The organism is Vibrio ziniensis, from assembly GCF_011064285.1.
GTDB lineage: Bacteria > Pseudomonadota > Gammaproteobacteria > Enterobacterales > Vibrionaceae > Vibrio > Vibrio ziniensis.
On sequence record NZ_CP049331.1, the window covers coordinates 861,778 to 1,323,150 of the forward strand.

Annotated in this window: 418 protein-coding genes, 6 tRNA genes, 1 pseudogene and 1 riboswitch (2 of these 426 cut by a window edge); of the genes and pseudogenes, 244 read left to right on the plus strand and 181 right to left on the minus strand. The window is 42.4% G+C overall.

Features of this window, described 5'->3' with window-relative positions:
- Positions 1-1,075, minus strand: the start of a protein-coding gene (leuS, locus tag G5S32_RS03925; RefSeq protein ID WP_165310585.1) for a leucine--tRNA ligase. It extends 1,502 nt beyond the left edge of the window; the window shows 1,075 of its 2,577 coding nt (coding positions 1-1,075); it begins with the start codon at positions 1,073-1,075; the stop codon falls past the left edge of the window.
- Positions 1,076-1,197: 122 nt separating this feature from the next.
- On the opposite strand from leuS, the gene G5S32_RS03930 reads away from it, so the two are divergent.
- Positions 1,198-1,668 carry a zinc ribbon-containing protein gene (locus tag G5S32_RS03930; protein WP_165310586.1) on the plus strand — a complete coding sequence of 157 codons (471 nt, stop codon included), beginning with the start codon at positions 1,198-1,200 and terminating at the stop codon, positions 1,666-1,668.
- Positions 1,669-1,905: 237 nt separating this feature from the next.
- On the opposite strand, the gene lnt is transcribed toward G5S32_RS03930, so the two are convergent.
- The 5 genes from lnt to miaB all read right to left on the minus strand — a co-directional run bounded on the left by lnt (position 1,906) and on the right by miaB (position 7,511).
- The gene (lnt, locus tag G5S32_RS03935; protein ID WP_165310587.1) at positions 1,906-3,429 is read right to left on the minus strand and encodes an apolipoprotein N-acyltransferase; all 1,524 of its coding nucleotides are present in this window, start codon (positions 3,427-3,429) and stop codon (positions 1,906-1,908) included.
- Positions 3,430-3,470: 41 nt separating this feature from the next.
- The gene (gene corC, locus G5S32_RS03940) at positions 3,471-4,370 is read right to left on the minus strand and encodes a CNNM family magnesium/cobalt transport protein CorC (RefSeq protein ID WP_165312702.1); all 900 of its coding nucleotides are present in this window, start codon (positions 4,368-4,370) and stop codon (positions 3,471-3,473) included.
- Between the two features lie 70 nt (positions 4,371-4,440).
- Positions 4,441-4,905 (minus strand): rRNA maturation RNase YbeY, encoded by a 465-nt coding sequence (gene ybeY, locus G5S32_RS03945; protein ID WP_165310588.1) that lies wholly within the window; start codon positions 4,903-4,905, stop codon positions 4,441-4,443.
- Complete coding sequence (locus tag G5S32_RS03950; RefSeq protein WP_165310589.1) at positions 4,905-6,008, minus strand: PhoH family protein; 1,104 nt, start codon at positions 6,006-6,008, stop codon at positions 4,905-4,907. Before G5S32_RS03950 ends, ybeY begins: the two co-directional genes overlap by 1 nt.
- 78 nt (positions 6,009-6,086) lie before the next feature.
- Positions 6,087-7,511 (minus strand): tRNA (N6-isopentenyl adenosine(37)-C2)-methylthiotransferase MiaB, encoded by a 1,425-nt coding sequence (gene miaB / locus G5S32_RS03955; RefSeq protein ID WP_165310590.1) that lies wholly within the window; start codon positions 7,509-7,511, stop codon positions 6,087-6,089.
- A 277-nt stretch (positions 7,512-7,788) separates the two neighbouring features.
- Between miaB and G5S32_RS03960 the strand changes: the two genes are divergently transcribed.
- Positions 7,789-8,940, plus strand: a complete 1,152-nt coding sequence (locus G5S32_RS03960; RefSeq protein ID WP_165310591.1) for a 2-octaprenyl-3-methyl-6-methoxy-1,4-benzoquinol hydroxylase — start codon at positions 7,789-7,791, stop codon at positions 8,938-8,940.
- 204 nt (positions 8,941-9,144) lie between these two features.
- Here the strand turns inward: G5S32_RS03960 and crr are convergent, their stop codons facing one another.
- The 5 genes from crr to cysZ all read right to left on the minus strand — a co-directional run bounded on the left by crr (position 9,145) and on the right by cysZ (position 14,058).
- Positions 9,145-9,654 carry a PTS glucose transporter subunit IIA gene (gene crr, locus G5S32_RS03965; protein WP_042486447.1) on the minus strand — a complete coding sequence of 170 codons (510 nt, stop codon included), beginning with the start codon at positions 9,652-9,654 and terminating at the stop codon, positions 9,145-9,147.
- A gap of 104 nt (positions 9,655-9,758) precedes the next feature.
- A complete protein-coding gene (gene ptsI, locus G5S32_RS03970; protein WP_165310592.1) occupies positions 9,759-11,483 on the minus strand; it encodes a phosphoenolpyruvate-protein phosphotransferase PtsI in 1,725 nt (574 codons plus the stop codon).
- A 140-nt stretch (positions 11,484-11,623) separates the two neighbouring features.
- On the minus strand, positions 11,624-11,881 hold the full coding sequence (locus tag G5S32_RS03975; protein ID WP_102940220.1) for an HPr family phosphocarrier protein: 258 nt from the start codon (positions 11,879-11,881) through the stop codon (positions 11,624-11,626).
- A 294-nt stretch (positions 11,882-12,175) separates the two neighbouring features.
- Positions 12,176-13,144 (minus strand): cysteine synthase A, encoded by a 969-nt coding sequence (gene cysK, locus G5S32_RS03980; protein WP_165310593.1) that lies wholly within the window; start codon positions 13,142-13,144, stop codon positions 12,176-12,178.
- A gap of 170 nt (positions 13,145-13,314) precedes the next feature.
- Positions 13,315-14,058, minus strand: a complete 744-nt coding sequence (gene cysZ, locus G5S32_RS03985; protein WP_165310594.1) for a sulfate transporter CysZ — start codon at positions 14,056-14,058, stop codon at positions 13,315-13,317.
- 238 nt (positions 14,059-14,296) lie between these two features.
- Here cysZ and zipA point away from each other — a divergent pair, with 238 nt between their 5' ends.
- The 5 genes from zipA to cueR all read left to right on the plus strand — a co-directional run bounded on the left by zipA (position 14,297) and on the right by cueR (position 20,067).
- Complete coding sequence (gene zipA, locus G5S32_RS03990; RefSeq protein WP_165310595.1) at positions 14,297-15,160, plus strand: cell division protein ZipA; 864 nt, start codon at positions 14,297-14,299, stop codon at positions 15,158-15,160.
- 64 nt (positions 15,161-15,224) lie between these two features.
- On the plus strand, positions 15,225-17,234 hold the full coding sequence (gene ligA / locus G5S32_RS03995; RefSeq protein ID WP_165310596.1) for an NAD-dependent DNA ligase LigA: 2,010 nt from the start codon (positions 15,225-15,227) through the stop codon (positions 17,232-17,234).
- 489 nt (positions 17,235-17,723) lie between these two features.
- Positions 17,724-18,728 (plus strand): chitoporin, encoded by a 1,005-nt coding sequence (chiP, locus tag G5S32_RS04000; RefSeq protein WP_165310597.1) that lies wholly within the window; start codon positions 17,724-17,726, stop codon positions 18,726-18,728.
- Positions 18,729-18,806: 78 nt separating this feature from the next.
- Positions 18,807-19,601: a hypothetical protein gene (locus G5S32_RS04005; RefSeq protein ID WP_165310598.1), complete on the plus strand. Its 795-nt coding sequence runs from the start codon at positions 18,807-18,809 to the stop codon at positions 19,599-19,601.
- A 61-nt stretch (positions 19,602-19,662) separates the two neighbouring features.
- Positions 19,663-20,067 carry a Cu(I)-responsive transcriptional regulator gene (cueR, locus tag G5S32_RS04010; RefSeq protein WP_165310599.1) on the plus strand — a complete coding sequence of 135 codons (405 nt, stop codon included), beginning with the start codon at positions 19,663-19,665 and terminating at the stop codon, positions 20,065-20,067.
- Between the two features lie 219 nt (positions 20,068-20,286).
- Here the strand turns inward: cueR and G5S32_RS04015 are convergent, their stop codons facing one another.
- The 5 genes from G5S32_RS04015 to G5S32_RS04035 all read right to left on the minus strand — a co-directional run bounded on the left by G5S32_RS04015 (position 20,287) and on the right by G5S32_RS04035 (position 24,776).
- Complete coding sequence (locus G5S32_RS04015; protein WP_165310600.1) at positions 20,287-20,736, minus strand: NfeD family protein; 450 nt, start codon at positions 20,734-20,736, stop codon at positions 20,287-20,289.
- A complete protein-coding gene (locus G5S32_RS04020; RefSeq protein ID WP_165310601.1) occupies positions 20,733-21,662 on the minus strand; it encodes an SPFH domain-containing protein in 930 nt (309 codons plus the stop codon). The genes G5S32_RS04015 and G5S32_RS04020 overlap by 4 nt, the downstream gene beginning before the upstream one ends.
- Before the next feature lie 155 nt (positions 21,663-21,817).
- A complete protein-coding gene (locus G5S32_RS04025) occupies positions 21,818-22,672 on the minus strand; it encodes a co-chaperone YbbN (RefSeq protein WP_165310602.1) in 855 nt (284 codons plus the stop codon).
- Positions 22,673-23,015: 343 nt separating this feature from the next.
- A complete protein-coding gene (locus G5S32_RS04030; protein ID WP_165310603.1) occupies positions 23,016-23,843 on the minus strand; it encodes an SDR family oxidoreductase in 828 nt (275 codons plus the stop codon).
- A gap of 18 nt (positions 23,844-23,861) precedes the next feature.
- Complete coding sequence (locus tag G5S32_RS04035; RefSeq protein WP_165310604.1) at positions 23,862-24,776, minus strand: TIGR01777 family oxidoreductase; 915 nt, start codon at positions 24,774-24,776, stop codon at positions 23,862-23,864.
- A gap of 203 nt (positions 24,777-24,979) precedes the next feature.
- On the opposite strand from G5S32_RS04035, the gene G5S32_RS04040 reads away from it, so the two are divergent.
- Genes G5S32_RS04040 through yfcE form a run of 5 tightly spaced genes read left to right on the plus strand, consistent with a single transcriptional unit; the run spans position 24,980 to position 27,858 of the window.
- Entirely contained in the window at positions 24,980-25,714 is a 735-nt protein-coding gene (locus G5S32_RS04040; protein ID WP_165310605.1) for a DUF1538 domain-containing protein, read from the plus strand.
- Entirely contained in the window at positions 25,711-26,520 is an 810-nt protein-coding gene (locus tag G5S32_RS04045; protein WP_165310606.1) for a DUF1538 domain-containing protein, read from the plus strand. The genes G5S32_RS04040 and G5S32_RS04045 overlap by 4 nt, the downstream gene beginning before the upstream one ends.
- A complete protein-coding gene (locus tag G5S32_RS04050; protein ID WP_042486396.1) occupies positions 26,510-26,860 on the plus strand; it encodes a P-II family nitrogen regulator in 351 nt (116 codons plus the stop codon). Before G5S32_RS04045 ends, G5S32_RS04050 begins: the two co-directional genes overlap by 11 nt.
- Positions 26,857-27,264 (plus strand): CBS domain-containing protein, encoded by a 408-nt coding sequence (locus G5S32_RS04055; RefSeq protein ID WP_165310607.1) that lies wholly within the window; start codon positions 26,857-26,859, stop codon positions 27,262-27,264. The genes G5S32_RS04050 and G5S32_RS04055 overlap by 4 nt, the downstream gene beginning before the upstream one ends.
- Positions 27,265-27,309: 45 nt before the next feature.
- Positions 27,310-27,858, plus strand: a complete 549-nt coding sequence (yfcE, locus tag G5S32_RS04060; protein ID WP_165312703.1) for a phosphodiesterase — start codon at positions 27,310-27,312, stop codon at positions 27,856-27,858.
- Between the two features lie 46 nt (positions 27,859-27,904).
- On the opposite strand, the gene G5S32_RS04065 is transcribed toward yfcE, so the two are convergent.
- From G5S32_RS04065 to G5S32_RS04075, 3 genes are read right to left on the minus strand one after another with little or no spacing between them, the layout of a single operon-like run.
- Positions 27,905-28,183, minus strand: coding sequence for an Rdx family protein (locus G5S32_RS04065; protein WP_165310608.1), 279 nt, complete (start codon positions 28,181-28,183; stop codon positions 27,905-27,907).
- A gap of 7 nt (positions 28,184-28,190) precedes the next feature.
- Positions 28,191-28,706 carry a regulatory protein ToxS gene (locus G5S32_RS04070; RefSeq protein ID WP_165310609.1) on the minus strand — a complete coding sequence of 172 codons (516 nt, stop codon included), beginning with the start codon at positions 28,704-28,706 and terminating at the stop codon, positions 28,191-28,193.
- The gene (locus G5S32_RS04075) at positions 28,703-29,593 is read right to left on the minus strand and encodes a winged helix-turn-helix domain-containing protein (RefSeq protein ID WP_165312704.1); all 891 of its coding nucleotides are present in this window, start codon (positions 29,591-29,593) and stop codon (positions 28,703-28,705) included. Before G5S32_RS04075 ends, G5S32_RS04070 begins: the two co-directional genes overlap by 4 nt.
- Positions 29,594-29,879: 286 nt before the next feature.
- Here G5S32_RS04075 and htpG point away from each other — a divergent pair, with 286 nt between their 5' ends.
- The 3 genes from htpG to hemH all read left to right on the plus strand — a co-directional run bounded on the left by htpG (position 29,880) and on the right by hemH (position 33,849).
- Complete coding sequence (gene htpG / locus G5S32_RS04080; RefSeq protein ID WP_165310610.1) at positions 29,880-31,784, plus strand: molecular chaperone HtpG; 1,905 nt, start codon at positions 29,880-29,882, stop codon at positions 31,782-31,784.
- 338 nt (positions 31,785-32,122) lie between these two features.
- Entirely contained in the window at positions 32,123-32,767 is a 645-nt protein-coding gene (gene adk, locus G5S32_RS04085; protein ID WP_165310611.1) for an adenylate kinase, read from the plus strand.
- Positions 32,768-32,886: 119 nt separating this feature from the next.
- Entirely contained in the window at positions 32,887-33,849 is a 963-nt protein-coding gene (hemH, locus tag G5S32_RS04090) for a ferrochelatase (protein WP_165310612.1), read from the plus strand.
- Between the two features lie 228 nt (positions 33,850-34,077).
- On the opposite strand, the gene G5S32_RS04095 is transcribed toward hemH, so the two are convergent.
- Positions 34,078-35,466, minus strand: coding sequence for a peptide MFS transporter (locus tag G5S32_RS04095; protein ID WP_165312705.1), 1,389 nt, complete (start codon positions 35,464-35,466; stop codon positions 34,078-34,080).
- Positions 35,467-35,778: 312 nt separating this feature from the next.
- Between G5S32_RS04095 and rfaH the strand changes: the two genes are divergently transcribed.
- Complete coding sequence (gene rfaH / locus G5S32_RS04100) at positions 35,779-36,276, plus strand: transcription/translation regulatory transformer protein RfaH (protein ID WP_165310613.1); 498 nt, start codon at positions 35,779-35,781, stop codon at positions 36,274-36,276.
- A 60-nt stretch (positions 36,277-36,336) separates the two neighbouring features.
- Here the strand turns inward: rfaH and asnB are convergent, their stop codons facing one another.
- From asnB to nagA, 4 genes are all read right to left on the minus strand, one after another.
- A complete protein-coding gene (gene asnB / locus G5S32_RS04105) occupies positions 36,337-38,001 on the minus strand; it encodes an asparagine synthase B (RefSeq protein ID WP_165310614.1) in 1,665 nt (554 codons plus the stop codon).
- Positions 38,002-38,236: 235 nt separating this feature from the next.
- A complete protein-coding gene (locus G5S32_RS04110) occupies positions 38,237-39,823 on the minus strand; it encodes a cation:proton antiporter family protein (RefSeq protein WP_165310615.1) in 1,587 nt (528 codons plus the stop codon).
- A gap of 102 nt (positions 39,824-39,925) precedes the next feature.
- Positions 39,926-41,140, minus strand: a complete 1,215-nt coding sequence (nagC, locus tag G5S32_RS04115; RefSeq protein WP_165310616.1) for a DNA-binding transcriptional regulator NagC — start codon at positions 41,138-41,140, stop codon at positions 39,926-39,928.
- A 2-nt stretch (positions 41,141-41,142) separates the two neighbouring features.
- A complete protein-coding gene (gene nagA, locus G5S32_RS04120; protein WP_165310617.1) occupies positions 41,143-42,279 on the minus strand; it encodes an N-acetylglucosamine-6-phosphate deacetylase in 1,137 nt (378 codons plus the stop codon).
- 479 nt (positions 42,280-42,758) lie between these two features.
- On the opposite strand from nagA, the gene nagE reads away from it, so the two are divergent.
- From nagE to purF, 9 genes are all read left to right on the plus strand, one after another.
- Complete coding sequence (gene nagE, locus G5S32_RS04125; protein ID WP_165310618.1) at positions 42,759-44,333, plus strand: N-acetylglucosamine-specific PTS transporter subunit IIBC; 1,575 nt, start codon at positions 42,759-42,761, stop codon at positions 44,331-44,333.
- A gap of 253 nt (positions 44,334-44,586) precedes the next feature.
- Positions 44,587-46,257, plus strand: coding sequence for a glutamine--tRNA ligase (gene glnS, locus G5S32_RS04130; RefSeq protein ID WP_165310619.1), 1,671 nt, complete (start codon positions 44,587-44,589; stop codon positions 46,255-46,257).
- A 233-nt stretch (positions 46,258-46,490) separates the two neighbouring features.
- A complete protein-coding gene (locus tag G5S32_RS04135) occupies positions 46,491-50,252 on the plus strand; it encodes a FimV/HubP family polar landmark protein (protein ID WP_165310620.1) in 3,762 nt (1,253 codons plus the stop codon).
- 209 nt (positions 50,253-50,461) lie between these two features.
- Positions 50,462-51,256 carry a tRNA pseudouridine(38-40) synthase TruA gene (gene truA / locus G5S32_RS04140; protein ID WP_165310621.1) on the plus strand — a complete coding sequence of 265 codons (795 nt, stop codon included), beginning with the start codon at positions 50,462-50,464 and terminating at the stop codon, positions 51,254-51,256.
- A gap of 209 nt (positions 51,257-51,465) precedes the next feature.
- Positions 51,466-52,392 (plus strand): acetyl-CoA carboxylase, carboxyltransferase subunit beta, encoded by a 927-nt coding sequence (gene accD, locus G5S32_RS04145; RefSeq protein WP_165310622.1) that lies wholly within the window; start codon positions 51,466-51,468, stop codon positions 52,390-52,392.
- A gap of 44 nt (positions 52,393-52,436) precedes the next feature.
- Positions 52,437-53,702 (plus strand): bifunctional tetrahydrofolate synthase/dihydrofolate synthase, encoded by a 1,266-nt coding sequence (folC, locus tag G5S32_RS04150; RefSeq protein WP_165310623.1) that lies wholly within the window; start codon positions 52,437-52,439, stop codon positions 53,700-53,702.
- A complete protein-coding gene (locus G5S32_RS04155; RefSeq protein WP_165310624.1) occupies positions 53,703-54,254 on the plus strand; it encodes an SPOR domain-containing protein in 552 nt (183 codons plus the stop codon). It abuts the gene before it with no gap.
- 62 nt (positions 54,255-54,316) lie between these two features.
- Positions 54,317-54,808 (plus strand): CvpA family protein, encoded by a 492-nt coding sequence (locus G5S32_RS04160; protein ID WP_165310625.1) that lies wholly within the window; start codon positions 54,317-54,319, stop codon positions 54,806-54,808.
- 35 nt (positions 54,809-54,843) lie between these two features.
- Positions 54,844-56,355: an amidophosphoribosyltransferase gene (purF, locus tag G5S32_RS04165; protein ID WP_165310626.1), complete on the plus strand. Its 1,512-nt coding sequence runs from the start codon at positions 54,844-54,846 to the stop codon at positions 56,353-56,355.
- A 119-nt stretch (positions 56,356-56,474) separates the two neighbouring features.
- Here purF and G5S32_RS04170 read toward each other — a convergent pair whose 3' ends face one another.
- Together G5S32_RS04170 and rnt are read right to left on the minus strand one after the other, a co-directional pair.
- Positions 56,475-57,800 carry a Na+/H+ antiporter family protein gene (locus tag G5S32_RS04170; RefSeq protein WP_165310627.1) on the minus strand — a complete coding sequence of 442 codons (1,326 nt, stop codon included), beginning with the start codon at positions 57,798-57,800 and terminating at the stop codon, positions 56,475-56,477.
- A 29-nt stretch (positions 57,801-57,829) separates the two neighbouring features.
- Entirely contained in the window at positions 57,830-58,483 is a 654-nt protein-coding gene (gene rnt / locus G5S32_RS04175; protein ID WP_165310628.1) for a ribonuclease T, read from the minus strand.
- A 258-nt stretch (positions 58,484-58,741) separates the two neighbouring features.
- Between rnt and motY the strand changes: the two genes are divergently transcribed.
- Positions 58,742-59,626 (plus strand): flagellar protein MotY, encoded by an 885-nt coding sequence (gene motY / locus G5S32_RS04180; RefSeq protein ID WP_165310629.1) that lies wholly within the window; start codon positions 58,742-58,744, stop codon positions 59,624-59,626.
- 78 nt (positions 59,627-59,704) lie between these two features.
- Here the strand turns inward: motY and gloA are convergent, their stop codons facing one another.
- From gloA to rsxA, 8 genes are read right to left on the minus strand one after another with little or no spacing between them, the layout of a single operon-like run.
- Complete coding sequence (gene gloA / locus G5S32_RS04185) at positions 59,705-60,121, minus strand: lactoylglutathione lyase (RefSeq protein ID WP_165310630.1); 417 nt, start codon at positions 60,119-60,121, stop codon at positions 59,705-59,707.
- 9 nt (positions 60,122-60,130) lie between these two features.
- Positions 60,131-60,772: an endonuclease III gene (gene nth / locus G5S32_RS04190; protein WP_165310631.1), complete on the minus strand. Its 642-nt coding sequence runs from the start codon at positions 60,770-60,772 to the stop codon at positions 60,131-60,133.
- A gap of 37 nt (positions 60,773-60,809) precedes the next feature.
- The gene (locus G5S32_RS04195; protein ID WP_165310632.1) at positions 60,810-61,511 is read right to left on the minus strand and encodes an electron transport complex subunit E; all 702 of its coding nucleotides are present in this window, start codon (positions 61,509-61,511) and stop codon (positions 60,810-60,812) included.
- Positions 61,511-62,140, minus strand: a complete 630-nt coding sequence (gene rsxG / locus G5S32_RS04200) for an electron transport complex subunit RsxG (protein WP_165310633.1) — start codon at positions 62,138-62,140, stop codon at positions 61,511-61,513. Before rsxG ends, G5S32_RS04195 begins: the two co-directional genes overlap by 1 nt.
- Positions 62,141-62,149: 9 nt before the next feature.
- Positions 62,150-63,196: an electron transport complex subunit RsxD gene (rsxD, locus tag G5S32_RS04205; RefSeq protein WP_165310634.1), complete on the minus strand. Its 1,047-nt coding sequence runs from the start codon at positions 63,194-63,196 to the stop codon at positions 62,150-62,152.
- Complete coding sequence (gene rsxC / locus G5S32_RS04210; protein ID WP_165310635.1) at positions 63,196-65,568, minus strand: electron transport complex subunit RsxC; 2,373 nt, start codon at positions 65,566-65,568, stop codon at positions 63,196-63,198. Before rsxC ends, rsxD begins: the two co-directional genes overlap by 1 nt.
- 8 nt (positions 65,569-65,576) lie before the next feature.
- Positions 65,577-66,164 (minus strand): electron transport complex subunit RsxB, encoded by a 588-nt coding sequence (gene rsxB, locus G5S32_RS04215; protein WP_165310636.1) that lies wholly within the window; start codon positions 66,162-66,164, stop codon positions 65,577-65,579.
- A complete protein-coding gene (gene rsxA, locus G5S32_RS04220) occupies positions 66,164-66,745 on the minus strand; it encodes an electron transport complex subunit RsxA (RefSeq protein ID WP_165310637.1) in 582 nt (193 codons plus the stop codon). The genes rsxB and rsxA overlap by 1 nt, the downstream gene beginning before the upstream one ends.
- 308 nt (positions 66,746-67,053) lie before the next feature.
- Between rsxA and G5S32_RS04225 the strand changes: the two genes are divergently transcribed.
- The 3 genes from G5S32_RS04225 to G5S32_RS04235 all read left to right on the plus strand — a co-directional run bounded on the left by G5S32_RS04225 (position 67,054) and on the right by G5S32_RS04235 (position 71,087).
- Positions 67,054-67,353 carry a PTS sugar transporter subunit IIB gene (locus G5S32_RS04225; protein ID WP_165310638.1) on the plus strand — a complete coding sequence of 100 codons (300 nt, stop codon included), beginning with the start codon at positions 67,054-67,056 and terminating at the stop codon, positions 67,351-67,353.
- A gap of 167 nt (positions 67,354-67,520) precedes the next feature.
- Positions 67,521-68,615: a NapC/NirT family cytochrome c gene (locus G5S32_RS04230; protein ID WP_165310639.1), complete on the plus strand. Its 1,095-nt coding sequence runs from the start codon at positions 67,521-67,523 to the stop codon at positions 68,613-68,615.
- Between the two features lie 24 nt (positions 68,616-68,639).
- Positions 68,640-71,087, plus strand: coding sequence for a molybdopterin guanine dinucleotide-containing S/N-oxide reductase (locus tag G5S32_RS04235; RefSeq protein WP_165310641.1), 2,448 nt, complete (start codon positions 68,640-68,642; stop codon positions 71,085-71,087).
- A 59-nt stretch (positions 71,088-71,146) separates the two neighbouring features.
- Here the strand turns inward: G5S32_RS04235 and G5S32_RS04240 are convergent.
- Positions 71,147-71,222: transfer RNA gene (locus tag G5S32_RS04240), tRNA-Asn, on the minus strand.
- Positions 71,223-71,864: 642 nt separating this feature from the next.
- On the opposite strand from G5S32_RS04240, the gene uvrB reads away from it, so the two are divergent.
- The 3 genes from uvrB (at position 71,865) to luxU (ending at position 76,089) form a co-directional block, all read left to right on the plus strand.
- Complete coding sequence (uvrB, locus tag G5S32_RS04245) at positions 71,865-73,895, plus strand: excinuclease ABC subunit UvrB (protein WP_165310643.1); 2,031 nt, start codon at positions 71,865-71,867, stop codon at positions 73,893-73,895.
- A gap of 443 nt (positions 73,896-74,338) precedes the next feature.
- The gene (gene luxO, locus G5S32_RS04250) at positions 74,339-75,739 is read left to right on the plus strand and encodes a quorum-sensing sigma-54 dependent transcriptional regulator LuxO (protein ID WP_165310645.1); all 1,401 of its coding nucleotides are present in this window, start codon (positions 74,339-74,341) and stop codon (positions 75,737-75,739) included.
- Positions 75,739-76,089 carry a quorum-sensing phosphorelay protein LuxU gene (luxU, locus tag G5S32_RS04255; protein WP_165310647.1) on the plus strand — a complete coding sequence of 117 codons (351 nt, stop codon included), beginning with the start codon at positions 75,739-75,741 and terminating at the stop codon, positions 76,087-76,089. Before luxO ends, luxU begins: the two co-directional genes overlap by 1 nt.
- 63 nt (positions 76,090-76,152) lie before the next feature.
- Here luxU and G5S32_RS04260 read toward each other — a convergent pair whose 3' ends face one another.
- The gene (locus G5S32_RS04260) at positions 76,153-77,043 is read right to left on the minus strand and encodes a YvcK family protein (RefSeq protein ID WP_165310649.1); all 891 of its coding nucleotides are present in this window, start codon (positions 77,041-77,043) and stop codon (positions 76,153-76,155) included.
- A gap of 253 nt (positions 77,044-77,296) precedes the next feature.
- Positions 77,297-77,443, plus strand: a riboswitch (molybdenum cofactor riboswitch).
- Here G5S32_RS04260 and moaA point away from each other — a divergent pair.
- From moaA to udp, 7 genes are all read left to right on the plus strand, one after another.
- On the plus strand, positions 77,431-78,420 hold the full coding sequence (gene moaA / locus G5S32_RS04265) for a GTP 3',8-cyclase MoaA (protein ID WP_165310651.1): 990 nt from the start codon (positions 77,431-77,433) through the stop codon (positions 78,418-78,420). It overlaps the preceding riboswitch by 13 nt.
- A 91-nt stretch (positions 78,421-78,511) precedes the next feature.
- Positions 78,512-79,018 carry a molybdenum cofactor biosynthesis protein B gene (moaB, locus tag G5S32_RS04270; protein WP_165310653.1) on the plus strand — a complete coding sequence of 169 codons (507 nt, stop codon included), beginning with the start codon at positions 78,512-78,514 and terminating at the stop codon, positions 79,016-79,018.
- Between the two features lie 12 nt (positions 79,019-79,030).
- Positions 79,031-79,510 (plus strand): cyclic pyranopterin monophosphate synthase MoaC, encoded by a 480-nt coding sequence (gene moaC, locus G5S32_RS04275; RefSeq protein WP_102962741.1) that lies wholly within the window; start codon positions 79,031-79,033, stop codon positions 79,508-79,510.
- A complete protein-coding gene (gene moaD, locus G5S32_RS04280; RefSeq protein ID WP_165310655.1) occupies positions 79,507-79,752 on the plus strand; it encodes a molybdopterin synthase sulfur carrier subunit in 246 nt (81 codons plus the stop codon). Before moaC ends, moaD begins: the two co-directional genes overlap by 4 nt.
- A gap of 1 nt (position 79,753) precedes the next feature.
- A complete protein-coding gene (moaE, locus tag G5S32_RS04285; protein ID WP_165310657.1) occupies positions 79,754-80,209 on the plus strand; it encodes a molybdopterin synthase catalytic subunit MoaE in 456 nt (151 codons plus the stop codon).
- A gap of 171 nt (positions 80,210-80,380) precedes the next feature.
- A complete protein-coding gene (locus G5S32_RS04290; RefSeq protein WP_165310659.1) occupies positions 80,381-80,797 on the plus strand; it encodes a CBS domain-containing protein in 417 nt (138 codons plus the stop codon).
- A gap of 266 nt (positions 80,798-81,063) precedes the next feature.
- A complete protein-coding gene (gene udp / locus G5S32_RS04295) occupies positions 81,064-81,822 on the plus strand; it encodes a uridine phosphorylase (RefSeq protein WP_165310661.1) in 759 nt (252 codons plus the stop codon).
- Positions 81,823-81,909: 87 nt separating this feature from the next.
- On the opposite strand, the gene G5S32_RS04300 is transcribed toward udp, so the two are convergent.
- Together G5S32_RS04300 and metG are read right to left on the minus strand one after the other, a co-directional pair.
- On the minus strand, positions 81,910-82,716 hold the full coding sequence (locus tag G5S32_RS04300; RefSeq protein WP_165310663.1) for a hypothetical protein: 807 nt from the start codon (positions 82,714-82,716) through the stop codon (positions 81,910-81,912).
- 261 nt (positions 82,717-82,977) lie between these two features.
- A complete protein-coding gene (gene metG / locus G5S32_RS04305) occupies positions 82,978-85,041 on the minus strand; it encodes a methionine--tRNA ligase (protein ID WP_165310672.1) in 2,064 nt (687 codons plus the stop codon).
- Positions 85,042-85,199: 158 nt separating this feature from the next.
- Between metG and apbC the strand changes: the two genes are divergently transcribed.
- From apbC to G5S32_RS04320, 3 genes are all read left to right on the plus strand, one after another.
- A complete protein-coding gene (gene apbC, locus G5S32_RS04310) occupies positions 85,200-86,273 on the plus strand; it encodes an iron-sulfur cluster carrier protein ApbC (protein ID WP_165310674.1) in 1,074 nt (357 codons plus the stop codon).
- A 198-nt stretch (positions 86,274-86,471) separates the two neighbouring features.
- The gene (gene udk, locus G5S32_RS04315) at positions 86,472-87,113 is read left to right on the plus strand and encodes a uridine kinase (protein WP_165310676.1); all 642 of its coding nucleotides are present in this window, start codon (positions 86,472-86,474) and stop codon (positions 87,111-87,113) included.
- 152 nt (positions 87,114-87,265) lie between these two features.
- Complete coding sequence (locus tag G5S32_RS04320) at positions 87,266-89,383, plus strand: AsmA family protein (RefSeq protein WP_165310678.1); 2,118 nt, start codon at positions 87,266-87,268, stop codon at positions 89,381-89,383.
- A gap of 171 nt (positions 89,384-89,554) precedes the next feature.
- On the opposite strand, the gene cobO is transcribed toward G5S32_RS04320, so the two are convergent.
- Positions 89,555-90,160 (minus strand): cob(I)yrinic acid a,c-diamide adenosyltransferase, encoded by a 606-nt coding sequence (gene cobO, locus G5S32_RS04325; protein ID WP_165310680.1) that lies wholly within the window; start codon positions 90,158-90,160, stop codon positions 89,555-89,557.
- An 85-nt stretch (positions 90,161-90,245) separates the two neighbouring features.
- On the opposite strand from cobO, the gene G5S32_RS04330 reads away from it, so the two are divergent.
- Complete coding sequence (locus G5S32_RS04330) at positions 90,246-90,713, plus strand: low molecular weight protein-tyrosine-phosphatase (protein ID WP_165310682.1); 468 nt, start codon at positions 90,246-90,248, stop codon at positions 90,711-90,713.
- A 31-nt stretch (positions 90,714-90,744) separates the two neighbouring features.
- Here G5S32_RS04330 and G5S32_RS04335 read toward each other — a convergent pair whose 3' ends face one another.
- The 4 genes from G5S32_RS04335 to G5S32_RS04350 form a co-directional block, all read right to left on the minus strand.
- A complete protein-coding gene (locus tag G5S32_RS04335; RefSeq protein ID WP_165310684.1) occupies positions 90,745-92,034 on the minus strand; it encodes an outer membrane protein transport protein in 1,290 nt (429 codons plus the stop codon).
- 299 nt (positions 92,035-92,333) lie between these two features.
- Positions 92,334-93,578 carry an outer membrane protein transport protein gene (locus G5S32_RS04340; RefSeq protein ID WP_165310686.1) on the minus strand — a complete coding sequence of 415 codons (1,245 nt, stop codon included), beginning with the start codon at positions 93,576-93,578 and terminating at the stop codon, positions 92,334-92,336.
- 245 nt (positions 93,579-93,823) lie between these two features.
- Positions 93,824-94,546 (minus strand): DUF3379 domain-containing protein, encoded by a 723-nt coding sequence (locus G5S32_RS04345; RefSeq protein ID WP_165310688.1) that lies wholly within the window; start codon positions 94,544-94,546, stop codon positions 93,824-93,826.
- A complete protein-coding gene (locus G5S32_RS04350; RefSeq protein ID WP_207621599.1) occupies positions 94,539-95,114 on the minus strand; it encodes a sigma-70 family RNA polymerase sigma factor in 576 nt (191 codons plus the stop codon). Before G5S32_RS04350 ends, G5S32_RS04345 begins: the two co-directional genes overlap by 8 nt.
- 613 nt (positions 95,115-95,727) lie before the next feature.
- Here G5S32_RS04350 and fadI point away from each other — a divergent pair.
- The 8 genes from fadI (at position 95,728) to G5S32_RS04390 (ending at position 107,211) form a co-directional block, all read left to right on the plus strand.
- The gene (gene fadI / locus G5S32_RS04355) at positions 95,728-97,035 is read left to right on the plus strand and encodes an acetyl-CoA C-acyltransferase FadI (RefSeq protein WP_165312706.1); all 1,308 of its coding nucleotides are present in this window, start codon (positions 95,728-95,730) and stop codon (positions 97,033-97,035) included.
- The gene (gene fadJ / locus G5S32_RS04360; RefSeq protein ID WP_165310692.1) at positions 97,035-99,158 is read left to right on the plus strand and encodes a fatty acid oxidation complex subunit alpha FadJ; all 2,124 of its coding nucleotides are present in this window, start codon (positions 97,035-97,037) and stop codon (positions 99,156-99,158) included. Before fadI ends, fadJ begins: the two co-directional genes overlap by 1 nt.
- 145 nt (positions 99,159-99,303) lie before the next feature.
- Complete coding sequence (locus G5S32_RS04365; RefSeq protein ID WP_165310694.1) at positions 99,304-99,852, plus strand: NAD(P)H nitroreductase; 549 nt, start codon at positions 99,304-99,306, stop codon at positions 99,850-99,852.
- An 85-nt stretch (positions 99,853-99,937) separates the two neighbouring features.
- Positions 99,938-101,197: an Hpt domain-containing protein gene (locus G5S32_RS04370; protein WP_165310696.1), complete on the plus strand. Its 1,260-nt coding sequence runs from the start codon at positions 99,938-99,940 to the stop codon at positions 101,195-101,197.
- 551 nt (positions 101,198-101,748) lie between these two features.
- Entirely contained in the window at positions 101,749-102,864 is a 1,116-nt protein-coding gene (asd, locus tag G5S32_RS04375) for an aspartate-semialdehyde dehydrogenase (RefSeq protein WP_165310698.1), read from the plus strand.
- A gap of 519 nt (positions 102,865-103,383) precedes the next feature.
- Positions 103,384-104,538 carry a polysaccharide export protein gene (locus G5S32_RS04380; RefSeq protein ID WP_165310700.1) on the plus strand — a complete coding sequence of 385 codons (1,155 nt, stop codon included), beginning with the start codon at positions 103,384-103,386 and terminating at the stop codon, positions 104,536-104,538.
- A 27-nt stretch (positions 104,539-104,565) separates the two neighbouring features.
- Positions 104,566-105,006 carry an arsenate reductase/protein-tyrosine-phosphatase family protein gene (locus tag G5S32_RS04385; RefSeq protein WP_165310702.1) on the plus strand — a complete coding sequence of 147 codons (441 nt, stop codon included), beginning with the start codon at positions 104,566-104,568 and terminating at the stop codon, positions 105,004-105,006.
- Between the two features lie 33 nt (positions 105,007-105,039).
- Positions 105,040-107,211, plus strand: a complete 2,172-nt coding sequence (locus G5S32_RS04390; protein WP_165310704.1) for a polysaccharide biosynthesis tyrosine autokinase — start codon at positions 105,040-105,042, stop codon at positions 107,209-107,211.
- A 559-nt stretch (positions 107,212-107,770) separates the two neighbouring features.
- Here the strand turns inward: G5S32_RS04390 and G5S32_RS04395 are convergent.
- The 4 genes from G5S32_RS04395 to G5S32_RS04410 all read right to left on the minus strand — a co-directional run bounded on the left by G5S32_RS04395 (position 107,771) and on the right by G5S32_RS04410 (position 111,746).
- Entirely contained in the window at positions 107,771-109,954 is a 2,184-nt protein-coding gene (locus tag G5S32_RS04395) for a YjbH domain-containing protein (RefSeq protein WP_165310706.1), read from the minus strand.
- Positions 109,951-110,709, minus strand: a complete 759-nt coding sequence (locus G5S32_RS04400) for a capsule biosynthesis GfcC family protein (protein WP_165310708.1) — start codon at positions 110,707-110,709, stop codon at positions 109,951-109,953. The genes G5S32_RS04395 and G5S32_RS04400 overlap by 4 nt, the downstream gene beginning before the upstream one ends.
- On the minus strand, positions 110,710-111,402 hold the full coding sequence (locus G5S32_RS04405) for a YjbF family lipoprotein (protein WP_165310709.1): 693 nt from the start codon (positions 111,400-111,402) through the stop codon (positions 110,710-110,712).
- Between the two features lie 77 nt (positions 111,403-111,479).
- Positions 111,480-111,746: a hypothetical protein gene (locus tag G5S32_RS04410; protein WP_165309910.1), complete on the minus strand. Its 267-nt coding sequence runs from the start codon at positions 111,744-111,746 to the stop codon at positions 111,480-111,482.
- A 590-nt stretch (positions 111,747-112,336) separates the two neighbouring features.
- On the opposite strand from G5S32_RS04410, the gene G5S32_RS04415 reads away from it, so the two are divergent.
- On the plus strand, positions 112,337-113,857 hold the full coding sequence (locus tag G5S32_RS04415; RefSeq protein WP_165310717.1) for a diguanylate cyclase domain-containing protein: 1,521 nt from the start codon (positions 112,337-112,339) through the stop codon (positions 113,855-113,857).
- Between the two features lie 85 nt (positions 113,858-113,942).
- Here G5S32_RS04415 and G5S32_RS04420 read toward each other — a convergent pair whose 3' ends face one another.
- Both G5S32_RS04420 and G5S32_RS04425 read right to left on the minus strand, forming a co-directional pair.
- Positions 113,943-114,803 carry an ion transporter gene (locus tag G5S32_RS04420; RefSeq protein ID WP_165310719.1) on the minus strand — a complete coding sequence of 287 codons (861 nt, stop codon included), beginning with the start codon at positions 114,801-114,803 and terminating at the stop codon, positions 113,943-113,945.
- 51 nt (positions 114,804-114,854) lie between these two features.
- Positions 114,855-115,490 carry a YchE family NAAT transporter gene (locus G5S32_RS04425; protein WP_165310721.1) on the minus strand — a complete coding sequence of 212 codons (636 nt, stop codon included), beginning with the start codon at positions 115,488-115,490 and terminating at the stop codon, positions 114,855-114,857.
- 633 nt (positions 115,491-116,123) lie between these two features.
- Here G5S32_RS04425 and adhE point away from each other — a divergent pair.
- From adhE to G5S32_RS04440, 3 genes are all read left to right on the plus strand, one after another.
- Entirely contained in the window at positions 116,124-118,811 is a 2,688-nt protein-coding gene (gene adhE, locus G5S32_RS04430) for a bifunctional acetaldehyde-CoA/alcohol dehydrogenase (RefSeq protein WP_165310723.1), read from the plus strand.
- Positions 118,812-119,328: 517 nt separating this feature from the next.
- The gene (locus G5S32_RS04435; RefSeq protein ID WP_165310725.1) at positions 119,329-121,326 is read left to right on the plus strand and encodes a pectate lyase family protein; all 1,998 of its coding nucleotides are present in this window, start codon (positions 119,329-119,331) and stop codon (positions 121,324-121,326) included.
- A gap of 59 nt (positions 121,327-121,385) precedes the next feature.
- Positions 121,386-121,847: a MetQ/NlpA family ABC transporter substrate-binding protein gene (locus G5S32_RS04440; RefSeq protein WP_165310727.1), complete on the plus strand. Its 462-nt coding sequence runs from the start codon at positions 121,386-121,388 to the stop codon at positions 121,845-121,847.
- Between the two features lie 133 nt (positions 121,848-121,980).
- On the opposite strand, the gene G5S32_RS04445 is transcribed toward G5S32_RS04440, so the two are convergent.
- From G5S32_RS04445 to G5S32_RS04455, 3 genes are all read right to left on the minus strand, one after another.
- Positions 121,981-122,901, minus strand: coding sequence for a DMT family transporter (locus G5S32_RS04445; RefSeq protein ID WP_165310729.1), 921 nt, complete (start codon positions 122,899-122,901; stop codon positions 121,981-121,983).
- Positions 122,883-123,503: a LysE family translocator gene (locus G5S32_RS04450; protein WP_165310731.1), complete on the minus strand. Its 621-nt coding sequence runs from the start codon at positions 123,501-123,503 to the stop codon at positions 122,883-122,885. Before G5S32_RS04450 ends, G5S32_RS04445 begins: the two co-directional genes overlap by 19 nt.
- Positions 123,504-123,670: 167 nt before the next feature.
- Positions 123,671-125,203, minus strand: coding sequence for a bifunctional GNAT family N-acetyltransferase/carbon-nitrogen hydrolase family protein (locus G5S32_RS04455; protein WP_165310733.1), 1,533 nt, complete (start codon positions 125,201-125,203; stop codon positions 123,671-123,673).
- 484 nt (positions 125,204-125,687) lie between these two features.
- On the opposite strand from G5S32_RS04455, the gene G5S32_RS04460 reads away from it, so the two are divergent.
- From G5S32_RS04460 to G5S32_RS04490, 7 genes are all read left to right on the plus strand, one after another.
- On the plus strand, positions 125,688-127,157 hold the full coding sequence (locus tag G5S32_RS04460; protein WP_165310735.1) for a protein adenylyltransferase SelO: 1,470 nt from the start codon (positions 125,688-125,690) through the stop codon (positions 127,155-127,157).
- 140 nt (positions 127,158-127,297) lie between these two features.
- Positions 127,298-128,026, plus strand: a complete 729-nt coding sequence (locus tag G5S32_RS04465) for a response regulator (protein ID WP_165310737.1) — start codon at positions 127,298-127,300, stop codon at positions 128,024-128,026.
- A 5-nt stretch (positions 128,027-128,031) separates the two neighbouring features.
- The gene (locus tag G5S32_RS04470; RefSeq protein ID WP_165310739.1) at positions 128,032-129,486 is read left to right on the plus strand and encodes an ATP-binding protein; all 1,455 of its coding nucleotides are present in this window, start codon (positions 128,032-128,034) and stop codon (positions 129,484-129,486) included.
- A gap of 24 nt (positions 129,487-129,510) precedes the next feature.
- A complete protein-coding gene (locus G5S32_RS04475; protein WP_165310741.1) occupies positions 129,511-130,758 on the plus strand; it encodes an ABC transporter substrate-binding protein in 1,248 nt (415 codons plus the stop codon).
- Between the two features lie 287 nt (positions 130,759-131,045).
- A complete protein-coding gene (locus G5S32_RS04480) occupies positions 131,046-132,044 on the plus strand; it encodes a DctP family TRAP transporter solute-binding subunit (RefSeq protein ID WP_165310743.1) in 999 nt (332 codons plus the stop codon).
- Positions 132,045-132,131: 87 nt separating this feature from the next.
- The gene (locus G5S32_RS04485; RefSeq protein WP_165310745.1) at positions 132,132-132,794 is read left to right on the plus strand and encodes a TRAP transporter small permease; all 663 of its coding nucleotides are present in this window, start codon (positions 132,132-132,134) and stop codon (positions 132,792-132,794) included.
- A 3-nt stretch (positions 132,795-132,797) separates the two neighbouring features.
- Positions 132,798-134,159, plus strand: a complete 1,362-nt coding sequence (locus tag G5S32_RS04490) for a TRAP transporter large permease (RefSeq protein WP_165310747.1) — start codon at positions 132,798-132,800, stop codon at positions 134,157-134,159.
- A 68-nt stretch (positions 134,160-134,227) separates the two neighbouring features.
- On the opposite strand, the gene G5S32_RS04495 is transcribed toward G5S32_RS04490, so the two are convergent.
- Both G5S32_RS04495 and G5S32_RS04500 read right to left on the minus strand, forming a co-directional pair.
- The gene (locus tag G5S32_RS04495; RefSeq protein WP_165310749.1) at positions 134,228-135,568 is read right to left on the minus strand and encodes a sigma-54-dependent transcriptional regulator; all 1,341 of its coding nucleotides are present in this window, start codon (positions 135,566-135,568) and stop codon (positions 134,228-134,230) included.
- Positions 135,569-135,583: 15 nt separating this feature from the next.
- On the minus strand, positions 135,584-137,398 hold the full coding sequence (locus G5S32_RS04500; protein ID WP_165312707.1) for a sensor histidine kinase: 1,815 nt from the start codon (positions 137,396-137,398) through the stop codon (positions 135,584-135,586).
- A 522-nt stretch (positions 137,399-137,920) separates the two neighbouring features.
- On the opposite strand from G5S32_RS04500, the gene tig reads away from it, so the two are divergent.
- From tig to pyrF, 13 genes are all read left to right on the plus strand, one after another.
- Positions 137,921-139,225 carry a trigger factor gene (tig, locus tag G5S32_RS04505; RefSeq protein ID WP_165310751.1) on the plus strand — a complete coding sequence of 435 codons (1,305 nt, stop codon included), beginning with the start codon at positions 137,921-137,923 and terminating at the stop codon, positions 139,223-139,225.
- Between the two features lie 107 nt (positions 139,226-139,332).
- On the plus strand, positions 139,333-139,959 hold the full coding sequence (gene clpP / locus G5S32_RS04510; protein WP_165310753.1) for an ATP-dependent Clp endopeptidase proteolytic subunit ClpP: 627 nt from the start codon (positions 139,333-139,335) through the stop codon (positions 139,957-139,959).
- A gap of 83 nt (positions 139,960-140,042) precedes the next feature.
- Complete coding sequence (gene clpX, locus G5S32_RS04515; protein WP_165310755.1) at positions 140,043-141,323, plus strand: ATP-dependent protease ATP-binding subunit ClpX; 1,281 nt, start codon at positions 140,043-140,045, stop codon at positions 141,321-141,323.
- Positions 141,324-141,475: 152 nt separating this feature from the next.
- Positions 141,476-143,830: an endopeptidase La gene (gene lon, locus G5S32_RS04520; protein ID WP_165310757.1), complete on the plus strand. Its 2,355-nt coding sequence runs from the start codon at positions 141,476-141,478 to the stop codon at positions 143,828-143,830.
- Between the two features lie 192 nt (positions 143,831-144,022).
- A complete protein-coding gene (locus tag G5S32_RS04525; RefSeq protein WP_165310759.1) occupies positions 144,023-144,295 on the plus strand; it encodes an HU family DNA-binding protein in 273 nt (90 codons plus the stop codon).
- A gap of 152 nt (positions 144,296-144,447) precedes the next feature.
- On the plus strand, positions 144,448-146,307 hold the full coding sequence (gene ppiD / locus G5S32_RS04530) for a peptidylprolyl isomerase (protein ID WP_165310761.1): 1,860 nt from the start codon (positions 144,448-144,450) through the stop codon (positions 146,305-146,307).
- Between the two features lie 135 nt (positions 146,308-146,442).
- A complete protein-coding gene (locus tag G5S32_RS04535; protein ID WP_165310763.1) occupies positions 146,443-146,766 on the plus strand; it encodes a ComEA family DNA-binding protein in 324 nt (107 codons plus the stop codon).
- Positions 146,767-146,969: 203 nt separating this feature from the next.
- Complete coding sequence (gene cmk / locus G5S32_RS04540; protein ID WP_165310765.1) at positions 146,970-147,650, plus strand: (d)CMP kinase; 681 nt, start codon at positions 146,970-146,972, stop codon at positions 147,648-147,650.
- A gap of 105 nt (positions 147,651-147,755) precedes the next feature.
- Entirely contained in the window at positions 147,756-149,426 is a 1,671-nt protein-coding gene (gene rpsA / locus G5S32_RS04545) for a 30S ribosomal protein S1 (RefSeq protein ID WP_165310767.1), read from the plus strand.
- A 297-nt stretch (positions 149,427-149,723) separates the two neighbouring features.
- A complete protein-coding gene (ihfB, locus tag G5S32_RS04550; RefSeq protein WP_165310769.1) occupies positions 149,724-150,002 on the plus strand; it encodes an integration host factor subunit beta in 279 nt (92 codons plus the stop codon).
- A 133-nt stretch (positions 150,003-150,135) separates the two neighbouring features.
- Positions 150,136-150,423, plus strand: coding sequence for a LapA family protein (locus G5S32_RS04555; RefSeq protein ID WP_165310771.1), 288 nt, complete (start codon positions 150,136-150,138; stop codon positions 150,421-150,423).
- 12 nt (positions 150,424-150,435) lie between these two features.
- Entirely contained in the window at positions 150,436-151,605 is a 1,170-nt protein-coding gene (gene lapB, locus G5S32_RS04560) for a lipopolysaccharide assembly protein LapB (RefSeq protein ID WP_165310773.1), read from the plus strand.
- A gap of 102 nt (positions 151,606-151,707) precedes the next feature.
- Entirely contained in the window at positions 151,708-152,403 is a 696-nt protein-coding gene (gene pyrF, locus G5S32_RS04565; RefSeq protein WP_165310775.1) for an orotidine-5'-phosphate decarboxylase, read from the plus strand.
- A gap of 42 nt (positions 152,404-152,445) precedes the next feature.
- Here pyrF and miaE read toward each other — a convergent pair whose 3' ends face one another.
- On the minus strand, positions 152,446-153,219 hold the full coding sequence (gene miaE / locus G5S32_RS04570) for a tRNA isopentenyl-2-thiomethyl-A-37 hydroxylase MiaE (protein WP_165310777.1): 774 nt from the start codon (positions 153,217-153,219) through the stop codon (positions 152,446-152,448).
- A 68-nt stretch (positions 153,220-153,287) separates the two neighbouring features.
- Positions 153,288-154,052 (minus strand): DNA repair protein, encoded by a 765-nt coding sequence (locus G5S32_RS04575; RefSeq protein ID WP_165310779.1) that lies wholly within the window; start codon positions 154,050-154,052, stop codon positions 153,288-153,290.
- 311 nt (positions 154,053-154,363) lie between these two features.
- On the opposite strand from G5S32_RS04575, the gene cysB reads away from it, so the two are divergent.
- Both cysB and G5S32_RS04585 read left to right on the plus strand, forming a co-directional pair.
- The gene (cysB, locus tag G5S32_RS04580) at positions 154,364-155,338 is read left to right on the plus strand and encodes an HTH-type transcriptional regulator CysB (RefSeq protein ID WP_165310789.1); all 975 of its coding nucleotides are present in this window, start codon (positions 154,364-154,366) and stop codon (positions 155,336-155,338) included.
- A gap of 54 nt (positions 155,339-155,392) precedes the next feature.
- Positions 155,393-156,598, plus strand: coding sequence for a methyltransferase (locus tag G5S32_RS04585; protein WP_165310791.1), 1,206 nt, complete (start codon positions 155,393-155,395; stop codon positions 156,596-156,598).
- A gap of 43 nt (positions 156,599-156,641) precedes the next feature.
- Here G5S32_RS04585 and ald read toward each other — a convergent pair whose 3' ends face one another.
- Entirely contained in the window at positions 156,642-157,766 is a 1,125-nt protein-coding gene (gene ald / locus G5S32_RS04590) for an alanine dehydrogenase (RefSeq protein WP_165310793.1), read from the minus strand.
- A gap of 156 nt (positions 157,767-157,922) precedes the next feature.
- Here ald and lrp point away from each other — a divergent pair, with 156 nt between their 5' ends.
- Positions 157,923-158,417, plus strand: a complete 495-nt coding sequence (lrp, locus tag G5S32_RS04595; RefSeq protein WP_004726475.1) for a leucine-responsive transcriptional regulator Lrp — start codon at positions 157,923-157,925, stop codon at positions 158,415-158,417.
- Between the two features lie 188 nt (positions 158,418-158,605).
- Complete coding sequence (locus G5S32_RS04600; protein ID WP_165310795.1) at positions 158,606-161,479, plus strand: DNA translocase FtsK; 2,874 nt, start codon at positions 158,606-158,608, stop codon at positions 161,477-161,479.
- Between the two features lie 75 nt (positions 161,480-161,554).
- On the opposite strand, the gene dsbB is transcribed toward G5S32_RS04600, so the two are convergent.
- Both dsbB and nhaB read right to left on the minus strand, forming a co-directional pair.
- On the minus strand, positions 161,555-162,088 hold the full coding sequence (dsbB, locus tag G5S32_RS04605) for a disulfide bond formation protein DsbB (RefSeq protein ID WP_165310796.1): 534 nt from the start codon (positions 162,086-162,088) through the stop codon (positions 161,555-161,557).
- An 83-nt stretch (positions 162,089-162,171) separates the two neighbouring features.
- Complete coding sequence (gene nhaB / locus G5S32_RS04610) at positions 162,172-163,764, minus strand: Na(+)/H(+) antiporter NhaB (RefSeq protein ID WP_165310798.1); 1,593 nt, start codon at positions 163,762-163,764, stop codon at positions 162,172-162,174.
- A gap of 641 nt (positions 163,765-164,405) precedes the next feature.
- On the opposite strand from nhaB, the gene fadR reads away from it, so the two are divergent.
- Positions 164,406-165,245, plus strand: a complete 840-nt coding sequence (fadR, locus tag G5S32_RS04615) for a fatty acid metabolism transcriptional regulator FadR (RefSeq protein WP_165310800.1) — start codon at positions 164,406-164,408, stop codon at positions 165,243-165,245.
- A 57-nt stretch (positions 165,246-165,302) separates the two neighbouring features.
- On the opposite strand, the gene G5S32_RS04620 is transcribed toward fadR, so the two are convergent.
- Together G5S32_RS04620 and G5S32_RS04625 are read right to left on the minus strand one after the other, a co-directional pair.
- Positions 165,303-166,463 (minus strand): DUF1887 family protein, encoded by a 1,161-nt coding sequence (locus G5S32_RS04620; protein ID WP_165310802.1) that lies wholly within the window; start codon positions 166,461-166,463, stop codon positions 165,303-165,305.
- Positions 166,464-166,640: 177 nt separating this feature from the next.
- A complete protein-coding gene (locus G5S32_RS04625) occupies positions 166,641-168,632 on the minus strand; it encodes a methyl-accepting chemotaxis protein (RefSeq protein WP_165310804.1) in 1,992 nt (663 codons plus the stop codon).
- A gap of 259 nt (positions 168,633-168,891) precedes the next feature.
- Here G5S32_RS04625 and hinT point away from each other — a divergent pair, with 259 nt between their 5' ends.
- From hinT to G5S32_RS04660, 7 genes are all read left to right on the plus strand, one after another.
- Positions 168,892-169,242: a purine nucleoside phosphoramidase gene (hinT, locus tag G5S32_RS04630; protein WP_165310806.1), complete on the plus strand. Its 351-nt coding sequence runs from the start codon at positions 168,892-168,894 to the stop codon at positions 169,240-169,242.
- Between the two features lie 62 nt (positions 169,243-169,304).
- Positions 169,305-170,693 carry a COG3014 family protein gene (locus G5S32_RS04635; RefSeq protein WP_165310808.1) on the plus strand — a complete coding sequence of 463 codons (1,389 nt, stop codon included), beginning with the start codon at positions 169,305-169,307 and terminating at the stop codon, positions 170,691-170,693.
- Positions 170,693-171,082, plus strand: coding sequence for a YcfL family putative periplasmic lipoprotein (locus G5S32_RS04640; protein ID WP_165310809.1), 390 nt, complete (start codon positions 170,693-170,695; stop codon positions 171,080-171,082). The genes G5S32_RS04635 and G5S32_RS04640 overlap by 1 nt, the downstream gene beginning before the upstream one ends.
- A 20-nt stretch (positions 171,083-171,102) precedes the next feature.
- Entirely contained in the window at positions 171,103-171,693 is a 591-nt protein-coding gene (lpoB, locus tag G5S32_RS04645) for a penicillin-binding protein activator LpoB (RefSeq protein WP_165310811.1), read from the plus strand.
- Positions 171,694-171,726: 33 nt separating this feature from the next.
- Entirely contained in the window at positions 171,727-172,581 is an 855-nt protein-coding gene (locus tag G5S32_RS04650; RefSeq protein WP_165310813.1) for a phosphotransferase, read from the plus strand.
- A 100-nt stretch (positions 172,582-172,681) separates the two neighbouring features.
- Positions 172,682-173,221, plus strand: a complete 540-nt coding sequence (gene ycfP / locus G5S32_RS04655) for an alpha/beta hydrolase YcfP (RefSeq protein ID WP_165310815.1) — start codon at positions 172,682-172,684, stop codon at positions 173,219-173,221.
- A gap of 342 nt (positions 173,222-173,563) precedes the next feature.
- Positions 173,564-174,853: an NAD(P)/FAD-dependent oxidoreductase gene (locus tag G5S32_RS04660; RefSeq protein ID WP_165310817.1), complete on the plus strand. Its 1,290-nt coding sequence runs from the start codon at positions 173,564-173,566 to the stop codon at positions 174,851-174,853.
- A gap of 262 nt (positions 174,854-175,115) precedes the next feature.
- Here G5S32_RS04660 and G5S32_RS04665 read toward each other — a convergent pair whose 3' ends face one another.
- From G5S32_RS04665 to G5S32_RS04680, 4 genes are all read right to left on the minus strand, one after another.
- Positions 175,116-175,655 carry a GNAT family N-acetyltransferase gene (locus G5S32_RS04665; protein WP_165310819.1) on the minus strand — a complete coding sequence of 180 codons (540 nt, stop codon included), beginning with the start codon at positions 175,653-175,655 and terminating at the stop codon, positions 175,116-175,118.
- Positions 175,656-175,724: 69 nt separating this feature from the next.
- The gene (locus G5S32_RS04670; RefSeq protein WP_165310821.1) at positions 175,725-176,498 is read right to left on the minus strand and encodes a peptidoglycan binding protein CsiV; all 774 of its coding nucleotides are present in this window, start codon (positions 176,496-176,498) and stop codon (positions 175,725-175,727) included.
- A 75-nt stretch (positions 176,499-176,573) separates the two neighbouring features.
- Positions 176,574-180,035: a transcription-repair coupling factor gene (mfd, locus tag G5S32_RS04675; protein WP_165310823.1), complete on the minus strand. Its 3,462-nt coding sequence runs from the start codon at positions 180,033-180,035 to the stop codon at positions 176,574-176,576.
- A gap of 8 nt (positions 180,036-180,043) precedes the next feature.
- Positions 180,044-180,613: a PilZ domain-containing protein gene (locus G5S32_RS04680; RefSeq protein WP_165310825.1), complete on the minus strand. Its 570-nt coding sequence runs from the start codon at positions 180,611-180,613 to the stop codon at positions 180,044-180,046.
- Positions 180,614-180,842: 229 nt separating this feature from the next.
- On the opposite strand from G5S32_RS04680, the gene lolC reads away from it, so the two are divergent.
- Genes lolC through lolE form a run of 3 tightly spaced genes read left to right on the plus strand, consistent with a single transcriptional unit; the run spans position 180,843 to position 183,974 of the window.
- Complete coding sequence (lolC, locus tag G5S32_RS04685) at positions 180,843-182,051, plus strand: lipoprotein-releasing ABC transporter permease subunit LolC (protein WP_165310827.1); 1,209 nt, start codon at positions 180,843-180,845, stop codon at positions 182,049-182,051.
- A complete protein-coding gene (gene lolD / locus G5S32_RS04690) occupies positions 182,044-182,730 on the plus strand; it encodes a lipoprotein-releasing ABC transporter ATP-binding protein LolD (RefSeq protein WP_165310829.1) in 687 nt (228 codons plus the stop codon). The genes lolC and lolD overlap by 8 nt, the downstream gene beginning before the upstream one ends.
- A complete protein-coding gene (lolE, locus tag G5S32_RS04695; protein ID WP_165310831.1) occupies positions 182,730-183,974 on the plus strand; it encodes a lipoprotein-releasing ABC transporter permease subunit LolE in 1,245 nt (414 codons plus the stop codon). Before lolD ends, lolE begins: the two co-directional genes overlap by 1 nt.
- 327 nt (positions 183,975-184,301) lie before the next feature.
- Here the strand turns inward: lolE and G5S32_RS04700 are convergent, their stop codons facing one another.
- Entirely contained in the window at positions 184,302-184,817 is a 516-nt protein-coding gene (locus G5S32_RS04700) for a DUF2062 domain-containing protein (protein ID WP_165310833.1), read from the minus strand.
- 8 nt (positions 184,818-184,825) lie between these two features.
- Here G5S32_RS04700 and G5S32_RS04705 point away from each other — a divergent pair, with 8 nt between their 5' ends.
- From G5S32_RS04705 to kdsB, 5 genes are read left to right on the plus strand one after another with little or no spacing between them, the layout of a single operon-like run.
- Complete coding sequence (locus G5S32_RS04705; RefSeq protein ID WP_165310835.1) at positions 184,826-187,069, plus strand: DNA internalization-related competence protein ComEC/Rec2; 2,244 nt, start codon at positions 184,826-184,828, stop codon at positions 187,067-187,069.
- A 32-nt stretch (positions 187,070-187,101) separates the two neighbouring features.
- Entirely contained in the window at positions 187,102-188,850 is a 1,749-nt protein-coding gene (gene msbA / locus G5S32_RS04710; RefSeq protein ID WP_165310837.1) for a lipid A ABC transporter ATP-binding protein/permease MsbA, read from the plus strand.
- A gap of 9 nt (positions 188,851-188,859) precedes the next feature.
- The gene (lpxK, locus tag G5S32_RS04715; protein WP_165310839.1) at positions 188,860-189,867 is read left to right on the plus strand and encodes a tetraacyldisaccharide 4'-kinase; all 1,008 of its coding nucleotides are present in this window, start codon (positions 188,860-188,862) and stop codon (positions 189,865-189,867) included.
- Entirely contained in the window at positions 189,848-190,027 is a 180-nt protein-coding gene (locus G5S32_RS04720) for a Trm112 family protein (protein ID WP_165310841.1), read from the plus strand. The genes lpxK and G5S32_RS04720 overlap by 20 nt, the downstream gene beginning before the upstream one ends.
- Positions 190,027-190,782 carry a 3-deoxy-manno-octulosonate cytidylyltransferase gene (kdsB, locus tag G5S32_RS04725; protein WP_165310843.1) on the plus strand — a complete coding sequence of 252 codons (756 nt, stop codon included), beginning with the start codon at positions 190,027-190,029 and terminating at the stop codon, positions 190,780-190,782. Before G5S32_RS04720 ends, kdsB begins: the two co-directional genes overlap by 1 nt.
- Before the next feature lie 322 nt (positions 190,783-191,104).
- Here kdsB and G5S32_RS04730 read toward each other — a convergent pair whose 3' ends face one another.
- From G5S32_RS04730 to G5S32_RS04740, 3 genes are all read right to left on the minus strand, one after another.
- Positions 191,105-192,664: a SpoVR family protein gene (locus tag G5S32_RS04730; RefSeq protein WP_165310845.1), complete on the minus strand. Its 1,560-nt coding sequence runs from the start codon at positions 192,662-192,664 to the stop codon at positions 191,105-191,107.
- 12 nt (positions 192,665-192,676) lie between these two features.
- Positions 192,677-193,948, minus strand: a complete 1,272-nt coding sequence (locus G5S32_RS04735) for a YeaH/YhbH family protein (RefSeq protein ID WP_165310847.1) — start codon at positions 193,946-193,948, stop codon at positions 192,677-192,679.
- A 131-nt stretch (positions 193,949-194,079) separates the two neighbouring features.
- Positions 194,080-196,014, minus strand: coding sequence for a PrkA family serine protein kinase (locus G5S32_RS04740; RefSeq protein WP_165310849.1), 1,935 nt, complete (start codon positions 196,012-196,014; stop codon positions 194,080-194,082).
- A 326-nt stretch (positions 196,015-196,340) separates the two neighbouring features.
- Here G5S32_RS04740 and G5S32_RS04745 point away from each other — a divergent pair, with 326 nt between their 5' ends.
- Positions 196,341-197,093 carry a MipA/OmpV family protein gene (locus G5S32_RS04745; protein ID WP_165312708.1) on the plus strand — a complete coding sequence of 251 codons (753 nt, stop codon included), beginning with the start codon at positions 196,341-196,343 and terminating at the stop codon, positions 197,091-197,093.
- A gap of 210 nt (positions 197,094-197,303) precedes the next feature.
- Here G5S32_RS04745 and G5S32_RS04750 read toward each other — a convergent pair whose 3' ends face one another.
- The 3 genes from G5S32_RS04750 to pflA all read right to left on the minus strand — a co-directional run bounded on the left by G5S32_RS04750 (position 197,304) and on the right by pflA (position 199,425).
- The gene (locus G5S32_RS04750; protein ID WP_165310851.1) at positions 197,304-197,804 is read right to left on the minus strand and encodes a YfbU family protein; all 501 of its coding nucleotides are present in this window, start codon (positions 197,802-197,804) and stop codon (positions 197,304-197,306) included.
- Positions 197,805-197,928: 124 nt separating this feature from the next.
- Positions 197,929-198,609: an energy-coupling factor ABC transporter permease gene (locus G5S32_RS04755; RefSeq protein WP_165310853.1), complete on the minus strand. Its 681-nt coding sequence runs from the start codon at positions 198,607-198,609 to the stop codon at positions 197,929-197,931.
- A 75-nt stretch (positions 198,610-198,684) separates the two neighbouring features.
- A complete protein-coding gene (pflA, locus tag G5S32_RS04760; RefSeq protein ID WP_165312709.1) occupies positions 198,685-199,425 on the minus strand; it encodes a pyruvate formate lyase 1-activating protein in 741 nt (246 codons plus the stop codon).
- 240 nt (positions 199,426-199,665) lie between these two features.
- Between pflA and G5S32_RS04765 the strand changes: the two genes are divergently transcribed.
- Complete coding sequence (locus G5S32_RS04765) at positions 199,666-201,546, plus strand: methyl-accepting chemotaxis protein (protein ID WP_165310855.1); 1,881 nt, start codon at positions 199,666-199,668, stop codon at positions 201,544-201,546.
- A gap of 201 nt (positions 201,547-201,747) precedes the next feature.
- Here the strand turns inward: G5S32_RS04765 and G5S32_RS04770 are convergent, their stop codons facing one another.
- From G5S32_RS04770 to G5S32_RS04780, 3 genes are all read right to left on the minus strand, one after another.
- The gene (locus G5S32_RS04770; RefSeq protein WP_165310857.1) at positions 201,748-202,740 is read right to left on the minus strand and encodes a lipid A deacylase LpxR family protein; all 993 of its coding nucleotides are present in this window, start codon (positions 202,738-202,740) and stop codon (positions 201,748-201,750) included.
- A 187-nt stretch (positions 202,741-202,927) separates the two neighbouring features.
- Positions 202,928-205,207 (minus strand): formate C-acetyltransferase, encoded by a 2,280-nt coding sequence (pflB, locus tag G5S32_RS04775; protein ID WP_165310859.1) that lies wholly within the window; start codon positions 205,205-205,207, stop codon positions 202,928-202,930.
- Between the two features lie 291 nt (positions 205,208-205,498).
- Complete coding sequence (locus tag G5S32_RS04780; RefSeq protein WP_165310861.1) at positions 205,499-207,046, minus strand: DUF3360 family protein; 1,548 nt, start codon at positions 207,044-207,046, stop codon at positions 205,499-205,501.
- 559 nt (positions 207,047-207,605) lie between these two features.
- Here G5S32_RS04780 and G5S32_RS04785 point away from each other — a divergent pair.
- From G5S32_RS04785 to G5S32_RS04805, 5 genes are all read left to right on the plus strand, one after another.
- Positions 207,606-209,096 carry a hypothetical protein gene (locus G5S32_RS04785; RefSeq protein ID WP_165310863.1) on the plus strand — a complete coding sequence of 497 codons (1,491 nt, stop codon included), beginning with the start codon at positions 207,606-207,608 and terminating at the stop codon, positions 209,094-209,096.
- A 236-nt stretch (positions 209,097-209,332) separates the two neighbouring features.
- Positions 209,333-210,103 (plus strand): ABC transporter ATP-binding protein, encoded by a 771-nt coding sequence (locus G5S32_RS04790; protein WP_165310865.1) that lies wholly within the window; start codon positions 209,333-209,335, stop codon positions 210,101-210,103.
- An 89-nt stretch (positions 210,104-210,192) separates the two neighbouring features.
- Positions 210,193-210,969, plus strand: coding sequence for an ABC transporter substrate-binding protein (locus G5S32_RS04795; protein WP_165310867.1), 777 nt, complete (start codon positions 210,193-210,195; stop codon positions 210,967-210,969).
- Between the two features lie 129 nt (positions 210,970-211,098).
- Positions 211,099-211,830, plus strand: a complete 732-nt coding sequence (locus G5S32_RS04800; RefSeq protein WP_165310869.1) for an ABC transporter permease — start codon at positions 211,099-211,101, stop codon at positions 211,828-211,830.
- Positions 211,831-211,832: 2 nt separating this feature from the next.
- Positions 211,833-212,510 carry an ABC transporter permease gene (locus G5S32_RS04805; RefSeq protein WP_165310871.1) on the plus strand — a complete coding sequence of 226 codons (678 nt, stop codon included), beginning with the start codon at positions 211,833-211,835 and terminating at the stop codon, positions 212,508-212,510.
- Positions 212,511-212,578: 68 nt separating this feature from the next.
- On the opposite strand, the gene xthA is transcribed toward G5S32_RS04805, so the two are convergent.
- Complete coding sequence (xthA, locus tag G5S32_RS04810) at positions 212,579-213,385, minus strand: exodeoxyribonuclease III (protein ID WP_165310873.1); 807 nt, start codon at positions 213,383-213,385, stop codon at positions 212,579-212,581.
- 250 nt (positions 213,386-213,635) lie between these two features.
- Between xthA and G5S32_RS04815 the strand changes: the two genes are divergently transcribed.
- Complete coding sequence (locus G5S32_RS04815; RefSeq protein ID WP_165310875.1) at positions 213,636-215,756, plus strand: methyl-accepting chemotaxis protein; 2,121 nt, start codon at positions 213,636-213,638, stop codon at positions 215,754-215,756.
- A 30-nt stretch (positions 215,757-215,786) separates the two neighbouring features.
- Here G5S32_RS04815 and rsmS read toward each other — a convergent pair whose 3' ends face one another.
- The 4 genes from rsmS to dinG all read right to left on the minus strand — a co-directional run bounded on the left by rsmS (position 215,787) and on the right by dinG (position 219,548).
- Positions 215,787-215,960 (minus strand): pleiotropic regulatory protein RsmS, encoded by a 174-nt coding sequence (gene rsmS / locus G5S32_RS04820; protein WP_165310876.1) that lies wholly within the window; start codon positions 215,958-215,960, stop codon positions 215,787-215,789.
- Entirely contained in the window at positions 215,961-216,509 is a 549-nt protein-coding gene (locus tag G5S32_RS04825; protein WP_165310878.1) for a primosomal replication protein, read from the minus strand.
- A complete protein-coding gene (locus G5S32_RS04830; protein WP_165310880.1) occupies positions 216,506-217,285 on the minus strand; it encodes a TSUP family transporter in 780 nt (259 codons plus the stop codon). The genes G5S32_RS04825 and G5S32_RS04830 overlap by 4 nt, the downstream gene beginning before the upstream one ends.
- Before the next feature lie 187 nt (positions 217,286-217,472).
- Complete coding sequence (gene dinG, locus G5S32_RS04835; RefSeq protein WP_165310882.1) at positions 217,473-219,548, minus strand: ATP-dependent DNA helicase DinG; 2,076 nt, start codon at positions 219,546-219,548, stop codon at positions 217,473-217,475.
- Between the two features lie 509 nt (positions 219,549-220,057).
- Between dinG and G5S32_RS04840 the strand changes: the two genes are divergently transcribed.
- The gene (locus G5S32_RS04840) at positions 220,058-221,047 is read left to right on the plus strand and encodes a porin (RefSeq protein ID WP_165310884.1); all 990 of its coding nucleotides are present in this window, start codon (positions 220,058-220,060) and stop codon (positions 221,045-221,047) included.
- A 166-nt stretch (positions 221,048-221,213) separates the two neighbouring features.
- Positions 221,214-221,879, plus strand: a complete 666-nt coding sequence (locus G5S32_RS04845; protein ID WP_165310886.1) for a DUF2057 family protein — start codon at positions 221,214-221,216, stop codon at positions 221,877-221,879.
- Positions 221,880-221,961: 82 nt separating this feature from the next.
- On the opposite strand, the gene G5S32_RS04850 is transcribed toward G5S32_RS04845, so the two are convergent.
- From G5S32_RS04850 to G5S32_RS04865, 4 genes are all read right to left on the minus strand, one after another.
- On the minus strand, positions 221,962-222,432 hold the full coding sequence (locus tag G5S32_RS04850; protein WP_165310887.1) for a YchJ family metal-binding protein: 471 nt from the start codon (positions 222,430-222,432) through the stop codon (positions 221,962-221,964).
- Between the two features lie 64 nt (positions 222,433-222,496).
- On the minus strand, positions 222,497-223,711 hold the full coding sequence (locus G5S32_RS04855) for an EAL and HDOD domain-containing protein (RefSeq protein WP_165310889.1): 1,215 nt from the start codon (positions 223,709-223,711) through the stop codon (positions 222,497-222,499).
- A 100-nt stretch (positions 223,712-223,811) separates the two neighbouring features.
- Positions 223,812-224,540, minus strand: a complete 729-nt coding sequence (gene lpxH, locus G5S32_RS04860) for a UDP-2,3-diacylglucosamine diphosphatase (RefSeq protein ID WP_165310891.1) — start codon at positions 224,538-224,540, stop codon at positions 223,812-223,814.
- Positions 224,541-224,592: 52 nt separating this feature from the next.
- Positions 224,593-225,087 carry a peptidylprolyl isomerase gene (locus G5S32_RS04865; protein WP_165310893.1) on the minus strand — a complete coding sequence of 165 codons (495 nt, stop codon included), beginning with the start codon at positions 225,085-225,087 and terminating at the stop codon, positions 224,593-224,595.
- A gap of 201 nt (positions 225,088-225,288) precedes the next feature.
- On the opposite strand from G5S32_RS04865, the gene cysS reads away from it, so the two are divergent.
- From cysS to nadA, 16 genes are all read left to right on the plus strand, one after another.
- Positions 225,289-226,671 carry a cysteine--tRNA ligase gene (cysS, locus tag G5S32_RS04870; RefSeq protein ID WP_165310895.1) on the plus strand — a complete coding sequence of 461 codons (1,383 nt, stop codon included), beginning with the start codon at positions 225,289-225,291 and terminating at the stop codon, positions 226,669-226,671.
- 69 nt (positions 226,672-226,740) lie between these two features.
- Positions 226,741-227,262: a crossover junction endodeoxyribonuclease RuvC gene (ruvC, locus tag G5S32_RS04875; RefSeq protein ID WP_165310897.1), complete on the plus strand. Its 522-nt coding sequence runs from the start codon at positions 226,741-226,743 to the stop codon at positions 227,260-227,262.
- 124 nt (positions 227,263-227,386) lie between these two features.
- On the plus strand, positions 227,387-228,004 hold the full coding sequence (gene ruvA, locus G5S32_RS04880) for a Holliday junction branch migration protein RuvA (protein ID WP_165310899.1): 618 nt from the start codon (positions 227,387-227,389) through the stop codon (positions 228,002-228,004).
- 71 nt (positions 228,005-228,075) lie between these two features.
- The gene (gene ruvB / locus G5S32_RS04885) at positions 228,076-229,080 is read left to right on the plus strand and encodes a Holliday junction branch migration DNA helicase RuvB (protein WP_165310901.1); all 1,005 of its coding nucleotides are present in this window, start codon (positions 228,076-228,078) and stop codon (positions 229,078-229,080) included.
- 460 nt (positions 229,081-229,540) lie between these two features.
- Positions 229,541-231,127 carry a cytochrome ubiquinol oxidase subunit I gene (gene cydA, locus G5S32_RS04890; RefSeq protein WP_165310903.1) on the plus strand — a complete coding sequence of 529 codons (1,587 nt, stop codon included), beginning with the start codon at positions 229,541-229,543 and terminating at the stop codon, positions 231,125-231,127.
- A 15-nt stretch (positions 231,128-231,142) separates the two neighbouring features.
- Positions 231,143-232,279: a cytochrome d ubiquinol oxidase subunit II gene (gene cydB, locus G5S32_RS04895; RefSeq protein WP_165310905.1), complete on the plus strand. Its 1,137-nt coding sequence runs from the start codon at positions 231,143-231,145 to the stop codon at positions 232,277-232,279.
- A 12-nt stretch (positions 232,280-232,291) separates the two neighbouring features.
- Entirely contained in the window at positions 232,292-232,399 is a 108-nt protein-coding gene (gene cydX / locus G5S32_RS04900; protein WP_165310907.1) for a cytochrome bd-I oxidase subunit CydX, read from the plus strand.
- Positions 232,392-232,697 (plus strand): cyd operon protein YbgE, encoded by a 306-nt coding sequence (gene ybgE, locus G5S32_RS04905; protein WP_165310909.1) that lies wholly within the window; start codon positions 232,392-232,394, stop codon positions 232,695-232,697. Before cydX ends, ybgE begins: the two co-directional genes overlap by 8 nt.
- Positions 232,698-232,865: 168 nt before the next feature.
- The gene (gene ybgC / locus G5S32_RS04910; protein WP_165310911.1) at positions 232,866-233,273 is read left to right on the plus strand and encodes a tol-pal system-associated acyl-CoA thioesterase; all 408 of its coding nucleotides are present in this window, start codon (positions 232,866-232,868) and stop codon (positions 233,271-233,273) included.
- Complete coding sequence (gene tolQ / locus G5S32_RS04915; protein ID WP_165310913.1) at positions 233,263-233,946, plus strand: protein TolQ; 684 nt, start codon at positions 233,263-233,265, stop codon at positions 233,944-233,946. The genes ybgC and tolQ overlap by 11 nt, the downstream gene beginning before the upstream one ends.
- A gap of 3 nt (positions 233,947-233,949) precedes the next feature.
- Complete coding sequence (gene tolR, locus G5S32_RS04920; protein ID WP_165310915.1) at positions 233,950-234,393, plus strand: protein TolR; 444 nt, start codon at positions 233,950-233,952, stop codon at positions 234,391-234,393.
- Between the two features lie 14 nt (positions 234,394-234,407).
- On the plus strand, positions 234,408-235,478 hold the full coding sequence (gene tolA / locus G5S32_RS04925) for a cell envelope integrity protein TolA (RefSeq protein WP_165310917.1): 1,071 nt from the start codon (positions 234,408-234,410) through the stop codon (positions 235,476-235,478).
- A gap of 62 nt (positions 235,479-235,540) precedes the next feature.
- Positions 235,541-236,845: a Tol-Pal system beta propeller repeat protein TolB gene (tolB, locus tag G5S32_RS04930; RefSeq protein WP_425509205.1), complete on the plus strand. Its 1,305-nt coding sequence runs from the start codon at positions 235,541-235,543 to the stop codon at positions 236,843-236,845.
- A 26-nt stretch (positions 236,846-236,871) separates the two neighbouring features.
- Entirely contained in the window at positions 236,872-237,417 is a 546-nt protein-coding gene (gene pal, locus G5S32_RS04935; protein ID WP_165310921.1) for a peptidoglycan-associated lipoprotein Pal, read from the plus strand.
- Positions 237,418-237,433: 16 nt separating this feature from the next.
- Entirely contained in the window at positions 237,434-238,222 is a 789-nt protein-coding gene (gene ybgF, locus G5S32_RS04940; protein WP_165310923.1) for a tol-pal system protein YbgF, read from the plus strand.
- A gap of 221 nt (positions 238,223-238,443) precedes the next feature.
- A complete protein-coding gene (nadA, locus tag G5S32_RS04945; RefSeq protein WP_165310925.1) occupies positions 238,444-239,505 on the plus strand; it encodes a quinolinate synthase NadA in 1,062 nt (353 codons plus the stop codon).
- A gap of 53 nt (positions 239,506-239,558) precedes the next feature.
- Here nadA and G5S32_RS04950 read toward each other — a convergent pair whose 3' ends face one another.
- Positions 239,559-240,128 carry a UPF0149 family protein gene (locus G5S32_RS04950; protein ID WP_165310927.1) on the minus strand — a complete coding sequence of 190 codons (570 nt, stop codon included), beginning with the start codon at positions 240,126-240,128 and terminating at the stop codon, positions 239,559-239,561.
- Positions 240,129-240,319: 191 nt separating this feature from the next.
- Here G5S32_RS04950 and G5S32_RS04955 point away from each other — a divergent pair, with 191 nt between their 5' ends.
- The 4 genes from G5S32_RS04955 to G5S32_RS04970 all read left to right on the plus strand — a co-directional run bounded on the left by G5S32_RS04955 (position 240,320) and on the right by G5S32_RS04970 (position 245,212).
- Complete coding sequence (locus G5S32_RS04955; protein ID WP_165310929.1) at positions 240,320-242,737, plus strand: hybrid sensor histidine kinase/response regulator; 2,418 nt, start codon at positions 240,320-240,322, stop codon at positions 242,735-242,737.
- Between the two features lie 260 nt (positions 242,738-242,997).
- Positions 242,998-243,447 carry an L-alanine exporter AlaE gene (locus G5S32_RS04960; protein WP_165310931.1) on the plus strand — a complete coding sequence of 150 codons (450 nt, stop codon included), beginning with the start codon at positions 242,998-243,000 and terminating at the stop codon, positions 243,445-243,447.
- A 158-nt stretch (positions 243,448-243,605) separates the two neighbouring features.
- Positions 243,606-243,693, plus strand: a tRNA-Ser gene (locus G5S32_RS04965).
- A 325-nt stretch (positions 243,694-244,018) separates the two neighbouring features.
- On the plus strand, positions 244,019-245,212 hold the full coding sequence (locus G5S32_RS04970) for a conjugal transfer protein TraF (RefSeq protein WP_165310933.1): 1,194 nt from the start codon (positions 244,019-244,021) through the stop codon (positions 245,210-245,212).
- Positions 245,213-245,321: 109 nt separating this feature from the next.
- On the opposite strand, the gene gltS is transcribed toward G5S32_RS04970, so the two are convergent.
- Complete coding sequence (gene gltS / locus G5S32_RS04975; protein ID WP_165310935.1) at positions 245,322-246,548, minus strand: sodium/glutamate symporter; 1,227 nt, start codon at positions 246,546-246,548, stop codon at positions 245,322-245,324.
- A gap of 161 nt (positions 246,549-246,709) precedes the next feature.
- On the opposite strand from gltS, the gene G5S32_RS04980 reads away from it, so the two are divergent.
- Positions 246,710-247,552, plus strand: coding sequence for an SGNH/GDSL hydrolase family protein (locus tag G5S32_RS04980; RefSeq protein WP_165310937.1), 843 nt, complete (start codon positions 246,710-246,712; stop codon positions 247,550-247,552).
- A gap of 52 nt (positions 247,553-247,604) precedes the next feature.
- On the opposite strand, the gene G5S32_RS04985 is transcribed toward G5S32_RS04980, so the two are convergent.
- Genes G5S32_RS04985 through G5S32_RS05005 form a run of 5 tightly spaced genes read right to left on the minus strand, consistent with a single transcriptional unit; the run spans position 247,605 to position 252,625 of the window.
- The gene (locus tag G5S32_RS04985) at positions 247,605-248,534 is read right to left on the minus strand and encodes an isoaspartyl peptidase/L-asparaginase family protein (RefSeq protein ID WP_165310939.1); all 930 of its coding nucleotides are present in this window, start codon (positions 248,532-248,534) and stop codon (positions 247,605-247,607) included.
- An 8-nt stretch (positions 248,535-248,542) separates the two neighbouring features.
- Positions 248,543-249,277: an amino acid ABC transporter ATP-binding protein gene (locus G5S32_RS04990; protein ID WP_165310941.1), complete on the minus strand. Its 735-nt coding sequence runs from the start codon at positions 249,275-249,277 to the stop codon at positions 248,543-248,545.
- 24 nt (positions 249,278-249,301) lie between these two features.
- The gene (locus tag G5S32_RS04995; RefSeq protein ID WP_165310943.1) at positions 249,302-250,387 is read right to left on the minus strand and encodes an amino acid ABC transporter permease; all 1,086 of its coding nucleotides are present in this window, start codon (positions 250,385-250,387) and stop codon (positions 249,302-249,304) included.
- A 2-nt stretch (positions 250,388-250,389) separates the two neighbouring features.
- Positions 250,390-251,544 carry an amino acid ABC transporter permease gene (locus G5S32_RS05000; RefSeq protein ID WP_165310945.1) on the minus strand — a complete coding sequence of 385 codons (1,155 nt, stop codon included), beginning with the start codon at positions 251,542-251,544 and terminating at the stop codon, positions 250,390-250,392.
- A gap of 58 nt (positions 251,545-251,602) precedes the next feature.
- On the minus strand, positions 251,603-252,625 hold the full coding sequence (locus G5S32_RS05005; protein WP_165310947.1) for an amino acid ABC transporter substrate-binding protein: 1,023 nt from the start codon (positions 252,623-252,625) through the stop codon (positions 251,603-251,605).
- Between the two features lie 165 nt (positions 252,626-252,790).
- Here G5S32_RS05005 and G5S32_RS05010 point away from each other — a divergent pair, with 165 nt between their 5' ends.
- Positions 252,791-253,681, plus strand: a complete 891-nt coding sequence (locus G5S32_RS05010; RefSeq protein ID WP_165310949.1) for a LysR family transcriptional regulator — start codon at positions 252,791-252,793, stop codon at positions 253,679-253,681.
- A gap of 151 nt (positions 253,682-253,832) precedes the next feature.
- Entirely contained in the window at positions 253,833-254,549 is a 717-nt protein-coding gene (locus tag G5S32_RS05015; RefSeq protein ID WP_165310951.1) for a carbonic anhydrase, read from the plus strand.
- 33 nt (positions 254,550-254,582) lie between these two features.
- Here the strand turns inward: G5S32_RS05015 and G5S32_RS05020 are convergent, their stop codons facing one another.
- The 4 genes from G5S32_RS05020 to G5S32_RS05035 form a co-directional block, all read right to left on the minus strand.
- Positions 254,583-254,849 carry a DUF1496 domain-containing protein gene (locus G5S32_RS05020; protein WP_165310952.1) on the minus strand — a complete coding sequence of 89 codons (267 nt, stop codon included), beginning with the start codon at positions 254,847-254,849 and terminating at the stop codon, positions 254,583-254,585.
- An 11-nt stretch (positions 254,850-254,860) separates the two neighbouring features.
- A complete protein-coding gene (locus G5S32_RS05025) occupies positions 254,861-255,784 on the minus strand; it encodes a 1-aminocyclopropane-1-carboxylate deaminase/D-cysteine desulfhydrase (RefSeq protein WP_165310954.1) in 924 nt (307 codons plus the stop codon).
- A gap of 72 nt (positions 255,785-255,856) precedes the next feature.
- Positions 255,857-257,119, minus strand: coding sequence for a sensor histidine kinase (locus tag G5S32_RS05030; protein ID WP_165310956.1), 1,263 nt, complete (start codon positions 257,117-257,119; stop codon positions 255,857-255,859).
- The gene (locus G5S32_RS05035; protein ID WP_165310958.1) at positions 257,119-257,793 is read right to left on the minus strand and encodes a response regulator transcription factor; all 675 of its coding nucleotides are present in this window, start codon (positions 257,791-257,793) and stop codon (positions 257,119-257,121) included. Before G5S32_RS05035 ends, G5S32_RS05030 begins: the two co-directional genes overlap by 1 nt.
- A 484-nt stretch (positions 257,794-258,277) precedes the next feature.
- Between G5S32_RS05035 and psrA the strand changes: the two genes are divergently transcribed.
- The 3 genes from psrA to fabV all read left to right on the plus strand — a co-directional run bounded on the left by psrA (position 258,278) and on the right by fabV (position 262,604).
- The gene (gene psrA / locus G5S32_RS05040) at positions 258,278-258,907 is read left to right on the plus strand and encodes a TetR family transcriptional repressor PsrA (protein ID WP_165310960.1); all 630 of its coding nucleotides are present in this window, start codon (positions 258,278-258,280) and stop codon (positions 258,905-258,907) included.
- A gap of 46 nt (positions 258,908-258,953) precedes the next feature.
- Positions 258,954-261,236, plus strand: a complete 2,283-nt coding sequence (locus G5S32_RS05045; protein ID WP_165310962.1) for an acyl-CoA dehydrogenase — start codon at positions 258,954-258,956, stop codon at positions 261,234-261,236.
- 165 nt (positions 261,237-261,401) lie between these two features.
- Positions 261,402-262,604: an enoyl-ACP reductase FabV gene (gene fabV / locus G5S32_RS05050; RefSeq protein WP_165310964.1), complete on the plus strand. Its 1,203-nt coding sequence runs from the start codon at positions 261,402-261,404 to the stop codon at positions 262,602-262,604.
- 224 nt (positions 262,605-262,828) lie between these two features.
- On the opposite strand, the gene G5S32_RS05055 is transcribed toward fabV, so the two are convergent.
- The gene (locus tag G5S32_RS05055; protein WP_165310966.1) at positions 262,829-264,511 is read right to left on the minus strand and encodes an aspartate:alanine antiporter; all 1,683 of its coding nucleotides are present in this window, start codon (positions 264,509-264,511) and stop codon (positions 262,829-262,831) included.
- Between the two features lie 169 nt (positions 264,512-264,680).
- Positions 264,681-264,947, minus strand: a complete 267-nt coding sequence (locus G5S32_RS05060; protein WP_165310968.1) for a GrxA family glutaredoxin — start codon at positions 264,945-264,947, stop codon at positions 264,681-264,683.
- Between the two features lie 365 nt (positions 264,948-265,312).
- Here G5S32_RS05060 and G5S32_RS05065 point away from each other — a divergent pair, with 365 nt between their 5' ends.
- Entirely contained in the window at positions 265,313-266,560 is a 1,248-nt protein-coding gene (locus G5S32_RS05065) for an iron-containing alcohol dehydrogenase (protein WP_165310970.1), read from the plus strand.
- Between the two features lie 55 nt (positions 266,561-266,615).
- On the opposite strand, the gene G5S32_RS05070 is transcribed toward G5S32_RS05065, so the two are convergent.
- From G5S32_RS05070 to G5S32_RS05090, 5 genes are all read right to left on the minus strand, one after another.
- Positions 266,616-267,470, minus strand: coding sequence for a MurR/RpiR family transcriptional regulator (locus tag G5S32_RS05070; protein WP_165310972.1), 855 nt, complete (start codon positions 267,468-267,470; stop codon positions 266,616-266,618).
- A gap of 299 nt (positions 267,471-267,769) precedes the next feature.
- Complete coding sequence (gene panP / locus G5S32_RS05075; protein ID WP_165310973.1) at positions 267,770-269,416, minus strand: pyridoxal-dependent aspartate 1-decarboxylase PanP; 1,647 nt, start codon at positions 269,414-269,416, stop codon at positions 267,770-267,772.
- A gap of 127 nt (positions 269,417-269,543) precedes the next feature.
- Positions 269,544-270,056, minus strand: a complete 513-nt coding sequence (locus tag G5S32_RS05080; protein ID WP_165310975.1) for a hypothetical protein — start codon at positions 270,054-270,056, stop codon at positions 269,544-269,546.
- Between the two features lie 132 nt (positions 270,057-270,188).
- Entirely contained in the window at positions 270,189-271,094 is a 906-nt protein-coding gene (locus G5S32_RS05085) for a LysO family transporter (protein ID WP_165310977.1), read from the minus strand.
- Positions 271,095-271,112: 18 nt separating this feature from the next.
- Positions 271,113-272,033, minus strand: coding sequence for an HDOD domain-containing protein (locus tag G5S32_RS05090; RefSeq protein ID WP_165310979.1), 921 nt, complete (start codon positions 272,031-272,033; stop codon positions 271,113-271,115).
- 373 nt (positions 272,034-272,406) lie between these two features.
- On the opposite strand from G5S32_RS05090, the gene G5S32_RS05095 reads away from it, so the two are divergent.
- The gene (locus G5S32_RS05095; RefSeq protein WP_165310981.1) at positions 272,407-272,997 is read left to right on the plus strand and encodes a TfoX/Sxy family DNA transformation protein; all 591 of its coding nucleotides are present in this window, start codon (positions 272,407-272,409) and stop codon (positions 272,995-272,997) included.
- 72 nt (positions 272,998-273,069) lie between these two features.
- On the opposite strand, the gene G5S32_RS05100 is transcribed toward G5S32_RS05095, so the two are convergent.
- From G5S32_RS05100 to G5S32_RS05110, 3 genes are all read right to left on the minus strand, one after another.
- A complete protein-coding gene (locus tag G5S32_RS05100) occupies positions 273,070-273,612 on the minus strand; it encodes a hypothetical protein (RefSeq protein ID WP_165310983.1) in 543 nt (180 codons plus the stop codon).
- Between the two features lie 191 nt (positions 273,613-273,803).
- Positions 273,804-274,301 (minus strand): response regulator, encoded by a 498-nt coding sequence (locus tag G5S32_RS05105; RefSeq protein ID WP_165310985.1) that lies wholly within the window; start codon positions 274,299-274,301, stop codon positions 273,804-273,806.
- Between the two features lie 10 nt (positions 274,302-274,311).
- Positions 274,312-276,252 (minus strand): ATP-binding protein, encoded by a 1,941-nt coding sequence (locus G5S32_RS05110; RefSeq protein ID WP_165310987.1) that lies wholly within the window; start codon positions 276,250-276,252, stop codon positions 274,312-274,314.
- A gap of 211 nt (positions 276,253-276,463) precedes the next feature.
- Between G5S32_RS05110 and G5S32_RS05115 the strand changes: the two genes are divergently transcribed.
- Together G5S32_RS05115 and serC are read left to right on the plus strand one after the other, a co-directional pair.
- Positions 276,464-277,729, plus strand: coding sequence for a DUF945 family protein (locus G5S32_RS05115; protein ID WP_165310989.1), 1,266 nt, complete (start codon positions 276,464-276,466; stop codon positions 277,727-277,729).
- Between the two features lie 138 nt (positions 277,730-277,867).
- The gene (serC, locus tag G5S32_RS05120) at positions 277,868-278,962 is read left to right on the plus strand and encodes a 3-phosphoserine/phosphohydroxythreonine transaminase (RefSeq protein ID WP_165310991.1); all 1,095 of its coding nucleotides are present in this window, start codon (positions 277,868-277,870) and stop codon (positions 278,960-278,962) included.
- An 87-nt stretch (positions 278,963-279,049) separates the two neighbouring features.
- On the opposite strand, the gene G5S32_RS05125 is transcribed toward serC, so the two are convergent.
- The 11 genes from G5S32_RS05125 to G5S32_RS05175 all read right to left on the minus strand — a co-directional run bounded on the left by G5S32_RS05125 (position 279,050) and on the right by G5S32_RS05175 (position 287,678).
- Positions 279,050-281,401, minus strand: a complete 2,352-nt coding sequence (locus tag G5S32_RS05125) for a YgiQ family radical SAM protein (protein WP_165310992.1) — start codon at positions 281,399-281,401, stop codon at positions 279,050-279,052.
- 4 nt (positions 281,402-281,405) lie between these two features.
- Positions 281,406-282,653, minus strand: coding sequence for a tyrosine-type recombinase/integrase (locus G5S32_RS05130; protein ID WP_165310994.1), 1,248 nt, complete (start codon positions 282,651-282,653; stop codon positions 281,406-281,408).
- 11 nt (positions 282,654-282,664) lie between these two features.
- Complete coding sequence (gene xisR, locus G5S32_RS05135) at positions 282,665-282,904, minus strand: excisionase family protein (protein ID WP_165310996.1); 240 nt, start codon at positions 282,902-282,904, stop codon at positions 282,665-282,667.
- A 76-nt stretch (positions 282,905-282,980) separates the two neighbouring features.
- A complete protein-coding gene (locus G5S32_RS05140) occupies positions 282,981-283,502 on the minus strand; it encodes a single-stranded DNA-binding protein (protein WP_165310998.1) in 522 nt (173 codons plus the stop codon).
- A complete protein-coding gene (locus tag G5S32_RS05145) occupies positions 283,502-283,765 on the minus strand; it encodes a hypothetical protein (protein WP_165311000.1) in 264 nt (87 codons plus the stop codon). The genes G5S32_RS05140 and G5S32_RS05145 overlap by 1 nt, the downstream gene beginning before the upstream one ends.
- Positions 283,766-283,843: 78 nt before the next feature.
- Positions 283,844-284,434: a 3'-5' exoribonuclease domain-containing protein gene (locus G5S32_RS05150; RefSeq protein WP_165311002.1), complete on the minus strand. Its 591-nt coding sequence runs from the start codon at positions 284,432-284,434 to the stop codon at positions 283,844-283,846.
- A gap of 49 nt (positions 284,435-284,483) precedes the next feature.
- Positions 284,484-285,302 carry a DUF2303 family protein gene (locus tag G5S32_RS05155; protein ID WP_165311004.1) on the minus strand — a complete coding sequence of 273 codons (819 nt, stop codon included), beginning with the start codon at positions 285,300-285,302 and terminating at the stop codon, positions 284,484-284,486.
- Between the two features lie 40 nt (positions 285,303-285,342).
- Entirely contained in the window at positions 285,343-285,741 is a 399-nt protein-coding gene (locus tag G5S32_RS05160) for a hypothetical protein (protein ID WP_165311006.1), read from the minus strand.
- A gap of 151 nt (positions 285,742-285,892) precedes the next feature.
- Positions 285,893-286,519 (minus strand): hypothetical protein, encoded by a 627-nt coding sequence (locus tag G5S32_RS05165; protein WP_165311008.1) that lies wholly within the window; start codon positions 286,517-286,519, stop codon positions 285,893-285,895.
- 34 nt (positions 286,520-286,553) lie between these two features.
- The gene (locus G5S32_RS05170) at positions 286,554-286,877 is read right to left on the minus strand and encodes a hypothetical protein (protein WP_165311010.1); all 324 of its coding nucleotides are present in this window, start codon (positions 286,875-286,877) and stop codon (positions 286,554-286,556) included.
- An 18-nt stretch (positions 286,878-286,895) separates the two neighbouring features.
- Entirely contained in the window at positions 286,896-287,678 is a 783-nt protein-coding gene (locus tag G5S32_RS05175; protein ID WP_165311012.1) for a LexA family transcriptional regulator, read from the minus strand.
- A 36-nt stretch (positions 287,679-287,714) separates the two neighbouring features.
- Here G5S32_RS05175 and G5S32_RS05180 point away from each other — a divergent pair, with 36 nt between their 5' ends.
- The 11 genes from G5S32_RS05180 to G5S32_RS05235 all read left to right on the plus strand — a co-directional run bounded on the left by G5S32_RS05180 (position 287,715) and on the right by G5S32_RS05235 (position 294,777).
- Complete coding sequence (locus G5S32_RS05180) at positions 287,715-287,918, plus strand: helix-turn-helix domain-containing protein (RefSeq protein WP_165311014.1); 204 nt, start codon at positions 287,715-287,717, stop codon at positions 287,916-287,918.
- A gap of 55 nt (positions 287,919-287,973) precedes the next feature.
- Positions 287,974-288,447: a YmfL family putative regulatory protein gene (locus G5S32_RS05185; RefSeq protein WP_165311016.1), complete on the plus strand. Its 474-nt coding sequence runs from the start codon at positions 287,974-287,976 to the stop codon at positions 288,445-288,447.
- Positions 288,444-288,701, plus strand: a complete 258-nt coding sequence (locus G5S32_RS05190) for a hypothetical protein (protein ID WP_165311018.1) — start codon at positions 288,444-288,446, stop codon at positions 288,699-288,701. The genes G5S32_RS05185 and G5S32_RS05190 overlap by 4 nt, the downstream gene beginning before the upstream one ends.
- Positions 288,701-288,862 (plus strand): hypothetical protein, encoded by a 162-nt coding sequence (locus tag G5S32_RS05195; protein ID WP_165311020.1) that lies wholly within the window; start codon positions 288,701-288,703, stop codon positions 288,860-288,862. The genes G5S32_RS05190 and G5S32_RS05195 overlap by 1 nt, the downstream gene beginning before the upstream one ends.
- On the plus strand, positions 288,855-289,391 hold the full coding sequence (locus G5S32_RS05200; protein ID WP_165311022.1) for a DNA methyltransferase: 537 nt from the start codon (positions 288,855-288,857) through the stop codon (positions 289,389-289,391). Before G5S32_RS05195 ends, G5S32_RS05200 begins: the two co-directional genes overlap by 8 nt.
- Positions 289,376-290,341, plus strand: a complete 966-nt coding sequence (locus G5S32_RS05205) for a helix-turn-helix domain-containing protein (protein WP_165311024.1) — start codon at positions 289,376-289,378, stop codon at positions 290,339-290,341. The genes G5S32_RS05200 and G5S32_RS05205 overlap by 16 nt, the downstream gene beginning before the upstream one ends.
- Positions 290,331-290,534, plus strand: a complete 204-nt coding sequence (locus tag G5S32_RS05210) for a hypothetical protein (RefSeq protein ID WP_165311026.1) — start codon at positions 290,331-290,333, stop codon at positions 290,532-290,534. Before G5S32_RS05205 ends, G5S32_RS05210 begins: the two co-directional genes overlap by 11 nt.
- A gap of 2 nt (positions 290,535-290,536) precedes the next feature.
- Positions 290,537-291,235, plus strand: a complete 699-nt coding sequence (locus tag G5S32_RS05215) for a phage antirepressor KilAC domain-containing protein (protein ID WP_165311027.1) — start codon at positions 290,537-290,539, stop codon at positions 291,233-291,235.
- Entirely contained in the window at positions 291,181-292,230 is a 1,050-nt protein-coding gene (locus G5S32_RS05220) for a DUF968 domain-containing protein (RefSeq protein ID WP_246201038.1), read from the plus strand. The genes G5S32_RS05215 and G5S32_RS05220 overlap by 55 nt, the downstream gene beginning before the upstream one ends.
- 246 nt (positions 292,231-292,476) lie before the next feature.
- Entirely contained in the window at positions 292,477-293,994 is a 1,518-nt protein-coding gene (locus G5S32_RS21685; RefSeq protein ID WP_246201039.1) for an SIR2 family NAD-dependent protein deacylase, read from the plus strand.
- A gap of 132 nt (positions 293,995-294,126) precedes the next feature.
- Entirely contained in the window at positions 294,127-294,777 is a 651-nt protein-coding gene (locus G5S32_RS05235) for a zinc ribbon domain-containing protein (RefSeq protein ID WP_165311028.1), read from the plus strand.
- 321 nt (positions 294,778-295,098) lie between these two features.
- On the opposite strand, the gene G5S32_RS05240 is transcribed toward G5S32_RS05235, so the two are convergent.
- Positions 295,099-296,166: an Abi family protein gene (locus tag G5S32_RS05240; RefSeq protein WP_165311029.1), complete on the minus strand. Its 1,068-nt coding sequence runs from the start codon at positions 296,164-296,166 to the stop codon at positions 295,099-295,101.
- Between the two features lie 882 nt (positions 296,167-297,048).
- Between G5S32_RS05240 and G5S32_RS05245 the strand changes: the two genes are divergently transcribed.
- The 5 genes from G5S32_RS05245 (at position 297,049) to G5S32_RS05265 (ending at position 300,878) form a co-directional block, all read left to right on the plus strand.
- Positions 297,049-298,281, plus strand: a complete 1,233-nt coding sequence (locus G5S32_RS05245; protein ID WP_165311030.1) for a DUF6161 domain-containing protein — start codon at positions 297,049-297,051, stop codon at positions 298,279-298,281.
- A gap of 42 nt (positions 298,282-298,323) precedes the next feature.
- A complete protein-coding gene (locus G5S32_RS05250; protein WP_165311031.1) occupies positions 298,324-298,665 on the plus strand; it encodes a hypothetical protein in 342 nt (113 codons plus the stop codon).
- A gap of 155 nt (positions 298,666-298,820) precedes the next feature.
- On the plus strand, positions 298,821-299,654 hold the full coding sequence (locus G5S32_RS05255) for a GIY-YIG nuclease family protein (RefSeq protein WP_165311032.1): 834 nt from the start codon (positions 298,821-298,823) through the stop codon (positions 299,652-299,654).
- A 132-nt stretch (positions 299,655-299,786) separates the two neighbouring features.
- Positions 299,787-300,254 carry an Sbal_3080 family lipoprotein gene (locus G5S32_RS05260; RefSeq protein ID WP_165311033.1) on the plus strand — a complete coding sequence of 156 codons (468 nt, stop codon included), beginning with the start codon at positions 299,787-299,789 and terminating at the stop codon, positions 300,252-300,254.
- A 174-nt stretch (positions 300,255-300,428) separates the two neighbouring features.
- Positions 300,429-300,878: a hypothetical protein gene (locus G5S32_RS05265; RefSeq protein ID WP_165311034.1), complete on the plus strand. Its 450-nt coding sequence runs from the start codon at positions 300,429-300,431 to the stop codon at positions 300,876-300,878.
- A 65-nt stretch (positions 300,879-300,943) separates the two neighbouring features.
- Here G5S32_RS05265 and G5S32_RS05270 read toward each other — a convergent pair whose 3' ends face one another.
- Entirely contained in the window at positions 300,944-301,333 is a 390-nt protein-coding gene (locus G5S32_RS05270; protein WP_165311035.1) for a hypothetical protein, read from the minus strand.
- Between the two features lie 73 nt (positions 301,334-301,406).
- On the opposite strand from G5S32_RS05270, the gene G5S32_RS05275 reads away from it, so the two are divergent.
- From G5S32_RS05275 to G5S32_RS05400, 26 genes are all read left to right on the plus strand, one after another.
- Entirely contained in the window at positions 301,407-302,072 is a 666-nt protein-coding gene (locus G5S32_RS05275; RefSeq protein WP_165311036.1) for a hypothetical protein, read from the plus strand.
- Between the two features lie 155 nt (positions 302,073-302,227).
- Positions 302,228-302,434 (plus strand): phage holin family protein, encoded by a 207-nt coding sequence (locus tag G5S32_RS05280; RefSeq protein ID WP_246201040.1) that lies wholly within the window; start codon positions 302,228-302,230, stop codon positions 302,432-302,434.
- Positions 302,421-302,909: a lysozyme gene (locus G5S32_RS05285; RefSeq protein ID WP_165311038.1), complete on the plus strand. Its 489-nt coding sequence runs from the start codon at positions 302,421-302,423 to the stop codon at positions 302,907-302,909. Before G5S32_RS05280 ends, G5S32_RS05285 begins: the two co-directional genes overlap by 14 nt.
- Positions 302,882-303,370: a lysis protein gene (locus G5S32_RS05290; RefSeq protein WP_165311039.1), complete on the plus strand. Its 489-nt coding sequence runs from the start codon at positions 302,882-302,884 to the stop codon at positions 303,368-303,370. The genes G5S32_RS05285 and G5S32_RS05290 overlap by 28 nt, the downstream gene beginning before the upstream one ends.
- A gap of 89 nt (positions 303,371-303,459) precedes the next feature.
- Positions 303,460-304,044 (plus strand): hypothetical protein, encoded by a 585-nt coding sequence (locus G5S32_RS05295; protein WP_165311040.1) that lies wholly within the window; start codon positions 303,460-303,462, stop codon positions 304,042-304,044.
- Positions 303,953-305,911, plus strand: coding sequence for a terminase gpA endonuclease subunit (locus tag G5S32_RS05300; RefSeq protein WP_165311041.1), 1,959 nt, complete (start codon positions 303,953-303,955; stop codon positions 305,909-305,911). The genes G5S32_RS05295 and G5S32_RS05300 overlap by 92 nt, the downstream gene beginning before the upstream one ends.
- Positions 305,911-306,120 (plus strand): gpW family head-tail joining protein, encoded by a 210-nt coding sequence (gene gpW / locus G5S32_RS05305; RefSeq protein ID WP_207621600.1) that lies wholly within the window; start codon positions 305,911-305,913, stop codon positions 306,118-306,120. Before G5S32_RS05300 ends, gpW begins: the two co-directional genes overlap by 1 nt.
- Positions 306,120-307,679: a phage portal protein gene (locus G5S32_RS05310; RefSeq protein WP_165311043.1), complete on the plus strand. Its 1,560-nt coding sequence runs from the start codon at positions 306,120-306,122 to the stop codon at positions 307,677-307,679. The genes gpW and G5S32_RS05310 overlap by 1 nt, the downstream gene beginning before the upstream one ends.
- The gene (locus G5S32_RS05315; protein ID WP_165311044.1) at positions 307,672-309,015 is read left to right on the plus strand and encodes a S49 family peptidase; all 1,344 of its coding nucleotides are present in this window, start codon (positions 307,672-307,674) and stop codon (positions 309,013-309,015) included. Before G5S32_RS05310 ends, G5S32_RS05315 begins: the two co-directional genes overlap by 8 nt.
- Before the next feature lie 10 nt (positions 309,016-309,025).
- On the plus strand, positions 309,026-309,364 hold the full coding sequence (locus G5S32_RS05320; protein ID WP_165311045.1) for a head decoration protein: 339 nt from the start codon (positions 309,026-309,028) through the stop codon (positions 309,362-309,364).
- 38 nt (positions 309,365-309,402) lie between these two features.
- On the plus strand, positions 309,403-310,443 hold the full coding sequence (locus G5S32_RS05325) for a major capsid protein (protein WP_165311046.1): 1,041 nt from the start codon (positions 309,403-309,405) through the stop codon (positions 310,441-310,443).
- Between the two features lie 66 nt (positions 310,444-310,509).
- Entirely contained in the window at positions 310,510-311,025 is a 516-nt protein-coding gene (locus tag G5S32_RS05330; protein WP_165311047.1) for a hypothetical protein, read from the plus strand.
- Positions 311,026-311,057: 32 nt separating this feature from the next.
- On the plus strand, positions 311,058-311,321 hold the full coding sequence (locus tag G5S32_RS05335; RefSeq protein WP_246201041.1) for a head-tail joining protein: 264 nt from the start codon (positions 311,058-311,060) through the stop codon (positions 311,319-311,321).
- A complete protein-coding gene (locus tag G5S32_RS05340) occupies positions 311,318-311,947 on the plus strand; it encodes a phage tail protein (protein ID WP_165311049.1) in 630 nt (209 codons plus the stop codon). The genes G5S32_RS05335 and G5S32_RS05340 overlap by 4 nt, the downstream gene beginning before the upstream one ends.
- Positions 311,937-312,386, plus strand: a complete 450-nt coding sequence (gene gpU / locus G5S32_RS05345; protein ID WP_165311050.1) for a phage tail terminator protein — start codon at positions 311,937-311,939, stop codon at positions 312,384-312,386. The genes G5S32_RS05340 and gpU overlap by 11 nt, the downstream gene beginning before the upstream one ends.
- 2 nt (positions 312,387-312,388) lie before the next feature.
- A complete protein-coding gene (locus G5S32_RS05350; RefSeq protein WP_165311051.1) occupies positions 312,389-312,901 on the plus strand; it encodes a phage tail tube protein in 513 nt (170 codons plus the stop codon).
- A gap of 2 nt (positions 312,902-312,903) precedes the next feature.
- Complete coding sequence (locus G5S32_RS05355; RefSeq protein WP_165311052.1) at positions 312,904-313,347, plus strand: phage minor tail protein domain-containing protein; 444 nt, start codon at positions 312,904-312,906, stop codon at positions 313,345-313,347.
- A 68-nt stretch (positions 313,348-313,415) separates the two neighbouring features.
- On the plus strand, positions 313,416-313,694 hold the full coding sequence (locus G5S32_RS05360) for a phage tail assembly protein T (protein ID WP_246201043.1): 279 nt from the start codon (positions 313,416-313,418) through the stop codon (positions 313,692-313,694).
- The gene (locus G5S32_RS05365; RefSeq protein ID WP_165311053.1) at positions 313,675-315,858 is read left to right on the plus strand and encodes a coiled-coil domain-containing protein; all 2,184 of its coding nucleotides are present in this window, start codon (positions 313,675-313,677) and stop codon (positions 315,856-315,858) included. Before G5S32_RS05360 ends, G5S32_RS05365 begins: the two co-directional genes overlap by 20 nt.
- A 1-nt stretch (position 315,859) precedes the next feature.
- Positions 315,860-316,453: a hypothetical protein gene (locus tag G5S32_RS05370; protein ID WP_165311054.1), complete on the plus strand. Its 594-nt coding sequence runs from the start codon at positions 315,860-315,862 to the stop codon at positions 316,451-316,453.
- Positions 316,450-317,004, plus strand: coding sequence for a DUF2163 domain-containing protein (locus G5S32_RS05375; RefSeq protein WP_165311055.1), 555 nt, complete (start codon positions 316,450-316,452; stop codon positions 317,002-317,004). Before G5S32_RS05370 ends, G5S32_RS05375 begins: the two co-directional genes overlap by 4 nt.
- Positions 317,005-317,007: 3 nt before the next feature.
- The gene (locus tag G5S32_RS21465) at positions 317,008-321,939 is read left to right on the plus strand and encodes a phage tail tip protein J-related protein (protein WP_207621601.1); all 4,932 of its coding nucleotides are present in this window, start codon (positions 317,008-317,010) and stop codon (positions 321,937-321,939) included.
- 45 nt (positions 321,940-321,984) lie between these two features.
- Positions 321,985-325,173, plus strand: coding sequence for a hypothetical protein (locus tag G5S32_RS05385; RefSeq protein WP_165311056.1), 3,189 nt, complete (start codon positions 321,985-321,987; stop codon positions 325,171-325,173).
- A gap of 178 nt (positions 325,174-325,351) precedes the next feature.
- Positions 325,352-325,813 carry an IS200/IS605 family transposase gene (gene tnpA / locus G5S32_RS05390; protein WP_165311057.1) on the plus strand — a complete coding sequence of 154 codons (462 nt, stop codon included), beginning with the start codon at positions 325,352-325,354 and terminating at the stop codon, positions 325,811-325,813.
- Positions 325,814-325,933: 120 nt separating this feature from the next.
- Positions 325,934-326,686, plus strand: a complete 753-nt coding sequence (locus tag G5S32_RS05395; RefSeq protein WP_165311058.1) for a DUF4376 domain-containing protein — start codon at positions 325,934-325,936, stop codon at positions 326,684-326,686.
- Positions 326,687-326,995: 309 nt separating this feature from the next.
- Positions 326,996-328,615 (plus strand): trypsin-like serine protease, encoded by a 1,620-nt coding sequence (locus G5S32_RS05400; RefSeq protein WP_165311059.1) that lies wholly within the window; start codon positions 326,996-326,998, stop codon positions 328,613-328,615.
- A 167-nt stretch (positions 328,616-328,782) separates the two neighbouring features.
- Here the strand turns inward: G5S32_RS05400 and G5S32_RS05405 are convergent, their stop codons facing one another.
- Positions 328,783-329,379: a Fic/DOC family protein gene (locus tag G5S32_RS05405; protein ID WP_165311060.1), complete on the minus strand. Its 597-nt coding sequence runs from the start codon at positions 329,377-329,379 to the stop codon at positions 328,783-328,785.
- Complete coding sequence (locus G5S32_RS05410; RefSeq protein WP_165311061.1) at positions 329,369-329,521, minus strand: hypothetical protein; 153 nt, start codon at positions 329,519-329,521, stop codon at positions 329,369-329,371. Before G5S32_RS05410 ends, G5S32_RS05405 begins: the two co-directional genes overlap by 11 nt.
- 703 nt (positions 329,522-330,224) lie before the next feature.
- On the opposite strand from G5S32_RS05410, the gene G5S32_RS05415 reads away from it, so the two are divergent.
- The gene (locus tag G5S32_RS05415) at positions 330,225-330,908 is read left to right on the plus strand and encodes a hypothetical protein (RefSeq protein ID WP_165311062.1); all 684 of its coding nucleotides are present in this window, start codon (positions 330,225-330,227) and stop codon (positions 330,906-330,908) included.
- Positions 330,909-330,999: 91 nt separating this feature from the next.
- A complete protein-coding gene (locus tag G5S32_RS05420) occupies positions 331,000-331,200 on the plus strand; it encodes a DUF4250 domain-containing protein (protein ID WP_165311063.1) in 201 nt (66 codons plus the stop codon).
- Positions 331,201-331,214: 14 nt separating this feature from the next.
- Here G5S32_RS05420 and metR read toward each other — a convergent pair whose 3' ends face one another.
- The gene (gene metR, locus G5S32_RS05425) at positions 331,215-332,126 is read right to left on the minus strand and encodes an HTH-type transcriptional regulator MetR (RefSeq protein WP_165311064.1); all 912 of its coding nucleotides are present in this window, start codon (positions 332,124-332,126) and stop codon (positions 331,215-331,217) included.
- A 335-nt stretch (positions 332,127-332,461) separates the two neighbouring features.
- Here metR and parM point away from each other — a divergent pair, with 335 nt between their 5' ends.
- The gene (gene parM, locus G5S32_RS05430) at positions 332,462-333,490 is read left to right on the plus strand and encodes a plasmid segregation protein ParM domain-containing protein (protein WP_165311065.1); all 1,029 of its coding nucleotides are present in this window, start codon (positions 332,462-332,464) and stop codon (positions 333,488-333,490) included.
- Positions 333,483-334,541 carry a hypothetical protein gene (locus G5S32_RS05435; protein WP_165311066.1) on the plus strand — a complete coding sequence of 353 codons (1,059 nt, stop codon included), beginning with the start codon at positions 333,483-333,485 and terminating at the stop codon, positions 334,539-334,541. The genes parM and G5S32_RS05435 overlap by 8 nt, the downstream gene beginning before the upstream one ends.
- A gap of 119 nt (positions 334,542-334,660) precedes the next feature.
- On the opposite strand, the gene flhB is transcribed toward G5S32_RS05435, so the two are convergent.
- Genes flhB through G5S32_RS05465 form a run of 6 tightly spaced genes read right to left on the minus strand, consistent with a single transcriptional unit; the run spans position 334,661 to position 338,708 of the window.
- Positions 334,661-335,779, minus strand: coding sequence for a flagellar biosynthesis protein FlhB (gene flhB, locus G5S32_RS05440; RefSeq protein WP_165311067.1), 1,119 nt, complete (start codon positions 335,777-335,779; stop codon positions 334,661-334,663).
- Entirely contained in the window at positions 335,780-336,553 is a 774-nt protein-coding gene (fliR, locus tag G5S32_RS05445; protein WP_165311068.1) for a flagellar biosynthetic protein FliR, read from the minus strand. It abuts the gene before it with no gap.
- Between the two features lie 15 nt (positions 336,554-336,568).
- Positions 336,569-336,838, minus strand: a complete 270-nt coding sequence (locus tag G5S32_RS05450; protein WP_165311069.1) for a flagellar biosynthetic protein FliQ — start codon at positions 336,836-336,838, stop codon at positions 336,569-336,571.
- Positions 336,839-336,840: 2 nt separating this feature from the next.
- On the minus strand, positions 336,841-337,593 hold the full coding sequence (gene fliP / locus G5S32_RS05455; RefSeq protein WP_165311070.1) for a flagellar type III secretion system pore protein FliP: 753 nt from the start codon (positions 337,591-337,593) through the stop codon (positions 336,841-336,843).
- A complete protein-coding gene (locus G5S32_RS05460) occupies positions 337,586-337,954 on the minus strand; it encodes a FliM/FliN family flagellar motor switch protein (RefSeq protein WP_165311071.1) in 369 nt (122 codons plus the stop codon). The genes fliP and G5S32_RS05460 overlap by 8 nt, the downstream gene beginning before the upstream one ends.
- A complete protein-coding gene (locus G5S32_RS05465) occupies positions 337,947-338,708 on the minus strand; it encodes a FliM/FliN family flagellar motor switch protein (RefSeq protein ID WP_165311072.1) in 762 nt (253 codons plus the stop codon). Before G5S32_RS05465 ends, G5S32_RS05460 begins: the two co-directional genes overlap by 8 nt.
- A gap of 286 nt (positions 338,709-338,994) precedes the next feature.
- On the opposite strand from G5S32_RS05465, the gene G5S32_RS05470 reads away from it, so the two are divergent.
- The 19 genes from G5S32_RS05470 to flgA are packed head-to-tail and all read left to right on the plus strand — an operon-like array spanning position 338,995 to position 354,413.
- Positions 338,995-339,342 (plus strand): flagellar basal body protein, encoded by a 348-nt coding sequence (locus G5S32_RS05470; protein WP_165311073.1) that lies wholly within the window; start codon positions 338,995-338,997, stop codon positions 339,340-339,342.
- Positions 339,343-339,384: 42 nt separating this feature from the next.
- Positions 339,385-339,810, plus strand: a complete 426-nt coding sequence (flgC, locus tag G5S32_RS05475; RefSeq protein WP_165311074.1) for a flagellar basal body rod protein FlgC — start codon at positions 339,385-339,387, stop codon at positions 339,808-339,810.
- A 3-nt stretch (positions 339,811-339,813) separates the two neighbouring features.
- Complete coding sequence (locus G5S32_RS05480; protein ID WP_165311075.1) at positions 339,814-340,503, plus strand: flagellar hook capping FlgD N-terminal domain-containing protein; 690 nt, start codon at positions 339,814-339,816, stop codon at positions 340,501-340,503.
- Between the two features lie 15 nt (positions 340,504-340,518).
- The gene (gene flgE, locus G5S32_RS05485) at positions 340,519-341,715 is read left to right on the plus strand and encodes a flagellar hook protein FlgE (RefSeq protein ID WP_165311076.1); all 1,197 of its coding nucleotides are present in this window, start codon (positions 340,519-340,521) and stop codon (positions 341,713-341,715) included.
- A 2-nt stretch (positions 341,716-341,717) separates the two neighbouring features.
- Positions 341,718-342,452, plus strand: coding sequence for a flagellar basal body rod protein FlgF (locus tag G5S32_RS05490; protein WP_165311077.1), 735 nt, complete (start codon positions 341,718-341,720; stop codon positions 342,450-342,452).
- Between the two features lie 21 nt (positions 342,453-342,473).
- Positions 342,474-343,259: a flagellar basal-body rod protein FlgG gene (flgG, locus tag G5S32_RS05495; RefSeq protein WP_165311078.1), complete on the plus strand. Its 786-nt coding sequence runs from the start codon at positions 342,474-342,476 to the stop codon at positions 343,257-343,259.
- 16 nt (positions 343,260-343,275) lie between these two features.
- Positions 343,276-343,971, plus strand: coding sequence for a flagellar basal body L-ring protein FlgH (gene flgH / locus G5S32_RS05500; RefSeq protein WP_165311079.1), 696 nt, complete (start codon positions 343,276-343,278; stop codon positions 343,969-343,971).
- On the plus strand, positions 343,971-345,095 hold the full coding sequence (locus G5S32_RS05505; RefSeq protein WP_165311080.1) for a flagellar basal body P-ring protein FlgI: 1,125 nt from the start codon (positions 343,971-343,973) through the stop codon (positions 345,093-345,095). Before flgH ends, G5S32_RS05505 begins: the two co-directional genes overlap by 1 nt.
- A complete protein-coding gene (locus G5S32_RS05510; protein ID WP_246201046.1) occupies positions 345,095-345,676 on the plus strand; it encodes a rod-binding protein in 582 nt (193 codons plus the stop codon). Before G5S32_RS05505 ends, G5S32_RS05510 begins: the two co-directional genes overlap by 1 nt.
- A gap of 2 nt (positions 345,677-345,678) precedes the next feature.
- Complete coding sequence (gene flgK, locus G5S32_RS05515) at positions 345,679-347,055, plus strand: flagellar hook-associated protein FlgK (RefSeq protein ID WP_165311081.1); 1,377 nt, start codon at positions 345,679-345,681, stop codon at positions 347,053-347,055.
- A 9-nt stretch (positions 347,056-347,064) separates the two neighbouring features.
- Positions 347,065-347,973 carry a flagellar hook-associated protein FlgL gene (flgL, locus tag G5S32_RS05520; RefSeq protein ID WP_246201047.1) on the plus strand — a complete coding sequence of 303 codons (909 nt, stop codon included), beginning with the start codon at positions 347,065-347,067 and terminating at the stop codon, positions 347,971-347,973.
- Between the two features lie 3 nt (positions 347,974-347,976).
- A complete protein-coding gene (locus G5S32_RS05525; RefSeq protein WP_246201049.1) occupies positions 347,977-348,810 on the plus strand; it encodes an OmpA family protein in 834 nt (277 codons plus the stop codon).
- 44 nt (positions 348,811-348,854) lie between these two features.
- On the plus strand, positions 348,855-349,205 hold the full coding sequence (gene fliE / locus G5S32_RS05530; protein ID WP_246201050.1) for a flagellar hook-basal body complex protein FliE: 351 nt from the start codon (positions 348,855-348,857) through the stop codon (positions 349,203-349,205).
- Between the two features lie 19 nt (positions 349,206-349,224).
- Complete coding sequence (fliF, locus tag G5S32_RS05535) at positions 349,225-350,919, plus strand: flagellar basal-body MS-ring/collar protein FliF (protein ID WP_165311082.1); 1,695 nt, start codon at positions 349,225-349,227, stop codon at positions 350,917-350,919.
- Positions 350,916-351,935, plus strand: a complete 1,020-nt coding sequence (locus G5S32_RS05540; protein ID WP_165311083.1) for a FliG C-terminal domain-containing protein — start codon at positions 350,916-350,918, stop codon at positions 351,933-351,935. The genes fliF and G5S32_RS05540 overlap by 4 nt, the downstream gene beginning before the upstream one ends.
- A gap of 12 nt (positions 351,936-351,947) precedes the next feature.
- A complete protein-coding gene (locus tag G5S32_RS05545) occupies positions 351,948-352,982 on the plus strand; it encodes a hypothetical protein (protein WP_207621602.1) in 1,035 nt (344 codons plus the stop codon).
- A 60-nt stretch (positions 352,983-353,042) separates the two neighbouring features.
- Positions 353,043-353,321 (plus strand): flagellar biosynthesis anti-sigma factor FlgM, encoded by a 279-nt coding sequence (flgM, locus tag G5S32_RS05550; RefSeq protein WP_165311084.1) that lies wholly within the window; start codon positions 353,043-353,045, stop codon positions 353,319-353,321.
- Positions 353,321-353,740 carry an ATPase gene (locus tag G5S32_RS05555; RefSeq protein WP_165311085.1) on the plus strand — a complete coding sequence of 140 codons (420 nt, stop codon included), beginning with the start codon at positions 353,321-353,323 and terminating at the stop codon, positions 353,738-353,740. The genes flgM and G5S32_RS05555 overlap by 1 nt, the downstream gene beginning before the upstream one ends.
- Complete coding sequence (gene flgA, locus G5S32_RS05560) at positions 353,733-354,413, plus strand: flagellar basal body P-ring formation chaperone FlgA (protein ID WP_165311086.1); 681 nt, start codon at positions 353,733-353,735, stop codon at positions 354,411-354,413. The genes G5S32_RS05555 and flgA overlap by 8 nt, the downstream gene beginning before the upstream one ends.
- 219 nt (positions 354,414-354,632) lie before the next feature.
- Here the strand turns inward: flgA and G5S32_RS05565 are convergent, their stop codons facing one another.
- The 3 genes from G5S32_RS05565 to G5S32_RS05575 form a co-directional block, all read right to left on the minus strand.
- On the minus strand, positions 354,633-356,717 hold the full coding sequence (locus G5S32_RS05565) for a flagellar biosynthesis protein FlhA (protein WP_165311087.1): 2,085 nt from the start codon (positions 356,715-356,717) through the stop codon (positions 354,633-354,635).
- Between the two features lie 249 nt (positions 356,718-356,966).
- A complete protein-coding gene (locus G5S32_RS05570; RefSeq protein ID WP_165311088.1) occupies positions 356,967-357,251 on the minus strand; it encodes a hypothetical protein in 285 nt (94 codons plus the stop codon).
- The gene (locus G5S32_RS05575; protein ID WP_165311089.1) at positions 357,251-358,567 is read right to left on the minus strand and encodes a 6-hydroxymethylpterin diphosphokinase MptE-like protein; all 1,317 of its coding nucleotides are present in this window, start codon (positions 358,565-358,567) and stop codon (positions 357,251-357,253) included. Before G5S32_RS05575 ends, G5S32_RS05570 begins: the two co-directional genes overlap by 1 nt.
- 391 nt (positions 358,568-358,958) lie before the next feature.
- Between G5S32_RS05575 and G5S32_RS05580 the strand changes: the two genes are divergently transcribed.
- The 11 genes from G5S32_RS05580 to G5S32_RS05630 all read left to right on the plus strand — a co-directional run bounded on the left by G5S32_RS05580 (position 358,959) and on the right by G5S32_RS05630 (position 368,674).
- Positions 358,959-359,930: a flagellin N-terminal helical domain-containing protein gene (locus G5S32_RS05580; protein ID WP_165311090.1), complete on the plus strand. Its 972-nt coding sequence runs from the start codon at positions 358,959-358,961 to the stop codon at positions 359,928-359,930.
- A gap of 206 nt (positions 359,931-360,136) precedes the next feature.
- Complete coding sequence (locus G5S32_RS05585; RefSeq protein ID WP_165311091.1) at positions 360,137-360,883, plus strand: hypothetical protein; 747 nt, start codon at positions 360,137-360,139, stop codon at positions 360,881-360,883.
- A gap of 106 nt (positions 360,884-360,989) precedes the next feature.
- Positions 360,990-362,324 (plus strand): flagellar filament capping protein FliD, encoded by a 1,335-nt coding sequence (gene fliD, locus G5S32_RS05590; protein WP_165311092.1) that lies wholly within the window; start codon positions 360,990-360,992, stop codon positions 362,322-362,324.
- Positions 362,325-362,333: 9 nt separating this feature from the next.
- Positions 362,334-362,726, plus strand: coding sequence for a flagellar export chaperone FliS (locus G5S32_RS05595; RefSeq protein ID WP_102964349.1), 393 nt, complete (start codon positions 362,334-362,336; stop codon positions 362,724-362,726).
- Positions 362,727-362,733: 7 nt separating this feature from the next.
- Entirely contained in the window at positions 362,734-363,021 is a 288-nt protein-coding gene (locus tag G5S32_RS05600; protein ID WP_165311093.1) for a hypothetical protein, read from the plus strand.
- Between the two features lie 2 nt (positions 363,022-363,023).
- Positions 363,024-364,007 (plus strand): flagellar hook-length control protein FliK, encoded by a 984-nt coding sequence (locus G5S32_RS05605; RefSeq protein WP_165311094.1) that lies wholly within the window; start codon positions 363,024-363,026, stop codon positions 364,005-364,007.
- A gap of 4 nt (positions 364,008-364,011) precedes the next feature.
- A complete protein-coding gene (locus G5S32_RS05610) occupies positions 364,012-364,479 on the plus strand; it encodes a flagellar basal body-associated FliL family protein (protein WP_165311095.1) in 468 nt (155 codons plus the stop codon).
- Positions 364,480-365,175, plus strand: coding sequence for a sigma-70 family RNA polymerase sigma factor (locus G5S32_RS05615; protein WP_165311096.1), 696 nt, complete (start codon positions 364,480-364,482; stop codon positions 365,173-365,175).
- 1 nt (position 365,176) lies between these two features.
- Positions 365,177-366,031 (plus strand): flagellar motor stator protein MotA, encoded by an 855-nt coding sequence (gene motA / locus G5S32_RS05620; RefSeq protein WP_165311097.1) that lies wholly within the window; start codon positions 365,177-365,179, stop codon positions 366,029-366,031.
- Between the two features lie 5 nt (positions 366,032-366,036).
- Positions 366,037-366,960 (plus strand): OmpA family protein, encoded by a 924-nt coding sequence (locus tag G5S32_RS05625; protein WP_165311098.1) that lies wholly within the window; start codon positions 366,037-366,039, stop codon positions 366,958-366,960.
- A gap of 602 nt (positions 366,961-367,562) precedes the next feature.
- A protein-coding gene (locus G5S32_RS05630; RefSeq protein ID WP_246201055.1) for an IS3 family transposase occupies positions 367,563-368,674 on the plus strand; the annotation gives its coding sequence in 2 pieces (ribosomal slippage) (positions 367,563-367,824 and positions 367,824-368,674; 1,113 coding nt in all).
- 167 nt (positions 368,675-368,841) lie between these two features.
- Here G5S32_RS05630 and G5S32_RS05635 read toward each other — a convergent pair.
- Positions 368,842-370,188, minus strand: a complete 1,347-nt coding sequence (locus tag G5S32_RS05635; RefSeq protein ID WP_165311099.1) for a hypothetical protein — start codon at positions 370,186-370,188, stop codon at positions 368,842-368,844.
- A 306-nt stretch (positions 370,189-370,494) separates the two neighbouring features.
- Between G5S32_RS05635 and metE the strand changes: the two genes are divergently transcribed.
- On the plus strand, positions 370,495-372,789 hold the full coding sequence (gene metE, locus G5S32_RS05640) for a 5-methyltetrahydropteroyltriglutamate--homocysteine S-methyltransferase (RefSeq protein WP_165311100.1): 2,295 nt from the start codon (positions 370,495-370,497) through the stop codon (positions 372,787-372,789).
- Positions 372,790-372,868: 79 nt separating this feature from the next.
- Here the strand turns inward: metE and G5S32_RS05645 are convergent, their stop codons facing one another.
- The 12 genes from G5S32_RS05645 to trpL2 form a co-directional block, all read right to left on the minus strand.
- Complete coding sequence (locus G5S32_RS05645) at positions 372,869-373,264, minus strand: GspS/AspS pilotin family protein (protein WP_165311101.1); 396 nt, start codon at positions 373,262-373,264, stop codon at positions 372,869-372,871.
- A 1-nt stretch (position 373,265) separates the two neighbouring features.
- Positions 373,266-373,562, minus strand: a complete 297-nt coding sequence (locus G5S32_RS05650) for a YciI family protein (protein WP_165311102.1) — start codon at positions 373,560-373,562, stop codon at positions 373,266-373,268.
- A 131-nt stretch (positions 373,563-373,693) separates the two neighbouring features.
- Positions 373,694-374,095, minus strand: coding sequence for an acyl-CoA thioester hydrolase YciA (yciA, locus tag G5S32_RS05655; protein WP_165311103.1), 402 nt, complete (start codon positions 374,093-374,095; stop codon positions 373,694-373,696).
- A gap of 117 nt (positions 374,096-374,212) precedes the next feature.
- Positions 374,213-374,758 carry a septation protein A gene (locus tag G5S32_RS05660; protein WP_165311104.1) on the minus strand — a complete coding sequence of 182 codons (546 nt, stop codon included), beginning with the start codon at positions 374,756-374,758 and terminating at the stop codon, positions 374,213-374,215.
- A gap of 154 nt (positions 374,759-374,912) precedes the next feature.
- The gene (locus tag G5S32_RS05665) at positions 374,913-376,208 is read right to left on the minus strand and encodes a dicarboxylate/amino acid:cation symporter (protein WP_165311105.1); all 1,296 of its coding nucleotides are present in this window, start codon (positions 376,206-376,208) and stop codon (positions 374,913-374,915) included.
- Positions 376,209-376,561: 353 nt separating this feature from the next.
- Positions 376,562-377,368, minus strand: a complete 807-nt coding sequence (gene trpA / locus G5S32_RS05670; protein WP_165311106.1) for a tryptophan synthase subunit alpha — start codon at positions 377,366-377,368, stop codon at positions 376,562-376,564.
- Entirely contained in the window at positions 377,368-378,558 is a 1,191-nt protein-coding gene (trpB, locus tag G5S32_RS05675) for a tryptophan synthase subunit beta (protein WP_165311107.1), read from the minus strand. Before trpB ends, trpA begins: the two co-directional genes overlap by 1 nt.
- Before the next feature lie 131 nt (positions 378,559-378,689).
- Positions 378,690-380,135 carry a bifunctional indole-3-glycerol-phosphate synthase TrpC/phosphoribosylanthranilate isomerase TrpF gene (trpCF, locus tag G5S32_RS05680; protein WP_207621603.1) on the minus strand — a complete coding sequence of 482 codons (1,446 nt, stop codon included), beginning with the start codon at positions 380,133-380,135 and terminating at the stop codon, positions 378,690-378,692.
- Positions 380,136-380,142: 7 nt separating this feature from the next.
- Entirely contained in the window at positions 380,143-381,141 is a 999-nt protein-coding gene (gene trpD / locus G5S32_RS05685) for an anthranilate phosphoribosyltransferase (protein WP_165311108.1), read from the minus strand.
- Between the two features lie 71 nt (positions 381,142-381,212).
- Entirely contained in the window at positions 381,213-381,791 is a 579-nt protein-coding gene (locus G5S32_RS05690; RefSeq protein ID WP_165311109.1) for an aminodeoxychorismate/anthranilate synthase component II, read from the minus strand.
- 11 nt (positions 381,792-381,802) lie between these two features.
- Positions 381,803-383,380, minus strand: a complete 1,578-nt coding sequence (locus G5S32_RS05695) for an anthranilate synthase component 1 (protein ID WP_165311110.1) — start codon at positions 383,378-383,380, stop codon at positions 381,803-381,805.
- A 153-nt stretch (positions 383,381-383,533) separates the two neighbouring features.
- A complete protein-coding gene (gene trpL2 / locus G5S32_RS21760; protein WP_484606989.1) occupies positions 383,534-383,650 on the minus strand; it encodes a tryptophan operon leader peptide in 117 nt (38 codons plus the stop codon).
- A 93-nt stretch (positions 383,651-383,743) separates the two neighbouring features.
- Here trpL2 and rnm point away from each other — a divergent pair, with 93 nt between their 5' ends.
- The 3 genes from rnm (at position 383,744) to rluB (ending at position 386,390) form a co-directional block, all read left to right on the plus strand.
- The gene (gene rnm / locus G5S32_RS05705; RefSeq protein ID WP_165311111.1) at positions 383,744-384,619 is read left to right on the plus strand and encodes an RNase RNM; all 876 of its coding nucleotides are present in this window, start codon (positions 383,744-383,746) and stop codon (positions 384,617-384,619) included.
- A complete protein-coding gene (locus G5S32_RS05710; RefSeq protein ID WP_165311112.1) occupies positions 384,619-385,239 on the plus strand; it encodes an L-threonylcarbamoyladenylate synthase in 621 nt (206 codons plus the stop codon). The genes rnm and G5S32_RS05710 overlap by 1 nt, the downstream gene beginning before the upstream one ends.
- Positions 385,240-385,349: 110 nt before the next feature.
- Complete coding sequence (gene rluB, locus G5S32_RS05715) at positions 385,350-386,390, plus strand: 23S rRNA pseudouridine(2605) synthase RluB (protein WP_165311113.1); 1,041 nt, start codon at positions 385,350-385,352, stop codon at positions 386,388-386,390.
- Between the two features lie 206 nt (positions 386,391-386,596).
- Here the strand turns inward: rluB and paeA are convergent, their stop codons facing one another.
- The gene (paeA, locus tag G5S32_RS05720) at positions 386,597-387,901 is read right to left on the minus strand and encodes a polyamine export protein PaeA (RefSeq protein ID WP_165311114.1); all 1,305 of its coding nucleotides are present in this window, start codon (positions 387,899-387,901) and stop codon (positions 386,597-386,599) included.
- 556 nt (positions 387,902-388,457) lie between these two features.
- On the opposite strand from paeA, the gene G5S32_RS05725 reads away from it, so the two are divergent.
- Positions 388,458-389,141, plus strand: coding sequence for a cold-shock protein (locus G5S32_RS05725; RefSeq protein WP_165311115.1), 684 nt, complete (start codon positions 388,458-388,460; stop codon positions 389,139-389,141).
- Between the two features lie 158 nt (positions 389,142-389,299).
- Here G5S32_RS05725 and G5S32_RS05730 read toward each other — a convergent pair whose 3' ends face one another.
- The 8 genes from G5S32_RS05730 to trxB all read right to left on the minus strand — a co-directional run bounded on the left by G5S32_RS05730 (position 389,300) and on the right by trxB (position 398,570).
- Positions 389,300-390,205 carry a hypothetical protein gene (locus G5S32_RS05730; protein WP_246201057.1) on the minus strand — a complete coding sequence of 302 codons (906 nt, stop codon included), beginning with the start codon at positions 390,203-390,205 and terminating at the stop codon, positions 389,300-389,302.
- A 570-nt stretch (positions 390,206-390,775) separates the two neighbouring features.
- The gene (locus G5S32_RS05735; protein ID WP_165311116.1) at positions 390,776-391,249 is read right to left on the minus strand and encodes a hypothetical protein; all 474 of its coding nucleotides are present in this window, start codon (positions 391,247-391,249) and stop codon (positions 390,776-390,778) included.
- A gap of 4 nt (positions 391,250-391,253) precedes the next feature.
- Entirely contained in the window at positions 391,254-391,523 is a 270-nt protein-coding gene (locus tag G5S32_RS05740; RefSeq protein WP_165311117.1) for a hypothetical protein, read from the minus strand.
- Positions 391,520-392,089: a hypothetical protein gene (locus G5S32_RS05745; RefSeq protein WP_165311118.1), complete on the minus strand. Its 570-nt coding sequence runs from the start codon at positions 392,087-392,089 to the stop codon at positions 391,520-391,522. Before G5S32_RS05745 ends, G5S32_RS05740 begins: the two co-directional genes overlap by 4 nt.
- 104 nt (positions 392,090-392,193) lie before the next feature.
- Complete coding sequence (locus G5S32_RS05750; protein ID WP_165311119.1) at positions 392,194-393,033, minus strand: hypothetical protein; 840 nt, start codon at positions 393,031-393,033, stop codon at positions 392,194-392,196.
- A gap of 685 nt (positions 393,034-393,718) precedes the next feature.
- Entirely contained in the window at positions 393,719-395,440 is a 1,722-nt protein-coding gene (gene cydC, locus G5S32_RS05755; protein WP_165311120.1) for a heme ABC transporter ATP-binding protein/permease CydC, read from the minus strand.
- Positions 395,433-397,235 carry a heme ABC transporter permease/ATP-binding protein CydD gene (gene cydD / locus G5S32_RS05760; RefSeq protein WP_165311121.1) on the minus strand — a complete coding sequence of 601 codons (1,803 nt, stop codon included), beginning with the start codon at positions 397,233-397,235 and terminating at the stop codon, positions 395,433-395,435. The genes cydC and cydD overlap by 8 nt, the downstream gene beginning before the upstream one ends.
- A 375-nt stretch (positions 397,236-397,610) precedes the next feature.
- Positions 397,611-398,570, minus strand: a complete 960-nt coding sequence (trxB, locus tag G5S32_RS05765) for a thioredoxin-disulfide reductase (protein ID WP_165311122.1) — start codon at positions 398,568-398,570, stop codon at positions 397,611-397,613.
- Positions 398,571-398,741: 171 nt separating this feature from the next.
- Here trxB and G5S32_RS05770 point away from each other — a divergent pair, with 171 nt between their 5' ends.
- The 3 genes from G5S32_RS05770 to G5S32_RS05780 all read left to right on the plus strand — a co-directional run bounded on the left by G5S32_RS05770 (position 398,742) and on the right by G5S32_RS05780 (position 401,435).
- Entirely contained in the window at positions 398,742-399,131 is a 390-nt protein-coding gene (locus G5S32_RS05770) for an ACT domain-containing protein (RefSeq protein WP_165311123.1), read from the plus strand.
- A 437-nt stretch (positions 399,132-399,568) separates the two neighbouring features.
- Positions 399,569-400,225, plus strand: coding sequence for a 2OG-Fe dioxygenase family protein (locus G5S32_RS05775; protein ID WP_165311124.1), 657 nt, complete (start codon positions 399,569-399,571; stop codon positions 400,223-400,225).
- Positions 400,209-401,435: a cysteine desulfurase-like protein gene (locus tag G5S32_RS05780; protein ID WP_165311125.1), complete on the plus strand. Its 1,227-nt coding sequence runs from the start codon at positions 400,209-400,211 to the stop codon at positions 401,433-401,435. Before G5S32_RS05775 ends, G5S32_RS05780 begins: the two co-directional genes overlap by 17 nt.
- A gap of 82 nt (positions 401,436-401,517) precedes the next feature.
- Here G5S32_RS05780 and G5S32_RS05785 read toward each other — a convergent pair whose 3' ends face one another.
- The 4 genes from G5S32_RS05785 to G5S32_RS05800 form a co-directional block, all read right to left on the minus strand.
- A complete protein-coding gene (locus tag G5S32_RS05785) occupies positions 401,518-402,345 on the minus strand; it encodes a DUF2797 domain-containing protein (protein WP_165311126.1) in 828 nt (275 codons plus the stop codon).
- Positions 402,346-402,426: 81 nt separating this feature from the next.
- A complete protein-coding gene (locus G5S32_RS05790; protein ID WP_207621604.1) occupies positions 402,427-403,230 on the minus strand; it encodes a SanA/YdcF family protein in 804 nt (267 codons plus the stop codon).
- Positions 403,203-403,526 carry a DUF3392 domain-containing protein gene (locus G5S32_RS05795; protein WP_165311127.1) on the minus strand — a complete coding sequence of 108 codons (324 nt, stop codon included), beginning with the start codon at positions 403,524-403,526 and terminating at the stop codon, positions 403,203-403,205. Before G5S32_RS05795 ends, G5S32_RS05790 begins: the two co-directional genes overlap by 28 nt.
- A gap of 135 nt (positions 403,527-403,661) precedes the next feature.
- On the minus strand, positions 403,662-405,350 hold the full coding sequence (locus G5S32_RS05800) for an NAD-dependent malic enzyme (protein ID WP_165311128.1): 1,689 nt from the start codon (positions 405,348-405,350) through the stop codon (positions 403,662-403,664).
- Between the two features lie 220 nt (positions 405,351-405,570).
- Between G5S32_RS05800 and G5S32_RS05805 the strand changes: the two are divergent.
- Positions 405,571-407,917 (plus strand): annotated as a pseudogene (locus tag G5S32_RS05805) (helicase-related protein).
- Between the two features lie 202 nt (positions 407,918-408,119).
- Entirely contained in the window at positions 408,120-408,494 is a 375-nt protein-coding gene (locus tag G5S32_RS05810) for a transporter (protein WP_246201060.1), read from the plus strand.
- Between the two features lie 89 nt (positions 408,495-408,583).
- On the opposite strand, the gene G5S32_RS05815 is transcribed toward G5S32_RS05810, so the two are convergent.
- Positions 408,584-409,687, minus strand: coding sequence for a phosphoribosylaminoimidazolesuccinocarboxamide synthase (locus G5S32_RS05815; protein WP_165311129.1), 1,104 nt, complete (start codon positions 409,685-409,687; stop codon positions 408,584-408,586).
- Positions 409,688-410,008: 321 nt separating this feature from the next.
- Positions 410,009-410,428, minus strand: a complete 420-nt coding sequence (locus G5S32_RS05820; RefSeq protein WP_246201062.1) for a hypothetical protein — start codon at positions 410,426-410,428, stop codon at positions 410,009-410,011.
- Between the two features lie 495 nt (positions 410,429-410,923).
- On the opposite strand from G5S32_RS05820, the gene G5S32_RS05825 reads away from it, so the two are divergent.
- Positions 410,924-412,819 carry a GGDEF domain-containing protein gene (locus G5S32_RS05825; protein ID WP_165311130.1) on the plus strand — a complete coding sequence of 632 codons (1,896 nt, stop codon included), beginning with the start codon at positions 410,924-410,926 and terminating at the stop codon, positions 412,817-412,819.
- 23 nt (positions 412,820-412,842) lie between these two features.
- Positions 412,843-414,822, plus strand: coding sequence for a GGDEF domain-containing protein (locus G5S32_RS05830; RefSeq protein WP_165311131.1), 1,980 nt, complete (start codon positions 412,843-412,845; stop codon positions 414,820-414,822).
- Between the two features lie 9 nt (positions 414,823-414,831).
- Here G5S32_RS05830 and G5S32_RS05835 read toward each other — a convergent pair whose 3' ends face one another.
- The 5 genes from G5S32_RS05835 to G5S32_RS05855 all read right to left on the minus strand — a co-directional run bounded on the left by G5S32_RS05835 (position 414,832) and on the right by G5S32_RS05855 (position 418,647).
- Entirely contained in the window at positions 414,832-415,020 is a 189-nt protein-coding gene (locus tag G5S32_RS05835) for a hypothetical protein (RefSeq protein WP_165311132.1), read from the minus strand.
- Between the two features lie 160 nt (positions 415,021-415,180).
- Complete coding sequence (locus G5S32_RS05840; protein WP_165311133.1) at positions 415,181-416,119, minus strand: J domain-containing protein; 939 nt, start codon at positions 416,117-416,119, stop codon at positions 415,181-415,183.
- A gap of 236 nt (positions 416,120-416,355) precedes the next feature.
- Entirely contained in the window at positions 416,356-417,024 is a 669-nt protein-coding gene (locus G5S32_RS05845; protein ID WP_165311134.1) for a YiaD family glycine zipper/OmpA-like lipoprotein, read from the minus strand.
- Between the two features lie 118 nt (positions 417,025-417,142).
- Complete coding sequence (locus G5S32_RS05850; protein WP_165312724.1) at positions 417,143-417,826, minus strand: DUF2786 domain-containing protein; 684 nt, start codon at positions 417,824-417,826, stop codon at positions 417,143-417,145.
- Positions 417,827-417,969: 143 nt separating this feature from the next.
- Positions 417,970-418,647: a DUF3334 family protein gene (locus G5S32_RS05855; protein ID WP_165311135.1), complete on the minus strand. Its 678-nt coding sequence runs from the start codon at positions 418,645-418,647 to the stop codon at positions 417,970-417,972.
- 258 nt (positions 418,648-418,905) lie between these two features.
- Here G5S32_RS05855 and ydiJ point away from each other — a divergent pair, with 258 nt between their 5' ends.
- Both ydiJ and G5S32_RS05865 read left to right on the plus strand, forming a co-directional pair.
- A complete protein-coding gene (gene ydiJ, locus G5S32_RS05860; protein WP_165311136.1) occupies positions 418,906-421,944 on the plus strand; it encodes a D-2-hydroxyglutarate dehydrogenase YdiJ in 3,039 nt (1,012 codons plus the stop codon).
- A gap of 101 nt (positions 421,945-422,045) precedes the next feature.
- Positions 422,046-422,507 carry a methyltransferase family protein gene (locus G5S32_RS05865; RefSeq protein WP_165311137.1) on the plus strand — a complete coding sequence of 154 codons (462 nt, stop codon included), beginning with the start codon at positions 422,046-422,048 and terminating at the stop codon, positions 422,505-422,507.
- A gap of 82 nt (positions 422,508-422,589) precedes the next feature.
- On the opposite strand, the gene G5S32_RS05870 is transcribed toward G5S32_RS05865, so the two are convergent.
- The 5 genes from G5S32_RS05870 to hutC form a co-directional block, all read right to left on the minus strand.
- Positions 422,590-423,309 carry a DUF3581 domain-containing protein gene (locus G5S32_RS05870; protein WP_165311138.1) on the minus strand — a complete coding sequence of 240 codons (720 nt, stop codon included), beginning with the start codon at positions 423,307-423,309 and terminating at the stop codon, positions 422,590-422,592.
- Positions 423,310-423,439: 130 nt separating this feature from the next.
- Positions 423,440-424,972, minus strand: a complete 1,533-nt coding sequence (hutH, locus tag G5S32_RS05875; protein ID WP_165311139.1) for a histidine ammonia-lyase — start codon at positions 424,970-424,972, stop codon at positions 423,440-423,442.
- A gap of 11 nt (positions 424,973-424,983) precedes the next feature.
- Entirely contained in the window at positions 424,984-426,681 is a 1,698-nt protein-coding gene (hutU, locus tag G5S32_RS05880) for a urocanate hydratase (RefSeq protein WP_165311140.1), read from the minus strand.
- A 178-nt stretch (positions 426,682-426,859) separates the two neighbouring features.
- Positions 426,860-428,065 (minus strand): imidazolonepropionase, encoded by a 1,206-nt coding sequence (hutI, locus tag G5S32_RS05885; protein WP_165311141.1) that lies wholly within the window; start codon positions 428,063-428,065, stop codon positions 426,860-426,862.
- Positions 428,066-428,283: 218 nt separating this feature from the next.
- A complete protein-coding gene (gene hutC / locus G5S32_RS05890; RefSeq protein ID WP_165311142.1) occupies positions 428,284-429,000 on the minus strand; it encodes a histidine utilization transcriptional repressor HutC in 717 nt (238 codons plus the stop codon).
- A 240-nt stretch (positions 429,001-429,240) separates the two neighbouring features.
- Between hutC and yqfB the strand changes: the two genes are divergently transcribed.
- Positions 429,241-429,558, plus strand: a complete 318-nt coding sequence (gene yqfB / locus G5S32_RS05895) for a N(4)-acetylcytidine aminohydrolase (protein WP_165311143.1) — start codon at positions 429,241-429,243, stop codon at positions 429,556-429,558.
- Positions 429,559-429,646: 88 nt separating this feature from the next.
- On the opposite strand, the gene G5S32_RS05900 is transcribed toward yqfB, so the two are convergent.
- Both G5S32_RS05900 and yeiP read right to left on the minus strand, forming a co-directional pair.
- The gene (locus G5S32_RS05900; protein ID WP_165311144.1) at positions 429,647-429,967 is read right to left on the minus strand and encodes an HI1450 family dsDNA-mimic protein; all 321 of its coding nucleotides are present in this window, start codon (positions 429,965-429,967) and stop codon (positions 429,647-429,649) included.
- Between the two features lies 1 nt (position 429,968).
- Positions 429,969-430,535 carry an elongation factor P-like protein YeiP gene (gene yeiP / locus G5S32_RS05905; RefSeq protein ID WP_165311145.1) on the minus strand — a complete coding sequence of 189 codons (567 nt, stop codon included), beginning with the start codon at positions 430,533-430,535 and terminating at the stop codon, positions 429,969-429,971.
- A gap of 200 nt (positions 430,536-430,735) precedes the next feature.
- On the opposite strand from yeiP, the gene G5S32_RS05910 reads away from it, so the two are divergent.
- Positions 430,736-431,503 carry a nucleotidyltransferase domain-containing protein gene (locus tag G5S32_RS05910; protein ID WP_165311146.1) on the plus strand — a complete coding sequence of 256 codons (768 nt, stop codon included), beginning with the start codon at positions 430,736-430,738 and terminating at the stop codon, positions 431,501-431,503.
- 22 nt (positions 431,504-431,525) lie between these two features.
- Here G5S32_RS05910 and G5S32_RS05915 read toward each other — a convergent pair whose 3' ends face one another.
- Positions 431,526-433,889 carry a DNA polymerase II gene (locus G5S32_RS05915; protein ID WP_165311147.1) on the minus strand — a complete coding sequence of 788 codons (2,364 nt, stop codon included), beginning with the start codon at positions 433,887-433,889 and terminating at the stop codon, positions 431,526-431,528.
- 395 nt (positions 433,890-434,284) lie between these two features.
- On the opposite strand from G5S32_RS05915, the gene uvrY reads away from it, so the two are divergent.
- From uvrY to G5S32_RS05950, 7 genes are all read left to right on the plus strand, one after another.
- On the plus strand, positions 434,285-434,929 hold the full coding sequence (gene uvrY / locus G5S32_RS05920) for a UvrY/SirA/GacA family response regulator transcription factor (RefSeq protein ID WP_042488427.1): 645 nt from the start codon (positions 434,285-434,287) through the stop codon (positions 434,927-434,929).
- On the plus strand, positions 434,929-436,761 hold the full coding sequence (uvrC, locus tag G5S32_RS05925) for an excinuclease ABC subunit UvrC (RefSeq protein WP_165311148.1): 1,833 nt from the start codon (positions 434,929-434,931) through the stop codon (positions 436,759-436,761). The genes uvrY and uvrC overlap by 1 nt, the downstream gene beginning before the upstream one ends.
- A gap of 46 nt (positions 436,762-436,807) precedes the next feature.
- Positions 436,808-437,365, plus strand: a complete 558-nt coding sequence (gene pgsA / locus G5S32_RS05930) for a CDP-diacylglycerol--glycerol-3-phosphate 3-phosphatidyltransferase (protein WP_165311149.1) — start codon at positions 436,808-436,810, stop codon at positions 437,363-437,365.
- 281 nt (positions 437,366-437,646) lie between these two features.
- Positions 437,647-437,720, plus strand: a tRNA-Cys gene (locus G5S32_RS05935).
- 2 nt (positions 437,721-437,722) lie between these two features.
- Positions 437,723-437,798 (plus strand) — tRNA-Gly (locus G5S32_RS05940).
- Positions 437,799-437,863: 65 nt separating this feature from the next.
- A tRNA-Leu gene (locus tag G5S32_RS05945) sits at positions 437,864-437,950 on the plus strand.
- An 8-nt stretch (positions 437,951-437,958) separates the two neighbouring features.
- Positions 437,959-438,034: transfer RNA gene (locus tag G5S32_RS05950), tRNA-Gly, on the plus strand.
- Positions 438,035-438,326: 292 nt separating this feature from the next.
- Here the strand turns inward: G5S32_RS05950 and G5S32_RS05955 are convergent.
- Complete coding sequence (locus tag G5S32_RS05955; RefSeq protein WP_165311150.1) at positions 438,327-439,403, minus strand: PQQ-dependent sugar dehydrogenase; 1,077 nt, start codon at positions 439,401-439,403, stop codon at positions 438,327-438,329.
- A gap of 253 nt (positions 439,404-439,656) precedes the next feature.
- On the opposite strand from G5S32_RS05955, the gene G5S32_RS05960 reads away from it, so the two are divergent.
- The 4 genes from G5S32_RS05960 to ihfA all read left to right on the plus strand — a co-directional run bounded on the left by G5S32_RS05960 (position 439,657) and on the right by ihfA (position 445,403).
- Positions 439,657-440,775, plus strand: a complete 1,119-nt coding sequence (locus tag G5S32_RS05960) for a GGDEF domain-containing protein (RefSeq protein ID WP_165311151.1) — start codon at positions 439,657-439,659, stop codon at positions 440,773-440,775.
- Between the two features lie 292 nt (positions 440,776-441,067).
- Positions 441,068-442,051, plus strand: coding sequence for a phenylalanine--tRNA ligase subunit alpha (pheS, locus tag G5S32_RS05965; RefSeq protein WP_165311152.1), 984 nt, complete (start codon positions 441,068-441,070; stop codon positions 442,049-442,051).
- An 18-nt stretch (positions 442,052-442,069) separates the two neighbouring features.
- Positions 442,070-444,457 (plus strand): phenylalanine--tRNA ligase subunit beta, encoded by a 2,388-nt coding sequence (gene pheT, locus G5S32_RS05970; RefSeq protein ID WP_165311153.1) that lies wholly within the window; start codon positions 442,070-442,072, stop codon positions 444,455-444,457.
- 649 nt (positions 444,458-445,106) lie between these two features.
- Complete coding sequence (gene ihfA / locus G5S32_RS05975; protein WP_165311154.1) at positions 445,107-445,403, plus strand: integration host factor subunit alpha; 297 nt, start codon at positions 445,107-445,109, stop codon at positions 445,401-445,403.
- Positions 445,404-445,508: 105 nt separating this feature from the next.
- Here the strand turns inward: ihfA and G5S32_RS05980 are convergent, their stop codons facing one another.
- Entirely contained in the window at positions 445,509-446,282 is a 774-nt protein-coding gene (locus tag G5S32_RS05980) for a RelA/SpoT domain-containing protein (RefSeq protein ID WP_165311155.1), read from the minus strand.
- A 319-nt stretch (positions 446,283-446,601) separates the two neighbouring features.
- Here G5S32_RS05980 and G5S32_RS05985 point away from each other — a divergent pair, with 319 nt between their 5' ends.
- A complete protein-coding gene (locus G5S32_RS05985) occupies positions 446,602-447,249 on the plus strand; it encodes a thiopurine S-methyltransferase (protein ID WP_165311156.1) in 648 nt (215 codons plus the stop codon).
- A gap of 53 nt (positions 447,250-447,302) precedes the next feature.
- Here the strand turns inward: G5S32_RS05985 and purT are convergent, their stop codons facing one another.
- The 3 genes from purT to G5S32_RS06000 form a co-directional block, all read right to left on the minus strand.
- A complete protein-coding gene (gene purT, locus G5S32_RS05990) occupies positions 447,303-448,478 on the minus strand; it encodes a formate-dependent phosphoribosylglycinamide formyltransferase (protein ID WP_165311157.1) in 1,176 nt (391 codons plus the stop codon).
- Between the two features lie 103 nt (positions 448,479-448,581).
- Positions 448,582-449,895, minus strand: a complete 1,314-nt coding sequence (locus G5S32_RS05995) for a ferredoxin reductase family protein (protein WP_165311158.1) — start codon at positions 449,893-449,895, stop codon at positions 448,582-448,584.
- A 112-nt stretch (positions 449,896-450,007) separates the two neighbouring features.
- Entirely contained in the window at positions 450,008-450,883 is an 876-nt protein-coding gene (locus tag G5S32_RS06000) for an AEC family transporter (protein WP_165311159.1), read from the minus strand.
- A gap of 330 nt (positions 450,884-451,213) precedes the next feature.
- On the opposite strand from G5S32_RS06000, the gene G5S32_RS06005 reads away from it, so the two are divergent.
- On the plus strand, positions 451,214-453,946 hold the full coding sequence (locus G5S32_RS06005; RefSeq protein WP_246201063.1) for a bifunctional diguanylate cyclase/phosphodiesterase: 2,733 nt from the start codon (positions 451,214-451,216) through the stop codon (positions 453,944-453,946).
- A 69-nt stretch (positions 453,947-454,015) separates the two neighbouring features.
- Here the strand turns inward: G5S32_RS06005 and cdd are convergent, their stop codons facing one another.
- The 5 genes from cdd to G5S32_RS06030 all read right to left on the minus strand — a co-directional run bounded on the left by cdd (position 454,016) and on the right by G5S32_RS06030 (position 458,478).
- Complete coding sequence (cdd, locus tag G5S32_RS06010) at positions 454,016-454,903, minus strand: cytidine deaminase (protein ID WP_165311160.1); 888 nt, start codon at positions 454,901-454,903, stop codon at positions 454,016-454,018.
- Positions 454,904-455,104: 201 nt separating this feature from the next.
- Positions 455,105-455,782, minus strand: a complete 678-nt coding sequence (locus G5S32_RS06015; RefSeq protein WP_165312726.1) for an LrgB family protein — start codon at positions 455,780-455,782, stop codon at positions 455,105-455,107.
- Positions 455,782-456,147, minus strand: a complete 366-nt coding sequence (locus tag G5S32_RS06020; RefSeq protein WP_165311161.1) for a CidA/LrgA family protein — start codon at positions 456,145-456,147, stop codon at positions 455,782-455,784. The genes G5S32_RS06015 and G5S32_RS06020 overlap by 1 nt, the downstream gene beginning before the upstream one ends.
- 47 nt (positions 456,148-456,194) lie before the next feature.
- The gene (gene sbcB / locus G5S32_RS06025) at positions 456,195-457,619 is read right to left on the minus strand and encodes an exodeoxyribonuclease I (protein ID WP_165311162.1); all 1,425 of its coding nucleotides are present in this window, start codon (positions 457,617-457,619) and stop codon (positions 456,195-456,197) included.
- Between the two features lie 142 nt (positions 457,620-457,761).
- The gene (locus G5S32_RS06030; protein ID WP_165311163.1) at positions 457,762-458,478 is read right to left on the minus strand and encodes an NAD(P)H-binding protein; all 717 of its coding nucleotides are present in this window, start codon (positions 458,476-458,478) and stop codon (positions 457,762-457,764) included.
- Between the two features lie 166 nt (positions 458,479-458,644).
- On the opposite strand from G5S32_RS06030, the gene cobT reads away from it, so the two are divergent.
- From cobT to G5S32_RS06050, 4 genes are all read left to right on the plus strand, one after another.
- On the plus strand, positions 458,645-459,673 hold the full coding sequence (gene cobT, locus G5S32_RS06035) for a nicotinate-nucleotide--dimethylbenzimidazole phosphoribosyltransferase (protein ID WP_165311164.1): 1,029 nt from the start codon (positions 458,645-458,647) through the stop codon (positions 459,671-459,673).
- A complete protein-coding gene (locus tag G5S32_RS06040; protein WP_165311165.1) occupies positions 459,673-460,473 on the plus strand; it encodes an adenosylcobinamide-GDP ribazoletransferase in 801 nt (266 codons plus the stop codon). The genes cobT and G5S32_RS06040 overlap by 1 nt, the downstream gene beginning before the upstream one ends.
- Complete coding sequence (cobU, locus tag G5S32_RS06045; protein WP_165311166.1) at positions 460,470-461,009, plus strand: bifunctional adenosylcobinamide kinase/adenosylcobinamide-phosphate guanylyltransferase; 540 nt, start codon at positions 460,470-460,472, stop codon at positions 461,007-461,009. Before G5S32_RS06040 ends, cobU begins: the two co-directional genes overlap by 4 nt.
- Positions 461,010-461,288: 279 nt before the next feature.
- Positions 461,289-461,373: the beginning of a succinylglutamate desuccinylase gene (locus G5S32_RS06050; protein WP_165311167.1), read on the plus strand. 944 nt of this gene lie beyond the right edge of the window; 85 of the gene's 1,029 nt are visible here — the first part of the coding sequence; the start codon lies at positions 461,289-461,291; its stop codon lies off the right edge, out of view.

Here is a 461,373-nt window from a genome sequence, read left to right on the forward strand (position 1 = left end):
CAGGAACGATGTCTAGACCGTATTTAGTTGCAAATTCGTAGTCACGTTGGTCGTGAGCAGGTACAGCCATTACGGCGCCTGTGCCGTAATCCATCAGTACGAAGTTTGCTACATAAACAGGAACTTCACGGCCGTTTAATGGATGGATCGCAGTTAGGCCTGTTGCCATGCCTTTCTTTTCCATCGTCGCAATTTCTGCTTCTGCAACTTTCGTGTTTTTACACTCATCAATGAAAGTTGCTAGCGCTGGGTTAGTCGCAGCTGCTTTTGTTGCTAGAGGGTGACCAGCAGCGATACCTACGTACGTTACGCCCATTAGTGTGTCAGGACGAGTGGTGTACACTTCGAGATCTTGAGCTTCGCCTTTCACTTCGAACTTAAGTTCAACGCCTTCTGAGCGACCTATCCAGTTACGCTGCATAGTTTTAACCATTTCTGGCCAGCCATCAAGCTTGTCTAGATCATCTAATAGCTCTTGAGCGTACGCAGTAATTTTAATAAACCACTGTGGAATTTCTTTCTGTTCTACTGGAGTATCACAGCGCCAACAACAACCATCTTCAACTTGTTCGTTAGCCAGTACTGTTTGGTCGTTTGGACACCAGTTTACTGAAGAAGTTTTTTTGTAAACTAAGCCTTTCTCGTAAAGCTTAGTGAAAAATTCTTGTTCCCAACGATAATACTCAGGACGGCAAGTTGCGAATTCGCGATTCCAGTCATAACCAAAACCTAGCAATTTAAGCTGGTTTTTCATGTATTCGATGTTTTCGTATGTCCAAGGAGCTGGAGCTGTCTTGTTTTTTACTGCAGCATTTTCTGCTGGCAGGCCGAACGCATCCCAACCAATTGGCTGCATAACGTTCTTGCCTTGCAGGCGCTGGAAGCGAGAAACAACATCACCGATGGTGTAGTTACGAACGTGACCCATGTGCAGTCGACCACTTGGGTATGGAAACATAGACAGACAGTAGAATTTTTCTTTATTTGGGTCTTCACTTACAACGAAAGTCTTGTTGTTATCCCAGTGCTGTTGAACTTTTTGTTCAATATCTTGCGGGTTGTATTGCTCTTGCATCGATGATATCCGGTTCTCTTGGAATTTGTGAGTTCAGTTTGAACAGACTCTTTTAGATCGACATAGAATACATAAAGGAGCACAGCACAACAATAGCCAATCCGATTTGAAAGAGAGGTCTTATGCCAAAACAAAAATCTGGTTATGAAGCATTACTTAAAGATGTCGTTGAAACTCTCAAGCATAGCCGTGAGGAAGTCAGTCATATTATGGAGACTTCTGGCAAAATTGTCAGTGCGGCTAATGATTTAACCAAGGATGAATTATCCCTTATATCTGAATATGTTAAATCGGATTTGAAGGAATTCGCTGAAAGTTATGAAGAGAGCAAAAGTGGCCCTTTTTACCTGATGATTGCAGACTCTATTTGGCAAGGGCTGCTCGATATCACGGACAGAACCAAAGTGGAGTGGGTGGAATTGTTTCAGGACTTAGAGCATCAAGGGTTATACCAAGCCGGCGATATGATAGGACTTGGGGTGTTGGTGTGTGAAAGCTGTGGCCATAAGGTGCAATATAATCACCCCTCAGAGATTGCCCCTTGTATTCATTGTGGCAATAAAGTGTTTGGTCGTTTACCACTTAAACCTTAATACCAATCATATTAATGTCCTATTCAAATAGACATTGAGTACCGATAAGCAAATCCTCCGAGCCATGGAAGGCTAGGTGGAGCTCCTTGGGTGGAGTTCTTATTAAACCATAAGTGAGTGTTTGCGTTCGCTGCTCATTGTCTGATACTGAACAGCTTAATAGTGAAATTGGTATAACCAAGACAGAGTCTAAAATAACAAAAGAGCCCTTAGGGCTCTTTTACTTGGTGTATATCATCATTCTGATGGGTGCTTTCTTTGGTTGATAGCACATGCGATTAATCCCAGCGACACCCAGATATACAGTGGCCAGCTTCCGTACCAATGGTAAGGTGTTTGACCACGAGTAGGAATCATATCTACTTTAAGTACCCCAGTCTCAAACTGTGGCAGTTCCTTTATGATATGTCCTTGGTAATCGGTTACTGCTGTAACGCCATTGTTGGTTGAGCGCACGACGGGTTTCCCCATTTCCAATGCTCTCATTCGAGCAATTTCCATGTGTTGCAATGGACCAATCGATTTACCAAACCAAGCATCGTTAGAAAGTGTGAGTATAAAGTCAGTGTCTTCGTTGACGTTCTGTCTCACCTGTTCATTGAAAATGATTTCGTAGCATAGTGCAGAGGCGAATGTATGCCCACTAATACGGATGTTTTTTTGAACAAAGCTACCTCTGCTAAAGGAAGACATCGGTAAGTTAAAAAACGGTGCTATAGGTCGGAGTATGTCGCCAAATGGCACAAACTCACCAAATGGTAGCAAATGATGTTTATTATAACGTTTCGAAACATCGTAGCTGTACTCTGCGTCATGAGTACCCCCAACGGCTAATATACTGTTGTAGAATTCTCTATTTTCATTTTGGTTGAGGATTCCCAGAATGATACCGCTATTATTCATTCGAGCGAGCTCATCAAGGCTTTTTAGATAAGAAGGTAGCTCATATTCAAAAGCAGGCACTGCGGCTTCAGGCCATATGATGATATCCGCATCCCAGTTTTCTCGACTTAAATCTGTATATTTCATGATGGTCGGCCAACGATGCGATGGCGCCCATTTTAATGCCTGATCAATATTTCCTTGAATTAAGGCGATTTTAGTTGAACGTAGAGGTTGAGGAGTAACCCATTGCGCAGCGTTAAGACCATAGCCTGTCGCAAAAACAATGGCTGGAATAGCGAGTGTCGACCAAGATTTGCTTATAAATGAATAAGCCAAACAACCCGAACAGATTAAAACGAGTAGAGTAAGGAGTTCTACACCACCTATTGGTGCAAAGTTAGCGAGCGGGCTGTCGATTTGACTATATCCTAACCATAACCATGGGAAGCCAGTCATAACCCAACCTCTGAGCCAATCACCGATTATCCAGAGTATTGGGGCTGCAACGAGCAATCGCATACGATTACTTGTGTGGAAAAATCGATTTATTGTCCATCCAAACAAAGCTGCATAGATGGCCAGATAAGCAATTAATAATACCATCAAAAAAACGCTGGCTATCTTGGGCATGCCACCGAAGGTATCGATACTGACATGAACCCAACTGATACCTGTTGCAAATTGTCCTATTCCCCAGCAGTAGCCTATCCAAGCCCCTTTTTTTGCGGATTGTTTGTTTAATAGAAGTAGCAGTATAGCCGGGCTGATGAAAGCAAGTGGCCAAATTTGATAAGGAGCGAATGATAGAGTGGTTAAAGCGCCAACAAAAGCGGCCGCAAGCGGCCGCATTAGGCGATGAGTCAAGATATTATTCATCTGCTATTTTTATAGACTCTTAGTTAAGAGACAAAAAAGAATTATTCTTCAGCTATTTCAGGAAGAGATTCCATATCTGGAATGGTTACCTGAAGCTGTATTACCCTACGGCTATCTGCTGCGGTGACTTTAAAGCTGTAATTGCTGATTTCAACCACTTCTCCACGGGTAGGCAAATGACCAAATGCTGTCATTACCATACCACCGACGGTATCAACTTCATCGTCGCTGAATTGCGTTTTAAAAGTATCGTTAAAATCGTCGATGGTCGTAAGTGCTTTAACAGCATAAGTGTGCTTGCTAAGCTTACGAATCTCTAATTGCTCTTCGTCATCTGTTTCGTCTTCGATTTCGCCGACAATCTCTTCTAGAATATCTTCGATGGTTACAAGACCAGAAACTCCGCCGAATTCATCCACTACAATCGCCATGTGATAGCGCTCTTCACGGAACTCTTTTAATAAACGGTCTACTCGTTTACTTTCCGGTACGACGACTGCTGGGCGTATCACCTCTTCAATATCAAAAGGGGTGCTATTGGAACCTAAATACTTGAGTAAGTCCTTCGCAAGTAGAATGCCTTCAACATGGTCCTTATCTTCACTGATCACCGGGTAACGGGAGTGCTGTGCATCGGTGATAAGTGCAATCAACGTATCCAAATTATCGGTACGTGAAATTGTGACCATCTGAGAGCGAGGGATCATAATATCTCTGACTCGCATCTCTGAAATTTCCATAACACCTTCGAGCATGTCGCGGGTATCGTGGTCAATTAAGTCATTTACTTCAGAGTCACGAATTACATCTACCAGCTCTTGGCGATCTTTCGGCTCTCCCTGAAACATTTGACTCAGGCGTTCAAAGAAGGACTTTCTACTCGGACCTTCAGACTTTTCTTTTTTACCTTCGTTAGAAGGGGGCGAACTGTCTTCCATTATTTCTCTAATTGTTAACGCTATCAAAGTGTGATAGCTCACCAACAAAGATAAGATTAATACGCTCTTATCTTTACATTTTTTCTGCTAAATATGGGTCGTCAAAACCCAGTTTTTGCAACAATTCAGTTTCGAGTGACTCCATCTCTTCGGCTTCGTCATCTTCGATATGGTCATAACCTAACAGATGCAGGCTCCCATGTACAACCATATGCGCCCAATGTGCTAACAGAGGTTTATTCTGTTCACTGGCTTCTTGTTCAACAACTTGGCGGCAAATGACCAGATCACCTAACAGATCCAGCTCCATCCCCGGAGGTGCTTCAAACGGGAATGAAAGAACGTTAGTTGGCTTATCTTTACCGCGATAATCCATATTTAGCTGGTGGCTTTCTTCACTATCAACAATGCGTATAGTCACTTCTGCCTGTTGCTGAAATGGAGTAATCGCTGCTTCAAGCCAAGTTACAAAGTGCTCTTCACTGGGTAAACCGTTTTCATCTTCGACAGCTAACTGTAAATCGAGTGCAATGCCCATTATTGATCAGACTCTTTAATTGATTCACTAAGCCCTTCTTTTTGCATTTCGAGCAATTTTGATTCACGCTCATCTCTACGGCGTTTTTCATACTCTTTACGCTCTTTTTGATCTTGCGCTTCCCATTTTTCATATGCGTTAACAATACGAGCGACAACAGGGTGACGAACAACATCATCGGCGATAAAGAAGTTAAAGCTGATCTCTTCTACTTCGCTTAATACTTCAACCGCATGACGAAGACCAGATTTCGCTCCACGAGGTAAGTCAATCTGAGTCACGTCACCAGTGATCACTGCGCGTGAGTTGAAACCAATACGAGTCAGGAACATTTTCATCTGTTCGACAGTGGTGTTTTGGCTCTCATCGAGAATGATAAATGCGTCATTTAGAGTACGACCGCGCATGTATGCTAATGGTGCTACTTCAATCACGTTGCGTTCAATCAGCTTTTCAACGCGTTCAAAACCCAACATTTCAAATAGAGCATCGTAAAGAGGACGTAGATAAGGATCGACTTTCTGACTTAGGTCACCCGGTAGGAAACCGAGCTTTTCACCGGCCTCTACAGCAGGACGAGTAAGCAGAATACGTCTAATCTCTTGACGTTCAAGAGCATCAACCGCAGCCGCTACCGCAAGGTAAGTTTTACCAGTACCAGCAGGTCCAATACCAAATGTGATGTCATGAGTAACCATATTCATCAGATATTGTGCTTGGTTTGGAGTGCGCGGCTTGATAACGCCTTTTTTGGTCTTTACAAACACTTCTTTGCCGTGACTGAATTCTTCAGCTACATCAGTGTTTTGCTCTAACACACCGGATTCTTTTATCGCAAGGTGAATTTGTTCTGGTTCAATATCTGGAATTTCACCACGAATTGGTGCGGTATCAACATAAAGTGATTTGATTATATCAAGTGCTGCAGCAGTAGTATGAGGCTTACCAACAATGGTAAAAAACTGGCTGCGGTGATTAATTTCAACGCCTAAACGACGTTCTAAATGCTTGATATTGTCATCGAAAGGACCGCATAAACTGGCTAGACGGCGGTTGTCAGAAGGTTCGAGATTGATCTCTAGGGTAACAATTTTATTGCTCAAATTAGCCTCTCAGTATGGTCATATTAAGGTGCCCGATTTGGACCGGACACCTTATGACTGTTTTAGCTTACGAAAAGCTTATGGAGTAAACGTCGCTACTCCTAGCTCATCTTCACGTTTTGTTTTAGCCATCATTTCTGATGGAGAAGTCACAACACGAAGGTTCATTTCTTTTTCTGTACGAATCAGTTCACCACGAAGCGAGTTCGGGAATACATCAACAATTTTCACGTCAACGAACTGACCGATTAAATCTGGTGCACCTTCAAAGTTTACAACACGGTTGTTTTCTGTACGACCACGAAGTTCCATTAAATTCTTCTTAGAAGTACCTTCAACCAAAATACGCTGTTCTGTACCCATCATTAGACGAGAATAGCGCATTGCTTGCGAGTTGACCTGCTGCTGTAGCTCATATAGGCGATCTTTTTTCTCTTGCTCGGTTAGATCACATGGGTAGTCTGCTGCTGGCGTACCAGGACGAGGTGAGAAAATGAAGCTAAAGCTCATATCAAAATCAACGTCACGAATCAGTTTCATTGTGTCTTGGAAGTCTTTGTCTGTTTCACCAGGGAAAGCGACAATGAAGTCAGAACTGATTTGAATGTCAGGACGAGCTTTACGTAGTTTACGGATAATAGACTTGTACTCAATTGCTGTGTGTGGACGCTTCATCATAGTCAGAATGCGGTCACTACCACTTTGAACCGGAAGGTGAAGGAAGCTCACGAGCTCAGGAGTATCTTCGTAAACAGCAATGATATCATCGGTAAACTCAAGTGGGTGGCTTGTTGTAAAGCGAATACGATCGATACCATCAATGGTTGCAACTAAGCGTAACAGTTCAGCGAAAGAGCAAATAGTGCCGTCATGCATAGAGCCGCGGTACGCGTTAACGTTTTGGCCCAACAGGTTTACTTCACGAACACCTTGTTCTGCAAGCTGTGCAATTTCAAAAAGTACATCGTCCATTGGACGGCTAACTTCTTCACCACGTGTGTATGGTACAACGCAGTATGTACAATATTTAGAACAGCCTTCCATGATAGACACGAAAGCAGTCGGACCTTCAGCACGTGGCTCTGGAAGTCGGTCGAATTTTTCGATCTCTGGGAAAGAAATATCCATGACTGGAGCCTTGTCTGTGCGAGACTGTTTAATCATTTCTGGCAAACGGTGTAGCGTTTGAGGACCAAAAATCACGTCAACGAAAGGTGCACGTTCACGAATGTGATCACCTTCTTGAGTCGCTACACAACCACCAACGCCGATTACAACGCCTTCTTTCTTGTCTTTCAGAGTTTTCCAACGACCAAGCTGGTGGAAAACTTTTTCTTGTGCTTTTTCACGAATCGAACAGGTGTTAAGTAAAAGAACATCTGCTTCTTCTGGATCTTCAGTCAGCTCATAGCCGTTAGCAGCGTTAAGCAGGTCGGCCATTTTTGATGAATCGTATTCGTTCATCTGGCAACCCCAGGTTTTAATTAGCAGTTTCTTACTCATTTCACTTTCGCTCGTGTTAATTCTTAAATAAATCTTGAATGCGACAGGGTTTGTTAACCGTTTGTGCTCAAATTCTAGCCGCCATCTCGGCGGTAAGCCGCGTATTGTACTGCTTTAAAAACTTACTGACTAGTAATTGGGTGAAATCTCTTAAATCCTATGCTACGCATGGCTTTTTACCCTGTTAAGACTAAGGTTTTGTGACAAAAACGTTCGCAAAAAAAGTGCTGTTCCGTACAATAAGCGACGTTAATAAATAGAGAGAATAGTTGGAAAGATGAACGATTTTGACATTGTTGTGATTGGTGGTGGCATGGTTGGTGCCGCAACTGCGATTGGCTTTGCAAAACAAGGGCGAAGAGTGGCCGTTGTTGAAGGTGCAAAGCCAGAGGAGTTTGAACCAACTCAAGCGATGGATGTTCGCATTTCCGCTATCTCGCAAACGTCGGTAGATTTACTGTATTCACTCGGTGCTTGGCAACGTATTGAGAAGATGCGTGTTTGCCCCTATCGTCGTCTTGAAACTTGGGAACATCCTGAATGTCGTACTCGTTTCTCTGCTCAGTCATTGGGATTGGAGCAGCTAGGTTACATGGTTGAAAACCGTGTCATTCAGTTGGGCTTATGGTTCTGTATGGAGCAGTATTCGAATATCACTCTGCTTTGTCCGGATAAATTATCAAGTATCCAATTTGGTGATAGAAATACAGTAGAGCTGCACTCTGGAACCATATTAACATGTGATTGGGTGATAGGTGCAGACGGTGCCAATTCTCAAGTACGTGCCAACGCCAATATTGGTGTCACTGCTTGGGATTACCGTCAGCACTGTATGTTGATTAATGTCGAAACAGAAAAGGGGCAGCAGGATATTACTTGGCAACAGTTTTTCCCATCGGGCCCTCGTTCATTCTTGCCGCTTAGTGGCAATCAAGCTTCTCTGGTTTGGTATGATTCACCGAGCCGCATTAAACAGCTAAACATGATGACCAATGAGCAACTACGAAAAGAGATATTGTCTCATTTCCCTCAAGAGTTAGGTAATATCAAAGTTCTACAAAAAGGCTCTTTTCCTTTGACGCGCCGTCATGCTCAAACCTATGTGAAGAAAAACTGTGTATTAGTTGGTGATTCCGCGCATACCATTAATCCGTTGGCAGGACAGGGAGTCAATTTGGGCTTTAAGGATGTGACGACTTTGTTAAATTGCACTGATTCTTTGGACAAGTTGACGTTAGATGCATTTAGACGTTATGAATGTAAACGACGCCCTGATAACTTGCTGATGCAGGCCGGAATGGATTTCTTTTACAAGACGTTTAGCAACGATATTACGCCCCTGAAGTTTGTACGTAATGCAGCCTTAAAACTCGCTGAGCAGGCCGGTCCGGCAAAAGATCAGGTATTGCGTTATGCATTAGGCTTGTAGAATGCGCCTATATTTCAGGGAGAATTAATTTATACCATCCTAGATAAAAATATGATCAGACTGAGCATCGGCGAGCAGCGAATGGGCGTCAAACGCAAACGCGCATTCACTGATCAGGAAATTTTCCAGAATGGTATTAGATACAAAAAACGCTGCACTAGGCAGCGTTTTTAGATTCAACGAACTAACTATCTCTCTTGCGAGTTATTTAGTTACACGCAGAACAGCAGTTTCACCAACAGAGACAGTACCAGAAAGCTTGTTCAGCTCTTTGATTTCGTCCATGTTAGAAATAACAACTGGAGTTAGAGTAGATTTTGCTTTTTCTTCTAATAGAGCTAGATCGAATTCGATGATAGTGTCGCCCACTTTCACAGATTGACCTTCTTCAGCGATACGTTTGAAGCCTTCGCCTTTTAGTTCTACAGTATCGATACCGAAGTGAACGAATAGTTCAACACCGTCATCAGACTCGATAGAGAATGCGTGGTTAGTTTCGAAAATCTTACCAATAGTACCATTTACTGGAGCAACCATTTTGTTGCCAGATGGTTTGATAGCGATACCGTCGCCAACGATTTTCTCAGCAAACACGACATCTGGCACATCTTCGATATTAACGATTTCACCAGAAAGAGGTGCGATAATTTCAATTGCACCTGCGTCAGCGCTGTCATCAGAGACTAGCTTTTTCAGTTTGTCAAACAGACCCATTGTGTCATGCTCCTAACGTTTAAAATATTCTGTCGAAGTATAGTATACCAATCAAAAACAATAGACGACTACTTTTAGTCGTCTAAATCATTGGTATTCACAGATTATTGAGTTTTCTCTGCGATGAATTTTTCAACACATGCTTCGATTTCAGCAGCAGTTGGTAGAGAAAGTGCTTCCTCAGCCATTGCTTTCACTTCTGCGAAGTTAGCGTTACGAACAACTTTCTTCACTTTAGGGATAGAGATACCACTCATTGAGAACTCATCTAAGCCCATACCTAGTAGAAGCAGTGTTGCGCGCTCATCGCCTGCAAGCTCACCACACATACCAGTCCATTTACCTTCTGCATGTGATGCATCGATAACTTGTTTGATAACAGTAAGTACTGCTGGAGACAGTGGGTTGTAAAGATGAGAAATCATCTCGTTACCACGGTCAACGGCTAGCGTGTATTGAGTCAAATCGTTAGTACCGATAGAGAAGAATGACACTTCTTTCGCTAGGTGGTGTGCAATTGCAGCAGCGGCTGGTGTTTCAACCATTACGCCGATTTCGATGTTTTCATCGAATGCAAGGCCTTCTTCGCGAAGTTCAGCTTTGTATTCTTCGATAGCTTCTTTAAGTGCACGGATCTCTTCAACTGAGATGATCATCGGGAACATGATACGTAGTTTACCGTGTGCCGATGCACGTAGGATACCGCGTAGCTGGTCACGTAGAATTTCACGACGATCTAAACTGATACGTACTGCACGCCAGCCTAGGAACGGGTTCATCTCTTTTGGAAGATCCATGTATGGAAGATCTTTGTCGCCACCGATATCCATAGTACGGATAATAACCGCTTGCCCTTCCATTGCTTCTGCAACTTCTTTGTAAGCTTGGTATTGTTCTTCTTCAGTTGGAAGTGCTGTACGGTCCATGAATAGGAACTCAGTACGGTACAGACCAACACCTTCACCGCCGTTGCGTAGGATACCGTCACAGTCTTTTACTGTACCGATGTTGCCGCATACTTCTACACGGTGACCGTCTAGAGTTTCAGCGTGAAGATCTTTAAGTTTCGCTAGCTCTTCTTTTTCAGCTACGAACGCTTGTTGTTCGTTTTCTGCGTCAGCTAATTCTGCAGCAGTTGGATTAACAAATATTTTGTTGTTAATCGCGTCAAGAACGAGCATGTCACCGTTCTTAACTTTCTTAGTGATATCGTTTGTACCAACAATCGCTGGTAGTTCTAGAGAACGAGCCATGATTGAAGTATGAGAAGTACGACCACCGATATCACAAGCGAAACCAAGCACGTAATCAAGGTTGATTTGCGCTGTTTCCGATGGAGTTAGGTCGTTAGCAACTAGAATAACTTGCTCATTAATGTTTGCTAATGAAACAACATTAATACCTAGTGCGTTTTTAACGAAACGAGAGCCGATGTCACGGATATCTGTTGCACGCTCTTTTAGGTATTCATCGTCAAGAGATTCAAGCGCTGCCGCTTGCTCTTCGATAACCGTGTAAATAGCGTTATCTGCTGACAACTTGTCGTTTTTGATGAGCGCTAAAATTTCTTCTTCTAGCTCTTCATCTTCAAGCAACATGATGTGGCCTTCAAAGATGGCTTCTTTCTCTTCACCAAACGTTTCAAGCGCTTTTTGCTTGATGACTTCTAACTGTGCAGAAGATTTATTGCGAGCGTCGTAAAAACGAGCAACTTCAGCTTCTACTTGATCGTCAGAAATGGTGTTTGTATTTAGGACAATTTCATCTTCTTGAAGTAGTAGTGCTTTACCGATAGCAATACCTGGAGATGCTAGGATACCTGAAATCATAGCTTTACCTTAAATTGGTCAACTGTAAACGGGAGATAAATGGACGCAGGTGCTAAAGATATTTTTAGCTTATTCTTTGAATAATATCCAACAAAGCCACTTTGTTTGAACAAAATGGCTTTGATTTGGAATTGACCTGATTAGTGAAGTTGGTCCATTAGTGCTACTAGGTGGTCAACAGCTTGTTGAGCTTGAGGACCTTCTGCAGAGATAGTTACTACAGTACCTTTAACAAGGCCTAGTGTTTGAAGCTTGAATAGGCTCTTTGCACTAGCACTTTTGCCGTTAGAAGTTACAGTGATATCCGCGTCGAAAGCTTTAGCTTCTTTTACGAATTGTGCTGCTGGACGAGTGTGAAGACCGTTTTCTGCAGTAATTTCTACTTTCTTCTCGTACATGTGATATACCCCAATAATTTATTTTTTGTAAGTTTATTAACCAGTTTAGCTTAACCGTAGAACTTCGTTTCTGCTAGCAGAGTAACGCGCTTTTCGTGTTAGAACTGATACTGATCTAAAATTCGTCAATCGTATTCCCTGTGAGTGGGCAGTTACCATTGAGCTAGAATTTTTGTGCTTCTTTATTTTGAAGCTAAAAATAAAACAGGGTGATATTACCAAAGGTAGAAATAGGGTCAACAAAAAAGCCCCTCAAAGGGGCTTTTTTAGATGAAAAATTGATTTAACCACATATTACTGTTGGATTTCTTTTTCCGTGAAAATGCCTGAAAATAGGGCTGTACTTAGGTAACGTTCACCAGAGCTTGGTAATACGGTTACGATAGTTTTTCCTTCAAATTCAGGTAGTTCAGCTAAGCGATTAGCGGCAACAACTGCTGCGCCAGAAGAGATGCCCGCAAGGATACCTTCCTCTTCCATTAGACGACGAGCCATCTCAATTGCTTCATCTGAAGTAACGGTTTCAACACGGTCAATGAGGTCTAAATCTAGGTTGCCAGGGATGAAACCTGCACCGATACCTTGGATTTTGTGTGGTGCTGGTTTAATTTCTTCACCCGCAAGTGCTTGAGTGATCACTGGTGATTCAGCAGGTTCAACAGCAACTGAGATAATGGCCTTACCTTTTTCGCCTTTAATGAAACGGCTTGTACCTGTTAGCGTACCGCCAGTACCTACACCCGCAACGAACACATCAATTTGGCCATCAGTGGCTTCCCAAATCTCAGGGCCAGTGGTTTTTTCGTGAATTTGAGGGTTTGCAGGGTTGTTGAACTGTTGTAGAAGCAGGTATTTTTCTGGGTTGCTTGCAACGATTTCTTCAGCTTTAGCAATCGCACCTTTCATGCCTTTAGCTGCTTCTGTTAGCTCAAGATTTGCTCCTAATGCCTTTAGAAGTTTACGGCGCTCCAAGCTCATTGATTCTGGCATGGTTAGAGTTAGCTTATAACCACGAGCAGCAGCAACAAAGGCAAGAGCGATACCAGTGTTACCACTTGTTGGTTCTACTAGCTCAACGCCAGGTTTAAGTAAGCCTTGCTTTTCTGCTTCCCATATCATGTTTGCACCGATACGGCATTTCACGCTAAAGCTTGGGTTGCGAGATTCAACTTTCGCTAATACTTTTCCTTTGCTGACTTTATTTAGTCGTACTAGAGGTGTGTTACCAATAGTCAGTGAGTTGTCTTCGTAGATTTTGCTCATTGTTATATTCCTTCATTGCGCATATTTGGATATCGATGAAACGATACGTTAGCGGATACGAAAAGAGCATATGTGCTCACTTGAAAAGGTAAAAGGATTAAATCGTTATATCTTATAGATAGAAGAGATTTTTCAGCACTTTACTCAATTCAAATGATTACAATACCGTATTAACTTTTGTGGCCATGCTTGAATTCACATACCCACATTGCTGTTGCGCCGCATACAGCTACAGGCATAACGATTAAATTAATAATAGGTATTGTTGTCAGAAAGGCGACCAAAATACCAAAACCATAAGCTTTGCTTTGATTTTGTTTCAAACTGTTTCTCATCTCATGAAATGAAATTTTGTGATTATCAAATGGGTAGTCACAGTATTGAATTGCTAGCATCCAAGCGGTAAAGATAAACCAAGCAAAAGGACCAATAGTTTGCCCAACTGCAGGGATCAGTAACAAGATAAACAGTCCAATCGCCTTTGGTAATACATAAATCAGTTTACGCCATTCACGAGCCATAATCCGGGGAATGTCTTTTACAAAATCCAATACCCCATCCTCATTGATCTTCTCGCCAATCAGCTTTTGTTCAACCTTTTCCGCAAGCAGCCCATTGAAGGGAGCTGCAATAAAGTTAGCCAATGTGCTGAAGAAATAAGAAAACGTTGCCAAAATTGTGAGCACTAACAACGGCCATAGAATATAGCTTAGCCAAGATAGAAAACTTGGTATATGGCCCATCCAACTGTTAATCCACTCATCTAAATGAATAAAAAGATAATATAAAGCACCACCAACTAATACTATGTTCGCCAGCAATGGTAGAATCACGAAACGTCGGATTCCGGGTGATACAGCCAGTTCGAATCCGTAAAAAAAGTAACCTAAGCCTGAGCGCTGTTTCAATTGCATAGCCTATTCCGTATCTTATTAAAGTGCCCTGAGGGGGAGTGTTGTATTGTAACCAAGTGAAATCAGAATGAAAGAATGCTAAAAATCACATTGTTATCTCAACTTATAACATTAAGTTGTTCTAAATCGGGGTAGAGTTTTGGTAGAGTATCCCGATATAAGAAATTTTGCCTATGGTTGACGTTCTTCGAAAGCGTGAAATTCAGGACATCAGAAATCGAGAAGCTGAGAGTTTAAGATGCAGGAATTGCGATTCGTACTCATTGTTGTAGGCGCGCTAGCGATAGCCGCTTTACTGTTTCATGGTCTGTGGACCAGTAAGAAAGAAGGGAAATCTAAGTTTGGCGATAAGCCGCTTAGTAAATTAGATGTCGTACAGGAAGAGTTAGTACCATCGCGTGCATTTACTCCGGAAGATGATTACGAGATTATTCGTAAGGATCGCAAAGAGCCTGATTTTGGTTTTTCAGATGCTGAGCCAAAAACAGACCCGTTGATTTCTGATTATGAACCTGATGTTGATGATGTTGTTTCAGATGACACAGTATCGGAAGCATTGGAAGTTGAAGTCCCTTCTGTGATCGTTGAACAAGAAAGTGATGATATTGCTCCTATTGCTAAGACAGAAGTTCAGCCAAAAGCCGACGATAAAGAGCAGCAAGTTTCTCAACCTGACGAAATGGAAGTGATCGTTTTAAACGTTCACTGCTCAGGGAGTGAACCATTTGTTGGGACAAAGCTATTTGATAGCATGCAACAAAATGGTTTGCTGTACGGTGAAATGGATATCTTCCATCGACATGCAGATATGTCGGGAACCGGTAAAGTTTTGTTCAGCGTTGCCAATATGATGCAGCCGGGCACGCTAAAGCATGACGATCCAGCTGAGTTTACAACGAAAGGCATTTCATTCTTTATGACTTTACCTTGCTATGGTGACCCTGCTCAGAATTTCAAACTAATGCTGAAGACTGCACAGCAAATTGCTGACGATCTTAGTGGTAATGTGTTGGACGATTCTCGCAATATGATGACGCCAGATCGATTAGATGCTTACCGAAAACAAATTCAAGATTTCAAGATGAAAGCTGCTCAGCAGTAAGCGAACAGTTATTATTAAAAGGCTCCGAGTCGGAGCCTTTTTTCATGATTCGAGAGAATAAAAAATGCAAAACGTAGAGCAAAGGCTAAAAGAATTAAGAGAAACGCTACATCTTCATGCGGTTCGCTATTACGTTGAAGATGACCCGACGATTCCTGATGCTGAATATGACCGCTTGATGCGCGAGTTACTCGATTTAGAAGAAGCTAATCCAGAATTAGTCACTTCTGATTCTCCAAGTCAGAGAGTCGGCGGGATGCCATTAAGCGGATTTGAACCGGTTACTCATGAAATCCCTATGCTGTCTTTGGATAACGCATTTGATGATGATGAACTTAATGCGTTTAATCGTCGAATGGGCGATCGAGTTCCAGCTGCAAAGCAAGCTGAATTTTGTTGTGAACCTAAGCTTGACGGGCTCGCCGTAAGTTTGCTTTACGAGAATGGTATTCTGGTTAGAGCTGCAACTCGTGGCGACGGTGCGACAGGTGAGAACATTACCGAAAACGTTCGAACAATAAAATCCATTCCTTTAAAACTGCAAGGTGACTCTTGGCCGCAACGCATAGAGGTTCGTGGTGAAGTTTTCATGCCAAAAGCGGGCTTTGACAAAATGAATGAACTTGCTATGAAAAAAGGCGAGAAGGTTTTTGTTAATCCACGAAATGCAGCCGCAGGCAGTCTGCGTCAGCTAGATTCACGTATTACGGCAAAGCGTCCACTGGCTTTCTACGCATATAGCGTTGGCGTTATTGAAGGTGGGGATCTTTCGACTAGCCACTATGATCGCTTTATTCAGCTAAAAAGTTGGGGATTGCCTATGTGCCCAGAGACGAAGCGAGTTGCGTCTTTGGATGATGTCAAAGCGTACTATCAAGGCATCCTACAACGCAGGGCTGAACTGCCATATGAAATTGACGGTGTGGTTATCAAACTGGATGACGTTACTCTGCAAGAACAGCTTGGCTTCGTAGCTCGCGCGCCTCGCTGGGCAATTGCCTATAAGTTCCCCGCTCAGGAAGAGATGACCACTTTAAATGATGTTGAGTTTCAGGTTGGGCGAACTGGTGCAATCACCCCTGTTGCTAAATTGGACCCAGTATTTGTTGGAGGAGTGACAGTTAGTAACGCAACGTTACACAATGCTGATGAAATTGAGCGCCTCGGCGTAAAAGTTGGCGACACTGTTATTATTCGCCGTGCTGGTGATGTGATCCCACAAATTGTGTCTGTGGTTGAAGAAATGCGCCCTGAAACAGCTCGAGAGATTATATTTCCGGTAACTTGTCCTGTTTGTCAGTCTGCCATCGAACGTATTGAAGGTGAGGCTGTTGCCCGCTGTACTGGCGGGTTAGTCTGTCAGGCACAACGCAAAGAGGCTCTTAAACATTTTGTTTCCCGTAAAGCGATGGATGTGGATGGTTTAGGCGATAAAGTTATCGAGCAACTAGTTGATAAAGAAATGGTAGTGACACCCGCTGACTTGTTTAAGTTACGAGCTGGTGAGCTAACCATTCTTGAACGCATGGGACCAAAATCAGCGCAGAACATTGTTAATGCTCTAGAGAAGTCAAAGCAAACAACGTTACCCCGTTTTATGTATTCGTTGGGGATTCGAGAAGTCGGTGAAGCGACCGCGCTAAATTTAGCGCAATATTTCTCAAATCTGGATGCGGTCAGCCAAGCGACAGTTGAGCAGCTAATTGAAGTACCCGATGTCGGAAATGTGGTAGCGAACCATATTCACAGCTTCTTTGCTCAAGAGAATAACAAAAAAGTGATTCAGGAACTGATTGATCTTGGAGTTCAATGGCAAGACATCGAACCACAAAGTGAAGATGTTCCACAACCCCTAGCTGGAAAAATAGTTGTATTGACTGGCTCTTTATCACAGCTTTCTCGTGGTGATGCGAAGGCTGCTCTTCAAGCTCTTGGTGCCAAAGTGACGGGTAGTGTTTCGAAGAACACGGATATACTTTTTGCTGGTGAAGCTGCCGGTTCAAAGTTAGCAAAAGCGCAAGAACTTGGAGTGGAAATTCGTAGTGAACAAGATCTTTTAGACTTAATGAAATAAACGCATTTTTATTGAAAAAGCCTCTGTGGGGAACTTCAGGGGCTTTTATTTTATCCGTGAAATAACTTTAAACATATTTGTCACAAATGCTAATGACACTGGTCAATAATTGAAATGTAAGCATCTGTATCTATTGCTGCGATCATTATTAAATATGCGATTCATTTCACCTTGTGCATGTTTTATTTTTAATAACTGTTTGTTTTATATGGTTAATATATTTTTAACTGTATTGTATGTTTGAGATTGAGATCTTGGTCACTTACTTGATTAAAGTTTGCTCGAGTTCATATTTTTTTAGTCGAAAATTAAGTTCTCATTGATGTTTTACTCCATAAAGTTAGTCTAGTTATATGAATGTACTCGTGCATTCAGAGTTTTTAGGGCGGGTTGACTCGCAATAATACTCACAAAATTAGTCTTCTCTTCGGCGGCCAACTTAAGAGAGACAAAACAAACAGCTATGACTATTTTTTTAGGAGTTTTTCCATGGAAAAAGTATTTAAACGCACACTTATCGGTGCGGCAATCGCTATCGCTTCAACATCTGCATTCGCAGAAGGCGAAACAGGTCAAATCGGCGTACTTTCTGATTTTAATGTTCAAGCATACGGTGTTGCAGCTATCTCAGCTTTCTACCAACAAGACGGCTCAGGTTATGACTACGAAAACGAATCACGTATTGGTTTCCGTGCAAGCAAAGACATGTTTGATAACGTTAATGTGTTCATGCAAATCGAGTCTGGCTATGTAGGTGAAGACGGTACAGGTTCTACACTCGGTGCTCGTGACACTTTCTTAGGTTTACAAGGTGACTGGGGTAAAGTCCGCTTCGGTCGCATGCTCACTCCTCTTTATGAAATTGTTGACTGGCCATATTCAAACCCAGGTTTAGGCCGAGTGTTTGACTGGGGTGGTGACGTTAAAGCTCACTATGACCGTAAAGGCGATATTGCACGCTATGATTCACCAGCATTTGGTGGTTTAACTTTTAATGCGTCTGTTGGTCGTGGTGATACTGCAACTGATGGTTCAAATCACCTAGGTTTTGGTGTTCACTATAATGTCGCTAATATTGTAACGTTACACGGTGGCTATGAGTCGAATGCAAAATATGCGGGTACTGATTTTGACTCAACTGCATATATTGTAGGTTTCGAGTTACCGCTTCCTGCAGGTTTTGGTCTCGCTGGTGCTTACAAGTTTAGTGAGGGTGAATCTAAAACTGTAGCAGGTGAAGAAGGTGAACAAGGTCAACTTTCAATTATCGGGCAATACTGGAATGGTCCTTGGGGCGTGAAAGTAGGTTACGCAGCTAACTTAGAATCAGAAGTTAATGGCGCGAAGCAAGGCGATGATGATGAAGTGCTATCTGCGCAGTTAATGTATGTTAAAAACGGCTTTGTTCCTTACTTACGTGTAGGTCAGCATGACGCTTATAACGCTGATGATAAGAAAGCATTTGTTCGAGTCGGTATGGAGTATGGTTTCTAGCCGTTGCTAAATGCCTAACTTAATTAAAACACCGGCTAATTGCCGGTGTTTTACCTAGCATTCCTGGATAAAAAGAGTATGAAGAAATTTAAAGCATCATTATTTATGGCAACGGTTGTAACTTTAAATGGCTGCAGCACTTTAGACAGCTCTAGTTCATTTAATGATGTTGTTAAGTCGGTAAAAGAAAGACAGAATTATGTTCAGATCGTAGCAAAAGAAATTATGCCCGATTCTAAAGCCGTAGTTGGTGCTGACGTTGTGAAAACCTCACTATTCTATGTAGGTAATTTTGCTAAAGAAGTTAATCTGGATGTAAAAGAGTCGTACGTTGATATGAATGTAACCACATTCAAAAACTATGACCGTTTTGATAGCGTCATGGTAAATAATGAACATACTCCAATCGTTGACTACCGTCCTCAAGCTGAAACCTGTACTGAACATTGCACTGTTACTCAGTGGTTCCAATTTCCTTTAAGCGAAACATCAATATCGCAGTTTAAAGGCGATAAAGTTGAGTTCACTTTGTCATCTAAGACCAACAAAAATGTAGTGACATTTTCTTTGCCTAAAGCCTATTTTGATGCAGTCAACAATGAAGCTGTGTATGCGATGAGCAAAAAATCACAGCAAGTGACTGCACCTACTGAGGTTAAGAGTAAATCTCTAGATATGGTCCAATATTGGTTCAATGAAGGTTCTGCGGAACAACAAAAGCAGTTTTCTGATTGGGCATTCAGCCAAAGAACGTCGGTAACCAATATGATTCAAAGTGAGAGTAAAGCCGTGGAAATGATGGCGTATTGGTATGATAAAGCCAATAAAGCAGAGAAGTCAGAGATCTTATCTTGGCTGATTCACCAAGAGTAATTGCTATTTAGATTAATTAAAGGCATAGTTTAACTGTGTCTTAAAATAATGTCAATTAACCATGAACATCAGTGAAGTATCTAAGAAGACAGGCTTGACGGCTAAATCCATCAGACTCTACGAAGAGAAAGGGTTAATTAAGCCACCACATCGTTTAGATAACGGGTACCGTGATTATCAAAGCCAGCATGTAGATGATCTCAATCTTATTGCTCGTTGCAAAGGTGTCGGTTTTAGTCTTGATGAATGTAAAGCCATGCTCAATTTGGCCAATGATCCAGAAAGGAGCAGTTCTGCTGTTAAAGAAAAAGCCCAGCAGAAACTCAAAAATGTTGAGCAGAAACTTAAAGAACTCACAGTAATCAAGCAGCAGCTCGAAGTCTGGATTCGGGAATGTCCCGGAGATGAAGGAAGCGAATGTCCAATCATTGATGATCTCAAAGGACATTGTTGTCATACGAAATAATGCAAGCCACTTGGCTTGCATTATTCTCTTAGAGATAGACTTATACCATCCTAGATAAAAATATGATCAGACTGAGCATCGGCAGAACAGCGAATAGGCGTCAAACGCAAACGCGCATTCATTCGTCCCTGAAGCTCCGCCGAGCCATCCATGGCTCGGAGGGTTTGCTTATCGACGCCCATTCACTGATCAGGAAATTTTCCAGAATGGTATTATTGTTTAAACAGGCTCAACTTTTACGACAATGCCATTAACTTCTACAACCTTGACACGGGTACCAGCTCGTAATGGTGTATCACATTCTGCAGTCCAGGTTGTATCGCCAAGCGCTAGACGGAACTGACCACCTTCTACATCTTGTTCGACAACTGAAGTCTTTCCAATCAGTTGTTTATCTTTTTGATTCAGCTCTCTATGTGCGTCATCTTTTTTATCAGTAGAGAGTTGCTTTCTCCACCACAGCCAAGTGGTGATAAGTGAAAAGCTAGCAAATGACATCCATTGAAGCTGCCAACTAATCGGCAAGAAAGAAACTATCATGCCCACGATAAGAGCTGATATGCCTAGCCAAAGGAAGTAACCTGCTGTACCTAATAGCTCTACTGCTAACAGGCATAAGCCAAAGGCTAGCCAGTGCCAATGGTTGAGCTCAGACAAAAGTGTGATCAAGAGTCAGCCTCTTTTTTGTTGGTTTGTTTGAACATTTCAGCAATACCTGCAACAGAGCCCATTAAGCCTGTTGCTTCCAATGGTAGCATAATGATTTTCCCATTTTCTGCCTGACCAATGGCTTTCAGTGCGTCTGTATAACCTTGGGCTATAAAGTAATTCACGGCTTGCATGTCACCTTGTGCAATTGCTTGCGATACCATTTCGGTTGCTCTTGCTTCTGCTTCTGCGGCACGTTCACGGGCTTCTGCTTGAAGAATTGCCGCTTGTTTTTCACCTTCAGCTTTTAGAATTTCAGACTGTTTTTGACCTTCAGCTTTTAGGATCTCGGCCTGACGAACACCTTCAGCTTCGAGGATGGATGCTCGCTTCATACGCTCTGCTTTCATCTGTGCATTCATCGCTTCGGTTAAGTCCGTCGGTGGCTGTACATCTTTGATTTCGATACGAGTGACTTTTACTCCCCAAGGGTTGGTTGCCTGGTCAACAATAGCGAGTAGTTTAGTGTTAATCATGTCACGTTGACTGAGCATTTCATCCAGTTCCAGAGAACCAAGCACAGTACGCATGTTAGTTAAAGTAAGATTACGAATCGCGTTTTCTAAGTCATTTACTTCATACGCTGCTTTTGCTGCGTCGATAACTTGTACAAAGCAGACCGCGTCGATAACGACATTCGCGTTATCTTTACTGATCACTTCTTGAGCTGGAATATCAAGCACACGTTCCATCATGTTGATCTTACGACCAACTTTATCGATAAATGGAATGATGATGTTTAGACCCGGTTTTAGACTATGGGTGTAACGACCGAATCGCTCTACCGTCCAATTATTTCCTTGAGGTACCGTTTTTACTGCTGAAAAAATGAAAACAATTGCTAGAAAAACAAACACACCGATAGCAATGAGTGAATCAAAAGCCATAACATGTCCTTATTGAGTTAATTGTGTATATAGGGCTATTAGCCCTGAAAGCAGTTTGTCGTATAGAACTATAATGAACAATGTTTACACATGTATTTTGTAGTAGGGTTCAGAAAAAAGGCAGGTGTTATTAACCTGCCTATTGATAGCAATTATTAGTACAAAAGTGAGTATAATTGTCGGCGATATTTACCAGCGATACTGTTACCTTGACCTATCGCGCTGAGAATATCCATAAAGGTTTTCTTTATCTCACCATCCAATGTATTCAAATCGGATTTTAGGAACCCCCATAGCAGTTCAAGTGCTTCTTCATCCCGTTTCACCTGATGATATTGAGTTGCGAGTTCTACAGCGATTTTTGCATCCTGTGGGTTTGCTGCCAATGCGGTTTCTAATGATTGAATTTCAGGGCTATTGGATGCTTGGTCATGCAGTTCAAGTTTCGCCATTAAGCTTTTGTAGTATCCATCTTGGTATTCCAGTGGAATGGTTTCCAGTTCAACTTTTGCCGCTTCAGTTTGCCCTGTTTCAATAAAACAATCTGCCAGAGCAAGCTTTACATCACCTTTGCGTTTTAGATCTTCAGGTAGAGCTAACAGGAGTGTGAGAGCTTGTTGGTGCTGCTGTGTTTGAATGAGGTCCAATGCCTGATTTAGCATCATTTCATCTTGACTTGGCAAATGACGATTCAGCATTTCTTGTACCGCTTCGATAGGTTGCGGGCCGCCGATTCCATCGACAGGTTGCCCATTAATAAACAAAGCGATGGTCGGTAATGCTTGAACACCGAACTGAGCTGCAATGGCTTGTTCGTCCTGACAATTGAGCATAGCCAGTGTAAATATGCCGCTGTATTGCTGAGTCAGCTGTTGAAGTGCAGGGATCATCTGCGCGCTTTCTTTACTTATCGGCGCCCAAAAATAAAACAGGATTGGAGTAGATGCTGAACTTTCGAGTACCTGACGAAAATTATGTTGGTTAACGTCAACGATATAGGGTGACTGCATGGACATTCCTTATAGCTACTGCATTTTGAGCACTGATATTATGAATGAGAAATGGGGGCTGAAACCAGGAATTCAAGTATTTAATAATGGTCGATCTCAAGGATAAATAAACAAAAAAACCACCTAGTGGTGGTTTTTTTGTTTCGAACGCAAGGCATTAGATCGTCACTATTACGATGAGCGCAATACAAATACCAAGCCAATTACACTGGTTTAATGTCATAGATGAACTCAACACACCTTACTCAATACAAATAACTTGCTTAATATCTGCGCAGTATCAATGTGGAATGTTGCGAATAAATGACAATTTACTCGGTAAGAAAAATATTTTTGATGTTGTCTATGCCGCTTTATGGAGAAGCTTATCAAGCATAGACCCCGGTAAAATTCGCTTTAGAACTGCAGCGATCTTCGTAGGGGTTGTTATCCGATAGCGCAATTTGGGTTTTGTAGACTCTAAAGCATGAATCAAAGGTTCTAAGCAGGCTTCCGGTGGCAGAACAAATCGGTTATTCGAGGTCTCTTTGCTTAAACGAGCCAACTGAGTTTCATACTCAGAGTGGTGGACACTCGCTTCTATGTTTATCCACTGTTTAAATGCGCGTAAACCGTTCGCTCTAAATTGAGTTTCAATTGGACCGGGCTCAATGATACTAATTTTGATATTGGTGTTTCTAAGCTCTAAGCGGATAGTGTCAGTCCAACCTTCTAAAGCAAACTTCGAGGTATTGTACGCTCCGCGGTATTTCATTGCAGCAAAACCCAGGATAGAGCTGTTCTGGACAATTCGACCAAAGCCTTGTTGGCGGAAGTGAGGTAAAAGTGTGGTTGTCAGTGTGTGCCAACCAAACAAGTTTGTTTCAAGTTGCTGACGTAATGCTTGTGTCGGTAAATCTTCTAATGCCCCTGGTTGACCATAAGCGCCATTATTAAACAAAGCTGAAAGTTTTTGGTTTGAAAGCTTTAGTGCTTGTTCTACACCTAGCTTGATACTCTCATCATCGGCTAAATCAAGCTGGATACAAGTTAATCCTTCGCCAATAAGCCTTTGTACATCTTCTTCTTTTCGACATGAAGCAATAACTTGATATCCTCTCTTGTGCAGGGCGTGAGCCGCCATGTATCCAATGCCTGAAGAGCAACCTGTGATCAATATTGAATGCGCCATGTTTATCCCTAACTAAGATTAATGGGTGTGTTGAAGTAAGTTCTTCAGAGCTGGTTCGATATGGGAAAACTGAAACTGGAACCCCAGTTCGGTCAGTTTTTTTGGTTTTGCCCGCATGCTATCGAGTAATAATTCAGCTGCTTCTCCCATGAGCAGTTTTATCGCCCATTTAGGTGTGAACAGAATATGCGGACGTCTAATTGCGGATGCTAAGTTTTGACTAAAAACAGCATTGGTCGCAGGATGTGGCGCACAAAGGTTAAAAGGCCCCTGTGCATGTTCAGTCGAGAGAAGGAACATAATTGCGTGAACCATATCGGTCATATGTATCCAAGGAATGTATTGTTGACCTGAACCAATAGGTCCACCAACACCTAATTTGTACGGTGGAAGCATTTTTTGTAATGCCCCGCCTTTTGGAGAAAGAACAACTCCCGTTCTTAGCAAACATACTCTGGTTCTGTCTGATTGTGCTCGCAAGGCTATTTGCTCCCAAGTATTACATACTTGGTGAGAAAAACTTTCATGGTGAACATGTAGGCTTTCGTCAAAAGGATGAGATTGTTGGTCTCCGTAATAGCCTACAGCAGAGCCACTAATGAACACCTCTGGTGGTTTAGTGCTGGCGTGAATGAGTGAGACTAACTGCTCCGTTATGTTCCATCGGCTGCGGCAGATATGTGATTTTTGCTTTTTGCTCCAACGTTTATTCGCAATTGGCTCGCCTGCTAAGTTGATCACGGCATCGAAGTGATTGAGATCTTGTAGGTCGTTTAGAGAGTTGATGAAGTTGAGATTCCCGCTATGAATATGATTGAGCTGGTGTTTAGCGTTTTCAGTATTGCGCGTTAACACGGTAATTTGCTCGGTCATGAGCAATTTCAATAACTCACGCCCAATAAATCCAGTTCCGCCAGTAATAAGTATTTTCATAGCCTCTCCTTTGGTATCTAAGTATAGGCATTAACACAAGCTTGCTTGAAGCCGCTCTGTGTTGATCAGATTACGAGATTCAATCGTAACTTCCAATACACTGTTTTTACTTGTGATAATTTTTTCCTCAGCTCTGTACTTAGGTCACACCGACCCAGAGATTCTTTTGCCATGCTGATTTATAGCAAAAGAAAGGGGGAAGTATGTCGGGATTGGCGGCACTTTTTAAAGCGATGTTAGCTAGCATGCGAGATTTGATGCCAATCATCATTGTTATAGCCTTTTTCCAATTAGTTGTTTTGCAAAATGTGCTTCCCAATTTTTTAAGTGTGCTATTCGGTTTGCTTCTGGTTGTTCTGGGACTGACCTTTTTTATTTTTGGCTTGGAGATGGGGTTGTTTCCAATCGGTGAATCCATGGCGCAAGCTTTTGCTAGAAAAGGAAGCGCGTTCTGGTTACTGGTATTTGCATTTTGTTTAGGGTTTGGAACGACGATTGCGGAGCCTGCACTTACTTCCATAGCGACAGAAGCTGCAAAAGTAGCAGCAGAAGGTGGGATGATCCCACACTCAGAGCAAGAGATGAAAAACTATGCCACGGGTCTTAGGCTAACAGTCGCCTTATCGGTAGGTATCGCTATCGTGTTAGGGGTTATTCGTATTATTAAAGGTTGGCCTATTCACTACATGATTGCGATTGGCTATATCTGTGTGGTTATTATGACTGCCTTTGCTCCACCTAGCATTATAGGTGTGGCTTACGACTCTGGCGGAGTAACGACTTCAACCATTACCGTGCCATTGGTGACCGCTCTGGGTATTGGACTTGCTTCTGCAATCAAAGGTAGAAATCCAATGCTTGATGGATTCGGTCTTATCGCCTTTGCGTCTCTACTGCCGATGATTTTTGTGATGATTTTTGGCATGGTAGCGACATGATTTCATTCACCATTTTCTATTCAACATTGATATCTACGTTACAGGATGTTTTCCCGATATCCGTGATCATTGCTGGGTTTCAATTCGTCATTTTGCGGAAACCGCTAGCAAACCCAGTGAGAGTTTTGGTGGGATTTGTGTATGTGATACTTGGTCTGACTCTGTTTTTGCTCGGATTGGAGTTTGCTTTGTTTCCCTTGGGTAAAACCATGGCAATGCAGTTAACATCTCCTGATTTACTTACAGAATATCGCATAAGCCTTGGCGAGAAACTTCAGTGGATTGATTACTACTGGGTGTATCTGTTCGCTTTTTTTATTGGGTTTAGTACCACCATTGCTGAGCCGTCCCTTATTGCGGTTGCTATCAAAGCTAATCAAGTCTCAGGTGGTGCGATATCTGTCAATGGCTTGAGAGTCGCTGTGGCACTAGGCGTGGCAATTGGAATCACTCTTGGCTGCTACAGGATTGTGGTGGGCGATCCTATCCATTACTACATCATTGCTGGATACGTTGTTGTCGTTATTCAGACCTTTTTTGCACCACAGCTAATCACGCCTTTGGCTTATGACTCTGGCGGTGTTACGACTTCTACCGTGACTGTACCGATTGTTGCCGCGTTAGGACTAGGTTTAGCTTCCACTGTACCTGGGCGAAATCCAATGATAGATGGCTTTGGGCTTATCGCGTTTGCCAGTTTGTTTCCTATTATTTCGGTCATGGGGTATGCACAAATTACTCAGTGGCTTAATCGAAAATCTGAATGCACAGATGAAACTATAAAGGAGAAAGACAATGCGGTTTAAGCTGATTCTAGCATTTGTCGAAGATGCCAAAACGGACTTAGTGCTTGATGCTGCGAGAGAGGCTGGAGCAACAGGTGCTACGGTGATTAATAACGCGCGAGGTGAAGGGCTAAATAAAAAAAGAACATTTTTTGGTTTGACCTTAGAAGTTCAGAAAGACGTTATCTTGTTAGTTGTTGAAGAGCATTTAGCCCGCCATATTCTTGAAACCATCAATGAAGTTGGGGAGTTTGATGCCACGTCTGGGCAGGGTATTGCCATTCAAATTGATATAGAAGACGCGGTTGGCGTTGCGCATCAAGTTGAACGATTAACGAAAGTCGTGGAGGAGAATCTATGAATCGAGAAGACAAAATTCGTGTAAGAGATGTTATGGCAGGCACCTATGTGATGGTTGATGGATTAACCACGGTTTATGAAGGTATTCGTCTGGCCAAAAAGCATCAGGTGAAAGCTCTGATCGTCGATAAGCGCCATGAAGATGATGAGTATGGAATTGTGTTGATGAATGACATCGCAAAGAAAGTCTTGGCAAAGAATCGCTCGCCGAAAAGAACCAATATTTATGAAATTATGACCAAACCAGCGCTGTCTGTATCTCCCGATATGAATGTGAAATATTGCGCTCGTTTGTTCGAACGTTTTGGGATCAGTCGGGCTCCAGTTATCGATTGTGGTAAGGTGATTGGTATGGTGAGTTATAACAATATCGTAGTGAATGGGATGGCAAGAGATGACGATTAAGTTTTAAACCATTACAATTGTATGGTTTTTGCTAAGAGGTCTATGATGAAACTGTTTTTTGCTTCCGATTTACACGGTTCTCTACCAGCAACTGAAAAGATGTTGTCTTTGTTTGATCAGTCAGAGGCAAACACTCTGATTCTACTTGGGGATCTTCTTAATCATGGGCCGAGGAATCCTATTCCTGAAGGATATAACCCGGCTGCAGTGGCCGAATTACTCAATGGCTATGCTGCAAAAATAGTGGCGGTACGAGGTAACTGCGATAGTGAAGTGGACCAGATGTTGTTGTCATTTCCGATGATGTCTGATTACGCTTGGATTGTGCTTGAATCTGGGCAACGAGTTTTTCTGACCCATGGACACACTTACAATCAAGAAAAATGTCCAGCAATGGGAGAAAATGATGTTTTAGTTCACGGGCATACACACATTCCGTCTGCTCAAGCTTGGGGAAAAGGCTTTTTCTTCAATCCTGGTTCAGTGACTTTTCCGCGAAATGGATTCGCACCAAGTTATGGCTTATTTGACGGAAACACACTGAGTGTTTTATCTCTCGAAGGCCAGGAAGTGATTGCACAGACGTTAATCTGAACGACGTGATTTTGAATAAAAGAAGAGCTCATATCGAGCTCTTCTTTTACTTTCTGTCAGAATGACCGAGATCTCGCTCAGGGTCGATGAGATCTCTAACGCGCTGTTTTAGCTCTTTAGCTTCAGGGAAACCACCATCTTTTTTGCGCTCCCATATTTGTATGCCATTACAAAAAATCTCATATCGCCCGCCTGTATCAGGGTGGAGAGATACAGTTTCTATCTCTTCACTGAAGGTATGCAGTAGCTCTTGGCTCATCCATGTCGCTCTTAACATCCAGTTACACTGGCGGCAGTAAAAGATGTCTATTTTTGCCTTATCCATATTTCCCTTAGTTGCTAAATAATACGATGGAACCCTGACTCAGGCTTGTTAACAGCAGTGTCTTCTTGTTGACGATGTCGACTCGTCTGCTTTGCTGAGCATCCATTTTGAAAAACTGTGTCACCAATTCAAGCTCTTCTTGGGTGAAATCTTGATTCTGACTTTGTGAAACATTTCTAAACTTTGTTGGTGAAATGAGCAAGTAGTTATCACTGACATCCCAATTTCCCGTTTCTGATATGTTCAAAATATTTTCTGCTTCTTGTCCATTTGAGTACAAAATGACTGTTGAGGAACGAGAGTAAATACCATTCGACAAATATTTTACGTTTGATTCTATATCTACTTTTCGTAGTGGGCCTATAGATTGATGTGACTTTGAATTTTCTATCACCATCACCGTTTTGGACTGCCATTCTCTAGAAGAAATTTCTTGTTTGAGTTTTAGATCGCTACCCCAGTAAAGCCAGCTGCTAAAAGCAACGGAAGTTATGCACATCATTGTGGCGATTTTTCTAATCATGATGATGCTCCTTGCTGACAAACTTTGTTTATTTGGTCTTGGTCAGCAACAATTTTTAGGGTGATATTTGCTGATGAATATTCTGGCTTATGGATGTAATTCAGGACTAACACATCATTATTACCACCTGTAGCGATGACTTTTTCCAAGAAAACGTCACTCTGGTTCTTAGAAATATACTTATTGATACACATTTCAATAGAAGGTAACCAATCAACAAGATCTGGATGGCTTTTTGGGGTCTCAACCGTTACGCCATGATAATGAGCGAGTTTTTTGAACTCGGATTGGTTAGGGGTACTAAGTAACATAGCCAGAACGGGCAGCAATATAGACAATAGTATGAGTAGCCTAGTGAAAATATCACTCGGAGTCTTGTTTGTTGGGCGTTGTTTCGTTTGTTTTACTTGTGGCTCAGTACTCTCAAGTACAAGCATTTCTTCGTTGATTGTTTGCGCCGAATGAATTTCGGGGAGATGGCTAGTCATCTCAATAAGTTCCGAAGCTGCGCCCACATCTTGGTCTGTTTTTTCTTCCACATCAGCAAGAATCGCGACACTTGAAATGAGTTGGTAACCTCGTTTGGGTACCGTTTTTATAAACTCTGGTGACTTTGTTGGATCTTTAAGCTGCTTACGTAAGGTAGAGATTGCCTGAGTTAAACTAGAATCATCAACTTCAAAACCTTGTTCTCGCCAAACGAAATCGTACAGTTCGTTGCGAGTAACCACTTCATTCGGATGTTGGCAGAAGAGCTGGAGTATACGACTTTCATTGCTCCCTAATCGAACAAGCTCGTCGTCAAAAAAGTTATCAACAAGTGAATTGCTGAGCGAATCGAAAGTAAATCTATTTGCAAGAAGAAATTTTGTACCAATGCCAGTCATTAATATCTGCTTCATTTTTTTTTATAGTCTTAAATCACTACTAACTAAGGGATAGTCTCCATGCTAACGCGTTAAGAAGGAGTTAAGACTGCAATTAAAATTTATCTTCCTTGATATAAATCGTTCCAAGGATAATCAATATAGGTAAAAAAAACAGTGTTTTTTGATATTGCTGACCTTGAATTTACATTTGGTGACCTTACTTATTTAGCAGATTGGTTATATTTCTGACCTAACTAGCTTTTTTGCGAAAGTGGTTAGATATCTCTAATGTTACGGAGCTAAAATGAGCGAAACAACGACAGCAAACAAAGAAACTCGCGGCTTTCAATCGGAAGTTAAGCAATTACTTCATCTGATGATTCACTCTTTGTATTCAAACAAAGAGATTTTCCTTCGTGAGTTGATTTCTAATGCTTCAGACGCTGCAGATAAGCTGCGTTTCCAAGCACTATCAAATCCAGAACTTTATCAAGGTGATGCTGACCTTGGCGTTAAACTGTCATTCGATAAAGAGACAAAAACGATAACGATCTCTGATAACGGTATCGGTATGACTCGCGAAAACGTGATTGACCATCTGGGTACCATCGCGAAATCGGGTACAGCAGAGTTTTTCTCTAAGCTTTCTGATGAGCAAACCAAAGATTCTCAATTAATCGGTCAGTTCGGTGTTGGTTTCTATTCGGCATTTATCGTTGCTGATGCAGTGACGGTTCGAACTCGCGTAGCAGGTGCTGCGAGCAATGAAGCCGTGCAGTGGCATTCAGAAGGCGAAGGTGAGTACACGGTTGAGTCGATCGAAAAGGCGAGCCGTGGTACGGACATCATTTTGCATCTTCGTGACGAGGGTGAAGAGTTCCTATCAGAATGGCGTCTGCGTGATGTCATTTCTAAATACTCTGACCACATTGGTATTCCAGTTTTCATTCAAACGGAAGACCGTGACGACGAAGGTAAAGAAACTGGCAACAAAAAGTGGGAACAAATCAACAAAGCGCAAGCGCTATGGACTCGCAGCAAATCTGATATTAGTGATGAAGAATATCAAGAGTTCTACAAACACGTGTCTCACGACTTTGCAGAACCATTAGTTTGGAGCCACAACAAGGTTGAAGGTAAAAATGACTACACCAGTCTGCTATATATTCCTTCGAAAGCGCCTTGGGACATGATGAATCGCGACCACAAGTCAGGTTTGAAACTGTATGTGCAACGCGTGTTTATCATGGATGATGCAGAGCAGTTCATGCCATCTTACCTTCGTTTTGTGCGCGGTTTGATCGATTCAAACGATTTGCCATTAAATGTGTCACGCGAAATTCTGCAAGACAACAAAGTGACTCAGTCTCTGCGTAATGCGTGTAGCAAACGAGTGCTCACTATGCTTGAGCGCATGGCAAGCAATGATGCAGAAAAATATCAAACATTCTGGAAACAGTTTGGCCTAGTAATGAAAGAAGGCCCAGCGGAAGACATGGCAAACAAAGAGAAAATTGCCGGTCTATTACGCTTTGCTTCAACTGAGTTAGACTCTGCTGAACAAACCATAGGTCTTGCTTCGTATGTTGAACGCATGAAAGAAGGCCAAGATAAAATCTACTACTTAACGGCTGACAGCTATGCAGCTGCGAAGAACAGTCCGCACCTTGAGCAGTTTAAAGCGAAGGGTATCGAAGTCGTTCTGATGTTTGATCGTATTGATGAGTGGTTGATGAATTACTTAACTGAGTTCGATGGTAAGCAGTTCCAATCAATCACCAAAGCGGGTCTTGACCTAAGTAAATTCGAAGACGAAGCAGAAAAAGAAAAGCACAAAGAGACAGAACAAGAGTTCAAGTCTGTCGTTGAGAGAATCAAAGGCTACTTGGGTGACCGTGTGAAAGATGTTCGCACTACATTCAAGCTTGCAACTACTCCTGCAGTTGTTGTGACCGACGACTTTGAGATGGGTACACAAATGGCGAAGCTGTTGGAAGCGGCTGGTCAAGCCGTTCCCGAAGTGAAGTACATTTTTGAGATTAACCCTGATCACGCTTTAGTTAAGATGATGTCTGACGAAGCAGATGAAGTCGCATTTGGTCGCTGGGTTGAAGTCTTACTGGGGCAGGCAATGTTAGCTGAGCGTGGTTCAATGACAGATCCTTCTCAGTTCCTAGGAGCTATGAACCAGCTTCTGACTAAGGTTTAATACATTTAATGAATAAAAAGGCTCGCGAACTGCGGGCTTTTTTATTAAAAAGTGGCTAAACGTCGCGTATTTGTGTGGAAATGTAATGATTATGTTTCAGACTTAAACGCTCGTTTGCATTCTTTAGTCTTAGATTCGCCAGAGAGGCAAATTTATGTGATAGAATGCAAAGCTTGAACAAGATTATCAACGCGTGTATTTTGCACGCCAGCTTGCAGTCGCTCGCTGTATCAACTGTTATACCGAAACTTACCGTCCGTCTATTAAAGGATTTTTCCCTAAAGGATAAGGGTATTGTGAGCTTCGGTATAAATATTATTTTCTAAAGAGGATTAAACATGCGCATCATTCTTCTAGGTGCTCCAGGTGCTGGTAAAGGTACACAAGCTCAATTCATCATGGAGAAGTTCGGTATTCCACAAATCTCTACTGGTGACATGCTACGTGCCGCTATCAAAGCAGGTACAGAACTTGGTAAACAAGCGAAATCTGTAATCGATGCTGGTCAGCTAGTTTCTGATGAAATCATTCTTGGTCTAATCAAAGAGCGTATCGCACAAGATGACTGCGAAAAAGGCTTCCTACTGGATGGTTTTCCACGCACTATCCCTCAGGCTGACGGCCTAAAAGAAATGGGTATCGATGTTGACTACGTAATTGAATTTGACGTAGCTGACGATGTGATCGTTGAGCGTATGGCTGGTCGCCGTGCTCACCTAGCTTCTGGTCGTACGTACCATGTTGTGTACAACCCGCCTAAAGTTGAAGGTAAAGATGACGTAACTGGTGAAGATCTTGTTGTTCGTGATGACGACAAAGAAGAAACAGTACGTGCACGTCTAGGTGTATACCACAGCCAAACTGCACCACTTATCTCATACTACGGTAAAGAAGCAGCTGCAGGTAACACTAAGTACCTTAAATTTGATGGTACTAAGCAAGTTACTGAAGTAAGTGCTGATATCGAAAAGGCATTAGCATAATAGCTAATACCTATTATCAAAATTTTTAAGAATTTTGTTATAGTTAAGCGGCCGTAAGGTCGCTTTTTTTATATAAATTTTATGGGCTACTAAGTTAGTCATACAAATAAAAGGACGCTATGCAAACTATAAAAAAACAAGGTGTCTTATTAGCCAACTTAGGCACACCACAAGCTCCTACTCCCACTGAAGTAAAACGCTTTTTGTCTGAATTTCTTCATGATCAACGAGTGGTCGATCTCAGCCCGTGGAAATGGTATCCCATTCTTCATTGTTTCATTTTGCCTCGACGTTCCCCTCGTGTAGCTAAGCTGTACGAATCTATCTGGATGGATGAAGGCTCCCCTTTGATGGTTTACTCTCTGCGCCAAAGAGAAAAACTCAAAAATCTCACCGGCTTACCTGTTGAAGTTGGAATGACTTATGGTCAGCCGAGTTTGAGTGCTGGCTTAGAGAAACTTCAACAACAAGGTGTTGAAGAGGTTATTGTACTACCTTTGTATCCTCAATATTCTTCTTCTACGACGGCTGCAGTCTTCGATGGATTAGCTAAAGCTCTTAAAACGATACCGACTATTCCTGAGATTAAGTTTATCCGTGATTACTACAATCATCCTCTCTATATACAAGCGCTAGCAAACAGTGTCCGTGATTCATGGAATACAAAAGGGAAAGGAGACTTGTTGGTTTGTTCGTACCATGGAATTCCGAAACGGTACGCTGATAACGGTGACATCTATCCTCAGCATTGTACTGAAACTACGCGTTTGTTGGCTCAGGAATTAGGCTTAGATGAAGATAAAGTACTTATGACTTACCAGTCTCAATTTGGTAAAGAAGAGTGGTTACAGCCTTATACTGATAAGACGATGGAATCGTTACCTGAAAAAGGTATTAAGAAAATAGATATCCTTTGTCCTGCATTTTCTGTGGATTGTTTGGAAACACTGGAAGAGATTGCGGGGGAGAACAAAGAGTTGTTTTTAGAAGCGGGTGGTGAGGTGTTCAATTACATTCCTTGTTTGAATGCTGATGATGCTCATATCGAAATGATGAAAGCACTTGTATACGATCCTAGATAAAAATATGTTCAAGCCTAGCATCGCTAGAACAACGAATGGGCGTCAAACGCAAACGCGCATTCATTCGTCCTTGAAGCCCCACCGAGCCATTCATGGCTCGGTGGGTTTGCTTATCGACGCCCATTCACTGCTCAGGAAATTTTCCCAAATGGTATAATGAGTTGAATATTGCTCACAGAAATAAAAAAGGACCACATTAAGTGGTCCTTTTTGCTATTTGAAACTTGGTTAAGCTGGTTGAACTTCAGCCTGTTTCTCTTCCGAGCTAGCTTCAACATAGCCTTCTGCACCGTGCATCCAAAATACCAATTTGTTCGCAAACAACAGTAAGATGGCTCCAGATACTGTGGCAGTTACTGCAATACCACTAAAGATAGCCATAGCACCAAGCTCACCCACATGTGAACCCACGTAACCAGCTACGTAGTTTGCAATAGCATTACAGCCGAACCAAGCGCCCATCATTAGAGATGCAAGACGTAGCGGAGCTAACTTAGTAACCAGTGATAAACCGATTGGAGACAGGCATAGTTCGCCCAGAGTATGGAAGAAGAATGCACCAACCAACCAAAGCATTGATGTTTTAACTGATGTATCACCACCTTGCTCTAGTACCGCACCTACCATACATAGGAAGCCAAGAGCGAGGAAGAACATCGCAAGAGCGAATTTAACAGGAGAGTTAGGTTCTCGTTTACCCAATTTTACCCAGAACACAGCAAGTACTGGAGCCAGAGTAATAATGAAGAATGGGTTTAGTGATTGGAACCATGCTGCTGGTATTTCAAAACTACCAATCATACGGTCTGTATACTGCTGGGTGTAGATGTTCATCAGACCACCAGCTTGTTCGAAGCCAGCCCAGAAAACAATAGTAAACAGACTCATAATTAAGATGACTTTGATGCGATCAAATTCTTCTTTAGTCAACGGCTGTTTTGTTTGCGACTTGGTTTTTTCCATTGCTCGTTTTGCAGCAGGTACTTTACCAATGTTACCTAACCATGATTGAGCTAGGGTCATTTGCATAACTAGACTGATTAACATACCAATACCAGCTGCGACGAAGCCCGCTTTCCAACCAAAAGAGTTAGTAACTGAACCCGCAACAACACCAGCAAGTAAGGCGCCGATGTTGATACCCATATAGAAAATAGTAAATGCGCCATCACGACGGTTATCACCTTCTTGGTATAGGTCACCCACCATTGTAGAAATATTTGGCTTAAATAGACCGTTACCCGCAATAAGCAGACCAAGACCTAGGTAGAATGAGTGCATCGGTGCAATACCGATAGCCTCAGCAGGCATTGCTAGGGTGAACTGACCAATAGCCATGAGTGCACCACCAATCAAAATTGAACGGCGCTGCCCAAGATAGTTATCAGCTAGGTAACCACCAATAAGCGGAGTGATGTATACCAAGCCAGTATAAGTACCGTACAGATCAAGAGCGTCTTTCGTTGACCAACCAAGACCACCATTGATAGTCGCGTCAGTTAAATAAAGAACTAAGATAGCTCTCATTGCATAGTAAGAGAAACGTTCCCAAAGCTCTGTGCTAAATAAAAGGAATAGGCCACGAGGGTGACCAAAATATTGCTGTTGGTTTTGCATAGTAGATACTAAAGTCATCGTTATATTTTTAGTGGGCGATAGATATACATTGGTCGTAAAGATATTTCAAATGATTTAATTTTGTAAATTAGTGTGATTGTTGGTTTTTCGTTCTGCTCTGTATTGTTATTTCGGGATATTCGAGAGTGTTATCATTTGTGGAAACTAATTTTTTACTGGAAGGATGTTATGTAGATAAATAGTGGTGTTTATATCATCAGTTAAGTCACAAGACTGCTGTGTGAATGTCTTTAATCATGACTATGCATAGCCATAGTGATAGCATTGCCAAAAGTTTTATTGGTTAAGAATATGAAACGTTGGTATCTACTCTATTGTAAAAGAGGTGAACAGCTTAGAGCTAAAGCCCATCTGGAAAATCAAGGCGTTGAGTGTTATTACCCAGAAGTGACGATTGAAAAAATACTTCGAGGAAAACGACAGTCAGTAAGAGAACCTCTTTTTCCTTGCTACATGTTTGTTCGTTTTGATTTCGAAGATGGCCCTACTTTTACCACTGTGCGTTCAACGCGTGGTGTTGCTGACTTTATTCGATTTGGTGCTCAGCCTAAAGAGCTGCAAGGTTCTCTAATTTATGAGCTTAAACAGATGGATACCAGTGAGCAAAGTCTGGGTACTTCTAGAACACCACAGCAGGGACAAGTTCTCAAAGTGACTGGCGGTCAGTTTTCTGGAATAGAAGCTATTTACCATGAAGCTGATGGTGAAACACGCTCGCTGATGTTAATTAAGCTCATCAACCAACCGATTGTTATGAGCATTGATAATAAAGACTTAGATTTGAAGTAGCTTTGTAAGAAGAACTGAAACAAAAAAGGCGCCATAGGCGCCTTTTAATATTTATTGAACTTAGTAAGCTTCGTGGTGAACGGCTTTCACTGCACGACCTGATGGATCGATACAGTTCTTGAATGATTCATCCCATTCGATCGCTTTAGCTGAAGAACAGGCTACTGAAGGACCACCAGGTACACATTGAGCTGCTGACTCTAGCGGGAACAACTCTTCGAATATTTCACGATACACATAGCCTTCTTTTGTCGTTGGCGTGTTGTATGGGAAACGGTATTGAGCTGTCTCCATTTGCTGATCAGTGACTTTTGCTTCAGCCGTTGCTTTTAGCGTATCGATCCAGTTGTAACCAACACCGTCAGAGAACTGCTCTTTTTGACGCCATGCGATGGATTCTGGTAGATAGTGCTCAAAACACTCACGAAGAATGTGTTTTTCCATTTTGCCGTTACCACACATTTTATCTGCAGGGTTTAGGCGCATAGCTACATCAATAAACTCTTTGTCTAGGAAAGGTACGCGACCTTCGACACCCCATGCAGCAAGAGATTTGTTGGCACGAGCACAGTCAAACATGTTTAGAGCAAGAAGTTTACGAACGGTTTCTTCGTGGAACTCTTGAGCGTTTGGCGCTTTGTGGAAGTATAAGTAACCACCAAAGATTTCATCAGCACCTTCACCAGATAGAACCATTTTGATACCCATAGCTTTAATCTTACGACCCATTAAGTACATAGGCGTAGATGCACGAATGGTTGTTACATCGTAGGTTTCAATGTGGTAAATCACATCACGGATAGCATCAAGACCTTCTTGAATGGTGTAAGTGAACTCATGGTGAACGGTACCGATTTTTTCAGCCACTTCACGAGCAGCTTTAAGATCTGGAGCTCCTTCAAGACCCACCGCGAATGAGTGAAGTTGTGGCCACCATGCTTCAGATTTCTCATCATCTTCAATACGCATTGCTGCATAGCGTTTTGCTACCGCAGAAGTAATGGATGAATCCAAACCACCTGACAGAAGTACGCCATAAGGTACGTCAGTCATCAATTGACGTTTAACGGCGGCTTCTAGAGCGGCTGTCAGTTCTTCTTTACTGGTAGTGTTACCACTTACCGCTGCGTATTCGTTCCAGTCACGTACGTAGTAACGCGTTGGTTCTTTATCTTTAGAGCTGTAATAGCTACCTGGAGGGAATTCGCTCAGAGTTTTACACACTGGAACAAGAGCTTTCATCTCGGAAGCAACGTAATAGTTACCGTGCTCATCTTGACCTTGGTAAAGAGGGATAATACCAATGTGGTCACGACCGATTAAGTATTCGTCTTTCTCTTCATCATAAAGAACGAAAGCAAAGATACCGTTTAGCTCTTCAAGAAGGTCTACACCTTTGTCTTGATATAATGCCAAGATAACTTCACAGTCAGAATCAGTTTGGAATTCGTACTTGCCTTCGTAACGAGCGCGAATTTCTTTGTGGTTATAAATCTCACCGTTTACCGCAAGAATAAGTTTCTTGTCTGGACTGTATAGAGGTTGCGCTCCGCTATTTAGACCAACAATAGCTAAACGCTCGTGCGCTAAAATTGCCTTGTCAGATGCATAGATACCGGACCAGTCTGGACCACGGTGACGGAGTTTTTTCGACATTTCCAATGCCACTGGACGTAGCGCAGCTGCATCACTTTTGATGTCCAAGATGCCAAAGATAGAGCACATACAACTTCCCTTAGTAAACGAGTTTTAATCAGATGGCTCCAATTTGCCATTTTGATTAAAAAAAACAACCCATAATTGATAAAATTTTTAAATAAATTCATTAAAGGTAAATGTTATTTAACTTTTGCTTTGTTTTGTTGGATGAGATCTAGATAATGACGAAAAAAACACCACTTAGAATGAAAAAAAGAGCACTTAGTGCTCTTTTTTCTAATATCAGTCAGAAAGCTTGATGCTAGTATTTTATGAAGTCTGGCTGCAATTGTTCACAAACATGGCGAGCAAAACCAGACCCAGCTTCTCGATAGATGTTAAACGCTGCATGCGCGCCTTTCTCTATCAAGTTATCCAGTTGATCGGGATATTCTGCAATTGCTGCAATTTGCCCGTTGAATGAGCGTTTTTTCAGTTGCTCAAGAGCTATCTGATTCGCCTGATGGTGCGGCATAGCCAGTAGCACCATTTTAACGTTGCCTGTATCTAGTATCCTTTCCCAGAAGTCAGGGTCGGTAGCGTCGCCAGAAATAACGTTTCTGCCTTCGTTCCTATGTTGCTGAGCGGCATCTTCTCTTAGTTCTACACCCAAACAGATTTTTCCATAACGAGCATGAAATTCCTCGTAGGCACCTGTACCGATACGCCCCATTCCAAGGATCAGCAGTTGAGAGCTACCTGGATTGATAAATCTGTCGCGGATATTAATTCGCTCAGCCGTTTGTTCTTTTAACCATTGTGCAGAGTAATGGTAGATCTCATGTCCTTTGCGAACAATTGGGGCTGTAACAATAAAAGATAAGGGAACAGAAATCGCAAGAGCGACGAGTATATCTCCTGATAGCCAGCCCATTTTAAAGGCAAGACCACCTACGATCAGCCCAAACTCGCTGAAGTTGAATAGTGAAATCGTTGCCAGCAGGGAAGTTCGAACTCGGAATCGGAATTTATTTAACACTAAGAAGTACAAAATACCTTTAAGCGGCAGCAGTAGTAACAACAAAAGTGAAAGCAAGAAGCCCGTAACGGTTGGCTGTTCTGATAAGCCAATATTTAAGAAGAAGCAGACAAGAAACAGTTCTTTCATGTTGAAAAGAGATTTTGAAAGCTCGGAAGCTTTAGCGTGGCCGGCTAACATCATACCTAAGATTAGTGCGCCTAAATCCGGCTTCATACCAACAAATTCGAATAAACCAGCGCCTATGACTAAAGCAAAGAATATTCCAGCTAGAACCAGCATTTCTCCATGACCGACCCAATCTAATACTTTAAAGAACAAAGGGCGGACAATAGGAAGCAAGAATAGGGTGATAGCATACCATTCTGGAATCTTACCTGTTGAAACTGTTAAGAAAACAACAGCGAAAATATCCTGCATGACTAGAATGCCTATGGCTATAGTGCCATAGATAGCATTCATCTCTCCTTTTTCTTGCAAAGACTTTACAGCAAAGACTGTACTTGAAAATGAAAGGGCAAATCCCAGCAGAATGATACTAGATACAGAGACCTGTGCGAGGCTATCCAAACCAAGGTATTTGAATCCTATAAGAATAATACTAAACACAGCGGTTGATAATAGGTTGTGGATAGTTGCCCCAGCCCAAATTTCTTTTGCTAACAGGGTTTTGACATCTAGCTTTAAACCGATAGTAAACAGAAGCAAGGTTACACCGAGATCGGCTAAAACAGATATTGTGTCGTTTGATTCAAAGCCAAAGGCATGTAAGGCAAAACCAGCGATAAGAAATCCCACAAGGGGAGGGAGATTGCATTTTAGCGCAATAAAACCAGCGATGAATGCCGTTGTAATTAGAATAATTTCCATTGGTAATAGTTGCTTCCCAGATATAAAAAAGGCTGTGCTTATTAATTAAACACAGCCTCTCATTATAGGGTAATCAGTTGCTTATACCAATGTAGATAAGTCTTAATCTTCTAGAAGTTTTTGTAACAATACACCATTGAGCATCGCACGCTTGATCATGGCAAAAGCGCTTAAAGTTGGTTGTGCATCTAGCAATGAAGCTTCTATTGGCAAATTAGTATGGAACGATTTCAGAGACTGATTTTCCACATTGCGCTGAATTGCAGGGAATAGGATGTCTTTCGCTTTTGTAATTGCACCCGCAATGATAACTTTTTGTGGGTTAAACAAGTTAATAGTAATGGCAATCGCTTTACCCAACTGGTTACCTACTTTCACCAAAGCTTGTTTTGCAAGCTCATCACCATTATTGGCATGCTCACAGATCTCATGAATAGTAATTGCATCTACTTGTGAAAGGCTAGACTCGTAGCCTTGAGCAATCAATTTATTCACTCTATTTACGATGGCTGGATTTGCCGCGACGGTTTCTAAACATCCGAAATTGCCGCATTGGCATTGTTCGCCTAAAGGATCAATTTGAATATGCCCAATTTCACCTACGTTTCGATTATACCCCAAGAACACTTGTCCATTAACTATGATGCCAGCGCCTGTACCTCGATGGACACTGACCAATATCGAATCTTGACAGTCTTGGCTGACACCAAAATAGTGCTCAGCTAGGGCCATTCCTCTTACATCATTGCCCACAAAGCACTCTACGTGGAAATTGTTTTTAATTATTTCACCTAAAGGCAAAGCATTAATTTTGACATTTGGCATGTATTCAACCACACCAGTTTCTGGATTCACCAAACCTGGTAAAGCGATGCCGATAGCAATAAGTTGGCTTATTGATGATGTATGTTGATTTGTGAAATTTTTAAGATGACTCAAAAGACCATCCACGAGTTCGCTCTGACTGGTATAGAGAAATTCTTGGAAATCAGAGGCAATCTCTTTGGCACCTAAGTTAAACAGGCTGAATTGGATATAGTCACGTCCTAAACGCACTGCGATTGAGTGGAATGGATCGACTTCAGTGGTCAGAGAGATTGCTCTCCGACCACCGGTAGAAGCTTGTTGGGCGACCTCTTTTATAAGGCCGCGCTCTAAAAGTTGGCGGGTTATTTTTGTCACACTTGCTGGAGCAAGTTGACTCACATCGGCAACCTGGATTCGAGAAATAGGACCTTGTTGGTCTATTAATCGATATACTGCAGCGCTATTTAGCTGCTTGACTAGATCTACGTTACCTATTTGTCCGCCATTCATTATTACTTATGCTCGTATTGTCCGTTAACCACAGTCGCTTTTACATTGAAGTCACGGTCAAAAACAGTCAGGTTGGCAATCATGCCTTGTTTAATACGACCTAATTTATGGTCAACCTTAATTGCTTTTGCTGGATACAAAGTAGCCATTCTTAGAGCTTCATCTAAAGCGATGCCGACATGCTCAACCGTATTTTGAACCGCTTCAATCATAGTAAGGGCTGAGCCGCCAAGTGTGCCGTTTTCATCGATACACTTGCCATCTTGGTAATATACTTTCTTACCGACAAAAATAAAGTAATCCATCTCAGCACCTGCAGGAGCTGTGGCATCTGTCACTAATACGAGCTTTTCACCTTTGATCTTATGGGCAATACGGATGTTTGCGTAATCAACGTGGAATCCGTCGGCAATAATGCCAGTGTAAACTTCTGGTGTGTCAAAAATAGCGCCCACAACACCAGGTTCACGACCTTGCATTGGTGTCATTGCATTGAACAAGTGAGTGGCGAAGGTAATACCGGACTCAAAGCCTTTACGAGCTTCCTGATATGTTGCGTTAGTATGACCAATAGAGACAACAATGCCTGCTTTGGCTAATTTCTCAATGTGTTGTGGGTTATTGTTCTCAGGAGCCAGAGTCACTTTGGTAATAACATCACTGTTTTCACACATCAAATTGATCATGGCTTCATCTGACTCGCGAATAAAGTCTACGCTGTGGATGCCTTTTCTCTCAATGTTCAGATAAGGGCCTTCTAAGTGAAGTCCTAGTGAATGATTGCTGTACTTTAGGCGATACTCGCGCTCTGCTGCAATGGCTTGGCGCATGTTGTCATCTGAAGAGGTAATAAGCGTTGGTAAGAAGCTAGTACAACCCGATTTCAGGTTAGCTAGGTGCATGGTATGGATAGTGTCTGCTGTAATTTCATCATTAAACATTACGCCGCCACAGCCGTTTAGCTGCAAATCAATAAAGCCCGGGCTCAGGTTTGCACCGTTAAGATCTTTGCGCTCTATGTCACTCGGAAGATTGTGTTCAGGGATAATGGCATGAATTGTATCAGCATTAATGATAACAGCATGATCAGTCAGTATATCGCTGCCTGTGAATACCTTACAGTTAGTTAGTGCGTACATAATTAACAAATCCTCGTCGATAGACATTCTATAATTTTAGGAGCGATAAACAGATATTGCCTTTAAAGAGTATGTGATGGGCTCACTCTTTACTAACTTTTATCAAATCGCGAAATATCTTTATGCTCAGCGGTCACCAAAAGGGAGCCCCCAGCTGATTATTAAGTGCCATATTTGCCCCATTTATGTAATCAGCAAATAGGTTTTTTATCGGTATAATCTCTTTTGATATAAGAGATTACATCACTTAGTTATTAGTCGCATAATACCGATAAATTAATGTTTTTTTATATTGTAAAATAAGTTTTATGATCTCGCTAGCAAAAACCTTGAATTATGCCTATTTGAGGTGATTACGGTCACAATTGATGAGCTTTTAATTTGCGGAGCAAAATTATTGTCATACACTGACTATGACTAAATTGGGCGACTAAAATAAGTTTGCCGATATTTATAAAATCCTATAGGGGGAACTTACGGTGAATATTCTTGGATATGCGCAAAAGTTAGGTAAAGCATTGATGTTACCTATCGCAACGCTACCCGTTGCAGCTATCTTATTACGTCTAGGTCAGGGCGACCTACTAGACATTCCATTTATGGCTGAAGCTGGTGGTGCAATCTTTGGACAGCTACCTCTTCTATTTGGCCTTGGCATTGCAATTGGTCTTTCTAAAGACGGTTCTGGTGCTGCTGGTCTAGCTGGTGCAGTTGCGTACTTTGTACTTACAGCAACAGCAAAAACAATTGATCCTTCAATCAACATGTCGTTCTTCGGTGGTATCTTTGCTGGTATTATCGCAGGCCACGCTTACAACGCTTTTCACGCTACTCGTCTTCCAGAATGGTTAGCGTTCTTCTCTGGTAAGCGTCTTGTTCCTATTATGGCAGGTCTTTTTGCACTTGTTGCAGGTGCGATCTCTGGTGTTGTATGGCCAAGCATCCAAGGTGGTCTTGATGCTCTTGCTCATGCAGTATCAACCTCAGGCTCGGTAGGCCAATTTGTTTACGGTACTCTAAACCGTGCGCTAATCCCTGTAGGTTTACACCACGTTCTTAACTCATACTTCTGGTTCGGTATGGGTACGTGTCAAGAGATCGTAGTAACAGGTGCTCAAGCGGCTGGTCAAGCGCTACCTGCGCTACAAAAACTTTGTGTAGATCCTTCAATTGCTAAAGCTCTAGTTGTTGGTCAAGAGCACACGTTTAACTTCCAAAATGCGGTAAACCCAGAAATCACTGCAGTTGTGAAAGAAGTGACTGAAACTATGAAGTCTGGCGACTTACACCGTTTCTTCGGTGGCGATAAGAGCGCTGGTGTATTCATGAACGGTTTCTTCCCAATCATGATGTTCGGTCTACCTGGTGCAGCTCTAGCAATGTACTTTGCAGCTCCAGCTGAGAAACGTCATCAAGTCGGTGGTGCGTTGTTCTCTGTAGCGTTCTGTTCATTCCTAACCGGTATTACAGAACCTCTAGAATTCATGTTCGTGTTCCTAGCTCCTGCACTATATGCAATGCACGCTGTGTTCACTGGTCTTGCTCTAGTTGTTGCAAACATGTTTGGTACACTGCACGGCTTTGGTTTCTCTGCTGGTCTGATCGACTTTGCTCTAAACTGGGGTCTAGCAACTAAACCTGTAACACTACTCATCATCGGTCTAGTGTTCTTCGCTCTGTACTTCTTTACCTTCACATTCGCAATCCGTACTTTCAACTTGAAGTCGCCAGGTCGTGAAGATGATGAAGAAACCGTTGTGGTACCTTCTAACTCAAGTGCTGATAAAGGTGAACTTGCTCGTCAATACCTTAAAGCTTTAGGTGGTCATGAGAACCTAACCACTATCGATGCTTGTATCACACGTCTACGTCTAACACTGAAAGATCGTTCAGTTGCTGACGAAGCTGTACTGAAAAAGTTAGGAGCTAAAGGTGTTGTTAAGCTAGGCGAAAACAACCTGCAAGTAATCCTTGGCCCACTAGCGGAAATCGTTGCGGGTGAGATGAAAGCAATCAGTACCACTGAAGACTTATCTGGCGTAAAACTACCATAAGAGCCATTGTCTTCAATAACGGACATTTTTAGGTAAAATTAAAGCCTTCGCCTTGTGCGAAGGCTTTTTGCTTTGTAAGAGCTTGGTTACAGAACAAGCGAAGTAATGATTATTTCCCAATTAATCCGCAGTTTTTATTGTGAAAAGACACAGAATTGTGGATCATTGAAAACAATATTTCTGTAAATTGTGGCTAAGTTGGCCCAGACAGGAAAACTTTCTGCCAGTATTAAATTATTTTGAGGTGCTATAGATGAGTGAAGCTGAGGCTCGTCCATCGAACTTCATTCGCCAAATCATAGATAAAGATTTAGCGGATGGTAAACACACTAGCGTGCATACTCGTTTCCCGCCAGAGCCTAACGGTTATCTGCATATCGGTCACGCTAAGTCGATTTGTTTGAACTTTGGTATCGCTCAAGACTATCAGGGCCAGTGTAACTTACGTTTTGATGACACAAACCCAGAGAAAGAAAACATCGAATACGTAGAATCAATTAAGAAAGATGTAAGCTGGCTAGGCTTTGAATGGTCTGGTGATATCTGCTATTCATCTGATTATTTTGACAAGCTATACCAATATGCTTTGGAGCTAATCAACAAAGGTCTAGCTTATGTTGAGGAATTAACTCCGGATCAGATCCGTGAGTACCGTGGTACGTTAACTACTCCTGGTAAACACAGTCCTTATCGTGATCGTAGTGTTGAAGAAAACCTAGCTCTATTCGAAAAAATGAGAACCGGTGGCTTCCAAGAAGGTGAAGCATGTCTGCGAGCTAAAATTGACATGGCTTCTTCATTTATCGTTATGCGTGATCCCGTTATCTACCGTGTTCGTTTTGCAGAACATCATCAGACGGGCGATAAGTGGTGTATCTACCCAATGTACGACTTTACTCACTGTATCTCCGATGCGTTAGAAGGTATTACACACTCGATCTGTACTTTGGAATTCCAAGACAACCGCCGTCTTTACGATTGGGTTTTAGACAACATCACAATTGATTGTCACCCACGTCAGTACGAGTTTAGTCGTCTGAATCTAGAATACACCGTAATGTCTAAGCGTAAGCTAAACCAACTAGTTACTGAGAAATTAGTAAATGGCTGGGATGATCCACGTATGCCTACCATTTCAGGCTTACGTCGTCGTGGTTTTACCGCTGCCTCTATTCGTGAATTCTGTAAGCGTATTGGTGTCACTAAGCAAGACAATATGATTGAGTTCAGTTCACTTGAATCATGTATTCGTGATGATCTAAACAACAATGCACCACGTGCTATGGCTGTTTTAGATCCTGTGAAGATTGTTATTGAGAACTTCGATGCAGATAGCGTGGAAGTACTGAATCTTGCTAACCATCCAAATGACCCTGAAATGGGCTCTCGCGATGTGCCATTTACTCGCGAAATTTGGATTGAACGTGAAGACTTCCGTGAAGAAGGTAACAAGAAGTACAAGCGCTTAGTGCTAGGTAAAGAAGTTCGTCTACGTGGTGCCTATGTGATTAAGGCTGAACGTGTTGAGAAAGATCAGGACGGCAATATCACTACCATTTACTGTACTTATGATTCAGCAACACTGGGCAAAAATCCAGAAGATGGTCGTAAAGTAAAAGGCGTTATCCACTGGGTATCGGCTGATAAAGGTGTGCCTGCGGAATTCCGCTTATACGATCGCTTGTTTACCGTTCCAAACCCAGCTGCTGCTGATGATTTTGCGGCAACGATTAATCCAGAATCACTCATTAAAGTGAACGGTTTTGTTGAGCCAAGCCTAGTTGCGGCAAAAGCTGAAGTGGGTTACCAGTTTGAACGTATGGGCTACTTCTGTGCTGACAACAAAGACTCATCACCTGAATCTTTAGTATTCAACCGCACTGTTGGTTTACGTGATACTTGGGCGAAAATTGATTCTGAGTAATCGCGTCTAAAGTAAAATTATTTAAAAGCCAGCGTAAAGCTGGCTTTTATTTTTTGAATCGTCATTATGGTATCAGAGGTAAGTAGCAAAAACGGATTATTAGTGTGAGATTGCTGCGATTATTACGGTATGAACACATTTTTTGCTTTAGATCCTATAGTTTTGCTTGTCTTATCCGATATATTTAACAGATTGTTATCTTTATTAATTCATAGCACCTAGCTGAGCTTTATATGCGTCAATTTTTTAAACGCCTGTTACTGCCAATCGCTGTAGCGGCCGTGACTCAGACTTCTTTCGTTAGTGCAGAGAGTATTCGCCTTATTGGTCCAACTGGCGAAGTCCAGTCAGCACCACAATATAGTAGTGATATTGTCCGTAATCGAGCTACAACACCGACAGAGCCTTCAACGGTTATCGGTCCAACTTCTGAAAAAGACACTTTATGGTCGATTGCGTCACGTTTACGTCCTTCTAATCAAGTTTCTGTACAGCAAACTTTGTTGGCTATTTATCGTTTAAACCCTCAAGCGTTCGAAAACCAGAATATACATAGTTTGCTGCCGGGTAGCACATTACGCGTGCCTTCTCTCGCTCAGGTAAATAGCGTTACTACAGAAGAAGCGGTTAATGTTATGGCAGCTCATAAGGCTCGACTCACTCAGCAGCCAGTTCAACCAATAACGTCAGCAGTTACTCCCAAGAGAGCCGAAGTAAAACCTACAGTTACTCCAACAATCGAAGTTAAAACGCCACAAGCTAAAATTGCTGAAAGTAAGCCTGTTGTTGAAGAAAAGCCAGTTATAGCGGAATTCAAGAAAGACAATGCTCAAACTACGGCTGTTGACCAAAATGAAATTCAAGCACTAGAAGAGAAGAACCACAGGCTGCGATTAATGCTCGCTGAAGTTCAATCTGAAGTCAGTGGTTTGAAACAAGAATTAGGTGATGAAAACCGCATTCGTTCTGAAGTCGAAAAACTACTCGCTGAAGAAAGATTTAAACGCGAAGAAATGCAACGTCTTGCGCCTTCTAAGTTAGATGAATTGCTATCAAATAATTGGGTTGTGGCTGGCTTAGCTCTTATTCCGGGTTTATTCATTGCGTTGCTAGTCGTTTTGTTCTTAGGGCGTCGTTCGAGTTCAAATCAATCATCGTCATCAACTCAAGAAACAGCGTTAAATGCAAATTCCAACGCCGCTGCTGTAGCACCAATCGCAGTTGGTGATCAGCTGTTAGAAGATCTAGACGATGAACTGTTGTTAGATGATGACTTGTTTGGCGGCATGGATGATAGCGATTCACTGTTTGGTGAAGATAAAAAAGAAGAAGTATCAGAAGATGATGATGTAGACATTTTCGCTGGTTTAGATGAGGACGATTTAGATTTCGACTTAGATGGCGAAGATGGCGAAGATTTGTTTGCTGCTATTGATGACTCCGGTGATCTAGATACTGGTTTTGGTGACTTATCCTCTAGCAGTAACGGTATTAGCGTTAATGGAGATGAAAAAGCACTTGGCTTGGAAGAGATGGAAAGAGCTCTCGATGAAGCCGTAAATAACTACGATGAAGATGACGATATTGGATTCGATTTATCTGATGACGGCGAAATGTCCCAAGCTGACATTGAATCGTTGTTGGCTGCTGATGGTGACTCAGAAGATCTTGAATCATCGACTCTTGATCAATCGATGTTAGATGAACTTTTTGCTTCTCAAGAAGATGATGAAAGTTCAGAACTCTTAGATTTTGATAGCTTACTGGATGACGAGAAATCTAAGCTTAATGCTGAACCAGAAGCTGCTAGCTTTACTTCAGATGCAGAACTCGACGACTTATTTGCAAGTATTGAAGCTCAATCTGACTTAGCGTCGTTAGAGGCAAATGCCAAAGATGATACAGCATTACTTGATGAGTTGTTGCTGGAAGGTAATGAAGCAGAAGTTGAAGTTAATAGCACTGCATTATTAGATGAACTATTAGATGATGGTGCGTTTGATGACGAAGACTCTGAAGAAAGTGTCGTCGATGAAATGATGCTGGAGTTGGATGAACTGCTAGGTGAGGCCAGTGATTCCGAAATCCCAGATATTGACGAAAACAGCACCGCTCTTTTAGATGATTTTGTTGGTGAGCTTAGCGATGAGCCAATGGGTTATGAAAACTTTTTGGCTGACGAAATCGATTTAGAAACGGATGATTCAGAAAAAGCAGACGAAGGTTTAAATCTTTTTGATGAGCTGATTGCTATAGAAGAGAGTACTGATGAAGCTGAAGAGCAGGTAGAAGACTTCAACAGTGCTAACTTCATTGATGATTTAATTACGAATGTTCCTAAGTCCGATCCTTTGCTAGATGAAGCATTAGAATCCGTTTCTTCTGTTAATGAAGATGTTGAGTTAGATGATTTCGAATTCAATCCTGAGATTGAAGGTGGCGAACTATCTAACGGACAAGACGTTGAGTTAGAAGAACAAGCAATTGCGAACGAGTTTGGTATTCCACAAGATGACGACTGGGTATTTGATGACCTAGAAGCCGAAGAGATTGAATCAGAAGACTCAACTCCAAGCCTTATTGCAGAGTTTAAAGATTTAGAGCTTCCAGAATACACAGAGGAAGATGCGTTAGCAGATTTTGAATCAGAGCCTGAAGAAGAAACTGCTGAAGCGTTAGATGACCTAGACGTTGCAGCTACCGTGGTTGAAGAGAGCAAGTCAGAAGAGCTAGAGCACGCAATTACAGCTGAGCTTGACGATTTAGATCTTCCTGAGTACACAGAAGACGACGCATTAGCGGATTTTGAATCAGAGCCTGAAGAAGAAACCGCTGAAGCGTTAGATGGCCTAGACGCTGCAGCTACTGTGGTTGAAGAGAGCAAGTCAGAAGAGCTAGAGCACGCAATTACAGCTGAGCTTGACGATTTAGATCTTCCTGAGTACACAGAAGACGACGCATTAGCGGATTCTGAATCAGAGCCTGAAGAAGAAAGCGCTGAAGCGTTAGATGACCTAGACGTTGCAGCTACTTTGGCTGAAGAGAGCGAACCAGAAGATCTAGATCAAGCGATTGCAGCAGAGTTCGACGATTTAGATCTTCCTGAATACACAGAGGAAGATGCGCTAGCGGATTTTGAATCAGAACTTGAAACCGACTTACCTGAAGCTGAATCTGAGCTTGCAGATGTGGAGTTTGAAGATTCTGAACTGCCTGAATATACCGAAGAAGATGCTTTGGCCGATATGTTCTCCCAAACGGATGAACTATCTGATGAATCAGAAGATGAGCAGTTAGATGATTCTTCTCTTTATGAAGAGATCGAGCAATCAAAGACTGAAATCAATCTTGGTGAGGTATCAAAACGAGAGTTCGACGAACAGGCGCTTTCAGATTGGTTGTCTGACGAAGAAAAAGAAGATAGTCGCTTTGCTTTTGATAAACCTATTGATGCAAAATCCGTTGATAGCGCTGGTATGGACATTGACGCCATGCTTGAAATGGGCGGTGAAGACTGGAATGGTTTCAACTTAACTGCAGATCAAAAAGCCACTATTTCTGATGAGGTTCCTGAAACTGAGAGAGAGGTATGGCACCCTGAGCTCCAGGTTAAAGAACCTGAAGTTGCAAAAGAAAACTGGGGTAAGCAAGAAGAGTTTTCTGAGTTTGAACCAGCTACACGTCAGTTTATGACTATCGACGATTTAATGGCTCAAGTTGAAAACGATGATGGCAGCACACTCAACCTTGATAATGAAGAGCTAAAGCTGGATGTCGGTCTTAACGAGTTTCCAGATGTTATTGGTGATGTTAGCGATATTGATGTAGATAGTAACGCAGAAGCCGCTGGAAAGTTGGATTTAGCGAAAATCTATATCGAGATGAGCGATGACAAAGGCGCAATTAAGTTGTTAGAAGAAGCGATTGTTGATGGTAGTGATGAGATAAGACAGCAAGCGAAACACCTTATCGATGTCATCAATGGTCGAGTATAAACACTAACACTAACACTAACAGTAACAGTAATAGTAATAGTAATAGTAACAGAGGCAGCATTCGCTGCCTCTTTGCTTATTCGGCTATCTTGAATAGCAGGCGTGATCTAGCGGCTATCAGTATTTTGCGGGTTAGAAATCTCAAGCGATTGATATTATACTGCCCGCCCCAAGGTCCTTAGACCTATAGCGATTAAGAGTAATACACCATGAGAATAGCGTTGGGTATTGAGTATGATGGTACTCATTACTTTGGTTGGCAGCGTCAAAGAGAAGTTGCAAGTGTTCAGGAAGAGCTAGAAAAAGCTCTGTCTGTTGTCGCCAACCATCCTGTTGAAGTTCAGTGTGCAGGACGCACAGATGCTGGCGTGCACGGCACTGGGCAAGTTGTGCATTTTGATACAACGGCGACACGCAAAATGGTTGCTTGGACGATGGGAACGAATGCAAATCTACCAAAAAATATCGCTGTACGTTGGGCTAAAGAAGTACCTGACGAATTTCATGCGCGCTTTACAGCGACCGCACGACGTTATCGTTATGTCATTTATAATCACGAATATCGCCCGGGTATCCTAGCTTCCGGGGTAAGCCACTATCATGGCGAACTTAATGCTGAAAAAATGCATCAAGCAGGTCAGTATTTACTCGGTGAGAATGATTTCACGTCATTTAGAGCTGTGCATTGCCAGTCACGCAGTCCGTGGCGTAATATTATCCACCTGAATGTTACCCGTCATGAACGTTACGTAGTGATTGATATTAAAGCGAATGCTTTCGTTCATCATATGGTTCGTAATATTACGGGTAGTCTTATTGTTGTCGGTCGAGGCGAGAAAGAACCAGAATGGATCCAATGGTTGTTGGAAGCTAAAGATCGTACATTGGCTGGTGCAACAGCGAAAGCGGAAGGTCTATATTTGGTATCTGTGGATTACCCACAAGAGTTTGATTTACCACAAGCACCAATGGGTCCCCTGTTTTTACCTGAAAATTTGAACTAATGTTGAACTAAAGTGTAGTAATTGGCTCAAAGTTATCAGTTGATTAGTATTGAAAATGAGCAGTATTAAGTGTGTGGAACTGGTACAAGAAATAGGTACAACCAGTTTTTTGTCTACAGTTGGCATTTTCTATGCTTTAATCCTCACGCATTTTTGTCGAATTTAAATCTTTCGCATTGAGCGGGAGAGCACAGAGTAAAAGGTCTTCTATGAGTTGGCTTGAAAAGATTTTAGAAAAAAGCAACATAGTAACTTCACGTAAAGCATCGATTCCTGAGGGTGTCTGGACGAAGTGTACCTCTTGTGAGCAGGTACTCTACCACGCGGAACTTGAGCGAAACCTCGAAGTTTGTCCTAAGTGTAATCATCATATGCGTATGAAAGCGCGTCGTCGTCTTGAAACATTTTTAGACGAAAATAATCGCCATGAGATTGCGCAGGAGCTTGAGCCTCAAGACAAACTGAAGTTTAAAGATTCTAAACGTTATAAAGAACGTATTGTTGCTGCGCAAAAAAGCAGTGGCGAGAAAGACGCTCTTATCGTTATGAATGGTGAGTTGCACGGTATCCCACTGGTAGCTTGTGCTTTTGAATTCTCATTTATGGGCGGTTCAATGGGCTCGGTTGTTGGTGCTCGTTTTGTTCGTGCGGTTGAATCTGCTATTGAAAGAAATTGTGGCTTAGTCTGCTTCTCTGCAAGTGGTGGTGCTCGTATGCAAGAGGCTCTAATGTCTCTGATGCAAATGGCTAAAACCAGTGCAGCGCTAGAGCGTTTGTCAAATAAAGGTCTACCGTTTATTTCGGTTATGACGGACCCTACAATGGGCGGCGTTTCAGCGAGTCTTGCAATGCTAGGTGATATAAACATCGGCGAACCTAAAGCTCTGATTGGCTTTGCTGGTCGTCGTGTTATTGAACAAACAGTACGTGAAGACCTTCCAGAAGGTTTCCAACGCAGTGAATTCCTGCTTGAGCACGGTGCGATTGATATGATCGTAGACCGCCGTGAAATGCGTCAACGCATTGCTGGCTTACTAGCGAAGATGACGAACCAAAAATCTCCACTGGTTGTTTCTGTGAACGATGCGCCACAAGAGGCAGCATATTCAGTACCAGAAGCGAAGAAAAAAGGGTAAAGTAGACGCTAACTAAACCAAAGAAAACAATGGTTCTACGTTAGATGAAACAAAACTCAATTCCTCAAGCCACATCATCACTCACGATGTGGCTTGATTATTTAACCCATATTCACACATCTGCAATTGATTTAGGCTTAGATCGCGTTCAGGCGGTTGCTACTAAGGCCTCTCTTACTAAACCAGCACCTACAGTTATTACTGTTGCCGGAACTAATGGTAAGGGTTCTACCTGTGCGTTAATGGAAAGTATTCTTCTCGATGCTGGCTACTCCGTCGGCGTATATAGTTCTCCGCATCTTATTAATTACAACGAACGCGTACGTATCAACGGTGTTGATGTATCTGATGAGCAGCACACTCAGGCTTTTGCTTTTGTTGAAGAGCAACGTGGAGAAATTAGCTTAAGTCTGTTTGAATTTGGCACATTGGCTGCGCTGCGCATTTTTCAAACAGAACAAGTGGATGTCGTTTTACTCGAAGTAGGTCTAGGCGGGCGTTTAGATGCAACCAACGTTGTCGATCATGATGTCTCTGTGATCACCAGTCTGGCCATCGATCATGTCGATTGGCTTGGTGACGATATCAATGTGATAGGTTTTGAGAAAGCGGGCATATTCCGTGCAGGAAAACCAGCAATTTGCGGTCAACCTAAACCTCCTTCAACAGTTGCAGCTCATGCTGATGACATTGGTGCTGAGTTTTATCAGGTTGGTATCCAGTTCGATTATGAAAAAGTGTCGGACTCTGTTTGGCAATGGCGAAGTGGTTCGTTTGACCTTACTGATTTACCTGTTCCCACACTTCCGCTTGCGAATGCTGCTACTGCTCTGATGGCTTTAGGCTGTTCAGGATTAGATGTGAGTGACGTCAATATTGTTGACGGTCTGCGCAAAGCGAAATTAGCTGGACGTATGCAACGTATCAGCGAGAAGCCAATTGTAATGCTTGATGTTGCTCATAATCCTCATTCAGCTGAATATCTGGCATCTCAAATTCGCGCTCAGTTCCCTAGCCAAACCATACACATGGTACTGGGGATGCTGCACGACAAAGATATCAAATCTACAATCGATGTATTAAAACCGGTTGTGAGCCATTGGTATCCAGCTTCTTTATCTGGTCCTAGAGCAGCTTCTGCGAGCGAATTGTGCCAGCATCTGAAAGATGGGCATGAAGAGTATGCAAATCCTGTCAGTGCATTTGAAAGTGCGATGACAAGAGTGTCTGACGGTGATGTGATAATTGTTGCTGGATCTTTCCACACAGTCGGTGAAGTGCTGGAGCACTGGAAAAATAAAGGAGAGTAGATGGCGAGTAAATTTCAAAGCCGTTTAGTAGGTACTATTATTTTGGTGGCGATAGGTGTCATCGTTTTGCCTGATGTCCTTGATGGCAAAAAAATGCACTATCAAGAAGAGATGACAAGCATACCTATTAAGCCTGAGCTTAATAGTGAAGTGGAAAAATTTGAAGTCCTTGATCCTGTGGAAGATAAAGTGGCATTGCCAGAGTCTCCAGTGTCAGTAACACATCAAACAAGCCAAGCATCAACTTCGTCTAAAGCAGCTGAGAAACCGATCGAAACTGTAGTAAAAGATGTGCCTGAAAGAAATGATTACCAAGATAGTGCGTGGATCATCCAGTTGATGGCATTGAAGAACGCTGAAAATGCGAAAACGATTGTGAGCGATTTGCAAAAACGCGGTTATCAGGCTCATACGAAACAAGAAAACGGTTTTACGCGAGTGATCATCGGACCTGATGTCTCTAAAAGTAAGCTTGAGAGACAACTACTGGAATTAGAGAAAGTTACCGGTTCAAAAGGTCAATTGCTCAAATTTAAACCGCTAAACCCATAAGAAAACGTTTGCGTCGCGTTTTTTTCTGTTAAAATGCGCGCCAACTTAAGATGTAAGAACTCATGAATTGGTTAGATATTGTCATTTTAAGTGTGATCGGCTTGTCAGCTTTGATCAGTTTGGTTCGAGGCTTTGCGAAAGAAGCCTTGTCATTAATTATTTGGTGTGGAGCATTTTTCATCGCTTCACAGTACTACGCAAAACTGGCGGTGTACTTTACCAATATTAAAGATGACATGATTCGTAACGGTGCTGCCATTGCAGCATTGTTTGTAGCAACGCTAGTGGTTGGTGCGATTGTGAACTATGTAATTTCGCAATTGGTTCAGAAAACAGGTTTATCGGGTACAGATAGAATCTTGGGCGTCGTGTTTGGCGCATTACGTGGGGTTCTTATCGTAGCGGCTGTTCTGTTTTTTGTGGATACCTTTACCGCATTACCAAGCTCAGAGTGGTGGAAGAGCTCGCAATTAGTACCGGAGTTTAGCCGTGTGATTGCGCCTCTCTTCGAACATATACAAGCAACATCAAGTTTTCTATCTGACGCGATATAACGCGTCAGTTACTGACGCAAATCGAGGATTAGGACATGTGTGGTATTGTTGGAATCGTGGGCACAACGCCTGTAAACCAGTCTATCTATGACGCTTTAACGGTATTGCAGCATCGTGGCCAAGATGCCGCTGGTATTTGTACCATAGAAAGCAATCGTTTCCGTCTGCGCAAGGCGAACGGTTTAGTAAAAGATGTCTTTGAAGCCAAACACATGCAGCGTCTTCAAGGTACTGTTGGTATTGGGCACGTTCGTTACCCAACTGCTGGTAGCTCAAGTGCATCGGAAGCTCAACCTTTTTACGTAAACTCTCCATTCGGTATCACGCTTGCTCACAACGGCAACCTGACCAATGCGAACGCAGTGCGTGACAAGTTGTTCGAAAAAGATCGTCGTCATATCAATACCACTTCAGACTCTGAAGTACTGCTAAACGTATTGGCGCATGAAATTGACACTGTAAGAGGCAATGTAACCTCTGAAGATGTCTTCCGTGCAGTGGCAAACGTACACCGCACTATCCGTGGTGCATACGCAGTAACAGCGATGATTATCGGCCACGGCATGATTGCTTTCCGCGACCCACACGGTATTCGTCCTCTTTGCCTTGGTAAGCGTGAAGTGAATGGCCGTACTGAGTACATGGTAGCGTCAGAATCCGTTGCTTTAGATGCGGTTGGTTTTGACTTCGTACGTGATGTTGCACCGGGTGAAGCGATTTACGCAACGTTTGAAGGTGAGTTGTTTACTAAACAGTGTGCCGACAGCCCAAGCCTAACACCTTGTATTTTCGAGTTCGTTTACTTTGCACGTCCGGATTCATTTATCGACAAGATTTCGGTATACAGCGCACGTGTTGAAATGGGTAAACGTTTAGGCGACCGTATCAAGAATGAATTTGCAGATCTGGACATTGATGTTGTTATCCCAATTCCAGAAACATCAAACGATATCGCGCTACAAATCGCACAAGCGATTGATAAGCCGTACCGCCAAGGTTTCGTGAAGAACCGTTATGTTGGCCGTACGTTTATCATGCCGGGCCAACAGCTACGTAAGAAATCAGTACGTCGTAAACTGAACGCGATCCGTTCTGAGTTTAAAGATAAGAATGTACTGCTTGTTGATGACTCAATTGTGCGTGGAACGACGTCTGAGCAGATCATCGAAATGGCTCGCGATTCAGGTGCAGCAAAAGTTTACATGGTGTCAGCAGCGCCTGAGATTCGTTTCCCGAACGTATATGGTATCGATATGCCAACGGCAAATGAGCTAATTGCTCACGGCCGTGATAACGCAGATATCTGTAAGCAAATCGGTGCTGATGCACTTATCTTCCAAACGCTTGAAGATTTGGAGGATGCAGTGCGCGCTGGTAACCCTGATATCGCTCAGTTTGAAGCGTCAGTATTTAACGGTGAATACGTGACAGGCGATATTGACCAGCAATACTTAGACTACCTAGAGTCTATGCGCGGTGATGATGTTAAAGCTCAGCGTGAAATTCAGGATCTAGCAAGCTTAGAACTGTACAACGAAGGTGCATAACCACCTACAAGTTAGTAGTAAGTGAATAGCAAAAAGGCTTCCTTCGGGCAGCCTTTTGTTTATTTGGGGTCTTTTACGCCTCCCCCTTAAAAAGGGGGAGAATATAAATATAAACGAGACTACAGCACCATCGCTGCAATCCAACCGAATACGACTAACGGTAGGTTGTAGTGAAGGAAAGTAGGAACAACGGTTTCCCAAATGTGTTCGTGTTGGCCGTCAGCGTTAAGACCAGATGTTGGACCTAATGTTGAGTCAGAGGCTGGAGAGCCAGCATCACCAAGCGCTGCTGCCGTACCCACAAGTGCAACAGTTGCCATTGGTGAGAAGCCAAATGCCACACATAGCGGAACGTAAATCGTCGCGATAATTGGAATGGTCGAGAATGATGAACCGATACCCATCGTCACTAGCAAACCAACCACAAGCATCAGTAGTGCTGCTAGTGGCTTGTTATCACCGATGCTGGTGGATAAAGCGCTAACAAGCGATTCAACACCGCCAGTATCCTTCATTACCGCTGCAAAACCGGCTGCAGAAATCATAATAAAGCCGATCATCGCCATCATATGAACACCTTTAGTGAACACATCATGAGTCTCTTTCCATGCGATAACGCCACCGAAAGTAAACACCATGAAACCAGCCAGTGCACCGATGATCATAGAACCGGTAGCAAGTTGAACTGCAAGTGCTACCACAATACCGACGGCGGCAATAGCAACGTGTTTCTTGTCGATTTCATTTGCTTGGTGATGGACAACTGTCAGTTCAGTCTCTTCATACTCACGCGGCTTACGGTAACTGAAAAACACCGCAATAACTAAACCAACGATCATACCGATAGCTGGCAACAGCATTGCCATCGGTACTTGACCTGCAGTGATGTTGTTGAGGCCATTTTCATGAAGGTTCTTAAGCAGAATGTTGTTTAAGAAAATCCCGCCAAAACCAACCGGTAGAACCATGTAAGGTGTAATCAAACCGAAGGTAAGCACGCAGGCAACTAAACGTCGGTCAAGTTTCAGCTTTGCAAACACACCTAATAATGGCGGAATCAAAATTGGAATGAAGGCAATGTGCACTGGAATAACGTTTTGCGATGAAACTGCCATTAGCAACAATGCAACCAATACAGCGTATTTCAAACCAGTGGTTGCTGCACCATGTTCTTTGCCATGAAGACGTTTAATAACACTTTGCGCTAGCAAATCAGTGATGCCAGATTTAGAAATAGCAACAGCAAACGTGCCGAGCATTGCATAGCTAAGTGCAATAGTTGCACCGCCACCCAAGCCGCTTTCAAAAGCCGCTACAGTATCATTTAAGCTCATACCTGCCACTAAACCACCAACAATAGCGCTGAAGGTTAGGGCAACTACAACGTTTACGCGCATCAGAGCAAGCAGCAGCATGACGCAAACGGAAATGACTACAGGATTCATATTATTCTCAATTCAAGTCGTGTTTGGTTTTAGTTGTTTTCTTTTTCGTCGGCAAGTGGCCAGCCCCCAAGAGCTTTCCATTTGTTAACGATTCCGCAGAATAGTTCTGCGGTTTTTTGTGTATCGTAAAGCGCTGAATGTGCCTCACGATTATCAAATTCCATTCCGGCTGCCTTGCACGCTTTTGCTAACACGGTTTGCCCGTAAGCTAGGCCGCTCAGTGTTGCTGTGTCAAAAGTAGCGAAAGGGTGGAAGGGCACGCGTTTAAGTTTACTGCGATCGCTTGCAGCCATGACAAAGCTATGGTCGAAGTTGGCGTTGTGAGCCACGATGATAGCTCGACTGCAATCAGTATCTTTCTGCTCTTTGCGAACCAGTTTGTAGATCTCTTTCAATGCGTGATCTTCGGACACTGCGCCACGCAGAGGACTAAATGGGTCATAGATACCTGTAAACTCAAGTGCCGCCTTTTCTATATTGGCGCCTTCAAAAGGCTCAACATGAAAGTGAATAGTAGAAGCTGGATGCAAATCACCGTTTTCGTCCATGCGTAAAGTTATTGCGCAAATTTCTAATAGGGCATCGGTTTGAGCGTTGAATCCGGCAGTTTCTACGTCTATAACAACAGGGAAATAACCACGAAAACGCTGCTTTAATGTCTTTGCTTCTTTTAAATCAGTCATGCTGGCTCTAGTTATTGTGACAAGGGCGGCATTATTGCATGTTATGACTGTGAGAAAAACCGGAGTACTCTATTTAGAGGCAATTAATTAATCCACAATTTGTCCATATCAACTTGAGTTAAAGTCTTTGTCTGAAATGGTCTACATTCACAAGCGTTTAATTTGAACTGGCGGGATTCTTGCATTGCTAGAAGCAGATTAAAGTTAGTGGCAACATTTCGCCACGATGACATGCAGTATTAAGAGAAAAAAGTCCTTATGAATAAATGGCTTGTTACAAGTTTAGCCGCTGCCACTCTATTGACGCCCGTTGCCGCATCGGCATTAGAAAAGCGTTATGTGGCAACGCCACAGCAGTCCACTTGGCAGATGGTAACCAATACTCCGCTTGAGTGCCGACTTGTACATCCTATCCCTAATTACGGTGATGCGGAGTTCTCTGCACGCGCCAGTAAGAAAATGAATTTGGACTTTGAACTGAAAATGCGCCGCCCTATGGGGGAAACTCGTAATGTGAGCCTTGTATCCATGCCACCCGCATGGCGACCTGGTGAAAGTGCTGACCGCATCACTAATATCCAATTTTTCAAACAGTTTGACGGCTATATTGGCGGACAATCTGCGTGGACATTGCTCAGTGAATTAGAGAAAGGTCGCAGCCCAACTTTTAGTTATCAAGATTGGCAGAGCCGTGACCAACGCATTGAAGTTGCTCTTTCTTCCGTGTTGTTCCAAGCTCAATACAACGTATTTAGTGACTGTATCGCTAATTTGCTACCATATAGTTTCGAAGATATCTCATTTACGATTCTGCACTACGACCGTGGCAACAGTGTCGATTTGAACAAAGCTTCGCAGAAGCGTTTAGCACAAATTGCAGAGTACATCCGCTACAACCCTGATATTGATTTAGTGTTAGTGGCTGCATACACAGATTCAACCGATAGCAAAAACGAGAGTCAGAGTTTGTCGGAGAAGCGTTCGGAACGACTACGTAATTACTTTAAGTCTCTTGGTTTACCAGAAGACCGTATTCAAGTTCAGGGTTTTGGTAAGCGTCGTCCTATAGCTGATAACGAATCGCCAATCGGTAAAGATAAGAACCGTCGTGTGGTCATTTCTTTGGGACGAACTCAGGTTTAGTACAGAGTCATAGATAGCAATGTAACAATAAAACACCGCCCAAAGGCGGTGTTTTTTATCTCTAGCGTAAAAGAAGAATTAACCTTCTAATGCCGCGCTGGCTTGACGGTTTTGGATCAGCTCAATCATGTAACCATCAGGGTCTTTAACGAAAGCGATATGTGTTGTACCGCCTTTTACTGGACCTGGTTCGCGAGTCACGTTACCGCCAACCGCTTTGATTGCATCACAAGTGGTGTAGATATCGTCAACACCGATCGCGATGTGACCGAAGCCTTTACCTAAGTCATACTCTTCTACACCCCAGTTATAAGTTAATTCAATCACAGCACCTTGTGATTCATCACCATAACCAACGAATGCTAGAGTGTATTTGTACTCAGTGTTTTCGCTTTTACGTAGTAATTCCATACCCATAACTTTGGTGTAGAACTCGATAGATTTGTCTAAATCACCGACGCGTAGCATGGTATGTAGAACACGGTTGTTTGACATTTTGGACTCCTAGCTTTCAGGGTAAATTTTATCTTTATATTCACAAAGATCTTCAATTAGGCAACTGCCACAGCGAGGCTTACGTGCGATACAAGTGTATCTGCCATGTAAAATTAGCCAGTGGTGAACATCTAATTTAAATTCAGAGGGAACGACTTTGAGCAGTTTTTGTTCGACATCGTCGACAGTTTTCCCGACTGCAAATTTGGTTCGATTGGATACGCGGTAAATGTGAGTATCCACGGCGATGGTTGGCCAGCCGAATGCTGTGTTCAAAACGACGTTTGCTGTTTTACGTCCAACACCGGGCAGGGCTTCTAACGCTTCACGGTTTTCCGGCACTTCGCCGTTGTGTTTATCAAGCAAAATTCGACAAGTCTTAATGACGTTTTCCGCTTTTGAATTAAACAGACCAATGGTCTTAATGTATTCTTTAACGCCATCGACACCCAAATCAAACATGGTTTGAGGTGTGTTAGCGACCGTATATAGCTTATCAGTCGCTTTATTGACGCTCACATCGGTCGCTTGAGCTGACAGCAGAACTGCTATCAACAGTTCAAAAGGTGAATTCCAGTTGAGCTCAGTTTCTGGCTTAGGGTTGTTTTCTCTCAGTCGCTCGAGAATTTGTATTCTTTTATCTTTGTTCATTGCTCTGCGCTGTTTCCACGGTTTTTAGTTTTTATTTTTAAGACGATACGTTAGTAACTCGTGCACGTTCAATGGTCGGCTTTTCTTGCTTCGGTTGACGTGCTGCAAGTCGTTTGTCGATAACATTTTTCAGTGCAATTAGAAGACCTACGCCGAAAAATGCACCAGGAGGTAACAATGCGAGCAGGAAGCTGCTATCAAAATGGAAAATCTCAATTCGAAGAACTTTCGCCCAATCACCGAGTAGCAAATCTGCACCATCAAATAAGGTGCCGTTGCCGATGATTTCACGCATAGAACCCAGTACAACTAGCACTGATGTCATACCAAGTCCCATCCACAAACCATCTTGTGCGGAAGGAAGTACATCATTTTTTGAGGCAAAAGCTTCTGCGCGTCCGATGATAATACAGTTGGTTACGATCAGTGGGATAAAGATACCCAACGATAGATACAGTCCGTAGGCATAGGCATTCATGAGTAATTGAACACAAGTCACCAATGCTGCAATGATCATCACAAACACTGGAATACGCACTTCTTTTGGCACATAGTCACGAACTAAAGAAATGGTCACGTTTGAGCTTACAAGCACCAGCATGGTTGCAATCCCCAAACCAAGAGCGTTGGTCACGGTAGACGATACGGCAAGTAGCGGACACAGACCAAGCAGCTGAACTAAAGCTGGGTTGTTTTCCCACATACCATTTTTCATCAGTGCTTTATGTTCACTGTTCATTACTTATCTCCGCAGTTATACGTTTGTTTAACTAATATCTCACGATTTTCATTCACGTAAGTCACTGCTTTTTTGACGGCTTTAACTACAGCTCTAGGGGTAATGGTTGCACCAGTAAACTGATCGAATTGCCCGCCGTCTTTACGAACTTTCCATTGTGCTTCGTTATCAGAAGTTACTGACTTACCAGTGAAATTAAGTATCCAGTCAGTAATTCGTAGATCAATTTTATCGCCAAGTCCCGGAGTTTCATTGTGTGCTAATACACGAGTACCAGAGATGGTTCCGTCATTTTTGATACCGATAATAACTTTAATTGCGCCGTTGTATCCGTCAGGAGCGATAGCTTCTATAGCAATCGCGCTTGGCTGTCCTTTCCGCGTAGCTATATATGCAGGCATCGAGTCATTTGTACCTAAAGCGGGGTCATTAATCAAAATGCATGATTGTGACAACTCGTTGTCATGCAGTTTCGTGGGAATCACTTGGTTCAACACTGACAGTAATTGAGCTTGTTGCTGACTTTTGATTTGACTTTCAGTTAGCTTGTGTGTGACGGCTACAACGCCTGTCGATAAACAGGCAAAAGTAGCAAGGATGAGCCCGTTTTTTCTAATTGCGGTGAACATAATCGCTCCTTAGTGCCCATAAGTTCGAGGTTTGGTGTAGTAATCGATGAGTGGTACACACATGTTAGCCAATAGAACGGCAAACGCCACACCATCTGGGAAACCACCCCAACTGCGGATAATGAACACCATAACACCGATGAATGCACCAAATACCAAACGCCCTTTTACGGTTGTTGAAGCTGTAACAGGATCGGTAGCGATAAAGAACGCCCCGAGCATAGTTGCTCCAGATAACAGATGCACTAATGGGGATGCTGTTGTACCCGGTGCGAACAGTGCAGCTAATGTGCTGACCACAACTAAGCTTACTAGAAACGCAGCAGGGATGTGCCAGTTAATCACTCTAAGTCTTAGAAGAATAATACCGCCAGCTAAGTACGCAAGGTTAACCCATTCCCAACCTATACCAGCCAAAGAGCCAAATTGAGGTTGAGCCATAACTTCTGACAGCGTGTGCCCGGCTTTTAGAGACGTTTTTAACGAATCAAGCGGTGTTGCCATTGTCATGCCATCAATACCAGTTCGAATTTGCTGCAGCGACAATCCGTCAGAGTCAAATCCAGTAAAGATCAGTGACAATGAATCACGGAATGAGATGCTATCCGGTGCTAACTGATGCGGTGCTATCCAACTTGTCATCTGTACTGGAAATGAAATCAGCAGAACTACGTAGGCGACCATTGCTGGGTTAAATGGGTTTTGACCCAGTCCACCGTACAGCTGTTTCGCAATGAGAATGGCGAAAATCAGACCAATAAACACTATCCACCAAGGTGACATTGGCGGAATCGCTACTGCCAATAGCCATGCAGTGACGATGGCACTGTGATCTTTTAGTGCAAAATGAGCTGGACGCTTACGCAATTTCATTACCGCTGCTTCAAACGCCAGCGCGACAAGGATTGCAAAAACCAACTGAATTAACGTACCAAAACCGAAGAAATAGGTTTGAGCAAATAAGCCCGGCAGTGCGCATAACGCTACCCACTTCATTAAGTCGGAAGTGCTGCGTTTGATATGTGTATGTGGGGAACTAGCTATAAAGAAAGCCACTAGTTATTCTCCTCGGTATTTTTATTTTGTTGCTCAGCTTTGCGTGCTTTGGCGCGTGCAATGGCTGCCGCTACTGCCGCTTTTTTCGGATCGTCAGAAGTCTCAGCCTCTGCTTGAGCTTCCTCGACAGGAGCGTCTTGCTGAGCCTTACGGGCTTTAGCGCGAGCAATGGCCGCCGCTACTGCCGCTTTTTTCGGATCGTCAGAAGTCTCAGCCTCTGCTTGAGCTTCCTCGACAGGAGCGTCTTGCTGAGCCTTACGGGCTTTAGCGCGAGCAATGGCCGCCGCTACTGCCGCTTTTTTCGGATCGTCAGAAGTCTCAGCCTCTGCTTGAGCTTCCTCGACAGGAGCGTCTTGCTGAGCCTTACGGGCTTTAGCGCGAGCAATGGCCGCCGCTACTGCCGCTTTTTTCGGATCGTCAGAAGTCTCAGCCTCTGCTTGAGCTTCCTCGACAGGAGCGTCTTGCTGAGCCTTACGGGCTTTAGCGCGAGCAATGGCCGCCGCTACTGCCGCTTTTTTCGGATCGTCAGAAGTCTCAGCCTCTGCTTGAGTTTCCTTGACAGGAGCGTCTTGCTGAGCCTTACGTGCTTTGGCTCGTGCGATAGCTTCAGCTACTGCGGCTTTTTTATCATTAGCTGGAGATTCAACCGAGTCTGTTTGCGATTCTTTCTCTAGTTTACGTTCACGAGCCTGGCGTTTGCGCTCTTCACGCAATTTGATCATCTCTGAATTATCAGGTTCGGCTGCGCCAGTTTTCGCCGCTTCAGATTGTTTTGCTTTCGCTTTGGCAATCGCTGCTGCTACCGCTGGTTTAACCGCTGAATCTGTAGCTGATGACTGTTCTTTCTGTGCTTTCACTCTAGCGATGGCTGCCGCAATCGCATTTTCACCATCGCTGGTGGTCATTTCCTGACGACGAGTTTCCGCTGCCACTTTAAAGCGATTCTCTCGTTCCGCTTTATCACGCTCCATACGCTCTTTTTTCTCTTCGAATCGAAGTCGAGCACGTTCAGCTGCATCAGATTCTACCTTGCGGGTGCGAATTTCCGCTTTGGCTTGGCGGTAGTATTGAACTAGTGGAATTTCACTAGGGCAAACGTACGCACAAGCGCCACATTCAATACAGTCTTTTAAATGCAGTTCTTCACACTTGTCCAGCTCTTGCGCTTTTGCATGCCATTGTAGTTGCTGAGGTAATAGTGATGCAGGGCATACTTCGGCACACTGACCACAGCGAATACAAGCCATTTCATAGGCTTGTGGCGCAATTTCTTGGTGAGTTGGCGCAAGAATACAGTTGGAGGTTTTAGTTACAGGTACATTGGCATGTGGCAGAGTAAAGCCCATCATTGGGCCGCCCATGATCAAACGCGGCAGTTTTTTATCTGCTTGATAACCAAATTCATCAAGTAGAGCTTTAACCGGCGTACCAAGTAAGGCCCATACGTTTTTGGGTTTTCTAAAACTGTTACCTGTGAGTGTCACCACGCGACGAATTAATGGTTCACCATCAACTACAGCACGTTTAATGGCTTGCATTGAGCCGACGTTTTGCACCATCAAACCGATGTCAGCAGGGATTCTGCCATTTGGAACTTCAAGATTGGTTAGAATCTTGATCAACTGCTTTTCACCACCTGAAGGGTATTTGGTTGGAATAACCCTAATCACAATGTTTTTATTTAAGGCAGCATTCTTTAGCGCTTCAATCGCCTTTGACTTGTTATCTTCAATACCAATAATGGTCAGTTTTGGTTTAAGAATGTGTTCAACAATACTGATACCTTCAATGATTTCCTGAGCGTTTTCTCTCATCAAAACATCATCAGCGGTGATGTAAGGCTCACATTCGGCAGCGTTAATAATAAGAATGTCGGTACGGGATAAGCCCGATTGAATTTTCTTCGCAGTCGGGAAGCCAGCACCGCCCATACCTGATATTCCAGACTGGCGAATGATTTCAATCAGTTCATCTGGAGAGCATTGTGTGAAGTCTTCAACGCAATTTCTTTCAATCCAGCTGTCCTGACCGTCTGATTCGATGACGATGCAAAGTTCAGCAAGGCCGGAAGGATGCGCTGTTGTTCTTGGCTCGATCGCCTTCACTACACCAGAAGTTGGTGCATGAACTGGCAACATGAATGTTGAAGTGTATTGTGTTAAAGCCTGACCTTTTTTAACAGTGTCACCAACGCTTATCAACAAATCGCCTGGTTTTCCGATGTGTTGTTTAATAGGTAATACAATTTCACTTGGAATGCTTGCTTGAGTTATCCCAGATTGATTCGACTGTTGTTTGTTTTCTGGTGGGTGAATGCCGCCCGGAAAAGACCACAGACTACCCGTTCTAATTTGTTCGATTAATGACAACATATGAATCCTTATTCTCCGCTGCTTTGGTGAGAGGTTGCAGCGTGAGTCACATCAAGGACAGGAATAGCATTGAGCTGCCATTTCCAAGTATCTGTGGTGGTCGCAACAGGGATCATCTCAATACAATCTGTCGGGCAAGGTGCAACACATAAGTCGCATCCCGTGCACTCATCCTTAATAACGGTGTGCAGCGCTTTAGTACCGCCAACAATGGCGTCTACTGGGCACGCCTGAATACACTTGGTGCAACCGATACACATGTCTTCATGGATGAAAGCAACGGTTTTTACTTTGTTATCCAAATCGTGTGCCGACTCTTGAACGTCAACGCCCATTAAGTCTGCGAGTTTTTCTATCGTCTGTTGACCGCCAGGGGGACATTTGTTTATTTGGTCGCCATTCGCAATCGCTTCGGCATAGGGGCGACAACCTGGATAACCACACTGTCCACATTGAGTCTGAGGTAAAATGGCATCAATTTGGTCAACAATCGGGTCTGCTTCAACTTTGAAACGAATAGAAGCAAAGCCCAAAATAGCACCGAATACAGCGGCTAGGACGGCGATAGCGATGACAGCAATTAATATCGTACTCATTACAACTTCACCAATCCGGTAAAGCCCATAAAGGCAAGTGACATTAAACCTGCGGTGATCATTGCGATAGAAGCGCCTTTAAAAGGGGCCGGCACATCCGCAACATGAATGCGCTCACGCATAGAGGCAAACAAAATCAACACCATAGAGAAACCCACCGCTGCGCCGAAACCATAGATGATCGACTGGATGAAATTATGGTTTTCATTGATGTTCAGTAATGCTACACCTAACACTGCACAGTTGGTTGTAATGAGTGGTAGGAATATGCCTAGTAAACGATAAAGTGTTGGGCTAGTTTTGTGCACGACCATTTCGGTGAATTGAACGACTACCGCAATCACGAGAATGAAGCTCATGGTGCGTAAGTATTCAATACCTAAAGGCCTCAGGATATAACTTTCTACAAGATACGAACATACGGAAGCCAAGGTTAAAACGAATGTTGTCGCTAACCCCATGCCAATTGCAGTTTCTAACTTTTTGGATACGCCCATGAAAGGACACAAGCCCAAAAACTTTACCAGTACAAAATTGTTCACCAGCACAGTGCCGACTAACAACAAAAGATATTCGGTCATAATTATGTAATGTCTTCGTTCCGATCTCGGTATTATCATGCTTTGTGTAGCCAATAACAACCAACGAAAGATAAGGTTTTCAATTTCAGAATAAAAAAACGCCCAACTTTACACGCTAGATCGATCTCTTCGAGCTATAGAGTTTGAAACTTTCGTTTATGATGTTCGTTTGTAAGGAATGACGCCTTAATCAGAACGCGTTGATTTATCTTCGCATGCATTCATAGTGTAGTTTATGCTGACGTATATACAGCGTAGGGTTATTTATTGTATTTACAGCAATTTATCTCAAACAACAGCAGGTTTTTATGATCGACAAAATTCGTCAGTTTTTGAAATTTTTAGTTAGGGTGAATCCAAACATTGGTCAGGAAACGGATGGAATAGTGGCTGCGGTTGGTGGGTTGGAAAATATCGTTCATTCGGGCGCGTGTGCCACTAGACTGAGATTACAGCTGAATGATTCAGATTTGGTGGATGCCGATTTCCTGAAATGCAACGGAGCCTTTGGTGTGGTTCGGTTGGACAAGCACAATGTGCAAATCATCTATGGTGTTAAAGCTAACAACTATGCTCAGGAAATTGACGCTAGGCTTCAAGCTCGTTAAATCGACGACGGCATCTATACAATAAAGAGACGGGCATCAGTACTGCCTCTTTAATCTTAACCGTAAGACATAAAAAGATTTTAGATAGTGAACTCGAGGCATAAGCACCACAATTCATTATTGTGAATTACACTTAACATTACATTTAATGTGGATGTGGTGGTGCTATGTCGATAAAAAAAAGATACATCGCTTTATTAGTGTTAGTGAGTATAGGTATCGGTTGGCTAACTTTGGGGGGCAGTGCAGCTATTATGCACTACACCTCAAACACAGAATTTTGCCTTTCTTGTCACTCCATGGACATTCCTTATAAGGAATACCAAGGATCTGTTCACTTCAGTAATGCTACAGGTATTCGAGCAGAATGCTCAGACTGTCATATCCCAACAGATACTATGGGGTACTTGTTCACTAAGATTCGAGCGACCAAAGACATCTACCACGAATTCATTACCAGTAAGATAGATACTGCTGAGAAATATGAAATTCATCGAAAAGATCTCGCTGAGATGGTTTGGCAGCAGTTTCGTGAGAATGATTCAGCGACGTGTCGAACCTGTCATAACGCCGACGCCATGGAACCATTTGCTCAAACCAGAGAAGCAGCAAAAATGCATGCTTACGGAATCGAGCAAAATCAAACCTGTATTGACTGCCATAAGGGCGTTGCTCATTTTGCTCCTGAAGTCGAACTCGATAGTAAAGCATTCGATACTTTGATGGCATTTACTAAACGAACCTCTCCTGATGCAAAAACTGTGTATCCCGTTACGGAAATTGCAATGGCAGATTTGGGTAAGCTGAACCCAACGGCAATGCTAGAAGTGGTTAAATCTAACGGTGAAGAACGTACCGTCACACTCAATGCTTACCAGATGAAAGGTGCTGAACAGGTGCTTTACATGGCACAAGGACAACGCGCCATTGTTGCAACGTTGACAGAAGGAGGGCAACAAGCTCTGCAAGCAGGGGAGTTCAAGGCAGACGAGTATGGCAATGAATGGCGAGCAGTGTCGTTAACAGGGATGATTACTTCTCCTGTTGTTGACTCACTAGACCCTGTTTGGTCATACGCAGAACAGTTAAACAATGTTTACTGTTCAACCTGCCATGCAAAAATACCTTCGAATCACTTTACGGTGAACGCGTGGGGACCGGTGGCGAAAAGTATGGGGGATCGTACTGATATTTCGGGCGAAAACTTAGAAATTCTCACCAAGTTCTTCCAGCACCACGCGAAAGATGTGGTTGGTCACTAAGGATATTAAAGAAGGATAAATATTATGACTAATATGACTCGCCGTAGATTCTTAAAAGGTACAGGTATTACAGCTGGCGCTTTTGCGTGCAGTTCATTCTCCCCCCTTTCTTTAGCTGAGCTTAATGAACGTGGAGGTGGTGTGTTAACAGCCGGACGGATGGGTCCGTTGTTATGTGATGTGCAAGACGGGAGGTTAGTGTCTTCGAAAAATGCTTTAGCCCAAACTATGCCAAATAGTCTTCAACTGACAGGCCCAGACCAAGTGTATACCAAAGCTCGGGTTAAATACCCTATGGTACGTAAAGGCTTCCTTTCAAATCCAAGTTCACCGCAAGGTGTGCGTGGTAGTGATGAGTTTGTGCGAGTTTCTTGGGAGAAAGCGTACAAATTGATCCATGAACAGCATATGCGCATTCGTAAACAATACGGACCAGCTGCCGTATTTGCGGGATCTTATGGCTGGCGTTCGAGTGGGGTGTTACATAAAGCCCAAACATTGTTACAGCGTTACATGAGTATGGCTGGTGGTTATTCAGGGCACCTCGGAGATTACTCTACTGGGGCTGCGCAAGTCATCATGCCTCATGTCATGGGCTCCATTGAGGTGTATGAGCAGCAAACTACCTACCCCGTGATTTTGGAAAGCAGTGAAGTAGTGGTTCTGTGGGGACTAAACCCTGTAAATACGCTGAAAATAGCATGGAGCTCGACAGACTGTGCTGGGCTTGAGTTTTTCCATCAACTGAAACAGTCCGGAAAAACCATTATAGCAATTGATCCAATACGCTCTGAAACCATAGAGTTCTTTGGTGAAAACGCACAATGGATAGCGCCGCATCCCATGACGGATGTGGCAATGATGCTAGGTATCGCTCATACCCTAGTGAAAAAAGGTAAACACGATAAAGCTTTCTTAGAAAAGTACACCACAGGTTTTGAACCGTTTGAAGCTTATTTGATGGGTAAAGAGGATGGTATAGAGAAGTCGTCTCAATGGGCTTCTGATATCTGTGGGGTGTCTGCTGAGCAGCTTGAGCTATTAGCGGATATTTTCATCCAAAATAGAACCATGTTGATGTCAGGATGGGGAATGCAGCGTCAGCAATATGGTGAGCAACGCCACTGGATGATTGCGACGCTGGCTGCCATGCTCGGGCAGATTGGTTTGCCCGGCGGTGGTTTTGGTCTTTCTTACCATTATTCAAACGGCGGTAACCCAACTCGAAATGCAGGCGTACTTCCTGCCATTTCTGCATCATTAGGTGGTGGTTCTTCTGCGGGGAATGACTGGGCCATTTCTGGAGCGATGCAAAGCTTCCCTGTCGCTCGCATTGTGGAAGCTCTGGAAAATCCGGGTAAGATGTACATACACAATGGGCATGAACTTAAATTTCCAAACATCAAAATGATTTGGTGGGCTGGTGGAGCCAACTTCACTCATCATCAAGACACCAATCGGTTGATCAAAGCATGGCAGAAGCCAGAGCTTATCGTCATATCCGAACCATATTGGACGGCTGCCGCGAAGCACGCAGACGTAGTGTTACCAATCACGACTTCGTTTGAGCGGAACGATCTCACTATGACTGGGGATTACAGTAACCAACACTTAGTGCCAATGAAGAAAGTGGTTGAGCCTGAAGGTGAATCTCGAAACGATTTTGATGTTTTTGCCGATATGTCTGAGTTGCTCGCACCGGGTGGTCATGATGTGTATACCGAAGGCAAAACAGAGATGGAATGGCTTTACGGCTTTTATACCGCAGCTCAACAAGGTGGTCGCAGTGCTCGTGTGGCTATGCCGAACTTCAGTAAGTTCTGGCAAGATAACGAACTTATCGAAATGAAATGGAATGAAAAGAATGCCAAGTTTGTTCGCCACGCAGCGTTTCGTGAAGATCCTGTACTCAATCCGTTAGGCACACCTAGCGGAAAAATAGAGATCTACTCCAAAACAATCGAAGGTTACAACCTCAAAGATTGTCCTCCACATCCAACATGGTTGGCTCCGGACGAATATACCGGCAATGCTAAGGATGGAGAGTTACAGCTAATGACCGCGCATGCTGCTCATCGTCTTCACAGCCAATTCAACTATGCAACGATACGTGGCCAGTATGCGATTGCCGATCGGGAACCAATCTGGATACACCCTGACGATGCTATGGTGAGAGATATAAAAACAGGTGATTTAGTACGAGCCTTTAATCAAAGAGGACAAGTGTTGGTTGGTGCTGAAGTAACGGACAGAATCAAACAGGGTTCAGTGTGTATCCACGAAGGGGCATGGCCAGACTTTGATAAGCAATCTGGAATATGCAAAAACGGTGGCTGCAATGTACTGACACTCGATGTACCGTCGTCTCGCTTAGCGAATGGTTGTGCTGCAAACTCAGCATTGGTTCGAATAGAAAAATACACAGGTGAAGTACCAGCCCTCACCGCATTTGATCCTCCGATGATCAGCTAGATTTTTTCTCCAAGTCAGAAACAAAAAAAGACGTCCTAGGACGTCTTTTTTCTTGAATTTGGCTCCCCCTGCAAGACTTGAACTTGCGACATACGGATTAACAGTCCGCCGTTCTACCGACTGAACTAAGGGGGAATTATTTTATGCGGTGCGGATGTTACTCAGAGGGGCGGATAGTGTCAACCTTTACACTCCAAATTTCAGTGAATTTTTATCAAAAAAAACAGTTTACTTTTCTGTACCCCTTATGGGTATTACGCTGGATTTACTTATCCACCAAATTTGTGGATAAGTGTGTTGATGAAACTTGAGCAATCTACTGGTGAGTTATTATTTAAGTGAAAACTCTAAATGTAATCGATTGTATAAAAAGTGTAACTGATTGAATTTTCTTTTATAAAGTATGTTATCCACTGTTTTTTCTCATGCTTTGGGATTAGAGTGGAAAGGTCAGTTTAATGTCAAAATAAAATATTTTGGGGAAAACCAGTGGATTATTTTTTAGGGAAATTAAAGCGATAGAACTCGGTGGGGCAGCGATGTTAACAAACTTTATCAATAGATGCGAATGTTATTTTTCATACGCGATAGATCTGAAACACAAGTTTGATTTGTGAATTTACATTCGTTTCATTGATGGATTTAGTTGAATTGATTGTAGTGTTAAATATCTCTTTTGCTCTATTGGCAATTATGGCTTGCCATGCCGTAAGCCAAGCAGCGACAATAGCTATTATATATAACAGCCTCTAGTCAAAATTGTAGGAAGAATGCGTAATGAGTAAGGCGTTTGAATTGGTATCAGACTATCGTCCATCTGGCGATCAGCCTAAAGCCATAGAACAACTTTTAGAAGGAATTGAGGCAGGATTGGCTCACCAAACACTGTTAGGTGTAACGGGTTCAGGTAAAACGTTTACCCTAGCAAATGTTATCGCTCAGTCTCAGCGACCGACTATATTGCTCGCTCCAAACAAGACTCTTGCCGCTCAGCTTTATGGAGAGATGAAATCCTTCTTCCCAAATAATGCCGTTGAATACTTTGTTTCTTACTATGACTACTACCAGCCAGAAGCATATGTGCCTACTACAGATACTTTCATCGAGAAGGATTCTTCTGTTAACGCCCATATTGAACAAATGCGACTTTCTGCAACCAAAGCGCTGCTGGAACGTAAAGATGCCATTATTGTTGCTTCAGTGTCCGCGATTTATGGTCTGGGAGACCCCGACTCCTATCTGAAAATGATGCTGCACTTGCGTCGAGGTGATGTGATTGATCAACGAGATATGTTGCGTCGACTCGCTGAACTACAATATTCTCGAAATGACGTAGCATTTGAGCGTGGTCAGTTCAGAGTTCGTGGTGAAGTGATTGATATTTTCCCTGCTGAATCTGACCAAGATGCGGTGCGTGTGGAAATGTTTGATGATGAAGTTGATTGTATCAGCTTGTTTGATCCGTTAACTGGCGCGATTAAGCAAAGAGATTTACCTCGTTTTACTGTCTATCCTAAAACTCACTATGTGACGCCACGAGAACGCATTCTTGAAGCGATTGAAAGTATTAAAGTGGAACTCGAGTCACGCCGTAAATACTTGCTTGAGAACAACAAACTACTAGAAGAGCAACGTATTACTCAGAGAACTCAATTCGATATTGAGATGATGAACGAGTTAGGTTTTTGCTCGGGCATTGAAAACTACTCCCGATTTTTGAGTGGCCGTAACGAGGGTGAGCCGCCTCCGACATTGTTTGACTATCTGCCTCACGATGGTTTATTAGTCATTGATGAATCGCACGTTACAGTACCGCAAATAGGTGCGATGTTTAAAGGTGACCGCTCCCGTAAAGAAACTTTAGTGGAGTTTGGCTTCCGTCTTCCTTCTGCGTTGGATAATAGACCGCTAAAATTTGAAGAGTTCGAAGCTCTAGCGCCACAGACGATTTTTGTGTCCGCAACACCAGGCAACTATGAGTTGGAAAAATCTGGCGGAGAAGTGGCTGATCAGGTTGTTCGTCCTACGGGTCTATTAGATCCACAACTTGAAGTACGCCCAGTGACGACTCAGGTCGATGATTTGCTTTCTGAGATCCGTATTCGTTCAGCTAAAGATGAAAGGGTGTTGGTTACTACCTTGACCAAACGTATGGCGGAAGATCTGACTGAATATCTGCATGAGCATGGTGTCAAGGTGAGATATCTGCACTCGGATATCGATACAGTCGAAAGGGTTGAAATTATCCGTGATTTGCGTCTGGGCGAGTTTGATGTTCTGGTCGGTATCAACTTGTTGCGTGAAGGTTTAGACATGCCTGAAGTGTCGCTGGTGGCGATTTTGGATGCTGATAAAGAGGGCTTCTTACGTTCGGAGCGATCATTGATACAGACCATAGGTCGTGCGGCTCGTAACATTGAAGGCAAAGCTATTCTTTATGCTGATAGCATTACTAAATCAATGAAGAAAGCGATGGATGAAACTGATCGTCGTCGCGAGAAACAACACGCCTATAACGAAGCCATGGGGCTTAAACCTCAAGCTCTAAAACGTAATATCAAAGATATTATGGAGATTGGCGATATTGCTAAATCTCGCAAACAGAAATCAAGCAAAGTGGTGGCTCTTTCTAAAGTTGCTGAAGATGCCGCTAACTATGGATCGTTAACGCCACAGCAATTGGATAAAGAGATCAGTAAGCTCGAGGGTCAAATGTACAAATATGCTCAAAACTTAGAGTTTGAGTTGGCCGCGAAAACCCGTGATCAGATTGAAGAATTGAGAAAACAGTTCATCACTAATTCCTAGTTATACCATTCTGGAAAATTTCCTCATCAGTGAATGGGCGTCGATAAGCAAACCCTCCGAGCCACGGATGGCTCGGTGGAGCTTCAGGGACGAATGAATGCGCGTTTGCGTTTGACGCCCATTCGCTGCTCGCCGATGCTTAGTCTGATCATATTTTTATCTAGGATGGTATTATTAGGCGTTAGCAGAACTATAAGATAAAAAAATAGCCAATAGAAATCGGTCTATTGGCTGTAATTTTGTGAATATTGTATTCACTAACAACGTCAGTTGGCTAGGTGACCCGTTAGGGTCATTATGAAATAGGCATTTTTTGTGCCATATATAAAATGCTAGTTTTGTTTAATTCTCATACTAATCGTATGGTTTAGTTATCGTATGTTTGCAAAATGCAACTTCTAATGCAATTATGAAGCAAAATGCAAATAATAAATGGCTAGGCTATGCAACACAATTACACACCACAAAAAGCAAAATACTTATTGATGGTGGAAGATACGGCGTCTGTGGCGGCGTTGTATCGTTCTTACCTCACTCCACTTGAAATAGACATCAATATCGTCGGCACTGGGCGCGAGGCGATTGAAAGCATTGCGGCGCGAGAACCTGATTTAATTCTTCTCGATCTCAGATTACCAGATATGACCGGCATGGACGTATTGCACGAAGTGAAACAAAAGTCTCCCGATGTTCCGGTTATTTTCATGACTGCGCACGGCTCTATTGATACAGCGGTTGAGGCTATGCGTCATGGTGCTCAGGATTTCTTGATTAAGCCTTGTGAAGCTGATCGTTTACGCGTCACAGTGAACAATGCGATTCGTAAAGCCAGTAAGCTTAAGAATGATGTTGATGGTATTAATAACCAAAACTATCAAGGCTTTATTGGCAGTAGTCAAACCATGCAAGCGGTTTACCGGACTATAGACTCAGCAGCGAGCAGTAAAGCGAGTATCTTTATCACTGGAGAAAGTGGTACGGGTAAAGAAGTGTGTGCAGAAGCGATTCATGCAGCGAGCAAACGTGGCGATAAGCCGTTTATTGCTATTAACTGTGCCGCGATTCCCAAAGACCTCATTGAGAGTGAACTATTTGGCCACGTAAAGGGGGCCTTTACGGGGGCTGCTTCAGATCGCCAAGGGGCGGCTGAATTGGCCGACGGTGGCACGCTGTTTCTCGATGAATTGTGCGAAATGGATCTAGAATTGCAGACAAAATTGCTGCGCTTTATTCAGACCGGTACGTTTCAAAAAGTCGGTTCTTCTAAGATGAAAAGCGTGGATGTACGATTTGTTTGCGCTACCAACCGAGATCCATGGAAGGAAGTGCAGGAAGGTCGTTTTAGGGAAGACTTGTATTACCGTCTTTATGTGATTCCTTTGCATCTACCACCTTTACGTGAACGTAGCGATGACGTTATTGAAATCGCTTATTCGCTATTGGGTTATATGTCAAAAGAAGAAGGCAAAGGTTTTGTGCGTTTGTCTCCAGAAGTGGTTGAACGCTTTAAACGCTATGAGTGGCCGGGTAACGTTCGTCAATTGCAGAACGTATTGCGTAACGTTGTGGTACTGAATGATGGTAAAGAAATATCACAAGAGATGTTACCACCGCCATTGAACTTTCCTCAGCAGCGCAATGAACCTGCCGAACAGCCAAACAGCAGTACGATAACGGTACATGAGATATTTCCTCTTTGGATGACAGAAAAGCAAGCTATCGAAAAAGCGATAGAAGCTTGTGATGGCAACATTCCGAAAGCGGCTGGGTATTTGGATGTCAGTCCTTCAACGCTATACAGAAAGCTACAAACGTGGAATGAAAAAGAAAAGGAAAGCAGGTAATGATGGAAGTGTTAAACCAAAGCAAGATAGAGAAACTAGCGAGAGAAATCGGGGAAGATAATGTTCCTTTGCTTGTTGAGATCTTTCTTGGTGAGTTGGTAGCCTATCAGCAAAGTTTAACCAGTAATGAGCTAACGGATAAAACTCAGTACCTTAAAGATATTAGCCATGCGTTAAAAAGTAGCGCTGCTAGCTTTGGCGCCGATAAGCTATGTGCTAAAGCGGTGGATATCGATGCCAAGGCAAAGCTAGGTGAGCATTTTGATGTAAGAATAGAGGCCGCGACTATGGTGGATATTATCAACCAGACTTACGGCTGTTATCAGCAGCTGATCATTAGCAGCCATTGATGATTGTTTATCGCTAGTCGGTGATAAGTCGTTGCTAGCGATAATCATAACCACCAAACTAAATCAGCTGTTTAATTGCTCTTCAATAACCAGACGTAATTTGTCTCGGTCATGACGCCAATCGCGGTTTGGTGATGCTAAATCGCGAGTCACACAATTCCATATTTCCTTTAATTCAGGATGCTCTTTGGGGCCTAAAACCACGTCGATTTTTCGGTTTTTACAAGCTCGCTCACACCATTCCAGTTTTTGTTTTAGGCTCATACGACCAGCAGGACCATACTCAGGTGATAAGTTTTCAATAAATATGACTTTGGCATTTTGGTTATCAAATATGGCTTGACCGATTTTAGGTAAAAGTAAAGGTGGCATAATACTGGTTAGGAAGCTTCCCGGACCTAGAATAATAGCATCGGCCTGAGCAATTGCCTCGACACCTTCGAGTGTTGCTGTCACCTTCGGCTCAAGGTCAAGACGCAACAAATCGTCTTTCATTTCATCTACGCTGGTTTCACCTGTAACCCATTTACCACTTGTTGCCAGTGCTGTGAGATCTGAAGGATGTTCAGACATAGGGATGATGTTTACATCGACTTTGAGCATGGCTCGGATAAGGTTGATGGCATCCAGAGGGCGAACCGATAAGTTATCTAGTGCCGTCAACATTAGGTTACCTAGGTTATGACCATCCAGTTCACCGCTACCTTTGAAGCGGTATTCAAACATCATTGAGCTAATTGAAGGATCGGTAATGAGCTGGTTGATACAGTTGCGAGTATCGCCCCAAGCAATACCACCTTGGCAGTTACGGATACGTCCCGTTGAACCACCGTTGTCAGTTGTTGTAACAATGCCTGTAGCGTTAGATCCGAAATGTTTCAACGCTGCCAAAATACGTCCTAGCCCGTGACCGCCGCCTATCGCAACCACTTTTTTGTCTTGATATAAATTCATAATTTTTTGTTCTTCTAATATTTGATATACCCAAGTTCGCAAGTAGAGTTTGTTGAGTGCGTAGAAGTCCTATCACAACGTCAATTCGCTTGGGTATACTAGAATGTATAGGATATATAAAACGACTTATACTTATTTAGAGGTAAATTAGGATATTGGTTTTTTTTTGTAACTGATTTACTAGAAAGATGAAGCGTTTTTCAGTATTTTACAGCCAGTAGTCGCTGATTAGAAAAGTCTCCAACTTACTAACCGGCTGCCATAACTCCGAGCTTCTTCATCTAAGTCTCTGTTTATTATTAGTGATATGATGAAAAAGCCAGTGGCATGTTGTCACAAGGGCATAAGTGGAAATGCTTGTGCCTCCCGTATTTGGAAAGGTGTTCCTTGGCGCAACAATTCGAAGATAAATTCCGGCGTAAATTTTATTATTTGCGCCTATCAGTTACCGATGTATGTAACTTCAAATGTACGTACTGCCTGCCTGATGGTTATAAACCTTCGGGGAGCAAAAATTCGTCTTTTCTAACTCTTCCAGAAATTCATCGCGTAGTGAACGCATTTGCCGATTGCGGTACATCTAAGATCCGTATCACTGGTGGTGAGCCGACGTTACGCAAAGATTTTACCGATATTATCCGTGTCATCGCTGACAACTCGAACATTCAAAAAATTGCTACGACAACCAATGGCTATCGAATGGAAAGAGGTGTTGCGGAATGGAAGGAAGCGGGACTGACTCACATCAATGTCAGCGTTGATAGCTTAGACCCAAGGATGTTCCATCAAATCACTGGTGAAAACCGATTTCATCAAGTGATGTCTGGAATTGACCGCGCATTCGAGGTGGGCTACAAGCAAGTTAAAGTGAATGTGGTTTTGATGAAAGATCGTAACCACCACGAACTTCCGTTGTTTCTCAACTGGATAAAGCATCGTCCAATCCAATTGCGTTTTATTGAACTGATGCAAACGGGGGAAATGGATGACTTGTTTACCAAACATCATATTTCTGGAGTCACGATTCGAAACCAACTGATTGCTAATGGTTGGATTCTAAAGGTGAGAGAGAACAATGATGGCCCAGCACAGGTTTTTGTTCATCCAGATTATCAGGGTGAAATCGGTCTTATCATGCCGTACGAAAAGAATTTCTGTGACAGCTGTAACCGTTTAAGAGTGTCCGCGCTTGGCAAGCTTCATCTCTGTCTTTTTGGTGAGCAAGGTATTGAACTAAGAGATTTGATGCAGGAGGACGCTCAGGAAGCTGAGTTAATCTCACGTATTCAAATGCAGTTGCAGAACAAATCTGTCAGCCATTTTCTTCAGGAAGGAAATACCGGGATGACGCCGCATTTAGCGTCTATTGGCGGATAAATCTATTAACAAGTAAAAATCTATCGCGAAAGCATAAGGCGTTCGTGACGAATTAAATTATTACACTAGAACATTACATTAGGGTGAGCAAATGGGTCACGCAGAAAGCAAATTTCAGCCAGCGAATATCGCAGTTCTAACCGTTTCAGATACACGTACCGAAGAAAATGATACTTCAGGTCGTTACCTTGCCGAGCAACTCCAAGAAGCTGGCCACCACCTAGCTGACAAGCAAATCGTAATTGATGATATGTACAAAATCCGTGCGGTAGTGTCGCAGTGGATTGCTGATGAAAAAGTTCAAGCAGTATTAATTACTGGTGGCACAGGTTTCACTTCTCGTGACAGTACTCCTGAAGCACTAAAGCCCCTGTTTGATAAAGAAGTTGAAGGTTTCGGTGAATTGTTCCGTATCGTTTCTTATGAAGAAATTGGTACTTCTACCATTCAATCTCGAGCGGTAGCTGGGTTTGCAAATCATACCGTTATTTTTGCTATGCCAGGCTCGACTGGTGCATGTCGTACCGGTTGGACAAAAATCATTAAACAACAATTAGATGCTAGCCATCGCCCATGTAACTTTATGCCGCATCTGTAAGAGTGAACAACGATGACTCAATTCACTCATATCAATGCTTCTGGTGAAGCAAACATGGTTGATGTTTCTGCTAAAGCGGAAACAGTAAGAGAAGCGCGGGCAGAAGCTTTTGTTCATATGGCACCAGAAACGCTACAACTGATTGTTTCTGGTCAGCATCACAAAGGTGATGTGTTTGCTACAGCGCGTATTGCTGGTATTCAAGCCGCAAAGAAAACATGGGATTTAATTCCACTTTGTCACCCGCTGTTACTATCTAAAGTGGAAGTACAGCTTGAAGCGATAGAGTCGGAAAACAAAGTTCGTATTGAGTCTGTATGTAAACTTGCTGGTAAAACTGGCGTTGAAATGGAAGCATTAACGGCGGCCTCTGTTGCTGCGCTGACTATCTACGATATGTGTAAAGCTGTGCAGAAAGACATGGTGATTGGGCAAATTCGTTTGTTAGAAAAGACGGGCGGTAAATCGGGTCATTTTAAGGTAGATGTATGATTAAAGTGTTGTTTTTTGCCCAAACAAGAGAGCTGGTAGACTGTGATGGTCTGTCGTTAGAGCATGAGTTTGAATCAGTAGAAGATCTACGTGCTCAACTTGCCTCTCAGTCTGACAAATGGGCTTTGGCTCTGGAGGCTGGGAAATTGCTTGCTGCGGTTAATCAGTCCATAGTACCGATGGACTTTCAACTGACCGATGGTGATGAAGTCGCATTCTTCCCACCAGTGACAGGAGGTTAATATGAGCGCTTATGTTTCAGTTCAGCTAGAAGACTTTTCTGTTGCACAGGAGTATGGGGCTCTTTCTTCAGGTACAGATGCTGGAGCCGTGGTGACTTTCATTGGCAAAGTGCGTGACATGAACTTAGGTGATCATGTCACTGGGTTGCATTTAGAACATTACCCAGGCATGACGGAAAAATCGCTCAGTGAGATTTGCGAAGAGGCGAAATCACGCTGGCCGTTACTTCAACTGCGCTTGATTCACCGAATTGGTGATCTCGATATTGGTGACCAAGTGGTATTTGTTGGTGTGAGTAGCGTTCATCGCTCCGCTTCATTTGAAGCTTGCGAATTTGTAATGGATTATTTAAAGACCAAAGCACCATTCTGGAAGAAAGAACGAACTGACGATGGTACTCGCTGGATTGACTCCCGTGAATCGGATGCAAAAGCTGCGCTTCGTTGGGCTAAGTAGTGCTTTCGGGCTATTGAAGTTGTTTCAAAGTTACGATCAATCGATGTTATTTACTGTAATAGTTAAAAACTATCAAAATAATTGGTGATTTCCATTTAGTAAAATCAAGAAATTAGTCAACACTTAGAGTATTAGCCCCCTTTACGTAAAAAGGAATCTAAGGAGACTGAAATGGATTCACTAAAAGTAAAAGATTATATGACCGTAAAAGCGGTGACCTTTACTCCTGATATGTCTTTGTCTGCTGCATTAGATAAAGTGATGCGTTCAGATCACTTGGGTGGACCTGTAATAGATGACAAAGAGCGTGTGATAGGCTTTCTTTCTGAACAAGATTTGCTCGATAAGCTCGTCAAAGTAAGTTATTTCTGCCAAGACACTCATATAGTGAGTGACTGTATGCATCAAGAGGTACTTTCTGTATCGCCAGAAATGTCGGTCATAGAACTTGCTGATTTGATGAAGGTAGGAAAACCCAAAGTTTATCCAGTAGTGGATAACGGTAAGCTAGTGGGAATCATCACCCGACGTGATGTATTACGAGCCATTGGTAAAAACTTGGCGAATTGCTTTAAACATCCTGTATAGACATTACTGCTAGTTTTACAAGTTGAAGTCAATCACTCAAGGCACAGATACCAACTGTGCCTTTTTTTATTTTTCGATTTTAATGTGATCGAAAAATAGCCTATATTGATATTTAGTGTGATTTTGATCACTTTTATGTGAAACATAAATTATTATTGCTTTCATTGGTGTGATTTTTATCACTCTATAACTTTCTGTAGTAAGCTAAAGTTGTGCTGTACCTAATTACATTTATGAGCTGAATAAGCCGCATGAAGGAGCAACCTATGTCTCAAGCAGTATTCCACCTTGGTGTTACCGAAGCTGATCTTAATGGCGCAACTTTAGCGATCATTCCAGGTGATCCAGCACGAGTACAAAAAATTGCAGAACTAATGGATAACCCTGTATTTCTTGCAAGCCACCGTGAATACACGCTATATCGAGCAGAGCTAGACGGAAAATCAGTGGTAGTTTGTTCTACTGGTATCGGTGGTCCTTCAACTTCTATTGCTGTAGAAGAGTTAGCACAATTAGGTGTACGCAGTTTCTTGCGTGTTGGCACGACGGGGGCTATTCAGCCACATGTCAATGTTGGTGATATGATCGTGACGACTGGTTCTGTTCGCCTAGATGGTGCAAGTCTGCATTTTGCTCCAATGGAATTCCCTGCAGTACCAGACTTTGATGTTGCCATTGCGATGAAAAAAGCGGCTGAAGAGAGTGGCGCTACTGTTCACATGGGCATTACGGCTTCAAGTGATACTTTCTACCCAGGTCAAGAGCGTTATGACACGTTCACAGGTCGTGTAGTTAAGCGTTTCCAAGGCTCAATGAAAGAGTGGCAAGAAATGGGCGTGTTGAACTTTGAAATGGAATCAGCAACGCTACTAACCATGTGTGCAAGTTCTGGTTTGAAAGCGGGCTGTGTCGCTGGTGTTATCATCAACCGCACTCAAAAAGAAATTCCAGATCACGCAACGCTTAAAGAGACAGAAGCTCGTTCAATTAAAGTTGTAGTAGAAGCTGCTCGCCAGATGCTTTGATTCTCGTTGTGTTAACAATTATAACACCTATTAGATAAGCTCTGAATTGTAGAACGCCATACTTTTGCAGTATGGCGTTTTCGTACATCAAGCAACGATAAGTTTTGGCAAAGGGATGTAGAGGCTTTCACTTACATCTGCCAACATTTGGTCGTAAACATGGGCAATGCTTAGCGAGACATCTGAAGTTAGTTGATACAACTGCTCTTGAGATATATCGAAAGTAGGATTTTCATGCAATTCACTTAGCAGATGCATTGCTTTAGAGCACGCTGGAGATGCAATTGAAAGCGGGCTAATCAACGCGAGTTGGTTGAGTTTACGACGTAATAAATCACAGTAATGACGTAAACGTGAAGAACCGTCTTGAGTATACATATCTTCAATCGCAATTCGTAATTGTGTCAAAGTATCCATCGAATCGATCACTTGTTGCCAATTTATGTGGTACTCATTGCTTAAATCTTCTCGGTTTGATTCTACTAACCAAGCCAGCATGACCTCATCCATCAAAAACATGCAGTGGCGGATGGCCTTGCCATGCATCATTTGGTTGCGAGAAACGCTTCTGTCCTGCCAGTTATTCATTAACGCTTTTAGTTTAAGCTGTAGCACTCGATACATGGGTTTGTTATCGAAGTGCGAGGTTGAGATCAGGTGGTTCGATTTTTCATGCAGCAAATCTTGTAAATGGTTTAGTTCTGCATCTCTCTTCTCACCAAACATCAGTGCATGGTGAGTCGCGTTACGGTGTTGTCGACTTAGATATAACAGTTGACGTAGATCGATGAGAAGCTCGTATTTACGCTGCAAAGTCGATTCTCTTTGCTTTGAATAGAAGAACATCAAACCAAGTATGCCGATTGAGATCAGCATTGAGACAATGACAAACATAACCAACTCCTTGTGTACCTTGATAGTGGAAGCCAATGCTTCGACCAGTGAAGGGATATTATTATTTATGGAAGGAATTGCAGTTTTAATGCCAAGCATTAAGTTTTATGAAATCAATTAGTTAGATTTTTATTGAATAAAATAATGCACTGCATTAGTGCGAATTGAACTAAAAGTGTGAGCTGGTTCATAAAAAAGCCCCAGCGAGTATGACGCTAGGGCTTTTTAAAAGCTTTGATTTAAAGCGGAATCTTAGAGCAATTACATTACACGCATACCTGGCTGCGCACCTTCGTGTGGCTCTAGAATCCATAGCTCACTGCCACCAGGGCCTGCAGCTAGGATCATGCCTTCAGACATTCCGAATTTCATCTTACGAGGCTTAAGGTTTGCAACCACCACCGTAAGCTTACCAACTAACTCTTCTGGTTCGTAAGCAGCTTTAATACCAGAGAATACTTGACGCATTTCACCACCGATATCCAATTGGAATTTCAGTAGTTTGTCTGCTTTTGGCACCGCTTCGCATGACACGATTTTTGCAATACGCAGGTCAACTTTCGCAAAGTCATCAAATTCTATTTCTTCTGCGATTGGATCTTTACTTAGTTCTGTTGCTTTCGCTGCTTCTGCTTTTTCTTTTGCTGCGACTTCAGCGGCCGCATCTTCTTTCGACGCTTCAATCATCGCTTCGATGTTCTTAGGATCGATACGGTTGAACAGTGCTTTAAACGCTGTGATTTCATGGCTAGTTAGCGGAGTAGCGATACCTTCCCAAGTTAATTCTTGGTTTAGGAATGCTTCAGTACGCGCTGCTAGCTCAGGCATAACAGGTTTCAGATACGTCATTAGAACGCGGAACAAGTTGATACCCACAGAACAGATATCTTGCAGCTCTTGATCTTGACCTTCTTGTTTCGCAACAACCCAAGGAGCTTTCTCATCGACGTATTGGTTTGCTTTGTCTGCTAGTGCAGTGATTTCACGAATAGCGCGACCAAACTCGCGAGCTTCAAATTGCTCTGCAATACGGTCAGCCGCTTCTATGAACTCGTCGTATAGCTCTGGCTCTGCAAAGTTGTCTGATAGCTTGCCTTCAAAACGCTTAGCAATGAAGCCTGCATTGCGAGAAGCAAGGTTAACGATTTTGTTAACCACATCAGCGTTTACACGTTGAGTGAAGTCTTCAAGGTTAAGGTCTAGGTCATCGATACGGCTGTTTAGCTTCGCCGCGTAGTAGTAACGTAGACATTCTGGATCTAAATGCTCTAGGTAAGTACTTGCTTTGATGAAAGTACCTTTAGACTTAGACATCTTCGCGCCGTTTACAGTGACGTAGCCGTGAACGAATACGTTGTTTGGCTTACGGAAACCAGAACCGTCTAGCATCGCAGGCCAGAATAGGCTGTGGAAGTAAACAATATCTTTACCGATGAAGTGGTAAAGTTCCGTTTTGCTGTCTTTGTTCCAGTACTCGTCGAAATCGAGATCATCACGTTTGTTACATAGGTTTTTGAATGAACCCATGTAGCCAATTGGTGCGTCTAGCCAAACGTAGAAGAACTTGTCTTTTTCGCCTGGGATTTCAAAACCGAAGTAAGGTGCATCGCGTGAGATATCCCATTGTTGCAGACCAGACTCAAACCACTCTTGCATCTTATTTGCTGTTTCAGCTTGAAGAGAGCCTGAACGAGTCCACTCTTTTAGCATGCTTTCAAACTGAGGCAAGTCGAAGAAGAAGTGCTCAGAATCTTTCATGATTGGTGTAGCGCCAGAAACTGCAGACTTAGGATTGATAAGCTCAGTTGGGCTGTATGTCTCACCACAAGCGTCACAGTTGTCACCGTATTGGTCTTCTGACTTACACTTAGGACAAGTACCTTTTACGAAACGGTCTGGCAGGAACATCTCTTTCTCAGGATCGAACAACTGAGAAATTGTACGGCTAGAGATAAAACCATTCTTTTTAAGCTCTAGGTAGATGTGAGAAGCCAGCTCACGGTTCTCATCTGAGTGTGTGCTGTGGTAGTTGTCAAAGCTGATATCAAAGCCAGCGAAGTCTTTTTGGTGCTCTTCGCTAACAGCGGCGATCATCTCTTCTGGTGTCATACCCATCTGTTGTGCTTTTAGCATGATTGGCGTGCCGTGGGCATCGTCAGCACAGATGAAGTTTACAGTGTTGCCGCGTAGACGTTGGTAGCGAACCCAGATGTCAGCTTGGATGTGCTCAAGCATATGACCTAAGTGGATCGAACCATTAGCGTACGGAAGGGCACAAGTGACCAGCAATTTCCTTGCGGTAGAGAGTCTTGGATCGTTTGCCATACTTAATATTCGCTTTCTTGATAGGTATAAAAATTTGATGGGTAATACTACCCCATGAGCCACCTAACTCCAAGGTATCAAAGGTGTGATTGCCTTAGTTTTTTCATGGTTCTGTATAGGCTTAGCTGGTGGTAGCATAGGGCAAACAAGGAGGACCTATGCGTCAATTCAGTTCCAAGCAAGATTTTTGTGATTGGTTAAACCAATTTCAGCACTCATTTCTTATCCAAGAGTGGGCTTCTCAACCGGGTATCGTTTCGGTGGAGGCTCAAGGCTTTAAGATTACGCTTCCTTTTGCTGCGCTCTCTTTGCCTGAAGAACTTTCAAGCTGGATTGCACAACAGCAGCGATCTGGTGAAGTGCCTGAGTTTTATTATGAAGTCGTTGTGGCTCCGAAAGCATTAGAAACACATGTTGCGTCAGAAGTGCGTGGTGTGAAAAACATTATTGCGGTGACTTCAGCGAAAGGTGGTGTAGGTAAGTCGACGACCGCAGTCAACCTAGCGTTAGCGATTGCAAAATGCGGCGCGAAAGTCGGCTTGCTCGATGCTGATATCTATGGTCCTTCAGTACCTATGATGTTAGGGCAGTTAGATGCGAAACCAGAAGTTCGAGACAATAAATGGATGCAGCCAATAAAGGCGCATGGCATCTACACACATTCTATCGGTTACTTGGTGGATAAATCCGATGCCACAATCTGGCGTGGGCCTATGGCCTCTAAAGCGTTGGCGCAGCTTCTTACTGAAACAGAATGGCCGGAATTAGACTACTTGGTGATTGATATGCCACCGGGTACAGGCGACATTCAACTGACGCTTTCTCAGCAAATTCCGGTTACTGGTGCACTCATTGTTACCACTCCCCAAGATTTGGCACTGGCGGATGCTCGTAAAGGTGCTGCAATGTTTGAGAAAGTGAATGTTCCGGTTATTGGTATGGTGGAGAACATGAGTTACCACATCTGTAGTCATTGTGGTGAAAAGGAGCATATCTTCGGTCATGGTGGTGCTCAGACGTTAGCGAATGAGTTTGGTCTATCATTGCTCGCTCAGATTCCTCTTCACATCAGCATGCGAGAAGACATAGATGCAGGTGCTCCAACGGTCGCAGCGCGTCCAGAGAGTGAGCATGCCATTGCCTATCTTCAGTTAGCTGAAAGAGTGTGCGCGGCGATGTATTGGCAAGGAAAGCCGAAACCAGAGTCCATTATGTTTACTATGGTTGAGTAATGGCTACTAGCTAATTGATAGAACTCGATGTTAATGAAATATGCCAGAGTGGATGTAATCGTTTACTCTGGCTTTTTATTGTCCAACATCAGAAATTACTGGCATTTAAAGCTAATGCAAACTGGTATAACCCTTTTTAACTCCCTATAATCAGGCGGTTTATCTCATTTTCAATATACACGTATCGAGTGCACATACATGTCTGATAATAATCAATGCGTCATCGTTGGTATCGCCGGCGCATCAGCTTCTGGTAAAAGCCTTATAGCGAGCACCATTTACAATGAACTGAGTGCGAAAGTTGGTGACAACCAAATCGGTGTGATTACGGAAGATTGCTATTACAAAGACCAAAGCCATCTGAGCATGGAAGAGCGTGTTAAAACCAATTACGACCACCCAAGTGCATTGGACCATGATTTATTGTGTGAACACTTAACACAACTAATGAATGGCCAAGCGGTTGATGTTCCAGAGTACAGCTATACAGAGCATACTCGCACAGATCACACCACGACAATGACACCTAAAAAAGTCATTATCTTGGAAGGTATTCTGCTGCTAACTGACCCACGCCTTCGTGAGCTAATGCAAGTAACAGTATTTATGGATACTCCGTTAGATATCTGTTTACTGCGCCGCGTTAAGCGTGACGTAGAAGATCGTGGTCGCACTATGGATTCAGTGCTTAAGCAATATCAAAAAACGGTTCGTCCTATGTTCCTCCAGTTTATTGAACCGTCAAAACAATATGCTGACATCATCGTTCCTCGTGGCGGTAAAAACCGTATCGCGATCGATGTGTTAAAAGCACACATTGCAAAATTGCTAAAATCGTAATTTTGACTAATGCTTGGCATTAGCCGACTTTATTTTTTAACTGAAAAGTGGCACTTTAGGTGTCACTTTTTTTATATCTACATTATTGATTAACTGATTGAAAGGTATTGGTTTATCACGGGTGTTGATGTTTTCAAGCAAGGATAAAACAGATGAAAAAACTGTTACTCTTGGTTGCTGTACTGTTGGTCGTCGCTGTAGGCGCAGTCGCAGCACTTGTTTTGTTCGTGAATCCTAACCAGTTCAAGCCATTAATTGTTGAAAAAACGAAAGAGCAAATCGGACTCGATTTAATTATTGAAGGCGATATTGGTTGGAAGTTCTTTCCTTCGATTGGCTTTGAGATTGGTAAAACAGAGCTGAAAAACCCTGACGGTTTCTCAAACCCAAATTTGTTTAAAGTAGACAATGTTGGTGTTGATGTATCAGTGATGCCATTGTTAGACAAACAGTTAATCATTGGCAACATTCAGCTTGATGGTGCCGAAATTTATTTAGAAACACTGAAAGATGGTCGTACTAACTTAGACAGTTTGACTCAAGTTCAAAGCTCACAAGATGCTGCTGAAACTTCGGTCTCTTCGGCAGGTAAAGATTCTGTACCTTCTACTACTCCAGAGCAAAGCAGTAGCGTTCAAGATTGGGTCATTCAATTGGCTGGCGTAACTATTAACAAGGCGCTATTAGATATCCAAGATCGTAAAGCGGGGACTCAAACCAAGCTATATGATGTTCAGTTAAACATTGATGAGTTCGAAGCTGAGAAGTGGACTTTAGTCAGCTTTGCTGCAAAAGGTCGTAACGAGCAGCAAAAAAATAATCCGCAGAATTTTGCAGCGACGGGTAACGCAGAAGTTAAATTGTCGAAAGACTTTGCCCAATACGAGCTACGCAATATCAATGTGGACACGAGCTTTAGCGATCAAGCAAACAACATTGAGTCTGCAAAGTTAGCGTTAGCGACATTTGAATTCGACAAGCCAAACGCGCTAGATTTTTCTGTAAAAGGTAAAGCAGCAGACATAATATTAGACGCGAAGGGTACTAGTTCGCTAGTCGTTAACAAAGAAATCACTCAAGTTGCTGCTAACGGATTTAATCTGGAAGCAAATTTGGAAGGAGCTGCATTACCTCAATCGCCGATGAAAGTCGGTATGCAATCGGATATTACTTTTGACATCAGCAAAAATGCCTTAAATGTTGTATTAGCTAAGCTAACAGCAAACGCATTGCAGTTTGACGGTAAATTCAATGTGGTTCTGGCCGATATTCCCAAAGTAAGATTTAGTCTGCACAGTCCGGATATTGATGTAGATGCTTTTCTCGGAATAGATAAAGCTTCTGCCGCAAAATCTTCGGAAGTAAAACCAGTAACAACTAGCCAAGAAGAAGTTGAGCCTGATCTTTCCGCATTACAGACAATAGATGTAGCTGGTGACATCACAATTGATAAGCTAAAAGCAAATAATGCAAAAATGCAGAACGTTAAAGCGGATATTGTCGTGAATCGTGGGTTAGTGACACTAAAATCTTTCACGGCTAATTTGTATCAAGGTAGTGTAGCTGCATCAGCTCAAATAGACGCAAGAAAAACACCGGCGACGTATACCATTAAAAAATCGGTTAAAGGTGTGAAGGTTCAACCTATGCTAGTGGATGTGCTTGATAACGATATGCTTGAAGGTACTGGCAATATTGAAGTCAATGCGCAAGGTAAAAGTCTGACACCGACTGGTATTCAGAAGAATCTTGTCGGTACGGTTGCAATAAACTTTGCAGACGGTGCTGTTAATGGTATCAACGTGGCACATATGCTACGTACTAACTACGCCAAAATTACTGGTGGCGACGTGACTGAAGCTGATCAAGTAAAGAAAACCGATTTCAGCGCCATGACAGCCACACTAAAGTTAGATAAAGGTAATGTCACTACGGATGACCTACATATGCAGTCACCAGCGCTTCGTATAAAAGGTCAGGGTAAAGCAAACTACTTAAATGAGACTGTAGACTTTACTTTAAGTACCTCGGTTGTGGGGTCGTTGAAAGGTCAGGGTGGTAAAGATATCGATGAGCTACGTGATGTGACTATTCCTGTAAACATATCAGGCAAATGGTCTGATCCTAAATACAAACTTATTTTTGACGATGTACTTAAACAAAAAGCCAAAAAAGAAGTGGATCGAGGCATCGAGAAGTTAAACGATAAGATTAAGAACGAAGATACTAAGAAAGCGGTTGATAGCTTACTAAAAGGGCTGTTTAACTAATTTTCTTTTGGTTCTCCCCCTCAGATGAGGGGGAGTTAGAGGGGGGTGAAGTCCACTGAACTTATTAGTCGTTGCAATCCTAATTAAGTGTGGTGAAAGCAACCCCACCTAGCCTCCCCTTCGAAAGGGGAGGAAAATGTTTTTAACAAAGAGACGGTTGGTAAGAATTAACTACCAATCGATACCTTGTAGAGCTTTAATGCCTGCTTCAAAAGCGTGCTTGGTATTCTTTACTTCAGAAACGGTATCTGCCATGTCGATTAAGGTTCGATGAGCCGCTCTACCTGTAATGATCACCGACTGCATATGCGGCCTGTTGCTAAGTGCTTCGACTACTTCGTCCAATTCGATATAACCGTAGTTAACCATATACGTCAGCTCATCAAATAGAATGACATCGATAGATTCATCCTTAAGCATTCGTTTACATTGTTGCCATACGAGTTGTGCTGCAGCTGTATCACTCTCTTTATTCTGTGTATCCCAGGTGAATCCAGTTGCCATCACTTGAAACTCTACGCCCAATTTTTCAAGTAAGTTTCGCTCGCCATTATCCCAAGTTCCTTTAATAAACTGAGCAACAGCACATTTTTTATTGTGCCCAACAGCGCGAGCTATTGTACCGAAACCAGAAGTCGATTTACCTTTGCCATTGCCGGTAATTACGAGCAGTAATCCTTTTACTTCTTGGGCTGCGGCCACTCTTGAGTCAACCTTTTCTTTCACTTTCTGCTGGCGAGCTTTGTGGCGCTCTTGTTTTATATCATCGCTGGACATGACAATTCCTTTTTCAATCTGATTCTTATGACTATGATAACTTAACGAGGCGTGAGCAAACACAGACCAAATGCAAGGAATTACAATGACGAAAATTTTAGTGGTTTGTATGGGGAATATTTGTCGTTCACCAACTGGAGAAGCGGTTTTAAGAAAAAAGGCAGCAGAATTAGAACTAGCGGTTGAAGTTGACTCCGCAGGTACTATTGGTCATCACGAAGGTGCGTTACCAGACAAGCGAGCAAGAGCTGCCGGAGAGCGAAGAGGTTATTCATTTTCAGGCATACTAGCTCGCAAAGTGACAAAAAGAGATTTCGAGGATTTTGACTATATATTGGCCGCAGATCATGAAAATTTGGAAGACCTTATGCTGCTCTGCCCGAAACAATTGCAATACAAATTATCATTATTTCTGGATCACGGAGAATCGAACTATGAAGAAATTCCTGACCCATATTATGGTGGTGAACAAGGTTTTGAATTAGTGCTCGATCTGATTGAAGAGGCTTCTGAGCAGTTTCTACTGCATCTGAAGCAAAGAGGCCAGCGTTAACTCTGGCCTCTTAGGTCTCAATAGACTGTATTTAGAAACGGTAGCTTGCTTGTACACCAAGTAGCCATACGCTACCTGTAGTTTGACCAACAAATTTACCACCGACTGATTCCGCTGTGTCGTCAGATTCATAACCGCGTGATTCTGTAATGGAAGCATCTTTCGCCAGAATGTAAGTAAAGCCAGCATCGACGGTGAACTCTTCTGTTACATCATAGCCAGCACCAATGCTCAGCCAGATACGATCTGTTTCTGGAATGGTGATGGTTCGGTTTTTGTCGCTTACCGCACCCATGTCGTAGGCAACACCACTGCGTAGTGCAAGTTTTGAATCTAGTTGGTAAGTTGCTCCGAGTGCGAAGCGGTAGTTATCTTCCCAATTTTCCTCTTTCACCATTACTGTACCTAGCGTATCCAACTTAGCCTCAAGTTTTTCAAAGCTGCTCCAATCCGTCCAGTTGATGCTGCCGTGAACCGCTAGTTTATCTGTTAGTTGATGGAAACTCGCCAGTTCAGCAGTCGCTGGCATTGTAAGCACCATATACCCTGTATCATTAATTACGCTGCTATATGCTGATACATACATGTTAGCTGTGCCTGTTAGCTTAAGATCCACTTCAGACTTATAAGTTAATCCGACGCGGTTGTTTTGGTTGATTTGCCATGCAGCGCCTGCTTGCCATCCCCATGCATTATCATCACCTTCCATATATTTCAGGGTAGTGCCTTGCGGCAAACCTAATGCTTCTGTTTGTACAGGCGATTTTGCGCCGAAGTGTCCTTCTCCCATAACATAACGAATACCACCACCGATACTTACAGATTTAGTAAGTTGATAACCGAGATTTGCGTTTACTTCGATAGTTGTCACCATTGCTTCGTCGCCGAAGTGGCTTGCTGCAAAGTCTGAACCTAGCTCAGTTTCCATTCCGTAATTTGTACCTAGAGCAATACCCGCCACGAGTTTATCGTTAATTTGGTGAGAGAGGTAAAAGTTAGGAATGACAGCATCGTTCGCGTAGTCATTTGATTCAACGCTACTGGTCGTGTTGTTAAATGTGACATTGCCATGCACATCAATATTAGGATTAACATAAATAGCACCGGTTGAAACTTGTGTGCCTTTTAGATAAGTCAGCATTGCAGGGTTGCGCCATTGTGCTCCAGCATTATCTGCCATAGCTGCTTCACCTGCGTATGCACGGCCTAAGCCTGTTGCTGAATATTCTGCAAGTTGAAAACCTGCTGCTTGAGAGGTAATTGATATGCTAGCTAAACTAGCTGCCACTGCTAGAGTAAGGAGAGTCTTATTTACTTTCATTCTTATGTTCGCTGAAATTTATAAAATTTGAACGGATAAGTCTAAAAGTGAAAACAACACATGAATAACAGAAATCAGTTTTGGGTTGATATTGAAAATAATATCCTGAAATTATTTATTATTTGGTATTTTAAACTGGATTGATTTTTGTGTGAATAAATTTTCAGCGTACACGTGTAGTTAGGAATGGCTGTTTTAAGAAACACTTGTTCGCTTAAATAAGTGAGTAATAACATTAGGGAAATAAAAAAGGGCTGGTAGACCAGCCCTTTAGCATACATGTTGTTTCTTACTTTAAATTAGAAAGAACGGCTGTATTGTAAGCCCATCAGGATGGCATCAGCACGTGTTGTTGCCGAAACGCTAGTACCTGCCGCGCCTAAAGAAACAGATTCATTAACTTTTGTATCTTTACCAATTAGGTAAGTAAAACCAAAATCAACGTTTGACGCATCATCGATTTCGTAAGTGAAGCCAGCAGATAGCCATTGACGATCTGAATCAGGTACAGAGATTGATGTTAGCTCATCTTGCGCGCTAGTATCATACATATAACCCGCGCGAAGAGTCCAATCGCTGTTCAGGTAGTAAGTTCCACCGATAGAGTAGTGCCAACCATCTTGCCATTGGTACTGCTTATCATAAGAAGTGCCTACTAATGCGCCATCTAGTTTACGCATTTCAATCTTATCGAATGCACTCCAACCAATCCACTGTACACTATAATGAACAGCAAATGATGTATCTGTGATTTTGTGGAAACCAGAGAATTCAGCAATATCTGGTAATGGAAGGGTTATTTCCTGACCTTTATCATCTGTTGCAGTGAACTCTGGGCTGTAATGGTAACCAAATCCAAAACGGTTGTTCTCGTCAAGTTCGTAAACCGTACCTAGGTTAAAGCCAACAGCCCAACCGTCAGCTTTATCAATATCAACAAGTGCAGTGCCTTGAGGAATGCCAGTCGCGCTTTGAATTACTGCACTTGTAGAACGTTTAAATGTACCCTGACCATAAATAATATCTAGTCCAGCACCAAAGCTAAGTTGTTCGTTTAGACGGTATGAACCAGCTAGACCGAAGTTAGCACTTTTTACATCTGTAGTACCGCCATACTCAGAAGCGGCGTAACTGTCGGAGAACTCTGTTCGTGTACCAAAGTTAGTATAAGCATTTACGCCCCATGCGAATTTATCATTCACAGGGACAATCAAATGGATGTTTGGCGCAACAGATGTACCACCAACATCATCAGTATCAGATATAGATCCTACTCCTGTATAGGTAGCATCTTTTACTTCGATCATAGTCGTAATAGACTCGAAACCTAGAGATAGTTCCATCTTGTCGAAAAGTGCCATTGCTGCAGGGTTACGCGCCATTACTGAAGCGTTATCTGCGATTACAGCATCACCAGCAAATGCACGGCCTAAACCTGTTGCTGATTGAGCGTTGAGCTGGAAGCCAGCAGCCATTGCTTGCTGCGTAGCTAGTGTTACTGTCACTGCTAATAGTGAACGTTTAAACAGACGCGTCTTGTTCATTTGTTTTTCCTTTATTTTATATAGCCTCTAAATGGGCTTTTTGAGCAATTGCTCAGTTGGGGGCTGATCCTATTCTCTAGTCTACAATATAGAAATCCGACCATTGTCTAGTTGGACGGGAAAATTCTAGAAATGGCGGTTAACTGACATGTATTTGTAAGAAATTGAGATTTTTTAGAGTTTTAACTCTAGTTGAAATGCAATAAACCCACTCTATAAGTGGGTTTATTGGTTATTCAGATGAGTTATTTTGATGGGGTAAGTAGAGGAATAATATTGTCTGCAATTTTACGCATATTTTCGCTGCTGTTACCGACAAGAATTAGGCTTTTATTACCGATAGATTCTACCATTCCAGACATCCCATCTTTGTTAAAGTGTCCATTAACATCGCTCTGGACTCCTGTGACAAACAGAGTGACTTTGCCACTTTCACCTTGAAATACCATGTGAAGGGCATTAGCGTGTCCAAATCCGCAGTGATTCAAGTAATAAACATGATATGGGAAGTTTTCGCTGAACTTATAAGCAAAAGGCAACAACTTTGCATTGATCTGGCGAGAACTCACTTGTTCGTCAAGATTGGATACAAAGCCCTCTTCATCGACTACATGTTTGATGGCGATATCCACTAGGCTTGCTTGTGCTGGTGGCACTAAAATTTTTCCCCAGTTAACCTGTCCTACTAATAGGCCAAACACAAAAGCAATGGAAGCGGCCATTGCCATCGCTTTTCGAGCAAAGTTCACAGTCGTGGTATTATCGGCTTGTGAACTCTGCTTAAACAAAATTCTGTCTGCCAAGCCCTCAGGTACATCAACTTTCATTGCATCGGCGATTTGTGCATCGAACTTTAGCACATCATCTAAAAACTTTTGGTTTGCTTCTTTTGATAATGCTTCGGCATATTCACTGCTTTTTTGTTTCGGATCCGACATGGCACGGCGGCGAAATTCTAAATCATCCATTTTGCTGCCCTCTAAAGTTTTCGGAACAATCCAGCATCTCTTTTAATTGATTACGAGCGCGGAAAAGTCGGGTCATCACTGTGTTCTGGTTAAGTTCGAGGATCTCACTGATCTCTTCACCGCTAAAGCCTGCAATGATTTGTAAGAACAACGGCTCGCGATATTCTTGTTCGAGTTTCATAATCTGTTTCTGTAGCCACTCTCTTTGATGATGAGCCTCATCAGACACTTTGGCTTCGTTACCATGGGTTTCAATATCCACTAGGTCGAATTGCTTACGTTCAAAGCGTCGAGCGTTTTCTCGCCTCAATATGGTAATGAGCCAAGATTTCGCTGCTTTTTCATCTTGCAAGCTTTCTAATGACTTCCATGCGCGTAAGCAGGTCTCTTGCACCAAATCTTCCGCCACGCTCTGGTCTTTACACAACCAATAAGCGTAGCGATAGAGATCGGTGTGATAAGCACGCACAAGTGCTTCGTATTTTCTTTGTCTATCCATACCGTTATTGACCGGATGATTGGCTGATTTCTTTCCAAATATTTTTATTATTGACACTCGAGTCTCCATTGGCTCTGTAGTGTTAAACGTTCAGTTAGAGCGAATATCAGCAATAAGGTGAGCACTTAGTTACTGGTATCGGCATTTAAGTTTGCTTAGGCAACGCTGTTTAGTATTAGTAAAGAAATACTTGCTTAAAACAGCTTTTCGATAAAATTAGCGTCATTCCACTCAACAAATCACACTAAAATTGATCTATTTCAAAATTTGTTGCTCAGGAGCGGTTATAGTTGTTTACGTCATCTAGTTAGTCCTTGTGACTAGCATGTTGAGCAAGATGACACTTCCTTTTGAAGGCTGACTTTACTTTCTCCTAATCAGGAAACTGATTATTTTCAATTGGCGTAAGTTAATTGTTTTACTATATATTCCGACCACACAGATTTGTGTGGTTTTTTTTTGCTTTCAATTCCTCTTTTTGAAAGTTTTTATTTCAATCCTTTCTAGTTGGCTGCAAACCAAGCGTGAGAATCTGTTTTAAAGGTAGCAGAAGCTTAGCTTGAATAGTTGTTTCGATGTCGATATCACGTTTTCCAAACGCATGTTTGATTGTATTAACATTCTCGTTACAATGGTCAGGTCAGACCTCTTATTCTAAGGAAAAGTAATGGGTAAACAGTTAATGGGCAAACAGGAAGTCAAAACGCGTTCTGGTGAACGCGTTGCTATTGTTGCAGGTCTTCGAACCCCTTTTGCGCGCCAGAGTACTGAATTCAGCCAAGTTCCAGCCGTTGATCTCGGGAAAATGGTGGTCAGTGAATTGCTCGCTCGCACTAATATCGAACCGACATTGATTGAACAGGTCGTGTTTGGACAAGTCGTTCAAATGCCTGCAGCACCGAATATCGCACGGGAAATTGTTCTCGGCACGGGAATGAACATTAATACGGACGCTTACAGTGTGACACGAGCTTGTGCAACCAGCTTTCAATCTGCGGTAAACGTCGCGGAAAGTATTATGGCAGGCACTATTGATATTGGTATTGCTGGTGGCGCCGATTCTTCTTCTGTTTTACCTATTGGTGTTTCAAGGAAATTGGCAGCAAGTCTGTTGGCTCTAAGCAAAACAAAAACAATCGGTCAAAAACTCAAAGTTCTGAAGTCTCTGTCTTTGAAAGATCTTATGCCTGTACCTCCTGCCGTTGCAGAATATTCTACAGGGCTTTCTATGGGGCAAACTGCCGAGCAAATGGCGAAAACTCATGGAATTTCACGTACTGATCAAGATGCATTAGCTCATCGTTCACACACTCTCGCTTCTGCTGCTTGGAATGATGGCAAAATTCATGGCGAGGTTATGACAGCCTTTCCAGAACCTTATAAGAAGTGGATCGAACAGGATAACAACATTCGTCATGATTCGACGCTAGAAGGTTACGCAAAACTGCGTCCAGCTTTTGACCGTCAGTATGGCTCTGTAACCGCTGCGAACAGTACTCCTCTAACGGATGGTGCCGCTGCTATCATGTTGATGCGAGAAGGCAAGGCTAAAGAATTGGGGCTAGACATCATGGGATATATTCGTTCCTATGCTTTTTCTGCAATTGCTGTTCAACAAGATATGCTGATGGGGCCATCCCATGCGACACCAATCGCTCTAGATCGAGCGGGTATTACATTATCTGATTTGACCTTGATAGATATGCATGAAGCCTTTGCTGCTCAAACATTGGCGAATTTGAAGATGTTTGCCAGCGACAAGTTTGCTCAAGAGGTATTGGGTCGTAGCCAAGCTATTGGTGAAGTGGATATGGATAAATTTAATGTACTTGGTGGTTCTATTGCTTATGGACACCCATTTGCGGCGACAGGTGCACGAATGATCACTCAAACACTTCGAGAGTTAAAACGCAGAGGTGGTGGTCTTGCGTTGAATACGGCATGTGCAGCGGGTGGATTGGGTGCAGCAATGATTTTGGAGGTTGAGTAATGAGTGAGTCAAAAGCGTTCCATCTAAAAATTGATGACGACAGTATTGCTTGGCTCGCCATCGACGTGCCTGGGGAGAAAATGAATACTCTGCAGTCTGCATTTGCCTCAGAAATGCAAGAGGTGTTCGTTGAACTTACTCAGTCTAAAAGCCAAGTGAAAGGGCTGATTATTCATTCCCTTAAGCCAGATAACTTTATTGCAGGTGCTGATGTCCGAATGTTAGATTCATGTACTTCTGCAAAAGAAGCACAGGCGTTGGCTACCCAAGGACAACAGATGTTCCAGCAACTGTCGGACTTACCTTTTCCAGTTGTAGCAGCTATTCATGGACCTTGTTTGGGTGGCGGTTTAGAGCTTGCCTTAGCATGTGATTACCGCGTATGTAGTGATGATGACAAAACACGTTTAGGTTTGCCGGAAGTGATGCTCGGTTTGCTTCCTGGCTCTGGTGGTACTCAGCGTCTACCTCGATTGATTGGCTTATTAGCGTCATTGGATTTAATTCTAACTGGTAAACAGCTGCGTGCAGCCAAAGCGAAGGCTCTGGGTGTCGTTGATGCTTGCGTACCTAATAGTGTGCTACTGGATGTGGCAAAGCGCTTTGTTAGTGATAAAAATAAAAAACGTAGCAAAGCTAAACTGACTACCAAAGAGATGCTTATTTCGCGAACCCAGCTAGGGCGAAAGTTTGTTTTCCAACAGGCATCTAAAAAGACAGAGCAAAAAACGCGTGGCAATTACCCAGCAGCAAAAGCAATTTTAGAAGTCATTCAATATGGCTTAGAAAAAGGGATGAAAGCCGGTCTTCAGTTAGAAGCGGAAAGATTTGGCGAATTAGTGATGACTTCTGAATCTAAAGCGTTACGTTCTATCTTTTTTGCAACCACAGAAATGAAAAAGGAAAACGGCACTGATGCAGAGCCGAGAAAAGTCGAGCGAGTGGGTGTTTTAGGTGGTGGTTTGATGGGCGCAGGTATCAGTCATGTCAGCGCATCAAAAGCTAACGTTCCAGTACGCATCAAAGATGTCTCAAATGACGGAGTGCTCAATGCTCTGAAATACAATTATGGCTTGTTTGAGAAGCAGCGTAAGCGTCGCATTTTGACTAGTGCACAGGTTCAACATGAAATGATGAAACTGTCTGGTGGTACAGATTTTACTACGTTTAACCTAGCTGACGTTGTTATTGAAGCAGTATTTGAAGATTTAGCATTAAAGCAATCGATGGTGTCAGACATTGAATCTCATGCTAAACCAACGACGATTTTTGCTACCAATACGTCATCATTACCCATTCATCAGATCGCTGAAAGAGCGGCTCGCCCTGAAAATGTGGTGGGTTTACATTACTTCAGCCCGGTAGAAAAGATGCCATTGGTTGAGGTTATTCCGCACGCGACCACTTCAGATGAAACCATATCAACTGTGGTGTCTCTGGCTCGTAAACAAGGTAAAACGCCAATTGTTGTCAAAGATAAAGCTGGTTTTTACGTTAACCGTATTCTAGCTCCGTATATGAATGAATCGGCACAAGTTCTTATGGCTGGCGTGCCGATAGAAGAGATTGATACTGCTCTCTTAAATGCGGGGTTTCCTGTTGGACCGATTACGCTATTGGATGAAGTCGGTATCGACATTGGCGCCAAAATTATGCCGATATTGGTTAAAGAGCTTGGCCCTCGTTTCCAAGGTCCTGATGTTTTCGATAAGTTACTTAACGACAATAGAAAAGGTCGTAAGTCTGGAAAAGGCTTCTATGTTTATAAAGGCAGCAAGAATAAAGAAGTCGATAAATCAGTGTATAAACTGCTGAATATAAAACCTGAATCTCATCTTAGTGAAAGCGACATTTCATTACGCTGCTTGTTGCCAATGCTCAATGAAGCTGTACGATGTTTGGATGAGGGTATCATCCATAATTCAAGAGATGGTGATATTGGAGCGATATTCGGTATCGGCTTTCCGCCATTTTTAGGTGGTCCTTTCCGCTACATGGATCATATTGGTCTTCCTAAGTTGGTGGAGATGATGAACCAACATGTAGAAAAATATGGTGACAGGTTTGCACCTTGTGACGGTTTGTTAACTCGAGCGGGAATGGGTGAAACTTTTTATCCATAAGTTGTTTGAAAACACTATCAGTCAAGCAAAAATGAAAAGTGAGGTGAGAACCTCACTTTTTGCATTGATGAGAATAAAAATAACTATGCTAGGATTGGTTTAGGCTCATATCTCTAACAAATTAAGCACTTAAGAAGGACTTATCATGGATGCTCTCGAACTGCTACTAAATCGTCGCTCTATGGCTAAACTGGAAGCTCCTGCTCCAGAAGGTAAAGCTTTGGAAAACATCATTCGTGCAGGTTTACGCGCACCGGATCACGCTAATTTAACACCTTGGCGCTTCGTTATTGCCCAGGGTAGTGGTCTTCATAAATTGTCTGACATTTTGGTTAAGGCTGCTATTGCTGATAATAACGACGAAGCCTCTGTTGCTAAGATGAAAAGCGCTCCTTTCAGGGCACCTATGGTGATCACAATTATCGCTAGAGTGACTCCTCATGAAAAAGTGCCAGCATTTGAACAGCATTTATCTGCGGGCTGCGCAGTGCAGGCAATGCAGATGGCAGCCGTAGCTCAAGGTTTTCAGGGTATTTGGCGTTCAGGTAACTTGATGTTCCATTCCGAAGTGAGAAATGCTTTTGGCTTAGAAGGTGACGATCAAGTGGTAGGCTTCCTTTATCTTGGTACTCCAGAAGGGACAACAATGAAAGTGCCAGAGCGTGAACTGAACAAGTTTGTTGAGTTTTTATAAGGTCTTAAAGTATTGGTTAGGCTCGATTAAAGGCGTAAGAAAAACACATTCGACATTAAGTCTCTTTTGGATTAGAGGGTAAGGAATGGCTTTAGGGTATCAGGGTGGTCGGCTCATCTATAAAGCATTGGCTGTAATTGGCATGGTTTGGTTGCTCTTCCTGCTAGCCATTTTTTCCCAATACAGAGAGACCTCCAAAATGAGTGGCAATGTGGTTGAGCTGGGCAACAATATAATGTCTTTTCATAATTCACTTCACTTTAAATCCCCCTATCGAGTCACTCATGCGAACGATATGTCTCTTAATCTTCAGCTTATATATTCGTTACGAGTGCAATTAGAGGCTGATTATAGAGATTCTTGGCTTCAGCCAGATGTGACACACCTAATCTATGTGATTGATAAGTTTATTGAAAAGAGTCAACTGTTTTTAAGTAAAGACTTAGATATTTTGAATATGGTTGAGCAACTGAGATCTTTTCGCGCTGAGTATGAAAATAAACCAGAAATCAGACGCTATTACATAGAGTTAGGGGCATATCTGTTTGAGTCTTTATTTACAGAAGGAGAGCAAAGTCCCGAAGTTTACCGCTCGTTAGATCGAATCATGGTAGCTTCGCAATCAATCTCCTTGGATGATAGACAGCATTTGCAACTAACTTTAGCTAAAGTTGCCAAGCTATTGAACCAATACGCAGAAAGCGGAAACTTAGTTGATCGCTTGTTACAGCATGAAATTTATCATGAGCTACACACACTAGAACATAAGTATTATGAACTGTTTGGTTTAATAAATCTGTTGATGTTTATTTTGGGGGGAGCGTTATTTGTTTGTGTGGTTAGTGCTACGCTGATTGACCAAAGTCGTTGTAGGCGAATGCTTCAATCTCTTGATATTGAGGAAGAACAAGAAGCCATCACTGACCAAATTTCAACGCAAAAAAAAGTGAGAAGCGAGGTTATGGTTGGTAGCGATCATTTACCCATAGCTAAGTTACCCGTTGAATCTAAGATAGATATCCCGCAAATGTTAAGTTCACTTAATGACGATAAAGAATCGGTAAAAATGTTGCTGCGTGTGTTTATTGAAGATCACAATAAAGATTGTGAAAAACTGATGGAGCAACTGAGTTCCGATTTGGGTGCCGCCATGAGAACTGCGCATAGCTTAAAAGGTGTAGCAGGAACGATCGGTGCAAATGAGTTAAAAATCATAGCAATAGAAATTGAAGCTAAGTTGAAGAAAGAACAAGTCCCCACAGACGCGGAAATTACAAATTTGGAGAAATGTCTCGATGAAACCGTTAAAAGTGCTCAGTTCTGGTTGGATAAGGCCTCTTTTTGAGGATTCATTTTAGTTTGTTGCACTTAGTTTGCTTAATGAGGGTTTCTTTTACTTCTTCTGTGTAAGATTTTGCTGATTTTAGGTAACTAGCGTTATGTTTATTTGTTGTTTATAGAGATATTTATCTCAACGCTGATAATATTTTAGTTTCTTAATCTCCCTGCAATTGTTTGTGAAGCACATTTAACCATTGATGGTATTGTTGTTATTTTAATTTATTGATTTTAAGTATGTTTTTTTGATTTGTTTTTAAACTTGTTCGTAACCAATGATTTGTAATTAGTGACGTTTTTTAATCTAATTAAAAGTTTAATCGACAAATAATCTGAATATGAAGAATATTTTGTTACTAATTTGGCTTTTAAAGCCAAAAATTTATGTTAAGTTAAACAACTTATAAGATTTAATGTTGAAAATGAGGCTGACTTAGTCGTGCTTCTTTTCATAAATCAACAATACAATCATTTTTATAAGAAACGCTTGAGATTTTTGTCTGAACCACTTATAGATGGTGGATTGTTTTTATCAAGAACACACGGAGAATTAGTGCGATGAGAGTAGGTTTAGTGGGTTGGCGTGGCATGGTTGGTTCGGTACTCATGCAGCGTATGGTTGAAGAAGGTGATTTTAATCTAATTGAACCCGTATTCTACAGTACCTCACAAATTGGTGTTCCTGCGCCAAATTTAGGTAAAGATGCAGGAATGCTTCAAGATGCTTTCGATATTGATAGTCTTAAAAAACTTGACGCAATTATTACGTGTCAAGGTGGTAGCTATACCGAGAAGGTATATCCTGCACTCCGTCAGGCTGGCTGGAAGGGTTATTGGATCGATGCAGCATCAACTCTACGTATGACTTCAGATGCTATCATTACGCTTGATCCTGTGAACTTGAAGCAAATTCAACACGGTATTCACGCTGGTACCAATACATTTGTTGGTGGCAACTGTACTGTAAGTTTGATGTTAATGGGTCTTGGTGGTCTATTTGAAAAAGGTCTAGTCGAATGGACGAGCGCGATGACTTACCAAGCTGCATCTGGTGCTGGTGCGCAAAATATGCGTGAACTAATTTCTCAAATGGGTGTTATTAATGATTCAGTAAGTTCTGAACTAGCAAACCCTTCTAGCTCTATTCTTGATATCGATAAGAAAGTTGCTGAGACTATGCGCTCGGCATCATTCCCGACGGATCAGTTTGGTGTTCCGCTTGCGGGTTCTTTGATCCCATGGATCGATGTGAAGCGTGACAATGGTCAAAGTAAAGAAGAATGGAAAGCGGGCGTAGAAGCTAACAAGATTCTAGGTACTCAAGACTCACCGGTGTTAATTGATGGAACTTGTGTTCGAATTGGTGCAATGCGTTGTCACTCTCAAGCGCTAACTATCAAGTTAAAACAAAGTGTGCCTATGGATGAGATTGAGGAAATTATCGCTTCTCACAACGAGTGGGTAAAAGTAATTCCAAACGAGCGTGATATCACGGCTAAAGAACTCTCACCTGCTAAAGTAACGGGTACTATGTCTATTCCTGTTGGTCGTCTGCGTAAGATGGCGATGGGCGATGACTTCCTGAACGCATTCACAGTTGGTGACCAATTACTTTGGGGTGCCGCTGAGCCGTTACGTCGTACACTGCGTATTATTCTTTCTGAAAAACAATAATATTCTCAATTAATTAAAGCGCCTAAGGGCGCTTTTTTGTGTCATTTGTGTACTGAGTTATGAATACGATTTGGTGAAAAAGCTGTTTAAGGACGTTTCTTACAGTTTTAGCCGTTATGGCTTCTTTATAAAGCCTATTATGATTGCTACAATCGGCGTCAATTTTTACTAAATTAGTAATGTTTTTTGAACTAACTTACTGATTTGCATGTTGTGTGTGTATTGAAACTTTAGATTTAAGTGACATCTATTCAATTTATTTACGTAGAGACAAAATAAGTGCTACCAGATAAATTGAATGAACATTTACATGGTGAATCATAATAAGTACTATTCATTACCTATTATTGTCCAATGCTATTAGCTATTGGATGAAAAGCTATGAGTAGGCAATTGTGCTACCTCTTATGGTGGTCAGTTTGTCTGATATTGTTATTATTTGGTCGGTGTTTCTAGAAACCCACCGAACAATCGTTATGTATAAGTTTCATTCGAAAATGAAATAGTAGGAACATTAACGTGTCAAAAAGTTATATTTCGTTATTTGCCATTACTTCACTTTTATTGACAGGCTGTACTGTCCCTGGATCTCATCTACCAACGGGTGATAAGAATGTCACCGTTGAAGAATCAGATGATCAAGAAACGGTTGCTTCAAAAGTTAATGTGTATCCACTCACTCCTTCTGTTTTGCGCAATATTAAAGACAAATCGCTCAGTTTTACTACGCAAGCTAACAGTGAGTTACAAAAGGAAGTGTCTGAGTATGAATACTATATTGGTCCTGGTGATGTATTGAACATTACTGTATGGGATCACCCTGAGCTGACTATACCAGCGGGTTCATATCGTAGCTCAACAGAATCGGGCAATTGGGTTCATTCTGACGGCACTATCTTTTATCCATATATTGGTGAAGTAAAGGTTGCAGGTAAGACCGTAACGGAAATTCGCCTAATGATTGCCAATAAGCTGACAAAATACATTGAATCACCACAAGTTGATGTAAATGTGGCTGCTTTTCGATCTCAGAAATCTTATATAACAGGTGAAGTCCGTAACCCTGGCCAACAAGTAATCTCAAATATTCCGTTAACATTATTAGATGCGGTTAACCGAGCTGGTGGTATTACTTCTGACGCGGATTGGAGACGTGTAACTTTAACTCGCAATGGTACCGAAGAGCAGATTTCTCTTTTTGCATTAATTCAGAAAGGAGACCTGACTCAAAACCGTTTGCTCAACGATGGTGACATTGTCCATGTTCCTCGTAATGATGGGCAAAAAGTGTTTGTCATGGGCGATGTTAAGCAACCTCAGATGCTAAAAATTGATCGTACCGGTATGAGTTTGACCGAGGCGCTAAGCCAAGTCGGCGGAATTAACGAATATTCAGCTGATGCTACTGGTGTTTTTGTTATTCGCAGTGCAAAAGATGATGTTCAGCCTAATGCTGAAGAGGAAGCGGTATTAGCCAATATTTATCAACTGAATATTAAGGATGCTACTGCTTTGGTGGTTGGAACTGAGTTTGAACTTGAGCCATTCGATGTTGTTTATGTAACGACAACGCCTATCGGGCGCTGGAATCGTCTAGTTCTCCAATTGATGCCTACCATTTCTGGTTTCAATGAACTAACCGAAGGTGCACTAAGAGTCAAAAACTGGCCTTAGAAATAAATAGAATTCAGAGAATAGATTATGTTTTCCAAAATATTAGTAGTTTGCGTCGGTAACATTTGCCGTTCACCTACAGGTGAATACATATTAAAGCAACATTTACCTAATAAAGTGGTTGACTCGGCAGGTATAGCTTCTAAGAACAGTGGTTTAGTGGGCAAATCCGCTGACGCGACAGCAATTAAGATTGCCGCTGAACATGGTGTTGATATCAGTATGCACCAAGCAAGACAACTGACACCTGAACTCTGTAGCCAATATGATCTCATTCTAGTAATGGAAAAGGGTCACATCAATGCGGTAAGTGAAATTGCTCCAGAAGCTCGCGGTAAGACAATGTTGTTTGGTCAATGGATTAATCAACGAGATATTCCAGATCCATATCGACAAAGTGAAGAAGCCTTTGTCCATGTTTATGAATTAATTGAACAAGCTGCCCAAAAATGGGCAAGTAAATTATAGTTAAGGGTTTAGCCTTCGGGCCAAAAAACAATAATGACAACACAGAATTCTAAAGTTGATGTTAGTAACGACGAAATTGATTTAGGCAAACTTTTCGCACTGATCTGGGATGGAAAGTGGTTAATTGTCGGTACTACATTTTTGTTTGCAATTGCGGGCATTGCGTTTGCATTACTATCAACACCAATTTATAAAGCTGATGCTCTTATACAAATTGAGCAAAAAGGGTCTGGTATATCATCGCTGGTTGGTGGTGATATGGGGGAATTGTTTTCTAGCGATTCTACTGCTAATACCGAAATTGAAATTATCCGATCTCGCATGATCCTAGGCGGTACAGTTGATAAGTTCAATTTAACAACGGTAGTGACTCCTGATTACATGCCTATTATCGGTAAAGGCCTTGCAAGATTAAGTGGTCAAGTTAGCCTACTCGAAGTTAGTCGTTTTGAGCTTCCAGAAAGCGCCAAGCAGTTTGATTTTCGTATAATTGTCATAAACCAAGATTCCTATCAGCTAGTAAGACAAGATGATAAGGTCATTCTAGAAGGGAAAGTTGGCGAACTTGTTCAGCAGGGTGATTATGCTATTTTTGTTTCTGGTATGGATGCAGAACCAGAGAGCGAATTTTCGATTGTTAAGCGTAATGAATTAGACGCAATCAACTGGCTTAAAGATAACCTGTCGATCAGTGAACGTGGTAAGCAAACTGGTATTGTTGAGCTTTCTTTTACTGGCGAAAATCAAAGCCAGATTAAAGCTATTCTGGACAATATTAGCCAAGATTACTTCCTGCAAAACGTTAAGCGTAACTCTGCTGAAGCAGAAAAAAGCTTAGAGTTTTTGCAAAAGCATCTGCCTGATATTAAAACCGAGTTAAACAGATCAGAAGATACATTAAATGCTTACCGTCAACAAAGTGAGTCAATTGACTTAAGCTTGGAGGCGAAAGCTACGCTACAATCACTTGTTCAGTTAGAATCACAACTGAACGAGCTGACCTTTAAAGAAAGTGAAATTAGCCAGCGTTTTACTAAAGATCACCCCACATATATTGCGTTGCTAGATAAACGTGAAGTGCTACTAAAAGATAAAGCTCGTATTGAGCAGAGAGTTCAGAAGTTACCCAAAACTCAACGAGAAATCTTGCGCATGACACGTGATGTTGAAGTGAACCAACAGATTTACATTCAACTGTTAAATAAAGTTCAAGAGTTGAGCATTATTAAAGCTGGAACAGTGGGTAACGTACGTATTTTGGATAGTGCGGCAACGCATTCTATTGCTGTGAAACCTAAAAAGGCACTGATTGTTGTATTGGCTACTCTTTTAGGCGGAATGATGAGCGTTGCTCTGGTTCTGCTTAAAGCTGCCTTTCATCGAGGTGTTGAAAATCCAGATGAAATTGAGCAAATTGGACTATCTGTATATGCGAGCATTCCTAAATCCGCACAACAAGAAGCAACCATTGCAAGGATCAAAAAACTGAGCTCTAGAAAAACTCGAGCAGAGCCTTACCTACTTGCTGAAACCAATCCAGCTGAATTATCTATCGAAGCATTGCGTGGCTTAAGAACTAGTCTTCACTTTGCAATGTTGGAAGCAAAAAATAACATTGTGATGATTTCTGGTCCTGCGCCAAGTATTGGTAAGTCATTTATCTCGACCAACTTCTCAGCGGTTATTGCTAAGTCGGGACAAAAGGTGTTATTGATTGATGCTGATATGCGTAAAGGTTACTTACAGCAGCCATTTGGTTTGTCTTATGAACAAGGGCTTTCGGATTATCTAAGTGGTAAATTAAGCAAAGATGCGGTGACAAAAAGTACCTTTGTTGACAACCTAAGTATTATTACACGCGGTCAAGTTCCACCAAACCCTTCTGAACTATTGATGCATGCGCGATTTAAAGAGTTACTCGATTGGGCATCTGAAAATTACGACTTAGTGATTATTGATACACCACCAGTTTTGGCCGTAACAGATCCAAGTATTATTGGTGCCTTTGCTGGAACAACATTAATGGTTGCACGCTTTGGTGTTAACACTATTAAAGAAATTGACGTAGCTAGCAAGCGTTTTGAACAAGCCGGTATTGATGTTAAAGGCGTTATATTTAACGCTACAGAGAAGAAAGCTTCATCCAGCTATGGTTATGGCTACGGCTATTATAACTACGCTTATAAAAGCGACGATAAAAAGTAATCATTAATCTAATCAGTTAATGCCAGTCAGTAATATGACTGGCATTTTTTTTCTTTAGCGTTCAGAAATGAATAGAACTTTCATATATTAATGCCAACCTGAAATACTAATCACTGTAATATCAATGTTTGTGTTGTTTATATTTTATCCAGAATGGTATAACTAAGATATATCGCGTTAAGGTATACGTATTCGGATTGAATAATAAGCAATTTTCGGAATATATTAGTTTCTGAAATATTCATGGAGATAAGAAATGTCTTATTTCTACGATTCATTATTACAGCTATGTCCCAAATGAATACTAATCTATAAAATTCATAGAACAGTGATTGAACACTGATAAGCGAACCTTTCGAACCGAGGTGCGGTGTGGATTTATGGACGAATAGATACCGCTGAATCATCCATGGCTCAGAGGGTTTGCTTATCGACGCCCATTCACTGTTCAGGAAGCTTTCCAGAATGGTATTAAATTATTTGCAAATAAAAATCCCGACTTTTAGTCGGGATTCGTATTTGTCAAAGTAGGGCTAATTATAGTCAGCAGTGTGTTAGTCTAATGTGCTATCTCACGCGTAAACCATGGAGAGCGTGCATCAGTCATGTCGTATAGGCTGTATTTACGACTTAGCATTTGTCCGCCGTCTCTTTGTATTGGTAGCCATGAAATAGTTGCTCTTTCTTGACTTGGACGTATGGTCATCAGATCCAAAGGAATTGAAACATAGAATCCTTTAGTAAAGCTTCCTTCGCCATATTCCTCTGCAGACAGATTTGTTTTTGTAGCAAAGGCACCGGCAATTACACCACTTGAGAATTGTTTCGATACATCTATAGTCATGCCTATGTCATCGGTAAGATAACGACCTGCACTTAGCTTTAACAGAGTGTTGTCAAACTTATCCCATAACTGAGGTTGCCAATACAAAGTGGCATGCCCAGTAACGGTTCCGTCTTGAATACTATAGTAGCGGTCTGTTTCGCTATCGTAGTGTCGTTCATCTTTATATAAACCAAGAACTGTATCTGGATCGCGTTGTTTGACGTAATTGGCATCAATACCGATTGCCCATCGAGAATTAAGTGGGCGATATAATAATTCTGAGCCGGCCCCGGCAAACATAGTTTCTAAATAACCACCATAAAACTGCGTATACAAATTGCTACTAAATTTATCAAAGTAAGTCAGTTGCAGATTACTTATACGTGCGACTTGATCATAATACTGACGGGATAGAGTTCTAACACGTTTTAAGTCTGTGCCATCAGGTGGTACTGTATATTTAAATTTATCGTAGTTGTCATCCAAATTTAAATATAGGCTACTAGATAGGATCCAATTATCGCCAGCCTGGTAGCTAATGTTTCCTGAAATCCCAATCGCATATAAATAGAAATCTTCAGAGCCACCAATCGATTGTTGCAATGAAGGTGCGATACCGTATTTTAGGCGAGATCTTGCATCGACTCTTTGTTTGCCTACTAGTGGACGAGGATTCCCTACGCTTACAACATCTTTGATCGAAGCGTTAGGGTATTCGTGATTAGCAACTTTTTGGAAATCTTCTGCATTAATGAGTGTTTCTGTTAGCGGTTGGTACTTCTTGGCTTCAATAAAACGATACTCTTGTGATTGAAGTCCCGTGTTAGCGATAAGAGTCGCAGCCCTTAAATTTCCTTCGTTTCTCTCTCGATATTTTGTTTGTTCACCGACAACGGTGATTACCTGATTATTCTGGTAAACGGTGATATCAGAATAGCCGGCAACTTCGGACAAATCTTTTGTTAACTGGTGCCATTCTTTATCAGATAAGTCATCTTTGTTGTTAGTTTGTTGGTAGGTTGGCGCTGGTGTATCTATCCATATAGGGCGTAAGTTGCTTAGATTTGTCCCCATGGTTAGGCCTGCGTATAAAGTATTACCGCGTTCATAACTGATACGAATATCAGCCCAGTCAGTGAGCGCATATACTGCACCAATATTCCAAGGTGTAGATACCGGCATGGACTCGCCCCCTCTTGTTACGGGGAAGTCACTACGGTAGTCATTGCCATCGTACTCTAGCTTTAGTCTGAGTGGCTTGTAGGGGGTTTGATACTCAACGCCGCCAAAAAGAGATACGCATCCTGTAAACATACGGCTGACATCAAATGAGCCACCGTTGCCTTTGTAGCCCGTATTACGGTTACAGTCATTAGATGCCGACTTATCGCCACTAAGATTAGCGCTATTCCCTAAATAACCCCATGCTAGCCCAAGAGTAAAATCAAACGATGATACACTCTTGCTTGCTACGAGATATTCACTGTCAAATAAACCAGTACCACCAAAGTCTTGGAATCCAACAGACACTTCAGGTAACCAATAGCTCTCTTGTAATAAGCGCAATTTTGCATCAATAGATTTGTCAGTGTACTTAGTATCACCACTAAAACTTTCGTCACTGCTGTAGAGAAGGGCGTTAACTTGCGTATATCTAATATTGGTCTGTAACCAAGGGAACAGCTGTAAGGACGCGTTGTAATGCGTGTAATCATCGTTATAACCAAAGCCAAAACGAAATTCTCCCTCTTGTGCCATTCTTGCACTAGGCATTTGCAGCAATCCGATGCCACCAAAATCGCTTTGAGAGTGCTTCAGCGTTGGGTAACTAAATTCATCAGCCTTACTGATTGTTGAAAAACATAATGGAGTCAATACCAGTGAAGGTAAAAGAAACAGGTAACATGGTTTTTTCATAGCGGAATACGGTTTCGTAATAACTCAACCACTTGGTGATTGGTATTTATTTTTAGATGCTCCGAATCAGCGCGAGGAATATCTACGTAGATAATGGCACCTGGCGCTATATCTTTGAAATTTTCGTTCCAGTAAGCAATTTGATGAGTTTCAACTTTGCCATCAGGTTGTATAACGGTAACTTCCGATAAAAAAGGAGTGATAGGAAGTGCCTGTTCTATGTAACTTTTTGTACTTGTTCTACTTTCCCAAGGGAAAGTCCCAGAATTTTTAATGGCTCCATATATGTAAATAACGGAAGGAGTGCTGGGTAGGTGTAATTGCCATTCACCCTCTATTTGAGGGTTTAGACTTGCAGTGAGAACGGTGATGTCTGGATCAACAGGTATAAATACCCGTTTTGCGAAATGCATACTGCTTAACTGATGAGCCAATTTACCCCATGAACTTGCCATTATAGGGTCGGTGTGAGTTTGCTCTACACTGAGAGCATCGAAAACTTGAGATTCGACGTCAAGCGTTTGAGACATGTTGAACAAGGTACTGTTCATCCAGTTTACGTTGACCGTATTGATTGATGCTTTATCTAAGACTGCCGTGACGGCAGTATCAAGGCGGACTGTACTATCAAAAGTCAAAAGCATTGGCTCGTGGTTTTGCACTGATACTTGTAATTTAGTTGCAGAGACCGCTGGTAAAGAGATGCATGTTAGACTACTTATCGCTAGGCAAATTGAAAGAATGTGTCTACTCATTTATAACCCTTCCTGACTACCAAATGGTTTAGCTACCGAAAGTGACAAGGTATGTAGTTTAGGAGCTATGTGTTGCTTTGTTGAAATAACTTCACCACTGGTAGGAGATAGCCAATATTCGTTGTGGTAAGTGCTGCTTAAGGCTGGGATGGTAATCGTTTCAACAAAATAAAGTAATGAGAGCGTTTGGCCATTTGGCAGCAACTTTAGTTGCTCGCCTCGTGCCTCGAATGACGAATGAGCTTGATAATTAATATGGTAGCCAGGTTGCCAACTAATTAAAAAATCCCATTGCTTTGGTGTTGACACGTGATGTAAACCAATTGACAACGGATCAGTTTGTGTAGAACTTATAGCCAATAAGTTACCTTGGGCTAAATTTACGGTTTTAACTAAACGCCCGTTTTGCGTAACAAGCATTTCTTTATCAGATGAAATCCATTTTAGATATGAAGGTTGGTTGGCCGTTGATTCTTCTATGGCACCTAAAATTAACAAAGAAGAAGGAAAATCATCCAACTTGGCCAAAATGCTAGCGTAAGGAATCTGGTCAGCTTTATCAGACAGCTCAACATCGCTTGGTAATGAAAAATATTCTACGACGCTGTCTGTTGCCTGTTTGATGTTGTTACTGCAACCAGTTAAAACGGAAATAGCTGTAAAAACGGTGATAAAGGTTCGCTGTAGAAGCATTATGCCTATTCTTATAGAAATTATATCAGTTATAAAAAAACAACCGTCGAAACGGCTGTTTTAATTAACAAATTAAATTAGTTAGCAGCAGCTGTAACTGTTGTTGCTGTGGATTCGCTTGAGTTAGCTACAGCACCAACTGAAACTACAGCAAACCCAGCCATAGAACCAAGAACTACTGTAGCACTCATACCGCCAACACCAGCTGCGCCAGCACTAGCTACACCTGCAGCCGCCGCACCACTCGCAGGAGCACCAGCAGCACCAGCAGCACCTACTGCTGCAGCATTAGCTGCACCGCTGATTACTAGAGCTGTAGTTAATGCAATGATTTGCTTTTTCATCGTCTTCTCCATGAAGAATTTTTTAAATATATCGATACATATAAAAGGAACATATGCCCTAGCAAGGTTATAACAGTTCGATATAAGAAGTAAACCTTAGTGTGAGCTGTAAAGTTAAAATAATTAGGTGCTTCTAATCTTGGTAAACTTCAACGCTGATTGGTCACTTATGGACTTTACAACGACACCTATAGGATCTAAGCGTATTTTGTATACTGTGGTGTTTGATGATCTCTCATTGATTATAAAGGTGGTTTTTCAATGGGTTAAATAGCATGCCTTTCTGTTAGTGTCCTGTAGCGTCGTACAAATAAGTGAATGAAATAAAAAAGTAGCTAAGTTTATTTCTATTATTTTAGTAAACGATATTTAAATATGGTTTATAAGGTGTTAAATAGAAGGTTATATTGTTTTGTAGGTTTATTCTTTCATTTGAAAGGGCTTATGCTTATGTAATTTAATGGCTTTATTGATATTATTTAAAAATATAATTATTAACATTGTAAATTGCTTTTAAATAATTTTAATGAATGATTTTTATATGTTTTTCTTGAATAAACTAATCATACTGTTTGGCTTAAGTTAGGTTTATGCTTTTTATTGTTCGTGTGAAAAAAATTATATTATTTGTGTTGCTAATTCTTTTTGTTCCTTTAAACGCAACTGCTTTCAATGGTAGTAAAGCGTTTGAAGAACATAAGATGGTGATGCTTTTGATCGAGCCTGAGAGCGGAACCATAGTAAAAGCAAATTCTGCTGCTGAAGAGTTTTATGGTTATTCTATTTCAGACTTTGAGTCGATGAAGATTCAAGATATTAACACTCTGAGTCCGCAAGCTATTCATGCAGAGATGCGTTTGGCCAAAAAGGAAAAGCGGAACTATTTTATTTTTCAGCATCGGACTAAAAGTGGTGATCTAAAAACAGTTGAAGTGTCTTCTATCCCTTTAGTTTATCAAGGTAGTACAGTTCTCTATTCTATCATTCGTGATATTTCAGGATACCGAGCCGCTCAAGAGGGGCTTTGGCATTATCAACATCGGCTTGATGATATGGTAAAAGAGCAATCATCTCAGCTAACAGCGACTCATCAACGCCAATTACTAATTTTTACAGCATTATCAATAGTATTAGCTTTGGCGTTGGCAGCTCTATTTAGACTACTGATAAACCAGCGCAATACCAAAGCACAGCTAGAAGATGAGAAGAAACGTCTTTCTGATGTGATTTGGGCTGCCAACATCGGCACATGGGAATGGGATTTAAGCAGTGACCGTCTAACTCTGAATGATTTCGCTTATGCGATGGTGGGATACGAAAGGTGGGCTGATTTCCCAGTTAAGAGAGCCAGTTTGCAACCTATTTGTCATCCGGATGACTGGATTATTGCTCAACAAAATATGGTGGCGAAATTGGAAGGAAAAGCGAGCTTCTTTCAAACAGAGATTAGGGTGAGGCATCGACTCGGTCATTGGGTATGGATTTTAGTCCGAGGCCGAATCATCAAGCGAGCATATAGTACTCGTAAGCCTTTGGCGGTTGCTGGCACCTATCAAGATATTACACTGCAGAAAGAGCTCAACTCTCAGTTATACCTCTATGCCAACACCGATCAGCTCGCAGAGATCCCGAACCGACGATCGTTTCATAATCAGCTTGATCAAATGGAAGACGCAGAGCATCACTATGGCTTGTTTTATATGGATTTAAACAAGTTTAAAAATGTGAACGATAAATATGGTCACGCTGCAGGCGATCTTGTCATCAAAAATGTAGGTCAGCGACTTAAAGGTGTTATTCGTAGTTCAGATAACATTTATCGGCTTGGTGGCGACGAGTTCGCAGTAATAGTAAAGGGGCTAAAGTCTCGCGCAGATGCCTCTGTCATTGCTAATAAGTTTGTTAAGACCTTATCTGAACCACATGTATTAGAAGGGATGCGAAATAAGAACGTTATCGTTCCACCGAGTATCGGTGTTGCTTTTTACCCTGATAACGGGCTCGATGCAGAGTCTTTAATCCAAAGAGCTGACCAAATGATGTATTTGGCGAAACGTAACTATCCTGAGGGTGGTTATGAAATTTTTGGAGAGCAGTTAGCCATCGCCTAAAAGAAAACGGTGAATGTAATAAACCAATCACCGTTATTGATTAACCTCATTCCCCGCTTAAAAATTGATAGTAGAAGCGTCTGTTCTAGTTCTTTTTCTCCGATTCGACTGGAACTACCCGTTTGTCTGGGTCTGCCAGTTCACTTCCACAATGCTTACAAAACAAAGCGTCTGATTCGTGTCCTGATAGCGAGCAATTAGGGCACTTAACCAGTGCTCTGTGCGCGTTCATCTCTTGATGAAGCTCTGCGGTGATAATACCCGTAGGCACAGCAAGTATCGAATAACCTAAAAGCATGGTTAGCGCAGCTACACCTTTACCTAAGGTGGTTTGCGGTACGACATCGCCATAGCCAACGGTTGTGATGGTCACTATCGCCCAATAGATGCTTTGTGGAATACTGGTAAATCCGTGTTCTGGACCTTCAATAACATAGATAAAGGAGCCTAAAATCGTCACCAATATCGCTACTGTGCTGAAGAAAATGATGATTTTTCGACGAGCGCCTAATAGTGATCTAAGCAGCATATTCGAATCCTGAAGGTAACGAACTAACTTCAGGATACGGAAAATACGCATGACTCGAAGTGCTCGGATGACACCCATAAACGATGCTGATGGGAACAAGATAACGAGATAGGTTGGAAGTATTGCTACGAGATCGATGACCCCATAAAAACTTTTTGCGTAAGCAGAAGGCTTTGGAGAGCAGTAGAGTCGGGTGAGATATTCAATGGTGAACAGTGCAGTAAAACCGTATTCGATGAGCCTAAGCTCATTGCTCCATTGGGCACTAATGCTAGGTATTGAACCTAATACGAGAATCGTCAATGAGGTAAATATGGCGATGATTAGGGCGATGTCGAAAATTTTTCCAGCTTTGGTGTGAGTACCAAAGATGATGACATAAAGCTGATGTTTTAAATTTTCATTTGAGAGAGACATGATAGAGCGACCTAGTGTTTTTATCGCTCTATCATAGCCTTATGCGTGAGTTTACGCTAATCCAGGGAATAGGCTGCGTAAGCCATTGGTAATAAATTCGATGCCTAGAGCGCCAAGGATCAACCCCATAATACGAGTGATCACGTTGATACCTGTTTGACCTAGCAATTTCACAATATAGGGTGCTGAGCGGAACAGTAACCATGAGCATAACGCGAAGAAAGCGATAGTTACGACAATACCCGTGGTATCCATTAACCCTGGGTAACGAGAGCCGTATACTATGGTCGAGCTAATTGCACCGGGGCCGGCCATAAGAGGCATTGCCAGTGGAACCACGCCAATTTGTTCGCGGCTTATGTATTCTGATTTCTCTTGTTTGTTTTGCTTATCTTCACCCAACTTACCACTCATCATCGAAAAAGCGATGCTCATAAGCAGTAAACCACCTGCCACACGGAATGAGTCTAGAGAAATGCTGAACATGTCTAGCAGCATTTGCCCGCCTAAAAGCGCGGTGATCAGAATGATAGCGACAGCAATATTCGCTGTAGCAGCGGTCTTGTTTTTTTCTTCCGGCGTCATATGTCCAGTGAGTGAAACAAACACCGGCATGATCCCTACAGGGTTAACTGCAGCAACTAACCCCAGAAAGAACTGGAGAAAAATAGCGATTTCGAACGACATGTCAGGTTCTCTTATTTTTCATAGGATTGAAATGGATTGCGCGTAATCTAAGGTAAAGATAGCAAAATCACGAATGAAAAAATTTGCTGTTTTCTCACGCTTATACGTGAGAAAAACTAATTATGGTCGATAATTGAAAATTAGTTGTTTCAAATATGTGTTTATAAATGAGCTGGTTGATGGGTTTTATTAACATTTCCATATGTTTGATAAAAAAATGCTCATCTACTGGAGAGTAAAAGTGAAATGGATATACTATGAGTAGCACATGAAAACTTGTCTACATGTAGTAATGTTGTACGAAAATGAAACTTTTTTACACGATGTTGTATTTTTTTTAGTTTTTTAGTTCGAATGCGGTATTTTTAATCAGTTGGCTTTTGTAAGTATTATTTAATAAATACAATTGGTTAGATGGTATCTCCCAAGGTTTCTACCTATAAAGGGATAATTAGTTTTTCAGAACTGATCTGAGTCAATTTTTTTCACGCAGTGAAATATTATACTCAGCCATGAAAGCAATTTACTAAGTTCGTTGATACTAAGCCTTTGAAGTTGTACCAAAAACACACATGCAACATGCTTAATAAAGAGTTTTTTATATTTTTATATTTTTATTTTAGGAGATCCACTATGCCTGTAACTAATCTGGCTGAACTAGATGCTCTAGTAGCTCGCGTTAAAGCGGCTCAAGCTGAGTTTGCTACTTACTCTCAAGAGCAAGTAGACAAAATCTTCCGAGCAGCTTCTCTAGCCGCTAACCAAGCTCGTATCCCTCTAGCGCAACAAGCGGTAGCGGAATCTGGCATGGGTATTGTTGAAGATAAAGTAATCAAGAACCACTTTGCTTCTGAGTACATCTACAACAAGTACAAAGATGAGAAAACGTGTGGCGTGCTGGAAGAAGACGACAGCATGGGCACAATGACGATCGCAGAGCCTGTAGGTATCATCTGTGGTATCGTTCCAACCACTAACCCAACTTCAACTGCAATCTTCAAATCTTTAATCTCTTTGAAGACTCGTAACGGTATCATCTTCTCACCACACCCACGTGCTAAGAATTCAACTAACGATGCAGCTAAACTAGTTTTAGATGCAGCAGTAGCAGCTGGCGCACCAAAAGACATCATCGGTTGGATTGACCAACCATCTGTAGAGCTTTCAAACGCTCTTATGAAACATGAAGGGATTGCACTTATCCTTGCTACTGGTGGTCCAGGCATGGTTAAAGCAGCATACTCTTCAGGTAAACCAGCAATCGGTGTAGGTGCAGGTAACGTTCCAGTTGTTATCGACGAAACAGCAGACATCAAACGTGCAGTAGCATCTGTACTGATGTCTAAAACTTTCGATAACGGCGTAGTATGTGCTTCTGAACAGGCTGTAATCGTTCATAAAGACGTTTACGAAGAAGTTAAAGAGCGTTTTGCTTCTCATAAAGCACACGTACTAAGCAAAGCTGACGCTGACAAAGTACGTAAAACAATTCTTATCGATGGTGCGCTTAACGCGAAAATCGTTGGTCAACCTGCTGCAGCTATCGCAGAAATGGCTGGTGTTAAAGTTCCAGCTGATACTAAAGTTCTTATCGGTGAAGGTTTGGGCAAAGTTTCTTACGACGACGAGTTCGCACACGAGAAACTATCTCCATGTCTAGGTATGTTTAAAGCAGATAGCTTTGAAGACGCTGTTGCACAAGCAGTAACAATGGTTGAAATCGGTGGTATCGGTCACACGTCTGGTCTTTACACTAACCAAGACGTAAACGCAGATCGTATTCGTTACTTCGGTGACAAAATGAAGACTGCACGTATCCTAATCAACATTCCGACTACTCACGGTGGTATCGGTGACCTTTACAACTTCAACGTTGCACCTTCTTTAACGTTGGGTTGTGGTTCATGGGGTGGTAACTCTATCTCTGAAAACGTGGGTCCAAAACACCTAATCAACAAGAAAATTGTTGCTAAGCGAGCTGAAAACATGTTGTGGCACAAACTACCTAAGTCAATCTACTTCCGTCGTGGTAGCCTTCCAATCGCTCTTAGCGACCTTGAAGGTAAAAAACGCGCATTCCTTGTAACTGACCGTTTCCTATTCAATAACGGTTACGCTGACGAAGTAGTTCAACTTCTTAAAGCTCAAGGCATGGAAGTTCAAACATTCTTTGACGTAGAAGCGGATCCAACTCTATCTGTTGTAGAGAAAGGTGCTGCACAAATGGCTAGCTACCAACCAGACGTGATTCTAGCTCTAGGTGGTGGTTCACCAATGGATGCTGCGAAGATCATGTGGGTAATGTACGAGCACCCAGAAACTCACTTTGAAGAACTAGCTATGCGCTTTATGGACATCCGTAAACGTATCTATAAGTTCCCTAAAATGGGTCAAAAAGCTGAGTTGGTATGTATTACTACTACTTCAGGTACTGGTTCAGAAGTTACTCCATTCGCGGTTGTTACTGACGACAAGACTGGCGCTAAATACCCACTAGCTGACTACGAACTAACTCCTAACATGGCTATCGTTGATGCGAACCTTGTTATGAACATGCCTAAGTCTCTAACAGCGTTTGGTGGTTACGATGCAGTGACTCACGCTCTTGAAGCATACGTATCTGTTCTTGCGAACGAATACTCTGATGGTCAAGCTCTTCAAGCACTTAAGATGCTAAAAGAGTACCTACCATCAAGCTACAAGAATGGTGCAAACGACCCAATCGCTCGTGAAAAAGTACACAACGCAGCAACTATCGCTGGTGTAGCATTTGCGAACGCATTCTTGGGTGTATGTCACTCAATGGCTCACAAGATTGGTGCTGAGTTCCACTTACCACACGGTCTTGCTAACGCCCTGCTTATCTCTAACGTTGTACGTTACAACGCGAACGATAACCCAACTAAGCAAACTGCTTTCTCTCAATACGACCGTCCACAAGCACGTCGTCGTTATGCAGAAGTTGCAGAGCATTTGGGTCTAGTTCAACCTGGTGACCGTACTGCTCAGAAGATTGAACGTCTACTAGCGTGGATGGATGAGCTTAAGAAAGATCTTGATATTCCAATGTCTATCCAAGCTGCGGGTGTAAACGAAGCTGACTTCCTAGCGAAAGTGGATGAACTAGCGGTAGATGCGTTTGATGACCAATGTACAGGTGCAAACCCACGTTACCCACTAATCACTGAGCTGAAAGAAGTACTTGTCTCTTCTTACTATGGTAAAGCTTTCGTTGAAGGTGAAACTTTTGAAGGTACTACTGTAATCAAGAAGAAAGCAGACCAGGTAGCACCTAAAGCAGATAAAAAAGTTAAAGCGTAATATGAGATAGTTTTTCGCTAGCACGATAACTATATCTATAATGGAAGGCCCCACTTATGTGGGGCTTTTTCTTTATGGAATAAATTTAAGTTATAGATGGTTTTTTATTATTACTACAAAAAATTGCTTAGTGCTGTAAGTCTGGTTGTATATGTATAAGGCGTGATTGTTTAATTTAATATATTGTTTTTAAAGAAATTGTGTATAACTCATAGTCTATATATGTGGATATTAATATGGTTAATTGGTTAAACAATTAATTTATTAATGATATGCCTTTTAGTGTTTTATTTAAGTGGTTTATGTATTTTTATTCCCTGTTTATATGGTTTTTATTGCATTATCAAATTTAATTGTGATCTAGAAACGCAATTTCAAAAAAAACGATACTGCAAATCAGATAGCTAGCACACTTTTGGTTTATTCAAGTTTACAGTCACAGTTACCATGGATATTTTCTTTTTAAATAAATTAACTAGTTATATAGCTGTTAATACAATTAAGAGGAAAGCTGTATATGAAAAAAACATTTAAAACAAAGCTTACTTTACTCTCTTGCACGGTAGGTGGCTTGCTGTTTAACTATTCTGTGTTTGCTGCACAGAACGACGGTTTAGTGGGTTATGCCACATTAAATGGTGGTACAACTGGTGGTGAAGGTGGTGAAGTTGTTTACGCTACGACTGGTACTCAAATTAATGAGGCTATGTGTAATCGAGCGGCAAAAGATACTCCAATCATTATTTATGTTACGGGTACGATCAATCACGATAATACAACGAAGGTAACTGGTAACTGTAATACAACGGATAGTGAAATTGAAATTAAGGGCGTGAGTAATATTTCAATTATCGGTACAGAAGATGGCGCTATTTTTGATGAAATTGGTATTCACCTACGTGATACATCAAACATTATTATCCGCAATATCCATGTCCGTAACGTTAAAAAATCAGGTTCACCGATTTCTAATGGTGGGGATGCTATTGGTATGGAATCCGGCGTGAGCAATGTTTGGATTGACCATATGGAATTAGAAGCTTCTGGTGGTGAAAAAGACGGTTATGACTCGCTAATTGATATGAAAGCGGATACTAAATTTGTCACGGTTTCTTATAGCTATCTACATGATTCCGACCGTGGCGGTTTAATAGGTTCCGGTACGAGTGATACAGAAAATACGTATATAACTTTCCACCATAACCATTACGCTAATATGAATTCACGTCTACCGCTATTACGTTTTGGTACGGCTCATGCGTTTAATAATTACTATGATGGAATCACTAGTAGTGGTATGAACCCTCGACTTGGTGGTCAAATAAAAGCGGAAAATAACCACTTTAAAGATGCACAGAACCCTATTGGTACTTTTTATGATGATGTTATGGGGTACTGGGATGTATCAGGGAATATATTCGAAAATGTCACATGGGTTGCTAGTACTCAATCAGGAGGAAGCGCCTCTCATCCAGCAGGTCCTGACCCTGTATCAACAACCATAATCAATATTCCATATTTGTATGAGTTACACGATGCATCATGTGTTGCAGATGTAGTTTTGGCTCATGCTGGTGTTGGCAAAAATATGTCTTTTCCAACAGATAGTTCTTGTGGAAGTACAACCGCTGGTGATGACACTATTGATTTAGATCCAGGTACACCAATTGATGGTGGCAGTAGCTCAGAAGATAGTTCTTCTGTAGGTGTAAACCAATCTTTGATCACCGGTGCTGGTGCTGACAGTACTAGTAAGGGGTCAGGCGCTAGCAGTAGTAATGTAAAGGATGACAATATAAGTACGTATTGGTATCCGAATTTAGAGACTGATACTGCACCTAGTGTTTGGGTTAAATGGGGAAGTAACGTAACTCTAACTGCGGCAATTGTTAAGGAAGCTGAAGGATTCGAAGGTAATATAACTTCTTGGAATCTGATTAACCGTAAAACAGGTGATGTACTTGCAAGCGGTGATGCAAATGCTTTATTAGAGCCAATTGTTTTTGAAGAAGTAGCTTTGACTCAGATTGCTCTTGTAGTTACCGGATTTACAGGTACTCCTACCGTCGCTGAACTTCAAACATACACTACTTTAGAAAGTGATTCAGATTCATCTTCAGGTTCAGATAGTGACAACCTTTCGTTAAGAAGTGATGCACTAGTTGAAGTGTCAACAACTGGCGCCGGTAGTGCAAATGATAGTATCGATGAAGATTATGAAACTTATTGGTCTCCTAGCTCAACCGATGAAAATATAAGTTTATCTGTCAAATGGTCTAAATTGACGACTGTCGGTGCAATTACGGTATATGAATACCTAGGCAAGGAAGGATATGTTAATGGCTGGGAGCTAGTTGACAACAACACTTCAGCGATACTTGCGACAGGCACCTCCTTAGGTGAAGCGATTGAATTTGAACCAGTACAAACGTGTCGAATTAACTTAAATATTACGAGCACCACAGATACTCCAGCAGTTGCCGAATTTGAAAGTTATGCAGGTTTAGAAGAATAAATTTTTTATTAAGGCTCATTAAAATGAGCCTAATGATCCCAAATTTGGAGAGCATTCGAATGTTTAAGTTGAATAAAATCTTATCTTTGTCATTAGCATCAATTGCATTGTTGTTAACTGGTTGTGGTAGTGATGATGAAAGCGGTAATGCCAGTATTGATGATAACAACAGTAATGGTAACAGTACTTCGTTAGTGGCGTATTCTTCGCAATTGAGCGCAAGTAGTGAAGTGGCTTCATGTGCGCGTATTCTTATCCCGAAAGAGTCGGCTACAACGACCAGAGCTCTACGTATGTTAGAAGAACAAGGGTTGTTGCAGTTGGAAGATAACGGCGGTGAGTTGTCAGTACAGAATATTACTAGTAATCCATATTATTTAGATATTTTGATTTATGAACCAACTCAGATTGCAACGGTGATTTCTGATACAAACGTGGCTATTTTCGTAGTTGATCCGACAGTGATTAGTAGCACTATACCTGCGAATAAACTATTTGTTGAAGTTGAGGAAGATGCATAATAAAGCATTGTTAACATAGTTGTAAAAAACGCTCGAAGATTTCATCGAGCGTTTTTTATTTAGCTCGCTTACACTGAGTTCTATATATTTAGGGTGTTATTAAATAAATTCATAAATATTCTTTGGGTAAAAATTAGCTGAGCGTGATACCTAAGAAAATCAATAATATTCCCCATAGATGAAACATCTGAACAAATTCACCAAGGAATAATGCTGAAAGTATAGCGCCAAATACTGGGATTAAATGCACAGAAAGGCTGGCTTTCGCTGGGCCAAGTAATTTCACACATTGCATATAGAGCAAAAAAGCTCCGATAGATGGAAATATGCCGATATAAAGCAAGCTGAGAATAGAATGCGTGTTCCATATTGGAAAATGCCCCGAGCGTAATTCCCACAAATAGAATGGGAGCAACGCAAGAATCGCCAAAATCATTTGCACAGACATCAGACCGAGCTTATTGATAGTCTGGGGTAATTGCTTAAGACCTATGGTGTATATTGCCCAACAAATCATGGCTAAGAAAATAATAAAGTCACCATGATTGATATTTAGAGCGAGAAGGTTGTGCCAATCGCCTGCGCTGACAATAGTGAGAATGCCGCATAGGGACAAAGTAATTCCTAGACACAAGCGCCAAGTAATTGCGAGGCCGAAAAACAGAGATCCAAAGATACTAATCAAAATTGGTATAAAGGCATTCAATATGGTGCCATTGGTTGCAGGTGTTGATTGCAGTCCAAGGTAGACAAAAGAGTTGAACGCAGCAAAACCAGTAATTGATGTCACCAGTGTTAAACGCCAATGCTCGATATAGGACTTCCATTCCTTAAGAATATATTTATAAGAAAACGGCAACAGCAAGATGCTCGCCAATACCCAACGGCTAAACGAAAGGGTTACTGGTGGAATTTCATCGCGAACGGCTCGACCAACAATAAAGTTTCCGGCCCAGAAGAGTGGCGGTAACAAAAAGAAAAACAAAACTACAGCGCGCGACTCCGATAACTTTCGCACGCCAGTATGCAATCGACCTAACTCAAAAATAGCCATACACCTACACCCATCATTAGCGTTCCTGAAATACGATTCATTAGACGTACGTTTTGAGTTTTACCCAGTGCCCGTTTAAGACCTTTACCGCCTGTAGCGTACAGAGTCATACACACAAATTCAGACACAAGAATGATGGATACAAGGAAAAGCAGCTGCGGAGTTAGACTTATGGAATGGTCTATAAAAGGTGGCAGCAAAGAAATCATAAATGCCCAGCCTTTAGGGTTGGCAATGGCTGTAACAAAGCCTTGAGCGGTCAATCCCCAGTTGCTGCCTTTATATGAATCTTTATTATCAATATTTAATGCAAGTTTGCCTTTCGATAACCACATTTGCACACCGAGATAGAACAGGTAACAAGCACCAATCGATTTAAATACCGTAAATAACCAAGGGTATGTAAGCATGATGGCTGCAATACCCACAACAGCGGAAACCGCAACGACAGCAACGCCGACTAATTCTCCCACCATCATCCAAAGTGTGCGTTTGTAACCAATGGTCATACCCAATGTAAGCGCAAGTGTCATACACATACCAGGGGTGATAGAAACAAAGAAAAAAGTAGGAATAAACATTCCTAACAGCGCGGTATTCATAGAGATATCCATATCTTGGGAGTAGGGGAGTTACAATAAGCGTAGAGCTAGCGGCAATCAATATTTGTTTGATGTAGTTCGCAGAAAAATGGGGTTAAAGTTAAATGTAATCAAAACGCACATGACGAACTGTGCGTTTTGAACTTTCCACTAGCGGTGGCTATTCTCTAAGATTTTACTTGAGTAAATCCACCATACAAATCCATCCGTCGATGGCGCAAGTTGGTGACAGAGCCTTCAGTATTGAGCTGTTTCAGTTTATCCAAATCAACGTCAGCAAAGATGATCATCTCAGTGTTTGGACTTGCTTCAGCTATGGTTGCATCGTGAGGAAAGTACACATCTGAAGGCGAGAACACTGCAGATTGTGCATATTGAATATCGACGTTGTCCACGCGAGGTAAGTTGCCCACACTACCGCCGATAGCAACGTAACATTCATTCTCAATTGCTCGCGCTTGTGAACAGAGTCGAACCCGTTGATAACCATTTTTGGTATCAGTCCAAAACGGCACAAAGATAATTTGCACGTCCTTCTCTGCCATCATTCTGCCCAACTCGGGGAACTCGCTGTCATAGCAAATTAGAATACCAACACGCCCTGCATCCGTTTCAAATACCTGAATTTTGTCACCTCCATCAATGACCCAGTCACGTTTCTCATGTGGAGTGATATGTATCTTATGCTGTTCATCAATGGTTCCATCTCGATGAAGCAAGTAGGCAACGTTGTAGAGAACACCATCCTCCATCACAGGCATACTTCCAGCGATGATGTTGATGTTGTAAGTGACGGCCAATTCTGAGAAACGAAGTTTGATTTCTTCGCTGAATGAAGCAAGAAAGCGAATTGCCTCAACAGTGTTTTGATCATTTTTCAATCCCATCAGAGGGGCGTTGAAAAACTCAGGGAAGAGAGCAAAATCCGCTTTGTAGTTGGATAGTGAATCCACAAAGAATTCCGCTTGATCCATTAGGTCATCGACGCTGGTTACAGCGCGCATTTGCCATTGCACAATACCGATTCTTACCAGTGTCTTCTCAATATCGTGGATGGAGATAATGTCATCTTCATAGAAGAAATTATCCCATTCTAACAACGTGGCATAACCGCGTGAACTGTCATCTTCTGGTAGGTAATGACGCATGATTCGTTTGACGTCAAAATCGTTGGAGATCTGGAAAGACAATATAGGGTCGTGTATTTCGCGGCGTTTGATTTTTTCAATGTACTCTGTCACTGGCATGCTGTTGGCGTATGTGCTATATCCCGGAATTCGCCCGCCAGCAAGAATCGCTTTTAAGTTAGTACTCCGGCATAGCTCTTTGCGAGCCGCATAGAGACGTCTTCCTAAGCGCAAACCGCGGTAATCAGGATGCACAAACACGTCAAGCCCATATAGAGCATCACCGTTGGCCTTGTGTTGAATGACGTTGTTTTCATTTACGATGTCTGTATAGACATGAGGGAGAGAGAAGCGGTTGTAATCGACTTTAATGGTAAGAGCGGCACCAATGATTTTGCCGTCGTCCTCGATACAAATTTGTCCATCAGGAAACTGGTGAATCAAATCCATAATTGTCATGCGTGGCCAAGCACCACCTACATCATGAAAAACTAAATCCATTAACTCTGCTAATTCTGGATAGTCGCTTTTTTCAATTACGCGCAGCGTTAGGCGCGGCGTTGGATTTCTCATTCATCCTTGTCCTTCTATTGCTGTCCTTTTTTCATACTGGACAATTTGTAGGTTCAATTCAAGGGTTGAATGGTTTGCATGCTTTTATCACCTTTATGATTAATGTGCTCTTTGTGCTTATTTTATGAATTGCAGAAGGTGTGTAACTTACGTTGTAACAAAAATTTAATTTGTCTAGATATTGCTCAATCTGCAAATTTTCATCATATTGTCATTACATTGTCATATTTATCCAGGAGAGCATTATGCATGTAGAAATGATTCAACCAAGTTTGTTGGGTGTTATTGGTCGCACGCTAGTGTTTTCCCTAGTAGCGTTAATCAGCGTTGTTGCTTTGATTTAGTAGCCAAAAGCAAGTATGACTAAGAGCCCCACACTGTTGGGGCTTTTTTACATCTCCAATTTATAACCTAGTATTTAACTCAGGTATTTGCTAACGTTCTAACAAATAAATTTGCTCAACTGATCCTTGTGAGAAATGTTATGTCATTTTGGGATACCGTCACGTTGACTACTCGTTTTAGCGAGTTGCCTAAATCGTTCTATACACCTATTGCTCCTCAACCTCTGCTTAATACGCGATGGGTTACCTGGAATAGTGACTTAGCAAAGCAGTATGGATTTCCCATTGAACCAACAGATGAACTGCTGCAGGCATTTTCGGGCATGGATGTTCCAGAACAGTTTGCTCCTCTTGCAATGAAATATGCAGGTCATCAATTTGGGGTTTATAACCCAGATCTGGGTGATGGTAGAGGATTGTTGTTGGCCGAAATTGCGACTAAAAACGGTGAAGTTGCTGATATCCACCTCAAAGGTGCAGGTTTAACACCTTATTCTCGAATGGGCGACGGACGAGCTGTGTTACGTTCATCTGTCCGTGAATATCTTTGTAGTGAAGCGATGGCCGGGTTGGGAATCGCAACGACTCGAGCGCTAGGTCTGATGAGCAGCGACACGCCAGTTTATCGAGAAAAACAAGAGTTCGGCGCGTTATTGATTCGTATGGCAGATACCCATGTCCGCTTTGGTCATTTCGAACATTTCTTTTACACCAATCAATTAGCAGAACAAAAACTTTTGGCTGACAAAGTGATTGAGTGGTATTTCCCTGAGTGTGCTGAGCAAGAAAAGCCTTATGTGATGATGTTTAATCAAATCGTGGACAGAACCGCTTTGATGATTGCGCAGTGGCAAGGGGTAGGTTTTGCTCACGGAGTTATGAACACCGATAACATGTCGATTCTCGGGCAGACATTTGACTATGGCCCTTTCGGCTTTTTAGATGATTACCAGCCTGAATTTATTTGTAACCATTCAGACTATCAGGGGCGTTACGCTTTTGACCAACAACCGCGCATCGCGTTATGGAATCTGTCCGCTCTAGCGCACTCACTTTCAGCGCTGATTGAAAGAGACGATTTGGAACAAGCGTTGAATCAGTACGAAGTACAGCTGAATGGCTACTTCAGTGAATTAATGCGTAAGAAGCTCGGACTGTTAACTCGTTTACCTGACGATGGAATTATTTTCGATGCCATGTTTGAACTTTTAGCGACAAACAAGGTGGATTACACCCGATTCTTTCGTCAACTTTCCATGCTGGATACGCAAGAGTCTCAAGGTGTGGTCGATCTGTTTATCGACAGAGTACAAGCTGCTCAATGGTTAGATATCTATTTATCGCGCTGTAATAGTGAGTTAGATGATCAAGGTAAGGTTGTTAGAGCTGCACAACGTTGTGAAAAAATGCGTCAGGTAAACCCTAAATACATTTTGAGAAACTATTTGGCACAAATCGCAATTGATAGGGCGGAAGAAGGGGATTTTTCAGAATTGCATCGTTTAGCTGAGTTGCTGAAAAAGCCTTATGATGAGCAACCGCACAACGAACATTATGCGAAATTGCCACCAGAATGGGGCAAAAAGTTAGAGATAAGTTGCTCTTCGTGAGAACGTTTACAGTAATTTGAATTCATTATGTGATCTATATCCATAATGAATTCAAGTTTTGGTGAAATAAGCGTAATCAAGAATGAGCTACGGTTATAGAATCTATTCACTATTAGTTACATACGGAATACGGAACAAGCATGCTGGAAGACACTCGCATCCTCGTCGTTGATGATGATAAAGAAATATGTGAGCTACTAGATGAGTATCTCAGTAAGTCGGGATTTAACGTTGCTGCAGTGGGTGATGGAGTGGAGCTTCAGTCTCACTTAGACGCTAACGGTTATCCTGACCTTATCTTGCTCGATGTGATGTTGCCAGGTGATGATGGCTTTGATCTCTGCCAGAAGATTCGCCGTGATTCTAATGTTCCTATCATTATGCTGACTGCGGTCTCTGATGAAACCGATCAAATCATCGGTTTGGAAATTGGAGCCGATGATTACATCGCTAAGCCTTTTAGCCCAAGGCAACTGGTGGCTCGGATTAAAGCCGTGTTACGCAGATTTAATGCCAATGAAGAAAAAGGTGAAGAAGTTTTGCCTAAACACGTGGTGTTTGGTGAGTGGCGCTTAGACACAACGTCTCATCGTATTGTTCATGTTCAAAACCATGAAGAGCATGATCTTTCCGGCAGTGATTTCGCGCTGCTGATGCTATTTTTAACCAATCCAAATGAAGTGATTGATAGAGATACTATCTCTATGGCAACTCGAGGGCGAGAAGCTTTGCCTTATGAGCGAGGTATTGATGTTCAATTGAGCCGGTTGAGACAGCGTTTGGGTAGCAGTGAACAATTCCCTCACTACATCAAAACCATGCGAGGTAACGGTTATAAGTTAGCGACTCCCGTTGAGTATGAGCATTAATTTTTATGTCAGGTCCCCGTTTTTGGAAGAGCTTTAAACCTAACTCGTTGGTTGCTCGTACTTTATTACTGACACTTCTCGCGGTGGTGATTGCCCAAGGCATCGCCACTTCGGTTTGGTATAGTCAATCAAAAGCGAAAGAGTTAGAAGGTATTCACTCTGCGTCAGCCAGTATGGCGGGTATGTTTGCCTCAACAGTGACCTTTTTCCAATCTCTTCCAGTACGTTATCGCCATATTATTTTGGATCAAATCCGAAACATGGGGGGGACGCGTTTTTTTGTCTCCTTTAACAAAGAAAGTCTAATCGTTGAACCGATAGAAGAAACGAGCCTCAAAAAAGCATCTGTCAAGGCTGTTAAGGAAGTCTTAAATGAGAAGCTGACCAATGTTGGGCAGGTGTTGGTGGATTTCTCGCGACCTGAAAGACTACGTTTGCTAAAAAACAGTATTTTAATGAATGACTTACCCAAGTCATGGGTTCATCACACCCTAACTTTGGAGCCACTGAATCCCCCGGTAATGGTGGTACAAATTGAACTCGATGAGAAAGAGTGGATATACATAGCGGCTTTGCTTCCTTCGCCATACATCACTTTGGATGACACCATCATAGGCAAAGAGCAGATTATCTTCCTCTTAAGTTCGACCTCGATATTGCTAGTGCTTACTTACTTGCTGATGCGCAGACAAGTTAGACCTTTGAAGAACTTGGCTCGCGCTGCCAATGACATGAGCATGGGGATTGAACAACGACCGCTGAACGAAGAAGGTGCCAGCGAGTTAATTACTGCCACTCGCGCGTTTAACTTAATGCAGCAGCGTATTCGTCGCTATGTTTCAGACAGAGAAAATTTATTCTCAGCAATATCGCATGACTTAAAAACGCCGATTACTCGACTGAGGTTAAGGGCTGAACTGTTAGATGATGACGTAAAACGCGAGAAATTTAATCGGGATTTGGATGAGCTAGAAATGATGGTTAAAGGCGCTTTGCAGTGTGTTCGTGATACCGATTTGCATGAAAACAACGACTATATTGATCTCAATGAACTGATTATGTCGATTGCTGAAGGGTATAACCTTACCACTCAAACTGTCCACTTTAAACCTATATCCATTGAACCTATTGTCGCTAAGCCGTTAGCTATGAAGCGGGCACTAACTAATCTGATAAATAACGGTGTGAAGTACGGGCATGAAGTCTGGATCAGCATCGATGAAAGCGAAGATTGGATTACCGTGACGATTGAAGACCGCGGTCCTGGGATTCCTAAAGATAAACTCGAAAGGGTGTTTGAACCTTATTTTCGTATTGCCAATGACAATGAAGGGCATGGACTTGGCTTAGGTATCAGTCGAAATATTCTTCGTGGACATGGAGGGGATATGGTGATTGAAAATCTGCTAAGCGGTGGTTTACGTGTGAAGCTGTTTATGCCCCCGACTCTTGAAGTATAAGTTCCTTACTTATAAGGAAATATCATGAAACTTAATAAAATCTTTCTCGCAGCATCAATGCTATGCTCAGCAAATAGTGCGTTAGCCGGTGAAGTGGAAGTGCTTCACTGGTGGACAGCTGGTGGTGAAGCCAATGCGATTTCTGTTCTCAAAAACATGCTAGAGAAGCAAGGATACTCATGGATTGATTTCGGCGTAGAAGGCGGTGGCGGTGAAAGCGCGATGAGAGTGTTAAGAACACGCGCTGTTTCTGGTAATCCTCCTTCTGCTGCCAACATAAAAGGACCCGACATTCAAGAGTGGGCGCGGCTTGGTTTTTTGACCAACTTAGATAGTGTTGCGAAGCCTGATCACTGGGATGATGTGATTCCCAAAATGATCACTGATGTAATGAAGTATGACAATCACTATGTTGCTGTGCCTGTCAATGTGCACCGTGTGAATTGGCTTTGGGCTAACTCTGCAGTATTTGCACAGGCTGGAGCAAAGATTCCCACCACAATGGATGAGTTTTTTACCGCAGCGGAAAAAATCAAAGCGATTGGTTTAATTCCTTTAGCTCATGGTAGTCAACCTTGGCAAGATGCCACACTGTTTGAAGTTGTTGCTCTCGATGTTTTGGGGGCGAGAGACTACATAAAAGCCTTTGTCGATCTGGATATGGACATTTTAGGCGGTGAAAAAATGATTGAAGTTTTCACTAAGTTTAAACGTGTCAGAAGTTATGTTGACAATAACTCACCAGGAAGAAACTGGATGACTGCAACCTCTATGGTGATTAACGGTGAAGCGGGAATGCAGATAATGGGTGACTGGGCAAAAGGCGAATTTTCTGCGGCAGGAAAGGTACCGGGAAAAGATTATGTTTGTGCTCCAGCCTTTGGTACGGCTGGAAAATTCACTTACAACGTCGACAGTTTTGCCTTCTTTGAGCTTCAGGATGAAGAAAATTTTAAAGCACAAAAAGCGCTGGCATCTACCATCCTAGACCCCAAGTTTCAGGAAATCTTCAACTTAAATAAAGGCTCGATTCCTGTTCGGCTTGATATGGATATGTCCCATTTCGACCAGTGTGCGTTGGATTCAATGAAAGATTTTAAATCATCGGCTCAAACAGGCGATCTTGTACCAAGTATGGCGCATGGCATGTCGACCGCAGGCTATGTTCAAGGTGCGATGTTTGATGTGATAACCAATTTCTTTAACGACCAAAGTGCCGTTCCAGCAGAGGCGGTACAGCGACTTGCTAAGGTTGTTAAATCTGCAATGTAGCAGCATAGATTTTTACCTCTAAAACAGGTTTACCACTAAAACATATTCACCTCTAAAAAACTTGGCGGGAAATGACACATACGCTTTTTTTGATGTGTCATTTTCCACCCATTTCTCAACACGTTCGTGTTTCTTTTATCGGTATGAAAATTGTAAATTAAATGTAATTAATTGTTTTTTTAATGATTGTTAATTAATTGTTTCAACTTGGCTTACTCCTTGCTCTATAGAGTTTATGCAGCGCTCATTGATGAGTTTGCTGATGATATAAACCAAGGAGAATAATAATGTTAAAGCCTCTTACTCTACTGACTGCCTCTATCCTAGCTGTAACTAGTTTCAACGCTGCTGCTAACTGTGACCCAGGTGAAATCGTGATTAAATTCAGTCACGTAACCAACACAGATAAACACCCCAAAGGTATCGCAGCAACACTGCTTGAAAAACGCGTGAACGAAGAGATGAATGGCAAAGCTTGTATGCAAGTTTACCCAAACTCGACGCTATACGATGATGATAAAGTTCTTGAAGCATTGTTGAACGGCGATGTGCAGCTAGCAGCTCCGTCTCTGTCTAAATTTGAAAAATTTACCAAAAAGTTCCGCCTTTTCGACTTACCTTTCCTTTTTGAAGACGTAGATGCAGTAGACCGTTTCCAGACCTCTGACGCTGGTGAACAGCTAAAGAACGCAATGACTCGCCGTGGTGTAAAAGGTCTTGAATTCTGGCACAACGGTATGAAGCAAATTTCTGCTAACAAACCAATCCTTGTTCCAGCAGATGCAAAAGGTCTTAAATTCCGTGTTCAGGCTTCTGATGTTCTTGTAGCTCAGTTTGAACAGCTCAACGCTAACCCTCAAAAAATGTCGTTTGCCGAAGTATATGGTGGCTTACAGACCAAAGTTATCGATGGTCAGGAGAACACTTGGTCGAACACTTACGGTCAAAAATACTTCGAAGTTCAAGATGGTATTACTGAAACCAACCACGGCATTCTTGATTACCTAGTCGTGACTTCTACCAAATGGTGGGACGGTCTACCAGCCGATGTTCGCGATCAGCTAGCGACCATTCTTAATGAAGTCACTGTGACTCGAAATGCTGAGTCAAACAAAGTTGAAGAGCAAAACAAGCAATACATTCTTGAAGCGGGTGGTGTAGTTCGTCAACTAACACCAGAACAACGCCAACAGTGGGTTGATGCTCTGAAACCAGTTTGGAAGAAGTTTGAGAAAGATATCGGTAGTGATCTGATTGATGCTGCTTTGGCTTCAAATAAGAAGTAATGACGTTTGCCCCTGCTTATTCGGGTAGGGGCTTTTTATGCCAATTACATTACGACAATAACGATTACAACAAGAGCTAAGTATCTTATGGAACAGTCATTTTTTGCCAAAGTCGGTCGTATCACTGACAAAGCGGAAGAGACATTAATTGCCTTCTTCTTGGGTGCAATGACACTACTTACCTTCGCCAACGTAGTGTTGCGCTATCTGTTCAACGACAACATTCTCTGGGCGCTAGAGCTAACGGTATTCATGTTTGCGTGGATGGTACTCGTGGGAGCGTCTTATGGGGTTAAAAAACACTTTCACATTGGTGTTGACGTCATCATCAATAAAGCACCTCCTGCGGGTCGTAAAATCTATGCGTTGATTGCGATTTCATGCTGTTTAGCATTCTCGACTTTTCTGCTTATCGGCTCTTGGAACTACTGGTATCCGTTTGCTACCGAGCGAGCTTGGTATGAAACTGACGATATTCCTATGCCAGAGATGCTGCAATTTTTGTCGGACTGGCTCAATGAAGGTGAGCGCTACGAAAAGCTGCCTCGATTCATTCCTTACATGGCGCTGCCAGTCGGTATGGCAATGTTGACGTTTCGCTTCCTACAGATCGCTTATCAGATTTTAACGGGCAAATTGGACCGTATGATCGCAGGTCATGAAGCGGAAGAAGATCTTGATGCATTAAAAGCTGAATTGGCAGATGTGGAAGATGTCATGAGTGCTAATAATAAGAATAAGGAGCAGTAAGTCATGGCTATTTTGTTGTTATTCCTACTCGTCATCGGCTTTATGCTGATTGGCGTACCGATTGCGATATCACTGGGCTTGTCGAGTATTCTATTTTTGATGTGGCATTCAGATGCTTCATTGGCTTCGGTGGCTCAGACTCTTTTTAACGCCTTTGAAGGTCACTATACCCTTTTAGCTATTCCATTCTTCATTTTGGCGTCGAGCTTTATGTCTACTGGCGGCGTAGCGAAACGTATCATTCGTTTCGCGATTGCGATGGTAGGTTGGTTCCGTGGCGGCTTAGCCGTTGCTTCAGTTGTCGCTTGTATGATGTTCGCAGCGCTATCCGGTTCTTCACCAGCAACGGTTGTGGCTATCGGTAGTATCGTTATTGCCGGTATGGTGAAAAATGGCTACAGCAAAGAGTTTGCAGCAGGCGTTATTTGTAACGCAGGTACACTGGGGATTCTTATACCGCCATCAATTGTAATGGTTGTGTACTCTGCTGCGACCAACGTGTCTGTTGGTCGTATGTTCCTTGGCGGGGTAATTCCGGGATTGCTAGCAGGTCTGATGTTGATCATTGCGATCTACATTACTGCACGTATCAAAAATCTACCAAGACAACCTTTTGTGGGTTGGAAAGAAGCAATATCAGCTGCGAAAGATGCAAGCTGGGGTCTGCTTTTGGTGGTCATTATACTTGGCGGTATTTATGGTGGTATCTTTACGCCAACCGAGGCGGCAGCAGTTGCAGCAGTGTATTCATTCTTTATTGCCAACTTTATCTATCGCGATATGGGACCGTTCGCCGATAAGAACAACACCAAACCATTCCTCGTTAAAGCGGTTGAAACTTTTGTTCATAAAGATACACAAAATACGCTGTATGACGCAGGTAAACTGACAATCATGTTGCTGTTTATCATTGCTAACGCTCTGATTTTGAAACATGTACTGACCGAAGAACGCGTCCCTCAGATGATCACAGAATCGATGCTTTCTGCTGGCTTAGGTCCAATTGCTTTCCTAATTGTGGTCAACGTATTGTTGTTGATTGGTGGTCAGTTTATGGAACCATCAGGTCTGCTGATCATTGTGGCTCCATTGGTATTCCCAATCGCGATTCAGCTAGGCATCGACCCGATTCACTTGGGTATCATGATGGTCGTGAACATGGAGATAGGTATGATAACGCCGCCTGTCGGGCTCAACCTCTTTGTAACTGCAGGGGTTGCGAAGATGTCGATGATGGATGTTGTCAAAGCCGCTTTACCATGGGTAGGCATTATGTTCCTATTCTTGATCATCGTAACTTATGTACCTATCGTATCGACTTGGTTACCAACGTTACTGATGGGGCCGGAAATCATCACCAAATAAAAATGATGACGTGAGATGAAAAAAACGCCTAGAATTGCTAGGCGTTTTTCTACTGTTTGGCACTACTTTTAGTCTTTGTAGTTATCTTTATTTATCTGATATTTCTGCATTTTGTCATAGAGTGTCTTTCGCGGAATATTGAGAATTTCCATGGCGTCTTTAATGCTGCCGGAACACTCAATCAGCGTTTGATCTATCAGTGATTTTTCGTACTCTGCTACTTGATCCGCAAGGCTGGTTAATACTTTAGCGTTGTTGCTCTGCTCACCAAGTTCTGAAAGCTTCCCAAGTAACACATAGCGTTCTGCTGCATTACGTAGCTCCCTCACATTCCCCGGCCAGTCATGACTGAGCAATGCTTGCAAAGCACTCTGAGGTAAAGCGGTTGCCGCTTTTCCGTAGCGAGCCGCTGCTACAAGCAGAAAGTGATGGAAGAGGGCTGGTATATCCTCTCGGCGTTCGCGAAGCGGTGGTATATCAAGGGTCACTATGTTGAGCCGGTAATAGAGATCTTGGCGAAAGTTTCCTTCTAACGCTGCCTTTTTCAAATCGACTTTGGTCGCTGCAATAACGCGAATATCCAGTGGGATAAGCTCATTCGAACCGACTCGTTCGATAACGCGTTCCTGCAACACACGTAGCAAACGAATTTGAGCTTGCATAGGCATTGATTCAATCTCATCAAGAAACAGAGTCCCGCCTTGAGCATGTTCAAACTTACCGATACGTTTGGTGTCCGCACCGGTAAAAGCACCTTTTTCGTGTCCGTAAAGTTCACTCTCAATGAGATTTTCCGGTACAGCTCCGCAGTTAACTGCCACGAAGTTTTTTTCACGTCGAGAGCTTTGTTCGTGCAGAGAACGAGCGATAAGCTCTTTTCCCGTACCAGTCTCACCAAACAGAAGAATGTCCGCGTTGGTGTCGGCAACGTGAGTAATGGTATCTCTTAACGCAATAATGCTGTTGGTCTCACCGATGATTCTCGGACCAAGAGTCTGGCTGGCTTTGAGGCTACGTTTTAACTGTTGGTTTTCCAACGTTAGTTTTCTGCGTTCAATAGCTCGATTGACGGTTTCAATGAGTCTTTCTGGTGCGAAAGGTTTCTCGATAAAGTCATAAGCGCCGTCATGCATCGCTTGCACTGCCATGGATATATCACCATGACCAGTGATGAGAATGACCGGCACATCACTGTCTTGATGATGAATAGAAGACAGAAGATTCTGCCCACTGATTCCCGGTAGACAGATGTCTGTCACGACGACCATTGGCAACTTATCTTGCTTGATGGCTAGCAGCGCGTCTTCTGCGCTGGAGAAAAATTTGGCATCGATATCTGCCAGTTCAAAGCTCTGCTCGATTGCTATTCGAATGTCCGATTCGTCATCAATAAAAAATACATCGCACATACATTTCCCTTATTTTTATAATTCTGGACTGACTTGGGTTTGTTCTAGACTATTCTGATTTTTATTAAGGACAATAGTGAATCTTGCCCCACCGAGTAGAGAAGAGTGGGCGGTTAAATCCCCACCCATGCTATGCATGATTTGTTGGGATATAGATAACCCCAAACCCAAACCATTTTTCTTCGTGGTATAGAAAGGTTCGAACAGATTCTTCATCTGTTCCAAATTAATACCCATACCTGTGTCGTCGACATGAATACAGATATGTTCTGGTTGTTCTTCTAAAGTAAGAACCACTTTTTTAATCTCCTGCTCATCAACGGCCTGCATTGCATTGGTCAGCAAGTTAATAATGACCTGCTCTAACTGAATTGGGTTAATGCTGCAGCAAACTGGTGCTTCTGGAGCTTGAATTTCAAACTCTATGTAATGAGATTTAAACTGAGGCTGCATCAGTTCTTTGGCATTGATAATCAGAGGTAGCAACTGTGCTTCTACGTGTTCATCGCTTTCTGTTTTTCTGGCAAAGGATTTGAGCTGTTCGCTGATTTTGGCCATGCGAACGGTAAGTGCAGAAATACGTTCCAGATTTTCGTCAGTACGTTCAGGTTTGCCATTGGAAAGGAAGCGCCTGCCATTGTCAGCAAAGCTGCGTATCGCTGCTAAAGGGTTGTTTAGTTCATGGCTTATGCTTGCTGACATCTGACCAAGGACAGCCAATTTAGCTGCCTGTATTAACTCATTTTGCGTTTGCCTTAGGATTTGTTCTGTTTTAATTCTCTCGCCAATTTCTACGTGCAATTTTGCAGTTCTTTCCATAACCAAAAATTCCAGTTTTTGCTTTGCTTCGACTTGTAGTCGCTCGATCTGACGTTGGCGGATCTGACGATGATGCAAAAGTAGAAAGGCAAGATAAACAATGGCAAAAATCATAGTCAGAATGATGAGGAAACCAAAGGTATCCCAGAACACATTAACTTTAGGTGACAGAACATGGATGTTGAGCGCGAGATTATTCAGTTTATTGGTTGAAACAATATAGTCGTCTTTAATCCAGCCCTGATTAGGTTTGACCCATTCAGTCTCCGCAAGGTTGACGTCACCATAGAAACCCAAAGATAGAATGGTGCTATCTAAATACTGGCGAGTGTCTGTTACTTTTTGGCGTGCTTCCTCGCTGAGCTCGGAAACACTATGGAACAGCCAGTCAGGTCGACTAGACATGAATACAATGTTGTTATCATCCGTAGCAACGAAATAACTGTTCTTGCTCTGCCAGTTTTCTTCAATAGATGAGAGATCCATTTTTACGACTACTACGCCAATGACTTCAGCTGCGTAGATCACCGGATAAGCATAGTAATAGCCCCTTTGCCCGGAAGTGGACCCAAGGGCAAAATACTGACTTTTTTTGCCAGAAATTGCATCATAGAAATAGGGGCGCCATGCGAAGTTACGCCCGATAAAGGAACGATCCAAGTTCCAGTTGCTAGAAGCGATAGTATTCCCAATATCATCCAGTAAATAGGTATCGGCAGCCTGAATCACGTCGTTTACTTGCTCTAAATAGAGGTTGGTTAAATCAATTTGTGCACTGTTTTCTGGATGACTCAACGCATCGACCAGTTCTTTATCTTTGGATAATAAGCGAGGAATGTGGGCATATTTGTCCAGTTTGGTAGAAATGTGACTAGAGAAACGTTCAAGTTCTGACTGTTGCTCAATCAAGAGTGACTGGTAGCTATAGCGCCAAACTAAATGTGCGGCCATCGCCGCGATGACGCTATAAATGATCAAAAACAACACTGAGAGTTGGCGTATAGACAGCATCCTTGTCATAGTTTTCGTTCCTTGTTTATCTCGCCACTCATGATACTGGGAACTTCAATTTGGCTGTTTAAAAACATATCGAATATGGGAGGCAAAACAAGAGCCAGATCTCTTTTTGATTATTTGAGGAAAAAAATCCCTCGATTCTCTTGAAAAAGCCTATATTGTCCCCATTTCAGAGCCATCAGGAGATCCATCCACTGGTTGTTTTTTTATCAGTTAAAGAGTTTTTTAGGACATTGGCTTTTTCTTGCCGGGTATTAGCTCGACAGCTAAAGCTGAGATCGGTAGTATATCGCGTCTAATTTTTAGTCCTGAGGCTAATCAGAGATACCTTTATTCGGCGCAAATCGTCCAAAGATGTCACTCATTAGTTCGATATTTAGGTGAATATCACTGAGAGTATCGATGCTCAATATTTACAGTTAGTGTTCTACCGAGCACAAGATAAGGATGAAGCCAAACAGATATGTTGGCTCATGATGCTCAGGAATGCTGAGCCAGTTTTGAGGTTTAAATACAATGCAAGTTACTGTTGAAACGCTAGAAGGCCTAGAGCGCCGTTTGAATATTACTGTTCCTGCTGCAAACATCGAAGATGCAGTAGCAGCTGAACTACGCAACATCGCGAAAAATCGTCGTTTTGACGGTTTCCGTAAAGGTAAAGTACCGATGAAGATGGTTGCGCAAATGTACGGCAAAGCAGTACGTCAAGACATTCTTGGTGAAGTTATGCAACGTCACTTCATCGAAGCAATCGTAAAAGAGAAAATCAACCCAGCTGGCGCACCAACTTTCGCTCCAGTAGAAATTAAAGAAGGCGCAGATCTAGTATTCACTGCAACTTTCGAAATTTACCCAGAAGTTGAACTTAAAGGTTTATCAAACATCACTGTAGAAAAACCTGCAGCAGAAGTTCAAGACTCTGACGTTGAAGAGATGCTAGAAACTCTACGTAAGCAACAATCTACTTGGAGTGAAGTAGAAGAAGCTGCTGACAACGGTAAGCGCGTTTCTATCGACTTCGTTGGTTCTATCGACGGTGTTGAATTTGAAGGCGGTAAAGCTGAAAACTTCCCACTAGAAATGGGCGCAGGTCGCATGATTCCTGGTTTTGAAGACGGTATCGTTGGCAAAACTAAAGGCATGGAATTCGAAATCGACGTGAACTTCCCAGAAGAGTACCACGCTGAAAACCTAAAAGGTAAAGCAGCTAAGTTCGCTATCAAAGTGAACAAAGTTGAAGCTCGCCAACTACCAGAACTAAACGAAGAGTTCGTTGCTAAGTTCGGTGTAACTGAAGGCGGTGTTGACGCACTTAAAGCTGAAGTTCGTAAGAACATGGAACGTGAACTTAAACAAGCAATCAAAGCTCGCATCAAAGAGCAAGCGATTGAAGGCCTTGTGAAAGAGAACGCAATCGACGTTCCAGCAGCTCTTGTCGATCAAGAAATCGACGTACTACGTCAACAAGCTGCACAACGTTTTGGTGGCAACATCGAAGCTGCAAACCAACTTCCACGTGAAATGTTCGAAGAGCAAGCTAAACGTCGCGTAGTTGTAGGTCTACTTCTAGGTGAAGTTATCAAGACTGAAGAACTAAAAGCTGACGAAGGTAAAGTGAAATCACTTATCGAAGAAATGGCGACAGCTTATGAAGATCCAGCGGAAGTTATCTCTTACTACGAGCAAAACGAGCAAATGATGAACAACATGCGCAACGTAGCTCTAGAAGAACAAGCGATTGACGCGATCATTGCTAAAGCAACAGTTACAGAGAAAGCAATTAGCTTTAACGAGCTAATGAACCCTCAAGTTGCTGCTTAATAAGCAATCTATAGCGTAGAAGGTTGACTTCACGTCAACTATTCTGCTAACAATGGTCCGTATGATACTCATCATCCGGGCCATTTATTTTTAGGGATATTAAGACTATGAGCTACCAAGAAAAAAACGCAATGTCGCCGATTATTGATGCGCTAGTACCCATGGTGGTTGAACAAACTTCCCGTGGCGAACGTTCATACGATATCTATTCACGTCTTTTAAAAGAGCGAGTTATTTTCTTAACGGGTCAGGTAGAAGACCACATGGCAAACCTTGTCGTGGCTCAGCTGCTTTTCTTAGAATCTGAAAACCCAGACAAAGATATCTTCTTATACATCAACTCTCCGGGCGGTAGTGTGACTGCGGGCATGTCTATTTATGACACTATGCAGTTTATTAAGCCAAACGTAAGTACAGTATGTATGGGGCAAGCATGTTCTATGGGCGCATTCTTACTAGCTGGTGGTGCACCTGGTAAACGCTATGTTCTACCAAACTCGCGTGTAATGATTCACCAACCACTAGGTGGTTTCCAAGGCCAAGCTTCGGATATCCAAATTCACGCACAAGAAATTCTAACGATTAAGAATAAATTGAATCGTTTGTTGGCAGAGCATACAGGTCAACCGCTTGAAATTATTGAGCGTGATACTGACCGTGACAATTTCATGTCAGCAGAACAAGCTGTGGAATACGGTTTGGTGGACTCAGTATTGACCCACCGCGGAGAGTAACAGTTCTGGTAATTGTTTAACGCAATTTAGAAGAAATTGTTATACACTCAAACCATAAAGAGTAAAGGCTAAGAGGTTAGCGAATGACAGATAAAAGCAAAGAGGGTGGTAGTAGTAAACTGCTGTACTGCTCTTTCTGTGGCAAAAGCCAGCACGAAGTTCGCAAGCTGATTGCAGGTCCTTCTGTGTATATCTGTGACGAATGTGTTGATCTATGTAACGACATTATTCGCGAAGAGATTAAAGATGTTCTACCTAAGAAAGAGTCGTCAGCCTTGCCTGCGCCTCGTGAAATTCGTGCACATCTTGATGACTATGTAATTGGCCAAGAACACGCAAAAAAAGTGCTCGCTGTTGCGGTATATAACCACTATAAGCGTTTACGTAATGGTGATACGACAAAAGATGGCGTCGAGCTAGGTAAAAGTAACATCTTACTTATCGGCCCTACAGGTAGTGGTAAGACGCTACTTGCTGAAACACTTGCTCGTTTCCTAGATGTACCATTTACGATGGCTGATGCTACAACGCTAACAGAAGCAGGTTATGTTGGTGAAGACGTTGAAAACATCATCCAAAAACTGCTTCAAAAGTGTGATTACGATGTAGCAAAAGCTGAGCGCGGTATCGTCTATATCGATGAAATCGATAAGATTTCTCGTAAATCTGAAAATCCATCTATTACACGAGATGTGTCAGGTGAAGGCGTACAACAAGCACTATTGAAACTGGTTGAAGGTACTATTGCTTCGGTTCCACCACAAGGTGGTCGTAAGCATCCTCAACAAGAGTTCTTACAAGTAGACACTTCTAAAATCTTGTTTATCTGTGGTGGTGCGTTTGCAGGCCTAGATAAAGTGATTGAACAACGTGTTGCAACTGGTACTGGTATTGGTTTTGGAGCTGAAGTTCGTTCTAAAGATCAAAACAGAACGGTTGGTGAATTGTTCACTCAAGTAGAACCGGAAGATTTAGTGAAATATGGTCTAATTCCAGAATTCATTGGACGTCTACCAGTAACTGCAACGCTGACTGAACTTGATGAGCAAGCTCTGATTCAGATTCTTTGCGAACCAAAGAACGCATTGACTAAACAGTATGCGGCGCTTTTCGAACTTGAAGATGTGGATCTTGAGTTCCGTGAAGATGCACTGCGTGCGATTGCGGCGAAAGCGATGGCTCGCAAAACAGGCGCTCGTGGTTTACGTTCAATTCTAGAGAGCGTATTGCTAGAGACTATGTACGAACTACCTTCAATGTCTGATGTTGAAAAAGTGGTCATTGATGAGTCAGTGATCAATGGTGAATCTGAACCATTAATGATTCTCTCTGGCAACGAAAGCCAAGCGGCTGGCGCTGAGTAAATGAGTTGGATCTTTTGGCGTGCTGAAGCCAGTAAATGCTAATAAATAATCAAAGGAGGTATTCATTACCTCCTTTTTTTTATTCTGTTATTGAATCCAGTTAGTTAGCCCCCATATACTCGAATATATATCAAAGCGGAAGAGAGAATAATATGAACTTGGAGCGTTCCGAGCGTATAGAGATCCCCGTACTACCTTTGCGTGATGTGGTTGTATACCCACATATGGTGATCCCTTTGTTTGTTGGTCGTGAGAAATCTATTCAATGCTTAGAAGCGGCAATGGATAACAACAAGCAAGTTCTTCTGGTTGCACAGAAGCAGGCCGAAACGGATGAACCTACTATTTCGGACTTATTCGAAGTAGGTACGGTTGCAACAATTCTGCAGTTGCTTAAGTTACCTGATGGCACGGTAAAAGTACTAGTTGAAGGCCAACAGCGAGCTAAAATCAATGAGTTTCATGAAGGCGAGTTTTTCTCTGCAAGCGCTGAATTCCTGATCACCCCTGAATTAGATGATAAAGAACAGGAAGTCATAGTACGTAGTGCTATCAACCAGTTCGACGGATTCATCAAACTAAATAAAAAGATTCCTCCTGAAGTTTTAACTTCACTGAATGGTATTGATGAAGCTGCACGTTTAGCAGATACCATTGCAGCTCATATGCCACTCAAGTTGGCTGATAAGCAAAAAGTGCTTGAGATTTTAGATGTCACTGAACGTTTAGAGTTCTTAATGGGACAAATGGAATCTGAAATCGATTTGCTTCAAGTTGAAAAGCGCATTCGCACACGCGTTAAAAAGCAGATGGAAAAATCTCAGCGTGAGTACTATCTGAATGAGCAAATGAAAGCGATTCAGAAAGAACTGGGCGAGACAGAAGATGGTGTAGATGAGTTCGAAGTTCTAAAACAGAAAATCGATGATTCAAAAATGCCTGCGGAAGCTCGTGAAAAAACAGAGCAAGAACTACAAAAGCTAAAAATGATGTCTCCGATGTCAGCAGAAGCTACGGTAGTACGTAGCTACATTGATTGGATGATCAACGTTCCTTGGACTAAGCGTTCAAAAGTAAAACGTGACTTAGCCAAAGCAGAAGAAATTCTAAATGCTGACCACTATGGCTTAGAACGTGTCAAAGAACGCATTCTGGAGTATTTGGCGGTTCAGAGTCGTATTAGTAAGCTAAAAGGTCCGATCCTTTGTTTAGTGGGGCCTCCAGGTGTAGGTAAAACGTCATTAGGTCGCTCAATTGCGGCTGCAACAGGACGTAAATACACTCGCATGGCGCTAGGTGGCGTTCGTGATGAAGCTGAAATTCGTGGCCACCGTCGTACCTATATCGGTTCCTTACCGGGTAAGCTAATCCAAAAAATGTCGAAAGTTGGGGTGAAAAACCCGCTATTCCTATTGGATGAAATCGATAAGATGGCATCGGATATGCGTGGTGACCCTGCATCTGCGTTGTTGGAAGTGCTCGACCCAGAACAAAACAATTCATTCAACGACCACTATTTGGAAGTGGATTACGATTTGTCTGACGTTATGTTCGTTGCGACGTCGAACTCAATGAACATTCCAGGGCCGTTGTTGGACCGTATGGAAGTAATTCGTTTGTCTGGTTATACCGAAGACGAAAAACTTAACATTGCTAAGCGTCACTTAGTTGAAAAGCAAATTGAACGCAATGGCCTGAAACCTTCTGAAATAACCATCGAAGACTCAGCGATTATGGGTGTGATTCGTTACTACACGCGTGAAGCGGGTGTTCGTAGCCTAGAGCGTGAAATTTCGAAGATTTGCCGTAAAGCAGTAAAGAATATTCTGTTGAATAAAGATGTTAAACACGTAACGGTGAATCAGGACAACTTGAAAGAGTACCTTGGTGTTCAGCGTTTTGATTTTGGTAAAGCGGACGAGCACAACCGCATTGGCCAGGTAACAGGTTTAGCGTGGACAGAAGTTGGCGGTGACCTTCTTACTATTGAAGCTCAGTCAATGCCTGGTAAAGGCAAATTAACTCAGACAGGCTCACTGGGCGAAGTGATGCAAGAGTCTATTCAGGCTGCGATGACAGTAGTGCGTTCTCGTGCAGAAAAATTGGGAATTAACCCTGATTTCTATGAAAAACGTGATATCCATGTGCACGTGCCAGAAGGTGCAACACCAAAAGACGGCCCTAGCGCGGGTACTGCAATGTGCACAGCTTTAGTATCTTGTCTAACGGGTAATCCTGTAAAAGCAGATGTCGCGATGACGGGTGAAATTACTCTTCGTGGTGAAGTGTTACCTATCGGTGGTTTGAAAGAAAAACTACTGGCGGCTCATCGCGGTGGTATCAAAACTGCCTTAATTCCAAAGGACAACGAGCGTGATTTGGAAGAGATTCCAGACAACGTTATTGCTGATCTTAAGGTAATACCGGTACGCTGGATTGATGAAGTTTTAAAGGTTGCACTAGAAAATGACCCTACGGGAGTGGCCTTTGAAGCCGTAAAAGAGTGATGTGCAGCAAAAATAAGTAAAAGATTACGCTGATAGGCTTAAAAAGGGCTTGTCAGCGTTTTTTTTGGAGGCTACCGTTATCCACTATAGCTTTCAGCCCAGTTGTAACAAGGCTTTAGGTTATCTTTAAACATCAATGGAACGAATAGGCGCCGAACAAAATAATAAATTGGCGACCAAAGGGGAATCACAGTGAATAAAACACAATTAGTAGAAAAAATCGCAGCTAATGCGGATCTATCAAAAGCTTCAGCTGGTCGTGCTCTAGACGCATTTATCGAAGCAGTGAGCGACACTCTTCAATCTGGCGACCAAGTAGCTCTAGTTGGCTTTGGTACTTTCGCAGTACGTACCCGTGCAGCTCGTACTGGTCGTAACCCAAAAACTGGTGAAGAAATCCAAATCGCAGAAGCTAAAGTTCCTGCATTCAAAGCTGGTAAAGCTCTTAAAGACGCTTGTAACTAATTTTTAAGTGATAATTTGCTGTAATTAGCAAATTCCATTTGAACCTTTTTTAATTATGCGCATCCTACTGATGCGCATTTCTTTTTCTGGTATCATCGCGCTATTCATTTTTGGCTGAAGTGCAAACTTCAAATCCGGAGAGCAGTAAAATTATGATGGATCGATTACGCGAGGGCGTTAACAGCATCGCGGTAAAAATTATCCTAGGACTAATCATCCTTTCTTTTATCTTCGCAGGGGTAGGTAGCTACCTAGTCAGTGGCAGTAATAACGCGGCGGCTAAAGTTGGCAACACAGAGATTGACCGTGGTCAGTTCGAGCAAGCTTACCAAAACGAAAGAAATCGTATGCAATCCCAAATGGGAGACTATTTTGCTAACTTACTAGCAGATCCAGCATATGTAGCTTCTTTCCGTAAATCTGTTTTAGACCGTATGATTAACGATGTACTCATCGAGCAGCATGCGAATTCTCTAGGTTTAACGGTCAGTGATGCGCAAGTGCGTAAGCTGATTTTAGACATGCCTCAGTTCCAATCTGCAGGTAAGTTTGACCAAGACATTTATCAAGCGGCGCTACGTCGTGCTGGTTTTTCCGCTGAATCATTTGCTGAGTACCTACGTCGTGATTTGTTGCGTAGTCAGCTGACTTCTGCATTACAAGGCAGTGAGTTCATTCTTAAAGGCGAGATAGATACTCAAAGTGCATTAATTGCGCAAACACGTGATATTCGTACCGTGACTTTGTCTCTGAAAGATTTTGCTAGCAAAGCAACTATCAGTGATGAAGATGCTCAGAAATACTATTCTGAGAATACAGAGCACTATACTCGTCCCGAACAAGTTAAAGTTGCTTATATTGAGCTATCAGCAGAGAAAATGGCTGAGCAAGTAGCAATCAGCGATGAACAAGTAAAAGAATATTATCAAGAGCATCTAGACAAGTATTCAACGGCTGAGCAACGTGAAGTTAGTCATATCCTTGTTCAAGGCGATGATGAAGCGAAAGCACAAGCGATTCTTGATGAATTAAATGCGGGTGCAGACTTTGCGAAACTTGCTGAAGAGAAGTCTGAAGATATCGGTAGCTCAGACAATGGTGGCTCTTTGGGTTGGATTGAGCACGACACTATGGATCCTGCTTTCGACGCGGCTGCGTTTAGTTTAGCTTCTGTAGGTGATGTTTCTGACCTTGTTAAATCTGATTTCGGTTACCACATTATCAAACTTGATGGTATCAAAGCATCTGTAGCAAAACCGCTCGCAGAAGTTGCGGCAGAAATTAAGACAGAACTAGCGTCTCAAAAAGCGGTAGATTCTTTCTATGAGTTACAAACGCAGTTAGAAAAAGTGGCATTTGAATACCCAGATTCTTTGGATGCAGCTGCTAAAGCAATTTCAGCTCAAGTGGTGAAGACGGATTTCATCTCTCAGTCAGACATGCCTGAATTGCTACAAAACGCTGCTGTTCAGCAAGCGATTCAATCTCCTGAAGTGAAAGAAGATGGCTTGAACTCTTCTGTGATTGAAGTTGCACCAGAACATATCGTAGTGGTGCGAGTTGAGGAAACTCGCCCAGAGATGGTTTTACCTCTAGAGGTTGTTAAAGAGCAAGTGATTGCTCAGCTTTCTAACGTAAAAGGTGAACAACAAGCACTAGAGTTAAGCGATAAATTGCTTGCCGCTCTTAAACAAGGCGATAAGTCTCTGCTAGAAGAAAATAAGTTAGCTTTTGGTGAGTTAGAAACGGTAGATCGTGGATACCCATTGGCTCAGGCTGTATATGCTATGCCTAAGCCGCAAGCGAACCAAGTGGTATACGCTCAAACTAAAGACCTAGACGGGAATATTGTACTGGTTGAGTTAAGCAAGGTTGAAGCGAAGATTGAACCTCAATATCACAATCAAATTGGCGCTCAGCTTTCTCGTATTGCTGTTCAACAAGATATAGCAGGTGTTCTTTCTGTCCTAAGAGCGAATACTGATATTGAGTACTATGTTGTGAGTCAATAGTAGCTACAAATGTAATTGATATGTTTAACGAAAGGGGCTGCAACTGCAGCCCCTTTTATTTTTCTCGAAACTGAGTCGGATAGTTTGTTCAGCATGATTAAGATGATTCTGTCTAATCAATAGAGCGAGGAAAATATGTTGAAAAATGGTGTTTTTTTAAAGCAGTGCATTTTGGCTTGCTTGTTAACATTTATACTGCCTGTAGCCAGTGTTTTTGCAGAAAGTAAAAGTGAGCAAGTGGTAGCTAAAACTGAAGAAATTGCAGTTACCGTTAATATAAATACTGCTTCGGCGGAAGAGATATCCACGCTGTTGCTAGGTGTCGGAATTAAGAAAGCGAAGGCCATCGTTGAATATCGAGATCAAAATGGGCCATTTACCGCTAAAGAACAACTGACCAAGGTAAAAGGTATTGGGGTTTCAACGTTACAGAAAAATGAAACACGAATTTTGATTTAGTTAAATTGACCGAAATGTCTGCTAAGGCTTAGGGAACGACTTAAGCCTTAATTCCTACCAGCTCGCGTCACTCATGTGTTTGCTGAACAAAACTCGATATTATATAAATCCTTTCTAGCGCCTTCGTACTATTACCTCTATAATTTCACGCCGGTGAAACGTGGATATTCTTCGTCCATGAATAAAAATAAGTGGAGTAAAACATGCCCTCACACACACCGGTGATTACCGTTGATGGACCAAGCGGCGCAGGTAAAGGTACGCTTTGCATGCTGTTAGCAAATAAACTCGGTTTTCATCTTTTAGACTCTGGTGCTATTTATCGCGTATTAGCGCTTGCAGCCATTCATCATGGTGTTGACCTTGAGTCTGAAGACGCGTTAGTTCCATTGGCTATGCATTTAGACGTTCAATTTATTGCCGAAGGTGACTTAGTTAAAGTTGTTCTTGAAGGCGAAGATGTCTCAAAAGAATTACGTAAAGAAGAGACCGGAATGGCCGCTTCTAAAGTTGCTGCTTTGCCTAGAGTGCGTGAAGCTCTGTTGCGCCGTCAGCGTGCATTTGCAGAAGGTCAAGGCCTAGTTGCTGATGGTCGTGATATGGGAACCGTTGTTTTCCCAACCGCAGAAGCGAAGATTTTCTTAGACGCAAGTGCAGAAGAAAGAGCGCGTAGACGATTCAAGCAGTTGCAACTAAAAGGGCTTGATGTTAAATTTGACGCCCTTTTGAGCGAAATCCAAGAGCGTGACGATCGAGATCGTAATCGCCCAGTGGCTCCGTTACGCCCTGCTGAGGATGCGCTAGTGCTAGATTCGACAGAAATGTCTATCGACGAAGTCGTGAAAAAAGCACTACAATATATCGAATCGAAGTTGGCGGAATAAACCACGTCAGCTAAGAGCGTTGGTTGCAAGGATGATGACCGGCGAATTTAATAACCCCCATGTGGTAGGATGCCCGTGGACGTTTAATTATTGAAGATTAAATAAATGACTGAATCTTTTGCTCAACTCTTTGAAGAGTTCCTAAATGAAACTGAATTCCAACAAGGTAGTATCGTTAAAGGTACTGTAGTAGCTATCGAGAACGGTTACGTTCTTGTAGATGCTGGCCTTAAGTCTGAATCTGCTATCCCTGCTGAACAATTCAAGAACGCTGCTGGCGAACTTGAAGTTGAAGTTGGTTCTCAAGTAGATGTTGCTCTAGACGCTGTTGAAGACGGTTTCGGTGAAACTCAACTTTCTCGTGAGAAAGCTAAGCGTCACGAATCATGGATCGTTCTTGAGAAAGCATACGAAGAAGCTGAAACTGTTGTTGGTATCATCAACGGTAAAGTTAAAGGCGGTTTCACTGTTGAACTAAACGGTATCCGTGCATTCCTTCCTGGCTCTCTAGTAGACGTACGTCCAATCCGTGACACTGCTCACCTAGAAAACAAAGAGCTAGAGTTCAAAGTTATCAAGCTAGACCAGAAACGTAACAACGTAGTTGTTTCTCGTCGTGCTGTTATCGAATCAGAAAGCAGCGTTGAGCGTGACGAACTTCTTGAAACTCTACAAGAAGGTACTGAAGTTAAAGGTATCGTTAAGAACCTTACTGATTACGGTGCATTCGTTGACCTTGGTGGTGTTGACGGTCTTCTACATATCACTGATATGGCATGGAAACGCGTTAAGCACCCATCAGAAATCGTTAACGTTGGTGACGAAATCCTAGTTAAAGTTCTTAAGTTCGATCGTGATCGTACTCGCGTATCACTAGGTCTGAAACAACTTGGCGAAGATCCATGGGTAGCAATCGCTAAACGTTACCCAGAAGGTCACAAACTATCTGGTCGCGTAACTAACCTAACTGACTACGGCTGCTTCGTTGAAATCGAAGAAGGCGTTGAAGGTCTAGTTCACGTTTCAGAAATGGATTGGACTAACAAGAACATCCACCCATCTAAAGTTGTTAATGTTGGCGACGAAGTTGAGGTTATGGTTCTTGATATCGACGAAGAACGTCGTCGTATCTCTCTAGGTCTGAAACAGTGTAAAGCTAACCCATGGCAGTCATTCGCTGAAGCGCAAGCTAAAGGCGATAAAGTTACTGGTAAGATCAAGTCAATCACTGACTTCGGTATCTTCATCGGTCTTGACGGCGGCATCGACGGTCTAGTTCACCTATCTGACATCTCTTGGAACGTTCCTGGAGAAGAAGCTGTACGTGAGTACAAGAAAGGTGACGAGATCTCTGCAGTTGTTCTAGCAGTAGACGCAGAGCGTGAGCGTATTTCTCTAGGCGTTAAGCAAATGGAAAACGACCCATTCAATGCTTATGTAGCTGACAACAAGAAAGGTGCTCTAGTTAACGGTACTGTTACTGCAGTTGACGCTAAAGGCGCAACTATCGAGCTAGAAGAAGGTGTAGAAGGTTACATCCGCGCTTCTGAAGTTGCTCGTGACCGCGTAGAAGACGCTACTCTTATCCTAAGCGTTGGTGACAGCGTTGAAGCGAAATTTACTGGTGTTGACCGTAAAAACCGCGTAATCAACCTATCTATCAAAGCTAAAGATGAAGCTGAAGAGCAAGAAGCTATGGCTTCTATCAACCAAGAAGATGGTGCTTCTTTCGGTAACGCAATGGCAGACGCTTTCAAAGCTGCTAAAGGCGAATAATAGCTATCGCTAATAAGAAGGAGCCGTAAGGCTCCTTTTTTTTTGCACTTCTCAAAGATTAGAGAAATTGAACATTTAACTTGCTGAACTTAATGCGTTAATCACCTTTTTCGCAGAAATAGTGTACTTGCAAAGCACTTTGTTACTAAATGAGCTAATGTTTTAGTAAATAAACCGAAGATCTTTAGAAAAACTATTAGGTGTTTTACTGGATCATTTTCTACAATACTAAGTAAGTGTTTGTTGGAATTGATATTACTTACTATAATAAGTAATAGAACATCTATGAGGGAAATTATGACTAAGTCTGAATTGATCGAAAGGCTCTGTGCTGAGCAAACACATCTGTCGGCAAAAGAAATCGAAGATGCGGTAAAAGATATTCTTGAGCATATGGCTAACACTCTAGAGAGTGGAGATCGCATCGAAATTCGTGGTTTCGGTAGTTTCTCTCTTCACTTTCGTGAACCACGCGTTGGTCGTAATCCTAAGACAGGTGATAAAGTTGAATTGGAAGGTAAATACGTACCTCACTTCAAACCTGGTAAGGAATTACGCGAGCGAGTAAACGGTTAATCTCTTCAAACGAATTGATTTAATAAGCGGCATACTGATGAAGTATGCCGCTTTTTTATGACATATAGACATGGTTTGTCAGGGGATTTTCCTGCATAATCAGTAGAGCCGATTTATAGATAGGTGATGGACTATGAAAATTATAAAAATCGTGGTGGTACTCGCTCTCTTTTTGATTGCGCTAGCTTTGGGTTCTCAAAACCAAGCGGTAGTGACGTTCAATTATTTACTTGCTCAAGGTGAGTTTAACCTATCTACGCTTCTCGGTTCTGTATTCGTCTCAGGTTTCGTTATTGCTTGGATTATTTTTGGCAGCTTGCATCTAAAATCACAATTAAAAGTGCGCAAATTGAATAAACAGCTAAAAAAGATCACACCAGCCACCAAAGAACCATCTGAAAACAAAGTGAATATTGGATAAGGCTTTTTTTAGATGTTAGAAATTCTCTTCTTGTTATTGCCAATTGCCGCCGCTTACGGTTGGTACATGGGTAACCGTAGTGCCCAACATGACAAGCAGAAGCATTCACACCAAATTTCACGTCAATATGTGACGGGGTTAAATTTGCTACTGTCTGATCAGTCAGACAAGGCCGTTGACCACTTTATTGAACTTCTTCAAGTTGATAACGAGACTATCGATACTCACCTTGCTTTGGGTAACTTATTTCGTTCGCGAGGAGAAGTCGATCGAGCTATTCGAATCCATCAAAATCTTATTTCTCGTTCCGGATTAACCATAGATCAAAAGAACTTAGCTCTTCAGCAATTAGCTAAAGATTACATGGTATCGGGCTTTTTAGATCGAGCAGAGAAAATATTTGAACAACTTGTCGATGAGCCTGAGCATCGTGAGTCGGCTATACAGCAATTGACATCCATTTATCAGCAAACACGAGAATGGCACAAAGCTATCGAATGTGCTTCAGTGTTGGTCAAAATGGGTCGTAAACGGATGAAAAGTAGTATTGCTCATTTCCTTTGTGAATTAGCAATGCAAGAAAAAGCGAATGGTAGCGACAGCAAAAGTATTCAATTGTTTAAACGTGCACTGTCAGAGGATCCTAAATGTGTCAGAGCGAGCATTGCTCTAGGTAAGTCTTATTTAGAAAGTGACGATTATAAACACACAATCCATTACTTAAAGATGGTTCTCGACCAAGATATTGACTTTATTGGTGAGGTATTACCAACACTTGCGGAGTGCTATCACCATCTTGGGCAAGAACAAGAATTAGTCGAATTTTTGCGTAAGTGTATTGAGAATAAAGCCGGAGTATCTGCAGAATTAATGTTGGCACAACTTGTCGCTCAACATGAAGGTGTTGCCACTGCGCAGGAGCTTCTGACTAGGCAGTTAGTAAAGAACCCAACGATGAAAGGGTTCTATCGTTTGATCGATTATCACATCGCTGAGGCTGAAGAAGGGCGAGCGAAAGCAAGCTTGTCTACGCTTAAAAAGCTTGTCGGCGAACAGTTAAAAGTGAAACCACATTATCGTTGCCGAAAATGTGGGTTTTCAACCCATTCCCTATATTGGCATTGTCCTTCTTGTAAAGGGTGGGGTTCGGTCAAACCTATTCGCGGTTTGGATGGTGAATAGTCATAGGTCAAAAGACCCAAAATATTGGTGATTGATTAGCCAATAAGACTTGCAGCTCAAATAGCTGCATTTTTTTAGCTCAATAGAGACTTAGGAGTAGAAATGAACGACCAGAAAGTGATCGTTGCACTGGATTATGATAACCAAGCGGATGCGCTTGCATTCGTCAGTAGAATTGACCCAACAAGCTGTCGCTTAAAAGTGGGCAAAGAGATGTTTACACTCTTTGGTCCGGATTTCGTTCGTGAACTACACAAACGTGGCTTCTCTGTATTTTTGGACCTTAAGTTTCACGATATTCCGAATACCTGTTCTAAAGCAGTAAAAGCGGCCGCGGAACTTGGCGTTTGGATGGTGAATGTCCACGCAAGCGGTGGTGAGCGAATGATGGCGGCATCTCGCGAAATATTAGAACCTTACGGTAAAGATCGCCCACTGTTGATTGGTGTTACGGTTCTCACTAGCATGGAACAAAGCGACCTTGCGGGTATCGGCTTGGATGTTAAACCTCAAGAGCAAGTTATGCGTTTGGCTAGCTTGAGCAAAAATGCAGGTTTGGACGGAGTAGTGTGTTCTGCTCAAGAGTCACAGATGCTAAAACAAAGCTTAGGTAAGGATTTCAAATTAGTGACTCCAGGTATCAGACCTGCTGGCGCTGATGTCGGTGACCAACGCCGCATTATGACTCCATATGAAGCTGTCCAAGCTGGTTCAGACTACCTTGTTATTGGCCGACCAATTACTCAGGCGACTGATCCTGCGGCAGTACTTGCAGAAATTAACGCATTGTTAGCGTAATATCATTGGAACCGACAAAAGCCAGCGTATCGCTGGCTTTTTCTATACTGGTGAGCCAGAGTGAAATCGAAACTCGTTATCGCGAGAAGAGATGAGTTCGGCTTCTATATCGCCAAAGAGTTTAATTCTATCGGTAATATCTTGTTCAGAGATTTGCTCAGCAAGTGCTAAGTAGTCTTGGTAGTGACGAGCTTCTGACCTAAGTAGGGAGATATAGAACTTTTGTATCGTTTCCTCTAAATAAGGCGCAAGTTTAGCAAAGCGCTCACATGAACGTGCTTCGATATATGCTCCGATGATCAGTTTATCGATAAGAGCTTCAGGCTCATAGGTTCGAACGTGTTTAATCATTCCCTTAGCATAACGACTGGCTGTGATGGGACGATATTCTAATCCTTGCTGCTCTATTATCTCTAATACCTGATAGAAGTGATGAAGCTCTTCTCTGATAAGCAGAACCATCTTGTCAATCATATCTTGTCCATATGAGCAGCCGTCTTTAGCTTTAATGGATTTGGATAATTGACTTTTCCCTCGTAATGTATCGAGGCTTCCGATGCCTTTAAATGCAAACAACTCATAAGGCTCTACAAGTTGAGTTATTTGCTCTTTACCTTCATCGGTAAGAACGTATCGCTTTAGCAAGAATACTGCGCTCTGAGCAGCTTTCAGCTCACATAGCAGGTGATCTCGTAGAATCCTGGATAAATTCTCAGGCTTTTGGGCTTCTTCAATCCAAGCATCAGGGGTTGTGCATTGTAGGAACTGATTTATTGGGTTGAGTAGTTTATTGACGGTGTGGTATTCGTTCATCATTCTTATAAGAAAAAAGGTTGCCGAGGCAACCTTTCATTAAACTAAGTATTACGTTGGTAATGATTATATTACCACTTTTTCTTTTCACCAAAGAGCGCTTCCATATCACTGTTACGTTCTTTTTCTTCGATCTCTTGTAGCTCCGTTGCGCTTTTTGTTTGACGTTTGTGTTCTAAATCATCATACATTTGTTGCAACTTCTCTCTTGCTTGGTTTGAGTAGTTGTCATTCTTTGTACTAAGAACATCAAGGCCTTTTCGTAGTAATTGAATAGCTGTGCCTGGTTGACCTCGAATAATAGAGTCATTTGCACGCTTAATAACGTTTTCAATGTTAATACGTATTTGGATGTTTTCTAAACGAGCATTTTCTGCGACATAAGCTTGGGTTTCGAATCGACCCTTGTTATGTTCACTTTTAATTGTATCGCGTAAGCGCTTAACCAGTTTAAGCATAACAATCGCTTGCTTGTCACTACTTGGAACTTTAAAGGTTGTGCTATCTCCACCGGAGTGGTGTTCTTTCAAATGTTTAATTTGTGCATTCATATGTTCGATGCGCTGTGCCAACTGTTTGTTTTTTGGCTCTAACTCAAACATATTTTGTAGACAATCTAAAATTCGGACATTTAGGCAAAGAAGTAACTCTTTGCTAAAAGGCAAGTGATGAGCATTACCTATAAGGTCTTCGGTCGCATCTATTATCGCTAAATATCTCGAAGACTCTTGTTTTCTCGCGGCTTCCACTTTGAATTTGTATTGCAACATAATGTTGTAACCCAATACTAATATAAGCAGTATGGCAACCAGTGCGATGATTAAACCTATATTCATAAATTCCGTGTCTTCATTTTTCAATGACTAGTGAATAGGATACAACAACATAACTTACCACTACACCTAGAAATTTACTAATTTCATGATGATTTTTTTGAAGCAAAAAAACGCCTCAATAATTTTTATTTGAATGTCTGCACAAAGTTTTGTCTCTAAAACTTAACAATAGACGCCATTTCGCATCTTACGACTTGTTTTTTTTAATTTTGTAGACCAGCTACAAGCTGAAACCTTGCAAATTATACTAGGTAGAGTATATAACTAATAATTATATAGCATACTCATTTAGGCAAGGATTTAAGGCAGTTATGAAGTTGCAACAGTTAAAATACATCGTTGAAGTGGTCAATCATAATTTGAACGTTTCTGCCACCGCCGAGAGTCTGTACACGTCTCAGCCGGGGATCAGTAAACAAGTACGTTTATTGGAAGACGAGCTGGGTATTCAAATATTCGAACGAAGCGGTAAACATCTCACGCAGGTAACACAAGCAGGCGAAGATATTGTACGTATTGCTACTGAAATATTATCTCGTGTCGAAAGTATAAAGGCAGTAGCGGGAGAACATACTCATCCAGAAATGGGTACACTAAATATATCAACCACACACACACAAGCTCGTTATGCTCTTCCTGCAGTTATAAAAGGCTTTACAGCACGTTACCCGAAAGTTTCTTTGCACATGCACCAGGGCACACCAAGCCAAATGTCTGAAGCGATTGCGAAAGGTGTGGCTAACTTTGCTATAGCGACTGAAGCGTTGCATTTGTATCAAGATGCAGTGATGCTGCCTTGTTATCATTGGAACCGCTCTATTGTTGTACCTAAAGACCATCCCTTAACTAAGAAAGAACGCATTACGATTGAAGATCTAGCAGCTTTCCCACTTGTTACTTATGTCTTTGGTTTCACTGGGCGTTCTGAACTGGACACTGCGTTTAATCGTGTTGGTTTAACCCCCAAAGTTGTCTTTACTGCTACAGATGCAGACGTAATCAAAACCTATGTTCGCATGGGAATAGGGGTGGGTGTGATCGCTAGTATGGCGATTGATAAGGAGCAAGATAAAGACCTTGTCGCTATTGACGCCAGCCATATCTTTGGTGCGAGTACAACAAGTATCGGTTTCCGCAGAGGAACTTTCTTACGTTCTTATATGTTCGATTTTATGGAGCGCTTTGCTCCACATTTAACCCGTCCGGTTGTAGAACAAGCTATATCTCTTAAGTCCAATATGGAAATTGAAGAGATGTTTAAAGATATTGAGCTACCAGTACGTTAAGACTTTTACTTCATTTGCCTCTCCCTCTAAACTAATGCCAGTTTAGGGGGATCCATGCAGTCTAGATTTCAAACACTCGATAAATTCTTAATTACACACCAATCGCTTTGGCGCTTTGAAGCTTTCTTTCAATGCTTTGAAGGGACGCTATTGTGGCCGCAATATCCTCAATTAAATAATTGGCTTAACACTCTGAGCGTAGAGAATATCGATCGGCTGAAAAATAATCCTGATGAAATTCTTGACCAACTCTCTAATCTCATCCCTGAACTTCGTATCATTCCTGAACTCGCTTATTTACCGACAGCCCAGCATGCGGTACTAGAAAGAAATATAGCATTGGAAGCTGGCATACCAGGTAGAAAGCTTAATCAGATTCATGCGTTGGGGCAGTGTGTTCTTTCTCATCATCATGGCCGAGAATGGCTTGAATGGTGTTCTGGAAAAGGATACTTGGGGAGAATTCTGGCTTTCAATTCAAACCTACCTGTCGTGAGCTTTGAATATCAACAGGAGCTTTGTGACTCTGGGCAAAAAGATGCTGAGCATCTTTCATTGCCGATGACATTTGTTCAAGGCGATGCATTTGATCTTAAAAGCGCTGAGGTGTTTCACTCGGAACAGCATGCAGTGGCTTTACACGCTTGTGGGGATTTGCACGTTCAGCTTATGCGTTATGCCTCCCGCGCAAAGACCAAAACGATCAGTTTTTCACCGTGCTGTTACCATTTAACGCAAGGCGATACATATCTAGCGCAATCAATGTTGGGTAAGCACTCTAAGCTACGATTAACGAAGCAAGAATTAAGAATACCACTGCAAGAGACGGTTACTGGAGGCGAGCGGGTAAAACGCCACAGACAACAAGAGATGAGTTTTAGGCTGGGCTTAAACGCTCTATTAAATGAAGCACTTGCAGTCAACGAATACATACCAATACCTAGCATTAAAAAGTCTTTGTTAAGCGAAGGCTTTGAAGCATTCTGTGTATGGGCGTCTGAGCAAAAAGGTTTTGATCTGCCCGATATTAATTTTTCTCACTATGAAAAGATAGGTGTTGAACGTTTCTGGCAAATGGAACGCTTAAGTTTGGTTCAACAATGCTTTCGTCGTTTATTGGAGATCTGGCTTGTGCTTGATAAGGCGATGTTTTTGCAAGAGAGCGGTTATCGAGTCGAACTAAGTGAATTTTGTAAACGAGAAAGTACGCCGAGAAACATTCTTATTCATGCGGTAAGAGATCAAAATCGGCAGTCATAAAATAAGGATAGGATACCGAGTACAGACTCAGTATCCATATCTGTCAGTTAAACATCGCAATCGCTTGTTTTGGGTCAAGGTAATCAATATGGAAAGCGTCAGCAACGGCTTTACAGGTAACCTTACCGTGAATCACATTGAGCCCATTTAGCAACCCTAAGTCTTCCAATAATGCTCTTTGATAACCTTTGTTTGCCAGTTTGAGTATATAGGGTAGAGTGGCATTGTTAAGAGCGTAAGTTGACGTTCTAGCAACGGCTCCGGGCATGTTGGCAACACAATAGTGGACTACATCATCAATGATATAGGTGGGCTCTGCGTGCGTTGTTGCGTGCGATGTTTCGAAACAACCACCTTGGTCAATGGCGACATCTACAATAGCAGAGCCTGCTTTCATTTGTTTGATGTTCTGTTTAGTGACCAATTTGGGGGCCGCAGCTCCTGGGATTAAAACCGCACCTATAATTAGGTCCGCGTTTAGAACATTTTGTTCTACCGTATCTTTAGTTGAGAATAAGACTTTTGCGCGACCTTGAAATTCCTCATCAAGTTTGCGTAATGTATCAATGTTTTTGTCGATGATCGTAACGTCAGCTCTTAGCCCAACAGCCATCCTCGCGGCGTTCGCGCCGACCACACCACCACCAAGAATCACTATTTTTGCAGGCGCTACGCCTGGTACACCACTTAGCAATAAACCACATCCACCGCGTGATTTTTCTAAGGCTTGTGCACCTGCTTGAATAGACATTCTGCCTGCGACCTCAGACATTGGTGCTAATAGTGGTAAGCGACCCATATTATCTGTTACAGTCTCATATGCTATACAGACAGCTTTGCTCTTGATTAGCTCTTCAGTTTGTGGAAAATCTGGAGCTAGGTGTAAATAAGTAAATAATATTTGCCCTTCTTTGAGCAATGCTCGTTCTACAGCTTGAGGTTCTTTAACCTTTACAATCATCTCTGCTTTCGCAAATATGTCTGCAGCGGTAGGAAGAATGGATGCGCCTGCGGCGGTGTAATCGTCGTCGGAAATACCAATGCCATTTCCGGCATTTGTTTCTATAAAGACTTGGTGGCCGTGAGAGATAAGTTCTCTCACACTTGAAGGGATCATACCGACACGGTATTCGTGGTTTTTGATTTCTTTAGGTACACCAATGATCATCCTGACTCCTTAGTCTAACTTGGTTGTATTGACTGTGTCTTGAGTTGCATGGCGAGTTTATTGCTAGTATATGCGCTATTGTTTAAGATTTGAAACTGCATATTAAAAAGTTGTAGTATATTTTTTGCAAGGAAGTAATTAAGGTGGAATATAAAAATGGCAGACAACTATAAAAGGCCGTCCAAGGATCTTGACCGTATCGACCGCAACATCTTGAATGAGTTGCAGAAAGACGGTCGTATTTCGAACGTTGAATTGTCTAAGCGAGTAGGTCTATCTCCAACGCCGTGCTTGGAGCGTGTTCGTCGCTTAGAACGTCAGGGTTACATTACTGGCTATACAGCGTTATTAAACCCTCAATATCTTGATGCATCACTATTGGTTTTCGTAGAAATTACGCTAAATCGTGGTGCTCCAGACGTATTTGAACAGTTTAATACCGCAGTTCAAAAACTGGATGACATCCAAGAGTGTCACCTAGTTTCAGGTGATTTCGACTACTTATTAAAAACTCGTGTATCAGACATGGGGGCTTATCGTAAGTTGCTTGGGGATACACTGTTACGTTTACCTGGTGTAAACGACACACGTACCTATGTAGTAATGGAAGAGGTCAAACAAACCAATCAGTTAGTTATCAAAACTCGTTAATCATACTTTAGTTCAGAATAGTGGTATTTCTTTCCGCATTCTGACTTTAGTTAATTGGGTTTTTGACCTTGATATGGTTAAATCTTCGAACAAACCGAGCGGCTTTTGCCGCTCGGACTGTTTTCACCTATCCAATATGAGTATAGTGTTACTCACGTTGGCCATAATAATCATAGTCAAGTTGGTTTATGTTCAAAGAGAACAAAAATAAAGTCGAAACTATTATCAAAACGAGTGAAGAGATGAACTCCTCGCGTTTGAACGGTATTCAAAGACTTAAAGAGTGCGGGCTTATACTGACCGTTCTGGCTTCTATATTGTTAGCAGTTGCACTATTCACTTTTAATCCTGCAGATCCTTCATGGTCACAAACTGCATGGGGTTCTGATATTCAAAACGGCGGCGGAATCGTCGGCGCTTGGGTTGCGGATACACTATTTTTTGTATTTGGCTCTTTGGCTTACCCTTTACCTATTATTTTAACTGCTGGCGCGTGGGTTATTTTTCGCAAGCGCCGTGAAGATGAAAACATCGATTTAATGCTTTGGGGAACACGCTTACTCGGTTTAGTTATTCTCTTATTAACGAGTTGCGGTTTGGCTGATATCAATTTCGATGATATTTGGTATTTCTCGTCTGGTGGTGTTGTTGGCGATGTGCTAACCAGCCTTGCTTTGCCTACTCTGAATGTGCTCGGAACAACACTTGCTCTTTTATTCTTCTGGGGTGCAGGTTTTACGCTTTTAACTGGAATTTCATGGCTTAGTATCGTTGAAAGACTTGGCGATATGAGTATTGCTTGCCTTCATTGGGTTCTTAACCGAATACGTGGGCAGAAAGAGGAGATTGTTGAACCTCAATTAACATCACCTTCGCTCATAGAACCTCTACTAACTAGAGGGTTAGCGCATAAAGATAACGATGAAGCTTCAGATGCTGTGGAAAGTATTTCAGTATTGCCACAAGATACAGAGCAAGAGAATCAGCCTGTCGCTCGACGTTTCAATATTCACCTGCCAAAAGAAGAACCTGCGCCAAAAGCGTCAATAGAGTCTGATGATTTTGCTATAGAGCAAGTTTCGCAGGCACCGAACTATCACTTCGACGACGAGGAAGAAGATCTTCCGCCACGTAGTAAGCAACTTACTTCGACAATTGAAGAGCTTGATATGGTTGCTCGTGAATCGGATGATTTTGCTCAAGATGAAATGCCTTGGGATGAATCAGAACAAGAGAATTTAGTGGAAGAAGTTAGCTCTGATGATCCTGTTGTGAACACTAGCTATCTTGATGATGTGGTGGATACAGTCGATTTCGACGATGAGTCTCATATTGAACCAACTATTTCTAATTTTGATGTTCTCGATGATGAGGATGAATGGCAGCCTGAGTCTCAATCTTTAGAGTCTGAGTATGATTTTGAAGGTTATGACGATGAAGACAGCGATGAGATTGAACAGGACAAAGATCTGGCGGCTTTCCAGAGTTTAGTTTCAGAAGCTCAAGCCAATCTGGCAGGGCAACAAAATCCATTCTTGATGCAAAAAAATGTGAACTTGCCAAAACCGGCGGAACCAATGCCGACTTTGGAACTGCTTTATCATCCTGAAAAACGCGAGAACTTTATTGATAGAGAAGCGTTGGAAGAGATTGCTCGTCTTGTTGAAGCGAAGTTGGCTGATTATAAGATTCAAGCAGAAGTGGTTGATATCTTCCCAGGACCCGTTATTACGCGTTTTGAGCTGGACTTGGCACCAGGAGTTAAGGTTAGCCGTATCTCAAGCTTATCAATGGATTTAGCGCGTTCTCTGTCTGCGATGGCAGTACGTGTCGTCGAGGTTATTCCTGGGAAACCGTATGTAGGTCTGGAATTACCTAACATGAGTCGTCAAACGGTATACCTGTCTGATGTTATCGCCAGCCCTCAATTTAAAGAGTCAAAGTCTCCGACAACGGTCGTATTGGGACAGGATATTGCTGGTGACGCTGTCGTAGCAGATCTAGCGAAAATGCCACACGTCTTAGTTGCTGGTACCACAGGCTCCGGTAAGTCAGTGGGTGTGAACGTCATGATCCTAAGTATGTTGTATAAGTCGACACCAGAGGATGTTCGTTTCATCATGATCGACCCGAAAATGTTGGAGCTTTCTATTTATGAAGGTATTCCACACTTACTGGCTGAAGTGGTGACAGACATGAAAGATGCTTCAAATGCACTACGCTGGTGTGTGGGAGAAATGGAGCGTCGTTATAAGCTCATGTCCGTATTGGGTGTGCGGAATATTAAAGGTTTCAATGATAAGTTGAAGATGGCGGCAGAAGCTGGTCACCCGATTCATGACCCATTGTGGAAAGAAGGTGACAGTATGGATGCCGAAGCGCCATTGCTTGAAAAGTTACCTTATATCGTCGTGGTTGTGGATGAGTTTGCCGACTTGATGATGGTTGTAGGTAAAAAAGTAGAAGAGCTTATTGCTCGACTAGCTCAAAAAGCACGTGCGGCAGGTATTCATCTGATTTTGGCTACTCAGCGCCCATCGGTTGATGTTATTACCGGTTTGATTAAAGCGAATATTCCAACTCGTGTAGCCTTTACTGTGTCCACTAAAACTGACTCTCGCACTATTCTTGATCAGGGTGGGGCGGAATCTCTGCTTGGTATGGGTGATATGCTTTACCTTCCGCCAGGTTCAAGTCATACCATTCGTGTACACGGTGCGTTTGCTTCTGATGATGATGTTCATGCTGTAGTGAATAACTGGAAAGCGCGTGGTAAGCCGAATTATATTAGCGATATTATCAGTGGCGATCAAAGCCCGGATATGATGTTGCCGGGTGAAAGAATGGAGAGCGACGAAGAAGTTGATCCTCTGTTTGACCAAGTAGTAGAGCACGTTGTTGAAACACGCCGTGGTTCAGTTTCTGGCGTGCAACGTCGATTTAAGATTGGTTACAACCGAGCTGCGCGTATTGTTGAACAATTAGAAGCCCAAGGAATAGTAAGTGCTCCGGGTCATAATGGCAACCGAGAGGTGCTTTCTCCTGCACCGATACGAGACTAGCTCAGATCATCATACAGAATGCAAAAGGCGCCGACTGGCGCCTTTTGTTCATTTTAAAGCTCTAAAAATAGAATCTTAGCTGAAGAAACGTCTTTGCTCTTTGAAGAATTGTGCGATAACGATAATCGCTAATGCAACTAAATTGCCGGCAAAAATAATGACTAGCCATTGAGGCATAGACAAATCGAATAACTGCCAAACGATCTTACTACAGTCACCGTAAGCTTCAAACATCCAAGGGAACCATTGATTTAGTGGTGCCCAACTAGGGAACTGAACAAAAACATCACACGTAGCAAAAGGCGAGGGATTAAATTGGTATTGAACGTGTTGAAGAGATAGTAGTAGTCCTTTGTATGCACTATAGCCCCAACCTGCAAATCCTAACCAACGAAATAGTGGGTTCTTCGGTGCAATTAGCCCTACAATTGCTGCCCCACCAATCCCTAACATCGCTACACGCTCATAAATACACATTACACAAGGTGCTAGAACCAATACATGTTGGAAGAAAAGTGCACTCGCTTCGAAAAACAATACAAATCCCAATAACAATATCCATGAGACTCGGTTTTTAGAAAAGGTATGCAAATTAGAAAAGAAATTCACAGTTAATCCTTAGTGTTTAAATAGAAAAGCTCTGACTTATCAGAGCTTTTTATCTCGAAATAGTTTCCTATTCAATACAAATTTTAGTGACCTTCAGGAACAAGATTGCCAACGGCATTAACTGAATGATGAGAAAGCCAGCCAAAGTCGTAGAACATATGTGTCATAGGTTCAGCCAGGAAGACGATACCAGCTAGGCCTACTAAGGTCAGCACTATGGTGTATGGTAATGCCATAAGCACCATTCTACCGTATGAAAGACGAATTAAAGGCGCAAGAGCTGAAGTCAACAAGAACAAGAATGCAGCCTGACCGTTTGGTGTTGCCACTGATGGAAGGTTTGTCCCGGTATTGATTGCAACTGCAAGTAAGTCAAATTGATCACGAGAAATGATTCCTTGCATCATCGCTTCTTTCACTTCGTTGATATAAACCGTACCTACGAACACGTTATCCGAAACCATGGATAGTAAACCATTGGCTACATAGAATAGGGCTAACTGAGTGCCGTTATCTTCAATATGTAGTACCGCGTCGATGATCGGTTTGAACAGATGCTGATCGATGATTACGGCAACAATCGAGAAGAACACGGCAAGCAGTGCGGTAAAGGGCAATGCTTCTTCAAATGCTTTACCCATAGAGTGTTCTTCAATAATACCAGTAAAGGCAGTAGCAAGTATGATGACAGAAAGACCAATTAGACCGACGGCTGCAAGGTGCAACGCTAAACCAACAATTAGCCAAACGGCAATAATGCCTTGTATCCAAAGTTTAGCAATATCCTGATTAGTACGAGTTTTACGCTCTTCAGTATCGAAATCGATCAGTATTTGACGAACGTTGACGGGCAAGTTACTTCCATATCCAAAAACTTTAAATTTTTCGACTAAGATACAAGTCAAAATGCCGCAGAAAAACACAGGCACCGTTACTGGTGACATTCGAATTAAGAATTCGCCGAAGAACCATCCTGCTTGATCTGCAATGATAAGGTTTTGCGGTTCGCCAACCATCGTCATTACGCCGCCAAGAGCGGTACCTACACCGGCATGCATAAGCAAAGAACGCAAGAAACCACGGTAGTTCTCTAAATCATCACGTGTCAATTCTGAAATATGCTCATCATGGGTGTGGTCATGTGATGAGTTGAATGTCTGCCCAGACGCTACTTTGTGATAGATAGAGTAGAAACCTACTGCAACACTAATGATTACGGCGATAACGGTCAGAGCGTCTAGAAAGGCTGATAAGAACGCAGCTGTTATACAGAATGCAACTGAAAGAGCAACTTTTGAACGAATGCCGAGTAGTATCTTAGTGAAAATAAATAGCAGCAAGTTCTTCATGAAGTAGATACCTGCAACCATAAATACCAACAGTAGCAGTACTTCAATATTGGCAACTAATTCATGTTTTACTTGAGCTGGACTTGTCATCCCAATTGCAATCGCTTCGATTGCTAATAAACCACCGGGCTGAAGTGGGTAACATTTTAATGCCATGGCTAAAGTGAAAATAAATTCAATGACAAGAAGCCAGCCAGCAATAAACGGATTGATGAAGAAGAAAACGATCGGATTAATAATAAGAAAGGCAATTATGGCAACTTTGTACCAATCAGGTGCTTTTCCTAGGAAATTCTTGATAAAAGCGTTTCCAAGGGACATCGGCATGGTAATTACTCTCACTGTTATAATAAATTTAACAAGGATATGTGCCAGCTTTGATTGGAACTTTAAAAGCTCATGAATCAAAGTATTATCAACAGCGACTTAGGGAGGTAATAAAGAAAATTACCTATTTAGAACCTTGCCAAGTCACTCCCTGATCAAAACAAGCACTCTAGACTCTGACCGCAACTCTACCTGCATAACTTATTTAGTCAACAAGCTGCTTAGCGGTATGGAAGTCAGTATTAATCATCATTTGGGGTGATATTGTGGCTTCATTTATAATATGAAGCTAATTAAAAAATTCTTTTCAAGCCTATATGAAGAATAAATGTACGTAAATACAACCAAGCTCACGTAACTTGCTCTATTTAAGTAAGTTTATTTTGCGATTGCATAAATAGTTAATGTGATAAAACTCTCTTTTTTAGTGTGGTTTTTGTGCATCAAAAGTTACGAGTTGAAATGTTTTGAAACATATTTTAAGCATTTATATGACGTGTTGAATCTAGTCATTAAATAATTCTATTGCCATTCGACAGCTTTGTGACAAGTTTAGGGTTGCTTTGTTTCCGCTTGGTGATAACTAGTGGTATGATGAGTCCCTATCAAATCTAATAAATAGAAAACTGGATAAGTACTTAATGGTTATTAAGGCAAAAAGCCCAGCAGGTTTTGCAGAAAAATACATTATTGAAAGCATTTGGAACGGTCGATTCCCACCTGGTTCCATCCTACCTGCAGAACGAGAACTCTCTGAGCTTATAGGTGTAACTCGAACAACTTTGCGTGAAGTTCTTCAGCGTTTAGCTCGTGATGGATGGCTTACTATTCAGCATGGTAAGCCAACAAAAGTGAACCAGTTTATGGAAACATCTGGCTTACATATTCTAGATACATTAATGACGTTGGATGCAGATAATGCAACCAGTATTGTTGAGGATCTGCTAGCGGCCCGTACGAATATAAGTCCGATTTTCATGCGCTATGCATTTAAGATCAATAAAGAGAATTCTGAACGTACGATTACTAATGTTATTGAATCCTGTGAAGCTCTTGTAGCTGCAGAATCGTGGGATGCATTTATGGCTTCTTCACCATTTGCAGATAAATTGCAGCAACATGTTAAAGATGATGGTGAAAAAGACGAAGAAAAGCGTCAATCAGTGTTGATTGCTAAGACCTTTAACTACTATGACTATATGTTGTTTCAGCGTTTAGCATTCCATTCTGGCAACCAAATATATGGTTTAATCTTTAATGGAGTGAAAAAGTTATACGACCGTGTTGGTAGTTACTACTTCTCTAACCCTGAAGCTCGCGAGCGTTCACTAGCATTTTACCGAGATCTATTAGAGATTTGTCGGTCAGGAGATCGCGAGCAGTTACCAGGAGTTATTCGCCACTATGGTATTGATAGTGCTCAGATCTGGAACAAGATGAAAGATACATTGCCTTCGAACTTCACTGAAGACGATTCTTAATAGAAAAAGCCCGCAAGCGGGCTTTTTTAATACCTAACGCATTTTAGAGTTGGTAGTTTATATATTTTCTCTACCGCCAGCTTCTTTAAACCAAGCGGTAAGATGAGTTTTGAGGTCTTTCAACTCATCAGGGCCGATAAGTGCGAGACCTAGATCCTCTGCCCTTGTAATATCGTTATGACGAAGAGGTCGGAAGCTAACTAACATAGCTCGTGCTTGTAACCCACCTAATAGATCGCGAAGAGACTCCAATTTATATAATGTGTCATCGCCATCATCACGCATGCCTTTAGTTTTACATTCGATGATATACAGTTTGTTGTTCACAACCGTTGCGATGTCGAGTTCATTACGGACTTCTTTATCACCCAGTTGACGGTAAACCTGTACGTTTAAAGAACGATCCTGAATTGTCGGCAAATCATCTTGAATCTGTTTAACGGTACTGTGTACAAGCGTTTCTAACCATTCACCATTTGAGAATCGACGAGCATCTTCGTTCGCAAAAGTCAGTACGCCATTTTTATAGATGGCGATGTCAGTTTCAACTAAATCGTTAAGCAACATATTCAGTTCACGATAGCCTTGTTGCTTCTCAGAGAGCTCCACATCCAAACGCTGCTCTTTTCTACAGGTTGTAGCTAAGTAATTCAGTGTTGCTAAACCTGGACCTAATTCCAAGGCGTTACTTGCCCAGCGTTCACCTAGGTTATAGAGCTTTTCGTCCAACTGAGGCGGAATGTTCTGCTCACTAAATTCTCCACGTGCACCGAATATCGTCAAGTAATCAGAAATAGTAATATGGTCCTGTACTTGAGTATCTGCATTACCGTCAGGATATAGCCAGCATAAACAGTCGCTGTTCGGTTCCACGACGAAAATCGGCCAGTGGTAGGTGCGGAAAACTTCATATACACAAAGTAGCCTGTGTCTGAGACCGCAACTCGCATTAAGCTTAATAGGCAAATTACGTTGTTTTAGGTCTTCAGCAAGAACGTTAATCGCTTTTTTAATGTCAGCAACGTTAGAGCCTGCTGGTATTTCGAAAAATTCGGAAGTGATATCGCGCTGACTGAGCACTGAGTGTAAACGTGCATACATTACTTGTTGCGAACGATCTCCAATAAAAACGATGTGGCTACTTGCGGTTCTATTATCTAAAAGCGGGGTAACCAAGCGAACGGGGTCTTGGTCAATAATGCCAACATGAACGGCCATAGTTTTTCCTCATGTTCGGCTTGCAAAAAGAGTTAAGTATGAAAGGTTTGCCGCAAGCCATAGCTATCATATAACGGCGCTATGCGGAAAAAACAAGGGTGACCTTACAGAAAAGGTCACCCTAAGAGTGGTTTTTACTTAATGATTACAATTTGGTTTTTATAATGAACAGCTCAACTAGAGTTTAAATCTATGTACTAGCTCACTTTGTTGCGACGCAAGTTGAGTAAGGTTCGTGCTGTTCGATGCAATTTCCGCCATTGCCCGATAGCTATCATCAGCAATAAGATTGATGTCTTCAATACTTCGAGCGATGTTAGCTGTCGTTTCGTTTTGTTCTGCTGCTGCTTGAGAAATATGTGTACTCATTTGGCTGATTTCGATGATCAGAGCCTGAATTTCTTCCATTGCACTATTTGCGTTTGAAGCTTGCTCAACCGATTGTTCCATATCCTTCATGCAGCTTTCGATCACTTGACTTGCTGATGTTGAACTTGATTGTAGGTTACTGATCATATTTTCAATTTCAGTGGTCGATTCGGTCGTGCGCTTAGCGAGAACGCGAACCTCATCCGCAACGACAGCAAAGCCTCGTCCTTGTTCTCCAGCTCGAGCTGCTTCAATTGCTGCATTTAGTGCAAGCAGGTTAGTCTGTTCGGCGATATTACGAATAACATCAAGAATACTACCAATCTGGCTACTCATTCGACGCAAATCGTTAGTCGCTTCTACTGACTCATTCAAACGAGCTTCAAGCTGGTTAATTGTCGAAATGTTTTGGCTCATCACTACGCGACCTGATTCAGATGCGGTTTCGACTTGTTGAACCATTTGCAGTGAATTTTGTGCACTATTGGCGACCTCTTCAACCGAATGAGCCATCTCTGTCATTGCTGTTGCCACACTTGCTGTTTGTTCGCGTTGGCTATTTAACTGAGACTGTGCACCTTGAGATGTAGTCTGGTTATTATTTGCTGTAGACGTTAGAGCATCTGAAGCATGATTTAGCTTTTTCAGAATGTCATGCAGGCTATCGGCTAGAGTATTAATATGGCCGCTGACTCGACTAAATTCGTTGTTATAACGAATGTCGATGCGTTGAGTCATATCACCGTCAGTTAAGCTTTCTAACGTATTCAGAATACGTTTTAGAGGTTCGCGTACACTTTGAGCTAAATGGTAGCCAATGGCTAGAGCGACCACGAGTACGGCGATACCAATTCCCACAGCTTTATAAAGTCCTTGATGATAGACTTCACCTGCATCGACTAATGATTCATTTAAGTCATTAGTCGCTGTTTCGTTAAATGAATCTAAGATGGTCATCGCGTTATCAATTTCGACCGCAAGGTTGCCGATATTTTCATACAAAGCAGTTCGTGCTTTTAGATATTCGTTGTGTTGATCGAGCACTCCGCCTTTCTGACCGATGTCTTGGGTAAATTGTTCAACTTTCTTTTCGAAAGCATTTTTAATATCAGGAAGCTGTGTCACTAATCCTCGGTAGGCATAGTTCAAGTGGGTCACTGCTTTCTTGTTAAGGGCTACGGCGTTTTCAACAAATTCAACATCGTTACTTGCTAACGCATCCGAAGTGATCACCTCTGCATCACGTAGCTTCATAAAATAGCTTTTTGCCATGACCTTAATAGCGATGTTGTTTTGGCCGTCAACCGCTTCTTTCATCCCAGCACTTAATTCCGCTTGTAAGCGCTGAAATTCCCGTGTTGATTTCTGCACTTTAGATTGAGCATCAAACATTGCTTGATAGTTATTCATGGCGTTATCTGCTTCGCTAAAATATCTATCTTCCAGTTGTTTAAGTGCTTCAATGCGTTCAATGAGATCAGGATGTGTAGAACTTGCTTGCTCAAGTTGGTTTAAGGTATCACTGAACTTATTTTTTGCAGCCGCAAATGAATTGCGCATGTCACTCATTCGTTCCAGATTTTGAGTAGTTAGAAAGTCTTTGAAGGACTTGTCGGCTGACAATAGTTGGACGCTAGTTTTATTCGATAAAGAAACAAGCGGTAAGGCTGTGTTAGAAACACTTTCAAAATTGGAATGAATCTGGTTCATTCCACTAGTCATGATAGCAACGGTCACGGCAAACATGATGACGATTAATGCAAATCCAGCATACATCCGCCTAATAACGGAACCTTGCATACTTCTACCCCCGGTAAACACATACTCAAAACAAAAAAATAATAAAAATGCTCTATGGCAAATAATCTTAAATTAAGTGATGTGCATTCTATTCGGCATTAATTGTCACTTTTTAGACTAAAGTTACAAGTTAGGAAAATTCTCACAAAAAAAGTTTAAATTTGTTAACTGGACATTGTTTTGTATTGAGCTTTAAAGGGCCTTGACGCATACTCACTCCCACATTGAACTATAAAAAATACCTACTATGGAGCACCTTATGGCTGAGGAAACCATTTTTAGTAAAATTATTCGTAAAGAGATCCCAGCAGACGTTCTATATCAAGATGATCTAGTCACCGCATTCAGAGATATCAATCCTCGTGCTCCTAGCCACATACTTATTATTCCGAATAAGCTGATCCCAACGGTTAATGATGTGCAAGAAAGTGATGAACTCGCTCTTGGTCGTATGTTTACAGTAGCTAGGAAATTGGCAAAAGAAGAGGGGATTGCAGAAGATGGCTATCGTCTATTAGTGAACTGCAATTCTCACGGTGGACAAGAAGTCTACCACATTCATATGCACCTTGTTGGTGGACGTCCACTTGGCCCACTTTTAATGAGTTAAAATGAATAATGCCCTGTTGCGGGGCGTTATTGTTTCCATCCTAATTTATTACGGAGTGTGTGGTGAAGGCTAAAGTACGACACATTACGATTTCCATCACCAGCTTACTGCTCAGTGCCTGCGCTAACATGACTGCTGGCAATTTGTTCAGTCATTACAGTGCACAAAATCAAAACTTCTATCAAACGGTTAAGCAGGGTCAATACGCAGAGGCTACAGATCAGTTCGAAGATTACGTTGCAGGCGATATTCTAGATAATTTAGAAAAAGGGCGCGTTTATTTTTTGAATGAGCAGTATGCCGAAAGTAAAGCGACATTTGAGCTTTCGGACGCGGCGATAAAAGAGCAGCAAAGTAAAGCGCTAATCTCCATTTCAGATACGGCGACAAGTGTCGGTTCACTGGCGGTTAACGACAATTTGAATGATTACCAACCAGCAGATTACGAGCTAGGATTTTTGCATCTTTATCTCGGCCTTAACTACGTTCAAGCTAACGATCTGGATGGCGCATTAGTTGAGATGCGACGAGCTAATCAGGTTCAGGAACAAGCTCGTGCCAACCGCGAAGCTGAATTGGAAAGTGCCCAAAATCAGCTACGAGAAAATGGTGTCAGCGCTAATCTAGGTAGTGTACTTTCAAAGTATCCAGACGCAGGCAAAACTTTGCAGGCCGTGCAGAATGGATATCTGCTCTATTTGTCTGCTCTTCTTTATGAAGCTTCAAATGATCTTAATAGTGCCTATGTCGACTATAGGCGAGCGTTGACTGTTGCGCCTGATAACAAAGCCGTTATCGAAGGAACATTACGGGTTGCAGAGCGTCTTGCGATGAAAGAAGACTTATCTCTGCTGGAAAAACAGTACGGTTTAGCAAAAACTCTGCGGCAAGGCGAAGGCAGAGTCATTATTTTAGATGAACAAGGCATTGTGAAAGCAATGGAAAGTTGGCGATTATCTTTACCTCTTTATGACAGTCGAGGGCGTAGTGCTCTGTATTCTTTGGCTTTGCCATACTATAACAATATGGTGCAACAAAAGTTTTATTTGCAGTTGAATGGACAACAGATTAATTCTTCAGTACTAGCTAATGTTGACTTAATGGCACAGCGTAACTTATCTGAAAAAATGCCAGCGATAGCTATCCGACAAGCCTTACGTGTAATAGCGAAAGATCAGTTGCGTAAAGAAACTACTAATGGAAATGATATTGGTAACTTAGTGTTAAATGTGTGGAATACATTAACAGAACAACCAGATACACGTAGTTGGATTACGTTACCAGCATCGGTTTATGGCACAACAGAAATTGTTCCATCAGGTGAGCAAACATTGAATGCTGCCGGTAAGACATACCATTTCAATGTGCCGGATCAAGGGACTACTCTTGTTTGGGTATCCCAACAAGGGTCGAATGCAACTATGTGGCATAAGCAACTAGGGAAATTGTGATGAAAAAATGGCTTGTAGCTGTACTGACGACGTTAGTGATTATGGGGTGTAGCAATAACACCGCAGGATTAAGTGTTGAAGGTGAATCGCAGAGAGTGCTATTTGCGGACAACGTATTAGGAAGCCGACTGGTTATTGATGATATTTCGACTGTAGAAACAGACGGACACGCAAGAGGTGTTGTTCGTTTGGTCAGTAAATACAATGGTGATCAACATATTCAGTACCGATTCTACTGGTATGACGATAACGGTTTGGAAGTGAATACTCGTCTTGCACCTTGGAAGCAAGCAATTGTTCGGGGTATGGAAAGTATCTCTATTTCAGAGGTATCGGTAAATCCAAATGGAAAACAATTTCGTATTCAGATCCGTGAATCTGACGACTAGGTAATTTTAGAGGAAGCCAAATGAAAAAGAGTGTTATTGCGTTGCTTGGATTAGCTGTGATTCTTGGTGGATGTTCAAACAAAGTCAGTTACGGTGATGCGCAAGCAGTAGAAACAGTGACGGTTGATTTTGGTTCGACGGACCTACAAAAAATCGCTGGCGAAATGGTTGATAGCATGATGATGTCGGGTTCTGTCGCAGCGATTACTCGTGATTCTCGCCCTATCGTATTTGTTGAGCGAATCAAGAACAAAACTAGTGAGCATATAGATACTGAATCGATTACTGATACGATCAGCACTAAAATGCTGAATTCTGGTAAATTCCGATTTGTTGATATGGACCGCGTAGAATCTGTTCGTGAACAACTGAACTTTCAAAATAATGATGAACTCGTCAACCAAAGTACAGCGATTCAGTTCGGAAAAATGGTTGGTGCACAATATATGTTGTATGGAAATCTAGCCAGTATCGTAAAAAATGCGGGTAGTGATAAAGACGTCTACTACAAAATGACAATGCGTTTAATGGACTTGCAAACTGGTCTAATCGAATGGGCTGATGAAACTGAAATTCGTAAACAAGAGTCTAAGAGTTTACTTGGTCTTTAAGCCGAATTAGTCTCGGAAGTAATGAGGTGAGCGATGGCAAGAATGTCTTGGCATGAAGCGTGTCATTTAGACACAACATTGCAGTCTGTTGCTCACTTTTTCCCTTTGCCTCCTGAGTACGCACAAACCTTAACCGGTGGGTTAACTAACCGTTGTTGGAAAGTGGTCAGTCAAAAAGGCAAAGCGTACGTTTGGCGGCCAACCACAGCTATCACCAAAGCATTTTCAATCTCTCGTTTACAGGAACATCAAATTCTCAAGGCCATTGAGCCCACCCACATAGGACCTAAGCCTGAATATATTAGCGATCAAGGGCTATTGGTTGAATGGGTCGAAGGGGCGTCTCTTCACCATGGAATTGATTTTGACTCATTGCTAAAGATCCAAACAAAAATCCACGCTATCGATGCCACAAAAATTCCAGTCGTACCGTTTTCGTTTTCTGCTCGGATCGACCATTATTGGTTCCAAATAAAAGATAACTTAAAAACCCCTGAGTTTGAGAAACTGTATAAAGCCTGGAGAAATCCTCCAGGCTTAACTAATGTAGGAAGTTCGCTGTGCCATTTTGATTTAGCGGGTTATAACATGGTTAGAACCGATGAAGGGCTCAAAGTGATTGATTGGGAATATGCTTCTATTGCTGATCCAAGAATGGATTTAGCTCTAAGCATTGATGTCGCTGGTGAAAACCCAGTGAAAGCGATTGCTCGTTATTGTCAGTTGCGAGAAATAGAAGATATTGATCCATGGATAGAAGGTGCACAAGCTTGGTTACCTAGAACTACAGTAATGGCAATGCTTTGGTATTTACTTGCTTTTCAATTGTGGGGAGATGAGTACTATTATCATCAGGCTCTTAAAATAAAAGAAACATTTTGTAGTTAGGATCACTGTTTCTCATTTATGTATCGTTAGTTTTCGTACGATTTACTTTAAAACCTTATTGTTCGTGGTAGATTAAAACTTCAAGGAGCGGGGGAGTATTATGATTATTTATTTACACGGTTTCGACTCAACCAGTCCAGGGAACCACGAAAAAGTTCTGCAACTACAATTTATCGATGATGATGTTCGTTTTGTCAGCTATAGCACCTTACATCCAAAGCACGACATGCAGCACCTTCTGAAAGAAGTCCACAAAGCGATTGAGCATTCTAATGATCCAAACCCGATTATTTGTGGTGTAGGTTTAGGTGGTTATTGGTCAGAGCGTATTGGTTTTCTATGTGGTATCAAGCAAGTGATTCTTAACCCGAATCTGTACCCAGAAAATAATATGAGCGGTAAAATTGATCGTCCTGAAGAGTACGATGATATAGCAACCAAATGTGTGGAGCAGTATCGTGTTAAGAACAAAGGACGCTGTTTAGTTATTTTGTCTCGTAATGATGAAATGCTAGATAACTTGCAAACAGCAAAAGCACTAGAAGATTATTACGACATCATTTGGGATGATACACAGTCTCATAAGTTCCGGAAAATATCACAACATCTTCAAGCGATAAAAGCGTTCAAAACTGCTTGATTGCAAAGGTTTAAAATAAAAAAACGGCCGTTTTTATGGCCGTTTTTTATTGTGTTGCATATCGTTTAATTCCCTACAATTTGAATGAATATAAGGTTGCGTAGAGGATTTAGCTCTATATAATGTGAGCCTCGAAATAAATTTGATGTAAGTCAAAAAAACGACCAAGAGCAAGATACAAAACTTGCCTAGAATTTAGATATAAATCTTGTTTAGCCCCGGACCAGTAACATTAAAAAATTAGCCTCGGAATCGTTGAGCTTAGTACGAACTTAAGAATTTTTTCAGTGTGAATCTATCATGCTGGACTTTGATTTTTCATTATTTTTGAGGAATGTTGTTGTGACACGAATTATTGTAGTCGGTGGTGGTGCCGGTGGTCTTGAGCTTGCCACTAAGCTTGGACGTACTTTGGGCCGCAAGAACCGAGCAGATATTACTCTTGTAGACCGCAAATCAAGCCATCTATGGAAGCCTTTACTACATGAAGTAGCCACTGGCTCGTTAGATGAGGGGGTTGATGCGCTAAGCTATCGTGCTCACGCTAAAAATCACAGCTTTGATTTCCAGTTGGGTAGCCTTGAGTCGATTGACCGTGACAGCAAAAAAATCGTGTTGAGCGAGTTATGTGACGATAACGGTGAGTTGCTGATGCCTAAACGTGAATTGGCTTATGACATTCTGGTGATGGCTATTGGTTCTACTTCAAACGATTTTAACACTCCAGGTGTTCGAGAAAACTGTATTTTCCTAGATAGCCCAGAACAAGCTCATCGTTTCCGTACAGAAATGAACAATGAGTTTTTGAAGCTACATGCGAAAAATGGCCAAGGTACTGTAGACATCGCTATTGTTGGTGCTGGTGCAACAGGTGTTGAGCTCTCAGCTGAGCTTCACAATGCGGTGAAAGAACTTCGTACATATGGCTTTGGTGACTTAGATTCAAGCAAGTTGAACGTAAACCTAGTTGAAGCAGGTGCACGTATTCTTCCAGCTTTGCCTCCTCGTATCTCTTCTGCTGCGCACAGTGAGCTAACTAAGCTTGGCGTTAATGTACGCACTGCAACAATGGTGACTCAAGCTGATAAAGACGGCTTAACCACTAAAGATGGTGAGAAAATCACTGCACAGATCATGGTTTGGGCGGCAGGCATCAAAGCGCCTGATTTCATGAAAGATATCGCAGGTCTAGAGACTAACCGCATCAACCAGCTGGTGGTAAAAGATACTCTGCAAACTACTCGTGACGATAATATTTTTGCTATCGGTGACCTTGCTCAATGTACACAGCCTGATGGTTCATTCGTGCCACCACGTGCTCAAGCTGCTCACCAGATGTCTTCACAAGCGTTTAGAAACATCGTTGCTATGCTCAATGGCCGTGAACTAAAACCTTACGTTTACAAAGACCATGGTTCACTTGTATCGCTGAGCCGTTTCTCTACCGTAGGTAGCTTGATGGGTAACTTAACCAAAGGTTCGATGATGGTTGAAGGGCGCATTGCGCGCGTAGTATATATTTCTCTATACCGTATGCACCAGATGGCTCTTCACGGCATTTTCAAAACAGGTTTGATGATGTTGGTTGGTCGTATCAACCGAGTGTTACGCCCTAATTTGAAACTGCATTAATCAGTTTGGTTTAGATTAAAGATCCCACTCACGGTAGTGGGATTTTTTATGCTTGTAGATTTTATTTATTGATCTACAAACTTAGCTTTATACCATTATCCTAGATAAAAATATGCTCAGACTGAGCATCGGTAGAACAGCGAATAGGCGTCAAACGCAAACGCGCATTCATTCGTCCCTGAAGCTCCGCCGAGCCATCCATGGCTCGGAGGGTTTGCTTATCGACGCCCATTCACTGATCAGGAAATTTTCCAGAATGGTATCAGTCAGGAATAAGTGAGAAAACGATTCCGTCTTTCGGTTGGTCGTTAAACAAGAAGCGGTTGCGGGCAACATTTTCTTTTAAAGCTCCGCAGGCTAGTGCTAACTTTTGGCTAGGCAAGTTTTCGGTATCGCACACAATTTCGATTCTAGTGAGTTTTAGCTGACTAAAACAAAATTCAATCAGTGCATTGACGGCCTCTTTTCCAAATCCTTTATGTTGAGACTTATCCGCTATCCAATAACCTAAACTCGCCATGTTGAAAATTCGATAGAATTCATTGATGGCAACCATCCCAACTAATTGTTGCTGCTGTTTTTCAAAAACGCCAAAGCCATAAGCGTCGGCTTTTACCCAATTTAAGCGATTCGCTAAGATAAACTGTTCGGCATCTTTTTTTGAAAACTGTTCGTGGCACCAGTCTACCCACTGATGAAGTGAAGGAGAGCACCGAATGCAATCGGAGAAAGCCTCGGCTTCATCAAGTTTGAGTAGTCTTAACTGTAATCGCTGAGTCACGATTTGAAAATCAGGCAACATAGTCTCTTCTCTTACTCACAATATAATTACAGCTACATACGAAAAAGCGCCCGTGGGGCGCTTTAGGTTTTATTGTTCTTCTACTTTTCGCACTTGGATAATCATTCCCATCAAAGGGTGATCCAGATAGTGTGTTTCACTACTGCGCATGCGTCTTTTCTGATCGATGCGATAGCTTTTCAAGTAAGTTTCAACTTTTCGAGTTGGAGATACTGGCGCTAAGTTGCCGGCTTGAACTGTTCCATCAGCCTGTTCATCTGTTGACGTCAACACTAGCGGTTCATCTTGCATAAGCACTTCACGTACGCTTGGCTCTTTTAAATCCATCATCACTTCAGCGTAGAGATAGTGTTGTACGTAAATTTGCAATAAGCCGTCTAATTCGTAAAACGGTTTAGCGATGCTTTTTTCTGTCACGCCGTCAATTGATGTTTGTGTCACATCACTTTCGATCGCGCTGCCATCAGGATGATATTGACGCGAATAGTCTTGACCCGCTTGAATATGGAATACAGGAGCCGCATTTCTGGCTTCGTCTCCCTGACGCCATGCTGTGTGCAACAATACGTCAAAACCAGCGTGTTTCTTCAGCTCTGCGACTTGGTCATTAAGCTGATAATCAGAATAGGCAAGCATCTTAACGCCTTTTGCTTGACGGTAAGTAGCGTCCGAAAAGGCGCCCGCTCTCGCCATATTAATTTCAGGCAAGGTATCTGGCCAAGATTCGCTGATTTTTTCTGCATCTACTGCTCTTTTGAAGATGATGACTTCAATATCGAATTGTCTCTCAGCCAAGCTAGGCATAGAAACAAGTAAAAGCAGTAATGGGATCAGTTTTTTCATTATGACTCCGTCATTCGGTGCTCAGCACCTTACATCATTTTCTAAGGCTTTAACTTATGATCTCAGGAAAAGCCTTTACGCTGTTGGAAGTAGATTCTGCTGGAATTCACCCAGCATGTCTGCAACAAACTGAATTCGTTCTCTTCTGTCGACTAATGGTACCGCATACTTAAATTTGGTTGGACCATCCATCGCAAATTTTTTCGGTTGAGACTGCAACAGTTTAACCAAAAACATAGGGTTAATGTCAGCATTTGGATAGAACTCAATGTAGCCACCTTTTTCGTGGGCTTCAATCTTACGAATTTTAAGTTCTGCAGCATCAAGTTTAAGCTGTGCAAGAGCGAGTAAATTTAACGCCGCATCCGGTAGTTTGCCGAAGCGGTCAATAAGCTCAACTTTCAGCTCTGCTAGCTCATCTTCATCATGTACGCTGGCAATTTGTTTATACATGGATAAACGTGTGTTGATATCAGGGATGTAGTCTTCCGGTAACAGTGCCGGTAAGCGCATTTCCACTTCGGTCTGCTCACGGAGTAAGTCATCCAACGATGGCTCTTTACCCGATTTTAACGCTTCAACGGCTTGTTCCAGCATTTCCATATAAAGCGTAAAGCCAATTGATTGGATCTGACCACTTTGTTCATCACCCAATAACTCACCAGCACCTCGAATTTCTAGGTCGTGGGTCGCCAAAGTAAATCCAGCACCAAGGTCTTCTAATGACGCAATCGCTTCAAGACGCTTGACCGCATCTTTGGTAATCGCCTTAGGTGGAGGTGTGAGCAAGTAAGCGTACGCTTGGTGGTGAGAACGACCCACTCGTCCACGTAACTGGTGCAACTGTGCCAAACCTAATGAATCCGCTCGGTTCATGATAATGGTGTTGGCGGTTGGAACGTCAATACCCGTTTCAATAATAGTAGTACACACTAACAGATTGAAACGCTGGTGGTAGAAGTCATTCATCACTCGTTCAAGTTCGCGTTCACGCATTTGTCCATGAGCAGTGGTTATTCGTGCTTCAGGAATCAGCTTTGCTAAGTCTTCGGCTGTTTTTTCTATGCTTTCTACTTGATTGTGTAGGAAGTAAACCTGACCACCACGCATAATTTCTCGCAATGCGGCTTCTCGGATTACACTGTCTTCACTTTGACGCACAAAGGTTTTTATAGCCAAACGACGTGCAGGTGGTGTTGCGATTATCGATAGGTCACGCATACCACTCATCGCCATATTTAATGTACGAGGAATTGGCGTAGCAGTCAGTGTAAGAATATCCACATCGGCGCGCATTGCTTTCACTTTCTCTTTTTGACGAACACCAAAGCGGTGTTCTTCATCAACGACAAGTAATCCTAAATCTGCAAATTGGATATCGTTAGAAAGCAGTTTGTGAGTTCCAACCAGAATATCTACTTTTCCATCGGCGACATCTTGTAGAATTTGCTTCTGTTCTTTTGTTGACTTGAAACGCGATAGTACCTCGACACGAATAGGCAGGTTAGCAAATCGGTCTCGGAAGTTTTCAAAGTGTTGCTGCGCCAGTAGAGTTGTTGGGACTAATACTGCAACCTGTTTGTCGTTGTCTGTACATAAGAATGCGGCGCGCATAGCCACTTCGGTTTTACCGAAGCCCACATCACCACACACTAGCCTGTCCATCGCTTTTGCTTGGCACATGTCAGACAATACAGCGTTGATAGCCATTGCTTGATCGTCAGTTTCTTCAAACGGGAAACCGGCTTTGAACGTCGCGTATTGGTCTCTGTTCAGCGTGAATTTAAAGCCTGGTTTGAGTTCTCGTTTGGCATAGACGTCTAACAATTCAGCTGCGACATCACGAACTTTTTCAGCAGCTTTTCGGCGTGCCTTGGTCCATGATTCGCTTCCGAGCTTATGCAAAGGTGCACTCTCTTCAGCACCACCTGAATATCGGCTAATCAGATTTAATGAAGAAACAGGAACATAGAGTTTTGCATCATTCAAGTATTCTAGAGTTACGAATTCAGTGGTTAAGCCACCAGCCTCTAAAGTTTGCAACCCAACATATCGTCCAATTCCATGGTCAATATGAACGACAGGTTGCCCTGGTTTCAGCTCAGCAAGGTTGCGAATGACAGAATCACTGTTTGTCGTTTTACGTTCTTTTCTGCGTCTTTGAATGACTCGATCGCCGAGTAAATCGCTTTCACAAATAAGTGCAAGCTTATCGGTACCGAAAATGAAGCCATGCTCTGAAGAACCCAGTACCAACGAAAATTTGTCGCTACTTTCTAGCGCTCCGTCGAACGAGTTTTTACTGTGTGGCCGTAGCTTAATTTGTTGCAATAACTCTAGCAGTGCCTCTCGACGACCTTCTGATTCGACAGAAAAGATCACTTGGCCTTTGAATTGCTCACCAAATTGGCGTAGTGCTGCCAGCGGTTCTTTATTTTGATGTTGAACTGCAAGCGGGGGAAGTGCGCTAATATCAAGATTGCTGCGGCCTGATTTTTCGGCTACAGGGTCGATACTCATTATGGTATGAGGCAATGCTTTGAACTGAGTAAACAGATCATCTTTTTTGAGCCACAGTTCGTCAGGCGGAAGCAACGGGCGCAGTGGGTCCACTTTGCGCTGATCGTAGCGATAAGCAACGTCTGTTAAGAATTGGTCGATGGATTTCTCTAAATCACCGACAGAAATGAGCTGACTGTTCGTTGGTAAATAATCGAATAGCGTTTCTGTGTGTTCAAAAAACAGCGGTTGCCAGTATTCGATGCCCGCAGGCCAAGTGCCTTTAGACACTTGCATGTAAACGGATTCAGGTTCGCGGCGTGCTTCAAACCTCTGACGCCAGCGAATGCGGAAATCTTCTATCGCACTTTCTGTCGTTGGGAACTCGTGCGCAGGTAGCAGGCAGATATCCTCAATCTCTTCAATCGAACGTTGGTTTTCAGGATCGAAGGTGCGGATGGTGTCAATCTCATCATCAAAAAAATCGATGCGATATGGAGCAGCACTACCCATCGGGAAAAGGTCGAGAATAGAACCTCGACTTGCGTATTCACCAGGGCCAAACACTTGATCAACATGACGATAGCCAGATTTCTCAAGTTGGATTCGCAGTTTCTCTAGGGAGAAAAGATCACCACGTTTAACTATCAAAGTGTACTGCAGCAGAAAATCTCGTGGAGATTGGCGTTGTAATAGCGTACTTACAGGTACAATCGTGATACCAGTTTTTAACGTCGGCAGATTATACAGGCGAGCAATTCGGTCAGAAATAATCTCTTGATGTGGAGAAAAATTATCGTACGGTAAGGTTTCCCAATCGGGGAAAAGAGCAACTTCGCCATGGCTGAATTGTTCCATTTCGTGCAGCAATTTGAGAGCCGTCTGTGGGTCGGGTACCGCGAGAAGTGTGTGTCCAGTATGGCTGTTCGCGATTTCAGCAATCGCCAACGCCAGACTAGCACCTATTAGGTTGCCTACGTGCTTTTTGTCTCCGGCTTTCAATGCCGAATTGACTGAGAGTCGTGTTTTTTTAGTCATGGAAACGCTTATATTTTGTCTCTATCCAAAGAGCGCTGACGCAGGAGCTTCTGCTGTTGATAGAGGGCTGCTTTGATCAGCAAATCTTGGTCTGTGTCACGCAGCAAATCGTATTTTACGGTGACCAATTTATCAGTATCGTGTTGTTCAACACCGTGTACGGTTGCGTAGCAATAAATGGCAGCCGCAGGATGTTCTATAAATAGCTTGATGCGAAGTTTAGTGCCGACAGTTGGAGCAGTGCTGGCTACGTAGGATAATTGGCTCGCACCAAAAGTCATCGTTTGGTGGCGTAGCGCGGGATCATCTTGTTGAGACAACATGAATGTTAATAACAGATTCAGCTTAGAGTTCTGAGTATCCAGTAACTGTACAACATGTTTGAAGTCGCTGTTTTTAAGTTCTAACTTGGCTGCATCATTGAGTTGGTCCAGTTGGCTAAACTCACTGGCGACAACAAATGGTGCCGGAATCTCTGTGACGAAATGCTCATATGAAGGAAAGGTGAAATCGTCCGATAATGGTTCGACGTTAATGGTGAGCGAGTGGTGTACAGTAAAAAATTCTTGATCTGTCATATAAGTTCCTTCCTTTCTCTGTTGATTATCGTCATACCGACCAAGTAATCAAGCTAAGCCTGTGTATCGGACGCAATTAATTGTTTTTCTCGCAAATAATGGAATTTTGATTAGATATTTGTCTTCAACGTAAAATAATTCGGCTGTTACATTTATTTGGCAAAGAAAAACTACAACCTTGGCGTGATTATCGTTACAGTATCGCCATCTTTTTCGATTGGTTTTTATTATGTTTCATCCGATATCGACCTTCATCGGTCTGCGTTATTTGCGAGGACGCTCTGGTGATAGGTTCAGTCGATTCGTGTCTTATATGTCTACGGCCGGCATTACTATAGGTGTGATGTCGTTAGTGACTGTACTTTCTGTTATGAATGGCTTTGAAGCGCAGCTAAAAAGTCGCATTCTGGGCGTGTTGCCTCAGGCTGTAATTAGTCAATCTCAAGATAAAACACTGCTGACACCACAAGTACCCGATTTTATTTCTCAACTCTCCAGTCAGCGTGCTCCAGAACCGATTGTTCGCAGTGAGGCTGTTGTACAGAGTGCATCTCAGCTAACCGCAGGACTGATGATTGGCATCGAACCTAGCGAAAATGATCCGATAGAGAATCATCTTATTGCTGGAAGTCTTTCAGATTTAACCGCAGGGGAATACCAAATCTTTCTGGGGCATACATTAGCTCGCAGTCTTAACGTGTCACTTGATGATAAAGTCAGATTGATGGTTACTAGCGCCAGCCAGTTCACCCCACTAGGCCGTATTCCAAGTCAACGTAACTTTACTGTTGCCGGCATTTTCAATACAGGGTCTGATGTAGATGGTCAGTTGATGATTACTCACATTAGTGATGCAGGAAAACTTCTGAAATTTAACGCTAATACGGTATCTGGATGGCGCCTGTTTTTTGAAGACCCATTTGTAGTCGGAGAGCTCTCCAATAAAACGCTACCAGAAGGGTGGCATTGGACTGACTGGCGGGAACAACGAGGTGAACTTTTTCAAGCGGTTAGTATGGAAAAGAACATGATGGGCTTAATGCTAGGGCTGATTGTTGGCGTTGCGGCTTTTAATATCATTTCGGCGTTAATTATGGTGGTCATGGAGAAACAAGCCGAAGTCGCTATTTTGAAAACACAAGGCATGACCGACCGCCAGGTGTTGGCAATTTTTATGGTGCAAGGTGCCAGTAGTGGAGTTATTGGTGCCATCATCGGTGGTACGTTAGGTGCACTGCTGGCAAGCAACTTAAATGCATTTTTAGATAGCTTGGGTGTAGCTTTATTCTCGTTAGGTGGTGAGTTACCCGTCGTGATTAACACAACCCAAATTTTTATAGTGATCATGCTGGCGATATGTTTAAGCCTTCTAGCTACACTTTTCCCGTCTTATCGAGCATCTTCTGTTAAACCTGCTGAGGCTTTACGTTATGAATAACCTTTTACGTTGTCACCAAGTTTGCAAAACTTACCAAGAAGGTGAATTACAAACTCAGGTATTAAAAGGCGTCAGTTTTGATGTTCAGCGTGGAGAGCTGGTATCAATAATTGGTTCATCAGGTTCAGGTAAAAGTACTTTGCTGCATATTCTTGGGGCTCTTGATGACGCATCTGAAGGTAGCGTAGAGTTTTTAGGGCAGGATCTGACAAGTTTGCATTCCAATAAGCAGGCAAAAATTCGTAATAAGCATTTGGGCTTTGTTTATCAATTTCACCATCTGTTAGCGGATTTTACGGCCTTGGAAAACGTGGCTATGCCACTACTTATTGGTGGCATGAAAGTTTCTGATGCAAAAGCAGCTGCGCAAGCATTGTTAGAAAGAGTCGGGTTAAGCCATCGACTAGAGCACCGTCCATCGGAATTGTCAGGTGGTGAGCGTCAGCGTGTCGCGATCGCCAGAGCACTGGTTAACAAACCCGACTTAGTCTTGGCTGATGAACCAACAGGTAACTTGGATCATACAACTGCTTTATCCATTTATGATTTGATGCGAGAACTGAACAGAGAATCAGGGACTGCGTTCCTAGTGGTTACTCATGATGGAGAGCTGGCAGCGAAAATGGATCGCCAGATGCATATGAGAGATGGTTTGCTACTTGATGTGGAGGAGGCTTAGTGTTCTCTTCACTATCAATGTTTATCGGAGGCCGTTTTAGTCGCGCCAAGCAGCGTAACAAAATGGTTTCTTTCATCTCTCTTTCATCAACCATAGGTATTGCAGTTGGTGTTGCGGTCATCATTGTCGGTCTTTCTGCTATGAATGGTTTTGAACGCGAGTTGCAAAACCGTGTTTTGTCTGTAATTCCACATGGTGAGTTTGAAGGTGTTCGAGAACCAATTGAAAATTGGCAAGACATCGTTCTAAAGGCAAATCAAAACGCTGAAGTTATCGCTGCCGCTCCTTATGTAAAAATGACGGCATTGGCAGAGAAAGGCGCTCAGCTTAAAGCCATAGAAGTGAGAGGTATTGACCCCCAAATGGAGCGTGCGGTCTCCAGTTTGTCACAATATGTGACAGAGAATGCGTGGCAGTCTTTTACTTCTGGTCAACAACAAGTGATTTTGGGCAAAGGTGTTGCTGATAAGTTAGATGCTAACGTCGGCGATTTCATAACACTAATGATTCCTAGCTCTAACAGTGAGAACAAGGTGCAAGCTCCTAAGCGTGTGCGTGTCAAAATTGCAGGACTTTTGGCGCTTAATGGGCAAATTGACCACAATTTAGCATTACTTCCCATTGAAGATGCGCAGCAATATTCTAATTTAGGGTATGGGGTTACGGGTGTTTCTATCAAAGTTCGAAATGTTTTGAATGCAACTGACGTGGTTCGTCAAGTGGGTACCACACTCAATGAGTATGTTTATCTACGGAGTTGGAAGCAAAAATTTGGTTTCCTATATCGCGATATTCAAATGGTGCGCAGCATTATGTATCTCGTGATGGTGTTGGTGATTGGTGTCGCAAGCTTTAACATCGTTTCAACCTTGATGATGGCGGTGAAAGACAGAGCAGCTGAAATTGCAATTCTTCGTACCATGGGGGCGAGTGATGGTCTCATTAAGCGTATTTTTGTTTGGCAAGGCGTTTTTTCTGGCGTACTTGGTGGTGTGGTAGGCAGTATCTTTGGTGTGCTGGTTGCTTTGAATTTAACGCCTATGCTGAAAGGTCTAGAGTCGTTGATTGGACATCAGTTTTTATCGGGTGATATCTATTTTGTTGATTTCTTACCTTCACAGGTTATTGCTGGGGATGTGCTGTTAGTTTCAGGTACTGCGATAACATTAAGTCTGCTAGCAACTTGGTATCCGGCTTCGCGTGCAAGCAAGCTTAACCCTGCGGCTGTATTAAGCAGTAAATAGTGTTCATATCAATCTGGAAAATTCATTGGTCAGTGATTGCGCATTGATAAGCAAACCCTTCGAGCCAAGGGTGGCTCGGCGGAGTTTCTTGGACGCTTTGTTATAAAAAAAGAAGGGATGCGAGCTTGCGTTTGATGTCTAATAGCTGCTGCACCGAAGCTTAATCTGAGCATATTTTTAACTAGAATGGCATCACTTTCGAAATAACCGACTCAATGACAAAAAAGGACCTTATGGTCCTTTTTTCATCTTCACACTACATTCGTTGCACTAATGAGCAATGGGCTCATCTCAAGTTAGAATGTATATCATTTTATCCGTTTGATTTCAGGTTACTTTTGTACGTCGCTTCTGCCAACTTCTTACAACAGAGTAACGCCATAAACCACGAATACCAAAGTAGCCAATGACTGATGCAATTACCGAGCAAACAGCACAACCTAACAGAAATGGTGGGGCAATAGTGCCCATTTGATGGATCAGAAAATCCCACGTAAGTTCAAAGTGAAAGTGTTGCGGTGGGATATTCATTAACCATGCACCAAGTTTATAGGCGATGTAGAAAATGAAGGGCATGGTAATTGGGTTGGTAATCCATACCAGTGCAACGGACAACGGCAGATTGACACCTAAGGCAATGGCTAGACCGGCAGACATGATCATTTGGCTTGGAAGTGGAACAAATGCCATGAAAAGGCCAACAGCAAATGCACCTGCAGCTGAACGTCGATTTAGACACCACAAGTTAGGGTTGTATAAGACATTGCCAAAAACTTTTAATGCCTTTTGACGTTTAATAACGTCATGGTTAGGCATAAATTTTTTGATGAATTTTCTTGGCATAGGGGACCATGACTCTCTTATCGAAAAATTGGACGCTTGCTTCGTTTTCGCTCACTGTTTTGTCATCGCCCTATTGGCCGAGTATGCCAGTTTTGGGTTTTGCGCTATTTTGCCCACTTTTATTCATCCTTAGTGCTCGATTCACTAAGTTAAGAAACTGGGGCGGGATCGTACTAGGATTGCTAGTGATAATAACACATGGCAACGCAGTAAAAACTCAATCCAGTAGCATTTTTCAAGCAGGGCAGGATATTACCATAAAAGGGAAAGTTGACAGCTTTTTTAAACAAATTAGTTTTGGATACGAAGGTTCCGTTGTTGTGCATCAAATAAATGACCATTTTATCACTACATGGTTCCCTGCTCGTATTCGTTTATTTTCACCTATCCCTTTAGAAATAGGTGACCACTTTGAATTTTCAGTGAAAGTGAAACCTATTATTGGTCGATTAAATGAGGTTGGGTTCGACGCTGAGAAATATTCTCTAAGCCAAGGGTGGGTAGCGAGAGCATCAGTTAATAAAAATGCTCGTTTTCAAGTTACGTCAAGAATGAACTTGCGATCATGGATTTATGCCAAAGTAGAAAGTTACATCACCAATAGTCGACATAAAGGGATGATTACCGCTTTGGTATTTGGCGAGCGTTCAGGTCTTAGTCAGACTGATTGGATGCAATTGAGAAATAGTGGATTGATTCATTTGGTCGCCATTTCAGGTTTACATATCGGTATAGCTTTTGGTATCGGTTATACGTTGGGTGTTGGATTATCAAGACTGAATTCGAACTTACTTTGGTTTCCCTTTCTGTTAGGCGCAGCTCTAGCTGTCAGCTATGCGTGGTTAGCCGGCTTTACTGTCCCTACTCAACGTGCTCTTATCATGTGTCTGTTAAACGTAGCGATGATTTCATTACGTGTACAAGTGTCTATTTCTCGTCGAATTTGGCTTACGTTGAGTGCAGTGCTTATCGTTGATCCCTTTGCTTCTTTAGCTAGCAGCTTTTGGCTTTCTTTTACTGCTGTTTGTATTGTTATTTATCTCTACACTATGATGTCACAATGGAAATGCTGGTGGGTGAAGTTGATCTTGGGGCAGGTGATTTTAGTACTGCTTATGGCACCGATAAGCGCTTACTTCTTTGGCGGTGTAAGTTGGATATCCATATTGTTCAATATGGTTTTTATCCCTTGGTTTTCTTTCATTGTCGTGCCCTTATTGTTTATCGCGGTAATTGGCTCTTGCTTTACTGTTCCGCATATCAACTATTTGTGGCGAATTGCTGACAGTGTATTTGAGCCTGTCGCTTGGGCTCTTCAATATTCAAGCTCAGGTTGGTTTGCAATAAACGAAACTAATCTCTATGTAATAGTTACATTAGCATTAATCTGGCTGTCAAGATTCGTCATTAGTAGCTTTAGTCAAGTATTGATAAGTTCGATTCTGATAGGGGTGTTTATCTTTAGAGAGCCCTCTTATGACTGGCGAATGGATGTGCTTGATGTCGGGCATGGATTAGCCGTGTTAATTGAAAAGGGTGGGAAAACCTTACTCTACGATACGGGAAGCAGTTGGGAAAATGGTAGTTATGTTCGTTCAGTGATAGCTCCATTACTTACAAAAAGAGGAACAGAAACGATTGATACGGTGATTTACAGCCATCTTGATGATGATCACGCTGGTGGTAGGTTCGATGTTAATCAATGGTTTCTACCTAAACACGTCTATTCTAGTCAGACTATAGAAAACTCATCAGCCTGTATCCGAGGAGAGGCTTGGGAGTGGCAAGGTTTGTCCTTTACTGTGTTGTGGCCGCCACAAAGAGTCGTTCGAGCTTACAATCAGCATTCATGTGTTATTCGTATTGTAGATACTCAGTTTGGCCATAGTGTTTTGCTTTCTGGTGATGTCACTGCTGTTGGTGAGTGGTTACTTACAAGAGACAAGGCTGTCGTGCAAAGTGATGTGATGCTAGTTCCTCACCATGGCAGTCAAACTTCTTCTACAGAGGATTTTATTGAAAGAGTTTCCCCCGAGATTGCGATTGCCTCACTAGATAAAGGTAACCGCTGGAAACTTCCCCATCCGAAGGTCATTAATAGGTATTCGAGTTTAGGTGTTGTTTGGTATGACACAGGCGATGCAGGACAGATTACTCTGAGCTATAGAGCAGAAAGTCGTCATTTATCTACTTTGCGACAAGAAGGGTACATTCCTTGGTATAGGCAGATGCTGCGTAAAGGGGTAGAATAACGGGCAATATTGAAACAAGAATAAGCACTTATATGTCATTGAATACCGACGAAACCACATGGCAGACCTTTAAACGTCTTTGGACCTACATCAGACTTTATAAATCTGGTTTATATGTTGCTGTCGTAGCTTTAATCGTTAATGCTGTGTCAGATACTTATCTGATTTCGTTGCTAAAACCTCTTCTTGATGAAGGTTTTGGTCAGACAGAATCTAATTTTCTTCGAACGCTTCCATTTATCATTTTTGGTGTAATGGCCGTAAGAGGTGTCAGTAGCTTTGTCTCCGATTACTGTTTGAGTTGGGTGTCAGGAAACGTAGTTATGCAGATGCGCAGAGCTATTTTCAAACACTTTATGCACATGCCTGTTACCTTTTTTGATAAAGAACCAACCGGTAGTTTGCTGTCTAGAATCACTTATGATTCGGAACAAGTCTCTGCGGCAACGAGTAAAGCATTAGTTAGTATCGTGCGCGAGGGCGCAAGTATCGTAGGTTTACTGGCTCTTATGTTCTGGAATAGCTGGCAGTTGTCGTTGGTATTGTTATTCGTTGCGCCAGTCGTCGCTGTTGGCATAAGCGTCGTATCTAAACGTTTTCGCAAAATTTCAAAGAATATGCAGACAACAATGGGTCATGTGACTTCTTCAGCAGAACAAATGCTAAAAGGTCATAAAGTTGTTTTGAGCTACGGTGGTCAAGAAGTTGAACGGAAACGCTTCAACGAGGTAAGTAATCGCATGCGTCAGCAAACAATGAAATTGGTGTCTGCACAAGCGATAGCTAACCCAGTGATTCAAATGATCGCATCAGTTGCACTGGTTGTGGTTTTGTTTTTAGCGAGCTTTGATAGTATTCGCACTGATCTTACTCCTGGTACTTTCGGTGTTGTTTTCTCAGCAATGTTTGGCTTGATGCGTCCGTTAAAAGCGTTAACTAACGTCACATCTCAGTTTCAACGAGGTATGGCCGCAAGCTCGACATTATTCAATCTGATGGATTTGGAAACTGAGCGTGATAACGGCACTTTCGAGGCAGATAAAGTGCGTGGTGAAGTGGCCGTTAAAGATGTCACTTTCACTTATTCTGGTAAAGAAAAGCCAGCGCTATCGCATGTGAGCTTTGAAATCCCTCAAGGTAAAACTGTTGCTCTGGTTGGTCGTTCAGGTTCAGGTAAGTCAACCATTGCTAACCTGTTTACACGCTTTTATGACGTTGATTCAGGTTCCATTGAACTTGATGGACATGATGTTCGCGACTTTAAACTCACTAACCTGCGTAAACACTTTGCGCTTGTTTCGCAGAACGTACATTTGTTTAACGATACTATCGCTAACAATATTGCTTATGCTGCTGAAGGTGAATACACCCGTGAGCAAATTGAAGAAGCGGCTCGTTTAGCCCATGCCATGGAGTTCATTAATGGTATGGAAAATGGTTTAGATACCATTATTGGTGAAAATGGTACGAGCTTGTCTGGTGGTCAGCGTCAGCGTGTTGCTATCGCTCGTGCGTTGCTACGAGATGCTCCTGTACTGATTCTTGATGAAGCAACGTCTGCTTTGGATACTGAATCAGAACGCGCTATTCAAGCTGCGTTAGATGAGCTGCAAAAAGATAAAACTGTATTGGTTATCGCCCATAGGCTTTCAACTATCGAGCAAGCGGATGAAATTTTGGTCGTTGATGAAGGTGAGATTATTGAGCGCGGTAAGCACGCTGAACTCATTGAAAAAGATGGTGCTTACGCACAGCTGCACCGAATTCAATTTGGTGAGTAGGTTCTAGCCGTGATTGAAAAAATCTGGTTTCAACATCATCCTATTCGCTTTGTTTTATGGCCACTACTATGGCCATTAAGCCTTGTATTTAAAGCGATTAGCCGCTCACGTAGAGAAGCTTTTCAAACAGGTAAGAAGAAAAGTTATAAAGCACCTGTGCCTGTCGTTATTGTCGGGAATATTACTGCTGGTGGTAATGGTAAAACCCCTGTGGTTATCTGGTTAGTTGAAACTTTGCAAAGTCTAGGTTTCAGACCGGGTGTGGTTTCTCGTGGCTATGGTGCAAAAGCGCCTTCGTATCCGCTTCTTGTCTCTGATAGTACATCGACTTCTCACTGTGGTGACGAGCCAAAACTGATTTTCCAACGCACTAAGGTGCCGGTTGCGGTTGATCCTATTCGCTCGAATGCAGTAAAGGCGCTACTCTCACAAAACGTCGATATCATAATTACAGACGATGGGTTACAGCACTACGCACTGGATCGTGATATTGAATTTGCTGTGGTTGATGGCGTGAGACGATTTGGCAATGAGCAATTACTGCCTTTGGGTCCTCTTCGAGAACCTGTATCTCGTTTAAAAGAAGTGGATTTTACCATTACCAATGGTGGTACACCTCTCGCAGGTGAAGTCGCGATGACATTGCTACCGGATTTAGCTGTGAACATAGTGACTGGCGAGCGCGTATCGGTAGACACTTTATCAAATATCGTCGCTTGGGCGGGTATTGGTCATCCGCCACGCTTTTTTAATACATTGAAATCGTTAGGAGCCAAGCCTATTGTTGAACATGGGTTTGCAGATCACCAAGATTTTGATTCCTCAGTGCTGTTTGCCTTGGCAGAGCGTGGGGATAATGTCGTTATGACAGAAAAAGACGCTGTAAAATGTGCTGCGTTTGCAAAAGAGAACTGGTGGTATTTACCTGTCTCGGCGCAAATTTCTCATGTTGATGAGCAGCATATTGTGGAAACAATTAAAGAGGTTATGGAACAGTATGGATCACCGTCTGCTTGAAATCGTTGCTTGTCCGGTATGTAAAGGCAAGCTGACTTACGATAAAGATAAACAAGAGCTTATTTGTAAGCTTGATCGTCTTGCTTATCCAATCAAAGAGGGCATTCCTGTTCTCCTTGAGCCAGAAGCTCGCACTATGTCAATGGACGAGGGACGCTAATGTCATTTACCGTTGTTATTCCAGCTCGTTATCAGTCAACGCGTTTACCGGGTAAGCCGCTCGCGGATATCGGCGGAAAACCTATGATTCAATGGGTTTACGAGCAGTCACTGCTTGCTGGTGCTGAAAGAGTGATCATCGCGACTGATGACGCTCGTGTCGAAACGGTTGCGGAAGCGTTTGGTGCTACGGTTTGTATGACGTCTCCAGATCATCAGTCAGGTACTGAACGTTTGGCTGAAGTGGTAGCTTTGATGGGTATTGAAGATGATCACATCATCGTAAACGTGCAAGGTGATGAGCCATTAATTCCTCCAGCAATTATTCGTCAGGTGGCGGATAACTTGGCGGCGAGCAAAGCGCCTATGGCGACCTTAGCCGTTGAAATAGACCATGAAAGTGAAGTGTTTAATCCAAATGCCGTGAAAGTGGTCACCGACAGTGAAGGTTATGCTCTTTACTTCAGTCGAGCTACGATTCCTTGGGACCGCGATAACTTCGCCGCTAAAGACAAAGCTATTGTACAACCATTGATGCGCCACATTGGAATCTACGCTTACCGAGCAGGCTTTATCAATACTTACATTAACTGGCAGCCTAGTCAGCTTGAAAAGATTGAGTGTTTAGAGCAGTTACGCGTTCTTTGGTATGGTGAGAAAATCCATGTTGCGGTTGCATTAGAAGCGCCTCCTGCTGGAGTTGATACGCCTGAAGATTTAGAACTGGTACGCAGTATTGTGGCAAAACAAGTGTAGCCTAGTACCATCCTAGATAAAAATATGATCAGACTGAGCATCGGCGAGCAGCGAATGGGCGTCAAATGCACACGCGCATTCATTCGTCCCTGAAGCTCCGTCGAGCCATCCATGGCTCGGAGGGTTTGCTTATCGACGCCCATTCACTGATCAGGAAATGTTCCAGAGTAGTATAAAGTGTTCAAATAAAGAAAAGCCCCAGATGAGAGTCTGGGGCTTTGTTCGTTTTACTAAGTGTCTATTCTGTCGAACACTTATTTTTACAACTACTTACTTTTACAACTAATTGTTAGGTTAGATGTTTTGGTTGTCGCAACGATAATCACTTTTCGTGATCACCTTTCTTAGGACAGGTTGCGAGGATTTCTCTTCTTCCAGTGTCTTTTACCTCCTCCAATTTGACTTCAAAACCCCATAGGCGATGCATGTGTTTAAGTACCTCCTCGTAGCTTGGGTCTAAAGGAATTCGGTCGTGGGGGACATACTGTAGCGTAATGGAACGGTCTCCACGAACGTCGACGCTGAATACTTGGATGTTAGGTTCCAAGTTACTCAGATTATATTGAGCAGCGAGTTTCTCTCGGATGAGTTGATAACCGCTGTCATTGTGAATGGCTGTTACTTCAATAAAATTCTTTCTGTCATCGTCAGTAATCGCGAACAGTTTAAAGTCACGAATCAGTTTTGGTGATAAATATTGGCTGATAAAGCTTTCATCTTTAAAGTTGTGCATGGCGAAATGCACTGCATCCAACCAGTCTGATCCCGCTAATTCAGGGAACCATTCATAGTCTTCAGTCGTTGGGTTTTCACAAATACGTTTAATATCGGTAAACATGGCAAACCCTAAAGCATACGGGTTGATACCGCTGAAATAGCGACTGTTATAAGGTGGTTGGGCAACCACACTGGTATGGCTGTGTAGGAACTCGAGAATAAACTTGTCTGACACTAATCCTTCATCGTACATATGGTTCAATATGGTGTAGTGCCAGAATGTCGCCCAACCCTCATTCATGACCTGAGTTTGTTTCTGCGGATAGAAATACTGGCTGATTTTTCGCACGATACGTACGATTTCACGTTGCCAAGGCTCAAGCAGTGGCGCGTGCTTTTCAATGAAGTAAAGAATGTTCTCTTGCGGTTCACTCGGGAAACGCGGTTGATCGTCTTCCGCTCTCGCTTTACGAGGAACGGTGCGCCATAGAGCATTAACTTGCGACTGCAAATACTCTTCGCGTTCTTCTTGGCGGGCTTTCTCTTCAGCTATCGAAATCTTCTCTGGGCGTTTGTATCTGTCCACACCGTAGTTCATTAGAGCGTGGCAAGAATCCAGCAGTCGTTCTACTTCGTTGACACCGTATTTTTCTTCACACCCAGAAATGTAGTTTTTAGCGAACAAGAGGTAGTCGATAATCGAGCTAGCATCTGTCCATGTTTGGAACAGATAGTTGCCTTTAAAAAAGGAGTTGTGACCATAACAAGCGTGTGCCATAACCAAAGCCTGCATAGTAACGGTATTCTCTTCCATCAGGTATGCGATACAAGGGTCGGAATTGATAACGATTTCATACGCTAATCCCATTTGTCCATGCTTATAGTTTTGCTCGGTATGAATAAATTTTTTGCCAAACGACCAGTGGTTATAGTTGATTGGCATACCGATGCTCGAATAAGCATCCATCATTTGTTCAGAAGTGATGACTTCAATTTGGTTTTCATAAGTATCAAGCCGATACAGTTCTGCCACACGTTTAATTTCGGTGTGGTACTGCTCTAGAATGTCAAAGGTCCAATCTGGGCCGTCGGGTAAAACAGTCGATTTGGTTGCGCGTTTCTTTGGCGCAGCTTTGGTCTTTTTTGTCGTAGCATTAGTCGTCATGCGCGCGTCTCCCTATGCCGTTTCCTTCTGGAACAACTCCCTAAATACAGGGAAAATATCCTCAACACTGCGGATGTTCTTCATTGCAAAATTGCCAAAGCCAGGTTGCAGTTTTTCATATTCATGCCATAAGGTTTGATGCGAACGACGCGTAATCTCAATATAGGCATAGTATTGGCAGTAAGGTAATAGCTGATTGGTGAGTAACTCTCTACAACGAGGTGAATCGTCTGCCCAGTTATCACCGTCAGAAGCTTGTGCACCGTAGATGTTCCATTCTCCAAGTGGGTAGCGTTCTTTAATGATTTCATGCATCAGTTTCAGTGCGCTCGATACAATGGTACCGCCAGTTTCTTGAGAGTAGAAGAATTCCTGCTCATCCACTTCTTTGGCTTGAGTGTGATGGCGTATAAACACAACTTCTACGTTCTGGTAGGTACGGGTTAGGAACAGATAAAGCAAAACATAAAAACGTTTCGCGATGTCTTTAGTTGCTTGGTCCATAGAACCAGAGACATCCATCAAGCAGAACATGACGGCTTGGCTTGATGGAATAGGGCGTTTTTCGTAATTTTTAAAACGCAAATCGAACGTATCAATAAAAGGTACGCTTTCAATTTTTGCGCGCAGCTCTTCAATCTCCTGTTTAATGCGTTTTTCTTCCAGAAGCAGAGCGGGTTCAGTGGTTTTGATTCTCTCTAGCTCTTCTTCCAGTTCTCTCATTAAACGGCGTTTATTGGCTGTCATGGCTGTACGACGAGCCAACGATTGTTGAAGAGAACGGACAATAGCGATATTTGATGCCGAGCCTGCGGTTTGATAACCAGCACGGTGTGTTTTCCACTCGGTGATTTTGTTTATCTGGTTCTTTTCAAGGTTCGGCAGCTCAAGGTCTTCAAACAGAATATCCAAATACTCATCTTTGGATATTTGGAATACAAATTCGTCTTCACCTTCTCCATCCTGACTGGCTTCGCCTTCGCCTGATCCGCCTCCTTGTCCGCCACCTTTAGGACGTTCGATCTTGTCTCCACGTATAAATTGGTCGTTACCAGGATGGACGCGCTCCCGCATGCCGCCCTGACCTTGATGAAAAATAGGTTCTTTGATGTCTTTATTCGGGATAGAGACATCTTCGCCGGTTTCTGTATTCGTGATTGAGCGACGGTTTACCGCGTCGGAAACCGACTCTTTAATCTGGTCTTTATAACGGCGTAAAAAGCGTTGTCGGTTTACCGCGCTTTTATTTTTACCGTTTAATCGTCTATCGATGAATTGCGGCATGAGTCTTCCCCTGTATACGTCACCTGAATCGTTCCTCCAACTAGGCATCCAATCCGTGGATGCCTATCGTGATGTTAGATATCAGATATACCCTTCCTACAATCTGTTATTAGGTCATAAGCAGACTGTGTTTAAGAGGATTTACGAACACGTAAATACCACTCAGACAATAGCCTCACTTGTTTCTCGGTATAACCTTTCTCCATCATACGAGCGACAAAGTTGTCGTGTTTTTTCTGATCTTCAGAAGAGGTTTTCGCATTGAAGGAGATGACAGGAAGCAATTCTTCAGTGTTCGAGAACATTTTTTTCTCGATAACCGTGCGCAATTTTTCGTAGCTGGTCCAAGCTGGGTTGTTACCATTGTTGTTCGCACGTGCACGCAATACGAAGTTAACGATTTCATTACGGAAATCTTTCGGATTACTGATGCCGGCAGTTTTCTCAATTTTCTCCAATTCGCTGTTGAGTGAAGCTCGGTCAAATAATTGTCCGGTTTCTGGGTCACGGTATTCTTGGTCCTGAATCCAGAAATCAGCATAGGTGACATAACGATCAAAGATATTTTGACCGTACTCAGAATAGGATTCTAAGTAAGCGGTTTGAATCTCTTTACCGATGAACTCGACATATCGAGGGACTAGGTAGCCTTTCACAAACTCCAAATATCGGTCTGCGGTTTCTTGTGGGAATTGTTCACGCTCAACCTGTTGTTCAATTACATAGAAGAGATGCACAGGGTTCGCGGACACTTCGATGTGATCGAAGTTGAATACGCGAGAAAGAATTTTGAACGCAAAGCGAGTCGAAAGACCTGACATCCCTTCATCTACACCAGCGTAGTCGCGGTATTCCTGATAGCTTTTTGCCTTTGGATCTGTGTCTTTAAGCGTTTCGCCATCGTAAACACGCATTTTCGAAAATAGCGATGAGTTTTCTGGAATTTTCAAACGCGATAGCACACTGAATTGAGCAAGTAGCTCAAGTGTACTTGGTGCGCATGGTGCGTTGGAGAGTTCACTGTGCTCAAGCAGTTTTTGGTAGATTTTGACTTCTTCGGAAACACGTAAACAGTAAGGTACTTTGACAATGTAGACACGGTCTAAGAATGCTTCGTTGTTTTTGTTGTTACGGAAAGTCTGCCATTCAGATTCGTTCGAGTGAGCGAGTATCATACCATCAAATGGTAAGGCAGATAGCCCTTCAGTACCGTTATAGTTACCTTCTTGAGTTGCGGTTAATAGAGGGTGCAGCACTTTGATTGGTGCTTTAAACATCTCTACGAATTCCATTAAACCTTGGTTTGCTCGGCAAAGTGCACCAGAGTAGCTATACGCATCTGGGTCGTCTTGAGAAAAGTGTTCTAACTGACGAATATCGACTTTACCAACCAGAGAGGAAATATCTTGGTTGTTTTCATCACCAGGTTCAGTTTTAGCAACAGCAATTTGGTCTAAAATTGAAGGGCGAACTTTAACGACTTTGAATTTAGTAATGTCGCCGCCGAATTCGTGTAAGCGTTTTGCAGCCCAAGGAGACATGATGGATTTAACATAGCGCTTTTCAATGCCGTATTCTTGTTTGAGTAGTTCGCCATCTTCATTAACATCAAACAGACAGAATGGGTGGTCGTTGACCGGGCTGCGTTTGCCATTGACTGAAAGCACATAGATAGGCATTTGTTGCATCAATGCTTTAAGTTTTTCAGCTAGGGATGATTTACCACCACCGACAGGGCCAAGTAGGTAGAGAATTTGTTTACGTTCTTCTAAGCCTTGGGCGGCGTGTTTTAAGTAAGAAACGATCTGTTCTATGGCATCTTCCATGCCGTAGAAATCTTGAAATGTTTTGTATCTTGAAATGACTCGGTTAGAAAAAATGCGGCTTAATCGAGGGTGTTTTGACGTATCCACCATCTCGGGTTCACCGATGGCGAGCAATAAGCGTTCAGCCGCATTTGCGTAGGCGCTTTTGTCGTCTTTACATAGATTTAAAAACTCTTGAATAGTTAGCTCTTCATCCTTGGCTGCTTCATAGCGTGCCTGAAAGTGGTCAAAAATACTCATAGTAAGTCCCCTCTAATAATGTCGCACAGACATACAACCGCTTTAAAACATAAATCCCTAACTCTTTAAGCCTAGTTTGCTATTCACGATTTTGCTTAGAGATTATGCATTTATTTCAAATTAGTGATGGTAAAAAGAAATTTGGAAATTGAGATTTGCGGATAATATGATTTGTGCATGTAGCGTTCACGGAGGCTTAGGTTTGAGATCTAGCCACAGTTTCATAGAGATCGAATCTGAATAATTCTCAACAATATTGTTATTACAAGCATAGGTTCGTATGATGTTGCCCAATGGATTGCATACCTACGGATATCTCTATCACTATGAATAAGTTCTATTTTTCTGCATTTGTTGCCTCATCCCTAATGATGTCGGTTTCTAGCTATGCAGAAATGAGTCAATGGTCTTTAGGTATTGCGGCAGCGTATTCACCGGCGGTGTACAAAGATACGCCGTCTAATCGAACCGTTATTCCTTTAATTGGCTATGAAGGAGATCATTTATTTTTGCGTGGTTTTAGTGCTGGTTATCGGCTTTTTCCCATGAGGTCGCAGCAGAATGTTATTTTCAGACTGATGTATGACCCAAGAACATTGAAACCAGAAGATTCAGATAATGCACAAATTCGTTTACTGGATAAGCGTTCTTCGACAGTTCTGGGAGGGGCCAGTTATCAGCTACTTACGCCGGTTGGCATGTTTGAAACCTCTGTGGGCACAGATGTTGCGGATACTCACAACGGGCTCTATGCCGAATTAGCTTGGCGATTCCCTATGCGATTTGGCTCTTGGGGTGTAACACCGAGTATCGGTTATTCTTATAACTCAGATAAGTTGAATAACCATCTCTATGGTGTTTCTAAAGAAGAAGCGGATCGCAGTGGTTTATCTGAGTTTGAAGCGAAATGGGACGGCCAGTACTTTGTTGGCGCTGCTGCATATTGGAATATAGTCGATACTTTTAGGTTGATTGGTAATGTACGTTACACCAATTTGGAAGGAAAACTCGAGTCCAGTCCGATTATTGACGGTGGTGTCAACACTACTGTGATGATTGGACTCTCATACAGTTTTTAATGGTTATACCACTCAGGGGAAAAAATGATCAGCTTAAGTATCGAACGTAAACTCGCATTAATTCGTTCGTTATGCTCTTCAGAGCACTCCTCGGTTCGCAGAGTTTGCTTATAAATACTCAATAACTGAGCAATGAATTTTCCAGATTAGTATTACAGACAGCGTAAAAAAGGGCGGATGATATCCGCCCTTTATGTTTTTCTACATCAATTACGCATTGAAAATCTGACGCAGTTCATTTGCAGATAGGTGGTACTGGCGAGGACAATGGCGCCACGTTGCTAGCATGCGGCGGTATTTATCAGCCATCGGCATTTGGCTGTTAAAGTGATGATCACCCTTATCAAACTGTGGGTACAGACCTTCAGAATCCACTAGGAAGCGTACGTAGTTGACCAATTGACCTTCGGTTGCAATATCGTAGCCAAGGAAGTTCAAGCGACGTACATCGACGTCTTTTCGTGCTTCTTCACTAAGCATTTTGTGCGACTCTTGCATGGCGTGATACATCTCCATAATGTCGATTACTTCACGGCATTGTGCGTCACTCAAGCAGCCAAACTCTTTGTTCAACTCACACATTTGAAGCTCATAACCACGTTCAACGATGGTCTGCAGACGTTTGTATTTCGCTGAGTTTGAAGGATCAAGTTGAGACATCAAATAATATTGGTTTGAAAGAATAAGACGTTGAGCGTTAGTCATTTCCATAGCTGGCCTCACTAAAAACTGGTTATTTTTTTGCTGAGGTTAGGTTAACAGTAATGCGTTACTCTGAAACATGATCTCAACACTGTTTTAATAGAGATAGTACATAAAATATGCAGTAGTGTGACTATTTTTTGTGATGATTGTTGTTGTGATGGTGGTTGTATATGTAGTCGCGGTCGGAGAACACCCTCAGCCATTCCGGTTTAAACACGGAAAGCATAGCGAGAGCCATACCGTTAAGAAGCCCTTCAGGGAAGGCGAGCAAAGGTACGAAGATGAGATAATTATCTAAGATGGTTTCCCAGTCGTAATATCCCAAATTGAACTGGTACACGGCATTTATAACTAGGTGCAGACTTCCAGTTAGGCCACCGTTGAAAAAGCCCGCGACAAAAATAAATACAAAAATATTACGAGGTAAATAGTGATAGCTTAGTGAAAATATCGCGTAGGTAAGCAGGATAGGAATCAAACAAGACAGTAACAAATATTCAGGGAGTGCCATTAAAGCCAATTTACCGATGGTGACTAAGGCAACACTCACTGGAATGCTAAGGACGAAAGCACAGCGCCAGCCAAACATCATGGTTAGACTGGTGAGTGCGAGAAAATGAATATGGAGACCTTCTTTGACACTTGCTTGTGCCGACCAAAGTAGCAGCAAGGCAAACATCACTGCATAGGTAAGATGCTGGAAAGATTTATCAGTATGGAACTTTGGCCAAAAAGCGAGCTTGAAGTCCTTTATGCACAGCAAGCCAAAGACGATAACAATAAGTAATGAAGCGAGCTCTTGTAGTTGCACAACAAGTCCTTGTTACGAAGCTAAAAATACCGGTGTGTAAACCGGTATTTTTAATGATTGTGCGTAAGGCTTGAATCAATATTTTACGTTTGAGTGATATTGCTCAAGAACAGAAACGATTCTATCCATGGTTTCTTTGCTTGGGGGCTCTACACCTTCAAGTGGGTATTCTTCACCCATTGCTTCCCATTTGTGGGCGCCAAGTTTGTGATATGGGAGAAGCTCAATCTTTTCAATATTGTCCATATCTTTGATGAACTCACCTAATTTATGAGCTGATTCATCATCATCTGTATATCCGGGGACAATAACGTAGCGCAACCAAGTAGCTTTACCAATCTTATGCAAGTATTGAGCAAAATCGAGTGTACGTTTGTTTGATACGCCGACTAAATCTTGGTGAATATCGTCATTAATCTGTTTGATATCGAGCATCACCAGATCGGAGACTTCAAGAACTTCATCGATAACAGGAGTGAATTTACGAATGTAGCCGTTTGTATCTAGGCAGGTATGAATACCTTCAGCTTTCGCTGCTCTGAAGAAGTCTCTGACAAATTCCGGCTGAAGCATTGCTTCGCCACCAGAGCACGTTACACCGCCACCAGAGGCATTCATAAAGTGACGATATGATTTCGCTTCGTTGATGATCTCTTCAACAGTAACCACTTTACCTTCATGAGTGTCCCAAGTATCGCGGTTATGGCAATACTTACAGCGGAATAAACAACCCTGCAGGAATACGATAAAGCGAATTCCCGGGCCATCAACCGTACCGCAAGATTCGAATGAGTGAATTCGACCAGAAGTAGACATGTGCTGCTCTCGATTGTGTAATTTAGTCGTCATTTTATTACAATTAGTATCGATTAAATAGGTTTTCCTTATTTAATTCAGGGTTGTAATAAATAGTTTAAAAAAACATCGAATTTAGTGATGATGGGTGTTATAAAAAAGGCGTTAGTGACATAAATATGAATGTCACATTCTTCGGCAATTTTTAGCCTGTAGTATCTTGAAGTCTAAAGTCACAGGATGGTGACAAGGAAGATTAGCATGGATGTACTGAAATTATCTCAGAAGCAAAAAATCACACTGTTTATTGTTATTTTATGTATTGGCTTTGTTAGTTTGGGTCTATATACCGCGTCGAGTTTGGGGGGGATGGGTTCTCAATACAAACAGAGCTCAAAAATTACGTCTGGTGCTTTAGCCATGCATTCCACCCAAGCGGATCTACTCTCACTAGCCTCCGAAAAAGAAAGTTTAACGGCCGATCAGGTTTCTCAAGCGACAGATAAACTGAACAGCTTGATGGACAATGTGCAGATTGATATCCAATTTCTTCAACAGTTGAACTTAAATGATGAATCTCAGCAGTTACAGCAAGTGACTTCTCAGTTTGAGCAATCATTACTGCCTTGGATGGAGCTGAAATCAGAGTTGGGTTTTAATGTCGAAGAAGGAAAGCTTGGCGAGTTGAAAACGTTAGCCACAACCATTGAAAAGAAAATCTCTGAGACGGGAATGGTGACGATTAACTCTGACTTCCAAGCGATGGTCAAAGCTCAGCAAAACTATTTGTTGCAACCAAATGAACAGAACTTGAAACTGTTTAATCGAGCAATGGCAAGTTTTGTCAATATGTCGAAAAGCTATTCGATGCTCGATCTTTATGCCAAGGAAGTGGAAAAATTCAAGGAGACTTTTCTACGAGTTAGCGAGCTATCACAGTTAGTCAATGAGCAACAGTCGCAGCTAATCATCAGTGAATCTCAAGCTAAAAGTTTGATCGAAACTCTTTCAAAACAGATTGAGAGCATCAGTGAAACTTATCAAATGCAGGCCGAACAGGTAGGAACGCAAACCCAGTGGTCTGTGTTAGTCGCTTGTGCTGTTTTGGCTGTCATCACTATTTCTATCTTTATTATGTTAAGTGTGTCGCTGACCCGTTCACTGACACAAACCAAAGCCGTGATGGAGCGCTTATCGCAGGGTGACTTATCACAGCGTATGCCGATATCAAACAATCCTAATGACGAATTCAACCAACTTGCTTTAGCGATTAATCAAAGTTGCGAACATCTTGGCGAATTGGTAAAAGCGGTTCAAAGGCGTAGTGAGGCCTTATCAGGTGATGCGGCTCAGTTAAACTCTGGAGTGGATGACTTGGTGAATGGGCAGTCTGACGTCCTTGGGCAAACTCAGTTGTTAGCTTCTGCGACTGAAGAAGTTAGTGTGACTACTCAAGAAGTGTCAAACTCTCTAGCGTTTGTGTCAGACGTCAGTAAATCATCAACTGAGGCGGCTGAAAATGGCTCGAAAATCATTGCTGCAGCGATCGGTTCACTAGAGGATGTGGGCAAAATACTTAGCTCGGCTACTGATAACATTCAGCAGCTTGAAGAAGCATCAACCAAAGTTGACTCGGTTATGGACATTATCAATAGCATCGCTGAGCAGACCAACCTGTTAGCTTTGAACGCGGCGATAGAAGCGGCACGTGCTGGTGAGCAAGGTAGAGGTTTTGCTGTGGTTGCTGATGAAGTGCGAAGCTTGGCTGTACGTACTGTAAGTGCAGTGACTGAAATTTCGAGCACTATTGAAACCATGAAAAAAGAGAGTGCAGAGGTTATTCAGAAATTTGGCCAGTCAGGGCAGACCATGCTTGTTGGCCAACAGCGTGGACATGAAGCTATGAAAGCGTTGACTCAAATCACAGATAAAGCGGGTGAGGCCGCACACCAAACAGAAATCATTGTTAGTTCCATTAAGGAATTGGCGACGACTAGTCAATCAATGGCTGACAGTATGACCCAGATTTCTGTAGCAATGAAAGAGCTAGAAGGTAATAACGAGCAATTGCGTTCGATCAGTCGGGTTGTTGACCAACGTTCTTCAGAACTGAACTCGGATTGCCAACGCTTTAGTATCTAGTGTTTTATCTTAGTCACTGCAGTTTATACCAATCTGGAAAATTTCCTGATCAGTGAATGGGTGCCGATAAGCAAACCCTCCGAGCCATGGATGACTCGGCGGAGCTTCAGGGACGAGTGAAAGTGAATGCGCGTTTGCGTTTGACGTACATTCGCTGTTCTACCGATGCTCAGTCTGATCATATTTTATTCTAGGATGGTATTAGAAAAATGCGTAGAACGACACACCGCCGGTACCATGAAGAATATTTTTGTCTTCTTTATATTCTGAAGTATTGGCGGTAGTGGTAAATGTGAAACCAAAGTGGCGGGTATACCATACAGCTCCAACAACAGCAGTTGATTGCCAGTTTTCTAGCGTAACTTGGTAATAACTTGCAGGATGTTCTAGGCCATTAAGTGGTCGTTCACCTTCAATAGTAATGTCATTAAATCGATAGCGCGCTTCAATACCACCAAAGACAAACCAGCCATAATTTGAAGCACCTATCATGCCCGGTTTAAAAGGGCTTTCTGCGGAAATCTGAGCACTACCAAAATTTCCCGCTAAGTCTTGTCCCCAACGCACCATAAAACCTGTAGAAACATCTTCACGAAAATTGCCTAAATTGATTTCCGAAATATTTGATATTTCGAATTCTGTGCTGGGAGTAAATCTACGGCGGACCAAGTTAAAGTGAGTTGAATAGCCAACATTAGCCACAACTTTATCCTCTACTTGATAAGCCCAACCATTCGGGTCATCTGATTTGGTAATAGAATGTACTAAGTTTTGAGTTTCTCTAGACAAAGAGTTTTCACCCGTTGTGCCAATCATTAAGTTGAATCGCTGGCTTTGCTGAGGATGGAGACTTATATAATTAAATTCACCATGAAGTAAACCGGCGTATGGACGCTCATTGGGTTCTGGTGTTTCAAGTGTGATATCTGATGGCGTCCACATTTTGTGGCCTATACTGAATTCCCATTTATCTAAACTTGCCGCTCCCCACATGGATAAACTTAAAGGCTTCGACCACCAATTGGGCCTTACGGCTCCAGATGTGTAAGAGATAAAAACACCGCTAGTGTAGTCTTGGTCAATGCCAAATACTCCGTCATTATCGATATTGAGAGTGACGGTCGGAGACTGTGCAGCAAGAGCAGAAAAACTAGATGTTAACAGTAGAGTTAGAGTAAAACGAAATATGGACATCAAATTACAGCTTAAATACAACGATGTTGAAATACTAACTGATTGATATGTTTAATACGAGAAATGAAGAGTCACTAAAACAAAAAATTTGTTCAGCCCATAAAAATTAACGTTTTGATTCAATTCGACATTAAATAAAAAGCCCTCGCTATTGCGAGGGCTTTAAGCTCATGATTTAAGCGAAGTCTTACATTGACTCAGTAAATGTACGAGCGATAACGTCAGCTTGTTGTTCAGCAGTCAGAGAGTTGAAACGAACAGCGTAACCAGATACACGGATAGTTAGCTGAGGGTATTTCTCTGGGTGTTTAACAGCGTCTAGTAGAGTGTCGCGGTTAAGCACGTTAACGTTTAGGTGTTGACCACCCTCTAGTTTGCCAGCTTCATGGTGGAAATAACCATCCATTAGACCAGCAAGGTTAGCGCGTTGGCTTGCTTCTTCTTTACCTAATGCGTTTGGAACGATAGAGAAGGTGTAAGAGATACCATCTTGAGCGTCAGCAAACGGTAGTTTCGCTACTGAAGTCAATGATGCGACTGCACCTTTCTCGTCACGACCGTGCATTGGGTTTGCTCCTGGTGCAAATGGAGTACCAGCACGACGACCGTCAGGAGTGTTACCAGTCTTCTTACCGTATACCACGTTTGAAGTGATAGTTAGGATAGACTGAGTAGGGATCGCATTACGGTAAGTCTTAAGCTCACGGATCTTATTCATAAATACAGAAACAAGTTCACAAGCGATATCATCTACGCGAGGATCATTGTTACCGAATTTAGGGTAATCGCCTTCGATTTCGAAGTCGATTGCTAGACCATCTTCGTCACGAATTGGTTTAACTTTAGCGTACTTGATTGCAGATAGAGAGTCAGCTGCAACAGATAGACCTGCGATACCACATGCCATAGTACGTTTAACGTCACGGTCGTGTAGAGCCATTAGAGACGCTTCGTAGCTGTACTTGTCGTGCATGAAGTGGATAGCGTTTAGTGCAGTCACATACTGCTTAGCTAGCCAATCCATGAAGTGATCCATTTTTTCCCAAAGTTCGTTGTAATCTAGGTATTCACCTGAGATTTTGTCCATTTTCGGACCAACTTGGATTTTCAGTTTCTCATCGACACCGCCGTTGATGGTGTAAAGCATCGTTTTAGCAAGGTTCGCACGAGCACCGAAGAACTGCATTTGTTTACCAACAACCATTGGAGATACACAACATGCGATTGCGTAGTCGTCTGATTGCATGTCTGGACGCATTAGATCGTCGTTTTCGTACTGGATAGAAGAAGTATCGATAGATACTTTTGCACAGAAACGTTTGAAACCATCTGGTAGTGCTTCAGACCAAAGAACAGTGATGTTTGGCTCTGGAGAAGGACCCATAGTGTATAGGCTGTTTAGGAAACGGAAGTTAGAACGCGTTACTAGCGTACGACCGTCAAGACCCATACCACCCATAGATTCTGTTGCCCAAATTGGGTCGCCAGAGAATAGCTCATCGTACTCAGGAGTACGTAGGAAACGAACCATACGTAGTTTCATTACGAAGTGGTCAATCATTTCTTGAGCTTGGTCTTCAGTGATCTTACCAGCAGCGATATCACGCTCGATGTACACATCTAGGAATGTAGAAGTACGACCTAGAGACATTGCAGCACCGTTTTGTGACTTAACAGCAGCTAGGTAGCCGAAGTAAGTCCATTGGATAGCTTCTTGTGCTGTTTCAGCTGGACGACCAATATCGCAACCGTATTTTGCAGCCATCTTCTTGATTTGACCTAGAGCACGGTGTTGCTCAGCGATCTCTTCACGAAGTTGCATAGTCATGTGAAGGTCTTCACCGTTCTCAAAACGTGCTTGTAGCGACGTGAATTGAGCGAATTTGTCCTTCATTAGGAAGTCGATACCGTATAGTGCAACACGACGGTAGTCACCAATGATACGACCACGGCCGTATGCATCTGGAAGACCAGTTAGTACACCAGATTTACGACATGCAAGGATGTCTGGAGTGTAGATATCGAAAACACCAGCGTTGTGAGTTTTACGGTATTCTGAATAGATTTTTGAAACCATAGGATCAAGTTCACGATCGTATGCTTTGCATGAACCTTCAACCATACGGATACCACCGTTAGGGATGATAGCACGCTTAAGTGGAGCGTCAGTTTGAAGACCAACGATAGTTTCAAGATCTTTTTCGATGTAGCCTGCATCGTGAGCTGTGATGGTAGAGATAACAGAAGTGTCAAAATCTACAGGAGCGTGAGTAGAGTTCTCCTGTTTGATGCCTTCCATTACTTTAGCCCAAAGCGTTTTAGTCGCTTCAGTACCCTCAGAAACTAGGAAAGATTCGTCACCCTCGTATGGAGTGTAGTTCTTTTGAATGAAATCACGAACGTTTACTTCGTTTTGCCACTCACCTGCAGCAAAACCTTCCCAAGCTTTAGCAAATTGCTCTGCCATGACATACCTACCTTTTTAGTAGAAAAAACACGTACTGTTTCGCCGTTGAGCCAGCTATCTCCTCATTGGAAGAGAGGCAGTACACTCGATTTAATAACAATATGTATAGTTCATAATCTCAGATTAATACTATAGATATTGTTATTTGTTCTTACGCTGAAATGTCCGTTTGATGAAATTACATTACACTAAAAAAAAATTGCAAAACTTAAACTAAATCAATAAAAGTTGAAAAATACAATAAAAAGAGGGTAGCGTCTTGCGCTACCCGTCTAATCTTTAATCTCTAGCTTATAGCCAAGCTTTTAGACCATATTGAGCTTCTAGCATACCAACGGCAAGCATTGCAACAAGACAGATAATGAACACGCTTACAGGGATAACAATTTTATCCAAGAAAGACAAGCGTGCAGCACGTTCTTTGTCACCGATTAGACCATTGTTGTCTAGGAACATGGTCAGAGCCCAAGCAAGCACTGGGTTTGCTACAATAGAAGCAAAAATACAGATACCAGCAGCTTGCGAGTCTTTTGTATCGCGAACCATTTGCATACCTGCTTCTAGTAGAGGTAGAGATACACCTACTAATAGAGCAACACGCATTACTGGTGGCCATACTGCAACGTCCATAGGGAAGCCAAGTACGGCAACAGTCATTACGATCAAACCAAGCAGAATTGAACCCGCTGGGATTGGACGTTTAGCGATAGCAGCAGGGATCATGTAAGTACCCCAAGATGATGTGATGTTACCACCACCTACTGCTGTACCAACCATTTGACGGAATGAACACATAGTCATAGTGTCATCAACGTCCATCAACACTTTTTCAGAACCTCTAGGGTAGTTCATCTCTTGGAAAATACGGTGACCTAGGAAGTCTGGAGACCACATCGCTACAGCTAGAATTGCGAATGGTAGAGATGCGATGAAGTGTTCCATGTTAGGAAGACCTAGCATCCAACCTTCTTCAGTGCTGCCCCACCAGTAAACTGGGTTTAGGTTTGGAAGGCCCATGTGAGTTTCGAATTTAATGTCGAAACCAGCACCTAGAGCTAGAGCGATTGCAAGACCAGAGAATGCACACACAGGGATAGCAAGCCAACGCTTATTCACTTTAGCTAGGTATGCGTAAATCGCAACGTTGATACCAAGTACGATAATACCTACATAACCCATGCTTCCTGCGGCTACGTCTGCCGATTGTAAACCGACCGCCCAGGTTTGTATGGAGTTGATCTGACTGATTGTTCCCGTCAAACCAAGGAATATGAGCAAACCACCGGCTGTACCTTCAGAAGTGAGGTTAACAAGCTTAGAGCCACCTTTGAAGAAACTGAGTAGTAGACCAAAGACACCAATAAGCAGTGCTAATGCTAGAGGGTGAGCACCCGCTAGAGCAATCGTGCCGATTAACGGAATCATCGGACCGTGGTTACCTGCTAAGTTTGCTTTAGGGTTGAAGATACCAGAAGCAAGCACGCAGAATAATAAAGCTGGAATCAACATCTCAACACGAGCTACTTCAATAGCAAACTCTTTAGTTAGATGAACGTGATCCCAAGCTTGAGTCAGACCTTCAGCCCAAGACATCATAACAGCAGAGTACATCGAGATGATGCCGATAGTACCAGCTAGAGCAGGAACAAAGTCTTCAAGTTCGAAACGGAAATCGCGACCCGGTAGGTTTAAGCCAAAGCGGCGAGGTTTCATGATTTGTAATTCATGATCTAAATAATCTGAACGGCTGTTGAACTCAGACGCTGGACGATGAAGCTCACTGTAGCTCTTAGTCTCGATATCTGAATCAGAATGCGCTTTATTCACTGCTTCTGACATAGATTCCTCATTGTATTAAAGTAATTAATTCTGAATAAAATTCTGCTTTAGTGTTCGCGAAAGCGAAAATTTAGGCTGAATATGTAACACGTTTCTGTTGTGCTTTATAGCATAGCCAACGAAATAATAATGGGCATTAGAACCGCCTTATATTTAGTGGCGAGTTTAACGTGCTAACCCTTTATAGTGATTGATCTTGATCACTTTAGTAATGGAAATGAAAGAAAACTACATTAAGTCCTTAAATATGGCTGAGTCATTGATTTATATGCGTAATTTGTTTTCATTTGTGATGTTTAGAACAAAAAATGAGAGGTTTATACAGAGGTTTGTATAACCAATGATTAACAAATGTTAACTAGATCATATTTTTTGGTGATGTTATGCAGAAATTGATTTGTAATTCAAATGCATGATGTGTGACGAAGTTGGACTGCTATTTTAGAATTATTTTTGTTAGTATCAGGAATAGTTAACTTTATTTAAAATTTATTGCTGATTCTAGGAAAAATGCATGAGTAAAATCAGAATATTGCCACTAGTGGCAATAGTTTCAAGTATGTTAGTAGGCTGTGGCGGCGGAGGCGGCGGTAGCGGTTCAAGTAGTGTTAAAAAGACGCAATACAATTTTTCGTTTTATTCGTCGACAACTATTAATCAATCGCAAACAAGCAACGCTGCTTATGCAAAATGCGTTATCTATAAAACGGGTACGGATAGTAACGGAGACGCTGCATATACGGTTTATACTCCGGCATCAACTAGCCAAACAAACAATGACACAGTGCTGGGTTTTTACAGTAATGCCAGTGGTGAGCGTGTAAGTGATTACATCTCCGTTTCTAGTGGTTCATTAAGTTTCTATATTGACGATATCCCTGATAATGGTTTCTTCACATTCCAAGTAGTGAATGAAGTTGGTGGTTCAACGATTAAGGCGATGAGCTTTAGCAAAGAGTTTTTGCAACAAGATAGCAGCTTTCGTACTGGCAAGTTTGGTATAAATCGTACGTCTGATAGTGCAACAAGTTGTGTAACAAGTGACAATAAGCGCACTACTAAAACAGATTCTAGCACCCAGTATGAAAGTAATAGTGCTTATCCTGGTGGGGCTATGAACTATAATTTTTATTCTCAAATCGACAGTATTCTTAATACCCCTTACCAGACTTTGAGCAGCACGAGGACTTTAGATAGTTATAGTGATGAGAATACTTTTATCGTGCAGTACACAGACAGTGCTAGATCGGAAATATCACAATACGGATTTAGTAATTGGACTGTTTCAAGTCAAGCAATAGAGATGGCTTTAGCGGATCAGGACACAGGTACTATTACACTTAATACCAACATGTCTCTTTCTGACATTCCGATTGAAATTATTTCAGGTAATTATGCATATAGTTTGCTTGATCGTTCGACGACCTCTCTTACCTTCATGCATCCGGCGGAGTTGACGGATGAAACTTGGGTGTTTGAAGTTAGTGATGTTGATTTGCCTACTAATGCGAACTGGAGTGCAACTTATTCATCGGCTGTAGATACCACCAGTTCTCAATGGGATTTGGTCGTCGATGATGCTTCTTTATATACAGTGACCAACTTGCAAGATCAAAAGCCTACGGTCTTGACTGGTGACGTGATTGATTTAAGCGGTGCGATTCCATTGCAAAGTGAGATAGGTATGCAGCGAATCGCTTACAGAAGTAATACCTCAAGTGTTGGTACAACATATAACGTTACTCATGTCTTATATTCTATGCTAACGGAAGAGGTTGTTGCGCCTGAGCTGTATTACTATGATTATTCGAGTAGTGTGATCGATGCACTAAAAGTTAGTGATAGTAGTGCATTTAGTTTGAGCCATTTAATCCTTGAAGACATTGACGATGTATCAAGTAGTGAGTTTATGTCGCTATTCGCTGTAGGTAGCTCAAATGATTTAGATGCCGAAATTACGGGGCTTGTGGTTAGCGAACAACAAGCAGAAGTCAATCAAGTTCAGCTAAAGAAAGTAAAGAGTCTAATGCTATCTCGACTTGATGATTAGATAAGATCTGAATTCTCACAGCCATATAAAGCCCCTTTTGGGGCTTTTTTTGTTTTTAATATTCATGTATAAGAGAATATAAAGCTAAAAAATGAATAACATTCCATTATTCGTAACTAATTATTCCCTTTTTGTAGGTTAATAATTTGTTGCATGTTATGGCGGTGAGTGATACTTTGTAGCGAAATTGAGCTGGAATGCTCTGCAGTGTCATAAAATACAGGGAGTTAAAGCGCATGAAAGAAGTACCAGCGCTCGATATAAAACAACTGCACAAAACGTTTGGCCAGAATGAAGTTCTGAAAGGTATCTCACTTCAAGCGCATAAAGGAGATGTTATCTCTATTATTGGCTCGTCCGGTTCTGGCAAAAGTACCTTCCTACGTTGCATCAACTTACTTGAAACGCCTACAGACGGTGAAATCTGGGTGAATGGTGAGTTGATTCAGATGAAAAAAAACCGCCAAGGTATTTCTCTTCCTGCTAATGAAAAACAAGTTCAGCGTATCCGTTCGCGTTTAGCTATGGTTTTTCAGGGATTTAATCTTTGGTCACATATGACAGTGTTAGAAAACGTCATTGAAGCACCTGTCCATGTATTAGGTGTTCCCAAAGCACAAGCGATTGAAAAAGCGGAAGCACTCCTTCAGAAAGTCGGTCTTTATGAACGTAAAGATTACTACCCAGGGCATTTGTCTGGCGGTCAGCAACAGCGAGCTGCAATTGCGCGAGCTTTAGCTGTTGATCCTGAAGTTCTTCTGTTTGATGAACCTACGTCTGCTCTGGACCCAGAATTAGTTGGCGAGGTGTTGGGTGTTATGCGTTCACTGGCCGAAGAAGGGCGAACCATGCTAGTTGTAACCCATGAAATGGCATTCGCTCGTGATGTATCAAATCATGTCATGTTTTTGCATCAAGGATTGGTAGAAGAACAGGGTGATCCTAAAAAGCTGTTTACGAATCCAGATTCTGAACGTCTCAAACAGTTTATTTCATCAATTTATTAACACATATTAGCTTGTCTGTTTTACGACAGATTCGCTGAGAAAACTAAAGCTATAAAAATAGAAAACACAACAATCACAGGAGTATGGAAATGAAAAAGTGGTTATTAGTTGCGGCGATAGCTGCTACAGCTGCGACCGGTGTAGCCCAAGCGAAAGAGTGGAAAACTGTACGCTTTGGTATTGAAGGTGCTTACCCTCCGTTCAGCTGGACTGAAGCTGACGGCTCTCTGAAGGGGTTCGATGTTGATATGGCGAATGCTCTATGTAAAGAGATGGCTGTACAGTGTCAAATTGTTGCTCAAGACTGGGATGGTATTATTCCTTCTCTACTTGCTCGTAAATACGATGCAATCATTGCAGCGATGTCTATCACTGAAGAACGCAAGAAGAAAGTCGATTTCACTCATAAATACGCACTGATTCCAAACAAATTCATTGCTAAAAAAGGCGCGGGTTTAGAGTTTACTAAAGAAGGCCTTAAAGGTGTTAAAATTGGTGTGCAACGCGCAACAACGCATGACAAATACTTAACTGACAACTACGGTGACTCTGTTGAAATCGTCCGTTACGGTTCTTTCGATGAAGCTTATCTAGATCTAGGTAATGGTCGTATCGCGTCTGTTCTTGGTGATGCATCTGCACTTGAAGACGGCGTACTAAACAAACCAGGCGGTGAAGGCTACGAATTCGTTGGTCCATCATTAACTGATCCAAAATGGTTCGGTGACGGTTTTGGTATCGCAACTCGTAAACAAGATAAAGACCTAACTGAGAAGCTAAATGGTGCTATCGATTCACTTCGTGAAAAAGGTGTTTATCAACAAATCGCTGCAAAATACTTCAAGTACGACGTATACGGTGATTAATTAGCCTCAAATGTCCCTATTGTGCTCATTAACAATAGGGACGAAACAATAATAAAGGCATTCTTGGCTGTTGGTTCCTAGTTCGTAGCAGTACCCAGCAGCCAAGCTTTAAGGGACTAGGAAGTTTTTATGCTGGATCTACAGGGATATGAAGCCTCTATTGCAAAAGGGGCGGTACTCACAATTGAAGTCGCCATACTTTCACTATTATTAGCGGTTGTGCTTGGCATGTTAGGAGCGTTGGCGAAACTGTCTCCTTACACATGGGCAAGAAGCATTGCTACTGTCTACACCACGATTATCCGCGGCATTCCAGACTTAGTTCTGATGATGTTGATATTCTTCGGTGGTCAAATTTTATTGAACAACAGTCTTTACTCAATTAATGAATCGCTAAATGATTGGCTTGGTACGGCAGACGAGTGGGTTCAGTATGTACCTGACTATATCGACGTGAGTCCATTTATTGCCGGTGTATTAACGATTGGATTTATCTTTGGTGCATACATGGCTGAAACTTTTCGTGGTGCCATCATGGCGGTGGACAAAGGAGAGCTTGAAGCTGCCAAAGCCTACGGTATGAACGCGGTATTATCGTTCAGACGCATTCTATTACCGCAAATGATTCGACACGCTTTACCTGGATTTGGTAATAACTGGCTAGTGTTACTGAAAACAACAGCATTGGTTTCGATCATTGGTTTAGAAGATATGGTGCGTATGAGTTCGCTTGCCGCTGGTTCAACCAAAATGCCATTTACGTTTTATATGACGGTTTCCATTATATTCCTTCTGTTTACCAGTATTTCGACCGGACTTCTGAAGTTGGTCGAGCGTAAATTCAGCATTCACACGAGGTAGATATGGACTTTTCATTGATTATCGAAAGCCTGCCAATTTACTTCAAAGGCTTATGGACAACTGTATGGTTAGTGTCACTTTCACTGATCATTGGTATCTGTATTGCTATACCTTTAGCAATTGCACGTAACAGTAAAAACTATGCGCTTAATCTGCCGTCTTGGGGATATATTTATTTCTTTCGTGGCACGCCACTGTTAGTTCAGCTGTACTTGATCTACTACGGTATGGATCAGTTTTTTCCAGTTAAAGGGACCCTTTGGGAGAATGCGTGGTTCTGTGCCTTGGTCGCCTTTATCCTCAATACTTCTGCCTATACTGCAGAGATTGTACGTGGAGCAATAAATGGCTTACCAAAAGGTGAGGTTGAAGCTGCGAAAGCCTACGGTATGAGCGTGTTTCAAACATATCACCGTATCATTCTGCCTAGCGCTCTTCGTCGAGCATTACCAGCTTATAGTAACGAAGTAATTTTTATGATTCACGGTAGTGCGGTTGCAGGTATTGTCACCATTATGGACTTAACTGGTGCTGCTCGCTTGGTGAATTCTCGTTACTACGCACCATTTGAGTCATTCCTGACCGCTGGTTTGTTTTACATGAGTTTAACGTTCATCGTTCTTTGGTGTTTTAAAGGGGCAGAGAAACGTTTCTTACGTTATTTGCGACCGTTAAGCTGATCTTTGGTTCTCCCCTCATCTGAGGGGGAGAACCCAAAGAAAAATGCTTTAAAAGACAGGAAATTTGCTTACTTAAACACTGACCAGATAGGTGCGTGATCAGACGGCTTATCGATGCTTCGAAGCTCATAATCGATATCCGCTTCTACACATTTTTGAGCCAGAGATGGCGTTGCCATAATTACGTCAATGCGAAGTCCTCGATTGTCTTCGAATCCACGAGAACGGTAGTCAAACCACGAAAACTTGTCATCAACATTTGGATGAAGTTTACGAAATGTGTCTTCAAATCCCCAATCTATCAGTGTTTTCAGCCATTCACGCTCTTCTGGTTGGAATGAACATTTCCCCGTTTTTAACCAACGTTTACGGTTAATTTCACCAATACCGATATCCAAATCGATAGGGCTGATGTTTATATCACCCATTACAATCAACTGCTCATCGCTACTGTGATGGTCGTTCAAATAGGTCATCAGATCTTTATAAAACTGACGTTTGTATGGGTACTTAACTTCATGCTCAACGTTGTCGCCTTGTGGGAAGTAACCATTCAGTACTGTCACTTTATGACCATTGTCATCGAGAAAAGTCGCCATGATCATACGCTTTTGATGATCATCATTGTCAGTTGGAAAACCTTTTTTTATTTCGACAGGTTGTTTCTTACAAAGCATCGCTACACCGTAGTGTGCTTTTTGACCATGAAAATAAACGTGATAGCCCATGGCTTCGACATCATCAATAGGAAAAGCTTCATCATGAACTTTGATTTCTTGTAAGCCGATAACATCGGGTTGATGCTTTTCAATCAATGCTTGAAGTTGGTGAAGTCGAGCTCTTAACCCATTGATGTTAAAGCTGATAACTTTCATTGGTTAGTCCTTGATTATGATTTTAATTAAGTTGTTACCTATTGAATTTTTTATTTGGCAGGTAACCACGAATAGATTCGATGTTAACACTTAGATTGAAGAGTACAAACCTTGGAACTCACTCAACTAGTTATGTAAGAAAATGGCAAACTTTGTGTCAGATTTGTATTGATATATCGATAGATTGTGGTCTAATTTCGGGCTATCTCATTTGATTATATGAGTTTAAACGCTAGCATAAGGATGTTGTATGCGAACACTATCAGTTCAGTGGAAAATTACGCTGTTGGCAGGTTTTTGCCTGCTCGTAACCTCGTTATCTCTTATCGGTTTCTCGGTTTACAATGCTGTAAGTAATCAGCAGGTGATTAAAACGCAGAGTGCTGAATCCGTTATCAATAAATCTCAGCAGTTGCTAAAGACACGCGCACAGTTAAATTCAACTGAAATCTCGGAATATCTCAGCGAAGCCACCTATCGTGCAGAAATGCTCTCTTCAAATGCTTTGTTCCTAAAGAAAAACTCTGAAGATAATTTTGGAGAAAGTGAAGCCTTACGTACCGCCTTAAATGAAATGGTTCGAAAATCTGTACTAGATTTTCCGACGATTGAAGGAGCGTATCTAGTATTCAAACCAAACGCTCTCGATTCTGAAGACAGTAACTATGTCAACGCAGATTATGTAGGTTCAAACGATGTTGGACGTTTTGCTCCGTATTGGAGAGCCAAAGACGCCGGTCAGGATGCGGTCAATGAAGTCTTGACTGAAAAGCAATTGGCTGATGCTGCCAATAGTGAACGTTTTGCTTGCCCGTTAAATGAGGGTAATGCATGTGTAACTTCTCCACGTATGATCAATCAAGGTAGTGAACAATTCTTAGCTACATCTATCTCTGTTCCTATTGTTGTCGACAACGAAGTCATTGGCTTTTACGGCATAGACCTAAAACTCACCCCTTTACTTGATGTAGCAAAAGATTCAGACAGTAGTTTGTTTAATGGCGAAGGTAAAATTTTCATCATCAGTCTGGATGGCACACTGATCGCGAGTGATGACGATTCATTAACTATCGGACAACCGTTTGGTGGATCTAGTATCTCTAGAGAAAAGGTCTCAAGTCTTTTATCTGGCAAAAAAGTAGAATCTTTGTGGAGCGAAGATGGCCTTTGGATGACAGTATTTGCGCCCATTCCTGTTGCTAACCAAACGTGGGGTGTGGTTTTTGAAATGCCTCGTAGCAGCGTTCTTAAAGATGCAGACCAACTTGATAGAGTTATTACCGCGCAAGTAGAAAGCGGCGTTAAAGTAGAGCTACTTGCAGGTCTATTGTTTGCCATTCTTGGGCTGACGGTTATTGCCTACACAGCTTCGCGTATTGTTAAGCCTATTCGCGAAGTTGTTGTACGTTTGAATGATATTGCTGATGGTGAAGGTGATTTAACTCAGCGTTTAGAAGTTCAATCGCAAGATGAAATAGGGCAGTTGGCAGATGGTTTCAACAAGTTCCTAGACAAACTGCAATCTACCATCAGACAAGTTATCGAAACTACCCATTCAGTTGCTGAAACCACGGAGCAAGCGAAGATTACAGCCGTTGAAACAAGGCGCAGCAGCGAGGCTCAGTTTAAAGAGGTCGATCTAGTTGCAACTGCGTCAGAAGAGATGACACAGACAGCAAGTCTCGTTGTTCACAATGCAGAAAATGCGGTTCAAGCAGCTGAGCTAGCGAATGATTCTGCTCGTATTGGTCAAGAGGTGATCAAAACTTCTGAAGCTGAAATGCTCAACTTGGTTAAAACCATGAATCAAGCCGTGCCAATTGTCGAAGATTTAGCGCGTAACAACGTGAACATTACCGACATTCTTGAAGTGATAGAAGGGATCTCTGAGCAAACAAACCTGCTTGCACTCAACGCAGCTATTGAAGCCGCAAGAGCGGGAGAACAAGGAAGGGGGTTTGCTGTTGTTGCTGATGAAGTTCGTAATCTTGCTAGCCGTACTCACGCTTCGGTTGGTGAAATTCGTACCGTCATTGAGAAAGTGGAAAAGGGCACTCGAGATGTCGTGAATGCTATTCAAGAAGGCAATAGCTTGGCGAATGGAACAGCCTCTCACGTACAACGCGCAGTAACGGAACTGAACAAGGTTTTTGATGCTATTTCAGCAATTAACGATATGAACACGCAGATTGTGAAAGCGGCAGAAGAACAGCAGACTGTGTCTGCTGAAGTGAACCAGAATGTAGCGAATATTCGAGATCTGAGTGCTCAGATTTTGGAACAGGCTGGTGAATCTGAAGCGGTAAGCACCGAAATCAGCTCTTTGTCAAAACAGCAGCAAGCGTTGGTCAATCAGTTTAAAGTGAATTGAGCCATTAAAAGGTAACGTTGAAAAAGAGTGCTAATTAGCGCTCTTTTCTTTTTTGAGTTTTGCTTGAAAATCTGCTTTGACAATTTCTAAAGCAGCGAGAGCAATCTCAGTGTCTACATTATTCGATTCAAGCAGATAAATCAGATCGACGGCGAGTTTGATGTCATCAGATGCATTTTCTAAAGAGGAGCTAGTGTCGTTCATTTATTGGTTCTTCTCTCTAAAAGTAATTTGTTTCTCAATCTTTGTTTTGGCTTCTTGGCAGCGTTTGAGTCTTTGTTCTGCAGTTAATAACGCTTGCTGTGCGGCTGTTTTATTAGCACCAAATGAACTTTCAACAGTAGCTTGCTTATCTTGAACAAGGATCATTAATCTTCGTTCCCAGTCTTGGTGTTGCGCTAAATCTTGATATAAATCGCTGATTGGCTTTCTGGTCTCGTTGAAATGTTTGGGTTCATTTTTGCGAATGGCTTGTGTCGACATTTCGCGCTGAATGGCTCTAATTTGTGAAAGTAGCCGCTCAGTTAGATATTCAGCTCGTGGTTGAGTTAATTTGCCTGCTTTTTGCTCACGAACAATCGCATTCAGTGTGCCTTGCGCTTCTGTTACACATGGAGTTAATAATTTTCCGTGGCAATGGAACAAGGTGTCGTCAAACAACGGGCGGTGGTGTTCACCTCGCGTACGATCGATCAGGGCAGCACTCGATTGGAGTTCTTCAATAATTGAATTTAATCTGGATAAGTCACTCATAGCGATACAAACCAAGCATCATAAGCAAGCTTAACGGCAAGAACACTTACAACCGTCACAAACACTGGACGAATGAATTTGGTACCAAAGCGAATTGCGGAATGTGCACCAACGAAAGCTCCTGCCATCAGACAAACTCCCATAGTTAAACCCAGAACCCAGTCGATATGACCCAAAATAGCAAAGGTCACTAGAGAAGTCAGGTTGCTAGTAAAGTTCATCGCTTTAGCTAAGCCTGACGCTAGCAGTATGTTTAAACGATAGAGAGCCATGGAACTCACGGTCCAGAAAGCACCAGTACCAGGGCCTGCTAAGCCATCGTAAAATCCCAAACCAAAACCTTGCAAATATTGTTTAGTGTTGAATTTTTTACATCCTGCGGGCATTTCACTTTGGATTATGGTTGGAGCCTTATGCCAAATTGTGTAAATAGCCGCTCCTAGAATAATTAGCGGTAGGGCTTTTTGTAACCAATCAGTACTAATTGCATCAACGGCTAGCGTACCTACGGTTGCACCAATAAGAGTCATGATAAATGCGCGAAGCCAATACTGAGGTTTAAACAGTTTTTTGCGATAGTACGTATACGCCGCAGTGGAAGAAGCAAACGTCGCAGCTAGTTTATTGGTGCCAAGAGCGACATGCGGAGGTAATCCTAGCGAAAGTAACGTAGGGACAGTCAGCATACCTCCGCCACCTGCGACAGCATCAATAAACCCTGCAATAAAAGCTACTAAAGCCAACACGACCAACATGGTTGGTTCGACTAATTCCATCAAAAATACGGTCCCAAATTTTCTGTTTTTAATTCTATTGTATGCGTTTTCACTCCTCCCCTTTTGAAGGGGAGGCAGGGTGGGGTTATTTCTACGGAACTTAATCAATATTGCAATTATCAATAAGTTCCGTCGGTTCAACCCCCTCTAACTCCCCCTCAACTGAGGGGGAGAACTATTCAGCAACCTAATATTCAATGGTTCGTTTGAATGGCGGCAGCGAATCTAACAGCGCCTTACCATATCGTTTAGATACCACTCTGCGATCAAGTATTACGACTCTACCAGAATCCTGTTCTTTACGCAGCAAACGACCCACGGATTGAATAAGCTTTTTGCTAGCTTCAGGTACTGATATTTGTAAAAACGGATTACCCCCCCGATGCTCAATGTACTCTGCGTGAGCTTGCTCAACCGGTGATGTTGGGACGGCAAAAGGTATCTTGGTGATAATGAGATTTTCTAATAAGTCTCCCGGCAAATCTAATCCCTCCGAAAAACTGCCAGTGCCAAATAACACGCTTGTTTTACCGCATTGCACCAGCATTTTATGTTTTTTTAGGATTTCACCGCGTGATTTTTCGCCTTGAACCTGAATCGACCAGCCCCTTGCTTTGAAGGTTGTTGATAGTGTTTCTGCCACTTCTTTCATCTGCCAATAGGATGCAAATAGCACGAGGTTGGCTTTATCTGCAACAAGATACTCTTTCACTTTGTCTGCCAGATAGGGTGTGAAATCCTTGGCTGGTGGTTCAAGTTTCATCGATGGAACCAACAGTTCGCCTTGCTCTATGTAATTAAAAGGTGAGGCGAGCGAAAGAAATTGCACTCCGTCATCAGACTTTTCGCTGATTCCTGCCTGTCTGCAAAAAAAGCTAAAAGAATTGAGCGCACGTAATGTAGCCGACACCAAAATAGCGCCAATACAACGGCTCCAAATCTGTTGATCGAGCTGCCAGCCAATCTCCAAAGGCGAAACGTTAACAGTAAAGTCACCTTCACGTTCAGTATGTGTTTGCAGCCAACGTGCTAATGGTGCACCTTTTTCACGCTTTGGCTCGGCCATCAAGTTCCAGACCTGATACAAATTTTCCAAACGTTGGATATAAAAACCTAGCTCGGTCAAGGCTGGTTCAGCCAAGCGAGGAGCAAGCTCACCTTCTTTCACTTTTTCTGCAATTAAGTCTGCAATTTTTGCGACACTTTGACTTGCCTTTTGGCTTTGGCGTTTCAAGTGTTTAGATTCCTCCTCAAGCCACTGAGGAAGCTCACCGTGTTCAAAGCGATATATGTTGTCCTCAAAAGAAGCTGGGTCAAACTGCTGTGGTAGCTTACTCAGCCCTGGAATCAATTCTTGAATAGCGGTTTGAGCTTCATCGACGAATCGGGAAGCTCTTTTAGCATCAGCTAGGTTGCTTAATTTAACTAATGAGCGATTGAGATTTTCTAACCAAGCAGCCGCTCCTTTTAAAGATGTGGTGGCAGAGGCATGATCCCTTGCTACATGTGGTAAATGATGTGCTTCATCGAAGATATAAATGGTATTTTCAGGTTCAGGAAGAATGACTCCGCCACCTAAGTCCGCATCAGCCATAACTAAGCTGTGGTTAGCGATAATCACATCTGCTTTGTCTAACTCTGAGCGGGCTTTCTGGAACGGGCAATCTCTATGAGCGGCAAAGCTACCATTACACGTGTGTTTATCGCTAACGATAGAGTTCCAGATGTCGTCCGTGATGGTGTTTGGCCAAGAATCTCTGTCGCCGTTCCATTTATTGGCATTTAAAGCTTTATGCATGTCTTCCAGCATTTCGATGTCAGCCGCTTTGGGCTTGCTTTCAAACATAGCGATTTGAGTGCCATCAATCCCTGAAGCTGCCGCCAACTTTTCAGAACAGCAATAACGCTGACGCCCTTTAGCAATAATAAAAGTAAAAGGTTGGTCGGTTATTCGTCTATATAGAGGGAGATCTTTATGAATCAGTTGTTCTTGCAGCGCCACTGTGGCCGTTGATATCACCACCTTACGATTATTGGATACCGCTACAGGGATCACTGCCATTAAATAGGCGAGTGATTTGCCAATGCCAGTCCCTGCTTCAGCCACCATCATTCGAGTCGACTTGTGATAATTTCCACACAATGTTTTTGCAATTTCTGCAACAAGAAAATTTTGCGCTCGACGAGGTACGAAATTGTCGAGCTGATGTTGCAGGTTTTGGTAACTACTGCGGATCGATTGTTGGATTTTTTTTGTAAGCATAATAGGCCTTGAGTGACGGGAGTCGCATGTTAGCACAAATTACAAATCCTACGTAGCTCACGAATTTACATCAATTAAGACGGAATGTAGATCTTGTTCACAAAAAAAAACTGAACCATCAGGGACTTAAAATTAATTTACTAAATAAAAAATATAAAACTTAACAATCTCAATATACTCTTTATTAAATTCCAATTTTTATCGCAAAATAATATGTAATTAGAATAATAAACTAAAAATGAGACAAGGATAACGTTTGTATTTTTGCGTGTATTCGATTGATATTTGCGCATAATTTGCGCATGTTGCGTTTTAATATTATGTTTTATAACGATTTTATTTATTTTTATGCGAGTGATTTAGAGTATTTGACACGCAGGATATTCTTTTGCAATCTAATCCGTGAAATTTAGTGGCGGTAGGAACTAACCGCAGAGTTGGTCACTATCATCAAAATAAAGGGAACCGGATAAGGATTTCCCACATTTAAGAAAAGGCAGTGGATTACTATGAAAAAGACTCTATTAGCATTAGCGGTTGCAACCGTATCTACTTCTGCACTTGCAGCAGGCAACATCTACGATGACGGTACTACTTCGTTCAACATTAAAGGTGAAATCGATACTTACCTAAGTTCTGCTGAGACAACATCGACTGCAGCTGGTGTAGCGACTAAAACTAGTTCTGATCCTGACATCGACCTATGGGCAAAAATCCAAGTCGATGTTAAACATAAGCTGAGCGACAGTGTAACTGCATTCGGTTCTTTTGAAATCGAAAACGGCAACGGTTTCGACAGCTGGTCAGGCGTTTTGGGTGCTGACGATCAAGCAATGAAGACTGACGACCTTTACGTTGGTTTTGGCATCGGTGAAAACTTCGGTATCGCTATGGGTGAAATCGGTGACTTCGGTGATTCACTAGACGCAATCACAATCGATAACACTAACGAAGGTATCGGTTACATGGATGACTTCGCAAAATCTCTTGAGTCTGCGGGTCATGCAGTTTCAGCGAAGTACACCACTGGTGGTCTTAAGCTAATTGCTGATACTTACCTAACTTCTAATGAAGATGAAGATATGGGCTACGGTGTATCTGCTCAGTACGCATTTAACGAAATGTTCACTCTAGGCGCGACTTACCAAGACCAAGGCAACCGCGGCTCTGAAATCATGGGTGTAGCAGCACGTATGAGCATCGCTAACTTCGGTGCAGCAGTGAACTACGTATTAGAAGACAAACTGTCTGGCACAGAGTACAATGTTGTTTCAGCTGCTCTAGATTACAAAATCGACAAAGCGCGTATTTACACTTCATTCGGCTTAGCTGATGGTGACAGCGACGAAGAAATCACTTACTTCACTGTAGGTGCAGACTACGCAGTTTCTAGCAACATCTCAGCGTTCGTTGAATACTCTGATGCTGAGAACAAAACAGACAGCGACAACAAAGAAGAAGGTAACGGTGCTGTAGCAGGTTTCTACTACACATTCTAATCACTTGATATCAGGTTGAATGTAGTTAAAAGGTCGCATTTATGCGGCCTTTTTGATTGTATAGCAAGTGGTAAGTGTTATATCCAAATTGGCTTAAATGGCATGGTGATATCAAGGCTGCGAGGTTATTTGGCTATAAAACTTAATGATAAAAAAGGGTTAAATGATGAAACGTACAATTTGGACTTCGATTTTAATGGCGTTATCTGCGCTAAGTTTGAGTTCCGCTCACGCGAATGCCGATGCGCTGACCACGGAACTGGATGCAGGCCAAGGAGTCGAGGTACTGTTTATTAATAGCCAAGATGCAAAGCAGATGGACAAACCATTTATGCTTGCAACGGGCACGAATCAAATCGTTTTGCGTATGAATACGATGTTAGGTCGAGGTGAAAAGCGTGGTAACTTCACTTCAGCGCCTTACATTCTAACCGTGAATGTCAATGGTGGCGAATTGGACATTGATGGTCCGCAACTGAATAATGCACTACAAGCCCAAAAACTGTTTGAGGAAGATAAGATTGATTGGAATATTAGCCTCAATGACAGCGATATAGACTATGAGCAAGTCAAAATGGTGGGGAAAAAGGGTGCGTTCCCTTATTCAAACCTTGACGAGCAACTTGCTATTTATAACGCAGCCAACGGTATTACTTTTGCGGGCGGTGCCATCGCACCTGTTGCCGATACAAGTCTCGGAAACGGTACGCAGCCAGCAACGAAGTCTGCTGGCCAAGATAGCCTAGACATGCAAAGAACAAAAATGCAGTATTTGAAATTGTCGTCAAACGAGCGTAAAGCCTTCCGTAAGTGGTTAGTTGACCAACAGTAATCGCACTGGTGGTGTTCAGGTGTATCTGCAACTTTACTCTTGTTCCCATGCTAGAGCATGGGAACGAAGTGGCAGCCCACTGCTATTGCCCACAACATTTTTTAAATTTCTTACCACTGTCACAGAAACAGGGATCGTTTCTGCCTAATTTGGTTGTGTCGTTTGGGGGTGGAAACTCACCATCAATATAGAACCACAGGTTGTCTTCTCGCACAAAGCGCGAGCGTTCTTCTAAGCATAGTTTCCTTCCCTGTTCTTCTAAATGTGCTTTGAAATGAACATAGCCTTCATTGGGTGTTGAGCCTTCATCACCCTTTATTACTTCCAAGTGAGTCCAATTACTAGCAACCGAATCTGCAATCGCTTCTCTGTCACTTTCTGCATGGCAAGACGGATGATAAGTTCTCACCACAAAATCCACTAGGCCAACTACATGGGCACTGTAGCGAGCTCGCATAAGTTGCTCTGGAGTATAAGCCAGATGATGGTCTTTATGGATAGGCTGACAGCATTCCGAATAAGGTATCGTATTACCGCAGTAACAATGGTTCATGATGTGATAGGTACAAAATTGGCCTCAAAGTGAGGCCAATTTTAGGGATATGGGCATAGAAAGTCTAGATATCGACTTGCAGTAGATCGGCGCTCCATTGTAGCGCCTCATCGTAACATTGGCTCAACACAGCATCATTAAGATTTAAGCTATCAGCTAATGTGGAAACCTGATCCCAAGCGGCGTGTTCATAGGCTTTTGATAGCGATAATATCTTGCCCAACGATCCTTCACCTTTAGTCAAAGCAGTTTTGACCGTTTCATCAATAGGAATAATATCTACAATAGTTTCTATTGATTGATCTAACAAGCAATCTAGTAGTGAGAACATCCCTGTAAGGAAGGCGAGATCCGAATCACCGCGTTGCCCACTTTTGCACCAGGCTAATTGACAAAAACGCGCTCGTTGAATGGAAAGCCCATATAGGTAATTAGGTTTGGAGCTGTCAGTTGATGCAATCGCCACCAGTGAAATAAACTGTCGCAAGCGTTGCTCACCCAAATACACTAATGCTTGTTTGAAAGATTGAATTTTAGAACTGACAATCGATGAAGCATTGACAAAAGTCAGAAGTTTATAGGAAAGTGAAAGGTCACGGGCGATCAAAGACTCTAGCTCTTTGTAGTCCATTTCTTCTTTTGCTATCTCTTTACACAACTGGACAATAGTTAAAAAAGTTGGCTGTAAGGCTTTACGTTGGATGACTTCAGGTCTGCTGAAGAAGTAGCCTTGGAACAGCTCAAACCCTGCCTTTTTGGCTTGCTCAAACTCTTCGTAACTTTCTACTTTTTCAGCCAAAAACTTAATTTTAGAGCCTTTGAGCTTACTAATGAATACGCTTGCTTTTGCAATAGGAACAATGCGTATATCAAATTTAATGTAGGAAACATAAGGCAAAAACGGTTGCCATTCTTTACTCGGTACAAAATCATCAAGCGCGATACTATAACCTTGCTTTGCTATCTTTTTTATTGCACCCAAAAGCTCTGCTGTAGGTTCGCAGTCTTCTAATACTTCAACAACTAAGCTGTCTGATGGAAAAAGAGTTGGAACAAGATTCACCAGACTTTGGTATGGAAAGTTTACAAAACCGATATGATTCCCAAGGGTCTGATAGTGAGTCGATAAGAAATGATCTGAAAGCAACATACTTGTTGCTTTATCAGGATCGATTTCAGGAAACGTATTCTTCGGACCGTCTCGGAATAACAGCTCGTAGCCAAAAGTTTTCCGGTCAGCATCCAATATAGGTTGTCTAGCGATATATGAGTACTTCAAGGATTCACCCTAACTCCATTTTTGGTGTGGTAATTATATCAATATAAAGTTTATTTTTTGCGTTAACGCTCAAATCCCTATGAGAGTGTGATCACCATTTTTATGATATAAATTTTTTGCATTGCAGTTGATAACCGTGCTTTGAATAAACAAGTATAGAACCTTGTGTATACCAATCTCCCAAAACAATGCGAGTTTTTTCATGGCCAGCAGTGGAGATTTTGTGGATGTTTGGGCGATGAGTATGGCCGTGAATCATGGTATCTACTTGGTGCTTATTCATGACAGCTAATACTTCGCTTGGTGTGACATCCATAATAGTCATTGACTTGTTACTTTTGTCGTTGCTGGTATCCGTTTGTATTTTTCGCACAATACGAGTCTTGATAAAAAATGGAAGACGGTTGAATACCCATTGTAGCCAAGGTTTATGAACTTTTTCTCTAAATGCTAAATAACGCAAGTCTTCAGTACACAAAGTGTCACCGTGTAAGACAACTGCTTTGTTACCGTATAAGTCAATGACATGCTCTTCATCTAGCAGAGTTACACCGGTTTGTTTAGCAAACTTTTTGCCTACGAGAAAATCACGGTTGCCGTGTGAGAAAAAAACTGGAACACCTTGATTAACCAGTGTCTTAAATTCGTTTTTTATCTGCTGAGCAAACTCTGTTGGATCATCGTCTCCAATCCAAAAGTCAAAAAGGTCACCCAAGACGTAGAGTGCATCAGCGTTAGTTGCGTCATCGCGCATGAAAGCAATAAAACAATCGGTGATATCTGGTCGCTTAGGAGTAAGGTGGAGATCTGAAATAAATAGTGTATGCATAAAATAGGTCGTTAAAACAGCGGAGCGTATTTCACGCTCCGCCAATTAAAGATTACTCTTCGATAGTTGTACCAGTGATAACAACATCTTCTAGTGGTACGTCTTGATGCATACGTTTAGAACCAGTGCTAACACCTTTAATTTTGTTTACTACATCCATGCCTTCAACCACTTCAGCAAAAACGCAGTAACCCCAACCATCTAGGCTTTCTGAGCGGAAATCCAAGAAAGTGTTGTTGTTCACGTTGATGAAGAATTGAGAACTTGCTGAATGTGGTTCCATAGTACGAGCCATAGCAAGAGTCCCGATTTTGTTGCTTAGGCCATTGTTTGCTTCGTTGCGGATTGGTGCACGAGTTTCTTTTTCACGTAGACCAGAAGTCATGCCGCCACCTTGGATCATGAAGCCATCAATAACACGGTGAAATAATGTGTTGTCGTAGAAACCATCACGGCAGTATTGTAAAAAGTTTGCGCTAGTTGCTGGCGCTTGCTCTGTATTCAGCTGAACTTTAATGTCACCAAAGTTTGTATGAAGGGTGATCATGTGCATTACCTTTGCTTGTTTTGTATGAATATCTAAAGCCTATGAGGTTAAATCTGGATGATTTTCAACCTCACCAAGCTAACAGATCCTAATCTTAGCCTAACTTTTTGCTCATTCAAAACATCAAATGGATGACCTAGTGATAACAGAGTTGTTATACTGCACAACTATTTTGGTTTTAACGGTAATTAGATAAAGATCATGCTGAAAATATATAACTCACTAACAAAACAGAAAGAGGAATTTAAACCCATTACTGCTGGTAAAGTCGGCATGTATGTCTGTGGAGTGACCATATATGATCTTTGTCATATCGGACATGGCCGTACATTCGTTTCGTTTGATGTGGTAGCTCGTTACCTTCGTTATTTAGGCTACGATCTTACGTTCGTACGTAACATTACCGATATCGATGACAAAATCATTAAGCGTGCATCGGAAAACCAAGAGTCATGTGACTCACTGACGGAGCGCTTGATTCAAGAAATGTATACTGACTTTGATGCGCTAAATATCAAACGTCCTGATGTTGAACCTCGCGCAACGGCTTACATTGAAGAAATCATCGAGTTGGTAGAGCGTTTAATTGAACGCGGCTTTGCTTATGTTGCTGATAATGGCGACGTTATGTTCGAGGTAAGCAAATACGATGAATACGGTAAGTTGTCCCGTCAGGATTTGGACCAGCTTCAAGCGGGTGCACGTGTTGATATCGAAACGGCAAAACGCAGTCCATTAGATTTCGTTCTTTGGAAAATGTCTAAGCCGGGCGAGCCAACATGGGAATCTCCATGGGGCCCTGGTCGCCCGGGTTGGCATATTGAATGTTCAGCAATGAACTCTTCTATCTTAGGTAATCATTTCGATATTCATGGTGGCGGTTCTGACCTTATGTTCCCACACCATGAAAACGAAATTGCACAGTCTTGTTGTGCGCACGGCACTCAATACGTCAATACCTGGATGCACAGCGGTATGGTGATGGTCGATAGAGAGAAAATGTCTAAATCGCTAGGTAACTTCTTTACCATCCGTGATGTATTGAACCACTACGACCAAGAAACAGTGCGTTACTTCTTGATGTCTGGACATTACCGTAGTCAGCTTAACTACAGTGAAGAGAACTTAAACCAATCTCGAGCTTCTCTTGAACGTTTATATACCGCACTTCGTGGTTTAGATATGAATGCGGCAGCTGCAGGTGGGGAAGAGTACTTAACGCGCTTCACAGCTGCGATGAACGACGATTTCAATACGCCTGAAGCATACTCTGTATTGTTTGATATGGCTCGTGAAGTGAATCGCCTTAAAAACGAAGACATAGCGAATGCAAGTGCACTAGGTGCATTGATGCGTGAGCTTGCAGATGTCATTGGAATTTTGTACCAAGACCCGGAGGTTTTCCTAAAAGGTGGTCAGGGTAATGATGATGAAGCGGCTGAGATTGAAGCTCTAATAAAACTGCGTAACGATTCACGTGCTGCGAAAGATTGGGCAAATGCGGATTTGGCTCGTGACAAGTTGAATGAAATGGGTATCGTCTTAGAAGATGGTCCAGCCGGAACCACTTGGCGTCGTAAGTAATTCGTTAGAGGAAAGTGGGCGTAAGCCCACTTTCATTTTGTGTTCATAAATCATTATAAATGGCACTGAATGTCGATTATTTTAGGGATAGACCCCGGCTCTCGTATCACGGGCTATGGAGTGATCAAACAACAAGGCAGGCACCTCTATTATTTAGGCAGTGGCTGTATTCGTACTTCAGAGAAAGATCTTCCTACGCGCCTAAAGCAAATTTATGCGGGTGTTACAGAAATTATTACGCAGTTTCAACCGGACGTATTTGCTATTGAGCAGGTGTTCATGGCAAAAAATGCCGATTCTGCTCTTAAGCTTGGGCAAGCGAGGGGAAGTGCTATCGTCGCTGCGGTGAATGCTGATCTTCCTGTTTACGAGTATGCCGCAAGATTAATCAAACAAGCAGTGGTTGGTACTGGTGGTGCGGATAAAACCCAAGTTCAACATATGGTCCAACAAATGTTAAAGCTCCCTGCCAAGCCACAAGCGGATGCTGCCGATGCGTTAGGGGTAGCCATTTGTCATGCTAATACCAACAAAACACTGGTTGCTTTAGCTGGTCAGGCAACCAGTGCAAGAAAAGGACGGTATCGATAGCCTTACAGCCTACCTTGCACCAAAGAAACGGTGAGAATATCCCTACCTATGTTTTACTGGCTATATATCCAGTTATTTATTATCATCTTTTCCATTGCAAATTTCCCAACCAAAGGAATCTCAAGTGATTGGACGTCTTCGTGGCACTCTTATAGAAAAGCAACCACCTGAACTTCTCATCGAAGTAGGCGGTATCGGTTATGAAGTACAAATGCCAATGAGTTGCTTCTATGAACTGCCAAACATTGGAGAAGAAGCCATTATTTATACTCACTTCGTTGTTCGAGAAGATGCTCAGTTGCTCTATGGTTTTAATACCGTTAGCGAGCGAGCTCTGTTCCGTGAAGTGATTAAAGCCAACGGTGTTGGGCCTAAAATGGGACTGGGGATTTTATCGGGTATGACGGCTTCTCAGTTTGTTTCTTGTGTCGAAAGAGAAGATATTTCAACGCTGGTTAAACTTCCAGGTGTAGGTAAGAAGACGGCTGAACGTTTAGTGGTTGAAATGAAAGACCGTTTGAAAGGTTGGGGAACTGGCGATTTATTTACACCTGCAACTGATGCCGCACCGATAGATTCTCGACCAAACAGCCAAGAACAAGGTGCAGAAGAGGAAGCTGTAAGTGCGCTGCTCTCATTAGGTTATAAAGCACCTCAAGCAGCTAAAGTGGTTTCTCAAGTGGCTAAACCAGGAATGACCAGTGAGCAACTTATTCGTGAAGCGCTTAAATCGATGGTTTAATGTGTACGGCCTAGTGGAATATACTACCGCTACAATAGAAATGACGAAGAGCAGACGTTAGGAAAGTAAATATGATTGAAGCTGATCGCCTCATTGCTCCAATGAATCCTTCATTTAAAGATGAAGAGGTGATTGATCGTGCGATTCGTCCTAAAAAATTGGCCGATTATCAAGGTCAGGATCACGTTCGTGATCAAATGGATATTTTTATCAAAGCTGCGCAGCTTAGAAATGAAGCTCTCGACCATTTACTGATATTTGGTCCTCCGGGGCTAGGTAAAACAACATTAGCCAATATTGTTGCTAATGAGATGGAAGTAAATATCCGTACCACGTCAGGGCCAGTATTAGAGAAGGCGGGCGATTTAGCAGCATTGCTTACCAATTTAGAAGAGAACGATGTGCTCTTCATTGATGAGATTCATCGTCTCAGTCCAATGGTTGAAGAAGTTCTTTATCCAGCAATGGAAGATTACCAACTGGATATTATGATTGGTGAAGGCCCTGCGGCTCGTTCCATAAAAATAGACCTTCCACCATTTACTCTTATTGGGGCGACGACTCGAGCTGGGTCATTAACATCACCATTAAGGGATCGTTTCGGTATTGTCCAACGGCTCGAATATTACAAAATTGCAGATTTACAACACATAGTTCAACGCAGTGCAAATTGCTTAGGTTTGTCCATGGATAGCGAAGGAGCTTTAGAGATCGCTCGGCGCGCGCGCGGTACACCTCGTATTGCAAACCGATTGTTACGTCGAGTACGAGACTATGCAGAAGTAAAAGGCAACGGGCATATTTGTGATGAAACTGCAGATAAAGCGTTGAATATGCTGGATGTTGATAATCAGGGCTTTGACTATATGGACAGAAAGCTTCTTCTAGCCATCATGGAAAAGTTTTCTGGTGGCCCCGTTGGTTTAGACAACCTTGCAGCGGCTATCGGTGAAGAAAAAGATACTATCGAAGACGTGATAGAACCGTATCTAATTCAGCAGGGATATCTACAAAGGACGCCTCGTGGTCGTATTGCCACTGACCGTGCATATCTTCATTTTGGTTTGGAAAAATAAAGTTACAATTGTGGGTGGTTAAAATACAAACACAAGCTTTGTGACTAATATCACATTTTAAAAATCTTAAAGTTTTATAAAGAGTTATCAAAATTTGCAATCTTGTTAACTCTTTGTGTTTAAAAATACACCTCACCCAATAAGTTTTACCTGTCGGTAACAATAAACTTCGTGTTTTGTTGATCCTAATCATTTTGTTGTCATTTCGACTAAAATTCACGCAACTAATTTGATTTAAATCAAGGCGGTTTTGTCTGATAAATCTTTTGAAACGTAGGTTTTTTCTCAGTAGTATTAGCTCAAGCTATATTAGCTGATACTTAACAATTAACTAACCACAAAAGTACATAATTGCAACAACTTACCGTTAAATGGCAACATATAGGAGTTACCATTAACAGGTGTTGTGGTTGTTGTAATATGTCATAAGGTGTCATTCAGCCGGCACAAAGGAGTTACTATGATTGACGTAGTTGATCTGTCGCGGTTGCAGTTCGCACTGACAGCGATGTATCACTTCTTGTTCGTTCCATTGACTCTCGGTATGGCGTTTTTACTTGCCATTATGGAGTCTCTATATGTAATGACTGACAAGCAGATCTACAAGGACATGACTAAGTTCTGGGGTAAGCTTTTCGGTATCAACTTCGCATTAGGTGTAGCAACAGGCCTAACCATGGAATTCCAGTTTGGTACTAACTGGTCTTATTACTCTCACTATGTAGGTGACATTTTTGGTGCACCTCTTGCGATTGAAGCCTTAGTAGCCTTTTTCCTAGAATCTACTTTTGTTGGTCTTTTCTTCTTCGGATGGGACCGATTGACTAAGCGTCAGCACTTAGCTGTTACGTGGTTAGTAGCACTAGGTTCAAACTTCTCTGCACTTTGGATCTTGATCGCTAATGGCTGGATGCAAAACCCTGTGGGTGCTGAATTCAACTTTGAAACCATGCGTATGGAAATGGTGAGCTTTGCTGAAGTTGTATTTAACCCTGTTGCACAGGTTAAGTTTGTTCACACAGTTGCTTCTGGTTATACAACAGGTGCAATGTTCATTCTTGGTATCAGTTCATACTACCTATTAAAAGGACGTGACGTTGCATTTGCTCGTCGTTCCTTTGCTATCGCTTCATCATTTGGTATGGCAGCTATTTTGTCTGTAATCGTACTCGGCGACGAATCTGGTTATGAAGTAGGCGAAGTGCAAAAAGTGAAACTGGCAGCTATTGAAGCAGAATGGCACACAGAGCCAGCTCCGGCGGCATTCACGATGTTTGGCCTTCCAAACCAAGAAACCATGCATACGGATTACGCGGTAAAAATCCCATACGTAATGGGTATTATTGCAACACGTTCACTTGATACTGAAGTAAAAGGTTTACACGATCTTCGTGATGAGCACGTTGACCGCATTCGTAACGGTATGTACGCCTATGAGCTTTTAGAAAAACTTCGTGCTGGTGATAAATCATCAGAAAACATGACTGCATTTGATGAAGTGAAAAATGATCTAGGCTATGGCTTACTGCTTAAGCGTTACACTGACAAGGTAACTGACGCAACTGAAGAGCAAATTCAAGCAGCGGCAGATGACTCAATCCCAACAGTTTGGCCTCTATTCTGGTCATTCCGTGTGATGGTGGGTGTCGGTTTTATCATGCTGTTTGTATTTGGTATGGCATTCCTACAAACGTGTCGTCAAAAGATTGAACAAAAACCTTGGGTTCTTAAAGCCGCGCTATTTAGTATTCCTCTACCTTGGATTGCAATCGAAGCGGGTTGGTTTGTGGCTGAATACGGTCGTCAACCGTGGGCTGTTGGTGAGATTTTACCAACTAACGTCGCAGCTTCTGCACTAAGTGCTGGTGAAATTTGGACCTCTTTGTTCGCTATCATTGCGTTGTACACAGTATTCCTGATTGCTGAAGTCTATCTAATGGTGAAATTTGCTCGTAAAGGTCCTAGTAGTCTGAAAACTGGTCGTTACCATTTTGAGCAAGACGCTAACTCTGTTGAAGACAAAGTTAGTCGCCAAGTAGAAGCATAAGCAAGGAGAGAAAACATGTTTGATTATGAAATCTTGCGACTAATCTGGTGGGTACTTATTGGCGTATTGCTGGTTGGTTTCGCAATTACAGATGGCTTTGACATGGGCGTTGGTGCGCTAGTCCCAGTTATCGGCAAAAGTGACAATGAACGTCGTGTAATGATTAACTCTATCGCACCTCACTGGGATGGTAACCAAGTATGGTTGATCACAGCTGGTGGTGCGTTATTTGCGGCTTGGCCTTTGGTATACGCGACTTCGTTTTCTGGTTTCTACCTAGCGATGATCGTGACTTTAGCTGCACTTTGGTTACGTCCACTTGGTCTTGATTACCGTTCAAAAATCGAAGAACCAAAATGGCGTAATGCTTGGGACATCTGTATTTCAATCAGTGGTTTTGTTCCACCAATCATTTTTGGTGTGGCGTTTGGTAACTTACTACAAGGTGTACCATTCCAACTGAATGAGTTCTTGATGCCAACTTACCATGGTTCATTCTTTGGTCTACTAAACCCGTTTGCGCTTCTTTGTGGTCTAGTAAGCTTGTTTATGATCCTTCTACAAGGTGCGTCTTGGCTACAAATGAAGACGACAGATGCTGTTCATGCTCGTGCACGTAGCGTTGCTCAGCTAATGGGCCTTCTAACAACTGTTGCATTTATTGCTGCGGGTTTCTGGGTTCAGGGTATTGAAGGCTACGTTATTGCTGGTGGTATTGATGGCAATGCGGTATCTAATCCACTAAACAAAGAAGTCGTTCGCGAAGTCGGTGCTTGGATGCATAACTTTGAGCAATATCCTTTGATGTGGGCAGCGCCTGTTCTTGGTGTGGTAATGCCATTGCTTGCTGCGCTAGCTTCTCGTTTTGAGAAAGGTGGCTTCGCATTCTTGGCGTCAAGCCTAGGTAATGCGGGTGTTATCTTTACTGCTGGCTTAGCAATGTTTCCATTCATTATGCCATCTAGTTTAGATCCTAAGAGTAGCCTAACGATGTGGGATTCTACTTCAAGTGAACTGACTCTAAATCTAATGACGGGTGTTGCATTCGTGATGGTACCAATCATTCTGGCTTACACTTCATGGACTTACTACAAGATGTTCGGTCGTCTTGATAACAAGTTTATTGAAGAAAACAAGAACTCACTTTACTAAGGAGCAAAAATTATGTGGTACTTTGCATGGATTTTAGGCGTATTACTCGCTTGTGCATTCGGCATCATTAACGCTCTTTGGTTAGAGCACACTGAAATGATGGATAAAGATAGTGACTAACTTGTCGACTCAGGTTGCCAAGTTCCACTCTCCAATGGATAAAGCCTTATTTAAGGCTTTATCTTTAATTCTGGGTTTCTACCATCTGATTTCTATTATGTGGAACCCGGAATCTTACGCTGACAGTATTGGTGGTTTTAACACCATCGTATCTCCATTGATCATTTGGGCAATGTGTTCGAGCATGATATTTGGCGTAGGGTTTAAACCGCGTTTTTGGGTGTGGCAGCTATTGTTTAGCCCTTACATTTCACTTCCAATACTGCTGATTTTTACTGGGATCAGACTTCTCGCTTAAGTAATTGAAATTGCAGTTGGTGAAGAATTAAACGAATTGGCGCTTTCTCTTTGAGGTAGCGCTAATTTTTTTGACACTCTGTTACGAAATACCTCATTCCCCCTTGTACTATCGACAAAGAGTTGCGTTATAGTAAAACCTCATTCGGTAAATCAAATAATCCAAATTATGAAAGCGTTTCATTGGCCAATCACCATTTACTACGAAGACACAGATGCAGGTGGTGTCGTTTATCATTCGAACTACCTCAAATTTTTTGAAAGAGCTCGTACTGAAATGTTGCGCTCAATAGGCGTATCCCAGCAGGTGTTATTGGAACAACGTATTGGATTTGTTGTCAGACATGCCGATATCGATTTTATTCAAGGCGCTCGATTGGACGACAAACTGAATGTTGTTACGAGTATTTTAGAATTAAAGAAAGCATCGATAATATTCTGTCAGGAGCTCGTCAATCCTGATAACAAGGTGTTGTGTAAAGCGATAGTTAAGGTAGCATGTATCGACAATGAGAAGATGAGACCTAAGGCCATGCCTCAATTAATTATTTCGGAGTTAACTAACAGTGCACGCTGATATTTCAATTCTTGACTTATTTCTTCAAGCCAGCTTGCTCGTAAAACTGGTGATGCTGATCCTTCTGGGAATGTCGATTGTTTCATGGGCGATGATCATTAAGCGCTATAAAGTATTGTCGCAAGCAACGAGAGATGCAGAAGCGTTCGAAGATAGATTCTGGTCAGGAACCGATTTAGCCGTTCTCTACCAAGATGTGAAGAAACGCAAAGATGAGATTATGGGTACAGAAGAGATCTTCTATTCAGGTTTCACTGAGTTTGCTCGCTTACGCAAAACCAATGCTGATTCACCAGCTTTCGTGATGGAAGGAACTGGCCGAGCTATGCGTGTATCTGTGGCTCGTGAAGTCGAAGATTTAGAGGCCAACTTACCTTTTCTCGCTACCGTAGGCTCAATTAGTCCATATATCGGCTTGTTTGGTACTGTATGGGGTATTATGCATGCGTTTATCGCTCTAGGAGCGGTAAAGCAAGCAACATTGGCGATGGTTGCCCCAGGTATTGCGGAAGCATTGGTTGCCACAGCAATGGGTCTTTTTGCCGCGATTCCAGCAGTAATGGCATATAACCGTTTAAGCAATAGCGTGAGTAAGTTAGAGCACTCTTACGCAACGTTTTCTGAAGAATTCCATAGCATTTTACATCGTCAAGCGATGGCGGGTAGGGAATAATCAATGGCCGGTTATCAGCCTAAAAAACGTAAACTTACTGCAGAAATAAACGTTGTACCTTACATCGACGTTATGTTGGTGTTGTTGATCATCTTTATGGTGACATCGCCGTTTGTGACACAAGGCGTAGATGTAGAGCTCCCTAAAACGTCAACCGCAAAATCTATGTCTGATATGGCGGGTGATAGTGATGCAAGCTTTATTATTGTTGAAATAGATAAAGAAGGTAACTTAGGGTTAAGTGTAAACGATGAAGAAGTTCAGCGAGGTTTGTCGCTACAAGACATTATCGTGCGAGTGAAAGCGGAGCTATCAATAAAGCCAAATTCTCCAGTTGCGGTAGGCGGTGATGCTGCAACGCCATACGCGGAGGTGGTACTTGTGTTAGATGAGTTAAGCCGAGCTGGTATACCAAAAGTTGGGTTATTAACGGATATCAAGGAATAGGCTTAACATCGTTCATGAAAGACCATAAGTCGAAAAAGAGTTCATACAGCAAGCCGATAGTGATATCTGTCGGTCTTCATGCAATGTTGCTTGCAGCATTGCTTTGGGGATCTGACTTTACTATGTCCAAACCTGAGCCTACTGGCCAAATGGTACAAGCAGTAGTTATTGATCCTAATTTGGTGAAGCAACAAGCGGATAAAATTCGAAGCCAGCGCGAAGCTGCATCTAAAAAAGAACAAGAGCGTTTGGATAAGCTGCGTCGAGAAAGTGAACAGCTAGAGAAGAATCGTAAAGCTGAAGAAGAGCGTATTCGTACGCTTAAAGAGCAGCAAGTAAAAGAAGCTAAGGCTGCACGAGATGCAGAAAAGCGTCGTCAAGAGCAAGAAGAGCAACAAAAAGTCGCGGCAGAAAAGGCACGTATAGCGAAAGAGCAAGCTGCGAAGGCAGAAGCTGAGCGCAAAAGCAAAGAAGAAGCTGTAAAGAAAGCAGAAGCTGAACGTGTAGCAAAAGAAGCTGCCGTTGCGAAAGCCGAACAAGAAAGAGTCGCGAGAGAGAAGGCAGCTCAAGAAGCTCAAGAAAAAGCGCGCAAAGAGCGTGAAGCCGCAGAAAAGGCTGAACAAGATAGAATAGCAAAAGAAAAAGCGGCGAAAGAAGCTGCTGAAAAAGCAAGACAAGAAAAAGAACGTTTAGAAAAATTGGAACGTGAACGTAAAGAGCAAGAAAAAGCGCTAAACAGCATATTTTCAGGCTTAGAAACAGAAGTAGAAGCAAACTCTTCTGCACGTTCTCAATACGTTTCTGACGAATCCGTGCGTTGGGGAGCGATTTACACTCAGTTAATTCAACAAAATTTGTTAATAGAAGACAGCTATAAAGGCAAAGAGTGTAAAGTAAACCTTAGATTGATCCCGACAGGTACTGGTGCCATTGTAGGTGATGTTTCTGTTTTAGGCGGGGATTCACGTTTATGCTCAGCAACAAAACGTGCTATTGCGCAAGTAAGCACTTTCCCTTTGCCGAAAGATGAGCCGGACGTTGTTGCTAAGCTAAAAAATATTAATTTAACCGTAGTACCAGAGTAAAAGGATACAGGCTTGTGTTAAAGCGATTGATTATAGGATGTATACTTGTGTGTGCAAGTAGCATGCAATATGCGAATGCAGTATTGGAGCTGATCATTACTGACGGCATTAACTCTGCTCGCCCAATTGCCATTGTTCCGTTCAAATGGGAAGGTTCAGCCCCGTTACCACAAGATGTTTCGGCGGTTATTTCATCTGACCTACAAAGAAGTGGGAAATTCAGCCCAATTCCTACAAGCAAAATGCCGCAAACACCGTACACTGAAGCACAAGTTAAATTTGATGCTTGGACAGGTGTTGGGGTTGATGCTTTACTTACAGGCAGCATTACGCAAAATGCCGAAGGTAATTATGTAATTAATTACCAACTGGTTGATGTGGTTCGTGGACAACTCACGCAAGGACAAAGTAAATCTCTAAGCTCTGATGGTCAATTAGTCCTATCTAAGGATCATGTGTTGTTTAGCAAAGTAGCGACTGTTCCAGCGAAGCGACTACGAGAATACGCGCATCGGATTTCCGATTTAGTCTACGAACAGCTAACCGGAGAAAAAGGTGCGTTTTTGACGCGTATTGCCTATGTGGTCGTCAATGATAAAGATGCTTACCCATATCAACTACGTGTTGCTGATTACGACGGTTATAACGAAAGATTAGTTCTTCGATCCAAACAACCATTAATGTCACCTTCTTGGTCACCCGATGGTAAAACACTAGCTTATGTTAGTTTCCAAAATGGTCAGGCAGAAATATTTCTGATGAACATTTATACTGGAACAAGAGATAAGATTACGTCATTCCCTCGTCATAATGGAGCACCAAAATTTTCTCCTGACGGCAAACAGTTGGCGTTAGTACTATCTAAAACAGGTAGCTTGCAGGTATATACTTTGGATTTGGCTACTCGTAAATTAAGCCAAATAACGAGCGGTCGCTCAAATAACACGGAGCCATTCTGGCATCCTGATGGTAAATCGCTCATATTTACATCGGACCGGGGTGGTCAACCACAGATATATCAAGTAAATTTATCAGACCGTGCAACAACGCGTTTGACTTGGCAGGGCAGCCAGAATTTAGGTGGTCAAATTACACCAGACGGTCGATTCCTAATCATGGTGAATCGCTCGAACTCTGGATTTAATTTGGCAAAACAAGATTTGGAAACAGGTTCAGTACAAGTTCTTACAAAAACTTTGCTTGATGAGTCTCCAAGTATTGCGCCAAATGGTGGTATGGTTATATACAGTTCCATCTACGATAAGGCCAACGTGTTGTCGATGGTCTCAATAGACGGAAGATTTAAAGCTAGATTACCGGCAACCAATGGGCGCGTACGAGCTCCTGCCTGGTCACCGTTTTTATAGCAAAATACAAAATAAAGGAAAATAAGATGCAACTTAATAAAGTTCTCAAAGGGCTACTAATTGCGCTACCTGTTCTTGCAGTGACAGCTTGTAGTTCAAGCGATGAAGCAGCAAACAACGCTGGTTCAGAAACAACAACTAACCAAACTACTGCAGGTACAGCTGAGCAAGTTGATACTACTGTTGTTTCTCCTGTAGAAGAAACTAGCCAACTTTCTGAGCAAGAGCTTAAAGAGCAGGCTCTACGCGAAACTTCTACAATTTACTTCGCATTTGACAATGCAACAATTGCTGGCGATTACGAAGATATGCTTGCAGCTCACGCAGCATACCTAAGCAAAACTCCAAGCTTGAAAGTAACTATTGAAGGCCATGCCGATGAGCGCGGTACTCCTGAGTACAACATCGCACTAGGTGAGCGCCGTGCACAAGCGGTAGAAAAGTACCTACAAGCTCTTGGCGTTCAAGCTGACCAAATCTCTATCGTTAGCTACGGCGAAGAAAAACCTCTTGAACTAGGTCAATCTGAAGAAGTATATGCTAAGAACCGCCGTGCAGTTCTAGTATACTAATTCTAGGAAGAACCTCATGTTCAGTAACTTAAAGCGCGTGATCACGCTTACGTTACTGGCAAGTGCAGCGAACAACTCGTTCGCTGCACCAGCTCCAGTATCTGATCTCAGTAACAGTTCAAGTTCATCTCGTCAAACCCAAACATCTTCAGTGAGTTCTGCTACCTCAGAATCTGAAGTTCAACGATTAGAGCGCCTATTAGAAAATCGGGCTCGTTTGCAAGTTCAGATGCAACAACAGCTTGATACTATGGCTCTCGAAATTAATGAGTTGCGTGGGCAAATCGAAAAAAACAACTACGATATGCAACAAATGCTGCAACGGCAAAGAGAATTGTTTGTCGAGCTTGACCGCGTTCGTGGTGAAATGAAAAAACCTGTCGTTGCTGTAGCCGCTTCAAATGAAGAGGATGTACCACAAGGTACATTTAGCAGTGATGCAGATGAGCAAGCGGCCTATCAAAATGCCGTAGACCTGATTTTAAAGAAACGTGACTACGCTGGAGCGATAGCCGCTTTTCAACAATTCCAAAAAGATTACCCAAACTCGAATTTTGCGCCGAATGCACATTATTGGTTAGGACAGCTTTACTTTGCTAAGAAGCAAGACCAAGAAGCAGTAACCAGTTTTGCTGCGGTGGTTTCCTACAAGGATTCTAACAAGCGTGCGGATGCATTGGTGAAGTTAGGTGACATTGCTAAGAGAAATAATAATGCAGCACAGGCAAAAAAATACTATCAGCAAGTGGTTGATGAGTACCCGACCAGTGCTTCTGCGAAAGTCGCAAGTGAAAATCTGAAGTAGAATGAGAGGTTGCCAAAAGGCAGCCTCTTTTTTAGGTATCTATTTCCGGTTTCTACCCTACGCTCAACGTTTGATGCCTAATCATCGGTGCTTATCTGCTCATATTTTTATCCAGAATGATATAAGCGTCAGAATCACCTAGCATGGGAATCATTTTTGCCTATCTAATCTATGTCGGTGTACAATGCCCGAATTATAGGAAGTTGCATAGAGCATGAGCAATGAGCCATATTTTAGATAAAATTGACACGGTTTACCCATTCCCTCCAAAACCGATTCCGTTATCGGCACAAGAGAAGCAAACCTACCTTGCGAGCATTAAGCAACTGCTAAAAGAGAAAGATGCAGTACTGATTGCACACTATTACACGGATCCGGAAATTCAAGCTCTGGCAGAAGAGACTGGCGGTTTTGTTGGTGATTCACTGGAAATGGCCAAATTCGGTAACCGTCACTCGGCAAGCACTTTGATTATCGCTGGTGTCCGTTTTATGGGAGAGTCCGCGAAGATACTGACGCCTGAAAAACGTATTTTGATGCCAACTTTAGATGCAGAGTGTTCGCTCGATCTTGGTTGCCCTGCGGATAAGTTTTCTGAGTTTTGCGATGCGCACCCTGATCACACTGTGGTTGTCTATGCCAATACTTCAGCCGCTGTTAAAGCACGAGCTGATTGGGTAGTTACCTCAAGTATCGCTTTAGAAATTGTTGAACAGCTTGAATCTGAAGATAAGAAGATCATTTGGGGACCAGATCGCCATCTTGGTTCTTACATTGCTCAGAAAACAGGTGCAGATATGCTGCTTTGGCAAGGTGAGTGTGTTGTACACGATGAATTTTCAGCAGATGCGCTGAAAAAGATGAAAAGTCTACACCCAGAGGCGGCAGTTCTTGTTCATCCTGAATCTCCTTCAAGTGTTGTAGAGCTTGCTGATGCTGTTGGTTCAACGAGTCAGTTAATCAAAGCTGCCAAACAATTACCGCAACAGAAAATGATTGTTGCAACGGATAAGGGGATCTTCTTTAAGATGCAGCAGTTAGTGCCTGAAAAGGAACTGATTGAAGCACCAACTGCCGGAGCGGGTGCGACTTGTCGCAGCTGCGCTCATTGCCCTTGGATGGCAATGAATGGCTTGAAGGCGATTGAGAAAGCATTGAAAGATGGTGGTAGTGAACACGAGATTTTTGTTGATGAGGAGCTACGTGTGAAATCACTTATTCCACTAAACCGTATGTTGGATTTTGCAGAGAAGCTAAATATTAAAGTAAAAGGCAACGCTTAAACCCAACTATTTGTATTCAAAAAGCCAGCAGATGCTGGCTTTTTTCTATGAGATTATTGCTCTTCAGCGAGAGCTACGCCACGTTGGGTTAGGCCACATAGCATCACAGGAATAGCGGTATAGATTTCTTCAAATTGATCTAAACCTTCCATACCTTGTTCATTTAACGTGGTAAGTGCGGTTTCAGGATCGTAAAGCATACTTAGGGATAAAAGTACCCCACCAAGCAGAGCGTTGTCTTGGCTTTCCTCGGGCATCAATACTTCCCAATCATCGCGTGCAAGTTGCCAGCCTTGAAGAACACCTTCACAAAAATCACGTACTGAATAGTTAACGATTTCTTCATCATCTAGGTCATAGCCTTCAGGCCAAACCCATGTGCCTTCAAGAAATGATGACCGATATTGATTCCACATGTCGATAATGAGTTGGATGTATGTTTCGAGCTGTTCACCATCGCTAAACGGTGCAACTTCTTCACCACCCCAAAGAAAAGGTAGCCACTCTTGTGGAGGGAGAATATTTGGAGCAGATGCCATTGCAGCAACAAAACCACGCGACTTAGCTTCATTAAGCAACTTGTCTTCAAACTCAGGTAGGGTAAGAATATCGTGTAAGGTCAAAATAAGGTTCCATACTTTACTGCGAAAAATTGGCGCTATCTTACCCTTAACCGCCAACGGATGCGAGTTTGCTTTAGAAGCAACGGATTAGTAAACAAAAGCTAGTTTGAAGTATTATTTGCAATCCTGAGCGAGTCATTTTCAGTATAATTTCGCTATACTGTTACAAAAGGATAATTTTTCAAAGGCTTATGGAAATACGTTCATCATTAAAGCGCAAAAGTATTTTAGCTCTCATCGTGTATTTGTGCTTTTTCCTGGCCACAATAGGCTCTCTGACATACTTGGCTGTTGATTCCCCTTTTAGGAAGGAGCTGAAGCAGTACTTGGACGTACGTGCTGAGCTTCTTTCATCCCAAGTTTTGGACCCTCTCAACCGCTCTGTTGGGGTTCTTCAAAGTATCGTCAGTATCGCTCAGGCATCGGAAAATCAACAAGAAGCTTCTCGTATGCTGCGATCTATCTTTTCAACGGTTGATGATATCGTCATCAGCGGCGGCATATGGCCGAAGCCATTCAGCGTCGATTCTAATATTAAGTACAGTGGCTTGTTTTTTAACCGAGCTTTAGATGGTCAAATCGATCAGCTTCATTCTTGGAATAATCCAGAAGCTGGGGGGTATGACAGTGAAGTTTGGTACGTGTCGGGCATGGAAGAACCCAGTGGTAGCGTATTTTGGTCCCCTGTTTATGTGGACTCATTCACTCAAATACAGATGATAACAGTGACATCACCGTATTATGTAAATGGTGAGTTCGCTGGTGTCGTTACTGTCGACCTTTCACTACAAAGTTTAACGGCGTTAATTTCCCGACATGCTGAGCGATACGATCTTGGTGTCTCACTTAGAGATTCTTATGGCTCAACCATCACTGAACATAACTTTCGTTTGCGTGATGGTGCGTATGTTAGCAAATATACGTTCGGTGATTTTGACTGGAAGCTCGATGTCGTTAACTCTCGTCGGCTAGTCGATGAAGATGTGTTTGATTTAGTCATGAGTGTAGAGAAGGGCATTATCCCGTTCTTACTCTTCTGCTTGATGTTTGGTTATTACCTACTCAGTCGCTATTTAATTAACCCTATTGCGTTGATCGCACAGAAGGTCGAAGAGTCAAAGGAGGGAGGAATCATTGAGATTCCTTACCGTAGCCACGATGAAATCCGCTATTTGATTGATACTTTCAATCAGAAAACTGTTTATTTGGAAGCAGAGAAAGTTAAGGCGCAAGCCTCGACGAAATCGAAAAGTATATTTCTTGCCACATTGTCACATGAAATTCGCACGCCAATGAATGGGGTCTTGGGGATGGCTCAGATTCTTCTGCGTGGAGATCTCAAGCCACAGCAGCGTAAGCAGTTAAAAAGCCTTTATGAGTCAGGCGAGCATATGATGGCATTGCTGAATGAAATGCTCGACTTCTCTAAGTTTGAGCAAGGACATATGGAACTTGATTACAGTAAGTTCCCACTTGAATTCATTATAGGAAGTGTGACCAGTGTTTACTCTTCATTGTGTCATGAGAAGGGGCTGCAGTTTAAAGTCTATTCTGAAGTGCCAGCAAACCGCTGGTATTTTTCTGATAAGGCAAGAATCCGTCAGATATTGTTTAATTTGTTGAACAACGCAGTGAAGTTTACTTCTCGCGGTTTGGTTGAAGTATTTTTCAGCGAAGTGAAGCTCGATGGACAGCTCTATCTGAGTATCCGAGTCCGTGATACCGGTATAGGAATAGAACAGGCGGCGCAGGAAAAAATATTCCGGCCATTTGAACAAGCCGAATCGTCTACGACTCGTCGGTTTGGTGGTACAGGCCTTGGTTTGGCCATAGTGAAACAGATCGCTGAACTTATGGACGGGACGGTATCCGTTAATAGTCAGTTGGATATTGGCACTAGTTTCCAAGTGAACTTAAAAATCGATGTTTGCGATCCAGAAACCCATGAAAACAATCCAGCTCGCCATTTAAGCTATTCAGGACTAAAAGTACTAATAGTTGAAGATAACCGTACCAATACAATGATCATAGAGACTTTTATGAAGAATAAAGGTTTTGAGTGTGAATGTGTTGAAAATGGTGATTTGGCAATACAAGCCGTCGCCAATGGGCAATTTGACCTTGTTCTGATGGATAACCACATGCCTGTAAAAGATGGAGTGGAGGCTATCCAGGCAATACGACATCTTGAAAGCTGTCAATCTAAAGTATTGATCCTCGGATGTACGGCAGATGTATTCAAAGAGACAAGGGAAGGTCTAATGAATGCTGGCGCAGATGCTATTGTTGCAAAACCTATCAACGAAATCGAACTGGATGATGCACTCTATAGTCACATTAACAAACTCTATCAATACCATTCCAAGATGCCAAAATTAGACTTTAGTGGTGCCACAGAAGAGATGTTAGTCAAATTCTATATCGCAATAGAAAATAAAGCATTGGGTGAGGCGTTGGACATCATTGAGATACTAGAAAATTCTTTGGCGCTACCTGATGAGAGTCAGTTAGCCTCAGCGCTAAAAACAGTGAAGTCTCATTTAGAAGGTGGGGAATTACCGCCGAAATCTGCCATCGATTTATTAACCGTATTACTGTCTGATTATTAGATTAGTTGGGCTTTTATCATGGCTTCCTCCTAAATCTTCAAAGCATAGAAGAATCATTTGTTATAACTGTGTGAAATAAGAGAGAGATGCTACTTTGCATTTCTTTTGTGGTTGTTTATTCATTAACTTGTTCCAAATACGAGATCAAAAACTATATAAGTTGTGTTCTAATGGCGCCATTATCTACCAGATCTTTTAGTGGTGGTGATATGTGTTATAAGAGTGCTTATTTTGCAGTTTATTATCTTGTGAGGACATAAATGAAAGCTCGCGGCCCTTTTTGTATACGTCATGCTGCTGCGGACACTTTTGCTATGGTGGTGTTTTGCTTCGTGTCGGGGATGATTATTGAAATATTCATCTCTCAAATGACATTCGAACAATCACTGGCTTCGCGAACTTTGTCTATTCCCGTTAACATTGCTATCGCCTGGCCTTACGGTATATTTCGAGATTTTATGCTGAGACAAGGGCGCCGTATTTCAGAAACTAGCATCATGAAAAACGTGTCTGATTTAGTTGCTTATGTTCTTTTTCAATCACCTGTCTACGCTGCGATTTTATTCACAGTCGGAGCTTCAACCGACCAAATCATAACAGCCGTTGCAAGTAACGCGGTGGTATCTTGTGGTATGGGAGTCGTTTATGGTTACTTTCTTGATATGTGCCGCCGCTGGTTTAGAGTGCCAGGGTATTATCAAGCGATGTAACCCGCTGGTAGAATAAAAGTAATATGTAGGGAAAATATTCAATTTAGCCAATAAGTAAGCAAATAACTTAGTTAGGACACTTTTTTTAGGTTTTTTCCTTGACGATCAAAGGCTGAATCATTAAATTAGCGCCTCGTTATCCTTTATGGTTAACCTCCGGTGAGTTGTCCGAGTGGCTTAAGGAGCACGCCTGGAAAGTGTGTATACGGCAACGTATCGAGAGTTCGAATCTCTTGCTCACCGCCACATTCATGAAAAAAGACGTCTTAGGGCGTCTTTTTTATTTATATTAGCCATAAAATTCAATTGGTTAATATTGCACTCCATCCTTGTAAATACATCCCTATCCAAGTTTTCCTGTAATGCTAAAAGTAATGCTTTCTACTCTGTATAAAAGCAGGTGTTGAGCCATTTTTAACTGAATAGTTATATTCGATGTCCTTATATAAGGATATGAAGTTATTGATAAGGTTATGCAAAGATCTGTTGATTAATATTTGAACTGTTTCATAAAGCTATACAAGCAATCATGTTACTTTGAATAGATCTTTATGCTATTCAAGGATGAAAAATGAAATTTAAGACATGTCAGTTCATTGGACTGTTAACTTTATTTTTAAATATCCAGCCAGTACATGCTCTTTCATTTGATAGCCGCTCTACAGCCATGGGTGGGATTGGTGTTTCAAGTGCTGATTATTTAACTGCCTCATTTCACAACCCAGCTCTGGTTGCTAAACATAATGCTACTGATAAATTTGCAGTGTTACCTTTTTCGATAGGAGGAGATGTACGAAATGATCAAGCAATGCTTAGTAACTTATATGATGCTATTGATGCTGTGAAAGAATACAACCGTGCAGCTAATCTAGGTGAGGAAATTGTAAGTGGAGTCGAGTTGATTAAAAGTTTATCAGCATTGAAGTATGATAAGGCTGATATATTTGTTGGTGTTGGAATGGCGGTTGCTATACCTAGTGAAACGCTATCCGTTAACTTATTTACCCATATGACCCTCGATACTACCATTCGAGCTAATATTATTGATGAAGACTTAGATTTACTAAGTTACATTGAATCTTATCGCCCACAATCATCGGGTAATATTACCGGTATTCGAGTTCATGACATCGGCTTCTCCCTCGCTAAGCCGATACCTTATGAGTCTGGTACATTGTTTTATGGCCTATCTCCTAAGATTCAATTGATTTACGCTTTCAATTACTCTGCAAATTTGGATACATTCAACGCCTCTGATTTTGACCGAAGTGATTATGTCGTAGATAAATCCACATTCAACTTAGATGGAGGATTAGCGTATAGCTATACCAATGGCGTTTCTGTCGGGTTAGTAGCTAAGAACTTATTTCCTAAAAAAATTTCAACGAAAGAATATCTTGGGATTGAGGGTACTTATTCGTTAAACCCTGTTTATAAGGCATCTGTCAGTTATAGTAATTCTAGCTTTACGCTAGGGCTCGATACTGACTTAAATGCAACCAAAAGATTTGAGAGCCTTACATTCTTCAATTTCAAGGCTGCGAATGATGATATCCAAATGGCGGGAGTGGGAGGGGAGTATAAGATTACCAATTGGTGTCAACTAAGAACTGGTTATCAGATGGATTTAAAAAATAATTTGAGCAATGTTATGACCATGGGGATGGGGTTTATCGCAGCCAAACTGTGGCATATTGATTTGTCGGCTGCATATGCAAACAAAAATCAATTTGGTGCGTCATTGCAAAACTATTTTACCTTTTAAGATGCTAGAGCAGATATGAACGTCTAAAGTGAAGTTGCATGACTTGGTCGATAAGAATTGAACCAAGTCCCCTCACAATAAAGAGGACTTAGATTAGGATTATCGTGTTTTAACCAATAAACGAGATGTATCCCTGAAGGATTATCAAGTTAACGATGTCTATGAAAAATGCGCCGACAATAGGTACAACCATGAAAGCCTGAGGTGATGGGCCGAAACGGTTTACGATAGAACCCATGTTCATTACCGCCGTTGGTGTAGCCCCTAAACCGAAGCCACAGTGCCCGCCTGATATAACCGCGGCATCATAGTTACTTCCCATCACTTTAAACGTCACATAGTAAGTGAATATAGCAAGCATCACTGACTGAATGGCGAGTATGACTAAGAACGGAATCGCCAAGTCAAAAATGTTCCACAGCTTTAAGCTCATCAGTGCCATCGCTAAGAATAGCGAAAGCGATACAGTACCGAGCATATCGATGGTTTCGGCATCCAGTTTACGAATTTTGGTTACTTCTAAGAAGTTGGTAATGACCACGCCAATAAACAATGCGTAAACGAAATCAGGAATCATCAACCATGAAATTTCAAATGTATTGACCCACAGTTCTACGTATTTCGCTCCGGTCACACAGATAAGTAAGAAGAACAGTTTCTCAATTACTTTCTTAGCCGTAACTTTGTCTTCTTCGTACTCATTGTAAGTCACCAGTTCTGGGAACTTTTCGTGTGTTTTCGATCCTCTACCATATTCAGATTCAATGTTGTTTTTCTCTACCAAACGCTGTGCTACTGGGCTACCGATGATGCCACCGATAATCAAACCAAATGTCGCAGATGCCATTGCGATTTCCAGTACGTTATCCATACCATAAACATCTTGGAAGGTCTGAGACCATGCTGCACCTGTTCCGTGACCACCAGATAGAGTGATAGAGCCTGCAATCAAGCCCATTAGAGGTTCAAGACCCAAAGCAGCAGCTAATGACACACCAATTGCGTTTTGGATGATGATGTAGACCGATGCGACAGCTAAGAAGATAAAGACTTTCGCTCCGCCTTTCATCAGTTGGGTATAGTTTGCAGCGAGCCCTACAGTAGCAAAGAACATCAACATGAAGGTGTTCTGAAGCGGTAAATCAAACTCTAAATCGATGCCATAAAAATGCAGTACAGTAATCAAGCAAGCGATAATTAGACCACCGACGATCGGCTCTGGAATGTTGAACTTATTTAGAATCGGTAGTTTGGCATTAATGTAATGCCCTAGAAAAAGCACACTGATGGCAACTAAAAATGACTCAAGTGCACTTACTGATATCAAATGATTCATATTGCCTCTTATTCGTGGTTATATTCATCGTTCTTAAGCGGAGAGTGTTATGCCTCTTGTAGGGTAATAGCAACCCCTCTACGGCTTTTTCCGAAAAAATTTATGAGAAATGTAAGTTTTTCATCGGTTTTATCATCAGATAAGAAGAAAGGAGTCAGAAAATGACCAGAGATGAGCTTCTAAATGAACTCACAGATTCAGAATGCCTAGACTTGGTAAAGCTCTATCAAGCGGATACTACCCAACATTTCTATACTCTGGTTGAACAGCTCTATAAGCTGCGTGATGAGCATGGTTTCACGACGCGAATTTCTCGATTCAAAACTGAAGTAGAAAAACTCACTCAATCTCTTGATGGTTTTAATGTCACGCCGCAACATTTTAAGCAGATTGTGCAGGCGCTCGATTTAAGCCAACGAACCCAAAAGGTAAGCCGCTTCATGCAAACAAAAGATAACCACCTAGCTTTTGCAAAACCTGTTGATTTAGTGATGTATGGTGATTCCATTACTGAGTGGGGACCATGGCATGACGGCATTCACTGTGTATCGTTGGCGAACCGTGGGTTAGGTGGCGATACGACAGACGGTATGATCTTCCGTATAGAGAGCACAGTTGCTTGTCAGCCGAAATTAATTTGTATGATGGCTGGTATCAACGATTTGGCGCAGGGCTACACTGTTGAAGAAATCATAGATAACTATGGGCAGATGTTGAACTACTGGCATGAGCGCGGTATCGACGTGTGGGTTCAGTCAACATTGTTTGTTGGGCAGCGCCTACAAGATTTAAACCCTTTAGTAGCGCAATTGAATCAAGAGCTAATCAAGCTTTGTGATAAAACAGGTGCCAAGTTTATCGATTTAAACGCTGTGCTTTGCCCCGAAGGCTTTCTGCCATTGAATTGCAGTGCTGATGATCTTCATCTTAACTCTCACGCTTATGGACAATGGATTACTTTGCTTACCCCAATGCTGGAGGAGTATTTTAGCCTTTGCGAGTGATGGATAATTAAGCGCCTAATGTTTAACATTCGGCGCTTTCCGTTCATCTTTATCACTCATAAATCTTCGATTGAGCGGGTTGGTTCGAACCACCCCAGCCTCGGTACATACCTTCAGTATTGAACGGAAGGGCGATGTTACCTTGATTATCGACGGCAATAACACCGCCGTTGCCACCTGTACTGGCTAGATCATGAAAGACAACATGATTGGTGGCTTGCTCTAGGCTTTCATTGGCGAGCTTCATGCGAGACGAAATATTGTGTGCAACCACATGTCGTAAGAAATGCTCACCATGTCCAGTTGCAGACACTGCACAAGTGTGGTTGTTGGCGTAAGTTCCTGCCCCAATCACTGGAGAGTCACCGATACGACCATATTGTTTATTGGTAATCCCACCTGTAGAGGTCGCAGCCGCTAGGTTACCGTGTTTATCAAAAGCAACAGCGCCGACGGTACCGTATTTGTAGTCGTTATCCGTTGGTTCAAGAATCACTTCCTGAGCTTTTAACGCTGATTGAAGCTGTTGATAACGCATCTCTGTTGAGAAATAGGTGTTATCGACTTCAACTAAGCCGATATCGCGAACAAATTGTTCAGCGCCTTCGCCACCAAGATAAACATGAGGAGAGCAATCCATAACCGCTCTGGCAACGTTGATTGGGTTTGGGCTGAAACGAATGCCAGATACTGCGCCAGCGTCGAGAGTTTTTCCACACATGATAGAAGCATCAAGCTCGTGTTTCCCCTCGTGATTAAATACCGCACCTTTGCCAGCATTAAACCACGAGCAGTCTTCTAACATGTTTACTGCAACTTGAACGACGTCCAGAGCACTTGCTCCTTCTTTAAGGCTTGCTAGTCCATCCTCGATAATCTCTTTTAAAACCGTGGTAATTTCCAATTCTTGTTCAGGAGTTAGTTTCCCTTTGGACATAGCACCTGCGCCGCCGTGAATAGCAATAGAATACTCGTTTAACATATACATCCTTAGTGGTGAATCAGCTGGTTTAGAAACTCGCGCGTACGAGGTGATTTAGGTGCAGAGAAAAATTCTTCAGGGTTGTTTTCTTCGACGATCTGGCCTTGGTCCATGAAGATGACTCGATCAGCAACTTTGCGTGCAAAGCCCATTTCATGCGTTACGCACAGCATAGTCATCCCTTCGCTTGCTAAATCAGTCATGACATCAAGTACCTCAGAGATCATTTCTGGGTCGAGTGCAGAAGTTGGTTCATCAAAGAGCATTACTTCAGGGTTCATGCACAGCGCACGAGCGATCGCAACACGTTGTTGTTGTCCTCCTGAAAGCTGACTCGGGTATTTGTTTGCCTGTTCTCTGATTTTCACTTTGTTGAGCAGAGCTAGCGCTTTATCAATCGCCACATGTTCTTTGATACCCAAGTTAGACGTTTGCGGTAGCACGCAGTTTTCCAATACAGTGAGGTGAGGGAACAGGTTGAACGACTGAAAACACATACCCACTTGCTTACGCAACTCAATCAGATCTTTTGGGGTATCACTGACTTCTTGACCGAACACGTTGAGAGAACCCGATTGGTGCTTTTCCAATTGGTTGATGCAGCGAATTAACGTTGACTTCCCCGATCCCGAAGGGCCGCAGATAACGATGCGTTCGCCTTTCTTTACGCTTAAGTTGATATCGCGAAGGGCATGGTATGAGTCGTACCACTTATTTAAATTTTTGGTGTTGATGACTTCCATGTAATAACTTCTCCTAAAAGGGCATTATTTTAAGCGGCGTTCTAAATGCGCAGCGTATTGAGAGAGTGAAAAACAGCAGACGAAGAAAAAGACCGCTAAAAATGCGTACATTTCATTTTCTAATCCCACCCATTTAGCGTTTGAGAGTGTGCTTGAAGCAACACCGACAATGTCTAACACGCCAACGATCATCACCAGCGTGGTCTCTTTTAAAATACCGACGAAATGATTGAGCAAAGATGGTATGGAGTTTTTCAGTACTTGCGGGAGAATGATTTGTCCCATCATTTTCCAGTATCCAAAACCCAGAGCTTGCGCAGCCTCAAACTGCCCTTGAGGGATTGACTGAAGACCGCCGCGAATGGTTTCTGCCATATAAGCGGCAGTGAACAGTACCAGTACAGCAACAACACGTAGCAGAACATCGAATTCTTGACCGGGTGGCAAGAACAATTGAATCATGAGTGATGCCATAAACAGCAGGGTGATCACAGGGACAGAGCGAACCAGTTCTATGTAAGCCACGCTGAGCCAATGAATCACTGGGCGTTTTGAACGTCGGCCCAGAGCTAATAAAATTCCAAGCGGGAGGGCAAAAACCATACCGAAAATCGCTAAGAACAGAGTCAGCATGATGCCTGCGAACTTAGTAGTTGAGATGGTTTCAAGGCCAAACGTGCCGCCTTTAAGCAGCATCCACATTGCAAATGGCAACACTGCGATGTAACAAAGCATCACTAGTTTATTGAAGCGTTTGATGTACAACATCGGGATTGCGATAGCAGCCAAACCGAAAGCGACATCGACTCGCCATTGTTGTTCATCGGGATACATGCCATAGGTGAAGAGTTCAATACGGTTTACCACAGGTAACCAGCATGCTCCGCCAGAAACACAGTCTGCTTGAGATTCGCCAACAAACGTAGCATCGAAAATAAACCAGTTAAGCAATGTCGGCACTAGCCAGATGACAAACAGTAAGCCCGTGATGGTAAGAAGAGTGTTGAATACCGAAGAGAATAGGTTTTGTCGACACCACTCTTTCCATCCTGCTTTTATCTCAATCGCTGGGCGCGGTTCAATGTATTCCATGATAGTTTCACTTTGCATGATTATTTCCCTACCGCAACGTGCGAGTTGTACCAGTTCATCAGCAGGCTTGTAACCAAGCTAAAGACACAATACGTACCCATGACAATGAGGATGCACTCAATCGCCTGACCTGTGTTATTCAACGTTGTTCCGCCAGTCGAGGAGACCAGTTCCATAAAGCCAATCACAACACCCAAAGATGAGTTCTTAATGATGTTCAGATAGACACTGGTGATTTGCGGAACCATAGGGTAAACGGCTTGAGGAACAATCAATTTCCACATGATGGTTGAATCGTTAAATCCAAGAGCCTTTCCTGCTTCGTGCTGACCTTTTGATATTGACTGGATACAACCACGAACGATTTCTGCAATGTAGCTAGCACTGTAAAAAGAGAGTGCAATCCACAACGCGACCAGTTCTGGAATAACAATCATCCCGCCTTGAAAGTTGAATCCAGTAAGTTTCGGGGTGCTGTATTCGAAGTTTCCAGAAACCACAGTAATGATGATCACAAGGATTGGTAACGAAACCACAATAGCCAAAAGGCGTGGCCAAAGAATTGGGTTAAATCCAACCCACTGAACCTTTTGAATTACCGCTCTGCGATAGAAAAAAGCTGCGCAGCATGACGCGAGTAGAGCAAGAAATACATAACCACCCCAGCCAGCCAATGATAAGTGTGGAATGGCTAAACCACGGTTAGAAAGATAAATGTTATCACCCAACTGAATGCTGTTTCGAATTGCAGGCAAGCTGAGAAACAGGGCATACCACCATACCAGTTGAACGACGAGAGGTACGTTACGAATAAACTCAACATAACCACGACATAGACGGCTGATCACCCAGTTATTCGATACGCGACCGACGCCGATAACAAAGCCAAGAATGGTTGCCAGAATAATACTCAAAAAGGAGACCAGTAGCGTGTTGGCAACACCCACATAGTAGGCTTGCAAGTAAGTATCATTTTGGTCGTAGTCAATCAGGCTGAAAGTAATGTCGTAGCCTGCTCGTTCACCGAGAAAATCAAAACCTGTGGTTATGCCTAATTTGGCAATGTTTTCAGAAGCATTGGTACCTAAGTACCAGAATAAGAGAGTTACCGTGATTAAGAGTACGGCTTGCTGGCCCCAATCTATCAAGGTGCCTTTGGTTAGTTTTAATTGCATGTTCAACCTATCCATGGAAGGTCAGCCCACATCTAGGTAGGCTGACAGATAAACAAGATTAACGGAAAGGAGGGGCGTACATTAGGCCGCCATTGGTGTAAAGAGCATTCGCACCTCGTTCAAATTTCAGTGGCGAGTTAAGGCCAACGTGGTGCGCAAAAATCTCACCGTAGTTGCCTGTCGCTTCAATCGCCTTAAGTGCCCAATCTTGCTTCAAGCCTAAATCTGTACCAAGGCTGCCTTCAGTACCAAGAAGGCGTTTAATTGCTGGCTTAGCCGATGACTTCGCCAATTCTTTCGCATTTTGTTGAGTAACATTTAACTCTTCGGCTTCAATAAGCGCGTTACCCACCATAGTGACGATGTCACGCCATTCGTTGTCGCCCTGTTTTACGTAAGCACCAAGAGGTTCTTTTGAAATGATCTCAGGAAGAATGATGTGCTCATCAGGATCTTTAAACAGGGTACGACGAGCAGCCAATCCAGTTACGTCATTGGTCAAAGCATCACAGCGTCCTTTTTGGTAGGCCGCATAAAGCTCTTCGGTCTTTTCAAATACAACAGAACGGTATGTCAGACCTTTAGCTCCAAAGTAGTCTGCAAGGTTGTGCTCAGAAGTAGTACCTGGAGAGAGGCAGAATGTCGCGCCGTCCAGCTCAGCTGCCGATTTAACACCGAGCGACTTACGAGTCATGAACCCCTGACCGTCGTAGAACCAAATCGTGGTGAAGTCAGCCCCTAGCTTTGCATCGCGAGATACGGTCCACGTGGTAGATCGAGAAAGGATATCAATTTCGCCAGAAGCTAAAGATGTGAAGCGGTTTTTCGAAGTGGTTGTAATGTATTCAACTTTTTCTGGATCACCTAAAACAGCGGCAGCAACGGCGCGACAGTAATCCACATCCATCCCTGTCCATTTGCCTTGGTCATTGATGTAAGAAAAACCCATTTTGTCGCTTGAAATGCCACATTTCAGTGTGCCACGTTGAATAATATCATCTTTAAGATTTGCATAACTGCTAGTTGAAAATCCAACTGACAATAATCCTGATACAACGAGCCCTACAGCTTTTAGTTTCATGATAAGTCCTTTTATTTATTACAGTTTGATAGATTTGTAATTAAATTTTGCTTTCCTTTGGTTACAATTTATGCGTTTATCTATGGTGATTGGAAGCATTTGATGTCTTGTATTTTGCATGACTTATGCAAAATTTCGATAATGTTGCAGTGAAGGGATAAAGGAATGAATGTTCGCTGGTTAAAGGATTTTATTACTTTGGCAGACTGCCAGAAATTTTCGTTGGCGGCTCAATTAAATGCGTCATCTCAAGCGGCATTTAGCCGCAGGATTCAGCAGTTAGAGCAACATCTGAACGTTGAACTGTTTGATAGAAGTCGAACTCCCGTCAAGCTAACACCAGAGGGTAAAAGACTCTATCCCATTGCAGCTGAAATGGTTCAGATGGCTGAGCGCTGTGAAGAGATGGTGGCGAACAAACCTAACCCAATGGTGTTCGCATCTTTGCATACCTTGGCGTGTAACTTTTTCCCTCAATGGTTCACGCAAGTACTAAATTGTATGACTGCGCCATTAGTCAGCAGTATTGATTCTGGCGTGCGTTCTGTCACTGGTTATCAGGCTGCGTTGCAATCTCAACGCGCAGATTGCTTACTGTTTTACCAAAGCAACCAAGCAGCACGTTACTTTGAGTCAGATGAGTTTGAAGTTTTGAAGCTGGCAGATGATGCGCTCATTTGGGTGTGCGGTGCGTCATTTCCACGACAACAGTTAGAAGAGAGTACGATTCCACATCTGACGTATGCGCCGTCCTCTCAGCTATTAGAGCTCTCTTTGCCACTGTTTAACGCTACACCGCAAGCGAAAAAGTTGTCGGTGGTTTTTCAATCCACTATCTCCGAATCGTTATTGCCGATGGCAATTCATGGCAATGGTGTCGCTTGTATCCCTTATTCGGTTGCCAAGGATTATATCGATGACGGTAGGCTGATACATATTTGGCCGGAATACAGTGAACCATTGGAAATTGTGCTGATCCGCCTGACGGACTCTAAAAATCCACATCCTTATATTAATGAGCTGTTTGAGCATGCGAAATCCATAGCCAACGGGTAGGTGGAAGGACGTTTTTTGATTGAAATTTTGCATTAACCTCTAAGTTTTATCGCTATGAATGACGCAAATAAGTAATCAAAGATTTCATCGATTTTTAAGATATTGCTCTGTGTAATTATCCCGTTTTTCTATTAGTTAACAGGGATAAACGATGAAAAAAACGCTAGTGGCTGCTGCAATGATTCTTGCTTCCATGAGCCAAGTTCAAGCTTCTGAATGGGGATATCATGGCGAGCACTCTCCTGAGCATTGGGGAAATGTTTCTGCGACTTGTGCTCAAGGGCAAAACCAGAGCCCAATAGATATCAGTGCAGTAACAAAAGCTGAACTGAAAGACCTAAAATTTGACTATTCAGGTCAAGCGGTATCTGTGACCAACAACGGTCACACTTTGCAGGCATCAGTATCACAGCAAAACATCTTATGGGTTGATGGCCAGTCTTTTGAACTCAAGCAGTTCCATTTCCACACACCTTCAGAGAACCAAGTCGATGGGCAGTCTTATCCGTTAGAAGCACACTACGTGCACGCGGATAAAGAAGGGCATTTAGCGGTCGTTTCCCTATTTTTTAAATTGGGAGAACAAAATGCAGAGCTTGAAAAATTGTTAGCTGTAGCGCCGAAAGAAGAGGCAAAAGCTGATCTTTCTAAGCCATTCGACATAACTGCGCTACTGCCGAAAGAAAAGCAGTATTACCGTTTTAATGGCTCGTTAACTACTCCACCATGTTCGGAAGGTGTACGTTGGTTGGTATTGAAACAGCCACTTACCATTTCAAACACTCAAGTTGAGAAGTTTGAACAGTTGATGGGTCATAATAACCGCCCAATTCAAGCGATTAATGCCCGTGTGATATTAAGTAATTGATATATAAGTGTAATAGTTATTTAGCCTCAGTTGTTACTGAGGCTTTTTTTGTTCGTTATTAAGTTGAACCCACTTTAACTGTCCGTTAGTCTCAAACTTGTTTGCTGCTTGGCAAACCATATATAGCTCACCCACTTGAAGTAACGCACCTTCTGAATAGGCTTGATCTTGATAGTAGCAAACACGTTTACCCATATTGCCATCAATAATTACCGGTACCGAAGCGGCAGGAGTGGTGACCGTTTCAGCCATCGATAATGGGCTTAAAAGTGCCAAAATTAGTGTGAAATATTTAGGCATAATTCTGTTCCTTATAGGTCATAATGGCGCTGATAACGAGGCAGCATGCTTTCATTACCTAACAGACCACCTTGATGAATATAGATGAGTGAAGGATGGTTTTCCGTCAGTTTGCTTCCATCCTGAAGCGTTTTTCTTTCAAACCAAGAGCTTAAGCAACGCCACATTATAGGGTCATAAAGCAAATCAAACTCTACATGGGTCTGGTCTTGCAATTGTTGCCAGATATCAAAATCTTCTCGATATAGATGACCAAAGTAATGCTTGTCTTCAAGTTGCAGGATCTCTGGATGACTTGATTCGCCCAACTCGTTAAATTGTTCTACTAAGTATTCAGTACCACCCACACAAGGGCAGGTAATTACTTGAATCCCATATGGCTTAAGGGTTTTGTGTAGAAATAGTGCAGTGGTTCCAGTGCCTGACGGGAGTGCAATACACCATTCTTGCTTGGGTTGCATTCGAATCCATTCTAGTATTTCCATACCGAGCTGTTTGACTCCAGCTTCCGCCATTTTAGAACGGCCGCCTTCGGGGACTGGCAAACAAGTCTCATCTGGTTGGCGAATTTGCTCGATATAATCTCTAGGGTGAAGACCTGATGGACGAGTTTCAATGATGTTTGCGTTAAGTTCGAGAGCACCACGGTAGTTACCAATCGGTCTTTGTTTTAGCCAAGAGGGGATATGGTCTACATAGAATTCAAGTTTCCAGCCGCGAATACTCGCCAACGCAGCCAGTGAATAAAGGGAGTTAGCTTGAGCAGAGCCAAAGCCAATAAGGGTAGATATCTGGGGCAAATCGGCTTCTAACAACGACATGAACTTTCGGGCTTTATTACCACTAAACTGCGAATGCAATTGGTCATCACGTTTGAGGTAAAAGTGATGATTATTAAAATGATGTTCGGTAATAGGGCTATCGGCGAGTTTCATAACTCTTCCTACTTCAATGAGATAGCTAAAGAAGGCGCATTATAACTCTAAGTCTTCAGCTAACACGTAAGTTTATTGCTCAAAAGTAATTAGGGCTTCGCAGCCACGAGTAGGACGATTCTTAATCGAGAAATTCCAGTGATATCGACGACATAAGTCTTCAACAATTAATAAACCCAAGCCATGCCCATCTTGATTGGCGGTTTGGTTCAGGCCGGGTCCATTGTCTCTGACGGCTAACGATTCGGAAGACACTTCTAACGTAACACCACCTTGATGGGTTGCTGCAATGGCATTACGCAGTAAGTTACCAACCACCATGTTGAGCACTGCGGGTGCTGCTTTAATCTGTGGCATTTGGTGGAAAATCAGTTCTACATCAATGCCTTTGTCTTTTGCTTGTGCGCTGTTGAGGTCAATGATGGTTTCAAACTCAGTTTTACTTACTTCTCTTACAATGGCTTCGTCTTCACTGCGTTCATAACGAACAAGCCCTAGTAGCGCATCAACCATAGTACTCATTTGCGAAGTGGCTTCGTTGATTCGCACGATTTGGCGTTGCTGAAATTCATCATCGACATTGCGTTCCAACAGTTTACTAGCACCTTTGACTATGGTTAATGGTGTTCTTAACTCATGGCTGGCGTAACGGGCAAAGGCTTGCTCACGTTTAAGTAGGCTGTGGATTTCATGACGATACTGGTTGAGTTGGTCTGCAAGAATTTGGAATTCGCTGGCTCCTCCGGCAGGGATTTCAAACACATGAGCCGCGTTACCACTGTGTTCAGTTAATTGCTTTGTTAGATTATTAATGGGTTCAATCAATCGTTGGGAAAGACGCAACAGCAGCCCACCAAAAATGAGCAGCAGACCCGCAACACTGGTGATCACAATGATGCCAGAGAATAGGGTTTCATTTTGCCCGAATTCAATTTGGTTGATATCTGATAGTAAAATAACGGGCTTTCTTTCACCATCTTTATAGTAATAGCTAAAAAACACCATACGTGAATCTGGGTCGTTACCCACTTCACCGACGAAGTTGTCTCTTCCTTCAAAATACTTATGGTACTCAGATGGAACTAGGCTGATATCGTTATAGGCGGTGGTCAGCACATCTATGGTGATTTTGCCATTTTCGCCATTCATAAAACGCGAAATGGCTTCGTTTTTATCGATTTCGATGCGTCGTTCACCGACACGGTCTTCTGACCAGTGCAGAGCGGTATAAAAAATGATGTAACTGGCTAAACCCATGACAAGGGCAACGCTGGTAAAGAATATCGCCAATTGCCCGGTAAGTGTGCGAGTGTTGGTAAAACTGATGGTATTCATTATACCTTCTCCAAACGAAAGCCAATTTTAGGCACAGTTACCAACATTGAGGACTCGAATGGTTTATCTAGCTGGTTGCGAAGCTGGTAAATATGGCTACGTAATACGTCATTATTGGGTTCATTGTCTTGCCATAGCATATCCGTGATTTCATCGCGGGTGACGACATCGGGAGCTCGTTGGCAAAGTAGTTCCAAGATTGAATATGTCGTTGGATTTAACGAGAGCTTGATACCGTCTCGATAAGCCTGATGAGTTTTTTGATCAATACGCAGGCTGGCAAATTCTAGCGATGTTTCCGTAACTGTTCTACGGTAACGTTTAATTAATGCGTGTAAGCGAGCTTCGAGGATTTCGAGATCAAAAGGTTTGGTGAGGTAATCATCGGCACCGTATTTGAATCCGCTTAACATGTCTTCACGGCTATCCAATGCGGTAAGCATCAGCACCGGAGTTGTATTACCTGCTTCTCTAAGCTTTTCACAAACAGTCAAACCGTCCATACGCGGTAACATGAGATCTAAAATGATTGCATCGAATGGTGTTTGTAGTGCTAGTTTGAGCCCGAGTTCTCCATTGTCGGCATAATCGAGTTCCATACCTTCACTTTCAAAGTAATCAAACAAGATTCCTGCAACTTCTCGATTATCTTCTACCAGTAATATTTTATTCATGTCGACGCTCATTCACCCATAAGGCTGCCATTTGCAAAGTAAGCCTAAAACCATTTGGTTCTATCTTGCATCTATTCTTTGTTTAAGAAAAGTATATCCATTTATTGATCCTGCCTGGGGTGATTGAGGAGCAAAAAAAAGCCCAGAACATAGTGCGATCTGGGCGGATACAACAATAGGAGTTAAATATGAAAAGCAGTGGTGTTCGTGTTGTCAGAAAACAAAACAGTTTGACGGCCTGTAAACTCTTAATGCGCCAACAACGGACACTAATTAAGACTAAGTGTTTTTCGTTTAGTTCCATGAGTAGTGAAAATTTTTTAGTTTTTCAGTTTTGTGTCATTTGCTGTATGGCTGATGTGTGTGGGATATGGGGGATGACGAAGCAAGATTAGAAAGTGTGATGTTAATCTGTTGTTAATTTTGTGTATCAGAAGTATATTTCAAACAGGTGTTTGATTTTAATGTTTCATGTGAGTGATGAATGGCGTCGAAAAGTAGTACCAAAGAAAAAATATTGGATATAGCGGAATGCCTTTTCGCTGAGCATGGTTTTAAAGACACCTCGCTTAGAACGATTACAGGCAAGGCTGGAGTCAATTTGGCTTCTGTGAACTATCACTTTGGTGATAAGAAAACGTTGGTTCGTGCAGTGCTGAATCGTTACCTGGAGGCGTTTATGCCTGAAGTACATAAAGCTTTGATTGAGCTGAATCAACGTGAATCATACTCAATGGAGGATGTATTTGAATCACTGCGTGAACCGTTGAAGAATCTCAATAAGGTCAGTACACATGGTACCAGTCGCTTTATGTTGTTGATTGGAAGAGGCTATACCGATGTTCAAGGGCATTTGCGTTGGTTTATAACCACTCGTTACGAAGATGTATTGAAATTGTTTACTGACTCAGTAATGAAAGCAAACCCTGAATTAACTAGCGAAACTCTGTTTTGGCGTCTGCACTTCACCTTAGGCACATGTGTTTTCACTATGGCTTCAAGTAAAGCGTTGGCAGAAATCGCAGAAAATGATTTTGGAAGTAAGGTTGATGCAAAAGTCGTTATTGACCAAATCATTCCATATCTCGCTGCTGGCGTTGCAGCAAAAATATAAAGCTAAAAAATAATAATAAAACCCCGTGAACAAAAGGATCTGCACAATGAGCTCTCTACGACAAAAATGGATAAGTGACCCCGCCTTTAAGTTGTTTAAGAAGGTATTGCCACCTCTATCTAGTACTGAAAAAGAAGCAATGGAAGCGGGAAGTGTCTGGTGGGATGGTGAACTGTTTTCCGGCCAGCCAGATTTTCAAAAGCTTCACCATTACCCTAAACCGTCGTTTACTGCTGAAGAGCAGTCATTCATGGATAATGAGCTAGAAACCCTGCTTGAGATGCTTGATGATCACAAGATTGTAAAAGAAGATCGTGATTTACCAGAAAATGTTTGGACATACATGCGCAAAGAGCGTTTTTTCTCTTTGAACATTTCAACGGAATATGGTGGTCGCGAATTTTCTGCTTTAGCAAACTCAACCATTGTTTCTCGCCTTGCGACTCGTTCAATCAGTGCTGCGGTAACCGTAATGGTACCTAACTCTTTAGGTCCTGGTGAGTTACTTTCTCACTACGGAACTCAAGAGCAAAAAGACTACTGGTTGCCACGCCTTGCTGATGGTACGGATATACCGTGCTTTGCCCTAACAGGGCCTGAAGCTGGATCTGATGCAGGGGGTATTCCAGACCAAGGTGTTGTTTGTTACGGACTGCATCAAGGAAAAGAAGTACTTGGTATCCGTTTAAGTTGGAATAAACGCTACATCACACTTGCGCCAGTCGCTACTGTGGTTGGTTTGGCATTTAAACTGAGTGACCCTGAAAAGTTACTGGGTGACAAAGAGGACATAGGCATTACCTGTGCGCTCATTCCGGCGAATCATGAGGGTGTAGAAATTGGTGAGCGCCATGACCCCCTTGGTCTCGCATTTATGAATGGTCCAACTCGTGGCAACGACGTTTTTATTCCGATGGAATGGTTGATTGGTGGCTCTGAATACGCGGGCAAAGGCTGGCGTATGCTGGTGGAATGTTTGTCGGCAGGTCGTGGTATCTCTCTACCAGCGTTAGGTACTGCAATTGGCCATCTGACGGCACGTACTACAGGCGCTTACGCTTATGTGCGTAAGCAGTTTGGTATGTCGATTGGCAAATTTGAAGGTGTGGCAGAATCGCTAGGTCGGATTGGTGGTCTAACCTATTTGTTAGAAGCGACAAGAACACTAACAACCACGTCTTTGGATCTAAAAGAAAAACCGGGAATTGTGACTGCAATAGCTAAATATCACATGACTGAAATTGCTCGTGTTATTTTGAATGACTCTATGGATATTCATTCAGGACGCGCAATTCAAGACGGCCCCATGAACTATTTGGCGAGTCACTACTTAGGTATTCCGGTTGCGATTACCGTCGAAGGTGCAAATATTCTGACGCGTAACCTAATGATCTTTGGGCAAGGTGCAACGCGTTGTCACCCTTATGTGTTGAAAGAGATGGAAGCGGCTGCCAACCCTGATGAGAAAGAAGGGGCGAAACAGTTTGATAAATTGCTGTTCAAACATATTCGTCATGCAACGAAAAACTCGATTGGTGCGCTTATTGCCGCATTAACAGGCTCAGCGTTTGTTAAAGCTAATATGAGTGGTCCAACGAAGCCTTACTACAAGCAGCTAACGCGCTTAAGTCGTGTGTTGGCCGTGAGTGCTGATATGGCGATGTTAACTCTAGGTGGCGAACTGAAACGTAAAGAGATGATCTCGGCGCGTTTAGGCGACGGACTAAGTTACTTGTATATGGCTTCTGCGGTACTGAAAAAATACGAAGATGATGGTCGTCAGCAATCTGACCTCAACTACGTACATTATGCGATGCAACACTGTTTGTACCACGCTGCTAAATCACTAAATGAAGTTTATCGAAACTACCCTTCAAAAGCGGTTGGACGGTTGTTAAAAGGTCTGTTGTTCCCACTAGGTAATCATTACCAAGCGCCAAGTAATGATTTGTCGCTTGCGGTGGCTGAGAGCTTAATGATTCCAGGCGCTCATCGTGATCGTCTGACACATCTTTGCTATATAGGTAAAGGCGAAGATGACAGCGTTGGCTTGATGGAAAAAGCATTCCTTGCTCTCTACAGCATTCAAGGACTAGAGAAGAAACTTTATCGTGGTATTAAAGATGGTAAAGTTGCTCGCAAAGGCCTATTGGCTGACCGTTTGATTCAGGCAAAAGAAGCCGGTGTGTTAACTGCGGAAGAAATTGATGCCATTTTGGCGGCGGAAAAGCTACGTTATAAAGCGATTCAGGTGGATCACTTTAGCCATGATTTCTCAAAAGTTTTGACCAATCAGACAGTGAAACCTAAGCTAAACAACGTAGCTTAAGGATAAGGTTAAACACTTAACTAAGAAGGCTTCCATAGTGAAGCCTTCTTTATATCGAACGAAAGTGCTCCAACCACTTGCTAAATCGGACTATTTTGACAGAAATAGGGTGCGATTTGTGGTTGAAACTTTTATCCTAGCGAAGATTTTTGAAGGAAGTTGAATATGATCATCAAACCTAAAATTCGCGGATTTATCTGTACAACAACGCACCCAGTGGGTTGTGAAGCTAATGTAAAAGAACAAATCGCTTACACTAAAGCACAAGGCCCAATTAAGAATGCGCCTAAGCGTGTGCTTGTTGTTGGTTCTTCAAGTGGTTACGGCCTTTCTTCTCGTATTGCTGCTGCCTTTGGCGGTGGTGCTGCAACTATCGGTGTTTTCTTTGAAAAGCCGGGTTCAGATAAGAAGACAGGTACGGCTGGTTTCTACAATGCAGCTGCATTTGACAAACTTGCTCACGAAGAAGGTCTGTACGCGAAAAGCCTTAACGGCGACGCATTCTCAAATGAAGCTAAACAAAAAGCAGTAGAGCTAATAAAACAAGACCTTGGTCAAATTGACTTGGTTGTTTACTCTCTAGCATCTCCTGTTCGTAAAATGCCTGAAACAGGTGAAGTTATTCGTTCTTCACTAAAACCAATCGGTGAAACATACACTTCAACTGCGGTTGATACCAATAAAGATGTCATCATTGAAGCAAGTGTAGAGCCTGCAACTGAAGAAGAAATCCAAGACACCATCACGGTAATGGGTGGTCAAGACTGGGAGCTTTGGATGCAAGCGCTTGAAGAAGGTGGTGTTTTAGCAGAAGGCTGTAAAACAGTTGCGTATAGCTACATCGGTACTGAATTAACGTGGCCAATCTACTGGGATGGCGCGTTAGGTCGTGCGAAGATGGACTTAGACCGCGCAGCAGCAGTGTTGAATGGCAAATTATCAGCAACAGGCGGAAGCGCAAACGTAGCGGTTCTTAAATCTGTTGTGACTCAAGCAAGTTCTGCGATTCCTGTAATGCCTTTGTACATTGCAATGGTATTTAAGAAAATGCGTCAAGAAGGCATCCATGAAGGTTGTATGGAGCAAATTTACCGCATGTTTAGCCAACGCCTATACAAAGATGACGGTAGTGCTCCAGAAACAGACGAGAAAAACCGTCTACGTCTAGATGACTGGGAACTTCGCGAAGATATCCAAAAACATTGTAGTGACCTGTGGCCTCAAATCACGACTGAGAACCTAAAAGAGTTAACAGATTACGAACTTTACAAAGAAGAGTTTCTAAAACTGTTTGGTTTCGGTATTGAAGGCGTAGATTACGATGCAGACGTAAGCGCAGAAGTAGCATTTGACGTTATCGATATCTAAGTATTCGAGATATACAAAAGGCGCTCATTCGGAGCGCCTTTTTCTTTTTCGTAATAGCTACTGCTTAACTAGTTTTCTAATACCAATCTGGAAAACTCATTGCTCAGTAACATGCAAACCTTCCGAGCCAAGGAAGGCCTGGAGGAGTTTCACGGACTTTAATGCCAATCACTGCTCCACCGATGCTTAATTTGTTCATATTTATACCTACAATGGTATAAGAGCTAGAACAAAAGAATGACAATGGTACCGGTCAGTGTCATTAGTATGTTGGCAATCGCATAGGTACCCGCATAACCCAAAGCTGGAATCGTTGATTTTGCATATTCGTTTACGATATCCATTGCTGGAGCACAAGTTCGTGCACCAATGATAGCTCCAAATAGCAGTGCTCGATTCATCTTAAGGATGTAAGCTCCTACTAGATAAGCAAACACGACAGGTACAAAACTTACTAAGAAAGCTAGACCAAGAACTTTAATCCCAACTTCGGATAAATGCTGGAACATGTTACCACCAGCGCTTAAACCGATACCGGCCATAAAGAACATTAAGCCAAGGTCTTTTACCATGTTCAGTGCTCCTTGCGGTACATAACCGAAAGTAGGGTGGTTTGCTCTTAAGAAACCTAGCGTAATACCTGACAACAACAAACCAACGGCATTACCTAGACTAAAAGAAACCTGACCGAACGTCATGGTTACTAGACCGAACATGATGCCTAGAATAAAGAAGCTACAAAATGCGAGTAAATCTGCCATTTGGCTATGAATCGATATAAAACCGATTTTTTCGGCTAGCCCCAAAACCTTGCTTTTCTCTCCGCTGACTTGAAGGATATCGCCCTTTGCTAATACGATATCTAAGTCCATCGGCATTTCTACCTGAGCGCGAACAACTCGAGTAAGAAAACATCCATACTCCGATAAATTCAAATCAGACAGGCGTTTTTGAGCGAATTTATCGTTCTTAACCACGATTTCTTCTTCAGATATGCGTAAATCAAGTAAGTTACGATCGAAAACTTCTTTACCTTCACGAAAGCTAGAGTCAAGACGCGCATGGCTATCTGGGTAACCAACCAGTGCTATTTCATCGCCTTCTTGTAAAATCGCTTCGCCATCAGGGTGTGCAAGAATTCCGTTACGACGAATCCGCTCAATGTAGCAGCCTGTCTGACCGTAGATACCTAACTCTCGAAGGTTACGACCATCGATCCAGTTAATTAATTCAGGCCCAACACGATAGGCTCGTATTATTGGTAAGTAGACTTTTCGTTGTCCATTTCCACCAATACCACGTTCTTGAGCGATTTGTTGAGCGGAGTCCGAAAGGTTTTGCTTTTGTAATCTAGGCAATAGTTTAGCAAACAAAATCATACTGATTAAGCCAACCAGATAGGCCATGGCATAACCGACAGACATATTTTCAAGAATAGTCGGAAGTTCCATATTACGAGGAGCTTCGGCTAAACCTGAATTCAGCGCATCTTGAGCGCCTACAAGTACAGGCGTAGATGTTAATGCTCCTGCCATCATACCTGCAGCGAGGCCAAAATCGAGCTTAAGGTAGTACCCACCAAAATAGGTAATCCAAGTTGCAGTTGATAACACCACGAGGCTTAGAATGAGATAATCTTTACCGTCACGGAAGAAAATACCAAAGAAGTTTGGGCCCGCCTCGATACCGACACAGTAGATAAACAGCATGAAGCCAATAGTTAACGCTTCAGGATTAATGTAAAACCCTAAATGCCCCATCAATAAAGAGGTGATAAGCACACCGATTGAGTTGCCTAACTGTAAGCTGCCAAAGCGAATTTTGCCGATAGTTAAGCCAATTGCTAATACAACAAAAATTAGCAATATTGGGTTTTGTTCAAGTAAGAGGACGACGTCGATGTTCACAAATTATCTCAATTATTACATGTGCAACAGTGGGGCTGTAAAGTGTGACGATTCTAACGTAATAAGAAAAAAAAATAATTAAATTCTTGGTCAAACCTGTTTCGAATCAACAAAAAAAGCCCGCTTAATTAAGCGGGCTTTTTTACAATCGTTTTTATAATTGATGAGCTTACTCGTCGAACAGACCTAGATGTTCTTTTGCGTAAGCTTCAAAATCAGTACATCCACCGATGTGTACTTGATCTAGGAAGATTTGTGGCACAGTTTCTACTGGTTTACCAACAGTTTTTTCCAAATCAGCTTTTGAGATACCTTCAGCATGAATATCAACATAACGGTAGTTAAAATCGTCACGTTTTGCTTTTAGCGTTTCAGCGTGCTCTTTAGCACGAACACAATAAGGGCAAGCTGGGCGACCAAAAATAACTGCGAACATATCTTTCTCCTATAATTCATTTGAGTCTACTATGCCCGATCCAACATAGAAAATAAAGCTGCATTTATCACTAGCTTTAATAGATGAAACCTATTGATTTAAGGGCGTTTTAAATCTGTTATTGATCAACAAATTAGTTGATCAAATATACGACTGTTTGCGAGCAACTATTATTCAGTAAAGCCACCTAAATTGCAGAAAACCACAACCAGAATACAAAACTGCGAACTGAGGTATACGTGATTTTGAGCATATTCTCAGGGAAAAAACAGGGTTATTGCTAACGAATTGCCCTGAGTCAAAAAAATTCGTTATGGATAGGAGCAATCTAGTTGCCATCTATTGTAGCGGAATGGAGTTCCACTATGTTTCAGTTCATGACGTCTAGCCGGATTATCTTTGGTGAAGGGGCTCTCGAAAATTCCCTCTCATTGATTAAACAGTTTGGTTACAGTGTTCTGTTAGTCTCTGGTAAGCAGAGTGAGCGTGCTCGCCCAATTGTTGAATATCTTAATGAACAAAAACTCCGTTATCAGCATGTCGCTATTTCCGGCGAGCCTAATATTACTATGGTTGAAGAAACCGCTATTGTAGGGCGAAGATTTTCTCCCAATTTGGTGGTAGCTATTGGCGGCGGCAGTGTAATTGACATGGGAAAAGCTCTCGCTGCTATTATTCCTAATCAAGGTAATGTTTATGACTATGTGGAAGTGCTCGGACGGTGTGTTCCGTTAAAGACGAAACCTCTACCAATGATTGCGATCCCGACGACTGCAAGCACGGGTTCAGAAGTGACTCGTAAAGCGGTGTTAAAATCAGGGCAGGACAAAGTGAAAGTGAGTTTGCGCAGCCCGGAAATGATTCCTGATGTAGCGATTGTTGACCCTACCTTAACTTATGGAACAGATCCTTTAATTTCTGGCCGCGGCGCGATGGAAACGTTCACCCATCTAATGGAGTCCTACGTATGCGGCGACCCGAATCCGTTGACCGATATGGTATGTGAAGAAGGGATCCGAAAACTTTCTCGAGCGGTTCTACCTGGATGCTTGAACGACGATAAATCAGCCCGTTCTGACTTGGCTTTTGCCGCTATGTTGGGAGGTATGGCGTCTACCAATGCTAAGCTAGGAGCGGCTCATGGCCTAGCTTCTGCCCTTTGTGGAAAGCTCGAAGCACCGCATAGCGTTATTACTGCTCGTCTTGCACCCTACGTGATGCTTGAAAACATCAATGCTGCTCGCTTAGCTGGTAGAGAGGATATTCTTTATCGCTATACACATTTAGCTGAATTATTAACGGGTAACCATCAGGCAAAAATAGCTGATGGTGTCGAATGGGTTGAAGAGATGCTCGACACACTTGGATTACCGCTACTGAGCAGTTTTGGTGTATGCAGCACTTCATTTGAAAAGGTGGCACAAGACGCGTTGAAATCGAATTCGATTAAAGGGAACCCGATCCCTCTTACCAAAGAGCGGTTAGTGTACATTTTAAATCAAGTCTGCTCATGCAGCGGTGTATGCCAAGAACCAACTGAAATCCAAATGAGTGGTAAAGTTGAGTTACTTTATAATTCAATGCGTGAAGAAGGCTCAAGGCAAAGTAGTTGAATGTTTCTGTTGCGCGCCAAAATATGAGGAAAAACGGAGCTTAAGCTCCGTTTTTTTAAAAATGCGATGATTTGTCGTAGCGAGAGTCTTTTAGAACTTCTTTTACTCTCTTCAAATTTTCTCGGAAGCCTGAGCCTCTGCGTAAAGTAAACCCAGTTGCTAACACATCAATGATTGTCATTTGAACAACACGGCTTGCCATTGGCATATAAACATCAGTATCTTCAGGGATTTCTAAACAGATAGATAAAGATGCCGCTTTATCAAGAGGTGAATCCTTTGCCGTAATAGCAATCACTGTCGCTCCGTTTTCACGAGCCAGATTTGCAATTTCGACTTGGCTTTTCGTTCTGCCTGTATGAGAAATAAGTACGATAACATCATTGTCCGTACAGTTAATGCAGCTCATACGTTGCATTACGATATCTTCAAAACAGCTAATCGGAATATTAAAGCGGATAAATTTGTTTTGCGCATCGCGAGCAACAGCAGAAGATGCACCTAATCCAAAGAACGAAATGCGTTTCGCCTGTGTCAGTAAGTCGACAGCGCGGTTAATTTGCATCGGCTCTAAACTGTTTTTAGCAACATCTAAGCACGCCATAGTCGATTCAAAAATCTTATGGGTGTATGCATCCGGGCCATCGTCTTCTTCAACATTACGGTTAACGTAAGGCGTTCCGTTAGCAAGGCTCTGGGCTAAATGTAATTTAAAATCAGGAAAGCCTTTAGTGTCTAAACGACGACAGAAGCGGTTTACTGTCGGTTCACTCACATCAGCCATTTTCGCTAATGTTGCAATGCTAGAGTGAATCGCTGTCTGCGGTGAAGCCATAATAACTTCCGCTACTTTACGCTCTGATTTGCTAAAGTTTTCCAGATTTTTTTGAATTTTTTCTAATGTATTCATAGTGTTCACGCAGGCATAGAGAACAACTTGTTGGTTTAATGGACCGACCATTTAAAAACAAGGAAATAACAAATTTCCTAATACCAACGCCATTATGTCAGTATAAACCTAAGCTGTAAGAATCCCGAAACGAAAAATCTACGGGATGATGAGAATATGACAAGCCTCAAACTAAAAATTAAAAAAACTACAGTTTTTAGCCGAGAATTTCCGATATAGAAGAAGATTGGTGAGCTATTGACGAAAAAGTTACAGTAAATCGAAAGTAATTTTCAATTTTACTGTAACTTTTAAAGCTTTTATGCGTTTAAGATGTTTTGTGCCATTTGCTCAATTTGGCGCATCAAGTTAGGCGCTTGTAGAACAATTTTACGTTGTTCTTCTAATACTGAATGAAGGATCTCGTGAGTGGTTAATGGGTTTGCCAAAACAACACGGAATACGATGGTATTGAGTTGATCCCAACATTTAGGATTTAACTGGGTACGTGATACGAAAGACTTACCTGTTTCACGCTGCGTTTTTTGCACAAATTTAGTTAGCTCATTGAGCAATTCATTGAGAGTCAATTTTTGTTTAGTATCAGCTTTATCTAATGCTTGTTTGATATGTGCTGGCAGATAGCGATAGGTGAGAAGGCAGAGCTCAGGTTCAGATACCAATTCAAAATCAGGTTGGGCTTTGATCAGATCAGCAAAATAGCGTGCTTTAGCAATACTTTGGTCAATTAAAAGTTCATAACCCGCTCGACTAATAATGTGCATACTTGCATACACAAGCATCGCCATCCCAGAGCGAGAACCTTCTAAAGTGTGGCTGCCTAAATCTTTCGAACCTTTACGCAAAATATATTGCGCATGGTGTTCAATTGATTTCATTGCATCAGGGTCTTTAAACAATACCATGCCAGCACCCATAGGGATGTATAGCTGCTTATGCGCATCAATAGTGACTGAGTCGGCCAATTCGATACCGTTAAGCAGGTGACGATGATTGTTTGACATTAAAGTTGCACCACCCCAAGCTGCGTCGACGTGGAAATGACAACCTTCATCGTGACAAATTTTTGCAATTTCTCTCAGTGGATCAACATTACCTGTTTCTGTGGTACCAGCGACACCAATAACCGCGAACGGTTTAATATTTTGTTGCTTAAGCTGTGCAATTTTTTCTTGTAAATCTTGTGGGCAGATACGGTTATTATCCGCAGTTTTTACCGATACCAACCCTTCTTGACCAATGCCCAAAACGTCAGCCGCTTTTTTCAAAGAGTAGTGCCCGCGTTCTGAAACAAGTACTGCCAAGCCTTCATAGCCATAATGTTTCATGGCTTTGAACAGACCTTCTTTTTCTACCCCTTTAAAGCTGCCTTGTGCTTTTAATGCTTTGTTACGTGCGACCCAAAGAGCTGTGATATTAGCGATGGTGCCACCTGAGCAAAATGCACCTAATGAGTGTTCTGCACTGTGCATCCATGAGGAGTAAAAGTTGTCATCACGACTGTAAATTAAGCGATGCAACATACCTAATACTTGGCGTTCCAGTGGCGTGAAAGCCTTAGATGTTTCAATTTTTACCAAGTTTTGGTTTAGGGCTATCATGATCTTCGAGAGCGGCATCAAGAAATAAGGCAATGCCGATGTCATATGCCCTATAAAACTTGGTGAAGCAGTATGAACAGAGTGGGACACCAAAGTATCTAGCAGATGCTGTGTATGGTCAGAGACGAATTCTGGTTGCTCGGGTATGTGAGCGTTTGAGAAATCTCTTTCGATATCTTTGAGAGATTTTTCTTCAGCAACAATATGATCTCGCAAAAATTTGTTTAGATTGCGTGAAAGTTCTTCTTCTATTTGGGTCAGGGTTGAGTCTGGACCTTCTGGTACTGTGAAGATTCGAAGTAGAGATTCGAAATTCGCATCAGCGGTTCTTTGTTCTGATACCATGTCGCGTCTATATAATAGTTGTAGTTTTAGGGTTGCAAGCGGGACAATCTAAACGAAAACGGGACTAATGTCCCGTCTTAATTCGGAAAGCCTAAGTTACGAAAATTATGGTCTAAAAACTGTGGTTTTAGTTACATTCTATTTTTTCTAGTTTCGCAATTGCATTGTTGTAACGATTAAGCGCGTTATCTATTTGTTTTGGATGGCTTAATAGTTCTGCAAAAGCTGAACGAAGTTCGTAATTTTTATCATGTGGTTTCGCTTGGCGATCATCGAAAGTGACTTTAGCAATTTTGCCTAGAGTATCACTACGTGATGCTAGAACTTTAATGTCGTGCTGATCAAGTTTCAACCAAGCTTCAACTGGCTGACTTGTTGCGACCTTAGACGCATCGTGCTCCAGATAGTAGTGCACTGCAGCACGGTTAAGTTCAAAGTGATGCTGACGCCCTTCTAGGAACCATTGGCTGACGTCTGAAAGCTCAGGATACGTCTCTGTTGTTAGTTTCGCTAGATCTTCATACCAGCCTAATGACGCATCAATATATGCATCATATTTACCAGCATAACACTGGTTATCCGAGGCGACCGCACTCAGAGATGTTGCGGTGAGAAGTAGCGTGGTTAGAAGGCGTTTCATAATTGTTCCTTTAACTTTTGTTATATTGCTGTGACTATCCATATATTGAATAGCTAGGCATTTCTTTTTTGTGTTGGGCTGACAAATTCGTCTTTTATAAGCGTTTTATAATTTACATAAATTCTCGTGTAATTAGTGCGAGAGAGATACAAAAAATAACATCAAAACTGGAACGAGCAAGCTAAGTATGAATCCACTGACTATCGCGACAGGTACACAGCGAACTCCGCCTGTTGTCTGAATCACTGGCAGTGTAAAGTCCATCGCTGTTGCACCCGCATAGCCGATGGAAGTACAAGGCATTCGGCCTATAAACATCGGGATAAGCACAAGGGATATTAGTTCGCGCAACAGTTCTATCAAGAAAGAAGCGCCACCAAATACTGGTCCGAAGGCATCACCCATTAAGATACCCGCAAGAGAGTACCATCCAAAGCCTGATGCCATGGCTAAGCCTTGGAAAAGAGATATGTCTAAAACAAATGAAGCAATCATGCCTCCTACAAGGCTGGTTACAACAATCACACTCGCGATCACCATACCGTGCTTGTTTAGCAAAATTTGACCTAAGGATAATCCACTGTTCCTTAGTTGGATTCCAATAAAGAACAGAAGAATAAATAATATCCATTCGCTGGCGGTGTCTACCCAACTCAGATCGAAGCTCAAAAGTACACCAATGACCAAACCGCCACCAACGACAAGAATCAGTTTTGCGGACTCAAGAGCCATTTTGGAAAGAGGCAGTTTTGTATGGCTGGCATCAGTCTCAAGTGGCAGAAATTTATCCACCAATGGCAAAGCGGCTAGGTTACAGCAACCAATGACCAAGAAAAATACGGCGGTGTATTTAATGATGAGCTGTAGGTTGTCGCCTAAATTATCCAAAGAGGCGAGACTTAATCCCATAAGGAACAAGATGACATAAACAAGCGACGCAGTCGCACTGTTCAGTTTTGCTAGCAAATTTTTATTGTGAATAGAGAACAGATACCCCACCACAAGTGGAGCAAAGATAAACAACATCCCTGAAAGCATACATTCCTCGAATAAGGTTTAGAAACCGCTGGCGTTTATAACCGCTCTAAGTTTTGATTTAAATTCTGCATCGCTAAGATTGCTTAGGTTATAGAGCACTTCTGCGCCAGTTGTATTGATTTCAACTTCATGTTCATCAATAGCGTCGTCTTGTTTTCTAAACATAAGCAAGTGGTTTGATATGCGTGCTACATCAAGGTAACTGACTTCGAAGGAATGTTCCACACTTTGTTTATTGCAACATACGTCTAAAAAGTCAGTATCAAACCCCCAATGCTTTAGCACTAGATGGCTAGTCTCTGAACAGCGGGAATGAAAAATTTGTAAAGCGATGTCTTGGTCTAGATAGTTGCCATTTTCCAAATAGAGATGGTATTCGTTGACCAAACAAAACAGACCGATATCGGCCAGTAGGCCAACAAGGAGCGCTTTTTCTTGCTCTAAGTAATGATACATATCAGGGTCTAGTTCTTTAAAAGCTTGTGCAACCAATACCATGGTTGCGCCAAGTTCACGCGAAACTGATGCGCTTTTCACCAATATGTTATTGCATTCCTTACTTAAGTTGAACGAGTGTTTTAGCTGTTCTATTGCTTGTGCAGTCACAATATCCCTAACTCGCATAATTCCTAAACGGGAAACAGCAGTCGTCAAATCAATGCAGGTAATGTTGCGACGATTAAATATGACTGAGTTCGCTATACGAATCACAACAGCAGCAAGACTAGGGTCATCAGCAAGACAATTTGCTACATCCGAAACCGTAGTTGACTCTTGAGATGTCATCTTTTGAATCTTCAATACAACATCTGGGATAGGAGGGAGCGTGATTTTTCCTGTACTGATGGAGGTTTCCACAAGTTTCGCAAACTCACTTTCTACTCCTTTAATAAGAAGCTGTTTGTTATCTGGAAGCCAGTAAAAGGATAAGTGATTCATAAAAATTACTAATTAGCAGAAGTAATGTGATTCTAACTTTCGCTATTGTTGATAAGCAACAGATTCCATCTAAAAGCGGCTAATTTCTTCTATTGCAAGCCAAAAATTAGATTTTGGAAGGGATTTTTAACGCTGAAATCGTTAAGAATTGCTCTATGCGAGTGATATCTCAAAAATGGTAAAAAAAAAGTAGTCGAGTGTGAGATATGTCCTGACTTAATTCGCTCCGTTAACTATGATGTGCGCATAACAAATTAGGCATCAATCAAAGTAATGATGCTTTTGCACGTAACTAATTAATTTAATTCGCTAAATTATACTGCTATCTGGTGATCTTTCTTAATCGGGGACTTTGATTAAAGGGTCTAAGACTATGGTAGAACAAACATTTTTCGATTACGTAAATAAGTTTGGCGAGAGTCAACAGCGTTCAATGTTTGGTGGTATAGGTTTATTTCAAGAGGATGCTATGTATGCTCTATTAACTAACGATTGCATATATATCAGAGGTGGAGAGGAGCTAGATGATCAGTTAACTTCATTGGGTTGCGAAAAGTTCCGTCATGTAAAGAAACAGACTGTAGCAACGGTTAACTACTATGAGATTACGGACTTATTCGATAATCGTTATGAAGGGTTAGAGGCTATTATTAGCACTTCAATAAAAAACGCAGTTTTTCAACGCGTAGATCAGAAGTCTTCATCAAATCGTCGTTTGCGTGATTTACCAAATATGCAGTTAACTCTGGAAAGAATGGTAAAGAAATCTGGTGTATGTGATGTAGATACTTTTATGAAACTAGGCGCTTCTGTTGTGTTTAACAAAGTTTGCCAAACGTACGGGAACGATATTGATATTAAGTTGCTATGGAAGTTTGCGGGAGCTATTGAAGGTATACACTGGAAGTTATTGCAAGAACCTCGTAAACGCCAGCTTTTAGAAAGTTGCCGCCGTCGAACTTGAACCTCTAAACGCTGATTAAAAAGCCGAAGTTTAATACATCGGCTTTTTATTATTCAAAAATCACGCTATTCATTAAAGTTTAAAGCGAGTAGTAAAAATGATTTGATCGCCATATACGTCGTTTAAGCGAGCTTCCGCACCGATTGAGAATAGTTCTGTTGAATGGAATCGAGCATAGAATGAACCAATCCATTCATCATTGTCATCAATCGAGACAAAGCCACCTTTACCACCAACTTCAAGTTGTGGACCTAACCATTGGCGAACACCTAAGTTCAGTTCCATACCTGTGTCTGTTGAGTGACCTTTTTCATCCTGAACACGAAATAACATTTCGCCTGTGAAATCTGCCCAGTTGTTTATTGGCGCGTGAAACCCAAAACCAGCTGCTGCTGCAAAATCACTTTCAAGCTCTGAATCAATACGAGCAACCATATGTGCATTTGGATGCACTGATTTACTTATTCCAGCACCAAAAGTCATAGGGCTTGCTCCAATACGAGCTTCAGCATAGTCATAGCTAAAATTACTCATAACTGACGGGCTGTAACGGTCTTCAGCTAAACTCTGCCCAGACGTTATAAGTAGTGCTACTGCAATGATTGTTTTACGCATAGTTACGGTAAACCTGTATTTTTATCGTTAATCCGATGGTAACAAAGTGACGTTCATTGAATTGGATAGGCATCACTTTAACTCTAGCTACATGATAAAACATTGATGCATCAAGAAACCATCAAAAAATGTCATAATTCTGTCGTTTGTTGAAACCAAGCAAATTAAGTGCCAGTTTCCTTAGTGTAAGCCTATTCACCATAATCCATTCGTTTTTCAGAAATAGCTTTGAGGATCTTTTCGGTATCCAATACTTTTACCCAAGGCATAAGATCTTTGTCATTTTCAATTACATATTGAGTAAGTTGATCTTTAACTGCTTGGCGAAGTTGATCTCCCATCCATGGTTTAGCGATGAAAAAATCTAAGCTAGCATGATTAACGGCTTCTACCGTATCATTAAGTCCCGCTTGCCCTGTTAACAATACCTTACGCGTTTTTGCCGTATCGACCTCATCATTCAGTTCAATTAAAAAGCTAATCCCAGTTTGTTCTGGCATTATGTGATCACAAAGAATAAGAGCTAAATAAACCTCTTGCTTCCGATAATCCTCAATAACAGATTTTGCTTCACTGACTGACTGAGCCGCTTCTATGATGAAATGTTCCTCAAAGCAGTCAATATCTTGAATGACGCTATCTAGTACCTCTCGTTCATCATCGACACATAAAATCATGAATTTATTCATGTTATTTTCCTTATTGTTCAGCGGTGGTGAGGAGTAGAGGAAGCCATACTCGCATATTGGTGTACTCTCCGAGTTTAGACTCAACGTCAATCCAACCATGATGCTGATGCATAATTTGTTGGCATATAGAGAGTCCAATACCTAAGCCAAAATTACCTTCGCGTTTTGTTGTGTAGTTAAGCTCAAATATTCTTTCTTTAATTTCTTCTGAAATCCCGTGTCCGTTGTCTTTGAAATTGACGACGGCATAAGTTTGCCCCTCTTTTTTTTCTATTTTGGAACTAATTTCCAATATTCCTCTTTCAGGGAAGGCGTCTATCGCATTGGAAATTAAGTTTGTCCAAACTTGCTGAAGAGCAATGGGCAGGCAGCGGACTGGAGGTATTTCTGAATACTCTTTGACTAATTTATGTAGTTTCAAGCGATTTTCGAAAATAACGAGAGTATCTTCAATTCCTTCATGAATATCGACCACGTGGAAGGTTTCGTCATCCACACGAGCGTAACCTTTTAAACTCTTTACCATATCAGTAATTCGTTGCGCACAAACTTTAATGGAGCGAAGCGTGGTGCCAGTCAGGTGATACCGTTCAAGCGATTCCAGATTCTTCAACATTGCGTCAGGATTGGATTTGGCTCCTTTAACTGATTCCTCGTCATTGTTAAGTCCTAGCTTAACCATTTTTTTAGAGAGTAGTCGATGATGTATTTTGCTTTCTAACTGTTTAGCAAGTTCGCGTTCTTCGGATGTTGACATGGGTTTTGCAATCAGAGCTGCTTTGAGCATGTGCGAACCTTGGTGATTTGTTGTTGAATCTGCATAACTATCCACAATATTCTCAATGTTACTTGAAAGAGTATCAGTACCTCTCAAAATTGCAGATACGGGATTGTTGAGCTCATGAGCAACACCAGCGACCAGTTGGCCAAGCATTGCCATTTTTTCACCTTCAATCAATTGTTGATGAGCGGATTCCAACGATTCGAGCGTTTCTTGTAGCTGTATTTTGGTGTTGATACTTCTTTGCAGACGTCTATTGAAGTGCCGTAACAGAAGGTTAGTAAATAAAGGAAGCAAACTCGTGTTGGTATGCATAACTTTTGCGAATATATCTCTGTCTAACTTGATAACTTCGGTTTTAGTCAGTGTGATTGCAGTAGAAAAAGAGCATTCGCCTGTAACAAAAGACATGCCACCGACAATGTTTCCCTTTTGATGCCTTACCACCTCTCTTTGCTGACCATGCTTATCTTTTTTGTACAGAGCTACCTCACCTTCAGTGATAAACCACAAAAAGCGATTTTCTTTTCCTTCGACAGTGAGTAAATGATCGGCAGAATAGGTCCGACATGCTTTAGTATCGTCTTGCTTTTCAAAAAATTGGTTTAGTGCGCCAATGACTTGGTCTGCAAGCTCAGAATCGGATAGTTGGTGGTACTCTGTAATGAAGCCTTGCCGGTATGAGTGCATTTTGTTGTCGATATGAGAACGTAATAACCTTTGCTGATCAAGTACGCTGCTGTAGTGAAGCGCGTTATCTTTGTCATTTTCCAACACATAGGTGGTAAGCTCTTGAACCACCGTCTTATAAAGTACGTTGTTTTGCAAAGGTTTAGTCAAGCAGTAGTCTAATCGACCCTCATTCACCGCGCTGACTATAGCCTGAATATCTTGACCACAACTGATGAGAACTTTACGTGCATTTTTGGTGTTGTCCATTCGATCTAGATGGATCAAAAAGTCTGCACCGTTTAAGTTTGCGTTATGGCTGGCGATGACTAAAGCAACTGTCTGATTCTGAGATTCTAAATACTCCAATGCCTGCTCTGCTTCTTCGAAAGAATCGGCGGTGTGCAAATCGAATTTGGTCGCGAACTCTCGCAGTTCGTGCCGCCATTGTTCGATACTAATGGGATTGTTATCTAAGCAGAGTAGGGCGTATTGATTCACGATGCTCTCATCATATTGAAATCCGACTCTATTACTTTATCAAGAGACGATAAATTGAACTGAGAGCAAGGTTTTAGAACGCCAATTTAGAGTCAACGATCATCAATACTCTGAATTTACAATTACTTTTACTGTCTTTCATTGAGCACGACCTTGAGCTCACAGAACCTTATCGGTAGACTGCATGAAACAAGTTGGGAACTTCCATATTATGAAAAAATTAAAATTAGTTGGAGCAGTTGGCGGCGCAATATCGTTAGCTTTGTGCTGGCCTTTAGCGGTAGGGCAAATTGGTCAGAATGTGATTACTGATGGTCTAAAGCATATCAGCAATGACGATATATCTGCGGCGCTGATCAGTTATGACCGTGGTTATCTATCTTCGCATGCGCAAACACGTTTTAGTGTAACTAGCCCTATTCTTAAACAGCAGATGCTAGCAGAAGGACTACCAACAGAAGTAACCGTCAACAGCGAGATTCGACATGGGTTGGTTGGTATTTCGACTATTTCTACTTTTCCTGACTATCCTGAATCGCCTTTAGTAATAAATAGCACGACGCAACTTAACGGAAACACAAGCTATTCTTCTAAACTGGATAATTGGCATTTTCGAAGTGAAGGTCCGGATTCAGTTGCTATTTCCATTCTTTCTTCTGAACTGTCTGGTACAGTGACAACACTAGGCAAAGTGAATTTCAATATTTCAATCCCTTCCATTGCATTGAATTTTGCTTCTGGCGAGAACATGTTGTTTTCTGATTTGACTGGTCAAGGTGATGGCAAACAAGACGCGGGCTTTTGGATCGGAAAGCAAAATATCACCCTCGGAAGCTTAACGGTTGACGATGGTTTGGGTACTACTCTATTCGCCGTTGACAATACCTCTTATCAGTTTGAATCGAAGTTAGATGCAGATAAATTACGGTTTACTAGCAATCACAAGCTGAATGTTGATCAATTCACATCAGAAGACGGTGAAGTTAATAATGTTCAACTGGATTTCACTTTGGGAGCTGTTGATAGCAAAGCTTTCCTAGCGCTTTCAAATATCTATCAAAGTAATCCATATTTAGGTTCTGATGATATTCAACAAGCGATGCCACACATTGATTCGTTATTTTCAAAAGGCTTCTTTATCAGCATGAGTCCATTTGCTTTGAATCTTGGCGAGGGTGAGTTTACTTCTAAAGCCACTCTGAATTTTCCAGAGGGAACGAATAACGTATCCAAAGACCCAAGTGTAATTGTGTCAGCGTTAACGGGTGGGTTAGAAGCTTTTGTTTCGAATCAATTGGTTGCTGATTATCCGATTATTCAGCAAGGTGTGGATGAATTGCTGTTGATGGAAATGATGACGCAGAATGACCAAGGTTATCAGCTTAATGCCGATATTAAAGAAGGAAATGTTGTGTTCTCAAACGGCCATAAAGTGCCACTTTTTACCTTGTTTATGTCGGCGATGATGGTGCGTTAATCCCGTCATACATCCTAAAGTCTTTGAAATTTAGATTAGTTGAAGAAAAGAGGTCGAAAGACCTCTTTTCTTGCTTTTTATCCGATGAAAAAAGTGGTATTAATCACACTCATCATCGATAGCAGGAGCAAGGAACACATGGAGCCGAAAACGGACACTGTTTATAACTTTAGTGCTGGTCCAGCAGCGTTACCAAAAGCCGTGATGGAAAAAGCACAGGCTGAATTTGTTAACTGGAACGGCATGGGCGTTTCGGTTATGGAAATTAGCCACCGCAGTAAGCCTTTTATTAAGGTGGCACAAGAAGCTGAACAGGATTTACGCGATCTTCTAAATATCCCAGACAACTATAAAGTACTATTTTGCCAAGGTGGCGCACGTGCACAATTTGCAGCAGTGCCTTTGAACCTAATGGGCAATGCAAAGAAAGCGACTTATATTGATGGTGGATACTGGGCAGAAAGCGCAGTAAATGAAGCTCAAAAATATTGTGAAACAGACGTTTTTGATGCCAAAGTACAGAAAGATGGCAAAATCGCTATTTTACCTGCGAGCGAATGGAAAATTGACCCAGAAGCGGCTTATGTTCACTTCTGTCCAAACGAAACTATTGATGGTATCGAGATCAACGATCTACCAGTAACCGATAAACCAATCGTTGCTGATATGTCGTCTACCATTCTTTCTCGTGAAATTGATGTATCGAAATACGGTGTTATCTACGCTGGTGCGCAGAAAAATATCGGTCCTGCGGGTATTTGTATCGCGATCGTGCGTGATGATTTGTTAGAACTAGCAAGTGATCTGGTACCTGGTATTTTGAATTACAAACTGTTAGCAGAACAAGATTCAATGTTCAACACACCACCAACTTACGCTTGGTATTTATCAGGTTTGGTATTTAAGTGGTTGAAAGAACAGGGTGGCGTAAAAGCGATTGAGAAAATCAACCGCGAAAAAGCAGCTCTGCTGTACGATTACGTAGATTCGTCAGATTTCTACCGTAATGGTATTCATCCAAATAACCGTTCTCTAATGAATGTGCCATTCCAATTAGCGAAGCCTGAATTAGACGGTACCTTCCTAGAGTTGGCTGAAGCTCGTGGTTTAACGTCGTTAAAAGGTCACCGTGTTGTTGGCGGTATGCGTGCGTCGATCTATAACGCAATGACTCTTGAAGGTGTCCAAGCACTTGTTTCGTTTATGAAAGAGTTCGAAGCGCAGTACGCTTAATTCGCTAAACTGTTTTGACAAATAATTCAGTTAATAGAAAGCGCAGCCTGAGCTGCGCTTTTTTATGCTTTGCGATTAACAAACGCTCTATTGCGTTCGTTGAGAAGGTCGGCTTTGACCTTTACCTTTGTTCGTATTTGGTCGAGCGCTGCTTTGTGGGCGAGCATTTCCTTGAGCGCGACTGCTGCCTTGTGAATTACTAGTACCTTGTGAACTGCCGTAGGAACCTTTTGCACCTGATTTGCTGTTGCCCGATGCTTTGTTTCCGCGTGGATTATCGCCACGATTATTTTCTTTACGGCTATTTTCACCACGACCGCTATCACCACGCAGTGCATCAAAACCTGGTTGAGATTTAGTATGCTTTGTCGCGAATCGGTTTGAACCATGACGACCAGATTTACGACGTTGCGCAGGTGTGAGCTTGTCGCTGTCTTCCGAAGGCACCAAACAGCCCGGTTTATCACCGATAAGGTGTTTTTTACCCATGTTAATCAACGCTTCGCGGATCAACGGCCAATTTAGTGGGTCGTGATAACGAAGCAGAGCTTTGTGCAAACGTCTTTGACGGTCACCTTTTGGTACCGTGACGTCTTCACGTTTTTTATACTTCACGCGTTTTAGCGGGTTCACTTCAGAGTGATACATCGCCGTTGCATTACACATTGGTGATGGGTAGAAGTTCTGTACTTGGTCACACTCGTAATCACGACTTTTTAGCCAGAGTGCCAAGTTCACCATGTCTTCATCTTCAGTACCTGGGTGTGCAGAGATGAAATAAGGAATAAGGTATTGTTTCTTGCCTGCTTCCGCACTGTATTTATCAAATAGCTCTTTAAAGCGGTCAAATGTTCCCATACCGGGCTTCATCATCAGATCCAGAGGGTTCTTTTCCGTATGTTCAGGAGCAATCTTCAGATAACCACCTACGTGGTGAGTCACAAGCTCTTTCACGTATTCTGGAGATTCAATAGCTAAGTCGTAACGAACGCCAGACGCGATCATCACTTTCTTAATGCCTTCCACTTTACGCGCTTCACGATACAAATCGATAGTGTGCTTGTGGTCTGTATTCAACTTATGACAGATACCAGGGAAAACACATGAAGGACGACGACAGTTTGCTTCCGCCTTAGGATCCGAGCAACCTAAACGGTACATGTTGGCTGTTGGTCCGCCGAGATCCGAAATCGTGCCAGTAAAGCCCGGTACTTTATCGCGAATCTCTTTTAGTTCGTTGATGATAGATTCTTTTGAGCGGTTCTGAATGATTCGTCCTTCGTGCTCTGTAATTGAACAGAAAGAACAGCCACCAAAACAGCCACGCATAATGTTGACTGACGTTTTAATCATGTCATACGCAGGAATCTTATCTTTGCCGTATTTAGGGTGAGGCACACGTGCGTAAGGTAAATCAAACACATAGTCCATTTCTTCTGTAGTTAATGGAATCGGAGCTTGGTTTACCCATAGTTCGCGGTTGCCGTGGCTTTGAATCAGTGCACGACCAGAGTACGGGTTTGTTTCTAAATGCAGTACGCGGCTTGCGTGAGCATAAAGAATACGGTCATTCAGTAACTTCTCATACGAAGGCAGACGTACAGCAGTTGTTTTCGCATCATGACGGGAAGGGCGAACCGTAATCGGTTTTGCTTCTTCTTCGTCTTTTTTGGTTTCACACTGCGTTTCAATTTCGTACGGGTTTGTTGGTACAAATGGCGTACTTGGTTTATCAATGCGTGATGAGTCAATGACTTTGAAGCCTTCTGGTACGGCAGCAAGGTTGACCGCTGTGCCACGGACATTAATCAGATCGCTAATGGACTCACCATCAGCTAATCGGTGTGCCACTTCTACCAGAGCGCGTTCTGCGTTACCAAACAAAAGAATGTCGGCTTTCGCATCAAACAGTACTGAACGACGAACTTTGTCAGACCAATAGTCATAGTGAGAAACACGGCGAAGGCTAGCTTCAATACCACCTAGAACAATAGGTACATCTTTATACGCTTCACGGCAGCGTTGAGAGTAAACCAAGGTTGCGCGATCAGGGCGTTTGCCGCCTTCATTATTTGGCGTGTAAGCATCATCATGGCGCAACTTTCTATCTGATGTGTAACGGTTGATCATGGAGTCCATGTTACCTGCTGTTACGCCGAAGAAGAGATTTGGTTTGCCTAACGCCATAAATGCGTCTTTGTTCTGCCATTCTGGCTGCGCAATGATACCGACGCGGAAACCTTGAGCTTCTAACAGACGTCCGATAATTGCCATACCAAAACTTGGGTGATCAACATAAGCATCACCAGTCACAATAATAATGTCACAGCTATCCCATCCAAGCGCATCCATCTCTTTACGACTGGTAGGTAAAAAGCGTGCCGTACCGAAGCATTCTGCCCAGTACTTTTTGTGTTCAAAAATTTTAGGTGTATTCATATAGTTAAGTCTTGCTCACTTTACTTAGGGGCACATTGGGGGCATTTTGACCGTATTTATTATTTAGCATGTCCAGCTGATTTTGTGTGTGGTCGCTTACCCAATCACCGTATGTTTGGTAAACCTCTTTCGCACTCGAATGGCCCATTTGTTTCGCAATGAACGTTGGGTTTGCCCCCGCAGATAGCATCCAGCAAGCGTAGGTATGGCGCGTCTGATATGGACGTCGATAGGTGATCTTCGCCCGTTTACATATGGCTGTCCATTTCTCCCAAATACTCACATGATGATAGTAACGATTATTCGTTTCATACCTTGATGTAATACTAGGCGAAAAAACAGGCCGAATAAAATAGCGGTGGAGTTTACCATGTTCTCGCTGAAGTACATCAATTTCTATTGCAGGTAACATAAAAGTTAATGCTTTTTGTTTTCTCAGTGCATCAACGGCTGGTTCCAGCAAGTTCACAACCCTTTCACCAGACACGGTTTTAGGTCGCTTAAAGAAACCTTCTAAGGCTAAGTTTCTGCAGACCGTAATCGTCTTTTTATCTAGATCGATATCTTCCCAGGCTAACGCCATAAGTTCACCGTGGCGAAGACCTGAATAGACTGCCAATTGCCAGAAGTTTTCATCTTGCTGGTGGGGACAAGCTGCGATAACCCTTCCAAACTCTTCCTCTGTTAACGGATTCGGTCTTTTCTTCTGAATCTTCAGTTCCTTTATTCCTGTCAATAAACGTTGATCAACGTAACCAGTATTAATAGCAAAACCAAAAACGCCTTTAATTGTTCGCATGTAGGTGTTTACCGTTGAGGCCGAGCAGGTTTCAGTAAACTTTTTCCTCAGATTGAGTAAATCTGATTGAGTCACACTACTCACAATCTGATCACCATTCATATTCCATAGCACCTGTTTGATTCTTTGTTTGTAGTTCTTCAGTGTTGAAGGTGTTACTTCAATAGATTTTAGGTTTAACCATTCATCGAACAGTTGTGACATTGTGATGCTATTGGCTACTGGTTGGAATGTTGCTGCATGCTTGGATTCTGGAAACCATTCGTGATAAGCAAAGCTGCCAGTGCGGATAGCATGACAAACTGAAACGCGGCGTTCTGCAGCAATACGAATGTTTTTGGGAGTAGGGGGACACTTCAAAGATTCTCTGTAGCGATCCCCTTTATAGATAAACCAAATACGCAACATGCCAGAATGAATTTCAACGCCAGTGGGGAGTTTCTTTGGCGGCATGTTGTTCTCCATTAGTGTTGTGGGTAAGAGTCAATCCACTTGTTGATCTCTGGAATGTTATAAACAATTTTTGCTTTTTTCAGTGAAGCCTCTCCACTGGTACCAATCCTTCGGTAATGTTTGCCCTGCATCCATACCCGGTTGCGATAGTTGTTGAGGGCGGTATCTGTCCAGCCAAACATGGCGAGTACGATATCCTCTCCAACCCATTTCATGTTTGCAGGATCAATAGAAACGGTAGTTGCACCCATAACGTTTATTCCTATTGTTCTATTTGTAAAACTCTTAGCAACCACCAAACCAACATAGCTTTGGTGGTTGACACCATTAAACGCACAGACTAAGTGAGCGATGCGGTTTAAACATTGGAACCAGAGGGATATCATCATCGAAATCCATAGGTGGTTCATTATATTGAGGCGGCGGTGGTGCATGGTGTGGCGATTGATTTCCCAGACTACTAATTGGTTGTTGAGATTGCCCCCATCCTTGGTCGCGTTTACTACCTAGCATTTGCATCACTCCGTTGTATCCCTGAACTACAACCTCTGTTGAAAATCGATCTTGTCCTGATTGGTCCTGCCATTTACGAGTTTGTAGCTGACCTTCGATGTAGACTTGCGAACCTTTTCTTAAGTGTTCACCAGCGACTTCAGCAAGCTTTCCGTACAGGGTTACTCGGTGCCACTCTGTTTTTTCGCGTTGCTGACCTGACGATTTATCTCGCCACGTTTCGCTGGTGGCTATAGTGATGTTGGCAACAGCTCCACCAGAAGGCATATAACGCACCTCTGGATCACTGCCTAAGTTTCCTACTAGGATGACTTTGTTTACTCCACGGCTAGCCATTACTTAGCTCCACCATGGTAAGGGTTAAAGCTCAGGTTCTTACGGCCACCTTTTGATTCATCGTTGTTACGAAAATAAAATGCTGAACCTACCACTGGCTCATTTTCCATAATTGCGGCCATTTCCTGTTGAAACTGCAAATCGCTCATACGCTGCGTAATTGATGGGTTCTTAGGTGGTTCTTTTGGTGAACGAATGCCAACAGGACGAAGCTCCATAACACCATCTACTGCTTTATTGATCTCTTCTTGCGTCATACTCACCGTTATTTCTCCATGCTGAATAAATGACATAGCCAAGGCTAAATAGGGCACAAAGCCCTAAATAAGCGATTAGTGCTTTCACTGGTGGTTTTCCATTAGTGTCAGCATGGTAAGGGTGTCTTTAGCGGCATCATGTAGAGCATGGTGTTTGATGAACCCCTCTGGGTTATGTTCGATTACATAACCATTGCGAGTTTTCGCTAGCGTATCAATAACAGTGCGGATGCAGCGGAAGCGGTTGTATAGCCATGGTCTTGTGATAAGGCACTGTTTAAAAGCGTGCTCTAGAATTCCACCATCAAAGTCATAACCTCGGCAGAATATTTGCCCACCATCTTTTTGAAGAGGCGAAACGTATTTGACTAGATGGTGGTTAATACGATGAAGAGCTTCTTCGATATGAGTGTCTAGTTCTGAACTAGGCTCTAAAACATGACGTGCTTGTTGACCTTGTTCATTCCACCAGCGAACTGTGGATTGAGACTCAGTAAAGCTATCAGGAAAACTACTCATATCTATTTTGATATAAAGGCTAGCTTCGCGTTCACACAGTTCTTGGAAGCTTACTTGCTCTCCCCAATTCCAAGGAACGATACCGATACTAAGAATTTTTGCCGTTTTCTCAGTATCCAGTGTTTCCAAATCAATAGTGACGTTTTCGAAATACATAAAATTTCCTCGCAAGATGCGCCCTTTTCGCAAGGGCACGAATAATGAATTAAGAAGAAAACGAGCCGATAAAGGTGCTAATCTCGATACCTTCAGAGACAAATTCAGCCCCTAGGTTGTCTTTGAACTGTTCACTCATCTCTTCTTCGTGCTGTTCTAGCTTCTTGATACGAAGAATTAGCGTTTCATTGCCGATGGTGCTCATACGCATTTCGAATGAACGCTCTGGTAAGCCTAGGTATGGCTCACAAGTGAATTTGAAAACAGCCGGCATTGGGAATTCTTCTTTAGTACGCACAGCAATTGATTCGTACTCAGATTGGCTTTGGCTGAAATCACCAACATTTGACTCGCGGCCTGTTTTAGCTTCGAATTTCATATTACGAATAGCTGCTGATGCCACCGAGTTCTCGATAACTTCTCCATCGGTAGAAAACACCTGAAGAAATTCACTGTAATCCTCTACCCATTCAGCCAGTTTCTTTTGACTAAGGCGTTCATCATTGATGCTTAGCACCGCCTTAAACGCTGCGGTTTTACGTAAAGTAAGTTTTGCTTGATGTTTGCAGTGACCTGGTGACTTGTGAGTACCAAGGTCAAAGATGGTGATTGCCGACATATGATCAGCGTTGATGAAACATTGATTACCTTCGGTTTGGTAGTCTTCGTGATAGCGTACAAATTCATCGATGTTGGCAGTACTCATCACACCGCGAAACTGATTGCGATTAGGCATGTACACTTCTAAGTCATGAACTTCAAATGACTGAGGTAGAGCAGCGATAGGGAAGCCTGCTTTTTGAAGCTGATTTAAGAACTCAGGTACATTAGCTAATTCCTGAATTTGCTGGATTGCGGATTTATCCATGTGAATTTTCTCTCTTGATTACGTTGATGGATTAATGGGATTAACGTACGCGGACTTCGCGAAGCTGACCTTCCTCAATGGTGGTCTGACCGTGAATATCTTCTTTCGGGCGGTCGTAGGAAAGTTTGCCGCCTTTGCCTACATATGCGATTGAGGTGTATTGGAAGTCTTCTGACTTGGTACCAAAACCCGATTTAGGCTCTTTCACGCTTAGGTTTGCCGTGATTTCTACCATTTCGTTGTTGGTGCCCATAGGTTTTAGCTTTAGGTCTATCTTCACGTTGCCCTGCTTATCGCTGTAAGAAGCAGCACGAGCAACGTTAGAAAGAGCTAAGCCAACGACATTGGAGATAACTCCACCGTCAAGTTCTTGCATGAGTTTAGGGAAGTTGGTAGTACGGTCCTCAAGGCTGAGGTTTCCCGCTTCTTGTTTAGACATGTGTTTTCCTCGCTGTTAGTTCGTGAACTAAATGAACGAGATAAATGTACCATAAGTACATTTATTGTAAAGAACTAAAAGTTCATTTTATAATTATGTGAACTTAGGAATAATTAAGCCGCCATATAGGCGGCTATTAGAAAATTAGTATTTAATTAACTTTTTGTTCAGTGAGGAACTTTTCAAATCCTGCTTTTGCCCAAGCATACGGGTATTCGTTGTAAACTGACATGGCGGTTTGTGGTGGTTCAAGCCGCTCCTCCCAGTATGTGTGAAGAAGCTCTACTCTAACGATAACCTTCTGAGCTTTAATTAATTGCCACAGCTCATTTCTCGAAATCCAGAACTGTTTAAGTGTTCGATTGTAAGAAAAAGTAGAACGGGCAACTGTAGAACTTAGCGTTCTCGTTTCCTTGTTTATTACACCATATTCTTTTTCATCTACAGGCTTCAAATAAACAATGTCCCCATCGATATTCAGTCCGAGAGGTGCACTTGGTTCAAAGTTTTTTGCTTCAGCCCACTCCGCCACCAAGAGATATTTATCCTTGGGTAACTTGGTATTCCAATGTAGCCCCAATCTAAACAAGCTAGATGCATCGTTTAAATAAGCTGGTTCCAAACTGATTTCAGTTTCTCCATTAAACTGAGACACATTCTTTGTTATGTATCCAGGCATACCTAACTGGTTATATGATTCCTTCATATTGGTATTTACACAGCCAGACAGTAGCAATAATAAGGAGGCAATAATGGAGTTTTGTTTTATTTTCTTCATGAAAACAACTGCTTCTATTAGTTTGCATACAACGTCAATAAGATTCGGAAGTAATTCCTTCTAATGAATGGAACTTACAGTCACCCTTGGTCTCGTATTCAATACCATAGCGATCTTTCGGTTCTTTTCTAATAACTACTGTTACCATCTCTGAGGCTTTGCTAGGGCAGTGGCCTTTAATCTTTTTATACTCTTGTGCATAATGCTCTAAAGCATTAGTGTCAGCATGTTCTTTGCCTTCTGCTATTATTAGCTGTTCTTTTTGTAGTTGTGCTTGTTTCAGTGAGTTATAAATGAAAGGGCTTGCAATCACAGATGCTCCAATGATTAGTGCGCCAACTATAATTGACTTATTCATTTGTTTCCTTGTTTACGGTTATAACATAACCGAGTACCAGAATACTCTTCCAACAATTGTTATTTTTTGTTCTTGCATCTGCTGATCTGTGTATTCCCTTGGCGGGTATTCAGCTTCGTTAAAGCTGTATATGCGGATACCACCACCAGGTAAGCGATATAGTTTTTTTATGAAAAGTTCTTCGTTGTGATTAATTGCGAAAATCTTTCCTTCCACTAGTGCTTTGTTTCCACAGTCGATACCAACAGTTGAACCATCGGGTAGAACTGGTTCCATACTATTGCCATGAACTGCAACGCAAACTGCATTTTCTGGCGCTACGTTATAGCGTCGAAGCGTCGAACGGGCAAATCGTAAGCGGAAGCCATTATCTTGCTCCAAATTATTAACGAATCCATTGCCTGCCGAAAGCTTAATTTCTGAAAGGAAAGGTACTGCAACTTCATCTTCACCGAGCGGTGTTTGACTATCCCATGTCTGCATGTTTCCAAGGATTTCAGCATTACCTTTTGGTACTTGCTCTTCTCTACCATATTGTAGCCAATACAAGCTCACGCCCAAATAATCAGCTAGTTCAGCCATCTTATTCTGACGTGGCATGGACTCTGCGTTTAACCATTTGCTTACAGCTTTAGGTGTTACGTCTAGCTTTCTCGCAAGGATTACTCCGCGGCCGTGTTCTTCAATCCCTGCTTGATTACAGGCCTGTGCAAGCCTGAGGGAGAAGTTAGATCGCACATTTTCACTATGAACCATAGGTTCAATAATAAAGCCTCTTGCATGTACTATCAGTTCCGTCATAATATGTACCAAATGTTCATTTTTTAAGGTTTGAGTATGTTAAAAGAGGCGATCAGTTCAATTGGTTCTCAAAAAATTGCTGAGCGATGTCATGTCAGTGTCCGTGCAGTTTACAAATGGAGTGAGAAAGGTGTTCTACCAAGAACCGAATACACAGGCGAAACCAACTACGCAGAACAAATAGAGGAGCTATCAAATGGTCAATACAAGAAAGACCAACTACTGAACATACCTCGATAAGTTAATTCTTCCAGAAATTTTGGAAATGTATAACCACCAAACCAAGGAGTAATTAGTGGAAGCACAAGCTGAAATTCATATAGGGCTGAGAACTGCAGTTAAAGACTCTGAGCGCTTTGTTCAAGGAACTCGCGGGACGGTAGCTGCCAATCTGGGCTATTCGTATGACCAGTACAACAACCGTTTGAAGATGAATAAAGGCACGAAGTTTTTCTCTTTAGAAGAGCTGGTGGACATTGTTGACTTCACACAGTCGCCATGTATCGCTGCGTTTTTTGCAGATAGAGCAGGTTTTATGGTTGTTGAAAAACCTCTGCTGGGCAAGCTAGACAACGTTGATATGTTTGACTGTCACTTACACCTTAATGCAGTGAAAGGGCTTTTGGACAAAACCATTGAAGAAGCGAAGGCTGATGGAGTGTTTGACGAGAAAGAACGCAAAGACATTGCTCAATTGAAACGTGAGTATCAGACAACGTTCGAAGCCTTCATGTTAAAGCTCGATGCATTATATGCGGAGGAACGATGAGAACTGAATCATTTTGGGAAACCGTGAACCAAATGTCTTTGATGACAGTTAATACCTGTCGAGTAGCTTTAAATCAAGGGCAGAACACTGACACGTTTGAGCGAGAACAAATCCAGTTCTTGAAAGAAAAGTGCGAGCGTCATTTACGTGTATTGGATGATGAGAGTGAGTTGGCTTTAAACCGCGGCAACGGTCTAAAGCCGAGTGAAACGTCTTGCGAGGAAATTTCACATACCACTTCGGAGAAGCAGTAATGGAAAGAATAACACTCAACTATTCAATATGGTACCACCAAAACGAGTTCTACAAGGTGGAAAAGGGCCAGAGCACAAAGTTGACTCATGAAGAACTGGCCGATTTGTATGAAGCGCAGCGTTTATATGTAGCAGCGGTTTATGGGGGAATTCATGCCTAAAGAACGTATCGAGAGAGATTTCTATCCAACGCCTTCTTGGTGCGTAAAAGCATTACTGAACTGTATTGAGTTTCGTGAAAGTGATGTGATTGCAGAGCCTTGTCGTGGTGATGGTCGTGTAACCAATGAACTTCCAAGCGGGCATATCATTAAGTATGCAGAATTAGCTGAAGGGATTGATTACTTAAATCCGAGTAAAGATATGTCGGCAGATGTGATTATCACGAACCCACCGTTTAGTTTGGCGTTAGAGTTTATTGCTACGGCTATGACGAGAGATTTAGCGCAAGACGGAACTATGTGTTTTCTTCTTCGTCTGTCGATGCTTGGCAGTAAACAGCGAGCTGACTTCTGGCGTTCTTTCCCTTGGACAAACCTACTTATTCTCACTCCTAGACCATCGTTCGTACATGGCGCGACTGATAACGCTGAATACGCGTGGATTTGTTGGGATAGAGGGAACCGTATTAAGCGTCCTGCATTTTGGACTCTGAAGAAAGATGAGGTTGAAGTATGTCCGTCAAAGTAATGAGTTATGTGTGGGACATTCCGTTGTTCAAAGGCTCTGACAAATTGGTGATGCTTTGCCTTGCTGATCATGCAGATGATAACGGTGTTTGCTGGCCGTCTATTGATACGATTGCTCGTAAGTCTGGTGTTTCTCCAACTACTGTTAAATCAACACTTAAGAAGCTGGAAGCGAGTGGTTGGCTATTCAAAAAGAATCAATTCAAAAAGGCTGAAACAGGTCGCTTAGTTCGTTCAAACAATCAGTATCAATTACCAGTATTGCTGCTGAAAAAGAAAGCAGATGAACAGACGGATTTTGAACAGTCGAATTTCGTCCATTCGAAAATCGAACGTTCGAATCTCGAACAGACGAAAGAACCTGATGTGGTAGGTCAAATTTCGACGGGGGGTAGGGCGGAATCCGACCATAAACCATCAATAGATCCACCAATAGAACCATCAGTTAAAGATCTTGTTCCGAGCCAGCTCGAAACCGAAAAGCCGCATGATCCGGTTTTGTTTCAAATTCCTCTCAAAGGGAAGAGCGCGATTCATCAGGTAACGCAGTCTCAGTTGTTTGAGCTTAGAGAGCTCTACCCTGCGGTAGATGTGGTTCAGCAATTACGAAACATGATTGGTTGGTGCAAAGCGAATCCTACTCGCCAAAAGACGGCTCAAGGGATTATGCGATTTATCCACTCTTGGCTTTGCAAAGAGCAAGACAAGGGTTATGGGGCGGCGCCGCAAACACAGCAACCGAAAGCTACGGATGATCGTGATGTTCTTAAGCGCAAGATTCGTGAATTGGAGATGGATATCAATAACGAGAATGCAGCTTTACTCTCGTTCCAACAGCGCAAATCACCGGTCTCTCAAGATGCTGCCAAATCTTCTCAGCGTAAGTTGAATGAAATGATGGCTATGCGGGAACAGTTGGTGGAGGAGCTAGGGAGGCTAGATGGCGAGTGAGAAGGATCTTGTTACTTTGATGAAGTCACGTAAACGCCTTTGGAAGCCGTGTGAATTATGTCTGTCGCTAGGCATTACGGTGTGTCAGCTGGTGAGGTTGGTTGAAAGGGCAAGGAACTCAGGTACCGCATTGAAGCTAGAGAACGGTGAGCATACTGGGTTTACAAGTAAGTATTGGTTAGTTGAGGGATGAGCATGTTTGAACTAAGTACCCAAACTGAAATGAAGATGAGCAGCCGTGAAATTGCGGAGTTGACCAAGAAAGACCACAAGAACGTTCTACGTGTCATTCGCTCATTGATTGATGGTCATGTTTTAGTCGCTCAAATTGAGCCACTAAAATTTGAGTATCGAGGACAACTGTTCGATTACTACGAATTAGGCAAGCGAGATTCGTTGGTTGTTGTTGCTCGACTTTCTCCAGAATTCACTGCTGCAGTTGTTGATCGTTGGCAGGAACTCGAAAAAAGAAATCAGGTTGTTGTGCCGGCTACTTTTGCTGAAGCACTTCAACTTGCAGCTAACCAGGCTAAAGAACTTGAAGCGAAGAATCAGCAGTTAGCGATAGCAGCTCCAAAGGCTGAATTTGCTGATGCTGTTGCTGGTGCGGATAAAGGCGTTCTCATCGGGCAGTTTGCGAAGACGGTTGGCGTGGGGCCTGTAACGATATTCAGAATTTTGCGAGAGCTGAAAATATTTATGAGCCGAGGCAGCTCTTACAATTTGCCGTATCAAGAGTTTGTTGAGCGTGGTTACTTTACCGTTAAGCAAGGTACCTACGAAACCAATTCAGAAACCAGAATTAGCCATACCGCAATGATCACAGGGAAAGGAGAGATATGGCTACGGAAGAAGTTGATAGACACTGGGCATTTAAGGGCGGTAGCTGCGTGATAATTCTTCAGCCATTTTTACAACCTGATCTTGGTTTAATGATGTTTAAGCCTGGCAAAACTCTGTTGAGCGAGTTGGTAAAGATGAGCCAAGGGAACCGGCTCATTGTTATGCCTCTACCCGAAGAGTTGGTTAATGTACCAAGCGGCAAAGTTAGCCGTTCGGTGATTCCGGATAGTTCAAAATCGCTAGTGGACGATATACGTTTACTCGAGTTCTTTAACCATATTGATGTTCAAAAGCGACTTGGTAGCTTTAAGCATTGGTTAGAGCGCATCCCACATTGCCAACTTTCAGATGGAGAGTATTGTGACAAAAACTTAACCGTCCTCGATAATGCCGTTCGTGTTTGTTGGCATCATGACAACCAAGAACGAAAAAGCAGGAGTATTGAAACGGAATCCATTGCTCAACGTAATGTGCTTGTTTGGGGATTGGAAAGTGTGAGGTCTCAGCTTCGGTTGGATAGGCATATCTCATTACCTGAGCTTTGCTGGTGGAGTGTCGTGAATGGTGTTTACGAACACTTGCCACAATCGATAGTTGATGATGTGTTTGGTGTGAAGAAAAAGCCAGATACCAACGGGTTAGTTATCCGCAGAGAAAGCGATGAACGTTTCGAATTGAACTCAAAAGCGATTCTGAAAGAACGTGCCGGTGCAGTTAAGTTGATTGTTGATGACGAGCCACCAGCTATGTTCATGTCCAGACCGAAAGAGATTACCTGGCAAAGTGAAAGGTACTTAAAGTTCGTCCGTTCTCTGCCATGCGTAGTGACTGGAAAAACAGAGGGGGTAGTGGCTCATCACTTAATCGGTCACGGAGAGGGGAAGATGGGTGCTAAAACTCACGACCTTTTCACTATGCCCCTAAATGCAGACGAGCACCGAAAGTTTCACGATGATCCAAAAGGTTGGGAATCTAAGCATGGTTCTCAGTTGTTTTATGTGAAGCAGACGATTAAGAAGGCGTTGGAATTGGGGGCGTTGAGTTAATTTCTCTACGCTAATAACCCCTCATATAGTTCGATAACGTTTAATTCTTTTTATGCCCATTACCTACTTTTCAAATTGTGAGTAGTTTATACAGATACTTTCTATATTTGATCAATGTCTAATACTCATAACTCTTAAATAAAACAATGTTTTATGCCTATTATTAAATGTGCAATTATGAATTATACGGAACTGGTTTTATAGAAAGGTTCTGTATAAGAACTGTTATGTTTTAATAGGATAGTTATGAGTTGTATTGAACAATTATCTGAAGATGCAAAGCAAAGTCTTTTTGCATCAGTGTTTACCGAAAACTACTTCTTTTGGGTAGGTTCAGGTTTTTCTTATAATTTTGGATATGGGAGTTGGGGGGATGTTCTTGTAGAGATAAGCAAGAAAATTGGGTATCCATTAGTATTGGATTTGAGCAATCCTCTTAAAGCAGCAGAACTGCTTTTCTCTTTTGCTAGAACTCACCACAATTATTCCGAATATGAGTTTAATTCGCTTGTATCAGAGGCTCTATTAGACCTCAAAAAGGATACCGCTGATCCAAGTTGGATACGACGTTTCAGAGCACTTGCTCCTAACATGATAGTCACCACTAACTGGGATAATGTACTCGAAAATATCTTTGATGGATTAGCTAATGTCGTTGTTAGAAAAGACTCGTGTCCTAAAGTCACCAGCAATGGAAAAAATATATTCAAAATTCACGGAGATCTAGGTCGTCCAGATTCAATAGTCGTGACCCAAAGTCAGTACTTTTCGTTTCAACGTGAAGACACTTATTTGAATCGTAAGATTTACACTCTATTCTCGGAAGCATCTCCGATATTTATCGGCTACAGCTTAACGGACCCAAATATCGGCTTTCTCTATGATGAAGTTTACGCCGATTTGGGTGAAGAGAAGCCTCCCGCGTTTATGATTGTTTACCCAAGTGTAAGTGACAATGTGTTGGAAGAGTCTCGCTTACTATTCCAAGATAAAAACATATTTATCATAAAAGCCGAAATAGGTGAGTTTCTTGAAGATCTTGCTAAAGAATATACAGAGTACAAAAAATCAAATAAGCGATTCTTAATCCAATACAAAAATATTGAAAAGCGCTTGAGGGAGCTCTCTACAAAAATCGTAGAAAATAAGCCTATAACTAATGAAGATATTCTCAATAGCTTCAACAATAAGGAGTCTCGAGATCAAGCGATTTCTGCACTAGTCGAAATCTTATCTTATCCGGTACTTTATAAAGAGTTTGGCGGTGAATTACTACAACCCGAAAATAGAATGTCATATAGAGAGATTGACCAGTTCATTCAAGCTGTTGTCACTATCTCTAATAAAAGTCATTATCCTTCTGAAGAGGTTCGTGACCAGTTTCACATGTCGGTTCTAAAGGCATGTTCAAAAACAGATGGCGTATGGGATTTTTATACAGCTAGTAAGCCTTTCATGAATATTTTAAGAATATCTCCATTTCCAGATTCGCCAGTTTTTGAACCTAGAATCCTTCATATTATTGATATTCTACGTTGGTCGGCACCATCAGAGCGCGGTAAATGTTGGTCAACTTGGCGCACCTTTTGTGACTATTTAGAATGGCTATCTAATAGTGACATTGATGCAATGCTCAAGCACTTGGAAGCTGATGATAAACGCAATATGAGATCTTCAGACATTCGTTGGTTGGAGAAGCTAAAAACTAGTAAGCATTGTAGTGAAGATCTCAAATTGAGAATTGATGAACTAATTAAAACATAACAAACGCTTCAAGAGGGACAGCCAACGCGTGGCATTTTTATAATGCGTTGGTTTTTGTGATTACGGTGTTATGCGGAAAGTTGGTAGTAGCGTTGGCTGCCCCTTAAGCGGGCGTTATATTTAAAGGAGGCTATGTTGAAATATTGTACAAATTGTCAAACTGAATTTGGTGAAAATCATAAGTTTTGTTCTGGGTGCGGTACCCCTAGAAACTCATCTGGACATGTTATTCATTCAGGTGAGCAAAGCGTAAATGCAATTGGCTCAGAGATTAATAATAGTAATATCCATATTGGTGATAATATTAACAATTCGAACAATATTGACCCTGAATTACTTAATCTCAAGCGTGAGTTTGTAAATCTACCATGGACAAGAGATGGTGCTTTAGCCAAAAGTTCTACATTTAAAAAGCTCGGCACTTGGGGAAGTTTAGCTAGCATAATAGGTTTGTTCATGCCTTTTTTTACAACCAGCTTATCCTCCATACAGCCAGTTGTTGTTCTACTCTTTGGTATTTTCTTTTCGATGCTGATCTTAAGTATGGTGCTTCCTCGCAGAAGGTTTGAGCATTTGAGTGGGTTAAAAAACTTAGAAATAGGTACCTCTGGCAAAATCTATATCACAAAAATATTCGCTGAGTGCCCATGGTGTGGCTCTGAAATGAAATTAAGAATGGTTGGACCCAAAAACCAGAGAGAGCACCTATTAATGTGCACTCGCAACCCCTCACAGCATAAAATTATCTTTGATCCGACAGCACTTCCAGATATCGAAAAATAAATATAACAAGCAATTTAAGAGGGATTCACAACGCTTGGTATTCTGTATTCCACCGTTGGGGGTCGTGTTTAAGTTGCAATGTTTAGGTTCTGTGGCAGCGTTGTTAACAGCAGTATTCATGGTGAGACCGATAGAGATTACCTAGGAAAATTAAAAGTACTTAGCGTACATTCTCTGCCTAGTGTAATTGCAGCAAATTTCATGTCGGTCTAAACGCTTGGAAAGTCAAGCATAACCCCAACTGTCGTATGTGAACAGACTATTAAGATAGCATGGGAGTTGAGTGTGTTGTAGATATCAAGTTAATGAAGCTTATAATACCTATTGTCTTATTTCGGTGTTTGCTTCAATTAAAGTGACCTCTCGTAAACCAAGAATCTCTTTACTTGGGATTACATCATCTGTTAGACCAAGAGAATGAAGTCTACAACCTGGTAGTTGAGGGAATTTCTCAATTTCACTCATAACCTGATTCATCCATATACTGGACTGTCCAAGTTGCTGAAGCAGGTAATTCATTACTACCATAAGGCCGAATAGACGTTGTCTACTGTTATCGTCTAAAGCTACTCTATCGAAGTAAGGATTATTTTCTGGCACAGGCAGTATGTAATTAGCCTTCTGGTTCCATATACGGCTATGGTGTGCACAACGGTTTCGAAGTAGATTCATACTCATAAGCCATGAACCTAGAATGTTAGGGGCTTTGTGGTGATCTAGACCTAAGCGTTTACAAATTCGCATTCGATATGAGTCATTTAACATACCGAAATACTTCGAAAGTGTACCGAAATCCCACGCTTCAATAACAACCCAAAACGGCATGGATTTTTTAGTTCTTTTATGCCATTCAATGCAGTCTTCACGACAACGGCTTATTAACTTATAGTGGTTGGCTATCCACTTGTCCCAATCAGATTCGCTTCCTCTTTTATTGAGGTGTTTAGGGTTTATATAAGTTGGGTCACACCATGCCATGGGATCCGGAATGAAGTTTCCTGTACCAACTTCTTTTGTATGGCCTTTACCTATCTCATGGGCTATTAAAGAACGAATGTGTACTTCGATTCTTTCAAGAGCATCCATTATCAAAACGCGAAGTTTCTTATCGAATAAATATAAATTGAATACTTTGTTGAATGAGGTGCCTGGAAGGAAATCATTTTTGCGTTTAGGGGTGCGCATAACATCGCATATTTCTAAGGAACCACAAGGCTTTTTGATAAACTTCCTACAAGAATAACTAAATCCACTTAGGCGATAATACCCAACTTGAGCAAGTTTACGTTTTGCGCGTTCATCGCTCTCGATCGTCATTCCTCGAACATTAAGAATGTCCAGCAATTCATCGTAAGATTTGTATTCCTTTGGTGGTGCCAACGCTTCCATGAGTATTATAATTATATAGGCGATATAAAAAGAACGCCCAGCCTTGAAAACAAAGTAGTTGTTGCTACTTCGAGAACAGGGGACTGGGCACTGTTGGACAAAGTATGGATTGGTAAATGGTTAAATTCAATGCATTGACATTTTTTATAACTTGTGATTTGGCTGGGTTCTTGGTTTTTTAGTGTCTACATGTAGTGTTTATTTTCATCTCGTGCACAATATATTGTGTGCATGAGTGTTTTTTGTTCAATTGGGGGAAAGTGCTAAATTATTTTCGCCTTGTGTGTAAGTTGTGGGTAATTTTTTATGCACAGGTTTATGCACAAGCATTGCACCTCCCAATTTATTAGCAGATCCTGACACAAAGTCCTGACCATTTATACTTTTAATTATAAAGCTATCTACTGTTCATGTAAGTTGCATTCGTTCACAATTGTTCGATTAGTTTGTAGTGCTCTAATTGTTGCAATGTTACTGTTTTCATATGGTATTTGTTCATTTGAAAAGAGGTTGCCATGCTTAAGTAAGTCGCTTATTTAGTATTGGTGGTTCCGTTTGCAGTTACAGCGGATTTTGTTCTCCCAATGGACTTTGACGGGAGTGAAGCCCAAAAGGCAAAAGTTACTCAATTGATCAAAGATACCCTTCGTCATGACTACTGAGAAAAAATCAATATGTGTAATGACACAACTTTACGCATTATGGAACAGAAAAAATGTCAAACAATTCAAACGAGCTACCCAAGCTGAAAATAGAAAGGTTATGGATAGAGTTGTCCAAGACTACTGCAAAGGGATGATAGATCTTTGTAATTACTCCAACATCATGATGATGTATCAAGAGAACGAAAAGGCCAGTAAACAAGAGTTGAGTTGGTAGCACATGGAATATAAAGAAAATTATGTAGTTAAAGGACTGTTTGATACTTCAATTCATTTTGATTCGACAGAGCAATTAGGTATATATGTGGAAGGTGAATTAGAGAACTTTACATCTATCAGTAAAACTTATAAAGGTCAGCTTACACCAATAAACAATATAATAAATCATCTAACTAATTTGAAACTTCAAATAAGTTTTATTTTACAAGATATTGCAGCTGAAAGACCGATTAATCCGAGTCATCGTAATAATGTACAAGCTAATATAAATACATTATCCAGCATGTGGGCTCCTCACGGCCATTCTGTTTTCGAAAGGCTAAAGTATGTTTATGACGAATATAACGTAGCAGGAGTCCAGTCCTTCTGGCCGAATGTTATAGGAGGGTTTCAACAGCCTGGCAACCATTTACAAATGATGGGAGCGTTAGCTGCTTATGATTACTTGCGTGAAAGAAAAAGCATTACAGAATTATCTAATTCCGATCGTGATTTTATAGAACAGAACTATACAAATGCGATTGAAAAAGGAAATGAGTTAGAAGAAACCAGGAAGTCTTTAGAAAAAAGAGCCATAAATTGGGAAGCTGAATGCCAGAAGTCATGGAGTGATTGGGAACATGAATGTAACGATATTTGGGCGTCTCTTACTAGCCAAAAGAACTCTGAATGGGAAAGTGATAGATCGATTTATGAAGCAGAGCATGATGAGTCTATTGAAGCAGCAAAAAAGAAAATTAGTGAGTTAGAAGCTACTTATCAAGAGCATCTCAAATTAGAAAAGCCAGCACAGTATTGGTCTAATACCGCTGATAAGTATAGCAACCATAGTTTCCTATATGGTGTGCTGCTTTCAGCTTTTGTCTTCGTAGGTCTCGTTGTGTTTTTTATCTTCTACCGCAATTTTCTCGAAGGGCATGAGTTAGGCATTCAACTGGATACTATAAAGGGCGTAGTTTTGTTTGTAACAGGAATCGCCGTTTATGGATTTTTCTTAAGAGTTTTGGCCAAGTTGTTCATGAGTACCACTCATCTCCAAAGAGACGCTGAAGAGCGAGCGCAACTAACGTATTTCTATCTAGCCCTGATCAAAGATGGTGCTATTGATGAAAAGTCCCGTGACATTGTAATTCAATCGTTGTTTAGCCGTACAGAAACCGGGTTAATTAGTGGAGACTCTTCTCCGACTATGCCTGCAATGGATGTTTTGAAGAATATAAAGATCGGTAGTTAACCACGTATAATAAATAGGGGTAAATTGAGGAGCATTCTTGTCATGAAAACTTTCTTTACTATTGTCTCTTTTATTAGTTGCTCGTCTTTCGCATATGATCCATACGACTGTTTGTCTGATGTTTCGAAAATAGATAAGACTATCCCAATTGGCCTGGCATCTGAGCTCTGCTCTGGTGCATGGTCAGAAGCCCCTGCATCTTGCTACATAGGCGCTTCGCTAATTGATGAAGAGATACCTCGCTTCTTAGCAATCAAATTGTGCTCAGGCTCTGTTGATGCAGAGAGAACTTTAAAGTGTTACGCAAAAAGTGCAGACACTGAACTAAATCGAGGTTTGGCTGTTACTCTTTGTGGTGTAAATAAGCGTAATGAGATTCTATAGCTAGTTTAGTGAAGAGTTTAAGTGTGATTCCAAACGCCTGATGCTTTCGATTTGAAGCTGAATTTTGTGATCTGCAAACAATATGCTGAGCTAGATAGTTACATTATTACCATCTTGATTAAGCAACTATGATTTCTTTAGTTTAGGTACTAAAAATGGGTTTTATTTACATTTTTACAAATGAGAGTATGCCAGGATTAGTTAAGGTCGGTTTAACTACCAGAAGTCCTGAAGAGCGAGCTAGAGAGCTGGATTCCACTGGCGTTCCTATGCCATTTAGAGTCGCTGCATCTTGGCCGGTTGAAAGTGACCTGAAGATTATGGAGAACAAGTGTCACCAATTACTCAAAGAGTTTCGATTATCCAACAATCGAGAATTTTTTAAGATTGAAGTTAGCGAAGCAATTTCAATTCTTGATCCTCATTTTTTAACATCTGAACAAATAGCGTTGGAAAAAGAGCGAATTCGCAAAAAACGAGAACAACAACGGCATTATGAAGAGCAATTAAAAAAACAGCGTATACAAGAAAAGGAAAGATTATCTTTAGAACGATGGCAAGGTGAAATTGAGTCATTAAAGAGTAATATCAATTTGCTTGATTGCCGACTTGAAAGCATAAAACTGACACTGTCTCAACCTGAAAGTCTAATATCGCTAGCACTATACAAATTCCACGAAATACTGAGTTTATTAGTCGTAATACTAATGAGGTTAGCACCATTCGCAATGGCTTTATTCGGTTTCATCTCTGGTGAATATATTATTCAAAAGCTACTGTTTGCTGGTGGTTTTTATTTCGTAAGCCTTTTCTTCTTTGGATTCTTAGGTTTTATTTGTATAGCTCTAATCGGTCAGATAGAACGCCTAAGATGTGCAATATTTGGTGAAAGCTACGCGCAGCAACAAGTTACACTCGGTACTCTTGTATGCAAGTTGAAAGAAGAACACAATAAACTTAATTGCTTAGAATCAAAAAAAACGCCTTAAGAGGAATTCGCAACGCTTGGTATTTTTGGTTCGGTCTGGTTGTTCTAGTTGGAGATATCGTTAATATAGATGTGTAAGCTAAGAGTTAAATATAATCTATATAAATTATATGGTTAATTAAAGGTATGTAAAATGTATAAGAAATTAGGCATCCTTAGTCTATCTGTTTTATTGGCGGCGTGTGCGGCACCAAAATATACCGCGGAAGCTATTTCTGAAGGGGATCAGAGTCAGGAAATTACTATAGTGGAAGATAACGCAACACGAGAAATTTTCTTAGACTCGATGCAAGAATGGTGTTTGGATACGGCTCACAAATGTTCTGTGGTACGTGATGGAACTCCACCTAAGGAATCAGAATTAACGTTGATTTACGTATCGCGCTGGAGTTGGGACTTTAAAACGTTTATCGCAGATGCCAAAGTTAAAGCATATAAAAATAGCAAGAAAGTGGGTGAAGTGGAGTTCAAGGCACTAAACAACCAGAATTCAACTAAATGGGGGAACGACAATAAGAGAATTATGGCGATGATGGACTTATTGTTTGGGAGGTTGACGGTAAGTGAGGCACAGTCGAAAATGAAATCGGGTGAAATGTAGGGCCCTAAAAAAGTCAATTACTAATGCAACCTTTAAGAAGTCGGTATGTCGGTATGTCGGTAGCTTATAAAGACGTTCTCATATTTGCAACACGAATAGCTTTGATTAAATAATACATAATAGTTCTACTAGTATAGTCCTATACGGCAACTGTTAGATATAGGATCGTCGCTGATGGACAAGTGGGTTAAGAATTTAATGGGAATCTGTTTTGCTGCCGTAATTGTGATCTTTGGTTGGAAATTAACCTCTTCAACGCAGTCTACTATTAAATTTTATCAAGGCGAAATATCCATAAAAAATCCAGAATCTTTTGCAGCTTTAGTGGATGATATTAAAAATGATTCAAAATCAAATGAAGCTAGTGAAGAACCAAGAAAAATAGATGTAGTTAAAACTCAAGAATGGTCGATTGAGTCAGGATGGCAAAAGGGAGGGCCTTCACGAGAGCAGTATTGCGAACAACAGCGAATGATTCGAGTTAATGAATATCCGGGTAGAACTGTGAAGTTGATAAGTGCAAGCACAAGTCATAAAACTAAATACAACCCGTTCAAAAATGATTATTACAATCACTTATGCTCATATATAGATGAATGGATTGAGCTTGAAGCTGTGTTGTAGATAGAATCACAAGTAAAAGTAGTTGAATTTTGAGTCCAAGTTTGGGGTTCTGACAACAACAACTATCACTTCAAGTGCTTCTCTATATAAGCCACATTGTCTTTTGGTACGTTTAACCGCCACATCTCATGAACAATTTTGCCATTGAGCACTAGGATAAACACTTTTCCTTCCACATAAACACCGGCCACATAGTGTCCGCTAGGTATTGAATAAGCGACGTTGATAGCCTGTTCATCAGTACACAGTGCAACAATGTCTTTAGCTTTTAAAAGTTTTAACCCTTCTGTGTTTTCAGTATGAATAAAACCACCAAATGGTAATTCGATGGTTTTCCCTCTCTTTCTCATAACAGTCAGTGTCGCAGGCTCTTTAGGTTTTCCGCTACCTATGTGACCGTTCGTATTTAGCTTTAGCAGGTAATAGTCTTTGCGAACTTGTATTGTTTTGAACATAACCGTAAAATAGCGTAAAACTGTATATATATACAGTATATTTAGTTTTTGAGGTTAGTCCAGAGGGTGAGCTATGGGGTTAGTAACAAGCATTGAACGTTGGGAAATGCCAGCCGCTATTGGGATGGCAACAGAAGGTATTCGTGCTAAGTATAATGTCGGAGCTGGTGGCGGTGGTTTTGGTGCTGCAGACTTTGAGATTGGTGCTAAGTTAGATGGCGCCAAAGTGTTGGCCGCTGTAGAACGCATGTCCCAAACGGCTTCTCATCTAGCTGACTGGACTATGTTTGCTTATGCCTCGCCACTATGGAACTCAAACGAGAATAAAACACGACTGTTTGAAAGCGTTTTAAATGACTGGGTTGTTCGTGCATCAGAGCAAGGCATCATGATTCAGCAACGAACCCATGACAAAGTTAAAGCTCTAATCCCTATAATCGCTGGTGGACTAGCCTTGGAGCAATTGGGTGGGGCTCAGACAACAGCTATAGAAGGGAAGGTAAAATATACCCCTACCTTTACTCGCGCCTATTTGATTCATCTGTTAGTTGAATCAGATTGCCAAGACAAAAGTGAGTTGAGCGAAGGCTTTAAGAAAAAGCGAATTCGTTACTATCAAAATCATTGGTCGGATTGGAATCAGCATGTCGAAGCTATTCGAACTCTCTTGATTAGTTATGACCAAGCTGCTCGAAAATTGTTTAAGAAAGAACTTGAAAATAAAAACGGGGCAGTTTAATGTGTATATATCCAGTATGGATAACTACACAGTAATGAAACTAACCGCTATTTAGGCGGTTTTTTTGTACCTATTTTTAGCCTCGCTTATGCGGGGCTTTTTCGTTTCTAACACTCCAATATCAAAGGGCACTCCTTTCGGGGTGGAATATGCGCATGAATGAAAAAATATCCAGTATGGCCTCGTATTTTTGGAACGCTATCTGTGGTTTTTTCGCTGGCTTTCTAGGTTTGCTTGGCATGATTTCACCTGATTGGTGGATGGTGATTATTAGCTTTCTTGGGATGGTCATTACCGCAGTGATTAACTACTACTTTCAAAAGAAGCGTTACGATAAAGAGTTTGGCTATGAACAAGATTAGTCTGAATATTCGTTCTTTATCTGCAGCAGGGGCATCGGCGTTCGTGATGGCAATGGCATTGATTGTTCCCTTCGAAGGCAAGGAGTTTAAGCCTTACTACGATGTCGCAGGTATTCTCACCGTCTGTCATGGCCATACTGGTAGCGACATTATCGAGGATAAAACATACAACGAATCTGAGTGTGTTCAATTACTGGAACAAGACCTCGCTACCGTGAAACAGAATTTAGATCCTCTCATTAAACATCCAATACCTGAAGCAACACGGGCAGCGCTTTACTCTTTTACGTTTAATGTTGGAGTGGGAGCAATGAGTCGTTCAACGCTACTAATGAAATTGAATAGTGGTGATACCAAGGCGGCATGTTTAGAACTCCATCGTTGGGTATATGCCGGTGGACAGAAATGGAAAGGATTGATTACACGAAGGCAGATTGAGGAAGAAATATGCAACTTACAGCTATCGTCAAGCTAGTCTCTGTTGCATTACTAGTGCTTACTACCAGTTTGTATTTCATAGAACATAGCGAGCGAAAAAGCTTAATCGTTAAGAATGAAGTTCTCATTGCAGAGCGTGATTCACTGTTCAATCAGGCTCAAGAGCAGCAAAAGAAAATTCAGTTATTCAATGAGCTTAGCCGAAGGCTCGCAGAGGAAAGGAATAATGCGAACGATGAAATTGAACGTCTTAGTGATGAGTTGCGTTCTGGTCCTAAGCGCGTGTACGTCAAAGCCGAATGTCCCTCTGTGTCCAACACCGATAGCACCCGAAGCCTGGGCGATGCAGGAGCCGCAAGACTTAGCGAAACAGCTAGAGAAGATTATGTACGTCTCAGGCAAATGATCACTGACAATATTAATCAAATCAGTTATTTGCAAGGGTACATACAATCTCAGTGTTTGGCTCAAAAGCATGGGTCCTTTCCGGCACCCTGAGGTACCTCGGGGGTTCTGCCTCGCACGAAGTCGTTCGATAAAAATTTTTTTCAAAATTGGGGTTTCCGGTTTCCGGTTATAAAACATGAATGAATCAGCTATTCAATCCAGACAAAAAGTTCACGCAGTCGGATATAGCCGAGCTTCTTGGTATATCCGATAGACAGGTTAGAAACCTTATACAGCAAGGGATTATGCCTGCTGCGAAAGGTCGTAGTGGGATGGACCCTCTAGCCTGCAACCACGCCTATAACGCTTATCTAAGACAGTCTAAAAACGCCGATCAAAAAGCGGAAACCGACCCGAAAAATGATCCAAAAAACTACGAGCAGCGTAAACGAGAACTGGAACTCGATAAATTAGACGAAACCGTCGCCATGATGAGAGCCAAGCGATTGACCTTTGAAAAGTTCTACGCACCTGTAGAAATTATTCCCGACGTCATTGGGCAAGTGGCGTCGCAAATCCGATCACGCCTAGATAGTTTGATTCCCAAGATGAAGAAATCATGGTTGGACATGCCACCTGAAGCCGTCTCCATTCTTGAGGAAGAAATCATCGCAGTTTGTAATGAGTGTACCGATGTCCAACCTGATCTCTCCGATTACATTGACAGCGATCCGGAAATCGGTTCGTCGTGGTTTGACAGTATTGAAGAAGACGCCCCCAGTTAGTGGTGCTAAATGGGCAAACAAGCATTACCGCCTTGCTTCTGGTTCCTCTCAAGAAGAAGGCGCTTGGGTAACATTGCCGTTCCAGGTCGCTATCTTGAACATGATGTGTAACCGAGCGATACGAAGACTCGCATTTCAGAAATCGGCGCGGATTGGTTGGTCAAAAATGATGATCGCAGCGGTTACTTGCCTGCTGCATCAGTACAAAGCCAACACCGTTATTTACCAACCAACGGATGATGACGCAAAAAACTTCTGCATTGATGAGATAGATGGCGCTTGGATTGATATGCCTATCATTCGGCAAATATTTCCTTATCTGTTCGCCAAGGACCAAAACAATACGACTAAAAAGAAAGTCGGTTTAGGTTGGATACTCGACATATTAGGTGCAGCAACTCCCAAGAATATGCGACGGATAACCAAGACAGCGTTATTTGGCGACGAAGTTGATGGTTGGGATTGGGAGCTTGGTAAAGAAGGCGACCCCATTTCGCTAGCTCGAACCCGACTTGAAGGCGCAGCGTTTCCGATGGAACGTTGGGGGACAACGCCCACAAACACCGGAGAGTCTCACATTGAGCGATTAATGCTGGAAATGAGCATTACCTTTCGTTTCTATCTGCCTTGTCCCTATTGTGATTGCGAACAGGTTCTTGAGTGGGGGAGTAGAGATACACCGTACGGGATGAAATGGGATAACTCCCTTTACACTATTGAAGAGAAAGCGAGAACTGCTTATTACCAATGCTGTAACTGCCAGAAAGCGATTCACTATCCTCAGTTGAAATCGATGGAAATGAAAGGTCGTTGGAAAGCTGAGGACTTTACGTGGACTCAAGATGGCGAACATTTTTTCGATGTTGATGATAATCCCATTCCCGTACCTGTCAGTGTAGGGATTCACTGTTGGGCAGCATACAACACAACCATGACGGATGGTTGGGTAGGTTTAGTGCGCGAGTTCCTCACTCGTTATAAGGACCCAGCCAAGCTGAAAACATTTGTGAATGTGTTTCTGGGTGAGCTATGGGAGGGTGAAAATGGAGATAAGCTGGATTGGGAAGTCCTAAAGTCTCGCCGCGAAATTTGGTGGTCAGGTGACCGCGTTAATAATCCGGTACCTGATAGAGCTGTTGTTCTTACTGGAGGGATTGATACTCAAGATGACCGCATTGAAATGTTTGTGTGGGCTTGGGGGGAAGGTGAGGAATGCTGGCTCATTGATCACATCGTGCTGGTTGGCGATTTATCTAATCAAGTATTGAAAGATGCGGCAACTAGAAAGCTTCATAACACATACAAGAAGCGTAATGGTGTCGATATGGATGTCAAAATGTGGTGCTGGGATGCCATGGGACATAAGACTGATGACGTTTATGAGATGAGTCGCAGAAATGGTGTTATGTGGATTATTCCTATTCAGGGCGAAAACCAGTACGGCAAACCGATCCAGAATTTTCCACGCAAGAAGAACACCAAAAAAGTATACCTAACTCGCTTGGGCACCGATGGGATAAAGCAACGGCTATACAGTCGACTTTGTTTAACTCCACATGGTTCAGAATCTATTCCAGGATGTATACATTTTCCATTAGATGATGAGTTGGCTAACGATGAGTTTTTTAAACAATTGTGCTCGGCCAACAAGAAGTTGGAGCATGACCGTAATGGTCGCACCGTATGGCGCTGGATAAAACAGTATCACCCCTTTGATGAAGCATTAGACGGCTGGAACTACGCCTATGCAGCTCTCAATATTCTCGTTCAGAAATTTGGCCTCGTTCTGGATGAACCGCCCCCTATTCAAGAAAGCAAGAAAATCAGCAGCATCGCTGAGCTTGCTGCACGCCTAAAAGGTGGATGATGACACTAGACGAAATGTTGAAAGAAGCTGAAACAGCTTATCACAAGCTACAGACAGGTAGCCTTGCGGTTTCTATACAAAAAGGTGATCGGCGAGTCGATTACAGCCGAGCAAATATTCATGAACTGCGCGCCTACATCGATGACCTGAAATCTCAGTTAGGGATCTCGAATGTACGTCGTGGTCGTCCTGCAGGAGCTAGATTTTGATGAAACGAATTGAACTTTTATCCGCTGACGGACAGACACCACTTCGTGAGTCTGTCTTTAGAGCTGGTGGTGTTGGATTCGGGGGACAACTAAAAGGTTGGAACCCTCCATCAAAATCGACTGATGCTGCTTTGCTTCCGATTATGAAGCAGGCCAACGCACGAACGGATGATGTAGTACGTAACAATGGTATCGCCGCGAATGGTATCCAATTGCACAAGGACCACATTATAGGCTCTGAGTTTCGTCTTAGCTATAAACCAAACTGGCGGCTTCTTGGTATCACACCGGACAAAGCGTTTGTACAAGATGTCGAGGCAGTCTTTCGCGATATAGCCGAAGACCCAGGCTGTTTTATTGACGCAGAGCGTCGTCGAACGTTCACCATGATGATGCGAGAGGCGGTGGAAACACATGCCAATACAGGTGACATCATGGCAAAACCGGAATGGATACCAAGTCGACAATCTCCGTTTGCAACCGCAATTCGAATGGTCTCGCCGCGAAAAGTGACCAACCCGAATCATGGGCGTGATCTACCAGAGAGGCGAGGCGGTGTAGAGCTCAACCGCCAAGGTGCGCCGATTGCTTATCATGTTGAAGAAGGTGCAGATAACTTTGGAATGAGTCGAACTTGGAGGCGGATTGAGAAGGTTACTTCTTCAGGTCGCGCTGGCTTCATTCATGTATTTGAGCCAAGCGAGGGTGGTCAAACTCGTGGTGTAAACCGCTTTCTATCGAGTCTTGAGCAACTAAAAATGCTCGATACTTTGCAAAATACCACGCTTCAACGAGCGGTAGTTAATGCCATGTACGCAGCTAGTATTGAGTCGGAGCTCGGTACTGACCAGGCTATGCAATATCTGTTTGGTGCTGAGAAAGCGGATGGTGTCATTGACCGAATGTTAATGGCTTATGGTGATTATTACTCTGCGAATGAAATTAAGTTTAATGGGGTGAAGCTGCCTCACTTAATGCCTGGTGACAAGATCAACCTTCACAATGCGGGTAATGCAGACAATGGCTTTGCTGCCTTAGAGCAGTCTATTTTGCGTTATATCGCAGCAGGGCTTGGTGTTGACTATGCACAATTGTCTCGCAACTACTCACAGATGTCGTATAGCACGATTCGCGCCGCCCACAATGACTCATGGCGTTATTTCATGGGGCGCAGAAAAATTATTGCCAATCGTTTTGCCAGTCAGATTTTCGCTTTGCTGTTTGAGGAAATGATCCTTCGCGGTTACATCACGCTGCCCAAAAAAGCCCGTTTTACTTTCTGGGAACGACGTCATGCCTGGACAAAATCCGATTGGATTGGCTCTGGTCGTTTGGCGATTGATGGTCTGAAGGAAGTGAAAGAAGCCATCCTCAAAATTGAAGGCGGATTATCGACTTACGAGAAAGAGCTGGCTCAACTTGGTGAAGATTATCAAGAGGTCTTTGAACAACAGGTATCGGAAATGGCTGAACGTCATAAGCAAGGGCTACCACCGCCGAGCTGGATGAAATTACAAGCTCTGGCTCCAGACAATCAAAACGAGGGGTCTAATGAGTAACGTATCTCACTTAAACCTCATCACTTCTGCCTTTAACCGACCACTTGCGTTAGAAGCTGGCTATGCAAGAACGTTCTTCTCAGCGCTGAGTCAACGTTTTAGTAATGTCCAGCAATTGGTTGATGTCGAAGGCAATGTGCTGATGGCTTCTGACATGAAAAAAGAGGCAGCTTCTTTTACACCGCGCCGATCTGGTGAACGCAGTTACCAAGTGGTTGATGGTATCGCCATCATTCCGATTAGCGGCTCGCTGGTTCACAAGTATGGCTACATTCGCCCCGTATCAGGGATGACAGGTTATGACGGCATTATGCACCGGATAACCGAAGCTCTGAATGATCGCGAAGTGAAAGCCATTATGCTCGATATGGACACACCAGGAGGCATGGTCGCGGGTTGTTTCGACTTGGCCGACAAGATTGCAGAGTATCGAAAAATAAAGCCAATTTGGTCCTTGGGCTATGACATGCATTGTAGCGCAGGTCAGATGATTGCCAGTGCCTGCTCTCGCCGCTTAATCACCCAAACAGGGGTAGCGGGTTCTGTCGGGGTGATCATGGCGCACACCAACATTGAAAAGATGCTCAATGAGCAGGGTGTAAAAATCACGCTTATCACAGCCGGAAGCCATAAAGCAGATGGTAACCCTTATGAAGCGCTGCCAGAGGATGTGCGGGATAAGTGGCAGACAGAGCTGGAGAGTAACCGACAGATGTTTGCCAACAAAGCGGCCACGTATATGGGCATCGATGTAAAACACGTTCTTGCCACTGAAGCTGAGACTTATGAAGGTCAGGCCGCAGTGGACATCGGCTTTGCTAATGAAGTCGTTAACGGCTTGGATGCAGTACAGATTATGTCTGAGCATTTCAAGCGCAATTCAACAACAGTAGATATGGGAGCCGCTATGTCGGTTGTAGATACAAACAAAGAGAGCACAACGCAACAGCCATCAGCTGCTGCTTCGTCGCCTCAACCACAGGCATCAGAGTCACACACTGATGAGACATCCACTTCTCAACCAGCTGCACAGCCAACGGTAGATGCGGCTCAAGCGGAGCGAGAACGCTGCATGGGTATCCTTCAGTTACCTGAAGCAGAAGGTCGCAGTGATCTCGCTATGTCGCTGGCCAACAATCCAAAAATCACGGTTGATGATGCCAAAGGCATCCTTGCTGCTGCAGGTAAATCCACTCCACAAGCCAATGCAGCCGCTTTGGCCGCTATTGGCAATGAGCATGGTTCTGCGCTTGGTCAGGATGTTGGTACGGGCTCTGCGTCAGAAGAACAAAAAAACATCAGCCGTTTGGCGGCTTCTTACCAACGTATTAATTAAGGAATAGGTAATGGAAGAAACAGAATACACACCGGATAACTCGCTACTCAGCCCTCCGGTGACCACTCGCGGTGTGATTAAAGCAGGCGAGGCTTTCGCACCGCTCACGCCGTTGATGCGAGACGATGTTGATACCGCCACTCTAGTTGTTTGGGACGGTACACCAGGTACAGCGGTGGCGATGTCAGCCCGTACGATTACCGATACGGGTGCCGATCAAACCTCGGTGATTTATCCGCAAGGTGGCTTCCGCATCAGTTCGGTGAACTGGCCTGAAACGGTGGTGACCGTCAAGGCCAAGCGAGCCGCCTTTATTGGCAGTGCCATTTACGTAGACGACGATGCTTAATCGTCGTTTTTTTTTGAATTCAAAAAGAAGAGATTCTTATGCCAGATAACTTTACTACTCGCGAACTACTCGGTGCCATTCATGAAGCCGGTATTCGTCGTGACAATTTCTTCCAGCGCTTCTTCTTCCGTGAAAGCTATACGTTTAGCACGGAAAAGGTTGATCTGGATATGGTCCCTAACAAGACCAAAATTGCGGTGTTCTGCTCACCGATGATTGGCGCAGCCGTAGACCGCAACCAAGGTTACAAAACCACGTCATTTAAGCCTGCTTATGTGAAATCGAAGCATGCGGTGACAGCAAACCAAGCAATCAAACGCCGTCCAGGTGAGAAGTACTTCGGTGAAATGAGTGCGGGCGATCGTCAAGATGCCATCGTGATGCAAAACCTCGACATGGAAGAACAAGCGATTCGTGACCGCGAAGAGCTGATGTGTTCAGAAATGGTGTATGACGGCAAAACCATCATCGAAAGTGAGTTCATTGAAACACCATATGAAATCGATGCAGGTCGTCGTGCTGGCAACAATGTGGCGCTGGTTGGCGCGGCAATGTGGTCAAACGTTGATCCAGAAACCTACGACATTGAAGCCGACATTGAAGCGTGGGCTCAATTATCGGACGGTCTGACCAATGTGCTGATTTGTGACCCTAAAACCTGGGCACTGATGCGATCATTCAAGAAGTTCAACGACAAGCTAGAAACTCGCCGTGGTTCAACCTCAGAGCTTGAAACGTCACTCAAAGATTTGGGTAAAACGGTCAGCGTTAAAGGTCAGCTTGGCGATGTGACCATCATTGTGGTTAACGAAGAGTACATTGACCGCGCAGGTGTTACGCAAAAAGTTCAACGTGATTATCACCTGATCCTTGCCAACGCCTCTATTCGTGGTGCGCGTCTTTACGGTCAAATCCAAGATTTGTCGGCACAGAAAGAAGGTGTTGATGAAGCGGAGCGTTACGTGAAGGACTGGACGGAAGGTGGGGACCCAGAAGTGCGTTACACCAAAACCGAGTCTGCACCCGCGATGTATCTCATCGATGTCAACTATGTGGTTGTCGTTCAAGTAGCTGCTTAATGCTTCTACTTTGAACCTCACTGTACAAATGGGGCCATGGCCCCATTTCTTTTTTTGGAAAATCTCATGACGAATAAAGAAATGCTGCAAAAGCGTATTGATGAGCTTTGTAAGGAATTAGGCATTACCGAGCCTCAGTACACGGATAAAACAACCGAAAAGCAACTGAATATCCTGATCGATGACCTTGAAGCTAAGTTGCCAGATGAAGGTGGTGACGATGATGCAAGCGAAAACGATGCTGGTTCAGACTCGCAAGGATCTGACGCTGACGCTTCTGCCAGTAATGAAGAGTCCCAAGCGGCAGAGTCAAAAGATGAAGCATCTTCTGAAGAAAAGGTGCTGGTGTTATCGGGTGACCTGCCTGATGGTGCCACGTTGATTGACGATGAGAATGTCCCTGAAGTGGATAGCAATGAAGCAGGCGATTTGAGCATTCATGCATTGAAAACTTTCCAGGCAATCTCTCATGGCAAGAAAGTCTTCGTTAACGCCGGAGAAACGGTCTTTTTAGAAGAGCAGGCGGCAATCGATGCGGTTGATGCGGGTGTTGCTGGTCTGAACGCCACGATGAAGGGCTAACAACTATGTTTGATAGCGAATTCGATCGCCTGATGGAATCGGCTGATGACGTTGTGTATTCAACAATGGGGGTGCAGGTTCGGGTGAATGATTCTGAGCCAGTAACCGCCATTTACGAAGAAGATTTGAATCAGTTTGATGCCATGGCTGGCCGTGTGCGAAAGCTGACGTTTCGCCGAACCGATAACATCAGAGTTCGCAAAGGCGACAAGATCGAATTCGTTAGCAGCGGTAAGCAGACGACGGTCAGTAGCGGCCCTTACCCTGAGAACGGCGACATTTTGGTGATTTTATGACAACGATTGATAGACAACTGACTTTTGCGGTTAAAAACCTGTCTGGACTACAGACGAAAGCTGTGCCCAAAGCCAGCGCCATGGCAATTAACCGCATCGCCACAAGGGCGGTGGTTCATTCAATTAAAGATGCTGCGAAAGCGGTCAAAGTGAAGCAAAAGGTTCTTAGACCAAGGGCCACCATCAATAAAGCTAGTGCCGCGAGACCCGTTGCCTATGTTCGTGTTCGTCGCAATGAGTTACCCGCGATATCTATTGATACCGCTCGAACTCAGGTGAAGCGGAAGAAAGGAAAGATGCAGATCAGTCGATCTGTGCGAGGCGAAGGTGGGCGTTATGTGAAGCGTGAGTTGTCGGGTAACACCTCGATTGTTGTTGGAAGGCATAAGTTTAAAGACGCTTTCATACAGCAATTAAAAAATGGACGTTGGCACATCATGCAGCGCACCAGTGATAGGCGTTATCCAATAGAAGTGTGCAAGGTTCCCGTATCCAATGAAATCACCACGGCTTTTGAACGCAATAGCTCTCGGTTAATGAAAACGGATATGCCAAAGGAGCTGGTTAGTGCAATGCAACAACAAGTGCGATTGGTGATTAGGAGAGACGTAGCTCGTGGAAATTAACGACTTAATTCGAAAACAAGTGATTGCAGATTTAACGGCAGCGCTCAATCCGGAAGAGGGTGAACCGACCATAGTGACGTTTTTCAACGGTCTGCCTTCTTATATTGAAGTACCACAAGATCCATTGGATGACGATGTTGGCGATCTGCCTGCCATTGCGGTGGCTCTGGCCGATGGTCAGATGATTGAGGCTGACATGTCAGAGAACACCTGGTCAGCCACATTGATAGTTCGCATTTACTTATTGGCTAACACCCATGTGGATGCCGAACTGGATGAGATTGGTAAAAAAGTCTTATCCACCATTGGGGCGCACTATTCCGGCAACGGCTTGCTCGATACCTGTAATCGCAGTGGTTTCGAATATGGTCGTGATGACGAGCAGCCATGGGGCATGCTCGACCTATTGTTTAAAATTGAATACATCGAAGAGGTTTAACTATGGCTGAAGAAACAACCAAGTCCATTAAAGGCGCAGGTACCAGCTTCTGGCGTTTGAAAGCGGGTACGGATGAAGCCACGCTGACCTATGCCGACTATCTGGCTGATACCAAATGGGACAGGCTTGCTAACGTGAAAGAAATCACGCCTGGTGAAATCACGGTTGAAGACGAAGATGACACCTATTTGGACGATGCCGAAGCGGCTTGGACGAAAACGACACCCGGGCAAAAAAGTGCGGGTGATACCACCGTCGTCTTGGCTTGGAAACCAGGTGAAGCGCTTCAGCAGGGGCTTATCACGGATGTGGATAATGACACCGTGACCATCTACCGTACCAAGTTCCCTAATGGCACTGTGGATGCGTTCCGTGGTTACATTAACTCGCTTGGTAAAGCGGTGACGGTGAAAGATAAAATCACCCGTACTGTGAAGTTCAAGCAAGTGGGCAAACCAATCACCGCAGAGCAGCTGTTGATTGATGAAGCCGAAGCTGCAGCTGCAGGAGAGTAATAATGGCTCAGACGTTTTTAAAAACGATGCTGACAACCGTGGGTGACCAAGAGGTCACCCTCACTCAATTGTCAGGTTTAGAACGTTTCGATTTCATTGAATATGTCGCTGAAATGGAAAAACCCGCAATGCCTGTGCATCCTGCTGACGATGCCTCTCCGAGTGAAAAAGAAGCATATTTAGACAGCATCAATAAGGTTCTGCATCAATTTAACAAGCTGACTTTTATCGGTCAGGCCCGTTTGGCGGCTTATGGCTGTAAAAGCTTTGGTGAAGACATTGAACAACGTCATCAGTTTGTGATGGCGAACTTCACCACCGAGCAGGTTAAGCACATTCATGATGAAGTTGCAGTCCTATCTGGCATTCCTCTGAATAATGGTGATGAGGCTGAATCTTCTGAAAACCAACATGAGTCAGCGGAGCCTATCGACCCAAAGCAGTAGTCCTGGCTGAAAAATCCTTTGCTCAAAAGCTGGCACGAGAATTTAACGTCTTGTGCTGGCGTAGCGCGTTGGCGTCCATCAGTGGCGAAGCCGTTGTTGAGTGGCAGGAGTATTTTGCGACGCATGGTTTTAGCTTTGAAATGGACAACTGGCGATTTGCTGTCGCCTGCGCGTCAAACTGGAACATCACGGCTATGGCGGCGGGTATTAAACTCGATACGCCTGCATCCCCGAGTGATTTTTTTCCAAATCCAGAACCCACCGAACCCGTTGAATATGATGATGAGCAGTTGATGGCTATGTCCGCATCTGCAGGAGGAGTACGCTTTGAGTACCCAAGTAGCTGACTTTAATATCCGATTTAATACGGAAAGTGCGCAGTTCAACAAAGATGTTGAGTACGCAAAAAAAATGCTTCGTGGTTACGCCAGTGAAGCGAATGCTGCGAATGATGCAACCCGTAGTTTCGATCAAAAGCTGAACGTGGCAGGTTCGAGCATCAAAGCGTTAGGTCTCGGTGTGGCAGGGGCAGCGGGTCTCATAGCATCAGGAGTAACAGCTGCAGCTACGGCAGCAGCGCTATTTGTTAAGCATAGTGCAGATCAAGGCCGCGAAATCGAGCGCATGGCTACCGTTGCACAAGTGTCGGTTGAACAAATCCAAGCCTTGGGTTACGCCTCTGAGCAATACAGTATCAGCGGCGATAAGATGGCCGACATCTTAAAAGATACCAACGATAAATTAGGGGAGTTTGCCTCAACTGGCGGCGGTCAGTTTAAAGACTTTTTTGAGAATGTGGCTCCAAAAGTCGGGCTTACCGTTCAAGAGTTGAGCAAGCTCTCCAGTCCTGAAGTGTTAGTGGCCGTTAAACAGGCCATGGACGATGCCAATGTGCCAATGAAGGCACAAATTACTTATCTTGAGGCGATAGCGGATGAAGCCTCTGCACTGATGCCTTTGCTCGATAATCACGGTGCCAAGCTGTATGAGATCACGGGGAAATACCGTGACTTAAATGTGGCAATGTCTGAAGCAGACATCCAGAAATTCAAAGACCTCGATCAAAAGATGAATGATGTTGGTCTGAAGATGCAGCGAGCTTTTGCCAATGCTGCGCTCGGGGCTAGTGATCAAATTGATTGGGTAACAGAAAAACTCACGATTGCCGTTGATAGCTGGGGTGCAGCATTTGACAGCTGGTCTAATAACCCAAGAACTGAAAATGGGTTAGTCAAAAAACTCTCAGAGCTTAGAAGTGAAGTAAAAAAACTGACTAATGAGCGCAAAGAGTTGCTCGATGATTTTAAAGAGTATGACAATGTCAACGAAGCCGAACTGCCGAAAATTAATCTCAATCCATGGGGGCAGAGTCAAAATGAGCTCTTCAATCTCAATTCTCGACTTGGTCTAGTAGACAGACAACTGGCGGAAAAGAATGCAGAAATCGATCGGCTGCAGAAAAAGTACAACGTTACTCGGTTTGGGATGAACTACAGGGATCAACCTGCCATTCGAAAAAACAATGAATCTGTTGACCCTGTTGTTGATGAAGAGACAGTAAAGCTGCAAAAGACTGGTGCTACTCGTCTTGCTTCTTTGGATATGCAATACGCGAATGAGCGTGAAAAAATGCGTTTGGCGCATGATGATCGCTTAGCTGATATTGAAGCGTTGAACATATCAGAGGAAGAGCTGAAGAAAAGAGGCTATGAATCCCTTGAAGCTTTGCGAACTGAGTATAGAGACCGAGAGAATGCTTTTTATGCCAAGGAGCAAGAAGACTATAACCTTCGCCAAGATGAAGCTATTCAGCGAGAGTTAGACGCCTTTGCCAAAAAGGAAGAAGAAAAGACCCGTATAGCGGAAGCAGCCGCTAAAGATAGAGCTGAAAAAGAAAAGCAGATAGATAATCAGGTTTTGCAAATGAAGTACCAAGTTGCAGGACAAAGTTTAGGTTTGATTGCGGCGACAGCAAAAGAAGGTTCAAAAATTCAAAAGGTGGCGTTTGCTGCAGAGAAAGTATTAGCAGCCTCGCAAGTTTATATTCATGGTGAAGTTGCGGCTGCAAAAGCACTTGAGCTTGGCAGTCCTGCTGGGAATATACAAGCAGAAACGATTCGAGCTTTAGCAAGAGCCAGTATGGTTATGATTATGGGGCAAGCAATCGCTGGTATGGCTCACAATGGTATGTCCTCCATCCCAGAAGAAGGTACCTGGTTGCTAAACAAGGGAGAACGGGTTTATACCAATGAGTCGGCTAACCAAATCGACTCGATGTATCAAGCTATCATGGCGATGCATCAATCTCGGGCCTACTCAATGGATAGTTCGTTATCCGCCCGTACCCAACCGCTGGCTTCGACCCGTTCAGAAACTAGCATGCCTATTCAACAAATCTTCCAGTTTAGCGCTATGGACTCACGTGGAATGGGGCAACTTATCATGAACCACCGCCAAGACATCTATAACGCCGTAGCAGCGGTCAAACGTGATCAAGGGGAGCAGTTCTAATATGAATTTAACGCCTTTTTGTAAGGATCTAACGCTTAAATCAAACTACCCATCGTACGACAATGAAAGCCCTAACTTGCATGTTGAAGTGCTTGATATGCCAAGCCATCGTTTTGAGCTGAACTTCATGAGTCGAAAACTCAAAAACGAAGAAGAACATCGTGCGTTCTGGACGATGATAGAGAGCATGAAAGCGTCTGTTCCCTTCACTTGGGTGCCTCCTAAACTGAGTAAAATACTGGGTACGGGTGGTGATGCTCTGGCTTCTGAGACCAGTGCAGGGGGGTATGAATTTGGTGTTTACAACGCTCCCTCCAACACCACCTGGTTAAAAGCAGGTGACCTTATCAACATCGGTAATCAAACCAAAGTGTATCGGGTGATGCAGGATGTGGTGACCAACAATGCAGGAGTTGGAACGGTACTGGTTAATTGCCCCATCAAAAAGAAAGTTCCTGATGGTACGGCGATTAATGGCAGTGGCGCTGTGTTTACTTTGATTCGAAAGCCTGGCGCAAAACCGCAGTCTTTCAATTTAAAAGGCAATACTCAGTTTGTTTCCTACGCTGACTTAGAATTTATCGAGTTTCTATGAAAGTTTTCCCATCTGAAGTACTAATCATGCTGCAAAGTCGGCTGATCTCGTACTCATATTTGCTTCGCTTTGAGCTTGAGACCGTATTTGCATTTACCAGTGCAGGGCATGACATAGAGCATGATGGAATAACGTATCAAGCGGACGGCACCTTCCAAGGGCTAGATTCTCTCTCCCGCCACGCAGAAATGCGCGTGGCTGAGGTGAAATTCGGGTTTAGCATGGCGAACCAAGCGGTGATGAGTGTGATATTAGGATCCAACGTCATGAAGCGTCGCATCACCATAGAACGTGCATACCTTAACAGAGAAACAGGCGAGGTGATGTTTGTCGAACAGGTTTGGTCTGGAACTGTGGTGGGGAAATCGGACGATGATGGTAATTCTCAAATTCAATTAACTGCGGCGAGTCGTTGGTCTCAGTTTGAGCGAACCAATACCTGGCGAACGACACCGCATTCTCATAAAAAGCGGTACAGCGATGACGAGTGTTTTAAATATGCAGCGAAAGCATCAGAAACCATCTATTGGGCAGGTACAGCAGGGGGGTAACCAATGACTTGGGAGTGGATTTACGTCATCATTTCATTGGCCTCGGCAGCGTACAGCGTTGCTATGGCCAAGAAGATGCAGAACCAAGATCAAGACCGTGGTGGTCTTGCAGTTAACCGGTTCGGTATCGACCAGCCTCTTTATGTTGTCTATGGCACACGGTCTATTGCTCCGATTATCGTTTATCAAGGCGTCAAAGATGTCAAAGGCAAACCTGCTAATGAAGTCTATTACGCTATTTTGGTGTGGACGCCTGGTGCGATAGATAATCTGACCGATTTTACCTTTGATGATTTGCCGTACACCGACTTTGGTACCTTTGATGCTGACAGTGCTCAACGTATTGAGCATCAATACGGGTCCGTTGATCAGACGATGCCTGAGTGGTTTGTCGAAGAAGCGCCCGATGATATGTCGGACATGCATTTTCACGGGTTAGCGGTCACGTACGTTAAGTTGAAAATGGACAAGGAATTCAAACGATACCCTCAAGGGCGTCCGGAGTTTCGCGCCACGATTACCGCTCGTTCATCAAACCCTGTGGATGTGTTGTACGATTACCTGTTTAACCCGTTGTATGGCTGTGGCTGGGCTGTTGAGTGGGATACTGAACACAACGACTTAATGCGTAATTACTGTAATGTCGTGGTGGATGACCTGCCTCAGATGGTGTGTAACATCAATTTGGAAACCGACCAGAAGCTGCAAGACAACATCGACAATATTTTGCAGACCTGTCGCGGCTACTTGATTGAAGGTCAAAACGGTTTACGTCTTGAAATTGACCGAGCCAAAGATCCAGTGTTGCATGTCAGTGAAGACATGCTAACGGGCGGTATCTCCACGGCTTCAGTCAATATTAACCAACGTTATAATGCGGTGACGATTCGTTTCCCGAACAAAGAGCTAAAATGGCAAACGGATGAAGTGACGTTCCCGACGCTTAACAGCGACTTGCACCTGCAGTGGCTAGATGAAGACAACAATGTTGATTTGACCCATGAAGAGACGGTCTACGGCATTGACAGCTATGAGCATGCACTGCAATACGCCGAGGTGTTAGCCAGAACCAGTCGTAATTCCATGACGCTGAACCTTCCGGTACAAGCGTTTATCGGTTGGCAAGTGGAAGAGATGGACGTCATTACGGTGGCTTCCACCTTGCGCGGATGGACGGCGAAGCCTTTTTCCGTGCGAGAGATTAAATATGGTGAGTCGGAAACCACGCTCAAGCTGATTGAATACCAGGACAGCAACTATCTGTGGACGGATAAGCCAGCAAAACCGGATTATCCCGATACCGAACTACCCAATCCTAACCAGGTCGCTCCTCCGAGCGACCTTTCTTTTTCTGCAAGCGACCTGCCTGCGGTGTCTGGTGTGTTGTCATGGGAATCACCAGGCGGTTATGTCGATGGGTTTGATGTTCGCGTGTATGCCGGAAATGTGGTCATTTGGCAGCAAACCACGAAAACCAACTCCATTAATTTGCCGCTGTTTTTAACAGGGAGTTATGAATTCGCCGTAAGAACAGTGGGCGCGGTGGCGGTGTCGTCCTGGGCGATACTGAGTACCACCTTTGAAGCTCCTGAAACCCCATTTGATGTACAAGTGGATGTGGGTAATACCTATGTCATATTGCGTCCACAATCGACGGCTCTGGCGTTTGGGACTGAGTATGAATTCTGGTTTAATGATGAACTTCGAGGTCAGGGTGTCGCGTGGCAGCTAGAAGGTTTGCAGCCTGAAACCGAGTATTCGTTTCAGGTTCGTGCCGTCAATGCGGTTGGCCAGAGTGAATTTATTACGGTGACGGCGACTACTACCAAAGATGCCTCGGTCATTATTGATTTACTGGACGGGAAAATTTCCCAAGCGATCTTGGATGACAATCTGCAGCAGTTTCTCGAGCAAGTGGAGCAAACCACTCAAGAGAATACGTCTGCGATTGAGTCGTTAACCGAATCTGTTCAATCGGTCACGAACGATTTGATGGCCGTGGATCGCGCCGCTCAAGATGCCAGTAAAGCGGCCTTTGATTTAGCCAGTGATGTGCAAAATTTTGCGGACGAGTATGGTCGCCGATTGATGGAAGGGGAAACCCTTGTTGATGCGGTGGTGTATCGAGATGCGGAAACGGGCCTAATCATTAACCGCGCTTTTGCGTACACCGAAGCGAAGTTTACTGAAGCCAGTTTGATGATCGATGGTGTGAACGGCAGTATTGCGTTGACCGCCAAAGAGATACAGCGAGTCGAAACGCAAACAGGGCAGAAGTTTGTTACCACCAATGCTGCCATTGCCGCGAATGCTGCAGCTATCAATCTGAAAGCCTCATATCAGGATGTTACTGAAGCGATTTCAGGGGCATTAGCGGCGATCACTCCTGCTTACAGTTGGCAGTTCAACACCAGTGATGAAAATTGGCCGAATGTCACTTGGCAAATTGGCGGTACCATTGTGGGCACCGTATTTGCCCGTAGTGATATTGCTTTTGATGCTGACGATAACCAAGTGGTTCGCCTACGTCTGAAAGCCTCGGAAAGTGGCACACTGTCATGGAATGGTGGTTCACAGAACGTGGCAATCAATCATCCTGGTGTCGCTGACAGTTTTGAAACCATCATTTTAAAACTGAGTGCGGAAGATGGGTGGACAGGCGAGATCACCGCCATCAGCATTGCGATGGATGCGGAAATTGACAGCATCGAAATCGGAAAACCGAGCGCGGCTGAACTGCAACTGCAGGACATCAGCTACCGCATGGCGACGGTTGAGCAAGAGCTGGACCCAGAGAATGCGCGTTGGTCTGTGTACGTCACCCAAGACTATTGGGATACCAATGCACTGACCCTTACCGATGTCAGTGAAGTGATTGACGGTTGGGACGCAACCTGGCAAGTCACGGCGACACTGCAGCAGTTCGATGACAATCAGACACTGGAAAAAGCCAACACCGCTCAACAGTGGATTGATGCCAGCGAAGCCAACATCACCAGTGTGGTCGTGGCCTTTAATGCCAAGCCAGGTGGTGTGGATGAACAGCTTGCAGAGCAGGCGAGTAAACTCACTACCGCGCAACAGTCGATTGATGCTGCGAACGGCACTATTTCACAAGTGGTGTCGAGTGTGGTGGATGTGGAGAACACCCTCGGTCAAAGTGGCAGTCTGGACGAGTTACTGGCAGCGTATAACGAGTTTTTACGTGCTGGAGATTTTGCCAAAGATAATGTGGGTCTGTCGTACGCAGAGCAAAACATCAAAGCCAACAGCGATGACATTGCCAGCCAAGCCTCAGCCATCTTGCAGTTGTTGGCGGTGAAAGACACACAGCAGGCAGCGATCAATCGACTTGATATTGCGGTGGCCACACAAACCTCAGCCCTGGCGAAAACCCAAACCGAGCTGGAAGCCAAAGTCACCAATGGCGACAGTGAAACCTTAGCTCAAGCGAACACCTACACCAAAGCGGCGGTTGGCTACTGCTACGATGCACAAGGCAACATTACCGAACACGATGATGCAGTATTGTGTGTGGCCGCAGGGCATAGTTGGGTAGATGGTCCTCTGGCGAATTTTATTCGCAACCTGGTGCTGCAAACCGCTGACGGTAAAAGTGCCAGCGTGTCGCAGATGTCTCAGGTCTTTGTCGATAAGGATGGCAACTTAGTCGCTAAAGGCGGGATGCTCACCAACGTTAATGGTCAGGTGAGCGGCATGGTGAATACCAACACCGGAGACACATCCAGTCTTGATATGCTGGCCGACTATCTTCGGGTGGGTAAGTTGGACGAGGACGGCGAGTTTGTTCCGTTGTTCTATCTGGATACAGACAGTGGCGACATGGTTCACCGTGGCCGCTTTGTGTTGGGTGACGGCTACTCGCTAGACAGTGTGGATGACATCTACGCCAAGTCGGGAGCAGGCATTTACTCGCTGACATTACGAGATGGTATCTTCCCGTCGGATGCGGTGGCCACGCAAGACTTTAAAGATGCGTACTACCGCGCACCGGCTAAAGATGAGCACTTGTCCTACCGTAACGCTGCAGGCACCAAAAGCTCGATGAAGCGCTTTACTGGCACAGGTTGGTCGGCGGTGTCTCTGATTTTAAACGGTGACATGCTAACGCCTGGGACGGTGAAAGGTGACCGTATTGTGGCAGGCACGGAGATCACCTCCCCCTTAATTTCCGCAGGTACGGGGGAGTTTTCTGGCACTGTGAATGCCAAAGACGGCTCATTCTTAGAGAAAGTGGAAATCGGCTCGGCAGGGGGATACAAAGCCTACATCAAGAGCGTGACCTCTTCGGGTTACAACATAATGTGGGTAGAGAACCCGATAGGGGATGTGATGTTTGCGGTGCAGGGTAATGGCAACATTTACTCCATTGGTGGCGGTTATATGAATAACCTGACCATCGGCGAAGACTGCAACATCTTAGGGGTACTCAAAGCAAACCAGATTCAAGGTGAGCTTGTGGTGGGGAAAACCTACAGCACTGCCGCTGTAACGGCCACTTCCGCCTCATGGGTTTCATTTGCCTCGGTTGAAGTGACGACGGCTGAAGAGTTCGATCGTACTTTGGAAGTGAACGTCCTGCTATCTGGTAATGCTTACCGCTCCGGTAACGGCAACTCGGGTAATGTGGTCGCTAAAGTGAAAGCCAGAATGACAGGGGATTTTGGTACGGTCACTACCGACCAAATAGAGACACAAACGGCCTATCATGCAGGGCAAGGTGGCACCACAGAGGTATCGCTGGACCGACAAATCACCATGATGGTCACTGTTCCCGCGAATACCAAAGGGAGCATGGCACTGCAGGTGCAGCTCGTGACTGGGAGTGGTGATTATTCTGCTGCGAAACTCAGTGGCACCTGCGGCACTCAATGGATAGCGCGGATATTCCGCAATGGATCAGGTTTAAGTTAATCAAACATCAACCCAGCTTCGGCTGGGTTTTTTATTGGAGTTATTATGGGTTGGATTTATCTACCGTCCGTTTCTGTCGTGAACGGCAGCAATATGGTGACTGTGACCAATACGGCGACAGACAGCATCAAACCAGGAGATGGTTTGTTGATTGGATCTTATGACTTGGTGGAAGTTACGGAAGTGGCCATCGGTCAGCTCAAACTGAAAAAGAACTGGACGGCGGCTACTCAGTCCAATGCAGAAGCGGCAGTGGTACCGACCTTTGGAGACTTCAATGCGGCCACGGCCGCACTTCGTCAGGCGACCACTGTTACCCAAGGCAACTTCAAAGCGATGGAAGAGTGGTGGACAAAAGAAGGTGAAGTGACGTTCAAGGGCTACGACAACACTGAGTACACAGTTAGAACGGCGCAGCAAATGGATGCGGATGTGGCTGCGTTGGAAGTTCAAGCGCAAGAATTAATTGGTGATCTCGCCAGTGTGGGTTACGCACAGAGCGAAGCTGAATTCTCAGCCATGCGCAACAGAAACAAGTTACGCTTTGCCGCGAGTGATTTTGTTTATCATGGCAATGTGTATGCGCAAGGAGACTATAAAGCTATTAACGAAGGTCTTTGGACTGCTCCTGCACATCCAAATTCATTAAATCTTGGTAAAGCTAGCGGTGCGTATACCGGAAATAGTAAAACATTACATGCTGAAATTCATGTTGCAGGTGTTATTGCTAAACTAAGGGGGGTTGATCCCAACTCTCTGCAAGCAGGTATGGGGTTAACTTTCCCTCCAGCTCCTAACGGTACGGTAACTTATGATAGTGCAACTGGAGCTATAATTGACTTTACGACTAGTCCTGGTCATTACTCTGGGTACACAGGGTATACAACTGCTACAGAACGTGCGGCATTAAGTGGATTAAGCGCCGTTAATGAAGCTGTAGTTAGTGCATTCGAGGGTATTATAAGGAATGGTGATTTCCGTTTTAGTAGTTCCTTCTGGTCCATCGTATCTAATGTAGGGTCTCTCTCTGAAAGTAATGGTGTTTTGACGGCTACACGATTAATCGATGGGTGGATGACGTTGTCTCAATCAACAGTATTTAATGGTAATAATGAAGATTACGATGTTTCACTTACTCTTGAAGACATTCAAGGTTCTGTTATAGCACTTCGTATATGGGTTGGTGGTATAGCTTATAATATTGATGTAAATAAAATAGGAATACCACAAACCATTAGAGTTAATGGTAGTGGAGCCTCTTCGTTTCAAATTCAAGCAACATCAAATAGTACTAGTTCTTTTTCACTTAGTAATTTATCCGTAGTATCGGTTACTACGTCAGTAGTAACAGAACGTGTAGACCTAACGGGACTTGAGGTATATGCAGAAGAAGTAACCAATGGAGAAGTATTCCCAACATGCATTCAGAATACAAATAGCTCCGTAATATCTGGTGTACCAATGGTGCTTTCTACTCGTCCTAAATCGTATTTCCAAGTATACGATGGTCAGTATGCATCGGGTTCTGTGAATGATACGTTTTATTGCTGGCAATGGAACTCTTTGACTCAAGCACAACAACAGCAAGTGATTTCCTATCTAGGTGACACCATTTTTGTTAATGCGTCTGGTAATCTTGTCCAATGGCGAGTCCGCCATCGTTCATTTGCTGGTGCTGGCAATGGCGATTGGAACTCTGTAAATCCTGCTGTTGCTTCGGTAGGTGCAAGATTTGGTAGTGGTACTAACTTTGGCATGGTACGTCCCCAAGGTACACAAGATTCGGTAACAGCTTTCAACACCGTTGCTACTTATATCGAATCTTATGTAGTCAGCTCTCATTCATATGCAGGCTCCAATGCTCTCATTGGTGATAATGGTCTGTTTGTTATGCGTGATGGTTCCGCCAATAACGTAAAAGCCTATAAAGGCGAATGTTACTTATACGTAATAGCAACAGTGCCTAGGTTAAACACTGGAGGATTTTGCGACTCTTTAAACCCTCTTGGTACGCGGCAGTGGCAAAGTGGTGGTGTGCGTGTAACTAGATATACAGCAATGGATGAAGCCGATAGACCTTCTACAGTCAAAAGTTGTTTTATTACTGGATATGATAACGGCAATGCGCACGCCTCTACAGGAAGTATATCTAGTGCTCTATCTGGTCGTCCAGACGGTAAGTACTACGATGCTATTTATTCTAGTGGATTAGGTGGTGTTATCGACCATCGTTTGAAATATGGGGCTTGGGATGCATCTAGTGCTGAGCAAGCTGCTGTAGTTCGTGAAGAACTTAAGAATGGGACTTATCGTGGTAGAGAGAAGTTAATTTATACTTGCGTATTTGAATCAGAAACAGCATGTACTGCGGCAGGATACACTGTTTTAAATAATGATAATTCATCTGCTGTTGTTGGGTACATCACAACCAACATCACCGTAGAGGGGCAATTTACGCAATCGGATGTTATTGGAGATCCAGCTAATATCCTTCTTACTAATGCGTTAAAAGATGGTTGGTTGGGTTCTTGGGTTCCTGTTATTTCAGATTCCGCCGTAAACATGTCGTTAACTAGAAAAAACACTAATGGGTTAACTACTCTTGCCACACAACGATACACAGTTTCCACTGGGATATGGTCCGCTCAGTCGCTAGCTTACTCTGCTGTAACTAATACCGTATCAAACCACACAAATGATCGTGTAGAAATTATTAACTACACCTCCTTTGCTAAACAAACAAAGTCTAGCGTAAATCTTCCTGTGCTATATGGAGAACTTGGGTTAAACGATATTCTAGTTACACAGAATTTTGATAGTGGTTATACAGCTTTGTTGGTTGAAAGCCTGCTAGGATTTTCGCCTACCAGCTCATCTTCCACATATAGAGTAATGTACCCTAGAGTGGAAAGTATAGGGCTAAATAGAGAGTCATATCTATCAAATAGCCAGTTTACAGGTGTGACTATGCACTCTGACATAAGAATGGGTGTACCAAATAACTTAGGTAAGGGTGGTAAATTCCTATTCCATCAAATCAGTAACAATGGGCAGGCTAGCTTAAACATCATAGCTAACGAGTTAATTTATGATTCTACGGCTGGAAATTGGGGTGATGATTCGAAATTAAAAGTTGCGGCATCGAGTACCTTCACAGACCTGAATGGAAATGTGTGTAAGTCAGACATCCATACTCTCACTAAAGATTATGGGCATATTAAAAACCAAATCTAACCCATTCAAGCGGCCTACTTAGTAGGCCGTTTTCTTGTATAGAGAAAACCCCCAGCTAGGCTGGGGGTTCCGTAAAGCTTACAGCTATAAATCAGTTATATAACCCCTTTCAATTTGATAAAAACGTCTTGTGGTCTGGCAACTACAAGAGTTAATTAAGAATTGAAAGGGGGTCCCAATGGGGGACGAAAAGAGCTTAGCGCACACGCGCTGGAACTGTAAATACCACATAGTCTTTGCACCGAAATATAGAAGACAAGTGTTCTACGGAGAAAAACGTAGAGCAATAGGTGAAATATTGAGGAAACTATGTGAATGGAAAAATGTGAACATTCTTGAAGCGGAATGTTGCTCGGATCATATCCACATGCTTTTAGAAATACCGCCCAAAATGAGTGTTTCAGCGTTTATGGGGTATTTGAAAGGTAAAAGTAGCCTAATGCTTTATGAACGATTCGGGGATTTGAAGTTTAAATATCGGAATCGTGAGTTTTGGTGCCGAGGTTATTATGTAGATACGGTAGGTAAGAATACGAGCAAGATACAGAGTTACATAAAGCACCAACTAGAGCAGGATAAAATGGGAGAGCAATTGTCGATCCCGTATTCAGGTAGCCCGTTTGCGGGCCGCAGGAAATAGTCATATGCAAATGTCAGATCACTACGCGCCTGCTAGGGCGCTGCCAGTAGTAGAGCCTTATAGGCGCATATGAAAAACCACCGGCTATGCCGGTGGATACTTTTTTGGAGAAAACACCCGATGAAATTTGAAACCTTGGCTCAAGTTCCAGAGCCAATTCGCCAGTTTTACCACGAAGATATTCGTCACGAGCCAACAGGTAATAAAGTCTCGGAAAGTTACACTTACCAGGATGAATCTGGGCAGGACATTTCTGCAGAGCGTTTGGTGGATGAATACGCCGATGTAATTTATGTGGTTATCAACGTTCGTCATGATTTGAAGTCTTGGTCTGATGTTGAGTTAGCCAAAGCTCGATCAACGTACGAAACTACTCGCTACTTTATCGAAAAAGCGTATGAAAGCGATTTATGGGCATTCCATGATGCTTATCTGGCGTGGCTTGAGAGTGAACCCTCTCTCGATGATGAAGAGTCTCAAGAACTGGCCGAAGCGGCTGTCACAGCTTGGCTTGAATTAGAGCCAGTGAATGAAGTAACTAGCTTAGAAAGTTCGCTGGGCAAGTATCACCAGGAGCTGGCAAAGCAGTACCGCGAATCCGTCATCGAAGGGAACATCGTTGTTTATGATGCTGAGTGGCAGATAGATAAAGAAGGCCGCGACAACATGAACGAAGCGATAGCCTACGCAGACCGAACGGGTTTATTAGGAGACACGTCAAGAGGTTGGATCCTTGCTGATAACACTCTGCGTGAAACCACGGTTGATGAGTTGCGTGGAGTTCTTAATGCTTACGCTGAGCGTTTGGGGCAAGTGTTTGAGGCGTATGCAGTATGGAGAGATGGAGACAAGTTAGAGAAATTTGAATTCTAGCTCAAAAAATCCTCGGGGATTTATGTTCTTGTCGCTCTAGTTTTGCCAATTCTTGAATGACAGCATTCAGATTGAGAATGGAACAACAATAAAAGTTATTTGCTTCTATTGACGGCTAGAATCATTTTTTAATAAAGTTCTGATATCACTAAAATAATTATAATAGCTCACCATCAATAAAATAAGTAAATACTTGGTTTGTCGTTAGGCCAAGTCTGGGTTGTCTATATACGATTTCACTTACGCTATATGAGGGTGTCGTAAACCAGAGCCATTAACGATCAAATAATATTAATAAAGAGCTGTGGTATGAAATTTAAGAAGTCGTTTAGTTGTCTATTCTTTTCTATTTTGTCATCAAACGTAGTAGCTGTTGAGTACGGCACTGCTGTTACTGAAGCGCAATATGAAGCAATGAATTACGTTGTGAACATTGCGACAGAGCAGGGTACTTGTGGAGCTCAATTAATTGCAGGTCAATGGTTAATCACAGCTCGTCACTGTACTCCGTCTTGGGATGCAGATGACAGCGGTGTAAAATCAGATGATTTAGCGGTCACTGGTGACACTTTTAACATTGTTGTATACCAAGGTGTTGGCGGTGCGTTAGGTTTTTATAACGACATCAGCTCTCGTGTTGTCTACCAAGGTAGTGCAGAGTTATACACTATGGGTGCAAAGGAAGAAGCCCTAGCTGTAATGGAAACTATTTGGGAGGAATCTGGGATTGAGACCAAATTAACCTCAATATTCAATTACGGCAGTATTTCAACGGGAACCATCGTCGAAGTACCTTACACATACAGTGAAGTGGGAGTTAGCTTTAGTGATGTTACTTACTCAGACCTTGCTTTGATTAAGTTATCGAATCCTATTGCTTACCAAAGTACTTTAAAATTAGGTGTTATTTCTGACTTAACAGAACTTTCTAAGTCAGTGCCTAGTTCCATGGTAGGTATCGATGAATGGTCTAATTCACAAAATATCAATGTAGACCAATCCTTTACTTTTTTTGGGTGGGGTCGCAATGAGAACAGTGAAACTGTATACCAGATGCATTATGGCACACAAACAGTAACCAAAGTGCCAATGAATGTAAGTTGTAGCTATTATGTCGAGTTAGTTGTAGATGGGTGGCCCGAATACTCAAGGTACGATTGCAAACAAGAGGCATATGATGAATTTACTTCATTAGAAGGCTTTAGCTCATACTTACCGAACCTATCCGTAAGCCTACAAACATGGCTTAAAGCGGCAGGGGATGATGGTATGAGTGGTGACAGTGGCACTGCGGTACTACTTGATAACACCATGTACGGTGTGGTTTCGTCAGGTGCGTATGGTCTATCAACTAGTTACCAAAGTCTCGAATCTCAGATGGATTGGATTCTCGGTCAAATCAACGCTTTGAACGTCCCGACTAAGATGGAGTTCCTAAACAGCGATAACGTAACCACGTTCGATGTAGAGGTACAAAACTTGTCAAAAACGGAAGAAGCTTTAGATATTGCCGTATCTGACTCAAACGTGACACTTGATACTAGTGACTGTCCTGAGACATTAGGCAGCTTGGAATCTTGCAAAGTAACAGTAACTATTGGTGATGATGCAGATGTTTCGGAATTTACTATTCAGTTTAATCAACAGACCAATACAACCGTAAGCTTCGTGGAAAAATACACGGGCCAAACTTGGGACGACTTATACGGCGGCGATGACGACTCTACGGATGATGGTGATTCAGATGATTCAGATGATGATACCGATACAGACAATGGAGGCGACACCGACAACGGTGACTCAGGTGATGATACTGCGGGAGACAGCGGCTCAAGTGCTGGTGGTAGCAGCGGCGGTTCTACAGGAACTTTAAGCGTACTAGCATTATTTGCTGCATGTGTTTTACGTCGTAAAGCGCAAAAAGCCTAGTTATTGCTAAAATAGCGAACAACTATTTTAAATAAGAAGAGCGCTCCGATTGGGGCGCTTTCTACTTGTGTCTGAAATTATAAAATGCCCGAAGTGCTAGAATGGTTTAATAGCTGAAACTAAGTAGCGATAATCTCGCTTCATACAGTAGGGTGTTTTTCACACTATCAGCGCATTCTGGCTACAGCTTGAGTAAATATATTGAGTAGCGGATTTAGGTTCAAATTCACACCAGCTATATTGGCGTCGATCCAATCTTGTTCTGTAATTTGTGGCCAGTGGATTTCATATCCAAGGATGAAGACCATTTCCTCAAAAAAGAATCTTAAGGCACGACCGTTACCTTCTCTAAATGGATGAAGCAGATTGAGTTCACAAAATAAATCCGCTAGTTGATGTATGAATTCTTCGTGGGAGGAAGCATGTTCAAGGTTGGAAATCGTTTGGAATAGCTTATTTGCTTCCGGTTCAATTCTTGTAAAAGTGCAAAAACGAGTCGTACCTTTGGAGATGTCCACTTCTCTCGTTTTTCCAGCCCAAGAGTAAATGTCTTGAAATAGGTAAAAATGTAGATATTTAAGGTGGGGAAAATTCAGTTGTTGCAGTTCTTCTATGTTACTTTCGTAAGAACGATACCGTTCGGTAGTAAACTCAATTTCGGCTTCAGATAGCTCTACTGCATCATGTATATTAAGAAGATTGACTAAAACGTCTGTGTCTGGATAACAGTACTTATCTTCACCTGAGCCATACTTATCGCGCATATTTACGTTTAAGTTCGGAAATTGAACGAGGTTTGTCTTTCGTTTTTAGACTCAAACCTTCATAACTCAAGCTGGTCTTATAGTTTTCAAGGTTTGGAGTGAATTTTTCTTTGCGTGAAGATTGATTCGAAACTGATGACATACCGTATATCCTTAGCAAACTATTCCAATCATTGTACATGAGTTAACTCTAGCTGTCATTGCGTCAAACTGTGGAGATATTTGGTGTCTACTACTGCTTTAATGAAATAAAATTCAAGACGTTATGTGTTGGAATTAAATAGCTGATTCAAAATGCCCCATTTTCGCCCCATGGATTAGTTTTTATATTTTAACTTATTGATTATAAATAAAAACATACCTATCGTACCTGATATGTTCGATAGATGGTATTAGAAAAAAGGCTTTGTAGAAAAGCTTTAACATGGTGTTTTATGGGGGCAAAAAAGGGGCATTTTGTGCTGTGTTATTTGCAAAAGGGGCATAAAAGGGACAGTAAAAGAAATATGTGGATATATACAGGTGTTTATGTAACTAGCTGAAATTAAAAGAAATTATTAATTTATCTTTTTAAAACAACTGGTTACTTATACATGCTGTAACATTCTGCCCAGTACTTTTTGTGTTGATGGATAGGAGTAATATTGCTGTACATATTTTGACCTTGTATTTGAGAGGTGCGCATTATAGCGACTTGAACATGGAGTATCTAGCGGAACATCACCTCATCTTTGTTGGGGGATTTTTCTATGTTGATAAAGATAGGCAAGTCCGCAGAGATAGGAAAGATAACTGGGCTTTGCTATTATCGCCCTCTATTAAATCTGGCTTAGTTATTTGAAATTATGGTTTATTCACTACTCTCTGTTTTCGCTCCTATGCTTTTAGGTGCTCAAATCATTTTGACGATGATTTTGGTCAAAGGTGAAATTTGTCCTGGTCAACGTGGACGTTTGCATAAGGTTCTACCTTCTTTAGGTGTACTTTGGTTAGCGGTCGCTTCTATTAAAATTGAAGCATTTATGGTGGTTTTTGCCATTTTCTATTTTTACTCACGTGTTCAAACCACCAAAACTCGTGATGAAGGGCCGCTATGGGTTCTTTATTTAGTTAACGGGCTTTCCTTGGCTTACGTTGGCATCCTCATTGGTGAAGCGCCAAGTTGGAGCGCATCGCTATCACTATTTATGATGATCTTTTTGCTTGGCTCGGTTTTCGCGAACATGCTTTTGTCTATTGCTCGCAGTCGACTTGATGCGTTTCATCGAATCTTGCCTGTGGTGGGGATCTTGTCTGCGATGGCAACGACAGTGTGTATTGTTCCGTTTACTTACACCCTTGAAAGCGAAACTCTATCTGAACTTACTATGCCGCTGCTGATCAGTTTTAGTTTGCTTATCGCCGGAATTGTATTTTGGAGCTGGCATATCATTACCGCGAAGAAACCGGAGAAAGGTCAGTTAAGCGTAGCTTTCTTATTCGTGTTGCTTGCTTGCACCGGTTTTCATAGTTTGTATCTGATCCAATAGTTGGAATTTTACTCCCGAGAGCAAAATTACTTTTCTTGTAAGAAATCCAGACTAGGCTTAGTAAGTGGGTTTTGTTCAAAGGAGTGCCAATATGGATCTGAGCAACGTTAATAAACTGGACAGTATTATTCTCTTAGGGATAGTGAACGAGAAGTTACGCTTAGAGTGTGACAGTTTGGATGAACTGGTTTCTACCTATGAGATGGATGTTGAAAACGTGGTTGGTAAATTAAGCCATCTCGGCTTTCGTTATGATCCTTTAACCAACCAATTCAAATCTTCAGGTCGCTAAGTTTAATCGCATTGTTAAGCCATCTTGATCCCTTCAAGGTGGCTTTTGCATTGCTGTCTTGCGGTTGCGAAAAACGTTTGTAAGTAACGTTTTTCTTTTTCACTATTACGTACGGCTGCAAATAATCGTCGCCATAAGCCGTTACCGAGCGGTTTACTGGTAATCAATCCTTGGCGCGAAAATTCACTGATTGCCCAATTAGGTAAAGCTGCGACCCCTAAACCTGCTGAGACCATTTGTACGAGCATCAACGTATTGTCTGCTTGTTTCCACTTAGCTGGTTCTACACCAGCTGGCTGCAGGAAGTGCTTTACTACATCTAAACGTTGTTTCTGTACTGGGTAGCTTAACAACGTTTGATCCACCAAGTCTTCTGGCTCAATCCATTCTTTGCTTGCAAGAGGGTGGTTAGTTGCGGTGATTAAGCGCATTTCAAAATCAAACAGCGGCTCATAGTGTACTTCTGAACGCGGAAGGATGTCGGAGGTAATCACTAAATCCAGTTCACCCGCTAATAAGGCGGGTAAAGGTTCAAAACCAAAACCAGAGGAAAAGTCTAAAGCAACACTTGGCCACGCAACTTGATATTCTCTTAACGCAGGCATAAGCCACTGGAAACAGGAGTGGCATTCAATCGCCATATGCAGTCTGCCGTTCACATCTTCTTTTAAGCTTGCTAGTTCATTCTCAGCTTTTGCAATTTTCGGCAAAATGTCATCCGCCAGTTTAAGCAGAATTTCACCTTCGGATGTGAACTTAACCGGGCGGGTTTTTCGTAGGAAAAGTTGTCCTCCTAGCCTCGCTTCAAGATCTTTGATCTGATGAGAAAGAGCTGATTGAGTTAAATGTAGTGATGTTGCAGTGGACGTCAATGACCCAGTGTCACGTAGCGACGCAATCGTGCGTAAATGTTTTAGCTCTATCATGAGATTTCCTCATCATTCTGTATGCATCATGAATTTAAACCCAAGTTACGCTCTTTTTTTGGAGCTGTAAACATCTAGACGTCTGTTTGTGGATTTAATTCAACGTAAGCTAAAGCTGTAAGTGTGTAGGTTTTGCTTTGTGGGGCTTTTCCTATTTTGTTGTCGTCCAACAGGTTTGAGAGGTTGGGTTTTACAAAAAAATATATTTAATCAATTAGTTATGATGGTTTTTTGTTGGTTTTGTTGTTTTCCGGAAGTTAGGTTAATTAGCGGTGCTTCAGTTAACATCCGTCTTCGCTCCTATTTAGTTGTTTTTTTATCTTAAGGTTACACACATGACTAATACTTTGATGAAATTTGCTGTTGATGATGGTTCAACAAACGTAAAAGTAAGTTGGTTGGCTGACGGTGAAATTAAAAGTTTGGTGTCACCAAACTCATTTAGAAAAGATTGGAAGAGTGCAGCGTTAAGAAACGATAAAAAAGTCTACAACTATACCATTGATGGCTTTAAATACACTTACGATGCAACGTCTGATAAAGCATTAGAAACAACACACGTTGATTATCAGTACGATGATTTGAACTTACTGGCGGTTCATCATGCACTTCTACAAACTGGTTTAGAACCTTGTAATGTGTCTTTGGTTGTGACTTTACCGATCACCGAATACTACCGTTTTGAAGATTGCCAAAAGAATGAGAAGAACATTGAACGCAAGCGCCAAAACCTGATGCGCGAAATTTCACTGAACAAAGGTGAAACGTTCAACGTGGTAGAAGTTGAGGTGATGCCTGAAAGTTTACCAGCGGTGTTATCAACTCTAGTGAACTCCAACTGCAATGAGTTTACTCGCTCGCTGGTTATTGACTTAGGCGGAACCACTTTAGACATGGGTATCGTTGTCGGTGAGTTCGATGAGGTGTCTGGCGTCTACGGCAACAACGAAATCGGTGTATCTATGGTCACCAATACCGTTCGCAAAGCATTGGCGTTTGCGGACAGTGACTCAAGTTACTTAGTGGCTAACGAACTAATCCGCCGTCGACATGATGATGAATTTGCATCGGAAGTGATTAACGACGAATCTCAAATCGAGATGGTTCGTGAAAAAATGAACGCGAAAATTCACGAACTTGGCAAACAAGTCGTTACCGAAGCGAAGAAATTTGCTAAAAACCCGAACCGAGTTTATTTAGTTGGCGGTGGTGCAACGTTAATTTTTGATGCGGTAAAAGAAGCGTACCGAACGTTGGGTGATCGCGTGATCCTTGTTGATAATGCACAGTCTGCACTGGCACAGGAAATGTGTTTGTATCACGCAGATGAAAACAACAGCGCAGAGGCTGGTAGTGATGAATAAACGCTTTAAACGCGTATCACTAGCGATCTACCTCGACCCACTGCAATCTATCCCTGATAGCTTTGCATATAACACCTTTATTGGTTGGTCGAAAAAGCGCAAAGAACTCGCAGCGGATGCCACCGCTGCTATGGAACTGCACCAGTTAGTCCATATTCATAAAGATATCTATATGAGCGGGATGTTTCTGCACTGCTTAAAACCAGAATTGGCTACTAGCTTTGCAGCGGCACTGTCCAATGATTCAATTACCGAGCAATCACTGCTCGATATTCTGAAAGTTCACCAAATTTATCCGCATAGTGTTCAAAATGGCATCAATGAGGGTGAAGTCGCATCCGAAAGCAAATCTATCGATGTTGATGCTGTGATTGATAACGTATCGTCGAAGATTGAACATTTACTCGAAATGAAACTGTCAGAGCACTTGTCTCAGATTGATTTCTCGGCGGGTTCAATGCCATCTGTGCCTGATTTCACACACATCACTGAACATATGAGTTCCCAGTTGGCTCAACATCAACAATCGCTGGTGGAGCACATCGCTGCTCATGCCAATACTCAGTTTGAGAGCAAGATTGATGCACAGTCATTGAGCCAAGAAATTGTTAATTCAATGAGTGGTAAGTTTGCGGAAAACGAAAAGGCTCTACGTGACCTCATCACGTTGATGCCAAGCTCATCTTCAAACGACATTGATACACTAGCACTTAGCCAAGACATTGCGTCAATCATTAGTAGCCAGCTTATTGAACATCAAAAACAATTGTTAGGCAGCTCATCTAACAGCGCGCAGATGCAACTCGTTGATCAGCAGGCTTTGAGTCATGATATTGCTATGGCGATTGGCGATAAGCTTGACCATAGCCAGCAAATATCTGAACTAAAGAGTGTCGTGACCCAACAAAACACGCTAATCAATCAGTTAATGCAACAAATCAGGCAGCAAGGTGGTGTTGTTACGACACCTGCAAACTTTGCAGAGCCTCAAGAATCTGTTGAAGAGCGCTTAGAAAAAGTACAGCGTTTGAAGAAGAAGGGAGTGTTTTAGCCTTCGATTCTAACGAATAAAAAGCCAGCTTAAGCTGGCTTTTTTTGTAGACATTATAACCGGGGTAATCAACAGCCCCTTGAGTAACAATTGGTAGTAGCAATATGCAGTACCTAATCCTAATACCGAATGTTCTCTGGAATAGTGAAACTTGGCAGCTTGTTGGGTTTCGCTTGCTGCCCCTTTCTCCACGCCTGTAATTGCTGCACGTATTTCAGAATTTGAGCTACGGCTAAATACAGTTGGTTTGGAACCATTTGGTTAATTTGAGTAGTGTGGTAAATCGAACGTGTGATTTCAGGTACTATCAGCACTTCAATTTGATGTTTGTCCGCTAAAGAACGTATATAGAAAGCCACTTCATCTTTTCCTTTCGCCACTACGAATGGCGCTTCTGCTTTTGATATATCGTATTTGAGAGCAACAGCGTAGTGGGTTGGGTTCATTAGTACGACATCTGCCGTCGGCACCATTTTATTGGCAGAGTTACGCGCATACTGCATTTGAATTTGACGACGTCGCCCTTTGACCTCTGGGCTACCTTCTTGCTGCTTATGTTCTTGTTTTAGTTCTTCTTTTGACATCATCATCTGTTTATTAAACGTCATCTTTTGATATGGCAAGTCAATCAAACCGAAAATAACCGCAACAGAAATGAGCATGATGATGAGACTTACCAAGTTACCAAAAGCAATTTGTATAACTGTCTGGAAAGAAGCTCTAACGAGTCCGCTAATGATGCCTACATTGTTGTTGATAGTGATGTACAGCAAAGAAAGAATGATGGAAATCTTGAGCACACTTTTTAAGAACTCAATAAAGGTTTGTTTTGAAAAAATACGCTTTAAACCAGATGCTGGATTGATCTTGGAAAACTTGGGACTGATGGATTTGAAATTGAAGTTAAACCCGCCCAGAACACTACTCGCACCGACAGCCGTTAGAGTGATAAAAAGCATCATTGGGGCAAAAAGTTTAATCAGAATGAACAGCGCTTGGGCGAACATTTCGAGCATAGGATCGATATCGAAAATTGTTGTCGAGTCGAAGGTATAAGCCGTCTCGAATAACAAAAATATCGATCGCTTAAGTTCTGCGCCATACATATAGAAGTAGCTGACGCCGACGATCATACAGATAGCAGTCGTAAACTCTTTGGCTCGGGCTACCTGACCTTCGGAGCGTGCCTTACTGAGTTTCTGGCTACTGGCCTGTTCGGTTTTATCTCCTTGGCTCATTTATAGACTCAATACGTAATTCATGTGGTCACGCATCTCGCTGACCATATCAAAGAAAATATCGCCGACACCAAAAATAGAGAGCATCAAAGCGATCATGCCCAACAACATGGTCATCGGGAAACCCAATGTAAAAATGTTTAATGAAGGAGCGATTTTTCCAAGGAAGCCAAAGGTGACGTTGCTAAGCATCATAGTTAACATGGCTGGAATGGCGATAATCAGTGCTGATGAAAACATCCAGCCGAACATGGCGAGGACGTGTTTAATACCTTCAAATGGATATTCAGTATCAAATGGCCACTGACGAAAACTGTCGACGAAGATATCTAAGACAATTAAATGCGCGTCCAAAGAGAGGAACAGCAACATTGCTGTAATGTTGAAAATTCGAGCTGTGATCGGCACGCTCGCGCCACTGCTTGGGTCGTTCATTACCGCCATTGCCAAACCCATCTGCATGGATACCGCTTGCCCACCGATACTGAAAATATTCATAAACAGCAGCACCACCATTCCAAGAATAAAGCCGAAACTAAACTGATAAATAGCAAAGACATACGCTTGGATGGAAAACGGGTTGAATGAAGGTACGTTATCGATTATCCCTGCACACATGATCGAAAAGATCATAGGTAATAGGATTCGCACCATCACAGGCACTCGCGTGTCACCGAAAAAAGGAACGATCAGAAAGAACCCTGAAAAGCGAACGAATGGCCACCAGACAAAGCCGAGCCATTCGGTAATTTGGGTAAACGTAAGATCGAGCATACGGCGTGCGTTCTATTACTGAGCCAAAGTTGGCACAGTGAAGAAAATGTATTCGAAGAACTCGGATACCTGCATGAGTAACCAGTGGCCAGCAAAAATGATGCTTAGCATGGTGATGATCAGCCTCGGGAAGAAGCTGAGTGTTTGTTCGTTGATCTGGGTTACTGCTTGAATAACAGCAACCAGTAAACCTACCAACAAGCTCGGTACAATCAGTACCGATACCATAGAGACAACTACCCATAGTGCACGAGCGACGATGGTGACGGATACTTCAGGAGTCATGATTAACCCCCAACCCAAAAGCTTTGTGACAAACTACCCAATAGCATGCCCCAACCATCAACGACAACGAATACAAGTAGTTTGAATGGCAGTGAAACAATCAAGGGTGACAGCATCATCATACCCATAGACATCAATACGGATGCTACAACAAGGTCGATGATCAAAAATGGCAGAAACACCATAAAGCCGATCTGAAAAGCAATTTTTAGCTCGCTGAGCACATAGGCAGGTAATAGTACCAAGAATGGAATGTCTTCTGGTTTTTCTGCTAAAGGTTCATCCGCGATTTTAGTTACCTGTTCAAGTGTTTGCGTTTGCGTCTGAGCCAGCATGTACTCGCGCAGTGGCACACTGCCTCTTTGTAGCGCGTCCACTAGAGTAATTTCGCTATTGGCATAAGGTTGGTAGGCATTGTCGTAAATGTCTGTCCAAACAGGGCGCATAATTAAAATACTGAAGATCAAAGCTAGACCAACCAGAACTTGGTTTGGTGGAGACTGTTGCAAGCCAAGAGCTTGTCTTAAGATACCTAACACGATGATGATGCGTGTAAAGCAGGTACACATGATGATAAACGCTGGAATAAAACTCAGCATTGTCATCAAGATGAGGATTTGCAGTTTTACCGAGTATTCACTTGAGCCTGAAGCATCATTGATGGTGAATAAACTCAGTTCTGGTTCTGCAGCAGCCATGTTTGGCAACAATAAAAAAAGGATGACTGTTAGCCATCCTAAATATTTTTTATTCATGGCTTCCACTATCAACAAGGGACAAAACTTGAACACCGTATTTGCCATCCTTAGTGATAATGCTTCCTGTACCAAATAAAACGCCATTGATTTTTATATCAACCGGCTCGCCCTCATGCTTATCAAGCATGATGACAGACGAAGGTTCAATTGCCATAACGTCTTTTAGAGGAAGGCTGCGTCTAGATACTTCAACAGTTACTTCAACAGGAATATCGCGGATCATACCGATGTTAGACTTACTTGTTGGTGCATCCAAAGTATTTGGTGCTTTGTTTGATGTTAAAGCTGAATCTTGGGCATCAAAATCCAGATCGTCGCTCAACAAATCAAGGTCATCTAATTGGTCTAAATCACTCATACTTCACTCCAAATTGAGCATGTTCGTCAATCACGAGCTGACCTTTAAATAACATATTACCGTTTACTTTTACGTCAATTTGCTCGGGTTTTTGTAAGTTGATGATGTCGCCTACAGAGATTGTATCAAGATCATCAATAGATAGTTCTGTTCTCATTAGAATCGCACTGACATCGACAGGTACCTGCTTTAATGACGTGACAACTTCTTTTTGCGTAAATGGTTTGTATTTTCTTAAACCATTTGAGAAATATTTAAGAGAATCTTCACTAAAAGTGATAAACATATTTTCATCAATATCACCTACAGTTAAATTACAATTAATTCTAATATCAGTATGTTTTATTTTTTCACACTGAATGGCTTTTATATTTTCACTTGGGAATAAGCAGGTGATGATTTTAGTTACAAAGCGCTCAAAAAATTTTCTATGTGAAACTGTAATTGAATTATTGCTCACATTACCATCTGAATTATTTGTAGGAATATTCAGATGCTTGCAAAATAATTTATCCAAAGCTTTGATGGATAAAGAAAAAGAAATTATCCCGATATTGCTTATATCAAGACAGATTTCATGTAAGTCTTCTTCTGAAGAGCCGTCTTCTCGTGGCTCTACTAGGACGGATACCCCATTAAAGGTACCGCGTAGCTGACGTCTGATTACGTTCGCATGTTCTTGAAGAAACTCAATAATCCTTTTCTTAATGGCAATTTTCGGATTGCCAATATCGGTTATTGCGATATGTTGCATGTAAATACTCCAAAGAACTAAACCGAATTATCAAGTTCGGAAATAGGCGGGCGATTATACATAAGCAAAATATTACTTCAAATAAAAACACCCATGATGTTCGTTAATATATTGCTATGTAAGGATTGTTAGGAAGATCTACGAGATAGTTTGGGATTAATCCTACATTAGATTTGAAGCGATTTATTTATAATGCAGATCATTAATGTTGAATGTTTTATTTTCAGGTTATGAATGCATCACGTATATAACCATGAAGAGATGATTAGGATTAAATTGTACATCTATGATTAGTCTAGACGATGCTTTGGGTATTCATCCCACAATGTTGCAATTTCGAACAGAGCGTACAGCGGTATTAGCATCGAATATTGCTAACGTAGATACACCTAATTACAAGGCAAAGGACGTTACTTTTAATGCGGTAATGTCAGAAATTGGTGGAGTGTCATCTACCCAAATTCAAACCGACACGCTTTACCGTATTCCGGTACAGCGTTCTCGCGATGGCAACACGGTTGAACTTCAGTCAGAGCAAGCTCGTTTCGCGCAAAACAGCATGGAATATCACCAAAGTTTACAGTTCCTGAAATCGAAAGTGTCAGGTTTAAAGCGAGCGATTGAAGGTCAATAACGAGATCTGAAAAAGATCCAATAATTTTATTTAAGGGGCTCTATGTCTTTTAACGGTATTTTCGAAACATCCGGTTCAGCTATGACAGCGCAAACCATTCGCTTGAACACTATTTCAAGTAACTTGGCGAATGCTGACTCGGTCGCGAGCAACCCAAACGATGTATACAAACCACTTAAGCCAGTTTTTTCTGCTGCATTTAACTCATTATCTGCAGCACAAAAAGATCAGGGTTTAGTGCCTGTGAAAATTGCGGACGTTATCGAATTAGACGGTTTACAGCAAACTCGCTATGAACCAAATAACCCATTGGCTAATGAGCAAGGTTACGTTTACCACACTGGAATCAATGTGGTGAATGAAATGGCGGACATGATGTCTTCAACACGTAGTTTTGAAGCCAACGTTGAAGTGCTTAATAACGTGAAATCAATGCAGCAGTCGTTGATGCGAATTTGGGAGGTTTAATCAATGACTACAGTAGTCGCAGGTGCAGATACCAGAGTCACCGTTACTTCGGCAACCACTTCAGCATCAACAGTAACAGAAAACTTGAATAGTGCTGATTCTCTATATAACCAGTTCATCACTTTAATGGTGGCTCAGGTTCAAAACCAAGATCCATTAAATCCACAAGATGGTACGGAGTATGTCACTCAGTTAGCTCAGTTTGCTCAGGTACAAAGTACCGAGAACATGGTTACCTTGCTTAATAATAACGCCATCATGATGGACAACTTGCAGGTGCTTACAACCGCAGATCTTGTTGGTCAGACGGTTTCTGTTCGCACTGATAGCTTAGACGCTGATGGTGAGACTACTTACAGTGGTTCCATTGAGCTCACGTCTGCATCGAACACAGTAACGCTTCAACTCACGGATCAACAAGGTAATGTCACAAGCATCGCTTTAGGTAGCCAATCTGCAGGTATGGTTGATTTTGAAATTGATACAGCAGCGTTAGGTCTAGATGGTAGCTACACCATGGCGGTTTTGCTTGATGAAGGCCAAAGTTACACACCAGATATTATGTTGAGTGGTGTGGTTGAAATGGTCTCGATTCCATCTACGGGTGGTTCAAGTGTATTGACCATTAATGGTGTCGGTGACATCCCATTCTATGAAATTGCCTCTTTTGGGCAAAAAAGTACTAATAGTTAATCAAGAGAGTATTTTATGAGTTTTAGTATTGCCCTAAGTGGTCTAAATGCCTCTAACCAAGAGTTAAGCACAATTTCAAACAACATTGCCAACTCAGGTACAACTGGCTTTAAAGAGTCTCGAACGGAATTCGGTTCAGTATATAACGGCGGAAAAGCGGGTGGTGTGCAAGTCAATGCGATTAGCCAAAACTTTGATGCATTAGGCTCAATTTCAAGTACAGGCCGTACGTTAGATATGGCTTTGACTGGCGGTGGCTTTTTTGTCACTCAAGAGAGCAATGGACAGTTGAGCTATACCCGTAACGGCGCATTTTCAATGAACTCGTCTGGTTATATTGTAACCAGTGCAGGCAGTTGCCTTCAGGGTTATCAAGTTGATGCCAACAATAACCTGTTAGAAGGTTCAATTGGTAACTTGAAAATTGATAGCGCATCTTTGCCAGCTAAGGCAACAGATAGCATGACGTTTACGTCTAATTTAGATTCACGTTCGGACATTATTGATACAGCAACCTATCCGTTTGACACTTCTGATTCAAACTCTTACTCAAATTCATACACGACACCTGTGTATGATTCATTGGGTAATGAACACACATTGACACAGTACTTTGTAAAAACTGGCGAGAATGAGTGGGCGATTCATGCTGTAGTGGATGGTGATACTTCAAACATTATTACTGAATCTCCAGTAACTTTTGATACCACAGGCAAACTGACCTCGAACACTTCATATACCATTACTGCTTCTGCTGCAGGTGCGAACGGTCTAAATATCAATGTTGATATCTCATCCATGAGCCAATATGGCAGTGATTTTGTTGTATCGACAAACAGTGCAAACGGCTATACCGCAGGTGAGTTTTCGGATATTCGCATCGAATCTAATGGTATGGTTTATGCGACTTATAGCAATGGTCAATCATTACTACAAGGTCAAGTTGTGCTAGCAAGTTTCGCGGCTCCTCAAGAGCTCTTGCAATCAACGAGTACATCTTGGACGCAAACATATGGTTCAGGTAATCCAGTATATGGAATCCCTGGTTCAGGCCAGTTTGGTGAGTTGGCATCAGGGGCTCTTGAAAGTTCAAACGTTGATTTAACGGAAGAATTAGTGAGTTTGATGACTGCGCAACGTAACTATCAAGCTAATACCAAAACCATTTCTACATCAGATCAACTGATGCAGTCACTGTTCAACGCGGTTTAATTATGAATCCTATTCTGTTTACCGCAGCTAAAGGTGCTGAGCGTGTCATGTTGGCTCAAGAAGTTAGAGCCAACAATATTGCACAAGTAAACACCGTTGGCTTTAAAGCGATTATGGAACACTCAACACCAATGAAACTTGATGGTTCAGGTTTTGAGTCTTCAACAACGACACGTACCAACTCTGCATCGAATAACTTTGCCCAAGGTACTGAAGTTCGTACTGATCGCGCTCTTGACGTGAAGATCAATGGTACAGGTTTCTTTGCTTTAGAAGGTAAGCAAGGTGAACCTGAAGAGCTATATACCCGTGCTGGTAACTTCAGTTTAACCTCAGAAGGCGAGCTGATGGTCGGCAACCGTCAAGTGTTATCTGACGGCGGTCCTATCGTTGTTCCTGAATATCAAGCAATCAATATTTCTGCTGATGGTGTGTTAAGCATCATTCCACCAGGTGGGGGGGCTGAAATGGAAGTTGCAGCGCTTAAGCTCGTTAATCCTGATTACTTTGATATGACACTAGATCGCTCAGGCCTATTTGTTGCCAAAAATGGCAATACATTAATGGCGGACCCAGATGTGTCGGTTCGTTCTGGATATTTGGAGTCGAGTAACGTTTCTAGTATCGATGAACTCGTTGGAATGATGTCTTTATCTCGCCAGTATGAGATGCAAGTTAAAGCAATGGCAACAGCATCAGACATTGACAAGATCGGCAACCAGTTGCTGAAAGCATAATTAGAATTTAGTAGGTAGTTTATGCACAGTGCATTAATGATTTCAAAAACCGGTATGGCAGCTCAAGATGCGAAGATGACTGCTATCTCGAACAACTTAGCGAACGTTAATACCGTCGGCTTCAAACGAGATCGCGTTCAATTTGAAGACCTGTTTTATGCAGTAGAAAAGCAAGCGGGCACAGGTACAGATGACCTCAACGTACATCCAACGGGTATCCAATTAGGTAACGGTGTACGCGTTGCTGGCACGGCTAAAGTGTTTACTCAAGGTAATATCAACAACACTTCGCAGCAATACGATCTAGCAATCATGGGTGATGGTTTCTTCCAAATCGAAGGTCCTGATGGTGAGATGCTTTACACACGTAATGGTGAATTTCATGTGAACTCTGATGGTTCGATCGTGAACTCACAAGGCTATCTACTTCAACCAGAAATTACAGTTCCTGACGATGCGACATTAGTGTCGATTGCTGAGGATGGCACGGTTACAGCCACTATTACTGGCGAAACAGAGCCGCAAAACTTAGGTGAAATTACTCTAGTTAAGTTTATGAACCCACAAGGTTTAACTGCGCTTGGTGGTAACTTGTTAGGTGAAACCGAAGCTTCTGGTGAAGCTATGGAACTTGCTGCGGGTACTGAAGGTGCGGGTTACATCAAACAGGGCGCTTTAGAAACATCAAATGTGCAAGTAGTTGAAGAGATGGTTGATATGATCTCTACCCAACGTGCGTACGAAATGAGCGCGAAGATGGTGAGTGCAGCAGATAACATGCTGCAATACCTAGCGAACCATACCTAATTGAATGGTTAGTTTTATGTGTTTAACAAACCTTGTAAGTATCGCTAAACGAGCAACCATCATTGGTTCGATTTTGTTATTGGTAGGTTGTGCGGGACGTGGCCAGGAATTCGTTCCACCAAAGCCGGATGACGAAGCCTATGCGCCCCCTGAATTGAACTACGAAGTTGAGCGGGTGAGCAAAGGTAGCCTTTACGCTGGCAATGCGTCTATGACGTTGTTCCAAGACCGTCGTGCATACCGCGTAGGTGATATCCTTACGGTTGTATTGGATGAGAAAACAGAATCAGGCAAGAGCGCGACAACGAAATATGGCAAAAGCTCTGGTGCTTCTTTAACCGCGCCACTTTTTGGTGGTAAGTCGTACGACAAGTTGTCCGCTTCAGTAGATGGTAGCCGTGACTTCAATGGTAGCGCTGCATCTAAACAGGGTAACAGTCTTAGTGGATCTATCACTGTAACGGTTTATCAAGTTCTTCCAAATGGCGTACTTCGTGTTCGTGGAGAAAAGTGGCTTAAGCTAAACCAAGGTGACGAGTTTATTCGCCTATCTGGCAATGTGCGCGCAAGTGATGTTGGCTCAGGCAATACCTTGTCTTCACAACGTATTGCCGATGCTCGTATTACCTATGCAGGTCGAGGCACCTTTGCCGATACGAATACCGCAGGTTGGTTAACGCAGTTCTTCAATTCTCCGTGGGTACCGTTTTAATGAGACAAAGATTTGATTTCAAACACTACGTTTTGGCAGTGTTTGGCTGCTTGTTTTTTGGTAACGCAACAGCTGTGCCGATTAGCCATATCACGGATGTATACGGTGACCGAACTAACCAGTTAATCGGCTATGGTGTTGTGGTTGGTTTGGATGGCACTGGTGATAAATCACAGGTTAAATTCACACAACAATCAATCGTTAACATGGTTCAACAATTCGGTGTTCAATTAGAAGATGGATCTAAGCCAAAAACAAAAAACGTTGCTGCTGTAAGCGTGACCGCGGTAGTAAGTTCTCACAAAGGTCCAGGTCAAACACTGGATGTTACGGTTGCTTCGATCGGTGATGCAAAAAGCCTTCAAGGCGGTACGCTACTGATGACTGAGCTAAAAGGTGTGGATGGTAACGTCTACGCTGTTGCTCAAGGTCATCTAATCGTGGGTGGCTACAAAGTGACTGCTAACGATGGCTCTAGCGTGACCAACAATACTCCAACTGCAGCACGCATCCCCAATGGTGCAACATTAGAACGTGCGGCGATTGGCGCTGAAGATGACGACCCAACACTGCATTTGCAACTGAAAAAGCCACATTACCAAACTGCTTTAAACATTTCTAAAGTGATCAACAAAACGTTTGGTCGAGGTGTAGCAAAGGCGATCAATAAGGGGTTAGTCGAAGTTGCTGCACCAAGCGATAGCGAAGACCGCATAATGTTTTTGTCTATGATTGAACAGTTAGATGTTAACGAAGGTGAAGCGCTACCTAAAATTGTCTTCAATTCACGTACGGGTACTGTTGTTATCAGCAAAGGTGTGACGGTTAGCGAAGCGATTGTTTCCCAAGGCGGATTAACTGTTTCAATTCGCGAAGACCAACTGGTATCTCAGCCTAACTCTGCGGGTAGCTTCAATGCTCCAGGTCAAACTACGGTTGTGAATGACTCTAATATTTCGATTAGCGAAGTAGACAATGGGGCCATGGTTTGGCCAGAAGGAACACAATTACAAGAGATCGTTGATGCAGTAAACCGAATTGGTGCTTCACCAATGGTATTGATGCAAATTCTGCAGGCACTTGATGAAGTGGGTGCAATTAATGGTGAATTGGTGGTGATCTGATGACTAATCCGATTACAGCAATTGAAACTGCAAATGCATTGAATTCGGCAAACGTGGTTGAAAATATCGGTACAAATCCAAGACAAATGTCAGGTATTGCTGATTATTCTGTGTTGAATTCTGTTCCTGTTGTTCAGTCATTATCAAGTGATGCAAATCATGTTACTCGTACGGAACAACAAGTAATGACGTCGTCGTTAAACCAAAATATTGCGTCAATTTACGACGGAGCATTGCTTTCAACCGGTGATATTTCATCACTAAAATTTGACGATAATTCAGCCTTGCAATTCGATCCAACATCGTTGAACTCTCTGAAATATCACGAGGATGAAGATGGCGCATTGCGAGAAGTTGCAAAACAGTTTGAAGCTATTTTTGTTCAAGAAATGCTTAAGCGAATGAGAACGGCAACTGAAGCTCTGGGTGATGAAGAAAACCCACTATCAAATAACTCAAACGGGATGTTTCAAAGCCTATTAGATAATCAGATGGCTATCTCCGTGACTAAGAAAAGCTCATTTGGTCTTGCAGAACTGCTGTATCAGCAGTTATCAGGTCAATCTGCTAGGAGTGTATAACAATGAGTATGTATAGCATTGGTTTGTCAGGTTTAATGGCTAATCAAATCGCCATGAACGTGACTGCGCAAAATACTGCCAATATGACAGTAACTGGGTACACGCGAAAAACGGTTGAGCAAGCAACAGTTGTATATGGTGGTTCTGGGAACCATGGCGCTGGAGATGGAGTTACTGTTGCGAGTATTCGCCGTGTTTCTGATCAAGCTGCAATTAATCGTTTACGTCTTGCTGGACAAGAAATGCAGTATTCACAAACTTACATGGTTGGTATGCAAGGGCTAGAAAATATTCTAGGCATGGAAGGCTTGAATATTAGCACTGGATTTGATGAATTTTTTGCAGCTCTCGATGAGTCGACACTCAGCCCAGAGTCTGTGGTTTACCGTAATCAAATTCTTTCGGCAGCAAAAAACTTAGCGGCACGTTTCAATGGTTCTATGAGTCAAGTTGAAACGGAATTAAGTACTTTAATGCAATCGCAAAATCAGTCGATTGAAACCTTGAATACTCAATTGCAAAACATTGCAAAAATCAATGAACAGATTCGAGCAGCTTCTGGTCAAGGGCAAGATATTTCTAGTTTGCAAGATGCTTTAGATCTCCAGCTAAATGAAATTTCTAAATCCGTTGGTGTCAGTGTTTTAACCAATAGCGATGGCACAGTAGAGATAGCAACTAAATCTGGGCAGCCACTCGTTTCTGGAACCAATGTTGCGCAAATTTCGTTAGATTCATCTGTTGGTGGTGCATATAACACCGACCTTTTACTGACATTTAATGGCCAAACGGTGTCATTTAATAATCCGAAAGGTGGTGAGCTTGGAGCCATCGAAGATCTGGCGACAGAACAATACCTTCCTATGATGGAAGACCTGAACAATATTGCGGCAGGTTTTGCTGATGCAGTAAATGCGTTGTTAACAGGTAATTCAGCAACAGATCTAAATGGTAATCCAGGTCAAGCATTGTTTAGCTACGATCCGAATAACCCGGCCAGTTCTTTGACTATTACGGGAATTACCGCTGAAGAGTTAGCGTTATCTGAAACAGGTAGTGTTGGCGATGGAGGTATTGCTTTAGCAATATCTGACTTTGCGAACCAGACCGTTACAATTGGTGGTGTTGATACCAACGTTTACGACGCTTACGCGAAAATCATAGGTTATGTTGGTGCTGCAACACAGCAAGCACAGAACAACTACAACACAGCTTCTATCACTATCAGTGAAGCGCAATCTGCACGAGATAGCATTAGTGCTGTTAGCTCGGATGAAGAGGCTGCGAATCTGCTGATGTATATGAATGCCTACCAAGCCAACATGAAGGTTATATCTACAGCTAGCCAAATGTTTGACACAGTCCTCAACTCATTTTAATAGGAGACAATGATGCGTGTTTCTGATTCACAATTTTCTTCAATGATGACGCGAGCGATGATGAACTCAAACGTTGAGATCAACCGTGTTGCAGAACAAATTGCTACAGGCAATAAAATCAACAGCCTTTCAGATGACCCTGCAGGCTCGATGAAATTATTGAATTTAGACAAGACGATCTCTAGTGCAGAACAGTACTCTAGCAACATCGCGAACGTGCAATCAAAGTATACAGAATATGAAACTTACTTAATGTCCTTTAATGACTTAACGTTAGAAGTTCACGATCTGCTATTACAAGCTAATAACGGTACTATCAGTGAAGAATCAAGTGCGGGTATTATTGCTGAACTTGAATCTTTGAGACAGCAAGCTCTTGATACGTTGAATAAAAAGTCAGATGGCATTTATATCTTCTCCGGTACTGATGTGTATTCAGAATCTATTATTGTGGACGATTCGACAGACCCTATGACGTACTCGTTTGGTGGCAATACGGACCATCGCAGTACCAAAATCAGCGAAGATGCTGCTATGACAAGTAATTTCACTGCAGATGAAGTATTGCAGGGTAGTCTAGATTTTTTCACTACGTTAGATGCCGCGATTGCTGAGCTTAAGAACCCAACTGACAACAAAAACAGTATTTTGGGAAATGCGATTGACAGTGCCGATGCTACTCAAAAAAGTATACTTAACACCGTCACTATTCTAGGTGCGAATTACAATTCTCTGGATCGTATGGCTGTGAACAATGACGATGTCGCATTATATGCAGAGACGGTTAAGACTGACATCAATGCGTTAGATTACGCAGAAGCGTCAGTTCGCTTGACACAAAGTATGAATACGTTACAAGCCTCACAGTCAGTATTTGCTAACGTGATGGGTAGTTCATCACTGTTTGACCTGATTTAATTTATGAAATATCGAATTTTAATAACGGCAGCGCTAACCAGCGCTGCTTTCGTCTCTTCTGCTGCAAACTATGTGGTTCCATTTGATGAAGTTCAATGGAACATTGTTAAGTTTGATGATGTATGCCAACTGACGGTCGATGATATTCAGTCCGGTGTCAACGCACGATTTGAAGTTGTGGCTGGCAACCCTTTAGCGTTGATTATTGGTGGTCGCAGCATTAACTCTTTTGCTAACAACATGGTTGTAGAGACTGAAGCACCTGTTTGGGGAAGTGGTAGTTACGAATCAACCATGGTGAATCAGTTTGAACGCAAGAAGACGTCAGCTCATGTCGTACAGGGCGTTGAGTTTATTTATCGAGATATCATGATGGGAGCTTGGTTAACCGTACGAGATGATTTTCATAGCGTTACATTCCCAACTGCTAATATGGGCGATGCCTTTGAATCGTTCCAGATATGTACAACTGCTTTGCCACCTGTAGGTTTCCAAGAGGCGCAGACTACAGTATTTGAATTTAAGTCAGGTGCTTTAGCATTAACTAAGCAGCAAAGGCAGCAATTGGCTGAAATTAGTGAATTAGTAAAATTCGACAAGCGGATTAAGAAAGTTCTTATTAGCGGACATTCTGATAGTCATGGTGATATGGCTACGAATCTAAGTATATCTAAACGTCGCGCAAACGATGTTGCTTACTGGATGATGTTAGCTGGCGTACCCGAACAAGTGATGGAAACTCGAGGACACGGTTCTCGTTACCCAATCGCAACCAATAATACCGCTGAAGGACGAGATATGAATCGTCGCGTTGAAGTTGAACTGGTTAGAAAATAAAAATTTGTACGCTTTTCAAACAGAAAGGTGAGAGGAGAAAAGTTTTGGAACTGACAGCCATAACTGGAATTGAACAATCAATGATCAATCGTCTGAACGAAAATCAGGCAATCACTCAGAACCCATTAACTAAACTTGTCGAAATATCTGATAGTCGAGTAGGAATGTCCTCAAGCCTAGAGTTTGGCAGCACATTAAAAGGAATTTTTGATACTGTTGACGCCCGCCAAAAAACAGCTGACGCAAAAATTACGGCAGTTGAACTAGGTCAAAGTGATGACCTTATTGGCGCGACAGTGGCTGCGCAGAAAGCGCAGCTTTCTTTTTCAGCATTAATGCAAGTTCGAAACAAGATGGTGACGAACTTTAATGACATCATCAAGATGTCGGTTTAGTGGCGATAGGCGTTAATATATGGCAAATGAGAAAGGGGTTACAATTGTAGCTTCTAATGCATCGGACAAATTACAATCTGCCGTGGAGAGAGTAAAGTCGTTCTGGAGCAGCTCGCAACGTAATGTTGTCATAATCACAATATTTTCAATGATTTCAGCTGCGATCATTGTCGTCATGTTATGGGCGTCTGCTCAAGAGTACCGCCCACTTTACAGTACTTCATCAAATTATGACTCAAGTCAGGTACTGCAACTCTTAGATCAATCAGGGCTCAAATATGAGCTACATAGCGACAGCGGCCTAATTATGGTGCCAAGTAATGAAGTCGCTAAAACAAGGATGATTTTGGCTGCAAAAGGTCTAAAGCAGCAATTACCGAGTGGATTTGACACGCTAGCAAGCACTGACTCACTGGGTGAAAGCCAGTTTATGGAAACAGCTCGTTACCGTCATGCTTTAGAAGGTGAATTGGCACGTAGTATTGTTACTATGGAATCCATTGCCGTTGCTCGCGTGCATTTAGCAATTCCTAAAGCTTCGTTGTTTAAGCGTAAAGACCAAGAGCAAGCTCGTGCTTCAGTTATGGTTCAACTTATTGAAGGTATGGATCTTAAACCTGGTCAAGTTGATTCAATTGTTAATTTAGTCTCTGGTGCGGTTATTGGTCTAAAAGCGGAAAACGTTCGAGTGGTTGATCAATATGGGCGTCTATTGTCTAAAGATACTTCTTTAGATGATCTCGCTGTCTCAACCAATCGCCAAACCGAATATCGCCGTAATATTGAAAAGCATTTGGTTTCTCAGGCATCTGATATGCTGACTCCAATTTTAGGCGCATCTAACTTCCGTGTTCAGGTTTCGGCGAAAGTGGATTTCTCCAAGCGTCAAGAAACAGAAGAAACTTACGGTGCTCCGGTTGTTCGTGCAGAAACGATGATGAGTGATGAGAACAATGGCAGCTTAGCTCTGGGAATTCCGGGAGCATTGAGTAACACGCCTCCTGTGTCTGATGAAGATGTGAAAAATCAGCAACAGCAAACCAACAAGGCTAAAGCGAGTCGTAATGAATCGAAACGCGAGTACGCAGTAGGTGGCAAAGTTACTCACGTTCAACACCAACAAGGCGTGGTCGAGAAGCTTACTATCTCCGTGATCGTAAACGAAAGTATGGCGGGTGAAGCGGGGTGGTCAGAAGCTACTCTTGAGCGTATGCAGAACGTAGTTCGTAGCGCTGTGGGTTATGAAGAAGAACGTGGCGATGCAATTTACGTCACTAGCTTCCCATTTGTTGCCTCAAATATGCCTGATGCAGAGCACATGTCTTGGTACAAAGACCAAGATGTACTTCAGCCGATCAAATACTTACTTGGTACTATCGTAGCAGCACTATTGATTGTTTTAGTTCTGAGACCATTGACTCAATATCTAACTAAGACAGAAGACTCTGACTTGGAAGATACGGTTGAAGGGTTTGAAGCCAGTTCAACGGGTGATATGGCTGCTTTAGGTAGCAGTGGTATCGCGAGTTCCACTGGTGGTTTGGAGAATAAAATGGGCTCGCTTGCGCTTGATGCTGCAGGGATCAAAGCTATGGATGACAACTTGCCTGAGTCTGACAGTCCGCTAGAAGTTCAGATTCAACATCTGAAGATGATCGCACAAAACGATCCGAAACGAGTGACTGAAATCCTTAGAACGTGGATGCATGCATGAGCGAACAGTTAGAAAATACAAATAATGCCCATCAGACCGTTGAAGGTGTAGCATTGCTCATCTTGACTATGGGCGAAGATATCAGCTCTGAGGTGTTAAAAGGCTTTACGCATGATGAAATCAAGCGTTTGGCTCACTCTATGAGCAAAATGAAAGACATTAAAGCGAATGATGCCTTACGTTCGATAGTCGGTTTTTTTGATGACTTCCGTTCCCACTCTGGCATCATCGGTGGTACTCGTCAGTACCTAACCAATGTTTTAGATAAAACATTGAACGGTAACCTAGCGAAAGATTTAGTTTCGGAAATCTATGGTGACGAAATTCGTACTCATGCTGAGCAATTAGCCTGGATTCCCGCTGATATTTTGGTTGAAGATTTACGTCACGAACACATTACGATGCAAGCTCTGTTGATAGCCCACTTACCTTTGGACTACGCGTCTAAGGTACTTGAGCAATATACGGTGGAGGAGTGTAATGAGCTTATCTTTCAGATTTCTCAAACACAAGTACTGACATCTGGTATCACAGAGACATTGAAGGATTTGATTGCTCGTTGTAAAGAAAACTATAACGATGGCGCACCGCAAACGATAAAAGGCACTAAAGTCGTTGCTGACATTATTAACCGATTACAAGGTGATAAAGCAGCAATTTTTGATTTCCTTACTCAACGTGACCAGAAAATGGCAGAAGAGATACAAGAAGCAATGTTCGACTTCTACTCTTTGTTTACACAAAGCCAAGAAACTATCGATGCAATTAATAATGAGGTGACCATTGAACAATGGGCATTCGCATTGAAAGGTATGCCTGAAGAAAATAGAGCGTATATCTTTAATACTATGCCAAACCGTTTGGCGACTCAGCTAAAAGAAAACATACAGCGAGTGGGTGCTGTACCGGTTAGCCAAGTGGAAGGAGCCCGTAAGGAAATTCTGAACATCGTACGTCGCTTGCAAGGCGAAGGTGTGATTCAGCTCAGTATTTCGAACGAAGTTCGTTTGTCTTAAGGTTAGTGTCCTGTGCGCTCACAATCTCTATTTAACTCAACGTCAACATCCCCTCTACGCGGTCAGACAACTGGCAATGTAGGGGCCGATCGCTTATCGAAAGCAGAGAAAGCAAAGTCGGTTAATCGAGTCACTTCGGCTCATATGTTGTCTCAGCACGCTTTGAGCCGTTTAAAAGAACGCCCAAGGTTGATTGCCGAACTGGCTGATACACATCGTACGGTTAATGGATTGATGCTTTCCGTTGAGCTACTAAAACAAATCGCTCGTTCTGTAGTGGAAATTAAGCGTTTGGTCTCTTTAGGAGCAGAAACTGCGGCAGATCTAAACAGTATTGATGTTTATAAACGTGACATTATGAATGCTGTCAACAGTCAGCTATTTGGGCGCCATATTCTCGATTCCTCTTTTGCTCCGTCGACTACAGGTATTGCAGAAATTGAGTTTCAAGTTCCAGGACTCGATCTGGTAAGAGAGCGCCTGACGAATGAGTTAGTCACTCTTTACATTAACAACAAGATGATTCCACTTGCGTTTGACCGTGTTGAGTCAAACGAGGGGCTGTTTGATCAGTTCGCAACAATGTTCTCATTTGGTCAAATGCGTTTACGTCGTGATGACCAGTATGGACTTATGATCGCTATGCCTGATTATATGTGGCGTAAATGGGACTTGCAGATCTATGTTTCAGGGCAAGGTGGTCGTTATCCTGAAGGTAACCCGATTACGGTTGCCGCCCAGTCTCGCTATGCAACCGTTGAAATGGTTACAATGCTAGATATCAGAGCAAAGGATGCGATAGAAGCCATTGATCGTGTTATATCACGCGTCAATGACATGCATAGCTATGCTCTGGAAATCTTAAAATCTCAAGATAATCTTGCGGATAAACTGATTAGCTATTGCCACACTGCCACCGCAGAGACTGGTTTAAACATTAAGGCGCTGTTTGAAAGCAATGGTGTTTCAGCATTAAAAGCGATTCAAAAGCATTATGTTGGACCTAATCGAGAAAATGTCGTTTCTTTGATAAAAAAAGTGAAATAAATCTTAAAACATTGCCGTAATGTATTATTGAAGAGATTAGATATTAGGTAGGAGTCAACCATGAAAATTGAAAACAACAGCGCACTATACAGTATTCAAGAAGTACAGAACTTGAGTCGTTCTGCTGGACTGAATAGCGCAGATGCGGTTGCTCCGACTAAACAGCAAGTAGATATCAATATGCACGAACAAAATATCATTGCAGAAGGTAGTGCAGCATTAAAGGCAATGGATGATGTTGATTTGGCGCGAGTTGCCGATATCAAAGCAAAGATTGCAGATGGTAGCATTAAATTTGACATGGGAGAGTTGGCTAAGGTGTTAGCTAACTTAAGCTAATGGATAAAAAAGAACTGCTAAAATCATATTTTCAAGCGACAGTAGAAAGCGCAAAAATTGCAAAAACATTATCTTTGACATTAGATGATATTCGTCAATCTAGTTTAAAGTTTGATCATGCAAGAGTGAGTGAGCTTAATCAGAATGCGACCGAACTTAGTGAAGCGTTGCGTAAATTACATTTTGAACGCAAAGAATTAGCAGTACAGCTAGGTTGTAGACATCATCGTTATGCTACTGATCTTGTCCATCGTATGAGTGGAAAAGCACAAGAGACGATTAAAAAGGCGACAGATGAATTACACGAGCTAGTTCTAGAGTGCCAAAATAAAACTGAATTACATACTCGTTTAGTAATACAACAGCAACAAGTGATTAAGGACGCAGTTGATTCTCTACGAGTTGAGGTAAATGCGTAGATTACCGATTTCCCTATCTCTTCTTTTAGCCTTTGCACCGGCATGGGCCAACTCTGTACAATCTCAAATTGAATCTTATCTCTCGCAACGAATTGAAACTGCTATTAGTGGGCAGTTTCTTACTTTTGATAATCTGCAAATTAACTTTCGTCTTTCTAGCGCTGTTAATAATCTCCCAAGTTGTGAACAAACGCTTTTTTCAAATAAAGCTAATGGCAACTTTTTAGGCTCAGAAACTTGGTGGGTTGAGTGTGGTAGCATTTGGCGTATTAAAGTGGTAACAAACGTGAGTTTGGATGCCGATGTTGTGGCTACTAAAAGCCCATTACGTAAAGGGCATCGAATAGAATTGTCCGACGTTACTTTGCAGCGTGAAACTCTAAGTCTTAAAGGTACTGTATATCAATACGTTGAAGATGTTGTTGGAACTAAATTACGACGTTCAGTAAAGGCTAATCAAGTTCTAACTCGACGTAACATAGAACTCGACTATGCGGTAACCAAAGGGCACCATGTGGCGATCGTTTTTCATTCCGGAAGTTTCTCTCTGGAAACAATAGGTGTAGCTCTAGAAAATGGCGTCGTTGGTGACCGCATTTTAGTGGTTAATTCGGAGTCAGGTCGTGAGTTAAGTGTTACCGTCACTGGTGAAAATAGAGTCGAGCAAAAATAAAAGGCTTCTCGTTTGAGAAGCCTTTTACGTATCTGGTGAGTTTCTACTTATACCATCCTAGATAAAAATATGATCAGACTGAGCAACGGTAGAACAGCGAATGGGCGTCAAACGCAAACGAGCATTCATTCGTTCCTGAAGCTCCGCCGAGCCATCCATGGCTCGGCGGGTTTGCTTATCGACGCCCATTCACTGATTAGGACATTATCCAGAAGAATATTAGTCAATCTGACCTAATGGGTTGATCTGATACTCATTAGGGATTTCATTAAACGAAAGAATGATTAAACCTTTAGCAAATGCTCGTGCCAGTTTGCTTACAATTGGACGAGCCATGGGCGTTACCAACAATACTGGGGTCATACCTTGCGCTTGCATGGTTTGTACAATCGAAGGCATACGATTTTGGAACTTCTGTAGCAGTTCAGGTGCTAGCGGAACGCCATCAAGTGGTGTGTTAGGGTCATTTTGCTGGGCAAGTGTAATACCCGCTTTGATATCTTGCTCAACTTGAACTCCTAACGTAAACACATTCACGGCTTTAGCGTGTGGTGAAACTAAATTTAGAATCGTACGTTTAAGAGCGACACGAATGTTGGATGAAAGCAGAATTGGATCTTTGATTTTATCGCCACTTTCTATCAAAGTGTTGGCAATGGTACGAATGTTAATAATCGGCACCTGCTCAGCTAGTAGCTGACGAATGACCATCATCTGTAAGTTCGGAGTAAGAGTTGTTGATAGACTCTCCGCTAGCTCGGGATGCTCGTATGCTAAACGTTTATTGAGTGCTTTAACATCATCATAGTTAAAGATGCCATCCAGATGTTCAGTACATACTTTACTAACGTGTGTTGCAATAACATCGTGAATATCGATAACTTGGAAACCTAAGTTAATCGCTTTAGTTTTGTCTTCTTTAGAGATCCAAAGCGCCGGCAAGCGATAAGCAGGGTCAACGCCTAGTGTGCCGTCTATGTTTGCGGAAGTCACCCCTGGGCCCACTGCCATAAGCATATCAGGATAAACCTCGCCACGTTCAATCTCATCACCATCGACCAAAATAACGTATTCTGCTGGCTTAAGTGCTAAGTCATCGCGAATCACGACCTCTGGGATCACAAAGCCGATTTGTTCACTTAGGGTTTTACGACAACCACGAATACTTTTCAGTAAGGAATTCTGTTCTTTATTAGTCACTAACGGAACAAGTTTAAATCCAAGGCGCAAAGCAATCGCATCAACAGAAGGAATAATTCCCCAATCGAGAGGTTGGTCTTTTAGAGATGTTCTTTCTAAAGGAGCTTCAACTTCCGCTTTGGATATGTCGACGCCTTCCTCTTTCTTGCTTTGCCTCCACGCTACGAAACCAACGGTAACACTAAAGCTATAGAAGGCGAGGTGTGGCATGTTCGGTACGCTACCGATAATGAACATGACACCAGAAGTCATGTATAGCACTGAAGGCGAAGCAAGGATCTGCTTGTTAATCACCTCAGCCATATCGTTCTCGTTATCACTGATACGAGTTACGATGATTGCTGCTGAAACTGCAAGTAATAGCGATGGGATCTGAGCTACAAGGCCGTCACCGATGGTAAGTAGAGCATAGGTTTGGAATGCTTCACCAACGGTTAGACCGTGCTCGAACATACCGATCAGTACACCACCAATTAAGTTGATGAACAGGATCATCAAACCTGCGACGGCGTCACCACGAACGAACTTACTCGCACCATCCATTGCACCGTAGAATTCAGCTTCATCGCCCACCTCTTTACGGCGAGCCCGCGCTTGCTCTTGGTCGATGTTGCCTGAGTTTAAGTCGGCGTCGATCGCCATCTGTTTACCCGGCAACGCATCGAGGGTAAATCGAGCAGATACTTCTGAAATACGTTCGCCACCTTTGGTGATAACCACAAAATTAATGATCATCAAAATAACGAATACAACGATACCAACTACGTAGCTACCACCGATAACCACTTCACCAAACGATTGAATGACCTTACCGGCAGCATCACCACCATTATGACCTTCAAGAAGTACGATACGTGTAGAAGCAACGTTCAGTGTTAGACGAAGTAAGGTTGCAATTAAGAGCAACGAAGGGAATACGGAGAAGTCGAGAATTCGCTTAACGGTACTACTTACCAGCAAGACCACAATGGCCAGCATAATGTTAAAAGTGAAGAAACCATCGAGCAGCAATGCTGGCAACGGTAAGATAACCATCGCAAGTATCATCAACAGCACGAGTGGTATCGCGAGTTTAGAATTAAATATCTGTAAGCCTTTTAACATGTCTCAGGTTCACTAGTTAGTGTTTACTTTCATCGCAAAGTAGTATGAAAGTTAAGAAAATAAGGTCAGATATTTTATTTTTATTGGTGAATGCAAACTATCAGACATTTCCGATAATGCCTGTAGGGTGCGGCGAGAATTTGAATGCAGGCGGGAGGGGACACGTTGGGTGGGGGATAATCGATAGAACTTGTAATAGGTTATAGACAGAGAATCTAATAACCTAATTCAAGTTCGTTTTTGTCGGACTTAGTTTTCAGCAGAATCTTGAGCTAGCAAAGAATCAAAATCTGGGAAGTTTTTGATGAGTTCGAACATGATCACATCAGCAAGACCAGTGAAGTTATTTAGCTTAATCATTTCGTTTATTGTTGAAATAGTTGTTGCCAAATAAGATGCTTGTTCTGCATTTAAAGGAAGTAAAGACAAGCGACGTAAACAACCTTTCAATAAGTACATCCCTAAATTGTGGTCGTTTCCAAAATAGGCTACGGCAGCTTTTGTTAGCGTTTCTTCTATATCAAAATTATTCATTAGTTCACCTCATCTTCATAGCGAGCGCCAATTATTTTTGCTCCCAATCTGCTCATGTTAATAAAGTTTATATCTGGGCGCTGTGCTATAATATTTTCGATACCAGAGCAGAACATTCTGTAAGTCGGCGAAGATTTGATTAATTCACCATAGCCGTTTTCAATGTTAACGGACATATCGATTTTATAATGATCTTGAGTCGATGCATGTTGTACTTCTCCAGGGAAACCGAAATCGCAACCTATAAAACGGATGGTTTTAGCACCAAGGAGTATTGCTAAATTAGTCATAGGATGAATTACTGAGCCGAAAATGTTTAAACGGTACTTAGATGGTAGTTTCTTGTTTAATTCATCGAAAGTTTCGTCTATCAAATGGAAGTAGTATTTTCGACCCTTCCATTGTTCCCATATAGATTTCTGTGCACGGCTACCACCTACAAAGGTAGTGTTTTTTAGCTTTTCAAAAGGAATATCTTCTGCTTTTACAACAGGATCAATAACAGCAAGGATATCAGGTGTAATACCATGTTTAATAAGCGCATTTAGTGCAGTGGAAGGAGCCATAAATAGTGGCCTGTTTTTTTTCTTAAACAAGCTGATTACGTCATTAATATGTGAATCTAGGGATGGCCCAGCACCTATACACAATACGTCTTTAAACTGATTGTTTTCAATTAGATGATCGATTACAGGGGTCACTCTAAGTACCGGATAATTTTCTTCATCAATTTTATTTTGTTTTTCCTTAGCTTGATCGTTTGTATGTGTTCGGCTAACAGCAATTGTGACCAATCTATTTTCTATTCTATGTACTAACCAGTTCAAATTAACTCTATTGTAATTTGCCAAATGCAAGTCAGCATTAATAATGAAAGTATCTTTGGTAAATAGTTTATTTAGTACGTTAGTTTTTTCCGGCATGTCGTTATGGACATAGTGTAGTTCCACTCGTTCATCTACTAACCAAAGTTTAGGCATTAATGTTAAAACTAGTTTGATGACATCTAAGTTATAAATGTATATGTGTAGTTTCTTAAGGTTTTTGTCATTGAGAAGAATTTCAGCAACCGATCCTATTCCAAAGCCCCACATATGGTAAGTTCCGCTAGAAGTTTGACTGCGGTAAGCAAGAGCTTCTTCAACTGGGTCGTAGGCACTACTCAGTTGGATACCATTTATTGCTATGGTCGCTACCTGACGCTCAACCACTTCAAAGTTGAGATGACTGATGTCATGCAGTTCGATCGCCTCAGCGAGTTCGGGATATAGTTTTGATAAAATCTCGATGTTGTTTTGGTAAAGTTCCGTGCTCATAAAACCTTCGTATTGATGTTTGGTGGTTCTATATCGATAATCAACTCAGCTTTCGTTGACGAATAGTGTGCTTAGTAAAGCAAGGTATATAGAAACAAAAGTATCATTCTATTTTTGTAAAAATGAAATACCATAAGATAATTCTGATTATAGCTGTAACTAAACACGAACTTTCTACATCGATAATGTAATTATTGTAAAACAAAGGTTGTTATATTTAATTCAGTGGAAAATTGATTGAGGTTTGTAAGAATTATTATTTTTTATGTAGGAAAATTCCGTTAATTAAAAAATATAAAAATTTAGTGAAATAAAAAAAACAGTGTCGCCGTAATTAATCAGTGAATGGGATACGAAGGTATCTAAAAGAATTTTCTAAGAGGTAAATATTATGGCTATTTCACTACATACTAACTACGCTAACCTAGTTACTCAAAACACACTAAACAGCACAAACAACGCGCTTTCAACTTCAATGGAGCGTCTATCAACAGGTTACCGTGTAAACTCAGCAGCAGACGATGCCGCGGGTCTTCAAATTGCTAACCGTCTAGAGCTTCAATCACGTGGTATGTCAGTAGCATCACGTAACTCACAAGATGCAATCTCTATGATGCAAACAGCAGAATCTGCAATGGATGAGATGACTAACATCGCATATCGTATGAACGACTTAGCAACACAAGCAGCGAACGGTTCAAACACAGATGCTGACCGTGCTGCATTAGATTCAGAGTTCCAAGCACTGGCTTCACAACTAGCTGAAATGACACAAAACACTAATTTCGGTGGTCAGAAACTATTAGGTGCAGAAGTACAAGATGCATCAGGTAACGTAACGTCAGCAGCTGGCGTATTTGCGGCAACTGGTGGTGTAACGTTCCAAACAGGTTCAACGACAGCAGAGCAAACCAATGTAGATGTGACATCAAGCCTAGGTTCTTTAAACACAGCACTTGCAAGTTTTACTAACTTAAGTTTACAAGAAAGTGTTGCTATTTTAGATGCATCGGGCAATCCGGTATTAGATGCTTCAGGTAATCCAACATTCACTGTTGGTGATGCTGCCGGTACAGGTACTGAAATGGCTTCAGCAGCAATGGATGCACTAGAAGGCTTCATCAATGTAGTGGGTGAGTCACGTGCGGCGTTCGGTGCTCAAATCAACAACCTAGAGCACAACATCAACAACCTAGCAAACATGACAGAGAACCTAGAAGCGTCTAAAGGTCGTATCATGGATACAGACTTCGCATCTGAGTCAGGCAACATGTCTAAGAACCAAATGCTAATGCAATCTGGTGCACAAATGCTAAGTGCAACTAAGACAATTCCACAACTAGCGATGTCAATGCTAGGCTAAGGTGAATTAGTTTTAGAGTAAATAGAGAAGCCAGCGCGAGTCGCTGGCTTTTTTATATTTAAAATATTATTTAAGGATAATTACGTTTGAATGTAAGAAAATTCTTTAATCATTGTTTTGCGTTATTTATACGAAATAAACCTATTGAATAAGTCGTTATTAATAAGTGTAGAAAAGTTGATTTAACCAGTTAAAAGGAGATTATCATGATTATTTCAGTACCCACAAATAATCAGGCTTATCTCAACACTCAGAGCACTGTAACTGCTGATGTGAATAAGCCTAGCACTGCCGTCAATAATATTGATGAGCGAGTAAATGCTGTTGTTGATGACAGTGACGAAACTAGTATTAAAATTGCTGATCGTCTAGCAGAACGTTCAAATCAACCTTCTTATCAGCAAAAAGAAGCGCAAAACTCTTTAGCTCAATTACAAAATACTAAAAGTGTGTTAGCTGATATGGAAAACGTTGCCTCTCAGTTGAATAAAGCGATTGAGCAAGATGATGCAGAAGGCAGCGAAAAAGTTGCTAAGCTACGTGCACAACTAACAGATCTCACTAAACAGTTAAAAGATGTACAAGGTGAAGAAGCGTCATCAGTGCAAGCTAACAATGCTAACGAAGAGAAAGAAGTAAAAGTTAAGTTCAATAGTAGCGAAATTTCTTCTATTGCTGAGACGCTAAGCAAAATCGAATTAACGGATGATTCAAAATCTGTAATGAAACAGCAGTTATCTGGCGAAGCTGGTTTAATGAGTGAGTTAGCGAAGACTCGTTCTGAATTGGATATGCAAATGCAAGACGCTTTTGCTAACCATTCAACAGTTGATACAGAAGTTGCTCAACAGGCTAGTGCCGCATCAAGAAGTAGCATGTTAGAGCCAAGCGGTGCAAAACAACTAGCAGGCACACAAACAACTGCAGACGTTGCTGTTTCAATCCTAAGCTAAATCCTACGTAGGAATCAGCAGGGGTAGATGTTCCCACTTTGGCTAACGCCTTATCATATAAATAGAAAGATCTGTCATAACGGTTGAGCCGTTTTTGGAGACAATTATGCAAATTGATGCGTCATCGTATGCTGACCAACTCGCGTACTACGAGGTTTATTCGGCTCAAAACCGTTATTCAACAAAATTAAGCACGCTACAAAGCCAAAGCAGCATGCTTAGTAAAATCGATAATGCTTTGGATGCTCTCGATAACTTATTGTACAAGTTTACTAAACCGACAGGTTCTTTTTCGCAAAGTGCAGTATCACAATCAAGTGAAGACTATTTCAGTGTAAACGCAGCAGGTTATGCAAAAAATATCAGTATGGATATTTTTGTTAAACAGACCGCTGCTTCGCACCAAATGGTGATTGAGACTTCCGGTTCTGAAACATCAGATACTTTTGCAACGATTGGTAATGGTACTAAATTCAGCATCAAAATCGGTACTGAGACGCATGAATTTGATATTGATGATGCGTTTTCAAGTAAAGGTGAAGGTGGTTCCGTCACTTATCAAGAACTGATCAACCACATTAACCAAGAATTAGACGGTCAGGTGAACGCATCTTTAGTTCGCTCTGGCGGAACAATGAAGCTAATGCTTAGCTCGGAAGAAACGGGTGAAGCTAACCGATTTGAAATAGTTGAAGGTAGTGCAGAAGGTGATGCCTCCGCTTTTAGTGGTGCTACTACAGTAAAAGAAGGCCGCGATGCCATTATTTACTTAGGCGATCCAGATGATGGTGGCATTGAATTAACAAACAGCAGCAATACCTTTACCAATATTGTCAATGGCGTCGATATTACCGTTACAAAAGCCAATAAAACTGGCGACGATACAACGAACTTTTCTATTGGGCCTGATAGTAGTGCAACGATGGAGCTGCTAAACGAAGTCATTACTTCATTCAACAGTGCGTTAAGTATTCTTAATGAAGCAACGCGTTCTGGCAGTGAAAGTGAAGAGCGTGGTGTATTGGCTTCGGATGGTCAAATTCGTGGCATTTCTAACGAACTAAAAAACCTAATTCGTACTTCATATAACGGCGTGAGTTTATTCGAAATTGGTTTGTCTCTAAATAAAGATGGTGAACTTGAGTTAGATGAAGACAAATTCAAAGAAGCCTCAGAAACCTACGATTTAGAAGAGATTTTCCTTGGCGAAGCCGGTCTGTTTAAAACCATGGAGTCCAGTATTGAAAAATACGCGGACTACAATACAGGTTCATTAAAAACCAAGAAAGAGCGCAACGCGACTGAACAGACTCGTGTAAACGACAAGTTAGACGACTTAGATACCAAGTACGAGATGTACTACAAGCGTTATCTTTCTCAGTTTACGAACTTAAACAACTTGATGTACTCGATGAGTTCAATTTCAACACTATTTGCTTAAAGGTAGACAATGTTACTAGGTAATCAACAACAAGCGGCATATAGCAATGTGCAGATTCAAGCGAATGCATCCGTTTCAAATACGTTTGAACTGATCTGTATGCTGCATGACCGCTTAGCTATCGAGCTAGACACTATTGTGTTTGCTATCGACGAAAAGGATTTCCTAAAAAAATCAAAGTCAGCACAAAAAGCCATCGACATTTTGATGGCTTTAGACGCTTCTTTAGATTTGGATAACCCTAATGAACTGATTGAAAATATTCATAATCTTTATGAACACAGTATTGCAACTGTGTTTAAAGGTTCAAAAGATTTAGATACGCAAGTTATCAAAGACCTGAAACAGCCACTCGCAGATTTACGCGAAGGCTGGGAAGGGGCGATGAAGCTTTTAAGCTAATTAGATTATGAATCAGCTAGAACTTAATAAGCTGTTGGCTTTTTATCAACGAGCGCTAGAAGACCGCAGCGTTGAAAACATCGAACGTGCGGTCAATTTGCTGCAAAAACATCTACCTAATGTAGATCAACAGGCAGCAGAAAATTTGGAAGTACTTGCAAAACTTAAGCAGGTGCACCATGAGGCTATTTTGTTTATTCAGAAGGAAAGGGATCTCGTTAAAGCGGAAATGGATAGCTTTAATACTAATAAGGCAAGAGATTTTGCCTATCAAAGAACCCAGTTAAGTCAATAATTATGATAAATGGTTTAAACCATACTTCGACAGATACCGCTTCATTGTCTGAAGGTGCTGTACTGAATGCAAAACAAGGTTTTAGGGACCGAGATTCTACGGGAACTGCGACGATGAGTTTTGCGGCGATGCTTCTGGATACTGAGGCAAAAAATGTTGTTACAGATCTTGGATTAAGTCTCTCTGAGAGTGATGAATCGCTTGAATTAACCACTGCCGGCACAGATGAGTTGACAGATCTTTCTGCCGATATCAGTGACAATTTCAATCTTGTTTCTGTGTCCGTTACAACGGTGAATAATTCGGTAAAAGATTCTTCAGTAACGGCTGCTAGCTCAATGGTTGCAGACTCTATCGTAACGGCAGTTTCAAATGTAATGAGCACAAGTGCTTCACTAGCGAGTGCTCAGGTAGCAACAAGTCAATTGGCTACTAATAGTGTTCTCGATGGAAAATTGATCGATGCCACTACCGTAAAAGAACCTACCGTGGCGGCAGACGCGCTGTTGAACAACAACTCGCAGACTGCACGAAATGAAGTTGCCTCAAATTTGCAATTTAAAGCGGTGATGGACAAATCACTGTCTACTCAAGAGCTAGGTGAGCGTTTGAGTGCGACAATTGCTGACAAAGTCAGTGTTCAGGTTAATGCGAAAACACCAACCGCAACGATTCGTTTAGATCCACCTGACCTAGGTAAAATCGAACTGGTTGTGAAACTCGACCACGACAAACTACATGTTCAAATTAATGCTTCATCCAGCACAACACGAGAGTCAATTCAGATGACTTCTGACCGCTTAAGAGCAGAGTTGGTTGAGCAGAATTTCTTAAATGTCGATGTCTCTGTTACTAGTGAACATCAGCAAAACACAGAGCAGGATTTCTTCGCGTTTGGCGACGATCTTATTGTTGCAAGCAATGCTGCAAGTTTGGATTTGAATGAAGAACAAGAAATCGACAATAGTGAACTAGCAAGAGCGTAATGTTATGAAAATTGTAATTGCGGTATTAGCATCCGTATTATTGACCGTTGGTGCAATTGTTGGATTGAGCGTCACTGGTATTATTAATCTCAGTGGAATGTTCTGGGGAGAATCGATTACAAATTCTGGTGTTGAGGTAATTAAGGGTGCTTCTAAATCTGCTGAACTCAATGTTCCGACGGTCGAAGTTCCCATGCACGGTATGTTGATTCCAATTAACTTCTCCAAGCGCCAAAGTTTATTATTATTGGATGTATATCTTTATACACCTGTAGAAAATGAGAAATCATTAACAAATGATATTCCAAAAATTAAAAATCAAATATTAAAAGTTTTTAGTTTAAAGCCAGCTGAATATTACCGTGACGAGATGTTTATTTTGAATCTACAAGATGATTTGGATTATATGTTTAAAAAGGAAAAACAGTGGCAAGTTAAGGAAGTGTTAGTTACTAAAGCGGTATATCAATAAATGTTGCTAGGTAAACAAGCGTACCAAAAGACTGAAATGCAGACTATGGCAGAAAGACATGCGATAGAGTCGGCTGCAATTCAGTCAAATTTGTCTCTGATTAATCGTTCTTTGAAACGATATAGAGGAGCTGTGGATGAAGACACCTTAGAGGATCTTCGCCAAACAGCTTTGATTACGTTTGTTACTGAGTTACGTAAGTTCGACCATATAGTGAATGAAGACTTCATTAAATCAGTAACAGTTCGTATGCGCGGTGCCATCATTGATGAGCTACGCTCACGTGATTATTTGAGTCGTGATAACAGAACATTGGCAAATAATATTAAGAAAGCTGAGTCGATGCTGATGGGGCAGCTTGGCCGTGCACCGAGACAATCTGAGGTGTGCGAAGCACTTAATATAACAGCACAAGAATATTTAGATGCGATGTCAGATCTTATTTTAAGCGATGACATTGCTTTATATGACAGTGTTGATAATACAGAAGAAGATAATAAAGAAGAACTTGCTCTATTTATTCAACAAGAGTTGGAAAAATTGCCTGAAGATGTTCAACGTGTCATGTATTTGATGTATGTGATGGGTTTAAGCACTCAGGAGACAGCACTCGCTTTAGAAATAAGCGAAGTTAAAGTTCACAGATTAAAACACAAAGGTGTCGAGGTAATTAAATCTCGAGCGGAGAGAATTTAGAATGAAGCAAATATTGGCATTCGTAGGGATTTTGGCAGTTATTGGTGTGTCATTTGTTCTTCATGGTGGAAGGCTAGGTGCATTAGTTAAAATATCCGAAATTGTGATTATTTTTGGTGCATCTTTAGGTGGGTTGATTATTTCTTGTACGATGCCAACGCTAAAGTTAATGATCTCTCAAATTAAGCAAACGCTTGGTAAAAGTATCTATACAAAAGATTATTACAACGAATTGTTATCACTGATGTTTGAGTTGATCAATGTTGTGAAAATGCAGAACTTAAAAGCTTTAGATACTCACGTAGAAAATCCAGAAGCTAGTTCTATTTTCACCAAGTATCCTGCAATTATGAAAGATACCATTACGTTGCACTTCATCATCGATTCTTTCCGTCAGGTAATCAGTTCAAAAATCGCTGCCCATGAGCTAGAAGCTGCGTTAGAAGAAGAAATTGAAGTTCTGATGGAAGAATATGAAAAGCCTTCTCATAAATTGCACGCTACCGCAGAAGCGATGCCTGGTATCGGCATCCTTGCCGCAGTAATGGGTATTATCTTAACAATGCAAAACCTTGATGCCGATGTAACGATTATCGGCCAAAGTATTGCTGGCGCGTTAGTAGGTACTTTCACGGGTATTTTCGGCTGTTACTGCCTTGCTGGTCCTTTGTCGAGTGCAATGCATGAAATTGCTGAGGAACAGGTTGCACCTCTTCACTGTATTCGTTCCATTATTACTGGCTATTTGCAAAACCTGTCTGCGCATATGTGTGTGAATGCAGGGCGAAAGCATATTGAAACCCATGTGAAGCCAAGCTTTACAGAGTTAGAGCAAACGCTGGAATCACTTAGGTAACCACTATGAGTAATGCTGGTGTAACTATTATTAAGAAAAGGCAGAATAAAGATTCTGGACTGAGTCATGGTGGCTGGAAAGTCGCAATGGCCGACTTGATGATCTCTATGATGTGTCTTTTTCTTATCCTATGGTTGTTGTCTGTGATGGATACGAAAGATAGCAGCGACCTTGTTGAGTACTTCCAAACGGGGAAGTTACAGACTGATGGGTTAGGTAATTCTATTAGTCCGATTCCTTTACAAGAAGTAGCAACCACTAACAATGAATCAGACATGCGGCGTATTGATGATAACTCATTAATCGAAGGGGAAGTTGATAGTCAGCAAGAACTTGAAGTCTTTGCACGATTGATCGAAGAGCATATCGAAGAGATTCAAGGCATGGGCAGTGTGCAAGTAACAGTTACTCCACAAGGTTTAAAAATCTTGATAAGTGATTCTGCTCAAGGTCAAATGTTTTACCGTGGTGGTGCAAATATGACACCTTACTATCAAGACCTACTATTGCATTTAGCTCCTGTCTTTAAACGAGTGACTAACGCTATGGTGATCACTGGGCATACGGATGCAGCTCGTTATGCAGGAGCGAAAACGACCAACTGGGAACTTTCTGCTAATCGAGCTAATCAGGCTCGCTATTTCTTAGCACAAGGTGGTGTACCCAATGAGCAAATCTTCCAAGTCTCTGGTATGGCGGATACTGCCCCTGTTAACTTTGACGATCCTAAAAGTGCAGATAACAGGCGTATCGAAGTGTTTATACTCACTTCAACTGCACAAAAGCAGTTAAGCCAAGTGTATAAAAACTTACCTAAGATGGAAGCGGCAGGCAAAGATGTCGATCAGAAAGCTATGGACAAAATTGGGCGTCAGGAAAGAGAGGCGGCAAAAGCTGCTCTAGACAATCAGTTACCGATTTCCTATTAGGACTCGACGTTTGCTCAGAAATATCCATAAGGTCAGCAATGCCAATCTACGTCAGATAAAACGTGGAGTCGCATGGCTGACCTTAATTAATTACATTATTTCGTTCAGTTATATTGTCACAATAAACAACAGTTCTGACTGGGTGTTTATGACAGGTGCAGTTCTACTTGGCTATAACTATTTATTAGTGCGTTTAGTCGTCACTATTCCAAAGAGAACATTTGTAATAAAAAGTCACCATTATTTAATGATTCCTTTCTTAGCTAGTGTTTTATTAGCATCTGTAGCACTCATCTACAGTCTTTGGTGTTAGTTGACATTTCGGCTGAAATAGTACCTACGTACTCATTAGTAATACCATCCTAGATAAAAATATGATCAGACTGAGCATCGGTGAGCTGCGTAATGGGCGTCAAACGCAAACGCGCATTCATTCGTCCCTGAAGCTCCGCCCAGCCATCCATGGTTCGGAGGGTTTGCTTATCGACGCCCATTCACTGATCAGGAAATTTTCCAGAATGGTATTGTAAACCTCCCCTAAACTAGCGACATACTATTTTAGAGTTCTTCGACTTAGACTGAGCACAGAAGGAGAACTCGCGATGAAAAGATCACGTTACTCAGAAACACAAATCGTCAAAATCTTAAAAGAAGTGGAAGCAGGTCGTAAGGTCAATGACGTGTGCCGTGAATACGGTATTTCTGATGCAACCTATTACAACTGGAAAGCGAAATACGGTGGGATGGATGCCTCTGACGTAAAGCGCCTTAAGGACTTGGAGGATGAGAATCGCCGGTTGAAAGCCATGTTTGCTGAGTTGAGTTTAGAGCATCGAATTCTCAAAGACATTGTAGAAAAAAAGCTGTAAAGCCAGCGATAAGACGCGAACTGGTTAAGTATGCCAGACAACGGCACAATGCCAGTTTACGTCTTGCGTGTCGCGTAGTTGGCATGAGTGATTCGGTTTATCGATATCAACCTAAAGCGAATAACGACGATGAAGTGATTGTTGAACTGCAAAAGGCGGTTGAACGTCATCCTGCCTACGGTTTTAGCAAATTGCTCAAAATACTTCGTCGCTGGGGACATAGCTGGAATCACAAACGGATATATCGGATTTACTGCGAACTCAAACTCAATAAGCGTCGTAAAGGAAAAAAACGCTTACCAACTCGTTTGTCCGAGCCGCTTAGTGTGCCCATGTTAGCTAACCAGTGTTGGTCCATCGATTTTATGAGTGACAGCCTACAATGCGGTCGACGATTTAGAACTTTCAACGTGGTGGATGACTTCAATCGTGAAGCTTTAGCTATCGAAGTGGATTTAAGCTTACCGGCTCAACGAGTGGTTCGAGTGCTTGAACGGATCATTGCATGGCGAGGTTACCCTGAAAAATTACGAATGGATAACGGTCCAGAGTTTATCTCTGCGACGCTAGCGACTTGGGCTGAAGAGCATGATATCGAGCTGAAATTTATCCAGCCAGGCAAACCAACTCAGAACTCCTATATCGAACGCTTTAACCGTACGTATCGCACAGAGATCTTAGATATGTATGTATTCAGAACCTTGAATGAAGTGCGTGAGCTAACAGAAGACTGGATACGAGAATATAACGAAGACCGTCCCCATGATGCTCTCAATGATCTAACACCATGGGAATATTTAATGAAGAATGAACAAGCCGAAAACTCTAATTATGGATGCAACTAATTAGGGGAGGTTTACAGTATAAATGTAAAAAGCTCTGAAAATGCAGAGCTTTTTACTATCAAAACTTTAACTATCACATACTGTATAAACGTTAGGTTATATAAAAATCCGTCTTCTTGGAAGGCGGATTTTTTACATAGAAATTGATATCAATAACTATAAGTTATTTAGTTGACCAACTTAGATATCTCATCTTGAGCTATAGAGACAATACTATCGATATTAGCTGAACTTTGAATGTTGGATATGATTCTTGATGCTCTGAGCTTTAATTCATGTTCAGAGTACATATCATCACCTAGTCTAAATAAAACCTTATTCAATACTTTCACCGCATTTTCAGTCGAACACTTAGGCAATAGAATAATCAGTTCATTATCGCTGTTCGAGTTTCTAATGAGATAATCACTTGCACGAATAAAAGAACCAATAATAGCAACCATATGTGCATGTGCCATGGGGACCACATTGCGTTGCTTTGCTTCTTCCAAATCGTATTTAACGAGGATTAATGAGTTCTCAGCATTCGCTTTAATAACATCTTCTAAATGACGAGACTCAGTAATTTCGTAGCTATAGACCGCTACGTCATCACATAATTTGTTAAACTCAGTGTCATAGAAGCTTTCTTTTCCTGCCACTATGTTTCTAGTTAATCTGTTGAGTTCTATTTTCTTCAGCAATAGGAATAGGATAAAGAATACAAGTGCACTGTATTGAACAAATAGATAAGAATGACTTACCCATATGTCTACATAGGAAATCTTTATACGAATGATGTTTTTTGTATCGATATAAAAATCACCTTGATATTGTAAAATAGGTAGGTCTGAGCTTGAGAAACTGTAGACATTTTTACCATTGTAATATTCTTTGTTCATGAAAGTGTGTTGATTAAAAATATTACTAACGGGAATATCTAGGATTAGACTACCTAAGTTGACCCCATCTTTAATAATCGGTCGAGAAATGGTGAAATTAGTGCTGCCAGATGGATCTTCCAGGATATCGTAATTATAGGTCACACTAGAAAGCTTGCTGTTGTAATACAGCAGGGCGCAATAATCAGACAGTTCACATTGGATAGAATTTTTAAAGGTAAGATAATTAGTCGGCTTTATACGATAGAACAGAGTTCCGTTGACTACTGATAAGTAGTTCAGCTCTTTATTATATTCTTCATTGATTAATCGTGGATTATTATCATAAAGGTCTGATATGGTTTGTAATATCGTGGCATCGACAATATTTATTTTTCCTTTTACATAAAGATCTTTGAGATCTTTGTTGTTATCACGAATAAATGCTCCATCTTTATCTTGTGCTAAATTACTAAGGATGTTTTTAGATACAATATTTAGCTTTTCTCTAGATGCGTCAAATACAGAAATAAAGTTGTTAAATCTATAAACTTTATCACTAATAATACTGTTAGTAGCAAAGCTAATGTGCAAGGCACCTAATATCAGGCCCAAACCTATGCTTGCTAATATGGCTAGCGATATTCTTTTCATCACTCAAACTCAAACAGGGGGTTAAAACTCAACTTAACATTTTAGAGCTTTGTGAAATTTGCTGTATGTAGGATTAGTCTGTTTGTCTTAACGTAAAAACTGCTTACGTGGTGAGGTTAAATTCCATTTTTACTCTTAGTTATCTAAAGCCGTTTGAGTTTTATAGTTAAGCTCTAATTCAATACATGAATATTATTAATAAACAAGTTGAGTATTAGTTGATTGTTTCATTAAGCTGTTGGAGTGATAGTTTAGCCATCCAGACATCTTTTGTGTTTGGCTCAGATTAACAAAAGGAACGATCACATGGCGACTATTACACATATTTTGGGCTATCCACGTATTGGCGAAAAACGCGAACTTAAATTTGCACTAGAAAAATACTGGCGTGGTGACATCACTCAACAAGAACTAAAAGCGGTTGGTAGTGAAATTCGACACAACAACTGGGCGTTACAAAAATCAGCAGGTTTAAGCTTCGCGACTGCGGGCGATTTCGCTTGGTACGATCATGTACTCACCACCACATTACTTCTTGGACACGTGCCTGCTCGTCATAATCATGGCTTTCCTGACCTCGATACACTGTTCCGTGTTGGTCGTGGTCAATCGCAAAGTTCATGTGGCTGTAATGGCAGTGCCGCATCAGATATGACTAAGTGGTTCAACACCAACTACCACTATATTGTTCCTGAGTTCAGCTCAGACGATAAATTCGAAGTCTGCTGGCCACAACTGTTTGAAGAGGTGAACGAAGCCATTAAAACGGGAGCGAATGTAAAACCGGTTCTATTAGGGCCTGTGAGTTACCTGTATCTCGGAAAAGAAGTCGAAGAGAATTTTGACCGTTTGACTTTACTACCTTGTTTACTGACGGCTTACCAAAACATTTTGTCGAAATTGGCCAAACAAGGGGTTGAGTGGGTGCAAATTGATGAACCCGTGCTATCACTTGAGCTTGAAAGCCAATGGCAGGACGCATTTAAATTGGCGTACCAGGTGTTGCAAGGAGACGTTAAAGTACTGCTTACCACATACTTTGACTCAGTGATTGATACTCTCGACAAGATAGTTGCACTGCCAGTGAACGGTCTTCATATAGACATTTCCGCTGCGCCACAGCAGCTAGATAGCGTACTAAACAAACTGCCGGAGCATTGGGTTCTGTCTGTTGGTGCTATCAATGGTAGAAACGTATGGCGAGCAGATTTGGGTCATCTTCGTAACCAGCTACAACCGGTGAAAGACAAATTAGGTGATCGCCTTTGGGTCGCAAGTTCATGTTCACTGCTTCATAGCCCTGTTGATTTAGAGCTTGAGCAGAATCTTTCAGCAGAGGTGCGTAGCTGGTTTGCTTTTGCAAAACAGAAAGTGACGGAAGTTGCCGCACTTGGACGAGCATTGGATGGCGAGCAAGATGCCATTCTAGCTTGTGATACTTATAGTCAGCCAATAGTGAAGCGAAAGACAGCAACGCACGTTAACAAGCCACAGGTACAAGCTCGAGTAAATGCTATTACTGCTTCGTTGGCAGAAAGAAGTGAGCCGTATAAGCAACGAGCTGCGAAACAAGCGAAGCAGCTTGGTTTGCCATTGTTCCCAACCACAACTATTGGTTCGTTTCCTCAAACCGGCGAGATTCGCACTCAACGTAGCGCATTCCGAACAGGGGTATTGCCAGAGGCTGAGTATATTACTGCGCTGAGAGGGCACATTGCTGATGCTGTAAAGCGTCAAGAGGCTTTAGGGTTAGATGTGTTAGTACATGGTGAGGCAGAGCGTAACGACATGGTTGAGTACTTTGCGGAAAACCTCGCTGGTTTCCAAACTACGCAATTTGGTTGGGTGCAAAGTTATGGTTCACGCTGCGTGAAGCCAGCGATTGTCGTCGCAGATATTGAACGTGAAAAGCCAATGACGGTGGAATGGTCTAGCTACGCACAGTCCCTGACCAAGAAGAAGATGAAAGGCATGCTGACTGGTCCTGTTACCATCTTGTGCTGGACATTCCCACGTGAAGACATCAGCCGCAAAGAGATTGCGCAGCAATTGGCTCTGGCACTGCGTGATGAAGTGTCTGATCTTCAAAACGCGGGTATTAATATCATTCAGATTGATGAACCAGCAATTCGTGAAGGTTTACCACTGAAGAAGCGTGACCATAAAACGTATTTAGATTGGGCAGTTGAATCATTCAAAATCTCTGCGGCAAGTGCAACAGCAGAAACGCAGATCCATACGCACATGTGTTACAGCGAGTTCAATGAAATCATCGATTCGGTTGCTGCACTGGATGCCGATGTGATTACCATTGAGACTTCCCGTTCGAATATGGAACTGCTGAAGGCGTTTGAAGATTTTAACTATCCAAATGAAATTGGCCCTGGTGTCTATGATATCCACTCACCAAATATCCCAACGCAGGAATGGATTGAAGACCTGTTACGTAAAGCAGCAGCGAAAATCCCAGCAGAGCGTTTATGGGTAAACCCAGACTGTGGATTGAAAACACGTAATTGGAAAGAGGTTGAAGCTTCGCTCATCAATATGGTGTTAGCAGCAAAAACCTTGCGTGAAGAGGCACAAAGTAACGTGGCCTAAAATAAAGGTAGCAAAATTAACAAAAGTAGTAGAACAAAGAAGGAGCTCAACTGAGCTCCTTCATAAATAGCGAATCACATTATAGTGAAGTACAAGTTTGTTGAGTAATGAGCTCATCAACCATTAATTGACCTCGGGTGTTACGCATTTTAATACGGTAACTTATTCCCACTTCAAGATTCGCTTTGATATTTTTGTCAGAGCAAAAACTTTTTATGCTATTTTTCAGCACTTCGGCTACTGGTTTAGCGTTTTTACCATCAGCATTATAGACCATCATCATTTCAATGGTGGTTCCCTGAGCATTGGCTCGCAGAATATTCAGAGGACCATATTCTAAGGGGAGTTCAGCACTAAGCAGGCTAGCTCTATTCTCAGCCAGTAGTTCCAAATTTCGTTGGTTTTCAGCATTGGAGCTACAACCCGAAAGTAAAATTAAACTGAAGGTGATAAAGCTAGCGATATATTTTTTCATATTAAAAAACTTTTTTGAACGGTTTGATGATGACATTAGCATAAACACCTGCAGCGACGTAAGGATCTGCATCTGCCCAAGTTTTGGCTTCCTCTAGCGAGTTGAAATCAGCAATTACTGTTGATCCAGTAAAACCAGCTTCGCCTGGATTTTCGGAATCGATAGCAGGCATTGGACCAGCTGTCAGCAAACGGCCTTCATCTTGAAGAGCTTGCAAGCGTTCTAAATGCGCTGCGCGAACACCCATACGCTTTTCTAGAGAGTTCTCAACATCTTGAGAAAAAATGACATACCACATAATCCATATCCTTATTAATGACTGAAACAACAAGCTAACAGTTGCCTAAATTAACTTTGGTTTAAGTTAATAGGGGGGTAATGTACTGAAACTTGGTAAATGATTAAACCTCAGTGGTCATATTTCTGTGATCAGTTTCTTGGATTGATCTGACGGGGGCGACCGTCAGAATCAATCGCAACATAGTTGAAAGTAGCTTCACACACTTGGAAACGATCTCCGACACCGTCGACTCTGATGGGTTTCACCCAAACTTCCAGGTTAATCGACATGGAAGTTCGACCAATCTTAGTACATTCGCCGTAACAACATACAACGTCACCAACTTTTACCGGCTTTTTAAACGCGATACTTGAAACCGACACCGTAACAATACGACCAGAAGAAATCTCTTTTGCTAAAATACCACCAGCCAAATCGAGTTGGGACATGATCCATCCACCAAAAATGTCACCATTCGCATTGGTGTCGGCTGGCATAGCAAGTGTTCTAAGTAATAGTTGACCTCTAGGGGAAGTGACTTCCTGACTCATTTCAATTTCCGTAGTAAACAAAACAGCGACTGTGATTAGCGAGTCGCTGTTAGAAAGGTGGCTATTATAGCAGTAAATACTACTTAGATTTAACCCTTAAACGGAGCACTGAATCACCTATTGGTTAGAATTCTTCTGCTCTTTAGGTAAATGCTTGTAGATATAGACACCTGTTAGCAGAGTATAGATAAAGGTCGCTACAAGAAGGCCAAACACTTTAAAGTTTACCCATACATCTAAAGGTAGTTGGTATGCGATATAAATGTTTACCACAGCGCATACAGCGAAAAAGCTAACCCATGCCCAGGTTACTTTTGCCCATACGCTATCGGGTAAGGTAATTTCTTTACCTAACATGCCTTTGATTGCTGATTTGCCAATCATATGACTAATAGTCAGACCTAAAGCAAATACGGTGTAAACAATGGTGACTTTCCACTTAATGAAATTGTCATCGTGTAGGAAGATAGTCATACCACCAAATATTGCAACAACCACAAAAGTGATGAGCTGCATTTTTTCGACTTTCTTATAAACGAAGTAGGAAATTGCTACTTGGATAGCTGTCGCTGCAATCAAAGCTGCGGTAGCAACATATATGTCGTAAAGCTTAAAAAGAGCAAAGAAGATAATTAGAGGAATAAACTCAATCAGTTGTTTCATTATATGGGTACATCCAAACTTTTCGTTGCCCACAGTCTACTCAATTTGCACGGTTATCTAAATAGGCGTAAACCATTTAGTTACAAAATGGCGATCTTCTTAATGAAAACAAAAAAGCCGCCCCTAGGGACGGCTTCTCTTTTAAAATCATCAATTAAGCTTGTTGATCTTGGTAAACTTTTTCTTCTTCAGGTTCTTCAATCAAAGAATCTACGATTACAGCACACGCTGCATCACCAGTGATGTTCAGTGCAGTACGGATCATGTCGAAGATACGGTCTAGAGCGAACAATAGTGGTAGACCTTCGATTGGAATACCTGCTGCTAAAAGAACCGCTACAACTAGGAATGATGGACCAGGAACACCTGCTTGACCAACCGCACCTAAAGTTGCTGTTACGATGATTGCAATGTAAGCACCGATAGACAGATCAATGTGGAATAGCTGAGCAAAGAAAATTGCAACCAAGCCGTAGTAGATTGCGTTACCAGACATGTTAATCGTTGCACCTAGAGGTAGAACGAATGACGCTGTCGAGTTACGAACACCAAGGTCTTTCTCGACTGTGTCCATAGTTACAGGAAGTGTTGCCATAGAAGATGCTGTAGAAAGAGCAACCGCCTGTGGCTTCTTCATTGCGCTGATGAATTTCTTCGCTGAAGTTTTGCTGAAGAAATGAATCATCGCTGGGTAAGCAATGAAACCGAAAATCAGGATAGCCGCTGTGTAAACGACAAACAGTTTGAATACCACCATTAGGGCACCGAAACCGAATGTACCAACAGCTTCAGCCATCAGACCGAATACGCCGATTGGCGCGATAACCATTACTTTGTTGATCATCCACACCATAGAATCAACGATAGTGTTAACACCATTGATGACTGGATCGCGTTTTTCTGGACTTTGTTTAGAGATAGCAATACCTAGGAACAAGCAGAAAACAAGAATTTGTAGAATGTTTGCGTCGTTCAAAGATTGGAAAACGTTAGTTGGGATCATACCGATAACGGTTGCCCAAAATGTAGGTAGTTCGCCTTTTGATGCGTACTCTGCTGAGAACATGCCTTCAACACCAGAAACATCAATACCCGTACCTGGTTGGAATACTTCACCCATTACTAGTGCAAGAGCAACTGCAAGAGCAGAAGTTACCGCAAAGTAACCTAAAGTAACGAAACCAACTTTACCTGCGGAGTGGCTATTGCCTAGGCCCGCTGCACCTGAAATTAGAGCAACCGCAACCAAAGGAATAACAAGCATCTTAATTAAGTTAATAAAGATGGCACCCAGTGGAGAGAACATCGTTGCACTGTGGCCCATAACTGCACCGATTAGGGTACCGAGTACCATGGCAATCACAACTTGAAAACCGATGTTCTGTAGTAAATTCTTTTCTTTTAACACTTCCTTAACCCCTGTGCTAATAATGTGTAAATTTTCAGACATAACCACTAACCAATCCTCGATTAGTGGAAATTTATGTTGCTCGCGTTTTTACACTTATATTTCACAATTGGCAATATGCATCTTGGTCGGATTTCACGTATTCGCACATTTTTGTTGATGAAATGGTGATTTTTGAGCCAAAGAAAACGTTTGCTTTTCGTTTGGAGAGAAACAACGTTAGATTAATTGGAAATGGTCAGAGGAGAGATGTTAAAGAAAATGATCGATTTCTTGGCTAGTGCCTTGTGCTTGAATTTAACAAAGGCGACGAATAATTGACCAGTTTAAATGAATTTTAGGGTCAATAGACCCTAAAATTTTATGGCTGGATTTTTGTTACTTGTTTCTTGAAGCTACTTAATCGTGGCTTGTTTCATCGGCGTAATGAAATCAGCCAGAGCCTTCAATAGCGCTTCTGGGTTGTGCTGATTGCTTTCGATAATTTTCACTACTGCAGAACCAGAAATTGCACCTGCCGCACCGGCGGCGATTGCTTGCTGAACTTGTTCTGGTTGTGAAATACCAAAGCCAAGCAATGCTGGTGGTGCATCAAACTTATTTAGCCGTTCTAACAGTTCATGAACCGGCATATTGGCTTTAGTTTCAGCGCCGGTTACACCTGCACGAGAAAGTAGGTAAGTGTAACCTTGGCTTAATGAAGCAACGGATTTTAATGTCTCATCACTCGCTGTTGGTGGTGCGATAAAGATAGGCTTGATGCCAAATTTTTCCGCCGCAGCAACGAAATCAGCGCTTTCAGTTGTTGGTACATCCGCCACAAGCACAGAGTCAATACCTGCTTGCTGACAACGTTGATAGAAGTTTTCAATGCCGCGAGCGAAGACTAGGTTTGCGTACATCAACAAACCAATAGGAATGTCCGGGTTCTTTGCTCGAATCTGTTTGATGAGGTCAAAACAGATATCAGGTGTTGTACCAGCGATCAGCGCTCGATTGTTAGCACCTTGAATCGTAGGTCCATCCGCCAGCGGATCTGAGAATGGGAATCCAAGCTCAAGAGCGTCAGCTCCAGCGTCAATCAACGTTTGCATAATTTGCAGAGAAAGATCAGGAGAAGGGTCACCAATCGTCACAAACGGAACAAATGCACCTTGATTTTTATCAGCTAAGCGCTGAAAAAGAGATTGATAACGATCCATTACAGCACTCCTTTCTCTTGTAAGATTTTATCAACGGTGAAGATATCTTTATCTCCACGACCAGACAGGTTAACTACCAGTAATTGTTCTTTATCTGGGTCAGCAAAAGCCATTTTTACTGCATGTGCTAGAGCATGCGAAGATTCAAGAGCTGGAATGATGCCTTCTTTACGAGCCAGCAACTGGAATGCGTCCAGTGCTTCGTCATCTGTAATGCTGTCGTATTCCGCACGACCAATTGAGTTCAGGTACGCGTGTTGCGGACCAACAGATGGGAAATCTAAGCCCGCAGACACAGAATAAGACTCTTCCACCTGACCGTACTCATCTTGCATCAATGGCGCTTTCATACCTAAATAGATACCTGTTTTGCCATGTTTCAGCGGTGCGCCGTGCTGGTCGGTATCAATACCTTTACCTGCTGGCTCAATACCGATCAGACGAACCGATTCTTCTTCGATAAAGTCGGCAAACATACCAATTGCGTTAGAACCACCGCCTACGCATGCAATCACAGCATCAGGTAAACGACCTTCGCGTGCTAGGATCTGATTCTTCGTTTCTTCGCCGATGATGTGTTGGAATTCACGCACAATGGTTGGGAACGGGTGAGGACCTGCTGCCGTACCTAACAAGTAGTGGGTCGTTTCATAGCTTGCAGACCAGTCACGCATCGCTTCATTACAGGCATCTTTCAATGTAGATGAACCAGAGTGCACGGGAATCACTTCTGCGCCCATTAAACGCATGCGAAATACGTTCGGGCTTTGGCGTTCTACGTCTTTTGCACCCATGTAAACGCGACATTTTAAACCTAATAATGCACAAGCCAGAGCTGTAGCCACACCATGTTGACCAGCACCCGTTTCAGCGATGATTTCAGTTTTGCCCATGCGTTTGGCCAAAAGCGCCTGACCAAGAACTTGGTTGGTTTTATGCGCGCCACCGTGCAACAGATCTTCACGCTTAAGGTACAGCTTGGTTTTTGTTCCTTTGGTGATGTTGCGCGTCAGTGTCAGAGCTGTAGGGCGCCCAGCATATTCCTGAAGCAGAGTCATAAATTCTGAGCGGAAGCTTGGGTCTTCTTGTGCATCAATAAAAGCTTGTTCAAGCTGGTCGAGAGCCGGTACCAGAATTTGTGGTACGAATTGACCACCGTACTCTCCAAAATAGGCGTTAAGTTTTGCCATGTTAGTTATCCCTTCATTGCGAACTCCGATTGGTATTCGGAGTAACGATAATAGTCTGTCAAATGGGCTCGTCGTTGTTAAAAACGAACCATGGTTAAAAACAAGCCATGGTTAAAAACGAACCATGAAAATTAGTAGTTTCTGATAGCGCTGAACGCTTGTTGCAATTTTACGGCGTCTTTTTTTCCGGGTTCTATTTCAACACCAGAGTTGAGGTCTAACCCCATACACCCCAATGATGCCGCATGTTGTGCATTTTCAGCGGATAGTCCGCCCGCCAACATAAGGTTTGTAATAGTCGCACCTTTCAACAAAGACCAGTCAAAGGAGGTTCCTGTACCGCCACTTTGTGTACCCACTTTGGCATCAAGCAAATGGCGTTCAACATTGTTCTCTATGAACGTTGGCAATGTGTCAGTAACCCCGTACGCTTTCCATATCTCTACCTGTTTTGGTAGCGCAGCTCTAAGTTCATCGATATACGTTTGTGACTCTTCACCATGCAGTTGAACTGCGTACAAGCCGAGTGCATTTGCAGTATCAGCCACTTCACCTACTGAGTGGTTTTGGAAAACACCCACATATTGCAAAGGTGCACCAGCCATGGTTAAACGTGCCGCTTCGATATCAACATAACGCTTTGACTTAGAAACAAAAATCAGACCACCGAAAACAGCCCCTGCTTGGTATGCTTTTACGGCATCATCAGGATGAGTCAGCCCACACACTTTGTTTTCACCCAGAACCACTTTACGGACAGCAAGCTCAAGATTTTCCTGCGCCATTAGCGCGCTACCGATGAGAAAACCATTTGCGTAGGGGGTTAAGTCACGCACTTGTTGATGGGTATAAATACCTGACTCCGAAATGACTATCGTGCCTTCTGGTAACAACGGAGCGAGTTCTTTCGTGCGGTTTAAATCGGTGGATAGGTCGCGTAAATTGCGATTATTAATTCCAATCACTTTTGCTTTCAGAGCAATAGCACGGTGTATTTCTTCTTCATTACTCGTCTCAGTGAGAATGCCCATACCAAGTTCATGAGCAACTGCTGCGAGCTTTTTGTATTCTTCGTCTGTTAAAACAGAAAGCATCAGCAAAATGGCATCAGCGCCGTAATGACGTGCCAAATAAATCTGATAGGTGCTGATCATGAAGTCTTTGCACAAAACAGGTTGTGTTACCTGTGAGCGAATACGTGGCAGAAACTCAAAGTTACCCTGAAAGTACTTTTCGTCAGTCAGAACCGAAATTGCATTCGCGTATTGATTGTAAACAGAAGCGATGTAGTCCAAATCAAAGTGTTGGCGAATCAAGCCTTTTGATGGCGATGCTTTTTTGCATTCCAGAATGAAAGCTGTTTTTCCGTTATCCAGAGCGCTGTAAAAATCTCGGTCTGAAGCAGTCAACAAGTTTTTAAAGCTTTCAAGAGGTTGCTCTTTTTGGCGATCTTCAACCCAAACGACTTTGTCTTTAACGATCTTCGCTAACACTTCCGCCATTTTAGTGTTTTCAACGGTAATGTGTTCAGAGAGTTGCTGTGCCTTTTCGCTATTCACTTGAGTGGCATTAGACATGCTGACCTTAACCTCGCTTCGCTAATTGTTGAACTAATTCGTAAGCTTTACCTGAGTTCATAACGTCAATGGCTTGAGCCGCGTTCGCTTTTAAATCTTCTTTACCAAACAGGCGAAGAAGAAGCGCGACGTTGACAGCAACCGCAGCGATTTGTGCAGGCGTTCCTTTGCCATTGAGGATATCAGTGATGATTGCGCGGTTTTCTTCAGGCTCACCGCCTTTGATCGCGTCAAGTGGGTAAGTCTCTAAGCCGAAATCTTGTGGTGTAAGCGTGTATTCCACGATCTTACCGTCTTTGATTTCTGCTACATGAGTTTCACCATGTACTGCCACTTCATCTAATCCTGAGCCATGAACTACAGCGGCTCTTTTTAGACCCATTTGTAACATGGTTTCGGCGATAGGACGAACCAATTCTAAGCTATATACACCCATTAATTCGATGTTAGGTCTAGCAGGGTTAATCAGAGGGCCTAAAATGTTGAAAATTGTGCGAGTTTTCATGGTTTGGCGAACGGGCATAGCGTGTCGAACACCACCGTGATATTGCGGTGCAAACAGGAAGGCTACGCCTAAATCATCCAGTGCTTTACGAGTATCACCTGCACTCATTGCTAGGTTGATACCGAATGAGTCCAAAAGATCGGAAGAGCCAGACTTGCTTGAAACGCCTCGGTTGCCATGCTTCGCTACTTTCACACCACATGCGGCTGCAACAAATGCAGAGGTAGTTGAAATATTGATGGTGTTTGAACCATCACCACCAGTTCCTACGATGTCTGCGAAATCATAATCTGGGCGAGGGAAAGGATTGGCGTTTGCCAGCAAAGCTTTCGCAGCGCCTGCAATTTCATCGGGTGTTTCGCCTTTAATTTTTAAAGCAGTTAACACCGCAGACATAAGAATAGGGTCCATTTCACCACGAATGATATGGTCGAATAGCTCTTGGCTTTCGCTTTGGGTTAATGACTGCTGTTCGTAAAGCTTGTTGATGATGTTTTGCATGATTCTGTTCCTTTCCTTTATCGCCACTCTCTTTGAGGCTCTAGTTGTTTCGTTGAATGCGCTTGAGATGATTAACTAAGAGCCCAATCAATAGCGTTTTCTAACAGTGTTGCTCCTTGCGTGGTCATGATGGATTCAGGATGAAATTGGAATCCGCAGACCTTGTCTTGTTCATGTACAACAGACATCACTAAACCATCGACTTCAGCTGTGACGGTTAAGTCGTCTGTCACATGAGTTGCAACCAATGAGTGGTAACGAGCAATCGCAAGCGGAGATGGTAAACCTTGGTAAAGCGCGTGATTTTGATGCTCCATCATAGACACTTTACCGTGGACAATTTCACCTGCACCGGCAACAGTGCCGCCGTAAGCTTCCACGATGGCTTGATGTCCAAGGCAAATTCCAATCATTGGCACTTTACCTTTAAGGCGTTTTAGTATTTCTGGCATTACACCTGCTTCAGAGGGTGCGCCCGGGCCGGGAGAAAGAACAATAACTGGCTGCTCTAAGGCTTCCACTGCATTTTGAATGGTGTCTGCCGCAATATGGTTACGGTAAATCGTGACCTTGTGACCCAATGAACGGAACTGATCAACTAGGTTGTAGGTGAAAGAATCAAAGTTGTCGATGAATACGATATTCGCCATGAGTGTTCCTCCTACTTATCTTTTTGCGCTTGGTGAGCGTGTTGAATGGCTGAAATAACGGCTTGAGCTTTACCGCGAGTTTCGTCTGCTTCCGCTTGTGGATCAGAATCGAAAACAACACCCGCACCCGCCTGCACTTGAGCAATACCATTCTCAACATAAGCAGATCGAATCACGATACAGGTGTCTAAATCACCCTCACCAGTCAGATAACCAACAGCACCACCGTAGCTGCCACGGCGCTCTTTCTCCACCGTACGAATCAGCTGCATCGCGCGAATTTTCGGTGCGCCAGTCAGTGTGCCCATGTTCATACAAGCTTGGTAAGCGTGCAGAGCATCTAAGTCCTGACGAAGCTGTCCAACAACGCGCGAAACCAAATGCATGACATGGCTATAACGGTCTACTTTAAGTAGGTCTGCGACATGGCGAGTACCCGCCTGAGCAATACGAGCAACGTCGTTACGCGCTAAATCAACCAACATCATGTGTTCCGCGTTTTCTTTTTTATCTAGACGCAGTTCAAGTTCGATACGGCTGTCTAGGTCAAAATCGATGCTGCCATCTGCACGCTTGCCACGGCGACGAGTTCCAGCAATCGGGTAAATTTCAATCTGGTTGGTTTCTTTTTCGTACTTCAGTGCACTTTCCGGAGACGCACCAAACAGTGTGAATCGTTCATCCTGCATGTAGAACATGTATGGGCTTGGGTTGCTCTTCTTCAGTTGTTCATATGCAGCCAGCGGTGACGGGCAAGGTAGAGTAAAACGACGTGATGGTACAACTTGGAAAATGTCACCTTTAACTACGTAGTCTTTTAAGTCTCTAACGATATCGCAGAAATCTTCATCACTGATGTTGGTGTTCACCGCTACGTTTGCAATTTTGGTTGCTTCTGGCTGTAACTGAGGGATAGCCGCTTGTTCAGTGATTACAGCAAGGCGATTGATTAGGGCCGTATGTGTTTGTGTAGTGCGAGAAAACGCCGTCGCTTGAAGTTGGCAAGTTTCTGTCTGGTGATCGACAACCATTAAGGTTTCGGCAACATAGAAAACGTAGTCAGGGCACTGATTGATTTGCTCTGCATCACCTAATGGTTCGAAGTTTGCGACCAAGTCGTACGCGAACAATCCACCAATGAAAATCGCGTGCTTATCTTGGTTGTTTAAGTCATAGCTGTGTTGTACTAGGCGTAGGGCATCAAATGAAGAGGCTTCTCTTAAACGAGAGTCTTCATCAAGGGTATCGCAAGGTGCTTCAAAGTTGAGTGTTAAAAGAGAGCCGTCGAGTGTTGCAGGAATGGCATCAACAATGTTTTGTTCTAGTGTGTTAATCAGTTCTAAGCCGTTATCGGTTAAGGCTTGGAAAGTTACTGTATGGCCCAAACAGGTGATACGTACCGCTGCATCAATTAATAACAAACTTTTCAAGTTCTGCTTTGAATCAATTTCGGCAGATTCAAGTAATAAGCAGTCTGTTTTTCCTTCACACAATGCATGAAACAGAGCAGTGGGATCTTGCGTATAAGGGATAGAAGTTTTAATCACTTCTAGCTGTGCAAGTTTTTTAATTTCAATGGCCTTGTTCACAAGACCTCCTTATTAACTTTATGAATTCTTTGATAGTTGGTGTTAATTAATGCTTTTTTGAAATGCCAACCGTTTGATATACAACAGTCTGAGAAACCAACCGATAAAATAAAAGCCCGCTTGATGCGGGCTTTATGAATGCTTTTCTTTAGATTAGAAGTGCACGTCTGCCCGCCATGAATCTGACCACACGCGCCACCAATTAACATTAAGCTCAGCAGAAGCTGTGCTTAAATTAGAATATGGGTTTGTGTTGATTTCTTGTAACATAGCAAGCCTTAATTTGTGCTCTCGTATTTGTGTACTAGTAAACTAGTGCGAGAGGTGAAAGTCAAGCCTTAAAAACAGGCAAAATAAAAAAATATGAAAATAGACTTACATAGTCACACGACAGCGTCTGATGGTCGCATGTCTCACGAACAACTTATTGAACGTGCTATCGGTTTTAATGTCGATGTTTTGGCGATTACTGACCATGACACGATTGAAGCTCTTGCTCCTGCGCGAGCTTATATAGAAGAGAAGCAGCATCCGATCACGCTGATCAATGGCATCGAAATTTCGACAGTTTGGCAAAACAAAGACATCCACATTGTGGGCTTAAACATTGACCCAACGAATCCACAACTTGAATCGCTGATTGAACAGCAAAAGCAACATCGTGTTGAGCGAGCGGAGTTGATTGCGCATCGTTTGCAAAAATCGACTCGGGAAGGGGTTTTGGAAGAGGTGAAAGCCATCGCTGGTGATGCGCCAATCACTCGTGCGCATTTTGCAAAATGGCTGGTGGATGCGGGTTACGCGAAAAATCTTCAGCAAGTATTTAAGAAATTTTTAACGCGCGATAATCCAGGGTATGTGCCACCTAACTGGTGTTCAATGGCGGACGCGGTCAATGCGATTCATGCCGCTGGAGGTCAGGCGGTGCTTGCGCATCCGGGGCGATATGACTTGACGGCAAAGTGGCTTAAGCGCTTAATTACAGCGTTTGTCGAAGCTGGTGGTGACGCAATGGAAGTTGCTCAACCACAACAAGCGCCACAAGAAAGGCGCACTTTGGCTGATTATGCTATACAATACAATCTATTAGCTTCTCAAGGCAGTGACTTTCATTATCCGTCTCCGTGGATGGAGTTAGGTCGTAATTTGTGGCTGCCTTCTGGCGTGGAACCAGTCTGGAAAGACTGGGGAATCTCTTCCCAAGATAGAGTCGAGAGACTCAATAACGAGGACCTATAATGAGCCAGTTTTTTTATGTTCATCCAGAAAACCCACAAGCGCGTTTAATCAATCAAGCAGTTGCAATTATTCGTAACGGTGGCGTAGTGGTTTATCCAACCGATTCCGGTTATGCGTTAGGCTGCCAGTTAGAAAATAAACAGGCACTTGAACGTATTTGTCAGATTCGTCGCTTAGACGACAAGCATAATTTCACGCTTTTGTGTCGCGATCTGTCTGAGATTTCTCTTTATGCTCGTGTTGATAATACAGCATTTCGTTTATTGAAAAATAACACTCCGGGACCATACACTTTTATTTTCAAAGGAACGAAAGAAGTACCTCGTCGCTTAATGAATCCTAAGCGTAAAACGATAGGTATCCGTGTCCCGAACAATAAAATTGCATTGGATCTTTTAGAAGCTCTGGGCGAACCTTTAATGTCGACATCGCTTATTCTTCCGGGCAAAGAGACGACAGAATCAGACCCAGAAGAAATTCGCGATCGCCTAGAACACGCGGTTGATGTAATCCTAAATGGCGGATATTTAGGTGAACAGCCAACCACAGTGATTGATTTTAGTGAAGAAGAGCCACAAGTTGTTCGTGTAGGTGCAGGGGATCCAGTACCGTTTGAATAGCAGATAAATTGGATGATTTTGCCAGCGTAATCTGCGATACTACTCGACCGCGATTTTTAGGTCGCATATTTATATTTCGACGTCTGAGAAGACGACACAAAGGTAGATAAATGAGCGAAAAGTTACAAAAGGTTTTAGCACGCGCCGGTCATGGTTCTCGTCGTGAGTTAGAAGCTCTGATTAGAGCTGGACGTGTTAGTGTTAATGGCAAGGTAGCTGCGTTGGGTGAGCGCTTAGAAGATGAAAGCGCAGTTGTACGTATTGACGGGCATACCGTATCTGCAAAAGCACAAGAAGAAGTTGTATGTCGCGTACTCGCGTATTACAAACCAGAAGGTGAGTTATGTACTCGTCATGACCCCGATGGTCGCCGTACGGTTTTTGACCGTCTACCGAAAATTCGCGGCTCGCGCTGGATTTCAGTAGGTCGTTTGGATGCAAACACATCTGGTCTGCTTTTGTTTACCACTGATGGTGAACTAGCGAACCGTCTGATGCACCCGAGCCGTCAAGTTGAGCGTGAATATTTGGTACGTGTTTTCGGTGAAGTAACTGAAGATAAAGTTCGCAATCTTGTCCGCGGTGTACAGTTGGATGATGGTTTGGCACGTTTTGAAGACGTGGTTTACGCGGGTGGTGAAGGCATTAACCACACTTTCTATGTTGTAATCAATGAAGGTCGTAACCGCGAAGTTCGCCGTCTTTGGGAATCTCAAGATACGACGGTAAGTCGTCTTAAACGTGTGCGTTATGGTGATATCTTCCTTGATAAGAAATTGCCTCGTGGTGGTTGGATGGAGCTCGATCTTAAGCAAGTAAACTACTTGCGTGAATTGGTTGAATTGCGCCCTGAAGACGAAACAATGTTGGACGAGTCGAAAGACAATACCTCTCGCAAACGTGAACGTTCTCGTAGCCAGAAGATTCGTCGTGCAGTACGCCGCCATGAAGAGCGCGTAACAGCACCAGCACCGAAAGGTCGTCGTAAGCCAACAACGGCTACGAATAAATCATCTTCTGGTGAGCATGGCTCTCGTACAAAAGCTAGTACTGCTGGTAACGGACAGACGGCTGGTAAAGGTCAGGCGGGCGGTAAAGGCAGAACTGGTGGAAAGCCTGCGCCAAAGAGTACACCTCGTACTCGTAAATAGTCCTTATCTAATAATGAGATAGTACTTTTCTAATTTGAAAAATCCCGAGCTTTGCTTGGGATTTTTTGTTTCTGAAGCCGGCATATTTTCGCTAGCTGGAGATGAGAATTGTAGTCGTACAATTTAGTTTGTCACATAACCTCTACCAGTACTGGCAAAGGTTATGTGAATCGCTTATCGCGAAGACACCTCTGCCTCAATATTCGTTATTTATTGTCATCTCTAAGTTCCACTCGTGTGACCAGCAATTGGTCCACTTTGTAGTCATCGATGTCTACGACCTCAAATTTGTAACCAGAGAAGGTGATTGAGTCGGTGCGACGCGGGATTTTTTTCAGCATAAACATCATAAAGCCAGCGATGGTTTCGTAGTTTTGAGAGTGTGGTAATTCGTCAATTTGTAGTGTGCGTATCACATCGGTGATAGGCGTTACGCCATCGATCAGCCAAGAATTCTCATCACGGGCAACAATTTGCTCTTCACCTTCTGCCAACACCCAACTGCCCATTACTGCGCTTTGTAAATCATTAAACGTCACTACGCCAAGCACTAACGCGTATTCGTTCATCACTACAGAGAAGTCAACGCGGTTGGTTTTAAAGTACTCCAATGCTTCGGATAAGCTTAACGTATCAGGGATGATCGGGCACGTTTGCACCACACTGCTGCTTTTTAAATCCAAAGTCTGCTCGTTAATGAGGCGAATCAGTAGCTCCGTTGAATTGACAAAGCCCTTGATCGCATCGAGCTGCCCATCGCAAACGAGAAATTTGTGATGAGGGTTGTCGGCGATTTTACGCTTGAGCATGGTTTCATCATCGCCAAGTGAGAGAAAAGCGATGTTATCGCGCGGCGTCATGGCTGAGGTGACAGGTATGGATTGCATCTGAAATACGCTTTCCATCATTTGTTGCTCGTTGGTATCGAGTACGCCCGCTTCCGCGCCTGCATTCATCACCGCGTAAATATCATCACTGGTGATGTCGTCATTACGCTCTGCGGGAATGCGTAAAAATCGAAAAATCAGCGTCGCCAATCCGTTAAACACGAATACGATCGGTTTGAGAATTAAAATGCACACCAATAGCGGCTTTACCAGGATCAAAGCAATGGTTTCTGGCATAGCCATGGCGATACGTTTAGGCATCAGATCGGCAAGCAAAATAAACAGACTGGTGACCAAGATAAAAGAGAGCACAAAGCTGGTCTGTGCGATCCACGCTGCTGGAACCCAATGGTTCAGCAGGGCGGCGATGTGGGGAGTAAACGCGGATTCCCCGACGATCCCGCCCATAATAGCAACGGCGTTCAGGCCAATTTGCACAACCGTAAAAAAGTTACCTGGGTGCGTTTGAAGCCCAAGGACCAAAGTGGCTCGGTGATCTCCATCGTCTGCGAGTTGGCGCAAGCGAATTTTGCGCGCTGCGGCCAATGAGATTTCTGACATTGAAAAAAAGCAACTGATTAAGATCAGCGCCATGATAATGGAGAGGTTTTCAAGTAGGCTCATGGAGGCTATCCGAATAGAAAAGTTACGCCATTCTATCCACAACTGACCACGAGATTGAGAAAACTTCCACGAAACCATTTTATCGTGACGATAACCAACCTGCCTTTTATTGGCTTAGTATCATTAAACGGCTGTCGGTGCAGGTGTGGAGCACCTGCTCTTTCGATATATCGCATTTTGGGAAAAGCCCGCACCGTTCGGTGTGGACTTTCCAGTAACGGTTGCCAGAAACCATGGTGGTAGGTTTTTCATTTTGCTAAATTTGCAAAGTTACTAAAACACCTATGTCCATCAAGGTGCTAGCGAGATCTTCGCAGGTACGAAATTGCCCTATTCCCTTCTCGCACAAAAGTCAGGACACATTTCTTTTGTCATGAAATTTCCCTACTTTTTGGTAATGCTTAAAGCCGCTACGATACTAGGGGGGATTCAGCTCCCCGTTTGTAATCAACAACGTTAACTCAATTTAAAGTCCTATATTGATTGATACAGAGAAATTCTTCTATATAGTTGGTTAGTTTGTTGATTTATTTGAAAAATATATAGAGGTTATACCTTGAAAGGAAAGTTGGTTTCATATGTTCATGATAAAAAATATGGTTTTGTCAAAGGAGAGGATGGCGAGAGTTATTTTTTCCATGCATCTAGTCTTATCGATAAAACCAATGAATCAAAATTAGTCAAAGGGGTCATTGTTGAGTTCGACCCTGTTCCTACCCCAAAAGGACTTTCAGCAAAAAGGGCATCAATTCCTGATGTATTGTTTTCACTCAATCTCGTGGATTTTTTTATCACGAAATCAAGCAAACCCAAGTATGGGGATGTTGTGCATCAATCGACGATAGCTACAAAATTCTTTAAAGATTTAGATGAGGCCAAAGCACACCTCAAAGATCTAGCGGAGAAAGTTGGTGCCAATGCTGTATTAAATTTAAAGCATGAAAAAGACACCTTTAGTAATGGCAATTACAAGTATACAGTTCACGCTTTTACCGCAGATTTAGCAATAGTAACAGAAAAGGTTCCATGTACTTTTGAAGGTGAGGCTCGGAACTCATTAGATTGGATTAAAAGCAGAAGAACCTTATTTAGCCGCACATTTGATGAATTAGTCCGAGTCGAAAGTGAAGCTCGAGCACGGCAACTAAATAAAGGCTGCGCGTTATTTATGATTTCTATCATTGCGATACCGGCGTTCCTTACATCAATTTATCACTTTATAGGGGAGCGCATAGTATGAGATTCGCTAGTCTTTAGTAATTGCTGGGGCCTTATGCACTTGTAGTTCTCTTATGATGATGCCTTATCATTTACAAAAAAAGTTTGACTTTACCTCTGCCAGTTTCTCTTGGCAGAGGTTATATAAACTCTCATATGAACAGAATTTTATTACGTTCTTTATTTTGTGGATACTTTGTATGGAAGATCAAATTGATATTCACTTCCATGCCACATAACGAATGGTGGTCTGTCATAAGTAGCTGGCACAAACTTAACAAGCCAATCTGGATAGCTTTTAATAAACGGCTTCTCGAATGTATCTTGGATTGAAATTTGGTTGTTCTTAACGGTGGCCATATCGAATGCGCCTAGTTGCCCCCAAGTCGCAACAGTATAGGTGCGTATAATCGGAGCATTACGAGATTTTGGAGTCCAAACCCATGCTTTGTAACCCCCGAGCAGTTCTGGTGCATATGCTACTACAGGCTCTTCAATTTTAATTTTATAACGGCATAGGGTATCGAGCTGTTGACATAAAGGATGGGAAAACTCATGACCTGTGCCGTATTCGAATTCAGAATCCGTTTCTTTTACGTCCAATCCACTATTTTTTAATGTATTAACAAAGTACTTGAATACGAATGCCCTTGCAGCTTCATGATTACTAGCAAGTTCATAAGGCAAATATATTGCAAAGTTTTCGTAGTCCGTGATGGATTTCTTATCTGCGGTACCTGCCCCCATAATAAAGTTGTTTTCAACAGAATCGGAAGCTAAGTCGTGCGCTGTTGTAAGAGGAAGCCCTAAAGATTTAGCAAGTGTGAATGATACAAGATAACCAGAGAGTGACGAATTCAAGCCAGCTTCTATCATTGACTCTTTTCGGTCCTTTAGAAGCTTCTGAGCTTCTCCTTTAGGTAGATCAATAGAATTACTAAGACCCATGGCATGTGATAAATGAAAAGCTTCAGAATGACTTTTATCCAAAGGATAGGGTTCTTGAGGTAGTTCAATTGGTTTTACAGCGCATCCACATAGAGCCAGATTAGAGGTCGCAATAAAAGAAATTACTAATTTATTCATATTGTTATAGAAAATAAAAGAAAATCTGACTTTACTTAATACATTCTTCAAATCAATGAATAATGCATCTTTATACAGTTAAATGGTTAATATTTAATCCATGTGTGTCTGTTCAACAATATTTGTTAGTGAATAGATATTGTTCAGTACTAGAAGTAATTCGTGGTTTGCTAAATTAAGTTGAAGCTCTAAGAAGCTTCTGCCCCAAAGTGTGTCAGTCCAAAATTTAAGATACGGTGCTTTTTTCATTAGTTGACCAAATTTTGATAATGACCAAGATGGTTACGATACCAAATATTCGTTGCTGGTATGCGAAACTGGCATGTGGGTAACGTATTGGGTTTAGTATGTTTATAATAACCAGTACAGCAACGCAGTAGCGGCTGTTGTACTGGTTATTATTTAAGTTGTTACGCACTAAAAAGCTGTAGGGCAATTCGGTTGCCAATTTCGGTATACGGGTGTCGTTGATGGCTCACTCTTAGCTAGATCTACTCCAAAGCAGGCTTATGGAATAGAGCATATTCATTTTGTTAACGCTTAGTCATTTTCCTAATGGCGGACATGTGCCTAACATTTATTTGTATCAATACTAATTACTGCTAGTAGATTGTCATTCTTATCTATATATTCATAGTTTAATATAACCTTTAGGTCTCTAAATAGTTTTTGAGACTGGTCTTCACAAATATATTTAGTTAGCTCTCTAAATTTGTTAGATTTAAACTTTGTAACATTGAAACGTGATGCATCGGCGGATGTAGATTTATAATGGTATGTTAATGAATCATTACTTGCTGAAATGTTTTTTAATATTAGCGTTGGGGTTATTTGTGTAGGGGCATATTTATTGCCAATTTTTGAAATTGTATCTAAAGCTGAAGATTTGCTTTCTTCTAATGCGTTAACTATCCCAGTTTTAGACATTAAAATAAGTAATGTTAATAAATTTAGATAAAATCTCATGGTTATTTTACCTTTTATATTTTCCAGTGAATGAGGTTTTATGTAACTTCTTGTGATTGTTATTGCACTAATATCCATTAGACTAATTTTCCGTCCGCCACGGTTCGAGCATATAGTCAGGTATTAAATCTACAGGAACGAAAAATCTTTTGGTAGAAGGCAGCTCTGGTCTGTCTGCTGGAGATTGAGTTCGTGTTTTTAGTTTTACACGTGAGTTAATTATAAATGGTTTAACATCAATGCCATGTTTTAAAGCAATACTACATAAAAATATAGCGGGTTCACATACAAAATGTTCAGTTGTCAATGCCCACTTTAAGTAGCGAGCTTCATGTATATGTCCATCAATCATTTTTTTAACCCCGATGAAAACTGGTTTATATTTTTAGTGTTAATGCCGCTAATTGCTTCTGTTAATCCCGCTTTTAAGTATTTTTCATTTTTCTTTTCCTCCAGTTTTTTTAATTTTGGTAATAGTTTTTCAACTTCGTCTTTATTGTTTAAATATAAATTAGCTAGAATAACAAAGAACTCTGATGATGATACGTACCGTGCATCTGTAATTCCAAGTTTTGTGATTATTGTTGCTGACTCATATGTCTGTTCTTTATCGCCTGAAAGTAATGAATACCTAAATAATGCATATTGTAGTACTTGCTGTTCACGAGATTGCATGCTAGTAGCAATCGCTAAGCGTATATTTGGTAAAAGTTGAGACAAAATATCATTAATTTCTGAATTAGGGTTAATGATTTTCATTAGTATAGATAAAGCATAGAAACTCGCTCCTCTGCCTAGATAAGCTACAGATTTTCTTTTAGATACTACATTTTCTGGCTGTTGTATTTTGATACATTCATTAAGATATTCTTGTCTTAGCCTTAATTCTTCTAATGCATCGAATGAAAGACTATTCATTTATTTTCCTTAATTGAAACAGGAGAATCCAAGTCTCCTGTTTCATTATATTGTTTATAGATCCAATTCAATGATGACTATTTCGTCAATCTTTGAACTGCCATTTATACCAAGTGCATCCTCCACGGTTCGAGCATATAATCAGGTATTAAATCTACAGGCACGATAAATCTTTTGGTCGAAGGTAGATCTGTCCTGTTTGCTGGAAATTGAGTCCGGGTTTTTAGTTTTACATGTGAGTTAATTATAAATGGTTTAACATCAATACCGTTTTTTAAAGCAATGCTACATAAAATTACAGCAGGTTCACATACAAAATGTTTAGTAGTCAATGCCCACTTCAAGTAGCGTGTCTCATGTATATGCCCGTCTATCATCTTTTTTAACCCCGATGAAAACTGGTTTATATTTTTAGTGTTAATGCCGCTAATTGCTTCTGTTAATCCCGGTTTCAAGTATTTTTCATTTTTCTTTTCCTCCAATTTTGTTAATTTTGGTAATAGTTTTTCAACTTCGTCTTTATTGTCTAAATATAAATTAGCTAGAATAACAAAGAACTCTGATGATGATACGTATCGTGCATCTGTAATTCCCATTTTTTTGATGATTATTGATGATTCATATGTTTGTTCTCTATCGCCTGATAATAATGAATATATAAACAAAGCATATTGTAAACCTTGTTGTTCTCGGGGTGTAATACTTGTGGAAATTGATAATTTTATGTTTTCTTTAACTTGATCCAAAATGTATTTAACTTCTGATTTGCAGTCTAGTATTTTTATTAACACAGATAAGTTATATAAGTTAGAACCTTTTCCAAGATAAGCGAATGATTGCCTTTCAAGTATCGCTGTTTCTGGTTTTTCTATTTTAATGCATTTGATAAGTAATTCTTTTCTTATTTTTAATTCTTCTAATGTATCTAAAGGAAGACTATTCATTTCTTTTCCTTAATTGAAACAGGAGAATTACAGTCTCCTGTTTCATTATGATGAAATTTTATTATTGGTTTTATGGTTAGATTTAGTATATATGCTTACATTTTTTCAGTTATTAAATTATTTTTTAATTTTATTAATTCTAATTATTGAGATTATATTGATAGTAATGTTATTAATAGAGATAAAGTTTGTCTATAAAGACTAATTTATACACAATAATCAAATAAACTGAAATAATGAACATCTGTGAGTTGGTTAGGCACAGTTCGTGCTGATATTTAGATTAATTACCGGATTCAACGGCGATGATGATTTTAATAAAGGTCTTTGGTTAAGAAATTTTACAATACTTAAAATAATTCGTGGTTTGCTAAATTAAGTAGAAGCTCTATGAAGCTTTTGTCCAATTCTGAGTTGCATACCGACTGGTTGGCAGTGCTATCTTGTCACGACTTACAGAAATCGTTGTAGAAACTGCATCCAGCCTGGTTGCACCGTCTCGGTTCTTGAGATGTGGTTTATGCGATTTACACTGTAGTTTAGGTGTGATTTTGCTTTTTTTATTTTATTTATACATATATAAAAAGTGAGTGAGTAATCAGGTCATTGATGTTGAGGCCTAATTCACTCACTCATCTTTTATATGCTTTTAACTAGTAATAGCTATGGAAAAGGGCTTTGTCTTTTATAAGGTCTGATTGAGTTGATAATAACGACCTTGTTTTGTCATGAGCTCTACATGGCTGCCATGCTCTACCACTTCACCTTGTTCAACCAAGCAAATACTATCCATCTCGTCCAAATTGATCAGACGGTGAGTAATGAACAGCACTGTTTTCCCTGAGAAGTGAGATTTAAACAGAGCCATAATCTGTTGCTCAGTTTGTTTGTCCAAACCTTCCGTAGGTTCATCCAACAGCAAAATAGGTGCGTTATGCAAAATAGCACGAGAGATGCCGATACGGCGTTTTTCTCCGCCGGACAACTGACGTCCGCCGTCACCCAACCAAGCATCTAACCCCGGAGCTTCAAGTAGCTTCTCTAAGCCCACGCGTTCGAGTATTGCGCAAAGCTCTTTGTCACTGGCATCAGGTTTTGCCATCAACAAGTTATCGCGTAGGCTGCCATTTAGAATATCAACGCGTTGACTCACTACGCTGATCGAAGAACGTAAGTCGCTTTCGCTCCATCTCTTTAGCGGTGTACCAGCGACTCGAATCTCACCTAGGTTAGTATCCCAGTAACGACATAGCAGTTGAATTAGCGTTGACTTACCTGAACCAGTTTGCCCAACAATCGCCAGCTTATGTCCTGCTGGAACCGAAACACTCACGTTGTTTAGGACTTGTTGATCACTATCTGGATATTGGAAAGCAACGTTGTCAAACTCAACAGAAAACTCACCTGTATGTGGTGCGTTTTGCTTAGGGAATGCAACATCTGGCTCGCTTAGAATGACTTCATTTAAGCGGCGTGCAGAAGTTAGTGTTTGACCCAAATGTTGGAAAGCGCCTGCAATCGGCATCAGCAATTCAAAACTCGCCATGGTTGCAAAGATCATCAGAGCAATCATAGGGTCAGGCGTTTGACCATTCACACCATCAGCTGCCAGCCAAAGCATCAGAACCAGTGTCCAACCGTTAGCTAACAGCAGCAATGCTTGAGCAAGACCAGTAAAACTTGCGTTGACCTTTTGATTAGTAAGCAGTTTTTCTTGAGCGGCATAAATGGCTTCACGGTAGCGTGATTCAGCACCAAAAATGGTGAGTTCACTATAGCCTTGTAGCCAATCCATGGTGGCGATACGCATGCCCGCTTTGTTTTGGGTAAGTTCAGCACCGTTACGCTTACCTAACTTGTAGAACAAAACAGGCCAAAGCAGAAGTAACACAAAGAGTACTGACCCCAACACTAAGCCAAGACTTGAATCGAACCAGCAAAGTAGGGCAGTAATTGCGGCAATGCCCAATACGCCAACGGTTACTGGGCTGATAAGACGTAAGTAAACATGGTCCATCGCGTCAATGTCAGCAACAAGGCGGTTCAGCAGATCGGCATCTCGAAGATTTGAAATGCGACCTGGGATCATAGGTGCGAGCTTTTCAAAGAAGAAAATACGCAGGTCAGTAAGCAGCTTAAATGTAGCATTATGACTGACTACACGTTCACCCCAACGGCCAGCGGTACGTCCCATAGCAAAGCCGCGAACAAACGCTCCCGGCAACATGTAGTTAAAGGTTTCGCGAGCAATCGTTAAGCCAGCTACTGCAGCTGCAGACAAAAACCAACCTGAAAGCGTCAGCAGACCTATTGATGCTAATAACGTCAGAAATGCCAATAACATGCCCAACGATAGACCAAACCAATGTTTCTTATACAGTTTTAGATATGGCACTAAATCACGCATCTAAATTCCCCTTATCAGCTTCTTCTACGGCTTGATTCGACGCTAACATTGAGGCAAACAGACCTTCTTGTTGGCTTAACGTATTGAAGTCTCCTGATTGTTCAAGCTTACCATCGCGCATGACGAGAATTTGATGTACCGATTTCAACGGTAACAATTGGTGCGTAACCAGCAGTGCTGTTTTGTCAGCGAGTTGAGTAGTTAGACCTTGCATGACTAACTGCTCACTGCGAGCATCCAAACTCGCGGTTGGTTCATCGAGCAGCCAGAACCGACCTTTCTGCAGCATAGCGCGAGCCAATGCCAAACGCTGTGCCTGACCGACTGATAAACCGCCGGAACGGTCACTGATCATGTAATCCAAACCATGCTTGTTCACAAACTCAGAGGCATAGGCATTATCCAATACTTCTTGAACTGTGCTATCAGCAATATTGCTTTTACCTAAGGTTACATTGTCACGTATCGTGCCGTGTACAAGTAATGGGTTTTGTCCAACCCAACTAATTGCTTTACGCCAGCTTGCATGATCCAGTTGGCTAAGCTCTATGCCGTTAATCGTTAAGCTGCCTTGGTATGGCATAAATCCGAGAATTGCGTTGATTAGGCTTGTTTTACCTGCACCACTAGGACCAACAAGCGCTGTCGTTTCACGGTTATTTAATGTGAAAGAGATTGGTCCAACTAAGCGTTTACCTTCAGGGCTAAGTACTTCCAAATCAAGGGCAACAATTTCAATCGAATTGTGATTCGAATCTTCATCAACAGGAAGCGCTGTAGTACCTGAGGCTACTTTACTTACGTCTATCTGAAGGAACTCCACAATGCTTTCAGCGGCACCAACGGCTTGTTGTTTTGCATGGTAATAGGTACCAAGCTCACGCAGAGGTTGGTAGAACTCAGGGGCTAGAATAAGAATGAACAGCCCTGAGAATAACGTGACTCCTGCGCCGTAGTAGCCAAACTCTAGTTCGCCAATAAAACTAAAACCAAAGTAAACAGCAGTAATCGCAATTGAGATTGAAGTGAAAAACTCAAGCACTGCGGAAGATAAGAATGCTATACGTAAAACGTCCATAGTGCGCTTTCGGAACACTTCAGATGCTCCACGCATATGCTCAGTTTCGGCTGCAGTGCGGTCAAACAGTCGAATCGTCGTCATAGATTGAAGACGATCGTAGAAGTGACCAGAGAGGCGTTGCAGTGCTTTGAAGTTCTTTCTACCTGCGTCTGCTGCTTTGATGCCAACAAGTGCCATAAACAGCGGTACAAGAGGGGCGGTAATAAGAAAGATTAGGCCCGCAGCCCAGTTCACAGGGAAAACAACAATAAGAATGACAAACGGGATTAATACGGAAAGCGACATTTGCGGCAGATAACGCGCAAAGAAGTCGTGCATGTTTTCCACCTGTTCCAGAGTCAGGGTTGCCCATGCGCCCGCAGGCTTGCCTTTGATATAAGCAGGACCTAATTCACGCAGTTTGTCGAAGATTAACTGGCGGATATAAATACGGATCTCTTTTCCGGCTTTAAAGCCAGTAATCTCTCGTCCCCAAGTACATGCAGCGCGCGCGGCTACCGTTGCGATTAACCCTAGGAAGTAGGGGATTAGCGAGTACTTATCTGCGTGTTCAATAATCAACTGATGCAGAATGGTGGCGAGAAGTGCTGCTTGACCAAGCAGAAATACACTTGAAAGTACTCCAAGCCCGACAGCAATCATAAGCCAGCGTTTGGCTAATTTACTTTGCTGCTTGAGCCATGCATTCAAGCTACGTTGTTTTTTCTTATCCATTATGTAAAGGCTTAATCATAATTATTATGTAATCCCTTCCTAATTGGAGTTACCGCGGCTCTGACTGCGTTAAGGTGTTCCAATCACCGTGTTTCACGGAGTTCATGGAAGCTCATTCACATGCCGCCGAGCTATTACGCCAATGAGTTGGGGCTTTGTTGAGGCTGTGTAGTATACAAAAGAAAACCCAGCGGATATACCGCTGGGTTTATGATATTCCCATCCTATTTGAAATTGCAGGGGTGTTAACTGCGTTCTTTCGCCCCAATCACATAGTTATCTATGCTCATGGGGACTCAATCACTTTTTGCCTACCTGCAATCCCAACTAGTTTGTGCATAACTTTATGACAATTGAAGCAAACTAATTGTGTGCTTATTTGTCATTAAGGCTATCTAGGTAACGCTCTGCGTCTAGTGCAGCCATACAGCCTGTGCCCGCAGAGGTAATTGCTTGACGATAGTTATGGTCCATAACATCACCAGCGGCAAAGATACCTTCGATACTGGTTTGAGTTGCATTACCTTCAAGACCTGACTTAACGACAATGTAGCCGTCTTTCATTTCAAGTTTGTCTTGGAAAATCGTTGTATTTGGTTGGTGGCCAATTGCAATGAATGCGCCCATCACTTCCAAATCTTCAGTTTGGCCAGATTGGGTGTCTTTAAGACGTACGCCTGTTACGCCCATATCATCACCGAGCACTTCATCGAGAGTACGATCGGTGTGCAAAACGATATTTCCGTTTTCAACTTTGTCCATCAGACGGTTGATTAGGATTTTCTCCGCACGGAAGCTATCACGACGGTGAATTAGGTGAACTTCAGATGCGATGTTTGATAGGTACAAAGCTTCTTCAACGGCAGTATTACCACCACCGACAACAGCGACTTTTTGGTTGCGGTAGAAGAAACCGTCACATGTTGCACATGCAGATACGCCACGACCTTTGAATGCTTCTTCTGAGTCCAAACCCAGATATTTCGCCGACGCGCCTGTTGAAATGATCAACGCATCACAGCTGTATTCGCTTGAATCACCTTTGAGACGGAAAGGGCGCTGACTGAAATCTACTTCGTTGATGTGATCAAACACGATCTCTGTTTCAAATCGTTCTGCGTGCTCTTTCATTCTTTCCATGAGTGCAGGACCTGTAAGACCTTCTGCATCACCTGGCCAGTTTTCTACTTCAGTTGTTGTGGTTAACTGGCCGCCTTGTTGCATGCCAGTCACTAGTACAGGGTTTAAGTTCGCGCGTGCTGCGTACACCGCTGCGGTGTATCCCGCTGGGCCCGAACCTAAAATAAGAAGTTTGCAATGTTTAACGTCGCTCATTATTGCTCCAATCGTTCAATGATCGAAAAGTTAATTCGATTGTAGGGATAATTCGCTAGGAATAAAAGGATAAACAGCCGAATAAATGGTTATAATTTAGAATTGTAAATAGCGTTGAATTCCTTGTTTTTAAAAGGGATTTATCGACTAATTTTCAAGATGGAGAAGAAAATGGCAGGAATAACAGACTTACAACAACTACTTAGATCAATGCAGCCGCATTTGGCTGAAGAAGAATTTGTATTTTGTAGTGTGACTGGAAGCGCAGAAGACTACTTTTCATGGAAGCCCTTAGCCATATTTTACGAACAAGAAGGCATAAGCCTGGTGGTTACAAAGCAAACAGCGGAAGAGAATTACGTCGAGTTTGATAACACCTACAAACAAATCACACTCACTGTACATTCTAGCCTTGATGCTGTCGGTTTAACGGCTGCTGTTTCAACAAAATTGGCTGATCATGGTATTAGTGCCAACGTGATTGCCGCGTTTTATCACGATCATATTTTTGTGCAGTCTCGTCATGCTAATAAAGCATTGAAGCTGCTAGAGAGTTGGTAAAACGGAGTAAGAAGCTTGTGCATGCTCCACTCACTCCCATCGCGATTTTAACTTTCTATTTGTCTCAAGTTGACTTCAGCCTAGCGCTTTAATCTAGGCTTTCCTCTCTTTGCATTGCAATTTTTGCAGCGCAAAATTCTATACAAGTATTTGGTCTTTGTGTGCCCAGTAAAGATCTTAGTTTCTATAATTAATACTTTTAAATCAAATTGTTAATTTCTTTTGAGTTAAAGCATCCAAATTCTCAATACAGCGCTGTGAATAATTGAATTAATTCACTTAATATTATTTATTTAGTGGTGTTATATTTTGTTTTGTTTGTGTGAGTAGTTTTTATTGCCATTAAAATTGGAATTAACCAAATTACTGCGTACTATAAATGTAAATTAATTGTTAAATATAATAATAACAAAAGTGTCTTCATTAAGGAGTCGATGATGTTGCACTCACACTTAAATACCCTACATATCACTCAATTGAGCAAAAACGCGTTGTCGCAACTTGCGCCATCTTTTGTCTCGCTGCCACATACTGAACATGCAGATGGCCAGTATCGACTACGTCGCTACTCAGTCGTGAGATTTATCGCTGGAGATGTTGTTCCTACAGATAAACACGAATTCATGCAGTCTGACGATATCAATCATTTCCAAGGAAATGTTATTCGCCATTTTGAACCAATTTTATCCTCAACAATAAAGAGTGAAGGGATGAGAGAAATGTGCGAACTGTTCGTTGCTAGTAATGAGTTACCTGATGGGCAGGAAATTGAAATTCACCAGATGCGTATTGCGGCTATCTACGATGAAACTCAGGTCGCACCTGAAGGTGTTCACCAAGATGGCTTTGATCATATCGCTATTATCGGTATAGACAGACACAACATTGTGGGTGGTGAGATCATGCTTTATCAAGATTGTCATGATGCACCATTCTTCCGTAAGGTTTTGGATAATGGGGAAGTGGCTATGCTAGCTGACAACAAGCTTTGGCATAATGCTCGTCCTATACGCTCAATCGAGCATGGTGAAGAAGGGCATATGGATGTATTTGTACTCACTGCGAAAGGAGTAAAAAATGCTCTTCAATCTTGATGCTGTCAGAGACCAATTCTCAGCGCTATCGCAGATGTATAACGATAAGCCTGTAGTTTTTTTTGATGGGCCGGGCGGATCGCAAGTTCCTCATTCTGTTATCGAAAAGATGTCCCACTACCTTGGCAATTACAACTCCAATCTAGGCGGTCACTATTTTTCTAGCCGAATTACGACGGATTTAATGCAAGATGCCCGAGAGCATGTTCAAGCACTTTTGAATGCTGAATCCTCTGGAAATATCGTGTTTGGTGCCAACATGACATCTCTGACTTTCCAGTTAAGCCGAGCTATCAGCCGAGAGTGGAACGAAGGTGATGAAGTTATAGTGACCGCACTGGATCACTATTCGAATGTATCCACTTGGCAGCAAGCAGCGCATGACAAAGGGGTTATTGTTCATCAAGCGCAAGTGGATGCCAAAGATTGTACGTTGGATACAGAACATCTGCTTTCCCTCATCAATGCAAACACTAAGTTGGTGGCGGTGACCTACGCTTCTAATACAACGGGGTCGATAGTCGATGTAAAACGTATCGTAGATGAGGCTCATCGCTTTGGCGCGATTGTCTATGTGGATGCGGTTCACTACGCGCCTCATCACTTGATTGATGTGCAAGAATTAGGATGTGATTTCTTAGCCTGTTCCGCATATAAGTTTTTTGGTCCGCATGTGGGTATAGCCTATGTTGCACCACATTGGCTGCATGCGTTGAAGCCTTATAAAGTAGAGCCTGCAATCAATATTGGTCCGGGGCGTTATGAAACGGGAACTCAAAGTTTTGAAGGCCTAGCTGGTGTTATTGCGGCGATTGAGTATCTCGCACAATGGGGAAATCCAGAAGACAATTTACGTCAACGTCTGGTTACCAGCTTTGAGCAATACAATCACCATGAGCAGCAGCTCAGCGAGTATTTTCTTAAAAAATTAACTCAGTTAAAGGGCGTTACACTTTATGGTTTGCCAGATGCGGATAGTGAAAAGCGTACGCCAACCTTCGCCATTCGTTTGAACAGTTTTCCCCCTGAGTTTGTGGCGAAAACTTTGGGTGAACACAATATTTGTGTCTGGAACGGGCACTTCTACGCTTTAGGTCTGGTTCGTCAGCTTGGATTGGAACAAAGTGGTGGTGTAATTCGCATAGGATTTATGCATTACAACACCAAAAATGAAATTGATGAGCTGTTTAAGGTGCTTTCAACTTTATAGGTCACCATTGCGAATGAGAAGAGGCTCGGTAGTTCACCGAGTCTCTTCTTTTTTATAAATAGAGTCTATTCATAAACGGAGTTTATTCAGCACTCACTTCGACTTCATAAGAAGTGAATTTACGAATGTTAATAACACCTGTATCAAGGATAAGGTACTGACCTTTAATACCTTGCAAGATACCGCTAACTACAGGCTCTTTGTCGAAGTTGTGCGAAGCGATTTTGGTTGGAAACACCTCAACAGGGTATTGAATATCGGTAATTTGAGCGCCGATTTCTTCAATGGCATCCTCACCAAATCGTTGTTTTAGCTCAGCGATTTTTTCTTCTAACAGTGGGCGAAGTTTAGTGAATTGTTCCTCTAAGGGTAGTGGTTCACCGTTGCCTTTGAGCAGCGTACGCCAGTTTGTTTTGTCGGCAATGTGTTTAGCCAGTTCAACTTCAATCAAACCAGAAATATGTCGAGTTTTTACCTTGTAGATAGGTAACCCTTGTGTCGCGCCTTGGTCAATCCAACGAGTAGGAATTTGTGTGTGACGAGTAATACCAACTTTCAAACTGGATGTGTTAGACAAGTAGACATAATGGTCAACCATGCAATGATCTTGTGCCCAGTCCGGTTCACGACATGTACCTTGGTCAAAGTGACAAGTCTCTGGTTTCATGATGCACATGTCGCAGCTTGCTAGCTTGGTCATGCACACAAAGCAGTGCCCTTGCGAATAACTTTTCTTAGTCTTTTTGCCGCATGAACAACAGAAGATATTGCCCGTGTGTTTGAGCGTGATCGGCTTATTGATAAAAGGATTTAGGTCGACAAAACCTTCTCCGACAGGCAATTGGTAGTGGACAGTTTCGCCCAGCTCAGCGCGCATTTTGTTTAATACGCCAGATGCGATGACAGACATGACATTACTCATTTTCTATTAGTTTGCGCCAACTTTAACAAAAAAGATGGCGACAAAAAACGAATAATTGAAAGGAAAAACCTATTGAGAGTCGTTCTTATTTGACGGTTCGGCCTGCTCTTCTACTATTTCATCAACAGACGTTGTATTCGTCGGCTCAATGATGATTGGTTCTTTAGGTCCTAAGAACTTAGGTTGGGTATTGAAGATATAGAGATCGAAAAACGCTTTTGTGCGCGCGAACACTTCGCGAGTACGGGTTTTAATACCCGAATGGTTAATAGGGTCGGAAACTGCTAAGCAAGTGGCATTGATGTCATGATACTGAGCAATGAACAGTGCTCGTTCACAATGAAAGCGTTGAGTGATAATTAAGAAGTTATCGGTATCAAAAATTGTTTTGGCGCGAACGATGGAGTCTAAGGTTCGGAACCCTGCGTAATCGAGGAAAATATTACCTTCGGGTATACCTGCTTTAAGCAAATCTCTCTTCATCGTCCACGGTTCGTTGTAAGAACGATGAGCATTATCACCACTTAGCAGAAATCGACTCACTTTACCCAGTTCGTAGAGTGAAATCGCAGCATTAATACGGTGAGAGTAATACTCGTTGAGCGTCTTGCCCAAATACTTACTGGTGCCCAAAACAACAGCCACCTGAAATTCAGGAACCTGAGTAATATCGCTGATGATATGATCTTTGCTTTTCCAACTTACCCACCGATCTATACCATATACGGACAGAGCACTTAGCATTAATAAGACTAAGATAAGTTGTAGCCCATGCTTAAGTAAAGACATGCCTTTTATATTGTCACACTTAAACTTATGCATGTGCATATTCAGAGAATTCAACTTTAGATTTGACGATGTTTTTGAGCCCATAATCCAATTACAACGAAACTGCCTGTGACTAAACAAAACATCATGCCCCGTTCTAAGTTAGAGAGTGTCCGAGCTAAGTAAGGGCTTGCTTTGATGATAATCAATCCGTAACCAAATGCATTGACTAAGATAAAGGCGATGGTTCTAAAAATAAAGTGCTGATTACCCATAATACGGCGTAATAAAGCATTAATTTCACCACCAAGCATAACCAGCAAGCAAGCGACTAAGGCAACAGAAATATCGCTAAGATAAGGGGTAATGTAGTGTCCAGCAGGAGCAAAGAAACTCAGCATGTTTTATGTTCCAAAACGTATAGTTATATCGTAAATAGATAGTTATTCATCAAGTAGGTAACCATTTACCAAGTGGATGGTTGTTGGTCAAACAAAAAGCCCCCAGAGTTAAGTTTGAGGGGGCTTAGGTATAAATTAGAACGCTGTTCGTTTGTAGCGGCGATACGTTGGTTGCCAGAAATGGTTGTCGATAGCCAGTTCTAATGCTTCATCCGTAATCTCAAGTGCTACACCTTGCTCAATCGCTTTCTTCGCAACTGCAAATGCAATTTTCTTAGAAACTGAGTGGATGGCTTCTAGTGGCGGTAGCAATGGACCGTGACCGTTGATGGCTAATGGTGAACAGGTGGCTAATGCGCGGCTTGATTCCATCAACATCGCATCAGTTACACGTTTTGCGCCCACAGCCAGAACACCGAGACCAATACCTGGGAAGATATAGCTGTTGTTACATTGTGCGATTGGGTAAGTTTTACCTTCATGCACTACTGGTTCAAACGGGCTGCCTGTGGCTACCAATGCTTCACCGTTTGTCCAACGGATAATATCACTCGGTGTTGCTTCCACACGGCTTGTTGGGTTCGATAATGGGAATACAATCGGACGAGGGCAGTGCAGATGCATCTCTTTAATCACTTCTTCACTGAACAGACCCGGTGCACCAGAAACTCCGACAAGAACTGTCGGTTTTGCATTGCGAACCACTTCCAACAATGAATAACCATTGTTTTCAGAAACCCACTCTTTGGTGTTGGATTTCTTCTGAACCAGTTTTTGTTGGAAATCAAGCAGGTTAGGCATGCCTTCTTCCAGTAAGCCCCAACGGTCAACCATGTATACCTGTGAACGAGCTTGTTGATCAGAAATGCCTTCCGACACCATTTGAGCAATGATAGCTTCCGCAATACCGCAGCCCGCTGAACCTGCACCAAGGAAGGTTACGCGCTGTTCACACAGCTGTGTACCAGCGGCTTTACAAGCGGCTAATAGCGAGCCAACAGTAATCGCGGCAGTACCTTGAATGTCATCGTTAAAGCAGCAAATACGGTCTTTATAGCGCTCTAGTAGAGGCATCGCATTTTTCTGTGCAAAGTCTTCAAACTGGATTAGTGCATCTGGCCAGCGGTGTTGTACTGCTTGAATAAACTCATCGACGAAATGATCGTAATCTGGGCCGGTGATCCGTGGGTGGCGCCAGCCCATGTACATTGGGTCTGCCAGACGTTGTGGGTTGTTTGTACCCACATCGAGCACGATTGGCAGGGTGTACGCAGGACTGATACCACCACATGCGGTATAGAGAGACAGCTTACCGATTGGAATGCCCATACCACCGATGCCTTGGTCGCCTAAACCTAAGATACGTTCGCCATCAGTAACAACAATAACTTTAACGTTGTGGTTTGCTGCGTTGTTTAGCAGGTCGTCGATACGGTCACGGTTAGAGTAAGAGATGAAAAGGCCACGACCACGACGGTAGATGTTCGAAAAGTTTTCACATGCAGCGCCAACGGTTGGCGTATAGATGATTGGCATCATCTCAGAGATGTGGTTTTGCACTAATCGGTAGAATAGGGTTTCGTTGGTGTCTTGGATGTTACGCAAGTAGATGTGCTTATCCATATCGTTGACGAAGCTACAATATTGTTGGTAGGCACGAACCACTTGTTCCTGTATTGTTTCGGTTGTTTCAGGCAATAGCCCTTCCAGATTGAACTGTGCACGTTCTTCCGCTGAGAAACCGCTACCTTTATTCAGTAGCGGGGTGCTCAATAGAGCTGGCCCAGCATAAGAAATATACAGAGGGCGTTTGTCGTTATTCATTTTTAGCCTATGGATTAAATGTGAGAAGGTTGACAGAAAAATGATAACGGCTTGGAGACTGTCTTGTAAATAGACAACCAACAGACTTCAGAACATTATGCTGCTTTATTCTGGGTAGCCTGAAGCTAATCGCAGTTTAATTGTTTTTGTTCAACGTTACTTAGAACCTGTATTCGTGGTATTCCATTAATCTGACTTTGATTTTATCTCGTTAATTATTATGTCGTTTCTTCCTATTCTGCCTTTAAAAGATACATTCTTAACGACTCTCAACCAGTCTCCTACCATTGTTGAAGCGGAAACTGGCTCAGGCAAGTCGATATGCTTACCTATTTGGGCCAGTGAACTTGGTAGAGTGCTTGTCATCGAACCTCGCCGAATTGCGTGTACCTCTCTTGCTGAATATCTGGCAATACTGCGCCAAGAACAGGTCGGAGAAAGCATCGGTTACTCTATTAAATTGGAAAATCGCTTCAGTGAAGAGTCAAAGGTTGTTTTTGTTACGCCAGGGGTTATTACGTTGGTTTGCTGAAGATAAACTGGCAAGCTTCAACATCGTTATGGTGGATGAATTCCATGAAAGGCGCTGGGATACCGATTTATTCGTTGCCTTGCTTAAGCAGCAACAGAGAATACGATTAATTGTTACTTCAGCAACTCTAGAGAGTGAGCGTTTAGTCCAGTATTTAAATGCAGTACGGTTAAGAGCAGAAGGTCGTGTCTACGATGTGACGGTGGAATATCGATCTTCGGACTCGAGGCAGTTGCCAGATGCTCGCCATCTTGATGAGCGAGTTAAGCAAGAAGTCATCGCTGCGTTGACAAGAACCGAGGCGGATATCTTAGTCTTTCTTCCTGGGCGTAAAGAAATTCAGCAGTGTTGGCAAGCACTTCATTGTATCGAAGGTATTGTAATAGCTCCGCTTCATGCTTCTGTTTCCGACGTAGAACGAGCGATAGCTCTCAATCAACAATCGCGCCAAAAAGTGGTGCTCGCCACCAACGTGGCTGAAACTTCTCTCACCATTCCGAATATCGCTGTAGTCATTGATAGTGGTTTAGAGCGTCGAAATGAACAGCGTAACGGACGAACTACGCTCATCTTAAAACATATTTCACATGCAAGTGCCAAACAAAGAAGTGGTAGAGCAGGGCGTGTTATGCACGGTATAGCAATTCGTCTTTATGGGCAGCATGCCGCTCTTGAGACAGTGACGCCTCCTTCTTTGCTGCGTGAGGAACTAGTTGAACCAATGTTAGCCGCAGCAAGCTGTGGAGTGCGCTTGTCTGATCTGAATTTTCTAGAACCCTTACCCGATAAAACGCTTATACAAGCGACAAACATTCTTACTGGAATGAAAGCGATCAATGAGTTCGGAGATATCACTGAACATGGTATTCAAATTGCGCCATTACCAGTAGATGCACTATACGCAGATATGGTTGCACGTATTGAAAGCAAAGTGCTGAAAGAGGCGATGATCGACCTTGCTGCTGCGTTATCAGTCCCTGCTTCTTTATATCAGCTTTCGTCGAACGAAGAAGAGCTAGAAAAACTCAATCAAGAAGAGCCTAACTGCTGCGATGGTCAACTGTTGATTCAACTAGTTCGGGGACGAAAATTTTCAGCAGTGAACGCAGATGAAGATGCACTGAACGAAGCTCGAGGTCTCTCAGAACAAATGCGGGTGATTTACGGGCTTCCTCAATTAGAAGTGGCTTCTCGTTATCAGCATCAATCACTTACAGAAGTGATTGCTACTTTACATCCAGAATTGGTGTTTGTGCGAAGAGAGAGACGTAAAGAAGCATTGGCGAATGGGCAAATGGAAGTTCTTATTGGACGCAATAGTCGATTTGCAGACAAAGCAGAAGCAGCAATAGTTCTTGACCAACATAGTCTGCCAGGCCGCGGAGTGAAACAAACACTCACATTAGCAACAGTAACTATGCCAATTTCGTTTGAAATGATTGAGGCGTTAGACCTTGGGCTTTGGAAACAGATGGAAACTAATGTTGCTGACGGTTTGTTAATGTCTGAGCAACAACTTGTATACGCTGGGCGTGTGATTAAGTCCAGAAACGTAGAAGCCAGCGGTGAGTATGCGCTTCAATCAATGATAGAAGCGGTAAAAAAAGGCGAGTGTTTCCCTGATTTCGCTAAGCAGCGTAGCGAAGATATTGAACTGTGGAAAATCTATGTTGAATTAGGTTTAGATGAACGTGCTAACGAGCATCAGGATCTCACCTTTGATGTTTGGTTTGAGCAGCAGCTGAGATCATTAGGTATTAGCTCGCTTGAAGAATTAGAAATGTTCACTGGCGAAGATTTCCCTTTCGACGGTATCCCTTATTGGCAAAAAGAAGAGTTCTCAGAGTTATACCCCCTAGCAATTACCCTAAATGATATTCAACTACAGGTTGAGTATCACGTGAAACGAAAACTGGTCTACGTGGTTTATCAAAGTGGCTTGCGCAGAGGTGATCCCAAGCGCTGGGAGCTACCTCGTTGGTCCGGTTTTCGGGTGCAGTATCGTAAAGCGAGCAGAGTCGTTGATGTTCGATAATTATGTTTGATTCCTGAAATATTAATCATTCAGGCATAGGTTGTTGATCGCTATAGTGACTTTTTGTTACTAGTTTGGTTTTTATATATCAGTGCCATTGAAAATAAGGGTATAAAAGAACGTTTTTTTATATCGTATTGCTATAAAGTTAGGGTTGTCTAATATTGAGAACACTGTGTTGCCAATTATGTCGGGGGACAGAATGGATAAACAACGAATTTGCGCAGTGTTTGACTACACCACATTTTTAGGAACCTCAAGTTCTAAGAAGTGGACTTTCTCTGAAGCGCTTAAATCGTTTACTCCGGTTTTTGGTATGGTGTGGAACGAAGCAGTTAAAGACAGCAAAACGCCAGAAGAAAGGCTTTGGGAAAACGCATTAAAACGTTTATCAAGTAATCACAGCGATGAATCGAATCTCATTGATCTTGTGAAGTTGGCTAAGCGTGAAGGAATTGAGGAAATAAAGCTTGTTATGCCTTATGCGTTGGATGAGCAGCAGATTGAGCATATTCAAGCTGGCTGTGATGTTCATATTAAAGTGGGCAAACAAGATGAGTTTATAATCACGTTATAACAAATTATTCAGGAATAAAAAGGGCACTTAACTAAATCGTTTCCTATAGAAACAAATAGTTAAGTGCCCTTTTTTACAATATAAAACGATTAATCAATTAGACCATATTGTGCATCAAGGATCTGGATAATCTCTTGTTTTGGATTATCACTTAGCTCGATTTTGTGGCCAACAATCTTTTCAGCAATACCCAAGTAAGTACGAGAAATGTCCATTAGTGCATCTAAAGGTAATGCATTATCGCGAGCAAGAGCTTCGCGTTCAGGCATACGATCTTTGTTTAATAGAATATCTGGATCAGGGAAATAGTTTAGTAGGAACTGGCGAAAACCTTCTTTCGAGTTTTCAACAATATTGCCTTGTAAGTACTGAGCTTCATCCCAAATACGCGATGAATCAGGTGTACCTACTTCGTCCATGTAGATCAACTTTTCCGAGCCGTTGGCATCAGTCACGTAGCCAAATTCAAATTTAGTATCAACGAAAATCTGCCCAATCTCTTTTAGTGCTTGGCTTATAACGCCAAAGCCGTCTTTCAGCAGCTTTTCATATAGAGCAATATCTTCAGCTTTGCTGAAGTTGAATGCCGCGAAGTTATCTTCAATATTCTTGCGGGTAATGTTTACATCATCAGCTTCAGGAACACCTGGAATACCTTTCAGAATACCTTTAGTTGAAGGTGTCATGAGTAGATCTGGAAGTGCTTTGTCTTTTTGTAGACCTTCAGGTAGCTCAATACCGCAGAACTCGCGTTCACCTTTTGCATACGCACGCCACATTGAACCTGTGATGTATTGACGACAAATGGCTTCGATCTTAATTGGTTTCGCTTTTTGAACAATCCAAACAAACGGATGAGGGATGTCTAGAATGTGACTATCAGCAAGTCCGTTGTCTTTAAACAGTTTGAACCAATGGTTAGAGATAGCATTGAGTGCTGCGCCTTTGCCCGGAACGCCTGCAATACCACCTTCCGCGTGCCAAATACAATCGAATGCAGAGATGCGATCGCTAATCACCATGATCGCAAGTGGGGCATCTTCAGCCACGTCATAACCTTTTTCTTGAATAAGGCGACGGCTGTCTTCTTCAGTTAGCCAGTATACAGAACGAACTTTTCCGCTATGGACAGGCTGGTGGGTACGAATTGGGAGATCGTCGTTGACGGCAAGAACTTGGTCAGCAAGGCTCATGGAGACATTCCTATCTTATTTCAAACGTCATATACCCTTCCTCTTAAACACGGTTGTGCAAATTGTTTGGGTATAGAAAGAAGATATCTAAGCACAGTGAGATATCAATTACTGCGCGCATCATACCAGAACTAATTTATGTCGCCAGATAAAAAGCAAACGTTTGCTTAAATATCTTTTTGTGGGTTGAGATTACGCAAAAAACAGCTTGCAGGAAATATCGGCAAAATAAAAGTCGGATGTAGAGTCAGCAGGGGAGGCGTAGTTATAACAAGGGTAGAAAAGCCCTCTGTAACAGAGGGCAAAAGACAGTGATAGATATCAGTGAAATTGGGGTGCAGTTGGTTCTAAGAAAAACACTTCGCAGTTATGTTCAGTTGCCAGTTGTTTCAATAGTTTTTGGCTAACAAAATCGATATTGCCAGAAGCGACAACTGCGCTTGCGTTGCCCGATTGAATCGCTTTCATCACGATGGTGATTTCCGACTGTGATTGCGACGGTTTCATATGAATAATTCTACTGCAATGTATTTGATGTGCTGCCAATTCATTGTATTGAGGGCGAGGGCATTCACCCGTAAACAATATCCATTGTTTATACTGAGAAAGCCTTGAAAGGCGAGTAAGCATATCTGCGCTTTTCGCTGCCGAATATGAATGGTTAAACGCCGGATTTCCAAAACGAGTTACGTTGGTTTCAACACCGAATGATTTGTTTACTGGCAATTCATGATTTAGCATAACACTGTCCCTTTATACATGCTGTATGTGTATACAGTAGTATCAAACCGAATACTGATCAAGAAATAATTACGATTTTTGTGGGAAATTTGAGCTAATAGTCACGTGTCTTTATTTAACTGATTGTAATTAAATGTTTTTTATCAGTGTGCGTGAGACAGGTTTAAGTGAGAAATGTGTTATGGTTGTACAGTGGTAGATTAAAAAATGTTGGGGTATGAGGTGTATATACAGTAGTGGTATCGGGTTGTTCAATCTAATCAATAAATTCACATATAGAACATTCATTTGTTCTATATTCCGTACAGTTCCATTACTCAGATTCATCAAAATTTAGAGAATATTCCTACGACGGCCTCTATAGGCTGCTTTAGCCTGTTTAATTTAAAATCGTTACTGTTACCAATTATTTCAAAGTAGCGAATGCCAAAATTCCAAAGCTTTCTTCATATAAAACATTTTTTCTATCTTCTGGCTTGCCTGGTAGGTAATGCTTTGGCTGCAAATCAACAAACATTTAGTGTCGGTATTATTGCGGAAGAGGCCGTTACAGCCGCTATTTTGAAAAAAGCAGCTCAAGATTTGTCTGTCAACTTTGAACTTGTCTATTTGTCCGGACACGCTGAAAAATTAGAAGCGACATTAGCAAGAGACATCGACTTTGCGACTGGTATTACATACACCGAAGAGCGTGCCAAAAAGCTTATTTTTTCTGCGTCTACGAACGTGGAATACACTTATCTCTTTACGCTAGGAAAAGGGAATTTTAAGGATGTGTCTTCGATTGCTGTACCTTATGGAACGATATTCGCTAAGTTGATGCTCGATATCAACCCTAAGCTTGAGGTAATTGAATACCAGACAATCTCTGAAGCCAAAGAACTACTGGAAAGTAGCAAAGTGGAAGGTATTGTTGATACTGCTGCTCAGCTAAGATTTATGGCATTAGCAGGTATACATTCTCAACTCCTTAACTATCAATTTCCGTTAAAGCCGGTATCGATTGTTACGGCGAAGCCTGAAAATACCAAAGTACTCAAAGAAATCGTTGAATATCTTCACCAGCCAGAAATGCAAATGCTGATGCGTGCAAAGGCAGAAACGTATCAGTTTGATGTACAAAGACAAGCACTTAGAAAGCGAGTTTTGCTCAGTGAATTTGATGTGAGTAGGCCTTTTACTATAAGCGTCGAAGATTATCGTCGTTATGGTGTGCAGAATGATAATGGTAAGGTGATTGGTATCGCGGCTGATGTGATTCATGAAGCGTGTCAGCTGATGCGTTTAGAATGCATTGTTGAAACTGCTCCGGAAACTGATTGGCAATCAATGTATGAAGGCTTGCTTGGCGGCGAGATTGATATTCTGTCACCTATTGCTTTAGTAAAAGGCAGAGAACAGCACGTGTATTTGAGCGAGAGCTTTTATAACAATGAGCTTATCGTGGTAAAGCGCAATGGATATAAAGAGGGTGTCTATCGCTCTGTATCTGAACTTATTTCTGAACGAGTTGGAGTTATTAGAGGAGGAATGTCTGAATCGATTATGAGTCGTAGGCTTCCACATAAATCGTTCAGTATTTTTACAACTGCAAAGGATCAACTGAAAGCGTTGATGACCAACGAAGTTGATTATATTGCCATGTCTCGTTTGACCTATAACGAATTGGTTCGTGACACTCTCACCATACTTCCCATTATTGAAGATGACATGATTGGAACCTTCTTTAATTACGGCATTGGTATCGCTTTTCAAAAAAATGACGAAGGTAAAAAGCTTTCAGAGCTTTTCAGCGATGCTATTCGCTTGATCGATATGAATGCCATTATAAAAAAATACGATTATCAGCCAGATTGGCAGACAACGCTATTTAGCCAGAAGAGGTTCACAAAGCAAAGTCAGCAATTGTTCTTGGCAATAATCATTGCATTAATTGTTCTTTCTTATATTTGGCATAAACAGTCGATCACTGACAGTCTAACCAAGCTAGAAAACCGTTTAGCTCTTTATAAAAAATACAAAGACGGTTTGTATTCAAACCAAGTCTTGGTCTACTTCGACGTTAACAAATTTAAAAATGTTAATGACACTTATGGGCACGCTGTTGGTGATGAAGTATTAAAAAGAATTGCTGAAAACATCCGTCGCCACTGGAACTGCGATAGTTACCGTATTGGCGGAGACGAATTCATTTTAATTGGAAAAATCAGAAAACAAGACATTGAAGGCATGATGTTAAGCATAGGGTCATTCAAATTCATTGACCATCTTAACAACAAGTTCAACGTCAGTATTTCCTATGGCTACTATCTTTCCGACGGTAGTGTTTTGTCGCTCGATGACTGTATTCATCTTGCCGACACTCAAATGTACAAAGCCAAAATGGCTTAATTCTGAGGTATTGAAGGTAGCCGATGTCTAAGTTTCAAACCGTTTTATTGTTGATTGTTTGCCTGATCAGTTCTGGCTCGATGGCAAAGCATAAAACCACCTACCTTGTGGGCACGGAATGCGATGATTTCACGACCAAGCTTTTGTTTGACTCTGTGTCAGCAGAGAGTGATGTAAGGTTTGAATACATCAATTTTGATAGTTTCTCCGATGCGCTAAATGCTGTAAGCCGAGGCTATGTTGATTTTCTCTCTAATGTCACTTTCATTGAAGAGCGAACAACCACATTAGATTTTTCTTTGCCAGTCAGTATTGAATATGTGTATCTGTTCACCGTAGATAAGCCGGAACTTGATGAAATATCGAAACTCGCCGTGCCAATGAACACGACGATAAGAAAAACTATCGCTGAAGAGTTTCCCAATATTGAATTTGTCGAGTATCAAAACATTGAAGATGCCATTGCGATGCTTAACTTACGGCAAATTGATGGAGTTGTTGATGGATTAAACCATTTGGAGAATATGGTTCTATCAGGCTTCAATGCGTATCTTTTTAATGACCATCTATCGTTACATCCCGTATCGATCGTGACGCCTAAAGGTAAGAACCAAAGTCTTCTAAAACTCATAGAACTACACGCACATACCGCGGAATTCCAGCGTCACTTTCGAGAATCCATCGAGCAGTATCAACTATTGATAAGAAAAGAGGCTCTGCGCAAACAAGTTATCGCAAGTGGCATTGATGTGAGATATCCACTTAAGGTGAAGTTGGAAAACATAAAGCTGTTCGTGAACTATTATCCGGATGGTCATGTTGATGGAATCACCGCAGACATCCTTTATGAAGTGTGTGATCTATTACAGATTGATTGTCAGCTTGTCAGTGACGAGCAGGAATCTTGGAGTAGCATGTATGAAAGCATGTTGGCAAAAGAAATAGATGTGTTGTCACCACTTGCGATCACAGAGCAGCGCAAAGAATTGTTCAATTTCAGTGATGAGTATTACAGCCCTGAAGCGATTCTTGTTAAAAGAAAAAATTATAAAGATGGTGTTTATCGTTCGATTTCAGAAATGTTTGTCGAAAACATTGGTGTTGTTGAGGGCAACTTCTTTGAATCATTGCTTCAAACCATGTTACCCGAGAAAGAGCTTCATTATTATCCTACCCAGAAAGATCTGCTAATGGGACTGCTTAATGGCGAAGTTGATTATATCGCATTAACTCGAGCTGCGTTTCATGACAAGCTGCGACGCTCAAAAAATGTCCTGGCCATAACAGAAGATACTGATGTCGGGGTGTTTTATTCGTATGAACTTGGATTTGGATTTCAGAAAGATGAAAAGGGCAGAGTGTTGTCTGAACTCTTTTCGAAAGCGCTCAATTTAATCAATGAAAAGAGCATCATAAAAAAATACGACTATCCACCAGACTGGTATACAACGATACAAGCCCAAAAGAAAATAAGCAGAAACAGTATTGTTCGATTTTTATTTATTATCGCCATTCTCATTTCTGTAGTATTTGTTTTCCATCGTCGTTCTACCACTGACGAATTGACTCGATTGAGAAACCGATTAGCGTTGTATAAGAAATATGGGAGCCTGTTTCCTAACAGCAAAGTTCTTGTGTACCTCGATATCAATAAATTCAAAGATATAAATGATAATTACGGGCATCGAGTTGGAGACAAAGTGTTGAAGCAACTTGGACACAATATTAGCCGTTTTTGGATAGGGGATGCCTACCGAATCGGTGGTGATGAATTCGTGTTGGTTACTAGTCGTGATGTGCAGCAAACAGAACGAATGCTTGAGGGCATTAAAGAGTTTGGCTTCTATGAAGCGAACAGCGAGACTAATTTGTTGGTGAGTGTTTCAACGGGGATGGCTTTTGATTTCGAGAAAAACCTTCCCCTGGATAATGTGCTAAATATTGCTGATCAGTCTATGTATCAATCTAAACACAGGTTTAGGTATGGGGATAGACGACAGTAGATTATAGAATCACAGGGAGTGAGGTTGTTGTCGCTCCTTCATTGCTTGTTCTGCGATATTGAATTGTCTTACATCCATGCGTGCAAAATCATTACAGCTTTTGCATGAACTATGTGTTTTTCCGTCAACGTATTCGTGTTTTGTTAGTAGTAAACTTGGCTTTTTACACCAGTCACACACGCCTTCAATAGTAAACATGTCTTCTCCTTACTGCTGCATCGGTTAGGCGCTAATTTCGCGCGGATTATGCCATACAAAAATGAATAAAGTTAATTAAATGTTGTAATATTGAGAATGTTATCGATTGCGGAATCTAAGTGATTAAAAGGACTTGAGATATTGCTAGAGATAAGTGTAACTAACTGTTAACAGTGTTTAGGATGGTTTTGAGAGCTCCATTTAGCCGCTTCATTTCGTCATCGCTACCTTTCATATCCGGATGATATATTTTCGATAATTGCTTATAGCGAACTTTGATTGTTTTCTCATCAGGCACTTGGTTAGGGAGGTAGCCGAATAGCGCACAAGCTAACTGATATTTCTGATCTTGAGCGGTAGTCATTTGGGTTTTTTGTGACTTTTTGAGTTCGTTGTAAAGAGTCTCGAGCTGCCTTTTCTGCTTTTTGATTACAGCGTTACTCTCGGTCAGCTTCTGCTGTAATTGCTGCTGTTCCGTTAGCAGATCTAAAGCGTCAGTATCTACTCTTTGCTTTTTCTGTCTCTGGTAGATTGAGGCAACTATAAGTAGAAGAGCGATGGAAGATAAAATAACGACATAAGCCCAATTCAATTTATCGAAATCTAAATTGGAAGGCAGAGTTAAAAATTCTTCCTGATTCCTGACTTCTTCATCCAACTCTTGAATAGCTGAAACCTGTTTTGCCCTTTGCTGATTGAACTTGTCTTCAAGTAATTTCGAATAGGCTTGTTCGGCTTGTGGCAGTAATTCTGAAGCACTACGAAACCAAATTTCAGCCATTGCTGGAGGAGTAGGTGAGTCATTCAGATCCTGATACAGCTCGCCTAATTCAAACTGTGCCTTAGCATCGCCTTGTGTTGCCAGCTTTGTTAGCCAGTAAATGCCTTCAGGGAGGTTTACTGCAGTGCCATGGCCTTGTAAGTACATTTTAGCCAGTTGGAACATAGCTTGAGGCTGGTTGTTATCGGCAGCTAGCTGAAACCAGTAGAAAGCTTCGCTTAGATTTTGGGGGACCCCTTTACCCGTTTGGTAATTCAGAGCTAATTGATATTGCGCGACAGGGTCGTTGCTATTTGCTTTTTGTTGCAACTCTGTCATTTGACTATCAGTTAGTGAGTCTGCGTATGAAGAGAAAATGCAGCAAAGTGAGATAAGCCCAATTAGCACTCGAATCAAGGTGACCTTCCGTATATCACTTCAGAGAGTAATCCCAGCATATGGCTGGGATTTAAAGTAAGTCTATCTTACCGCTAGTCTGTCGCGAGATAAACGGGGTTATCTTTTGAAGTGAGCTAAACTTCGTTTGTGTTAATTAAATTTTTGATAATTAATTGTTATTTTAGCGGTAGGATCTGGATCTCAACGCGTCGGTTACACGCTCGACCTTCAACAGTACTGTTTGAGCAAAGTGGGTAGCGCTCACCGTTTCCACGAGCAATAGCTCGGCCAGTTGTCACACCTTGAGATATTAAGAATGAGCGAACAGATTCAGCACGACGCTCAGATAGGATTTGGTTGGTGCTGTCGCTGCCTGTGCTATCGGTATGACCATCAATGACTAGACTCGTATCAGGGTATTCAACAAGAATACGAGCAACGCCACGTAGCGTATTGTGGATACTTGAATCAAGTTGATGTGAGTTACTTGAGAAGCCGATACCGTTTTCAAGACGAAGAAGGAGTTGGTTATCACCAACACGTTCTACTTGAACGCCGGAGTTTAAAAGTTCTTTACGCAGAGCTGCTTCTTGTTGATCAAAGTAGTAACCAACACCCCCACCAACAGCCGCACCGCCTGCAGCTCCAATTAGTGCATATTTACGACGCTCTTTTGCATCATCGCCAGTTGCTAGACCAGCGGCAACACCTGCTAGAGCTCCAATTAAAGCACCTTTAGTTGCAGAGTTAGTTTCAGTTTCACCAGTCGTAGCATTTTGGCGCTGAGTTGCCTGACAGCCAGATAATGCAATTGCCACTGCTAGGGCTAATGTGATTTTTTTCAAAGTATCTACTCCATGTCTTATTTTGTTGCCGCATGCATAAAACAAAATTCGAAGGAGAAGTTCAACTAGGTAAGGTCTGATTTGACGTAGGACTGACGAAAAACTTCAAGCTAAAGTATTACTTCAATAGTTTAGGTGCTTGAGCGCCATTAATTGGACGGTTTACAGAAACTCTGCGACCTTTCTTCAGACCGACTTCGTAGTCTGCAGTCAGATTTTTCATTGCTTCACGGAGTTGCTGTTTAAAGGTTTCGCGATCGATATTCTTGAACTCTTTATCAATATAATCGTTAATTTTATTCGCAGAATCTTCATCTGGGGAGATAACAGGTAGCTTTTCTAACGCACCTTCAATCCACCCGGAAACAAATGAGCTGACTCGACGGTTCACCTCCGGTGTTGATGTGCCACTTCCAGCAAAGCTGTTACGGAACTGACCAGTGTGCTCATTCATTTCTCTGTACACAATATCAAAAGCAAAAGCGGCAAAGATGGCGCGATCGGCTTCACCAATGAACTCTACGCGTTTTAAGCCTTTGTGGTTGATAAGTACTGCTTCGACACCAAATTTGGTATTGATGCCACGAATGATGCGCAAAATACCTGAGCTAATAGATGCTGGCAGTAAATGGCTCGATTGGGTTTTGCCTAGTTTAATGAACTCGATATCATCTTTATCGAGGCCATATTTCAGCATTAAACGGTGCGCCATTTTAATTGCATTGGCGGCTTCGTTGACGTTTGCTGAGTTACCAAGTTCTAAACACTTGGCGATCTTTTTCAGGGCTTTCTTTTTATCAATCGACATTCAAAAAACTTTAGGCCAAAAACCAGTTACCGAGATTAGAAAAGTCCGACATTTTAACGTTTTTGCAGCATTAGGGGAAGGGTATAATTGAGAGTTGCAGCCAGGTAGCTGCAACTTTGAACTGCTATTTTTGCAGCTTATAAACCGAGTTCGTTCAATAGGTCTGACGCTAAGTCTTCGTCTTGTTTAGTATCTTTTGGTGCTGTCATTCCTTTTTGAGCATTTTCTAAAATCGTATCTGGGCTCTCATCTTCATTTACTTCGAAATCTTCAAGTTGGATAAATTCAGTTTTATCCATGGCAAGTTCTAAGTAAAAGATGTTGTTTTTCTCAGTAGAGAAAGTTACTCGTCGTACTTGAGGGCGGTCAAGATTGGTATCTACCGATAGAATGACTTGTTTATTGAGAGACAACATTTTGGGTTGGTTTTGCGTAATGTTGGTTTGAAGTTCTTTACGGATTTTATTGGTGAAATCACCCACCAATTGGTTCATGAGTTCACCTAGAACATCTCCCACTTCATCAGAGGTATGCAGAATAGCTAGCTCTTCTTCTGGCATACCCATACTGCGCATGTAGTTGGTGTAAACCTCAAGTGCCGCTTTTGCAGTAAAGTTGATAACAACTAAACCCGAAAATCCACCGTCAAATAGAACGAAACAACCAAAATCAGGTTTAAGAGAAGTTTTGTTTATTTTCTGGACCATTGCTGAGTAGCTAATGTTGGAATTGGTGGCTGAAGTGAGCACCGAAGAGACGGATTGACACAGCTTTAGCAGGATATCTTCCGTAGTTACGATTTTGTTTTTTCTCATAGTTTTTCCGTAAAGATCAATTGACCTTGGTAATGCATAACGACTTTAAGTTCAGCCTCATTAGGCAAACGTTTGCACAGCTGTAACTTTATGTTTTCAAGCGAAACGAATTAGAGCAGTTAGAAAAATGGATTTGATTCGCTCTGTCAACGAGATTCTGATTTGATCGCCTTTTCAAATGTTGTAAAGTGACCAGATTCATATAATTAACCTATAACCCAGAGCTGATAGGATCAGCGATTTACGGGCAGGAAGCAAATGTTACCAAGACTTCACCTTCAATCTGATGTCGATCCGGTTGTTTTAACGTTTTTACATGAACTAGAAGCTGCCGGTTTTACTGGCGATATCGAAACCCAATATTCAAGCCGTTTGGCAGTAGCCACTGATAACAGTGTATACCAACAACTTCCACAAGCAGTGATTTTGCCTAAATCTACGGAAGATGTAGCTCTAATCGGAAAAATAAGTTCTAAACCAGAATTTGAGCGAGTGACTTTCTCTCCTCGCGGTGGTGGTACCGGTACAAACGGTCAGGCGCTGACGAAAGGCGTTGTGGTCGACCTCTCTCGTTACATGAACCAAATTCTTGAAATTAATGCCGAAGAGGGCTGGGTTCGTGTGCAAAGTGGTGTGATTAAAGATCAACTCAATGACGCGGTTCGCCCATACGGCTATTTCTTCTCGCCTGATCTTTCAACCAGTAACCGTGCAACTATCGGCGGTATGGTGAATACTGACGCCTCTGGTCAGGGTTCACTGAAATACGGTAAAACTTCTGATCACGTTTTGTCTCTGCAAGCGGTATTCGCTGATGGTTCGATTCTCGAAACAGACATGTCACATGGTACGCCAGATGAAGGCAACTATGCTTTTAAAGCCATGAAGGTGACTGAAGCTGTATGTCGTGATAAACGTCAGCAGATTATTGATAAGTTTCCGCCTCTTAACCGTTTCCTTACTGGCTATGACCTGAAAAATGCTATCAGCGATGAGACTGGCGAGTTCAACATTACACGTGTGTTGTGTGGTGCTGAAGGTTCATTGGCGTTTATCACTGAAGCAAAGCTTAACCTGACTCGTATTCCTAAAGCGCGTACCTTAGTAAACGTAAAATACGACAGCTTTGATTCTGCATTGCGTAATGCGCCACTAATGGTTGAAGCCAATGCTCTGTCTGTTGAAACTGTTGACTCTAAAGTTCTTAACCTTGCTAAAGAAGATATCGTGTGGCACAGCGTTAGTGACCTGATTACCGATGTCCCTGGCAAAGAGATGCAAGGTATCAACATCGTTGAATACGCCGATCAGGATGAAAAAGCAGTTGAAGAGTTAGTTGCGAAACTGACTGCCAGTTTAGATGTAGCTTTAGCCAATCAGCAAAGCGGTATTATCGGCTATCAAGTGTGTACTGACTTAGCCAGCATCAACCGTATTTACAACATGCGTAAGAAAGCTGTTGGTCTGTTGGGTGCTGCTAAAGGGCGTGCTAAACCTGTACCATTTACGGAAGATACTTGTGTTCCGCCAGAAAACTTAGCTGACTTTATTGCTGAATTCCGTGAACTACTCGATTCGAAACAACTTGCTTATGGCATGTTTGGTCACGTGGACGCAGGTGTGTTGCACGTTCGCCCAGCATTAGATATGTGTGATCCTAAGCAAGAGCTGATGATGCACGAAATATCGGATGAAGTGGTCAAGCTGGTGGCTAAATATGGCGGTTTGATGTGGGGTGAGCACGGTAAAGGTTTCCGCTCTGAGTATGGCCCGGCATTCTTTGGTGAAGAACTGTTTACTGAACTGCGCCGCGTAAAAGAAGCTTTTGACCCACACAACAAGATGAACCCGGGTAAAATCTGTACGCCGCTAAATACCAATTTTGAACTGGTTAAAGTTTCAGACAGAAAGCGCGGCTATTACGATCGCCAAATCGATGTGCAAGTTCGTGACAGCTTCAAACAAGCCATGGAATGTAACGGCAATGGCTTGTGTTTCAACTACGAAACCAGTTCTCCAATGTGCCCATCGATGAAAGTGACCGCTGACCGTCGTCACTCGCCGAAAGGGCGTGCTGGGCTGGTGCGTGAATGGCTGCGTCAACTGACAGAGCAGGGCATTGATATTCTGGATTTGGAACAGCAAACCCTGACTAAGACGCCGACGATCAAAACCATGATTGACCGAATTCGCAACCGTATTAATCAACGTCATGAGTATGATTTCTCTCATGAAGTCTATGAAGCGATGAATGGCTGTTTAGCATGTAAAGCGTGTGCGAGTCAGTGTCCAATTAAAGTTGACGTACCGAGCTTCCGTTCACGTTTCCTAAATATCTATCACTCGCGCTACCAGCGCCCTGTGAAAGATTATTTAGTCGCGAATATTGAAACCATGCTGCCATTGATGGGTAAAGCGCCGAAGTTAGTTAACGGTATGCTGGAACAAAAATGGGTTCAAAGCTTAACAGCGAAAACCGTTGGCTACGTTGATGCACCTTTGCTGACAGTGCCTACGCTTGCTCAGCGTACACGTCGTCACCCTGTAGCAAGTTTTGATATGCAGTATTTGGCTGGTATCTCGAAAGAAGAACGTGAACAGCATGTCATCATCGTTCAGGACCCGTTCACCAGCTACTATGATGCCGATGTAGTAGAAGATTTTATCGCTTTAGCAATCAAACTGGGTAAAAAACCGGTGTTGTTGCCGTTTAAGCCAAACGGTAAGGCGCAACACATCAAAGGTTTCTTGAAGCAGTTTAAAGCCACCGCTGAAAGCACCGCCGCTTTCCTAGAAAAAGTCGCTGATCTTGAAATACCTATGGTTGGCGTTGATCCGGCTTTGGTACTTTGCTATCGCGATGAATACGCAGAAGTGCTTGGCGACAAGCGTGGAGATTTCTCCGTGTTAACGGTTCATGAATGGATGAAACCGCGTTTGTCCGAGTTTGCTACTTCAGATAACACAAATGGTGAAGCGTGGTACCTACTGGCTCACTGTACTGAAAAGACCAAACTACCGAATGCTGAAAAAGAGTGGGGTGAAATTTTTGCTCACTTTGGTGGATTGCTAAAAACTGTACCTGTTGGCTGTTGTGGTATGGCAGGTACTTTTGGACACGAGCTTGATAAGCTGCAAATGTCGAAAGATATTTATGGTCTGAGCTGGAAACCAAGTTTGGAAACACTGCCGAAAGAACGTTGTTTGATTACCGGCTACTCTTGTCGTAGTCAGGTAAAGCGTTTTGAGCATGTTAAGCCTAAACATCCATTACAAGCGTTATTGCAGTTAATCTGAATATCCTAAAGAGTTAAGCCCGACATTGTCGGGCTTAATTTTATCTATCATGATTAGACGATTAGGTGAATCGATTGAATATGTGCTAGTGGAGAAAGCCAATGCATCGACTGGAGTTGAAAATCCCACCTGTAGCTGTGTTTGTCATCGCGATGGTGTTGATTAATCGTTTTGCACATATCTTTACCTTTGCACACGTGCCACTTCCCTATGTCGGGTTGGTTTGGAGTGTATGCTTCGTGCTCGCCGGTTTTATCGGCATTGCTGGCATTTATGAGTTTCGTAAGGCCAAAACTACCGTGAATCCAACCAAACCACACGAAGCGTCTACCATCGTTGAGAGCGGTATTTTCCACTATTCACGTAATCCGATGTATCTAGGATTGCTGCTGCTTTTGATTGGTTTCGCATACTGGCAACAAAATATATTGAGTTTGCTAACTTGCTTCGCGTTCGTTTGGTATATAAATCGCTTTCAGATACAACCCGAGGAAAGAACATTAACTCAGATTTTTGGTCAGCCGTATATTGCTTACAAAGCTCGTGTTAGACGTTGGCTATAGAAATTGTACATTAGGAAATAAAAAATATGGAAAAGTAAAAGCCCCACTCATTAGAGTAGGGCTTTGTAATTCTGCGGAGATATTAAGATGCGATTTGGGCTAGGAACGTTTCTTTACGTTCATTAAAGCGGTTCACCAAGTCATCAATTTCACTTTGTTCGTAAGGTTTCAAACCGCTTGCCACCATACGTTTTACGCCGTGACCCACAACGATGCCTTCTTCTTTGAATGCAAAGGTCATAGTAACTAGGCCACGTTTCCCATCCACATCGAACGTTGCACCTGTGTATTCAACTTCTGGGTGCGTCATGTCTAGACGATCGAACTCGACTTCCATGCTCTCATAGATCACCAATGGACGCTGAGGGTTAATCATCATCTGTTGCTCTTCCATTAGCGGAACCATGATGTGAGGGAAGTTCATACCAGAGAACTGCACATAGTTTGTAACTACGTGTTCAATGAATGCGCTGTCGTGGCTAACTTCACCTTCACGGCTCATATGCAGATATTCTTTACCTGCTTCATCAACTACCGCGCTCTCTTTGTCACATTTGTTTTCAATGTGCAGAGAAACCCCGTCGTTCACCATGCCAGAAAACTTGAAGCGCATTTTTTTGCTGATGCCTTCTTGCTGTAGCAATACTGCGAACAATAGGTCGCCTGGTACGCAGAAGCGTTTGCTGTCTTCATCGTGAATTGGGTTGTAGTCACCCGCCACTTTTTTCGCAAAATGGCTAGCTTGCTCGCGAGTGAATTGGAATTTTTTATCTTGGCTTGAGAAGTATGGAGTTAGATACATAATTTACGCTATTCATAAAAACTGCGTGGATTATAACTGCTAAAGTTTTTTTAATGGTCCAATCAGTCAAATAAGGTGCATAAGGGTTAAAAAAAGAGCCCCGAAAGGCTCTCATCACAGATTTTGTTTATTAAACACTTGGCAACATGTTAGCTGGCATTAGATGGTTGTGAACCGCCAGTTTAAGCAGTGTGTTCGCTTGTTCAATGTCTGGGGCGAAGTAACGGTCTTTATCATAGAACGGTACTTTTTCACGCAGGATTTGCTTCGCTTCTTCAACACGAGCTGAAGATTTGTTCGGAGCACGGAAATCCAAACCTTGAGCAGATGATAAATATTCCACTGCCAAGATACCGCGTGTGTTTTCGCTCATATCACGTAGACGACGCCCTGCGAAGGTTGCCATCGATACGTGGTCTTCTTGGTTTGCTGATGTTGGCAAACTGTCTACAGACGCTGGGTGAGCCAGAGTTTTGTTCTCACTTGCTAGTGCTGCTGCAGTAACCTGAGCAATCATAAAGCCAGAGTTTACACCGCCGTTGTCGACAAGGAATGGTGGCAGTTTGCTCAGTGCGCTGTCGATAAGCAGAGCCATACGACGCTCAGATAAGCTGCCAATTTCCGCAATAGCAAGTGCTAGGTTGTCAGCCGCCATAGCTACTGGTTCTGCGTGGAAGTTACCACCAGAGATGATGTCGCCATCTTCAGCAAATACTAGTGGGTTATCCGACACTGAGTTTGCCTCAGTTTCCAGAATATCTGCCGCATTACGAATTTGAGTCAAACATGCACCCATAACCTGTGGCTGACAACGCAATGAGTATGGGTCTTGTACTTTTTCACATGAGGTGTGTGAATGACCGATATCACTGGTTTCGTCCAATAGGTGGCGGTAAGCCGCTGCTGCATCGATTTGACCTTTGTGACCACGAACTTCATGGATACGGTGGTCAAATGGACGACGGCTGCCTAGCGCTGCTTCAACCGACATCGCACCACATACTGTTGCGGATGCGAATAGGTCTTCAGCCATAAATAGACCTTCTAGAGCAAATGCTGTAGAAGCTTGCGTACCGTTTAGCAGAGCAAGACCTTCTTTCGGCGCAAGCGTGATTGGAGACAAACCTGCAATCTTCAATGCTTCGAGACCAGAGATAATTTCGCCGTTGTGGCGCGCTTGACCTTCACCTAGAAGAACCGTGCTCATATGAGCAAGCGGCGCTAGGTCACCTGATGCACCTACTGAACCTTTTTGAGGAACACATGGGTAAACTTGGTGGTTAACCAGTGACATTAGTGCTTCCAGAACTTCTAAACGAATGCCAGAGAAGCCGCGTGCTAAACTATTGATTTTTAGAACCATCATCAGACGTACCGTTTCGTCTGACATGAATTTACCGATACCTGCCGCATGAGAAAGCACGATACTTCTTTGCAGTGTTTCTAGATCTTCAGGGGCAATCTTGGTGTTGGCTAATAAGCCAAAACCTGTGTTGATACCGTAAACTGTACGACCTTCCGCAATCACTTGCTCAACTACTTTTGTGCTGCGCTCGATGCCTGGGATTGCTTCTGGATCTAGGGACAGAAGCACAGGTGAACGGCTAACTTGACGCAGTTGGTTTAGCGTTAGTGTGCCCGGTTTAATGACTAAATTTAACATTTATGATGTCCTTACTTCAGTTTAGCCAGCTCTTCGTTGAGCATTGGTAGGTCTAGTTTTTGCTCTTTTGCACAGCGTTTTGCGATTTCGTAACCAGCATCTGCGTGACGCATTACACCCGTTGCTGGGTCGTTATGCAATACGCGAGCGATACGCTCAGATGCGTCTTGAGTACCGTCACAGCAAATCACCATACCTGAGTGTTGAGAGAAGCCCATTCCTACACCACCACCGTGGTGTAGAGAAACCCAAGTTGCGCCACCCGCTGTGTTGAGTAGAGCGTTCAGTAATGGCCAGTCAGAAACAGCATCTGAACCATCCATCATACCTTCAGTTTCACGGTTTGGACTTGCTACTGAGCCTGAGTCTAAATGGTCACGACCAATTACGATAGGGGCTTTAAGCTCGCCATTTTTAACCATTTCGTTAAATGCTTGGCCTAAACGTTCACGATCTTTCAGGCCAACCCAACAGATACGCGCTGGTAGTCCTTGGAAACTGATGCGTTCACGAGCCATATCTAGCCAGTTATGTAGCTGTGGATTATCTGGGATCAGCTCTTTAACTTTTTGGTCTGTTTTGTAGATATCTTCTGGGTCACCAGACAGTGCTGCCCAACGGAATGGACCAATACCTTCACAGAATAGTGGGCGGATATAAGCTGGTACGAAACCAGGGAAGTCGAATGCGTTTTCTACGCCTTCTTCCAATGCCATTTGACGGATGTTGTTGCCGTAGTCCAGAGTCGCAGCGCCGCGAGCTTGTAGCTCAAGCATTGCACGTACTTGAACAGCCATTGATTCTTTTGCTGCTTTTACTACTTTTGCTTCGTCGCTGTTACGCATTTCAGCAGCGAATTCCATGCTCCAACCTTGTGGTAGGTAGCCGTTTAGTGGATCGTGAGCAGAAGTTTGGTCTGTTACTACGTCTGGAGTGATGTTGCGATCAACAAGCTCTTGGAAAATATCCGCAGCGTTACCTAGTAGACCTACAGATACTGGCTCATCAGATTCGTTGATGATAGCGAGAGCTTCATCTAGGCTTGTTGCTTTCTTATCAACATAACGAGTGCGTAGACGGTAATCGATACGTGATTCGTCACATTCAACAGCGATCATAGAGAAACCCGCCATTGTTGCAGCTAGAGGCTGAGCGCCACCCATGCCACCAAGACCGCCAGTCAGAACCCAACGACCTTTTGCTTCACCGTTGAAGTGCTTCTTAGCTACAGCAATGAAAGTCTCGTAAGTACCTTGAACGATGCCTTGTGAACCGATGTAGATCCAAGAACCCGCAGTCATTTGTCCGTACATCATCAAGCCTTCTTTATCTAGCTTGTTGAAGTGCTCCCAGTTTGCCCAGTGAGGGACAAGGTTAGAGTTTGCAATCAATACGCGTGGTGCATTCTTGTGTGTTGTGAACACACCCACAGGCTTACCAGATTGAACAACCAGAGTTTGGTCTTCTTCTAGACGCTCTAGAACTTCGACGATTTTGTCGTAACATTCCCAGTTGCGCGCAGCGCGACCGATACCACCATAAACCACAAGTGCATGTGGGTGTTCAGCAACATCTGGGTCTAAGTTGTTCATCAACATACGAAGCGGTGCTTCTGTTAACCAAGATTTTGCACGAAGCGTGGTTCCGTGTGGTGCACGAATAGTGCGGCTAGTATCAAGACGTGAACCTTGGTTTTGGTGCTGCGTCATGTGAGACTCCTTTTCATCATTAATTGGTTTGGCCTATGTAGTGCCAAACATCATTTGGTTTAAGCTCGGTTTCCGTGGAGCTTGAGTAAATCGTTTCTCTATATAAATAGAGAGTGACTGCTTAGTGGTGAGTAGACAGCTGTCAGGGTTTAGCCACTAAGCGCAAATTTGTTTAGGCTTAGTCGTTGCAAATAGCGCCATCGACAATACGAGCGTACAAACGAGGCACACCCACTTGGTAGCTGAGATCTGCTGGATGGTCGATGTTCCAAATAGCGATATCAGCATCAAACCCGGTAGTGATTTGACCGCGGGATTCACCGTAGCCTAGTGCTTTAGCTGCATGGCAAGTCACGCCGCGTAAACTTTCTTCAGGCGTTAATCCAAACAGAGTACAGCCCATGTTCATCATCAGCGTTAAGTCTGCAAATGGCGAAGTCCCAGGGTTAATATCGGTAGCCAATGCCATTGGGATTCTGTGTTGACGAAGTAAATCAACGGGTGGTTTTTGCGTTTCACGTAGGAAATAGAACGCGCCAGGAAGAAGCATTGCAACCGTCCCCGACTGTGCCAGTGCCTTAACACCTTGCTCATCAAGATATTCAATATGATCTGCGGACAAACCATTGTAGCGGGCAGTCAACTCTGTGCCGCCGAGGTTAGAAAGCTGCTCGGTGTGACCTTTCACTTTTAAGCCATGCTCAATAGCGCAGCGGAATACTTTTTCAGTCTGCTCTAGATTAAAACCAATGGATTCACAGAACACATCCACACTGGTTGCGAGTTCTTGCTCTGCCACTAGAGGAATGATCTCTTGGCAGATGTGCTCGATGTAATCGTCTGGGCGATCTTTATACTCAGGTGGTAGTGCGTGAGCGGCTAATAACGTTGTTGTGATTTTTACTCGGCGATGCTGTTCGAGCTCTTTAGCGGCTTTGAGCATCTTGATTTCATCTTCTAGCGTCAGGCCATAACCAGACTTCACTTCAATGGATGTCACGCCACTTTGTAGCAGTCCATCTAGTCGAGGTAGCGCTGTCTCAACCAACTGGTCGATTGACGCTTTACGTGTTGCGTTAACAGTAGAAAGAATACCGCCGCCTTGTGCTGCGATAGTTTGGTAAGGCACACCTTGCAGACGCATTTCGAATTCATTGGCGCGGTTGCCTTCAAACACTAGGTGAGTGTGCGCATCAATTAGGCCAGGTGTGACTAATTTACCTGTACAATCCACAACAAAGCTGTCGCTGGTGTCGACGGTTTGATCAGTAATTGCATCAATGCGTCCATCCTTAATGACGATCGTTTTTGGCTGGCTTGGCTGATAGCCTTCGTTTCCAGCTTCCATGCTAACAATGCGAGCGTTAGTTAAAACGAGTTCCATAACATTCCTACTTCTTTAGACGATCGTTATCGAGATAGTCGTAACGTGTTGCAATTTTATTTGTATGCTTAAATGTATATACAATTAATAATGCAATTAAACGTTTTTATCAAGCGGAATGTTGTGAAAATGTGAGAATTATATTTCTCGCTTTGCATGTCATAGCTAATCTATGGACATGCTTTTGAGGTTAACTTTTTAGTCTTAGCGTTTTGACATCAGTTGGGTAGCGTGACTTTTGACGTCAGTTTGTATTTCGACCCCGGATGATAGAGTAGAGCAGAACTTACCAGCTTATCCTCGCTCCATGTACGACGATTAAGCAGTAAACATGGTTCATTGCTCGTCAGTTCTAATGCGGTTTTGATGTGACTGTCAGGGACAATCGCCTCAACCGTATGTTCGATAGCACTGAGCGGGCAGTTTGCTGACAAGTACTGGTTAGGGGTTATCGTCGAGAAGTCTTGCTCAAGATAATTAGGCGCATAGCGACTGTTTACCCAACGAATTTCCAGCTGGAGTGGGGTGTCATTGGCGTAATGTAATATCTCACTGTAAAACACATTGCTGCCTACCATAATACCGAGCTTAATCGCCACAGTATCGTCGGCAACAATCGCACGCTGCTGCAATACCTTACTGTGGTATTGCTTTCCACGGCTCAATACTTCGTCGGCTATGTTACGAATATCAAGCAGCGGAGACTCTGCTTTTTCTTCGGGTACACAGACGAAAGTGCCTAATCGTGGTCGACGTTGCAACTTGCCTTCTGACACCAAATCTCGGATCGCTTTATTCACCGTCATACGGCTGACATTAAATTGCTCAGTCAATTCCAGTTCGGTGCTGATACGATGACCCACAGGCCAATGACCCGAATCGATTTTGTCGAGAATATAGTGTTTGATCTGTGTATAAAGTGGTGATGAAGACATGCTGCGCTCAAAGTTTAATTGAATATACAAATACTTTACGACTTAGAAGAAAAATGCAATCGCATAATTTCTCTTTATGCAATTGAAGTAAATAAATTTTTATTTATGTGATAAGGCACAAAGTATCATCTAATTGTATACTCATTCAAATCTTTGTTTTTGTGTCTGTTCTGTGCAAGTCATAGGTATCTAACAGGCAAAACTCTTTTTTATTTTAGAAAGTTACTTTAGAGATAAGTTATGCAATTTCCGACAACGATGACCTTCTTTGCCCGATTTGAAGCCGATATTCTATCTGGCAAAAAAGTGATTACTATTCGTGATGAAAGCGAGAAAGACTATCAGGTAGGTTCTGTGGTTGATGTTAGCACTTTGGAAGAAGGGCGTTGGTTCTGCCGTTTAAAGATAAAATCGGTTCAACCTGTGTTGTTTTCTGAACTTAACGAGTTTCATGCCGAGCAGGAAAACATGACCTTATCGCAATTAAAACAAGTGATTAATGACATTTATCCCGGTATCGAATCGCTGTACGTGATCCAATATGAACTAGCAGACTAAGTATTCTTTTTTCGACAATTGCTTGTTGTTTATCAGAAATAAAAAACGCCAACCCTAGGGCTGGCGTTTGTTGATATGAAGAATGCGACTAATCGCGTTTCCACATCATATGACAAGCTTTATGGTCTGGATCGAGACTGATGAGCATTCGAGCGAACACGTCATCCAGTTCATCATTGTCTTCATTGACGAGACCAATGCGGACTTCAGCGTAAGTTTCTTTATCAAATTCAAAACCTACTTGTTCTAGCCAGTCGTCGCCAATTTCTACGACTTCTGCAGCACCGCGGTCATCGAATTGTGCAGTAAACAAAATCACATCAACAGGTTCCAGATTGTCTGGAGCCATCTCAAGGAAAATGTCGTATGCCGCTTCGATTGCGTCGTCTAATGAGATCAATTCAGACATATTACGCTCGGCTCATGAACTTACGTTCAGTCGTGTTGATAACAACGCGCTCGCCGTTAGCGATGTATTCTGGAACTTGGATCGTTAAACCAGTAGCAAAACGTGCTGGCTTAGAACGAGCTGAAGCTGATGCCCCTTTGATTGAAGGGTCAGTTTCTTCGATAACCATTTCAACAGAAGAAGGCAGTTCGATAGCTACAGGTTTGCCATCTACAAGCACAACTTGCATACCCTGAATTTCTTCAGTGATGAACAAGCACTCTTCTTCGATGTCTGCTTTCTTGAAGTTAAATTGAGAGTAATCTGCATTATCCATGAAGATATACTCATCGCCATCAACGTAAGAGAATGAAATGTTACGTTTGTTCATGTCAACGGTATCTAGGAAGTCGTCTGACTTGTAACGCTCATCAACACGTGCGCCAGTGTTTAGATCTGTACAACGTAGTTTGTAGATCTTAGAACCACCACGACCACCTGGTGTTGTTACTTCGATATCTTTGATTAGTAGTGTTTTGCCGTTTGATACGATCGCAAAACCTTTTTTAAGTTCACTTGCCTTTGGCATGGAGTCTTATCCTTCGTTTTTCGTTTCGGCGCATTATACATATAGCCATACCCGAAAAGGAATATCTGACTGCAACTTGAGATAAGAATAATGCATTAAATTTGAGTTTCAAGGTTCACAAGCAGTCTAAGCTATTGATTCACGCTTCTGCTTAAGGGAACATAAATGGTCACTTTACTCTTTGGAGCTAACATTCGTTCATGACGCTTTTGGTTATTGACCCTAAACAGCCTTTTCAACCCGAATTCCAGCCAGCCGTTGATGACTTGGTGCGTTTTCTACGTGCCGGAGTGGGGGATGCACTGCACAGTATTTATCTCTACGGTAGTGTGGCTAGGAAGACAGCGGTGGCTGGTCAATCGAATATGGACGTTATTATTGTGACGAAACGTCCTTTTGAGGAGCGAAAAGTAACGTTACTCAATACGATTCGTTGGCGTTTCCAGAAGAGTTTTCCTTTTATTACCGATGTAAGCATTAAAACAGCTCTTGTCGACGAGATTGCCACCTTAGACAGTATTTTTACTTGGGGCTTTATGCTTAGGCATTGTTGTGTCTGTGTTTATGGCAATAACTTGGCGGAGTGTTTTGGTGATTTTGAGCCGAGCTGGGAAATTGCCAAGCATTGGAACATGGATATCTCAGACTGGATTCCAATATTGCGCGCTCGTATTGTCAAAGCGAATACACCACAAGAACAGCTTAAAGCGCAAAAGCAGATGGCTAAAAAGCTTCTACGAGCAAGTTACTCCCTCATTATGTATAGAGATAAACAGTGGTTTGATGATCCTGTGGATTGCGGACGTAACTTCCTCCGTTACCATCCTGAAATGCAACTTGAAGTTGATCGTTTAGGGTTACTGCTGAAAGATAAAGTTATTCCGAAACGTTCGGTTATTGGTTTACTCGATAGCTTCGGAGCTTGGTTAGTTCAGCAATACCAAAAAACCGAATTCCGCATTGGCTGATGGCTCAAACAGTGTCAGATAATTAAAACAACCCAAGCTGTGGCAGACTGATTGACTCAAACTGTAAGCCGACAAAAGGCAATATAGCATCGGCGACAGGCTTTAGCTGTTTATCAATATAATGCTGATAATCAATCCGGCTTTTCAGATACTCTTTTGGCTCTGGGCCATTTAGAGTCATAAGATATTCAATACGCCCACGATTTTGATACTGCAATGGTCTACCTAGCTGCATATTGATTTCATCAGCCATACGCGCAGCCCTAACTTGCGGCGGTACGTTTTTCTGATACTCATGCAGTTTTCGGCGTAAACGTTTCTGATAGATTAATTCGTCATCAAACTTGCCTGACAAGGTATCCTCAACAAACTGGCGAACGTAATTGTCAGGGCTTTCACCGTGGAAAACCATTGAATATAAAGTATGTTGAAAACGCTGAGCTAATGGCGTCCAATCGGTTCTTGCACTTTCAAGCCCTTTAAACACCATTTTTTCTTGTTTCCCTACACCAATAAGTCCTGCATAACGTTTCTTTGAACCAGTTTCAGATCCTCGAATGGTTGGCATTAAAAACTTACGATAGTGGGTTTCGTATTCGATTTCCAAATTCGATGTTAGCGCGTACGTCTGTTCTAAATGTTTTGCCCACCATTGGTTGATATTAGCAACCAACTTTTTGCCTATATCATCCGCTTCAGATTGATTGTGCTCGTGCCCAAGCGATACGAAGGTAGAATCGGTATCTCCATAAATCACTTGGTATCCTTGTTCTTCGACCAAAACCTTAGTCTGCTTCATGATTTCATGACCACGCATAGTGATACTTGATGCAAGGCGCGTATCGAAGAATCGGCAACCAGAGGACCCCAACACGCCATAGAAGGAGTTCATGATGATCTTAATGGCCTGTGAGAAAGCTTTGTCGTTGTTCTTCTTCGCAATGTCTCTGGCAGCCCAGAGTTTTTCAATCATCTGTGGCAAAAAATGTCTGCTACGGTGGAACTGCCCTCCGCGAAAGCCTGGTACGGCTTGATTCTCACGATTACCAATTTCTAGCTTTAAGCCCTCAATTAAGCCCAAAGGATCGATTAGGAATGAGCGAATAATCGATGGATACAGGCTTTTAAAATCGAGCACCAATACCGAGTCATACAATCCGGGAATGGAGTCCATGACGTATCCCCCCGGGCTTGCCAGCCAGTTTTCTGAATGTAGGTTAGGAGCAACATAGCCTGCGCGGTGCAGTTGCGGTAAATATAAATTGGTAAACGCCGCAACCGAACCTCCAACGCGGTCAAGTTCAACTCCGGTCAGCTTAGAACGCTCAATAGCGAAATCGAGCAGGTGTGTATGTTGGAATATTTTATTTACCAGCACGCAGTCTTGTAAGTTGTATTTGGCAAGCGATGGTTTATCGTGGCGATACATATGGTTAATTTCATCCATACGATCGTGCACATTGTGGATGTCTTTACCTTCACCGAGTAATTCTTGTGATACTGATTCTAGCGACCATGACCGGAATTGATAGGTAGCAGTTTTTAGTGTATCGATACCATCTAAAACAACACGCCCGGGTATGGTGATGAATCCTTGCTGGGTTTGACTCGCACTACGGAAAAAGCTTGGTTGGTTGCCTCTGCCGAGCATTAGCTTAGTTTTGTGCCACTCCGCGCGTTTGTGTAATAATCGAAAGTCAAAATCGATAACGCTCCAACCAACAATTACGTCTGGGTCGTACTGTTCAAACCAAGCACACAATGCTTGAAGTAATTCATATTCGCTGGAAACCCACTGAATGTTAGTATCTGCTTCTTCAGGTTCTCCAATCATGATGACGCGGCTATCCATCGGGCTATCGAGTCCGATCGAATATAAAATGCCTTTCTCCGAGCATTCCAAGTCTAACGAAACGACTTTTAACTTAGGTGTGTAATCACCAGTTTTGCACTTCGCATTGAGGACTTTCTGATAGCGTGAATAATGAGTGAAATCGCCAGTAAAGGTCATACTGCCTTGGATAAAACGCTCCATAAGAAAGCGGTCAGCCAATTTGATATCAGATTCCAAAATGAGAATGTCTGCTTGTTCAAAGAGCGTTTTTAGGGCGTTAGCTTGTTGTATTGTGTCGCAATAACAAGCTGCTAGCGGTTGCTGCTCAAAAGACATTATATCTAGATTGCGAATACTGGCTGTGAGCTTATTTGTTGCAAGAAGTTCATTCGCTTGAACGACAGTGGCTTGCTTAATAAAAAATATCGGCTTTTCATCTTTGATAATTAATTGCGTAGGACCTGCGTCAGTAGAAAGCCAAAGCTCTATGTAGGTTTGACCTTGAACGTCTCTTGATTGTCTTGTGAGTAGAAAGCCTTGCTGAATAGTCAAATAGTTATACCGAGCGAGAGAGTAAGCTAGAGGTTTATCTTGTCTGGGATAATAACAAAATCTTTACTAAATAGCAGAATCGATGTTTTCGTTTAAGGCGTATGCAGTTAAGTATCGATATCTCATGCAGAACAAGAGCTTGTTCAAAGTTCCTAAACAAGGCACTTTTATTGTATGAATACCCTGATATGTTTGTACGGTTGCTCAACGAATTGATATTTTTATAAATTCTCAATTTGTGGCAATGCCTAGAAATAAGTGCTTGCTAAAGTTTAGGTTTGAGCACATATTCAGTGCGAGAAAAAAATCCAATTTTGAGTTAGACTAGGCAGCCAAGCTGTTATCCACTACCTCGGTGGGTGCAGAGCCAAATAGATAAGTGTGGAGATACAAGAGTGATTAGTGTTTTCCTTGTAGATGATCACGAGCTGGTTCGCACAGGGATACGACGTATTATTGAAGACGTCCGTGGAATGAACATAGCAGGGGAAGCTGATAGCGGTGAAGAAGCGGTAAAATGGTGTCGTAATAACCATGCTGATGTCGTGTTAATGGATATGAACATGCCAGGCATTGGTGGATTAGAGGCTACCAAGAAAATTTTACGCGTGAATCCAGACGTAAAAATCATCGTATTAACAGTACATACTGAAAACCCGTTCCCAACAAAAGTTATGCAGGCTGGGGCTGCGGGTTATTTAACAAAAGGTGCCGCTCCTGACGAAATGGTGAATGCCATTCGTGTTGTGAACAGTGGCCAACGTTATATCTCTCCAGAAATAGCGCAGCAAATGGCTTTAAGTCAGTTTTCACCTGCTTCTGAAAACCCATTTGCCGATTTGTCCGAACGTGAACTTCAAATCATGATGATGATTACCAAAGGACAAAAAGTGACTGATATTTCTGAGCAGTTGAATCTGAGTCCTAAAACCGTTAACAGTTATCGCTACCGCTTGTTTGCTAAGCTAGATATTGGCGGTGATGTTGAGTTAACGCACTTAGCTATTCGACATGGAATGCTAGACACAGAGAAACTCTAGTGTCAGAAGTGTTCGACTCGTCCTCATTTCTAAAGACTGTGACAGATCAGCCCGGCGTTTATCGGATGTATAACGCCGATGCTGATGTCATTTACGTCGGCAAAGCCAAAGACCTCAAAAAGCGCCTTTCGAGTTATTTTCGCAAAAAAATCGACAGTGAAAAAACGCGTGCATTAGTAAGCAATATTGCCAAGATCGACGTAACGGTTACTCATACCGAAACGGAAGCGTTAATTCTCGAACACAACTACATCAAGCAGTATTTGCCGAAATACAATGTATTGCTGCGCGATGATAAATCATATCCTTTTATCTTTATCAGTGGACATAAACATCCGCGATTATCACTGCATCGTGGTGCTAAAAAGCGAAAAGGTGAGTACTTTGGACCTTATCCAGATGCTGGCGCTGTTCGTGAAACGTTGCACCTGATTCAGAAAATTTTCCCAGTACGCCAATGTGAAGATACGGTTTACAGTAACCGTACTCGTCCGTGTCTGATGTATCAGATTGGTCGTTGTGCTGCTCCATGCGTAAAAAGCATCATTTCCGATGAAGAGTATGCGGAGTTGGTGGATTATGTGCGATTCTTTCTGCAAGGGAAGGATAAGCAAGTGCTCGAAATTCTTATCGAGAGGATGGAAAACGCAAGCCAACAGTTAAGGTTTGAACAGGCGGCCAAATATCGAGACCAAATCCAGGCTATTCGTCGTGTTCAAGAGCAGCAGTTTGTTTCTGAAGATAGCATGGATGATATGGATGTGCTTGGTTTCGCACAGGAAAATGGCATTGCCTGTATCCATATTCTAATGATTCGTCAGGGGAAGATTCTGGGTAGTCGCAGCCATTTCCCTAAGATTCCAAACAACACTTCCCAAGAGGAAGTCTTTGAGAGTTTCTTGAGCCAGTATTACTTGAATCATAATGAAGCTCGCACTATTCCGACTAGAATCATCCTCAATGAAGGATTACTTGAAGATTCTGTTCCTTTACGTGAAGCCCTGCAGCAAGTCGCAGGTAGAAAGATTTCTTTCCACGTAAATCCTACCGGAACGCGATCTCGTTATTTGAAGTTGTCGAATACTAACGCGTTAACTGCAATTACGACTAAGATTAACCATAAAATGACTATCAATCAGCGTTTCAAAGCGCTGCAAGATGAACTGGATATGGATAACATTAGCCGTATGGAGTGTTTCGATATCTCTCATACAATGGGGGAGAGTACAATTGCCTCTTGCGTTGTGTTCAATCAGGAAGGTCCAGTCAAGCAAGAATATCGTCGTTACAACATCACAGGGATTACCGGTGGAGATGATTATGCCGCAATGGGACAGGTATTAGAACGCCGCTACTCTAAGCAGTTGGATGTTGAAAAGATCCCAGACATTATCTTTATTGATGGTGGCAAAGGTCAGCTTAATCGTGCTCACGAAGTGATTGCCAAATGTTGGGAAGATTGGCCGAAGCGTCCAAGACTGATCGGTATTGCGAAAGGTGTTACTCGTAAACCGGGTTTAGAAACTTTGATTACCGTCGATGGTGATGAATTCAATATGCCGAGTGATGCACCAGCGCTGCATTTAATTCAACACATTCGGGATGAAAGCCATAATCATGCTATTGCTGGACATCGAGCGAAACGGGGTAAAACTCGTCGCACCAGTGCCTTAGAAGGCATTGAAGGGGTAGGACCAAAACGTCGTCAAGCATTGCTCAAGTATATGGGTGGTCTGCAAGAGTTGAAGCGAGCTACCGTTGAAGAAATTGCCAAAGTGCCAGGAATTAGTGATTCTTTAGCAGAAAGTATTTATCAGGCATTGAAACAATAACGAAAATACATCACCATTAAGCTGCAGTTGATAAGAGCCTAATAATATGCGTTTTAACATTCCCAACATTTTGTCTTTACTACGACTTTTTCTGATTCCAGTATTTATTGTCGTGTTTTATCTTCCATACCAATGGGCTCCATTTGCTGCTGCAATGGTGTTCTGGGTTGCTGGTTTTACTGACTGGCTCGATGGGATGTTGGCACGCAAACTTGGTCAAACGTCTCGCTTCGGTGCATTTATTGACCCTGTGGCGGATAAAGTCCTAGTAGCAACAGCGTTAATTTTAATTACTGAGTATTATCACAACATTTGGATTACCATCCCTGCTGTCACTATGATCGCTCGGGAAATCATTATTTCCGCTCTACGCGAATGGATGGCGGAAATTGGTAAACGCGCAAGTGTTGCGGTTTCATGGATTGGTAAAGTAAAAACATTAACGCAAATGTTTGCTCTTTGGGTTCTTATCTGGCGTTATGACGATTGGATGGTTTGGTTAGGTTATGGTGCACTGTATATTGCGACGTTCCTAACTTACTGGTCAATGGCGCAATACTTGATGGCTGCCAAAGATGATCTTCTCAACGAAGAAAACCACTAAATTGATAGAAACGGGCGTAAGCCCGTTTTTTTATGCTTAGCATTTCATCTTTCGTGATATCAGGTGATGTAAACGATCGTTTAGTGGTTCTCTAATTTAGTTATCTCATGGAAAACATGAGCTTTTTTGCTAACAAATTGACCAATTTGGTGCTTTTTGAGTGCAAAATAGACAAACGATTTAAAATCAAAAAAATTGTGTTGACTCATTCCATCGAATCCGTAGAATGCATCCCGTACTCAAGAGGAACGCAGAATTAAAGCGAGTTTCTTGAAGTTGAAGGCGCGTTAGCAGAGTGGTTATGCACCGGATTGCAAATCCGTGTACATCGGTTCGATTCCGGTACGCGCCTCCATTGCGACACTAGCTCAGTTGGTAGAGCGCAACCTTGCCAAGGTTGAGGTCACGAGTTCGAACCTCGTGTGTCGCTCCAAATTAAATTGATATGGCTCAGGCGATATCAAGATGGTAGAAATATGCCATCAAACAGAATTGTGTGCCCTGGTGGTGAAATTGGTAGACACAAGGGATTTAAAATCCCTCGACTTTCGAGTCGTGCCGGTTCAAGTCCGGCCCGGGGCACCATATAAATTGCGACACTAGCTCAGTTGGTAGAGCGCAACCTTGCCAAGGTTGAGGTCACGAGTTCGAACCTCGTGTGTCGCTCCAAGATAAGAAACCTCGATTATTCGAGGTTTTTTTTCGTCTGGAATTCAAAGAAACATCCCTGAATTGGCCCGTTATACCATTCTGGATAATTCCCTGATCAGTGAATAGGCGTCGATAAGCAGACCCTCCGAGCCATGGATGACTCGGCGGAGCTTCAGGGGCGAATGAATGCGCGTTTGCGTTTGACGCCTATTCGCTGTTCTGCCGATGCTCAGTCTGACCATATTTTTATCTAGGATGGTATTATCAAGATTGCTATGTACGCGTCTATGGAAACTGAGTTCAACTCTGTTTATTTGTTGGGCTGTAAACGATAAATATTGCCGTTGTCGGTTGTAAAATAGATCCACCCATCAGGGGAGAGCTTTATATCGCGTATTCTCTCTTGTAAGTCTTCCAATATTCTTTCTTCTTTAACCGCTGAGTGATTCTCATCCATAGTAATCACATTGATATGTGTGAGTTTCAAAGCGCCAGTTAACAGTTTGCCATTGAAGTCGGGATAACGGTTGCCTCTATAAAGCAATAAACCGCTTGGAGCGATAGAAGGTATGTAAACTTTTGAAGGTGATTCTACACCTTCTGCTTCTTTGCTTTCACCCACATCTAGCGGACCCCAATACTCTTTGCCATACGAAGTCTTCGCCCAACCATAATTGGCGCCTTTCTTAATGAGATTAATTTCGTCTCCGCCTCTCGGACCATGCTCAATTTCCCATAAATCTTGAGTCTGCTGATCAAAATACAAACCTTGGGGATTTCGGTGTCCAAAACTCCAAATCTCAGGGCGAGCGTTCTTAACTTTTACGAACGGGTTATCATGAGGAACTGTCCCATCAATATTGAGTCTGAGAACACTGCCTGCATGTGTTGACAGATCTTGACCATTGGGTCTTATTCCTCGATCTCCTACGGTGAAAAATACATGTTTATCGATGAAAACGATTCGGCTACCAAAGTGACGTGAGGTATCAGAATTTGATACTGTGACTAGCAAATCATTCCACTGTGTTACTTTGTTTTCATTGAATGTTGCTATCGCTAATGTGGTGTCTGCACCCGAACTGGTTTTCTTGCTGTAGGTGAAATAAAACGTTTGGCGGTCATAGGGTGAAAGGGCAATATCAAGCAGTCCTCCTTGACCTTGTGCAGCCACGTCTGAAATTTTTAGCAAATCCTGCTTTGTGTTGTTCTCTAAATCGACGATTAGAATCTTGCCATTGCGTTCGGTGACCAAGACTTTGGTTTCATTGATAAAACTTATACTCCACGGAACTCGTAAACCTTCCATTACTTTCTCAACTCTATATTGAGCCAATGCGGAAATGGAAACGACACAGAGCATTAGAAGCAATATGTTTTTTTTCATCAAATGCATTCATCTCTTTGGTGACTACACAAGAAAAGCATAGCTAGAAACGTAGATGAACGCTTGTTGAGGATGGAATTAATATGTGACCAAGCATGTCATAACTGGATGAAAATGAATCAAATTGTGCTTCAAATGCAACTTTTCCTACAAGGTATGTCGTATAGTGCTTAAATAATAAGTGTTAACATTACATTCACTATGGGTATCTAAGTGTGAATGATTAGCACAGATCTTAGGAAGATAGTATTAGATGAAGTCGTTTGAGTGGGATAAGCATTTTGAAACAGGCCTCAATGAGGTTGATGAGCAGCACCTCTACTTGGTTGGGTTCGTTAATCAATATGGAGGGTTGCTATCAGAAAATAGCGTTTCTACTGAAGATGTGCGCAAGGCATTGTTCGAGTTGGCTCGTTATGCTGAGTTTCATTTCATTGAAGAAGAACAACTGATGCGTAATGTCGGTATTGCTGATGAGCATCTTAACGAGCATATTCAGGTTCATCGTTCATTTATGCTCGAAATTAATAGTATGCAAGCTTTCATCACAGACGATGATCATCGGCCTGCTGTCTTACTGTTGGAATTCCTTATTCATTGGCTCGCATACCATATCCTTGGTATCGATCAGAGTATGGCTCGTCAGATAAGGGCGATTGAGGCTGGAGAAGATCCTTTCGAAGCTTATAAGCGTGAGCAACGAGAAAGAGACGCTGCGATTGAGCCGCTGCTTAATGCGTTAAACGGTTTATTTCAGCAAGTGTCTGCCCGAAACAAAGAACTGGTACGTTTAAATCAATCACTAGAAGATATAGTTGAAGAACGTACTCGTCAGTTACATCGCGCTAACAAGCAATTAGAAAAACTCTCACTGACTGACAGTCTTACTTCTTTGCCAAATAGGCGTCAAGCCATGCAACAGCTACATGATTACTGGCATCGAACGGTTGAGGACGGTACAAACCTGACATGCATGATGATTGATGCTGACCATTTCAAACAAGTCAATGATACCTGTGGGCATGAAGCTGGAGACAATGTGTTGGTGGCGTTTTCTCGTTGCCTTAAAGAGAGATTTCGCAACGATGACATCGTGTGTCGATTAGGTGGTGATGAGTTCTTTGTGATCTGTCCAAATACCGATTTAGATGGCGGTATGCATATTGCCCAGCAAGTTCTTATGGATATTAATCAGCTAAAAGTCCCCTTTGGTAACGATGTTTGGGCCGGTAGTATGAGCGTCGGCGTCGCCCAATTTCATCCTGAGATGAAAGAATACTCAGTATTGATGAGCCTTGCCGATAAGGCACTGTATAAAGCTAAGCAGCATGGGCGAAATCAAGTTCGTTCTGCTAAGTTCGAAAGTCTTTAAGTTGGCGTCAGCAGATCCCATTTTTAAGGGTGTAAAAGTGTCTAATATTTTGGGATTTAAGCATTCCGCCTTGTTGTCTAACTTCTGATAAATTTACTTGCTTAATATTTAAACGAAAGTGCAGTTGAAGCGTATTTCAATTTGGCTTTAACGTCAGCTTTCGTTACTATGTACAGCTATTTGAGATATCCCAAGAAACCCATACGGTCACTCTTTATGACTCACATTTTGAGAGTCGACGGAACCCTTTTGGGCTCCTTATGGAAACTGCTAACCAGCAGACGAGGAAACGATGCAACATCTACAAGAGATTATTGCTAATGCGACAGCGGCGATTGACGCTGCGTCGTCGTTAGTTGCACTTGATGAAGTGCGTGTTCAGTATCTGGGTAAGAAAGGTGAACTAACTGTTCAACTTCAAAGCCTAGGTAAGTTACCACCTGAAGAACGTCGTACAGCAGGCCAAGACATCAACGTGGCTAAAGCGGAAGTTCAAAAAGCGATTGCACTGCGTAAAGATGCTCTGCAAAGTGCAGAGCTTGAAGCTAAGCTAGCGGCAGAAACCATTGATGTGACACTACCTGGTCGTCGCATTGAAAATGGTGGTCTTCACCCAGTGACTCGCACTGTCGAGCGTATTGAAAAGTTCTTTGGTGAATTAGGCTTTAGCACTGAGTCTGGTCCTGAAATCGAAGATGCATTCCACAACTTTGATGCGCTAAACATTGCAGAAGATCACCCAGCACGTACTGACCACGATACCTTCTTCTTCAATCCAGATTTGATGTTGCGTACTCACACTTCAGGTGTGCAAATCCGTACTATGGAAAATGGTAAGCCACCATTCCGTTTCATCGCACCAGGTCGCGTATACCGTAATGACTACGACCAAACTCATACCCCAATGTTCCACCAAGTTGAAGGTATGTTAGTTGATGAGAATGTAAACTTTGCTCAGCTTAAAGGTATCCTGAATGATTTCCTTTGCAACTTCTTCGAAGAAGAGGTTGAGGTACGTTTCCGTCCTTCTTACTTCCCGTTCACTGAACCTTCAGCAGAAGTAGATGTTAAAGGTAAAAACGGCAAATGGCTTGAAGTACTAGGTTGTGGCATGGTTCACCCTAATGTACTACGCAGTGTTGGTATCGACCCTGAAAAATACTCTGGTTTCGCATTCGGTATGGGCGTAGAGCGTTTAACTATGCTTCGTTACGGCGTAAACGACCTACGAGCGTTCTTCGAAAACGATCTTCGTTTCCTTAAACAGTTCAAGTAATTCAAGGGTAGAAACACAATGAAATTCAGCGAATCATGGCTTCGTGAGTGGGTAAACCCAGCGGTTACTACTGACGAACTAACGCACCAAATCACTATGGCTGGTCTAGAAGTCGATGACGTACTTCCAGTAGCTGGCAAATTCACTGGCGTAAAAGTCGGTCACGTTGTTGAATGTGGCCAGCATCCCGACGCTGACAAACTACGTGTAACGAAAGTTGACGTGGGTGAGGCAGAGCTATTAGACATCGTTTGTGGCGCGCCAAACTGCCGCCAAGGTCTTAAAGTTGCTGTTGCAACTGTGGGCGCTGTACTTCCAGGCGATTTCACAATTAAGAAAGCGAAATTACGTGGTCAGCCTTCTCACGGCATGCTTTGTTCATTCTCTGAGCTAGGTATTGACGTAGAGTCAGAAGGCATCATGGAATTGGCTGAAGATGCGGTTATCGGTACTGATTTCCGTCAGTTCTTAAGCCTAGACGATGTGACTGTTGATGTTGACCTGACGGCAAACCGAGCGGACTGTTTTAGCATCCGCGGTATGGCTCGTGAAGTCGGCGTTTTAAACCGTGCAGACGTAACTGAACCTTCAGTTGCTCCAGTTGCTCCTTCAATTGATGATGTTGTTTCAATTGAAGTGAAAGCACCAGCGGCATGTCCACGTTACCTTGGTCGTGTTATCAAGAACGTAAACGTTCAAGCTGAAACGCCACTGTGGATGCAAGAGAAACTACGTCGTTGTGGTATTCGTTCGATCGATCCAGTGGTTGATATCACAAACTACATGCTTCTAGAGCAAGGTCAGCCAATGCACGCATTTGACCTAGCGAAAATTGAAGGCGGTATTGTTGTTCGTCTAGCTGAACAAGGTGAAAAGTTAACTCTGTTAGATGGCACCGAAGCTGAGCTAAATGCTAACACTCTTGTGGTTGCTGACCACAAACAAGCACTAGCTATTGCAGGTATCTTCGGTGGTGAAGGTTCAGGCGTGAGTACTGAAACGAAAGACGTACTACTAGAGTGTGCATTCTTTGCACCTGACCATATCCGTGGTCGTGCTCGTAGCTACGGTCTACACACTGATTCTTCAATGCGTTTTGAGCGTGGTGTGGATTTCGCACTGCAAGTGAATGCAATGGAACGCGCAACACAGCTTCTTGTTGAAATCTGTGGTGGTGAAGTTGCACCTGTAGTAGCGGTTGAGTCAGAAGCTGACTTACCTCAGCCAAATACAGTATCACTGCGTCGTACTAAACTTGATAGCCTATTGGGCCACCACATTGCTGATGCAGAAGTGGTTGAGATCCTTGAACGCCTTGGTATGTCTGTTGAAACAACAGATGCAGGTTGGACTGCAAGAGCGCCAACATGGCGTTTCGATATTGCTATTGAGCAAGATTTGATTGAAGAAGTTGGTCGTATCTACGGTTACAACAAGATCCCAAATCAAGCACCGATTGCAGCACTAAACATGAACGCTCAAAACGAAGCGAATTTGCCGCTTAAGCGTGTTCGTGACCTTCTTGTTGACCGTGGTTACCATGAAGCAATCACCTACAGCTTCGTTGAGCCTGAGCAACAAAAACTGATCGTTAATGATGTTGAACCTCTGATTCTGCCATTCCCAATTTCTGCGGACATGTCAGCAATGCGTTTAGGTCTGATCCAAGGTCTGCTAAACACCGTTGTTCATAACCAAAAACGTCAACAGCCACGTGTTCGTCTGTTCGAATATGGTCTACGTTTCATTCCATGTGAAACTGCGGAAAACGGTATGCGCCAAGAGCCGATGCTTGCTGGTGTTATTGCTGGTGCTCGTGGTGAAGAACACTGGGGCATGGAAACGGCAACGGTTGATTTCTTCGATCTGAAGGGCGATCTAGAAGCCATTCTAGAGCTATCAGCGAATGAAAAGGCTTACAGCTTCGTTGCAACTCGTCATCCTGCTCTACATCCAGGTCAGTCTGCTGCGATTATTGTAGATGGCAAACAAGTGGGTGTGATGGGTACTGTTCATCCAGAACTTGAGCGTAAATTTGGCCTGAATGGTCGCACAGTTGTGTTTGAAATCGAGTGGAGCGCAATTAACTCACGCGTTATCCCTGAAGCCGCTTCAGTTTCGAAGTTCCCTTCAAACCGTCGTGACATTGCTGTTGTTGTAGATGAAAGCATTGCATCTGGCGATATCGTAGCTGCATGTTATGCCTCAGGTGGTGAACTTCTGAAAGACGCAAAACTGTTCGATGTATACGTAGGTAAGGGTATTGAAGAAGGTAAGAAGAGCCTTGCGATTGCACTAACCTTACAATCAGTTGAACGTACCCTTGAAGAAGCAGATATTGCAGCAGCAGTCGATGCTATCGTTAAAGCGGTATCTGAACAGTTTGGTGCTAGTTTACGTGACTAACTGGGCTTATATCCCGATAAATCGATAAATTAGTTCTAGAGAGCAGGCCTAAAGCCTGCTCTTTTTTTTACTTATGGATTGTAAAGTAACTGATACCATCCTAGATATAAATATGATCAGACTGAGCATCGGTAGAACAGCGAATAGGCGTCAAACGCAAACGCGCATTCATTCGTCCCTGAAGCTCCGCCGAGCCATCCATGGCTCAGAGGGTTTGCTTATCGACGCCTATTCACTGATCAGGAAATTATCCAGAATGGTATGAAATGAGAAAAGGCGAGAAACTATATACAAATCAGGAAAAACTCTAATTTATTGATAAATAGCTAAATTATATAAGTTGGAAATAGGAAAATTTTTCCATTACTCAATAAGATTTAAAATCTATAGAACGAAATTTATTTAGATTTATATTTTGAATATTGTCGGGTTATTGTTCATTATTTGGTTTTAAATTTTCTTTATGTCGGAATTATATGCGACTGATTTAATGTGACTTGTCGTTGGGAGCAAATAAAAAAGTTGGCGAAAATCATAAGCTTGGCATACACTTTTCTCGTAAAGCTGATATGTCGTTGATTGGCTAAACAAAATTGCTTTGGCGCTGTCGTTGGACAGCAAGGTTAAACATAGCTTTGAGGGAAGTTTTATGGCGCTCACAAAGGCCGAATTGGCTGAAAACCTGTTCGAAAAACTAGGGTTTAGTAAACGGGATGCCAAGGAAACGGTTGAAGTGTTTTTCGAAGAAATTCGTAAAGCACTAGAAGGTGGCGAACAGGTAAAACTCTCCGGTTTTGGTAATTTTGATTTACGTGACAAGAATGAACGTCCTGGTCGAAATCCAAAAACGGGTGAAGACATTCCGATTACCGCTCGACGAGTTGTTACGTTCCGTCCGGGGCAAAAATTAAAAGCCCGCGTAGAGAACATTAAAGTCGCGAAATAGTAGCCAGTATTAGACCACGCCAAGTTGCGTGGTCTTTTGTTATCAGCCTTAATTATACTGAATCAACCACCTATTACTTATGTAGTAACAGGTGGTTGAATTGTTTTAAGCGGCTTGGATATGCGTGGTGATGTATGGCTGCCAAGCCTGTTGGTAAAGATTTTTTGATTCGCTACGAATGCGATTAATCTTAGCCGTTTCTAGTGACGTGTAAGACCGTTGCTCTCGTTTAGCGAGTCGTTCTATGTGCTGGATTTGTTCATACAGTTTATGTTCAGCACCATTTTTCACGTCTGCAATCGCTTGTAAGTGAAACTGCACTTCCGCGATGATGCCAGTTTTAGGTAACTCAACAAGAATGTTTAAGTCTCGATATCCTGACGGAGCAGGGGTTTTGAATCGATTCTTCACTTTTACAATCGTTACTTCTTTACTGAGGGTTTCATAGGCATCCATCAGGCTAGAAATATCATTTGCTACAATTGTTGCTCGAGCTAAGTCAGTGATACGTGCTGTATCTCCATCCAGCTCAGTGTTCACTTTTTCCTTTGCTCGGTGAGCAGATTTGACACCTGCAAAATAAGCTTCGGTTGATGTTAGTAGGGCTGTGCTTTTGCATAGCGTTTCCAGCTCTGCTTGGGCATAGTGGGATTTGCTATAGAGTACATCGAAGTCATCGTATGGTTGAAATACGGTATCTTCGGTCGTTGAGATGGCATACAAACCGCTTAAGCTATGTTTGAAGCGCTGGGATGTAAGTTGATTTTCAAATTCTCCACCTTGTGCTTTTGATGGCATTGTCGGTGGTACAGCTGCGAACGCCGGTGCTCGGCTCAATACTAGAAGCATTAGGGCCGTGGTACGTAGGAACTGGCTCATTCACTCTCCTTGGTTTGTGCTGAAAAATCAAAAGTGGCATTTCAAGGCGCATTTTTCAGATTACAAAGCTAAGAAGCTTTACTAGTGATATGGAGTTATAACAGCTCGATTCAATGTCTTTTCTGAGTTCAATATTGTTATTGTCTATAGGCTCACACTTTTCGCTTGTGTAAATAAGAGCTTTAACAGGTAGTTAGAGTTCCTATTGATGTTGTAAAAGAGTGTTACGCGTCATGTGCAGTGAGATTTGACTATCTCTGCGAATGAGAAATGGGTACTCTTACGAGCCAATAATCGTAGACACACTTTGAGAGTATTGATGAAAGATCCCGAATTCTGGCATAGCAAATGGGCATCCAACCAGATTGGTTTCCACTTAGATGATGTCAATCCGCTGTTAATGGACCACTGGCACAAAACAGAGCCTAAAAAAGAAGAAAAGGTCTTTGTTCCTTTGTGTGGCAAGAGCGAAGATCTGGTCTGGCTTGCGACGAAGCATGATGAAGTACACGGTGTTGAACTCAGTACTATTGCGGTTCGTTCATTCTTCGCTGAGCATTTTTACACTCCGTTAGTGATTCAGGTAAACGGGCATCACGAGCTATATCAGTTTGACGAACTTTCCATTTACACCGGCGATTATTTTACTGCTCCTGTTGGCACTTACGACATTGTTTACGACAGAGCGGCACTCATCGCTCTACCTGAGGAGATGCGTAAAGAGTATGTCGAACGCCTTAAATCGCTATTGAATCCGGGTGGGCGAATTTTGCTGGTTACATTAGATTATGAACAGCATGAAATGGCAGGCCCTCCATTTAGTGTTCCTCAAGTTGAAGTTGAAGAGCTGTTTGCTGAGTTTCGCGTAGAAAGGCTGTATCAAGATACGGCAAATGCTCAACATCCTAAGAGAGCGAAAAAAGGCCTATCGAGATTTTCAGAAGAGGTTTGGCTGATTAAAAGCTAACTCTAGAAATGAAAGAACCCAGCATTTGCTGGGTTCTTTTTTAAGAATTGAGCTTAGTAAATAATCTTCACTGCTTGCGCACAGTCCAGCGCTTTATCTACGGCTTCAGTGGTATCTTTACCACGAGCTAGAGCCACGCCTAAACGGCGACGACCGTCGATCTCCGGTTTCGCAAACAGACGAATTTGAGATTGAGGAATAGATAATGCTTCACCAATGCCGTCAAAACGGATGTTGGTTGAAGTGCCTTGGCCTAGAATTGCAACGGATGCCGAAGGTCCATATTGAGTAATTTGACCAATAGGCATGCCTGTAAACGCGCGCACATGTAATGCGAACTCAGAGACGTCTTGGGATACCAAAGTCACCAGACCAGTATCATGTGGTCGAGGAGACACTTCGTTAAAGATAACGTGGTCACCTTTAACAAACAGTTCAACACCGAAGATGCCATATCCACCAAGTGCATTCACGATTTGCTCTGCAACGTATTCTGCCGCTTTTAGCGCATTTTCAGACATCGCTTGTGGCTGCCATGATTCACGATAGTCACCATCTTCTTGACGATGCCCAATCGGCGCACAGAAGTGAACACCGTCAACCGCACGTACGGTCAATAGAGTAATTTCATAGTCGAAGTCGATGAAGCCTTCAACAATTACGCGACCAGCACCAGTGCGACCACCTTCTTGCGCGTATTTCCACGCTTTCTCGATGTCCGCTTCAGTTTTGATGACGCTTTGACCTTTACCAGAAGAGCTCATTACTGGCTTACAAACACATGGGATACCAACATGCTGCACCGCGGCGACGAAATCTTCATAGCTATCTGCAAACTTAAATGGTGATGTTGGCAGAGATAATTCTTCAGCTGCTAAGCGACGGATACCTTCGCGGTTCATGGTTAAACGAGCCGCTCTAGCGGTTGGAACGACGTTCAGACCTTGTGCTTCTAATTCTACTAATTTTTGTGTCGCGATAGCTTCAATTTCTGGAACGACGTAATCAGGCTTTTCTAGTTCGATGATCTTCTGAAGTGCTTCACCATCTAGCATGTTAAGAACATGGCTACGGTGAGCAACTTGCATCGCAGGTGCATCTGCGTAGCGGTCACAAGCGATGACTTCAAGGCCTAGACGTTGGCATTCAATCGCCACTTCTTTGCCAAGTTCACCAGAACCAAGTAAAAGTACACGGGTTGCGTTATCACGTGTAGCAGTCCCAAACATAGAGATTCCTTTTGAATTATTAGGTAGTAGCTAAAACTGCCGTCATGATACTGGAATAATTTAGAAAAGCAAACGTTTGCGTAGGTCTTCTCTGCCTTTGATTTTATCGCATTACAAAGCGTTCAGAGTGGAAGTTTTGTTTGTTTAATCCCAATGTTAAAAGCTTACCTTTCAATATGTTGCCGAAATTGATTGGACCGCAAAAACTGACGCTAGCATCAGAAAGGTCGACAGTTTGAGCCACTCTGTCTGCACACAAGAACTCATTGTGGCTAGCGGTATAAATGTGCAAGTTAACAAACGGTAGTTTATTTACCAATTTTTCCAGCATTTTTACAAAGTAGGTTTGATCATCGTTGTCTCTGCAATAGAAGAGTTCAATGCGTCTGCTGGTAGAGTGAGGCATGCGAACCAGCTGATTTAGCCATGCAATGAACGGAACAATACCGATACCTGCACCAATCCAAACTTGGTTTGACGCTTTTGGTATATGGAATCGACCATAGCCACCTTCCACTGCGACTTTTCTACCAACTGAAAGGTTGTCGTAGAGTTCATGGGTATAGTCCCCTAGATCTTTAATGGCGAATTCTAACTCTTGATTATGAGTGTCGTAGCTCAATACTGAAAAAGGGTGAGGGGCTTCGCCATCATGGAAATTCACATAGGCAAATTGGCCTGCACTGTATTTCATTGAACCGTCCAGTTTCATTTTTACGTGCAGCACGCGAGATTGACTGACGTCGTCATGAACTCGTTCAATATCAGTAACTTCACCATTCACAATTCGTGCTCGGCCAATCAAACCAGTTAGAGAAACCAGAGCACAGATTGAACCAACAATTGCAGCCGCCCAAATTGCTAAGTTCATACCAACAGAACTCCATTGATAATCAAGTAACAATAAACCGTGGAAAGATCCTGCAAGGAATATGGCACCAGCAATTTTATGTGTAAAACGGAACTTTCGGTAGCTTATCGCCTGAATAAGGCTGATCGCAACAAAGGCGATGAAGATATAAAAAGTGTATTCTCCCACGGCTTTAGCCCAGTGTGTCCAGTTAATGCCTTCTACCAATCCACCTAAACGTTGGCGTCGTTGTTGGCCTTCCATTAATCCTAGGCTTATCAGCCATTTTGGCGATTCAATTAATACCCAGTGCATAATCATAGTAATAAGTGCACCAATACCCATCTGTTTGTGAAGAGCATAACCTTTATCTAAGCCATGAACATATTCTTCTACTCTTGGAATACGCATTGCTAATAGCATTGCAACCGCCATGTAAGCAAAACCTATTGCACCTGTAAGCATAGTGAGCTGATGGCGCCAGTAAAAATAACTAGCATCAGATGACCATGTAAGCAGCACAGATGGCAGCCACAGTAATATGATGAGGGAGGTGATTCTTTTCATGACAATTATTCCACAGGTTTCTTATGGTTTAATTGTAATTCTGATGATGTGGCTAAGAAATCGACTTTATGTTGTTTTACTCTTATTGACCTTGGTTTACGTATTTCATTCGCTAAAGTGAAAAGGCAAAAATCAGCAGTAAGGGTAGAGTGAAAATACTCAAAAAGTTACCAAACAAAACCATTGATGCAACATTGGTTGCTTCAATTTTGTAGCGTTCTGCAAAAAGGTAATTCATTACCGCCGGCGGCAGCATAGTGAACAATACCATCATCTTTAACTGCATTAGAGGCAGAGGGACGAAGTAATAAATACAGGCGAATGCTATCGCTCCAGTAAAGAGTGATTGTGCGGTAGAGATTAATCCAATTTTGAACCCCGCCTTTTTCATATTGGTCATCTGCGATCCTAAAGACAACAACATCACAGGTACAGCGGCTTGACCTAGAAGTTTTGTTGCTTCGTGTAGCGGTCCCCATACAGATGTACCCGTTAAGTTAAGGCACATGGCAGCCGCCGCCGCAATAAAAACAGGGGCCGTGAAGATCTGTTTTAGTGAGCCCCCCTTACTTAATACAGCTAGTCCAATACTAATGTGTAGGCAGGCAGATACAACAAATAGCAACACAGCAGATGAAAGAGCCGCTTCGCCAAAGGTATAGGTAAACAGGGGGATGGCTAAATTGCCGCTGTTTCTGAACATATGTAGAGGAGCCCAAGCTTTGTAGTTCCAATTACCGAGTTTACATATGGGGATCATCAATAAACCTGGGATAAGTACGGAAACCAATGATGCGCTAATCAGAGGCAGTTCATTTGCGCTTAATGGCATGGTTGAAAGGGATGAAAAAACAAGTGCAGGAACAAAGGCTTCCATGTTAATTCGGTTAATTGGCTGAAAGTCTGGTCTGAGCCAGCGTCCAATCAGATAGCCGACTGTAACTAAGGCCATAACAGGAAAGAGTATCCCGATTACTTGTTCAAACATGAGTATCCTTGCATACGTCTGATAACAGAAACTGAAATTAACAGGGAATCAAATAGACGTCATGGGCGAGTTTGGAAATATGTGCACTGACTATAATTGGAAATGCGAGTGTTAAAGGTACTTAATATGATGTAATGACTGCATTTGCTGGTGTTATATTTCGAATAATTATCTTTATGTGGTGATAAATAATGTAAGGTGTCTATTTCTGTATTGGGAAATGTTTTTTTGTTTTCCCTGATGAGTTAAGTGGAAGTATATCATTAATTTATTTATTTATAGCTTTATGTTATTTGTAAGCTAGGTACTCAATGAGTAACGGAAGATATTTTGAAGAACAAATTTCGTTTTGTAACGCTACACACCAAAACCGCTTTTCTGTTTGCAGTAGGTCTTGCGGGTATCATTTTTAGCAGCCTTTTTCTCACCCGTTATTTTTTCCTGTTCAGTCTCAATGAGCTTGAAAACATAGAGATCCACAAAGCAAGTTCGCAAGCTTCTTTCGTTATTCGCTCATTAAGTTCAAGGCAAGAAACTGCGTCTTATGACTGGGCGTATTGGAATGAGTCCTATGACCTACTCGCAAAGCAAGATGACGGATTTGCTGAACGAAATCTTCATGTTGATGAGCTCGATGTTTTAGGTTTGGACTTCATTTCGTACTTAACACCAGACAGAAGATTTCAAGTTGGCGTTGGTCGTGACATTGAAGATATCGAATCATTTACCACAACAGTCATTAATGACGAAGGCATTGCTCATCACCTTATCGATATGCAGAGCAAACTTTCAGCAAATAAAACCAGTATTTCAGGTTTAATCCGTTTAGATGACGACATATGGGTTGTTAGTGTTAGTCCGGTTCGAGACGGAGCCGCAGATGCTCCGTTTGCTGGCTGGATGATTTGGGGACAACATTTATCGCTCCGTTTCCCATCGGCATTTGAAGGTATATTGACGGCGAGTAATTCGATCATTGTCGATCAAGAGGAGATGGCGAGGCTCGATTTCCATAGCTATGATCTGAACTCTGATAGAGAGCATGACTCAGGAGTTAAAAGAAGCAAATCGGAGCTTTATCACTACACGTCACTCACTGATATATCTGGCAAAGTCATCGCTGTACTAGAGACCAAAGAGCCGCGAACTTATTATCAAAAGGGTGAAGCTGTTTTCTACTATTTGATCATTGCGATTGCTGTGGTTGCTAGCATAGTCGCTTGTATTACATTCGTTTTATTCCGAAACAATATTGGTAAGCGATTTAATTACTTCGAACAAGATATTAAGTCATTGATATCTAGTTCAGATGTTGATTTGGAAGGCCACAAAGACGAGTTCGAACGCATTACTAAGTTGGTCCAATCTTTAGCTCATGCCTCTTCAAAGACGGAAGGGCAATTGAAGGATACTTTGCAAAAGTTTGAAGCGCTTTACCACAGCCAATCACTAGGCATGGTGCTAGTGGTTGAAAAAATGATTGTGGATGTAAACCAAATGCTTTTGGATCTGCTGGGCTATCAGCGTGAAGATTTGGTCGGAAATAACATTGAAATACTTTGCTCACATGAGGCAGGAGATCTGTGCAGCGCTGACCAACTGTACATTAACCTTGCGCAAGGATTACGTCAGTTTGAGGCTTGGTTGTCCAACAAAGAGGGTGACACTGTCTATTGCATAATTGAGGCAACTCAATTTGAGCAAGATGGAAGAATCTCGGTCATGCTCTCTATCAAAGATATCAGTGAACAGAAACAACAAGCAGTGCTGATTGATTCACTGACTCATAAAGATGCCTCGACCGGTTTACTTAATAGACCAACAGTTATTAACTTGTTTAAGAGTTATTTCCAACATTCCTCAGAAGGTGATGGGTTTTCTCTGCTCTATTTCAATGCCACGCGTTTAAAAGAAATTGACGAAATCTACGGCCACGTCGCTCACGATGATGTACTCAAACACTTTGCAGAGTGCTTACTGCGCAACTTTGGCGACCAAAGTGTAGGGCGGATTAGTGAGAACGAGTTCCTTGTTTGGGACGAAGAGAAGAACTACGTACATTTGGAAGAAATGGCAAATCGTGTGCTGGAAAAATATTCGTCAAAAATGCACGTTTCCGGGTTTGAGTTCGATATTGGTCTGAAATCCGCCTTGGTTCCGTCATCTTCACACTTCGATAGCTTTGAAAATTTCAGTTATGTAGGGCTTTATGCGCTGACCGAAATCAAAGCCGCGAGCAAAAAAGGCTTAGTGATTGTTGATGAAGAATTGAAGGTTCGCTCTAAAGAGTCGTTGTCGTTGAATCGTGACATCATGCTGGCTCTGAAAAATAACGAAATAGTGCCTTTCTATCAGCCAATAGTGAATGCGAGCAACGGTCAAGTTGTCGGCTTTGAAGCATTGGCAAGGTGGAAACACCCGTCTTTAGGTATGATTCCACCGGGTGTGTTTATTCCGTTGGCTGAGCAGCGACGTTTGATTGTGGAATTGGGAGAGTCCATTCTCGATCAGGCATGCCAGTTTATTAAAGAGATTCAGCAGAAAAGCACCTCGTCGTCTCAGAATCGATTAAGCATCCATGTGAACCTTTCCAGTCCGCATTTTAATCATAAGAGTTTGGTCGAAACCTTGACTAAAATGATTAAAAAATATCAGTTAACCCAAGGGCAGCTGGTGTTAGAACTGACAGAGAGTATTCTGTTGGGCAGTGAAGAAGAGATTATTGACCGTATGGATGTGATTAAATCTCTCGGTGTACAGCTTGCCTTGGATGATTTCGGCACAGGGTATTCATCATTCAGCTCTTTATGTAACTTCCCATTGGATATTATCAAACTCGATAAATCCTACATTGATGCTCTGGAAACCAACGATAAAGCCAAATCACTGGTTAGAAACATCATCCATATGTCTCAGGAGTTAGGAATGACCACTGTGGCAGAAGGTGTAGAAAATGCTTCACAGCTTCGTAAACTCAATGTTTGGAACGTGGATGAAGTGCAAGGCTACTACTTCTTTAAACCCATGGATAAAGAGAGTGCGTTGGAAAAATTTGCTCGATGAGATAACGAGTGAAGTTGATTAGACAAAAAAGCCAGACAACAGTCTGGCTTTCTACTTTCTACTTCTAGCTTAGAGCTCGATGTAACTCACTTCTAACTGTGGATTAAGCGATGCGAGCGTCGCTTTGGTATCAACCAAATGGCTAACACTACCTTTCTTTAGTTCCGCTAATGTGGCCGCTTCTATGTTGTCAAATGACTCACCAGCCATACGCATCTGAATCAAGGCAACTTGCAGCGGCGGAAGGCTAGGGTTGAACGCAGCATTTTCTGCATAAGCACCCAAGTAGCATTTGCCTGATTTTGATTTCAAAGCTACACCGCTTAGGTTTTCAGAATACGGTGCGTAACTGGTATTTAATGCTGAAATGGCAGATTGAACGAGTGGGTCTGAATTTTCGCAGCTATAACCGTGATCGTTTTTATGCATTAATACCGTCGTGATACCTAAGTCAGCAGGACCGAAAGATTCCGGCAAGTAGTATTGCAGTGAATTAGCGTCACGTTTTGGCAGCTGGATCATCAAGCTCTTTGAGGTCGTCAGCTCATTCATAAACTGTCGGCAGTGACCACATGGGCTGTAGTTAACCGTAATATCACTGATGCCTTCTTCACCTTTTATCCATGCATGGCTGATTGCAGCTTGTTCCGCGTGGATGGTTTGTCCCATTTGAACTTTAGAGAACTCCATATTTCCACCGAAGTAAATACGGCCTGACAACCCACGAGCTAGTGCACCAACATAGAATTTCGAAATAGGCACGTAAGCAAAAGCGGCAGCAAGAGGCAAGAGCGCAATACGAAGGTCTGCATCACTTATTTCCGAAACGGAGAGTAGCTGCTTGAATTGGTCAGGAGATAATGTCGCGTCAAAATCATCAGCGAGTACGATAGGCGCTAAAAACGCTGCCATCGGTTGTTGCATGTCTGCTAATGCCTGTTCAATACGGCCTTTCATAGATATTCCTAATTAATACATTGAGCTTTAGTGTAGGGGAATATGCTAGATTTACTGAGATCAAAATCTCATTAATGAATGTAACGCGTTTCACGTTTTCATAATTAGAGTGATATCACACATATTAAAAGGTGGAAAGTAATTTGGCTTAGAACAAAGGCTAAGTATTTTCTGAGCCAAATTATATTTCATGAGATTAGGTTAGCTCGCAAACCAAAGAACAAAAGCAAAAAGACTTGGTGCTAGGACGGAGGTAATCACGCCACATACTACTAATGCGAGTGAGCTAAAAGCGGCGTCTCTTTGATCCTTCTCAGCACAAGTTGCTGTGCCAAGTGCATGGGAAATATTACCCATTGTCAGCCCTCGAGCTATTGGGTGGGTAATATTAAGTAGGTTATAAATTGGGTAAGCCATGATAGCGCCAAACACGCCTACAAGTAGAACCATAATAGCAGCAATGGCTGGCTCACCACCTAAGTTACTCGCCACTTCCATAGCAATAGGTGTGGTAACTGATTTGCCCATTAATGCTGCAATCAAAGCAATATCGGTATGCATGGCAGCGGCAATTAATCCTGCAGTAAGCATAGACATCGCACTGCCCACGCCACAAGCTAGCATAATGATTTTCCAATTGGCTCGAATCTGAGGCAGTTGCTCGTACAATGGATACGCCAATGCAACCACGGCTGGCTGGAGTAAATAGTTCACCCACTGATTATCTAGAGCGTAAGTTTCATAAGGAACTTTAAGCAAAATCAGAGTTGGAATGATAATGCCGATGCTGATTAACAAAGGGTTTGCAAAAGGTGAGTTAAGCTTGCGTGCCGCCCAACGCGCAAAAAAGAATACAGCAATGGTGACTAACAACCACATCATTCACCCCCTTTCTTTAGTAAACGATCAAGAGAGAATGCGAGCACAACAAGCACAATGGTTGTCCCACCTATAGCGCTGGCCAAAATTGCCCAGATGTTATCCATCAACATATCTAAATGAACCATAAGTCCAACGCTGATTGGAATAAATAGCAGAACCATGTAGCGAATAAACAAGCTAGCACTTGGCTTAACCCAAGTGGAAGGTAATAGCCCGCTTGCCATGAGCCCGAAGAGGATCAACATGCCGATGATGCTACCCGGAATAGATATGTCCAACCAAGATTGAAGATTGTTCCCTGCCAGCAAACAGAGAAAAATCATTCCCATAGAAACAAGATATTTAAGTGCGGTTTGAGCCATGAAACGTTGTTGCCATTAATAAGTACATAAAACTAGGGCTGATAGTCCTAGGAAACGAGTTTTTCGACGTATTGATAAACGGATTTTAAAATAGCGATTTTCTTTTCGTCACTCTCATGCTCATGAACTAAGTTCTCTAAATTGAGCATGTAATCTTCAATGCGTGATTCATAAAAATCACGGCAATGATTAGCCCAGCGTCGCTGCTCTGTCTCATCCAAAGTCCAAGGATAATGACGAGCTCGATAACGAAACAGTAGCGGTTCGATGCGTTTATCCGCGAAAGTAATGTCCAGAGCACCTAAGTTTTCTGGTGGCGTGTTACGTATGATATCCATTGCAGCCTTGTCAGCTGGTGAGAAGAAACCATCGTACAGCTGAGTATCGACATCATTGCTTTGTTCATATTCACGATCGATTGAAAACAGTACCACCAGTTTTTCTCTGATTTCTGGATGCTGACGAATCAGCGCCAAATTAGCTAAACACTGCTCACGGTTAATACCAATTTTGTCGGCATTCTCGGCGGTGAGCGTCTTTGCAGGCGCGAGAATAGGGCATTTATTTAGATGCACTAGCTTCACTGGGACTGGGAGTTCATCAGGTGCCAGTTCATCATGTTTTGTATAAAGACGCGTGTGAAGCTCTTCGCTAGACAAATCAATCAAAGGTTGTGGATTCTTCGCTAAGTCCGCCACTATCACTGCATTTTGATTGGTGGGATGCCAAGCAATAGGCACGATCCAACTTGTATATTGGCACTCTCTGCCTAACATGCCAGAGACATGCATGAGAGGTGTCATGTTGACGATATCTACGAGTTCAGTGAGTTTGCGTTTGTGGCGCATGGTAAAGAAGTAATCAAACAACTTTGGTTGAGCTGCTTTTACCCTTTTTGCTAGTTCGATGGTAGCAATAACGTCTGCCATTGCATCGTGTGCATTTTCATGTTCTATGCCATTAGCTTTAGATAGATGTTCAAGTTTGAAGCTAGCAAATCCCTCTTCGTTCTCTGGCCACGCAATGCCTTCTGGACGAAGGGCATGACAAGCACGCATGATGTCCAGTAAGTCCCAACGTGAATTGTTGTTCTGCCAACTCCAAGAGTACGGATCGAAAAAGTTGCGATAGCAAGTATAACGGGTCACTTCGTCATCAAATCGAATGCTGTTGTAACCAAGGCTAGTGGTATTCGGTTGAGACAGTTCGTTGTGGATGCGCGCGATGAATTCGGGCTCAGATAACCCTTGTGCCATGGCTTTTTGCGGCGTAATACCTGTAATCAACGCGGCTTCCGGCGCTGGCAAATAATCGGAAGGTAATTGGCAGTAGATAACTAATGGTTCTCCGATAATATTGAAATCCATATCGGTGCGTACGCCAGCAAACTGACTAGGACGATCTTTCGCTGGGCTAGTGCCCCAAGTTTCGTAGTCAAAAAAGAAGTATGTTGGCAAGTGTTCCTGCTGCATTTGTGGTTACCAAATCGTTGAAAGATTTGTTGGTATTAGAACATCCCCTATACGACTAAGCAATCATCATGGCAGGTTGTAATTACATGTTCGGTCAGTAGAGTTGTTGCCTGGTTAATAATCGCTCAAATTTACACTTAAATCAGCGATATTTGTTGAGCATGTTTTGCATGGCTATGCTGTCGAGAACAGAGACGGACTTAGTCTGTTTATCGAACAGGCTGTACAGCATACTCTGAGCCACATCTTCGGCTTTGATTGGCGCCAGATTCTTAAGCTTGCCGAATAATAAGTATTTGCCTACTGCCATTGCTTTTTGTACCAGCACTTCATCCGTTCTAGCTATGCTTCTCTTTCCGACTAAAGGCCCTGGTCTGACAAAAGTGACATGAGCAAAACCGAGTTGTCGAATAGCTTCTTCCATCCGACCTTTACAGCGTAGGTAGTGAGAACCTGACCTTTTATGAGCGCCATAGCTAGAAACGACGGCTAGTCGTTCAACACCTAATAGTTTCATTTGCTGAGCAACGTGACAAACCAATTCAAAATCGACTTTCTCTAATCCTTGTTTTGAGCCTGCTTGTTTTAAGGTCGTGCCGAGGGCAATGACGCCTAGCTGTGGACGAACATCGTCATCGTCCCAATGTTTTACGTTTAAGTTGGCGTCAATCAGCTGGGTAAGTTTATAAGTAAGTTCTGGAAATGTGGTCGGTGTCAGCGGTTTTCTACTCAATGTGTAGACATGTTCAATAGCATTTTCTTGCAAAGAAATTTTAAGACAACAAGAGCCAACTAAGCCCGATGCCCCTGCAATGATAAGGCAGGGCTTATAGGGGGATGAGATAGAGTTTTTGTCCATAGTTGTATCCACTTGTGATGACTTAATGATTTGAAATTACGCTAATTGCTCGAAAATATACAAGTATTTTATCTATATAGGCTTTGTTGGTTTGCCGTTGAATAGGTTTTGTGAGTAGACTGCTTCATCTCTTTTCTAAATTGAAGCATTGTTCAAGGAACCAATAATGTTAGATGACGCATTTAACGATGCTATTTGGCACCGTATCAATCAAAAAACCAAGCCACTAGGTTCATTAGGTCAATTAGAACAGGTCGCTCATCAATTGGCGCAGATTCAAAGCCAAGGTGCACCGCAAGCTGTAAAACATATCTCCATTGTTCAACCAACAGTTCTCGTTTTTGCTGGCGATCATGGTATTGCTGACGAAGGGGTTAGTATTGCTCCTAGCGCTGTAACACAACAAATGGTATTGAATTTTCTTGCTGGTGGTGCGGCGATCAACTGTTTCTGTCGAGCGAACAATGTAGCACTGAAGGTGATTGATACAGGCATTTTGCTGCCTGTAGAAAGCCAACACCTAGATTTTATTGTTCAACGTTTAGGTGGGCGTACCCAGAACTTTGCTCAGCAAGCTGCAATGGCTTTAGAGCAAGTTGAACAAGGGTTAGACTACGGTCAATCACTGGTTGAAAGTGTTATTGATGCCGGTAGTAACTTGGTTATGTTCGGTGAAATGGGCATCGCTAATACTTCTAGCGCTGCTGCATTGTTGGCGAGTCTGTCTGACCTTTCTGTTACAGAGTGTGTTGGTAAAGGAACGGGTATTTCAGAGGAGCAGCTAGAGAAAAAATATCAGTTGGTTGCAAAAGGTGTTGAACGCACTAAAGGTAAAAGCGCGAAAGAAACATTAGCTGAAGTCGGTGGTTATGAGATTGTCCAAATGGTTGGTGCATTCCTAGGGGCTTACCATAAGCGAACTCCCGTTCTTGTCGATGGTTTTATTGTTACTGTTGCAGCTTATGTGGCTACTCTTATCGAACCTGAGTGCCGAGACTACATGATATTTGCTCATTGTTCTGATGAGTCGGGTCACAAAAAGGTACTACAACTGCTCAGAGCTAAGCCGCTATTGAGCTTGAGTTTGAGGCTTGGAGAAGGAACTGGTGCTGTACTTGCTGTTCCACTTATCAAAGCTGCAGCAGAGTTCTATAACAGTATGGCGAGTTTTGAAGAGGCAGGAGTGACAGTGTAATGCTGGCTAAACTCAAATATCAGTTTGAACTGTTTCTTTTGGCGCTCAGTTTTTTTTCTCGAGTTCCTGTTCCGGCTAACTTGCCGTACAGCAGTGAAAGAATGAATCAGTCAGGTCGGTATTTTGCTCTGGTAGGAATATTACTCGGCTCTCTCTGCGCGGGCTTTTATGCTTGCGCAGAACTCTTATTGACGCCTGAAATCAGTATTTTTTTAACCATGGTGCTGAGTCTGATGCTAACTGGAGCCTTCCATGAAGACGGCTTGGCTGACATGGCGGATGGGATTGGCGGCGGGATGACGGTTGAACGTCGTTTAACCATTATGAAAGATAGTCGTATTGGTACTTATGGCTCGTCAGCTTTGATTATGGCGTTGTTAGGTAAATATGTATTGCTGACGGCCATTAGCAACTTTATTTCCCTGATTCCGGTTTGGTTAGTCGGATATACGCTAAGTCGCTCTGTTGCATCTTCGTTCATTTTCAACACGCCGTATGTCTCAGATAGTGATACAAGCAAAAGCAAACCACTTGCTCATAAACAGAGTTACAGTGAATTGGCTGTAGTTATTATTACAGGTTTAATTCCCTGTGTTCTTCTCGATGGGTATTTAACTCTGGTCCTTATTAGTGCTGCATTTTTATTCCGACAGCTGTTCAAACGTTGGCTAATAAGTCGACTCGGTGGGTTTACTGGAGACTGTTTGGGTGCAGCGCAGCAACTGATGGAACTGACAATTTACCTTGTCATTGTCATCTTTGCTCAAAATGGTTTACCGGTAATGGGAGTGGCTTGGTGACAGTGAGATTAATTCTCGGTGGTGCTCGTAGTGGTAAATCCAGTTTTGCAGAAAAGTTATTAAAGCATATGAGAAGCCTTGATAGCACAAAGCAACTGCACTACGTGGCAACCGCTATTCCATTTGATGATGAGATGGTAGCTCGTATCCGACACCATCAGAATCAGCGTGGAGAAGGATGGAATGTTCATGAAAGCTCATACCAACTGTCAGAGACACTTCAACAATTTTCTTCTAACGATATAGTGCTGGTAGATTGTCTAACGCTATGGTTGAACAACGTAATTTACAACGATGGTCAGATGCGTGATGCTCACCTAACAAGGCTGGAGATTAAGTGTCTCATTGATGTATTAAAACGGACATCTGCAGATATCACGTTGGTGTCTAATGAAGTTGGAATGGGGTTGGTACCAGAAGGCGAGGTATCGAATCTCTTCGTAGAATTTGCGGGATTGGCTAACCAATGGGTTGCAGACGTGTCTTCCAGTGTTTTCTTTGTTGCTGCAGGTTTACCGAAAACAATGAAAGGTTAAGCATTTCAGTTCGAAATAAGCAAGTTGGATAAAAGAAAATCCAAAAGTGAGATTTAAGACAAGGGTTTCAATGAATTGAAACCGATTGGGTATAGAGTCTCAAAAGCAGTTAGGATAGAATTCGCCTTCAAACTAATCCAGCAATAGTCGAACAGGTTATAAAAGTACAGCAGGCATATTTCATTTTATATTGAGGTTCAGCTCAATAAGTGGGATCACTTCAACATAAATTGTTTGCTCAATTCTTTAACATACCGCTGTGCAATAAAGGAGTAGCGCATGACGAAGTCTCTATTTCGCCAATCTTTTCTTTTCGACAGTCTAGATCTTGAACAATCAGTGAAGTCTTGTGAGTTGACGATAC

Excerpts from the sequence above, each read along its gene's own strand:
- G5S32_RS03930 (WP_165310586.1), top strand. The coding sequence starts at position 1,198 with ATGCCAAAACAAAAATCTGGTTATGAAGCATTACTTAAAGATGTCGTT.
- lnt (WP_165310587.1), bottom strand. The coding sequence starts at position 3,429 with ATGAATAATATCTTGACTCATCGCCTAATGCGGCCGCTTGCGGCCGCT.
- ybeY (WP_165310588.1), bottom strand. The coding sequence starts at position 4,905 with ATGGGCATTGCACTCGATTTACAGTTAGCTGTCGAAGATGAAAACGGT.
- miaB (WP_165310590.1), bottom strand. The coding sequence starts at position 7,511 with ATGAGTAAGAAACTGCTAATTAAAACCTGGGGTTGCCAGATGAACGAA.
- G5S32_RS03960 (WP_165310591.1), top strand. The coding sequence starts at position 7,789 with ATGAACGATTTTGACATTGTTGTGATTGGTGGTGGCATGGTTGGTGCC.
- crr (WP_042486447.1), bottom strand. The coding sequence starts at position 9,654 with ATGGGTCTGTTTGACAAACTGAAAAAGCTAGTCTCTGATGACAGCGCT.
- ptsI (WP_165310592.1), bottom strand. The coding sequence starts at position 11,483 with ATGATTTCAGGTATCCTAGCATCTCCAGGTATTGCTATCGGTAAAGCA.
- G5S32_RS03975 (WP_102940220.1), bottom strand. The coding sequence starts at position 11,881 with ATGTACGAGAAGAAAGTAGAAATTACTGCAGAAAACGGTCTTCACACT.
- cysK (WP_165310593.1), bottom strand. The coding sequence starts at position 13,144 with ATGAGCAAAATCTACGAAGACAACTCACTGACTATTGGTAACACACCT.
- cysZ (WP_165310594.1), bottom strand. The coding sequence starts at position 14,058 with ATGCAATTGAAACAGCGCTCAGGCTTAGGTTACTTTTTTTACGGATTC.
- zipA (WP_165310595.1), top strand. The coding sequence starts at position 14,297 with ATGCAGGAATTGCGATTCGTACTCATTGTTGTAGGCGCGCTAGCGATA.
- ligA (WP_165310596.1), top strand. The coding sequence starts at position 15,225 with ATGCAAAACGTAGAGCAAAGGCTAAAAGAATTAAGAGAAACGCTACAT.
- chiP (WP_165310597.1), top strand. The coding sequence starts at position 17,724 with ATGGAAAAAGTATTTAAACGCACACTTATCGGTGCGGCAATCGCTATC.
- G5S32_RS04005 (WP_165310598.1), top strand. The coding sequence starts at position 18,807 with ATGAAGAAATTTAAAGCATCATTATTTATGGCAACGGTTGTAACTTTA.
- cueR (WP_165310599.1), top strand. The coding sequence starts at position 19,663 with ATGAACATCAGTGAAGTATCTAAGAAGACAGGCTTGACGGCTAAATCC.
- G5S32_RS04020 (WP_165310601.1), bottom strand. The coding sequence starts at position 21,662 with ATGGCTTTTGATTCACTCATTGCTATCGGTGTGTTTGTTTTTCTAGCA.
- G5S32_RS04025 (WP_165310602.1), bottom strand. The coding sequence starts at position 22,672 with ATGCAGTCACCCTATATCGTTGACGTTAACCAACATAATTTTCGTCAG.
- G5S32_RS04030 (WP_165310603.1), bottom strand. The coding sequence starts at position 23,843 with ATGGCGCATTCAATATTGATCACAGGTTGCTCTTCAGGCATTGGATAC.
- G5S32_RS04035 (WP_165310604.1), bottom strand. The coding sequence starts at position 24,776 with ATGAAAATACTTATTACTGGCGGAACTGGATTTATTGGGCGTGAGTTA.
- G5S32_RS04040 (WP_165310605.1), top strand. The coding sequence starts at position 24,980 with ATGTCGGGATTGGCGGCACTTTTTAAAGCGATGTTAGCTAGCATGCGA.
- G5S32_RS04045 (WP_165310606.1), top strand. The coding sequence starts at position 25,711 with ATGATTTCATTCACCATTTTCTATTCAACATTGATATCTACGTTACAG.
- G5S32_RS04050 (WP_042486396.1), top strand. The coding sequence starts at position 26,510 with ATGCGGTTTAAGCTGATTCTAGCATTTGTCGAAGATGCCAAAACGGAC.
- G5S32_RS04055 (WP_165310607.1), top strand. The coding sequence starts at position 26,857 with ATGAATCGAGAAGACAAAATTCGTGTAAGAGATGTTATGGCAGGCACC.
- yfcE (WP_165312703.1), top strand. The coding sequence starts at position 27,310 with ATGAAACTGTTTTTTGCTTCCGATTTACACGGTTCTCTACCAGCAACT.
- G5S32_RS04065 (WP_165310608.1), bottom strand. The coding sequence starts at position 28,183 with ATGGATAAGGCAAAAATAGACATCTTTTACTGCCGCCAGTGTAACTGG.
- G5S32_RS04070 (WP_165310609.1), bottom strand. The coding sequence starts at position 28,706 with ATGATTAGAAAAATCGCCACAATGATGTGCATAACTTCCGTTGCTTTT.
- G5S32_RS04075 (WP_165312704.1), bottom strand. The coding sequence starts at position 29,593 with ATGACTGGCATTGGTACAAAATTTCTTCTTGCAAATAGATTTACTTTC.
- htpG (WP_165310610.1), top strand. The coding sequence starts at position 29,880 with ATGAGCGAAACAACGACAGCAAACAAAGAAACTCGCGGCTTTCAATCG.
- adk (WP_165310611.1), top strand. The coding sequence starts at position 32,123 with ATGCGCATCATTCTTCTAGGTGCTCCAGGTGCTGGTAAAGGTACACAA.
- hemH (WP_165310612.1), top strand. The coding sequence starts at position 32,887 with ATGCAAACTATAAAAAAACAAGGTGTCTTATTAGCCAACTTAGGCACA.
- G5S32_RS04095 (WP_165312705.1), bottom strand. The coding sequence starts at position 35,466 with ATGCAAAACCAACAGCAATATTTTGGTCACCCTCGTGGCCTATTCCTT.
- rfaH (WP_165310613.1), top strand. The coding sequence starts at position 35,779 with ATGAAACGTTGGTATCTACTCTATTGTAAAAGAGGTGAACAGCTTAGA.
- asnB (WP_165310614.1), bottom strand. The coding sequence starts at position 38,001 with ATGTGCTCTATCTTTGGCATCTTGGACATCAAAAGTGATGCAGCTGCG.
- G5S32_RS04110 (WP_165310615.1), bottom strand. The coding sequence starts at position 39,823 with ATGGAAATTATTCTAATTACAACGGCATTCATCGCTGGTTTTATTGCG.
- nagC (WP_165310616.1), bottom strand. The coding sequence starts at position 41,140 with ATGAATGGCGGACAAATAGGTAACGTAGATCTAGTCAAGCAGCTAAAT.
- nagA (WP_165310617.1), bottom strand. The coding sequence starts at position 42,279 with ATGTACGCACTAACTAACTGTAAGGTATTCACAGGCAGCGATATACTG.
- glnS (WP_165310619.1), top strand. The coding sequence starts at position 44,587 with ATGAGTGAAGCTGAGGCTCGTCCATCGAACTTCATTCGCCAAATCATA.
- G5S32_RS04135 (WP_165310620.1), top strand. The coding sequence starts at position 46,491 with ATGCGTCAATTTTTTAAACGCCTGTTACTGCCAATCGCTGTAGCGGCC.
- truA (WP_165310621.1), top strand. The coding sequence starts at position 50,462 with ATGAGAATAGCGTTGGGTATTGAGTATGATGGTACTCATTACTTTGGT.
- accD (WP_165310622.1), top strand. The coding sequence starts at position 51,466 with ATGAGTTGGCTTGAAAAGATTTTAGAAAAAAGCAACATAGTAACTTCA.
- folC (WP_165310623.1), top strand. The coding sequence starts at position 52,437 with ATGAAACAAAACTCAATTCCTCAAGCCACATCATCACTCACGATGTGG.
- G5S32_RS04155 (WP_165310624.1), top strand. The coding sequence starts at position 53,703 with ATGGCGAGTAAATTTCAAAGCCGTTTAGTAGGTACTATTATTTTGGTG.
- G5S32_RS04160 (WP_165310625.1), top strand. The coding sequence starts at position 54,317 with ATGAATTGGTTAGATATTGTCATTTTAAGTGTGATCGGCTTGTCAGCT.
- purF (WP_165310626.1), top strand. The coding sequence starts at position 54,844 with ATGTGTGGTATTGTTGGAATCGTGGGCACAACGCCTGTAAACCAGTCT.
- G5S32_RS04170 (WP_165310627.1), bottom strand. The coding sequence starts at position 57,800 with ATGAATCCTGTAGTCATTTCCGTTTGCGTCATGCTGCTGCTTGCTCTG.
- rnt (WP_165310628.1), bottom strand. The coding sequence starts at position 58,483 with ATGACTGATTTAAAAGAAGCAAAGACATTAAAGCAGCGTTTTCGTGGT.
- motY (WP_165310629.1), top strand. The coding sequence starts at position 58,742 with ATGAATAAATGGCTTGTTACAAGTTTAGCCGCTGCCACTCTATTGACG.
- gloA (WP_165310630.1), bottom strand. The coding sequence starts at position 60,121 with ATGTCAAACAACCGTGTTCTACATACCATGCTACGCGTCGGTGATTTA.
- nth (WP_165310631.1), bottom strand. The coding sequence starts at position 60,772 with ATGAACAAAGATAAAAGAATACAAATTCTCGAGCGACTGAGAGAAAAC.
- G5S32_RS04195 (WP_165310632.1), bottom strand. The coding sequence starts at position 61,511 with ATGAACAGTGAACATAAAGCACTGATGAAAAATGGTATGTGGGAAAAC.
- rsxG (WP_165310633.1), bottom strand. The coding sequence starts at position 62,140 with ATGTTCACCGCAATTAGAAAAAACGGGCTCATCCTTGCTACTTTTGCC.
- rsxC (WP_165310635.1), bottom strand. The coding sequence starts at position 65,568 with ATGTTGTCATTAATCGAACAAATTAGAACGGGTAGTCTGTGGTCTTTT.
- rsxB (WP_165310636.1), bottom strand. The coding sequence starts at position 66,164 with ATGAGTACGATATTAATTGCTGTCATCGCTATCGCCGTCCTAGCCGCT.
- rsxA (WP_165310637.1), bottom strand. The coding sequence starts at position 66,745 with ATGACCGAATATCTTTTGTTGTTAGTCGGCACTGTGCTGGTGAACAAT.
- G5S32_RS04225 (WP_165310638.1), top strand. The coding sequence starts at position 67,054 with ATGATCGACAAAATTCGTCAGTTTTTGAAATTTTTAGTTAGGGTGAAT.
- G5S32_RS04230 (WP_165310639.1), top strand. The coding sequence starts at position 67,521 with ATGTCGATAAAAAAAAGATACATCGCTTTATTAGTGTTAGTGAGTATA.
- G5S32_RS04235 (WP_165310641.1), top strand. The coding sequence starts at position 68,640 with ATGACTAATATGACTCGCCGTAGATTCTTAAAAGGTACAGGTATTACA.
- uvrB (WP_165310643.1), top strand. The coding sequence starts at position 71,865 with ATGAGTAAGGCGTTTGAATTGGTATCAGACTATCGTCCATCTGGCGAT.
- luxO (WP_165310645.1), top strand. The coding sequence starts at position 74,339 with ATGCAACACAATTACACACCACAAAAAGCAAAATACTTATTGATGGTG.
- luxU (WP_165310647.1), top strand. The coding sequence starts at position 75,739 with ATGATGGAAGTGTTAAACCAAAGCAAGATAGAGAAACTAGCGAGAGAA.
- G5S32_RS04260 (WP_165310649.1), bottom strand. The coding sequence starts at position 77,043 with ATGAATTTATATCAAGACAAAAAAGTGGTTGCGATAGGCGGCGGTCAC.
- moaB (WP_165310653.1), top strand. The coding sequence starts at position 78,512 with ATGGGTCACGCAGAAAGCAAATTTCAGCCAGCGAATATCGCAGTTCTA.
- moaC (WP_102962741.1), top strand. The coding sequence starts at position 79,031 with ATGACTCAATTCACTCATATCAATGCTTCTGGTGAAGCAAACATGGTT.
- moaD (WP_165310655.1), top strand. The coding sequence starts at position 79,507 with ATGATTAAAGTGTTGTTTTTTGCCCAAACAAGAGAGCTGGTAGACTGT.
- moaE (WP_165310657.1), top strand. The coding sequence starts at position 79,754 with ATGAGCGCTTATGTTTCAGTTCAGCTAGAAGACTTTTCTGTTGCACAG.
- G5S32_RS04290 (WP_165310659.1), top strand. The coding sequence starts at position 80,381 with ATGGATTCACTAAAAGTAAAAGATTATATGACCGTAAAAGCGGTGACC.
- udp (WP_165310661.1), top strand. The coding sequence starts at position 81,064 with ATGTCTCAAGCAGTATTCCACCTTGGTGTTACCGAAGCTGATCTTAAT.
- G5S32_RS04300 (WP_165310663.1), bottom strand. The coding sequence starts at position 82,716 with ATGTTTGTCATTGTCTCAATGCTGATCTCAATCGGCATACTTGGTTTG.
- metG (WP_165310672.1), bottom strand. The coding sequence starts at position 85,041 with ATGGCAAACGATCCAAGACTCTCTACCGCAAGGAAATTGCTGGTCACT.
- apbC (WP_165310674.1), top strand. The coding sequence starts at position 85,200 with ATGCGTCAATTCAGTTCCAAGCAAGATTTTTGTGATTGGTTAAACCAA.
- udk (WP_165310676.1), top strand. The coding sequence starts at position 86,472 with ATGTCTGATAATAATCAATGCGTCATCGTTGGTATCGCCGGCGCATCA.
- G5S32_RS04320 (WP_165310678.1), top strand. The coding sequence starts at position 87,266 with ATGAAAAAACTGTTACTCTTGGTTGCTGTACTGTTGGTCGTCGCTGTA.
- cobO (WP_165310680.1), bottom strand. The coding sequence starts at position 90,160 with ATGTCCAGCGATGATATAAAACAAGAGCGCCACAAAGCTCGCCAGCAG.
- G5S32_RS04330 (WP_165310682.1), top strand. The coding sequence starts at position 90,246 with ATGACGAAAATTTTAGTGGTTTGTATGGGGAATATTTGTCGTTCACCA.
- G5S32_RS04335 (WP_165310684.1), bottom strand. The coding sequence starts at position 92,034 with ATGAAAGTAAATAAGACTCTCCTTACTCTAGCAGTGGCAGCTAGTTTA.
- G5S32_RS04340 (WP_165310686.1), bottom strand. The coding sequence starts at position 93,578 with ATGAACAAGACGCGTCTGTTTAAACGTTCACTATTAGCAGTGACAGTA.
- G5S32_RS04345 (WP_165310688.1), bottom strand. The coding sequence starts at position 94,546 with ATGGATGATTTAGAATTTCGCCGCCGTGCCATGTCGGATCCGAAACAA.
- G5S32_RS04350 (WP_207621599.1), bottom strand. The coding sequence starts at position 95,114 with ATGGAGACTCGAGTGTCAATAATAAAAATATTTGGAAAGAAATCAGCC.
- fadI (WP_165312706.1), top strand. The coding sequence starts at position 95,728 with ATGGGCAAACAGGAAGTCAAAACGCGTTCTGGTGAACGCGTTGCTATT.
- fadJ (WP_165310692.1), top strand. The coding sequence starts at position 97,035 with ATGAGTGAGTCAAAAGCGTTCCATCTAAAAATTGATGACGACAGTATT.
- G5S32_RS04365 (WP_165310694.1), top strand. The coding sequence starts at position 99,304 with ATGGATGCTCTCGAACTGCTACTAAATCGTCGCTCTATGGCTAAACTG.
- G5S32_RS04370 (WP_165310696.1), top strand. The coding sequence starts at position 99,938 with ATGGCTTTAGGGTATCAGGGTGGTCGGCTCATCTATAAAGCATTGGCT.
- asd (WP_165310698.1), top strand. The coding sequence starts at position 101,749 with ATGAGAGTAGGTTTAGTGGGTTGGCGTGGCATGGTTGGTTCGGTACTC.
- G5S32_RS04385 (WP_165310702.1), top strand. The coding sequence starts at position 104,566 with ATGTTTTCCAAAATATTAGTAGTTTGCGTCGGTAACATTTGCCGTTCA.
- G5S32_RS04390 (WP_165310704.1), top strand. The coding sequence starts at position 105,040 with ATGACAACACAGAATTCTAAAGTTGATGTTAGTAACGACGAAATTGAT.
- G5S32_RS04395 (WP_165310706.1), bottom strand. The coding sequence starts at position 109,954 with ATGAAAAAACCATGTTACCTGTTTCTTTTACCTTCACTGGTATTGACT.
- G5S32_RS04400 (WP_165310708.1), bottom strand. The coding sequence starts at position 110,709 with ATGAGTAGACACATTCTTTCAATTTGCCTAGCGATAAGTAGTCTAACA.
- G5S32_RS04405 (WP_165310709.1), bottom strand. The coding sequence starts at position 111,402 with ATGCTTCTACAGCGAACCTTTATCACCGTTTTTACAGCTATTTCCGTT.
- G5S32_RS04410 (WP_165309910.1), bottom strand. The coding sequence starts at position 111,746 with ATGAAAAAGCAAATCATTGCATTAACTACAGCTCTAGTAATCAGCGGT.
- G5S32_RS04415 (WP_165310717.1), top strand. The coding sequence starts at position 112,337 with ATGCTTTTTATTGTTCGTGTGAAAAAAATTATATTATTTGTGTTGCTA.
- G5S32_RS04420 (WP_165310719.1), bottom strand. The coding sequence starts at position 114,803 with ATGTCTCTCTCAAATGAAAATTTAAAACATCAGCTTTATGTCATCATC.
- G5S32_RS04425 (WP_165310721.1), bottom strand. The coding sequence starts at position 115,490 with ATGTCGTTCGAAATCGCTATTTTTCTCCAGTTCTTTCTGGGGTTAGTT.
- adhE (WP_165310723.1), top strand. The coding sequence starts at position 116,124 with ATGCCTGTAACTAATCTGGCTGAACTAGATGCTCTAGTAGCTCGCGTT.
- G5S32_RS04435 (WP_165310725.1), top strand. The coding sequence starts at position 119,329 with ATGAAAAAAACATTTAAAACAAAGCTTACTTTACTCTCTTGCACGGTA.
- G5S32_RS04440 (WP_165310727.1), top strand. The coding sequence starts at position 121,386 with ATGTTTAAGTTGAATAAAATCTTATCTTTGTCATTAGCATCAATTGCA.
- G5S32_RS04445 (WP_165310729.1), bottom strand. The coding sequence starts at position 122,901 with ATGGCTATTTTTGAGTTAGGTCGATTGCATACTGGCGTGCGAAAGTTA.
- G5S32_RS04450 (WP_165310731.1), bottom strand. The coding sequence starts at position 123,503 with ATGAATACCGCGCTGTTAGGAATGTTTATTCCTACTTTTTTCTTTGTT.
- G5S32_RS04455 (WP_165310733.1), bottom strand. The coding sequence starts at position 125,203 with ATGAGAAATCCAACGCCGCGCCTAACGCTGCGCGTAATTGAAAAAAGC.
- G5S32_RS04460 (WP_165310735.1), top strand. The coding sequence starts at position 125,688 with ATGTCATTTTGGGATACCGTCACGTTGACTACTCGTTTTAGCGAGTTG.
- G5S32_RS04465 (WP_165310737.1), top strand. The coding sequence starts at position 127,298 with ATGCTGGAAGACACTCGCATCCTCGTCGTTGATGATGATAAAGAAATA.
- G5S32_RS04470 (WP_165310739.1), top strand. The coding sequence starts at position 128,032 with ATGTCAGGTCCCCGTTTTTGGAAGAGCTTTAAACCTAACTCGTTGGTT.
- G5S32_RS04475 (WP_165310741.1), top strand. The coding sequence starts at position 129,511 with ATGAAACTTAATAAAATCTTTCTCGCAGCATCAATGCTATGCTCAGCA.
- G5S32_RS04480 (WP_165310743.1), top strand. The coding sequence starts at position 131,046 with ATGTTAAAGCCTCTTACTCTACTGACTGCCTCTATCCTAGCTGTAACT.
- G5S32_RS04485 (WP_165310745.1), top strand. The coding sequence starts at position 132,132 with ATGGAACAGTCATTTTTTGCCAAAGTCGGTCGTATCACTGACAAAGCG.
- G5S32_RS04490 (WP_165310747.1), top strand. The coding sequence starts at position 132,798 with ATGGCTATTTTGTTGTTATTCCTACTCGTCATCGGCTTTATGCTGATT.
- G5S32_RS04495 (WP_165310749.1), bottom strand. The coding sequence starts at position 135,568 with ATGTGCGATGTATTTTTTATTGATGACGAATCGGACATTCGAATAGCA.
- G5S32_RS04500 (WP_165312707.1), bottom strand. The coding sequence starts at position 137,398 with ATGCTGTCTATACGCCAACTCTCAGTGTTGTTTTTGATCATTTATAGC.
- tig (WP_165310751.1), top strand. The coding sequence starts at position 137,921 with ATGCAAGTTACTGTTGAAACGCTAGAAGGCCTAGAGCGCCGTTTGAAT.
- clpP (WP_165310753.1), top strand. The coding sequence starts at position 139,333 with ATGAGCTACCAAGAAAAAAACGCAATGTCGCCGATTATTGATGCGCTA.
- clpX (WP_165310755.1), top strand. The coding sequence starts at position 140,043 with ATGACAGATAAAAGCAAAGAGGGTGGTAGTAGTAAACTGCTGTACTGC.
- lon (WP_165310757.1), top strand. The coding sequence starts at position 141,476 with ATGAACTTGGAGCGTTCCGAGCGTATAGAGATCCCCGTACTACCTTTG.
- ppiD (WP_165310761.1), top strand. The coding sequence starts at position 144,448 with ATGATGGATCGATTACGCGAGGGCGTTAACAGCATCGCGGTAAAAATT.
- G5S32_RS04535 (WP_165310763.1), top strand. The coding sequence starts at position 146,443 with ATGTTGAAAAATGGTGTTTTTTTAAAGCAGTGCATTTTGGCTTGCTTG.
- cmk (WP_165310765.1), top strand. The coding sequence starts at position 146,970 with ATGCCCTCACACACACCGGTGATTACCGTTGATGGACCAAGCGGCGCA.
- rpsA (WP_165310767.1), top strand. The coding sequence starts at position 147,756 with ATGACTGAATCTTTTGCTCAACTCTTTGAAGAGTTCCTAAATGAAACT.
- ihfB (WP_165310769.1), top strand. The coding sequence starts at position 149,724 with ATGACTAAGTCTGAATTGATCGAAAGGCTCTGTGCTGAGCAAACACAT.
- G5S32_RS04555 (WP_165310771.1), top strand. The coding sequence starts at position 150,136 with ATGAAAATTATAAAAATCGTGGTGGTACTCGCTCTCTTTTTGATTGCG.
- lapB (WP_165310773.1), top strand. The coding sequence starts at position 150,436 with ATGTTAGAAATTCTCTTCTTGTTATTGCCAATTGCCGCCGCTTACGGT.
- pyrF (WP_165310775.1), top strand. The coding sequence starts at position 151,708 with ATGAACGACCAGAAAGTGATCGTTGCACTGGATTATGATAACCAAGCG.
- miaE (WP_165310777.1), bottom strand. The coding sequence starts at position 153,219 with ATGATGAACGAATACCACACCGTCAATAAACTACTCAACCCAATAAAT.
- G5S32_RS04575 (WP_165310779.1), bottom strand. The coding sequence starts at position 154,052 with ATGAATATAGGTTTAATCATCGCACTGGTTGCCATACTGCTTATATTA.
- cysB (WP_165310789.1), top strand. The coding sequence starts at position 154,364 with ATGAAGTTGCAACAGTTAAAATACATCGTTGAAGTGGTCAATCATAAT.
- G5S32_RS04585 (WP_165310791.1), top strand. The coding sequence starts at position 155,393 with ATGCAGTCTAGATTTCAAACACTCGATAAATTCTTAATTACACACCAA.
- ald (WP_165310793.1), bottom strand. The coding sequence starts at position 157,766 with ATGATCATTGGTGTACCTAAAGAAATCAAAAACCACGAATACCGTGTC.
- lrp (WP_004726475.1), top strand. The coding sequence starts at position 157,923 with ATGGCAGACAACTATAAAAGGCCGTCCAAGGATCTTGACCGTATCGAC.
- G5S32_RS04600 (WP_165310795.1), top strand. The coding sequence starts at position 158,606 with ATGTTCAAAGAGAACAAAAATAAAGTCGAAACTATTATCAAAACGAGT.
- nhaB (WP_165310798.1), bottom strand. The coding sequence starts at position 163,764 with ATGCCGATGTCCCTTGGAAACGCTTTTATCAAGAATTTCCTAGGAAAA.
- fadR (WP_165310800.1), top strand. The coding sequence starts at position 164,406 with ATGGTTATTAAGGCAAAAAGCCCAGCAGGTTTTGCAGAAAAATACATT.
- G5S32_RS04620 (WP_165310802.1), bottom strand. The coding sequence starts at position 166,463 with ATGGCCGTTCATGTTGGCATTATTGACCAAGACCCCGTTCGCTTGGTT.
- G5S32_RS04625 (WP_165310804.1), bottom strand. The coding sequence starts at position 168,632 with ATGCAAGGTTCCGTTATTAGGCGGATGTATGCTGGATTTGCATTAATC.
- hinT (WP_165310806.1), top strand. The coding sequence starts at position 168,892 with ATGGCTGAGGAAACCATTTTTAGTAAAATTATTCGTAAAGAGATCCCA.
- G5S32_RS04640 (WP_165310809.1), top strand. The coding sequence starts at position 170,693 with ATGAAAAAATGGCTTGTAGCTGTACTGACGACGTTAGTGATTATGGGG.
- lpoB (WP_165310811.1), top strand. The coding sequence starts at position 171,103 with ATGAAAAAGAGTGTTATTGCGTTGCTTGGATTAGCTGTGATTCTTGGT.
- G5S32_RS04650 (WP_165310813.1), top strand. The coding sequence starts at position 171,727 with ATGGCAAGAATGTCTTGGCATGAAGCGTGTCATTTAGACACAACATTG.
- ycfP (WP_165310815.1), top strand. The coding sequence starts at position 172,682 with ATGATTATTTATTTACACGGTTTCGACTCAACCAGTCCAGGGAACCAC.
- G5S32_RS04665 (WP_165310819.1), bottom strand. The coding sequence starts at position 175,655 with ATGTTGCCTGATTTTCAAATCGTGACTCAGCGATTACAGTTAAGACTA.
- G5S32_RS04670 (WP_165310821.1), bottom strand. The coding sequence starts at position 176,498 with ATGAAAAAACTGATCCCATTACTGCTTTTACTTGTTTCTATGCCTAGC.
- mfd (WP_165310823.1), bottom strand. The coding sequence starts at position 180,035 with ATGACTAAAAAAACACGACTCTCAGTCAATTCGGCATTGAAAGCCGGA.
- G5S32_RS04680 (WP_165310825.1), bottom strand. The coding sequence starts at position 180,613 with ATGACAGATCAAGAATTTTTTACTGTACACCACTCGCTCACCATTAAC.
- lolC (WP_165310827.1), top strand. The coding sequence starts at position 180,843 with ATGTTTCATCCGATATCGACCTTCATCGGTCTGCGTTATTTGCGAGGA.
- lolD (WP_165310829.1), top strand. The coding sequence starts at position 182,044 with ATGAATAACCTTTTACGTTGTCACCAAGTTTGCAAAACTTACCAAGAA.
- G5S32_RS04700 (WP_165310833.1), bottom strand. The coding sequence starts at position 184,817 with ATGCCAAGAAAATTCATCAAAAAATTTATGCCTAACCATGACGTTATT.
- G5S32_RS04705 (WP_165310835.1), top strand. The coding sequence starts at position 184,826 with ATGACTCTCTTATCGAAAAATTGGACGCTTGCTTCGTTTTCGCTCACT.
- msbA (WP_165310837.1), top strand. The coding sequence starts at position 187,102 with ATGTCATTGAATACCGACGAAACCACATGGCAGACCTTTAAACGTCTT.
- G5S32_RS04720 (WP_165310841.1), top strand. The coding sequence starts at position 189,848 with ATGGATCACCGTCTGCTTGAAATCGTTGCTTGTCCGGTATGTAAAGGC.
- kdsB (WP_165310843.1), top strand. The coding sequence starts at position 190,027 with ATGTCATTTACCGTTGTTATTCCAGCTCGTTATCAGTCAACGCGTTTA.
- G5S32_RS04730 (WP_165310845.1), bottom strand. The coding sequence starts at position 192,664 with ATGACGACTAATGCTACGACAAAAAAGACCAAAGCTGCGCCAAAGAAA.
- G5S32_RS04735 (WP_165310847.1), bottom strand. The coding sequence starts at position 193,948 with ATGCCGCAATTCATCGATAGACGATTAAACGGTAAAAATAAAAGCGCG.
- G5S32_RS04740 (WP_165310849.1), bottom strand. The coding sequence starts at position 196,014 with ATGAGTATTTTTGACCACTTTCAGGCACGCTATGAAGCAGCCAAGGAT.
- G5S32_RS04745 (WP_165312708.1), top strand. The coding sequence starts at position 196,341 with ATGAATAAGTTCTATTTTTCTGCATTTGTTGCCTCATCCCTAATGATG.
- G5S32_RS04750 (WP_165310851.1), bottom strand. The coding sequence starts at position 197,804 with ATGGAAATGACTAACGCTCAACGTCTTATTCTTTCAAACCAATATTAT.
- pflA (WP_165312709.1), bottom strand. The coding sequence starts at position 199,425 with ATGTCTACTTCTGGTCGAATTCACTCATTCGAATCTTGCGGTACGGTT.
- G5S32_RS04765 (WP_165310855.1), top strand. The coding sequence starts at position 199,666 with ATGGATGTACTGAAATTATCTCAGAAGCAAAAAATCACACTGTTTATT.
- G5S32_RS04770 (WP_165310857.1), bottom strand. The coding sequence starts at position 202,740 with ATGTCCATATTTCGTTTTACTCTAACTCTACTGTTAACATCTAGTTTT.
- pflB (WP_165310859.1), bottom strand. The coding sequence starts at position 205,207 with ATGGCAGAGCAATTTGCTAAAGCTTGGGAAGGTTTTGCTGCAGGTGAG.
- G5S32_RS04780 (WP_165310861.1), bottom strand. The coding sequence starts at position 207,046 with ATGTCAGAAGCAGTGAATAAAGCGCATTCTGATTCAGATATCGAGACT.
- G5S32_RS04785 (WP_165310863.1), top strand. The coding sequence starts at position 207,606 with ATGTTAGTAGGCTGTGGCGGCGGAGGCGGCGGTAGCGGTTCAAGTAGT.
- G5S32_RS04790 (WP_165310865.1), top strand. The coding sequence starts at position 209,333 with ATGAAAGAAGTACCAGCGCTCGATATAAAACAACTGCACAAAACGTTT.
- G5S32_RS04795 (WP_165310867.1), top strand. The coding sequence starts at position 210,193 with ATGAAAAAGTGGTTATTAGTTGCGGCGATAGCTGCTACAGCTGCGACC.
- G5S32_RS04800 (WP_165310869.1), top strand. The coding sequence starts at position 211,099 with ATGCTGGATCTACAGGGATATGAAGCCTCTATTGCAAAAGGGGCGGTA.
- G5S32_RS04805 (WP_165310871.1), top strand. The coding sequence starts at position 211,833 with ATGGACTTTTCATTGATTATCGAAAGCCTGCCAATTTACTTCAAAGGC.
- xthA (WP_165310873.1), bottom strand. The coding sequence starts at position 213,385 with ATGAAAGTTATCAGCTTTAACATCAATGGGTTAAGAGCTCGACTTCAC.
- G5S32_RS04815 (WP_165310875.1), top strand. The coding sequence starts at position 213,636 with ATGCGAACACTATCAGTTCAGTGGAAAATTACGCTGTTGGCAGGTTTT.
- rsmS (WP_165310876.1), bottom strand. The coding sequence starts at position 215,960 with ATGAACGACACTAGCTCCTCTTTAGAAAATGCATCTGATGACATCAAA.
- G5S32_RS04825 (WP_165310878.1), bottom strand. The coding sequence starts at position 216,509 with ATGAGTGACTTATCCAGATTAAATTCAATTATTGAAGAACTCCAATCG.
- G5S32_RS04830 (WP_165310880.1), bottom strand. The coding sequence starts at position 217,285 with ATGGAATTAGTCGAACCAACCATGTTGGTCGTGTTGGCTTTAGTAGCT.
- dinG (WP_165310882.1), bottom strand. The coding sequence starts at position 219,548 with ATGCTTACAAAAAAAATCCAACAATCGATCCGCAGTAGTTACCAAAAC.
- G5S32_RS04840 (WP_165310884.1), top strand. The coding sequence starts at position 220,058 with ATGAAAAAGACTCTATTAGCATTAGCGGTTGCAACCGTATCTACTTCT.
- G5S32_RS04845 (WP_165310886.1), top strand. The coding sequence starts at position 221,214 with ATGAAACGTACAATTTGGACTTCGATTTTAATGGCGTTATCTGCGCTA.
- G5S32_RS04850 (WP_165310887.1), bottom strand. The coding sequence starts at position 222,432 with ATGAACCATTGTTACTGCGGTAATACGATACCTTATTCGGAATGCTGT.
- lpxH (WP_165310891.1), bottom strand. The coding sequence starts at position 224,540 with ATGCATACACTATTTATTTCAGATCTCCACCTTACTCCTAAGCGACCA.
- G5S32_RS04865 (WP_165310893.1), bottom strand. The coding sequence starts at position 225,087 with ATGATCACCCTTCATACAAACTTTGGTGACATTAAAGTTCAGCTGAAT.
- cysS (WP_165310895.1), top strand. The coding sequence starts at position 225,289 with ATGCTGAAAATATATAACTCACTAACAAAACAGAAAGAGGAATTTAAA.
- ruvC (WP_165310897.1), top strand. The coding sequence starts at position 226,741 with ATGTCGATTATTTTAGGGATAGACCCCGGCTCTCGTATCACGGGCTAT.
- ruvB (WP_165310901.1), top strand. The coding sequence starts at position 228,076 with ATGATTGAAGCTGATCGCCTCATTGCTCCAATGAATCCTTCATTTAAA.
- cydA (WP_165310903.1), top strand. The coding sequence starts at position 229,541 with ATGATTGACGTAGTTGATCTGTCGCGGTTGCAGTTCGCACTGACAGCG.
- cydB (WP_165310905.1), top strand. The coding sequence starts at position 231,143 with ATGTTTGATTATGAAATCTTGCGACTAATCTGGTGGGTACTTATTGGC.
- cydX (WP_165310907.1), top strand. The coding sequence starts at position 232,292 with ATGTGGTACTTTGCATGGATTTTAGGCGTATTACTCGCTTGTGCATTC.
- ybgC (WP_165310911.1), top strand. The coding sequence starts at position 232,866 with ATGAAAGCGTTTCATTGGCCAATCACCATTTACTACGAAGACACAGAT.
- tolR (WP_165310915.1), top strand. The coding sequence starts at position 233,950 with ATGGCCGGTTATCAGCCTAAAAAACGTAAACTTACTGCAGAAATAAAC.
- tolA (WP_165310917.1), top strand. The coding sequence starts at position 234,408 with ATGAAAGACCATAAGTCGAAAAAGAGTTCATACAGCAAGCCGATAGTG.
- tolB (WP_425509205.1), top strand. The coding sequence starts at position 235,541 with ATGCAATATGCGAATGCAGTATTGGAGCTGATCATTACTGACGGCATT.
- pal (WP_165310921.1), top strand. The coding sequence starts at position 236,872 with ATGCAACTTAATAAAGTTCTCAAAGGGCTACTAATTGCGCTACCTGTT.
- ybgF (WP_165310923.1), top strand. The coding sequence starts at position 237,434 with ATGTTCAGTAACTTAAAGCGCGTGATCACGCTTACGTTACTGGCAAGT.
- nadA (WP_165310925.1), top strand. The coding sequence starts at position 238,444 with ATGAGCCATATTTTAGATAAAATTGACACGGTTTACCCATTCCCTCCA.
- G5S32_RS04955 (WP_165310929.1), top strand. The coding sequence starts at position 240,320 with ATGGAAATACGTTCATCATTAAAGCGCAAAAGTATTTTAGCTCTCATC.
- G5S32_RS04960 (WP_165310931.1), top strand. The coding sequence starts at position 242,998 with ATGAAAGCTCGCGGCCCTTTTTGTATACGTCATGCTGCTGCGGACACT.
- G5S32_RS04970 (WP_165310933.1), top strand. The coding sequence starts at position 244,019 with ATGAAATTTAAGACATGTCAGTTCATTGGACTGTTAACTTTATTTTTA.
- gltS (WP_165310935.1), bottom strand. The coding sequence starts at position 246,548 with ATGAATCATTTGATATCAGTAAGTGCACTTGAGTCATTTTTAGTTGCC.
- G5S32_RS04980 (WP_165310937.1), top strand. The coding sequence starts at position 246,710 with ATGACCAGAGATGAGCTTCTAAATGAACTCACAGATTCAGAATGCCTA.
- G5S32_RS04985 (WP_165310939.1), bottom strand. The coding sequence starts at position 248,534 with ATGTTAAACGAGTATTCTATTGCTATTCACGGCGGCGCAGGTGCTATG.
- G5S32_RS04990 (WP_165310941.1), bottom strand. The coding sequence starts at position 249,277 with ATGGAAGTCATCAACACCAAAAATTTAAATAAGTGGTACGACTCATAC.
- G5S32_RS04995 (WP_165310943.1), bottom strand. The coding sequence starts at position 250,387 with ATGCAAAGTGAAACTATCATGGAATACATTGAACCGCGCCCAGCGATT.
- G5S32_RS05000 (WP_165310945.1), bottom strand. The coding sequence starts at position 251,544 with ATGCAATTAAAACTAACCAAAGGCACCTTGATAGATTGGGGCCAGCAA.
- G5S32_RS05005 (WP_165310947.1), bottom strand. The coding sequence starts at position 252,625 with ATGAAACTAAAAGCTGTAGGGCTCGTTGTATCAGGATTATTGTCAGTT.
- G5S32_RS05010 (WP_165310949.1), top strand. The coding sequence starts at position 252,791 with ATGAATGTTCGCTGGTTAAAGGATTTTATTACTTTGGCAGACTGCCAG.
- G5S32_RS05015 (WP_165310951.1), top strand. The coding sequence starts at position 253,833 with ATGAAAAAAACGCTAGTGGCTGCTGCAATGATTCTTGCTTCCATGAGC.
- G5S32_RS05020 (WP_165310952.1), bottom strand. The coding sequence starts at position 254,849 with ATGCCTAAATATTTCACACTAATTTTGGCACTTTTAAGCCCATTATCG.
- G5S32_RS05025 (WP_165310954.1), bottom strand. The coding sequence starts at position 255,784 with ATGAAACTCGCCGATAGCCCTATTACCGAACATCATTTTAATAATCAT.
- G5S32_RS05030 (WP_165310956.1), bottom strand. The coding sequence starts at position 257,119 with ATGAATACCATCAGTTTTACCAACACTCGCACACTTACCGGGCAATTG.
- G5S32_RS05035 (WP_165310958.1), bottom strand. The coding sequence starts at position 257,793 with ATGAATAAAATATTACTGGTAGAAGATAATCGAGAAGTTGCAGGAATC.
- psrA (WP_165310960.1), top strand. The coding sequence starts at position 258,278 with ATGGCGTCGAAAAGTAGTACCAAAGAAAAAATATTGGATATAGCGGAA.
- G5S32_RS05045 (WP_165310962.1), top strand. The coding sequence starts at position 258,954 with ATGAGCTCTCTACGACAAAAATGGATAAGTGACCCCGCCTTTAAGTTG.
- fabV (WP_165310964.1), top strand. The coding sequence starts at position 261,402 with ATGATCATCAAACCTAAAATTCGCGGATTTATCTGTACAACAACGCAC.
- G5S32_RS05060 (WP_165310968.1), bottom strand. The coding sequence starts at position 264,947 with ATGTTCGCAGTTATTTTTGGTCGCCCAGCTTGCCCTTATTGTGTTCGT.
- G5S32_RS05065 (WP_165310970.1), top strand. The coding sequence starts at position 265,313 with ATGTTTCAGTTCATGACGTCTAGCCGGATTATCTTTGGTGAAGGGGCT.
- G5S32_RS05070 (WP_165310972.1), bottom strand. The coding sequence starts at position 267,470 with ATGAATACATTAGAAAAAATTCAAAAAAATCTGGAAAACTTTAGCAAA.
- panP (WP_165310973.1), bottom strand. The coding sequence starts at position 269,416 with ATGGTATCAGAACAAAGAACCGCTGATGCGAATTTCGAATCTCTACTT.
- G5S32_RS05080 (WP_165310975.1), bottom strand. The coding sequence starts at position 270,056 with ATGAAACGCCTTCTAACCACGCTACTTCTCACCGCAACATCTCTGAGT.
- G5S32_RS05085 (WP_165310977.1), bottom strand. The coding sequence starts at position 271,094 with ATGCTTTCAGGGATGTTGTTTATCTTTGCTCCACTTGTGGTGGGGTAT.
- G5S32_RS05090 (WP_165310979.1), bottom strand. The coding sequence starts at position 272,033 with ATGAATCACTTATCCTTTTACTGGCTTCCAGATAACAAACAGCTTCTT.
- G5S32_RS05095 (WP_165310981.1), top strand. The coding sequence starts at position 272,407 with ATGGTAGAACAAACATTTTTCGATTACGTAAATAAGTTTGGCGAGAGT.
- G5S32_RS05100 (WP_165310983.1), bottom strand. The coding sequence starts at position 273,612 with ATGCGTAAAACAATCATTGCAGTAGCACTACTTATAACGTCTGGGCAG.
- G5S32_RS05105 (WP_165310985.1), bottom strand. The coding sequence starts at position 274,301 with ATGAATAAATTCATGATTTTATGTGTCGATGATGAACGAGAGGTACTA.
- G5S32_RS05115 (WP_165310989.1), top strand. The coding sequence starts at position 276,464 with ATGAAAAAATTAAAATTAGTTGGAGCAGTTGGCGGCGCAATATCGTTA.
- serC (WP_165310991.1), top strand. The coding sequence starts at position 277,868 with ATGGAGCCGAAAACGGACACTGTTTATAACTTTAGTGCTGGTCCAGCA.
- G5S32_RS05125 (WP_165310992.1), bottom strand. The coding sequence starts at position 281,401 with ATGAATACACCTAAAATTTTTGAACACAAAAAGTACTGGGCAGAATGC.
- G5S32_RS05130 (WP_165310994.1), bottom strand. The coding sequence starts at position 282,653 with ATGCCGCCAAAGAAACTCCCCACTGGCGTTGAAATTCATTCTGGCATG.
- xisR (WP_165310996.1), bottom strand. The coding sequence starts at position 282,904 with ATGGGTGCAACTACCGTTTCTATTGATCCTGCAAACATGAAATGGGTT.
- G5S32_RS05140 (WP_165310998.1), bottom strand. The coding sequence starts at position 283,502 with ATGGCTAGCCGTGGAGTAAACAAAGTCATCCTAGTAGGAAACTTAGGC.
- G5S32_RS05150 (WP_165311002.1), bottom strand. The coding sequence starts at position 284,434 with ATGTATTTCGAAAACGTCACTATTGATTTGGAAACACTGGATACTGAG.
- G5S32_RS05155 (WP_165311004.1), bottom strand. The coding sequence starts at position 285,302 with ATGGATAAATCCGCAATCCAGCAAATTCAGGAATTAGCTAATGTACCT.
- G5S32_RS05160 (WP_165311006.1), bottom strand. The coding sequence starts at position 285,741 with ATGTCTAAACAAGAAGCGGGAAACCTCAGCCTTGAGGACCGTACTACC.
- G5S32_RS05165 (WP_165311008.1), bottom strand. The coding sequence starts at position 286,519 with ATGAAGAAAATAAAACAAAACTCCATTATTGCCTCCTTATTATTGCTA.
- G5S32_RS05170 (WP_165311010.1), bottom strand. The coding sequence starts at position 286,877 with ATGAATAAGTCAATTATAGTTGGCGCACTAATCATTGGAGCATCTGTG.
- G5S32_RS05175 (WP_165311012.1), bottom strand. The coding sequence starts at position 287,678 with ATGACGGAACTGATAGTACATGCAAGAGGCTTTATTATTGAACCTATG.
- G5S32_RS05180 (WP_165311014.1), top strand. The coding sequence starts at position 287,715 with ATGTTAAAAGAGGCGATCAGTTCAATTGGTTCTCAAAAAATTGCTGAG.
- G5S32_RS05190 (WP_165311018.1), top strand. The coding sequence starts at position 288,444 with ATGAGAACTGAATCATTTTGGGAAACCGTGAACCAAATGTCTTTGATG.
- G5S32_RS05195 (WP_165311020.1), top strand. The coding sequence starts at position 288,701 with ATGGAAAGAATAACACTCAACTATTCAATATGGTACCACCAAAACGAG.
- G5S32_RS05200 (WP_165311022.1), top strand. The coding sequence starts at position 288,855 with ATGCCTAAAGAACGTATCGAGAGAGATTTCTATCCAACGCCTTCTTGG.
- G5S32_RS05205 (WP_165311024.1), top strand. The coding sequence starts at position 289,376 with ATGTCCGTCAAAGTAATGAGTTATGTGTGGGACATTCCGTTGTTCAAA.
- G5S32_RS05210 (WP_165311026.1), top strand. The coding sequence starts at position 290,331 with ATGGCGAGTGAGAAGGATCTTGTTACTTTGATGAAGTCACGTAAACGC.
- G5S32_RS05215 (WP_165311027.1), top strand. The coding sequence starts at position 290,537 with ATGTTTGAACTAAGTACCCAAACTGAAATGAAGATGAGCAGCCGTGAA.
- G5S32_RS05220 (WP_246201038.1), top strand. The coding sequence starts at position 291,181 with ATGGCTACGGAAGAAGTTGATAGACACTGGGCATTTAAGGGCGGTAGC.
- G5S32_RS21685 (WP_246201039.1), top strand. The coding sequence starts at position 292,477 with ATGAGTTGTATTGAACAATTATCTGAAGATGCAAAGCAAAGTCTTTTT.
- G5S32_RS05235 (WP_165311028.1), top strand. The coding sequence starts at position 294,127 with ATGTTGAAATATTGTACAAATTGTCAAACTGAATTTGGTGAAAATCAT.
- G5S32_RS05240 (WP_165311029.1), bottom strand. The coding sequence starts at position 296,166 with ATGGAAGCGTTGGCACCACCAAAGGAATACAAATCTTACGATGAATTG.
- G5S32_RS05245 (WP_165311030.1), top strand. The coding sequence starts at position 297,049 with ATGGAATATAAAGAAAATTATGTAGTTAAAGGACTGTTTGATACTTCA.
- G5S32_RS05250 (WP_165311031.1), top strand. The coding sequence starts at position 298,324 with ATGAAAACTTTCTTTACTATTGTCTCTTTTATTAGTTGCTCGTCTTTC.
- G5S32_RS05255 (WP_165311032.1), top strand. The coding sequence starts at position 298,821 with ATGGGTTTTATTTACATTTTTACAAATGAGAGTATGCCAGGATTAGTT.
- G5S32_RS05260 (WP_165311033.1), top strand. The coding sequence starts at position 299,787 with ATGTATAAGAAATTAGGCATCCTTAGTCTATCTGTTTTATTGGCGGCG.
- G5S32_RS05265 (WP_165311034.1), top strand. The coding sequence starts at position 300,429 with ATGGACAAGTGGGTTAAGAATTTAATGGGAATCTGTTTTGCTGCCGTA.
- G5S32_RS05270 (WP_165311035.1), bottom strand. The coding sequence starts at position 301,333 with ATGTTCAAAACAATACAAGTTCGCAAAGACTATTACCTGCTAAAGCTA.
- G5S32_RS05275 (WP_165311036.1), top strand. The coding sequence starts at position 301,407 with ATGGGGTTAGTAACAAGCATTGAACGTTGGGAAATGCCAGCCGCTATT.
- G5S32_RS05280 (WP_246201040.1), top strand. The coding sequence starts at position 302,228 with ATGAATGAAAAAATATCCAGTATGGCCTCGTATTTTTGGAACGCTATC.
- G5S32_RS05285 (WP_165311038.1), top strand. The coding sequence starts at position 302,421 with ATGAACAAGATTAGTCTGAATATTCGTTCTTTATCTGCAGCAGGGGCA.
- G5S32_RS05290 (WP_165311039.1), top strand. The coding sequence starts at position 302,882 with ATGCAACTTACAGCTATCGTCAAGCTAGTCTCTGTTGCATTACTAGTG.
- G5S32_RS05295 (WP_165311040.1), top strand. The coding sequence starts at position 303,460 with ATGAATCAGCTATTCAATCCAGACAAAAAGTTCACGCAGTCGGATATA.
- G5S32_RS05300 (WP_165311041.1), top strand. The coding sequence starts at position 303,953 with ATGTCCAACCTGATCTCTCCGATTACATTGACAGCGATCCGGAAATCG.
- gpW (WP_207621600.1), top strand. The coding sequence starts at position 305,911 with ATGACACTAGACGAAATGTTGAAAGAAGCTGAAACAGCTTATCACAAG.
- G5S32_RS05310 (WP_165311043.1), top strand. The coding sequence starts at position 306,120 with ATGAAACGAATTGAACTTTTATCCGCTGACGGACAGACACCACTTCGT.
- G5S32_RS05315 (WP_165311044.1), top strand. The coding sequence starts at position 307,672 with ATGAGTAACGTATCTCACTTAAACCTCATCACTTCTGCCTTTAACCGA.
- G5S32_RS05320 (WP_165311045.1), top strand. The coding sequence starts at position 309,026 with ATGGAAGAAACAGAATACACACCGGATAACTCGCTACTCAGCCCTCCG.
- G5S32_RS05325 (WP_165311046.1), top strand. The coding sequence starts at position 309,403 with ATGCCAGATAACTTTACTACTCGCGAACTACTCGGTGCCATTCATGAA.
- G5S32_RS05330 (WP_165311047.1), top strand. The coding sequence starts at position 310,510 with ATGACGAATAAAGAAATGCTGCAAAAGCGTATTGATGAGCTTTGTAAG.
- G5S32_RS05335 (WP_246201041.1), top strand. The coding sequence starts at position 311,058 with ATGGAATCGGCTGATGACGTTGTGTATTCAACAATGGGGGTGCAGGTT.
- G5S32_RS05340 (WP_165311049.1), top strand. The coding sequence starts at position 311,318 with ATGACAACGATTGATAGACAACTGACTTTTGCGGTTAAAAACCTGTCT.
- G5S32_RS05350 (WP_165311051.1), top strand. The coding sequence starts at position 312,389 with ATGGCTGAAGAAACAACCAAGTCCATTAAAGGCGCAGGTACCAGCTTC.
- G5S32_RS05355 (WP_165311052.1), top strand. The coding sequence starts at position 312,904 with ATGGCTCAGACGTTTTTAAAAACGATGCTGACAACCGTGGGTGACCAA.
- G5S32_RS05370 (WP_165311054.1), top strand. The coding sequence starts at position 315,860 with ATGAATTTAACGCCTTTTTGTAAGGATCTAACGCTTAAATCAAACTAC.
- G5S32_RS05375 (WP_165311055.1), top strand. The coding sequence starts at position 316,450 with ATGAAAGTTTTCCCATCTGAAGTACTAATCATGCTGCAAAGTCGGCTG.
- G5S32_RS21465 (WP_207621601.1), top strand. The coding sequence starts at position 317,008 with ATGACTTGGGAGTGGATTTACGTCATCATTTCATTGGCCTCGGCAGCG.
- G5S32_RS05385 (WP_165311056.1), top strand. The coding sequence starts at position 321,985 with ATGGGTTGGATTTATCTACCGTCCGTTTCTGTCGTGAACGGCAGCAAT.
- tnpA (WP_165311057.1), top strand. The coding sequence starts at position 325,352 with ATGGGGGACGAAAAGAGCTTAGCGCACACGCGCTGGAACTGTAAATAC.
- G5S32_RS05395 (WP_165311058.1), top strand. The coding sequence starts at position 325,934 with ATGAAATTTGAAACCTTGGCTCAAGTTCCAGAGCCAATTCGCCAGTTT.
- G5S32_RS05400 (WP_165311059.1), top strand. The coding sequence starts at position 326,996 with ATGAAATTTAAGAAGTCGTTTAGTTGTCTATTCTTTTCTATTTTGTCA.
- G5S32_RS05405 (WP_165311060.1), bottom strand. The coding sequence starts at position 329,379 with ATGCGCGATAAGTATGGCTCAGGTGAAGATAAGTACTGTTATCCAGAC.
- G5S32_RS05410 (WP_165311061.1), bottom strand. The coding sequence starts at position 329,521 with ATGTCATCAGTTTCGAATCAATCTTCACGCAAAGAAAAATTCACTCCA.
- G5S32_RS05415 (WP_165311062.1), top strand. The coding sequence starts at position 330,225 with ATGGTTTATTCACTACTCTCTGTTTTCGCTCCTATGCTTTTAGGTGCT.
- G5S32_RS05420 (WP_165311063.1), top strand. The coding sequence starts at position 331,000 with ATGGATCTGAGCAACGTTAATAAACTGGACAGTATTATTCTCTTAGGG.
- metR (WP_165311064.1), bottom strand. The coding sequence starts at position 332,126 with ATGATAGAGCTAAAACATTTACGCACGATTGCGTCGCTACGTGACACT.
- parM (WP_165311065.1), top strand. The coding sequence starts at position 332,462 with ATGACTAATACTTTGATGAAATTTGCTGTTGATGATGGTTCAACAAAC.
- G5S32_RS05435 (WP_165311066.1), top strand. The coding sequence starts at position 333,483 with ATGAATAAACGCTTTAAACGCGTATCACTAGCGATCTACCTCGACCCA.
- flhB (WP_165311067.1), bottom strand. The coding sequence starts at position 335,779 with ATGAGCCAAGGAGATAAAACCGAACAGGCCAGTAGCCAGAAACTCAGT.
- fliR (WP_165311068.1), bottom strand. The coding sequence starts at position 336,553 with ATGCTCGATCTTACGTTTACCCAAATTACCGAATGGCTCGGCTTTGTC.
- G5S32_RS05450 (WP_165311069.1), bottom strand. The coding sequence starts at position 336,838 with ATGACTCCTGAAGTATCCGTCACCATCGTCGCTCGTGCACTATGGGTA.
- fliP (WP_165311070.1), bottom strand. The coding sequence starts at position 337,593 with ATGAATAAAAAATATTTAGGATGGCTAACAGTCATCCTTTTTTTATTG.
- G5S32_RS05460 (WP_165311071.1), bottom strand. The coding sequence starts at position 337,954 with ATGAGTGATTTAGACCAATTAGATGACCTTGATTTGTTGAGCGACGAT.
- G5S32_RS05465 (WP_165311072.1), bottom strand. The coding sequence starts at position 338,708 with ATGCAACATATCGCAATAACCGATATTGGCAATCCGAAAATTGCCATT.
- G5S32_RS05470 (WP_165311073.1), top strand. The coding sequence starts at position 338,995 with ATGATTAGTCTAGACGATGCTTTGGGTATTCATCCCACAATGTTGCAA.
- flgC (WP_165311074.1), top strand. The coding sequence starts at position 339,385 with ATGTCTTTTAACGGTATTTTCGAAACATCCGGTTCAGCTATGACAGCG.
- G5S32_RS05480 (WP_165311075.1), top strand. The coding sequence starts at position 339,814 with ATGACTACAGTAGTCGCAGGTGCAGATACCAGAGTCACCGTTACTTCG.
- flgE (WP_165311076.1), top strand. The coding sequence starts at position 340,519 with ATGAGTTTTAGTATTGCCCTAAGTGGTCTAAATGCCTCTAACCAAGAG.
- G5S32_RS05490 (WP_165311077.1), top strand. The coding sequence starts at position 341,718 with ATGAATCCTATTCTGTTTACCGCAGCTAAAGGTGCTGAGCGTGTCATG.
- flgG (WP_165311078.1), top strand. The coding sequence starts at position 342,474 with ATGCACAGTGCATTAATGATTTCAAAAACCGGTATGGCAGCTCAAGAT.
- flgH (WP_165311079.1), top strand. The coding sequence starts at position 343,276 with ATGTGTTTAACAAACCTTGTAAGTATCGCTAAACGAGCAACCATCATT.
- G5S32_RS05505 (WP_165311080.1), top strand. The coding sequence starts at position 343,971 with ATGAGACAAAGATTTGATTTCAAACACTACGTTTTGGCAGTGTTTGGC.
- G5S32_RS05510 (WP_246201046.1), top strand. The coding sequence starts at position 345,095 with ATGACTAATCCGATTACAGCAATTGAAACTGCAAATGCATTGAATTCG.
- flgK (WP_165311081.1), top strand. The coding sequence starts at position 345,679 with ATGAGTATGTATAGCATTGGTTTGTCAGGTTTAATGGCTAATCAAATC.
- flgL (WP_246201047.1), top strand. The coding sequence starts at position 347,065 with ATGATGCGTGTTTCTGATTCACAATTTTCTTCAATGATGACGCGAGCG.
- G5S32_RS05525 (WP_246201049.1), top strand. The coding sequence starts at position 347,977 with ATGAAATATCGAATTTTAATAACGGCAGCGCTAACCAGCGCTGCTTTC.
- fliF (WP_165311082.1), top strand. The coding sequence starts at position 349,225 with ATGGCAAATGAGAAAGGGGTTACAATTGTAGCTTCTAATGCATCGGAC.
- G5S32_RS05540 (WP_165311083.1), top strand. The coding sequence starts at position 350,916 with ATGAGCGAACAGTTAGAAAATACAAATAATGCCCATCAGACCGTTGAA.
- flgM (WP_165311084.1), top strand. The coding sequence starts at position 353,043 with ATGAAAATTGAAAACAACAGCGCACTATACAGTATTCAAGAAGTACAG.
- G5S32_RS05555 (WP_165311085.1), top strand. The coding sequence starts at position 353,321 with ATGGATAAAAAAGAACTGCTAAAATCATATTTTCAAGCGACAGTAGAA.
- flgA (WP_165311086.1), top strand. The coding sequence starts at position 353,733 with ATGCGTAGATTACCGATTTCCCTATCTCTTCTTTTAGCCTTTGCACCG.
- G5S32_RS05565 (WP_165311087.1), bottom strand. The coding sequence starts at position 356,717 with ATGTTAAAAGGCTTACAGATATTTAATTCTAAACTCGCGATACCACTC.
- G5S32_RS05570 (WP_165311088.1), bottom strand. The coding sequence starts at position 357,251 with ATGAATAATTTTGATATAGAAGAAACGCTAACAAAAGCTGCCGTAGCC.
- G5S32_RS05575 (WP_165311089.1), bottom strand. The coding sequence starts at position 358,567 with ATGAGCACGGAACTTTACCAAAACAACATCGAGATTTTATCAAAACTA.
- G5S32_RS05580 (WP_165311090.1), top strand. The coding sequence starts at position 358,959 with ATGGCTATTTCACTACATACTAACTACGCTAACCTAGTTACTCAAAAC.
- G5S32_RS05585 (WP_165311091.1), top strand. The coding sequence starts at position 360,137 with ATGATTATTTCAGTACCCACAAATAATCAGGCTTATCTCAACACTCAG.
- fliD (WP_165311092.1), top strand. The coding sequence starts at position 360,990 with ATGCAAATTGATGCGTCATCGTATGCTGACCAACTCGCGTACTACGAG.
- G5S32_RS05595 (WP_102964349.1), top strand. The coding sequence starts at position 362,334 with ATGTTACTAGGTAATCAACAACAAGCGGCATATAGCAATGTGCAGATT.
- G5S32_RS05600 (WP_165311093.1), top strand. The coding sequence starts at position 362,734 with ATGAATCAGCTAGAACTTAATAAGCTGTTGGCTTTTTATCAACGAGCG.
- G5S32_RS05605 (WP_165311094.1), top strand. The coding sequence starts at position 363,024 with ATGATAAATGGTTTAAACCATACTTCGACAGATACCGCTTCATTGTCT.
- G5S32_RS05610 (WP_165311095.1), top strand. The coding sequence starts at position 364,012 with ATGAAAATTGTAATTGCGGTATTAGCATCCGTATTATTGACCGTTGGT.
- G5S32_RS05615 (WP_165311096.1), top strand. The coding sequence starts at position 364,480 with ATGTTGCTAGGTAAACAAGCGTACCAAAAGACTGAAATGCAGACTATG.
- motA (WP_165311097.1), top strand. The coding sequence starts at position 365,177 with ATGAAGCAAATATTGGCATTCGTAGGGATTTTGGCAGTTATTGGTGTG.
- G5S32_RS05625 (WP_165311098.1), top strand. The coding sequence starts at position 366,037 with ATGAGTAATGCTGGTGTAACTATTATTAAGAAAAGGCAGAATAAAGAT.
- G5S32_RS05635 (WP_165311099.1), bottom strand. The coding sequence starts at position 370,188 with ATGAAAAGAATATCGCTAGCCATATTAGCAAGCATAGGTTTGGGCCTG.
- metE (WP_165311100.1), top strand. The coding sequence starts at position 370,495 with ATGGCGACTATTACACATATTTTGGGCTATCCACGTATTGGCGAAAAA.
- G5S32_RS05645 (WP_165311101.1), bottom strand. The coding sequence starts at position 373,264 with ATGAAAAAATATATCGCTAGCTTTATCACCTTCAGTTTAATTTTACTT.
- G5S32_RS05650 (WP_165311102.1), bottom strand. The coding sequence starts at position 373,562 with ATGTGGTATGTCATTTTTTCTCAAGATGTTGAGAACTCTCTAGAAAAG.
- yciA (WP_165311103.1), bottom strand. The coding sequence starts at position 374,095 with ATGAGTCAGGAAGTCACTTCCCCTAGAGGTCAACTATTACTTAGAACA.
- G5S32_RS05660 (WP_165311104.1), bottom strand. The coding sequence starts at position 374,758 with ATGAAACAACTGATTGAGTTTATTCCTCTAATTATCTTCTTTGCTCTT.
- G5S32_RS05665 (WP_165311105.1), bottom strand. The coding sequence starts at position 376,208 with ATGTCTGAAAATTTACACATTATTAGCACAGGGGTTAAGGAAGTGTTA.
- trpA (WP_165311106.1), bottom strand. The coding sequence starts at position 377,368 with ATGGATCGTTATCAATCTCTTTTTCAGCGCTTAGCTGATAAAAATCAA.
- trpB (WP_165311107.1), bottom strand. The coding sequence starts at position 378,558 with ATGGCAAAACTTAACGCCTATTTTGGAGAGTACGGTGGTCAATTCGTA.
- trpCF (WP_207621603.1), bottom strand. The coding sequence starts at position 380,135 with ATGTCTAATGCCACTCAAGTGAATAGCGAAAAGGCACAGCAACTCTCT.
- trpD (WP_165311108.1), bottom strand. The coding sequence starts at position 381,141 with ATGCAAAACATCATCAACAAGCTTTACGAACAGCAGTCATTAACCCAA.
- G5S32_RS05690 (WP_165311109.1), bottom strand. The coding sequence starts at position 381,791 with ATGGCGAATATCGTATTCATCGACAACTTTGATTCTTTCACCTACAAC.
- trpL2 (WP_484606989.1), bottom strand. The coding sequence starts at position 383,650 with ATGTTACAAGAAATCAACACAAACCCATATTCTAATTTAAGCACAGCT.
- rnm (WP_165311111.1), top strand. The coding sequence starts at position 383,744 with ATGAAAATAGACTTACATAGTCACACGACAGCGTCTGATGGTCGCATG.
- G5S32_RS05710 (WP_165311112.1), top strand. The coding sequence starts at position 384,619 with ATGAGCCAGTTTTTTTATGTTCATCCAGAAAACCCACAAGCGCGTTTA.
- rluB (WP_165311113.1), top strand. The coding sequence starts at position 385,350 with ATGAGCGAAAAGTTACAAAAGGTTTTAGCACGCGCCGGTCATGGTTCT.
- paeA (WP_165311114.1), bottom strand. The coding sequence starts at position 387,901 with ATGAGCCTACTTGAAAACCTCTCCATTATCATGGCGCTGATCTTAATC.
- G5S32_RS05730 (WP_246201057.1), bottom strand. The coding sequence starts at position 390,205 with ATGAATAAATTAGTAATTTCTTTTATTGCGACCTCTAATCTGGCTCTA.
- G5S32_RS05735 (WP_165311116.1), bottom strand. The coding sequence starts at position 391,249 with ATGGATATTAGTGCAATAACAATCACAAGAAGTTACATAAAACCTCAT.
- G5S32_RS05740 (WP_165311117.1), bottom strand. The coding sequence starts at position 391,523 with ATGATTGATGGACATATACATGAAGCTCGCTACTTAAAGTGGGCATTG.
- G5S32_RS05745 (WP_165311118.1), bottom strand. The coding sequence starts at position 392,089 with ATGAATAGTCTTTCATTCGATGCATTAGAAGAATTAAGGCTAAGACAA.
- G5S32_RS05750 (WP_165311119.1), bottom strand. The coding sequence starts at position 393,033 with ATGAATAGTCTTCCTTTAGATACATTAGAAGAATTAAAAATAAGAAAA.
- cydC (WP_165311120.1), bottom strand. The coding sequence starts at position 395,440 with ATGCGTGATTTAGTGCCATATCTAAAACTGTATAAGAAACATTGGTTT.
- cydD (WP_165311121.1), bottom strand. The coding sequence starts at position 397,235 with ATGGATAAGAAAAAACAACGTAGCTTGAATGCATGGCTCAAGCAGCAA.
- trxB (WP_165311122.1), bottom strand. The coding sequence starts at position 398,570 with ATGAGCGACGTTAAACATTGCAAACTTCTTATTTTAGGTTCGGGCCCA.
- G5S32_RS05770 (WP_165311123.1), top strand. The coding sequence starts at position 398,742 with ATGGCAGGAATAACAGACTTACAACAACTACTTAGATCAATGCAGCCG.
- G5S32_RS05775 (WP_165311124.1), top strand. The coding sequence starts at position 399,569 with ATGTTGCACTCACACTTAAATACCCTACATATCACTCAATTGAGCAAA.
- G5S32_RS05780 (WP_165311125.1), top strand. The coding sequence starts at position 400,209 with ATGCTCTTCAATCTTGATGCTGTCAGAGACCAATTCTCAGCGCTATCG.
- G5S32_RS05785 (WP_165311126.1), bottom strand. The coding sequence starts at position 402,345 with ATGTCTGTCATCGCATCTGGCGTATTAAACAAAATGCGCGCTGAGCTG.
- G5S32_RS05790 (WP_207621604.1), bottom strand. The coding sequence starts at position 403,230 with ATGGGCTCAAAAACATCGTCAAATCTAAAGTTGAATTCTCTGAATATG.
- G5S32_RS05795 (WP_165311127.1), bottom strand. The coding sequence starts at position 403,526 with ATGCTGAGTTTCTTTGCTCCTGCTGGACACTACATTACCCCTTATCTT.
- G5S32_RS05800 (WP_165311128.1), bottom strand. The coding sequence starts at position 405,350 with ATGAATAACGACAAACGCCCTCTGTATATTTCTTATGCTGGGCCAGCT.
- G5S32_RS05810 (WP_246201060.1), top strand. The coding sequence starts at position 408,120 with ATGGATAAACAACGAATTTGCGCAGTGTTTGACTACACCACATTTTTA.
- G5S32_RS05815 (WP_165311129.1), bottom strand. The coding sequence starts at position 409,687 with ATGAGCCTTGCTGACCAAGTTCTTGCCGTCAACGACGATCTCCCAATT.
- G5S32_RS05820 (WP_246201062.1), bottom strand. The coding sequence starts at position 410,428 with ATGCTAAATCATGAATTGCCAGTAAACAAATCATTCGGTGTTGAAACC.
- G5S32_RS05830 (WP_165311131.1), top strand. The coding sequence starts at position 412,843 with ATGTCTAAGTTTCAAACCGTTTTATTGTTGATTGTTTGCCTGATCAGT.
- G5S32_RS05835 (WP_165311132.1), bottom strand. The coding sequence starts at position 415,020 with ATGTTTACTATTGAAGGCGTGTGTGACTGGTGTAAAAAGCCAAGTTTA.
- G5S32_RS05840 (WP_165311133.1), bottom strand. The coding sequence starts at position 416,119 with ATGACAGAGTTGCAACAAAAAGCAAATAGCAACGACCCTGTCGCGCAA.
- G5S32_RS05855 (WP_165311135.1), bottom strand. The coding sequence starts at position 418,647 with ATGAGAAAAAACAAAATCGTAACTACGGAAGATATCCTGCTAAAGCTG.
- ydiJ (WP_165311136.1), top strand. The coding sequence starts at position 418,906 with ATGTTACCAAGACTTCACCTTCAATCTGATGTCGATCCGGTTGTTTTA.
- G5S32_RS05865 (WP_165311137.1), top strand. The coding sequence starts at position 422,046 with ATGCATCGACTGGAGTTGAAAATCCCACCTGTAGCTGTGTTTGTCATC.
- G5S32_RS05870 (WP_165311138.1), bottom strand. The coding sequence starts at position 423,309 with ATGTATCTAACTCCATACTTCTCAAGCCAAGATAAAAAATTCCAATTC.
- hutH (WP_165311139.1), bottom strand. The coding sequence starts at position 424,972 with ATGTTAAATTTAGTCATTAAACCGGGCACACTAACGCTAAACCAACTG.
- hutU (WP_165311140.1), bottom strand. The coding sequence starts at position 426,681 with ATGACGCAGCACCAAAACCAAGGTTCACGTCTTGATACTAGCCGCACT.
- hutI (WP_165311141.1), bottom strand. The coding sequence starts at position 428,065 with ATGGAACTCGTTTTAACTAACGCTCGCATTGTTAGCATGGAAGCTGGA.
- hutC (WP_165311142.1), bottom strand. The coding sequence starts at position 429,000 with ATGTCTTCATCACCACTTTATACACAGATCAAACACTATATTCTCGAC.
- yqfB (WP_165311143.1), top strand. The coding sequence starts at position 429,241 with ATGCAATTTCCGACAACGATGACCTTCTTTGCCCGATTTGAAGCCGAT.
- G5S32_RS05900 (WP_165311144.1), bottom strand. The coding sequence starts at position 429,967 with ATGTCTGAATTGATCTCATTAGACGACGCAATCGAAGCGGCATACGAC.
- yeiP (WP_165311145.1), bottom strand. The coding sequence starts at position 430,535 with ATGCCAAAGGCAAGTGAACTTAAAAAAGGTTTTGCGATCGTATCAAAC.
- G5S32_RS05910 (WP_165311146.1), top strand. The coding sequence starts at position 430,736 with ATGACGCTTTTGGTTATTGACCCTAAACAGCCTTTTCAACCCGAATTC.
- pgsA (WP_165311149.1), top strand. The coding sequence starts at position 436,808 with ATGCGTTTTAACATTCCCAACATTTTGTCTTTACTACGACTTTTTCTG.
- G5S32_RS05955 (WP_165311150.1), bottom strand. The coding sequence starts at position 439,403 with ATGAAAAAAAACATATTGCTTCTAATGCTCTGTGTCGTTTCCATTTCC.
- G5S32_RS05960 (WP_165311151.1), top strand. The coding sequence starts at position 439,657 with ATGAAGTCGTTTGAGTGGGATAAGCATTTTGAAACAGGCCTCAATGAG.
- pheS (WP_165311152.1), top strand. The coding sequence starts at position 441,068 with ATGCAACATCTACAAGAGATTATTGCTAATGCGACAGCGGCGATTGAC.
- pheT (WP_165311153.1), top strand. The coding sequence starts at position 442,070 with ATGAAATTCAGCGAATCATGGCTTCGTGAGTGGGTAAACCCAGCGGTT.
- ihfA (WP_165311154.1), top strand. The coding sequence starts at position 445,107 with ATGGCGCTCACAAAGGCCGAATTGGCTGAAAACCTGTTCGAAAAACTA.
- G5S32_RS05980 (WP_165311155.1), bottom strand. The coding sequence starts at position 446,282 with ATGAGCCAGTTCCTACGTACCACGGCCCTAATGCTTCTAGTATTGAGC.
- G5S32_RS05985 (WP_165311156.1), top strand. The coding sequence starts at position 446,602 with ATGAAAGATCCCGAATTCTGGCATAGCAAATGGGCATCCAACCAGATT.
- purT (WP_165311157.1), bottom strand. The coding sequence starts at position 448,478 with ATGTTTGGGACTGCTACACGTGATAACGCAACCCGTGTACTTTTACTT.
- G5S32_RS05995 (WP_165311158.1), bottom strand. The coding sequence starts at position 449,895 with ATGAAAAGAATCACCTCCCTCATCATATTACTGTGGCTGCCATCTGTG.
- G5S32_RS06000 (WP_165311159.1), bottom strand. The coding sequence starts at position 450,883 with ATGTTTGAACAAGTAATCGGGATACTCTTTCCTGTTATGGCCTTAGTT.
- cdd (WP_165311160.1), bottom strand. The coding sequence starts at position 454,903 with ATGAAAGGCCGTATTGAACAGGCATTAGCAGACATGCAACAACCGATG.
- G5S32_RS06015 (WP_165312726.1), bottom strand. The coding sequence starts at position 455,782 with ATGTGGTTGTTAGTCACCATTGCTGTATTCTTTTTTGCGCGTTGGGCG.
- G5S32_RS06020 (WP_165311161.1), bottom strand. The coding sequence starts at position 456,147 with ATGGCTCAAACCGCACTTAAATATCTTGTTTCTATGGGAATGATTTTT.
- sbcB (WP_165311162.1), bottom strand. The coding sequence starts at position 457,619 with ATGCAGCAGGAACACTTGCCAACATACTTCTTTTTTGACTACGAAACT.
- G5S32_RS06030 (WP_165311163.1), bottom strand. The coding sequence starts at position 458,478 with ATGGACAAAAACTCTATCTCATCCCCCTATAAGCCCTGCCTTATCATT.
- cobT (WP_165311164.1), top strand. The coding sequence starts at position 458,645 with ATGTTAGATGACGCATTTAACGATGCTATTTGGCACCGTATCAATCAA.
- G5S32_RS06040 (WP_165311165.1), top strand. The coding sequence starts at position 459,673 with ATGCTGGCTAAACTCAAATATCAGTTTGAACTGTTTCTTTTGGCGCTC.